This window comes from Pseudoalteromonas sp. MMG006, from assembly GCF_018101025.1.
In the GTDB taxonomy this organism is placed as follows: domain Bacteria; phylum Pseudomonadota; class Gammaproteobacteria; order Enterobacterales; family Alteromonadaceae; genus Pseudoalteromonas.
Map to the genome: position 1 here is coordinate 57,672 of NZ_JAGJEJ010000001.1, position 461,373 is coordinate 519,044.

Here is a 461,373-nt window from a genome sequence, read left to right on the forward strand (position 1 = left end):
CCCGCAAGTAGCGTTACGTTTTCGTTAAGTGTATAAGTAGCACCAAGTGACGGAACTAAAATCTCAGTATCGTTCGATACATCTTTAGTTAATCCTTCACTGCGTGTTGGATCTGTTTTAGACCACTCTTCACGCGTAATCGTAATGTCTTCATAACGAAGGCCAGCACTTACTACTAATGCATCTATTGTCCACTCGTCTTGAACAAATAAGGTTTTTGCTTTAGCGCTATCTACGCGGTTGCTGTCAGACCCTGGGATACCTTGCGACGTTAATGTCATGCTTAAATCTTGATTTAACGTGTACGTATCTTGCCACTGAAAACGGTCCATTTCGTCTTCGTGGTAACGTACGCCAACAGTCACGTAGTGATCGCCTGCAGGAATGTGTAATTCTGATTGAATGCCTTTAGCTTGGTAATCACGGTTATTCGCTTTTACGCCAATACCTTCAATGCCTTCACTCGTTGGGTTTGCTTCAAACTCACTGTACTGCTCAAGCGTGCTTGTACCTACACTGCTTGCTTTATACCAGTTACGATGAAAATCGTTTAAGTAAGCCGTTGCTAGTAGCTCATAACCTTCACCAAATTGGTAAGCATAGTTAAGCTGGTACGCATTATGGCGAGTGTTCATTTCATCGTTTTGCGATGCTGCATAACGGCGGTAAGGGTTTGAGTTGTAATCTTCTTCGGTTAAACCCATGTACGTTTCATCAGATGTTTCATCAGAGTATTTTACTTTTAGCTCTAAGCTATGCGCATCGTTTTTACCAAACGTGTGGCCAAACTTTAATAGTACATCTGTTTTTTCAAAGCCAGTATTGTCGCTACCTACTGGCAGCTTTTTAAATCCGTCGGCGCCATAAGTAAATACTTCAATTAAGCCCGCTGTGTTGTTTTTTTCTTTACCAAAGTAAGCGTGGCCTTTGTAATAACCGTCGCCGCCAAGGGCTGCATCTACCATTGCTTTTGAGCTATTTGCCTCAGTGGGTAAACTGCGAGAAAGTAAATTTAAAACACCACCCGTAGTACGCGGGCCGTACTTAACAGAGGCTGCACCTTTTAATACTTCAATAGACTCCATACGGCCCATAGTAGGGAAGTAGTAAGCTGAAGGTGCAGAGTAAGGAGCGGGTGCAACTAATACACCGTCTTCCATTACTGATATTTTATCGTTACGGCCAGTACCTGTACCGCGCATACCAATGTTAGGGCGAAGGCCGTAGCCGTCTTCTTCTTGCACGTATACACCCGGAACAGAGGCTAAAACACGTGAGATATCGGTGTATTCAAATTTTTGTAGTTCTTCGTCAGTAATAAACGTCGCAGAACCAGGAATATCGTTAATAGCCTGCTGTGAGCCAATAACGGTAATTTGTTCAAAACGCTGATCTTGGTTAGAACTGCCTTGTGCTATTGCAGTAGCACTAAAAGACAAAGCAACCGCAGTCGCAAGGGTAGATACTAAAAACTTAGAGGTCATTGTGTGTCCTGATCATGTCAATTATCTTAATTGGCGTAATTTGAACACGTTAACGAATACGAATCAATGTTATTAACTGTTTAATAGTTCAGTTTTTTAGAATTAAAATCACTCACTTATGCTACTTTGTTAACTAAATTGTTTCTTTTGTATGGCAGTGTCAGTTTAACGTTCATTCTTAAGTATCGGTTTTGTATATTGAGTTAACCAAGCCTTAGCGCTATAAATTCAGCCAGTTTATCTACAGCGTGCTCCGATTCGCCACCGCTTTTAATTAAGCTAATACCTATACTGCCTAAGCTTGGTAAGTGTTTTGTTTGAATTTGAAAGTTAAGATCGTTAGGCACAGTACTTTTAGCAAGTACTGTAATACCCAACCCTTCTTTTAAAGCGGCGATAAGACCGGTTAAATCGGCGTTGCTATAAACAATGCGGTATTTTATGCCTGCATTTTTTAATGCATCAATGGCTCTACGACGATAAATACAGCCTTCGGGCGCTGTAACTAAGGTCACTACTGCATTTTTTGCAAGTGAAAGGTCGCCTACCCATACAAGTTCGTCTTGCATAAAAATTGGAAATTTATCAGAGTTGAGTCGCTCATTAAGGGCAAGCACTAAATCAAACTGATCTTGCCTTGAAGCCGAAAGCAAATGCTTACTCAAGCGCGATTTAACCTCTAACGACACTTCAGGATAAAACGCTACAAAGTCGCCAATAATAGAAGGTAGTATGCGCGCCGCAAATTCGCTTGGTATACCTAAGCGCACTTTACCGGCAATGTTTTCAGAGGTGAACTGCTGCAAAATAGCATCGTTATGTTGCATCATTTGTTTAGCCATAGGCAGTAATAGCTCACCGTACTGATTAAGCACTTGGCGTTGCCCTTGTTTTTTAAATAGCTTATAGCCAATCATATCCTCGAGGCGCTTAATTTGTAGGCTCACAGCAGGTTGTGAAAGACCCAGTAAATCACCCGCTTTAGCAAAACCTCCTACCTCAACTACCATTACAAACGTGCGCAAACCATCGGTTGATATATTTTTCATATTTAAAATTACAATTTATACGGCTATATATATAAGTATTATTTATCAATTGATAAATAATTACAATTTGTTGTTAATAGATGTGCGCAATATACTTTTACCATTAAAAATACACAGGTGTTTGTTATGACTTTTAACCCAATAATGTTTGCCCGTCACAGCAATGCAAGTAGTGCGGTTACTAACGCTTTACAAACTAACAACGCTCACGTTGTATTGGATTTTAGCGGTACCGAAACCAGCGTATTTTTAAGCACTATTTTAGGCCTAGATTTAACTAAGCTAACCGCCAGCGGTTTAGGCCTAAAAGGCACGCTTGATGGCGACTATAATTCTGACTACAGCTTTGCTGTTTATTACTTTAGTGAAACTGCATACAGATTTGTATTACCTCACAGCGCAAGCCTGCAATTACAAGCGCTTATAAACGAGCAACAACTTCGTTTTGATATTGACTACGTAATACGTACCGACCTTTCTACATTTACCTTAAGCGGAAACAACGCATTTGACGCATTAATCGACGCGTTTAAATTAACGCCAGGGCTGCGCTTATCAAATCCGCAATTATGTTACGGTGCGCAAAGCGGCGATGTATTTATTACTGCAATAGACAAAAACGACGAACAACATTTTGTGTTAGTCGCCAAACAGCAAGAACTACAAAAATGGCAACAACACTTACAAGCACAAGGCTTTGCGCTAACGCAAAACGAAGCTGCTTAAACACAAACAACAAACAGGTAAACATTTTATGTTTACCTGTTTTTAGATCTATTTAAGCCACGCCCGCACAGGGTTAATTTAAAACGTGAAGGAATGTTATGACTGCTAAAACTGTACTACATGCTAAGCACCTTGAAGCAGGCGCAAAAATGGTTGATTTTCATGGCTGGGAAATGCCAATCAACTACGGCTCACAAATAGAAGAACACAATGCCGTGCGTACCGATGCAGGTATGTTTGACGTATCACACATGACTATTGTTGATATTGAAGGCCCTCAAGCAAAAGCATTTTTACGCAAGTTAGTAGCAAACGACGTAGCTAAATTAACAGTCCCTGGTAAAGCACTTTACACAGGCATGCTTAACGAGCAAGGCGGCGTAATTGATGACTTAATTATTTACTACTTTAGCGAAACGTTTTACCGCCTAGTTGTTAACTCAGCAACACGCGAAAAAGATTTAGCGCACTTAGCCAACGTATCGAGCGACTTTGATGTAACTGTTACTGAGCGCCCTGAGTTTGCAATGATTGCAGTGCAAGGCCCTAACGCTAAAGCAAAAACAGCCACATTGTTAAATGCTGAGCAACAAGCAGCCGTTGAAGGTATGAAGCCATTTTTTGGTGTTCAAGTAGGTGATTTATTTATTGCCACAACGGGTTATACTGGCGAAGACGGTTACGAGATTGTAGTACCGAACGAGCAAGCAGCCGATTTATGGCAACAACTGCTAGATGCAGGCGTTGCGCCTGCTGGTTTAGGTGCACGCGACACGCTACGTTTAGAAGCAGGTATGAACCTTTACGGCCTAGATATGGACGAGAGCGTATCGCCTCTTGCTGCTAACATGGCATGGACCATTGCATGGGAACCAGAAGATCGTGACTTTATTGGTCGTGACGTACTTGTTAAGCAACGCGCTGAAAAAAGCACTGACAAACTTGTTGGCCTAGTGCTTGAAGAAAAAGGCGTATTGCGTAGCGGCTCAAAAGTAATTGTTGATGGTGGTGAAGGGGTCATTACCTCAGGTACTTTCTCACCAACGCTTGGTTTTAGTGTAGCCCTTGCACGTGTACCGCGTTCAATAGGGGATACAGCCCAAGTAGAAATGCGCAAAAAATTAGTTAACGTTAAAGTAGTAAAGCCTAGCTTTGTACGTAACGGCAAATCAATAATTTAAAAATTTGGTTATACCAATCACAATAATTATTGTGATTGGTATCCTCCCAATATAAACCAAAGGAACAAAATAATGAGCAATATCCCTAGCGATTTAAAATACGCCTCTTCACACGAGTGGGTTCGCAACGAAGGCGACGGTACTTTTACTGTTGGTATTTCAGAGCATGCGCAAGAGCTACTTGGCGACATGGTATTTGTTGAATTACCAGAAGTTGGCGACGAAGTAGACGCGGGCGAAGACTGTGCAGTAGCTGAGTCGGTTAAAGCAGCATCAGACATTTACGCGCCAATTGCAGGCGAAATTGTTGCTATTAACGAAGAGCTAGAAGACGCACCAGAGACGGTAAACAACGACGCTTACGGCGACGGTTGGTTATTCCGTATTAAAGCATCTGACGAGTCAGAGCTTGAAAACCTACTTAGCGCAGAAGATTACGCTAACACTATCGACGAAGAGTAATCACTCTTAGCAGATAACAAAAGCCCCACTGAGTATTTATGGGGCTTTTATGATTTAACAGCTTACCCCCATACAAAGCAAGTTATTAAATCATCACATATTTTAATCATACTAATTACCCATTAGTATTTAGGATCATAGGAATCTAGACTCATGTCAAACGCCAAATCTCTTGAACAACTAGAGCAAAAGCAAGATTTTATTCGCCGCCATATTGGGCCTAGCCCAGCACAAGTAAGCGATATGCTAAGTGCTTTAGAAGTATCAAGTGTGCAAGAGCTGATCGACCAAACTGTACCGGCTAGCATTCGCTTAGAGCAGCCATTAACAGTTGGCGAAAGCCGTACGGAAGTTGAAACACTAAGCTACTTAAAATCGGTAGCAAGCAAAAATAAAGTTTTCAAATCGTACATTGGCCAAGGCTACCACCCAACGCACGTACCGCACGTAATTTTACGTAACGTACTAGAAAACCCAGGTTGGTATACTGCGTACACGCCGTACCAGCCAGAAATTGCGCAAGGGCGTTTAGAGTCGTTATTAAATTTTCAAACTATGACCCTAGATTTAACAGGCCTTGATTTAGCAAGTGCATCACTACTTGACGAATCAACCGCTGCTGCAGAGGCAATGGGCCTTGCAAAACGCGTATCTAAAGCTAAAAAAGCCAATGCCTTTTTTATCGCCGACGACGTACACACACAAACTATTGACGTAGTAAGCACCCGTGCTGAGCAGTTTGGTTTTGACATAATTGTAGGTAAAGCAGCAGATGCCGTTAACCACGACATTTTTGGTGCGCTTTTCCAATACCCATCTACATCGGGTGAAGTGGTTGATGTAACCGACCTAATTGCGGGCGTACAAAGCAAAAAGGCCATTGCCTGTGTTGCTGCCGACATAATGAGTTTATTACTATTAAAAGCACCGGGTAAACTAGGCGCAGACGTAGTACTTGGTTCGGCTCAGCGTTTTGGTGTACCTATGGGTTACGGCGGTCCACACGCTGCATTTTTTGCAACACGTGACGCATACAAACGTTCATTACCAGGGCGTATTATTGGTGTATCTAAAGACCGTTTAGGTAACGACGCACTACGTATGGCAATGCAAACGCGCGAACAACACATTCGCCGCGACAAAGCCAACTCAAACATTTGTACAGCGCAGGTATTACTTGCCAACATGGCCGCGTTTTACGCGGTGTACCACGGCCCACAAGGCTTAAAAACTATCGCGCAGCGTATACATCGCTTTGCTGATATTTTAGCAACAGGCCTAAAAGCTAAAGGTATCGCACTTAAGCACAGCACATGGTTTGATACGCTAACAGTAGTAAGCGACAGTAAAGACGACGTAATTGCACGTGCTATTGCACAAGGCGTTAACTTCGCTACAAACCACGATGGCGAATACTCAATTTCAGTATCAGAAACCACAACACGTGAAGACGTAGCGCAGTTATTTGATATTGTACTAGGCGAAGGCCACGGCCTAAGTGTAGATAGCATCGCAGCCGATATTGAAGCAAACGGTAGCGACTCTATTCCTGCTAGTTTAGTACGTGATGACGAAGTATTAACGCATCCAAACTTTAATAGCTACCACAGCGAAACAGACATGCTTCGCTACATTAAGCGCCTTGAAAACAAAGATTTAGCGCTTAACCACTCAATGATCTCATTAGGTTCATGTACTATGAAACTAAACGCGACCGCTGAGATGATCCCAATTACATGGCCTGAATTTGCAAACCTTCACCCATTCTGCCCGCTAGACCAAGCAGAAGGTTACCAAATAATGATTAACGAGCTGCACGACTGGCTAGTTAACATTACCGGTTACGATGCGGTTTCACTTCAGCCAAACTCGGGTGCACAAGGTGAATACGCAGGCTTAATCGCGATTCGTAAATACCACGAGTCACGCGACGATGCGCACCGTAATGTATGTTTAATCCCAAGCTCAGCGCACGGTACTAACCCTGCATCTGCGCAAATGGCCAGCATGAAAATTGTGGTAGTTAACTGCGACAAAAACGGTAACGTAGACATGGCCGATCTTAAAGCGAAAGCTGAAGAAGTGTCTGAAAACCTATCGTGTATTATGATCACATACCCATCTACACACGGTGTTTACGAAGAAACCATTCGCGAAATTTGTGACATTGTGCACGAGCACGGCGGCCAAGTTTACATGGATGGCGCAAACATGAACGCGCAAGTAGGCGTAACAAGCCCAGGCTTTATTGGCTCAGACGTATCGCACTTAAACTTGCATAAAACGTTTTGTATTCCACACGGTGGCGGCGGCCCAGGTGTAGGGCCGATTGGTGTTAAATCGCACCTTGCGCCATTTATGCCAAACCACAGCGTAATTAACGTGCCGGGTACAAACGTTAATAACGGTGCAGTATCGGCAGCGCCATACGGCTCAGCGGCTATTTTACCTATTTCATGGGCTTACATTACCATGATGGGGAGCGAGGGCTTAAAACAAGCCACCGAAATGGCCATTGTGAACGCTAACTACTTAACACACGAGTTAAGCCAGCACTTCCCAATTTTATACCGTGGCCGCAACAACCGCGTTGCTCACGAATGTATTGTTGATTTACGCCCATTAAAAGAAGCGTCAGGCATTACTGAAATGGATGTAGCTAAGCGCTTACAAGACTACGGCTTCCATTCACCAACTATGTCGTTCCCAGTAGCGGGCACATTGATGATAGAGCCAACTGAATCTGAGTCAAAAGGCGAAATAGACCGCTTTATCGAAGCGATGGTGTCAATCAAAGGCGAAATCGACAAAGTAATCTCTGGCGAATGGTCAATCGAAAACAACCCACTTGTGTTTGCACCGCATACACAAGCTGACGTGTTAGGTAACGAATGGGACCGCGCATACGATCGTTTTTACGCAGCCTTCCCAGTGCCTTCTGTAGCTAAAGTCAAGTTTTGGCCAACGGTTACACGTATAGATGACGTATACGGCGACCGTAATTTAGTATGTTCATGCCCAGCGGTTGAGACTTATCGCGACTAAGAGCAGAGATGTTCATGATAAATAAGTTTGCGAACGCGTATAAATAAGTTTGCGAATGGGCAAAAAAGGTGAGCTTTTATAGCTCACCTTTTTTATTGATTTTCATTAGGCAGCAGTTACTACAAGCTCATCCCCGCACCATTAAACTTCAGCCATTTCTTAGCTTCATCATAGTCAGGCATCACTTTTTCTATCGTGCGCCAAAATTTAGGAGAGTGGTTTTTGTCTTCTAGATGGGCAAGCTCATGAACAATAACGTAATCTAATACGCTTAAAGGCAACATGGCGCACTTCCAATGGAGGTTTATTGCTCCTTTCGAAGTACATGACCCCCAACGGTTTTGTAACTCCATTACACGAATGCTGACAGGTTTAAGTTTCATTTTGGGCTGGTAGAGCTTAAGCCTTTCATTTAAACGCTGCTGTAATTTCGTTTTGTAAAAATTCTTAAAGTGATCAGGGGCATTATCAACTTCTGAATCTAATAACTTAAACTGCCCATAGTGGAAAATGAGAGGCTCTAATTGGTCTTGCACTAGTTGCAGGCGGTAATTTCTGCCAAAATATAAAAAACTTTCACCGTTAACATATTCTCGATGGATTCGAGTTCTGTTAAGGTCCTCCCACTCGGCTAGGCTCTTATAAATCCAACTTCTTTTAGACTCTATGATCTGTTCTATTTTCTCAACATCAAACGGTGATGGCGCTATTACTAAAACAGTACCATCACGTTCAATATAAATACTTGTTGTCTTCCTATCACTCTTCTTGAGTTGGTAGCTGATATCCTTATATGTGCTGACATTTAAAGTATCTGCCACTAATTACCATCCTGTTGTTTTCTGTTGGACAAAATATCTAGCTCTCTTCTTTTGGCTAGATTCAATAACTCTGTTGTTGCTAGCTCAAATGATTCTTCTAGTGCCGGAATGTCACTCAAAATAAATACTTCTTGGATTTTACCTTCAAGTTCATCAACCATATTAGGGCGATCCCAGAAGTTTAAACCTTCAATTTTATTAGCCATTATTTCTAGTATTTGTTCAACAATACTCCTAACGGCTTCCATCTCACTTGGCTGGCAAGAACCATCAAATGCCAACTCAATGATTAAATCAGTAAACGGATCTCCAGCAGATGTATCATCACCTCTACCTTCATCAATTTCCTCTCTTAATGTTTCCAAGTGAAGCAGCATCTGATCCCACTGCTCATTGTACTTCTTAAGAATATCATCCAGCTTTTCACTGAAGCGTTTATACATAACAGGGTCATCAGCTTCATTCACTTTACAATGCTTACGAATCGCATGTTCCATTTCACTTGCCGCAGCACGCTCATCTTTATGCTCCTTTAATGTGGTAATGAATTTATCTGAGAACAACTCTACAGGTGGCACTTTAGGGTTAATACCTAGGCTAATTAGATGTTCACTAACTAGCTTGCGAACTTTTTCACCAGCACCAGCAATATTGATAGAGTCATCTTTATACCGCTCTCTCGCTTTAGCCTGTAGATGACTAAATTGGTACATAGGTATTTTGTATGGATGTGCCAGCTTGTTTGGCAAAATAATATCCATACTTTGCATGAATTTCTTAAGGTAGACATTAAAGCTATCGCGAGTTTTAACATCCTCTAACGCTTGAATGACTGACTCAGTAGCTTTGTATCTTTCAATATCTGAAGATAACTTTTGCTGAACAAGATTTTCAATTTGTGAGATATCTTTATCTTCAAATAGTTGAATCAACTGCCTATAACGGCTTTGAAGTACAGGCATTTCAGACTCGACCGATTTAAACGTATCTAATATGTCTTGTTGATCTCTGCCTGAATACAGCGATAGCGCTTCTTTTAGATTCTCAGTTAACCCTATGTAATCGACAACATACCCAACTGTTTTGCCGGGATATGTTCTGTTAACACGGGCTATTGTTTGCAGTAAATTATGTTCTTTTAGCTTCTTATCGATGTACATAACCTGTTCAATAGGCGCATCAAAACCAGTAAGAAGCATGTCACAAACTATTAAGAATCCGATGCCAGTATCTGGCTTGTCGTAATCAAATTTCTTCTTAAAGTTTTCCACAGCATTACGTTTACGAGACTCGTTTCGAGCAGCTACGAATGAAGCCTTTTCATTCGTTCCATCAGAAGAAATGACAACCATAGCATCTAGAAACTCCACTTGTCTGAGTAGCTCTTTATCCTGTTCTTCAGCAGGTTTATGCTTTTCCTCTTCTGCCCAGTCATTAAGCGCTTTTCTAATAAACGTTTGATAGTGCAATGCCGCTTGCTTTGAAGAACAAACAACCTGAGCTTTATAGCCACTAGGCAACACCTTTTGTATATAGTGCTTAACAAGGTCGTTAGATATTTCTTCAATACGATCTTCTGCTTCTAATATGTCGCCAGTTGCACCATATTTTTTGCGGATTGCAGCTATTTCTTCTTCGGTCCTGTTTTTAAATAAGTTTTCGAATTTTGTATCAAAACCATGTTTATCATAGATTGCTGATTCGGCTGTTTTACCCTCATACAATATTTGCAGAGTTGCACCATCATCCACGGCATCTTGAAGCTTGTATTCATCAATATATGGTTCATCAGGGTTATTGCCAAAGCGTTTCCAAGTTGGATCGTTATGATGGTCGGCAATTAAAGGAGTCCCAGTAAAAGCTAAGCGAGTTGCGTTAGGGAACGCATCGAACATATTGTCCGACAAACTGGCTTTATCTTGCCCTGTTTTCTGTGTTCGGTGCGCTTCATCAATCATGATAAGCACTTTGTCTGATGGATTAACTTCACCGAAGCTTTCAAATAGCTTCACAACATTGTCTTTGTCAGCTTGAGAAGAATACTCAGAAGAAGGTTCTGCAACAGATTTACCCAAAGCTTCATTTAAATAGTCTGGCGTATTGCTGTTATCTGCTTCTCTAAACTTATGCACCATAACCATATTGAGTGTTGAGCGATCATCACATAGCTCTTTTTTCACTTCATCGCTGCTTGAAATGCTATAAACCGTTTCACCAGTCAAAGAAGCTGTTTTACCAAGTTGTTCGTCTAAATCTTTACGGTCATTGACCATTAGAACTTTGTATTCATGCAAATCTTTAGTGCTTCGCATTTTGCGTACTAAAAAGACCATTGTTAAAGACTTGCCGCTACCTTGTGTATGCCAAACGACACCAGAGCGTTCATCACTTGTCTCGCCAGTTCTAATTCGTTGAATAATCTTATTAACAGCACGATATTGTTGATAACGAGCAACAACCTTTATGCGTTGCTTTCCTGCATCCATGAATAATGTAAAGTTATTCGTAATGTCTATCAGGTTTCTGGGGTGCAACATACCTTGAACAAGGGTTTCTTGTTTACGATGCTTCCCTGTCGTGGGGTCAACATAAGGAGTATCATCTGGGTAAATAGTCTTCCAATTAAAATAATACTCTTCTGTTGATGTAACTGTACCAAACTTGGCGTTGTCACCATATGTGCCAACCATTAATTGATTGGTATAAAAAAGCTTTTCTTCCCCTTCAATCAGTTGAGAACCTTCCGGCTCCCTTAAGTCAGCATATCGCCTTAATTGCTCTATTGCTTGATTCATTGGGTCTGATGTAAAGCTATTTACATCTTTACATTCAATAACAACCAGCGGAAGGCCGTTAACAAACAATACAACATCAGGAATGATGCACTCTTTAACGCCAGCAGGGGTATCAATACGAAACTGATTTATTGCAACAAATCGGTTAGCATTCCAGTTATCAAAATCAATAATCTTAACCGTAGGGTTCTGCTCACCAGTTACGGTGTTCTCATCGACCTGCCATTTTTTGATTCGCTCCATAAACTCTTGATTGTTTTCAAGCAGGCTCTTTACACCAAAATCAGTGAAGTCTTCATAAAGTCCATCTATTTGTGAATCAGTTAACCAACATTGGCCATCAATAGTGTTAAGTGTGCTTATCGCCTTGGCAAACTCTCGTTGGATAACACATTCTCTGAAATGTTCTCGATAACTAATGCTAGGATCTTTAGGTATCACACTAGAGGAATGCTCAATAACTTGCCATCCCATAGCTGCTAGTTGATTTAGTAGAGGCTTTTCTACAAATTGATATTCAGACATTAAACCTCTCCCACTGGTTCTGGTACTAGCTCATAAAACACGAATTCTAGGAAGCTAGAAATTGTGGTCCTTTGATTTTCTATATCGTCATCCACCCAAACATGATGTTCAGGGTTAAGCTCTTCGCGCCAATCATGCAATTGCTTTGCAATATCTTGCGAGACTATTTTTTCTTCACTCAACGCATCAATCCGCTTACTTAACGACTCATTAGTAATTTGTTTTTTACGTATCTGTTTCGAAAATCTCAAACTTAGAACTTCTTCAAGGTATACACGAGGCTTACAGCTTAATTTATCGGTATTTCGTTCAACAAAATCAATTAACTCTTCAGTATTCAAATGGTGTGCTGATTTTACAAATGCATCTTTATTTCCAATTTCAAGATATGAGCCTTGAGCATTTTTCTTAATTTCGATTAGAGCAATATCATTCTTTGAAAATCCGTGTACCTTTAAAAAGTTCGCTACCCCATCCTTGAAGTGGCTAAGCATTATTACTTGTTGGCACTTATCCGCTAATCTCACTAGCTTACTATGGGTTTGCCCAACTCTGTTCTCATCAAATGAGGTTACAGGGTCATCAAAAACAATAATTGTTTTGGCTAAGGTTTTGTTTTCAAGTGAATCTAGTGATGCAAGAAAAATTGATAAACCAAGAGATCGTCTATCAGATTCACTAAAAATTTTATCTAAATCATTCTCGGCAATATCAGCGCCTTTAAACTTTACTTTAAAGCTATAAATGGGTTTGTTACCAAGTGGTTCAGGCTTATATTCAAGTTTAAAGTCTCTACTACCTAAATCATTAAAATGTTTATTAATTTTAGTGAAATACTGCTCTAAGAAGGCGCTTTGTTCTTTCCGTAGTGATTCTTTTAGCTTTGGAATATCGTCCTCAAGATCGCAGATGCTTTTTGATAAAGCGATGTGTTCTATACAGGCTTCATTCTTTTCGTATCGTTCAACTTGTAGCGCAACGTCTTTACCTTGCTGCTCAAGGTGTTCAAGGTCTTTTTCAATTTGGTCTCCTTCAAATCTAGCTTTGAATTCGTTGGCTCTTTTATTAAAGGTTTGGTAATTAGAGTTAAGATCTGCAACATCACTAGATATATTTTTAATAAGAAGCTCAAACTGAGCTGTATCTACAACTTCAAATGATTTTTTAGGGTCGGCTAGCTTAGTTTCAATCCTGACATTAAACTCCCCAATAATTTGAACAGCTAATAGGTTTAGCTCATCAAGCTTCTTTTGAATTGAATCATGTGACTTTTCGATATTCGAAATTATTTCATGAATTTCATCAACACGACTAAGCTCTGGGTAACTATCAATGACTAAACCTGCCTTTTGGATTGAAGATATTAACTGTTCAATCCAGTATTTCGTCAGTAAAGGGTGATGTTGCGCCACAGTAGACTTTACATACCCTTCGTGCCTAGCAAATTGATCATCAAAACATTGTCGATACAGATCCAGTAACTCATTTGCTTGTGGTGTAATTGCCTGTCCACAAAAATGACAGTTATCACCATCAAGTAAACTTAAGCCTTGTTTAATCCATTGTTCAGCACCTTCAGGCTTAACAAAGTGTTTTTCAATATGACGATTTAACTCTGCTTTGGCTGCCTCATGTGGGTTGTCTAGCCCGGTTTTTAGTACAGTGTTAATTGCCGTTACCGCTTCACTAAAATCTGTAGCTACTTTAAGCGGAAATAGATTCTTTCTTTCCCTAATCGCCTTACTTGCTTTCTTTTGTGAGTTAAGCAAAGCATATTCTTCACGTTTTTTATCTAGTTCTTCTTTGGTAGCGTCTATATCCGCAATTACTGGTTCAGCTATAAATGATTTTAAGTCATCAACTTTTGAAAACTCGCTTTGAATTAACTTTTTGAGATCTGACTTCTTCTCTTTTAATTCTTTATTTTTCGCTGCTATGTTTTCTGCTTTAACAACACCCTGCGACCCTAAGATAAAGTCGCTAAAGCTCTCCTTGGTATCACGAGTTAGTGTACGCCCTAAAAAAACATTTTGGTGATAGAAAGCATCATCATAAACAGCAAGCCTTAAATGACCGGGCAACTTATTTTTCCAATCATCATTATTAAAAATAGCTTTAACTTCTTTTTTGCCATCAGCATCTAAAAAGTTCAGTTCTACCTTTTGTGCTAACCCATCATCAGGAATGCTCTTACGGGCGCTCAGCGTAGCTGATTCACCAGATTTGAGAGATGAAAAAATATCACCCAACGTGCTTTTCCCGTATGTATTTCTGCCGTACACGAGAGTAAGCTTTTCAAATTGGCTTTGGCGACCATTGCAGTCTTTATAGGTGCCAATATTTTTTATTGTGGAAATCCGTTTTAACAAAATATCTCCTTAACTCGCTAGTATGCAAAGCTTTGCACATCAACAAGTAAGTCTTTAACTTGTTTATTTATACGTTTATTAAATTCAAACTCAACTTCGACTTTTCTCAGCTTGCTGACATTTACCTTAAAATAGTCCGTCAGCACTTTTTTCTTTTGCGCTAATGTATAATCATCGAAATTAGGAATATAACTTGTTTCGTATTTTCTATGGCTAAGCTCTTTGAAAGCCCTGACGAACTTTTTAGGCTGAATAGTAACGTTAAAGCGCTTAATAAGCTTTCCTACATAATGATCAAGCGTATGTAACAGTTGTTCATCATTAATCTCTGAAAAGAAAAACAGCCAACCTTTGGCTTTATTGTCGAAAACACAACCCGTAATTCGAAGGTTAAGTCGCCAAAGTAAAAATGCTTCACTTTTCTGTTTTGAATGTTTGTAACTGGTAAAAATAGATACAAGTGAATGCTTCAACCTTTCAATAGAGCCAAGCCGAGCGCTAATTGTTGAGTCGTAAAAGTGATAACCTAAATAGTCAAAAGAACGCCCTAATTGTTCGATTGTGGACTTATCTGGGCGCTTGATAGGGTCATACATTTTTAGCCCGATACGACTAAAACGTTTCCTTATATCAGTTGCTATGGTCTGCGCGTCATTAAAATCGCAAAATACCATGACATCATCTACATATCGGTAATATTTAATGTTTGGCAACGATTCAAAGTAGTTATCAATATTTAACAGGTATATTGCGGCAAGAATATTCGATATCGCTAAACCTTGGGGAACACCTCTTGTCGAAAGCGGGTCTGTTGTTTTCGACACTGCCACAGTTGGTGAAGTAACGGCAGAAAAAAGTACACTCTTAATATCGTCAGAACGTATTTTCTTACCTAAACGACTTCTTAATTCTTTATGCTTTATCGAAGGGTAAAAATTGCTGACATCAAGCTTAATAACGCCAGTAAAGCCGCCTGATGCAACATCCTCCTTTACTCGTTTGATCACTTTTTGCGGTAAGTTAAATTCAACATCACCGTCATAAATTTCAGTTAAAAAATCACACATAGCACGCATTGCAATGCGATCTCTAACCGTTGGAATTGAAATCTCTCTCGGTGCTTTATCTTTGCCTTTGCTCACTAATTTCAGCTTGTACTTAGTGAATTTGTAAGTCCCTGCTAGCATTTTTCGTGACAGAATAGCTATTTGCTCATCAAGTTGAGCACGGAAGGCGTACTGATCTAAATTATCGATGCCTGTCGCACCTGAATAAACCACATGCTCAACAAAAATTCGCTTTAAGTTTTCTTCTGAAAAATGATTATTAAATTGCTGCTGAATTGTCATGCTAACTTCTCAATAGCAACCAAAAGAATAACGGGCAATAAATATAAAAGCGTCAGCAATACATAACGCTTAGCTAACCACCATGTGATGCTTAACCAGTGATACCATGTAGGGCAACGATCTAAGCCTATTTTACACCCTGTATTAGTATCGACACCTTTATTGTTGGTAACGTGCTCAAGGCAAAGAGCTAGGTAGTAATCATAATCTGTATGGTTTTCGCAAAGTCCCATGATTTGCTCATACTCTGCTGATATTTTTTCTATATCTGCATTCTCTTCTTTAGCTTTGTGGTAGAAAGTGTTGAGGGTTTCATAACTTTCTTTAATGAGGCTTGCCCGTTCTTTGAAAGACAGCCCTGCAATAAACCCTGACAGACTTAATACCAACACTGAATACACTATCCAGCTAATACCAGCTAAGTCCTCTTGACCTGCTGACGGAGTAAATTTTAAGTAATAGATTGAAACGGCAACGCCAAAAAATGAGTACCACAGCAATAGCAACTGTGATTGAAATGCATTAGACAGCAAACGTTTTTCGGCTTGTATTCTTGCTTTTCTTGTCCACCAAACATTGTCGGAGAATGCCATTTTACTACTTCCTTTTTATTAAGGCGTTCTAGGGTGTCAGTGGGTTACATAGAGTTAACACCCCTGACGGGGCAAGCTATAAGCCTCCGAAGAAGCTACAACTAAGAGACAAGCTCTTCAATATTAGTTGCACTCACAAGTGAGTGGCTAACCTATTCAAGCCGAAGCTCTCAAGGTCAACACACCCTAGAACAAAACTGGTTATACTTTTACTTTCCCTGTTAGCAAATCTTGCATCAGGCCCTTTTTAATATTTGTATACTTTTCAATGATTACTTCTTCGTTAACGATTTTTTCTGATAGTGAATCTATAACTTCAACGATCTTTAACTGTTCACAATTATGCTTTGGTAAGCATACTTTTACTTTTTTGAATTCGGACTGTTTAACACCTTCCACTGTTGAACCGCTACCTCTTGAAAAAATTGCTCTACGAAAATTATCTGACATTAATAAATATTTTAAAAAAGAGGAGTCGCACTTTAAGCTAGACTGCAAAATGATCATTCTCTGAGCAAAAGCTACCTTACTTTGTGTGTCTAATTGAGCTACGTTTGCAAGTGGTGCTTCTGTCGTAAATAGAACATCACCTTGATTGGGTATACCTCTAGTCATCCAAACATCGTAATCCTCAGCAGCTATATATTCTCTTGGTTCAGGATCAATATAACCAAACCTCACATTTTTAGCTGTTATTAAAGGAATACCGTCCCCAGTTTTATTTGGAGTTTTGCCCCTATAGTCAATAACTCTATCCAGAATGTCTTCAACTCGTTGTATCTCCCAATCTTTAGGAATCCAACCCAATTCTGTTTCTTGATATAGTTCTGGCGCTTCTTCATAGCTTGGGCGCAATTGACCATAGCTTTTGTTGGTTTCTGGCGTGCCAGATAAATCGATACCGCGAGAAAATAAATCAGCCATCATGCCTTGTTTGACGGCAGTATATTTGTCGATAAGGTTTTGAGTCAGGTCAATGAAATTATCAATCGTATTCATCACCTTAGCTATTTTCTGCTGCTTTTCTATTGAAGGGGCTAATACCGTTAGCGTTTTCATATCTGCTTGAAACAGATGTGGGACTCCGCTACCTGCCACTCTCTCAGCCACTAGCTTCTTAAACTTTTCACCTTGCAAAAAATAAAAGATAAACTCAGAACACAATACATCTTGGTTTTTAAGCCTGACTAACATCATCGTGCTGTTAATGGTAGTCGGACCGGGCAAGCTATCAATAAGTGCTATTCTTCCAATAGTGCCGTCCTTAGAGATGATAATATCGTTGACATTGAGCTTAATTTCAGGAGATTCATCATATCTAAATTGATTTATATGCTGGCATTCATCCCATTGGATTTTATCACCTTTAATATGTGTCCCAGCAATAAGATATGGCCCTTCCTCTGTATATTCATGAGACTTTAAACCTTTCCAGCCAATTCGTCCTCTGACATGAGAAAGCTTACCTAAGTTGTATGAAGCTAAATACTGAGTTTCGTTATTCATAACCCAACTCCACTAAGAAACCATTTAGTAAAGTTGACTGCTGTTCACGTTCAGCAAGAATATCCTTAGCTGTTATTGCGTATTTATTATGAAGGTTTTCAACCGCTTTAATTAGTTGTGTCACTAGTTGGCGCAGGTAGTGTGCATAGCTATCAACCATCTGCTGTTTAAAGCGTGCCTCAATAAGTGCCTTAGCTTCTTCTGGTGTAATTTTTTCACGCGCAGCTTCAACGAGATCTTCTTTTTTCTTTTCAGCTTCTTTAATGCCAGATTTTAGCTCTTTCAGTTTTTTTTCAAGAGTGGTATGTTGTTCCAACTTTGCGTCTATCTCAGCATTAGCTGAGGTTAACTTTTCAATGCTAGCTTCTAGCTGCAATGCACGCGCAGAGTCTTCTTTTTTGGCAAACTTTAGCTCTTTCTTTAAATCACGAAGCTGACCGTTGTTTTCTTTTTTGCCATCTTTAAGTGCTTTCACCTGAGTTTTTGGTAACACGCCTGATTCAGACTCGTCCTCTGCTTCTTCATCATCTTCAGTTGACTCATTTACCGCAGCAAACAATGCTTCCAACTCTGTAATTCTGGCAGCATCTTTTTTAAGGTTTGCTAGTACCTCTGGGAATTGAGATTCAAGAATTTCTTCGTCTGGAATTAGCTCAGCATTCCAACCTGAGTTGGCAATAGACTTAAGATCCGCTTCATGCTGTTTAAAGTTATTCGCCATTGCACCACGTACTTGATAAATGGATAGCAAGTTTTCAGGCAATAAGGCACTTACAATGCTGTTTAGGGCATCGCGTCTTAACGCAAAAACTCCTTTAGAACCTAAGGTTTTATCACCGAGTTTATGGAATTGAGGAACAAAGTGCTTACTCCACCAGTTATCTAACTGCCCATAAAAAGCATTATGCTTAGCAATAAGTTGAGGGTGGTTTTCTATAGTTGTTTTAATGTCGGCTTTGTTTTCAATAGCCTGAGCAAAAGACCAATATTTTGAAGAGAGCGAGTCGCCATCTTTTTGCTTAGGGTGGCCTGAAGTAAACAGTGCTTCTTTTAATTTGGCATAATTTTGCCAGTGAGATTCAAGGCTGTTAACTTCATCAGCAGGTACACCACCGTTTAAATGAGCTTTAACATTATGAGGCTCTGGTGCTGGGCTGTTATCAACATAACGTCTAATGTTTAAATTGAACTCTTCTTGCTCAAGTTCACTAACAGGCACTGCTCGTGCGTATTTTTCTACATTCTTATCAGTATCTGATGTGAGAGATTCATATACATGAGTGATTTTTTCAATGTCTTCTGGGCGAAGGCTGTTTTGGTTTTTACCTTCTTTGTATTCGCGATCCGCATTGATAAACACAACATGTTTGCGCTTAGCAGCATTAGCCTTGTTAAATACTAGGACGCAAGCAGGGATACCCGTTCCATAGAATAAACCTTGTGGTAAACCAATAACCGCTTCTAATATGCCTTCTTCAATAAACTTTTGGCGACACGTTTTTTCTTCACCACCACGAAACAAGACGCCATGTGGCATAACCACAGCCATCTTGCCGTCTTGTTTAAGTGAAGCCAGCATATGTTGAACAAACATGAAATCAGCCTTTTTACCGCCCTCAGGAAGCCATGTGTGGAAGCGGCTTTGATGTGTCATGCCATCGCGACTGTAGTTTTGTGAAAACGGTGGATTCGCGATAACTCTTGAATAAGTGCGGATTTCGCCATTAGCATCAATATGCTGGGGTTTGGCAAGGGTGTCTTCATTTTGAATATTTGCACCGCCAACACCGTGCAAAATCATATTCATTTTACAAATAGACCATGTGGTGCCGCTGTCTTCCTGACCGAATAAGTCTATTTTGTTAACGTCACCACCCGTTTCTTCAACGTACTTCTTACTTTGGATGAGCATACCGCCACTTCCCACCGTGGGGTCGTATATTTCCATTCCTTCACCCGGCTGTAGAAGCTCAACTAATAAACGAACCACTTCAGAAGGCGTGTAGAATTCACCACCTTTTTTACCAGCGCTGTCAGCAAAGAACTTAATTAAGTATTCGTAAGCCGCACCTAATAAATCAGGAAACTCAAAGCACTCATTGGTTAACGTAAAATCTTTTTGGTCAAAGTGCTGAATGAAATCGATCAGCACTTTATCTTCCATCGGCTTTTTACCAACTTTTTTGTTGAAGTTGATATGCTTTAGAACATCTTCAAGACCCTTTTTAATATTGGCATCTTCAAGTGCGGCAAGCGCTTTATTTAGCTCAGTCCCCACGTTTTTCTTAACGTGCTTAATCGTTGACCATGATGCTGCTTCAGGCACGAAGTAATCAAATTGAGAAGGCAGAGAAACAAGCTTTTCAATTGCAGCGTCTGACTTTCCTTCTTTTTCTAAACGGGCGCGGATAGCGGCTTTATCTGCTTCAAATTGATCAGACATGCGCTTTAAGAACAACATACCGAAGATGTATTCTTTATATTCCGAGGCATCCATTTTACCGCGCAATATGTCACACGCTTTAAATAGCAGGCTTTCTAATCTAGTTAATGTCAGTTTATGTTTCATGTTTTCAATAATTCTCTTTGATTGAGCTGTGCTGGAATACCACCACTCTTTTAAATTCTTTGTTGTTTATTTAAATTTCGAAAAAGTCTTCATCTAACTTTTTGATATGCAATACATCTTCATCTCGACTACCAATGTTGTAGCGCAGCATGAGTTTGGCCAGCTCTTTACCATTAATTAAGACGATACGAGTGCCTAGATTGTTTGCTGTTTCTTGAGCTGACAGTGTGAAATCTGAAGTTGTAATGAAGATACCCTTTTGCGCCCGTTTAAGGTTTAGCGCCCCAAAAAAGTCTCTGATGTCGCCAGCACTTACGTTATTGCCTTCTGCATATCGCTTTGCTTGAATATATATTTGATCGACACCTAATGGGTCTTGATCGATAACACCATCAACACCATTATCTCCAGTTTTACCTAATGCATGAGCTGCACCCTCACCAGTACCTCCATAGCCCATAGCAATTAGTAGCTTTATCAACAGCTCCTCAAAAAATGCAGGTGTAACTTTACGTGTTCTAGATAAAAGGTCCGATGTAAGGGCGTCATTAATCGCTTTGTAAGCGTTTCTTAATGCTTCATCTGGCGTTATGTCTTCTATATTATCATTACTTTGGGGATTTATTAGGGTAGTTATTACTGCTACCTCATTTTTTTGTTCAGAAAAGGCGACAAATTCATCAAATTGTTTTAAATAGTTTTTATCTATTACAGTTGATTCACCTTCGAGAGCTTTTATGCCTCGTGTAGTGATTACAAAATGCGCGCGTCTTGTAACTTCTAGAAGTCCTGCCTTTGTCAGGTATGTGCGTGCCCAGCCAACTCGGTTATCTAGAATAGGCTGCCTTCCACTAGGTAGTGTTTCAGATTTTTCTTCATCAGTAAGATTAAATTGTTCAGCTAGTTCGTTAATTACATCCCTTAGCTTAACTTCTCTTCCATGAGCTCTATGTGCAACCTCTAAAAATGGGCGCATAAATTGCTGGTAATTAGGTATCACTAGCAGTCCTTTGTGTTGTTAGTACAATGGCCGACAATACTGCGCACTGTAATTTTTATACTATCTAGGTACAGTATTGTAATTTAGCTAAAAGCTCAATCTTAATGTGTTATGTAGCGTATAAATAGAACTGAATTATAGCTACAAGCACTCATTTTCAATGTTTTTAGCTAATTGAATCAACAAGCAATGTTGCTTAGGCTCATCTATTGCTTCAATTGCTGAACTATTAAGTTCACCAAAGTATGACCCTAACCAAAGTACAATATCCCAGTCGAAATAGTATTTACTTACCTGTTCAATAATAGGTTCTAAAATAGGTTTAACGTGTCGTTTATAGATATCAAACTGAAAGGCGGGGTAGCCCTCATAGCCTGCGAAATTTGGTGCTGTTACAAAAAAGGCTTTATTTGTATCGACTAAGTTTTTTAAATCTTGTTCAGTAAATGGCTTGCTGGGGGTTGAAAGTAAATCAATGACTTGAGCCGCCGATAAAAGAGCGTGATGCGATAAGAATAAGTTGATTTGGTTGTAATAAATACGGTGTTGCTCAGTAGGCGCATTTGTAAGTTTATTAAGTTTGAGTACTTCAGTAAAAAACTGAATGTACTGTTGAGCTCGCGAGAAATCATTCATTTTAATGCTCCTAAAAAGCGCTTTATATGTTGTTTTTTATTAGTACGAATAAAAAAATCGAGTTCCTTTTCGAGCTTATCCTGCCCCTCTGGTGTTTCAAGTAGATCAATTAGCGTTGTCATTTTGTTAACTTTTTGCTTTTTTATAAAAAAATAAAAATATTTTTTTTGAGAAAAAAGTCTGCTTTTAATCAGTTTTTCGAATAGTTTGAGCTTCGATTCAGTTATTACCATTTGGTTTCTCCTTCCGATTTATTATTGATTAACTACTGCTTATATTATTGTTATTTGTCGTTTTTTTAAGCTTTTGTTGTATTGAAAAAACTATGCTTTGTAAGAATGAGCTTGATTGACAAACTTAAAATCTGTGTTATTAAGTTGTTGATTTATATGTGTTAATTTTTATTTTAGACTGTTTTTTGTACTTGACACTATTTTTTTGTGTATATAGATTTAAATACATATCAAGAGAAGGTTACGGGTATGAAAAGTTATGAAAACATTAAAGAAGGCAATGAAGGGTTGCTCAAATTACACGAGACGCAGCCGCCAATTAGCGTAAGTGTAATAAACAGTATTGATGCTTGGAATCATAAGTGTAAAGTTAAAGGTGGGCATGTTCCTTTTTTATCGATTAAAACTGTGCCAACCAGTGGATTTGCATCAGTTAATTTACTTAAGGGCTTTGATGTTCAGCTAGACACACTCTCCAAGCTAGAAACTAAGTTTGTTAAAGGACTAGCTTATTATAAAAATATAGTCGCTATTAGCACTCAATATCCTTTATTAAAAATTACTGAAACTTTATCCATAGCAGAAAATTTAGGTGTAAGGCATCCCTCAAACATAGTTTCTAATAAACGGTCTAGGTACGAGCAAGTTTCAGTTATGACAACTGACGTGCTCATTACATATATCGATTCTAAAGGGAATACTTGTAAAGAAGCTTTTTCGCTTAAGTATATTTCAGAGGATGGTTGCTACCGCAGCACTCAAAATAAAGAACTTAATACTAAAAATAAGTTACAAATAGAGGCAATCTACTGGGAAATAAAAGAGGTGAAATGGTCTGAGATCACACAAAAGCATCCGCTTATCAATAAAGACTTTCAAGATAACCTTTCGCAAATGAGTGTGTATGATGATGTTAATTACCCCAAAACTCTTCTAAAAAAAGTTAGAAGAAAAATCCTCTTAATTTACTCTAAACACGCTGCATTTATCGAATTTCACGCCTTAATAGAATTAGTTGCTGCATCTTTAAAAATCGCTGAGTGTAAGGTTAGAGGGTGCTTTTGGGTTTTAATGAGGGAACACCAGCTCCCATTTAATATGCACCGAAAGATCAAACCATTTGGTTTACTCTATAAGTCAGAGGGGCCGTGGTTATGGGAATAACAGAAGCTATTACTATTGGCCAAGAATTATATTCACCGAAGTACAAGAAAAATGGTAAATATGTTTGTGATACTTATACAGTACTCGATTTTTTATATGAGAGTGGTGTTAAGTGTCTAATTTTAATTGAGCAAAATTATGCAAAACCTAAAAAGCCATTTATATATTCGATTGGTGATGTACTCGGTGGTTTTTATTTTCAAGATTATGAGGTACGTAACTGCGATTTTGCTAATTCTGAACGTGTACGGTGGTTTAAAGAACATCAATTATCTCAGGGGCAATGCAACTCAATACAGCTTAAAAAAAAATTGAGCTATGAAAAGGTACTTTCTAAAACGAATCATAAGTACAAGTTCTCTAAACTACTTTTCCAAAGACCAAATGGAATTCGACTATACCTTAATGGCCTATTACACAGTGAAATTAAAGCTTTAAGTGCTGAGTTTGGGTTTCACTTATCTTCAGCTTACCGAATCCTGAATATTTACTTAGCATTTGGTGAATGCCGTGACTCATTTATACCTCTATACAAAAATATAGGAAAATTTCGCAGCATAGCTAAAAATGCCATTGAAGCTAAGAAAAAGTTTTCAAAAGGCCTCGGAAGGCCTCCTATGTCCTATAAAGAGAAACGTCGAGTTGTTAATCAGCAAGATGAAATCAATGTGTCTCATTTCATAAAAAGAATTAAACGACAAAGTTCACTGTCTATTTTGTGTGATGAGTTTAACCAGAGATTTGCGGTTAGCGAGCAGGCTAATAGAGAAATAGATTATTCAAAGTTACTCACGCTAGGTCAATTTAGGCGGCTTTATTATAAGCTTGTAACAAAAGCAGAGCATCGGAAGCGTATATTCGGCGCTAAGGAATTTAATAATAGCTATGCAACTAGAACCTCTACGTCTAGATCTGGTTTATCTTGTGTATCAGAGCGCTATGAGATTGATTCAACTACCATAGATGCTTATGTCGTGTCAGAGTTTAACTTTAAAGCAGTTCCTAGGCTTACACTCTATTTTGTTATAGACGTTTTTAGTAGTTGTATTGTGGGCTTTTATCTGACTCATCTAGGCCAATCAGAAGAGTCATTTAGGATGGCTTTATTTAATTCGTTTGTTGAGAAGTCAGCTTTATGCAAGAAGCATAACGTCGAATATAAAGATGGAGATTGGCCCTGTCATCATGTGTGTCGGGAGCTTGTTTTTGATCGTGGTACTGAGCTTAAAAAAAGAAATATAGAAAGTATGATTGATGGAGATATCGGCATCAAAACGGTCTCTCTTCCAACAGCATACTTTGGCAAAGGCAAAGGAACTGTTGAGGGCGCTTTTAGGTGTTTTAAAGATGACTTTGCTAAAAGGCTGGAAAGTTTTGTAGATAAAAATGGTCCTAAAGCGTTTCAGCATGCTTCAAGAAAAGCCTCCCTAACGCTTAAAGATCTAAATAGGTTAATTATAGAGTGGATTATCAAACGTAATAGCACTGCGGATGTTTCTAAAAAGTTGGACAAAGCAATGATGATTGCTGATGTTGACCCGACCCCCGTAGCAATCTGGAACTATAGTTTAAATTCAGTAGTAAATGAATTGCCACAGTGTACTCCGCAGAAAATAATGGAAGCCATTCTTCCTCTAATTACGGCAAAAGTAGGGAAAGGTGGCGTTGAAATAAAAAGAAAGTGTGGGGTGCGTAAAGTCGTATCATTAGTCTATCAAACAGACTGCATCGACTTTGAGAAGTTTAGAATGGAAACCGCTCAAAATAACCATGAAAAGGTCGTTGAGATTGAAGTGAAATACAATCCTAGTTGTGCTGATAAAATATGGTACAGAGGATCTCATAGTAAGGGTAAGTTAATTGAATTCGTTTTAGATGAGAAGTATTGCAAATTTGAAGGTGCTGATCAGTTCGATCTATCTTTATTCGCTCAGAAGGAGAGAGTAAAAAAAAGTAAGCAGAATTTCGATAAAAGTCTGGCAAATGCTAATTTCGCAAAGAGCATTAAAGTTGCTGAAGATGGCAACAAGAAAAGCTTCGTACCCAAGTCTATGGCTAAATCATGTGTCAAAGATACAAAGTCTAATGTCGAGGAAGATAAAAAGAACGAAGTTAACAGTAACGCTAAGAAAGTGTGTAGTTTGATTGACCAGATAGAAGGGGATGAGTAAATGAGTAATTATTTTGAGCAAATAGAAAAACTTGTGGCTCCAAACCCATTATTAAAAGCACTCAACCTTATTGCTAATAAAAAAGATTTTATGCTTCAGAGTAAAGTTTTACTTAAAAAAGCAGATGTTCTTGAAGCTATAAAAGGTAAAAATGCATATGAAGCTGTAGTTCTTAAAAAAAAATTAATGGATAAGTTTTTTTTCTTACCGGACGATGAAACTTGGGCAGTCTATTGTTCATTAAAAAATGCAATATCAACAGGCTATTTGGCAAAAAATATTAACGATGAAGCGTATTTTAAACAAATAAATGAGAAGTTATTTTCTTCCAATCAATTAAGCAAATCATCTTCATCTGGTGGTTATTTATGTGGCCCAGCAGGATATGGGAAAACGATGACGGTTGAGAGAGTTTTAAATACTATCCCACAAGTAATTGAGCATAATCATCAAGCGACAGCAACAAAGACGCCGTTAATACAAATTGTATGGGTAAAAGTAACATGTAGTACATCATCTAAAAAAGCGACTTTAAGAAGTATACTAAAAGAAGTTCATTGTTTATCAGGCTCGATCTATAGTGAATCAACAAAAAATAAATCAGTAGATCACTATTTAAAAGAGGTTACTTCTGTTTTTCTACAGTACTCAGTAGGAATACTGGTTATTGATGAGAGCCAATGGTTTAGTTCAGGAAGAAGAGCTGATAAAGATGGTATTAATGCCAGCTTTCTGCAAGAAATATACAATGAATTCAATGTTCCTGTTCTATTAATTGGAACGCCGATTTTGAGAGATGCTATTGTTGATAGTAACGCTACTCAACGTCGTTATGAGCAGTTTATGAGTAAAAATTACAGCTGCATGACAATAGATAAAGGTACTATCGTTGAAGTAATTAAAGTTCTTTTCAACAACTATATTTTCCCCGAGTCAGAAGAAAAAATAACGAAAGCACAGATAAATAAAGTATTGGCTTTTTGTCGTGGGAACATGTCGATATTACTCAAGCTTGCTGAAAAAGTATTAGTTTTGTCTTTTGAAAATAATGACAAAGACATAAGCAGTGAGTTATTAGATTATGCAATGGATACTATAAAAATGGATGTTGAAACATTTTTTAATGGAGAAAGAAATTATTATGCAGATGACAGCAAAAATGGAACAAGTAAACAGAGCTCTAAACCACTAGAAAAAAAAGCTGTCAATAAACAAAAGCTGCTGCTTGAAAAATTATCAAAAGTAGATGGGATGATTGACATTAATTCGTTTGATAGTGGGGTTTCAAAGTGAGCGACCTCGAACATTTCATTAACTTCTTTCCAATTCAAGCTAATGAATATTATCCCGCGTATATAATGAGATTACGCTATCTAGGAAAGCATTTAAGCTTACCTAACGAAATGCTTATATCCGATATAAGGGCTTCAACAATACCCGATAATATCTATCCTCGCTCCATTATTCCTTGCATAAATATATTGGAGCCAACAAGTATTGAAAATAATACTGGGCTTATAAACCGTGCGGTATTAATTGATCATTTTAGTGCTAATTATTGGCAAGGCTTTATTAAACCCGGTGAGCTTAACCTTTACAATGCAGCGATTATAAATGGTCATAAGGCAAGTCATAATCTATTTGAAGGTGAGCAGCTTTTAAAAGTATTTAAACCTCTTAAGTTTTGCAGAATGTGCGCTGAAAATGATAGAAAATCAATAGGCTTAGCGTACTGGTATAGTGAGCATCAAATACCAACAATTTACACTTGCTCAAAGCATTCGTCAGTTTTAGAACATGTCGTATGGGATCATAAAAAAACCTTAATCGATAACCCTATTATATCTTCTAATAATGCGTGTAAATTACCTAGGGTAGCTATAACCCCCTTACAAGTTTGGTTGGATAAGCAATCTAAATATTTATTAACTCAGCCCTTACCACACACTAGGGCATGGGTTGCCTCAGTTCGCGAAATTTTATATGAACTATTCGAGGCAAAATATACGTCAAGGGGCGTTGTGTTTTCATCTAAGCTAATTAACCAATGGGGTTTATTTCTAAGAGAATCATTTAACAAATTGGAGCCTACCAAGCGTTATGGTACTGAACTTGAGAAATCTACAAGCTTTAAAATTCAACGCATATTATCTCCTAAAGTTAGGCAGACACACCCTATGATATTTTTGCTTTTAATTAAATTTGCAGAAGAATATACGGGTGAAAATATAGCTAGCTACCGCGCAGATCATTTTAAAAAACATTCATTGAACTGTAATGGGCTACTGAGTTAAAGCTAATGAATGTACTGCCGTTGCTACCTGATGAGACAATATATTCATTTTTGGCACGGCTTAGAGTTTACTCGGGTAGCTATAATCATCGTTCAGCGAGCTTGCTCTGGTTTGAACAATATGGGTTAAGTTTAGACCAAAAGCTAGCCACCCACTTAGCGTATTTTTCCGCGCAAACGAACTTCCCAGTAGAACAATTACTTAATGAGCATACTTACTATCCCTTATTTTCTTTAGCGGGTCATGAGCCGAAAAAGCTTAAAAAAGTTATGCTCACGGGTCCATCTTATCGATTAGGCAATTACGCTAAAATCTCCCAATCGGGTCTGAAAGCATTAAGCAAGGATAAATACTGCTTATCGTGTATTGAAGCTGATAAAGAGAAGTATGGCGTTGCTTATTGGCACCTGTCACATCAGTTCACAGGCATACAAAGTTGCCATATACACAATACGTTACTTATCGGTACACCGCCTTCATCAAGAGTATACAGCTTGCCTCCACAAGCAATATCATCTTCTGATGCGCCAGCGAGTGATTTACAGCGGTTTTTCACTTCTTATGTGTTGGAAGTTAATGAGTCGGCTAAAAGCCAGAAGCGCAATGATTTGTTACTGGACAAAAATAATTTGAATGCTCTGGTTAGACAAAAAGGGTTTATGAGTAATGACAGCATCAGTATGCAATGCTTAATAGCGGCTATATCAAACATAACTGTGCGCCTGTTTAATAACGATGTTTTTACTGAACACGTAGTAAGAAATCTTATTCGCAAGCCTTATTATGCATGCCATCCGCTTAAACTTATATTATTTCGCTTTGCCTTGGAGCAACTGCCTGACATAGCGGCGCAAGAGCATTTACAGTTATTGAAACCAACAGATAAAGATAAAAAACGTGAGAAACAGTGTCTATTATTACTACAGGGAGGTGAGTTAAATTTTACTGAAATAGCTAGACGTATAAGCTGCTCTATAGGTTATGTGATTAAGCTAGCTAAACAAGAAAATATAGCTTATTTAAAACGGACGCAATTTATTTCAGCTGATACAGAAAAGCGAATTTTAATGCGTTTAGTAAAAGGTGATGCTAGAGATGTAATAGCACGCGAAGAGCAAGTATCAGTTAGCTCTGTTGAGAAAATATGTGGTGAGCATTATCAGCTTTCAGAGTGGCGACAATACTTAAGGGCACTGGGCAAAAGAGACAAGTATCGTATTGAGATGCGTTCAGTCCTTAAAAAACACTCCTTTTCTACACGTGCCGAAATTAAAACTATGTACCCAGCTTGTTATATGTGGCTTTATAAATACGACACCCAATGGCTGTATTTGCATCTACCGCCAGCATCCTATCGTTCAAAATAATTAATAGAGGAGTGAGACTGGTGAGCCATCAAATTATTTGTATTCAAGTTAGCGAGCTTAATAAAAGTAGCCTCTATATGCACCATCGACTAACAACGCCTAGTTTATGTTTAATTGAATATAGTGATGATTTAATGGCTCAAATCGAACGCGCGCGGCAGGTACTTTTGAGCAATGAGTTAGAAGAAGTGGTATTAAAAGTAACGGGTATTAATTGGTTTTTTGAACTTACAAAAAGGTATGGGCACAACACAGTATCGTACTTACATGTAACACCCTACAAGATTGCTTTTTCAGGGTTAGTGCCACCTAATAAAGAGCCTTACTTTACCACTCCTTATATAGCTACAACTGACATCTTAATAGACGGTTGTACTCTTAAAAAGGTCGAGCTAGATAAAAGGCGCTATACGTTGGCTTTATCTATGGTTAAAGAGCTTGAAGTAAAGGAAGTTGAACTCGAAGAATTATCTAATTTAATTTGGCGTTTAGACGAAGTAGGGAACTCAATACACGCACTGGATAATGATTGTATAAATAGTTTATCCGCCGGTTGTGATTCCACTTTGCTAAGTATTAACGAGGAGATTAATCATTTAGAAGCAAGGCTGGAAAAGCTAGAACTTTATATAGAGCAACTTCTAAGGCGGTTAATAAAGCGCTTGTTTGGTATCGATTACGGTGATTGGTTAACACATATTAGTGCTGGGACAGGGAATAAAGTCAGCTTACGTTTTGAGCATTGTAGTTATCATAATAAGGTAATTACATTTAGTGGTGTGGGTATTACTAAGGCAGGTAAAGTGGGTAAACGCTATCAATCAATTAGTGTTGATATTAGGAAAGAGGGATGAATATCCAATCCTTGATTTCAAAGCTAAAGCAAGCCAAAAAGCGCCGAGTTATATTCGATTACCATCGCTCACCGAAAAATGGGGTTGATATAAGTACCGAAGACTGGATATGGATAGCCCCTTTTTTGTATGGACTGTTTAAAGAGCTTAAATCAATGAAGTACACCATTACGATAACATGGTGGGGAGAGATTTTTGTTATTTACAAAGATGCTGATACTGCATTTGAATTGACTTTAAATTATCAATCCTCCGTTCTCTATACTTATGAGTTCACGCAGCGATTACGAGATAAGACTCATGTAATACATACGATTTCAAATAGACAGACTGCTTTAAATTTGGGGCTGAAAGCCTATCGTACGGGAACCAAATGGTTCTATATACCTTTAAGGGAATCCGCAGTTACTCCAGCTAGTGCAGCATGTAAGATTAACGAAGTGATGCAAGCTCGACTAAAAGAATACAGTTTTGCTGGCTGGTCAGTAAAACCCGACATAGCGACTTCAGATGACATTGCAGCTGTTATTCATTATGGAGCAGCCTTATTTGGCTTAGGCTCCAGATTTGATTACATCTCTAAGAAGCTTCTTGAATTAATAATTTACCAAGACATTGAGTTAACCAATAATGCTATATACATAAAACGTAGCCCATATCTAAGCGGCTATGAGTTTTATCTAGATATTAAACACTTCTCTTTTATAAAAAAGTATTTACCCCCTCAATAACTTCATCCCTAAAAAGCATACTAGATATTTTAAATTTAAGTTCTACACTTTTAAATAAGCTTATTTGAAGTGACTTTGTATATATTAAAATTAAGGATATTTAAGATGGATCTATATTATGTAAACAATAACTCGCAGACTACTGGTGAACATGAAGTACATAAAAATGGCTGTAACTTTATGCCTTCAAATAAAGCAGAGCTAGGTATGCACAGCACATGCTCTTCGGCAGTACAAAAAGCAAAGAATATTTATCCTAATGTGGATGGGTGCAAGTTTTGCATTCCTAATTGCCACACTAGATAACCGTTCCTTAAATAGGAAATAAAGGTGCATTTTCGCAAACTTATTTATTTTTTTGCTGCCCGCCAGCCCAATAAAAATGGAGGGGGTATTCGCAAACTTATTTATCGTAAACAAGAGACTGATTTTTGAACTTTAATGGGGACTAAGTTCCATTATAGTTTGAAAATTTATCAAAATTATAAAAGCCGTTGCAGCAATGCAACGGCTTTTTTGTGTGTTGTGATTCGCCATTAATCACATGAACGTAGGTTGGGAAGAGTGAAACAAAACCCAACAAATCACAAATATACTTACTCGCTCACAACCCAAGAGTATGTGTTATTTATTGTAGGCGCTTAGCTTGCTGACGCGCTGGCGGCAGCCTTAAAGCTATAAATAATATTGTGCGCCTGTAGCTTTTAGGCTACATTAATTTAGCAAGTTGAATAAATTAGAGTAATTATTATGGCGCTACAAACATCAGATTTTAACCCGTTTGACTATATGGAAACACAACAAGAAGTTAATACATTTTTAGAAGAGTGTTTAGCTGATGATGATCCAAATACCTTTATTGAAGCACTTGGCTTATTAGTTAAAAAACATGGCGTGAGTGATATTGCTAAAGCAACGGGGCTAAACCGTGAAAGCTTATATAAAGCAGTTAACGGTAAAACCAAGCCACGTTGGGAAACTATTTTTAAAGTGATAAAAGCACTTAACTTTCGCCTTACAACACAAGTTGCATAGGCTAGGTAGAGTGAAACCTAACCAATCAAAAATATACTTACTCCCTCAAAAGCCAAGAGTATGTGTTATTTAATGTAGGCGTTTAGCTTGCTGACGCGCGGGCGATAGCCCGAATAAGTATTTGAATAGGTGTTTGAGGTTATCGTCACCGATAATGTGAATGCCTTTCGCGTTTTCTAAGGATTAGAAACTTTATTCAAGGTTTTGTCGCGCTGGCGACAGCAGCCAAAGAGGGGCTATAGATTTTCAAATTTTACTCTGCTGCAAGTAATTCATCCTTGAAGCTGGGTTACTGTCGGCATCCATGCCTTCACTTCCTCATACTGCGAAGCTGCGCTTCGGTTATTCGTCACCTCTCAGCGCACCCGAGCATCACGCTTAATCCTTCAAAACCACAATTGATGTGAACGTAAACGCCATGAAAGCACATCCATGTGCAAGCATGGCTTTCATTTCATCCATGAAATGAATTACTCATCAAGTGCTTATTTTCAGGGCGTGATGACGGGGAAGGGTGTTAAACGTGAGATTGGTGCTCTAGTTTAGATAAGCCAATTTAATTTTAGTCCTAATATAATTTGAATAAATACATAAAATTAAAAGAGAAAAATTTCATGTAACTTCTTTTTTAAATAAAAGTTATGTATGCTTATTTCATAATCATACGATAATAACTCTAAATATGTGAAGGGAGTTCCAAACTATTTATAGGGTTTAATATGGACAGTTTAATGAGTGAAGAAAAGTTTTTCGCATCCGAAATATCGCATTCAGCAGAAGCAGCTGAGAATCAATTATTAGAAATACTTAAAACTAGTAATTTGCGCGATAAGTGCTATGCATATAAATCTAGGGTAAAGACTTGGAAAAGCCTAATTTCAAAAGTTGAAATTAAAAGGAAAAAGAAACCAGAGTATAATTTAGAGGATATAACTGATGTATTAGGTCTAAGAGTTGTTACTCTTTTTCGACAAGATATGATTGATGTTATAGATATAATTCTTTCACTCGTTACCCATCAAATGCCTTATAACCCAATTCCATTTGTCAAAAATAGTTTGAAGGAGGCTATAATCTATAGTCCTTCTATAACAAATGACAATATAATTAGTCAGGCCGATCAAAAAATAAACTCATTTGAGCTGCTTTCATATCAAAATATAAAAAAAGAGCCAAGCGCCGCAAGATACTCAAGCATACATTTAGTAGCTTGTATGGATGTTGGTGTACCCGATTTTAAGGTTGATTATAAAATTCCGATAGAAATTCAAATTAGAACAGTCTTCGAGGATGCCTGGGGCGAACTTGACCATAAATATGGTTACCAGAGTCGAGAAGGTAAGTCTGAAGAGATTATCGCAAACCCACTTCATGTTCAAAAAAATCTATTAACAATGAAAAAGTTTGTCGATGCATGCTCAGAGTATGCTGATAACATTAGAGATTTGGCTGTTGAAACACAATTAGAAGAACGGACTGTTAAACCTCTAGATACAGATGAATTAATAACGGATAACTTAACCGTAGAAGGTGTATCTAAAAATATAATTGATGATTATATGAAAGTGAGAGAAGAGCGAGCTGCAGCTGAAAGATCATCTAATCGCAGCCAACTATATTTAAACGCGGCAGAAAGTTTTAGTAAATTACTTGAGCAGACTTTATCTAATACTTCAATTCAAAAAGAAAGTTATTTTAAGACTTACTACTACTACATTAAAATGGACGAAGCTCTATGTAGATTATCTACATCAGATAGCTCTGAGACAGAAAAAGCACTAATTATTTATAAAGAACTAATTAAAACTTATTCTGCTTATCCCGTTATAAGATTTAGGATGGGGCAGTCATACATTCGTTTGAAAGAGTTTGAAGAGGGGCGAAAGCAACTTAAAACGTGTCGTAGAATAATTTCAAAACTTGAAAATGTTACTTTAGAAAAGAAAAGAGTATGCTTACCTGAGATTGAACTGAAAAAACTTGATGTCGGATTATGTATATTATTAGGATTTGCATACTGGAAAGAAGCAAATGATATTTACAATACAGCACCAGAATCAATTAGAGTTCGCGCTTTTTTAGATCAAGCTTTTCTTCAAACACAACCTGCGCTTAATATTCCAACTTTAACTTTTGAGCACAAATTGAAGCTAATAAATAATATTATATTTTATGCTCTAGAGATTGTTCACTTCAAAAACCTTAAGGGAAACAATGAGAAATACTTAAAATTTATAGAGGATAATTATACTTTCATTGCAGAAAATACACAGCTTGAAAATAGTCAGAATATACAACAGTTAGATACTTTGATGAACTGTTATCTATTCTTGGATGATACGCTAAAGGCTGTCAATGTTGCTAAAAGAATAGAAAAGCTCAGTTTAGAAAGTAATATTAAAGGTGGGTCTAGAATTGACAAAAAGGTACTTACTCGTGTTAAAGATCTATTAAGTTGAAACGGATAGATTGACATTAGTTAGGTTATCTTGCATCTTTACTAAAGAGGTATTTTATAGTTGACAGAAAAAAATATCTCTTTAGTATTAGCGTCAATAGACAGAATAATCTGTTCATAAGGAGTTACTATGTTAAATTCTCCAGAGTGGGATATCTAGATACCCATAAAATAACTAGTTATTAAATTGAATACCAACCCTAAGTGGTTTTTATAAATTATATAATTAGGGTCACTAAAAAGGTTAGCTAAATAAGCTAACCTTTTTTGTTTCAGGTCTACTTAAATAGTACTTTTAGATAAATACTCCCCACCTAAAACTTTAAACCAAAGAAAACCAATGGGGTCGCCCAATAGAGAGTTACGGTTAAGCAGGCAGCTGTGTTTTCTTGAACTCTTTATTCGAAAAGACCAAGTAGTCATCACGCTGATTGGTATCAATATGCACCTCTTGGCTTACGCCTCAGTCATCGTTTAGTACCAATATCAGCCAAGCTACAAATATCTTGAAGTTATACTTTTAAGCTCTATAATTACCCGTAACAACACCCCTCCCGCTACCCGTAAGCTCAGCGCCCTGCGAGGGGTTAATTATTTCTATAGCATGGTAAAAGGATAGCCTTCATGCAAGTTCCCTAAAGCCCCTATAACATTTGTGCAGCAAGTCGACTTTCTAGTGGAACCAAAGGCGCAAAATTTTGACTACATATCAATGGTCTAGATTTATAGTTTATTGCTCATTGAGTTTATTATTATGTCTAGACCGCTGCGAATAGAGTATGAAAATGCGTTTTATCATGTGGTGAATCGCGGAAGAGGGCGTGAAAATACCTTTTTGAGTGATGACGATTTTAAATGTTTTTCATACTGCATTGAACAAGTAAGCCTTTGCTTTAATATTGAAGTGCATTCGTATTGTTTAATGACGTGAACCGCTCTCATCTCCTTTGTACAAATTAATATAATTTTTATAGATTGTATTTCTAAGGATCCTAGGGTGTTTTATTGATTCATTTTTTAATATATGTAAGCATTGAGATATATGAAAAAAAACTACATGCTGTAGTATGCTTTCTAGAGTAATTAATAACGCAAGGAGCGAATATGATCGATCAATTCTTAGTACCAAACGACTACGCGATTCATATTGTAGAAAAGCGAATGAGTATCGATGCTTTAATAATCGCACTCTATAACACCCCTTCTGAAAAGACATTCAAACACTTTAAATTTGTAAACTCACATATTGTTGATGGCTATGCAAAGCCAGGTCAGATCGTGTTGATATCGCCAATCAATACAATGGAGTGCACTGAGCTAGAACAGCAATTTCAGGCTTCAGCTCTTGAAGTAGATAAAAAGCTAAGAGAGCTCGATGAGCATGAAAAAGAAATACTTTCTAAGCGTTATGAGCTGCTTAGTAATGTCGCTAAGTATAATGGGTTGTATTTTGGTGTTGCTAACAACTCTTGGAATTCACACGTTGGGCAAGTTAAAGCGATTTTAAAGGAGCTAGAAAAGACATATGTTAATCAATACAATGCGCATGGCAATTTAAATAACCAACAGTTTTTCCATAGGCGCAAACTTCTTTTTACTCGTTTAGATACAGCCCTAAGCCGTTTTGCTCAGCCAGCCTTAGGCGGAAGTTTAGTGGCGGGTGATATAAGACGAAATTTAGGATTAAGCTCTAAAAGCATGATACATCATTGGCAACAACAAGGTGGGATGGCTAAAAGTATTCCTGAATTTGCCCAAAACTATAAAACAGTAGCCAATATGGCCAAAAACCTGAAAAGAGTTGGGTATGTTGGGATTGCGCTGACAGGTGTCGAGGCAAGTGCAAATATTGTAAAAGCATGCACAGAAGGAAATGAGCAAGCTTGTACTAAGGCTAAGTATGTTGAGACAGGCAAAGCTGGAGGTGCAGTTTTAGGAGGTGCAGCGTTAGGCTATCTTGGGTCCTATACATTATGTAGTGTAGTTTTTGGTTTACCATCCGGAGGAACGAGCCTTTTGTGGTGTGGTATCGTAGCGGGTGGAACAGGTGGTGTACTTGGAGGTTTTGGTGGAGGCCATGCTGGAGGGGTTGCTGGCGAGTTAATATATGAGGTTGTTGAAAAGTAATGGAGCCTATTAAATTGTGGTTCTTAACTCTATTTCTTACATCTGCGGGTCTTTTCTTTTTTTTAATATTACCAATATTAATAGCTATAAAAGATAAAAAAACACGTCTGATAGAGGATGCTCTAGATGATGGAAACCGTTTTTATTCATTAAATATCATAACTGCTGGTAGCGGAGCATTACACTATGGTTCTATATTTCTATTCGACTGGTATGCAAGACGTTATAAAGTAATAGAAAAAAGAAAAGAGGTCCCGAAAAATTTACAGGTGTGGTTTAAGCTTTATTATATTTTATTTATAATATTTAGCTCTATGTTTTTATTAGCATGCCTTATTGCATATTTGGGTTTAGATTGACTGTTTTTCTTCTTTGTTGATTAAATAATGGATTTGATATTTTTCGGTGTTGGCCTAGGTGTCATTTTTATCATTATTTTACCTTTAACCTTTTATTTAAAAGAGAAAAAGCTCAGAACAGTTGAAGATATTTTAGAGTCAGGAAACCGCTATTATTCCCTAAATATTTTTATGATGCTCCATGGTTTACATCATTATGGCAGTGTATTTTTATTTGATTGGTATGCAAAACGTTATAATTTATTAAGTGATAGAAATAAGGTGTCAGCTCAAGCCTCGATACTATTTAAAGTGTATTTTGTAATTTTTATGCTTTGCGCACTTTTAATGTTTTCATCTACATTATTTTTTTGAGTAATGACTTTGGCCGAGATTGTTAAACGTGAGGTTGCTGTTTGGTCTTGGCAAGAAACAAGACCTGACCTTCTGTATTTCCAGTACCCAGTAAAGCTCACGATCGTCGTAATTATTGGTTTTTATTATGTGTTGTTTGGCATTTTCCCACAGTTCAAAGCTAAAGCTTTGTACTAGTTCATTTTACCAAAGAGTAGCTGAGAAATTAATTGCATATTATTTAATACCCTACAAAATATTTTAATATCGACAAGGACTGTGGGTAATCTTCATAATAAATTACACATTATTCCTCCTAAAACAATCATATTCCAAGAGGTTATTGTGTCAGTCATCGACAAAATTCAAAACTTCAGCGCGAAAATTCAACCTTTTTTTGATAAATTTGGTGCAGATAAAGTACACCTATCTCCTGAAGTATTCGGGTGTTTAAAAGATAATGGTGAGCCAATTGGCAATCAATTGATTTTACGTAGTCTTAGCTTCTCAGATGGTAAGCCACGTAAAGATTTTGTTTATACAGACTCCGATGGTAGTTTTAGATTTCCTGAAAAAACGATTCGTTCCGATGAACTCAGCATACCATTCAAAGAAATATTTACTAATCAATACATTACCACGACTATTAATAGAAAAAAATTTATTATTTGGCGAGCGACATTAATAGGGAAAAACCCTATTGATGAATTTAACAATAAATTAAGTTGCCTTAACGCTGATATTAATAATGAGGCCATTTTATTTAGCTTTTCTAGTAATCGAGAAGAGATGAGCTTAGAGGGAACTTCAATTTGTCGTTAGGATAAAGACTTTGAAGTTATTGATGTTGATGAACACCTAAATCTAACTAACGATTATGTTAAATAAAAATATAAGGAAATAATTATGATGCAAGTTTTAACTCCTTCATTAGCAGCTTGATTTGCTGCTATATCATATTCAACTGACACAACTGATGGTGTCGAGGGCTCTGCTTATTATGGAGCTTTATCGAGGCACTTTGATTTTGATAGTGATTCAGTAAAGGGCATAAGTGGATCTATCCTAGAAAGAGTTTTTCGTCATCGTACACCTTTTGGTTGTATTGCTAAGGGAAAAACTAACGCGTTTAAGGGTCATTATGTACTAGCGCTTAGAGGAACAGCAAAAATGCGCGATTGTATTACTGATCTACATTGTGGTGTTTCCACTGGTCCCAATAACCAAAGTGTACATGCAGGATTCAATCAAACATTTAACTCGCTCAAATCACAGTTAGAACAGTATTTTTCGAATAATCCTACAGCTCCTGTTCACGTTGTTGGTCACAGTTTAGGTGGCGCATTAGCTAATTTAGCTGCAAACTGGTTGAAACAACGCTTCAAAGTACCTGTTAAACTCTATACTTTTGGTGCTCCGCGAGTTGGGCTATCGAATTTTGCGAACCATACACAAAATGCTTTACAGGGGGTTTACCGCTGTGTACATGCTGGTGATCCTGTACCAATGGTGCCTGTGTGGCCTTTCGTACACACTACTTATGAATATATTTTAAATTCATCCCCTTCAATATCACCAGGGGCGCATAGTATGTCTAACCCAACACCAGGGTATTTGAATACGGCATCAAAATATAAAACTTATGAAGATATACAAAAGGGATTCGAATTACGCTACCAAGAAGCCACTCGTCTTGAATTTGAAAAACGTCATCAAGCTAGTTTCAATGCTCTTTGGGCCAGGAAAATAGGTGCAGCACTTCTTGATTTTTTAAATAAAATAGGTGCGATTAGTGCACTACAAGTTAGTGTTACAGGTTTATTAACTGTTTATGATGCCATTGCGTCTTATTTAGCGAATGAAGTAGAAACCTCACGAGCTTATGCTGCAGAAGTAAAAGGTATAGTAGGCCATATGTATGTTTTTTGTGGCTTACCAGCAAGTAAGCTTATAGATTTTAGTTACCGTGGGATTCGTGCTATTTTGAAAAAAATGCTAATTAAACTTTCTCAGCTGGCTAAATTCTCAATTGAATTAGCAAGCCATACAGCTCATTTAATGGTTTAAATAAAAACTGAGAAGACTGTAAATAGAAAAAAGGGCAATAACATTGCCCTTTTTTACGCCCTTAAAGTGGTAGTTATAAACTATAGCGCTACTAAGCTTTGCGCTAGCATTGCCTTTATTTGTTTTACTATTTTAGCTTCTGTTTCAGGTTCGAATTGTTGTATATGTGGGGTATGAATATGCCCTGTGGGTATACTTGAATTAAGCGCATCGCGCAGGCGAATACTCCTATACGATATTTCGTTAGATAGGTAACCACCGCCGCCGCCATTTACCGCAATACTATTTTTAAGCTCGTCGTACGAAGGCGCTTTATAGGTTTTTTCAAGCGTGGTGACTTCGTGATTGTCGATAACTTTATAAGGGCCTTTGGCTTGTTGCATGTAAGTTACAGGCAAGCTAAATTTTACAAACTCATTGCCCGGGAGTGGTCGGCCATTAAGTTTTGGGATTACTGGGCTTGTTTGCGTGCCGCCATACACAATATTGGCATTGTCTGGGGCGGTTACACTGCGACGTTTACCCGGGAAGTGCTCTAAATCAAATTCTGTTCTGCCCATACTTACGGTTACTACCATGTCTACATTATTAAGTGCGTAGTAGGGGGCAAGTAGCGACTCTATTATGCCTTGATCAAAGTCTTCGTAGCGTACAGGCACCATAACGGTGTTAATTTCGGCGCTCACGCCGTTGTAATTAATAACTTGGCCGTCGAGTAATAACGCTGCAACACCTGAGGGGTTACTTTGGTTTATGTTCTTATCAAGTAAAAAAGGGTCAAAGCCCGTTAGTAATATTTTTTTAGTGCTGCCTGATGAAAAAGCAAGGTCGGTACGTCCTCTGCTGCCGTTCTCAAGTATGTTTAGTAAAGTATTTAACTGAGCCTGCGTAATTGAAAATTTAGGTGGTGTTGTGCGTATTACTTTGCTTGAAAGCAGGCGCGCCCAGTAAAGCTCTCGGTCGTCGTAGTTATTGGTTTTTATTATGCGCTGCTTGGCGCTTTCCCACAGTTCAAAACTAAAGCTTTGTACTAATGTTTTTGCACTTTTAAAGTCGTTTAATTCTTTAAATTGTTGCTCAAAACTTGATACTTGTGGGGTAAATGCTTTTAAAACATTTGGCATTGCCGATTGGGCTTTGTTGATGCGCTGTTCTTCAACAGTTAAAGGATTACTTAAAGCAGCGAATGAAGAGGCAATTAAGCTGGTCGCTAATAATACTTTGATCATAATATTCCTAATATAAGGCTATTGTTTTATATGTAATTTACTATCCTATGATTACTAATCAAGAGCAACCTATTAACGTTGAATCGACTGAAATTTGCTTTTGTTGTTTGTTATGCAATTCAACACTGCAACATACAAGGAGCTCAGTGCGACCTTGTTCTTCTTATTTTTCAGCAGTATTGAGTACAAGCGCTTGCTGTTTTATTTGCACTGCAGAGTTTTTTTCTATTAATAAAATCGCAAGTTAGCGAGCGGCTAAAAAATGGAGTCGTAATGCGGGTATTATTCAAAAACCTGTGGACGGGCAACAACTGTAAGTTGGTTTGGGATAGGCGAAACTCAACGCATAGCCAATGTAATAAATTCAGCTACAGATAAATACCAATGCTATTGGTTGTAGGCGCTTAGCTTGCTGGCGCGTCGGGCGATAGCTCGAAAAGTTTTACAAAATTGTCTACAGACGCCTCTACTATTAATAAAGCCTAAGTTACTTTGATAATTAAGTAACTGTGGAACTCCCATAGTTTGCTAGAGGCTCTTTTTTAGCTAAATATTTAAAGCTGCTTTGGCGTTTGCTAAATAGGTTTGTGATACTGGTACTTCCAAACCATTTTCGATAATAAGCATAAGTTTTCTGCCTAGGTTAGCGTGTTGAACTAGTAACGGGGTTGGTAAAGCTATTAGATTTGATTGAGCCTGCACGTTAACCGCTCATATTTTAAATACAGGATATGCGCAATGTTTAAGCTACAAAGGGTTGGTTATGTGTAAGCATAAGCCACAGACTTGTTATAGCGCAGTGTGTAAACACAGACAGGAGCTGGACTAACATTGGTACTAAACGATGACTGAGGCGAAGCCAAGGGCCTTAAATAATCATCAATAATTTAGCCTAAATTCATATGGGTGACTGGTGCATATCCACACCAATCGACGTCATTACTAGGTGGGTAGTTATATTTAAATTGAGTTCAAATAATAAGAATACTTGGTTTTTGAATAAAGAGATCAAGAAAACATAGCTGCTAGTTTGACCAAAACCTTCTAATGAGTTACCTCTTTAACTCCTAAGGTACCGTGAAGATGAAGTAGTTTCTGGATGTTTCGTTTTTCTATAACAGAAGAGAATTTTAAAAGTTGGCAACAAATCTTTACCAAAAAGTTGATTTAAATTATCTTAATTAGTATCATTTTAGCTACAATCCCCCACAACAACAAGGAAGAGTTGATGAAATCACCTTATGTAACAGAACAATATAAATCAGATCCTATTGGTTTTCTAATTAATATTTTAGATGCTAAAAAAATTGAAAATAAGATTAGAAACGAAGATGATATCTTACCTATATTAACTGGCCTAATTGCCTATAGACAGTTAAGTCGCTATAAACAGACACAGTTAAATGCCGCAATTTTAGCAATAAAAAGTGGACCTGTTAAAGAGCATCTATATGGGCTTGTTGCACAGTTAGCATTTAATCCAAAGTGGTTTAGCTGGAGTTTGAGTGACAAAGAATTAAGAGCCTTTTTTGAAAATAATAAAGACTTAGCTAAAGCAACTGCCGTTTTAGGTGTGGCGTCCGTAGGAACAAGCGTCCCTGCAATTTTAGAATCGCTTTTAAATATAAAAAAAACCGGGGTTAAAGCTGCGGCTAAAGAAGCAATAGTGAAAGCCTCTAATAGTGAAGTAGTTAAATCCGCCGCTTCACAATTTACTAAAAACTCAAAAGTTCTTATTGGTAGTAGTTATGCAGCGGCATATGTCACTGTTATTTCTACTTTTTTGTGGTACTGCTCAAGCAAAAATGAAGCGGCTGCAAAAAAAGAGTTAATCTTAAGAGGTTTAATTAAACTGGAAGATATTTAAATGATATTAAAAGGCTGCATAGTAATATTTTGCTTAATATGCATCAATCTTTTTGCTCGACATCATATAACTCAAAAGAAAGCTAAAGGTCATTCTAATAAGGACTTGTTAATAATCTCATTTATCTTTTCAAGTCTACTGGCGATTCTAACATTGGCTATGCTAGCTATTGGTACTGAGTTCGTTTGCTCGATTCAATCTATAGGCTTGTTTATCATATATTGGAGTAATATATATGGTTTGCTAAAAGTATGGAGAAATGCTGAGTGAAACTAATTAAGCCTTTTTGTTTAATAAGTATTATACTTTTTAGTCAGCTTGCGGCAGGAAATGATTTATATTTTGATGTGGGCAAAGCTACACCTTACCTTAGTGTTTGCTCTCTTAAAAATGATTTATCTGAAAGTAATAGCGTTGTTGACTTTGCTAATGGTGTACTAAGTGAAATATATCATTCTTCTGAGGAATCGAAAAAGGAAGTTGCTGCTTTAGGAGCTAATGAATATTTTGACCAGCTAAGTTATCAATCTGCACTCGGTGTTACTCAAGAATATGAGCTTTACACTTTACCAAGGTGCGAACGCTTTGCAATTAATATTTTGAATAAGTTATGCTCAGATAAAGTGAGAGGCTTATCAATGCTAGAGTCTGCATGTGAAAAGGCTAAACAGTATCTTTAAATAACAAAACTTAATAAGATTATATTACAAATTAATTTAGGATGGTTTTTAAGGCTTAATTTTCGATTAGCTTTAATAAAAGGCTAAAGGGGTTAAATCTCGGCTTCATATATCAATGGTCTAGATTTATAGTTTATTGCTCATTGAGTTAATTATTATATCTAGACCGTTGCGAATAGAGTTGAGAATGCATTTATAATGTGTGAATCGTGGAGGAGGGCGTGAAAACACCTTTTTGAGTGATGACGACTTTAAGTGTTTTTTATACTGTATTGAACAAGCAAGCCTTCGTTTTAATATTGAAGTACATTCGTATTGCTCAATGATCAATTACTATTACCTGCTGATAAAAAAGACGAATTTGACCTCTATGGATTTTGCTTTCGGTCCTAATGAAAAGTAAAAAGCCGTTACGGCAATGCAATGGCTTTTCATTATGGTTTTATGTGCTCTGGCAATACGAGCATAAGGCTTTATACCCCTTTAAAAACCTCGCTTTATTCATCAGGCCCTTTGAGCGTAAATTTTAAATGTTTACGCATATCTTTTAAAATAACGCCTTTTTTAAGCATTGCGCCGCTTAAACGCTTTTGCCACTTTAATAAATCTGGCTCTGCGGCTGCTAAGGCTTGCTCGTTTTCAAACTGAAAGCACAGCAGTAGTGAACTTGGAAATAAGTGATATTCCACATCAAACCAGCATTGCAACATACCAGGGAGCTCAGCGCGGCCTTGCTCTTCTAATTTTTCGGCAGTATTAAGTACAAGTGCTTGCTGTTTTACTTGCACTGCAGAGTGTTTTTACTAGTAAAATCGCAAGTTAGCGAGCGGCTAAAAAATGGAGTCGTAATGCGGGTATTATTCAAAAACCTGTGGACGGGCAACAACTGTAAGTTGGTTTGGGATAGGCGAAACTCAACGCATAGCCAATGTAATAAATTCAGCTACAGATAAATACCAATGCTATTGGTTATAGGCGCTTTGCTTGCTGGCGCGTCGGGCGATAGCTCGAAAAGTTTTACAAAATTGTCTACAGACGCCTCTACTATTAATAAAGCTTAAGTTACTTTGATAATTAAGTAACTGTGGAGCTCCCATAGTTTGCTAGAGGCTCTTTTTTAGCTAAATATTTAAAGCTGCTTTGGTGTTTGCTAAATAGGTTTGTGATACTGGTACTTCCAAACCATTTTCCATTAAAACCAAAGGGGTCAAATCTTGACTTCATACATCAATGGTCTAGATTTATAGTTTATTGCTCATTGAGTTTATTATTATGTCTAGACCGCAGCGAATAGAGTATGAAAATGCGTTTTATCATGTGATGAATCGCGGAAGAGGGCGTGAAAATACCTTTCTGAGTGATGACGATTTTAAGCATTTTTTATATTGCATTGAGCAAGCAAGCCTTCGTTTTAATATTGAAGTGCATTCGTATTGCTTAATGACCAATCATTACCACCTACTTATAAAAACTCCTGATGCAAATTTAGGCAGGGCCATGAAACATATTAATGGTCTCTATACGCAATATTTTAATAGAACACACAATACAGACGGTGCACTGTTTAGAGGTCGCTATAAGGCTGTGCTGGTGGATGCTGATAATTACTTACTCCACGTTAGTCGTTATATACATCGTAACCCAATAGAGACGAGCACCCCTCTGGTAGATGACCTTGCTGACTATAAATGGTCTAGCTATTCGGCTTTCATCAAAAAAACAGCGATGCCAAAATGGTTGGTTCGAGACTTTATATTTTCGCTTCAAGGAAAAAATCGTAAATATGCTGCGTACAAACAGTTTGTTGAATATGAAAATAAGGAAGAAATGAGTGCTTTTTATGGCGCTAAAAAGTTATTTTCGATATTGGGCAGCGATGAATTTATTCAGAATATTAAAGAGTATATTGCAAAATCAGACAACGAAAAAAGCGTTGTTGTTCAGAGGCGTTCAACTGATGATGTTATTGCGTACTTAGCTAAATATTTTTGTATAGATACACATGATATTGTAACGGTTAAAAAAGGGCGTAAAGAGAAAAACTTACCACGTATGTTTGCTATTAAGTTATGCCAAGATTTAACAGGGCAAAATTTGAAAGCGTTAGCCGTTGTTTTTAATGTTCAACATTATTCAGCCATATCCCAAACGGTAAGTAGGCTAAATAAGTTAATAATTGAAGATGATAAGGTCAACTTACAGTTTGAAAAACTTCGAGATAGTTTGGTGTATGAAGTCAAGAATTGACCCCTTCGCTTGACCCCTTCGTTTCCCATGTTCAGCTTTGCTGAACATCGCAACTACACAGATAAATGAGGGCTAGTAAAAGTCATAGTATTTTTTTCATTTAACTTCCCCTAAAATGCAGAGGTTTAAATAATTATGTTAATAAAAATAGGTTTTAATAATGAAAAAAATACTGACTGTTTTAAGTTTATTCATATTTGCAGGGTGCTCTAGTTATCACAATATCAATGAAGACGGTGAAAGCTCATTAGGTGGGGGCTTTAAAGATCGTATTATTGCGGATGGTGTCTATAAAATCACTGCTCAGACAAATTTTGCACCATGGACTAACTTTGATGCAGCAAATGAAACGTTTAACCGTAGAGCTAAAGAGTTATGTGCTGGCAATTATGACATAATCAAATCAGCAGAAGATGAGTTTGAGCATGTTGAAACTGCTGGAGCCGAAAAGTATATAATTTCGAGGATAAAAGGTTATGTTCGTTGTGAGACTTCAAAATTGTCAGACGAAGAAGCTCTAAAAGAAGTTGAATCAAGCTTCTATTAATAAACACCTTATCCAAGGCTTTATTGAAACCAAAGGCACTAAACTTTAATACACATCAAGTGCGTAGGTTTTTAGTTTATTACTCATCGAGTTTATTACTCTGTCGAGACCACGGCGAATAGAGTTTAAGAATACGTTTCCCATGTGATTAACCGTGGGAGAGTGCGAGAGAAAATAAAGGGCAATGTTATTGCCCTTTATTACATGCTTAAACTAGTAGCTCTGAACTATAGCGCGACTAAGCTTTGCTCTAGCATTGCTTTTATTTGTTTTACTATTTTAGCTTCTGTTTCAGGTTCGAATTGTTGTATACGTGGGGTATGAATATGCCCTGTAGGTATACTTGAATTAAGCGCATCGCGCAGGCGAATACTTCTATACGATATTTCGTTAGACAGGTAACCACCGCCGCCGCCATTTACCGCAATACTATTTTTAAGTTCGCCATACGAATCGGCTTTATAGTTTTTTTCAAGCGTGGTGACTTCGTGATTGTCGATAACTTTATAAGGGCCTTTGGCTTGTTGCATGTAAGTTACAGGCAAGCTAAATTTTACAAACTCGTTGCCCGGGAGCGGTCGGCCATTAAGTTTTGGTATAACTGGGTTTGTTTGCGTGCCGCCATACACAATATTGGCATTGTCTGGGGCGGTTACACTGCGGCGTTTACCCGGAAAGTGCTCTAAGTCAAATTCTGTTCTGCCCATACTTACGGTGACTACCATGTCTACATTATTAAGTGCGTAGTAAGGGGCAAGTAGTGATTCTATTATACCTTGATCGAAGTCTTCGTAGCGCACAGGCACCATAACGGTGTTAATTTCGGCGCTCACGCCGTTGTAATTAATAACTTGGCCGTCGAGTAATAACGCTGCAACACCTGAGGGGTTACTTTGGTTTATGTTTTTATCGAGTAAAAATGGGTCAAAGCCCGTTAGTAATATTTTTTTAGTGCTGCCTGATGAAAAAGCAAGGTCGGTGCGGCCTCTGCTGCCGTCCTCAAGTAGGGTTAGTAACGTATTTAACTGAGCCTGCGTAATTGAAAACTTAGGCGATGTTGTGCGTATTACTTTGCTTGAAAGCAGGCGCGCCCAGTAAAGCTCTCGGTCGTCGTAATTATTGGTTTTTATTATGCGTTGCTTGGCACTTTCCCACAGTTCAAAGCTAAAGCTTTGTACTAATGTTTTTGCACTTTTAAAGTTGTTAAGCTCTTTAAATTGTTGCTCAAAACTAGATACTTGTGGGGTAAATGCTTTTAAAACATTTGGCATTGCCGATTGGGCTTTGTTGATACGCTGTTCTTCAACAGTTAAAGGATTACTTAAAGCAGCGAATGAAGAGGCTATTAAGCTGGTCGCTAATAATACTTTGATCATAATATTCCTAATATAAGGCTATTGTTTTATATGTAATTTACTATCCTATGATTACTAATCAAGAGCAACCTATTAACGTTGAATCGACTGAAATTTACTTTTGCCGAGCATTGGTATTATTTAACTGGCCAATTAGCATTATCGGCTAACAAAAATTTATGAGTTAAAAATTGGTCTTTATGGGTTCTACTTTAAGTACTCATAAAAGCAAAAAGCCGTTGCAGCGGCTTTCGGTTATGGTTTTATGCGTTTCGGTAATACGAGCGAAAGGTTTTATACCCCTTAAAAAACCTCTAATTAATCGTCAGGCCCTTTTGAAGTAAACACTAAATGTTTACGCATATCTTTTAAAATTACGCCTTTTTTAAGCATTGCCCCGCTTAAACGCTTTTGCCATTTTAATAAATCAGGCTCTGCAGCTGCTAATGCTTGCTCGTTTTCAAACTGAAAACACAAAAGTAGTGAACTTGGAAATAAATGATATTCCACATCAAACCAACACTGCAACATACCAGGAATTTCTTCTCGCCCTAGTGCTTCGAGTTTATCGGCCACATTAAGCACTAGTGCTTGTTGTTTTACTTGCACTGCAGAGAGTTTTTTCATTATTAAAGTCCAAATTAGCGGCTAACACATACAGCCAGAATGCGGGCATTATACGCAAGCTTGTAGGCAGGCAACAACCGTAGGTTAGTTTGAATACAGCGAAACCCAACGTATAGTCTGTAATAACCACAGCTAAAGATAAATACAAATGCTATTACTTGTAGGCGCTGAGCTTGCTGGCGCGTCGGGCGAAAGCCCGAAATATTGGGTTTAAGATGTAGAAATAGTTAGTATTAGTTTTTAACCAGAAAAAGCATATCTGAATTTTTGTGAATTATTATTTCACCACAAAACTAACGACTCCTGCACCGACACATAAACTGACACTATTCTCCTAAAAGCCAATCGCTCACATAGTAAACACTCTCGCCCTATGCTTTAATATTAAAAACAAGGGGGCGTTATGCGTAAAAATCGATTTTTATTTAATAAACACGTTGTGGCAATGGCTACGCTAGGGGCTTTAGCTGTGCCGTTGCCTGTACTAAGTAATGAGCCTGGGGTGTTAGTTGAGCAGGTTTGTGCCAGTTGCCATAGTTTAAACAACCTTGAGCGCAGTGCGGGTTATAGCCAAGAGGATTGGCAAACACTAATAAGCTATATGATTGATACCGGTGAAGGCACTGCCCTTAGTAAAGATATAAGCACGTATTTGGCAAAGCATTACCCTGTTAACACTAAGCGCGAGTCAACGGTGGTAAAAGGCGATTTAAAACTTACTTTTAAATACTGGCAAGTACCAACGCTTGGGCAGCGCGCTCGCGATCCCGTGCAAGGTAAAAACGGGATTATTTGATGGGTTGGCCAGTGGGGCAACATTTTAGGTAAGTTAAATCCTAAAACAGGTGAAATGAAAGAGTACACGTTGCCAAGTGGTACGTACGCACACAGTGTATCGCTTGATAAAAATCAAACCCCTTGGTTTTTAGGCAATAAAAATGGCACGGTTGGGTATTTAGATTTAACAACCGAAAAATTTAAAGTGTATAAAATGCCTGATAAAAACGCCCGAGACCCGCATACTGGCGTGTTTGATAGCGCAGGCATATTTTGGTTTACCCTGCAGCACAGCAACATGGTTGGCAAGCTAGACCCAAAAAGTGGCGATATTAAACTGGCTACTTTACCCACTAAAGGCTCGCGTCCTTATGGTATTAAGCTTGATTCAAAAGGCACGCCTTGGGTGTCTTGTAACGGCAGTAACTGTTTAATTAAAGTTGATAAAAACACCATGGCGCTTAGCGAAATAAAACTCCCAGGCGCTAAAGCACATACTAGGCGTCTCGCTATTACGCCTGATGATATGGTGTTTTATGTGAACTCTGGCATGGGTAAACTTGGCCGCTATAACCCCAAAAACGGTAAAATAACGCAGTGGGATAACCCAAGCGGTAAAAACAGCCACCCGTATGCTATTGAATATGCCGATAACGCTATTTGGTTTAACGAGTCAGCCAAGCGCCCCGAAACGTTAGTAAGGTTTGATTTAAAAGCTCAAACCATGCAAAGCTGGCAAGTTCCGAGTAAAGATGGGGTTTACTCTGGCTTAATTAGGCACATGCGTATGGGAAATAATGGTTTAATTATTCATCAAACAGCGACTAATCAAATTGCCGAAGTTACGTGGGCTAGTAAATAGTTAATTAAAGTTGTGGTTTTAACCTGCATTAAATAACTGCATGTTTTAAAACTGTTTTCGGCATAATAATTTTACTAATGGAAGTAGGAGTATTTTACAAACGTTAGCAATATTTACTTTAAAGAAGTTAAGGTAATTATAAAGTCTAATATTAACTTGTTGATTAATTTGGGTATTTTTAATGGCTTACGTTTTGCTTAGTAATAGGTGTATTTTTTAAATAAATAAAGGAGTTATTATGAGTACCGTTATTACTGGGTTATTTGATAATGCATCACAAGCAACACTGGCTATTTATAGATTAGAAGCGTTAGGCGTTAGCGAAGCTGACATAAGTGTTGTAGCTAACGACTCATACGCAAAGGAAGATTTTGCTGTTGACGAAGGAACAAAAGCTGCTGAAGGCGGCATTGTAGGTGCGGCTTCAGGTGGTATTATTGCAGCCATTGTTGGTGGTTTTACCGCCGTAGGTACAGTGGCAACAGGTGGTACTGGTTTATTAGTAGCAGGCCCATTAGTGGCCGCGTTTGCAGCGGGTGGTGCTGGTGCTGCTGTAGGTGGTACTTTAGGTGCTGCAATCGGTGCGTTTATTCCTGAGCACGAAATTAAATATTATGAAGATGCGATTGAAAAAGGCTCTATTTTAATAGGTGTTAAGTACGATAGCGATAACAAAAATGCTATTGAAGAGATACTTAACAACGCAGGCGCAAGTAACGTGTCTACTGCATAATCATTTATTGATTTAGAAAAAGGTGAAACTTAGTTTCACCTTTTTTTTGTGCTAATTTTTATGTACTAAGCAATTAAGCTTAAACATACATAGTGCAATCTCTTGTATAGCTAGCAGCAAATCCCCCTTATAAATATAAGTATTTATAAGGGGGATTTGCTGTATTAGAGTGACTTACTTCGGTTACTTAGATTTTCGCTTATCTAGTACATAACGCACAGCCATTCTTGCAGCGCCAGCGCCAATCCCCGAAACGACTGCCCATGTAACAGCTTCTTTAAGATCAGTTTTTTCGCTTGGCTTGTCTTTAGGTGCAGGCTCATTGGTAACCTTTTCCCACGACTTTTGTAAAGTTTTCCTTGTTAACATACCTGCAGAAGCAGCTGCGAGACCTATACCTATCGTCGTAATTAGTTGTTTATTACTCATATTGTCCTCGTTTTATTTAATAGCGGCAGAGTTATTAGTTGTTAACTCTTAAAGTAAGAACATTAATAACAGCAATTTACGTACCGATAGACGTTTGAGGATAAAAAGCACAGCTATTAACTAAAAGGTTATTTTACTGATGCTTAGCAATATTATTAAGTTTACGGGTCAGTACCTAGTAAGGTGTTTATGTAGGCGAGTTCTTCACTAAAAATTCCGTTAAAAAATGCGCATTGTTCAATGATTACAGCGTCGTTTGGTTGGCCTTTGTATTCTTGCTGGCACCTTATAAGTTCGGTGGTTAACCATTGGCAGGTATCGCTAGCTGAGTTTATTGCTTTTTTTAAAAATGATGGCCATTTTATTTTTTGTAAATTAAAGCGGTAAAGCACCACTGCAATATCCCCATAAGCTTGTTGCTCAAGAGAAGGGCTGTTTTCACTGTTTATTGAAAGACTGCCTAAAAACCTTGTACTGACTAGCGCTTGCTGAAGAGCAGTTTGTTGTGGTTGACTTAAAAAGGTATTTTCATGATCCATGGGAGGCCTATGTCAGCTGTTTGCAGGGCAATATAAAAAGTAAAATACTTTGCTATTTATGCGCACCAAAAATTCAGAAACAGTGATAACAAAATAAGACTGACCCTTTACTGAATTAATAAAACATAATTGTAATTGCTGAGGCGCTTTAAAGTGCGTGATTTTATTGCTTTGAGCGAGCTCATCTGAATTTTATGCAAATTTAGGTTACCATTAAAAAACATTAATAACTGAATCAGGAGACATGTGAATTATTTAGCTCACCTTTATTTAGCAAAGCCTACCGCTGATTCTCACTTTGGAAATTTGCTGGGTGACTTTGGTGGCAAAAGGCACCTAGAACAATTGCCAAACAGTGTTAAAAATGGGCTCGATAATCACTATTTGGTTGATAAATTTACCGACTCTCACCCATTAGTAAAAGAAGCCAAACAGTACTTTTCACCCGAGCGAAAGCGCTTTGCTGGCGTGGCTATTGATGTGGTGTTCGATCACTTTTTAATTATGCATTGGCAACGCTTTAACAAGCAGCCTTTAAACGATTTTAAGTACAACAGCTTTGCGCTTTTAAACAAACGTATACCGATTATGCCACCGCGTATGCAACAGGTTGTAGCCAGTATGACTAAAAACGATTGGTTTAAAGAGTACGAAACGATAAATGGAGTAGGGCTTGCGCTTGATAACATAGCCAAACGCATTCGGTTTACTAATAACTTTGCAGGTTCCGCTGAAGATATAACGCGTAACTACAATGAATTAGAAAGTGTGTTTTTAACGTTTTTTCCAGAGCTGATTAAGCATGTAAATGAGAACGGCCTTGAAAGAGGTTGTTAAAATAGTAGTAATAAGCGTTTCACATTAAATAAAAGCAGGAGCAGAAAAAGAACCCTAAAGGCCCAAATATACATAAACTAGCATTGCGTAAAGCAACTAATAGTAAAATATGGGCGGGCTGTAGTGTATTCCCTTAGTGAAGAAATATTGTTGAAATTTAAAAGGAAGTAGATTTTATGCCTGATGTAACGGCGCTTATTTATATAGCTATTATGGCTTTTTATTTATTACATAAAAACGAAGAAGCCAAAATATTAGTACCCGTAATTGGCTTTGCTGCAATCCCTCTTTTTAGCAACGATTACTGGCTATGGTTTAAGGTAAGTGTAGGGTTGGGAATTTATGTATTGATGTTGGAAAAAGCTAAAGCAGGGTATACCGGTGGTGGCGCTGTTTCAGCATTTGCTATGTTTTTTATGTTGGCTTTTTTAGTTAGTATTTTTATAAAAACTATTTTTTCTGTTGTTATTAATTTTAGTTTTTAAAATCTGCTCTAAATACTTAAAAGTAACTTAGCTAAGCTTTTTAGCTAAGTAAGCTGTTATTAATAAGGCCGAATCCCATTTTATGGTTCGGCCTTTTTAAGTTTTAGGTTAATAACAATAAGAGTTATTTTTTCTTTTCGCTTGGTGCTGGTTGGCCATAATTAGGTGAACGAGGTCCATATAATAAGCCGTTGTAAATATCTGAAGAAAGTAAGCGTGTTGAAGTCATTGCTGCGATTTCAAAGCCTTTATCGGTTACAGTTTCAGCAATTTGATTAATTGCTGCAATAACAAGCATACCTACAAGGCCGCCACCTCCGTTACTTTGTTGTTCCGCTGAAGAGGCTCTTGCTTTGCCTTGCCATAATTGCTCGCCAGTGCGTAAATCAACTAATGAGGCTGACACAGTTACAGCTGTTTCGCTAGAAATTACAACATAGCTAGTACCGTATTCTTCAATAGTGATGTAAAGCGCAGAGTCTGCACCAAAAATTTCATGTAACTTATTCACCGGTACTTGGTGCACGTCGCTTGCAACAGTGAGGCCATTACCTTTAAAGGTTTGCTCAACTAAAGCAACAGGAAAAACATAGAAACCCGACTCAGCTATAGGCGCGACCATTTGAGTCATCACACTGTATGGGGCAATTACTTCAGGTGTATTATTCAGTGGAGGTAAAATAATAACTGAGTGAGGGTCTGCTTGTTTAAATGCTGTGTAGTCATGTGCTGGTGGAGGTGAAACACAACCAGCGAGTAATGCGACTAATGCGATCGCTGTGTATGATTTTAAATTAAACATATTAAGCGCCTTTCGCAGATTTTAGAAGGAAGTCAATGTAATGAACTGATTCTGGGAAAAGTGATTTCTCAGTTTCGAAGTGGGTAGTGCCTAATGAAGGATTTCCCGTTTCAAAGTACAGCATACCTAGATGAGCATGTAGGCCAGGTGCAACATTCTTACTTTTGTTTGCGGCATCGGCGATAATTTGCTCAAGCATACTAATTTGCTCTTCGGCTGTTACGTCATCTGCTTTTAAATAGGCGTATACGGCAGTGCTATAGTCGCCGTAATAGTAAATAGGTTCTTTCGTTGAGTTACAACCCGTTAGGGCTATACAAACAAATGCTAAGGTAATTAGCTTTTTCATTATTTATTGCCCCATTGGCCAGCTTCAAGACCAGTCACTAACTTGTTAACGACTTCGCGAATTGCTAGGTCAAGTACTTTGCCATTTAATGTGGCATCGTATGAAGCTGTGCTACCAAAACCAATAACTTCACGTTCTGATAAGCTGTATTCACCTGCACCTTGCACTGAATAAATAACTTCTGATGTAGTAACATCAACAACATTAAGCGTTACTTTAGCGTAAGCAATTTGCGATTTACCTTTACCCAATAAACCAAAAAGTTGACGGTCGCCAATAGCTTTACGGCCAAACTCTGTTACATCACCAGTTACAACAAATTTAGCACCGCTAAGAACTTGCTTTGTACCTGTTAGCTTTGCTTCTTCTGCAAGGGCTGCCATATTGTCGCGATCAAGCACACTGAAGCGATTTGTTTGTTGTAAGTGGCTCATTAGTGTTGTTTTTGCTTGGCTGCCTAAACGGTCTTGGCCTGATGAGAATATACCATTTTGAAAGCTCGAACGGTTTACAAATTGACCTACGACTAGTTTACTTTTTGTACCTGAGTAGGTTGTGTTATAGCTAGCAACAGTTGGTGTTTCTATTACTTTTGATGATGTTGTAGCACACCCAGCTAAAGAGGAAATTGTAATTGCAGCGATTACAATTGTTTTAACGTGGCTTTGGTTAATTCGCATAAATTTTTGTCCATATAGATAATTGCAGAAGTTTTTATTGATAGGCGCTTGTTTTTTATACTTATAAGTCAATTACTTATTTCAAGAGTCCATTCAACTTACTTTATAAACAAAAGTTGATGTAAATACAATGTTATTTATGTTTTATGCAGGTACACACAATAAAAAAGAATAAATTTTTTGTAATAACAATGCTAATTCATTAGTTTTTAAATTATTGAAAGCCTTTTTCTATAGTTGATATAAAGGACATTTATTGCGCGCTGAGTTGTTAATTAGTAATTTTATTCCAATTAACCTTATTTTTTAAAACCAATCGGCTGCAACTTGTAGCGGGGTAGGGTCGCCTTTTTCAGATACCCAAAACACTAGGGCTTGCTTTGTTGGCGATATTTTTTTAGCGCGAGGCAGGGGTAAGTCAGTTAATGATAATTGCTGCTTGGTTTGCATGTCACTTTGCTCGTAACCAATAACTACAAAGTCGTGCTTTAATTTATGGCCTGCGTTTTCGCCGCTGTGTATTTGTGTTTCTATACCAAAGCCTAACAGAGCTGCATGAGCTATTAAGTTTTGGTTAGTACCACCTTCGGTATTAACCGTATCGTATTCGAGATCAATTTTACTGTTGTATATAGTCGCTTTTAAATTACCTAAATAAGGGGTTTTAGTTATAGGTATGGCTTGTTTATAAAACCAACCTTGCCACCCGCTGCCGTTAACCATAAACCCGGGTGTTGCTACAATCTTACTTTTACCGAGTGCCTTATACGTGCGTTGTCTTTTACTAAAAACAGCAGAGGCAAACGGGTCTTTCCATCCTAAATAATCCCAATAAGTAACATGAAAATTAATAGGAATTAAATCAGTCCATAGCTTTTCATCATCTGTAAACGTTGAAATCCAGCGCTCTGCTGGTGGGCAACTACTGCAACCTTGCGATGTGTAAAGCTCTAAAAAGGTAGTCGGATTAGCTGTACTGGAAATAGTTACTTGCTCAGCAGCTTGGCTTTGAAAGCAAAAAATTATTAACCCAACAAGTGAGATAAAAAATGGATGGGATAGTGCTTTAAAAGGCATGTTACTTCTCGCAAAGGCTGATATTGCATTCAGCTTAAACGATATTTACGAATGAAGTATCACGAAATCCTCACAATTAAATCACGTTTTAACTGTGTATTTTACTTAGTTAAAACTTAATTTGAACACCCGCTCAAGTTGTGCTTTAATCGTTGCTCAATTATTGAGGAACTTTACATGATTAAATTTTATTTTCACCATACTCCTAACCCAATGAAGGTTGCACTCTTTTTAGAAGAAACAGGCTTACCGTTTGAACTTGTTCCTCTTGATACTTTAAAAGGTGAGCAACATACACCTGAATTTAAAGCAATTAATCCAAACGCTAAAGCGCCAGCAATTGTTGATGGTGAAACGCGTGTGTTCGATTCGAATGCTATTTTAATGTACCTTTCTGAAAAGTATGGGAAGCTAGGAGGCAAGGGCGATGACCGCGCTGAAATGCTGTCGTGGTTAATGTTTATTGCATCGGGTTTAGGTCCGTATTCAGGGCAAAGTGTTCACTTTAGACACATGGCACCAGAAGGGCTTGATTACGCGGTTAATCGTTATTTACGTGAAGCGCAGCGCCATTACGAAGTACTTGATACGCACCTTGAAGGTCGTGACTTTATAGTGGGTGATACGTATACCATTGCTGATGTATCTGCATGGGGCTGGATTGATAAAGCACCGGTTGTATTAGGTGAAGAGGGTTTAGCACCGTACCCTAATTTAAAACGTTGGTTTGAAAGCATAGATAGCCGCCCAGCTGTTGCTCGTGCGCGTAAAATTGGTACCGATGTAGCTTTTAAGAAAGAGTTTGATGAAGAGGCTAAACGAGCATTCTTCCCGTCTAACTACCCTAAATCATAGAGTTCTAATATATTGATACGGTAAGCTAAAATAGCTTACTAAATAGAATCTTATATTTTAAAGTTATTAAAAAAGCCTGCTTTACGCAGGCTTTAGCTTTCAGGGAAATTAGAACTTAGCGCGGATACCAAAGCTGTATCTGCGATCTGCTTCGGTGTATTTCCAAGCGCCACCTAATTCAGATAGGTAGATAGAAGGCTCACCGGTTAAGTTAGTTGCATTACCTACTAAGGTCACGTTTTCGTTAATGTCCCAACTTGCTGAGAAGTCTAACTGACCACGGTCGTCGCGGTAGTTGTTACCGTAAACAGTATCTTCTGCTGAAATACTGCCGTCTGAGTTAATATTTTCAACGCGTTTTTCGTTTTCACTATCTAAGAAGCTATCGCGGTAGTTATAAGCTAAACGTGTAGAGAACCCTTCGTATTCCCAAAATACTTGTAAGTTGTAGGTGTTTTTAGAAATATCTAACAGTGGGTTGCCATTAGGTTGTTCGCTGTCTGCGTAGGTGTAGTTTGCGTTTATACCCAGGCCAGAAAAAGCACCAGGTAAGCTTGTAAAGAACTGTTGGTAGCCTACTTCAAAACCTTGAACTGAACCATTTTCGCCATTTACATTTTTAACGGTATCAATACCTGTTAAGCCTGCATCGCGAAGCTCTGATACATGGTTAAAGCCATCAGCATCAACAGGGAAGTCGGTTGTATCTGAGTAAACTAAGTTATCTTGAGATACTCCTGCGGTATCAAGCTGACATACTTGGTTCCACTGCGTTACGTTTTGACCCGCAGTGCTAGAAGATGCCTGACAGCTGCTTTCGTTACTTAAGAAAGATTCAACGTCCTTATAAAACACTGCAAACGATATTACGTTCCCTTCGTCAAAGTAATGCTCTACTGATAGGTCGTATTGAGTTGCACGGTATGGTTCTAAATCTATAGACCCTTGCGTTGCGCCTGTAATATCGTTATTAACATCAAACGCTGGGCTTAGCTCACTAAAATCAGCTCTGCGCATTACTTTTGCAGCAGCAAAGCGAAATAGTGTTTCATCAGAGTAGTTATAGGTAACGTTTAAGCTTGGTAAAAAGTCGCTGTAGTCATTCTCACCTGTTACTTTTTCACCGTTTAAATAAACGCTTGATTCTAAATCTGTTGTTACATAACGACCACCGACAATTGCAGTGATGTTGTCAAAGTCTAAGTAAGCTGAAACATAAATTGCGGCTGTATCTTCAACTACGTTTCGGTACGCACTCTCTTGAAACTCTTGGTTATCTGAAAGGCTACCTGTAGAAGCTAAGTTAGTACCTGCAAGTAACTGTTGTAACTGAGCGTAAGTATTTGCTGGGTTAGACAAACCGTTATAGCTTAAAAATGTGAGTAGGTCGTTTTGGCCAGAGCTGCCTAGTTGATCAAACGAGTTATCGTGACTCACTGTGGTAAAGCTATTTGAAAACGCAGCATTGTAATCATCTACCCATAATGTAGCTAATGAACCGTCTGAGTCATTAAATGCATTTTTATAAATGTCTTTAATTTCAACTTTGTATTGCTCGTACTCGTAATCTCGGTTGGTAACACGTACACCTGTTTTGATTTTAGATACCCAGCTTAAGCTGCTGATAGGTTCAAACATTTCTACATCAAAACGAATGGCAGTTTCATCGTTGTCTGTTCTTTTGTCTTCACTTTTAAAAGTGCGTAATGCAAGGTTTTGAGGGTCGGTAAACGCGTTGGGATCTGAGTGAATGATGCTGGGTAGTTTATTCCCATCTTGCGAAAAAGCACCATCGTATAAGTGGTTTACTAAATCAACACCGCCGCTTGCTTCAAATGTAGATTTTTCAATTGGGCGAAGAGTAAATTCAGAATCAGGTCTTACACTTTCAGATGATGCAACAGCAATTTCACCAGAAATTTTTATATTGTCAGTGATATTCCATTCTGCACCAAGTGCATTTGAAAACGAGTCAGTTTCTCTAAAGTCACTGTATGTTTTTGGAATGCCAAATTCGTTTGTTAGTGTGTAATTATTTACGCCATTGGCGTCCTGAGTAGTGTTTGCATCGGTTGATAAAGAACCTGCCACACCTAAAATTGAGTTACCGGCTTGATCACCAGAGCGCTTAGTGCCGCTTAAATCAAGATACACCATACCGTTACCAGACTGTGGAGCCCACTGCAGCGATAAATTTACAGCGGTGCGTTCACGTTTTTCTACGTATTGCTCAACACTGTGCTCGTCTCTTACTATGGCATTACCACTAGGCGTATTGCCTGGTTGACCATTAATTTCAATATCTTGCGGTTTTACACGGCTTGAGGTTTCATCTTGACGAATTTCACGGTCTTGATATGAAAACATCACAATAGCACCAAAACTACCCATTTCATCAAAGTCCCAATTGTCACCAATTGAGCCACTAAAAATAGGGGCTAAATTTTCAGTTTTATCTGCATATTCGCCATCGATAGAAATAGCGCCTGTAAGTTTATCAAGCTCTAAAGGGCGAACTGTTTTTAAGCTAACGGTTCCGCCTAACGCGCCTTCAATCATGTCAGCGGTTGGTGATTTAACAACTTCTACTGTTTTTAGGAAGCTAGAAGGGTAATCTTGTAAGCTAATACCATCACGCGAGTCACCGATGGTAGAACGGCCATTTAATTCAACGCGGTTTTGCGGCAAGCCACGAATAGATACACTGTCACCCACACCAAAGTCGGTATTAATAGATACGCCTGTAATACGCTGAAGTGCTTCAGCAATATTATTATCAGGCAGTTTACCAATATCTTCTGCCACAACAGCATCTACAATGCGTCCGTCTGTGCGTTTTAGCATTGCTGCGGCTTTCATACTGCCTAGCATACCTTTTACTTCAATAACTTCTATATCATCAGCGGGTATATCTGATGTGGTTGGCGCTTCCTGTGCTGAAATAGTAGAAGATGCCATTAATAATAGGGCTGCAGCACTAAGTGTAGTTGAGCTACTTTTTGGGTGCTTATTAATTAGCGTTGAAGTAATTTGATTGAGTTTCATGTATCTCTCCCGTTTGGGTACGACTTGCGTCATTGTGTGTGTGTATTTGGTTTTGGTTAACCAATGTTGTTGTGTGTTTTCTGTATTTTGTCATACAGATTGTGTGGTTGAAATTAGTACAATTTAAATTTTATTACAACCTTTGTTTACCAAAATTTCATATAATGTATTACAAATTGTTTTTTAATTAACTTATATTTAATTTGTTCAATAGGTTAAGTAATATGAGTGATTTTAAAAATATTTAACCTAATTAAAAAAATAACCTTTACCAAAGACATTTTATGTATGATTTTTATTATTTATTGAGGTATTTATAACTATTTAGAATATTTTTTATAGGTATTTAGTCGTTAATATTTTGCCCATATTAGTTTGGAGAGACATTGATTGAGTGGATGCTTACAAAACATCTACGATGAAATAGCTAGGCAAAAATTATTGTTTTAAATTTTTATAATTTATTTGGTAATACCAATATTCTATTGTTTTTAAATTAATTATGTATTAAGGGATTTGCTAAGAGGTATTAAGCGGGAGGGATTTTTATCTTAAATGCACATAAAAAAGCCCCGTATAAACACGGGGCTTTTAAATACAACTGTATTAATTTTGTAATTGGCCTGAAGCCGACTCAATATGAGCACGTACAAACCATTGAAATTGTTCTAGCTCAGCTAGTTGACTTGTGATCATGTCTTCAGATACTGGATCTAACTCAGAAAGCGTTTCGATTGCCTTGCGATGATCGCTGTTAATGCCATTGTATACTTTGTCGAGTGCACCTAAATGCTCGGTAACTAAACCTTTACCAACTGAATACTCGTTCCATGAACGACGGTCAACAATTGACTGTGGTGTGCCAACAGGTACGCCGCCAAGCGTAGCAATACGCTCTGCTATTGTATCAGTCATTTCGCGTACAACTTCAACCTGTGGATCTAGCATTTCATGTACACCTATAAAGTTAGGGCCAACAACATTCCAGTGAATATGTTTTAAAGTTAGCTGTAAATCAATAAGCGCAACCATACGGTTGTCGAGTGTGGCAATTGTGCTTTGCGCTGCGTCGTTATCCATACCGGGTGCTGTAAATTCGGCTACTTTATTTGTATTGCTCATAATGTCTCCTGTTATGTGATTTATTGCTTGTAGACTTTTACAAACATGACTTGGTAATGAAGAAGCAATGCGTATGCCGAATTTTTAACTTTTATAATCGATTGATTTTTAATGATATAATTTAAATTTAAATCTTTCTAAGCGTTAAAATAAAATGTGTTTATGAATTATCTGCAGCTCTTTTGTAAATTATGCACACCGATATTTAGTCCCTTCAGATATGTAGCTAAAGTACTTATAAGCTGGCATTAATATTTATTACTACTTACTTTAGTTGGTGATTACTCACTGATATACTCCTGCCGCATTTTAATTGGAGTTCTGTTAATAATATATGAATTTTTTAAAAACACTGTTTACAGCATTTATACTGCTTTTGTCTCACACAGCATGGGCAGAAAATTGGAGTGTTACACAGCTCCATACAAATTTTGGTGATGCTTTAAATCCTTTCACAGGGGAGTCGTCATTTACACGCACATACACCTTAGAGCATGCATCTGAGCATGGCCTAGGAGACAACTACTTTTTTATCGATTTTTTAAACGACAGCTATACAGATGGTTTTCAAGATACGGGGATCTATGGTGAGTGGTACACAACACTGAGCTTAACCAAAGCATTCAATACGCGGTGGAGCTACGGCCATTTAGAAGATACAGGTTTAGTATTTGGAATTAATGCAGGCGAAGAAGGTTTAATGAAATATACCCCAGGTATAAAGCTAAGTTGGGATGCCCCAGGCTTTGATTTTTTAACCACTACTTTTGCAGGATACATTGACGCTAACGGTGGTATCCAAAAGGAGCAGTTAGCTAAGCAAGATAACAGTATTTTTGTGGATCTTGCTTGGGGGGCACCTTTTTCGCTCGCCAAGCAAGCATTTTACTTTACCGGACATGTTGAATATATTTCAGGGCGTAATGACGAGCAAGGTAATAAGGTAAACGAGTGGTTACTCGCTCAGCCCGCCATATATTGGGACGTAGGCCAAAACTTTGAGCTTGATGCTAAGCAATTAATGGTAGGGATTGAATGGCGCTATTGGTATAACAAGCTTGGTACCGATGACATAGAAAATCAGCCATTTTTGCATGCAGTATGGGTGTTTTAATACGCACTTTAAACCAGAGGTTGCTTTGTAGCTGGTTTTATTACTTATAAAAAAATAGCGCCTAAGGCGCTATTTTTATTTAGTGTGGTTGGTGTACTTCGTGTGGTTGGTTGTAACAATTACTCGTAGCCACGAGGCTTTTTAGTTTTGATCACTGCTATATAAGCGTGCCAGCTGGCGTAGCTTAGTAAGGGCATGATTACTATAAAGCCGGTAGCGCCTGTGGCAAAACCAATGGCTACTAGCAAAAATATGCATATTGACCAAACGATCATAGCTGAAAAATTAGTTTTTACTGCATTCATAGAGCTTATAACTGCAGTCATAATGTCTACACGGCGTTCCATCATTATTTGAGGAGCAAATGCCGATAGAGAAAACACAGTGACTAACAGCACTGCGCCAATCAAGCTGCCAAGAGTTAAAAATGCAGATAACTCTTCAAATGTTGGATTAGCGTGGCTTGGATACAATGCGTGAACAAGTGCAGCTAAACGCATCCATGCAATCATTATTACCATAAGTAGTATGGCAAATCCCCATTCTCCTACTGGGTTTCTAAACATCGACTTAATAGAATGCTTAAAGGTTGGTTTATGGCCTTTTTCTAGCTCCCAAGCCACGTCGTAAAGTCCTGCAGCAAAGGCCGGTCCTATAAGAACAAAAGCAACGGTAGCCGGCAGGATGACCAAGTAGGTGCCTGTAAAAACGGCTGAATAGACAATGGCAACAGGTATAAGCGTAAATATAACCCCATAAATGAGGCTTAAAATGGGAGCGCGAGTTATATCTTTGAATGCGAGTGCAAGCCAGTGGAAAGCAGCAAAGGTATCTACTTTATTGCATTCAATGCAGCGAGCAAATTCAACATGTTTATTAATGGTGTTTGTTGTTGGCATAACAATGTTCCTTAACAAGGTGTCTCTTAAAGGTTTAGAACACATTGTCTTTATTTACAAATTGAACAATATATACGCAATGAAATAATAATTTGCTCACATTATGTTCACTTAAATAAGGGGAATAATAAATCTCTTCAGTAAGAGATGTATTTATTAGGTATAAATTCCTAATTTAGTTAATGAATAGTTAAATAAATAAACTTATAATGCGTCGGTTAATTTACAACTTCTTTTATAGGAACATGAATGAATGACTTAATAAATGATATTGATGTGAATCAATATTTACCGGCTGCTCTTGAGTGGGCTACTAATATATTGCTAGCAATCGCTATACTGCTAGTAGGCTTATGGCTTGCGGGTAAAGTAAGAAATTTAATTATAGGTTTGTGCCATAAATACACGCATTTAGACGATACGCTGTTTCGCTTTTTAGGTAGTATGGCTCGTTACATTATTTTAGCGTTTGTATTTATTGCGGTATTAAACCGTTTTGGTGTGCAGACAGCTTCTATTATTGCGTTATTAGGCGCTGCAGGGCTAGCAATTGGTTTAGCACTGCAAGGTGCTATGTCTAACTTAGCTGCAGGCGTTATGTTGCTTATATTTAGACCTTACAAAGTGAACGATTTTATTGAAGCTGCAGGGCGTTTTGGTAAAGTGACAGAAGTTGATATGTTTACCACTATTTTACAAACATTCGATAATCAGCAAGTTATCATTCCAAATAGTCAAATTTGGGGAGCGCAAATAATTAATCACTCACATCACCCAATTCGTGGTGTAGACATGCATTTTGGCGTAGCTTACGACGAGAACACTGATGCAGTTCGTAAAGTAATAGATAGCGTGTTAGAGGCTCATCCACATATTTTAAAAGATCCAGCACCTTTTGTTGAAGTAGAAACACTTAATAACAGCTCGGTTGATTTTTTAGTACGCCCATTTTGTAAAGGCGAACATTACTTTGAAATTTTATACACTGTGCCAGAGCTAATTAAAAAAGCACTAGATGAAAACAATATAGAGATCCCGTTCCCTCATCGTAAAGTTATCTTAGTTAACGAAAATAAAGACTAATATAAATCCTTTTAAATAGAGCACTTTTTAGTGCTCTTTTTTTATATGAAAAAGTTACACGCCTTTGTAATTTTTTCTTTTGTAAATTATCTCAAATACTACTTTTTTACCTGCATAGCCTCTTTTTACTCGGTTGAGTGAATGGTCTTCATTTTGCATTTGATTAATTTCTTTAGCGTTAAAGCGTGTAAACACCTCTAATCCACCAAATCAAATTGTATGAAGGAATAAACATGGCTGAATCATTTAAATATGCTGGTAATAAAGGGCACGGCGGCGAACTCCATCAACAGGCCTCAGATGAACACCCTGCAATGACCACAGCGCAAGGCTGCCCAGTGAGTGATGATCAAAACTCATTACGCTCAGGCAAACGCGGACCAGGGTTGCTAGAAGATCACGTAATGCGAGAAAAAATATTTCACTTTGATCACGAGCGTATTCCAGAGCGTGTAGTGCACGCTAGAGGTTATGGTGCTCATGGTTACTTTGAAACTTACGATACGCTTGAAGATTTAACATGCGCCGATATTTTTCAGCGTAAAGGTGAAAAAACACCTGTATTTGCACGATTTTCAACAGTTGCAGGCAATAAAGGTTCGCCGGATCTAGCACGTGATGTACGCGGCTTTGCGGTTAAGTTTTACACCCAGGAAGGTAACTGGGATTTAGTGGGTAACAACATACCTGTATTCTTTATTCAGGATGCAATGAAGTTTCCTGATTTAATTCATAGCGCTAAAGCAGAACCTGATCGCGGCTTCCCGCAAGCACAAACTGCTCATGACAATTTTTGGGATTTTGTGAGTTTATCACCAGAGGCAATGCACATGGTTATGTGGGCAATGTCTGACAGAGCTATTCCTCGCTCGCTGCGATTTATGGAAGGTTTTGGTGTTCATACATTCAAATTTATTAACGCTAAAGGCGATGAAAAATTTGTTAAGTTTCATTGGAAACCTAAAGGTGGCATGCAATCAGTTGTATGGAACGAAGCACTTAAACTCAATGGCGCTGATCCTGATTTTCACCGCAGAGACATGTGGGAGTCTATAGGTAATGGCGATTTCCCTGAATGGGAATTAGGCGTACAAGTATTTGACCAGCAATTCGCAGATGAGTTTGAATTTGATGTTTTTGATGCCACTAAACTTATACCAGAAGAGCAAGTGCCAGTACAAATTGTTGGCCGAATGGTACTTGACCGCGTAGTAGATAATTTTTTTGCAGAAACAGAACAAGTTGCTTTTTGTACACAGAATATTGTGCCAGGACTTGATTTTACACCTGATCCGTTATTGCAAGGACGTAACTTTTCATATTTAGATACGCAAACAAAACGCCTTGGCGGCCCTAACTTTACGCACATTCCGGTGAATGCTCCTAAATGCCCAATGCGCCACTTTCAGCAAGATGGGCACATGGCAATGCACAATCCAAAAGGGCGTGTTAATTACGAGCCAAACTCCTGGAGCGGCGACGAAAATAACCCGCGCGAATGCCCGGCGCATGGATTTAAAAGCTCAAGTAAAGAAGAGGGAGGCGACAAACTTAGATATCGCTCTGAAACATTTGCAGATCACTACAGTCAAGCAAGGCAGTTTTATCTTAGTCAAACAGACGTTGAGCAAGCGCATATTCAATATGCCCTAGTCTTTGAGCTTTCAAAAGTAGAGCATGTTGGAATACGAGAGCGCATGGTTTCGCATTTACTCAATATAGACAACACATTGGCCCACGAAGTAGCCAAAGGGCTTCGCCTAAAAGAAATGCCAGAGCCAGCTGAAGCGGCAATGCCAACTCGCGACGATTTGCCTACTTCAGATGCACTCAGTATTTTAAAAAATGCACCTAGCACCTTTAAAGGACGAAAGTTGGGTATTTTGGTTAGTGATGGCTTTGACGCAGATATTTTTAATTCTGTAACAAACAAGCTTGATGACGAAGGTGCTAATTTTGAGATTATTGCTGCGCAAGTAGGTGGAGCAAGCTGTAGTAATGGTAAACATGTCGCAGCAGATCAAGTTATTAATGGCGGCCCATCTGTACTATACGATGCAGTGCTAATTCTTAGCACAACTGAAGGTGCGCAAAAGCTTGCCGATATTCCTGAAGCTAAAGACTTCATAAACGATGCTTATGCGCATATGAAATACATTGGCTTTACGCCAAACGCGGAGCCGCTGTTTAAAGCTGCAGGGCTTGAGAGTAAAAAAGATGAAGGATGGATTGATTTAGATAAAGTATCTAGCGATGGCTTTGTTAAATCGTTGCGTAATCTTCGCTTTTGGAAGCGTTAAGTTTAAATTTTGCGCATTGTTTAATGTTAGTTAATCTGAGTTTAGGTTAACTAGCATGCCTAAATTTGCGCAAAACAAAGGATAACTGTTATGACCTTTACAGCCATGTCAAAAGAGCACAATACGATAATACCGTTTTTAATTATGGATGATGCACAGCAAGCCATTAGTTTTTATAAGAAGGTATTTAATGCCGAGCTAATTTCGCAAATGCCTTTGCCTGAAGGAGGTATAGCGCATGCTGAAATAGCTATTGGTAATACACCATTAGTTGTAGCCGACGCTTGTCCACAAGAAAGCCACCACAGCCCGCATAAAATTGGAGGCTCACCCGTAAACCTAATACTTTATGTTAAAGATGTTGATAATGTATTTAGTCGCGCGCTAACGCTGGGCGCTAAGCTCGTTAGACCCATGCACACGCAATTTTATGGTGATCGTGCTGGCACATTTGAAGACCCGTTTGGCCATATATGGACAGTGGCAAATCAAAAAAAAGATGTGAAGAAGGAAAGTATTGAACAACGAATGGCTAATTTAATGACAAAAGAGCAAGACGCCTAATACGGCTTGCTCTTTTTATTCGTAGGTTTATTAGCCTAAATTTATAGCTAAATATTTTATTTCGTCTTCACTTATTTGCGGTAAAAAATAAATATCGTCATATTTAAAATATTGTTGCTCATTAATTGTAACTGCCTCAGCTGTAATAGGCAGCGTATCGTAAGTTTGCCCAAGTTCGTAATTAATAGCAGTGCCTACCTTTACCGCCTTGTTAACTATTACGTTAGGAGCATCAACTACTCGATAACCATTATTGTCTGCTACGTAATATACATTTTGGTAGGTGTAGTACGTTGTATTATGACGTTTAAAATACGAGTAATGCTTTGGTAATGAGCGGATTCTTAGGCCTCTTGGTGGCTTAACCACATGATAGCCGCTTTTTGCTTTTCGGTAGTAAATACCGTCACTGAATGTAAACGAAATACCATTAAATCTAATTGATGCGCTGTTTCGCGGTATGTTGCTAAAGTAACGCCCAGGCCTGTACGTAACCACATTATGGCGCTTATTTTTTAAATAAGTGTACTTGCGCTTGTCATGTTTGTAATGAGCAATTTTACGTTTTGTCTCTTTACGTTGTTCGCGTTTATCTTTTTTACGCTGTGTTGGTTTATCTTTTTTATATGCTATACGTTGTTTTTTGTCTTCGCGACGTTCATCACGCTTATATTCAACGCGCTTTGCACGTTCTTTATTAACCTTTTCTCGCTCGTTTTGTGCTCCAAGCGCAGAGCCAGATATACAGCCAAAAGCCAGTAGTGCTGGTAGTAAATAAGTTAGTTTCATAATATTGCCTCATGTATGTATTTACATAATTGAGTTCAATACTAGCGTTTTAAACTGAATGTTAACTGACCTATTTTAATTATATGCCTTACCTTTACAGCTTTTTACTAACACTTACTGTTACTGACATTAGCCTACACTTACTCACACTTTTGCCGCTTTTCGAAACTAATAGTCTTATATTGGTGATATTAATTGTTGCGCCAAGCACTCTTTATGCATGGCGCAAATTAACATTAACGTGTTGGCTTTTGAGGGAGAGCTGATTTTAGCTCATCTTGTGTAACATTTAATTTTTTTGCCACTACGCTTAAGTCAGCGTTAGGGCCACCAGCATCTTGCATTGTTTTTAAAAGTAGTTGTTCGCTAATACCTAGCTTTTTAGCCGCTTGAGAAAAGTCTGGTCGTGGCATTTTACCACCTCCGCCGCCAAGTGGTTCATGGCGCGTAATTTTAGTGCCTTGAGGTGGTTTAGCACCAATACCGGCTTGAGCTGTAGTGGTAAAATTGTTTTTAGCTACAACACCTTTTAGGCATTTAGGTAAGTTTGGAAATGTATTACTTGCATGGTAGTGATACGTAATTATGCCTTTTTCACCAGTAGGGCCCGTGTGCCCATTACAGCTATCAAGACCAGTTGGTATGGAAGCGTCAACTTCAAGGCTTCCGTAAATTGGAAAACCGTCAAATCCATAACCAAACAAGGCGCTTGGGGCTTGTGGTAAGTTATTACAGTTGGCATTTACGTGTTCATGTTTATAAACGCTGTCGATATCGCTCGCGGTGCCGTGGTAGTGATACCAACCACCAGGGTCAATATGGCCGGCGCAAGTATCCAGTGCTGGCAAATGGCCAGTATGCTGTACACTTGGCGCGTCTGAAAAAATAGGCACGCCGGCAAGAGCAATACCTACTTTTGATACTACACCAAGCTTTTTTGAGTTTTTAGCCATAACAGGATGAAGGGGTAAAAGGGCGGTAATTTCTACGCTCTTATCTACCGATACGTTTATACAGGCGTGATCAACAGAGGGGCGAATGGTGGCGTTATCTACAATATGTACGTTGCCGTCTTCGTCATAAAAGGTAAAGCCTTGCTCGTTAAGCATGGTTAAAAACGCTTCATCTAATCGGTATAGTCCAGCATCCGTGCCATCCCAATCCCAAATGCCGCCAACGTCATCGAGCGTTTCTGGGCAAAAAGGGCCGACTTCAATGTTGTCGGGCTGGTACTTCAAAACTATTTGCGCGCATTGTGACTCTAAGCCATTCTCTAGTGTGCAGTTTACGGTTTGGGGAAGCTTCACCATGGCTTTTACGTTAAAGGCATCTGTGTTAATTGATGAGCTATTCGCATTTTTTGTAAAAGAAAGAGCCGCAATGCTTTCATTTTTAGTGTGTTTCTCACAGGCTGACAAAAGTAGCGCGCAGCTCAGTAAAAATACTACCGTTGCTGCTTTTCTACTATTTATGTCACAGGCTAATAAATAATTTAATTTAAAGAGCGCCATATTTATCCCAAATACTGTTTAGTAATATGCTTCAAGTATGGCAATAAATTGTGCAAACAAAATGAAAATACAGATACGCAAAGATTATTTAATAATACATGTTTAATAATGAAAGATTAATTGCCAATTAAACATTCCTAGAACTGAGTAAGTTTAACGTTTAAAGGGCAGTATTGCCTACTTATAAAAACATACTAAAAGTACAATATTGTCTAAATAAATTTTCTTCACAGCATTGTAAACTTAATCTCGAAGAGCAAGTTAGGTAAGCCTATTAAAGGATATAAAACTTAAATAATTATAGTTTTTCCCAGTAGGGAGTATCGCCAAAATAGTTGCTAAAGTAGTCTATAAAAGCCCTTACTTTAGGCGCTAACAATCGGGTGCTTGGGTATACACTCCAAATGGCCGTATCGGAGGCAAGTGGGTAGTTTTCTAAAATTTGAACCAGTTCGCCACGTTGTAATTTTTTATACGCACACCAGCTCGACATTAAGGTAATACCTAAGCCTTGAGCGCAAGCATCGCGCACAGCTTCACCGTTATCAGCGAGTAATACATTGTTAGTTTTTATATTTTGTAAACCTCGCTCTGTATTAAACGACCATGTTGTTAAGCTATGTAAATTAACACAGGTATGGTTTTTTAAATCTTGTGGTGTTTTAGGCGTGCCATGCTTGGCAAGGTACTTAGGGGAGGCACAAATTAAGCGTTTATCGCGTGTTATTTTTTTGGCTATAAGTGTAGAATCTTCTAATGCGGCATCGCGTATTGCTATATCAAACCCTCCAGCCACCATATCAATAATGCTATCGCTTAGGCGCAAATCTATAGTTAGATCGGGGTATTGAGAAATAAACCCTTCTAACGCAGGAATAATATGCATTCGTCCAAATGAGGCTGGGGCGGTGATGCGCAATTTTCCTTGTGGTGTAATACTGCCAATACCGACCGATGCACGGGCTAATTCTACATTAGCTAACACTTCTTCAGCATGAGGTAAAAAAGCTTGCCCTTCTTCGGTTAATGACACTTTTCGGGTGGTGCGGTGCATTAACTTAACGCCTAAGGTTTCTTCGAGTTTGTTCATTTGTGCGCTAGATACCGCAGCAGAAAGCCCAAGCTCTTTTCCTGCAAGGCTAATATTATGCGTGTTAGCAATTCTGACAAATAGATTTAAATGGGCAATATTCATTATCAATTTTTTTTATAAAAAATAGTGTAAATTAATATATTATCAAAGAGGAGTGCAGTAAACGTTATCTTACTATTTTTTGATTAATCTCTGTTAACCCACTCTTAACCCTCGCCTTAATATACTGCGTGCAATGATGTAAATTAGGCATAGTTAAATGGTTTATTTTAAAAAGCACTCAACAGTTTTATTGCTTGCACTTAGCTGTATGCTTGCTGCATGCAGTAGCCAACCAAGCTATACAGGTAATAGCACCGAGCAATCGCTAAAGCAGCATGCAAATTGGCAATACACACAAGATGATGCAACCGAGGTAAGTTATATTACTGACTTGGTAAATATAGCGGGGCTTGATGCGCTTATAGAGCAGGCGATTACGAATAACCCATCATTTAACCAGGTATATGTTGCTTTAAAACTTGCTTATGCGCAGCGCGATGTCACTGCTGCAAGCCAGTGGTTTAGCGTTAGTGCTGATTTTGATGCACAGCGCAATGAAACTACCGGCACGCAGTACAGTTCATCGGTAGGTGTGAGCTGGGAGGCCGACGTGTGGCAAAAAATTGCAGATAATGTGGCCGCGCAAGACATGAACATAGCCAGTAATCAAGCAACATATCAAAGCGCTAAAGATACGTTAGTAGCAAGTGTCATTCGTACTTATTTAAATATTATTTTGCAGCAAGATTTACTCAACATAGAGCAGCAGCGCTTAACTGTTTTAGAAAATAACGAGCAAAGTATCGTAGAGCGTTACCAATATGGATTAGGCGACTTAGAGGCTTTAGATACCGCACGTACCAATACCGCCTCTACCCGAGCCACTATTGCCGATTACCAAGAGCAAATAGCCCAAGCTAAACGAGCACTCGTTTTATTAGTAGGCGTTGATAAACTTGAAAACCTACCTACAACATCAACGTTTCCTGATGTTATTGAGCCACTTAGCGCCTTACCAGAGCAAGATTTAGCACGCCGACCTGATTTACAAAGTGCTTATTATAATATTCAAGCAAAACGTTATTTAGTTGATGTGGCCTACAAAGACTTACTGCCAAGTATTTCGCTTTCAGCGTCTTTGAGTGATTTGGCCACAACACCAAGCCAAGCATTGTTAACAAGCCCTGTGTGGAATTTATTAGGCAGCTTAAGTGCACCATTATTTGAAGGCGGAGCACTGCGTGCGCAAGTTGATGTAGCCAAACTCAATGCTGAGCAAGCTTATTGGCAATACCAAGACACGCTACTTAGTGCGGTAAACGAAGTAGAAAACGCGTTGGGTCAAGAGCAATCATTAACGCAGCAGCAACTTCAAATAAGCAAAGCACTTACCAGCGCAAAGCGCAGCTTTAGTAATTACCAAAGTAAGTATCAACAAGGTTTAGTTGATATTTTAGACTTACTTACCGTGCAACAACAAGTGTACGACCTGCAAGCTCAGCTTAGCCAAATAAATTACACCCTTTTAACTAACCGTATCGATTTAGGTCTTGCTTTAGGCCTTGGAGTATCATCATGAAAATTTCCCCAATACCTGTTGTTGTAACCCTTATTGCAGTGGTATCTATAGGGATTGCTGTGGCATATAACAGTCATAAAATGGCGCAGCAGGCACATGGCTCTAAACCTGCTAAAGTTGATGCTATAGCACCGAATGTGTCGGTAATTAACGCGATACCCGGTACTTATCAGGCATATGTTAGTGGCCACGGTGAAGCAAAAGCACACTGGACATTAACGTTAAAAGCGCAAGTTAAAGGCGAAGTCATCAATATGAGTGAGCAATTTGCCACTGGTAATTTAATTGCTAAAGACCAAGTGTTTGCACAAATTGATAACACCGAATACCTACAAGCCCTCGCAAGTACTAAAGCCGCACTTGCTGATGCAAAATTAGCGTTACAAGAAGAGCAAGATTTAGGAAACCAAGCAAAGCGAGAGTGGGAACGCTCAGGGGTAACACAAGCACCTAGCTCGCCACTGGTATTTAGAACGCTTCAGCTAGAGGCCGCACAAGCCACACTTGATAACGCCCAATATGCACTGCAAACCGCCCAGCGTGATGAGAAAAACACCCATATAAGTGCGCCGTTTGATGCTGTGGTATTGTCTCGCGATATTGACCTTGGCACATACGTAAATATTGGCGATACACTCGCTACGTTAAACAGTACCGACAAAGTAGAGATTAGCGTGCCGCTATCGTTGAATCAGTGGCAAAACCTAGCAAGTGATAAAAGCAAAGAGGTTATTTTAAGTGATGTAACAACCCAAAATCAGTGGCAAGGTTACATTGCACGATTTGAGCAACACCTTGATGATAGTTCACGCCAGCGCAGCGTAGTGGTTGCCCTCGATAAACCTTTTGAACAAGCAACTCCCTTGTTACCCGGTACTTTTTTAGCTGTACAAATTGCCGGTAAAACGCTTGATAATGTTATTAAACTTCCTGCATCGGCGATTTCGCAAGAAGGCTTAATTTGGTATGTCAGTGAACAAAATACATTAGTAAGTACCACCGCAAATAAGGTTTTTGAGCGCAATGATTATGTTTATATATCGCCAATTGCTGGGCAAAGTAATTTACGTGTAGTGGCGCGCCCATTAGTGAGCTACCTAAACGAAATGCGGGTAAACCCCATTGTTGAGGAGATGCCATAATGAGTCCACATCAAGCACCACAATCGCCTAGCTCACATAACCCGCTGCATGGCATTATTAATTGGTTTGCAAATAACTCAGTGGCGGCTAATTTATTACTAATTAGCGTAATAGTAATGGGTATAATGTCGCTTTCTACATTGCGTAAAGAGGCGTTTCCGAGCCTTGAACCTGATACCATTTCGGTATCGGTGGTTTACGACAGTGGCGATGCCCTGCAAGCTGAGGAAGGCATAGCCCTTAAAATAGAAGAAGCACTCGAAACCGTACCCGGTATTAAGCGTATTACTTCAACATCAGATGCCAGCGGCAGCCATGTAAGTATTGAGAAAAAAACGGATTACTCACTTGATGAGCTACTTACTGATGTAAAAAACCAAGTTGATGCTATAAACAACTTTCCGGCAGATGCCGAGCAACCTGTTATAGATAAAGCTCGTAGGCAAGATCATGCACTCACGTTGCAATTATTTGGTGATGCCGACCGTCATACGTTACAAACCTTAGGTGAACAGCTTAAAGCCGATTTACTTGCTGAGTCAGGAATAAGTGACGTTACTCAGTCAGGTGTATTAGATCCTATGATGTCGATAGAAATCGACGAAGGTAAATTACAAGCCTACGGCTTAACTATCAGTGATGTAAGCGAAGTGATTAATAACGAATCATCAAGCCCGCTTTCAACAAGTCTACGTGATAGTAATAAAATTATTCGTTTAAAAGCAGCCGAGCAAGCTTATTGGCAGCGTGACTTTGCTGATATCGTTTTACTTACAACGCCTGCTGGCTCGCAAATTAAACTCGGTGATGTAGCAACTGTTACCGACAGTTTTGCTGAGGATACCAACTCACTAAGTCGTTATAATCAACAAAATGCCATAGGTATTGAAATACTTATGGATGAAAATAGCGATATAACCAGCATTGTTGAGCAAGCACAAAGTGTCATTGATAAATGGCACGAACGCGGGTTGTTGCCGCAAAATGTAGAGCTTGAAAGCTGGCAAGATAAAAGCACTATGATCACTGAGCGCTTATCGTTGCTCACCAAAAATGCCGTAACCGGTATTATTATGGTGTTTGTTATTTTAGCCATATTTTTAAACGTACGCGTTGCCTTGTGGGTTGCTGGTGGTTTGCCATTTGTGTTTTTTGGTACGCTGTATTTTATGACCGACAGCTATACCGCACTTACTATTAACGAAATGACCACCTTTGGTTTTATTATGGCGCTGGGTATTGTAGTGGATGACGCCGTGGTCGTCGGGGAGAGTATTTACACGACTCGTAAAAAGCATGGTGATACGCTCAATAATACTGTTTTAGGCACTATGAAAGTAGCCGTCCCTACTATTTTTGGTGTACTAACGACGGTTGCTGCATTTATGGCGCTTTCTAATGTGTCGGGGAATTTAGGTAAAATATATGCGCAATTTGCAACCGTGGTCACCATTTGTTTACTGCTTTCAGTTGTTGAGTCAAAGCTTATTTTACCCTCTCATTTGGCGCATATTAGTACCAAACGCCAGCTTAAATCAGGCATTAGTGGTTTATGGTCTAAAGTACAACACGGTGCAGACAGTGGCTTAAACTGGTTTAGTGCGCACATTTATCGCCGTGTTATTGAATACTCACTACGCTTTAGGTACGCCATAGTGGCTGCGTTTATTGCCTTTTTTATATTGGTTATAGGCATGCCAATGACCGGCGCGGTTAAAGTGGGGTTCTTCCCAAGTATTCCTGGCGATACTGTTAGTGCAGAGCTGGTTATGCAAAATGATGTGGCTTACGGGCAAACTAATAAAAACTTGTTAGCGCTTGAGCAAAGTGCCTTAAAAGCACAGCAAAATTTAATGGATAAGTATGACTCAAAAGAAAGCGAAATTACGAGTTTACAAGTATTAAGTAGCAGCGATACCAGCGGCTCTGTAAGTGTTGAGTTATTAAATGAAGGTGAGTTTACCGCGACCGAATTTGCACAAGAATGGCAACGTGTAGCAGGTACTCCCGAGGGCAGTAAAAAACTACAAGTATTAGCCACGCGCAAAATGGTCGATAACTTTAAAGTAGAGCTAAAAGCGTGGGATGATGAAACCGTTATGGCAGCAGGCGCTATTTTTAAAGAGCGCTTAGAAAGTATTGCAGGCGTTAATGGTATAGACGACAATTTCAACCCAGGGCAACCGCAACTTAAATTTACCCTTAATGCACAAGGGCGCGCACTAGGTATGGATACCGCCAGTTTATCACAGCAAGTGTTGCAAGCCTTTGGTGGGGCTATTGTACAGCGATACCAGCGCAATAAAGACGAAATTAAAGTACGTGTACGTTACCCTGAAAACGCCCGTAAAACACCTGCCGATATTATGCAATCTCGTATACGTTTGCCCGATGGTACAATTGTACCGCTGGTTAACGTAGCAAGTATTAGTAGCGAATACCAACAAGATGAAATAACCCGTATCGACGGCCTACGTGCTATTTATTTAAGTGCCCAAGTAGATAAAAATGTTATAGCACCTAATGAATTAGTAGACAGCTTAACCCGCGACTTAGTACCGGAGTTAACTGCGCAGTTTCCGAACTTAAGTATACACTTTGCAGGTGAAGCCGAAGAGCAAGATGAAACCACAGGCTCTATGAGCACGATGTTTTTAGCCGCATTACTGGTTATTTACGTTTTGCTGGCGATTCCACTTAAATCATATATTCAACCGGTGCTAATTATGGTGGCAATTCCATTTGGTATTGTGGGGGCTATTTTAGGCCATTGGTGGAACGACTTAACCATTAGTATATTATCGCTCAACGGTATTTTGGCGCTAAGTGGAGTTGTAGTAAACGACAGCTTGTTACTTGTTTCGCGCTTTAACGAGTTAACAAAAGAAGAGGGTATGAACACACACGATGCAATTGTTGAGTCGTGTACAAGCCGCTTGCGTGCAGTCATGCTCACCTCAGTAACAACGTACGCAGGCTTGATCCCGCTGTTAAGCGAGACCTCTTTGCAAGCGCAGTTTTTAATCCCTGCAGCGGCATCATTAGGCTACGGTATTTTGTTTGCCACTGTGATTACTCTCATCCTTATACCTGCATTATTAATGATTCAAACAGACATTAAGCGCCTACTTACCAATGTGTTACACTTTTTAAGTGGTAAGCGCACCCAAGGAGCCGCCTCTTAATGATAAACGTACTACTGGTTGAAGATGATATAGACCTAGCCACTACTATTGTTGATTATCTCGATATAGAAGACATATCGTGTGACCATGCAAGTAACGGTATAATGGGGCTAAATTTAATAGAAAATAATCAGTACCAAATGATTATTCTCGATATTAATATGCCCAAAATGGACGGCTTAACACTGTGCAAAAAATTGCGCGAACAAGGCAAAAATACACCCGTGTTAATGCTTACAGCACGCGATAGTCTTGATAATAAGCTAGAGGGCTTTGCCGCCGGCAGTGACGATTATTTAGTAAAGCCCTTTGCCATGAAAGAGCTGGTAGCACGGGTGCAAGTACTCGCAAAGCGTAAAAGTGGTGAGGTAAAACGCCTTACTTTAGCCAATTTACAGTTAGACTTGACCAAGCACTGTGCCATAGTAGGGGAGAGTACTTTAAAGCTCTCGCCTATTGCTTTTAAGCTACTTAAAACGCTTGTGCGCGAAGCGCCACAGCCAGTTACACGTAGTATCATTATGCAAGCCATTTGGGGAGAAGAGCAGCCCGACAGTAATAGTTTAAAAGTGCATATTTACCACTTACGCAAGCAGCTAGAAGCTGCGACCCAGCAAGTAAAGCTAGAAACCATCCCTAATATTGGCTTTGCGATAAAAACAGTGCAAGGAGATGCACAATGAAAATAAGACCCAGCTTGAGGCTTTATTTTTTTGCCAGCATGCTGCTATTAAGCTCGATTATGGCTATCGGTTTTTCCTTTTTGAGTGTTAACTATTTTGTTGATGGTTTAGATAAAGGCTTAAATGGCGTTATGTTTGCGCTTTCGCAAACGGCAAAGGTTGAAGATGGGCAACCTATTGAAATGGTCGGTTTTAGTGTTGCTAGTCGCTGGGAAGATATGCCAAAGGAGATAAAGCAACGATTTACAAAACCAACTCACAATGGCGTACTTCAAAAAAGGGCAGATAAGTCATCTTTTTTTTCGATGCCCGAAAACCTATTTTTTGCCGTGTATTATCAAAACGAAGCTGGAGAGTCGCGTTATGTATCGCGCATCATGCTTGAAAAAGACCGCCCTAAAACACAAGTCACCGATGAAAAACCAATGCAAAGGGTGTTTTGGATAGCCTTAACGGCACTTGCGGCTATTACATTGTTTGCATTTTTTTTATTTATGATTATGAAAAAAATTGCTAAGCCAATTGAGTCATTAAAAAAATGGGCTAAATCGCTTAGCCAAGCTAATTTACAACAAACGCCGCCGGATTTTAATTACAACGAACTAAATACACTGGCCACGCTAATACGCAGTAGTTTGCTTTCAGCGCACGAAAGTGTAGAGCGCGAACAGCGTTTTTTAAGTTATGCAAGTCACGAGTTGCGCACGCCTATTTCGGTTATTCGCAGCAATGTTGAGCTACTCAATCGTTTAAGCGAAAAAGCCCCGTTGAGTGATAAGCAACAGCTTACCCTTGAGCGAATAGAGCGCGCCGGTTTAACCATGAGCGATTTAACGAATACGTTACTTTGGCTTAGCAGAAGTGATGAACAGCAAGGTGAAATTGAGCCAGTCGATCTCAGTGAAAAAATAACTACATTAAGTAACGAACTTGGTTATTTGTTAAATGCTAAGGAGGTTACTGTACTTATAAGCTCAGACCAACAACATAGTGTAGTTAGTACGGAGCCTACAGCTTGTCATATTGTGCTAACTAACTTAATTCGTAACGCATATCAGCATACGCAACACGGGCAGGTGCATATTACGCAACAAGGCAGCAAGGTTACGGTAGTAAATTGCAGCACTCAAAACGAGGAAGTTTTTATAAGTGACGAAACCACAAAAAACGCCAGTATAGGTTACGGGCTTGGTTTGCAGTTAAGTGAAAAAGTAATAAAGCGCCATGGCTGGTTTTATGAGATAAATGACCTACCAGGGCGCTATGAGGTTGTGGTTGACTTTAACTAGGGCCTGTTGACCTTTCAGGATTAAAATTTGTTCAATCTAGGGGCTATTTAATCGCGGCGCGAGGTTTGTAACCTAGTGGGCTCGGTAGCTGCTCCTGCGTTACCCTAATGACTTACATCCATGTAAGAATAAGTAAAAACCGAGTAACAAAGAGTAAATTGCCCCTAGGCAGAACCCTTTGGGCAGCGCCTGTTTGGCATTTATGCTACGTTATCGCCTATTTATGGGGAATAACCACACTACATAGGCTCTGTCTTGCCTAAATACCAAACAGTCTGCTGCAAATTTAACCTCGAAAGATAAACAGGCCCTAGGGCGTATTCAGCTTTGTAGATTGAACCCAAAAGGTAGCGCATATTTGGTTTTATGCTGCGTTATAGCTTATTTATGGGGAACAACCACACTACTTAGGCTGCTTTGCCTAATAAACAAAAATGCTACTGCAAGTTCAACCAACAAAGGCCACTCGCCCCAGTGTGGGGTTATTTTAATATTATAAATAACCTTACTACCGCACAGTGGTTAGTTAGCGTTTACAATGCCAATGATCTTTGTGCTTAGTGCAGGCTTTTTTTGCCGGTTTTGTTTTAACTATTATGATGTTAGGCGAATTGTGCTCAGCAACTGGTAAAGGAGCGGCCACTTTAACCGTTTTTTTATAAGGTTTATGCACCGCTGGCGCTTTTTGATAGACAGTACACCCACTCATGGTTATTGCCATTGTTGCTATACCAATAATTTTTAAAGATAAGTTCATAGGTATTTATCCTCTTTCGGCTTTATATCAGCTTTAAGATAAACCTTTTTTTGTATAGTGCTGTCAATAAACGTAAGGGAAGTGTAAAAGGGGGTATTTACAAAGGCAGTAGCGCCCTAATGCCTTTGTATTTAAATATTTGATTTGAAAAAAGACCGGTTTCAAACCTATAAATCGCTGCGCCAACCCATGCCAGACTCTTCCATTAAGCGCTCGTATACCCCTTCAATATTAAGTGGTAGCCATGCTTTGTATTGCTTTAAATCTGAAAACTCATCGAGTTTAACGTTTTGTTTTATTTGCTCTAGGCTTTGCCCTGCAAGTGCACCTGCGGTAACTTGGCTATAAAGCTGCTCTATATAGCTTAAATAACGTGTTACATCCGCTTTACTTCCAACATCAGCGTGCCCGCCCACAAAAGTATCAAAGTCATATTGGAGTACCGCTTGGGTTGAGTTAATCATACCTTGAATATCGTAGCTCCACAGTTTTTGCCAAGGCATTCTGCCAATGACTATCCAATCGACAACAAATAAGGTTTTTTGCTTTTCGAACAGCATGCTTACAGAGCCTCTTCCATCGTTTGGCCCGTGGTAATTAAGCTTTACAGTTGAACCGCCCAAATTAAGAGTCAGCTCGTCATCAAAAGTGAGGGAGGGCATAACCGTGGTCATGTATGTATTTTTTATATCTTGTGCGGTCAGTTTATGTGCAACAAATGTTGTGTGTGGGCTTTTAAATACTTCAGCACCATAAATGTGGTCACTGTGGTTGTGGCTATAAACAACATATTTAACTGGCACATTAAAACGCGTTTTAATTTGCTCATTTAGCCATGTGGCTGCTTTTTTATTAAGTGGGTCGGTAACGATTGCGCCTTGTGGGGTAATTAAAAATACCGAACGGTGTCTGTCGTCAATAAAGCGGTGGAGGCCATCGCCTAAATCTTCTATTTCGTAACTTTGCGCCATAAACCCGATAAATAGTAGGTTGGTGGCAAGTAGTGTTTTTAATAAGCGAAGCATGCACATTCCAGTTAAACGTTATGAGTAGTAAGTAAGAAAGTGCGAGTAAGAAAAAAATTTCATTTAAGGGTAAAGTTGCGGGTTAAAATTAATTTAACCCGCTAATTTTTAACGAACTAGCTGATCGAGTAAATGCATTACTTGCTCACTGGCTGATTCCATTAAGTGTATATGTTTAACTGCTTCAGCTTTTTTGCCTTGCTTAATTAATTGCAGTGCTTGAACGCCGTTTTTGTGTACTTCGCTGTGAGGCTTATCTATTTGTTTAAATGCGCTTAGCGATTTGTATTCATTTGATTCGTCTGACTTGTACCATTTACCTAGGCGGCACATTGTGTGATCGGTAAAATCATCTATCGATTTATTAATTTTGCCATTAGCTACGGCGTACACTTCACCTTTGTATACAATATGATCTAACTTAACTGTTTGAATAAATGAGCGAATAGATGCCTGTGAAATGGTGTTTTTCATGTTGGTGCAAAAATCAATGATTGATGCGTAATCGCTATTTAACGATGCAAAATTGCTAGTAAGTTGTGTATTATTTTGCTGTATGTCGTCAGCCGAGGTAACGGTTACTTCCGTTTTATCGATAATTTCTTTTACTAGGTCGGCCACCTCTTGAGCCGATTTATTAGTATTAGTGGCAAGTACGCGTACCTCGTCGGCAACCACGCTAAAACCTCGGCCAGCTTCGCCTGCTCGGGCAGCCTCAATCGCTGCATTAAGTGCTAATAAATTTGTTTGATCAGATATTTTAGATATGGTCGATACAAAGGTATTTATACTACCAGCAAGGCTTGAGAGGCCTGATATGTTTTCACTCATACTCCCCATTTTATGGGTCATAAGCTCCATCTCACTGGCTATATGCGTTAAAGATTCATTTGAGTTATTTAAAAGGTCATTTATTTGATGGCTAACTTGGCTTTCTTGCTCAATGGTTGAGTAAGATTCAAGTACCGTTTGGCGAACACCTTCAATTTGGCTTATGCAACCTATAGAACTTGAAAGTAAGCTTTCGGTAAATTGTTCGTCATTTGTGGTTTGTGTAAAGCTTAGTTGTTGTTCTAAGTGCTTGTTCTCTTGTGCTAGTAGTTCGTTATGCGCAGTCAACTCTTCAATTTTTTTAACTAGTTCATCTTTATCATTTTTAATTTCTAGATACTTTTTACTTAAAACAAACATCAACAAATCCTACATTATCATGAGTACATCTTATTATAGTTACATTTTGTACTTTACTAGAGTTTTTAATCGGTTGCCTATTTTTATAAAAATAGTAAGCATAAGTAATTTTAGAGTGGCGTGAACTAACATAGCTATTGATACATACTAGCTATGTTAGTTTGAGCTTAGCGCTGTGCTATTAGTTGGTTTATTTCTTCAAAAATACCAGCATCGTCTATGGTTGATGGTATTTGTAGTTCGTCGCCATCGATTAGTTGGCGCAAATTTTTACGTAGTATTTTACCTGAACGAGTTTTAGGTAATCGCTCTACACTTACTATTGTTTTAAGGCACGCTATAGCGCCTATTTGGTTGCGCACTGTTTGCACGAGTTCTTGCTCTACATCGATAGGTGAGCCTGTAAAATCATTTTTAAGCACAATCATAGCCATAGGCAGTTGGCCTTTTAGGTTATCGCTTACCCCAAACACGGCACATTCGGCAACGGCTGGGTGCGCTGCTACTATTTCTTCCATTTCGCCAGTTGAAAGCCGGTGGCCTGCCACATTTATTACGTCATCTGTGCGGCCCATTATAAATAAGTAGCCATCATCATCTATGTAGCCACCATCGCCTGAAAGGTAATAACCAGGGTATTGTGTTAAATAACCAGCTTTAAAGCGCGATGTATTTTGCCAAATAGTTGGCAGGCATCCAGGTGGCAGTAGCAGCTTTATTACTACGGCACCTTGTTCGTTTGGTGCGCATTGCTCGCCATGCATATTCAATATTTGCACATCAAATCCTGGGGTTGGCACTGTTGAGCTACCTGGTTTTGTTACTAACTCTTCTATGCCTACGGGGTTGCAGGCAATTGCCCAGCCGGTTTCGGTTTGCCACCAGTGATCGAGTATTGGCAGATTCGTTTTTTCTTTAAGCCAATTGTAGGTTGGCGGGTCTAGCCGCTCGCCTGCTAAAAATAGTCGTTTTAAACTACGGGTGTTGTATTGCTTAAACCCTTTTGCATTTGGGTCTTCTTTTTTGATGGCTCTAAATGCAGTTGGCGCGCTAAATAGTGCATTTACTTTATACTCTTCAACCACTCGCCAAAATGCACTGGCATCGGGTGTGCGAACAGGTTTGCCTTCAAATAAAATGGTGGTACAGCGGTACATAAGCGGTGCGTACACTATATATGAGTGCCCAACTACCCAGCCAATATCTGATGCGGCCCAAAACACATCGCCGGGCTGCATACCGTAAACGGTTTCCATGCTGTAGTGCATAGCAACTGCATGGCCGCCGTTTTCGCGTACTACACCTTTAGGTGTGCCTGTGGTGCCAGAGGTATATAAAATATAAAGCGGATCGCTTGCATCAACGGCAACAGGCGCTACTTCTTTGGCGCTTTGCATTGCGTTGTCCCAATTAATATCGCGCGTAGGCGTTAATGGCGCAATTGCTTGCTCGCGCTGATAAATAACACAATGATCTACCTTGTGTGTGGCAAGGTCTAAGGCGTTATCTAACAGGGGTTTGTATTCAATAATGCTATCTACCTCTACGCCACATGAGGCGCTCAGTACTAGTTTTGGTTTAGCATCGTCAATGCGTGCAGCAAGTTCGTGGGCTGCAAACCCACCAAATACAACAGAGTGAATTGCCCCTAAGCGAGCGCACGCTAACATACCTATTACAGCTTGTGGGATCATAGGCATATAAATAACAACACGGTCGCCTTTACTAACGCCTAACGATTGCATTACTCCTGCAAATTTAGCCACGTGTCGTTGTAGTTGTAAGTAACTATAGGTTTGCTTGGTATTAGTTACAGGAGAGTCGTAAATAAGAGCCGCTTGATCCCCAAAGCCTGCAATTACATGCTGATCAAGCGCTAAAAAACAGCTATTTAATTCACCGCCATCAAACCAATGGTAAAGGCCATCGATGTCTTGTGTGTAGGCGTGTTTGGGTGTTTTGTACCAAGGCAGGCGCTTTGCTTGTTTGAGCCAAAACTGCTCTGGGTTTTGCTTAAAGTTACTATAGTGCTGTTTATATGGGCCTAACATAATGGCTCCTAATACTTAGTGTGTGAGAGACCTTACAAAAGGTAGGTCTTTTTTTGAGTATTAGGTATTCGACTATGGTCGGCCAAAATTTAATCAATACTGTTTTTTATACTGCAAAATTGACAAAATAAAACGAGTCGCTCAGCATAGCTTGCATTAAAAATAAGTGAAAACACGATATGAGTAACATAGTAAGAGTAGGGGTTGCGGTTATTATAATGCGCGAGAACACTATTTTGTTAGGGGAGCGAATAGGTGCGCATGGTGCTAATACATGGGCTACACCTGGTGGACATTTGGAGTTTGGTGAAAGTATTGAACAGTGCGCGATGCGCGAAGTATTTGAGGAAACAGGGCTAAATGTAAGTAAAATTACTAAACTTGATTACACTAATGATATTTTTACTGCTGAAAACAAACATTACATTACTTTATACGTAAAAGCTGATTATGAAAGCGGTGAACCTGTGTTAAAGGAGCCTAATAAATGTATTCAGTGGCGCTGGTATGATATTAATAACTTACCTACACCACTGTTTACATCACTTAAAAATTACTTAACCACTGCAGCGCTTACGGCTTAGTTGATGGGCTTAATACTAATTTTTTAAAGCTCACTTGCGCGTAATCGCCATTTTGTTTGTCGGTAGTCCAATCGCCAGTGCCTAAGCAGCCTGGGTACCAAATACCTTTGGCATTTTTGGTACTACATTGATTGTAAGCACCTGCTTTAAAGTAATGCCAATCGGCTGCATAGCCGTTAGGATGATCTTTCTCATCGACTTTGCCATAGGCATCTACGTTATTACCTAAATTAATAGAATAATTAACATCTTCTTTGCCCTTAGCACTAAACGTAAGGTGCATTAAATTACCATGGACGTTAACTGTGTAACTAAAGTCTTCACCTAGTGCGATACCTGAGTCGCCTGGATCATTTGGGTTTTCCCACGTGTTACCCCAAACAGGGTAGGCTATATCGGTTCGGTTAGAATCTTTTTTTGGTAAGTTGCGTTCATAGTTCCAAAAAATTGAACCCGTTTTATGATCTGGCCATTTTTTGTAGTAAATCTTAAGCGGTTCATTGCCCCAGCCAAAGCCTAGTTTTGTATCTATTAATGCTTGATCTTTACCAGCGTGAATTTGCCCAACAACCACGGAATAAGCCGCTTTTTTATTTGGGTTTGTAGCACGTAAAGCAACATGATCCACTTTTAAAGTGGCTTCCATTTTCCCACCTACCGAGCCAAAACGCTCTGATAGAGGGTGCACGGCAAGTGCAAAGTTGTTTTTTGGACTTTTAGTTTTAATTTTTGTATTTGATCCGCGGATCATTTGTCTAAGTTCACTACGGGTGTTGGTAGAATTAGCACTGGTGAGCGCTTTATTTGGTGAGGTAAATACCATATAACCTTGATCATCAAGATAGAAAAAATCAGGATGCGCATAGTTTTGGATTTCTTCAACGTCGATTGTGTCAATTTTACCGTCGTTGTCTAAATCAACGGGTACGTTTATTTTCCAGTGTGATAAATCAAATTTTGACGCTGGTACTGCAGCATTGTTTTCAACCTTAGTGCTTGTACTAGCGCAGCCCATAAACAATAAAGAGGTAACAGCAGCGAGTGCTGTGAGTTTAAAAGTGGATGTTGGATTTTTCATTGTTGTCTCTGTGTGATGATAGTTAAAGTGAACGATATTAACTTCGTTTGGCTTTAATTTAACATACCAATTATAAATATCAACATTACCAATTTGTTATTTTCAACGCGGTTATTGGTATAACCAATGGTGTATTTTTACTGCTTTTGCTTATTTTGTTTTTTATTTAAGTGCTTACGCTGCGCTTTTTTTATGTGCTTAGTGAGCCATTTTGTCATTTTTGGCATTAGCTCAGGGGCAAAGTTATGGCCCATACCAGGGACTACTTTTAATTTCGATTTTTTTATAAGTGCTGCCGTTTTTTTAGAGGCATTGAGCGGGAACACCACATCATCACTACCATGAATGATCAAGGTTGGCGCTTTAATTTTACGAATTAAATGCAGCCTATCTTTACTTGCGGCCATAGCTGTTAATTGGCGTTTATAGCCGTTGGGGTTATGGGCACGATCTACAATTTGAGTTGCATGATGGCGTAATACGTCTTCAGTTTGAGGATAAGCTGGGCTTCCAATTATTTGATTTAATCTAATATTGTAGTTTATAGCTTCTTCTCGGCCGCAGGTTTTAGGCTGCAATTTAGCAAGCTTTATAAATACACCAATACTTTTAGCACTTAATCTAGGTAGGCTTGAACATGACATAATAGTGGATAAGCTTATTACCTGCTTTTTATGTTGAGCTGCAATCAACTGAGCTATCATTCCACCCATTGAAGCGCCTACCATATGCGCTTTTTTTATTTTAAGTGCAGCCATGAGTGCGAGCACATCATCTGCCATATCGTCCAGTAAGTAAGGGGGTTTAGTACGTATTGGAAAGCGCTTACTAAGCCATGATTTAAATAAATTGGGGCTGGTGTAATAATCTAAGTGAGTTGAAAAGCCGGTATCACGATTATCAAAACGGATGACCCTAAAGCCTTTTTTTACTAAGCCATAGTAAAGCGTGTCGGGCCATACGGTCATTTGCGCGCCCAGCCCCATAATTAAAATGACTACAGGTGACTTTTTATCGCCTTCATCTTGGTAATGAAGCTTTATACCTTGTGGTGTTTTAATTCTTCGCATAGCCAAGTTGTGCTGTTAGCGTTGCATAAATTATAGGCGCTATATATTACAATTAGTTGGCAGTACTTGGTAATGATAGCTGCCACTTTTGCAAAATAGCTTGGTATTCGCCATTTTCTTTTATTTGTTTTAAACCTCTAGTAATCGCGTGTGCAGATTGAGTATCTAACAGCTTATTAGCGGCAAAGTTAAGCGAAGAAGGAAGTTCATCTAAATGAATACGTTTAGTTATTAAATTTGGATCGAGCCCTAAACTTTTTAATTCGTTATCGAGTGTAAGTGTATTAGTAACAACAAAATCAATACGGCTTTTATATAGCATTTGCCAAAGTTGTTGGTAGTAGCTAACAAGTACTAAGTTTTTATTTTCTGTAAAGCCTTTGCGCCTTAAGTAAGCTTCGCTTGAATACCCTCTGATAGTCGCCACTTTATATTCTTTTGCGTAATTTAGGTGCACGACCTCGTCTATGTGGCTTTTTAAACTAATCAGGTAAGCATCTGCAAAATATACTTCGCCTAACCAAATAAACTTATTTATACGATTAGGCGTTTTTAATAGCGATAGCATAATCGCATTGGGGTTTGCTTGTTGCTGCTTGAAAATACGGGCCATAGGCATTATTTCAAATTCTGCGGATAAATTACTCTGCTTTATAACCGCTTTTGCTATATCAATTAATGCACCGTCAGGTTCGCTATTTTTATTTATAAAATGATAAGGAGGGAGATCTTCTGCAATAAAAGTAACCGAATGTGCGCTGCATATTGTGCTATACAACATTATTACTAAGGTACTTAATACAACCCGCACAAACATAAAAAAATCTTTTTTAATAGTATTACCGCTAGTCTAGTGAGTGTTGCCTAAAAGGTATACATTTAATGTTTATTTTATGTAAATAAAGTAGGCACCAAGGTCTTACCAAGATGCCCGTTGCTAACTATATTGCGTTAATAGACTTATTAATTAAGGCTCAACAAAGTAACTAAAAATAAAACTGCATGGCTACACTTGCTGAAGTGTTGTGGCTGTGCCACTTTTCATATTTTATTTGGCTTCGTAGTGCAACATTACGTGATACAGCATAATTCCAAACTAAGGCAGCCTCGCTGTGGCTACTTACTGCGTTGTCACTTAACCAAAACACATTGCCTGTAAGTGCTAATTTATGGTTATTGTTAGCCTGCCAAATTACGCCCGCCTCGCTACCTATTCCAACACTTAGTTGATTAGTTATATCGCCAGAATTTAGCTCCAATTGCCCTAAAACATAGCCATGCACACTGTTTGGGTTGCCGTAAGACTTACCATATCCACCTTTAGTAAAAAATCGACCTGAGCGTTTATTTTGGCTTGGTTGTCTATCAAAGCCCATTTTGATATTCCACGAGTAGCTGTCAAATACACGGTTATCGGGGGCAAGCGACATAGCATCTAATAGATAAAAGTGCTCAATGTGGGTATTACTGTTATCGGTTAGATTGGTTTCTAAATCAAAAAAACTAATTTGTGCACCAGGTATAAAGCCAGCAGGCCTATCTAATAAGTCATGATACGCGAGTCGGTAAGCTAAATTAGTAGTATGTTGCAGGTTACTGTTATGCACTCTTTTAACTAATAATCTTGAAGAACCGTGGCCTTGCTCTGGTGATGCGTTAGGTTTTGCTGGCTTTGATAATGGTGATGGAACAGCATATTTACTGCGCATTATGAGAAATTTGGTAAGTCTTGGTGCTATTTCTTCGCGGTTAAGGGCTTTATCGTAAAACTCAAAATTTAACCATTCGTAAGCCATCTCTAATATGGCAACCAGCTCTTGCTCTGAGTAATTACGTGTATTTAATGGCTTACCTTGCATTAAGGCTCTGGCATCACTGAGTTGTTGATCGCTTAACTGAGTTGAATAGTGATACAACTTAGTGCCAAACGCCGGGCGATAATTTGGCGCTTGCAGTAAATTGTTATCTCTCAGTGCCGCTACTGTGTCTGAAGGTATTGCCTGCATATTGAATTGTGAGGTTAAATTAAGTTCTTCTTTTGCCAATTGCAGCAACGCAAGCAGCTGATATGAGCAATTTTCATCTATAAAAAAGTAATCAAAAGTGGCATTTTGCAGCTCCCACAAATGCAGCAGTACAAGTTCTACTTGTTGTTCGGTTAAATTCAGCTTGTACTCCCAAATATCGCGTGATTCTAAATCATTATATTCACGCACTTTTTTATAATAGGGCATAAGCGAAAACTTACCAGGGTAGCTACCAACCAATCCCTTTAATGCATACATTACGGCATTATCTGAGGCATCGGGCTCTGCTGCAAAATTTACAGCAAAGGCAATAAGTTCTTTATTACGAGTTTGATCTTTAGCATCAATACGTAGCAAAGTGTGCCCAAACATTGATGAAGGACTATTCATAAATGCAGTAGGAAATACAAGCGTAACCCCTTGAGGGTTAATAATTTGCTGCCAAGCTTGTAGTTCAGGGCAGTTAAGAGTTGGCCAATTATTTTTAATTTTTGATTTTAGCCATGTATAACGAGCAGGAAATTGGCAGCTATATTTTTGTAGACTAGCTTGATTGCGATTAAATGCATTAATTGTGGCATTTAGCTCATCTATTGGGTTTACTTTACCTGTAGGGGATAAAAAAAACTCAGCACTGTCTACTTCACTTTTCCAGTTACTCAACGTTGTGCTGCGATAGTGGCCCAGTTTTAGCCAGTAAGGGTGTGTAGCTAAGGCGCTGTTATCAAAAATTTTAGCGCTTAAATGTGTGCTAAATAGCGCGACTAACAAGGTAAAAAATATTTTTTTCATAATCACTAAATCATAAAAAAGCCGCTAGAGGATACTCTAGCGGCTTTATTTATACATATAAAACCGGCTAAATTAGCTGATTAAGAAAGAGTATAAGAAGCTAGTTGTGCGTCACTTGCTACAACAGTGTTTAGGTTTTCTAAAACTGTTTGTGAAGTTACGTTTTCAGAAGTAAATACTGAAGAAAACTGTGCTTGAGCAAGCTTGTTGAATGCTGCTTTATCTTGATCTGCAACGCCCCAAACCTCAGCAAGAGTTGCTAACGTTTCGCCTTCACCTTGAGACATATCACGAGCAAGTTGCTCCATGTTGCCGTCGATGAATAAAGCAATTTTTTCAGAAGAAGTAACAGTACCAGTACCGTCACAACCTAAAGTACCAAAAGTGATACCGAAAGTTTGGTTACCAGAAGTACCGTTAGTTGTAGCGCCTAAAATTTTAACGCCTTTACCTTGTTGGCCTGCAAATAACATAGAGCCAAGACCACAACCAATATCTTGGTCAGCCATTGCGTTAGAGAAAGGAAGTAAAGATAGAGCTGCTACTGCGATTAGTTTTTTCATATTCATAAATCCATATATGATTAGTCTTTATTCACGGTAAATAAAGTTCGCGGAGGATTTTAACAGAGCTGTAGAAAAAAGGAACATACGCAGATATGAATTTTTTGATGTTGTATTTCACTCTCGTTTTAAAAAAGGAGGACTTTAAATACCCAACTGCTTAATTAGGGGGTTGGTTTTTTACTTCTTGGTGCGCCAAGCAGTATACACATGTGGCAAATACACACCGACAAAAACGCACTTATACCCAATGCGCCGCCGTACCCATCGAGTTTTGGTACTAAGTACTCAAACAATAAAGAAAATAAAATAGATGAGCTGGCAACCGTGTAAACACCAAAACGATGGGGGGCACTCATGCCTATAAATGTACCGCCAAAAAATACGACTGAGTATAAGTTAGGATTGAGGTTTAAGGCACTCAAAATTAAATAAGCAATAATAGTGAGCGAGGCCGATGCACGTATACCATCAAAGCGATTATGTTTGGCTAAATAGAATGTTAAAAATGCGCCGAGTAAAGCAATAAGTGGATATTCTAAGTTCATAAAGCGACACCTTTGGCCAACATAAATAAAGCGACGCTTGCAAAGGCTACGCTGCCAAGCTTACCGCCAAAACCAGTAAACATATTTATGGTAAGTACATATAGGCCTGCCCCAATAACTGAAATTATTGCTATTTCCCAATAACTTGTAATTAAGTGCGTAGAGCACATACCGGCAAAACTGCCTGCATAAATTGCCGCATATGGATGATTTTTATAACGCGCAGGAAAAGGAATAAACGAGCCAACAAGGCCCGTAAGAGCAGCTGAAATCACTAAAGGCAATGCAAAAGTAGTGTGCATTGCAAAGCAGGCTAAAAAGCCAAAAAAGAAAGTGATGAATTTTAAAAATAAGAATTTAATCATAGGAGGACATTTTAAACTAATCTTTTTATGCTTTCTAACAATCTCTAATAAATTAAAGACTACTTTTAGCGCTAAATGTTATTAAGCTCAATTTTTAAACTGGTAAGGTATTAACTATGCCAATTTATTACTGTTAATGTTTCATAAATTATATTTTATGTATAATAAAGGCTATTAATATACAAAAACCAAAAATTAAAGGTAATTTATGTCTAACTGTCTACATTTGGCTATTCCGGCTGGTGATTTAAAAGTAGCTAAAACGTTTTACTGTGACGTACTTGGTTGTAAAACAGGTAATAGTGAAGAGGGGCGCTGGGTAGATATAGATTTTTGGGGAAATGAGTTAACACTTCATCAAAGTGTTGAACGTTTACCGACTGTTCGCCACGATGTAGATATGGGCGCAGTTGCAGTGCCGCATTTTGGTATTCATTTGTCTGAAGATGAATTTAATGGTTTAAAAAAGCGTATTGAAGCTGCTGGAATCGAATACCTTGATAAACCATATCGTCGATTTATAGGTGATGAGTTTGAGCAAGAAACGTTTTTTATTGAAGATCCAAACGGCAATGTGCTTGAAATGAAAACCATGGTAAACCCTGAGGTTTTATTTAAAAAAGTATAGTTACTTGTGTAGGGCGTGTTGATCTTTGGTGGTTGAAATTCCTACAGTGTGTTCGGCTTTTAGGCAAGACAGAGCCTATGTGGTGTGGTTATTCCCCATAGGTAGGCGATAACGCAACATAAATACCAAACATGCGCTGCCCGTCGGGTTCTTTCTAGGAACGATTAACTCTTTGTTGCTTACATGGATGTAGGCAAGGGGAGTGAACAGGACGCGGAAGCTTTGCTCGGTTTGTACTTATTCTTACACGGATGTAAGCCAGCAGAGTGACATAGTCGCCGCGAGCGAACCAGCTTGGTTGTATATCTTGCGCCGCGATCAAATCTTCAATGGATTAAACGAATTTTAACCCTAAAAAGTCAACAAACTCTATTTTTTAACTTTTCTGTAACGTTTGTTGTTTACGCTGCTTGAGTAATCAAAACTTTTACTCAAGGAAAAATATGAACAATAAAAAATTGCTTTTAGCATCTCTTCTGCTTACTAGTGCTTCTTCAGTTTTTGCTCTACCTCAATGCCCCCAACCTGAATTTATGGAGCAGCGCTTTAGTGCTCCTAACTTCGAAACTGGACAGTACAAAAATGGTTTGAACCGTTCTATCACTTGGTTGCCTAATTATCACATGATCCACGATGAAGTCGCGGCTGTTGGTAATCCGATAACTATGACGGCAAAGTTTGATTATGGTCGCGTGGTACACAAGGATTTAGAGTTCGAAACAGTTAAATTTTATATTCGTGGTCAAAGCGATACGCAGTGGCAGTACTTAACTTCTGCGACCACAAATAGTGATGGTAAGGCGACTTTATCATTGGGTGGAATGTCGGCTGGTCAATATCGAATTTATGCCGGTGTGGTTGCTGATGGAACTGGTACTGAAGGCTACTTAACGGTTGTTGAACCCAATACAGAAGCAGTGCTATTTGATATCGATGGCACATTAACTGAGTCTGATGCCGAACAAGTTGGTGACTACACTGAGATTGATTATGCTGATGCAAAAGACGGGGCTTATACTTTAGTACGCAGCTATTTAGATTTGGGCTATCAACCAATTTTTTTAACCGCACGTGTTTATTGGTATGGAAAAGGTACACGAAGATGGTTGTCTTGGATGGGTTTACCACCAGGTTATTTACGTACTTCTTTGAGCAACGAAACCAGTTTGTTTAAAACTGCACAGTACAAAACAGAACAGATCAATAAACTTGAGGCGAATGGTATCAAGATCGTTCGTGCTTATGGCAATGCAAAAACAGATGCCGAAGCATTTATAAAGTCAGGCCTGAGTGCATCACAAAGCTTTACGATTGGCGAAGAGGCGGGCTATTACGGCACAACTGCAATTTCCAATAACAGCTACAATGAGCATATTGCAACACAGGTTAATAACTTCCCCAACGCTAATTGTCAGTAGTGCGTTAAAACCCTAATACGCTTAAGCAAAATATAAGCTTATTGCTCAAAGTGGACTTTGGAAAAATAAAAAAACTTTCGGGCAAAATTATCTTTGGTATAACCAAAACAAGCAAGATCCTTTGATGGGGATCCAAATCAATTGCAGCCTAAATGGATATTAGAGTGAAATACAAAGCCAGACTTTATGAAGTCTGGCTTTTTCAGTGCTAACAACATTAAGAAGTTAAGTCTGACTTTATGTATCTAAGATTTTAATTTATTGTAGTTTGAGTAATCACAGTGCAGCCTAAAATCCAACATCTGCAACAAATTTAACTCCAAAGATCAACACGACCTAGCGATAATGTATTTAGCGCAAAAATAAGTTAACTTTCATCGTAGATGTACTTCACTTGGGGTTTTATTAAAGTGGCGTTTAAATTCTCGGCTAAATTGCGAAGGGCTCGTATAACCTACCTTTAATGCAGCTTCATTTGCCTTACTTCCACTACTAGTTATAAGTTCTTTAGCCTTGGCTAAGCGTACTTTTTTTAAATACTGCAAAGGGGATTCAAATGTTACTTGCCTAAAAGCACGATGAAATGACGATATACTCATGTTTACCTCTTCAGCTAACCCTTCAACCGTAATTTGATTAGCATAACTACTATGCATCGTTGAGAGCGTTCGGGCAATACGTGCATAATGCCCATCATGCATAGCAAGCCCTATCAAAGTATGTCCTTGTGGACCACAAAGCACGCGATATACCAATTCTTTTACTATATCCTCGCCAAATATCTCTGCCTCAATGGGGTTATTTAAAACAGTTAATAACCTATGAGTAACGAGCTCCATTGCTTTATCTAGAGTTGCCGACTGCACTGCGCCAATTTGTGCTGAAGAGCAGGACGTTGAAAGAGGCTTATGCTGCATTATTTGATTCACGAGTTTGTGAAGCATTGTAGGGTTTATATTTACGGCAATGCCCATAACAGGTAAGTCGTTATCGGTGAATGCTTCACACTCTAATGGCACCGGTACGCCAAGGACTAAGTAGTCGCCTGCACCGTATTTTATTTGATGTTCAGGGAAATGAATTATTTTATGACCTTGCCCAACAATAATAATACCTGAGTTATATATAAGCGGCTGGCGCGGCGAGCTTTTAGTTGCTCGATGAAAATACACGCCTGGAATAATAGTTTCCATGGTGCCTTCAAAGCTGAGTAATTGATTATGCTCGGCGTATTGTTGCAACATATTGGCTATGGTGGGCATAAAAGGCGCCTTTAAATGAGTGTATTTTGCGTAAAATAACAACGCTGATAGTTTTAGGCAAGCTTTTGCGAGTTATTGGGCTTTTTTTATGTTTATTTTGCTACTAATATGCATGCATCGATACTTTATTAGATACTTTGAATGGAGAACTAAGTAAAGTACATCGCAATTAACCGTCACTTAGGAGCAAAATAATGAAATTTAGCTACGTAAATCCAACACTTATCCAATTCGGCCAGCAACAAATTGCGGCACTATCTGATTTGATCGCAAAAGATCAAAAAGTACTTGTAGTGTACGGCGGCGGTTCAATTAAAAAGAACGGCGTGTACGACCAAGTTGCAGCAGCACTTGAAGGTTTTGACTGGGTTGAGTTTTCGGGCGTTGGCGCTAACCCAACAATTGAAGTGCTAGATAAAGCAGTAAAAATTTGTAAAGAACAAGACATCGACTTTGTATTAGGTGTAGGCGGCGGTTCAGTAATTGACGGCGTTAAATACATTGCAGCATCGGCTGTTTATGATGGCGAAGGTTGGGATATTCCTACTGGTAAGCATACTATTATTAGCGCTTTACCAATCGGTGCAATATTAACGTTGCCAGCAACAGGTTCTGAATCTAACCAAAACTCAGTTGTGAGCAAAGAAGCAACGAAGCAAAAACTACCGTTTGCATCACCAGAAGTACTGCCTAAATTTGCGATTATGGACCCTGATGTAATGAAAACATTACCGCAGCGCCAACTTGTAAATGGTTTAGTAGATGCATGGGTTCATACCTGTGAGCAGTATTTAACATTCCCTGAGGCAGCATTAGTTCAAGAAGGTTACGCAGAGGCACTTTTAAGAACGCTTAAAACTTTAGGTGATAACTTTGAAAACCAAGATGACGCATGGCGTGCAAACCTTATGTGGGCTGCTAACCAAGCACTTAATGGTTTAATTGGTTCTGGTGTATCGCAAGATTGGGCTACACATATGATTGGCCACGAGCTTACAGCCGCTTACGGTGTTGATCATGCACGTTCACTTGCTATTGTTCAGCCTTCTTTACTACGCAACCAATTTGCAGTTAAAAAAGCAAAGCTTGAGCAAATGGGCAAAAACGTATTTGGTCTTGCGCAATCTGACGACTTAGCTGAGCAAACAATTGCAGCAATTGAAGCGTTTTACCACAGCCTCGACGTAGCGACCCAGCTTACTGAACATGGCGATGATAAAGCCGCTGCTATTGACAATATTATTGGCAAACTTGAAGCTCACGGCATGGTTGCTCTAGGCGAAAATCAAGCTATTACGCTAAAAGAAAGCCGCGAAATTTTAGAGCAAGCAGTTGCTTAATTTTGCTTAACTAAACGTTTATTTTAGTAAAACAAAAGCCGCTAACTTTTAAGTTAGCGGCTTTTTGTGGACTAAAAATAATATTTAATACCAATCTGCTTATATATGGGATTTATTTAACGTTAAGAAAATTACGCTAGAACTAGGCAAAATTTTTGTATCTAGTTGTTCTAAATAAAAAATTTTTAACGACGTTATAGTGCAATTTAATTTGCTAAATTGATCAAAGATTTATCCAGGTTGGTATAACTTTTAGCCAAAAAAGTTAAATATTATTTGTACCAGAGCGGTTTATTGATTTAACGACGCTGTCACAAATGCCAAACCTTGGAATAGAGCTGGCAGGTTGCTCTAATTTATTGGTTGATTATTGGTTGATTATTGTGTTGCACGTACCAACACGCTTGAACATACTCTTTTTTATACTTTGGCTGGTCAGGGCACGCTAAAAACCATTAATAACCAATACTCATTAACTGAAAATAGCTTAGCTATATTGCCTGCGCGGCAAAGTTTTGAGGTTAAAATAGCAAGCGAGAAATGGGATGTGATTTGGCTAAACCTTGCAAATACCAAGCGCACGCTAAGGTATTAACTAATCAGCAGTTAGGGCCATTGCATTTAGCTATGGAGCTTTTATATAGCGAAAGTAACGCTACTTTGCGTGAAGGCGTTATGCCTATTTTAAGCCACTATTTAAATACTACGCTTCAAAGTGAGCCACAAATAGGTGGGCAAAACAGATTAACCAGTTTGTTTTTAGAGGTAGAAGAGCGCCTGCAGTTTGATTGGACAATAGACGCTATGTGCGAACACGTGCATTACTCAGCACCGCATTTACATAGGTTATGCCAAGCGCAATATGGCAAAAGCCCAATGCAGCAGCTTATTTATTTACGTATTAAACGAGCTAAAAGCTTACTACTAAATACCCGCTGGCCTGTTGCTCATATTGCCGCTTATGTGGGGTACCCTAATATATATAATTTTTCTAAACGGTTTAAAAAATCAGTGGGTGTTTCACCAAGTGAATTTAGAAAATAACGTGAGTGGCTCTCTACATTTGAATAAATTTAAGGTATTGTGCGATTTCTTAAATTTCATTTTATAGTTTTAGGTAGGTAATGCGCTCAAACTACTTTTTAGTCGTGATACTTTTAGTGCTTGTGCACAGCTTTATTAGCTGTGATGCTGCCGCGTATCATTTACAAGAAGAAGTAGATCATGCCAAGCATATTCACGCTCATAGCGATACCAATGACGACGATACGCAATCACCTACTGAAATTCATGCCCATCAGCATTGCCACTGTGGCTACTACAGTACGATAAACCATTCTATAAGCCCTGAACAAAGCCAAGCCACAAACAATGCTTGTTACAATGGTTTGAATTACCCACCAGATGTTCCGCCACCTAATTTTTATAGCTAGTTTCTAATTTTAAATACTTTGTAAATAACTGCCTGCGAATAAGCGTTGTTAGGCTAGTTGTGTGCATATTTAGGTTGCTTGATCGCGCATGTTTTTAATACAAGTGCAGTGATTAAGCCAACTCTGTTTGTTAAAAAACGGACATGCTATATGAATAAAAAACCACTAATGCTGGTGGCGCTACTGTGCGCATTATCCACACAGAGCGCTTTGGCAAAAAAAGAGCCTCAAAACGTATTAACGCTTAAGCAAGCGCTAATAAATACCGAGCAGCAAAATGCAGTGCTTAAGCGCTATCCTTATCATCAAAAAATCTTAAGCGCTTTAAAAGACCAAGCTGCACTTAAGCCTAATCCCGTTGTAAGCTTTGAAGCTGAAAACATTATGGGCACTGAGGCCTATAGTGGCATTAAAGGGGCGCAATACACATTGGCGCTAAGCCAATTAATAGAGCTGGGTGATAAACGCCAACAGCGCGTAAATTACGCAACAGCTAATATAAAAGCGCAAACAATTGAGTATAAAAATACCCGTTTGGCGCTTTTAGCAACAACGGCTGAGCGTTACTATCAAGCACTAAAATACCAAGCTCTAATTGCACTAAATACAGAGCGAAGAAATACAGTACAGCAGGCGCTTAAAGCAATAGAGCAGCGTGCAAATGCAGGCGCTGCATCCCTTGCTGATGTAACTCGTATGCGCTATGCATTAAGCCAAGTTGAATTAAATAGTGCTTTACTAAATAGCGAATTATCGCGAGCTCGTTTAGCGCTTAATGAGCTTTGGCAAAAACAGGTATATAGCGATTATTATGCCGGTGATTTAAGTGCCATTACCCCTCTTAAAAGCGAGCAAGCATTGCTTGATGCGGTTAATAGTGCACCTGAGTTTGCATTGCTACAGCAACAATATTTGCAACAAACTGCCAACTTAGCACTGCAAAAATCAACGGGTCAAAGTGATTTAACGCTTGGCGGCGGTGTGCGTTATAACCAGCAAGCTGACGCCAGCTCGTTTGTGTTTTCGTTTTCAATGCCGCTGCAATTAAGCAATTCTAATAGCGGTAATATTGAGGCGGCGCAGCATCAACTTACCTTACTTAACGAGCAACAAGGGCAATTGCGTATTCAGTTGCGCCAACAAATACGCACGCTGTATGCGTACTACCAAGGTAAAACTGAGCAAGCACAACTTTTAGCGCAGCACGTTATTCCTCAAGCCAAAACGCTGATAGAACAAAGCTTAAAAAGCTACCAACAAGGGCAAATATCGGTATTGCAATTGCTAGACGCACAGCAAGCTTTATTTGATTCTAAACGGGCACTTATCAACACCCATAGCGAACTATATCAAGTACTACTTACTCTTGAGCGCTTAACTGGCCAATCTTTAATTGAGACTCATCAATCATGAATAAAACACTTATCGCATTATTAATTACACAATTTTTTGCACTCCCATTATTAAGTAGCACGGCTATGGCGTCGGCTAATCATCACGCAGAAGGTCATGAAGAAGGCCATGAAGATGAACACCAAGAAAAGGGCCCACACGGCGGGTTTTTACTAACCAATAACGCGCTTGATTTAGAGCTTAAATTAACCCAGTTTGCAGGTAATACCGAGCTGCGAATATATGGGTTTAATAACGATAAAGCTGTGGATATAAATCAGTTGGACGTAACCATAAACGTGCAGCGTTTAAGTGAGAAGCCACAGCTTATTCGCTTTAAAGCCGAAGATGATTATTTAGTTAGTACCGTGAGCGTTAATGAACCGCACTCATTTAAGCTTGATGTAATGGCAAGTTATAAAGGGCAAAAAATAAACTACCACTATGAGCAAGAAGAGGGGCGTACAACGCTAAGCGAGGCAGCAATTGAACGTGCTGGTATTAAAACCGGGATTGCAAAAGCGGGTAGCGTTGAACTAACCGATACTCTATTTGGTGTTATAGCCCCCACCGCACACGGCACCGTAGAAGTAATGGCGCCTTATACCGGTTTAGTTAACGATATTTTTGTAAGCATTGGTCAAAACGTTAAAAAAGGCGATAGGCTTGCAAGTATCACTAACCGTGAAACACTCCAAAATTACACCATAAAAAGCCCAATGACAGGCGTTATTACCGAGCAATATTTAAAGCGCGGTGAGCTTGCTAGTAGCGCGTTAATGCAAATAGTCAATCTTGAAACTGTATGGGTTGAGCTCTCGGCGTTTCCTGAAAATATTGAAAAACTCGCTATAGGGCAAACCGCCAAAGTATACGACTTACATCATCATTTAAATGCCCAAGGTGAGGTGTTTTTTATTGCACCTATGATGACGGGCGGACATATTGCGCGTGCGCGAATCGAGCTTAAAAATCAAGATGGCCATTGGCGCCCAGGCATGCACGTAAATAGCGACGTTAGTATCGCAAATGTAAATGCTGCTGTGCGAGTAAAAGCTAGCGCTGTGCAAGAGTTTAACGGCAAACCCAGTGTGTTTATTAAAAGCGGCAATGTGTTTGAAGTACGCCCTGTAAAACTCGGTGCTAAAAACAGCGAGTGGGTAGAGGTACTCGAGGGGCTTTCGCCAAACAGTGAGTATGTAACGCAAAACAGTTATGTAATTAAAGCCGATATATTAAAAAGTGGCGCAAGCCACTCACACTAGGAGGCAGCATGATTAACTGGATAGTTTCGTTTGCGGTTAAACGCCGCATGATGGTGCTTGCACTCACGCTTTTATTTGCAGGCTTTGGAGTATACAACACCCAAAATTTAGCAGTCGATGCCGTACCCGATATAACTAATGTACAAGTGCAAATTAACACCAAAGCACTCGGGTTTACCCCGCTTGAAGCAGAGCAGCGAATAACCTATTTAATTGAAACTGCGATGGCAGGTATACCTAAGCTTGATTACACTCGTTCGATTTCGCGTTATGGGCTTTCGCAAGTAACTGTTATTTTTAACGAAGGCACCGATATTTACTGGGCTCGCCAGCAAATTAGTGAGCGCATTCAGAGTATTCGATCAGATTTACCTGCCAATATTGAGCCAAACTTAGGACCAATTGCCAGCGGGCTAGGCGAGATTTTTACTTACTCTGTGCATGCAAATAAAGGCGCGATAAAAGACGATGGCACGCCATTTAATGCAGAAGACTTACGTACTTTGCAAGATTGGGTAATTCGCCCGCAGCTTTTAAAAGTAAAAGGGGTTACCGAAATAAACAGCCAAGGGGGATTTGAGCGCCAATACCAGGTAGCGCCGATGCCTGAAAAGCTATTAGCTTATAAGCTTACGCTCAGCGATGTAATAACTGCACTTACATTAAATAACAGCAACCAAGGCGCAGGGTTTATAGAGCGTTTTGACGGGCAATATTTAGTGCGCTCGCCAGGGCAATTAAAAACCATTGATGACATAGCTAACACGGTTGTTGCTAAGCGCGATGATGCGCCTGTACGCATTAAAGATGTCGCAAATGTGCGTTTTGGCAAAGAGCTAAGAACTGGCGCAGCCACTTATAACGGCAAAGAGACCGTACTTGGCACCGCTATGATGCTCATTGGCGAAAACAGCCGCGTAGTGGCAAAAGCGATGGCCGATAAACTTAAAGATGTACAACTTAGCTTACCTGAAGGGGTTGTAGTTGAGGCAGTTTATGACCGTACAACCCTCGTAGATAAAACCATAGAAACCGTAAAAACTAACCTGTTCGAAGGTGCGGTATTAGTGATTGTTATTTTGCTGCTGTTATTAGGTAATGTAACTGGTGCGCTTATTACGGCAATGGTTATCCCGCTTAGCATGTTATTTGCCATTACCGGTATGGTTGGCAATCGTGTTTCGGGGAATTTAATGAGCTTAGGCGCAATCGATTTTGGTTTAATTGTTGATGGTGCAGTCATTGTGGTTGAAAACTGTTTAAGGCAACTTGGCCTTGCGCAGCACAAGCATGGCAGGCTACTTACATTAAATGAGCGTTTAAGAGTTGTAACCGCCGCCAGTAAAGAAGTGTTCAGCCCAGCAGTATTTGGCATTTTAATTATTATGCTGGTGTATTTACCGCTGTTTGCACTGAGTGGTGTAGAGGGCAAAATGTTTCAGCCAATGGCATTTACTGTTGTTGCTGCATTAGTTGGCGCACTTATTTTTGCAGTGACGTTTGTACCTGCTGCTATTGCGGTATTTGTACGCGGTAAGGTGAGTGAGAGCGAAAATGCGGTTATGCGCGGTATTAAAAAAGGTTATAAACCGCTACTTGGCTTATCGCTTAAGTTACCGTGGGTAATGCTAAGCATTGCTGCTGTGCTCGTAATCGCACTTGGCTTCAAAGTTAAAAATATGGGTGCTGAATTTTTACCACAGCTTGATGAAGGCGATATAGCTATGCATGCACTGCGCATTACCGGCACCGGCATTGAGCAATCGGTAAAAATGCAAAAAGAGTTAGAGCAAGCCATTTTAGATATACCTGAAGTTGAAAAGGTCTTTTCAAAAATTGGTACGCCTGATGTCGCAAACGATCCTATGCCACCTAACGTTGCCGATACATTCTTAATGTTAAAGCCGCGCGAACAATGGCCTAATCCAGCTTTAAGTAAAGAAGAACTGGTTAAGAAAATTCGCCATTTAGTAAATGAAGTGCCAGGTAATAACTATGAGTTTACGCAGCCTATAGAAATGCGCTTTAACGAGTTAATAGCTGGCGTGCGGGCCGATGTGGCAGTGCGTATTTACGGCGATGACTTATCAACATTAAAACAGTACGGTGAAAAAGCCACAGCGCTGGTGCAAAACATTACTGGCGCAACCGATGTACGCCTTGAACAAATGGAAGGGTTGCCTACGCTTTCAGTTACGCCGCTTCGCGACCATATGGCGCTGTTAGGTTTAACCGTAACCGATATACAGCAAAGTGTAAGTGCTGCTATAGGCGGTGTGCAAACGGGGCTTATTTATGAGGGTGATAAACGCTTTTCATTATTAGTGCGTTTAGATGAACGATGGTCGAGCGATATATCGCAGCTTGCGCGTTTGCCAGTGGCTGTACCCAAAAGTGCCAACCCCGACCTTGCGTTTGTACCGCTTGGCGAAGTAGCTACCATTAGGATTGATAAAGGCCCTAATCAAATAAACCGTGAAAGCGGTAAGCGTAATGTTGCCGTAACTGCAAATGTAGAAGGGCGCGATTTAGCAAGCTTTGTAAGTGATGCACAAACTGCTTTAAATTCAGATCTTAATTTACCAAGTGGTTATTGGATTGAATACGGCGGCACGTTTGAGCAACTAGAATCGGCAAGTAAGCGGTTATCGCTGGTGGTGCCGGTTACTTTATTGCTTATATTTGGGCTGCTTTACAGCGCGTTTAATTCACTGCGTGATTCGTTAATTATATTTAGCGGCGTACCACTTGCACTGACAGGTGGTGTGCTTGCGTTATTGTTACGCGATATGCCGCTTTCAATATCAGCAGGCGTTGGTTTTATTGCACTAAGCGGTGTAGCGGTATTAAATGGTGTGGTTATGCTGTCGTTTATTAAACAATTAAGAGCCGATGGGCTTAGTTTAATTGATGCGATACAAACCGGTGCGCTTTCGCGCCTGCGCCCAGTACTTATGACCGCTTTAGTGGCAAGTTTAGGGTTTATTCCTATGGCGCTAAATACAGGCACCGGCGCTGAGCTACAAAGGCCATTGGCAACGGTTGTTGTAGGAGGGATTATTTCATCAACCCTACTTACGCTATTAATATTGCCCGCGCTTTATAAGCTAGTACATGCAAAATTTAACAAGCAACAAACGGCTTAGCTAATTGCACCTGTTAGATAACGTAAAAAGCAGCTGAAGTTTCAGCTGCTTTTTTGTTGTTAAGTAAACTTTGCAGGTTAATTATATTGAAACAGATTATCCCAACGCTCATCTAATATCGTTTTTGCGTGTTCTAAATTGATTGCGCTATACACATCACTAGTGCACGTTACCAAACGCATATGTACCAGCTTTTCAAGTGCATCGCTAATTTCAAAATCAAGATCGCACTGGTATTTGCTTTTAAACCAATGCTCTATTTGCTCATCAAGCGTTTGTGCGGTTAAGCCGCTTTCTGATTTGAGTAAAAAGGTATACGCAAGCAGGGCTTCTTTTATGTCTTCTTCTTCGGCGGCGTCTATAAGCGTGTGAAAAACACCGGCGTTATTATCGAGGTTTTTAAAGTAGAGGTTATCGCTAAGCGCTTTCATAAATTTAATTTTACGGTTTTTAAACTTACTCCACTCTTTAAAAATAAAGCTGCCAAATACTCCCATGCCAATGGCAAAGGTAATAAAGTGTTGTTGTGTCATTTCTACAGCTTCACTTCTAAAACCACCCCAAAAGGCAAACAAAGCAAATAACAATAAAATTGATGCGCCAAGCTTAGTAATTAATACCACCGCACCGCCAACTAAAGCCGATGAGCCAATAATCACTTTATCTATAGGGCGCATGCGTACCTCACTATTAGGAAATAGCATTTCGAGATCGGCTTTTGGCACATTTTGAAACAGTTTAACTATGGTAGAGCTGGGCTCAAACCCTAAAGGTGTTTTATTTATAGCTTCAAAGTGGGCTTTATCTTTAAAACGAATAAACACCGCAACACGGTCGTAATTAGTAAAGTGCAGCGGCTTTTTACGAAGGCCCCAAAAGCTAGTTATGGTTTCGGTCAGTTGCGACTCGCCACGGCGATAAAAAACCACTTCTTCAAAGTCATCAAATTCAACTTCAAGGCGCACTTTAAATAGTGACTCTTCATTTAATGCATCTTGTAAGTCTTCATTGGTGATCACTTCAAAGTTGGCTGCGTTGAGTACTTTGGCAAAGTCGCGCGCAAATTCACGTTGGCACTGCGCTTTTTGATCCTCCGATACTGGCGCTAACGATCGCGTGTCACTATTAGGATCAAAGGGGGCGTAGTTATTTTTAAGCGACTCAAGTGTTGCGTGGTAATCGTAATGAATAAGGCTTGCTAGTAAATCGCAAAATTGTTTAAACGATCTTTGCTCTGAAATGCTTTTAAGTTCAGCACTACACATATCAACAATATCTTGCTTTCGAAAGGGAATAAAACGTGCGTTCTGCATAAATTAATAACTACTGTGATAGGGAATCTAACTACGTGGACACATAATAAAATATTCCTATAGATATTACTAATTTGTTAATGATAAATAGCTGACTAACAACGTTAGGTATTTTCAGGCTGTATTAACCTGATTATGTAATGATTAAAGCCACTCATACTCACTTTCGTAGCAATAGGGAATACACATGGCTATTCAAAAAAAACTAAAAGAAAAAACACGGAATTTTATTGACTCAAAGCACATGTTAAGTGGTATTACGGTGGCTTCGTTTTTAGAATCCACCATTGTACCTATTCCTCTTGAGGCTGTGCTGGTGCCTCTGATGCAGGCTCGCCGTGAAAAACTATGGTTAATAGCGCTTATGGCTACATTAGGGTGCATTGTAGGTGCTTTGTTTGGTTATGCATTGGGTTATTACTTATTTGATGCCATTGGCGATTGGGTTATTAATACGTTTTCGAATCCAGAGCAATTTGAAAATGTTAAGCAAAAAATGCAAGACCAAGGCTTTTGGTTTGTAATGACGCTAGGCATTGTGCCCATTCCGTTTCAAATAGCAATGCTTGCCGCAGGCGCTACTAAATATTCTATCTGGTTGTTTTTACTCGCTTCGGGGATTGCGCGTTCCATTCGTTATTTTGGCTTAGCAATTGTTGTTTATTATGCAGGTAACCAAGCTGAACGAATTATAAGTAAACATAAAACAAAAGCGATGATTGGTATCACTATTTTAGTGTTAGGCCTATGGGGGCTTAGTACCGTAATTTAGGCTCATTTACATGTTTTAAATGAGTTTTATCTCAGTGGTCCTTTTTATTAATGTGCTATAGTTTTTTAACAAAGCCGTTAAAAACGTATAATTAAAATGATTGAAACAGTAAAGCTTACCGTAAGGCTTTCTAATTTTTATGAAATGCCTATGCCTAATAAGGTCGCAAGCGTGGCTTTATTGGCTTATATAATGTTTTTTTCGACTTACGTTTTAGCGACGTTCCCGTTTTTACAAGTACAAAACAATGTATATGGTTTTACGACCGATTTTATAAATTTAGTTGTGTTGACGTTTCTATTTTGGATGGTCCAATGCTCAGAATTGTCTAAAAAAGCCTACATATTTTCCACACTCGGTTTATTTTTGTGGACGATGGGCGCGACTGCCGATGTACTCGATGAGCTAGTGGTTCAGCCTTACTGGGTGAGTGTTTATTTTGAAGACTTATGCAGAACCTTAGGTATGCTTTTTACCTCTTATGGTTTATTTAAAACCATGCGTTTTGTCCAGAGTATTCATAATAGGTTAGCCGCAGAGTTAATAATAGATGACTTAACTAAAGTGCATAATAGACGCTACTTTTATCGATATGTTAAAAGTGCAAACACTATACCTTATGTTATTTTAATTATTGATATAGACCATTTTAAGTCTATTAATGATGAATTTGGGCACGATGTGGGCGATATGATTCTTCAGCAGTTAGCAACTACATACAATAATGCATTTGAAGAAAACGCGCAGTTTGCTCGCTTAGGCGGTGAGGAGTTTGGAGGTTATTTACCGACAAGTAATATAAAGCAAGTTAGTGAGTTTTGTCAGCAATTAATAGACCTTGCGCACACCATTAATGTTAAAAATACGCGCCACTTAACAGTAAGTATTGGCGTAGCAAAACAAGCCCCTAACGAGCCCCTCGATAAAGTGATGAAGCGTGCCGACCAAGCCCTATACGTAGCTAAAAACACGGGTCGCGATCGTTTTGAAATTTCATCTACCTAATTTTTTAATAGTTAAACACGTCCTTATTATTTGCACATTTGCTACACTTTTTAACGATTACGTAAGGAAGTGTCAGCGAGGGTAATACTTTGTAAACCATGAAATTTTAATGCTGCAATAGAGTCATAATAGTGATTTTAATAATAAGGAATAACTTAATGACTCACACTCTACTTAAAGCTGCTTTACCGATAAGTTTAATATCTATTTTGGCTGGTTGTGGCGGCAGCGACAGCTCAAGCTCAACGGGCTATATCCAACTTTATAATGGATCATACAACAGCCCTTATACGCGTTTGTTTGTTGAGGAAACAGAGCGTTCAGGTACCGACTTTGCTGATGTAACTACGCGTCATAACTACAGCACAGGTACTTACGATGTAAGTTTTGAATACCTAGACGCTAACGACAGCTACATAACGATTAGCGAACAAGAAGTATCAATTAAAGGCGATAAAACGCAGTTAGTAGTCATGAGTGGCAATTTTGACGAGCCTACATTTACAGAATTAAGCATACCTACATCAAGCGATACCGGTGAATTTAATTTAGACTTTTACAATATCGCTGGTGAAGAAGATAGCTACGATGTTTACCTTGCAACCGATGATGGTGTATTTGAAAGCGCAAATCTTTTTTCATCAGAGCAGTATTTAAGTGAGTTAGATTTACAAAGCTTAGATGAAGGTTACTACACGATTTATATTACTAAAGCGGGCAGTACTGATGTTATTTACGAGTCATCGTCTGTGTATTTTTATGATGAAGCGAGTTACGTAGCAATGATCCGCCCAAGCTATGCAACCGAGGATGATGGTATTACTCTTGATATAGTAACAGATAATAACTACGTCACTGAGCTAAAGCATCAATCTGCTTTAGGGCAGTTACGCTTTATAAATACAGTTGACGATTACTCGCCAGTGAGTTTTACAACCACCCGTGGTACTACTGAAAATACAACAGATACAGTAGCAAGCGATACCTACACTAATTACATTGAGCTTTCACCTAATAGTTACAGCATTGCTATGTACGACGAAGAGGGCACTAAACTTGCTGATAACTTTTTAATGACGCTTGAGCGTGAGCAAAGTGCTGTTGGTATTTTTTACAACGATGCAGATAACGGCCTTCGTATGATGAGCGTTGAAGAAAACCTAACGCCAAGTAGCTACAGCCATACCGTATCGGTAGTTAACTTAATTGAAAGTTACGCCGGACAAACAGTATCAGACATTGACGTTTACTTTACCCTTGATGGTGAAACAGTTGACGATACAAGTAATGTTGTAGATGGCCTTGATAAATACGATCAAGAAGAGCAAGTTGTTGATAACGAGGTTTACACTGTTTACGCCGTATATGAAGACAATGGCCAGCAAATTGTGCTTATTCAACAAAGCGATATGGATTTTACTCAAGAGGGTAACTACATACTAATTATAGAGCATGATGAAACAAGTGCGTCAGGCTACAAAATGACACTTAACCTTACCGTGACTGATAGCGTTGAGTAATTAATTTAAGTTTTAAGTAGTGTTAAAGCCTAAACATATAATGTGTTTAGGCTTTTTTATTGAACAAAATTTACTTGTTAATTAGTAATTAGGTACACTCGTAGCATAATAAATAACAAGAGCGTGCCATGGATGAGTTAGTTGGGTTAGCAGTTATAGCAATGCTAGTTATTGCTACAGGGGCTTTGTGTGGCTTAATTGCATTAATACAATTAAACGGATTAAAGCAAGAAATTGCAGTATTGCGGGCTAAAGTAACGAAATTACAAGCCACTAAAATCGCGTCATTTAATAATGCACAGGGTGAGGTAAAAAGCCCTGAACCTAAGACTCAGGCTATGCCTATTAATACTGAGCCACCTTTAGCCATACAAAGCGCCCCCATTGGCGCGATAAAACACAAGCCGGTAGCGACTAAAAACGCTAAACCAGCCACACCTTCATTTATTACCACATTGTTTGAAAAATTACGTGCTGGGTTTGAGCAAAACTGGATGACCTGGATAGGCGCAATAGCGCTTGCTTTCGGCGGTATATTTTTAGCTAAGTACAGTTTAGAAGCTGGGCTTTTATCACCCCTAACGAGGCTTAGTTTAGGTGGCGTATTTGGGCTGAGCCTAATTGCAGTGGCAAGTTACTTACATTACAAACGTATTATTTTTGAAGGATTTAATAACTATATACCGGCAGCGCTTGCCAGTGGCGGTTTTATTACATGCTTTGCATTAGCACTTTTAGCTTATAGCTCCTACAGCATGATAAGCCCAACAGCTGCATTTATTGTACTGGCGATCATTGCTATAAGTGCCAGTGCTATGGCGCTTAAATTAGGGCCCTTGCTAGCTGTGCTGGGTATAATTGGCTCATACAGTGTGCCTATTTGGGTTAATACCGGCAGTAATAATTTATTAGCGTTATTTATGTATGTGGGCTTTGTTAGTTTGTCGGCATCGTTGGTTGCACAAAAAGTACAGCGCGCTTGGCTTTGGTACTTATTATGGGCAGGGCACATAGGCTGGTATTTAGTTGGGTTTTTAATTACAGAGTTAAAAAGCAATACACCATGGTTATTTGCAATCTTTGCATTACTGAGTATTGTTGGCTTGATTGCTTTGCCGCGTTTAGGCTTAAAATTAAAAAGCATTGAACATCGCCCGCACTCTTTAAAGCGTCTTGTAAAAGTATTACCCGATCACCTCTTATTACTCGCCTTTATAGTTCCGCTAATTTTTACCATGTCGATTAGTTATTACACTTTACCGTGGCAAACTATCGGTGTGTTGAGCATTGGATTGTTATTATTTTTAGTACTTAAAAATAGCCGCTGGGATTTATGGCAAGGGCTATCGCTTATTATCGCTACGTTAATGATTATAAGTGCAGAGCAAACAAGTTCTTTATCTACTTTTTTTGATGATGGATTATTTATATTTAAAGGCGAATACGGCTTAGGTTTATTGCTTGGTTTTGGCTTTATGGCGTACGGGCTTTATTTTGGTAAAAAACATATTAAACGTTTAGCGTTTCATATTAGTGCAGCGTTTAGCTTTTTTGTGATGATAGGTACGTTATATTCGCTTATTCCAAATAGCGCATTAAGTACTGCTTACCCTCTTTGGGCTTTTGTATTATTTGTTGTAGCGGCTATTTTAATTAAGTGTGCGCAGCATAATACAACACTATTTCAGCGTTTTACCTATTGGGTAGGGGCAAATGCTAATATTACGTTAGCAATCACCATGCTATTAAGCGACAGCGGTTTAACCATTGCCTTAGCTATTCAAGTGCTGTTAATTAGTGTGCTTATAAAACGTTTTAATGTGCCTATGCCGCATTGGCCAATTAAAGCGTTAGTGGCTGCTTTATTACTGCGCTTAACGCTTGCGCCATGGACACCAAGTTACGACGCTCTCACATTATTTGGCTTGCACTGGAGTATTATTGTTTATCCGCTGTGTACCGCATTATTTTTTGCTGCGGCTAAATGCTATAAATCATCGCAATTAAAAGTATGGTTAGAAGGGGCCGCTCTTCATTGTTTAGCGCTATTTATTACTACAGAAACAAGTTATCAGCTCGTTGGGCATTATCCACAATTTGACTCGCTTAGTTTTTATGAGCAAATATTGCTTACATGTAACTGGCTTGCGCTGGGCTGCGTTTATTTACATCGCGCTCGTATAGCAGGGAGCTTAACTAAGCTTTATCAAATTGCAGGGTGTGTATTAGCAGGCGGAGCTGGCTTTATTTCAGTTAAAACACTACTCGATGACAACCCGTTATTAAGCTCTATTTATATTGGCGAGCTCCCTGTATTTAACTGGCTATTTTTGCTTTGGTTAGTACCTGCAGGCTTAACGATTTGGTTATATTCACTTATTAAACCTATAAACGCTAAGGTAGCGCCGTTTGTACTGGGTGTTGCAGGTTTACTTGGCTTAATTGCTATTAACAGTTTTATTCGCCAATACTGGCAAGGGCCTTATATTTACCTATCAAAAGGGGCAAGTAACGCAGAGCTGTATAGCTATTCTATTATTTGGCTAATACTAGGCGCCGCTACGGTTATATTAGGGCACCTTAAAAATCAGTTACTCATTCAAAAAATAGGTTTAGGGTTACTCGCTGCGGTTATTGTAAAAGTGTTTTTAATTGATATGGCTAATTTAGCAGGGCTGTTAAAAGCGCTTTCGTTTATTGGCTTAGGGCTCTCATTAGTGGGGTTAAGTTGGTTATTTCAAAAGCTTAGAAGCCGCTCAAAAGTCATATAATCCCAATACTTTATAAAGCAAAGCCCAGTAAATATACTGGGCTTTTTGCTTATTTAGCTTAGCAAAAGCTAAGTAACTAATAAAATTAAGTACTGTGATTAAGCAGTGCTTTTAGCTTACCAGGCTTAATGGGTTTGCTTAAATAATGAATATTAGCGGCTTTGGTTTCTTGTTTTAGCTCGGTGTCGCGCACTGCGGTAATTAAAATAGCCGGAATATCGCCTTGCCATATTTCTCTGAGCGTTTTAATTAAAGTGATGCCATCGCACTCATTGCCTAATTGATAATCCATTAGAATTACATCTGGCGCTTTACTTTGTTTTGCATGCTCAAGCACCTTGTCTACATCGTCGAATAAGGTGTAATTGGCTTGCCACTTTTTAAGTAAGCTGGCCATAGCCGCTAGATTTTCTGGGTCGTCGTCAACGGCCACTATATTTATAGCCGCGCGGTTTTCTATTAAGCCGCTAGCGGCAGGTTTTTGTTGTACAAATTGCGCATCGCCGTAGGGTACTTCAATACTAAAGCGGCTGCCTTTGCCTGGCTCTGAGTGCACATCAAGTTCTAAGCTTAATAAATCGGCCATACGTTTTACAACACCAAGCCCGAGGCCTACACCTTTGTTGTCACCGGCTTCTATGCGGTAAAAGTCGTTAAATATTTTAGCTTGTTCTACTTCGCTAATACCTGGGCCTGTATCCCATACTTCTATTCGTAAATTGTGCTTACGGTTTCTACAGGCAATAAGTACCCGGCCTTTGTCTGTATATTTAACAGCGTTCGATACTAAGTTTTGAATAATACGACGTAGATAGGTTATATCGCTGTGCACTATTTGCTGATTTGATCGCACACTAAGCTTAAGGCCTTTATCGCTTGATAAAATAGCGTACTCACTTTGCAGTGGCGCTAAAATATCATCAATAGAAAAATGGCGCGGGGTAGGGGTCATGGCGCCTTGTTCTAGTTTGGCAATTTCTAATAATGCTGACATTAAATGCACCGTAGAATCTAGGCTATCGCCAAGCTTATCAAAGCTATTTTGATTCGTTTTATCGAGTTGTTTTTCGTCAATAGCGGCAAGGTATAAACGTGCTGCATTAAGTGGCTGCAAAATATCGTGACTCGCGAGCGCTAAAAACCGCGTTTTACTGTCGTTGGCTTGCTCTGCTTCGCGTTTGGCTAAAGTAAGTGCTTGCTCTGTTTGTACGCGGCTATCTATTTGTGCTTGTAAGTCTTTATTAATGGTTTGCACTTCTTGTGTTCGCGCTTCTATGCGGTTTTCAAGATCCATGTTTATTTCTTCAAGGGCATTTTGCGTACTAATGTGATTAGTAATATCTGAAAAGCTCGTTACAAAGCCGCCATCAGGTAGAGGGTTACCAATCATTTCGTATACTTGGCCGTTGCGGCGATGGCGTATAAAGTGATGAGAGCTGCCATTTTTCAAGTGCTGAACGCGTTTTTCTACTTGGCGGTCTATTTCGCCGGGGCCACATTCACCGCGCTCTGCGTTATATCTAATAATGTCTTGTATTGGTTGGCCTACTTCTAAAAAGCCCTCTGGGTAGCCAAACATTTCGCCGTAGCGTTTATTCCATGCAACTAGGTTTAGATCTTTATCGACAACCGAAATACCGTGGCTTAAATTTTCAAGCGAGGTATACAATAAATTTTGGTTAAATTGCAGGGCTTGTGTGGTTTCGTCAAAAAAGTTGACTACTTCTTCAAAAGCCATGCGTTTACCCGATGACACCGTATGAATAAGTGCTTGAGCAGAAGATGCACCTAATACACCGGTTAGTGCGCGCTCGCAGTAAGCTATAAATTCAGGCTCCGGGTGTCCGCTGTTGTCATTTAAATGATGAGCTAGCGCATAATGAGCTAACACTTGCTGGCTGCGCTGAATACCTAAAAAGGTTTGCAAAAGTATTTTAAAATCGTAAACCGTGGCTTTAACGTTTTTGTTTAAGCGGCGAGATAAAATAGCCTGATCTTTAGGATTAACAAATGCAGCTGCTTGAATTTTATCAATTAAGCGCTCTTCTGCTCCTAACGAAAAGCTAATGTAACAACCAATATTGGCAAACAACGCAATTAAAGTACCTCGAGTAATAAGCGTTTGTTGCAGCTCGCTATCAATCACTGCGCCAGCATCAAGTATTGGCATCATTAAAAATAATATCCAACAAATAAAACCCGCCACTAAGCCAGCATATACGCCATAAGCGTGGCCTTTTCGCCAATATAAACCACCGACAATTGAAGGTAATAACTGTGTAACCAACGAAAATGCAACTAATCCCATACTGGCCAATGCACTACTGTGACCAAACCATTGCTGATAAAAATAGGCCAAAATTAATATGCCAGCAATAGTAAAACGCCTAACAAGTAATATGCGCGATTTATAGCTACTGGTAATTAAATTACGTTTAAATTTACGACGTAGCATAAGAGGTAATACTACATCGTTTGAGATCATGGTACTTAGCGTAAGTGTTGCAACGACTATCATAGCAGTTGCAGCGCTAAGCCCGCCTATAAATACAAAGGTGGTTAAAAATGCTTGGTCGTGAATTAACGGAAGTGCTAATACAAAGCTGTCGGGGGAGAAACCTGAGCCAATATCGGGATGAATAGCAGCGGTGGCAATGGGTAAAATCATCGCGGCGGTAAGCAGTAAATAAAGCGGAAACGCCCAGCGGGCAGTAAATAAATGGCGCTTGTCTTGGTTGTCGACCACGGTTACATGAAATTGACGCGGTAAACATATAATTGCCGCAGCGGCCATGAGCGATTGGCCAATAAAGTTAAAACTAAAAAAGTTAAAATCGGCCCAGTGCTGCCAAATAGACTCGCTTATTTTGTTTGAGGTTGCCACAGGCATATTAAAAAGGGTGTAAACAGCTAGCCCTGCTACTGCAACAAGTGCAATAAGTTTTATCATCGATTCAAATGCCACAGCGAGCATTAAACCTGAACGGTACTCTGTCACATCCACTTTGCGAGTACCAAAAAATATTGCAAACATTGCCATAATTAATGTGGCCGAAAGCGCGAGCATATCGCCCGATATTTTATTACTACTTTGCAGCAGTAAAAAGCTGGTACTAAGGGCTTTTAATTGCAGCGCAATATAAGGAATAGTCGCTAATAATGCGATTAAAGTAACCATAATTGCAGTGGTTTGCCGCTTGCCATAACGCGCAGAAATAAAGTCGGCAATGGTGGTTATGTTTTGCTTTTTACTGACTAACACCAGTTTGCGTAAAAACCCTTGGCCGAAAAAAAACAACAGTGCAGGGCCTAATAATATGGGTAAATAACTCCAGCTGCTGGTGGCCGCTGTACCTACAGAACCATAGTAGGTCCACGATGTACAATAAATACCTAAAGATAATGAATATACAAAAGGGTGATGGCTTATACGCTTTGCCAATGGTGTTGTTTTATCGCCCCAGTTGGCAAGCCAAAACAGCACACCTATATAACCTAAAGCAACAATAATGAGTACGGCAGTCATGTTGTTATTAACCTTATTAGTAAAACATTTCCCTCAACCTTGAGAGCATTAACACAATACCAGAACTGGCAATAAGTGTGCGTGCAGATTTTTATTTTAAAATGCGCTTATTTTTATAATCTATTGAATATATTAAGTAAATTTATATTTGGTATTTTTATTAGACTAATGTCGCATTATTAACCAATTTGGAGCTACTGTGCTTTATAACTTCTTACCTAATACCATAACGTCATGAAAATTCTATCTTTTGTGGTTGCTTGTTGAATGCTGTTTCACAGTTTACGTAAACGTTAATAAGCTGTTACGACTATGGTCTCAATTCAATATTTAAGCTGCGTTGCTAAATTGATTAGCGAAGATAAAAAACCACCCATCGCGATACTGCGATGCTTAAAGGGGAAAATAAAAATGGCTTTTAAAGATGAAGAACAAGCAAAAGCTTATTGGGCAGAAAACATTTCACTACTGTTTAAATTACTAGCAGTGTGGTTTGTGGTCTCGTTTGGCTTTGGCATATTACTGGTAGATGTACTTAATGAAGTACGTTTTTTTGGGTTTAAACTTGGCTTCTGGTTCTCCCAGCAAGGCGCGATTTACACCTTTGTTGCTTTGATTTTTGTGTACGTTTTCAAAATGAATACGTTAGATAAAAAATACGGCGTAGACGAATAGGAGCTAAGCAATGGATGTTCAAACACTCACATTTATAATTGTTGGTTTAAGCTTTGCGCTTTATATCGGCATTGCAATTTGGGCTCGAGCGGGCTCAACTAAAGAATTTTACGTAGCGGGCGGCGGCGTACCACCACTTGCTAATGGTATGGCAACAGCTGCCGATTGGATGAGCGCCGCGTCATTTATTTCAATGGCGGGTATTATTTCGTTCGCAGGGTATGATGGCGGCGTTTACTTAATGGGGTGGACCGGCGGTTATGTATTACTCGCTATGTGTTTAGCGCCTTACTTACGTAAATTCGGCAAATTCACGGTACCTGATTTTATTGGCGACCGTTACTATTCACAAACAGCGCGTGTTGTTGCTATTTTGTGTGCCATCTTTATTTGTTTTACTTACATTGCAGGGCAAATGCGCGGCGTAGGCGTGGTATTTTCTCGCTTTTTAGAAGTAGAAATTGAAACCGGTGTATACATTGGTATGGTGATTGTATTCTTTTATGCAGTACTTGGCGGCATGAAAGGCATTACCTACACGCAAGTAGCGCAGTACTGTGTGCTTGTATTTGCTTACCTTGTTCCTGCTATTTTTATCTCGATGATGATGACAGGCCACTTCTTCCCTCAAACAGGTTTTGGCGCCACACTTATTGGCACTGACGGCGTTTATGTACTCGATAAGTTAGACGGTTTAAGTGCAGAGCTTGGCTTTGCCCAATACACCGAAGGCTCTAAGAGCATGATTGACGTATTTGCAATTACAGGTGCGTTAATGGTGGGTACTGCTGGTTTACCACATGTAATTGTTCGCTTTTTCACTGTACCTCGTGTTAAAGACACACGTATTTCAGCAGCGTGGACACTGGTATTTATTGCTATTGTTTATACCACAGCACCCGCGGTTGCCTCGTTTGCTCGTGTAAACATGATTGATACCATTAACGGTAAAGACGGCAGTGGTACAGAATACGCAGAAGCACCAGCGTGGATTAAAAACTGGGAACGCACAGGCCTTATTACCTTTGATGATAAAAACGGTGATGGCAAAATGTTCTACACAGCAGGTAAAATTGAAGATCCAAATAGCGCAAACGAAGTAAAAGTAGACCGCGATATTATGGTGCTTGCTAACCCTGAAATTGCCAACTTACCAGCATGGGTAATTGCCTTAGTAGCCGCAGGGGGTATTGCTGCAGCACTATCTACTACCGCCGGTTTACTGCTGGTTATTTCAACCTCGGTGTCGCACGATTTACTCAAGCGCACCCTTAAACCCGATATCAGCGATAAACAAGAGCTACTGGCCGCTCGATTAGCTGCGATGGTTGCCATTGTTATATCCGCGTACTTTGGTATTAATCCGCCAGGGTTTGTAGCATCGGTGGTCGCATTTGCCTTTGGTTTAGCGGCGGCGAGTTTCTTCCCAGCAATTATTATGGGTATATTCTCTAAAACAATGAACAGAGAAGGCGCAATTGCCGGCATGGTAACGGGTATTGGCTTTACCGCTGCGTATATTATCTTCTTTAAGTTTGTAAGCCCTGAGCTAAATAGTCCTGAAAATTGGTTCTTAGGTATTTCTCCAGAAGGTATAGGCCTAGTTGGTATGATTATTAACTTTGTAGTTGCAGCGACTGTACTTAAGTTTACTCAGCCAACACCTGTTGAAATTCAAGAAATGGTAGAAGGTATTCGTAATCCTAAAGGGTCGGCTGGAGCACATGCTCACTAAGCCTACGTATTTATAAAGCACCAAAAGCCCGACTTTAGTCGGGCTTTTTATTTGTATAAATAATGAGTACATTGGAGCAGTGTATACTTTTTAATGAGTGCAACAATGAGTGTAGAACAACAAGAAGTAGCCCAGTATGTGTGTATGCAAGCGCCTTTTAGTATGCTGCAAACAAGTGCATGCGAATACTTTGTAAGCCATTTAGATTGTGTTTACTTAACACGCGAAAACCAAGCACAATGGTTGCAAAGCGAAAGTCCAAAGCTCTTTTTAATTCGCTCAGGTTTGTACGACTTGGTTGATGCCAAAGGCGACGTAGTAACGCGTTTAGCGCAAGGTGACTATTTTGGTTACCCCTCGCTTTTAACCGGAGAAGCAATACAAAATAGGTTAGCGGTTCAAAAAGAGGGCATAGTGTATATGCTCAGCCAAGAGCACTTTGATTTTTTACGCCGTGAATACAAACCGTTTGAGCAATATTTTGTAAGAGCGCACGCAAACCGTTTACTCTCATCACATTATAAAAGTAAAAACGATAGCTGGTCTGAGCGTAAAATATCTGAGCTTATGACCCGTAAAGCGATAACTTTAGCGCCCGATGCGAGCATTAGGCAAAGTGCTAAAAAAATGAAAGAGCATGGCGTGTCTTCAATTATGATCACCGAACATGCCCATTTAGTCGGTGTAGTTACTGACCGCGATTTACGTAACAGGGTACTTGCCGACGAAGTAGGCCCACAAGAAGCTGTTAGCAGCATAATGACCGTTAAACCCAAGTTTATTTTTGAAAATAACCGCGTGTTTTCTGCGCTGCATTTAATGCTTAAATACAATATTCACCACTTACCTGTACTTGATGAAAACCATAAACCGTTGGGTATGCTTACTAGCACCGATTTACTACGCCAGCAAAAAAGCGACCCAGTACAGCTCATTGGCCGCATTTATAAAGCGCATACCATTACTGACTTAAAACGCTACGCAAAAGAAATTCCTGAGCTCCTACGTAGTTTTTCATACAACATTGATGATATATCACTAATAGGTAAATTATTAAGTGGTTTAACCGATGCACTAACATCGCGCCTTATTCATTTATTTCAAGAAGATAATGGTGCAGCGCCCACCAGTTTTAGCTTTATTTGTTTTGGCTCGCAAGCGCGAGAAGAGCAAACCCTGCACTCAGACCAAGACAACGGTTTACTACTGCCTGATGATTTAAGTGATGAACAACACGCTTACTTTAAACATATGGGGGAGTTTGTTTGTGAACAGTTAGTAGAGTGCGGAATTAGACGTTGCCCTGGCAATATTATGGCAAGCAGCGATTTATGCCGAATGAGTATAAGTGACTGGTGTGAGCGCTTTTTTAAATGGATAAAAAGCCCAACGCCAAACGCCATGCTTAACTGCAAAATATTTTTTGATTTGCGCTTTATTGAAGGCTCAAATGCCTTGTACAGCAGCTTTTGTGAGCAGCTTACTCGCATATCTCGCAATGAATTATTTTATGCCGCTATGGCAACTGATATAAGCAGTAACAGCGTACCGATTGGTCTATTTAACAAGTTTAAAACCGAAAAAACCGATCAAAATAATAAATACATAGATTTAAAAACACGTGGTGTGGTTATTATTAACGACATAGCAAGGTTATACGCACTTAAAGCTGGAATTAGGCGCGCTAATACACAAGAGCGATTAGATGCGCTTTTAAAGCACAGCTTACTCAGTAAAAAGGATATATATAATTTAAAAGATTGCTGGCGATTCTTAACTCAACTGCGCTTAAGTACTCAAATAAATGAAGAGGGATTGCCAAGTAACTGTATTAATCCTGATAAGTTAAACTCGCTTGAGCGCCATCAGTTAAAAGAAGCTTTTTACTTAGTTAAGCAAGCGCAGCAAGCCGCCGCGTTTAAATTTGCTCGTGGCAGTTTATAAGGCGTATTTTAGGAAAGACCATGGTAAAAAAATTGCTTAGCGAATACTTTAAAAAGCGAAATTTATTAAGTCAAAATGCGTTAACGCAGCGCTATTTAGTTATTGATTTAGAGCTAACAGGGCTTGATGCAAAACAACACGAAATTGTATCGGTAGCGTGGGTTGTAATAGATAACCAATGTATAAAAATGAGTGAGTCAAAACACTTAGTTAATAAAGATGTTAAAAGCCTAGAGCAAAGCCCTGTATATCATGGAATTAACGACGATACTTTAGCTAAAGGGCAAAGCCTTACCAGTATATTAGCGCAATTAAGCAGCCACTTTAGTGACTGTATTTTGGTGTTTCATAATGCCATACTTGATTGGGGCTTTTTAAAAGTGGCGCTAAAAAACGCAAATATTAATATTCAACCCAAACTCATCCTCGACACGCTCCATATAGAACAAAAACGCTTAATTAATCATTCATGTGATATAAAACAAGATGATTTAACCCTAAGTGCCTGCCGCACACGTTATGAGTTACCAAGCTATCATTGTCATCATGCGCTTACCGATGCACAAGCGACCGCCGAATTACTACTAGCTCAGTGCCATCAAATAAGCCGTGGTAAAGAGCTAAAAGTGAAAGAGTTAACATAGGCTTACAAATTTTAAATGCAGAGTTATCTTAATTAAGTTTGATTGATAATTAGTGATAACAGAACACACAAAAATTATTTATCTAAAAATAAATTCCTCCCTGGTTTTTATTAAGTCAATTCAGCCCCGAAAGCTCACTAAATATGATCAATCTAAACATGTAGCATTAAATCTTGCTTGATCGTATAAAGAAACTAATATGTAAATATAGATTGTCTATAATGTTAATTATTGATGGGCTAAAGTGTTTGCTCTAGATCTGTTGTAGCTCCAGAAACATCTAAATTCATTATTGTTTATTTAAAAGAGAAAAATATGAGAAATAAAATTTTAAAGTGCATCGCGTGTTCTCTAATATTTTTAATTCCAGCTGTTCAGGCAAATGACGAAGTTAAACACGTCCCTGGAATTTTTATTGGCACCACTCATTTTGATAGTGAAAGTGAATTTACCTTTGGGATTGAATATGAGTATAAATTTACTAATGAATGGGGCGCTGGAGTGGTATATGAAAGAACAAATGATGCACATCATGGCGATGGTACAGCTGTAGTTCTAGCTTCTCTTTTCTATCACCCGACTAAAAATATTCGTTTTGGGGTTGGTTTTGGTGAAGAGCGCATAGGCGGGGGGCACCCTCACAATGAAGATTTATATCGTATCAGTAGTGCTTATGATTTTCATGTTGGAGATTTTGGTATCGCACCTACTGTAGCGGTAGATTTTATTGATGACGAAGAGGCTATTGTTATTGGTTTTGCTATCACTCGACCTTTTTGATTTTTACTTTCAGCAATAATGTAAGGTTTAGCCCTAAAATTGAAGAGGTTTAAAATGTTAAGTAAGTTGTCCATTACCAGTAAAATATACTTTCTAGGTATTTCGCAAATAACATTAATGTTGATAATTGGGGTTATATCTTTAATACAGATGAATAAAATAGGTTTAGAGCTAGTTGACATAGCTGAGAGAGATATTCCTCTTAGCAATATGCTTACTACAATGTCGGAGCATAAATTAGAGCAAACAATATATTTTCAGCGGGCTTTGTTACACGAAAGTTTAGCATCAGGTGAAAGCAATGAGGAAATTGAAAATAAGCTCTCGTCGTTAACACAAAAAATTCAAAGTGAATTTAACAAATCAGAAAAATTTGTTCGTGACTCTATTGTTCAATTACATAACGAAAAGGCTAAAACAAGTTTTAAAGCCTTGGCAAATGATTTGAAGCTCCTAAATACAGAATATCAAAGTATTACAGCGAACATTAATGATGTAATTGAAGCGGTTAAAACTCAATCTGTTTCTGATTTGGGCGATAAAATAAGTATAATTGAAGTCGCAGAAGACAAATTTGAAAAAAAACTAATAGCATTACTTTCCCAAATACAACAATTTACTTTAGATTCAGCCTTAAAAGCTGAAAGTGATGAAAAGCAAGGTATTGATATAATCTTATATATATTCCTCTTCTCCGTTATTGTTGGTATGGCGTTATCATATTTTATAAGCAGAGCAATTTCTCAACCAGTAAATAGACTAAAAACTAGATTAGTTGAAATAGCAGATGGTGATGGCGATTTAACCTTAACGCTTGATGAAAGTGCCAGCGATGAAATAGGAGATACAGCAAGAGCATTCAACAAGTTTTTATTAATGCTAAGAGAAACAATCAGTGAAGCGAATATACATTTATCGCAATTAGATGATTCATCTAAATTTGCAATAAATATTATGCAACAAACAGTGACCAACGTTGACAAGCAAAGGGTTGAAACTGAAATGGTTTCAACTGCCGTTGAAGAAATGACCTGTACAACTTTAGAGGTGGCAAGTAATACTCAAAATGCATCAACAGTGACCGAGGCTGTTAAAGAGCGAGTATTAAAGGGAAAATTAGAAGCGTCTCAAGCAAAATTAGTCATTCAACGTTTAGCGACAGAAATAGATGAAGCAAGTACTGTGATAGAGAGTCTTGTAACAGAAACAAATAATATTGGCAGTGTTTTGGACACTATACAAAGCATTGCTGAGCAAACTAATTTGCTTGCTTTAAATGCTGCAATTGAGGCTGCGCGAGCTGGTGATACAGGTAGAGGCTTTGCTGTTGTTGCTGATGAAGTAAGGGCTTTAGCGCAACGAACACAAGTTTCTACTGTTGATATTCAAAGTTTGGTTACCCGTTTACAAAGTGAAGCTCAAAATGCAGTGATGAGTATGAATAAGGGAATTAGTAGTGCCGATGAGTGCCTTAAAAAGAGTACTGAAACATCAGAAATATTTGCTGATTCTGCCATTGCAGTGAACGAAATTACGGATTTGAACTTACAGATTGCTACCGCTGCAGAAGAGCAGTCGGCTGTTGTAAGTGAAATAAATCAAAACTTAATTAACATTACAGATATTGCTACAGAAACATCGACAGGAGCACAAGATACATCTGAAGCAAATGAAAGTATCGCCAGATATATTAATAACTTAAGAATTAACCTTAATAAATTTAAAGTGTAACTATCCACTTTAAATTTATTAAGGTGCTTGAAGCAATACTAACGAGGTTGTATTTTCAGGTTAGTAGAAAAGACTATATTTACCAATTAAGCCTGTATTTAGTGTTTAATGATGCAATGCTTAATTGGAACTTTGTAAAAGTCGCGCTAAAAAGTAAATATACATATTCAACTCAAACTCACTCTCTATACACTCCATATAGAACAAAAGCGCTTAATTAATTATTTATGTGATATAAAATAAGATGATTTAACCCTAAGTGCGTGTCGTGCGCGTTATGCGTTACTAAGCTATCACTGTCATCATGCGCTTATCGATGAACAAGCGCCGCCGAATTACTACTAGCGCAGTGCCATCAAATAAGCCGTGGTAAAGAGATAAAAGTGGGGGGATGTAGGTTAGCTGTAGGCGCGGTTATATGCCGCGAGAGATAAGCTATTGGCTACAATAGGAACAGTTTACTTTTATTATAATCTGTATAATTATAGGTACGCATGCTTTGTTACTATTTCGAGTAAACTTTATTTCAACTAATCATTACCTCAAGGAAAGATTATGAACCTCATTACCTTTATTTTTCTAATCTTATTCCCTGCTATCGCTTTTGCTAATTCAAGCTTACCTGCTAATCGTCATATTGCAGTGCAAGGTTATGCTGAGATATTGGTTGAACCTGATTTAGCTCAAGTTACTTTTGAAGTAATGAGCACTCAAGATACGTTACTTGAGGCTAAACGTGATCTTGATACTCAGGTTAACTTGTTACTTGAAGGCGTTGATAAATACGGTGTTGAGCTAGACGATGTTTTTGTATCTGGTTTAAAAAGCAATGTATACAATATTATTGGTACAGAAGCGGGGACTGTTTCAGACGATAAGTACTTAGCGCTAAAAACGGTTAAAGTAACCATCAACGATATTAAAAAAATAGATGGTTTTATTGAATTTGCACAAAGTATAAAAATAAATAATGGTATAGCAATCGAGAGTTTATCTTCAAAAGTAAAGTTGTTAGAGTCGCAGGCAACACAAGCTGCAGTAGATGACGCAATAGCTAAAGGAAACCTGCTCGCTAAAGCATTTGGCGCTAAACTTGGGAAAATTTACAGCATTAGTTCGAAGTCAAACCAAGTGAATTACTGCGGTAACGAAGATGATGAAAAGCACCCTGTTTCATCGAGTTATACTAGTAATTCAAATCCCTTTGAACATGAACACTATATTGATAAAACAATCAGTGCTGATTCAATAATTAGTATCTCCTCATCTATAAATGTGGTGTTTGATTTAGAAGTAGAAGATTAAGTTAAAATTTTAATTTCAAATACAGTTTCGTACTGTAAGCTGGCTTCATGTTTTTGAATAATTTGAAGGTAGCCATACTATGAGTGATGAAAGCAACACATTAAAAGCACAAACTGAGGCAAAAGTAGCTGCGGGGCGAAAGGGCAATCCTGCTTTTATGAAAGGTGTTGATGAGAGCATTGCTCAAGCAAAATCTTTTCAAGAGGGTGCTAATGCACTTGCTCTAAACCAAAACGCGCCAAACTTTGAGTTACCAAATCAACATGGGCAATCGGTGCAGTTAACCGAGTTACTTGCTAAAGGCCCCGTGGTTATTACTTTTTATCGTGGTAGTTGGTGCCCATACTGTAATTTACAGCTTAAAGCGCTTCAAGCTCGCTTACCTGAAATTCATGCATTAGGCGCACAGCTGGTGGCTATTAGCCCACAAGTGCCTGATGGATCAATGAGTGAAAGCGATATAAGTAACATGGATTTTGTAGTGCTAAGTGATCAAAATGCGGATGTTGCAGCAAGTTATGGCGTAGCATGGAAAGTCCCTACATTTTTACTCGAGCATATGCGCGTAGACCGCGGCCTTGATTTAGAGTCGCTCAATGACGGCAATGGCAGTATTTTACCTATCCCTGCCACCTTTGTTTTAAATAGCGAAGGTAGGGTAACGTGGCGTTATGTTGACGTTGATTACCGCACACGCTCAGAGCCAGAAGATATTATTAATGCATTGAAAGTACTGCAGTAAAGAATAAGTTTTAACCATGGTAAACGCCCAAAAGTAGCTGAGCTATTAAGCTACTTTTAGGTTAATTTAAAGTTTCTAATCGCTCCCTCTTATAATAATGTTTAAGGTCGATTACAATACAGCCACCTAAAAGGCATATTGCCTTTATCTGCACGTAACTAGAGTGGATTTTATATTTCATGGCAATCAAACTTGCAATTAATGGTTTTGGTCGTATTGGTCGAAATATTGTCCGCGCGTTATACGAGTCAGGTTTAAGCGACGAGATTAAAATTGTTGCGATTAACGAACTTGCTGACCCTGAAGCTATTGCTCATTTATTAAAATACGACACATCCCATGGTCGTTTTTCTTTTCCTGTAAAACTTGGTGAAGACACCATTAATGTTGCAGGCGATACCATTGCACTTTTTTGTGAAGAAAACCCAGTAGAATTACCTTGGCAAACCCTTGATGTAGATGTAGTGCTTGAATGTACTGGTGTTTATCATTCGCGTGAACACGCACAGCTACACATTACAGCGGGCGCTAAAAAGGTGTTGTTTTCGCATCCGGCTGATAACGACGTAGATGCCACCATTGTTTATGGCATAAACGACGATAAGCTTAAAAGCGAGCATACTATTGTATCTAACGGCTCGTGTACCACAAACTGTGTGGTACCCGTAATTAAAGTATTAGACGATGCGTTTAGTATTGAGTCGGGCGCTATTACTACTATTCATGCTTCTATGAACGATCAGCAAGTAATAGATGCGTATCATCATGATTTACGCCGTACTCGCGCTGCGAGTCAGTCTATTATTCCGGTAGATACAAAGCTTGCCCGTGGTATAGACCGTATTTTGCCTAAATTTAAAGGTCGCTTTGAAGCGATTGCGGTGCGTGTACCAACGATTAATGTTACAGCGATGGATTTAAGCGTAACGGTTAACGCTGATGTTGATTTAAATGCAGTTAATAATGCACTTAAAGCACAAGCGAAAGACCGCTTAGAAGGTATTTTAAGTTATACCGAAGAGCCACTTGTATCGGTTGATTTTAATCACGACCCGCATTCTTGTATTATCGATGGCACGCAAACACGTGTTAGTCATAAAAGGCTGATAAAGTTACTAGTGTGGTGTGATAATGAATGGGGTTTTGCCAATCGCATGCTCGATACTGCTCGTGCGATGATGGCTAAGTAAACGCATTTTATAATAATTTTAAATATATTTTTCAGGTTCAAGAATCGTTAACTAAGGAGATGTTCATGTCGGTCATAAAAATGGCAGATTTAGATTTAAACGGCAAACGCGTATTAATTCGTGAAGATTTAAATGTACCAGTGAAAGCAGGTAAAGTGACGTCAGATGCGCGTATTCGTGCAGCGCTACCGACTATTAAATTAGCGCTTGAGAAAGGCGCTAAAGTAATGGTTATGTCACACCTTGGCCGTCCTACTGAAGGGGAATACGATGAAGCGTTTTCGCTTGCACCTGTAGCTGATTACCTAAACGATGCCCTAGAGCAAACAGTACGTCTTGAAAAAGATTACCTAAACGGCGTTGATGTTGCCGATAACGAAGTCGTTGTATTTGAAAACGTGCGCTTTAACAAAGGCGAGAAGAAAAACGATGAAGCGTTATCAAAACAACTTGCAGCACTGTGTGATGTGTATGTAATGGATGCATTTGGTACGGCTCACCGTGCACAAGCCTCTACGCATGGCGTTGGCTTGTTTGCAGATGTAGCCTGTGCAGGACCGCTATTATCGGCTGAACTTGAAGCATTAGGTAAAGCACTTGATAACCCAGCTCGCCCATTAGTTGCTATTGTTGGTGGCTCAAAAGTATCAACTAAATTAACCGTTTTAGACTCGCTTTCTAAAATCGTTGACCAGCTAGTAACTGGCGGTGGTATTGCTAATACCTTTATTGCAGCAGCAGGTCATCCGGTTGGTAAATCACTTTACGAGGCTGATTTAATGGACGAAGCAAATCGTTTATGTGCAGCAGCTAAAGCAAACGATGGCGAAATTCCGGTTCCTACCGATGTTGTAGTAGGTAATGAGTTTTCTGACTCAGCTGTTGCTACGCTTAAAGATGTAAGCGAAGTGACAAGCGACGATATGATTTTTGATATTGGCCCAGATACAGCCAGTCAACTTGCTAAAATTATAGCAAATGCAGGTACTGTAGTGTGGAATGGCCCTGTTGGCGTATTTGAGTTTGATCAGTTTGGTAATGGCACGCGCGCTATTGCACAAGCAATTGCAAATTCAAAAGCATTTTCAATTGCTGGTGGCGGTGATACCTTAGCTGCAATTGATAAATACGGCATTGCCGATAAGGTTTCTTACATTTCTACCGGTGGTGGTGCGTTCTTAGAGTTTTTAGAAGGCAAAAAACTTCCAGCAGTAGAAATGCTAGAGTCGCGCGCTAAATAAATTTATTTAGCCGTGTAAGGTGAGGGGAAACCCTCGCCAACAATTAATTATTAAATACCTCTCACCCTAATTTAATAATTAATTTTGACGGAACTTTGCTGCGAAGCAGTGATTTTTCGTGGTGTTATTTAAACGCCAAACTAACAAATCCGTTCAAACTAGATGGTAGGAGACTGCTGTCGATAAATTGGAGAATACCCAATGGCTTTAATCAGTATGCGACAACTTTTAGATCATGCAGCTGAACACGGTTACGGCGTTCCAGCCTTTAACGTGAATAACCAAGAGCAAATGCGCGCAATAATGGAAGCGGCTGATAAAACAAACAGCCCAGTAATTGTTCAAGGATCAGCAGGCGCACGTGCTTATGCTGGTGCTCCATTTATCCGCCACATGATTTTAGCAGCCGTTGAAGAATGGCCACATATCCCCGTTGTAATGCACCAAGATCACGGCACCTCACCCGGTGTTTGCCAACGCTCAATTCAACTAGGTTTTTCATCTGTAATGATGGATGGCTCATTAATGAGCGATGGTAAAACCCCTTCAAGCTACGAATACAATGTAGAAGTAACACGCGAAACTGTTGCGATGGCGCACGCGTGTGGCGTATCGGTTGAAGGCGAGTTAGGTGTACTTGGCTCACTTGAAACAGGTGAAGCCGGCGAAGAAGATGGTGTAGGCGCAGAAGGTAAACTAACGACTGACCAAATGCTTACCGACCCTGAAGAAGCTGCAGACTTTGTAAATAAAACCCATGTTGATGCCCTTGCTATTGCTTGTGGTACTTCACACGGGGCTTACAAATTTACGCGCCCGCCAACGGATGATATTTTAGCAATTGATCGTATTAAAGAGATCCACGCACGTATTCCTGATACGCATTTAGTAATGCATGGATCGTCGTCTGTACCACAAGAGTGGTTAGAGATCATAAATCAATACGGTGGCGAAATTCCTGAAACTTACGGTGTACCAGTAGAGCAAATTGTAGAAGGTATTAAGTTTGGCGTTCGCAAGGTAAATATAGATACAGACTTACGTTTAGCCTCTACCGGTGCTATTCGCCGCCATATGGCGCTTAACCCATCTAACTTTGACCCGCGTAAATACTTAGCAGACGCTACAAAAGCAATGACAGAGATTTGTGTAGCGCGTTACAACTCGTTTGGCACAGCAGGGCAGGCAAGTAAAATTAAGCCAATTTCACTCGATGAAATGCACCTTAAATACTTAAGCGGCGAACTAGACCCAAAAATTAGATAATACGCTCTTATAAGCGATTTTTTCAAAAGCCAGTAACTTAGTTGCTGGCTTTTTTAATGCCTATTAATTTTATTATGCTGAGATCACTGTATTACTAACACGGTTATTTGGGATCACGCATTTACTAACACATCTAATTTTGGATCATCAATTTACTAAGCACAGCCTATATTAAGGCGGTTTTGGCATTATAAATAATCAGATCGTTTTTTATTTATACAAATAATCAGTTGCTTAGCGTTTTTACTAAGTAAAACTCTGATCTCAACACCGATCAGCTTGGTAAAATTCTGATCTTTCACTTAGCTCTTAGTAAAAAGCCGATCTATTTTTTGAGCGAATGGTTACATGCATCCATTAATGTTGGGCAAAAGCAAAAGTTTATAAGCTAAGTTAGTAAAGTGATGATCCCATTAAAAAGATCTGTTTATCCTAAACGAAATAAAACTGTCATCGCTTTAAAATATGTTTTTAACGGCATTAATAATTAAAATGTTTTTAAAAATATGACGTTAATGAGGGTTTTTGTCACTAATTTGTATTTTTTTTACCACGATTTTAATTTACACGTTACACTTTCATAAAAATGTCATACTTAGTCATAATAATGAAAACTAATTCGATAGCGTAAGAGATAATTTGGAATGTCACGTAAAGTACTAGTCGTAGATGACGAAGCTCCTATCAGGGAGATGTTGGTTTTTGTTTTAGAGCAAAATGGATTTCAGGCAATTGAAGCAGAAGATTACGACTCTGCCATTGCTGCAATGGTAGAACCTTACCCAGACATGGTTTTACTTGATTGGATGTTGCCAGGCGGCAGCGGTATTCAAATTGCTAAAAAGTTTAAGCAAAGTGAATATACTCGTCAAATTCCTATAATTATGCTTACTGCTCGCGGCGAAGAAGAAGATAAAGTACGCGGCCTTGAAGTTGGCGCAGATGATTACGTGACTAAACCGTTTTCACCTAAAGAGCTTATGGCGCGTATTAAAGCGGTTATTCGCCGTGTTTCGCCAACGTCATTAGAAGAAGCGATAGAAGTTCATGGTCTTCGTTTAGATCCTATCTCGCATCGTGTAACCTCTGAGGGAAGCGAGCTTGATATGGGCCCAACCGAATTTAGATTATTACACTTTTTTATGACCCACCCAGAGCGTGTGTATAGCCGTGAACAACTGCTAGATCATGTTTGGGGTACTAACGTATACGTTGAAGACCGTACTGTTGATGTGCATATTCGTCGCTTGCGTAAAGCGATTGCACCACTTGGACATGACCGTTTAGTACAAACTGTACGTGGCGCAGGTTATCGTTTTTCAAGCAAATTATAACGTACTTACAGCTTTGCTTGCTTGTAAAGTACTACTCTAAGGTAAAGTGAGTGTATGTATCGAGTTGTTAACAAGCAGGCGTTAGCAAAGCGCCTGTTTATTTATTTTTTACCCTTACTATTAATTGGTGTGCTAGTTGGCGCACCATTTTTGCTTTTATTTTTAGGCACAACTTCCCTTCTTGTATGGCACTACCATCAACTTTATCGTTTGAGTGATTGGCTCTTAAATCAACGCAGCTTTAATCCGCCTGAGGGTGAGGGCGCGTGGGAGCAAGTGTTTGAAGGTATATATCATTTACAACATCGCAATCGTAAAAAGCGTAACGAACTTGCTGATTTAATTAGGCGATTTCGTGATGGCGCTGAAGCGGTACCCGACGCAGTTGTAGTACTACAAAACGATTTAAGTATTGTGTGGTGTAATCAGTTGGCGCTTAAGGTATTAGGCCTGCAATGGCCTACAGATCATGGTCAGCGCTTAGATAACTTAATACGCGAACCTAAATTTGCAAAATACATGCACCGTGGTCAGTTTGAGGAGCCATTAGAACTTGATAATGGTCATGCAATAGAGCAAGTGCTTGAGTTTAGGGTAATGCCGTACGCAAGTACTCAGCTTATGGTTGTTGTACGTGATGTAACACGTTTAAAGCAGCTTGAACAAATGCGCAAAGACTTTGTTGCCAATGTATCGCACGAGCTGCGCACGCCGCTTACGGTAGTGACAGGTTACCTAGAAATGATGGATGGCGATATGATGCCACCACCAGCTATGTGGAATAAAGCGCAAAATACCATGCTTGAGCAATGTAAGCGCATGGATAGCTTAGTTAATCAGCTTCTATCGCTATCGCGAATTGAAGGCGCTCGTCGTCAAGACAGCGATAAAGCAGTAAATGTACCTCAGCTACTTGGTTATATTCAAACCGAAGCGCAATCGATTAACCAAGATAAAGGCCACGAACTAATTTTTAATATAGATACCACTTTAGATATTAAAGGGGCAGAGGATGAGCTACGCAGCGCATTTTCTAACTTAGTATTTAACGCAATTCATTACACTAAACCCGGTGGAAAAATTGAAGTAACTTGGCAGCGTAAAAATAATCATGCCTGTTTTAGCGTAAATGATAATGGCGATGGTATTGCGCCTGAGCATATAAACCGTTTAACCGAGCGCTTTTACCGCGTAGATAAAGCTCGCAGTAGAACAACAGGTGGCTCAGGTTTAGGGCTTGCGATCACAAAACATGTGCTTACAAGGCATGATAGCCAATTAAATATTAGTAGCGTAGTTGGTAAAGGGTCTTGTTTTTCTTTTGAATTTTCAATAGATAAGATAGTTCCACAAGCGTAAAAAATCAAAGTCATAAAAGTGTCATTTAAGAGTAATGTAACTGTCATCTACTCACTTTAGAGTAGACGGCAGTTAGGAAATGGGACGAACAAATCGGAGAACCCCACATGAAATTTAAAAATTTAGTTGCCGCAATGGGTGTGGCTGTTACAACTTTAGTATCTGCGCAGGCTGTTGCACTTGATAACGCAATTCCTGAATATCAAAAAATTAACGGTGTTTCAGGTAACTTTTCATCTGTAGGTTCTGACACTTTAGCCAACATGATGACTTTTTGGGCTGAAGAGTACAAGCGTATTTACCCAAATGTAAACATTCAAATTCAGGCTGCAGGTTCTTCAACTGCTCCACCGGCTCTAACCGAAGGTACCTCAAACATGGGACCTATGAGCCGTAAAATGAAATCAAAAGAAATCGAAGCGTTCGAAAAGCGTTACGGTTACAAACCAACTGAAGTACGTGTAGCAATTGATGCACTCGCGGTATTTGTACACAAAGATAACCCAATTGAAGGCTTACGCATTGACCAAGTTGATGCTGTTTTTTCTTCTACTCGTAAATGTGGTGCATCTGAGCAAGTTAACCGTTGGAGTGATGTTGGCTTAACTGGCGACTGGGCTGCAAAAGATATCCAATTATACGGACGTAACTCTGTATCTGGTACTTACGGTTACTTTAAAAAGAAAGCACTGTGTAAAGGTGATTTCCGTAACAACGTAAACGAGCAACCTGGTTCTGCATCTGTAGTGCAGTCAATCTCTTCGTCATTAAACGCTATTGGTTACTCAGGTATTGGTTACAAAACGTCAGGTGTACGTACTGTGCCACTAGCTAAAAAAGGCACTAACTTTGTAGATGCAACACTTGAAAACGTTGCGCAAGGTAAATACCCTCTGTCGCGCTTTTTATACCTTTATGTAAACAAGCACCCTAATAAGCCACTTTCGCCAATTGAAGCTGAGTTCTTAAAAATGGTACTTTCTAAAGACGGTCAACAAATCGTTGAAAAAGATGGTTACGTACCACTATCAGCTAAGTTAGTAGAAGTTGAACTTAAAAAGCTTGGTTTATAATATAAATTATTAGCTAATAAAAAAACCGCTCAATGAGCGGTTTTTTTGTATCTATAATCTAAAGCTAAATTATATATTACCTAATTTTTCGGCTTGTATTTTACACTGGTTATAGCTTTCTACACATTTAGCTGAGCATACTTGCTTTTTTAAGCTTTGGGCTGTTGTTTGTTGCTCACAGCTGGTTTCGCACTGATAGTTTTGTTGAGCACACTGCTTCATCTCAGGGTTTTCAATTTGGTTTTGACAACCAGCTAATAATACGAAGGTTAGGGCAACTACGCTTGATTTTATTAAAGTTTGCATGCTTATCTTATCCTTAAAGTCGCTCGCTAAAGTGTTAAACCATCCCGCAATCATACTTAATCATTTTGTGGGGCTAAACGTGTCGCTACCTGCGTAAAAAATTCTTATTTACGATTGCGTGGATGCAGAAGGTAGAGCAATGCAGAAGCAATTGCCCAAAACAACCAAATAGCAAATTTATTGCCTAACTATCAACACGTTTTTCCACCCTCACAATAGATCACTTAATTAAGCGAACGGGTATTAAATAACAACTTGTAAGTTGTCTATTAATCTAACACTGCCTAAAAAGGCTGCGGCTAAAATAACAAATTGTGTATCATCGAGTGTAGCAGCTTTTAATGTATCTCGTTGAGCTATCTCAAAATAGTCAGGTTTTAAACCTGCCACTTCTAAGTTTTGCTTAGCGCTATTACTTAGCGCAATAAAATCTTTATTACCGTTTTTTATTTGCTCTGCGCACTCGTTTAAGGTTTTAAAAAGTACTGTAGCCGTCGCTTTTTGAGCAGCCGATAGGTAACCGTTACGCGAGCTCATGGCAAGGCCTGATACTTCTCGCATCGTAGGAACACCAATAACTTCAACCGGTATTGATAAGTCGCGAGTCATGGTTTTAATAACTTGCAGTTGCTGGAAGTCTTTTTCACCAAAGCAGGCATAATCTGGTTGTACTAAATTAAATAGCTTAGTAACCACCGTTGCGACACCTCTAAAGTGCCCTGGGCGTGAGCCTCCGCAATAGCCCATAGACACATCAGGTACGTCAACAAAGCTCTGTGCGCCTAAACCGTTAGGGTAAATGGTCTCTACGTTTGGGGTAAATACAATATCTGTTTCAAGGTCGGCAAGACCTTGTTTATCTTCATTGAGTGTACGCGGGTAGTTATCTAAATCTTCATTTGCGCCAAATTGCATTGGGTTTACAAAAATGCTTACGACTACCTTATCGGCCAATGTTTTTGCTTTTTCTACAAGCGAAAAATGGCCGCGGTGTAAGTTACCCATGGTGGGCACTAATGCCACGCTAAGACCTGCTTGGCGCCATGCTTTGATTTGACTACGTAATGATTTGATTTCTGTAATTGACTGCATTATTTAAACTCGTGTTCGGCGCTAGGGAACGCGCCACTTTTAACGTCTGTACAATATTTTTGAACGGCTTGTGGCATGTTGCCAGTTTCGAGCAAAAAGTTTTTAGAAAATTTAGGGATGTAACCTGCTGAAATACCCACAAGGTCGTGCATTACTAATATTTGACCATCGGTTAAACTTCCTGCGCCAATACCAATAGTAGGTATGTTAATCGCATCAGTAATACGTTTAGCAAGGGCACTTGGAATACATTCTAGTACTAATAATTGCGCGCCAGCAGCTTCAAGCGCTTTTGCATCATCAATCATTTTTTGTGCTTTGTCGTCTTCACGGCCTTGAATTTTAAAACCACCAAATACATGCACTGATTGAGGTGTTAGTCCTAAATGACCACATACCGGAATACCTTGCTGAGTGAGCGTTTTAATGCTGTCGTATAGCCATTCGCCACCTTCAAGTTTTACCATGTTAGCGCCAGCACGCATTAGCTCTGCGGCATTCTTACAGGTGTCACTTACACTTGAATAGGTCATAAACGGTAAATCGGCAATAACAAATAGCTCACGGCTACCTGCGCGTACACAACGTGTGTGATAGGCGATATCTTGATTAGTTACACCAAGCGTGTCGTCGCCACCTTGAAGTACCATACCTAAAGAATCACCCACTAAAATAACTTCTACGCCGTTATCATGAAATAACTTAGCAAAGCTGGCATCGTAGGCCGTTAGCGCAGTGATTTTGTTATTTTCTGCTTTCATTTTATTTAAAGTAGACACGGTTATTTTAGACATAATATTCCTCGCAGGCTAAAGCCTTGGTTAATTACAGAGGTAATTGTTGTAGGTCGTTGAGCGGTAAACCATCTGCAATGGTTTTTAATGCAATACCGCTTGGTAAAATAAGTTCGGGTGTAAGTTCTAGTAACGGATAAACTACAAACTCACGTTCGCATAAACCATAATGTGGCACCGTTAAACGGGTCGTATTAATAATCTGCTGGCCAAAAAGTAGCGTGTCTATGTCTAGCGTGCGCGGCCCCCAACGTTCGGCCTTTCTAACACGGCCGTGCTCAAGTTCAATTGCTTGAGTTAAATCAAGTAATTGCTCTGGCTCAAGGGATGTTTTTATACAGGCTACTGCGTTAACGTAATCGGGCTGATCTTGCGGGCCCATAGGTTTACTTGCATAGTAATGCGATACGCTTATAAATTCGCAATTAGGCAGCTTTTTAAGCGCTGTTACTGCGTTATCAAGCTGCTCTTTTGGTGAGTTTAGGTTGGCTCCTAAACCCAAATAAACACACTGCATGTTTCTACTCAGTTGGCTTTTTTGTATTACGGCGACGAGGGCGTTTACGTGGCTTAGGTCCACCTTGATGGCCTAAGTTTTTCACCATTTCTTTTTGACCGTTAATATCTTGGCTTAAGTATTGAGTCCACCACTGCGCTAATTCGCTGTGTTGTGTTTCGCCTGCATCTACGCGCAATAATAAAAAGTCGTAAGCTGCTTTAAAGCGAGGCTGTTGCGTTAGCCTGTAAGCTCGTTGGCCTGCTCGTTTATCTAAACGATGCTGAATATGCCAAATATCGCGGGCCCCTAAGGTAAAGCGTTTTGGTACAGCAATATGCTGTGAGTTTTCGCTGAGTACTTTATTCATTGCTTGTGCAAAAGCGTCATATTCAGAAAGTTGCTCTTGGTTTTGAATCTTTTTAGTACGTTCAAGTAGCGGAAACCATAGTAACGCTGCAAATACAAAAGCGGGTGTTACTTTTTTATCAGCATTTATGCGTTTATCGGTATTTTGAAACATTTGCTGAACAAATGCAGTTTCAAGACCGTCAGGGTTTTTATCTAAAATTTTATCAAGTTCAGGAAATAGCGACTTAAACAAACCGTATTGGCGTAACATTAAAAAGTTAGCTTCAGCTTTACCGTTTAAAAACAGTTTAAGTACTTCTTCAAACAAACGCGCAGGCGGAATGTTATCAAGTAAGCTGGCAAGTGCAGTAATTGGCTTTTCGCTATTAGGTGCAATGCTCATATCAAGTTTGGTAGCAAAGCGTACCGCTCGTAGCATACGAACAGGGTCTTCACGGTAACGTGTTTCAGGATCGCCAATTAGCTCAATTTGCTTTGCTTTAATTGCAGCTAAGCCGTTAGCGTAATCGTGAATGCTAAAATCGTTAATTGAGTAATACAAAGCGTTGATTGAAAAGTCACGGCGCTCTGCGTCTTCTTCAATGCTACCAAAAACGTTGTCGCGCAATAATTGCCCTTCGTTACTTGATTGGCTTATTTGGTTTTTGTCTTCTTGCGCTTCATGGTGCCCGCGCATTGTGGCTACTTCAATAATTTCGCGACCAAAAACAATGTGCGCTAAACGAAAGCGGCGGCCAATAAGGCGACAGTTTCTAAAAAGCTTTTTTACCTGATCAGGCGTTGCATTTGTTACTACGTCAAAATCTTTTGGCTGTTGACCTAACAATATATCGCGAATACAACCACCAACGAGGTAGGCATCGTAACCGCCATCTTTTAAGCGGTATAATACTTTGATTGCATTTGGGCTAAATTGTTTGCGAGAAATACCGTGCTCACCACGCGGGATCACTAGCGGTTCGCTACTTACAGTGGCACTTTCAGTATTGGTACTTGGGCCAATAATCTGCCTGCAAAATTGAAAAAGCTTGGAAATAATAATCTGTCTCCTACAGAAGGTGTTGATTGGCTCTGTATTGCAATCAAAACTGCAGCAAGTATAGGCGTTAAAACGTATTACTGGCTGCTTAACATAATTAGCATATATTTAGGCGGCTATCATATACCAGCAGGGTTTAAAAATTAAGTTGATGTGTTGAAATTAAGCCGTTTTTAGCTATTTTATTTGCTTAAATGCGTAAATTGGACTGCTTGATGAGTAGGATGTTGAGAAATTTGTATTTCAGGCACTTTAGGTACTTGCCTTAAGCTAAAGTTTTTAATTCCCCACGCAATTAATTGTTCAATATTTAAATCCATTAAATCAGCGTTGATGGGCAAACCTAAAAATTCAAACGCGCTAATCAAAGCCGGTTTTGGGTTTTGTGTACTGATTGCGGGTGCGTAATTTTGTTTAGAGAGTTTAAAGCCTGGCTCTGCCACCGCTAAAGGTAAATGGGCAAACTCAGGGATAGGGCTGTTAAGTTGTTTAAATAAACTTATTTGCCTTGCTGTTGGCTCTATTAAATCAGCACCTCTAACAATACGATTTATACCTTGGTCAATATCATCGACAACCACAACAAGCTGGTATGCAAATAATCCATCACTTCGCTTTATAAGGTAATCTTCAAAGGCGAGGGCTTTATTTACGTTTATATCACCTTGGATTAAATCGCTAAAATGAGTAGTGGGGTACTGCTGAGTAAGGCGAAGTGCACCTGTAGTTGTATCATGATTAAGTGACTTGCAATACCCTTGATAAATACCACCAATGGCTTTTATTTGTTTACGCGTACAACGACATGCATAAATAAGGTTTTGTTTTAAAAGTGTCTGAGTAACATCTTGGTATAAGTCTAAGCGCTGCGTTTGATATACAACGGGTTCATCCCAGTTTAGGGCATAAGCTTGTAGGGTGTGTAAAATATCGGAGTCGGCGTTTTTGACCACGCGCGTAGTATCTATGTCTTCTATACGTACTAACCACTTTCCTTGGTTAGCTTTAGCATCAAGAAAGCTACCCACAGCCGCCACAAGTGAGCCAAAATGTAATGGCCCAGAAGGAGACGGTGCGAAACGACCGCGATAGTCACGCAAAGGCGTGGTAACGGCTGTAGGAGACATAGTTAATTAATATTGGTTAATTAACCGCGTCCAGCTTGTTTTTCTTTGATTTCTGCAAGTGTTTTACAATCTACACATAAATCAGCAGTTGGGCGCGCTTCTAAGCGGCGAATGCCAATTTCGATGCCACATGATTCACAAAAGCCAAAATCATCTTCTTTAATTAAATTGATTGTTTTTTCAATTTTTTTGATCAGTTTACGTTCGCGGTCACGAGTTCTTAGTTCTAAAGAGAACTCTTCTTCTTGCGCAGCGCGGTCAACTGGATCAGGAAAGTTAGCAGCTTCGTCTTGCATATGCGATTTTGTGCGGTCAACTTCGTTACGTAAGTCGTTGCGCCATGCTTCTAAAATCGCTTTAAAATGAGCACGTTGTGCTTCATTCATATACTCTTCGCCCGGCTTTTCTTGGTATGGTTCTAAACCGGCCTGAGCCAATAAACCATGTCTTTTTTGGTCTGGCATAACTCTCTCCTAAATCCTTAATTTAATGCCTCAGCATTAGCCGGCGGTATAAATAGCAGAATCTTATACCCTAGGCAAATTTATTTTTGATTAATCGAATTAGCTTTAACCATATTTTGCGACTAAAAAGCACTTTTATTGCTAATTGTCCTTTTAATAGCCGTGTTTTCGCTTTCTAAAACTTGCCTATTAGTATGGGCAAAAAGTTTAAAAACAAGTTAAATTTTTAATTTTAAGCATTATAGACTCATATTTTTACGAGTTAGCTATAAATGCAATTTTCTCATTGAGTATTACTTCATTGGCACTAATGCTTGCTTTATAAACTAAAACCTCAACACCTTTACTAATAGCGTAGTTTAGCAAGGCATTATATTTTTCATCTATATGCGCAGCACCGCTCACTTTATTTATCCCTTCGTGCAATACAGCGAACAGTAATACTGCTCGGTGGCCTTGTTCGATCATTTCTATGAGTTCGCGAATATGTTTTTGCCCACGCAGCGTTTGCGCATCCGGAAAATAGCCTTGACCACTTTGGGGGTCGCTTTGACTTAGTAATGTGACCGATTTTACTTCAACGTAGCAATCACTTTTACTGCTATCGGTAAGTAAAAAGTCTATGCGGCTATTTTCACTGCCGTACTTTACTTCGCTTTGTAGTTGCTCATAGCCGTTAAGCTCAGTAATAACATTGTTGTTTATAGCCTCTTCAACCACTTTATTAGCAATGGCTGTATTTACACAAATAAGTTGCGATAAATTATTTTTGGTCAGCTCTAATGATTGTGGGTATTTTCGCTTGATGTTATCGCTGGTTGAATAAAAAGCGCTAAATCCAGGTTCTGCACAGCCAGTCATTTTGCCTGTGTTGGCACAATGAGCGGTAAACTCGCTGCCATCTTTAAGTTGTAGGTCGGCTAAAAAACGTTTGTAGCGCTTTAATAAGGTCGCGCTCTGTAGGGCCGGGCTGTATTTCATTAAATATTCCAATACTAAACGCAGCTGGTACGTTGGTTTATGTTATTTATCTCAAGCTGTTGGGAACTTGTGCGCACTATAGTAAACTCGTTGGCACATTTAAGTGCAAGGGTATTCTAACATGAGTGAAAAATTTGTTGTTCAACTAAGCGAACAAGCAGCACCGAGTCATTGGGGCGAAAGCGCCACGTTGTCTTTTAACGAGCAAGGCGCAACGGTTCATTTATCTGAGCAAGAAACATTAAAAAATGTTCAAAAAGCAGCGCGTACTATTGCTAACCAAGGCGTTAAAAGCGTTGTATTAGCAGGCGATGCATGGTGCACCGAAAGCCAGTGGGCTTTTTACCAAGGCTTTGTAACACCAAAGTTATTAGATGGTGTTGAATTTACAGATAACGCACAGTCAGATATTAAAGAGCTTGCACATTTAAAAGCCTCGGCTACCTGGGCACGTGAAATGGTAAACGGCACAGCTGATGACATTTACCCTGAGAGCCTTGCTGAAAAAGCCGCTGAGTTTATTCAATCATTAGCGCCTGAGCACGTAAGCTACCAAATTATTAAAGGTGATGCATTATTAGAGCAGCAGTGGATTGGTATTCACGCTGTTGGCCGTGGTAGTGTTCGCCCACCAGTATTACTTGAGCTTGATTACAACCCTACAGGTGATGAAAATGCACCAGTAAGTGCAGCCCTTGTAGGTAAAGGTATTACATTTGACTCAGGCGGTTATTCAATCAAGTCAAGCGAAGGTATGCTTGGTATGAAGTGCGACATGGGCGGTGCAGCAACGGTAACCGCAGGTTTAGCATTGGCTATTAACCGTGGTGTAGAAAAACGCATTAAGCTATTTTTATGTTGTGCAGAGAACTTAATCTCTGGTCATGCATACAAGTTAGGCGATATTTTAACTTACAAAAACGGCACGACGGTTGAAATTGTAAATACCGATGCAGAGGGGCGCTTAGTACTTGCCGATGGCCTAATGGCTGCAGGCGAAACGGGTGCACCATTAATTATTGATGCAGCTACGTTAACAGGCGCTGCACTTGTTGCTGTTGGCCAAGAGTACAACGCATTATTTGCACTAGATAAAGAACTTGCTCGTGAAGTAGAAGATTTTGCGTCTCAAGAAATGGAAGCGGCATGGCCATTACCACTTGAAAAATGGCATCAACAAAATTGCCCGTCACCTTACGCTGATACCGCTAATAGCCGAGCTCAAAAGGGTGGCGGCTACGGCGGCGCATCAAATGCAGCTGGCTTTTTATCACGCTTTGTACCAAATGACGGTAAAGGATGGGTACACATAGATTTAGCTGCTGCATTTAATATGGGCAGCACCAGTCAATGGGCTGCGGGTGCAACGACACAGGGTATGAGAACAGTTGCGCGTACCTTGTTAGAAAAAGCTTAATATTACGTAAAATGAGCTTTTAATACTTTATATAGGCACCTTTTGGTGCCTATTTTATTATTTACTTACAAGCAATTTTTTTTTATTTGCGGTAAAATCCTGCGCCAATACCTGTTTGAGTGTTTATTTATTGGCTAAAGCGCCTTCACTCAAATGTTATACTCACCACTGGGGTTCAAACTATGTCAGATAAGTGCTACATCACAGCTCAACAGCTACTTGAAGATTCATTCCGCGTAGCGGCACAAGTTTATAAAGACGGCTTTCGTCCAGACTTTATTATTGGTATTTGGCGAGGTGGTGCACCAATTGGTATTGCTGTGCAAGAGTATTACGATTACAAAGGCATTGAAACAGATCATATTGCTGTACGTACTTCGTCTTATTACGGCATTGGCAAGCAATCAAAAGAGATTAAAGTTCACGGTCTACACTACATTGTAGAAAATGCTAACGCAGGTGATTCGCTATTGATTGTTGATGACGTATTTGACTCAGGCCGCAGTATTGTAGCCCTTAAAGAAAAACTTTCTGAGTTAATGCGCTTAAATCTCCCTAGCGATATTCGTATTGCATGCCCGTACTACAAACCAAAAAACTCTAAAGTAGATACAATCCCTGATTACTACATTCATGAGTCGGAAGAGTGGTTAGTGTTCCCGCATGAGCTATCGGGTTTAACGCCAGATGAAATCATTGAAGGTAAATCAGACCTTGCGAAGATTCACGATATTTTACTAGAAAAGTAGTATGTAATTTATCCATAAAAAAAGGCCGTTAAGGCCTTTTTTTATGGATAAATTTTAAAGAATTTAAAGTTGAGCAAAGCTATCAACATATTCGCTAAGTTTGGGAATATCGACCGCCTGTAAACCGTGCGTACTTCTTTGCACTAGATTTTTTTCAACGAGCTCTGTCACAACACGCCTGTACGCGCGCTCAGTGGTAGCAAAACGTTCGGCTTCGGCATTTACTGTGGGATAGGCTCTTAGCAGCGTAGGGTTGTTATTCTCGGCTCTTAATAAGCAATCTTTAGCTATGTTGTAGCTCAGGGGGAGTAATAGCTTATCTAAATTGATTTTTTGGTTTTCCTGAAACTTAGCCGCGATAGTTTGTGCCGTGTATAAGCTAAGTTCTGGCTTTTCGAGTAATAATGCTCGCCAGTGTCGTAATTCAATTAAGTTATAGGTTACATCACTAAAACACGTAACAGTATAAATACATGGGTTATTGTTAAGCGCTTCTATTTCGCCTATTAACGTATTATTGCAATCCAATTGACCTAACAGCAGGCGGCGTCCATTGCCTACATCGTAACTAAACGACACAGTGCCACTGCGCACAAGTACAAGCTTGCTTAAGGGCTGATCTTGGTGGATCAGCACTTCTTTTTTTGATTGCTGATAACTACTACCCGCAAAGGTAAGAAGTTGCTCAACAAGATAACTAGAAAAATGGTATTGAAACATCAATATGCTCTTCGGACAATTGTCCTATTTATTACACCTTAATGACGTTAACATTAAAGCTCTAAGAATTTACGCTAACTTGCAATTACATTTAGCTTTGCTAATTGTATTATTTTACCTTCATTTCCCGTGTAATGGTTTAGAAAGTTGTTGGCAACCACCAGCAAACTTTTTTGGGTTTTTATGCAAGTTAGCTTTTTTATTTAATACTTTGCAATACTTATAAGTGCAATAAGTTAGCAGTAATGTAATGCTAACCTAAAGCCTAGGAGAGAACAATTGAGTTGGGAATATTTAGGTTATATTGCATCAGCTTTGTTGGTTGCATCGTTAACAATGACCGATGTAGTTAAACTACGTTGGTATAATATGTTTGGCTGTATTGTTTTTACAGCTTATGGTGTGGCAATTGGTGCCGTACCTGTCATTTTTACTAATGGCCTACTTGCGCTAGTAAACATGTATCACATTTTTAAATTATATCGCCAGCCAAAAGTGGTTTCAGCTAAAAGCTAAACCACTCGATAGCGCTAAAAAGGGTTAACTTCAAACGTTAACCCTTTTTTGGTTTTATTTACCGCTTACCGCTTACCTCTTTTTCGTATTTAAGCTTTCCGGCAATCCATGTTTGTAATACATGGGTATTGTAAATTTCTTCAACGGGTACTTTAAAGTAATCTTTGTCTATTAAAATAAAGTCAGCCCATTTACCTTGCTCTAAGCTACCAACTTTAAACTCTTGGTGCGCTGCATAGGCACCCCCTAATGTGAATGCACGTAAGGCATCTTCTCTGCTTAACACTTCACTTGCACGCCAGCCATTTTCAGGCAGTTTATTATGATCCATTCGTGTGATAGCTGAATACAAACCATCGAACGGGTTGGCAAGTTCTACGGGGTAATCTGACCCTGCAGCCACTACCGAACCTTGTTTTAGAAATGTTTGCCAAGCATAAGCGCCACTTAGCTGTTTGTCAGTTAAACGCTGCTCTGCCATGTGCATATCTGATGTTGCATGCACAGGCTGCATAGATGGAATTATTTTTAATGTTTTGAAGCGAGGAATATCGTCAGGCGTTACAATTTGTGCATGCTCTATACGGTTTCGAAGAAGTATTCCGCCGGTTTTTTTAAATACATTTTGATAGGCATCTAGTACTACCTTATTTGCTTTATCGCCAATAGCGTGCGTATTTGCACTAAAGCCACTTTTAAAGCTTTGAGTAAAAATAGATTCTAGCTTTTGCTGTGTTTCAAGCATTAAGCCATGATGACCAGCTCTGTCCGCATACTCTTCAATAAGAGCAGCGCCACGAGAGCCTAATGCGCCATCGGCATATACTTTTACACTACGAATTTCCATAAAGTCATTTTTATCGTGGTAGCGGCCTGCTTTTAGCATTTCTTCTAAATCTGGGCTTGCACCGCTTAACATAGCCACAATTCTAAGTGGTAAGTTACCCAAGTCACCACGTTCTTTGTAAACTTGCCATGTTGTTTTATCAATGCCTGCATCGTGTGTTGAGGTAATGCCTAGACTTAATAAGTGCTTGCCAGCTGCATCAAGTGAATTGCTAATATCGTCTTTTGAAGGCGCTGGCATATGTTTTGTAATTAGCGCTTCGGCTTTATCAACAAATACGCCAGTAGGATTGCCAAACTCATCTTTTATTATTTCACCGCCTTCAGGGGCTTTTGTTGTAGCGGTTATACCTGCAAGTTCAAGTGCTTTACTATTTACCCAAATAGCGTGACTGTCAACGCGAGAGAGAACCACTGGGCGGTCGTTAACTATTTTGTCTAAGTCTTTAGCTGTTGGAAAGCGGGTATCGCTCCAAAGTTCTTGGTTCCAACCTCGGCCTATGATCCAGCCCTGTTTATCTTTTGCAAACTCTTCTAATTTTGAGGTAACGTCCTTAACCGATTTTGCACCTCGTACATCTAATTGCGATAAGTTGTCGCCAAGGCCAATTACATGGCCGTGCGCGTCAATCAAACCTGGTAGCAAAGTGTTACCATGCGCATCAATCAGTTTCGCATCAGGAAAACTATTTTTAAGCGCTTCGCCACCTAGTTTTACTACTTTACCGTTTTTAATAACTAGCGTAGAAAATTGCTGTACTTCACCTTTGTATAAAGGCGTGTAGCCGTTTGCGTTGAATATAACTTTGGTTTGAGCAACCGCGTGGTAAGAACTAGCTAAAATGCTTGCTAGTAGCAGTGGTTTTATCAATGTTTTTAGTTGCATAAGGTATTATTTTTTATTGTTTGTGCGTTAACACTAGCAAACCAAAATTTATAATACCAATGCGAGGTCGTTTTTCTGGGTTAATAAAAAGCTGAATACGAGGTTCCAGCTTTTTATTAAAGTTATTTACTGGCGTATATACCAAATTCGCTCAGTGAAAGTCGGCTGTCTTTATCTCTATCATAGCTTGCAAAACGTGACCATAAGGCGGGGTCTATTGCAGTTTCTGCCCGAGATAAAAAGCCATTTTTGTTTCTATCTAGTTTTTTAAATTGCTCTGCAATATCGTTGGTGGCTGCAAAGGAAGTGGTGCTAAAAATACTAAACGCTAGGAGCGTTATATAGCTTATGTTTTTCATACAAATCACTTAGTAGAGGTTGTTGGTTAGGTAATTTTTGAATTCGACTAACGAAATTTGATTATCTTGGTTCTTATCCCACATTATAAATGTACTTAATAATTGTGGTTGAGGTTCAAGCTCATCTTGGGTTAGGTAGCCACTTTTATTGCTATCGAGGTGATCAAAGCGTTGCTTTACGTCAAGTGCTGCGGCATTAAAGCTAAAAAGTAAAAATAGGCACGATATAGCTGTTAGTATCTTCATGGTTTTCCTTCCAAAAGACATATTTTAGTTTGGCTACAGAAAAGAGAAAAAGCACTTGCCGTAATTTAATTCCCAACATTAAATCCGTTTACACACTCCCTCAGGGATTATGGCAAATGCTTTTAATTCTACTTTAACAGTAACAATCTTAAGTGAAACTTAATTAGCGAGTGTTGATTATGGTTTAAAACTCTCAAACTCTTTTTTTGAAACTTTTTCATCGTCGTTTTCATCTAAATCAGTAAATTGTCTCATTACTTCCTTATCTTGCTTTGCTTCAGCAAGTGAAATTTGCCCGTCCATGTCTGCGTCTAAATGGGCAAAGCGAACATTTACCGGCGATGCTAAAACTGTTGCGCTAATGGCTAAAAACATTAATGAAAAAGCGGCTATAAGTTGTTTCATAATCACGTTCCTTATTTAATGAGTTATTGAATAAACTTTTTGAATTCGTTTAGCGACAATTGACCATCTTGGTTAGTGTCAATTTGCGAAAAGTTTTCGTGAAGTACGGCGTCTTCACCAGCTTCGGACTCACTTAAAGTACCGTTACTGTCTTTATCTAGTTCATTAAAAGTAGCTTGAACGTCCATTGCAAAGGCACTTGTGCTAAAAATACCTAAAGCAGCTAATGATAAAATCACTAAAAAGCGGTTGTTCATAATTATTTCCTTATTAAATAAATTTAAATTAGCAATTACAAAAACAGTGCCAATATTTATTTTTATTTTTAATCAATAGTTTAGGTTTTTTGTTGTGTTTAAATAGGAAGTTTTTACAGAACTTTGTGTGATTTTTGCAACATATTTAAAGGCATTGCTTCGTATAGCTGAGATATCAACAGGTTAGGTTGTTGCTATTTGGCAACAATTAATAAGTCAAAGGGCTTGAACGCATTAAATATAATTACTGATTCAGCCAGTGTATAAAGTAAAAGCCTGATAATAGATGCTAAAAAGCAAAGGATTAAACACAATGCCAACCATTATGGCTAAAAAGTACCATGCATTACTTAATTGGCGTCCTAATTTAATAGGGCAGTTTGTCATAAGTATGCTGTTATCTTTATTACCACTTTCGTTAGTGGTTATTGTGTTTTTGAATGCGCTTAATAAACAACTCGCCGTTACTCAGCAAATAGTCAGTAATAATTACCTCGTTACCAAATCATTTAACACCTTAAAGCAAGATCTCAATAGTTTAGAGCGTGCGACTCGGCAAAACTGGGTTTTAAAAAGTGAATCTCTTGATGAGTTAATAGTAAATAAATGGCAAGCATCGCTGCAAACAATTGAGGAGCTAACTCAACTTAGTGCATCAGCCGATTACAATGCTAAATGGCGGCGTTTAGCGCAAACCTTACAAGCAGCTCATACTCAATTAGTCGAAGAAAAACAGCAGCAAGCTGAGCTATTCTTACCTATTAGCGACTTAGTAGCAGAGCAAACTATATGGCTTCGTGACGTAAACGCAGCACAAATACAGAGTAATCAAAACGAGCTTTCTTCACTGCAGTCTTCATTTATTAATTGGTTAGTAGCACTTATTCCGCTTACTTTAGTTGTTGGTGGCGGTTTTTTATGGCGTATTAGTAAGCGCCTAAAGGGTTTAACGTCAGTAATCGACAAGTTAGGGCAAGGGCATTGGCAGCAAAAAATAGCCGTACATGGCTCTGCAGAGCTCGTAGAACTTGGTAATAAACTACAGTGGGTGCAAGAGCAGCTACATGTACTTGAACAGCAAAAAGATACCTTTTTACGCCATGTAACACACGAGCTAAAAACACCGCTTGCTTCAATGGTCGAAGGAACTGATCTTTTAAGTGATGAAATTGTAGGCCCTATAACCGATGAACAAAAAGCAGTCCTTGAGCTGATCAGCCAGTCAATGGTGCGCCTGCGAACCATGATTGATAGTTTACTTAGCTACAATGCAATTCGTACCAGCAAAGATAGTTTAAGCGAGGTAGAGTTTAGCTATTTAATTAAGAAAATTAATAGTCATTTTGAACATCGTCTAACGGCAAAAAATCAAACTCTTCAGTGGCAAAATAACTTATCAAATAAACCACTGGCCTTGCCTAGTGAATTAATAGAAATGATTTTAATACAGCTCATTTCAAATGGTTTAAAGTTTTCAGAGCAAGGGCAGCACGTAGCTATAGATATATCGCTTGAACAAAGCCAGCTTAATATAAAAGTAATAGATAATGGCTGTGGTATAAAAGAGCAAGAAAAAACACAGATTTTCGGCGCATTTTATCAAGGTAAACATAATAAAGATGTTACGCTGCAAGGCAGTGGATTAGGCTTAACCATAGTTAAAGAGTCGGTTGAACAACTAAGAGGTAAGTTGAGCGTTGAGCATAACGAGCCTAGTGGTTGCCAATTTTTAATAAAAATTCCCATTATAAAAAATCAAGGAGTTAACTAGCATGCGCTCGCGTTCAATGGCTATTTTATGTGTGCTGAGCAGTACTATTGTTTTATCAGGCTGTGAAATAAACAATGCACATCAACGTGCTGTATCTTCACCTGCGGCTGTAACTGATACAACAACAAAAAATAAAAGCACATTACCTAGCCCAAAAGTACGCCCTAAAAGCGATCCGATCTATCCACCCACAGAGCAAGTTATTGCCTGGCATGCTAATCAATGTGGTGGGTTTAAAGTAATCCCTGTAAAGCAAACTTACTTAGGTGAAACTGAGCTTAAACACTTTTTTAAATACATGTGCTTAAACGTAAATACCAACCCTAATGCGGTTATGAGTAAATTACTAAAGCTTGATTTGGCTTACTTTTGGCCTGACGATATAAAGCAATACTTATGGCTTCAAAAGCAGCAAGTAACAATGCAAATAAATGCCAAAAAAGAACAACAAGCGCTAAATGATAAAATGCAAGAAACCCTTACGTCATTAGCAACCATAGAGCAGCAGCTTTTATTGCGTGAAGATACCAAGGATCAGTAATTATGGCCGAACAAAAGCCGCAAGGTGCAAAAGTATTATTAGTTGACGACGACGCCAGCTTATTAAAGTTATTGGCCATTCGTATTGAGTCAAAAGGCTATGAGGTAACTACTTGCGAAAGTGGTATTACGGCACTGCAAATACTCAAAAACCAAGTGTTTGATGCGGTAATAACCGATTTACGAATGGACGAAATGGATGGCATGACGTTACATCGCCAGTTGCAGAGTCGCTACCCGGCACTGCCTGTTATTATGATGACAGCTCATGGTTCTATTCCTGATGCTGTAGAGGCCACTAAACAGGGCATTTTTGCTTTTATAACAAAACCAGTAGATAAAGATGAGTTATTCGACAGCCTTGCAAAAGCCATAGAAATTCATGGCGTAAACGCCGATGAAGTTGTACCAAAAAGTAATATTGTGACCCGCAGTGGCGCTATGTTGCATTTGCTTGAGCAAGTAAAACTACTTGGTCCAACACAAGTTAATGTGCTTATCTCTGGTGCCAGCGGTACAGGTAAAGAGCTACTTGCTCAGGCTATTCATCAACACAGCCATGTAAGCGAAGGACCATTTGTTGCTATTAACTGTGGTGCTGTACCTGGAGAGCTTTTAGAGTCTGAATTATTTGGCCATAAAAAAGGTGCTTTTACAGGGGCTGTGAAAGATCACCAAGGTTTGTTTCAACAAGCGCAGGGCGGCACGTTATTTTTAGATGAAATTGGCGATATGCCGCTTAACCTTCAAGTTAAGTTACTGCGAGTACTTCAAGAAAAAACCATTCGCCCGGTGGGTTTTCAAGAAGAAATTCCTATAGATGTGCGAATAGTGTCTGCAACTCATAAAAACTTACCGGATGCGATTTTGAATCAGCAATTTAGGGAGGATTTATACTATCGCCTAAATGTTGTTAACTTAAAATTACCGCCACTTCATGAGCGCCGTGAAGACATAAGTCTGCTTGCTCAGCATTTTAGCGCAAGTATTGCAAAACGTATGAACCAAAGCGAAAAACGTTTTGCAAGCGATGCCATGCGTGCGCTTGTACGCTACGATTGGCCAGGTAATATTCGTCAACTACAAAACGTAGTAGAGCAAGTTGTTGCATTAACGCCAAGCGAAGTAATATCAGAACACTTAGTGTTAGCAGCTCTCAATAGTAACGAAAAAAATGTAGAGCCATTATCACTTAACGATGCTAAAAAAGAGTTTGAACGCGATTATGTAATCAATACATTAAAAATGGCGGGCGGTAATGTAGCCGAAGGCGCAAAGCTTGCTAAACGTAACCGTTCAGACTTTTATAAACTGATTAAAAAACATAATATCGATGTAGATAATTTATAAAGGTAAGCAAATGCAGTTATTTATGGTGTATTTAGGTGGGCGAATTCAAGGCTGCCATATAGAAATGCACGATATTCGCTTTGTAGTAGGGGAGAATATAGAACAAACCTACTCAAAGTTAAAAAGCCAATGGGTGGGCGATAAAAGTAGCGTGCATATGGATAGTTTTATGGCTATAAACCATATAGATGGCTTTAAAGTTGAAGTGGTTGATACTTATGTTGAGCAAAATAAGCAGCTTTATTTTGTTAATTTAGGCGCTTATAGAAGCGACTCTATGGCTGAGCAACACGACTTTGCATTGTATGTTGCAAGTAGTAGTAATGAGGCTAAACAACGCGCCAAAAACGATTTACTCGCAGGCCTTAGTCATATTCATAAAGATGATTTACACGATGTGGATGAGTGCTTTGCCATTGACTTACTCGACAGCCAATTAAATATTAAACTGACCCCGAGCGGGCAAGCTCAAATAATAAAACCTGACTGGTTTGGCTATCATATTTTATAAATTAGCTTACTTAGGGATAGCGCGTGAAAAAATTTGGATTGTGGTGCTTAATTATATTGTTAAGTGGATGTGAGTCGGTCTCTCACTTGGCTCCAGTAAGAGATCTTAACGAGCTAGTCAAGCAAGTAAAAACTAACCCTACAGACGTCAAAAGTATAAAAAAACAGGTAGAAAAAACACATTATTCAATTAAGCAGCAAGTAGGAAGTGTTAGTAAATTATTAGCTGTGCTGGAAAGTGTCGTTAGTCGTAAGTGGGGAAAAGGAAATACTCAGCAACCAACGCGCAAAAAATATGTAAAATACAGCAATAACTATCAAGCTAGAGCAATTATTGATTTTGAAAGCAGCACTGTTAGAGTCGAGACAATAGCAACTAAAAATACAGATGTGCTACTGACTAAAGCGATAGTTACAACATTATTAACCTCAAGCGATCCACATAAAACAGATATTTTTACCAGCAAATCACCTATTTTAGAGGGAGAGCCTTTTTTATATCAGCAAGTTTTAGATGAAGATGGATTACCAATAAAGTATCAATGGCGAGCAAACCGTTTTGCTCGGTATTTAGTTGAAACTAAGACGCAAAAAAAACGTAGTAACGGTCACTCAATCACATCTGTGTCCTTTCCTTTAGTGGAACAAAATGCACACTTACGAAAGCAAAAGTATAGTGATTATGTTTTAGCTGCATCAAAAAAATATAAAATATCTGCATCGCTTATCTACGGTATTATTGAGACAGAGAGTCATTTTAACCCTTATGCAGTAAGCTCCTCTAATGCGTATGGGTTAATGCAAATAATACCTGCAACGGCAGGCAGAGACGTCTATCAGAGAATCAAGAAAGTTTCAGGCCAACCGACTAAAGCAGTCCTTTTTGATCCTAAAAATAATATTGATATAGGAAGTGCTTATTTAAGTATTCTACAAAATAATTATTTGAATAAAATTAACGCAGATCAAAACCGACATTATGCGATGATTTCATCTTATAACGGCGGTGCAGGAAATGTATTAAGAATATTTAACCAAAGTAGAGATGTCGCTTTTTCGCAAATAAACAGACTTACGGCTAGCCAATTATACGAAATATTGACCACTAAACACTCTAGAGAGGAGTCTCGCAGATATTTAGAAAAAGTAACTATTGCAGAAAAGTCTTACCAATAGATAATACATAGTGGTTAATCACTACTTTTCATCACTACCTTCTTCGCTTTTAGCTGCCATTTTAAATGCCACAATAACTAATCCAAACATAGCAAATGGCAGTGCTGCCAACATGTATTCAACCATGTTGCTGTCTTGAAAGTTTGCTTGCATTAAAAAATGTCCCGCCACGCACATTAAAATAACCACTAATAAAATGGGGAGTAACATAAGTTCTTTTTTTGATGAATGGTTTTTCATTGAATGTGAGGCTACGGCTTAAAAACAATGCGCCATTGTAATGAGCTTCCTTTAGCTTGGCAAACGCCGCAGAGTTTTTTAAATAATGATATGATTAGCGTCAAACAATTGGGCAAGTGTTATTGGGAATAAAGTGAGAAGTAGCTTAAAAAAAGTATACCTAGTAGGTGGTGCAGTGCGCGATCAACTACTAAATATAGAATCAAAAGACAACGACTATGTAGTAATAGGTGAAACGCCACAAACTATGGAGTCACTTGGTTTTGTACCAATAGGTAGCGACTTTCCAGTTTATTTACACCCAAAAACAAAAGAAGAATATGCACTTGGCCGTACTGAGCGAAAAAGCGGTAAAGGCTATACCGGCTTTGTGGTTGATGCCAGTCCAAATGTAACCCTTGAAGAAGACTTAGCAAGGCGCGATCTAACTATTAACTCAATGGCGCTTGACGAAAATGGTAACATTATTGACCCATTTAATGGCCAAGCTGATTTACAAAATAAAATACTGCGCCACACCACAGGGGCTTTTGTAGAAGACCCCGTCCGTGTATTACGTATTGCGCGGTTTTTAGCGCGCTATGGCAGCCAGTGGAGTATTCACCCAAGTACTTATGCACTAATGCGCGAGCTTAAAAATAAGGGAGAGCTTAATCACTTAGTACCCGAACGGGTTTGGCTTGAAACCGAAAAAGCTCTTGGCGAAAAACACCCAGAGCTTTATTTTAAAGCGTTACATGGCTTAGGGGTTTTTCCTGAAATAGAGCGAATGGAGGGTGTACCCCAGCCAGCGAATCATCACCCAGAAGGCGATGTATTTGTACATACGATGCTGGTGTTAAGGCGCGCTGCTGATTTGAATTTTAACCTTGAGACACGTTTTGCTGCACTTACTCATGATTTTGGTAAAGCCCTGAGCTTTAAAAAACGCGGTAATTTACGCGGCCATGAGCGCGAAGGTGTTGCTGTAGTTGAAAAATTTTGTGAGCGTTTAAAAGTACCCAACCGGTTTCGTGATATTGGTGTGCTCACCAGCGACAACCATACTTTGTGTCACACGGTTGATCAGTTAAGGCCGCAAACTATCCATAAGTTAATCGTGACTAATTTAAATGCACTTGAGCATCCTGAGCGGTTTATTGCGTTTACTCAAGCATGCCAGTGCGACGCGCAAGGTCGTGGAGAAACATTGATTGATAAGCCATATCCACAAGCAGTTAAGCTGCGTGAAATTTTTAGTGAATTACAAAAAATGGACAAAAAGCAGGTAGTGCAAAGTGCACTTCAAAGCGGTAAAAAAGGGCCTGAAATAGGTGAGGCTGTAAAGCTTGCTGAAATAGAGTGTATTAAAGCATTTTTGCAAAATAGCATGGCTTAAATCATTAAGTGATGCTAAATAAGATACTCTGAAACACCTTTGTTTTTATCAATGTCAGGTTTTCTAGCGTCTTTATAATGTGTGCTTTGTGGGTTGATATTTTCAGATTCAGATTGTTTATCTGGCCTGTATAAGTCAAAAATAAAATCTATTTCTTCACGTTCTAGCAAGGATGTATTCATCGGTATTCCTTTAATTTAATACTTTACTATGATGTAGGGTATGGTCATTTGACTGAATTAAAAATGAATAGTTTTATTTAGAGTGGTATTAAATTGTAACTGGCGGGATTTAGGTGATAAACGGTATTAAGTTGTTATTTTTAATGATTGTTTGTTAAGTTTAAGGCTTTGATATTTTACATTGGCAACTTTAATTTATAACTCTTAATTTAACCTAATTGTATATTTCATACTTGTGTTATTAATTTAAAAAACAATGCACCTTATTTAAAGCGCATCGTTTTAAAACTATTGGTTTACATTAGATCTAATTTTAGCTGTTAGTCTACTTTTGCTAATGGAAAATTAATCTTGAATATTACTCCGTTACCTTGCTGGTTATTTTGCGCGGCTACACTGCCTTTATGGTAATCGCATACCAGCCTTACAATATAAAGGCCAAGTCCTAAATGCGGTTGTTGCTGCATTTGCTGACTTCTTATCGATACCATAGAATCAAAAATATGTTCCGTTAACCCTTTTGGTAGTATAGGGCCAATATTGCATATTGATAGTTCAGCTACATTATTGACTTGAGCAAGCTCTACAGTGATGGCTGTACCTTCTTCGCAAAATTCCAACGCGTTATTAATTAGCTTATCAAGTAGCTGGGCTATAAATTCGGGAGCACCTTGCATAGGTAAAGGGTTTTGGCTTATATCAAGTTTAAATAATTGATCAGGATAAGTAAGTTGATAGCCTTGCATGCACCCATTTATGACCTTTTGTAAATCAAAAGGCTCGGGTTCATTACTTTGAATACTTTGCTCTAGGCGTGTGGCCTCGCTCATGGTGGTAATTATTTTTCCTAAACGCTCAACCCCTTCACTTGCGCGATCTAGGTATTTTTGACTTAGCTCGTTTTGTGGCAAGCTCTGTAAGTTTTCAAGTGATGAACGTACCACAGCAACCGGTGTGCGTAGCTCGTGAGATAGCCTCGACGACATATTTTCTAAATAGTCGGTATACCCACCAAGTCGACTAACAATGTTTGAGAAACTACGAGAAAGATCACCAATTTCATCGTTAGCATCGCTGTAATTAATGCTGCCGGTTATACGGCCTTGGGCATCAATTGCTTGCTCTGCGGTATCGCGCAATCGCCTAATGCGGCTCGATATTCGAGAGGCAAAAAAGAACAAGGTTACGGTGCCAATAAGCATCACCGCTAAAATAACGTTAAAGAGTTTTTCGAGCGATTTATTACGTAGCGTGCGTACGCCATTTGTGGTTTCCTCAGCAATGACTGCGCCTATGACATTATCGTCAATCCAAATAGGGTACGCTGCCGATAAAATAACGGCTTTGCTATCAGGCGTTAATCGCCACGATGATGCCGGCTGGCCTTTTAAGGCCTTTGCCAAATGGGTGCCTTGCATTGATGCCACATCGTGTAGGGTATCTAAAAATTCGTTTTCTGGGCGGGTTAAAATTTTATAATACAGTGGGTGCAAATACGTTTGCTCAAAGCGTTGCCATGCATTTTTAGGCGGCTGATTTTTAAGGCCATCGGCCCATACACCATCGGCATTTTGAATTGTGCCCGATTGCGCTAATACGCGATGGTGGTTATCTACTACCCAAATACGGCTACCACTGTGGCCCATACCTTTTAAAATGCGGTTAATTTCAGGAGACGGAACAAGCACTGAGCCTAGATCGCTAGGGTTATTTAAATTAGAAGTCGACATGGTTTTAGGCGCTGCCAATGCATTTTTACTATCTACATCAACGACGGCAAAACCAAGTTTATTACCAAGCATGTCTATAGGAAAGCGCAGCTCTACGTTATAACCTGATTTAGTACTTTCAAAATACCCTTGAATTTTTGTAAACGGTATTTTGGTATTGGCATCAAACGCATTGACCCAGCCATCTTGGCGCGGCGCAATAATATACGTTTGAAATTGGCCATCTGGGGTTTTTAAACCAATTTTTAAGTAATCGTTATTGGTAATACTTAAGCTGTTTTTAGCGCGATAAATTAATGTGTTATCAGTTACTTTAAATAGCGCATACAAATAATTATCAAGCTTACCCACCATGTGCTCAAACGATAAATCTCCGGCTTTGTGCTCTTTGTCTGCTTTTTGTAAATAGCGTTTGTCGTATTGCCAAAAGAGTGGTTGATAGCTTTGCCAGTCGCTAAGTTTGCCATCAAGCTGGATTGGGTTTTTAAGGTTATACGCGTATAGATCGCGCCCTTTTACTACTTGGTCTAAAAAGTTAGTTTGCTCGTCAAAGAGTGCGGGGCGCTCATGCAGCGCAGTAGCAAGTGCACGAGTAGTGCCTACGAGGGTTTTTTCTTGGCCTTGGCGTAAAAACTTTTCCATTTCCCATACGTATTCGTAGCCAAGCCATGGCAGTAAAAACAAAAAGCACGAAAGTAATATAAATTTACTGCGCAGGCCAAATCGTAGCATTAGTGTTGTTCCCACCTGTAGCCCATACCGTACACGGTATCTATGCAGTCAAAGTTGCTATCAAGTGCCATAAACTTTTTGCGAATACGTTTTACGTGCGAGGTTATGGTGCTGTCATCTACATAAATTTTTGCATCGCTCATTAAGTCATTACGGCTTTTAACATGCCCAGGACGCTGTGCGAGTGAGTGCAACATCCAAAACTCGGTGACCGTTAAATCAACTAATTGCTGTTGCCAAAATACCTGCATACGTTGCGTGTCGAGCACCAGCTGCCCACGCGTTATAAGTGCGTTGGCATCGGCGGGTTGATCAAGCGCTTCCATTCTTCTAAATAGTGCGCCAATACGCGCGGCTAAGTGTGCCAAGCTAATATCTTTTGTTAGGTAGTCGTCGGCGCCCATACGCAGGCCACATACTGTGTCTATTTCGCTATCGCGGGCGGTTAGAAAAATAATAGGCAGTGTTTTAGAAAGCGTACGCAAGGTTTGGCAAAGCAAAAAACCGCCATCTATTTCGTGGCCTAAACCTATATCAACAATGGCTAAATCGGGTAGGGCATCTTTAAATGCAATCTCAGCGCTCGGGCGATCTGCAAAGCCACTTACTTGGTAACCTTGTGCGCTAAGCATTTCAATATAGTTTTCGCGGATTGCTTTTTCATCTTCAATGATGGCTATTTTTTTCATTCTAATCATTATCCTATCTAACTTATTTTGCACTATATCGAAGTTTTTAAGCTGTGTACGGTTAAAAAGGCAATTGCCATTTTTTTGCCACAATTGCTCAGCGGTTTGCCATTTTTGCTCCCCTTTGTTGCCATTTGAAGCTGTTTTAATACACCCATCAAAACAAAACATCACAAATTAAAACAAGTTTAAGAGGACTACCATGAAGAAGACATTAATCGCATTAACGCTAGTCGCCAGTGTTTGTTCACCTGCATTTGCATCAACCGCTAATACGCCTTCTAAAGAAGCACATAAAGAAACCGCTATTGGTTTGGGTGCGGGCGCTATTATTGGCGGTGTGGTTGGCGGACCTATTGGGGCATTTATTGGCGCATTTGCAGGGGGCTTAATTGGAGACTCTAAAGTAGCCGATGATAAAATAGCCCAGCAACAACGAGCAATAACAGTAATGCAGGAAAAAACCAGCGATTACATGCACGTACTTAATCATAACAACATATTAGAGCAGCAGTTAGATGTGCTGGCTAATCAAAATGAGCAATTAACTCAAGCGCAAATAAATAACCTACTCGCCATGACCGTACAATTTAAAACTGGCTCAAGTGCTATAGCACCACACTTTGCACAGCAGCTTGACCAATTAGTCGCACTTTTAAATAGCCAGCCACAATTAGCGCTTGATTTAAGTGGGTTTGCTGATCAACGCGGAGACGAGCAAGCCAACTTTATATTGTCTAAAAAGCGTGTAAATGCAGTGCAAAGCTACCTAATAAAGCACGGCATTAGCCATAAGCGCTTAAGCACGCAAGCATTTGGCGAGCAGCAAACATTAGCTCGTAGCAACACCGTTGAGGATAACTTTTTTGATAGACGCGTAACGCTTACCACTCGTTCAATAAACCCGGTAAATGGCCAAACGGCGAGCAACTAAACCAAACCGAATTTAAGTAAAGCTAAGCGTTCGATGGAGTGATTTTATGTTGAGTAGCCCAACCAAAATGCTTACTAAAGTAAGCATTTTTATTTTCTTAGTGAGTGTGCTGTTGGTCAGTTTTAATAGCCATGCACAATCACCCAAGCTTGAACTTTTTGACAGTGGCGGCGCATCTTTAGCGCCAGCCATTATTTTAAAAAGTGACGCTAACATGACCCTAACAGGCTTAATTAATCATGTGGTAGTTAAGCAAACGTATCAAAACGAAAACCCGTTTGCGGTTAATGCGCGCTACGTTTTTCCGCTGCCTGATGAAAGTGCCGTGCACGCCATGACGATGCGTATAGGCGAAAGAGTCATTAAAGGTCAAATTGATAAAAAAGTGGAGGCCGAAAAAAAATACCACGCAGCTAAAAAAGCAGGTAAGCAAGCGGCTCTAGTACGCCAGCAACGCGCTAATATATTTATTACCAACGTAGCAAATATTGGCCCTGGCGAAAAGGTTGTTGTTGAGCTTGAGTATCAAGAGATTATTGATTACAGCAGCGGTACATTTGCTATCAGGTTTCCGACTACTATTACGCCACGCTATCACGCAATTAGCGGTGAAGCAGAGCTTAATGAGCAAAACCAAACTCGTGTAAACACCGCACCAAGCGGCAGGTTAGGCCCTGTTTACAGCGTGCAAAGCGCGACGCAAAGTCATGGCGATGCACTTAATAGCAAATTCAGCCTAAATATTGATATAGACGTAGGTTTAGAGCTGGTGGATATAAACTCTAAATTTCATAACGTAGATATTCATAACCCTGCATTTGGCCAATATACCGTTGCATTAAATGAGCAAAATGCCATAAACCGCGACTTTGTACTTGAGTTTAAACCGCTTCAAAAAGAAAGCGCTCAGGCGGCATTTTTTACCCAGCAGTTTGAAAATGGCGACCGATACGGACTTGCTATGCTAATGCCACCAGCAGATCACTTTGTGAAAACGCAGCGCCTACCACGTGAGATGGTGTTTGTTGTAGATACGTCAGGCTCTATGCACGGGCAATCTATGGAGCAAGCTAAAAAGGCGCTGTTTTATGCGCTTTCTTTACTCGATAGCGACGACAGCTTTAACATTATTGGCTTTGATAACCACGTTACCCCCATGAGCGATAACCCCCTCATTGCCAGCGATTTTAATTTGCGCCGCGCTGAGCGCTTTATTTATGGCCTAGAGGCCGATGGCGGCACCGAAATACAAGGTGCACTTAATGCAGTGTTAGATGGTAGTCGTTATGAAGGCTTTGTACGCCAAGTCGTATTTTTAACCGATGGCAGTGCAAGTAACGAGGATGCTTTATTTAAAAATATTCAGCGTAAATTAGGCGATAGCCGTTTATTTACTGTGGGCATTGGCAGTGCACCTAACAGCTTTTTTATGCGCCGCGCCGCTGATATAGGTAAAGGATCGTTTACTTTTATTGGCAATACAAATGAGGTGCAACCTAAAATGCAGCAGTTATTTGATAAGCTCGCCCACCCAGCTATTACTAATTTAGCGCTAAGTGATGAAAAGACTAACAGCTTAGATTTTTGGCCATCGCCCTTACCCGATTTATACTTTGGTGAACCTATTATGGTGGCTATAAAGCTTGATAATACAAGCAATGTGGTACTTACTGGGCAAACCGAACAAGGCCCATTAAGTATTAAATTAAGCGCACAAGATAGTGCAAATGCTAAAGGGATTGATAAGTTATGGGCTCGTCAAAAAATTAAGTCATTACTTTTATATAATGAGCAACACAAAGTAAAAGACGAAGTACAAAGTTTAGCACTTGCCCATCAATTACTGAGCCCGTTTACTGCTTTTATAGCCATTGAACACACTCAAATTAAAGAGTCTGCAAAGCAAACTGCACTGGCTAAAAACGCACCGCCACAAGGCCTTGTTATGCGCTTACCACAAACCGATGGGCAAAGTAGGTTACACATAGTATTTGGCTATATTTTATTATTAGGATTTGGCGCGCTTAAAATAAACCGAGGGTTTAAATTTACTAAGGAACATAAATGAAAAAGTGGCTAAGCGCGGGCTTACTAATCGCTGGGCTTGGGTTATTTGGTCACGGCGCTTATATGCAGGCAAAAGCGTGGCTTGCTCAAGTACTAATTGAGCAAGCATGGCAAGAGGCACTTCAATTTCCAAGCGCTAAAGTAAAGCCCTGGTTTTACGCCGACAGCTTTGTAACTGCACAACTTAATTGGCCTAATCATAACAAAGTACTGACTGTTTTAGCGGGGGCAAGTGGTCGTAATTTGGCATTTGCTCCAAGCCAATTTTTACCCGCAGGGGAGCTTGGTGGCAAAGCGTACGGTAATCAAAAGGGCGCGTTAATAGCTGGGCATAACGACACCCACTTTGCATTTTTACAAAACGCTAAAGTGGGTGAAACGTTCACTTTGCAATTGCAAAGCGCAGAGACACAAACTTACAAATTAACGGATATAGAAGTGATTCATCAATCCCAACATGAGTTTTTGCAAAAGCCGGGGCTTTATTTACTCACTTGTTACCCTTTTGACTCGCTTACTGCTGGTACTGATTTAAGGCTATTGGTTTCAGCTGAGTTAATGTCAGATAAAGTAGTATCTGCATTAATATCTTCGCCAGATTCACTAAGTGGAATATCAACCACTAGTTCTTGATGACGCTGGCTTATCATTACACCAATAAACACGACAAAGATACTCAGCCATTGCCAAACGTTAAGTACTTCTCCCAAAATAATGGCTGACAAAATAAGCGTAAATATAGGGATTAAATTAGAATACGCTGCCGCAGTTAATACCGACACTTTACTAATGGCATAGTTATACATGCCGTAGCCGCCAAGGGTGACGCACGAGCCTAAATATAAAATACTCATAAGTGCGGTTAAGTCGTGTTGGTTTTCGCTTGGCAAGTCGATAAAAAATAAAAAGGGCGCAAAAAATAAACTACCGCTAATGCCTTGAAGTGCAATAAGAGTAATGGGGGAGTAACGATTTGCTAAATGTTTAATGCTAACGGTATAAAAAGCAGCGCACACCATGGCCATTAATTCTAAAAAATTACCTAGTAGCGGGTTGGGTGCTTGCTCAGAGTTTGGAGAGAGTAAAGTAAGTAAAATACTGCCGCCAATACATAAGGTAAAACCGATAACAATGGCTTTACTTATGTACTCTTTAAGCATAAAAAACGCTAGTAACGCCACAATAATAGGCAAGCACGATACAATAACACCTGCCTGCGAGGCTGAGGTGTACTCCATTGCATGACCTTCAAATAAAAAGTACAAGCAAGGTTCAGCAAGCGACATTCCCAGTAAATATTTCCAGTCACCTTTTAAATATTCAAATCGAATAACGTAACGCCATAAACAGAGCGATAAAACTAACGTGGTCAGCATGCGCAAAAATATTACTAATGCGGGGTCGTAAATGGCAATAGCATACTTAAGTGCAATAAAAGAGCTGCCCCATAAAAAGGTGGCAATAATTAAACATAAACTGGCGGGCATAGCGGGTAATTTAAACAATAAAATATAATGCGATCCTAGCATGAATAATTTTAACTTGTTCAAAAATACCGAGCTGGTATAAGTTAAATTATCTAAAAATTTTAATAGTAAAAAATAATGCAAAGGGAACAGGTAATAGTTGTAAAGCTAGGTACAAGTGTACTTACTGGTGGCACCGATAAATTAGACAAAGCACACATGGTTGAACTTGTACGCCAATGTAGCGAGCTAAAAAAACAAGGTCACCAAGTCATTTTAGTATCAAGCGGTGCTGTCGCTGCTGGGCGCGAGCAACTAATTAAACCCTGTGGCCGAAGCCTCATTGATAAGCAAATGCTAGCAGCGATAGGGCAAGGCCAACTTATTCATATTTGGCAAAGCTTATTTGCTTTATATGGCATTAATGTAGGGCAGATGTTACTGACCCGAGCGGATGTAGATGATCGCGCTCGCTACTTAAATGCTCGCGATACACTCAACGCATTATTAAATTACGATGTAGTGCCCATTATTAACGAAAACGATGCCGTCGCTACAAGCGAAATTAAAGTGGGCGATAACGATAACTTATCGGCCCTTGTAGCCATTTTGGCGAATGCCAACAAGCTATTGCTACTTACCGACCAAGAAGGCTTATTTACCAGCGACCCGCGCACCAATGCCGATGCAAAACTAATTGACGAAGTAACCCACATAAACGATGAACTTCGCCAACTTGCTGGTGGCAGTGGGACAAATTTAGGCACTGGCGGTATGGCCACAAAACTCCAAGCCGCCGACATAGCAAGGCGTGCAGGGGTTGAGGTTATTATTGCCAAAGGCGCTGGCAACAACGTTATTTTAAAATGCATGAGTGAGCAATTACCGGGGACGCGTTTTTTAAAGCTGACCGCGCCAAAAGATGGCCGAAAAAAATGGCTAATGGCAGGGCCTAAAAGTACAGGCCAAATAATGATTGATGCAGGGGCCATTGCAGCACTGCAAAACAAAGGCGCAAGTTTGCTCTCTAAGGGGGTTACAAATGCGTTTGGCCGCTTTGAACGCGGCGACTTAATAGATTTAATTGATACTAACAACCAAGTTATTGCACGTGGCTTAACACGCTTCAGCAGCGTTGAGGTAAATAAAATTAAAGGGGCGCATTCAAATAAAATAGGCGAGTTACTCGATTACGACACAGGAGCAGAAGTATTGCACCGAGATGATTTAGTCTTATTTTAAACCTATTATTGTATGGGGATAAGGTGTTGCTAATAATTTAGCAAAACTGATAATTTTGTCTAAGCAGTTGAGGTAATAAACAGTTTAGGCATTTTTGATGAAGGCGAATAGTGGTGTTATTAGAAGTTATTTAGCGGTTTATCATTTTGGCGAAGTAATGGGGGTTTTATTAATAGAAACTCAGCATGGACTAAGTGAACGGACAGGCGCGTTGGCTATTCATATTTTAAATATTTATGCTAACCAACTTGGGCTTTTGTATAAATCGCGCTTAGACCCATTAACAGAACTATTAAATAAGCAAACTATCGACAAAAAAGTTATTGAAATAGTCTCAGTAATAGCTTTTTAAAACCGCGAAGTGAGGTTTCAAATAAGCGCCGATGGTATTTAGCCATTACCGATATTGATCATTTTAAAAACGTGAATGATAACTTCGGGCATGCAATCGGCTGTGGGGTTATTTTATTAGTGGCAAGGCTTTTAAAAAATAATTATAGATTAGTAGATTGCGTATTTAGATGCGGCGGTGAAGGGGTTGCCCTATTATTTCACACCAACACTGAGACTGAAGCGCGAGTAGCGCTTAATCGATTACGCTTAAATACTGCAGAGTATTTTTTTCCTCAAATAGTGCAGCTCACCATTAGTTGTGGCTTTTTAGGGCTGGCAAGTATTGATACGGTGTCAAGCATTGTTAATCAAGCCGATTTAGCGCTATACCACTTTAAAAATAATGGCCGCAACAGAGTAATGCCTTACAATGAATTAGGCGTAAATGGTCAACAACAAGTAGATAACAGTATTGAGCTTTTTTGATTGTAAATTTGTGCTAAAATCTGGCTCCTTAAATTGTTGTAGGCAGAGCATAAAACATGAAATTCGTTCGTTGGTTTTTAGGTTGTATAATTTTATTCTTTAATTTTGTATTTACTCCTCGCAGTAAAAAGCGTGCAAGCGACGAGCAAGCAAAGCTTGATCTACAAACTTCACAATTTAAACTCTATCAATTTAAATCATGCCCGTTTTGCGTAAAAGTGCGCCGTGCTATTAAGCGCGAGGGCTTAAAAGTAGAAACGCGTGATGCAAAGAATAATCAGCAATATCGTCAAGAGCTGTTAGAGCAAGGCGGCAAAATTAAAGTGCCATGCCTACGTATCGAAAAAAATGGCCAAGTAGAATGGCTTTACGAATCAAACGATATAATTGCTTACTTAAATAAAGTAGCAGCTTAAACGTAATCACATAATTTTTATCTCACTTATTTAAAGAGACATTACCATGACAATCCGTACTCGTGTTGCCCCGTCACCAACAGGTGACCCGCATCTTGGCACAGCTTACATTGCTTTATTTAACTACTGTTTTGCTAAACAGCAAGGCGGCGAGTTTGTTCTTCGTATAGAAGATACCGACCAAGTGCGCAGCACACCAGAATCAGAGCAAGCTATTATGGATAGCCTGCGTTGGTTAGGCCTTGAGTGGGATCATGGTCCTGATGTAGGTGGCGAATTTGGCCCATACCGTCAGTCTGAGCGTAGCGATTTATACAAAAAATACGCGCATCAGCTAGTTGATGATGGTAAAGCGTTTTACTGTTTTGCAACAAGCGAAGAGCTTGACCAAATGCGTGAAGAGCAAATGGCAGAAGGCTTGCGCCCTAAGTACGATGGCCGTGGTTTAAACCACACAGAAGACGAAATTAAAGCAAACTTAGCCGCTGGTAAGCCTTACGTTATACGTATGAAAATCCCAAGCGAAGGCACCTTTGTGTTTAACGATTACCTACGAGATGAAATTGAGATCCCGTGGGAAAACGTAGACATGCAAGTGCTATTAAAAGCCGATGGTTTCCCAACGTACTTTTTAGCGAACGTTGTTGATGACCACCACATGCAAATTAGTCATATTTTCCGTGGCGAAGAGTGGATTAACTCAGCCCCTAAATTATTAAAGCTTTACGAAGATTTTGGTTGGGAAGCACCCGTGCTAGGCCACTTACCATTACTGCGTAACCCAGATAAATCAAAGCTTTCTAAGCGTAAAAACCCAACATCTATAAATTACTACAAAGAAATGGGTTATCTACCAGAAGCTGTGCTTAACTACTTAGGCCGCATGGGTTGGTCAATGCCTGACGAGCGTGAAAAATTCACCCTTAACGAGATGATCGAACACTTCGATATGAAGCGTGTATCACTCGGTGGCCCAGTGTTTGACGTAGATAAGTTAAGCTGGTTAAACGGAACTTGGATCCGCGAAAATCTAACAGATGAAGAGCTTGTGAAGCGCTTTGTTGATTGGAAGTTTAATGGTGAAATGCTAGCTAAAGTATTACCTGAAGCTAAAACACGTATTAATACGCTGTCGGATATGGTTGATTTAGCAGGTCATTTTGTAGGTGGCATTCCAACTTACGATCCAGCACTTTTAACTGCGGGTAAAGCAGACGAAAATGTAATACGCCAAGCGCTACAATTTTTCGTATGGCAGTTAGAAGGCTTACGCAGCTTTGAAAAGCCTGCAATTTTTTCCATTGCAAAAGAAGTAGCTACATTCCACGAGCTTAAAATTAAAGACTTTTTAGAGCCAATATTTGTAGCAATTACCGGTAAAACATCGTCTACGTCGGTACTTGATGCAATGGAGATTTTAGGCTCTGACTTATCACGTGCGCGTTTACGTGTTGCACTTGCTCATTTAGGTATTTCTAAAAAGCAGGCTAAAAATATCGAGCGTGCGTACCGCACATACCCAAGTGCATAATGATTAAATAATGCACTTTTAAAAGCCGAGCTTATTAGGTAGTAAATAAGCTCGGCTTTTTTGTTTCAGGCTGTTTGGCTATATGCCATCGCGTTTTGATATTGTTTAGTTCAAGCATTGGCGCTTTAGCAAATGCTAAGATGCGCCATTTAAACAAAAGGAGTCAGTATGATCGCAACAGTTAAAAACAAAGCTATTTTTAGCAGCAATAAATTTTCAATAAACCTAGTCACTTACCCAACTAATCACAGCGTGATGAATCATATTGACCCGGTGCAACAAGGGCGCTACTACAAGCTTAATTTTGTACTAGTAAAACCCAAAACTGGCGGGGTGTTTAGATGCTCAAAATGCATTATTAATTGGTTTAACCGCGTTTATTTATTTAGACCCGATAAGTACGAACACAGCGTATCTAAAATCGAATCGGGTAAGCGCGTGCTACTTAGCTTTGCGCTTAATGTATAGAGTGTTTAATTAATAATCGTAGGCTTGTCCGGTACATAAAATAGATAAATCGCAATATGATACAGACGTTTCACTACAAGAATTAATAGTAAAAGCATTGCCGCCTCTGCGCATGACATCCGCTTTTAGTAAATCTATAGCGTCAGATTTAGAGCGGTTGTAGCTAGTATTGTTATTACCCATACCGTCGCCATTACAGCTTTCACCTTCAATTCGGCCTAAAAGTGTAGCGCCACTTTCGTGTGCTTCTTGGTCGCTATAAAACTGCTGTAAATCTCGTTTATTAACGTATGTACCTATTTCTTGAGATAAAATATCGTTATCTATATCAGTATGAAAAGTCACGCCAGAGCATCCAGCCAAAGTTGTTAGTACGCTTATTGTTGCTATAACACGTAGCATAATTATTAGTCCCTTATGTAGTTTGCTAAGTAAATTACTAACAAAAACAGAAGTGTGCAACATTTACTCTTAAATTAATTGTAAGGTTTAGTAAGTGATTCGACCTCTCTTTATTTTATTTCTGGTAGTATGGATAGGTTATAAGCAGTTTAAGCAGTGAACAAACTATGTTAAGTACTTATTTTCAGCAACATGCTGATTACGTTTCTATCTCTCGTGAGCAAGGTTGTCGTTTCGCAAAATGTGTTGCCGATGACTACAACCCACTTCATGACAAAGATGCTAAAAAGTTTTGCGCGCCAGGAGACTTACTTTTTTCTCTAGTGTTAGACCGCTATGGTATAAGTGAGCGAATGGAATTTACCTTTGCCGGTATGGTTGACGAAAACACTAAACTTAATTTTCCACAAGGGGATGACGAGTTTGATGTAACCAACGGTGATAAAGTAATTTTAAAGGTAAAACGCGAAGGTAAAACCAGCAAATGCCCAACACTTACTAATAGCTTAATAAAAAACTATGTTGAGTTTTCTGGTGCTGCGTTCCCTCATGTTATTATTCCGCTGATGGGTAAGCAAGATGTAATGATAAATCCAGCTCGCCCTATGGTTATTTATGAGTCGATGATTATTAACCTTGATAACATTGATATTCAAGCACCTACACTTGAATTTGCTGAACCCAGTTTTGAATACACAGGTAAACGCGGCAAAATTACATTGCGTTTTAACTTAATCGAAAATGGTGAAAAAGTCGGTTTTGGTGAAAAGCACATGGTGGTGTCGGGTATTCGTGAATATTGCCAAGCAACCGTTGACGATTTAATCGCATTTTATAATGAGCGAAAAGCCACATTAAAACCGGCTTAAAGTTTATTTTAAATAAAGGCGCTATTTATAGCGCCTTTTTTATTACTAAAGCTCAGGTATAATGGCGCTCTTTGTTATTTTTAAGCTAAGCCTATGTCTGCCTCATCATTTTCATCACTTAATCTCGATCCGTTATTATTATCAGCAATCGAGCAAAACAACTACACAACGCCTACCGCTATTCAGATTAAAACGATTCCGCACATATTAGCGGGTAGTGATGTAATGGGCAGTGCACAAACAGGCACGGGTAAAACAGCAGCCTTTGTATTACCGCTACTACATAAGCTTTTAAATACGCCTAAAAAAGATGAACCAGGTATTGCTAGAGTGGTTATTTTAACGCCAACGCGTGAGCTTGCTCAGCAAGTTTATGCCAGCTTTGAAAAGTACGCACAAGGCAGCAATATTAATGGCGCTTTAGCGTATGGCGGCGCAAGTATTGGCCCGCAAATTAAAGCACTTAAAACAGCGCAAGTAATAGTCGCTACCCCTGGACGATTACTCGATCATATAGTTAAAGGCAGTGTGATACTCTCAAGTGTTGATTCATTAGTGTTTGATGAAGCAGACCGCATGCTCGACATGGGCTTTATTGATGAAATAAAACGTATTTTGCGCCACATTCCAGGTGACCGCCAAACTTTATTGTTCTCAGCAACATTTGACGACAGCGTGTTTGAGCTAAGTAAAAAGCTACTTAAAAACCCTGAGCTTATAGAGGTTGATAAACGTAATTCAGCCGCCGTTGAAGTCGAGCAAGTTATTTACTCGGTAGATGAAGACCGTAAGCGCGAGCTGGTATCGCACATGATTGGCATGAAAAACTGGCGCCAAGTACTTATATTTACCCGCACCAAGCAAATGGCCGATAAGCTGGCCAAAGAAATGTGTAAAGACGGTTTAAAAACAGAATCCATTCATGGCGATAAATCGCAAGGCGCGCGCGACCGCGCACTACAAAACTTTAAAGAAGGCACTACACGCGTATTAGTTGCTACCGATGTAGCTGCGCGCGGGCTCGATATTCCTGCGCTTAAATATGTAATAAATTTTGAACTACCATACATAGCAGAAGACTACGTACACCGTATTGGCCGTACAGGCCGCGCCGGTGAGCAAGGCCTTGCAATGTCGCTAGTAAGTATTGATGAGCAATGGCTACTTGAAGAAATAGAAGTCTTACTTGATACGCGTTTAGCACCTCAATGGTTAGAAGGTTACGAGCCAGATTTAAACAAAAAGCCTAAAGATAATCGTAAAAACACCAATAAAGCGCGAAAAGATCGTGATAAAAAACGCATTACAGGTCAAAGAGCACCAAATAGACGCCGTAAGTAATAGCTTTTGTTTCGCTTTTTTGCCTATACTTGAGCTAATAAGTAGCTAAGGTAAAGTTATGTTTGAAACAGATCAATGGGCATTTTCGGGAGTCGATGGGCAAATATCACTGCACAAATGGCAAAAGACCATTGATCTTATTACGGGGCTGTTTTCGGCTCCGTCTGGTTATATAGTACAGGCAACTAGCAAAGGCTACCGGGTTGTTATTAGAAGTAACGAAGGCGGCTCCAACTTTGAAACTAACTCAATACTCCCTCCACAAACTCCTCTTTTTTGCAGATACGTAGCGGAAAATAACAATACTTTATATGTTAACGATGCCTGCAATAATGAGCAATGGAATACCATGCCTGAGGTTATTGAAGATGGCGTTCAATCATACCTAGGATTACCCATTCATTGGCCCGAAGGTGATGTGTTTGGCACGCTATGCTTAAAAGACACAAAACAAACTAGTTATACCGATGAGTATTTTGAGCTAATAGAGCAGCTTCGCGACTTGATTGAAGACGATTTAGCGCTTATTTATAGCTTTGAGCAAATGCGCGAAATAGCCATGCTTGATCCACTTACAAACATTTATAACCGCCGCGCACTTACCTTGCTAGCTCAGCAAAAGCTTAACTTAGCACTGCGTTTAGGCTTTGACGTATGCTGCTTGTTTATTGATATAAACGATTTTAAAAAATTAAACGATACCTGCGGCCATGAAGTAGGCGACAAAGCGTTAATTATTTTGGCTAATACCCTAAAAACACATTTAAGAGGTGCCGATATAGTAGGGCGTTTAGGCGGCGACGAATTTGTTGCAGTAATGCAGGTAAGCGATAAGAGTAAAATTAGCTACATCATAGATAAAATATCCTCTGAGTATTCAAAAGCTTTACTCAAAGAAGACGTTTGCGATTTATCGCTCAGCATAGGTTATAGCTTTACGAACAAACAAAAGCAGCCTTTTGAAGCGTTATTAAATGATGCAGACCAAGCCATGTATAAAAATAAACAAGCGTATAAGCAGCTTAAAAAAACTTAACAATAAAAGCAGTACACTTAATCATAGCGATAAAAAAGCAAGCCATTAGGCTTGCCAAAAAGGGTGTGGATTTAGTTTAGCGTTTAGGCGATTTGTTTTTCGGCTAGGTTTAATTCCATAATGGCTTTTAATAAACGGTATAGGTTTATTGATGCGTCAATTTCTTCTTTACGGTTTGTTAAGCTTTCAATATTTAAGCCTAGTGGCACGTCTAGGTGCGCACAGCTTTTAAGTATTAAGTCGAGGTTTTCGCGGCAAATACGTACAGATTCACTTAATGTGTTTTCTGCATCAAGCATGCGCCATTTAGTAGCCTCAGGCACTGAGATACCCAACCACTGCATAAACTCTAAGGTTTTTTCGCCGCCGCACGGGGTAAACGTTAAAATAAGTCGTTTTGGTGCAATGCCTTGTGCTTTACAGGTACGCGCGTAGCTGGTGATTAAATCAATTGTGGCTTGGGCATCGTAAACAGCTTGCGATATAAAAAATTGGCAACCCTGTGCTGTTTTTTCTATTAAGCGTTCATGCTCATTTCGTTTACTTGAATGGCGCTCTGCTATGGTAACGCCCCCTAAAAAGAAGTCATCACTTTGCTCAGCCAGTGCTTTATAGGCATCGGGTAAGCTTAGCTTTATATCGCCTACCGATGATGGACTACCCACTAACACGACATTTTTTAAATCGTAGTCGTTTTTAGTTTCGCTTAGCCAATCTTTAAATTCGCCAACGCCACGCTGCGCTACACTTTTATAGGTAATTACATCTTGAGCAGATAAATTACGTAGTAAATGGCTGTACTCTCGCGGGTCTACAGTTTGCTTAAACGGAAATGGGCGAGCTTGATTAGTTCGGCTGCTTTCATCTTGAATGTCGTAAATTATTACGCCATCGTATTCAATTTCGTGCAAGCGGCCTAATAGCTTCTCTGCAATGGTTTTTAATTGCGCTTTATCGGTGCCAATTTTAGGCGGGGTAGTACCAATAAGATAAACACCTTGTTTGGTATCTTCTATTTTTTCTTGAAGTGATAAAGCCATAATCCTCATTCCAGCTTAGTCCAATGTATGTAATTTAATATAGCAGCCATTTAGACGTCTAGATAGATTTATTTAATGAAAGTTTTTCAACTTGGTTGAATTATATTCATACTAATAATTTATTAAACAGGCTGATTGACACAGTTGTTTACATAAAAAATGGGCTAAAACTCTTACATTTACTCGCTTTAAGGCATAATCGAGGGTGAGTTAGGGTCTGTTGATCTTTGCGGATTAAATTTGTTCAAACTAGGGGTTATTTAATCGCGACGCGAGATTTGTAACCTAGTGGGCTAAGTCAAAACCGAGCAACAAAGAGTAAATAGCCCCTAGGAAGAACCCTTTGGGCAGTGCCTATTTGGCATTAATGCTACGTTATCGCCTATTTATGGGGAATAACCACACTACATAGGCTCTGCCTTGCCTAAATACCAAACAGACTACTGCAAATTTAACCTTGAAAGATCAACAGGCCCTGGTAATAACCTAACAATAAATTTGCTCAATTTAAAAAGGGATAACAATGAAATTTAAATTATTAGCAACAAGCTTAGCGGTAACGCTTGCCTTAACTGGCTGCGTGACACAGCAAAGCGAAAACATGCAAACAGCACAACAACAGCAAACAACAAAAGCTGATGAGCGTGTATTTTCGCAAGAATACTTGATTGAAGAGCTAGATAACGGCTTACGTGTAATGGTAGTTAAAACCGATTACCCAGATGTAGTTTCGCTGCAAATTCCGGTATCGGTTGGTTCGCGTAATGAAGTCAAAGAAGGTAAAACCGGTTTTGCTCACTTTTTTGAGCACATGATGTTCAAAGGTTCTAAAAAGTTCCCGCAAGACGAATACACTGCCGTATTTAAAAATGCAGGCGTAGATAACCGTGCTTACACCACCAATGATTACACAAACTACCATTTAAACTTTTCAAAGCAGCATCTTGATAAAGTACTTGAAATTGAAGCCGATATTTTTCAAAACCTTACTTACACTGAAGAGCAATTTAGAACCGAAGCGCTTACAGTTAAAGGTGAGTATTTAAAAAATAACGCCAGTCCTATACGTAAATTGTTAAGTGCTGTACGCGAAGAAGCTTTTGACAAACATACCTATAAACATACCACTATGGGCTTTTTTGAAGATATAGAAGCCATGCCAGATCAAATGGCATACGGTAAAGAGTTTTTTGATAAGTTTTACAAGCCTGAATATGTATCGCTAGTAATAGTGGGTGATGTTGACCCTAAGGCCACAATGGCAATGGTTAAAAAGCATTGGGGAGACTGGAAAAAAGGCGATTACGTTGCCGATATAAAAGCTGAGCCAAAGCAGCAAGCACCTAAATATATACATGAGCAAAACGAAGCATTACCAGGGCATTGGTTACTTGTATCATATAAAGGTGCGCCATGGGAGCCTGCCAAAAAAGACAGGGCGGCACTTGATTTAATCTCGCAGCTTTATTTTTCAAACAACTCAGATTTATACCAAGAGCTTGTTGTTGATAAACAAATAGCGAGTCAAATGTTTACCTACAATCCAGAAACAAAAGATCCTGGTTTATTACATGTGTTTGTAAAAGTAGAAAACGCGGATGATTTAGCAAAAGCACGTGATGCAATTAACCGCACTTATGCTAAAGCGCGCACTGAGCTTGTAGATAGCCAAACGCTAAGCGATTTAAAGTCTAACCTTAAATACAGTTTTATTAATGGCTTAGATTCGTCTCAAGCGATTGCATCAACCCTTGCAAGATACATGCATTTTGAGCGCGATCCAGAGGTTATTAATCAGCTTTATAAATCGTCCGACAACATAACCACTGAGGACATAAAAGCTGTTGCGAATAAATACTTTGTAGATAACTCGCGTACCACCGTGACTATGTCGGCACTTGATAAAGCCCCAGGGTTTGCAAAAGAGGCTGACTTAAGTGCTGTAGTTGCAAAGCTTGAACAAGCACCAGAGGCACCGGTATTTAAAGTACTTGATAAAACCAATAGCTCACCACTTATTGATGTAAACTTTTTATTTAATACAGGTGCAGCCGCAGACCCTCAAGGTAAAAAAGGTGTAGCCGCGCTCACCGCCGCTATGCTTGCTCAAGGTGGTTCGCAAAGTACGAGTTACAAAGAAATTCAAAAAGCGCTTTATCCGCTTGCGGGCAGCTTTGGTTATCAGATAGATAAAGAAATGCTGTCATTCCAAGGGCGTATTCATAAAGATAATGCAGCAACGTGGTACGCACTTATAAGCGAGCAACTGCTTAACCCAGGTTTTAGAGACGATGACTTTAAACGCCTTAAAAAAGAAATGATCGACGGTATAAAGTCGGGCTTAAAAGCATCTAACGATGAAGAGCTAGGTAAAGAAGTACTTTACAGTACGCTTTACAAAGGCCACCCATACGAAAGCTACAACTACGGTGATATTTCTGATTTAGAAGCCCTTACGCTTGATGATGTAAAAGCATTTTACAAAAGCGAGCTTACTCAATCTAAACTAACACTTGGCTTAATTGGCGCAGTGCCTAAAGCACTTAAAGCGAATATTATAAGCGACTTGGCAACCTTACCTAAAGGTGAGCAAAGCCGTTTAAGTATTCCTGATGCACCAGAACTTAAAGGTCATCACGCAACGATTGTTGAAAAGTCGGCGCAATCTACCGCGGTATCGTTTGGTTTCCCAATTGATACTATTCGTAGCAGCGAAGATTGGACCGCCCTTTGGCTTGTGCGTTCGTACTTTGGTGAGCATCGTAGTTCTAACTCATACCTGTATGAGCGAATTCGTCAAACACGTGGTATGAACTACGGCGATTACTCGTACATTGAATACTTCCCGCGTGGGATGTTTCAAACTAAGCCCGATGCGAATTTAGGACGCTCTGAGCAAATATTTCAAATTTGGTTGCGCCCGCTGCGCTCGAATAACGATGCACACTTTGCAACGCGTACTGCGCTGTTTGAGCTTGATAAACTTATTAAAAACGGCTTAACCGAAAAAGACTTTGAAGCAACACGTAACTTTTTAATTAACTACGTGCCGCAGCTTGTAGCAAGTCAAAACCGTCAGTTAGGGTATGCACTTGATAGCGACTTTTACAACACAGAGTCGTTTGTAAAATATGTGACAAGTAAGCTTGAAAAACTAACGCTTGCTGATGTTAATCGCGTGATAAAAGATAACCTGCAAACCGATAATGTCCAGTACGTGTTTATTACCGGTGATGGCGAAGACATGAAAAAGCGTTTAGCGTCAGAGCAAACCTCGCCAATGGTTTACAACACAGAAAAACCAGCAGAACTTGTGGCTGAGGATAAAGTAATCGCTGATTATAAATTAGCAATTCCGGCTAACAATATTGAAGTAATGAAAGTCGATAAAGTATTTCAATAATTTAAGTGGTTTAAACTATCTTTAAGCGTATAAAAAATGCCTCAGAGCCTAAAGCTCTGGGGCATTTTTATATTAACACTTTAAGCGAAAGCATAGGCTTGTTATTACAATCATAAGCTCGTTATGAATAACATACAGCCAACACCGAGTGTAAAGCTAATTAAAGAGCTTATAGCAATAGCGACAATAAACTTTTTCGTTGATTGGGCTTTAACCGCTTCATTCACTTCTAAGTCGTCCAGTTTTATAAGCTCGCCTTGGCGCACTTCAAATACTGCGCATAAAGCCATTGTGGTTTCTTTTGATGCCGCACCTTCTTTTTCTACACGCTGAACGGTACGTAAGCTTACATCGCAGGCATCAGCAAGTTGCTGTTGCGTCCAATTAAATTGCTGCCTAAGTGTTTTTATTGTTTTAGGGTTAAGTTGCATGTGTTTATTTACCTACCACTAAGTCAATTAGCGTAAAGGTTAAATGCGCACCTAAGTACCCAGCAAGTACACTGGCGGTAAAAAAGAGAACGGCTCTTTTCGGATCTTTAATAAAAGGAAGTACAGTTTGTTCTTGCTGCTTTATTTGCTCATTATTTTTAAAAAAAGTACATTCAAGCTTACCAGTGATAATATTTAGCATGTGATATTTAACTTGGTAGTTATGTTCTTTAAACTCAAAACTATGCGTGCTTTTTCTACCAACGCTACGCTTACTACTAACTAACTCATCGTTTATAAATACTTCTTCTTTTCCAGTAAAGTAACTCCCAAAACAGGCTATTTGATTGTCGCCATCTTGAAAGTAAAATTTATATCCTAATTTTTTTGTATTTAATATATCGTTTTTCATCATCGTTATCCTTGTTGAGTTGATGATGCTAATTTAGCGTTTGCTTTTGTTTTTTTCGCCGTCAGTGGTACGCCAGTGGGCATTTTGGCATATGACAGGTATGCTGTCATGTGTTGTTAGTTTATGATTTTAAATAACTTATTTTATTTTTATAATGTATTGGTAATTTTAACTACTGTCGTATAAATTAATTTAAAAAAATAGATAAGTACATTTAATTGTACTTCTGATTGTTAGTTATACCTAATAACCAGAACAAATAACTAAGGCGTTAACACCTTCGGCTTTAAATCCGTTAAACTTAGTAAAGGCTCTTTTTATATCAATTTAAGGCAGTGTAGTATTATGCGTCATGAAATTTGGCAACAGCTTCGTAGTGAAGCAAATGAAGTCGTAACTCGCGAACCACTTTTAGCAAGCCATGTGTATTCATGCATTTTGAATCATGAGTGTTTAGGTTCGGCGCTAAGCTTTATTGTTGCTAATAAATTGGCAGATGCAGTGGTCTCTGCATTTACTATTCGTGAGCTATTCGATCAAGCGTTTGTAAAATGTGACCGGATGCTTTCTTTTGTTGCCGAAGATATCAAAGCAGTGAAAGACCGCGACCCCGCTGCGGAAACGCATCTTACCGTGATGTTAAACCTAAAAGGTTTTCATGCTATTCAGGCGCACCGTTTGGCCAATTGTTTATGGCAACAAAATCGCAGAGAGTTAGCGCGTTTTATTCAAAGCCGTACTTCTGAGGTGTTTGGCGTAGATATACACCCTGCTTGTAAAGTTGGTAAAGGGATAATGTTTGACCACGCAACAGGTATTGTTATAGGTGAAACGGCAGTCATTGAAGATAATGTATCAATACTTCAATCGGTAACACTTGGCGGTACAGGTAATGAGCAAGGTGATCGTCATCCTAAAATTAGAGCCGGTGTGCTTATTGGTGCAGGTGCAAAAGTACTTGGCAATATTGAAGTGGGCGAGGGCGCTCGCATTGGTGCCGGTTCAGTGGTTTTAACAGCTGTACCGCCACATACTACTGCTGTTGGCGTACCAGCTAAAATTGTAGGCAAGCCGGAATGTCCCTGTCCGGCGCAAAGTATGAACCAAAACTTTTTATCTAACCCAGAGCCTGAGAATGAATCCCATACCAGTGCAATGCTATGATATGTAATAGATAAATAAAACTTAAAAGGAATTAAGATGAGCAAAAATAGTTTGTTAACTTTAGGTATTGGGTTTATTACTGGTGTAGGTTTAACTTGGGGGTATTTTAGCTTAGCTCCAAATGATTTAGAGCCTGCGAAGTTACAGCAAAGTGATACTCTTTTGCAAAAACCTTATGCTCAGCAGATAAAAAGTAACGAAGTAACAGCAAACAATGCAGTACAAGATGTTACTGAACAAGTCGTTAGTTTAGAGCAAAATAAAAATAGCTCATTCACTAATCCTGAAACGCAAGAGCTTGATGAACTACCTTTAGAAGAGCAAGTTGTGCAACTTAAGCAACAACTTGCCGAGCAAAAATCAGCACTTAAAAGTGTTTTGAAGCAAATGAGAGGCCCTTCAGATTTTGAGAAAATCTTACGTGATAAATTCGAGAGCCAAACACGTGATGAAGAGTGGGCTTACAATACGGAAATGGCACTACAAGATTTTTTATTAACAGCAGATTTAGCAATTATTCCTGATGTTGTTAGCGCAAAATGTAAAACGACGGTATGTGAATTTGAACTTGCCGCACCCGCTGATAACGATGCATTTGGGAGTACTCAATGGCGTGAGCTAAACGACAAGTTGATGAAACAAGAGTTTTGGAAACAATTTGTAAGTTCTACATCTACATCAAGCGATACTAAGCTTAGCTTGTTACTAAGCACAGAGCTTTAAACTGTATCAGTATTAAGTAATAGGTATGACCTGTGATTCTACAGAGCCATCGGCAAGCTCTGTAATTATCACATCGCCTGTTTTAATTTGTCCCACCGATTTAACCACTTTGCCTTGTTGTGTTTTAGTGATGCTATAGCCGCGCGCTAAAACATTAAGCGGGCTTACCGATTCCAGCTTACTTGCTTGTAATGCTAGGCTATTATTGGCTTGTTGTAACTGTTGTTGTATAGCTTGGTTTAACCTTGCTTGTAATTGCGACAATTGATGAGAAGCTTGTGCTAGCTTTTTATCGGGCGATTGACGCATTAAGCGCGGCGTTAAATTATTGAGTGTGCGTTCTTGCTCATATAAACGGTTTCGCATAGCTTGTTGCAAGGCAATACTTAATTCATCTAATCGTTGTGCCTTTTGATTTAGCTGATTGCGTGGATGGCACAAGTTAAGACGGTGCTGAAGTTGCGTAGCAAGTGCGCGTTTATCAGCAATATCGTGTTTAAAAGCATTATTTAAACGGTTAATGAGCTGTGTTACTTTGTTGTGTAGCTCTTGCGTGTTAGGGCTTACAAGTTCAGCTGCCGCTGATGGAGTAGCAGCCCGTAAATCGGCTACATAGTCGCTTATGGTTGTGTCTATTTCATGGCCTACAGCGCTTATAACGGGCAGCTCGCTTTGATAAATTGCGCGCGCAAGTTGCTCGTGATTAAAGCACCATAAATCTTCAAGTGATCCGCCGCCGCGCCCTAAAATAAGCACGTCTACCTCATTGCGCGCATTTGCCAGCTCTATTTGATTAATTAAATGCACATGCGCTTCTTTGCCTTGCACCATTGCAGGATAAATTATGACTTCTAATTGCGGTGCACGGCGTTTAAGTACAGTTAAAATATCTTTTATTGCAGCGCCGGTGGCTGAGGTTATTACACCAATACGGTTTATATTTTGCGGTAGTGGTTTTTTGTACGCTGAGCTAAATAACCCCTCGGCGGCTAAGCGCATTTTTAGTGCATCAAACTCTTGCTTAAGCTGACCTTCTCCTGCAGGCTCCATATGTTCAACAATAAGTTGGTAATCACCTCTAGGTTCATAAAGTGAAACGCGTGCTTTAACGGTGACTTGTGCGCCATTGGCAGGGCGGTAGCTTTGGTTGCGATTATTCCCTCGCCACATAGCAGCCTTAATTTGCGCTTTATCGTCTTTTAACGAAAAATACCAATGCCCAGATGCAGGGGTAATAAAGTTAGAAATTTCACCCGTGAGCACTAAAGATGCAAAGCCTTGCTCAAGCACTGTACGAATTTCTCTGTTAAGGCGTGAAACGGTGTAAACCGTCTGCGAAGGCTTCGAAAACATAAAAAACAACCTAAAATTATTTATGAGGCAAGTTTATCATAAATAATTGCGAAATATTATTTACGAATGCTCAGAACGCTGTTAAAATTTGGCCGCAATTCCTTATCTTAGATCCACATGTGAGAAGTTGCCAAAATGCTTAGAATTGCTAAAGAAGCTCTTACCTTTGATGACGTACTTTTAGTACCTGGTCATTCTACTGTTTTGCCACACACGGCAAATATTTCAACTCGCTTAACGCGTGGTATCAAACTTAACTTGCCGCTTATTTCAGCATCTATGGATACTGTTACAGAAGCACGTTTAGCTATTGCCCTTGCGCAGGAAGGCGGTCTTGGTTTTATCCACAAAAACATGACCATCGCAGAACAAGCGAAAAATGTTCGTAAAGTTAAAACCTACGAAGCGGGTATTGTATCTTACCCTGTAACAGTAACTGCAGACTTAACTATTGCAGACGCTGTTGAGCTTTCTCAGGAAAAGGGTTTTTCAGGCTTTCCTGTTACCGATAGCAACAATGTACTTGTTGGTATTGTAACAAGCCGTGACATGCGTTTTGAAACTAAGCTAGAGCAGCCAGTTTCTACTGTTATGACTAAAAAAGAAAAGCTTGTAACTGTTAAAGAGGGTGCCTCTCGCGAAGAGATTTTAGGTTTAATGCATGAACACCGCATTGAAAAAATCTTAGTGGTAGACGATGCGTTTAAACTTAAAGGCATGATCACAGTAAAAGATTACCAAAAAGCACAAGATAAACCAGATGCATGTAAAGATGACCAAGGTCGTTTACGTGTAGGTGCTGCGGTTGGTGTTGGCGCAGGCACTGATGAGCGTATTGCTGCATTAGTTGAAGCGGGTGTTGATGTTTTACTTATCGATACTTCTCATGGTCACTCTCAGGGGGTTATTGACCGTGTATCGCAAACTCGTCAAGCATACCCAGATTTACAAATTATTGCGGGTAACGTAGCGACAGCAGAAGGTGCTATTGCCCTTGCAGATGCAGGCGTTGATGCAGTAAAAGTAGGTATCGGCCCTGGTTCAATTTGTACTACACGTATTGTAACGGGTTGTGGCGTTCCACAAATTACGGCTATTTCTGACGCAGTTGAAGGCCTAAAGGGCCGCGACATTCCAGTAATTGCTGATGGCGGTATTCGTTTTTCTGGCGATATAGTTAAAGCCCTTGTTGCGGGTGCATCGTGTGTAATGGTGGGCTCAATGCTTGCTGGTACTGAAGAGGCGCCTGGCGAAGTTGAGTTATATCAAGGTCGTTACTACAAATCATACCGTGGTATGGGTAGTTTAGGTGCGATGGATCAAAAAGAAGGTTCATCAGATCGTTACTTCCAAAAATCAAACCAAGCTGACAAGTTAGTACCAGAAGGTATTGAAGGTCGCGTAGCTTACAAAGGGCCTATTGCAACGATTATTCATCAGCAAGTAGGCGGTCTTCGTAGTGCAATGGGTTTAACCGGTTGTGCAACGATTGAAGAGCTTAATACAAAACCTCAGTTTGTACGTGTTACATCTGCTGGTATGGGTGAGTCGCACGTACATGATGTGCAAATTACCAAAGAAGCACCAAATTACCGCTTAGGCTAAGCGCGTAATTAACAATTTATTGGGCTTGCTTTGCAAGCCCTCTTTTTAGTCGTTTACATTAACAAACGGCATTTAGCATCTACTTTACGAGATACTCCATGAGCAAAGATATTCACGATTCACGAATTCTCATTTTAGACTTTGGTTCACAATACACTCAGCTAATTGCGCGTCGTATACGCGAAATTGGTGTTTATTGTGAGCTGTGGGCATGGGATGTGACTGAAGAGCAAATTCGCGAGTTTAACCCACAAGGTATCATTCTTTCTGGTGGCCCAGAATCAACAACACTTGAAAACAGCCCGCGCGCTCCTGAGTATGTGTTTAATGCAGGCGTTCCTGTATTAGGCATTTGTTACGGCATGCAAACAATGGCCGCTCAACTTGGCGGTAGCGTTCACAGCTCTGATAAAAAAGAGTTTGGTTACGCGCAAGTTGAAAAGGTAGGCAATTGTGCATTGTTTGATGCAATTGAAGATCATATTACCGATGGCGGCAACGGCGTTTTAGACGTATGGATGAGTCACGGCGATAAAGTTATGGAAGTACCAGCAAGCTTTAGCACAACAGCTAAAACACCAACGTGTCCGCATGCTGCTATGTCTAACGAAGAAAAGCGTTTTTACGGCGTACAATTTCACCCAGAAGTAACTCACACTCACCAAGGGCAACGTTTACTTGAACGTTTTGCAATTGATATTTGTGGTTGTGAAAAGCTATGGACGCCTGCAAAAATTATTGATGATGCCATTGAGCGTATCAAAGACACTGTTGGCGATGATGAAGTTATTTTAGGCCTATCAGGTGGTGTTGATTCATCGGTTGTGGCGATGCTTATTCACCGCGCAATTGGCGATAGGCTAACATGTGTATTTGTTGATAATGGCTTACTTCGTTTAAACGAAGGTCAGCAAGTTATGGACATGTTTGGTAATAAATTTGGGCTAAACATTGTAAAAGTTGACGCTGAAGATCAATTTTTAGCTGACTTAGCGGGAAAATCAGACCCAGAAGATAAACGTAAAGCTATCGGCCACACGTTTATTAATGTATTTGATGAGCAATCTAAAAAGCTTAAAAATGCTAAATGGTTAGGCCAAGGTACTATTTACCCAGACGTAATCGAGTCTGCAGCATCTGCTACAGGTAAAGCGCACGTTATTAAATCTCACCACAATGTGGGCGGATTACCAGATGACATGAAAATGGGTCTCGTTGAGCCACTTCGTGAGTTATTTAAAGATGAAGTACGTAAAATTGGTTTAGAGTTAGGTTTACCGTACGACATGCTTTACCGCCACCCATTCCCTGGTCCTGGTTTAGGTGTACGTGTACTTGGTGAAATTAAAAAAGAGTACTGTGATTTACTTCGCCGTGCTGATGCTATTTTCATTGAAGAGCTACACAAAGCTGATCTTTACCATAAAGTAAGCCAAGCGTTTACTGTGTTCTTACCTGTTAAATCGGTAGGGGTTATGGGTGATGCACGTAAATACGATTGGGTTGTGTCACTTCGTTGTGTTGAGACTATTGATTTTATGACGGCGCGTTGGTCACATTTACCTTATGAGTTTTTAGGTGTGGTTTCTAACCGTATCATTAACGAAATTGACGGTATTTCACGCGTTGTTTACGATATTTCTGGTAAACCACCTGCAACTATTGAGTGGGAATAATACCAAATAAGTAAGCTTACTTTGCTGAGCTTATTATTGCACATTAAAAAGCCCGTTTATTAAACGGGCTTTTTTACGCGCTAATGTTAGCTCTTAGCTTTTAATTTTAACGCTTAGTTTTTGGCTCTAATTCAGTCAGCAGCCCTTTTACAAGGCTTACGCTGCCAAACAGCAAAATAAACGTAAAAGGCAGCGCAGCAATAATGGTTATATACTGTAGTGCCTGAATAGACTCAGTACCACCAATCCAAAGCATAAGCATTGCAATAACTCCGGCAATATTTGCCCATACTAGCTTTTGCTTTATTGGTACTTCGAGCTTCCCGCCTGATGTAAGGCTGTCAATTACTATAGAGCCAGAATCAAGTGTGGTTACAAAGAATATAATTATTAATGCTACAGCTAAAAGTGAAAGCGCGGTACCAAAAGAGTACGCATCAAGCATATAAAATAAGCTAAGTGACACATCGGTAATCCCTTTATCGGCGCCGAGTACGCCAATTTCATTTATAACTTGATCAATAGCCACACCGCCAAACACCGACATCCACGCAGTGGTAACTAAAGTGGGGATAAAAAGTACATAGACTAAAAATTCGCGTATGGTACGCCCTTTAGAAATGCGCGCTACAAACATACCAAAACATGGTGCATAAGCCACCCACCAAGCCCAATAGAACACAGTCCAACCGTGAAGCCACTGCGTATCTTCTCGACCGGTGCTAGAACTCAGCGGAATAATATTTTTTACGTAGCCTATTACTGCTGTGTAGGCTGAATCAAGTACAGTAGTAAAGTTTAAAACAAAAACAAGTGCTAAAAACACAATAGCAATGCCCATATTTATATTACTGAGCAATTTAACGCCGCCATCCATACCACGCACAATAGATAAAATAGCTAAGCCCATTATTAGTAAAATAATACCTTGTTGTAATAATAATGAATTTTCGAACCCTAAAACATGGCTTATGCCACTAGCCGCTTGCGATCCTCCTAGGCCTAGCGATGTAGCAAGGCCAAAAAGAGTAACCAACACAGCCATAACATCTATAACATCACCGAGTTTACCCCATACTCTATCGCCAAAAAGCGGGTAAAACACTGAGCGCATAGAAAGCGGTAAACCTTTGTTATAAACAAAGTACGCTAAGCACAGTGCGGTCATGCCATAAATAGCCCATGCATGAAGCCCCCAGTGAAATACCGTTGCCCCTAAGGCCATTTCTCGGCCTTGTTCAGTAAAGGGCTCAGCATTTAGCGGTGTACCAAACCAGTTAGTGTAAAACGCGGTAGGCTCAGCCACACCCCAAAAAATAAGGCCAATACCCATACCTGCTGCAAACAGCATAGAGATCCAAGAAAGGGTAGAGTATTCCGTCTTTGCTTTATCGCCTCCTAATCTAATTTTACCAAGCGGTGAAGCTGCTATGCCTATTGCAAATAGTAGGAGTATGTTTGCGCCCCACATAAATACGTAGTCAAAGTTTGTTAGAGCTGCATTTTTTATTGTGTTAATAGCGTCTTTAGCTTCGCTAGGTGAGAGGGCAAGTAGAGTAATAATAAATAGTAGAGATAATCCAATAGAAACGGAAAACACATTACTATGAATATCCATGCCCCATTTACTAACATTATCTTGACCTACTTGATAATCGGTTGAGTCGATACTGTATTTTTTTGATTTAAACTTCATATAACGTGGCGTGAACTATTAGCTAAGCTAATAGTAAAGCTCCTCCATATTTGCAGTGTAAATGATCCGCGAAAGTAAGATACATGATGAAATATGTAATTAGGTGATAAGGCGCGGATCCCCTAGGATTAAAATCGTACCACAAATGCTAATAATGTTATTGAATTGTTTATGCTCTTTGGTCTAATAAATTTACAAATTATTTTTGCGCTATTGCGACTATTAGTTATGCATAGCTAAAGAATAGCCCATATACCCCGACTAAAATAAGCTGTGCTTTAAGGTATTTAATTTATGAAACAAGTTAAATACACTGTATTTGTGTGCTAATTCATCGTTTTGCCTATTTTAAAAGCAGTTAAACTAAAAAAGTGATTTTTTGCTTTACCTTTTCTCAAAGGTCTCTATAATTCGTCGACATTGCAGGGGCGTAGTTCCAATTGGTAGAACAGCGGTCTCCAAAACCGACGGTTGGGAGTTCGAATCTCTCCGCCCCTGCCATTTCTTCTTTACATCGTTTTTATTACTTCATATATTGTTCAAGTGTTTAATTTACTGAGTTGTTATGCATCCACGTTACGCAGCTATTTTTGGTATAGAAAACCTCGAACTAAATCAGCATTATCGTCCAAACAATACTAATGCTACTTCAGCGCCTATACAAAGTACTGAGCCTTTAACGCTTAATAAGCAGTTATTTACTGATATAAAGCTAAGTGCCCAACCTATGGTTATTAATAGTGTGCTTAAAGGCAGTGAGATGCAGTTAACTGATGATAAGCTTACATTGCCAACCGAACAGCTCAGTGCTAATGATAAACGCGCTTTATGGGCTTTAATGAGTAAACACCTTGATAAACTTTAATGCCGTAGATGAAAGTGCTATTGAACAATTAATGGCAATTGAAACTGCTTGCCATAGCCACCCTTGGACGCTTAAAACAATGAGTTCATGTATGGGAGGACGCTACTTTAACTTAGCGGCGTTTGATAAAAACACATTAGTGGGTTTTTATATTGGTGAAAAAGCGGGGCCTGATTTTACACTTATGGATATTTGTGTAACACCAAGTCAGCAAGGTAAGGGTATTGCTAGGCAGTTGCTTAGCCTGTTTATTGAATATGGCGAGCAGCAAAACGCAGAAAACTTATTTTTAGAAGTTAGAGAGTCAAATAATCGCGCAATTGCTTTGTACGAGCGTGCTGGCTTTATAGAAATGTCTGTGCGTAAAAACTATTACCCAAGTGACAATCCCGCTAAAAATGGCTTTGAAGATGCTATTTTAATGGGGATGGCGTTAAGTTTAGGCTTTTCGTAACCTATAAACAAATAACGCTTCCCGTATGTATTTCAGAAGCTATACCTGTACTAACTTATCTTACCTTATCTTTTGTAGCTTGCTCTATAGCGTTTATTAAATCGCTTACTAACTCATTTCTAGGTACTTTGTTGTTACTTTTTAGGTTTTCTTCAAGCGCTGCTGCACTGTGGTAAATGTCGTCAAAGTTAAAACAACCTGAGCTACCTTTTATGCTATGCGCTATTGTTCTTAACGCTTCCCAATCATCAGTGTGTTGTAAAGCTTTAACTTCTTCAAGATGAGCAGGTAAATTAGCTAAGTAATTATCAGCAATTTGCTGAAATTTCTCACTTTTTAATAAGCTATCCCATTTATTTTGATTATCTTTTTCAAGGTTTAGGTAACTTACTAGTACGTTTTCTAGGGCATCTTTGTCTATAGGTTTAGCTAGTGCTTTGTCGCAACCAGCCTCTAGGTAAGTGCCTATATCATGGTTCATTACATTAGCTGTAAGGGCAATTATAGGGCCGTCGTACGCTGCATGGCGTAGCATTTTTGTGGCTTCTAAGCCGCCCATTACCGGCATTTGCATGTCCATAATAATAAGCTGATAGTCGTTAACTAATGCCATTTCTACTGCTTGCGCACCATTATTAGCTATATCGGGTTCAAGACCCCAAGTTTGCAGTAGCAGTTTGATTAGTAACTGGTTATCTGGGTTATCTTCCGCCACTAATATATTGGCATCAAAACTGTTTGTAGCAAACGATAAAAACGGGTCTTTTTCTGGCACAAGTTGGCTTTGCTGTGTTAAAAACTCAAGCATTGGTTGATCGTCTGAGAGCTTACATGCCACGGTGATTGTAAAGCGGCTACCAACGCCCACCTCGCTTTCAAGCGTTACATCGCCGCCAAGTAGCTGTGCTAAATTTTTAGAAATACATAAGCCTAACCCAGTGCCACCAAATCGACGAGTAGTTGTCGCATCAGCTTGTTCAAACGGTTTAAATACTCGCTCTATTTGATGCTCAGACATACCAATGCCGGTGTCGTTAATTACAAACTCAAGCTTTTGGCTAGCTTCTAAATAATGAACACAAATAGACACGCTGCCTTGCTCAGTAAATTTAACTGCGTTATTAGCAATGTTTATAAGTATTTGCTTTAAGCGGGTCACATCGCTGTAGATAGTTCGTGGAAGTGGCAGATCGTACCTTACGTTTAGCGTTAGCTGTTTTTCTTGCGCTAAGGGCTCAATTATCGATTCGATGTCGTGCACTAGCTGCACCACATTTAGTGCCGATTGATCAACAGCGAGTTTTTCAGCTTCAATTTTTGATAAATCGAGTATGTTATTTATAAGCTCTAATAGATGTTTTGAGTTTCGTAAAATAGTGCTTAAATGTTGTTTGTCATTAGCTACTTTATCGTTATGTAAAAGTTGCTCTGTAAAGCCCATAATAGCGGTAAGCGGAGTGCGTATTTCATGGCTCATATTTGCTAAAAAGCGACTTTTAAGCTGGTTTGCTTGCTCGGCTTGCCCAATAGCAAGCTCTAATTGACTATTCATTGCCTCAAGCGCTTTTGTACGGCTTTCTACCTTGTCTTCAAGATGATGTTTATATTCTTCAAGCTGCTGCTGGTAATGCCTAATTTGATTAACCATGTGGTTAAAGTCGTTAAACAATACGCCTACTTCATCGTTGGTATGGGCAGGTAAATGCACTGATAAATCACCGTCACCTACGCGATGGCTGGCAGCACCTAATAGCTCAATAGGGTTAAGTAATAAATTACGTACTACTACAAAAATTAAAATAGGTAGGGTAATCACCGATATAATAACAATTAAGCCGGTAATAAGGCTTATGGCTTTACCCGATTGGTAAAGTACGCCTTTAGGAATAGTAGAAACATAATAATAACCACCGGGCATTTGCACGGCAAAAATCATTCGCTCAATTTTATCAATGCTTGAAAGCTCAATAGTCGAAAGCATACCTATATCGGCCAAGCTATGTACCTGTTCAAGCTCGTACTCACTAATATATTGGCCGCGCATGTTGTAGTCAGAGCTAAATAAAATCTTACCGTCTTTGGTAAGCATTAAATTAAGGGTGTTGTTATATGGGGCTTCTAAAATACTGGTATTAAGTATTGAAGGCTCTACATGTATAACAATAAAGCCAAGTTGTTGTGGGCGTTTTAAATAGTAATCAACACTATAAATTCGCTGTATAAAGTACAAACTTGTGCTGCCATCGTCCTTTTGAATCATAAACTGCTGTTTACTTAAATTACTTTGCAGCACTTTATTAAAAAAAGGGTAACTTTTAGGCGCAGTGGTTAGGTTATTAGAGTAATACGCATCACTTCTGCCACTGGCAGAGACCAAATTAATACTAATAATGTCAGGATAGGCTTCGCTGTAGCTGGCAAATACATCCATTAAAGCGCCAAGTCTGCGGGTATGATCCCCGTTAGCTCTAATATCATTTGTTAAAAAATCACTAAGTACTGGCGAGGTAGAAAGTAGCTTTGCTGTCGAGTGAAAAGAGTCAATGTAGTTAAATATTTTTTGCTGTTGCTGTTCAACAAAACGGCTCATTATTAAATCAGCTTGTTTTTGTGTTGAATTAGTTACATTGGTGAGCGTAAAGCCACCTAAAAAGAGCAAAGGTAAAATAACCAAGGGGGTTATATACCATAATAATCTAATACTTAACTTACTGGTTTTCATGACCAAACTACTTATCCTCCGTGCAATCTATCAATAATATGCGTTACGACTTTATTACACAAGCTTATAGCGGTCTCGATGGCTGAAATATAACCAGCTATAAAAGTTAATCACTTAGTACAAGGGATGTTTTATTTTTTGTAACATACTGAAAGTAAGTTGTTAATTTAAAAATAAAAGTAAATTTTTGCCTGACTATTAATTCATAGATGTTTAAATTATTAGCTTTCAATCATTTTTAATCGTTCTTAAGTTAAGTGAGTCATTTCGATTTATTACAAAGCCAAGATATTTTTATGTTAGATAGCACACTTTTATACCGACTCCTGTTACAATTGCCACTATTAAAAAATTAGCTATATGGCGTTAATTGTTGTCAATTTATTCATACTAAATTGCTCAAAGCCCAGTTAATAACGATCAACTTAACGGGTTGCCCTGCATACACTTAGCGTTATGCATGTAACTTGGTATCAAACTAAAAGAACTTATTAATGGCAGACCAGAATATTATCAACGAAATTAGCAAGCGAAGGACTTTTGCAATCATATCGCATCCGGATGCTGGTAAAACTACCATCACCGAAAAAGTACTTTTGTTCGGACAAGCGATTCAAAAAGCCGGAACTGTAAAAGGCCGTGGCTCTAATCAGCATGCAAAGTCTGACTGGATGGAAATGGAAAAAGAGCGTGGTATATCGGTTACTACCTCAGTAATGCAGTTTCCATATAATAATGCGCTGGTTAATTTACTTGATACCCCTGGACACGAAGATTTCTCAGAAGATACTTATCGTACTCTTACCGCAGTAGATTCGTGCTTAATGGTTATTGATGCCGCAAAAGGTGTAGAAGAACGTACTCGTAAACTTATGGAAGTTACGCGCTTACGTACTACCCCTATTGTTACCTTTATGAATAAGTGTGACCGTGATATTCGTGACCCAATGGAACTACTCGATGAAGTAGAAACAGAGCTAAACATTGCCTGTGCACCTATTACGTGGCCAATTGGTTGTGGTAAAGAGTTTAAAGGTGTTTACCATATTCATAACGACGAAGCAGTTTTGTACAAAACAGGCCAAGGTCATACTATTCAAGAAGTACGTACAGTAAAAGGCCTTGATAACCCAGAGCTTGATACTGCCATAGGTGAAGAACTTGCTGAGCAACTGCGTGAAGAACTTGAGCTTGTAATTGGTGCTTCAAACGAATTTGACCTTGAATTATTTTTAGCAGGTGAACTTTCGCCAGTGTACTTTGGTACAGCTCTTGGTAACTTTGGTGTTGATCATGTACTTGATGGTTTAACACAGTGGGCCCCAACGCCATTGCCACGTGAAACAGAAGACCGCCAAGTAGTCGCAACAGAAGAGAACTTTACTGGTTTTGTATTTAAAATACAGGCCAACATGGACCCTAAACACCGTGACCGTATTGCCTTTATGCGCATTGTGTCGGGTAAATACAGCCAAGGCATGAAAATGAACCATGTACGCCTTGGTAAACAAGTCAGTATTTCTGATGCGGTAACGTTTATGGCGGGCGATCGTGAGCGTGCAGCAGATGCATTCGCAGGCGATATTATAGGCCTACATAACCACGGTACAATCCAAATTGGTGATACCTTTACACAAGGCGAAAAGCTTAAGTTTAGCGGTATTCCTAACTTTGCGCCTGAGCTGTTTCGTCGTATTCGTTTGCGCGATCCACTTAAACAAAAGCAGCTATTAAAAGGCCTAGTACAACTTTCTGAAGAAGGTGCAGTACAGGTATTTAGACCGCTTATTAATAACGATCTAATTGTAGGCGCGGTAGGTGTACTTCAGTTTGACGTAGTTGTAGCGCGCTTAAAAGCTGAGTACAACGTAGATGCAATTTACGAAGGTGTAAACGTAAATACAGCGCGCTGGGTAAGCTCAACTGACGTTAAAAAGTTTGAAGAGTTTAAGCGTAAGTGCGAAAGCAACTTAGCACTCGATGGTGGCGATAACTTAACTTACATAGCACCGAGCCGTGTAAACCTTAATTTATCGACAGAGCGTTACCCAGAAGTAACTTTTAACCATACTCGCGAAAACTAGAATCGACTGACTACAGTTAACTGAAAGCCTGCTAAGGCGGGCTTACAAAGGTAAATAATATAATGAACATTCGTACTATTTTAGTAGAAAAAGCCATTGCCGCCATGACCGCAGCAGGCCTACCTGAAGATACAAACCCAGCGGTTACACAAAGTACACGCCCACAGTTTGGTGATTACCAAATTAATGGTGCAATGGGCGCCGCTAAAAAAATGAAAAGCAACCCACGTGAGCTTGCGCAAAAAATTATTGATCAGTTAGATGTAAGCGACATTGCTGAAAAAACTGAAATTGCTGGCCCTGGTTTTATTAATATTCATTTAAAGCCTGAGTTTTTAGCCAAAAGCGTAGAAGCGGCTAACAGCGATGTAAAGCTTGCCGTAAACGAGCACATTAAGCCACAAACTGTCGTGGTAGATTACTCATCGCCTAACCTTGCAAAAGAAATGCACGTAGGTCATTTACGCTCAACCATTATTGGTGATGCCATTGTACGCGCCCTTGAATTTAGAGGCGATAAAGTCATTCGTCAAAACCACATGGGCGATTGGGGCACACAATTTGGTATGCTGATTGCGCATTTAGAAGATCAAATTAGCCAAGGCGTAGATTTAGAGTCGGTAGCGCTTGCTGATTTAGAAACGTTTTACCGCGACGCTAAAAAACGTTTTGACGATGAAGAAGGTTTTGCAGATAAAGCCCGTGATTACGTTGTTAAACTACAAGGTGGCGATGCGCACTGTGAAAAACTATGGAAGCTATTTATAGCGACCTCAGTTAAGCACTCTGAAGAAGTTTACAAACGCCTAAATGTAACGCTTACTCAAGCTGATATTATGGCTGAAAGTGCTTACAACAGTGAGCTTAACGATATTATTAGCCTATTAAAAGATAAAAACATTGCTGTAGAGTCGCAAGGCGCACAAGTGGTGTTTTTAGATGAGCTTGCAAATAAAGATGGCGAGCCATCGGCGTTTATCGTGCAAAAATCAGGCGGTGGCTTTTTATATGCAACCACTGATTTAGCCGCGTGTGATTACCGCTCAAATAAATTGGGTGCTGAACGTATTTTAATATTTGTTGATGCACGTCAAAGTCTTCACTTTAATCAAGTAGAGCTTACAGCACGAAAAGCTGGCCTTTTACGCGATGAAACAAGCTATGAGTTTTGCCCGTTTGGCACCATGATGGGCGCTGATGGTAAACCATTTAAAACCCGTACCGGTGGCACTGTTAAACTGGCTGATTTACTTGAAGAATCAATTAGCCGTGCAGCTGCAAAATTAGCTGAGCGTGAGTCTGATTTATCGGATCATGATCGTAGTGAAATAGCCCGCAAAGTAGGTATTGGCGCCGTTAAATACGCTGATCTTTCTAAGCACCGTACCAGTGATTACATATTCAACTGGGACAGCATGCTAAGTTTTGAAGGCGCAACAGCACCTTACTTACAATATGCTTATACGCGTGTTCGTAGTATTTTTCGTAAATCAGGTGTCGATGCCGCTACACTAAATGCTAATGTAGTCATAGCTGAGCCGCAAGAAAAAGCGCTAGCACTTAAATTGCTGCAGCTTGAAGAAGTACTTGATTTAATGATCAACGAGGCCACTCCGCACGTATTATGTGGGTACTTGTACGAACTAGCTAGCTTATACATGACATTCTATGAAGCCTGCCCAGTACTTAAAGAGGGCGTAGAGCCAAGCGTACGTGACAGCCGTTTAGTGTTGTGTAATTTAGTGGCAGATACGCTAAAAACAGGATTGGATCTGTTAGGCATTGAAGTCATGGAGCAAATGTAGTCACCTTCTGCTTCGTGTAGTTCGCTTTAGCTGCGTTGGTAAAACTATTTAGCCTAAGTCACATACAAACCGTATGCTCCTTGGCATAAATAGCTTTACCGCCTTGCTAGCACTCCTACACTTGCAGATGATTTTAGGCTTTACTTGACGAACTTTTGTAAGTTAATCAATTTTGTAGCTGATAGCTGATAGCTGATAGCTGATAGCTGATAGCTGATAGCTGATAGCTGATAGCACCGTAGGTTGGGTTGAGTGAAACGAAACCCAACATTAACCAAGCACTAACCCAAAATATAAAATTGTTCTTATTACTGATTATTACTGATTACTATTGATTGCCTGACCTTACTTACCTACATACGCTTTAATAAACAGAGAAGGATTTGTTTATGAAACTCGAAGATATCCGCCGTGAATACTTGCAAGATGCGTTAAGCGAAGACACTTTGCAAGATGACCCATTTAAACAATTTGAAACATGGCTTGAGCATGCTGTGGGCAGTAACGTGCCTGATCCAACGGCTATGGTTGTGGCAACGGTTGATGAAACAGGGCAGCCTTCGCAGCGTATTGTATTGTTAAAACACCTTGATGATAACGGGTTTGTATTTTTTACCAATACAGGCTCTCGTAAAGCGCAAGAGCTAAAAGGTAATAATAAAATATCGCTGCATTTTCCATGGCACCATATGGAGCGCCAAGTAATTGTGTACGGCGAGGCTAAACCATTACCTACATCAGCCGTGGCAAAATACTTTTTATCACGCCCTAAAGAAAGCCAATTAGCGGCTTGGGCTTCAGCGCAAAGTAGGCCAGTGTCGTCTCGAAAAGTCCTTATGGAAACCTTTGCTAATATGAAGAGTAAGTTTGCCAAAGGTGAAATCCCATTGCCTGATTTTTGGGGCGGTTACTGCGTAGTCCCGACTAAAATAGAGTTTTGGCAAGGAGGCGCACATCGTTTACACGACCGCTTTATGTATCAACGCCAGGATGATAATAGCTGGCAAGTTACACGTTTAAACCCTTAAGCGGTTTACGCTGTGAAGTTTACAGATTCCCACTGCCATCTCGACTTTAGTGAATTTGACGCAGAGCGCGAATCACTTATAAAAGCGTGTGTTGCGAAGAGAGTTGAGCGCTTTGTTGTGCCAGGCATTAGCTTGGCCCAATCTAAACAGTTAATTAAGTTTAAAAGCAAATACCCACCAGTACATATTGCCGCAGGGCTTCATCCTTATTTTTTAGATGAGCATAAAGAACCACACTTAGCGCAGCTGTTTGATTTTGCAAAAGCAAATATTAACCAGCTGGTGGCAATAGGTGAGTGTGGGCTTGATAGAAGTATTGAAGACCTTGAAAAACAAACGCGGTTATTTGAGCAACAAATAACGATTGCCAATGAGTTAAATTTACCGTTAATTGTGCACCACAGACAAAGCCATGATTTAATTGCGCAATCGTTTAAACGCTGTAAGCCAAAATATGGTGGGGTGATACATGCGTTTTCGGGGTCACAGCAGCAAGCACATTATTATATTAAGCAGGGTTTTAAGTTAGGCGTTGGTGGGGTTATTACCTATGAGCGCGCAGCAAAAACCCGTAATGTAATTGCTCAAATAGCGCCACAACATTTAGTACTCGAAACAGACTCGCCCTCAATGCCATTAAGTGGCCACCAAGGCGAGATTAATACACCGCTTCACATTCCAAATGTGTTCAATGTACTATGCAATTTAAAGCATAGCAGCAATAAAGAGGTACTTGCTAAAGCGCTTTATGACTCTTGCTCTGAGGTTTTTTGTATATAGCGGCTAACCTGCCAACGTTTTAAACCTCGACCCAGTTGCCATGTGAAAATACACGCAATTACTAGCATTAATAAAACTTGCCTGCCTAAATCATGAAAATGATTGTGGCTGTCTGATATAGCTGCGCGCGTTAAATATGTAACTGATACAAAGCCAATGGGGCGGTCATCGTTATTTATTACAGGTTCTATAAAAGGTGTTTTAAGCTTACTAATACCAGGGGTAGAGTCGGGCAGTTGCCCAAAAACATGATGTGATTGCCAATTATCGCTACTGGCAATTAAAATACCTTGTTGATCGTAAATGGTGGCCGAAAGCACAAATTTATCTTTACTTATATCATTACAAATTGCATTGAGCTGAGGTTTGTTTTTTTCAATAAGCGGTGTTTTAACGTTTAAAGCCATAAATTTAGCTAAGCTTTGTGCTGTGTTATCGGCGCTGTCATACAATAACTGATGACTTTGAAAACTACTATTAACACCTACCGAGCTTAGTAATACAAAACAGCCAGCCGCGAGTATTAAGCGTACTAAGCGCTTTCTTTGAGATGCGGTAATAGGGTTTTTAATATGGTTATTTTTCATAGTCACCGTATATGCTGCTGACAGCATTTTGATTTGATGTTACAACTACACTAACTATAACCTTAAACCCTACCTGATGGCGAATTTAGCGTAAATATTAGTTAACCTTTGATATGCCAAAATCAGGAAAATAAAAATAAACACGGAGAACCCATGTCGCAAACGAGCATGGCACAGCCAGTTGCTGAGCAATCATTACAACACTTAACTTTAAATAAGTGGTTTACCTACAGTGGTGGCAATTTTATACCGGTTAATGATATTCCAGATAAAAAATTAGGGTTATTTAGCATTGCATTTGCGGGAGATTTTGAGCGAAAGCATGTTATACAGATTATTGAATTTTTGGATAAATATAATCAAACAGTCACAGCTATCTGTCAGTTTCAACCTGATTTAGGTTTAGCGCCTGCATTGTGTTTTTATGCACAAAATGCAGAGCAAGCAATAAACCCGTTAGCGCTGCAAGAATTTTCAAGCTCCCTTGATTGTCAACTAGTGCAAGTAGCCACACCTCCTAACTTGTACGAGCCAGGCTTACTTGTTATGGATATGGACTCAACGGCTATTACTATTGAATGTATTGATGAAATAGCACGTTTAGCCAATGTATACGATGAGGTCGCCTCAGTGACAGCGCTTGCGATGGCTGGCAAACTTGATTTTAGCGAAAGTTTAAATCAGCGTGTAGCTAAGCTCACAGGCATAGAAAAAAGCTTAATAGATGATCTGAAAAGTGTGCTTCCTTTAATGCCAGGTATTAAAGCGTTGTGCCAAATTTTAAAGCAGCACCAGTGGTATTTAGCCATAGCGTCGGGCGGTTTTGTGCCTTTTGCAGAGCGCGTTCAAGAGCTAATTAATTTAGATGAAGTGCATGCTAATGTGCTGGAATTTGAAGACGATAAGTTAACAGGTAAAGTACTTGGAACTATTGTGGATGCGCAGCAAAAAGCAGTGGTACTCGAGTCTCTTCAGCAAAAGCTAGGCCTTAAAAAAGCACAAACGGTAGCAATTGGTGATGGTGCAAACGATTTAGTTATGATGGCTCAAGCTGGGCTTGGTGTTGCCGTACATGGCAAGCCTAAAGTGGTTGAGCAGGCTCAAGCTGCTATATGCCAAGGTTCGTTATTGCAGTTATTGTATATGCTCGCTATTCCGCTAAATGAAAAGCCAAGCGCATAAGTAAAAGGTTAAACCGCTTAGCGTAAGCGGTTTAACCAAATTAATTTACGACGATTCATTTGTTCTACTTGCTCTTTTTTAAGCTCAAGGTGACTTAAAGCTTCTTCGGTTATATCAACCATGTCGCCTACACCCGCAACAGCCCATAAAGCTTCTTCTAAATCTTTTGCTTTGTGCATGGCATATTGGGTTACGTATTTTAGCTCGTTGGATAAGTAGTCGGTATCAGGGCGTCCTGTACGCGAAATATAAAGTCGCATTACAAATATAAGCTCCGACTTAATGCCTTTGCTTATTTGCTTGTTAAAGCTAGTGTAATCTTCACCTAATACACATTGGCTTACAATAGCATCTTCAATAGTGCTTTTACGTGGGTCAAAGTTAATAGCAAGTGTAAAAGCAAGAGGTGGGTCTTGCCGGCTACGATCTTTAATATTGGGGGTAATCACATCAACTATCTGTTCTTGCGTTAAAACACTCGATAAATCGGTTTTATTATTCAATAAACCAAAATTTTGCAAAATCACATGCATTGGACTTGCATATAAGCCAAAGCCAATAGCACCTGTTTTAAAATGTGCAGCCTCTTTGTGTAAGTATAGTGGGAATTGGCATACACTTTTAGTGACCATATTTCTAAGGGCTGTAGAGAGACCTTCTACTTTTGGTGCTTCCTCAGATACTTTTAGTTTATCTTTGTTCCCTTCTATTAACTGAGTAAAAAAAGTAACGCCAGCATGAGGCAAATCAGCTACTCGGTTAGCTTTTAAATTAATAGTGGTTAATGACTTGCTAATTGCCATTACCTCATATTTTAATTCACTGAGTTTATGCTTTTTCGTTATTTTTTGCAGCTCAGGGAAGTCTAAAAGTACAATGTCACCTTTTTTAAATGTAACGGGGTGCTCACACTCAAGCTGTAAGCCCATTATCGAAAAATCCCTTGTATATCCATTATATACAGTTCCATTTACAGTAATGCTGACTGGTGTTTTATATAAGTAGCGTTTATGCGAGCGTAAGTTAACGTACTCAAGTGGCACAATATCTAAATAAGGTGGGGATTCGTGTTTGGCATGGCCAAAGAGCTTAAGCTGATTAACGAGTGTTTTGTCATAAGATAGTTGCTTGTAATCTTCTTGCTCAGCTTTGTTACCTATATTTGTAAGTACAACCACATATTTTACGTCTTTAATAAGCCCTTTTACGCGTGGAGAAGGCGGCTTATTCAGTTTTTCAATATTAGAGCCTACACTATTTGGTAGTGAAAGCGGAATAAAAGAGTCATCAGGGTGACTCGGCATTATTTGTATTTTAAAACTTTGCCAGCTCTCTTTTTGACTACCAAAGCCTAAAAATAAATCTTTTAATTTAGGGTTATTATTTAACTCAGTTCTTGTTGCTGAGTAATAGTAAATCTTACCCGATGATACATGTGTAAACGTGTACAGGTAATCTTCTTTAACCGCCGTTATTTGTGCTAAAAGCTGCGTAACTCGTTGATGGTTAAGTACGTTGTACAAACATGGCACTTTTCTTTCGTCGGTGAAGTAACGCTGAATAAAAATATTGTTTTCTGTGGTTAAGCTTAAACTCGGATAAAGTGCCTCGTCTTTTTTGCTCAAGAACACGTATAAAGACGTAACACGAGGAATATAATATTGCTCGTAGCCTTTGGAAACAACGGCATCAAGGGTGTTATCTAAATTTACTTTGTAGCGACGTTTATTGCCGTTTATAAAGCTGTTTAAAAAATTATCAAAGGCTTCGTTTTTTTCTATGTAGGTACGTTTTAAACGGATATGATTATATTCACGAGAGATGTTTTCAATGGCAACAACTTCATATTGAATTCCGTTTTTTAAGCCTAGCTCAAAATCTTGCTCAAGCCCGACTAAGCGCATGGCTATTAGCTCGCCTTTTTTTATTGAGTAACGAGTGGCTAACTTTATTTTACAGCCACTTAAAGATATATCGGAGGTGGTAGCTGCAATATTTTTATTATCTTTATACTCAATAGTTACCTTGATTGAGTAGTTCATTCGCTCTTCGCGACGGCTTTCGTAAGAAGCAAACTTAATTACCTCCGTACTTAATTTATTTTCAAACTCTTGAAGTTCTGATTGCTCAGCGGCTTGCTTTTGTAATACGCGGTGGTTATTTTCGGTATTCATAACCGCTTCGTAAACAGCTAATGTGTACCCGCCATGTTGTTCTAGCGCTTTTTCAAAGACCTCAACGGCAGTGGTATCCATAAAGTGCTGCTTGCCATTGTGCTCATAAGGTTTTACTTGTCCGGTCACTAAACCGCGTAGATCAATAAAGCGAGCCACAGGCTGAGATAAGCGCGACATTTCCATTTTCATCAAAAACTGCTCTGGTTTAGTTAAGCTTGCCGTTTTTGATTTGAAAATTAGGTCGAATTTTGCATTACCTAAATATGTTTTTAGCTCGTTTACGAGGTCTTCGTACTTGAGCAGTATGTCTTCAGCCATTTATAAATCATCACCGTCTAATTGAAAAGTAGATATACTGTAAAGTCCATTTATTTGCTAATTCAATAAACGCAACATCGCTCAGTGCTATTAATATAGGAACGGCTATTCGTATAAGTACAGTCTAACTCTTGTTATTATGTGTTAAATGCCAATTTGTTGGCAAGTTACTTTAAGTTATCAAAAGCAAAAAGTATGCCCTAATCTAAAGTAAGTATAAAAACAACGCAAGCTTGTAACCACTGTAGGGTCAAGCTATTGTATTTTGGCTTTTTTATATTTGTAAATGCACTAAAATAGTAAAATGCTATAGCGAATAGCAAATATTTTAAAATTAAAAATAGTAGGTAAGGTTATAAATGGCTAAAGCGGCAAAAGTAGAATTTGTTTGTACCGAATGTGGCATGAACTATCAACGTTGGCAAGGGCAGTGTCGCTGCGGCGCATGGAACACATTAGCTGAGTTTAAACCCTCAGCAGGGCAAAGCAAAAAGGCTGCTGCACGAGCAACAGTAGGAGGTTATGCAGGTGGTATTGGCGGCGGATCTAAAAAAATTGATGATGTTGCCACCACTGAGGCCGAAAAACAGCTTACAGAAATTGGCGAGCTGGACCGTGTATTAAGCGGCGGTGTAACCACAGGCTCGGTAAATATTATTTCCGGCGATCCGGGGGCGGGTAAAACAACGCTTTTATCTGACTTAGTTGCCAGAATGTCACAGCGTATGCCGTCACTTTATTGTACGGCTGAGGAGTCACTGTCGCAGTTTAAAAACCGTGTAAACAGACTAAAGCTTAATTACAACCCGGATGAACTTTACTTACTCTCCGAAACCAGCGTAGAAACCATTATTGAAGAACTTGATAAAAATAAAATTAAGTTTGCAGTAATCGACTCTATACAAGCCGTAGTTACCGACACTGCCAATGGCAGCCCAGGTTCGCCTTCTCAAGTAAAAAGTGCTGCGCAAGCGCTTACTCAGTACTGTAAGCAAAATGATGTAACCATGTTTATTATTGCCCATGTAAACAAAAACAACGAAATAGCAGGGCCGCAAACATTAGTACACATAGTGGATGCCTTGCTGCATATTGATACTAATGATGGACAGGTACGTACTCTTAGAGCTAACAAAAACCGTTTTGGTGACATTGATACTGTAGGTATTTTTAAAATGTGCGAACGCGGAATGTTAAGCGTAGATAACCCAAGCGAAATTTTCTTATCCGGTTCAAGCACAGAATCACCAGGCTCTACGATTACCTGTATTCGTAAAGGTAATCGTAATCTATTGCTCGAAATACAATGTTTAACCACCGAAACCGAAGCAGAGTTTCCGCAGCGTGTGTGCGTGGGTTTGAACATGAACCGAATAAAAATGCTCACTGGTATTTTACGTAAGCATACTAAAACTAAAATATTCCACGATACGTTTTTTAATATTGTGGGCGGTTTACGAATCGATGAAACCGAAACCTGTATTGATTTAGCGTTAGTTACTGCGCTTTTAAGCAGCTTAAACGAGTTTGTAGTACCGCGTACAACCTGCATTATGGGCGAGCTCAGCCTAAACGGAGACGTACGGCCAATCGACAGCGGCGTGCCTCGCGTTAAAGAAGCGGCGCAGCATGGTTTTACAGAAATATTTATTCCGTTTCGTAATTACCATAAGTCTATGGAAGGACTAGGCGCCAAAATTACACCAGTAAAAACAGTACATGAGTTACTTAGTTTGATTAATTAACAGTTACAGGTACTGCATTGCAATGTTACTCTTGGGCTAAGACAGTCTATATAAAGAATTAAATAAGGAAATAACATGAAAAAACTAGTTATAGCTATAGCCATTGTTGCAGCCGGCGTAGGCGGTGTTAGCTACGCAAATTATGTAGCAACTCAAGAAGTACGCACTGAAGTAGATAAGCAACTTGCGCTAGTGAGCGAGCAAACCGGCGCAACATTTAAATATGCGGGTTTATCAGCAAGTGTTATTTCTAAAAGTGTTGAAATTACTAACATGGAAGTAATGAGTCCTGAAGGTGATAAAGTCGCCAATATTCAGAGTATTGAAGTAAGTGGCTACGAAACCGATAAAATATCGCCGCATACATCGTTTGAAGTTAAAAGCTTTCAGTTTGATAAAGATTTTGTAGCGATGCTACCGGCTAATACAAATGAGATGCTCGCCTCTGCAAGTTACGACTTAAGCTCATCGCTTGATTACGATGAGCAGTCTGGCGACAGTGATGTAGCCTTAAAGCTTAATGCGAAAGATATTGCTAGTTTCAACATGGATGTAGGCCTTGCCAACTCTAAAGCGCTAATGGATGCGTCTCTTGCTATAAGCAAAGCGCAACAAGAAGCTGGCAATACGCCGCTTACGTACGAGCAAGAGTTACAACAGCAAACCTTAATTATGCAAGCCATGAGTAAGCTTGAGCCGCGTAATATTAACTTAGTACTTAATAATCAAGGTCAATTAAAAGAGCTGTTTGCCAGTGAGCTTGAAAAACAAGGTATGACACTTGAGCAAATGCAAATGATGCTACAGCAGCAGTTAGAGCAAGCTCCCGTGACTGAAGAAATAGCACAATCACTAACTGATTTTGCTAAAGGTTTAAACTCATTGAGTGTATCGGCAAAATTGCCTGAAGGTAAAACCATGATGGAAATTAACCAACAAATAATGATGTTAGCTGGTCAACCTGAAGAATTAGTCAAGCTTGTTAATTTAGAAGTTAAAGGCGAATAATTGCAATAATCTATATATCATCAGCTGAATGTAAAAAGCCGTATTTGATTAATCAAATACGGCTTTTATTATTTTGACTAATAGCTATTTTAGTGAAGAATACGCGCTCTAATTGTACCTTCTACTGCGCTTAGCTCTTTAAGTGCAACTTCTGACTGATCGGTATCTACGTCAATAACTACATAACCAATTGATTCATCAGTTTGTAAGTACTGAGCAGCAATGTTAATACCGTGCTGGGCAAACGCTTGGTTAATTTGCGTTAACACACCTGGGCGGTTGTGGTGCACGTGTAATAAACGGCTACGATTAGCAAGCTCTGGCAGCGAAACCTCAGGGAAGTTAACAGCCGTAATAGTTGAGCCATTATCTGAGTATTTAGCTAATTTACCGGCTACCTCAATACCAATGTTTTCTTGCGCTTCTTGGGTTGAACCACCAATGTGCGGCGTTAAAATAACGTTGTCGAATTCACGCAGTGGCGATACAAATTCTTCTTCGTTAGATTTTGGCTCAACCGGGAATACATCAATAGCTGCGCCGCTGAGTTTTTTCTCGCTAAGTGCTTCTGCTAGTGCATCAATATCTACCACAGTACCGCGTGAAGCATTGATCAAAATAGAGCCTTGCTTCATTACAGCCAGTTCTGCTGTGCCAATTAGGTTTTTAGTTTGCGGTGTTTCTGGAACGTGTAAGCTAATAATATCAGCACGTTGTAAAAGCTGCGTTAGGTTATGTACTTGCGTAGCGTTACCTAAAGACAGTTTGTCTTCGATATCGTAATACTCGACGTTCATACCTATGTTTTCAGCCATAATACCTAGTTGCGTACCAATATGGCCGTAACCGATAATACCTAAAGTTTTACCACGGGCTTCAAATGAGCCTGTTGCTGTTTTTAACCAGCCGCCACGGTGCGCTGCTGCATTACGCTGTGGAATACCGCGTAATAATAATAGTATTTCGCCAAGTACAAGCTCTGCTACAGAGCGAGTGTTTGAAAACGGTGCATTAAATACCGCAATACCACGTTCACGTGCTGCGCTTAAATCTACTTGGTTTGTACCAATACAAAAACACCCAATGGCTACTAGCTTTTCAGCTGAGTCTAAAACAGCTTGGTTAATATGAGTACGAGAACGAAGTCCTACAAAGTGCACATCTTTAATACGCTCTTTAAGCTCGTCCTCAGGTAAGGATGTTTTTACGTAGTCGATGTTACTGTAACCATTACGTTTAAGCGTTTCTACTGCGCTTTGGTGAACACCTTCAAGCAAGAGAATTTTAATTTTGTCTTTTGCTAACGATACCTTACTCATAACCTCATCCTATTTAATTTGTGGCCCATTTTTAGTGCCGATAATTACTTTATCAGCACCGCGCATTGCAAAAAGGCCGTTGGTAACTACGCCAACAATTGAATTAATTTGTGTTTCAAGTTGTCTGGCATTACTAATACTTAAATTGTGTACATCTAAAATAACGTTACCGTTATCTGTTACTACGCCTTGGCGGTAAACAGGGTCACCACCAAGCTTTAATAATTCACGTGCAACGTAGCTGCGTGCCATTGGGATAACCTCTACCGGAAGCGGGAAGTCGCCCAATGTATCTACCAGTTTTGTGTCATCAACAATACACACAAACTGTTTTGCTACCGCTGCTACTATTTTTTCGCGGGTAAGTGCTGCGCCTCCGCCCTTGATCATTTCATTTTGGGCGTTGATTTCATCTGCGCCATCTACGTATACATCAAGTACATCAATGTTGTTTAGCTCAAACACTTCAATACCTAGCGCTTGTAGGCGCGCTGTTGAAGCTTCAGAGCTTGATACCGCACCTGTTATGGTGTCTTTTACTGTGCCAAGGGCATCAATAAAATGATTTACGGTAGAGCCTGTACCAACACCAACAATAGTGTTTTCTTTAACAAACTCGAGTGCAGCCCATGCTGCTGCTTTTTTTAATTCGTCTTGCGTCATTGTCATGCTCATATATCAAATGTGTAGTGAGTGCTTATTACCATTGATAAATTTTATCAGGAGTAATAATAGTTTTAAGTGGAACATCCCACGATTCAATAGGCAGTGCATCTACTTTTTGACAGCTATGCGCTAAGCCAATAAGTTGCGGTTTTTGCCAATTGCCTTGGTGAAGTTGTGCCAGTGTTTTATCGTAAAACCCACCTCCCATTCCTAATCGGTTACCTTGGTTATCAAATGCAACTAATGGCATAAGTAAGTAATCTAGATCAGTTAATGGGCATATTTGAGAGCAGTTCAGCTTAGGCTCCAAGATACCATAGCGATTTGCTTTCATGGGTGAGTTTTTTTCATAGCGTTGAAATAGTAATGTAGTGCCATTAAATGGGTGGATTATAGGGAGGTAAAGCGTGTGGTTTTGTTTCCATAATTCATTTATTAACAATGAGGTATCTAATTCTCCGTCATTGCTAAAGTAAATGGCAATATGCTTGTTTTTAGGTGTTTTTTTGCTTTTTAGGTGTTGAGTAAAATTCACTTTTAGTGATTGAGCGGCTATTAATTGTTTGTTTTTTGACAAGTTATTACGTATTTTACGTATTTTAGTTCTTATTTGTGCTCGTTTACTGCTCATTTAATTATTTAACCGCACCTAAAAAGAGAATAAATTTGGAAAACCTAAATAAACAGCAAGCACAACGAGCAAAACAACGACGGTCGCTATTAATACATATAAAAGCCAATTACTACGCTTCGCAGGTGTTGTTATAAGCTCTTCATCAAGCACTAGGTCGTCATCTTGCCATTCATCTGTAATTTCATCAGGTGCTTTTAATTGGGCTTCAGGAAGACGTTGCTCTAGCTCTTCAAGTTTTTCTTCTAAGCGGATTAAACTGCTCGTAATATAATCTAGTGCATCAAAAATTCTTTCATCGCGCTGACTGCTTGGCATTTGTTGAGAGGACGTTGGTGATGTACTTGCTTGTAATTTACTTTTAATACCGAGGCTTGCTAAAAGCTTGGCTTGTTTTAGCGCTTTGTCTTTATTACTTGGCGCAAACAATGGCTTACCCTTTAAAAAAAGAGTCACCTTTTCTTCTGACGTTTTTAATTTAGTTGCTAAATTTACGCACACTGTTTTGCTATCAACACCTTGTGCAAGTTCTACAAATATAACGCGAAAGTTTTCGGCCATTAAACTATCCCTAAAGCTTTTATAATAAGGTGAGTATATACCTAAAGTGCAAAAGAGTTCGAGATTGATTTTATTGTTAATTAATAAACTTTCATAAGTTCATTAATTATTAAACGTTAGATATAAAAACGGCCCTAAAAAGGGCCGTTTATATTTATGTTCTATTTTGGCTTAAAGGCCAGCAGCTGCGCGAAGTGCGTCTGCTTTATCTGTACGTTCCCAAGGGAATTCGTCACGACCAAAGTGGCCGTAAGCCGCTGTAGGAAGGTAGATAGGGCGCTCTAAATCAAGCATTTGAATTAAGCCGTAAGGGCGTAGGTCAAAGTGTTCACGAATAAGCTCGATTAAACGGCTTTCTTCTAACTTACTTGTACCAAACGTTTCAACGCTGATAGAGGTAGGCTCTGCAACACCGATTGCGTAAGATACTTGTAATTCACACTTATCAGCAAGGCCAGCAGCCACTACGTTTTTAGCCACGTAACGTGCAGCGTATGCAGCTGAACGGTCAACTTTAGATGGATCTTTACCAGAGAAAGCACCACCACCATGACGCGCCATACCACCGTATGTATCAACAATGATTTTACGACCTGTTAAACCACAATCACCCATAGGTCCGCCAATTACAAAACGACCCGTTGGGTTAATGAAAAATTTAGTCGCGCTTGTAACAAGCTCTGCAGGAAGCACTGGCTTGATGATAGTTTCCATCACGGCTTCTACTAAATCTTTTTGTGAAATGTCTTCGCTGTGCTGAGTAGAAAGTACTACAGCATCAATACCTACTGGCTTGCCGTTTTCGTATGCAAAAGTAACTTGAGATTTTGCATCTGGACGTAACCAGTTAAGCTCGCCACTTTTACGAACCTCAGCTTGGCGCTGTACTAAACGGTGTGAGTAAGTAATTGGAGCTGGCATAAGTACTTCTGTTTCGTTACATGCGTAACCAAACATTAAGCCTTGATCGCCTGCGCCTTGTTCTTCTGGGCTAGTACGGTCAACACCTTGGTTAATGTCAGGAGACTGTTTACCAATAGTGTTTAAAATAGCACATGAGTCTGCATCGAAACCCATGTCTGAATGTGTGTAGCCAATTTCACGTACTGTTTTACGTGTAATTTCTTCAATATCAACCCATGCGCTAGTCGTGATTTCACCACCAACCATAACCATACCGGTTTTTACGTAAGTTTCGCACGCAACACGGGCATGAGAGTCTTGCTCTAGGATAGCATCAAGTACCGCATCAGAGATTTGATCGGCGATTTTATCCGGATGACCTTCAGAAACAGATTCAGAAGTAAATAAATGTTTTGCCATTGTATTTCTGCTCACAAATATTGCGCTTCACAAACGTCGGTATTAGCGCTAAAAAATTAAGGGGCGTATTTTATCTAAAACGAAACTGCTTGCATAGTGTTTTTACGCCTAGACGTCTAAATAAAATGAGTAATAACTTTTCGGTCTTAAAAAATATTCATAATGCCCCATATTTATGGGGTTTTTAATTGCACAGTGCACCCACAATAAGTAAGAATGGATGCCATAAAAGCTCTTTAGTAATATAAGAGCATTAACGAACACATAAATACCCGCGCAAATACACATATAAGGTAGGAGAATTCATGCCATCTCGCAAAGAACTTGCAAATGCTATTCGCGTCTTGTCAATGGACGCAGTACAAAAGGCCAAATCTGGTCACCCTGGAGCCCCTATGGGCATGGCCGATATCGCTGAAGTATTATGGCGCGATTATCTAAAGCATAATCCAACTAATCCAGAGTGGGCTGACCGTGACAGATTTATTCTTTCAAACGGCCACGGTTCAATGCTTATCTATTCTCTATTGCACCTAACTGGTTACGATTTACCATTGGACGAAATTAAAAACTTCCGTCAAATGCATTCTAAAACGCCAGGTCACCCTGAATACGGTTATGCACCAGGAATCGAAACTACTACGGGTCCACTAGGTCAAGGGATCACAAATGCCGTAGGTATGGCGATTGCTGAAAAAGCACTTGCTGCACAGTTTAACCGCGAAGGTCACGACATTGTAGATCACAACACCTATGCCTTTTTAGGCGATGGTTGTTTGATGGAAGGTATTTCTCATGAAGCATGTTCACTTGCTGGTACATTAGGCTTAGGCAAGCTTGTTGCATTTTGGGATGACAACGGCATTTCAATCGATGGTGAAGTTGAAGGTTGGTTTAGCGACGATACCCCAGCGCGTTTTAAAGCGTATGGTTGGCATGTGATCAGCGACGTTGATGGCCACAATAGCGATGCTGTTAGTGCTGCAATAGCAGAGGCTAAAAGCGTTACCGACAAACCATCACTAATTTGTTGTAAAACAGTAATTGGTTACGGCTCGCCTAATAAATCAGGTAGCCACGACTGTCACGGTGCGCCACTAGGTGATGACGAAATTAAAGCGTCTCGCGAATTTTTAGGTTGGACTGGCGAAGCATTCGAAATTCCTGCTGATATTTACGCACAGTGGGATAGCAAAGAAAAAGGCCAACAGCAAGAATCTAGCTGGGATGAAAAATTTGCAGCTTACGCAAACGCATACCCAGAGCTTGCAGCTGAATACAAGCGTCGTATTAACAACGAGCTACCAGATGATTGGGCTGCAAAATCTCAAGAATACATTGAACAACTACAAGCAAACCCTGCAAACCCTGCGTCTCGTAAAGCTTCACAAAATGCATTAAACGCATTTGGACCTATTTTACCAGAGTTCATGGGTGGCTCAGCCGATTTAGCTGGCTCAAACCTAACAATTTGGGATGGTTCTAAAGGGTTAACTGCAGACGATGCAAGCGGTAACTACATTTATTACGGTGTACGTGAATTTGGTATGTCGGCTATTATGAATGGTATTGCGCTTCATAAAGGTTTTATTCCTTACGGTGCAACGTTCTTAATGTTTGTTGAATATGCAAAAAATGCGGTACGTATGGCTGCACTAATGAAGCAACCAAGCATTTTTGTATACACACACGATTCAATCGGCCTAGGTGAAGATGGTCCAACTCACCAACCGGTAGAGCAAATTGCAAGCATGCGTTTAACGCCTAACTTATACAACTGGCGCCCATGTGACCAAGTTGAGTCGGCAATTGCATGGCAACAAGCTATTGAGCGTAAAGACGGTCCTACATCGTTAATCTTTACTCGCCAAGGTCTTGAGCAACAAGCGCGTGACGCTCAGCAATTAGCAGATGTTAAAAAAGGTGGTTACATCCTTAGCTGTGACGGCGAGCCAGAGCTAATTATTATTGCAACAGGTTCTGAGGTGCAACTAGCACAAGACTCAGCAGCAGAGCTACGCAGCCAAGGTAAAAAGGTACGTGTTGTATCTATGCCATGTACTGATGTATTTGAAGAGCAAAGCGCACAGTACAAAGAAAGCGTATTACCGGCCGCTGTTACACGCCGCGTAGCAGTAGAAGCGGGTATTGCTGATTATTGGTACAAGTACGTAGGCCTAAACGGTGCAGTAGTGGGTATGACGACCTTTGGTGAGTCTGCGCCTGCTGGCGAACTGTTTGAGTTCTTTGGCTTTACAGTAGAAAACATTGTAAATAAAGCAAACGCCTTGTTTTAAGCGTTAGCTTTAATATTTAAAAGCCCGCCTTGTTTTAAACAGGGCGGGCTTTTTTGTTGGAGCAAATATAAAAGCGTTACTTTTAATACAGTAAGCTTAATGCTTACTCAGGAAGCTCACATTCAAACTTTTGCTAAATAAAAAGCCTGCCACGTAAATAGCGCAGCAATTAATATCTAAAAACACCGCTTTAAAACCGTAAGTGAGTAACTTTCAATGCACTTTCCTTGCAAGGCATTTTTCTATCAGGCAAGGTGGTGGCTGATTTTTAAAAATAATATAAACAGGAGTGAGGATGTCTCAGTTTGAAAATGTAAGTGTAATTAAAAAAGCTAACGTATATTTCGATGGAAAAGTATCGAGCCGTACGGTTGTGTTTAGCGATGGCACTACAAAAACATTAGGCTTTATGCAGCCAGGTGAGTTTGTATTCGATACAAGCAAAAAGGAGCTCATGGAGCTTTTAGGTGGCCAGTGGGATATTTTATTGCCAGGTGAGAGTGAATGGAAAACGTTTAACGCGGGTGAATCGTTTAACGTAGATGCTAACGTAAGCTTTAAAGTAAAAGTTGTTGATTTTGCCGACTACTGTTGTTCGTACACAGATTAACCAATATAGCTAGACGTCTGAAAGCCCATGCTTAATGGGCTTTGCATAAACTTTGCACAACCCATGATTTAAATCAGCAAAACGAGTAAATAAACCTCAAATATCTTACCTTTTTCCTTGTGTTAATCTAAATAGCCCCCAATACTATTTATGAGGTAACAAATAAAAGGATACCCTATGAAAATTAATCTTTCTGGTCACCATGTCGACGTTACTGACTCTATTAGAGAGCACATAAACGAAAAGTTTTCAAAAATCGAGAGCCACTTTCCATCACTTATCGCACTCGATATTATTTTGTCTAAAGAACATCATAAAATCCAAGCAGAAATTAGCACTAATTACGAAGGTGCGCGAATATCAGTAAAAGGGGAAAACGAAGTTATGTACCCAGCTATTGCAAGCGCAGCTAAAAAACTCGATGCGGCACTAAAACATCGAAAAGGGCAAATAAAAGCAAACCTACATGAAAAGCCTGTAAGTACAACACCTGAAATTGCACACGAGATCATTCAAGAGATGGAACTAAAATAAGCATTAGTCCCAAAGTACTATAAAAAAGAGCCTTACGGCTCTTTTTTATTGCCTGTAATTTAGGTAAGTTATGCGTTCTTGCAGTTTATTAATTGTAAAAGTTAATAAAAAGAACACACAACACACATATTTTGAGAAATTAATGCACACAACAAAAGCAGTTTGGAAGTCTCGTTTAGGTGCCCTAGGCCCTGGCATTTTAATGGCTACAGCCGCCATTGGCGGATCTCACTTAGTCGCGTCAACTCAAGCTGGCGCATTATTTGGTTGGCAACTGTTTTGGCTAATACTGGTTGTTAATGTATTAAAGTATCCGTTTTTTCGGTTTGGGATGGAATATACCTTAGCCACTAAAAACAGTTTAGTAGAAGGCTATAAAAATAAAGGCCCAGTTTATTTTTATAGTTTTATAGGCCTAAACATACTCGCTGCTGTTGTTAATACCGCAGGCGTATTATTACTTACCGCCAGCTTACTGCATTACGCACTGCCTGTAGTGATAGAGGTAACCCTGCTATGTTGGATATTGCTCGGTGTGTGCTTAGCCATATTATTGTTAGGGCACTTCAAAGCGCTCGACAGCGTGGCCAAAGGCATAATGGGGTTATTAACGCTGGCTACTGTTATTGCGCTAGTTATCGCATTTAGTAACGGCCCAATGGCTCCTGCTGACTATGTTGGTCCATCACCATATGAGCTTGCTATGCTGAGCTTCATGGTTGCATTAATGGGTTGGATGCCTGCACCAATAGAAATATCAGCACTGAGTTCGCTTTGGCTAAAAGAAAAACAAGCGCAGCAAACAGTAACTAAAAGCCAGGGCTTGTTCGATTTTAATGTAGGCTATTGGTTAACAGCGTGCTTAGCCTTAGTATTTTTTAGCTTAGGTGTATTGGTACAATACGGGCAAAACAGCAGCATAGAACTCGGTGGAGTCGCCTTTGCTAAGCAGCTTATTGATATGTATGCATTAACAATAGGCGAGTGGGCAAGGCCGCTTGTATCAGCAATCGCCTTTTTATGTATGTTTGGCACCACACTTACTGTACTTGATGGCTACGCCCGTACGCTTAACGAATCTCATAAGTTACTTGGCTTTAAGCAATCAAAACACAGCCTAAATATTTGGTTAATACTACAAGCACTTGCCGGTATGGCCGTTATTTTATTTTTTAAATCCGCTCTTGGCCCTATGCTTACTTTTGCCATGACGCTTGCTTTTGTAACTACTCCTGTTTTTGCATGGCTTAACTTTAGCCTAGTACGCTCAAACCCCGATATTAAACACAGTGTATTACTGCGTATTTTAAGCTGGTTAGGTTTAATATATTTAATCGGGTTTGCCGTAGCGTTTATAGTATGGAAGCTAGCTGCATAAACCAGTTATATAAATATGATATTTTTAAGTTAGTTAAGCATAGGTGTAGGCATTAATTTGTGTTTATGAGGAAAGTGACATGAAATTTGAAATGTCTATTACAGATAATTTTGCATCCTTTTTTGATGAACAAAAAGAAAGATATATTTTTATTGATAGCTTTGATAATAAAACGTTTGAGGTGCAAGTAGGGGATTTAGATAACCCAAAATCAGTCGGTAGCGTTTTAGCTTCTAATAATGATGAATTGAATGTTAAGTTATTAGCGCTTTACAATAAATATTAATACACTAAAAAATGAGCTATAAATGAAAATTAAAACAGGTGAGCTTTCAAACCCTGAGGTTATAAAACTATTACAAGCACATCATAACGACATGCTAAAACACTCACCTGTTGAGAGCGTACATGCACTGGATGTAACTAAACTCACTCAGGCCGATATAACCTTTTATAGCTTATGGATTGATAATAACTTAGCGGGTGTTGGCGCTTTAAAAGCACTAAATACAACGCATGGCGAAATTAAATCAATGCGCACATCAAGCAACTATTTACGCCAAGGCATAGCCGCTAAGTTACTCACCCATATTATTGAGCAAGCAACTTTGCGAGGTTATAAAACACTAAGTTTAGAGACCGGCACGGCAAAGGCATTTTTGCCCGCACAAAAGCTTTATACTCAATTTGGTTTTAAAGAATGCGAACCCTTTGGTGATTATGGGTTAGACCCGTACAGCTTGTTTATGAGTAAAGCACTTTAGCTAATAAAGCAAGAGATACCTGCCGCCAATCGTTTAAAATCTTTAATTGAATTTGTACGCTATCTGCGTATACTTTAATGTATGAAAAGCCTATTTGTTGAATCAAACATATTCGAAAAGTACCGAGAGCTGTACTTGAGTGATGACGAGTATCGTTTATTTCAAGCAGATCTAATGGTTAACCCAAAACAAGGCGATGTTATTCAAGGAACAGGCGGCTTACGTAAGATACGAGTTGCGAGTAAAGGAAAGGGTAAGCGTGGCGGTTCAAGAGTTATATATTATTACTTGGACGAAAAAAGACGTTTTTATCTACTCACTATTTACAGTAAAAACGAAGTAACCGATTTAACAGCAGATCAGAAAAAGCAATTAAAAGAATTCTTAGAGGTGTGGCGCAATGAGCAAACGTGATTTATTTTCAGAATTAACTACAGCACTTGTAGACGCTAAGGCGCATTCACAAGGAAAGCTTACGTTACGTACTCATGAAGTAAATGATATCAACGATCTTGCTATCTCACCCAATGAAATAGTAAGTATTCGAGAAACATTTAATATGTCGCGTGGGGTATTTGCAAACATTCTACATACATCAGCAAGAACGCTCGAAAACTGGGAACAAGGACGCAGCGCACCGAATGGGCAAGCGATTACCTTGTTAAAGCTTGTGCAACGACATCCTGAGACATTGAATCATATAGCTGAGCTGTAGGGTTTTAAGCCTTATCAAAATGAATGAAGCATTTAGACAATTTTCGATTATTTTTTTGGATCAGAAGAGAGATGTAACTTAATAACTTGTTCTGGCGTGCGTCTTAAAAATAGTAAGACTATTCTTCAGATGAAAGAGCCTCTTCCCATGCAGGAAGGGCTAACCTTTTTTCACCGGGGAAAAGTAACTCCTGTAGTTGCTCATAGTAATTATTAATTTCATAATAAAAACTTGAAAAATCTGAGTGGGCATAACTTGCTTTCAGGTATATTATCTTTGAGACAATTGAATTTGATTGGTATTTGTCTGAAGGTAGTTTAGCTAAACTAATGAAAATTCCTTTTTTAGAACCTTCAATGTTTATTACTATTTGCTCCATATCACTATGTATTTTATCCAAAAAGCTTTGTTGCACCTCAATATCTCTCTTTAATGCATCGTCATTTGATCCACTGTTTAGCCTGAGTCTAGAGATTAGTTCTTTTAAGTTTTCGTGCTGCTTTCCAAATTCATTACTCTGACTAACATACTCACTTATATTAACGAAGTAATTAACTATATTACCTAGGAGTTCTAATTTCATTTCAATAGACTTTTGTGTAAGCCAAGAGTTTCTGGCATTCCAGGCTAGATAAGCTAGAGCAACTGTACCAATCATGATTAAGAAAGTGCTGGTGGAAGTTATCCAGTTAGCAAGGCTATCCTGTTTAAATTTGTTCAGTAATATATTCATAATTGAATTCGTAGAAATACCTACGATGAATCCAATAAATATAAGAAGGCTACAAACAAACCATTCATTTAAATAAATACTTTTTTTCATGTTATTCCTTTAACTCAGCTCTTTTATCGCTCTACTTATTCCATCTAAACTCAGCGGGTACATTCTGTTATCCATCAGCTGCTTTATAAAATCAATTGATTGATAGTACGGCCAGTGTTCAATGGGTTGTGGGTTGAGCCACGCGACTTTATCAAAGTGATTTGTTATACGTGCCAACCATGCACTGCCGGGCTCTTCGTTGTAATGCTCTACCGAGCCGCCAGGGTAGGCTATTTCGTATGGGCCCATAGTAGCATCGCCAACAAATATTACTTTATAGTCGCTAGTAAATTTATTAATCAGCGTCATGGTGTCGATGATGTTTGAATGGCGGCGCGCGTTGCCTTGCCAAACGTGCTCGTATAAACAGTTATGAAAGTAGTAAAACTCTAGGTGTTTAAATTCGCTGTGGGCGGCGCTAAATAATTCTTCGCAGGTATGAATGTAGTCATCCATTGAGCCGCCAATATCAAATAGCATCAATACTTTTACGGCGTTGTGGCGTTCGGGGGCCATTTTTACATCAAGCATGCCGCCTTGTTTGGCGGTCGCGCGAATGGTCTCGTTTAAATCAAGTGTATCGCTTGCGCCAGTGCGGGCAAATTTACGTAGTTTTTTAAGAGCGAGTTTAATTGTGCGCGAGCCAATCTCTCTGTCGGTATCTAGGTTTTTATATTCGCGTTTATCCCACACTTTTACCGCTTGGCGATTACGGTTGCCGTCTTGCCCTATACGCACGCCCTCAGGGTTATACCCATAAGCGCCAAAAGGTGAGGTGCCACCGGTGCCCACCCATTTATTGCCGCCAGCGTGGCGTTTTTGTTGCTCTTCTAAACGCTCTTTTAGGGTTTTCATAAGCTCGTCGAGCCCACCCATGGCTTTTAGCTGAGCTTTTTCTTCATCGCTTAGGCTTTTTTCAAACTCTTTGCGTAGCCAATCTTCAGGTAGGTTGTGCTGTTGCTTTAAGCTCTCGAGTAAATCAAGGTCGGCAATACCGCTAAAGTAATCGCTAAAGGCTTTATCAAACCGATCAAAATGGGTTTCGTCTTTTACCATTATGGTGCGTGCTAAATGGTAAAAGGCGTCTACGTCGGCAAATATAACGCCTTTTTTTAAGGCGTTAATTAAATCGAGTAGTTCGCGCAAGCTCACCGGTAAACGGTATTCACGCAGTTTGAAGAAAAACGCAATCAACATATTAACGACGACTCATAAAAGCAAGTTTTTCGATTAGGCTTATGTCTTGCTCGTTTTTAAGTAAGGCGCCAAACATTGGCATTAATCCGCCTTTTTGCGCTTTGTCGTGCAGTGTTTTTGCATCTATGTCTTCTGCCATTAAAAGTTTTAACCAATCGAGTAATTCGCTGGTGGAGGGCTTCTTTTTAAGGCCATTTGCTTCACGTAAGTTAAAAAATACCTCTAGCGCTTGGCGTACTAAATCTTGCTTAACATTGGGGTAGTGTACGTCAATAATTTGCTGCATTTCGTCACTGCTCGGAAAATCAATATAGTGAAAAAAGCAGCGGCGTAAAAATGCATCTGGCAATTCTTTTTCATTATTGGATGTGATGATCACAATAGGGCGCTCTTTTGCGACAATGCGCTCGTTGGTTTCGTAAACGTGAAACTCCATTTTATCAAGCTCAAGCAGTAAATCGTTTGGAAACTCAATGTCGGCTTTGTCTATTTCATCAATTAAAAGTACAGGGCGTTTACCATTAAGCTCGGCATAGTTAAACGCTTGCCACAATTTACCTTTTACAATGTAGTTGCCAATGTTATGTACGCGTTCGTCACCTAATTGGCTGTCGCGCAGGCGCGATACGGCATCGTATTCGTACAAACCTTGCTGCGCTTTGGTGGTCGATTTAATGTGCCATTGAATAAGCTCGGTATCTAAACTTTTTGCAAGCTCCTCAGCCAGCATGGTTTTACCTGTGCCGGGTTCACCTTTAATTAAAAGTGGCTTTTCGAGCATAATGGCGGCATTTACGGCCTGTTTTAGCGAGCTGCTTGCGATGTAATTGTCGGTAGAGTTAAATTGCACGGTGCACCCTTGTCTGGTCTGAGCAGTAAGTTATTTAGTTATAATGCCATAGTTAATCTATAGGTCCAAGGTAAGCAAAACGAGGTATGGTTTCGCCGCCTTTTTCGACGGTTTCTAAAAACATACTTAGTGGGCGCGCCCAAATACCAAACTCACCGTACAAGGCTTGATAAATAACAAGTTGCTCCTCGGTTTCACTATGGGTGGCAACGTGAATAACTTTGTATTGTGGACCTTTGTAGTGTTGGTATAAACCCGGTTTTAGTGCTGTAGTCATTTGCTGTTCTCTTGTATAATGTGGCTTGCTTTTATTATGCCAAACAATATACCAAATACTATGAATTATATTCTGCTAGATGATTACAAAAAGGCGTGGGTTTTTCGCCATAAAGATATTCCCGTTTCAGACGAGGACGCAGCGCGTATAAAACCAATGAGCGAAGAGCGTGCTGCAGTGCTGTGGTCAACAATGGTTAGCCGCGAACATGACCACCCAGATTTTTTTGACAAAACAGATTGGTGCGGCAAAGAAGAGAGCTTTAGCGAAGAAGTAAACTGGGAAGACGCGTGGGAAAACTCAGACGAGCATTTACCACAGGCCATTTTAGAACACCTAGATTGGCAAGCTAATACCACCGTTTATTTTTGTATGGCGCGAAATAATATTATTGAAACAACCTTTGATGTATTTAAACGCAATTGGCAAAACTTTATGTTTTTAGCTGATGGCAGTTTGTTATTAGGTAAAAAGCGTAATACGGTTGTGCAGTTTTTAGAGTCGGGTAATGCAAAATTAGGTGAAAAGCCAAGCGCTTAAATTATTAGGTCGCTTAAAAAGTATTCGGTACTGTGCTATAAAACAACTACCTATTTGTTTTTGAGTACAGCTATTGGTCGCGAAAAATCAGTCACTTGGTGCTCAGCAGCAAGTTGAAATTTGGCAAACTGATGCACAAAAAGTGCTATATGCTCAGTTGTGTAATGCGTTTTATCAGCGAGAGGTTCAGCGTTTGGTCGCCGAGCCCGACGCAGATAAACTTCGTAGGCAATTAAAAAGTTTACCTTATTATATTGAACGAGCGGCTACTTTGGTTGCCAATAGCAAAACGCCTTTTGAACTTGATTCGCAAAATGGCTCATGGCTTGAAAAACAAAAGCTAACACCGCCTGAAGTAAACACTGAAGCTAATGAACTTTTTTATAAATCGTATGCCAAAGTGGGGCTTGTAGTGCCTGTTTTATTGCATGGCTACGACCAAGTACGTTTTAGAATAGACAGTATTGATGAGCTTCAAGACAATAAATTGCACTGTAACGAGCTTGGCTGGTTTAGCTTTTTAGGCGAGGGCCTTGAAGGGCAAAACGCGCAATTAATTAAGCCGAGTAAAATGAGCTTAACAGCAGCGTGTTGTGGCCACCAATGGCAGTTTTCACAGCGCAGTATTCCACGTGTTTTATCGCTTAGAGAAATGCTACTGGCAGGGAATATTAATTGGCGTAATATTAAACGCCCACTTGCTTAAACTGCGAGTAATTAAACAAAATAAGGAGTGTTAATGCGTTTTTTTCAAATTGGCTTATTGTGCTTAGCACTGTTTGTGCAATATAGATTATGGTTTGGCCATAACGGCGTACAAGACTACACACGATTAAAGTCGGCGGTAGCATCGCATCAGCAAACAAACGAAAAATTAATTAAACGTAATAAAGTACTTACCGCCGATATAGAAGATTTAAAACTTGGCCAAGAAGGTATTGAAGAGCGTGCGCGTAACGAATTAGGAATGATCAAGCCGGACGAAACATTTATTCGTGTTTTACCGGGTAAACAACATGACAACTAAAACTACAATTGCTGCTATTGTACCTGCAGCAGGCGTTGGCAGCAGAATGCAGCATAATGCGCCTAAGCAATATATAAAGTTAGCTGGTAAAACTATTTTAGAGCACACCTTAGCTAAACTATCTCAACTCCCTCAATTAAGTCGTATTGTTGTGGCGCTCAGCGACACTGACCCTTACTTTGATGAGCTACCGCAAATAGATTCACGCGTAATACGTGCAAGTGGCGGTAAAGAGCGTGCCGACTCTGTGCTTAATAGCTTACTTTTTTTAGAAGCCAACCCACCACAGTGGGTGCTAGTGCATGATGCTGCACGGCCACTTGTAAATATTGACGATATAAATACGCTTGTTAATGAATGTATAAATGCAAATGAAGGCGGCATATTAGCCAGTAAAGTAAAGGACACCATAAAGCGCGGGCATACTTATAGTGAGCAAACTGTACCCCGAGACGATTTATGGCAAGCACTTACCCCGCAGTTTTTTAAATACGATGAGCTTAAAAGCGCGTTACAAAATGCTCTGCTAAATGGCGTAACAATTACCGACGAAGCAAGCGCCATAGAGTGGGCAAATAAGCCTGTTAAATTGATTACTGGGCGCAGCGACAATATTAAAATAACCACGCCAGAAGATTTAGATTTGGCGGGGTTTTTATTAAACAAACAACAAAACGAGAGTGCAGTATGATACGAATTGGCCATGGTTTTGACGTACATAAATTTGGCGGCGAAGGCCCGCTAACTATTTGTGGTGAAAAAATTGATTACCCACAAGGCTTTTTAGCACACTCTGATGGCGATGTAGCTATTCATGCTTTATGCGATGCTATTTTAGGCGCGCTTGCAATGGGCGATATTGGCAAGCACTTTCCTGACACCGCAAGCGAGTATGAAAATATCGACAGCCGTATTTTACTGCGCCATGTAGTTGGCTTAGCTAAAGAACAAGGCTATATACTTGGCAATGGTGATGTGACTATTGTTGCACAGGCACCAAAAATGCTGCCACACATTCGAGCCATGCGCGTAAATTTAGCCAGCGATTTAAACTGCGATCTTAGTCAAATAAATGTTAAAGCTACTACAACTGAAAAGCTGGGCTTTGAAGGGCGTAAAGAAGGTATTTCTAGTCATGCGGTGGTTATTATGAGTAAAGCACTTACGAGTACAACAAACGCATGAGCGACTTAAATTATTTATACGGTGCGCCACTGTCTAAGGCCGACTTTAAAACCACTGCTGAAGATTTTATGGTAGATGAAGATTTAGGTATTGAGTTTACTGGCAGCGGTGAGCATGTGTGCTTACAAGTGGTTAAAAAAGGCGAAAACACACAATATGTTGCTAAAATTATCGCTCAAAAAGCAGGTGTATCTCCACGTGATGTAAGTTACGCGGGCATGAAAGATCGCCACGGTGTATGTAGCCAGTGGTTTAGCGTAAAAGTGCCTATTAAAAAGCACATTGATTTTAGTGAGCTTAACAGCGAGAGCATTTTTGTAGTATCGCAGCAGCGCCATGAGCGAAAACTACGAACGGGTTGTCATAAGGGTAATAAATTTACTATTACGCTTCGTAATGTCACACAGCCGCTTGATATATTGTGCCGTATAAATGCGGTGCGCTCAGGTGTGCCAAACTATTTTGGTGAGCAGCGCTTTGGGCATGGCGGGCATAACTTAGTAATGGCCGAAAAGATGTTTGCTGGAGAGCGTATTCGCGATAAAAAATTACGCGGTATTATTATTTCTGCAGCGCGCTCGCACGTATTTAACCAAATAGTAAGCTTGCGCGTAAAAGAACATGGCTTAGCTAAAACCATGCACCGCGAAGTATTTATGTTAAGTGGTAGTAATGCATTTTTTGAAGATGCAATAAGTGATGAAAACATAGCTCGTTTAGCTTCAGGCGATATTATGATGTCGGCGCCTATGGTCGGTAAAAGTGAAAAAGGCTTAACTGAACAAGAAAGAATATGGCTTAAACCATACCAAACATGGTGCGATGGTTTAGGTGAGCTTGGTCTTAAAAATGAACGCAGAATGCTGCGTCTGATACCACAAGACTTATCTGTCGAAACACTTGATGAAACCACGTTAAAACTAAGCTTTGGTTTACCCAAAGGGTGTTTTGCAACCGCATTATTACGAGAGCTGGTGGATTATACAGATGCCAGTCCACGAGAGCGAAAAGAAAAGGACAGCAATAATGAAGATACTTCTAAGTAATGACGATGGTGTAAACGCCAAAGGCATTGCGGTTTTATATCAAGCGCTAACACAAATAGCTGATGTAACACTGGTTGCCCCGGATAGAAATTGCAGTGGTGCTAGTAACTCTCTAACGTTAATTAATCCATTACGAGCGACTACGCTTGAAAACGGTTTTATTTCAGTAAACGGTACTCCTACTGATTGTGTTCATTTAGGCGTTAATCAGTTGGTTGACGAAACACCTGATTTGGTTGTTGCTGGTATCAATCATGGGGCTAATTTAGGCGATGACACGCTTTACTCTGGTACTGTTGCAGCGGCAACTGAAGGACGCCATTTAGGTTTACCAGCAATTGCTGTATCACTTTGCTCGCATCATGGTGAGCATTTTGAGACCGCAGCTGCTGTAACCGTAAACATAATAAAAGGCTTGGCGTCGCACCCGCTTCCTAAAGATCAAATCATTAATGTTAATGTTCCAGACATTCCGCTAAGTGAGCTTAAAGGTGTGCAAGTAACCCGTTTAGGCGCGCGCCATAAAGCCGAAACAATGACAAAGCAAACAGACCCATGGGGGCGTGATATTTTTTGGTATGGTTCTTTAGGTACAGAAAGCGATGCTGGCGAAGGCACTGACTTTAACGCTATCAATAACGGTTTTGCATCGGTAACACCATTAAGTGTTGATATGACTGCAAAAGATAGCTTAACAGCGGTGGGAGACTGGTTAGCTGATTTGGAGATAAATAGTGCTAGCTAATTACTCACGAAGCGCAAAAGTGCTTGCTGAACTTTTAAAGCGTGAAGGAGTAGAGGATACGCAAGTTCTAAGTGCTATTGCAGATATACCACGTCATGTATTTATAGATGATGTACTAAAACACAAAGCCTACGAAAATACGGCATTGCCTATTGGGCAGGGGCAAACAATTTCGCAGCCTTATATTGTTGCCCGTATGACTGAGTTAATGCGTCTTGCCGGTGTTCGGGACAAAGTACTTGAGATTGGCACAGGTTCAGGTTATCAAACCGCTGTGCTGGCTAAATCGTTTACTAAGGTATATTCGGTTGAACGCATCAAAGCGCTTCAATGGCAAGCTAAACGTCGTTTGCATCAACTTGATTTGTATAATGTAGCAATGAAACATGGCGATGGCTGGCAAGGCTGGCAGTCACAAGCCCCTTTTGATGGCATAATTGTTACCGCTGCGGCGTCTAAAGTTCCACAAGATTTACTTGCTCAGCTATCTGATGGTGGTGTGCTACTCGCCCCTGTAGGAGAGCAAGAGCAAAAGTTAACCATGGTTATTCGCAATGGCGATAACTATACCGAGCATGTTATTGCCCCCGTAAGGTTTGTACCGCTGATACCTGGCGATATTGAATAGGAATTCATTTTGAAGTTGTTTACCAAGTTATACGATATGGCCCTAGTATGGGCTAAACACCGCCATGCTGAGCGTTACTTAGCAGCCATGAGCTTTGCTGAGTCTGTTTTCTTTCCTGTCCCACCTGATGTAATGCTTGCACCTATGTCGCTTGCACAGCCAAGTAAAGCGTGGCGTTTTGCAAGCTTTGCAACTGTAGCATCGGTTTTTGGTGGTGTTATAGGATATTTGCTAGGTTTTTGGTTATTCGAACCTGTAGTAGAACCACTTATTGCTCAAATGCATTGGCAAGATAAATTTGACACTGCACTTACCTGGTTTAAAGAATACGGTGTGTGGGTTGTTTTTTTAGCTGGCTTTTCTCCAATCCCTTATAAAGTATTTACGATTGGTGCTGGTGTAATGCAAATGGCTTTTTTACCGTTTTTACTCGCATCAGCTATTGGGCGTGGTGCACGTTTCTTTTTAGTTTCGGCTTTAATGAAATGGGGTGGAGTGAAAATGGAACAAAAATTACGTCAATATATTGAAGTACTTGGCTGGGCTTTAGTTATATTGATAGTACTTGCATACTTTTTACTTCGATAAGTATTAAAACAATAACTTTCAACTTTAGGAGAAAAATACGATGAATAGTCAGTTTTTACTGTATGTGTTTATATTCATTAGTGTTTTTCTCACAGGGTGTTCTTCAAGAAATGCTCCAGCGCCTGTAAGTAGCTTAAATAATAATGTTAATGATTTAGGTCATACAATTAACATCAATGGTGATTATTATAAGGTTCAAAAAGGAGACACACTTTATTCTATCGCATTTAGCGCAGGTCAAGATGTTCGAAATCTCGCAAAAAACAATTCAATACCATCACCTTATATTATCTTCCCAGGCCAGAGAATATCATTGGTTGCTTCAACCGAAAAAATAAAAAAGCATGAAAAATATACGAGTTTGAGTAAAAAGTCTATAAAAAATACACAAAAAAATAACATAAAATTAAAAAAAGAGCTTGATCCACCTAAACAACGAGAGTATGTTCAGAAACAAGCCAGTAACACAATTAGTAACACTAAACGTTTGTCGAGCAGTAAAGTTAAGTGGTTTTGGCCTGCAAAGGGCAAAGTTACCAAACGCTTTTCTAATAAGGAAAACGGTTATAAAGGTTTACAGATTACTAATCATAAAGGGGCTTCAGTCTTAGCCGCGGCACAAGGAACGGTGGTGTACGCGGGTAATGCTCTTCGAGGTTACGGTAATTTAATCATATTGAAACATAATGATGATTACCTTAGTGCTTACGCACATAACTCGAAATTACTTGTTAAAGAAAAGCAGAAAGTTAAGGCAGGACAAAAAATAGCAGAAATTGGTAATTCAGAATCTTCGGTTACTGCGCTTCGTTTTGAAATTCGCTACCGTGGGCAAGCTGTCAATCCTGCTAAATACCTCCCCTAATTTTTAGGTATTGATAATTGCTCGGGAGAAGGCTTATGGCTAGCGCAGCAAAAAAAACCACGACTGATGAAAAGTTCGATGACACCGCCGTAGAAGACAGTAACACGCTACTTGAAAAAGTAGAAGAAGATGAGATATTTGCAAAAGAAGAGGTGACTAAAAATCTTGATGCAACTCAGCTTTATTTAGGTGAGATTGGCTTCTCTCCTTTACTTAGTGCAGAAGAAGAGGTTTTCTTTGCACGTAAATCACTTCGAGGTTGTGAGGCCTCACGCAAACGTATGATTGAAAGCAATTTACGTTTAGTTGTTAAAATTGCTCGCCGCTATAATAACCGTGGTTTAGCATTACTCGATTTAATTGAAGAAGGTAATTTAGGTTTAATCCGTGCTGTAGAAAAGTTTGACCCAGAGCGCGGTTTTAGGTTTTCTACTTACGCAACATGGTGGATACGTCAAACTATTGAACGTGCCATAATGAATCAAACCCGTACTATTCGCTTACCTATCCATGTAGTTAAAGAACTCAATGTATACTTACGTACAGCTCGTGAGTTAACGCAAAAGCTTGATCATGAACCAACTGCGGAAGAGATAGCAGCAAGTCTTGATAGACCTGTTGAAGACGTAACTAAAATGCTACGTTTAAATGAAAAAATAGCCTCCGTCGACATGCCTATCGGCGGTGAAAATGACAGTGCTTTACTAGATATTATTGCAGATGAAAAAAGCGCAGGCCCTGAAGGTGAAGTACAAACTAACGACATTAATAAGCATATCGTAGATTGGTTAGGTGAATTAAACCCTAAGCAACGTGAGGTACTTGCACGCAGATTTGGCCTACTTGGTTACGAGCCATCAACACTTGAAGATGTAGGTCGTGAAATTGGATTGACACGTGAACGCGTAAGGCAAATTCAGGTTGAAGCCTTGCGTCGCTTAAAAGATATTTTGCAACAGGAAGGTTTAAGTACGGAAAGCCTGTTTAATCAGTTTTCGTAGCCTTACAATCCAGATAAAATTATGTGTGTAAAAAAGCCAAAGGATTAATCCTTTGGCTTTTTTTAGCCTAAAAAGACTATCTTACCTTAAGCCTGATCTGCGCTGATGTGAAGACGAGCTCCTCTAATGTAAAAGTTCAACTCCTCAGGTTGTCACGTTTAGCACGTGCTTTGCGCGCTTAAAAGCCTTGCGACGGCTAAGATAACGCTCAATATTAAACGGGTTTTTAAACGGTTTTAGGCACACTGTGTTGCTTAATTACTTTAGCTAAAAGTGTGTGTTTATAAACTTAAGAAAAATTGAAACTTATAAGAATTGTATAGTGAATTTAGAGAAAATAACGTTGAAGGCAATAGCGCGTTTAGCTGCCAAATTAGCTTAGGCTTTTAAGTTACGTACTAGTTTACTGTCTGTGTTAACTACACTGCCGCCTTGGTCGTAAGTCATACTAGTTGGGGCGCCAATTAAAATTTCTTTAAGCTGTTTAACACTCAAGTGAGCTTGACGTGCTGCGTGTGCATTAACTTTATTGAGCTTCTGACATTGGGCTAGTTGTGATTTAACTGAAGAGACAAGCTCATTCACTTCTGCTGAGTTTTTATCATTAGCTATAAAAAGTTTATTTAACTCTTTGTCGAGTTTCGTAAGCTTAGCTAGAAAAGGCATTTTTTGTTGGGCAAGTTCTTTTAAGCCATCGCCTCGTCGAGAGGAAATAACTATAAGCTCTTCATTTAGTAGCGTGTCTAATGATTCTAAGCAATTTATTTGCTCATTTAGCTTTACGAAAATTAAACCATTATGATCAGCCATAGACATTAAACTCAAAGTCAGCTAGATTTTTTGTCAGCTTTTCAGCATCGATTTGGTATTTTCCTTCAGTAATTGCTTTTTTAAGCTCAGCCACTTTATCACTGTCAAAACCTGGCGATTGTTGCGCTTTGTCTTGCAATGTTTTTAATTGTTGCGCTTGTGGCGTTAAGCTTACTGAATCACTCGCAGCCTTTGGTGATTGCGATTGTGCAGCTTGAGTGTTTGCATTATCTTTTTTTAAATCAACCTGTTGCTGCTTTGCGTTTGAAAGTGCATTTGCTTGTTGATTACTACCATTAACTTGACTGACCATAATAATAAACCCGTATATTACCCAACTAATGCCTAGCTATCGGCATATTCGTAGGATACTTTAGTATAAATCTAAATTAAATGTTTACTTGAACAGACTCTACACCATCTACTCGCGCATTTAAAATTTTACCTGATTTTTTGTTCTTAATCTGGACTTGCTCACCTAAGGTTCCATCTTCAAGGGCTATCCCCGATGTTTTTATTCGAAGCCCCCTAAGGTTTGCGTAAATATTAACAGAATCTCCCTTACATACCATGCAAATTTGATTAAGTAGCACTGGCATACCGCTTCTAATGTTGCGCTTACTTCTACTACCAACCAAAATAGTTGGGTCATCTAAGTATTGAACTCTTACAAAGTGAGATGGTTTCATTTGTATACTCAAATGTGACTTAGTAATTACTTCGCCACGCGCTAGATTTGCGTTTGCAACTACAACTGGAGCCATTTCAACAACTCTTACATGAACATATTGCGCCCAAGGTTGTTCATCTTCACATTTAGCTTGGATAGTTACCTGTCTATTAAATGGCGGCTCGCTAGTAGACGTTAACTGAAGATGGGATTTGCATACACGATCAGGTATGCGGCTATCAAGAGGAAGGGCGCTTAGCTGAGTTTTGCTGGTATCAGTTCTATCGACCTGCTTTGCTATATAATTAACGGCCATCTCTTGCAGTAAATCTTTGCTAAACACTTTTGCATGCAGAGGTATTGCCAAGCAGAGGCTGGCAACAAAATAAAAAACACTGTATCTTCTGACTTTTTTTAACAAACTCATAATGTTTCGACTATGCTTATGGTTTAAAACAGGGTATAAATATTTTGCGTCAAAACTTAGACGCTCCCGCGATGTTATGTAGCTTTATTATCAGAAAGCAATTATCGTTCCGGATTTTTTGTTTTCTTTAGGAGATTTGAATGGCAGGCATTTTAGACTCAGTAAACCAACGCACACAGTTGGTTGGGCAGAACCGCCTAGAATTACTTTTATTTAAGCTCAGAGGGCGTCAGCGTTTTGGTATTAACGTGTTTAAAGTAAGAGAGGTACTACAATGCCCGCCTCTTACTAGTATGCCTAAATCAAATGCGTACATTCGTGGTGTTGCGCATATACGTGGCCAAACTATCTCAGTTATAGATTTATCGATGGCTGTAGGTGGGCGTCCAATAGAAAACATTAAAGACAGTTTTATTATCATTGCTGAATATAATCGCTCTGTTCAAGGGTTTTTAGTAGGTGGTGTAGAGCGAATAGTAAATATGAACTGGGAAAAAATAATGCCGCCTCCATCAGGTGCTGGCAGATATTCATATTTAACCGCTGTGACCGAAATCGAAAATGAATTAGTAGAAATTCTCGACGTAGAAAAAATTCTTAACGAAATTTGCCCAGTGAATACAGAAGTAAGTGCTGAGGTTGCTGCCGGTGGCGATATTCAAAAAGATTTAGGTGAGCGTATCGTATTTATTGCCGATGATTCGGCTGTAGCGCGTAACCAAGTAAAAAGAGCACTTGAGCCATTGGGTGTGCAGACCGAGCTTGCTAAAAATGGTAAAGAAGCATTAATACGACTAAAAGAAATAGCTGAGCTTGATTGTACAAATGATATTACAGAGCGCGTAGGTTTATTGATATCAGATGTTGAAATGCCTGAAATGGACGGCTATACATTAACTGCTGAAATAAAAGCAGATCCAAAACTAGCACCGTTGCATGTTATTTTACATACATCTTTAAGTGGTGTTTTTAACCAAGCGATGATTGAAAAAGTAGGCGCAGATGATTTTATTGCTAAGTTTAACCCTGATGAGTTAGCAACAGCGGTTAAAAAATGGGTTCACAGTGACGAATAATTATAGGTGTTATTAATTTGAATAATAAAGATTTGCAGCAAAGTGAATACGATCAGTTCCGTTCGTTTTTAGAGCAGCAATGCGGTATTGTTTTAGGTGAAAATAAGCAATATTTAGTTAAAAGCCGACTTGCCCCATTAATGGCTCGATTTAATGTGGAATCTTTATCGCAACTAGTCAGTAAAACACTTGGGCCGCATGAGCGGCAATTAAGAGCCGCAGTTGTTGATGCGATGACCACAAATGAAACGCTATGGTTTAGAGATCAATATCCCTTTGAGCTTTTACAAAATAGGTTGTTTCCTGAATTTAAAGAACTTAAAAGGCCATTAAAAATTTGGTCGGCTGCAAGCTCGTCAGGACAAGAGCCATACTCTATTGCTATGTCTGTTGCAGAGTTTCAGGCAAAGCATCCAAGCGTGCTTCGTATGGGGGCACAAATTACCGGGACTGATATATCCAATACCATGCTCGATATGTGTAAAAATGCAGAGTATGATTCTCTTGCGCTTGCAAGAGGTTTGTCTGCTGATCGGCGCAAAAAATTCTTTAAAGATAGCGGCAATGGTATGGCACAGGTTAACGATGCTGTGAAAAAGCAGGTTAACTTTAGGCATTTAAACTTACTTGACTCTTATGCGCTTATGGGGAAATTTGATATAATTTTTTGTCGAAATGTACTCATTTACTTTTCACCCGAAGTTAAAGCAAAAATTATTAGTCAATTTGCTCAAGCTTTAAATCCCAAAGGGTATCTATTTTTAGGTGCATCGGAGTCGATGACTGGCTTAAGTGATGAGTTTGATATGGTACGTTGCAACCCTGGCATCATCTACCAAAAGAAATAATTATGTAACCCTTCTCCTTAATAACGGCGCTAAATGCGTCGTTTTTTCCTTCTAAACATGCTCTTATAAAAATTGACTAACCTCTAATATTAATGGCTTACTTTTTGCTTTAAGCATAGATAAGTCAATTTTTTGGAGAAGGTTATGGCGATCAGTTTTGATAAAGCATTAGGTGTGCACCCGCAAGCCATGTTGATCCGTTCACAGCGAGCAGAGTTAATAGCTACTAATATAGCGAATGCTGATACGCCTGGCTATAAAGCAAAAGATATCGACTTTGCCTCAGCATTAAAAGCGGCAAGGTCAACCCAGCAAAGCGGCAATTCAATGGTTACTACAGATGCAAATCATATTGCCGGTGGGACTCGAAGTGTAGGTGGTTCTGAATTATTTCGTATGCCAAATCAAACAGATACAGGTGATGGTAACTCAGTGGATATACAGGTGGAACGAAACTTGTATACACAGAATGCGATGGAGTATCAGGCCAGCTTGCAATTTTTAAGCGGCAGATTTAAAGGTCTGAACAAAGCCCTCGGTAGTCAAGGATAAAAATTATGAGTTTATATAATGTATTTGATATTTCAGCTAGTGGTATGAGCGCACAAAATGTTCGCTTAAATACAACCGCAAGTAATATCTCTAATGCTAATACGATTAGTTCATCTCAAGACCAAACTTACCGAGCGCGCCAGCCTGTATTTGCAGCAGAACTGACTAAAGCGTCAGCATCAGCGAGTAATCCTCAGGGCTCCGCTGTTGGTGTTAAAGTTTTGGGAATTGTTGAAAGTGACAAGCCATTACAGATTGAATATAACCCAAATCACCCGAGCGCGGATGAAAACGGCTATATCTATAAACCCAACGTTAATGTTGTTGAGGAGATGGCAAATATGATCTCAGCCTCTCGCTCTTATCAAACAAACGTGCAAGTTGCAGATGCAGCTAAGCAAATGTTAAGCAAAACGCTGTTACTTGGGCAGCGATAACCGAGGGTAGGTTATGAGTAACGATATTAGTACCAGTTCATCCTATTTGGACTCTATTACTTGGCAAGACACCCAAGTAGCAACAGCTGATGAGGAAAGTGACGCGTTAACGCAAGAAGACTTTTTCTCTTTGTTAACTCAGCAATTATCGTATCAAGATCCCAGTAACCCTGCGGATAATGATCAAATGATTGCACAAATGACTAATTTTACGATGGCGCAAGGTATCACAGATTTAAACACAAACTTTGAATCTTTAGCTTCATCAATGACCTCAAACTCTGCTTTGCAAGCCTCAACACTTGTAGGTAAGCAAGCGCTGTTAGAATCTAATTCTTTAGATTTAAATGAAACAGGTGATGCTAAAGGGTCAGCAGTTGCGGAAGAAGCTGTAGATAATTTAAAAATTAAAGTTACTGATGCTTCAGGTCAATTAGTTAAAACAATTGATATGGGCTCTCAGCCTGCTGGAGCGGTTCGCTTCACTTGGGATGGTACAAACGAAAACGGTGAACGATTACCTGAAGGTGAATACACGGTATCAGCTGAAGGAAGTACTGACGGTGAGTTTTCAAGCCTACCAATAGCGACATTTAAGAACATTGAAAGCGTTAATATAAATGGTTCAAGCGGCATTATTATTAACACTAAAGAAGGCGCGGTTAGACTGACAGACGTAGCAGAAATCGCATAGTAAATTTTAGTATTTTTTGCCTGCCAGCAGGCCACATATTTAAAGGTTAGAGGTGAATTATGAGCTTCAATATTGCATTAACCGGCCTTGCTGCCGCGCAAAAAGATTTAGACGTAACGGCAAACAACATTGCAAACGTTAATACTACAGGCTTTAAAGAGTCACGTGCTGAGTTTGCTGATGTATATGCATCATCGGTATTTAGCGCTGGTAAAACTAAAAATGGTGACGGTGTACAAACCACCATGGTTGCACAGCAGTTTCATCAAGGGTCGCTACAGTTTACCAATAACTCGCTAGATTTAGCGATTACTGGTGAAGGTTATTTTGCAATGACTGATGATATTTCATCACAAGATTTAACCTACACGCGTGCCGGGGCCTTTAAACTTAATCAAGATAATTTTATGGTTGACGCTAGCGGTAACTTTTTACAAGCGTTCCCTGTCGATTCATCTACCGGTGATACAACATCAGTTAGTTTGAGCACCACAGATCCAGTTCAAATACCAGACTCGTCGGGTTCACCTCGTGCAACTGAAAATGTATTTCTATCGTTTAATTTAGATGCAACCGCAGATGCAACAGGTCTAGATTTTGACCCAACTTCAAATGGTACTTACAATTCATCTACCTCAACCACGGTATATGACTCGTTAGGTGAACCGCACATCCTACAGTATTTTTTTGCTAAAGAAGAAGATGCTGCTTCTGGTGGCTCAGACAACAGTTGGGAAGTATATGCTACTCTTGATGGTAAAGTAATTGATCCTACAACGGGAGCTGAGCAAACTACAACGCCTTACTCACCAATAACAACGTTAGGGTTTAATTCAAGCGGTTTGCCAGCAACAACGGATGGTATTGCAAACACGAACTTAACAACATTTGATGAAGTTACTTTAGAAAATGCTGCCGGTGGATTATCTTCAATGCTTGATAATGGTGCTACATTTCCTGATACTGGCATAGAAATTAACTGGCGAGATGAAAATAATACTTCAGGTCGTATTCCTACTCAGTATTCAAGTGGTTTCGAAGTTAAAGCACTTGATCAAGACGGTTCGACCGTAGGGCGTTTAGCTGGGGTAGATATTGGTACTGATGGTAAACTGGTTGCTTCATACAGTAATGGTGATTCAACTTACCTTGGACAAGTAGCTATGGTTCGCTTTCCTAATTCACAAGGCTTATCGCAAGTAGGTGATACCAGCTGGAAACAAAGTATTAACTCGGGTGAGCCTGTTGCAGGTGAGGCGGGATCAGGTACTTTTGGTAGTATCAACTCCTCAGCACTTGAGCAATCAAATACAAATTTGACAAACGAGCTTGTAGATTTAATTACAGCCCAACGAAATTACCAGGCAAACTCGCGTGCACTTGAAGTTAACTCAACAATCCAGCAAAGCATCTTGCAGATTCGATAAGTTAAATTTAATTCTAAAAAAGGCTGCATTTTGCAGCCTTTTTACTATGTCCTATATAAAATCCTTCCATAACACTGTGTCAATTTTAATCTGGCATCTATTTTGCATTTATCAATTCAGAGATTTTTATGTGAGTCGATACTATGGACAAAATGGTCTACATTGCTGCCTCTGGCGCTAAGCAAAGCCTTCAAGGGCTTGCGCTTAAAGCCAATAATTTGGCAAATGCAAACACAACCGGTTTTAAAGCTGACTTTGCTCAAGCACGTTCCATGCAAGCGTTTGGCGAAGGTTTACCGACACGTGTATTTTCAATGCAAGAGCGCCCAGGCTCAAACATGGTATCGGGTGGCATAATACAAACTGGACGTGATTTAGATATTGCAATGAGCGATAACGCTTGGCTTGCGGTACAAGATGAATCAGGCAATGAGGCTTACACGAAAGTTGGTACGCTTAATATCACAGCTCAGGGTATGTTGGTGACCAGTGGTGGCCGTCAAGTTATTGGCGAAGGCGGGCCTGTTATTTTGCCTGTGCCGGTTGAAAAAATTGGTTTTAGTGAAGATGGTGCCATTCAGGTTCGTCCACAGGGTGCTCCTGCTAACTTTTTAGAAGAAGTAGACACATTGAGGGTTGTAGAAGCTAACAGCTCACAACTTGAAAAAGGTAACGATGGTTTATTTAGGCCGGTGCCTGGAGAGGCTGTAGATACATCAGCAAATGTAAAAGTATTAAGTGGCTCGCTTGAGATGTCTAATGTGAACCCAGTTCACGAAATGGTCGACATGATAAGCCACCAGCGTCAATTTGAATTACAGGTAAAACTAATGAAAACAGCTGAGGAAATTGACGAACGTCAAGACCAGCTGATGCGCATAGTTTAACTTTAAAGTGAGGGCATAATTATGAATCCAGCATTGTGGATCAGTAAAACAGGGCTAGACGCTCAACAAACCGATATATCGGTTATTTCAAATAACTTAGCGAATGCTAGCACTGTAGGTTACAAAAAAAGCCGCGCTATATTTGAGGATTTACTCTATCAAAATATTAACCAGCCAGGTGGTCGTTCGTCGCAAGATACCGAAATGCCATCAGGTTTAATGTTAGGTGCGGGTGCTAAGGTGGTTGCCAACCAAAAAGAGTTTACTCAAGGTAACATGTTAACCACCGAGAACTCTTTAGATTGGATGATTTCAGGTGAGGGCTTTTTCGAAGTACTTCAGCCAGATGGCAATATTGCTTATTCACGTAATGGGCAGTTTACAACTGATGGCGATGGTCGAATTGTAACCTCTGGAGCAGGCTATGTAGTTCAGCCCGAAATGAATGTACCGGATGATGCGCAATCAATAACCGTTTCACAAGATGGTGAAGTGTCGGTACGTGTTGCAGGTCAAGCCGATAACGTGGTTATTGGGCAGTTAACTATTAGTGACTTTATTAATCCATCAGGCCTTGAACCAATTGGGCAAAACCTTTACACCGAGACTGCTGTTAGCGGTGCACCGGTGCAAGGTAACCCGGGAGTTGAAGGGCTTGGAAGTATTATTCAAGGTTCACTCGAAACATCAAACGTGAATGTAACCGAAGAGCTGGTAAACCTAATCGAAACACAGCGTATTTACGAGATGAACTCAAAGGTTATCTCGGCCGTTGACGAAATGATGAGTTACATTAATCAACAGCTTTAAAGAGTAAGGGGACTTTTATGCGTAAAATTTTATTTATTTCAGCAGGTGCTTTATTTTTAAGTGGTTGTATGTCTACGCAAAATAGTGAAGTAGTACAAGACGATCCGTACTATGCACCTATGTACCCTGAGCCCGTTGTAGAGCCCCTGGTAGCAACTGGGTCTTTGTTTAATACTCATACTTCTAATGATTTATATTCAGACAAAAAAGCACTGCGCACTGGCGATATAATTACCGTTAAGCTTGAAGAGTCTACCCAAGCAACTAAAGCTGCTAAAACAGAAACAGATAAAGAAACAGAGTCAAGCCTCGACCCTGTTATTGGCTTAGGTGGTTTGCCTGTAAATATTGGTGGTGACAGTATTCAGTTTGGTATTGGCAGCGATTCATCGTTTACAGGTGATTCTAAATCAAACCAATCTAACAGTTTAGTCGGCGATATTTCGGTAAATGTTATGCGTGTTTTACCAAATGGTAATTTAGTTATTCGCGGTGAAAAATGGCTAACGTTAAATACCGGTGAAGAATTTATTAGGCTCGAAGGCTTAGTTCGCCCGCAGGATGTAAGTGCCGATAACACAGTAGAATCAAACCGTATAGCAAATGCTCGTATTCAGTATTCGGGTAAAGGTCAAACACAAGAATCGCAAAGTCCAGGTTGGCTTACACGTTTCTTTAGCAGTTCGCTGTTTCCATTTTAGAGGGTAGCAACATGAAAAGCCTAAAAGCTTTATGTTTAGTTGTGTTACTAAGTGTGCAATTTACAGCCAGTGCCGAACGCATTAAAGACGTGTCTATGGTTGAAGGCGTAAGGTCTAACCAATTAGTTGGTTATGGCTTAGTGGTCGGCCTACCTGGTACTGGAGAGCAAAACTCTTATACGCAACAAAGTTTTAGAGGCATGCTAAATAGCTTTGGTATTACGCTTCCTTCTACGCAAAGCCCTAAAATTAAAAATGTAGCCGCAGTCGCTGTTCATGCCGAGTTACCTGCTTTTAGAAAGCCAGGCCAAACAATAGACATCACTGTATCGTCTATTGGTAGTGCTGGCAGTTTACGTGGTGGTACGTTGCTGCAAACCTTTTTAAAAGGGGTAGATGGCAATGTATACGCAATTGCACAAGGTAGTCTAATTGTAGGCGGTTTAGGTGCTCAAGGGCTTGATGGCAGTAGAGTTGTTATTAATACACCCACCGTTGGCAGAGTGCCAAATGGGGCAACAGTTGAGCGAGCAGTAGAAAGCCCATTTATGCAAGGTGATTACATTACTTTTAATTTAAATCGCCCAGACTTTACAACCGCTAAACGTTTAGAAAAAACAATTAACGATTTAGTTGGCCCTAATAGCGCACAAGCAATTGATGCTGCTTCTATCAGGGTTTTAGCGCCACGGGATGCTTCGCAGCGTGTATCTTACTTATCTACGCTTGAAAACCTTGAGTTTAAACCTGCTGATACTGCTGCAAAAATCATTGTTAATTCGCGAACAGGTACCATTGTTATTGGTAAAAACGTAAAGCTTCAGCCCGCGGCAATTACGCATGGTGGCCTTACGGTTACAATCGCTGAGCAGCAAAATGTTTCGCAGCCCAACCCATTGGCACAAGGTGATACAGTCGTCACACAGCAAAGTATTATTGATGTTAATCAAGATGATTCTCGTGCATTTGTCTTTAACCCTGGCGTTAGTCTTGACGATTTAGTACGTGCAATAAACGAAGTAGGTGCAGCGCCTGGTGATTTAATGGCTATTTTGGAAGCCCTCAAAGAAGCGGGAGCCATTAACGGTCAGCTTGTTGTTATTTGATCAGTTATAAATTATTAATCCTTCCAAATAAAGCTTAAGTATACAAAAGTGTCTTAAGCTTTTTTATTACCTATCTTTTTTGGCTCAATTTTTGCATTTCTTAAAGCATTATTCATTTTTGTGTCAAAAAGCTGATGGAAACAAATCACCTCGATAAGCAAAACTTTTTTGATTTAAGTAATTTAAATACATTACGTCAAGACGCTTTAAACAGCGGTGATGCATCAACTGATGCTTCTAAAGCTGCGCTTAAAAAAGCGGCTGCACAATTTGAAGCTATTTTTACGCAAATGCTACTAAAAGGTATGCGTAAAGCAAATGAAGCGTTTGAAGATAAAGACAGCCCTTTTAATTCAAGCGGTGTAAAGTTTTTTGAAGAGATGCACGATCAACAACTTTCCTCGGAGCTGTCATCAAATGGCTCGCTTGGGTTGGCAGATTTAATAGTTCAGCAACTTTCGCCTGAAGCAGATAACTATATGCCTGGTTCCGTACTTAGAACTACAAATGATTTCTTTAGTGATAAGCGTGCGGGGTCAACACTTGTACATGAAAAAAACGAGCAACAAACAACCACTATTGATAGCACTCAAACCAACATTAATGAGCCTAAATCAAGTAGCACTAATTTTGAAACAGCAGAGCAATTTGTAAGTTCTGTGTGGGAACACGCTAAAACTGCGGCGCAAAAAATTGGTTTAAACCCGGCTGTAATGGTAGCTCAGGCCGCTCTTGAAACGGGTTGGGGTAAGCACATAATCAGTAAAAGTGATGGTGGCAGTTCAAATAACTTATTTAATATTAAGTCAGATAAAAGCTGGGAAGGCGACAAAGCAAGTAAAGTAACACTTGAGTTTGAGCAAGGTACCGCTGTTAAAAAACAAGCGAGCTTTAGAGCCTACGATTCTATTAAAGATAGCGTAAACGACTTTGTTGATTTTTTAACGCAAAACCCACGTTACGAAGAAGCACTAAAAAATACCGCAAAGCCAAATGAATTTTTAGATTCACTGCAAAAAGCAGGCTACGCAACCGATCCTAACTACGCAAGTAAAATAAAAAAAGTGCTAAATAGCAGCGAGCTTAAAAATATTGCAACAAGCGCGTTTGCCCAAGGAGTGAAGTAATATGTCGTTTAGTTTATTAAATATTGCCAGTGCAGGGGTGCGTTCAAGCTCTGAACTATTGCAAACGACCAGTAAAAATATCACCAATGTAAATACTGAAGGCTACGTACGTGAGCGTACTGAATTTACAACTATGGTTGATAACCAAGTAGGGCGGGGCGAAACATATAGGCTTTTAAACGAGTTTGCCCAATCGCAGTTAAACCGCGACACCTCCAATAAATCATTTTTCGATCAGTTTGTTACAGAAGCAAATCGAGTCGATACTATTTTTTCTGAAGAGTCGAATAACTTATCAACGGGCATCAACTCGCTATTTAACAACGTGCAAGAGGCGCTAAACCAGCCCTCTTCGTCGGTTGCTCGCTCATTGGTAATGACCGATGCGCAAAGCCTAGTTGATCAAATGGATAGACTTTCTGGCATTGTGCTTGAGCAGCAAAGCATAGTGAACGAACAGCTTGAGATCTTTTCTGAAGAGGCTAATTCATTAATCCAAAATATTAATACCTTGAACCAAGAAATAGCGGTAGTAAACGGAACAAATAACGTATCCGATGCAAGTTCTATTTACAATCAGCGAGATTTAGCCATTCGTGAACTATCAGAGCTCGTTGATATAGAAACACTCGATGGCCCTAATGGCGAAAAACTTGTATTTATGGGTACAGGCGAATCTTTAGTTATGGAAAACGGTACTTTTAACTTGTTTTCACTGTCGGGCGACCCGGATCCTAATTTTAAAGAACTCACACTTGATGTAAATGGCGGCAAAGCTGTGCCGCTTGAAATAGATGCAAGCAAACTTAAGGGAAAAATTGGTGGCTTATTGGCGTTTAGAGACGACATACTTGTACCGGCACAAAACCAAATAGGCCAAATGGGGTTGGCAATTGCTGATGCGTTTAACGAACAAAATAAACTCGGTATGGATGCAAACGGTGATCTAGGCGGTGATATATTTAATATACCTACCGTTGGCGCTTATGCATATAAAGCTAATAGCGGTGGTGTTACTAATATGACAGCCACAGTAGAGTCCGGTAAAGGGAGTGAATTACCGGCAAGTGATTTTATTATTACCTACACCGCTAATGCTGATGAAGTAAGTATTCAACCTATAGATAATAAAGGTGAGCCTGTAGGTAGCGCGTCTTTAGCGACTATACCGGCATCAGGTATCATAGACTCAGACGACATTACTAGCGGTGAATCATTTGGGCTGCAAATTAACGTTTCAGGAAGTGGCGTTGAAGGCGATCAATTTCAAATTAAATTAAATTCAGAAGCCGCGACCCTCATTACACTTGCTACAAGCAGAGGTGAAGACCTAGCGCTTGCTTCACCAATTCGTACAGCAAACAGTATAGACAATACAAGTACAGCAACTATTTCAGCAGGAGAGGTAACAAGTGTTACCTCAGGTGGTTTTACTTCGGCGCCGGGATTAACAAACGGTGATATAACCTTAGTTAAAACTGGTACTGCAAACGAATACCAAATTACAGATGCAAGTGGTACTTCAACATTTACCATAACACCTCCTGCGGAAGGCATGCTGGCACAAGCTGGAGCACCTTTTGATAGCTACGGCTTTGACTTTGACATTGAAGGTACCCCAGCCACTGGAGATACGTTTACTCTTGAATTTAATGAAGGCGGTTTTGATGATAACCGTAATGGTTTGAAACTAGCTGATTTACAAAATGGTGAATTAGTGCGTAAAAATGTAGTAACTACGGCCACTGCCGACAATCACGACACATTTAATCAAGCTTACTCAGGCTTGGTGAGCGATATTGGCGTAGTAACCGGCCAAGCTATTACCAGTGCAAGCGCATTTGACGCGTTAGCTCAGCAATCAGAAGCGTGGTATGAATCGCTTTCCGGTGTAAACCTAGATGAAGAGGCTGCTAATTTACTGCGTTTTCAGCAATCATACTCAGCATCAGCGCAAGTATTGGCTGCAGCTCAAGAAATTTTTGACACCTTATTAAGTGCGGCGAGGTAATCATGCGTTTATCAAATAACTTAATGTACCAAAACAACATAAATAAAATACTCGACAGCCAACAAAGCGTTGCCAATGCACAAGAGCAAGTAAATACTGGTGAGAAGTATTTAACTACTTCAGAAGCTCCTGCCGCTATTTCACAAGGGATGCTCTATTCAAATAAAATACAAACAAACGAGCAATATACAAAGAATATTGCTCAGCTAAGTGGACGCCTCGAAACAGAGGAAACCATATTGCAAAGTATAAATACCAATATTCAGCAAGCGCAAGAACTCACTATTCAAGCCGGTAATGGTGCTTATACTCAAGATGATTTAGAGTCCATTGCTGCAGAACTCAGTGAAATACAAAAAACGCTTGTTAACTTAATGAACACGCGCTCAGAAGACGGCAAGTTTATTTTTTCAGGCTATCAAGATAGCACTCAACCATACCAGTTTGATTCAACAGCGGGTGAATATACTTATAATGGGGATCAAGGTCAGCATGCAATTACAATTGCTGAAGGTGTAAGCATTAAATCGAGCGATAATGGCTTTGATACATTTGAGAAAACTGATGCGCGTTTAAATGTGGAATCTAATACGGCAAGTGTTTCTGGTTCTATTACAGCTGCTAGCGTTTACGTTGACGGGCAAACTGAGTTTGATAACTTCCATCAAGCAAATTACAACGCAGATCCAACGGCTTCTGCAACTGCAAATACGTATAGTGTACTTGTAAGCCCTGGGGCTACGGCTGACGATCCCCAAACTTACGAAATATATAGAGATGGTGCTCCACTAACACCAACAGTAACGGGTGAGGTTACAGATGAGCCAATCGATTTTGCAGGTATGAAGATTGAATTTGAAGGTACAGCACCTGGCCAGCTTGATTTTAGCCTTGAAAAACCAGGTAAAGAAAATGTTCTCAATACATTACAATCACTTATTACAGGTTTAAATGACGGCACACTTGAAGGTGATGATTTTCAAGAAGTGTTAGCCGATGGCTTGGTTCAATTACAAAATGCCAGTGAACAAGTAGTATATACGCAAGCAAGTTTAGGTGGTCGTATGAACGCAGTTGAAAGCGTTAGCGACTCTAACCTTGCACAAGATATTCAAAATAAAAGTAACCTTTCTGATTTAGTAGAAGTAGACATGGCTGAAGCTATTAGCGAACTTACTAAGCAAGAGACCGCACTGCAAGCATCTCAAGCCACATTTGGTCGTTTGACTAACCTTTCATTGTTTGATTACTTATAAGCAGGTTATAAGCAGAAATACCTTGCCGCTTTAGCTAATACAAAGCGGCAAAAACCTCCCTCAAAATAGCGGCAATAATTTGTCACTCTTACGGAAAAACATAAAACTTACACTTTAACTTATAAAAACATAATAAAAACAGTAGTTTGAGTTTGTTTTAAAGTTGGCACAGTAAATGCTTTGTTATGGTTAAATAATTATCGAACAGTGGTTCCTGTTAAAACGTGTTGAACCACACTCTGTTTAAACCTAGGAGATGGTAAAATGGCATTAACAGTAAATACTAATGTGTCGTCACTAAACGCACAACGTAACTTATCAAAATCTGGCGAAGGCTTAGCAACCTCAATGGAACGCTTGTCATCGGGTATGCGTATTAATAGCGCTAAAGATGATGCCGCTGGCCTACAAATTTCTAACCGTTTGACCTCACAAATTAATGGCCTAGCCGTTGCTCAGCGTAATGCCAATGACGGTATTTCAATGGCGCAAACTGCAGAGGGCGCCATGCAAGAGTCAACCAATATTTTGCAGCGTATGCGTGAGCTTGCTCTGCAATCGGCAAATGGTTCGAATTCTCCTGAAGACCGCGAAGCACTCCAAAAAGAGGTTTCAGCACTTCAAGTTGAACTTACACGTATTGCTGATACGACATCATTTGGTGGTCAACAACTATTAGATGGCAGCTATGGTAGTAAAGCATTCCAAGTAGGCGCGAATGCTAATGAAACTATTAACGTATCTCTTTCAAGTGTTGCAGCCGAAAAAATAGGTTCTAATCAAACGAACTTACAGTCAGCAACAACTATAGACGGTTTTGGTCAAGTAAATGAAGTTGCTGGTACTGGAGCCGCTCTCGCTGATAGTGCTATTGCATATGGCGATTTGGTTATTTCCGGCAGAGAGGACTCTACGGTTGCTATTCCAAATGGTGCGAGTGCTGAAGAGGCTGCTGAGCTAATCAATCAAGTAACGAGTGCGACAGGGGTAGAGGCTCAAGCAAGAACAGAAGCACAACTAGATATTTCAGGCGCGGCAACTACTTCGGGTGAGTCTGTAAGCTTTGAATTAAATGGTGAAAAAGTATCGTTTGTTGCTACTGGTACAGCTACAGGCGATGAAAAAGCGATGGCTGAAGCTATTAACAGTAAAACAGACGTTCATGGTGTTACCGCAACTCTTGATAATGGTGTTTTATCTGTGTCAAACAACTCTGGTGCTGATATTGAAATTGTCGAATTTGCAGGGGGCGCAGGTTCACAATTAGATATAACTCCTCAGGGTTATAATGAAAACTCGCCTGGTGATCTTGTTACTCTCGAGACAGGCAGTGCAACTTCCGCTTCTGCAAGAATAGCAGGTGCGATTCAGCTTAATTCATCAGAAACATTTGCAACAACAGCTACAACTTTTGTGGATGAAGTGGCGACAAAAGTAACAAGTTCTCTAGAGAATGCGGCTGAAATTGATATAACGAGTCAAAAAGGATCGCAAGATGCTTTATCGGTAATTGATAACGCTATCGCTAGTATAGACTCTCAGCGTGCAGGGTTGGGTGCTGTTCAAAATCGCTTTAGCCATACAATTAGTAACCTTGCAAACATCGAACAAAATGTATCTGCATCACGAAGCCGTATTCAAGATACCGATTTTGCAACAGAAACTGCTGAAATGACTAAAAACCAAATATTGCAGCAGGCGGGCACATCAATCCTTTCGCAAGCGAACCAGGTGCCACAGGCAGCAATTAGCTTGTTAGGTGGCTAGAAACGCCATTAGTACAAGTGATAATAAAAAGCACATCATGTACGATGTGCTTTTTTAGTTATTAGGGGGTAAGTAGTTCATTTTAAGTAAATGAAGCGCTTTAATAAAAAATAAAATTAATTATTTCATTTAAAATTAGTTACTTAATTCTATTTTCGAATAATTATTAAAAATAAATCAAAATAACGTTAAAGATAATATTTTTCCTGCCGTTAACTTAACCAGTACAGAGCTTGAGCATACAATTGTGACAGCTCTTGGTTAAATTTAAACAGTCACATTACGAAAGTAATCAGGAGTTTTATTATGATTTCAGTAAATACAAATGTATCTTCATTAAACGCTCAGCGTAACCTATCTCAATCAGGTTCTGACCTTGCAACGTCAATGGAGCGTTTATCATCGGGTATGCGTATCAATAGCGCAAAAGATGATGCGGCAGGCCTACAAATTTCAAACCGTTTAACATCACAAGTAAATGGTTTAGCAGTAGCACAGCGTAACGCTAACGATGGTATATCAATGGCGCAAACTGCTGAGGGTGCAATGAATGAGTCAACAAGTATTTTACAACGTATGCGTGAGCTTGCACTACAGTCAGCTAATGGTTCAAATTCTACTGAAGACCGTGAATCTCTTCAAAAAGAAGTCTCTGCACTTCAAGTTGAATTAACACGTATTGCTGAGACAACCTCATTTGGTGGTCAACAGCTTTTAGACGGCAGCTTTGGCTCTAAGTCATTCCAAATTGGTGCTAACGCCAATGAAACAATTAATGTTTCATTGTCGAGTGTAGCAGCAGAAAAAATTGGTTCTAATCAAGTAAACTTACAATCTGCAGCGGCTGATGGCTTTGGTCAGGCTGCAGCTGCAACAACTGCTTTAGCAGCTAGTGGTGTTGCTGGTGGTACATATGACATTTCTGGACGTAATGACGCTCAGGTAACTATTGCTGCTGGTGCGAGCGCTAAAGATGCTGCGGATGCTATTAATAGTGTTACAAGTTCTACGGGTGTTACGGCTCAAGCACGAACTGAAGCTGATTTGTCTCTTTCAGCTCTTGCGGGTAAAGATGAGTCAGTTAGCTTTGAGCTTAATGGTGAAAAACTATCATTTGTTGGTACCGGCACTAAAGCTGGTGATGAGCAAGCACTAGCCGAGGCTATTAACAGTGCTACTGATGATACCGGTGTTACTGCAACAATTGAAAATGGTGCTCTTTCTGTATCAAATAACAACGGCGAAGATATTACATTTGAAGGTTTAACCGACAGCAATGGTACACCATCAGTTGCACTTGACGTTACACCTGAAGGTTATGATGGCGCTGCTGGTACAGCGGTAACAATAAATGACGCAGCTGGTGCAACAAGAATATCGGGTGCTGTTCAGTTGAACTCTTCAGAGACATTTAGTGTAGACGCAAGTGATGCTTCTTTAGCGGCAGGAACAGACCCTGTAACCAGTAAATTAAATGATGTTGCAGATCTTAATATTACAAGCCAAGAAGGTTCGCAAGATGCGTTAGCAATTATTGATAATGCTATTGCAAATATTGATTCACAACGTGCGAGCTTAGGTGCGGTTCAAAACCGTTTTGACCATACTATTAGTAATTTGTCTAACATTTCTGAAAACGTATCTGCTTCACGTAGTCGTATTCAAGACACTGACTTTGCAACTGAAACTGCAGAGATGACGAAAAACCAAATCTTGCAACAAGCAGGTACGTCAATACTATCACAGGCGAATCAGTTACCACAGACAGCACTTAGCCTATTAGGTTAATAAGTTAAACTTTTAGCTTAATGGTAGCTAGCTAGTACATAAAGTCAGTATTAGTTTTAAAACAAGGAGGTGGCTTTAGCTACCTCCTTTTGTGGTTTAAGGGCATAAATTAAGCTATTGTTAATCAAATAACTATATACGTTAGGTAAGTTTAGGAGGCGTTATGAACACCATTACTTCAAACGCAGAAGTTACGATAGCATCAACATCTTTGACGGGTGAAAGTAAGCAGCTAAGCCAGTCTGCATCAACTTTAACTCAGCGTGCTGTTGATGACGTAAATAAATCAGACGGTTTAGGTGCACAAAAACTGTTAAATAATCAGTTCACACAACAAAACTCTGATACAAATAGTTCACAAAACCAACAGCTTGAACGTGAGCAGCTTGAAAAGGTGGCGCAACAATTGCAGGAATTTATGGGTGACATGAACCGCAGTCTGCAATTTCAAGTTGATGAAGACTCAGGCCGAGACGTTATTAAAATACTAGACAAAACCAGTGGTGATGTAATTAAGCAGTATCCTTCAGAAGAGGTTTTAAGCTTAGTATCAAAGCTTTCGGAATCTGCTGGTATTTTGATAGACCAGACTGTTTAGTGGTTATTGCTACACGTATATAGTTAGTTTATTTTTAGGTATTTAAAGAGGTGAAGTATGTCTATTTCGTTTAATGGTTTAGGCTCTGGTTTAGCGGTATCCGATATAGTGGATGCACTCGTTAATTCAGAGCAAGCACCTGCTGAGGCTCGTTTAAATACTACTGAAAGTAACTTAACTACAGATATATCAGCTGTAGGCGCTCTAAAATCTGCTTTGGAACAAGTGCAAACTGCGATGGAAGCTCTAGGTGATGCAGATAATTACCAACAACGCAGTACATCAGGTAATGATGATTTTGTTTCTATCAGTGCTGATGAAGACGCACAGCCAGGTGGTTATTCTGTAGAGGTCAATAACCTTGCTACGGAGCATAAAATACTTTCAGAAGCTTTTGATGCTAACACTGCTGTGGGTGAAGGTATTATGACTCTTAGCTCAGGTGACAATAGCTTTGATGTTGAAGTGTCTGATACTGCGACCTTAAGTGAAATCAGAGATGCGATTAACGACAGCAATGATAACGATAGTATCAACGCAACAATAATAACTGATGATACCGGCCAGCATTTAGTACTTTCAGCCAAAAATAGCGGCCTTGAAAGCGAGATAAAAGTAGAAGTAACAGATATTGACGGTGACAATACAGATACGAACGGTTTATCCCTGTTAGCTTTTGATTCTGCAGGCGTTCAAAATGCATCTGAAATTATCGCTGCTACTGATGCATCAATTACAATTGATGGCTCACTTACTGTAAGCAGTTCTTCAAATACATTTACTGATGTGATAGATGGCATCACTATAACTGCAAAAAAAGCACATGATACTGATGATGACTTAAGTGATATCTCCATAACAGAAAATAACAACAATATTCAGTCAGGCTTAAATAACTTTATTTCCAGCTATAACGAATTACTTGAGCTTAGTAATACTCTCGGCGCTTCAAGTGAAGATGGTGCCGGCGTGATGGCTGGTGATTCGTTATTGCGTGGCGTTATGTCTAAATTACGAGAGCAGATAACTGACTCTGTAGATTTAGGTAATGGTAACTCATTGTCACTTTCTCAGCTGGGGGTTGAAACAGAACGTTACGGAGTGTTGACGCTTAATACTGAAACATTAAATGACAAAATTGATGAAGATGTAGATTTAGTGCAACAGTTTTTTATTGGCAGTGATGAAGATGAAGGTGGCTTTGCCCAGTCGTTTGATGAGCTTATGAGCTTTTATACAGACACCGATGGTATTATCCAAAATCGTATTGACAGTAAAACTAATCAATTGGAAGATGTAGATGATCAGCGCCTCAGTCTTGCAAGTAAAATGGAGTCGTTGTCTGATAGATTATACGCTCAATACAATGCCATGGATTTACTCGTTGCGAATCTTAACTCCACTAGTAGCTATGTGCAAGCTCAGCTTGAAAATATGCCAGGTGTAGTGAGTAACAACTCTTAACTATAAATACTATATATCAGGCATAAAAAAACCGTTTTAAAACGGTTTTTTTATGCCTGATATTTACGTTTAATACTGTGTTAGTAATTAAACCGACTTGTATGCTGAAATGGCTTTCCCCGATTTTTTTTGTCTAATTATAGCTTTCGATGATTCATTTTTTTTAGCCATTGCCTGCTTGTTTATCTTATTTATAGCAGCGTGTATAGCCTCTAATTCTTGAGTATTTGGCGGGGGGGCACTTTCGCACCAGCTCTTAAGCTCACTATTTAAAGTATCCATAATTGGCATAGCTTCATCTGCATTATTACTTTGAACTAATGCTTCAATATTATTAAGCAGTACATTAATACGTTTTGCTTTAGCTGAAAGGCTTTGTCCCATAGCCCTATTCCGCTGGAATGCGTTGATCTGTTGGAATACTATCCCAACCTTCTTTTATTTCTTTAATGATGCTTGAAACTTCAACGACTGCTTCAATATCATTATTTATATTAGCTTGCGTTAATTTACGCTGGCAGTAGGCATAAAGCGCCAATAAATTATCAGAAATACTAGGGTCTTGCTCAACCTCTAAGTTAAGCGCATCTTGCAGCGCACCTAAGAGTAAAATGCATGCTGAAAGGTTTTCACCTTTTTTTTCTATTTCTTTGCGTTCAATAAAACCTTTAGTGGCAGCCAAGCGACCAATAATATTACTAAAAATAAGGTTTATTTGTTCATACGGCGCCATTTCTGCAATATTACTTGCACGAACTTGACTGTATTTCTTCAGTGAGACATGAGCCATGGGTGATCCTAAATTTAACTACTAAAATTATGTAAAACTTATATCAAAATAAAAGCAATATTAATGCCAAGCGTCTTACATCTTAATAGTTATCGGCATTATTACTTGCAACTTAAGTAAATAATAGCCTATATATTTTACATATAAGCTAATTTGTACTTTAAAATTTTAAGTGGGCTTTTTGTATAAGGTCTTTATAAACTGATACTTAATGATTAATTCTTAAGTATGGTTAATTTACTAATCCGTCTGTTTTTTGGCGTTTATGTCAAAAAACTGCCGCTATTGCTTGCATCCGTGCTGAACTGGCTTACAATTTAACTAATTAAATAAATTAGTGAAAGTACGGCTCGCTAACTATGATCTTGATTTTAGATAATAATAACAATCGCTCAATAGGATTAAACGCATCACTTACCTTTATAGGTGAGGCTGTACAATTGCTAGATGAGTCTAGCTTTGAGCAAATATGCAGTAAGTATCAGCAGCAAGAGTGCATCGTAATTTTAGGTGCATTGCAAAGCTTAAATCACGAAAGCTTAATTAAACGCTACCCAACACTCCCTTTTTTATTAATTGGTGAAACACTAAAGCCACTACTAAGCATTGCAAATGTTGTAGGCTTGATTTGTGAGCCTTTTAACCACGAAGTAACCACGCAGCTGCTGCACGATTGCCAGCAATATCAACGTATGCTGCCAACCGACCATAAAGGCCATAAACCTCATAAAGCATTTGATGGCTTAGTAGGTGAAACAGAAGCCGTTAAAGATGTGCGCTTTTTAATTGAACAAGTGGCTAAAACCGATGCAAACGTGCTTATTTTAGGGGAGTCGGGTACAGGTAAAGAGGTTGTAGCGCGCAATGTGCATTTATTGTCTAAGCGAAATACTGGGCCGTTTGTGCCTGTTAACTGTGGTGCAATACCAGGGGAACTACTCGAAAGTGAGCTGTTTGGGCACGAAAAAGGGGCGTTTACAGGGGCTATATCAGCGCGTAAAGGCCGTTTTGAACTTGCTCAAGGTGGCACACTATTTTTAGATGAAATAGGTGATATGCCGCTGCAAATGCAAGTTAAGTTACTTAGAGTACTACAAGAGCGAAGCTATGAAAGAGTAGGTGGCACAAAAGCCATTCAGGCTGATGTGAGGGTTATTGCCGCTACTCACCGTAATCTTGAAAATATGATAGAAGAGGGAAGTTTTAGGGAGGATTTATATTATCGCTTGAATGTATTCCCTATCGAAAACCCTTCTTTGAGTGAGCGTGCTGATGACATTCCGTTACTATTAAAGGAGTTAATGCGCCGTGTTAATGAGCAAAGCGGTACGACCGCTAAATTTACAGAGCGCGCGGTTGAGAGTTTAAAAGCACATGCTTGGCCTGGAAATATTCGTGAGCTTGCTAATTTGGTTGAGCGTATGGTTATTATGTTTCCTGAAAAGGTGGTTGATGTACCTGATTTACCCAATAAATATCGTTACATAGAGGTAGATGCCTATGAACCAGAGTACCCTGAAGAGCTTTTAGAAAAAGATGCCTTTAACGATATTTTTAGCACTGGCTTTAGTGATTATGACTCTGAACCCGAAGCTGAATTTACTAACCAAGGTAGCGGACTATTACCTGAGGACGGTATTGAGCTTAAAGACTATTTAGCGGAGCTTGAAATTAGCTTAATTACTCAAGCACTTGAACGCTTTGATTATGTTGTGGCACGCGCCGCAGAAATACTAGGTGTGAGGCGTACAACACTCGTCGAAAAAATGAAAAAGTATAACTTGTCGCGAGACTAATAGTGCACAAAAGACAAAATACTTTTTCTTCATATTCATTGTCGCTATCACTTTACGAACTTTACCCATTGCGCATGCAGCTTTGGGTTTGAAAGATAAATACACACTTGAACCTTGGCGGTAGACGCCAAGCTTGCTCGCGTGAGAAGAGCAGCTTCTAATTACTTAGCTGTACTTACTCATCGACTTGCTAAAAGCCTCAATAATTTCTTTTTTTCTAAAACAATCATTACTATGGTCGTTAACCATACCGCATGCCTGCATATGTGCGTATACCGTTGTAGGGCCTAAAAATTTAAAACCACGTTTTTTTAAATCTTTTGCAAATGCGGCAGAAGCTTCTGTAATTGCAGGGTAGTCATCAATACTATTTAAATCACTAATAGTTGGCTTATTACCTACAAACTGCCATTGGTAATGACTAAAACTACCAAATTCTTTTTGAATTTCTATAAATCGTTTAGCATTATTAACGGTTGCAGAAATTTTTAAGCGGTTACGCACTATCCCTTCATCAAGCATGAGTCGCTCAACGTCCTGTACTGTATATTTAGCTACTTTGTGTACATCAAAGTTAGCAAATGCTTTTTTGTAGTTTTCACGCTTTTTTAAAATGGTATACCAACTTAAACCTGCTTGCGCCGACTCTAGCGTAATAAATTCAAATAGTTTTGTATCGTCATAAAGTGGCACGCCCCATTCTTCATCATGGTAAATAACGTAGTCTGGTTTAGTGGTGTCGAGCCATGGGCAACGGCACTTTTTTTGCTTACTCATTGTTATTCCTTTTAGTGTGCGTCATTTTTATGTCACTTAAAATTAGCGTGTAACGTAATGAAAAATATACAAATAAATCTTGGTATAAATCGTGCATTTAGCCCTGTATCTACATCTATTTGAGATTTGATTATGGCTCTTGCAAGCGTGTTAAAACCACAGTTTATTTCTGCAAATCAGTATAACCCATGTTTACTTCAAGAGGAGTACATTGGTGAGTTAAGCGATCTGCGAAAGCAAGCTAGCTGGCTTTCGCATTTAGTAGACACTATGCCCGCAGGTGTGGTGGTGCTAGATGGCAAAGGCATGATAGCGAAAGCAAATCAAATAGCGATAGATATGCTTGGTGAGCCATTAGAAGGTGAGAAGTGGTTTAATGTGATTCAGCGCTCTTTTCGTCCACATCAAGATGATGGGCACGAAGTGTCACTTAAAGATGGGCGTTTAATAAAGTTGGATATAACCGCACTCGCTCCTGAGCCTGGCCAACTTATTTTAATGACTGATTTAACAGAAACTCGTCGATTACAAAAAAGAGTTGCCCATATGCAGCGGTTAAGTGCGCTGGGTAAAATGGTTGCGTCATTGGCGCATCAAGTTCGTACGCCTCTTTCTGCTGCTATGTTATATGCAGCTAATTTAGGCTCAAAACGTTTGCCGGAAGCTTCTCGTGACAACTTTCAGACTAAATTAATGTCGCGATTAAAAGATTTAGAGACCCAAGTTAACGACATGCTGCTATTTGCAAAAAGTGGTGATCAGCAAGTTGTTGAGCAAGTTTCCATGCAGCAGTTATTAACAGAGGTTAAAACTGGCGCAGACGCTATGGTAGCCCTTAATAATAGTGAGCTTGATGTCAGCCTACCTGAGCCAGACATACAAATTGTGGGTAATAAAACTGCGCTTGCGAGCGCGATTCAAAATTTAGTGCATAACAGTATTCAAGTTATTGGCAATGGCGCAGTGGTAAAAATAACGGCTCAAACAGATTCACATGACTCAAATATGGTACGAATTAGCGTATGTGATAATGGCCCAGGCGTTGATTTAAGCCAAGGCGATAAAATATTTGAGCCATTCTTTACTACAAAAAGCCAAGGCACAGGCTTAGGACTTGCGGTTGTAAGTTCTGTGGCTAGTGCGCATCAAGGCCGTGTTGACGTGGTTAATAATGAACACGGGGGAGCCTGCTTTAGTATGTTACTTCCCATTAATACCACATCTAAATTAGAGGAATCATTATGAGTAACACTATTTTAGTTGTTGAGGATGACGCAGGCTTACGCGAAGCCTTAATTGATACACTTGAAATGTCGGGTATTGAATGTGTAGCTGCAAATAGTGCAGAGCAAGCAATGCTACTACTTAAAAAAGAGTCATTTTCACTAGTGGTAAGCGATGTACAAATGGGCGCAATGAGTGGTCTTGATTTACTACGTAGTATTAAATTAAATTATCCAGACTTACCTGTATTAATGATGACCGCGTATGCAACAATTGATGATGCAGTAGAGGCAATGCGCTTAGGGGCTATTGATTATATGGCAAAACCATTTGCACCTGAGGTGTTACTAAATATGGTGAGCCGCTACCTACCTGAAAAACCTAAAGATACAGATGGCCCCATTGTGGCCGACCCTACTAGCATTCAGCTACTTGAGCTTGCAAGCAAGGTTGCCCGCTCTGATGCAAGTGTTATGGTGCTTGGCCCTAGTGGTTCAGGTAAAGAGGTACTCGCACGTTATATTCATGATAAATCAAGCCGTAGTAGTGAACCTTTTGTAGCAATTAACTGCGCAGCAATACCAGAGAACATGCTTGAAGCAACCTTGTTTGGCTATGAAAAAGGTGCTTTTACAGGGGCTATTCAAGCTTGCCCAGGTAAATTTGAGCAAGCACAAGGTGGCACTATTTTACTCGATGAAATAACCGAAATGGATTTAGGTCTACAGGCTAAACTATTACGTGTGTTGCAAGAGCGCGAAGTAGAGCGTTTGGGTGGTCGTAAAACAATTCAATTAAATGTACGTGTGCTTGCAACAAGTAACCGCGATTTAAAAGAAGCCGTGGCAGATAATCAGTTTCGAGAAGACTTATATTACAGATTAAATGTGTTCCCGCTTATGTGGCGGCCTTTATGTGAACGCCCTGGTGATATAATTGTGCTAGCTAAACACTTAATAGAACGTCACTTAAGTAAAAGCAAAGAGCCGATGGCGTATTTAGATAGCGCGGCCGAGCAAAAGTTACTTGCTCATGCGTGGCCTGGTAATGTACGTGAGCTCGATAACGTAATTCAACGTGCGCTTATACTGCGCAGTGGCGACACAATAAATGAGCATGCTATTTTTATTGAAAATTTAGCGCCGAGCAATTTTGTTATTCCACAGACTGAAAAAAGTGAAGTGGTAGAGAAAAAGTCGTTGAGTAGCGCTTATTACGATCAGCAAAGTGCTGATGTAATGCCCCAGCAAGATTTACCGACACCAGACACCGGCAGCTATAAAGACGAGCTAAAAGATAAAGAGCATCGAATAATTTTAGAAACGTTAGCGCGTTGTCAAGGTAAACGCAAAGACGTAGCCGAAACGCTCGGTATTAGCCCGCGAACCTTACGTTATAAATTAGCGCAAATGCGCGACTTAGGTATTTCACTTCCAGCATAGCTCCCTTTGAGCCCTAAATTCGAACTACGAATTTAGGGTTGTCAAAACTCTGACTCACAAAATAACATGTTAACATATTGTATTTAAAGGCTTATTTATTTGGCATGCTTTGTGCTTTATTACCTTTAAGAGTTAACTGCACCGTCAGAGAAAAATTATGAAAATTCAAAACAGCGCTGTATTTCAAGAAATGCAATCAATGGCCTTAGAAGCTGGCCGTAGTAATCAAACAAATAAGCTGCCTACTCAGGTTCAATCACCTTCAAGCGCACAGTTTGGCGATATGTTAAGTAATGCACTAAATACAGTACATGAGCTACAACAAGACACAGGCCAAAAAGTAAAAGCCGTTGAAATGGGCGACCGCAGTGTATCGCTTGCCGATGCAATGATTGCTTCGCAAAAATCATCAGTGGCATTTGAAGCAACAGTACAGGTTCGTAATAAACTTGTAGAAGCTTACAAAGAAATCATGAACATGCCTGTTTAACTAGGTAGTGGAGAATTATTGTGGCGCAATCTAATCAATCAACAGACCTTGCACTTGCTGGTGGTACAATCGAGCAAAGCGATGGCGATAGTCAACAAGAGCAAAAATCGGGCTATTTAAGTGCGTTAAATGGTGTTGATGTATTACGCCAAGTCACGCTTGTTATTGCATTAGCTATTTGTTTAGCTATCGCTATTTTTGTTATTATTTGGGCTCGTCAGCCAGACATGCGTCCATTAGGTAAAATGCCTACAGAAGAGCTTATTCAAACGCTTGATTTTTTAGATGCACAAAAAATTGAATACCAACTTGACGGAAATGTCGTATCGGTTGATGAAAGCGAATACCAAAATATTAAATTATTAATGGCACGCGAAGGGCTAGAGCAAGGGCCTACATCTGGTAGCGATATTATTATGCAAGATATGGGCTTTGGTGTAAGCCAACGCTTAGAACGTGAACGTTTAAAGCATGGCCGAGAGCAACAACTTGCCCGCACCATTGAAGAGCTTAACAATGTAACTCGCGCCAAAGTATTGCTAGCTATTCCAAAAGAAAACGTTTTTGCACGTAGAGAAAAAAAGCCATCAGCCACAGTGGTACTTACTCTCAAACGCGGCAGAATGCTTGACGGTGAAGAAATTGACTCAGTTGTTGATATGATAGCGTCAGCCGTTCAAGGGTTAGAGCCTGCTCGTGTAACGGTAACCGATCAAAATGGCCGCTTATTAAATTCAGGCTCACAAAGTTCATTAGCAGCGCGCTCTCGTAAAGAGTACGACCTTGAGCGTAAACGCGAGCAAGAATATTTAGAAAAAATAGATAGCATACTTATTCCGGTTGTAGGGTTAGGTAATTACACCGCTCAGGTTGATTTAAGTATGGACTTTAGCGCTGTAGAAGAAACTCAAAAACGTTATAACCCCGACTTACCCGCTGTACGTAGCGAAACCACATTTGAAGAAAGTAACATAGGTGGTCTAGCTGTGGGTATTCCTGGTGCGCTGACTAATCAGCCCCCGGTTAATTCAAATATTCCTGAGGTCGCAGGGCAAGGCGGAGCAGGCACTGCCACTTCTCCAACACGCAGCCATAAAGAGGCAACGCGTAACTACGAGCTAGATACAACTATTTCCCACAAACGCCAACAAACCGGTGTAATACGTAGAATTAGTGTGTCGGTTGCTGTTGATTATCTACCTAAAGTAGGTGAAAACGGCGAGACAACAATGGCTCCTCGTTCGGTTGAGGCATTATCAAATATTCGTCGTTTACTCCAAGGCGGTGTTGGCTTTGATATGCAACGAGGTGATGCGCTTGAAGTAGTTACCGTACCATTTGTAAGAGAAGCGACTGATTTAGATTTTGAAGTCCCGCTTTGGGAGCAAGACTGGTTTATGAAAATAGTCCGCCTTGTACTTGGTGCCTTAGTTATTATTGTATTAATAATGGCAGTAGTAAAACCAATGCTTAAACGCTTAATTTACCCTGATGATACTCTAGAAGAGTACGACGAAGATGCATTAAGCTCAGGCTTAGATATTGGCGACAGTACGCTCGATATGCTAAATAAAGACTTTGATTCTGCTTCGGTTGGTTTCTCAAGTGATGGTACACTGCAGTTACCGGATTTACATGGCGATGAAGACTTACTTAAAGCAATTCGTGCCCTTGTCGCTAACGAACCAGAACTATCATCACAAGTAGTGAAAGCGTGGTTAACAGAAGATGACTGATCAAGAACAAAAACAACTCCCGCCATCGTTTGATGTTGATAAACTAGACGGTGTAGATAAAGCCGCTATATTACTTTTGAGTTTATCAGAAGAAGATGCCGCGCAAATACTTAAACACTTGGAGCCAAAGCAAGTACAGAAGGTGGGTATGGCGATGGCTGCGCTAGATGATTTATCGCAGGCTAAAATAAGTGCTGTACATAATTTGTTTATAGAGCAAATTCAAAGCTTTAGTACTATTGGTTTTCAGTCAGAAGACTTTATTAAAAAAGCGCTTACAGCCGCTCTTGGTGAAGATAAAGCCGCGAGTCTTATTGACCAAATTGTTATGGGCTCAGGGGCTAAAGGTTTAGATTCATTAAAATGGATGGACTCTAAACAGGTCGCCAACATTATTCGCAATGAGCATCCGCAAATTCAAACAATTGTACTGTCGTACTTAGAGCCGGAGCAGTCAGCTGAAATTATTGCGCAATTTCCTGAAAAAGTGCGTCTTGATTTAACTATGCGTATTGCCAATCTTGAAGAAGTACAACCAGCTGCTTTACAAGAGCTTAATGAAATTATGGAAAAACAATTTGCCGGCCAAGCAGGTGCGCAAGCAGCTAAAATGGGTGGCTTAAAAGCTGCGGCAGATATTATGAACTACCTAGATACAAACGTAGAAGGGCAGTTAATGGACTCTATTCGTGAGCATGACGAAGAAATGTCGCAACAAATTCAAGATCTGATGTTTGTGTTTGAAAACTTACTGGACGTTGAAGATCGTGGTATTCAAGCAATATTGCGTGAAGTTCAGCAAGATGTATTAATGAAGGCCATTAAGGGCACAGATGATGCGCTTAAAGATAAAATACTTGGCAATATGTCTAAGCGTGCAGCCGAAATGCTTGCTGATGATTTAGAGACAATGGCACCTGTGCGTATAAGTGAAGTAGAGGCTGCACAAAAAGAGATTTTATCAACTGCGCGCAGATTATCTGACTCAGGTGAAATTCAACTTGGTGGCGGTGGTGGTGAGGAGTTCTTGTAAACCATGAGCAAACTCAAAGGTCATACCCTTCGCGCTGACGAAGCTGATGAATTATTAAAAAACTGGGCTATTCCTGATGTAGCTCCAGACGAAAGTAGTTTTGGCGATCGCTCTACTGCTTATGGCACCCCTCTGAGTGAGCTTTACAAAAAAGAGCTTGAGGAGGAGATGCCCGCTGATGAACCCGAAGAGCCAGAACTCCCTTCATTAACTATGGTTGAGCTTGAGCGTATTAGACAAGACGCGTACGAGGAAGGGCTCAAACAGGGTCATGAGCAAGGTTACATAGATGGCTTTGAAAAAGGCGTCGGTGAAGGCAAAGACGCTGGCTACAAAGAGGGCGTTGAGCTTGGCAAATCACAAGGTCATGAAGACGTTAAACCGCTGATTGAAGAGCAGTTAACGAGTTTAAAAAGCATTTTAGAGAGCTTAACCATCCCCCTCAATAAAGTAGATGAACAAGCAGAAAAGCAATTAGTACAATTAGCAAGTATGTTAGCCGAAGCTGTTATTTATCAAGAAGTAAAAACATCGCCCGATGTTATTTTACATACCTTAAAGCAAAGCATTGATTCACTTAATGCTGAACAAGAAAAAGTACGCATACATTTACACCCAGACGACCTTGCCCTTATAAAAGAGAGTTACGGCGAGCAAACAATTGCTGATAATAATTGGCAGCTAGTTGCAGAGCCAACGCTTGAGCGCGGCGGCTGTGAGGTGAAAACAGCACAATCGTCGCTCGATATGACCCTAAAAACACGTGTCAAAGAAACGTTGGATAGTTTTTTGCATAATAGTGGTATCTAATTTCATTTTTGGCGTGTTATGTCACAGCAACGTGCACCTTTAAGCGAACGCTTATCTCAATACCAACAACATATAAAAACTCCAGCGCCGGCTGTGGCCGGTATTTTAACGCGAGTGGTAGGCCTTACTTTAGAAGCTAAAGGTTTGCGTGCACCTGTTGGTAGCCAATGCAAAATTGAAACAATGCACGGCTTTGTTGATGCTGAAATCGTCGGGTTTAATGATCAAACACTCTATTTAATGCCAAATGATCATATTTCTGGCGTGTTACCTGGTGCCAGAGTTATTCCTCAAGTAAACGATACCGGTTTACCGGTGGGAATGAGCTTACTAGGTCGCGTAGTTGATGGTTTAGGCCGTCCTCTTGATGGGCTGGGTAAAATAAATGCCGAACATCATTTAAAGTTTGCTCAAAACACAATAAACCCCCTCTCAAGAAGGCCAATTAGTAAACCTATGGATGTAGGTGTGCGTGCTATCAACTCCGTAATTACAGTAGGGCAAGGTCAGCGTATGGGCTTGTTTGCAGGCTCTGGTGTTGGTAAGTCGGTGCTATTAGGAATGATGACCCGAGGCAGCGAAGCCGATGTAATTATTGTTGGTTTAGTCGGTGAACGTGGGCGAGAAGTAAAAGAATTTATTGAAGAAATACTAGGTGTTGAGGGACGTAAACGCTCAGTTGTTGTTGCAGCCCCTGCTGATGCTTCACCCCTTATGCGCTTAAAAGGCTGTGAAAGTGCAGTTACCATTGCCGAATACTTTAGGGATCAAGGATTAAATGTATTGTTGTTACTTGATTCGGTAACGCGTTATGCCATGGCGCAACGTGAAATAGCGCTTGCTGTAGGCGAGCCACCGGCTACTAAAGGCTATCCGCCTTCAGTATTTGCAAAGCTTCCTGCATTGGTTGAGCGCGCTGGTAATGGTGGGGAAGGTCAAGGCTCTATTACCGCCTTTTTTACTGTACTGAGTGAAGGTGATGATATGCAAGACCCAATAGCCGATGCTGCCCGCGCTATTTTAGATGGACATATTGTGCTTTCTCGAGATTTAGCCGACAGCGGACATTACCCCGCTATAGATATTGAAAAGTCGATTTCGCGTGTTATGCCGCAAGTTGTGTCTGAACCGCATATGCAGCAAGCTCGCGTGTTAAAACAAGTGTATTCGATGTATCAGCAAAACAAAGATATGATCACTCTTGGCGCCTACCAAAAAGGGACCGACCAAATGCTTGATCAAGCGATAAACATGATGCCAAGAGTAAATGCGTTTTTACAACAAGGTATGCGAGATGTGATTAGTTACGACGACGGCTTACTTGGTCTTGCTCAGTTATTAGGACAAGCATAATGGCTAAAAATAAACTCGATTTATTGCTAAAGCTCGAAAACGACAAAGAAGAAAGTTTGCGAATGAATTACTTACAAGCAAATCAAAACCTGCAAGCAAACCAACAGAAGCTTCAAGGGCTAAACGACTTTAGATTGGAGTATTCACAACAATTACACTTAAAAGGTAAATCGGGTTTATCGAGTGCCGGGTTTGGTCAGTATCATGCGTTTATAGCTAAAATTGAAGAGGCTATTCGCCAGCAAGCAAGTACAGTAAATACAGCAAAGCAAGTTGTTACCCAGCGAAAAGCACTATGGTTAAAGCAGCAAATTAAGGCAAAAGCGGTGGCTAAATTAATCGAAAAACAAAGGCTTAAAGCCAGTGCTTTAATAGCAAAAAATGAGCAAAAAATGTTAGATGAGTTTTCGGCCAACCAATTTTTTCAACGTCGTAAATCTTTATAAATTAGGCACGTTAATTGCTTCGCTACTCGGTGGTATTTAATTTTTGGCAATATGCGGTGGTACATTGCCGTAATAGTATTAGGTGATTTATGGTGATGAACGATATTTCTTTTTTGGCTACTACCGAGCAAGACCCTTTATTAGCCGTTAGAGACAGTAACTTGGCTAAAAGTGAAAATGATTCAGGTGCTGAATTTTTAAGCCAACTCCACAATGCACATGACTCTATTGAGCTTGAAAAAAAAGGCAATGAAAAACCTCAGGCTGAAGCTGAAAACTCTATTGCCGCTCCTAAACATAAACAGCCACAAGAAAGTGAAGCTCAAAATGAAGAGCAAAACACAAAGTTGGCTGATGAAGATGCGGTTATAGTATTTATGTCTGGTGATAACATGCTTGCGCAAATTAACTCTGCACAAACCATGAACACATCTGTTAATAAACCTGCCGACACATTAAACAACACAGAGCTAAAAAATTCTTTACACTCTTTAGTTACTAAAAGCGGTGATGAATCACCTTTAATGCAAAATACAAGTTCTGCGATTGTCGGTTCAGAGACTACCCCATCAGATGACTCGCAAAGTGGTGGCGAAAATACTTTTTTACTCAATGAAAATAAGCACTACAAAAGTACTTTAGCGCAAGCCATAGAAGGGCAATTTTCAGATAATAAAAAGCCTATACAAGATAAAATTGAAGTAAACCAATCACCTAAAGTAGCTTCTGAAAATGGACAAAGTACAGCATTAACTAACTTATTAGCTAAAGAGATGGGATCAACTGCTGCTGATAAAGTGATTGCGAGTTTAACCTCTGAGCAGCGCTTGCAACTTAATACACAAGCTCAAGCAATAACAAATTCTAGTTCGAGTAATGTAAGTAATACTTCAAGTTTAAAAGAAATGCTTGCGCAATTTATTACAGATAATGAACAAACTCAAAGTACAGCCGTAAAGCAAAGAGTAAGTTCAGAAATTAATACGCTCAATACAAGTGAAAAACAAGCATTATTAACACAATTAAACGCATACATTAAAACAGAGCAGCCCCAGGGTGAGCAGTTGAAAGCCCTTAAGCAAACGGTTAGTGAACTTGAAGCGTCCATTGAAATAAAGTTAGTTGATAGTGCTAAAATCAAGCCAAACACATTTGTTGCCGGTGAAACACCGAATACGGTAAATACAGTTGCTCAAGCCAGCTCAAAATCGGTAAATAAAGCGGATGCCGAAGTAAACAAAATTACAGTGTCAAACGATGATGATTTAGCAAAGCAATTGGAGCAACTTTCCAAAGAAGGGCTTAAAAGTACAACAGCGGAGCAAAGCTCACCTCGTGTAGCACAAATATTTACTCAACTTACGGCTGCGTTTAATACAGTGCAAGCTAATAGTACCGGCTTATATGAAGGGCTTAACTATGATCAAGGGCTTGCAGATACACAGCTTTTGCAAAGCCAGCAATTACAAAGCGCGGCACAAGTAAAGCAAGTAAGTATTGACCCTGATGTTATGCAAGCAATAAACATTGTAAAAAGTGATGCAGCTAAACTTTTGCAAGAGCGAGTAAGCTCTATGCTCAGCATTAATAATAAAGAGGCTGAAATACGCCTAGATCCACCTGAAATGGGCAGTATGCAAATACGGATTAGAAGTGATGCAGAACAAGCTCAAATTAATTTTGTAGTGCAAAGCCAACAGGCTAAAGAAGCGCTTGAACAGTCAATGCCACGCCTACGCGAGATGTTAGCTCAGCAGGGATTAGAGCTTGGCGAGAGTACTATTTCTTATGGGCAATCGGGCGGTGAAAATCCGGATCAAAGTGATGGCGGTACTCAAGCGGGGTTAGCTAATAACGAATCGGTAAATGGTGAAAATGACGAGCAAGCAAACAGTGTTTCACAAAGTTCTCGACAACAAAGTTCATCATCAATAGATTACTATGCCTAAGTACTGCTATTATAACAATTAAAACAAGCAAGTACCTTTGCAAATAAAGGAATCATTATGGCTGAAGAAGCAAGTTTAGAAATAGAAGAAACCGGTAAAAGTAAAAAGAAGCTAATTATTATAATAGCAGCTGTTGTACTGATTGCTGGTGGCGTTGGTGGTTACTTGTTTATGTCGGGTTCAGATGCGCCTGTTGAAACACTCGATGAAGAAACGGCTATGTCTGAGGAGGCTCCTGCAGTTTCTAGTTCTTCAGCTCAAATGGGGAGTGCTTTGTATGTTGCTATGCCTAGGCCTTTTGTATTTAATGTTCCAGGCTCAAGCCGCGATAGAATTGTTCAAGTAAAAGTGCAATTATTAGTACGTGGTGATGTAAACGAAGAGACCGCTAAAAAGCATATTCCACTTATTGAAGGTACCTTGTTAAGCGTGTTCTCTACTACAACTGCCGATGAACTAAGCACCAGTGCAGGCAAGGAAACACTACGTTTTTCAGCGCTAGAAAAAGTACAAACAGCTTTAAACGATGTTGAAGGCAGCAAAGTAATTGAGCGGGTATTGTTTACCGGCTTTGTGATGCAATAAGGGGTTAGTGTGAGCGATTTATTATCCCAAGATGAAATTGATGCGCTATTACACGGTGTTGATGACGTTGAAGAGGAAGATATACACGAAGGTGAAGATGGCGGAGGAAGTACGCTTCAGTACGATTTTTCTTCGCAAGATCGGATCGTGCGTGGTCGCATGCCGACACTGGAAATTGTTAATGAGCGCTTTGCTCGTCACATGCGAATCAGCTTATTTAATATGATGCGCCGCACCGCTGAGGTGTCGATTAACGGCGTCCAAATGATTAAGTTTGGCGAATATATCCATACTCTATTTGTTCCAACTAGCTTAAATATGGTGCGTTTTAGACCTCTAAAAGGCACAGGCCTTATTACCATGGAAGCACGACTTGTGTTTATTTTGGTAGATAACTTTTTTGGTGGTGATGGGCGTTATCATGCAAAAATTGAAGGCCGCGAATTTACCCCAACCGAGCGCCGAATAGTGCAAATGCTGCTTAAAATAATTTTTGAAGATTATAAAGAAGCGTGGGCACCGGTTATGGACGTGTCTTTTGAATACCTCGACTCAGAGGTAAACCCTGCAATGGCCAATATTGTAAGCCCAACAGAAGTTGTGGTTATTAGCTCTTTTCATATTGAACTTGATGGCGGTGGCGGCGACTTTCATATTGCACTTCCTTATTCAATGCTTGAGCCTATTAGAGAATTACTTGACGCGGGTGTGCAATCAGATACTGAAGACACCGACTTACGTTGGAGTAAAGCGCTTCGTGATGAGATTATGGATGTTGAAGTTGATATGTCCACTCAGCTTCTTGAAGTCGACCTTTCTCTTAAGCAAATTATGGAGCTTAAAGCAGGTGACATTATACCGGTAGAAATGCCGGAGCATATTACGGTATTTGTTGAAGAACTTCCTACCTTTAGGGCTAAAATGGGCCGCTCTCGTGATAATGTTGCGCTACAAATTAGTGAAAAAATTAAACGACCTGATTCAGTTAAATCTGAGCTGCATGTATTTACCAAAGGCGGCAAGAAAATTGACTCAGATGCAGAATTAGCAGAACTAGAAGATGATTTACACCTGTCTGACGGTGTAGACTTAGACTGGTAATTGATTTAAAAGGTTAAAAGTATGAGCGATGATCAAGATACAATGGACGAATGGGCAGCAGCATTAGCTGAGGCTGAGGGCACTGATGAAGGCGCAGAAGCGCAAGTAGCCGAACTTGATGAATTAAGTGATTCTAAACACGAAATGAGTGGCGAAGAAAAGCGCAAACTCGATACTATATTAGATATACCTGTCACTATTTCTATGGAAGTCGGGCGTTCTAAAATTAATATTCGTAACTTACTTCAGCTAAACCAAGGCTCTGTTGTAGAGCTTGACCGTGTTGCTGGTGAGCCGTTAGATGTATTAGTAAATGGTACGCTCATTGCGCACGGTGAAGTCGTTGTAGTAAACGATAAGTTTGGTATTCGCTTAACTGATGTTATTAGCCAAGTAGAGCGGATCAAAAAGCTACGATGAACACGTTAGTAGCTTTAACGAATTCGGTTTTTACAAAAGCAGATGCGGTAACACCTACCGGAGATATTCTCTCTATGGTGTTGTCGTTAATAATGGTGCTAGTGCTGATTATAGTACTGGCATTTTTTGTTAAAAAGCTTAATCCCAATTTAGCAAATAGTGATGAGTTTAAAGTAGTGCGAAGCTTACCATTGGGCTCTCGTGAGCGCTTAATGGTTGTTGAAATAGATAACGCACAGCATTTATTAGGTGTAACTCCGCACAGTATTAATTATTTGCATAAGCTAGAAACCCCATTAAGTGAAAAAGAATTACCTGAGCTTGCAAAGCGATTTGGTAAGCTTTTAAACACACAATCAAACCAAAATAAAAAGAATTAAACCTATGACAAAGTGGCTGCTTATTATTTTTGCCATGGTATTTGTACCAAATGTAAGTGCAGAGGGAATTGATGCGCTGACCATTACCACAAATGCCGACGGTACTCAGGATTACTCAGTAACATTACAAGTTTTAGCCATTATGACGGCGCTGAGTTTTATACCAGCAGCTATCATTATGATGACTTCTTTTACCCGTATTATTGTTGTACTTGCTATTTTGCGACAAGCAATTGGTTTGCAGCAAACGCCATCAAACCAAGTGCTACTTGGTATGTCGTTATTTTTAAGTATTTTTATAATGTCGCCTATTTATCAGCAAGTGAATGAGCGAGCCATTGAGCCTTACTTAAACGAGCAGGTTACCTCGGTACAAGCGCTAGAACTTGCAAAAGAGCCAATGAAAGCGTTTATGCTCTCGCAAGTTCGCCTAAAAGACTTAGAAACATTTGCCAAAATAGCGGGGTACGATCAGTTAGATTCACCTGAAGATACACCGCTAATAGTACTTATACCTGCTTTTGTAACCAGCGAGCTGCAAACTGCTTTTATAATTGGGTTTATGTTTTTCATCCCATTTTTAATAGTAGATTTAGTTGTGGCTTCGGTTCTTATGGCGATGGGTATGATGATGCTATCGCCAATGATTGTATCTTTACCATTTAAAATAATGTTATTTGTATTAGTTGATGGTTGGAGCTTAGTAATGGGCACTTTAGCTAAAAGTTTTGGCTTAGGGACTTAAAATGCAAAGTTTAGCTGTAATACAAAAATAGGAGTACAACATGGAACCGGAAATTTTTGTTGATATTCTAAGTGACGCGTTATTTTTAGTGATTAAATTGGTGTCTGCAATCGTTGTCCCAGGTTTAATTGTGGGTTTAGTGGTTGCTGTATTTCAAGCTGCAACTTCAATAAACGAACAAACACTAAGCTTTTTACCTCGCCTATTAATTACAATTAGTGCACTTATAGTGGGAGGCCATTGGCTAACGCAAGAGCTAATGGACTTTTTCACCCGCTTAGTTTTGCTTATTCCTGAAATTGCAGGTTAACTGTGGAATATCCATTTGCCGTTATTATTCAGTGGTTAAGCGACTTTTTATTGCCGTTAGTGCGCATAAGCTCGATGATCATGATAATGGCGGGCTTAGGTGCTAAAAATGTACCTACTCGAATTAAAATGGGCTTAGCGGTTGTTGTTACGTTTTTAGTGGTACCCGTATTACCGCCCGCTACATTTACTAACTTATTCTCATTTGAAATGATTTTAGTGGTTATTCAGCAAATGTTGATAGGCGTTGCTATTGGCTTTGCATCAACCCTTTTATTAAATACGTTTGTTTTAGCGGGCCAAATACTCGCAATGCAAACCGGTTTAGGTTTTGCCTCTGTTATCGACCCCTCAAATGGTGCAAGCGTACCGGCAGTTGGTCAGTTCTTTCTGATTTTAGCCACTCTCTTATTTTTTGTTTTTAATGGCCATTTAATGATGATTCAAATGGTGGTGCATAGTTTTCAGGTGTTGCCAATTGATGGTAATTGGTGGTCTGTTGATCATTATTGGGACATAGTAACGTGGGGCGGGTGGATGTTTACAACTGCTTTAGTGCTGTCTCTTGCGCCATTAACCGCAATGCTCGTTATTAATATGTCCTTTGGTATTATGACGCGTGCAGCCCCTCAATTAAATATTTTCTCTATTGGTTTTCCGTTCACCTTGGTGGCTGGGCTTATTATTATTTGGGCTACGCTAGGCAATTTTGTGACTCAATTTGAGTTTCAATGGCTTAAAATGGTTGAGCTAATGTGTACTTTAGTTGGCTGTTCGCCCTAGGAGAAAATAATGGCAGAAGATTCCGGGCAAGAAAAAACAGAAGAACCCACATCCAAAAAATTGGATGAGTCTAAAAAGAAAGGTCAAATAGCCCGCTCAAAAGAGTTAGGGACAATGTTTGTGCTTATATTTTCAGCTATTTCTTTATTAATGTATGGGCCTGAAATTGGTAAAGGTTTATACAACGTAATGGGACGAACCCTAAGCTTAAACCGAAATGAAGCGTTTGATACGACAAAAATGTTTGCGGTGTGGGGTGAAGTAGCCGATGCCTTAATGTTCCCAATGGCAATGTTTGTATTAATTATCGTGCTTGCTGCATTTATTGGTAATACCTTACTAGGTGGCTTTAACTTTAGCTGGGAAGCTGCTACACCTAAGGCTAGTAAAATGTCGCCAATGAAAGGCTTTAAACGTATGTTTGGCCCTCAAGCCGGTGTAGAACTTGTTAAGTCGTTATTAAAGTTTGGCTTAGTGGCTACTATTGCTGTTTTTTTAATTAATACTTATTTTGATGAAATACTTCATTTAAGTTTAGAAAGTGCGCCCAGTAATATAATCCACGCGCTAGAAATTTTAGGGTGGATGTTTTTAGGCCTTTCATGCACTTTAATTGTGATTGCCGCGATAGATGCGCCATTTCAAAGTTATAACCATAACAAACAACTTAAAATGACCATGCAAGAGGTTAAAGACGAGTATAAAAACTCTGAAGGTGATCCACAAATTAAAGCGCGTATTAGGCAAACGCAAAGGCAAATGTCGCAAAATAGAATGATGCAAGATGTCCCAGATGCCGATGTTATTGTTACTAACCCTACGCATTATTCTGTAGCGTTAAAATACGATACCGAGCGTGCAGGCGCGCCTATTGTGCTTGCCAAAGGCGCAGATGAAATGGCAATGCAAATTCGTAAAGTTGCAATAGGTAACGAAGTTCCCATCGTGGAGTCGCCAATGCTAACCCGTGCGCTTTATCATACCGCTGAGGTTGGCGATCAAATACCCGATCAATTATTTACCGCTGTTGCGCAAGTTTTGGCGTATGTATTTCAGCTTAAACGTTTTAATAAAGGGCGTGGAAAACGTCCTGTTCCACTTAATAAAAAACTCCCAATTCCAGATGCTTACAAGTATTAGTCGTTAAGATTATAACTTGGAATAGTTATTGCAATTTCAGCGTAGTGTCAATTTTTTGAAATTGTAGATTTATGGATTTTAAAGCTGTATTACAACAACTTAATAAAGATAAAAAAGAGTACGCCAAAGGCGTAGGAACACCATTGTTGGTGTTAGCTGCGCTTGGTATGGTTATTTTACCGCTCCCACCTTTTCTTCTCGATATACTCTTTTCGTTCAATATAGCACTTGCTTTAGTTGTGCTGCTTGTGACCGTTTATACAATGAAGCCCGTTGAGTTTGGTATGTTTCCGGCCGTTCTCCTTATTGCAACCATAATGCGACTCGCCCTAAACGTTGCCAGTACCCGTGTAGTATTACTTGAAGGACATAACGGTGGCGACTCTGCAGGTAAAGTAATTGAGGCTTTTGGCTCGGTGGTTATTGGCGGTAATTACGCCGTTGGTTTAGTGGTTTTTTTAATTCTGATTATTATTAACTTTGTAGTAATAACTAAAGGCGCAGGTCGAATATCTGAAGTGTCAGCACGTTTTACTCTTGATGCCATGCCAGGTAAGCAAATGGCTATAGATGCAGACTTAAATGCTGGTTTTATTAGTGCAGAGCAAGCGCGAGATCGTCGTGAAGAAGTTACTCGCGAAGCTGATTTTTACGGTTCTATGGATGGTGCTAGTAAATTTGTTAAAGGCGATGCAATTGCAGGTATTGTTATATTAGTTATCAATATAGTGGGTGGCTTATTTGTAGGTATGATCCAACACAATATGAGTTTTGGCAATGCAATGGAAGTGTATACATTACTGACTATTGGTGATGGCCTAGTTGCCCAACTTCCTTCTTTACTTCTTTCAATTGGTACCGCAATTGTTGTAACGCGTCAAAATGAATCGCTTAATATGGGCGATCAATTTAAGAAGCAACTTGGTAACGAAAAGTCATTATTTATTGCATCAGGTATTTTAATTGTAATGGGGCTTGTACCTGGTATGCCTCACTTAGCCTTTTTGAGCCTAGGTGGTTTATTAGGTTATGTAGCGTATTACACCCAACAAAGTAAATTAAAAGCAGCCGCTTTAGAGGCTGAAGCCGCTGCTAATGGAAATAATCCAGCAACAGGCGTTGCTAATAAGCAAGAGCAAAAAGAGCTTGGTTGGGATGACGTTCAACAAATTGACGTCATAGGCCTAGAAGTAGGTTACAGATTAATACCATTAGTTGATCAATCACAAGGTGGCGAGCTACTAAATCGTATTAAAGGCGTGCGTAAAAAGCTTTCTCAAGAGCTTGGGTTTTTAGTGCCACCTGTACATATTCGCGATAATTTAGAGCTAGATCCAAATGCTTACAGAATCACGTTGATGGGTGTATCTACTGGAGAGAGTGAACTTAAGCATGGTGACGAACTTGCTATAAATCCTGGTCAAGTATTTGGGCCAATTAAAGGTGTTGACACAAAAGATCCTGCATTTGGACTTGATGCTGTTTGGATTAAGCCCGATCAAAAAGATGAAGCTCAATCTCTTGGTTACACTGTTGTTGATTCTGCCACCGTTGTTGCGACGCATATAAGCCAGTTACTTACAAATAGCGCTGCATTATTACTAGGACACGAAGAGGTTCAAAACCTACTTGATATGCTTGCTAAAAGTCACCCTCGCTTAGTTGAAGGGCTAGTGCCAGATGTATTGCCATTAACTGTAATTGTAAAAGTACTGCAAAATTTATTAAACGAAGGTGTTGCTATTCGCGATATGCGCTCAATTGTACAAACCCTTGTTGAATATGGCCCGCGAAGCCAAGACCCTGATGTTTTAACTGCTGCGGTGCGCATTTCTCTGCGTAGATTAATTGTTCAAGACGCAGTGGGTATGTCATCAGAAATCCCTGTCATAACCTTGGCGCCTGAGTTGGAACAGATGTTGCATCAGTCATTACAAAATGCAGGCGACGAAGGTGCCGGTATAGAACCAGGACTTGCAGAGCGACTTCAAGTGTCATTAACCGAAGCGCATCAAAATCAAGAAATGGCTGGTGAACCTTCGATATTGCTAACGTCAGGAATGTTACGCACTGTGTTATCTCGTTTTGTTAAGTACACAATACCTGGTTTAAAGGTAATGTCTTATCAAGAGGTACCAGATGAAAGACAGATCAAGATTGTAAGCTCGGTAGGCCAACAATAAGATTTTAACAGGGGTTAAACCATGAAGATTAAACGTTTTTTTGCTAAAGATATGCGCACAGCACTTAAAGAAGTTAAAGAAGAGTTAGGTGTTGATGCGGTTATTATGTCAAACAAGAAGCTTGCTAACGGTGTAGAAATTGTAGCAGCGGTTGATTATGACAAAGCAGCCCCTAAAGTAGCTTCGCAGCCTCAAACAGAGCAAAATACGCGTGCTCAAGCTCCACATCAAAGTATGCATAATTTTGTAAAGCCAGAGCCACAGCGTGCTAAACCAGAACCGCAAGCAAAAGTTGCAGATAGTTTACAAGCGTTACTAGAGCGTCAGTCTCCACGACCTCGCTCTCCAGAGCTTGCTTCAATGTTTTCACAATCGGGTATTGATACTACCGACAACTACCAAGAGCCTGTAGCCAAAGCGCGTCCTACTGAAAATATGTTTGCACGTGATGATGTAGCTTCGTCGCGTCCGCATACCCAAGCCGATAGCTTAGGGTTTGACGATTTAGACCGTGATTTTGATGATTTAGAAGCGCCTGTAAATTCTCGCCCACAAACTAAAAAAAATGAAAGCGAAGAAATGACAAATATGCGCGAAGAAATGAATGCAATTCGTCAATTACTTGAGCACCAAGTATCGGGTCTAATGCAACAAGATATGGCGCGTCGCGATCCTACACGCGCATGTATGGTTGACCGTTTAGTCGGTATGGGGATAGATAAAGAAGTTGCTCAGCAAATGGCGTGTTTTGTGCCTGACGATGTATCTCGTCAACAAGGTTGGAAAGCATTATTAACTATGGTCGAAGACCAAATGCAAACAACGAACAACGAAATACTTCGCCAAGGTGGTGTTTATGCATTAGTTGGCCCAACAGGTGTTGGCAAAACAACAACTGTAGCTAAACTTGCAGCTTTAGGTGCTCAAAAATATGGTGCTGATAAAGTAGCACTAATTACAACTGATACTTACAGAATTGGTGCTTATGAGCAGCTTGCCACATACGGACGAATCATTGGTTGTGGAGTTAAACAAGTAAAAGATGCGAATGAATTGGCTGAAGTTTTATATCATTTACGTAATAAACGTCTAGTATTAATTGATACAGCAGGTATGAGCCAGCGAGACTTGCGTTTAACTGAGCAGTTAAATACATTAATGCGTAATCAACGCGTTGATATTCGTAGTTACTTAGTATTAAGTGCAACAGCACAAATTAATGTACTTCAAGAAACTGTACGTCACTTTAAAAAAGTACAGTTAAGTGGTTGTATTTTCACTAAGTTAGACGAGTCTTTAAGTTTGGGGGAAATTATTAGTATTGCGATTCAAAATCGCCTCCCAATAGGGTATCTTACTAACGGACAACGAGTACCAGAAGATATTCGAGTTGCAAATGCTGAGAAACTAGTTAAAAAGGCTGAGCAATTGTATTTAAAAAGAATAAAAGCACAACATTCAAGGCACCAAGCAGTGGCGTCGAGCACAGTAGGGATGTATGATTAACACAGTATTAGATCAAGCAAGCGGCCTGCGCAAAATGAGTCAAAACAATAACAACGGCGTAAAAGTTATCGCTGTAACTGGTGGCAAAGGTGGAGTAGGGAAGACAAATGTTTCTCTGAATACTGCTATTGCATTAGGGCAGCAAGGTAATCGAGTCTTAGTACTTGATGCAGATTTAGGCTTAGCAAATTGTGATGTGATGCTTGGTTTGCGCGTTGAGCGTAATTTGTCACATGTTTTATCTGGTGAATGTGAGCTGGATGAGATTTTAGTTGAAGGGCCAGCTGGCATAAAAATTGTACCCGCTACGTCGGGCTCGCAAAGCATGGTTGAACTATCACCATCAGAACATGCTGGCTTAATACGTGCTTTCAGTGAACTTAACACTGAGTTTGATATTTTAATTGTAGATACTGCCGCCGGTATCTCTGACATGGTACTAAGCTTTTCTCGTGCGGCCCAAGATGTCATGGTTGTAGTTTGTGATGAACCAACATCAATAACGGACGCATACGCATTAATTAAAGTTTTAAGCCGTGAGCATGGTGTTTATAAATTTAAAATTGTTGCAAATATGGTCCGCAGTATGCGAGAAGGCCAGGAGTTATTTGCAAAATTATCTAAAGTTACAGATCGTTTTTTAGATATATCAATGGAATTGGTTGCAACTGTTCCATATGATGAAAATATGCGTAAATCGACGCGTCGTCAAAAAGTAATTGTAGAGCTTTTCCCGAATTCGCCAGCAGCCCTTGCATTTAAAACGTTGGCAACAAAAGCAGTAAAATGGCCAATACCAAACCAACCATCTGGGCACTTAGAGTTTTTCATTGAAAAACTAGTAAACGGCTAATTATGACAACATTGGTGAATAGAGCTATGGGATATCAAACAACACAAAACTTAAATGTGATTGTTGAAAAGCATGCATCGCTTGTAAAAAAAGTGGCATGTCATCTAATTGCTCGATTACCACCAAGTGTTCAACTTGATGACTTAATTCAATCAGGAATGATAGGTTTAATTGAAGCTTCAAAAAACTTTGATGCAGCCAAAGGAGCTAGTTTTGAAACCTTCGCAGGAATACGAATACGCGGAGCTATGCTCGATGAAATGCGCAGAGGGGATTGGGCTCCTCGCTCAGTACACCGTAAAAGCAGGCAAGTAGCTGAGGCTATCACAGAACTTGAAAACAGCTTAAACCGTGAACCAACAGATATAGAAGTTGCTGAAAAACTTGAAATTTCGTTAAATGAGTACCATCATATTTTAAACGATGTTAACGCAAGTAAAGTTTTAGGTATTGAAGACCTTGGTGTTGACGAAGATGTAATTGCTCCTACAGGGCAAGATTTATCGCTAGACAAACCTTTTAATAATGTTAAAAATGAACGGTTTAATGCATCTTTATTAAGTGCTATAAAGTCTTTACCAGAGCGTGATGCAATGGTGCTTTCTTTGTACTATAACGATGAAATGAATTTAAAAGAAATAGGGCATATACTCGATGTAAGTGAATCGCGTGTAAGTCAAATACATGGTCAGGCCATGATTAAGCTTAAAGCTAAAATCAATGACTGGATAAATTAGTAGTAAGTAAACTAAGGTTAAAACCTCACTGGAGGATGTTTTGGATAAAAACATGAAAATTCTTGTTGTTGATGATTTCTCAACGATGAGACGTATTATAAAAAATCTGTTACGTGATTTAGGCTTCACTAACGTTCAAGAGGCTGATGACGGCTCTACGGCTTTGCCTATGCTACAAAATCAAGTCTTTGATTTCGTAGTTACAGATTGGAATATGCCTGGTATGCAAGGTATTGACCTATTAAGAGCGATTCGTGCGGATGATAAGTTAAAACATATCCCTGTACTAATGGTGACAGCTGAAGCGAAAAAAGAACAAATAATTGCTGCAGCTCAAGCAGGCGTTAATGGTTATATAGTGAAGCCTTTTACGGCTGGAACACTAAAAACAAAATTAGAAAAAGTATTTGAACGTTTAGGTTAACGATAGGGGAGAGGTTTATGCCAGCACCTGCTGCGCCTCAAATAACTTTAGAACAAGCTCGGCAACTCGTTGTTTTTTTAGAAAACGGTGAGCAAGAGAAAGCCAATCAGCTGATCTTAGAAACTGCTTCACAAGAGCAATCTGAATTATTTGCTGAAGTTGGAAAGTTAACCCGTCAATTGCACGAAGCGCTTAAAAGCTTTGAGCTTGATACTCGTTTAACTGACTTAACTACTGATGCTATCCCTGATGCTAAAAAGCGGCTAAATTATGTTATGGAAATGACAGAAAATGCCGCGAATAAAACGATGGATGCTGTTGAGGCAAGCTTGCCTATTGCTCAGCAATTAGCAGACGAAATATCTCATATCAAACCGACTTGGGATCGCTTAATGAGTCGCGAAATAGAGTTGGGCGAATTTAAGACGCTATGCCATAGCATCGATAAGTTTATGAATAACTCTCATCATAAAACCGATGAGTTACAGAGCTTAATGACCAACGTATTAATGGCTCAAGACTATCAAGATCTAACTGGGCAAGTAATTCGTCGAGTTATTGAATTAGTTAGAGAAGTAGAAGAGAGCTTACTGCATCTTTTAACTGCTTTTGCAGCGCAAGATGACAGCCCGGCTGAAACAATAGAACAAAAAACAGAAGAACCAGTTACCGCACAAACTTTAGCAGGTCCGGAAGGCCCAATTATTGATAAAGATTCGCGTAATGATGTTGTATCTGATCAAGATGAAGTCGATGATCTTTTATCAAGTTTGGGCTTCTAAGAGGAGAGTAACTGCATGAGCTTTGAAGTCGATGAAGATATTTTACAAGACTTTTTGGTAGAGGCTGGAGAAATCCTAGAGCTTTTATCTGAACAGTTAGTTGAGCTGGAAAATAACCCAGAAGACACCGAGCTACTAAATGCTATATTTAGAGGTTTTCATACCGTAAAAGGTGGTGCAGGCTTTTTAGCAATGACAGAGCTCGTTGATGCGTGTCATGGTGCAGAAAATGTATTTGATTTACTGCGTCAGGGAGTGCGAACTGTTAACTCCGAGTTGATGGATGTTATATTACAAGCACTTGATACCATTAATGAAATGTTTGCAACGATTCAAAATAGAGACAAACCTGAACCAGCAGACCCTCAATTACTCGAAACACTTCACATACTTGGTTTACCACCAACAGAGGCTGAATTAGCTGGTGAAGCATCTCAGCCTGAACCTGAGCCTCCTCAAGGTGAATCTCCAGAATCTAATGCTGTAGATGAAGAAGACCCATTTGCTTTTGACGAAATGTTTAGTGGTGCCCCTAGTGCAGCTGATTCACAGATAGATGAAATTACCGAAGACGAATTTGAAAACCTACTTGATGAATTACATGGTAAAGGACAAGTTCCTGTAGCGGAGGAGTCAACACCAAGCGATGCTGATATTAGCGGTGATATAACAGATGATGAATTTGATAGTTTATTAGATGAATTACACGGTGTTGGCAGCTTTGGTGCGGGAGCAAGTTCAGAGCCTGAAAAAAGTAAATCTGAACAACCGCCTAAAGTAGAAGCTAAAGCGCCTCAAAGCGATGCTAATTCATCCTCAGATGATGAAATTAGTGATGATGAGTTCGAAGCGCTTCTTGATGAGCTTCACGGTAAAGGGACTGCTCCTAAATCAGCAGAAAGCGTACCAGCTGCAAAACAGCCTGAGCCTGTTTCACCGCCAGCTGCAAAAAAATCAGAGCCTGTTAAAAAAGCTGAACCAGCTAAAGCCTCTACACCAAAACCAGTTGAAAAAGTGCCAGAAAAACCTGTCGCCAAAGCTGCACCTGCGGCTCCTAAAAAGGCAGCACCACCGCCAGCTGAGACAACTGTTCGTGTAGACACAAAACGCCTTGATCAAATTATGAACATGGTGGGTGAGTTAGTGCTTGTTCGAAACCGCTTAGTGAGTCTTGCAACTAATTCTGATAGCGAAGCCATGGGTAAAGCAATTTCTAATCTTGATGTGGTAACTGCTGATATTCAAGGTGCAGTTATGCAAACAAGAATGCAGCCCATCAAAAAGGTATTTGGTCGCTTCCCTCGTGTTGTTCGTGATTTGGCACGAAGTTTAAATAAAGATATAAACCTACAACTTGTTGGCGAAGAAACTGATTTAGATAAAAACTTAGTTGAAGCGCTTGCCGACCCTCTTGTGCATTTGGTGCGTAATTCAGTTGATCATGGTATTGAAATGCCTGCTGATCGTGAAGCTGCGGGTAAACCGCGTACAGGTAATGTTACTTTATCAGCATCGCAAGAAGGCGATCATATTTTGTTAACCATTAAAGATGATGGTGCTGGTATGGATGCTGAAAAACTCAAGAAAATTGCGATTAGTAAAGGTGTTCTCGATCATGACCAAGCGAGTCGACTTTCTGACACCGAAGCTTACAACCTAATTTTTGCTCCAGGCTTTTCTACTAAAGAAGAAATTTCAGATATTTCTGGCCGTGGTGTAGGGATGGATGTAGTAAAAACTAAAATCACTCAATTGAATGGTTCGGTTAGCATACAGTCTGAGTTAGGTGTAGGTACTATTTTAGAAATAAAAGTTCCTCTAACCTTAGCTATTTTACCTACCTTAATGGTTATTGTTGGGGCACAAACATTTGCCTTACCACTGGCTGGGGTGAGTGAGATATTCCATTTAGATTTAACTAAAACAAATGTTGTCGATGGTCAATTAACAATAATTGTACGTAAAAAAGCGATTCCGTTATTTTATCTAGAGCATTGGCTTGTTAAAGGTGCTGATCGTTCTCTGCGAAAAGCGCAAGGACATGTTGTTATTGTTCAAATTGGCACGCAGCAAGTTGGTTTCGTTGTAGATTCATTAATAGGCCAAGAGGAAGTGGTAATTAAGCCGCTTGATGCCTTACTTCAAGGTACGCCAGGCATGGCTGGCGCTACAATTACATCAGATGGTGGTATTGCACTTATACTTGATGTACCAAGCATGTTAAAACATTACGCAGGCTAACAATAATGCAGGTATGTAGTACATACCTGCATATAAACCTAATAAGAGAGCTAAATGGCCGTTAAAGTTTTAGTTGTTGATGATTCAAGCTTTTTTCGCCGCAGAGTAAGCGAAATACTTGAGCAAGATAGCGACATACACGTTATAGGTTTTGCTGTAAATGGCAGAGAAGCTGTAGATAAAACAGCGCAGCTACGCCCTGATATGATTACTATGGATGTAGAAATGCCAGTGCTTGATGGCATTAGTGCAGTGAAAGAGATAATGGCGAGTAATCCAACGCCAATATTAATGTTTTCTTCGTTAACGCGAGATGGCGCAACGGCGACTCTAGATGCACTAGATGCTGGCGCTATGGATTTCTTACCAAAAAAATTCGAAGATATTGCGCGTAATAACGAAGATGCTATTAAATTACTACAAACAAAAGTAAAAGAAATAGGCAGAAGGCGCGCACCAAGAGCGTTTAAGCCAGCACCTTCAAGTAAGCCAGTAGAAAGGTCAGCGCCTGTAAGCTCTAGCCTTTCTGGGGCAAGTACTGTCAAGCAGCCTGATAGAAGCTTTCAGCGTACAGCTCCTATAAAAAATTCTTCAAGTAGTGCATCAATACGAGCAAGTGGTAAGCAATATCAACTTGTCGCGATAGGTACATCTACAGGTGGCCCTGTAGCTCTACAAACCATTTTAACTCAGTTACCTGCTAATTTCCCTCACCCAATTTTACTTATTCAACATATGCCTGCAGCTTTCACGCCAGCATTTGCTGCACGCCTTAATGGATTGTGCCAAATTAAAGTAAAAGAAGCTCAACAAGGTGACCGATTACAACCTGGGACGGCATATTTAGCGCCTGGTGGGCAACAAATGATGGTTGAAGGGCGCGGCTCAAATAGAACATTGCGTGTATTTGAAGATAACAGCGAACGCATAAGTTACAAACCTAGTGTTGATGTTACTTTTGCTAGTGCAGCAAAGGCTTATCAAGGTGATGTGCTGGCTATTGTTTTAACCGGCATGGGCGCAGATGGGCGTGATGGTGCAAGAATGTTGAAGCAAACCGGCGCCACAATTTGGGCTCAAGATGAAAAAAGTTGCGTAGTTTATGGTATGCCACAAGCGATCGCAAACGCAGGGCTTGCAAGTGAAAACTTAGCGCTTGATGACGTTGCTATGAGAATCAAAAGAGAGATTGGGTGTGGATAAGCTCTCAATACTCGGGTTAGTTGTCGCGCTTGGTGCAATAGCTTTTGGGTATTCTTTAGAGGGCGGTGTTGTATCTGCTCTTTTTAATGGGCCTGCATTAATTATTGTATTAGGCGGTACTATTGGTGCGGTTATGTTACAAACCTCAGGCAGTACATTAAAAAAAATGCTGAATATGACTAGCTGGGTTTTTGTTGCTCCTCACTATGATATCGATGAAGCGATAGAGCAAGTTAAGCGCTGGTCTTATAAAGCTCGACAAGAAGGTTATTTAGTGCTTGAAAACGAAGCACTAACACACTCAGACGCTTATGCTGCAAAAGGTTTAAGCTTACTAATTGATGGCTGTTCAGAGAAAAAGCTGCGCGACACTCTCGAAATTGATTTACTGCTTGAACGTGATCGCTTATTAGAAGCAGCTCGTGTTTATGATGCCATGGGGGGTTACAGTCCTACCATTGGCATTTTAGGCGCTGTGCTTGGCTTAATACAGGCAATGTCTTTTATTACTGATCCACAAATGTTGGGCGCAGGTGTCGCTACTGCTTTTATAGCGACAATTTATGGAGTTGGACTCGCTAATTTACTGTTTTTACCAATGGCAAATAAGCTTAAGCAGCGAGTTGAGCAAAAGATGCTATATCATGAAATGCTTGCTGAAGGTGTGATTGCTATAAGCGTTGGCGAAAGTCCTATGAATATAGAATTAAGGCTTGAAGCTTATCGTGTTGAGCGTCCTAATTTAGTGGATGCGTAATTATGCTACGTAGGCGTCTTCGCTATTCAGCTGCTAAAGACCAACACACAGAGCGTTGGCTCGTGTCATATGCTGATTACATGACCATAATGTTTGCTTTTTTTGTAGTGCTATACGCTATTGCCATTAATAAAGAAGAAAGTTTTCAGGTTTTATCTGACTCACTTGGACATGTTTTTGATAAATCGGCACGCCAATTTTCGCAGCACGGTGAAGGTGTTAACGGCAATGGAATCTTGACCGATAGAGTGACACCTGAGCTGGAAGTTCTCTATGGTGAAAGTATTCAAAAGCAAGAACAAGGCCCTGAACTTCTTGATGGGCAAAGCGATACAAGTAATATCCAGCAAAAGTACTTGGGGAAACCCCTTGATAATCTTTTAACTAAATTGCAGTCAGCACTAATTGATGAAATCCGTAATGGCGAGGCTAGCCTAGAGCTAAATCAGGATTGGTTAATTATAGAGCTTAGCTCTGGAATGCTTTTTTCAAGTGGAAGCTCAGTTGCGCACTCAAGAGCAAAACAAGTAGTTAAAATAGTTAAAGATATTATTGCTCCTGTAGATAATTATGTACGAGTGCGCGGTTATACTGACGATGAAACTATTCGTAATGAAATTTTCCGCTCAAACTGGGAGCTGTCAGTTGCCAGGGCCACTTCTATTTTAATGGAACTTGAGGCGCTTGGAATTAACTCTGCGAGAATGGCTATAGAGGGATATGGTCAATACTCTCCGTTTGCAGATAACAGTACCGCCGAAGGGCGGGCTGAAAACCGTAAAGTTGTAATTGCACTTTCTAAGTATGGCCTACCGCCTGAAAAAGAAGTTAAAAAAGGTGGGAAAGAAAGTGAGCCTGTAGCGATAGAGTCAGAAGTCGAGTTATCTTCTGACGACGATACTATAAAAATAATTCGACTGCCTCATGGTGGTATTCGCATAACTACACGCAATGAATGATAATTAGGACACAATGTGAAGATTTGGACTGTCGCAAATCAAAAGGGTGGGGTTGGAAAAACAACCACTGCTGTTAGTCTTGCTGGTATTTTAGCTTTACAGGGTAAACGTGTGCTGCTTATAGATACGGATCCTCATGCATCGCTCACATATTATTTTGGTATAGATTCTGAAGACTTAGAAGTCAGCGTGTACGATATTTTTGCACGTGGTACGAGCATGCAAAGCGAAGAAATACTTCAAGCATTATGCCCATCAACTCTCGAAAATCTAGATATTTTACCTGCAACAATGGCGATAGCTACGCTTGATAGAAGTATGGGTAACAAAACGGGAATGGGGTTAATATTAAAAAAAGCGCTTGCAAAAATCAGTGAACATTACGATTATGCCATTTTAGATTGCCCTCCTGTTTTAGGAGTGTTGATGGTTAACGCATTAGCTGCAAGTGAGCGTATTTTAGTCCCGGTACAAACTGAGTTTCTAGCGCTTAAAGGGCTTGATAGAATGATGCGTACAATGGAATTAATGCAAACCTCTCAGGCGAAAGATTATCAATATACTATAATCCCTACTATGTATGATAAGCGTACTAAAGCATCACTAGAGGCCTATAAAACATTACAAAATACATACACTAATAAAGTATGGCCGGGTGTTATTCCGGTGGATACTAAATTTAGAGATGCAAGCTTAGCGCAAAAAGTGCCAATAGAATTTTGCCCTCGCTCGCGTGGTGTGTTTGCATATAAGGCTCTATTGGAGTATTTAATTGAACAAGGTTAATGAATGAGTAAGCAATTATTTGCTAATGAAAAAGTGATGAAACAATACCTAGGGGCTTTGCTTTGTGAAGATGAGCCTGTAGATAATCTTGAGCCAGTAGCAAAGTTACTCGAGCAGCTCCCAGATGGCACAGAGCCTGAGCAAATTCATTTAAAACCTAAAGAGCAATTAAAAGCAGCAGAAAAAGTATTCGATCAAGATTTACTCGCATCAGATGTGAAGCCAATATCTGATACCGAAAATGTTAGTGAGGTTGTTAGTAACAAAAATGTAGAAGCAACCACTACCGTACTTGAAAGTACTGAGCCGCAGCTTTCAATTGATGGTAAGGCTGATTATTTTGAAGGTGAGTTTCAGGCGTTATTTTTTGAAGTGGCAGGGCTCACACTTGCTGTGCCATTAAAGGCATTAGGCGGTATTCATCAATTAGGTGAAGTAAATCATTTGTTTGGCAAACCAAAGTGGTTTAAAGGTGTCATGCTTAACCGAGAGGAGAAACTCAACGTTGTTGATACTGCTCGATGGGTAATGCCAGAGAAGTACGATGAAAAATTAGAAGCGTCATTAGATTATCAATATTTAATTACACTAGGTGATAGTCAGTGGGGTTTATTAGCTGAAAAATTGATAAATAACATTACATTGAGTAAAGAAGATGTAAAATGGCGTACAGACCAAAGTAAGCGTCCATGGCTTGCGGGTGTTATAAAAGAGAAAATGTGTGCTTTAATTGATGTAGACAACTTAAATATATTATTAGAGAAAGGCTTAGACAGCCGTCAGTAGTAATGACCATTACGGGGTAATAGCATGAATCAAGATAAATTACTGTCAGCAAACAAAAATGCAGATAATAATGATGAAATTTTACAGTGGGTTACGTTTAAGCTCGAGGAAGAAACCTATGGCGTAAATGTAATGCAAGTACAAGAGATACTTCGTTACACAGAAATAGCTCCGGTACCGGGTGCACCTTCATATGTTATTGGTATTATTAACCTGCGTGGGAACGTGGTAACAGTTATTGATACTCGCTCTCGTTTTGGCTTACCAGCAGCCGATACTACTGATAATTCTCGAATTCTGATTATTGAAGCAGAAGAGCAAGTCATTGGAATTTTAGCCGATAGCGTATCTGAAGTTGTTTATTTGCGAAGTTCTGAAATAGACAGTGCACCTAATGTAGGTACTGAAGAAAGTGCTAAGTTTATTCAAGGTGTTTGTAATCGCGATAATGAATTACTTATATTAGTTGATCTAAATAAACTACTTAGTGATGATGAATGGGATGAGTTAAGCGATATATAAGCTTTACCAAATATATTATGCTGTTACTAAGTATAGCTATATCGGCGCTAGCGGTAGGTCTTATATCGCTGGCGTTAATTATTGCATTAAAAAATAAACACACTGCAGAAATCGATTCTATTTCGCAGCAACTTAAAGAATCCTCTGAGCAAACTCATATTTTAAGAAGTGAAGTGTCCGAGTTAAGAACCGGATTGCTGAGTATTGGTAAGCGAGTACTTCAAGTTGAACAACAAAACCAAGATTTAATGCAGCAACAAGCGGCTCAAAAGTACGATGATCCCGATGCTAAAATCTACTCCCGTGCTGTGAAAATGGTTGAGCTCGGTGCTGATTTAGATGAAGTGATACGCGAATGCGAATTACCAAGAGCTGAAGCTGAATTACTTTTTTCACTCCACAAACAAAAAGGCGCATAGCGCCTTTTTAACACACATATATACTACTTTTTAAAAACTATATCTCACACCAAACATTGCCACTACAGGGTCTAGCTCTACCGTTGAGGTAAGTGCTTTTGCACCATTAGCGTATACCCTTGCATCAGTATCAATATCCATAAGCGATACCATGGCGTGCAAGCCCCAGTTTTTATCAATTTTATAGTTAGCGCCTACTTGAGCTACAAAACCAAAAGAATCATCTAATTTTACTTCTACATCATCTGTGCCCAGGGTTGTTTTAAGAGCTTGAGATGGCTGTTCGTCAAAAAATACAGTGTAGTTTATACCCACACCTACAAAAGGTCTTAGCGCATAACTCGTATCTAAAAAGTGGTATTGAGCGACAAGTGAAGGTGGTAATTGTTTTATATCCGCAATTTTATTACCAGCCAAGCCACCAGCGCCATTTACATCGTGAGAAAATGGTGTAGCTGCTATAAGTTCTAGCACCCATTTGTCGTTAAATGCGTAATCGATAGTAATACCTAGTTGTGTATCTGAATCGCCTTTAAGGCCCAACGTTGGCGCTTCGTTAATTGCTGAGCTGCTGTTGTCAGGGTTAACGTTAATAGCGCCAACATTTACGCTAAAGTTAGCGTGTGCAGCTGGAGAGAGTGCGAGTAAAGAAGTAAGTAATGCAATGCTAATTTGAGTTTTCATGCTGTTCTCCGAGAACGACTTTTTAATTGCCGCTATTATTGACGAATAAAAAATTTAAAAACCTGTTCTAGATCAAAGTTTCAAAAATGTTTGAACCTTGTGAAGCACTTTATTGATTTAGATTAATTTTAGCGTTATTCGTTAATCGCAAATATTGACATTTTATTTTGCTCATCGTCACAAGAATGTATTAGGGCTGACATAGGGGAGTCATAAAACCACGTTGTAATAAAAGCTTCTTAGGCTACATAGTATATTTAATATGTTTTTAGCGGCGCTCGAATCACAAATAAAACACACAGATAGTAAAGTCGATGTTGTAGAGTACCTACAGACGCTCATTCGCTTTAAATCAGTAACACCTGAGCAAGCGGGTGCAATAGATTGGCTAATTAAGCAATTAACAGAGCTGGGCTTTAATTATGAAAAATTTACTATAAATGGCGTAACAAACTTAATAGCGAGTATTAAATTTAAAGAAGGTCCGAACATTGCTTTCTCTGGCCATATTGATGTTGTACCAGCAACAGGTGGCGCGTGGTTAAGCCCTCCTTTTGAAGGTAAAATAGTAAATGGTGCTATTTTTGGCAGAGGTGCTGCTGACATGAAGGGCGGTGTAGCGGCGATGCTAAGCGCTACAAAAAATTTAATTGCTAATACATCTACAAAAGTAGGCACACTTTATTGGCTTATTACGTCTGATGAAGAAGGTGAAGCTGAGTTTGGCTCTTTAGAAATAGCAAATAGGTTAACTAAGCAAGGCATTGTATTAGATGGTTGTATTGTAGGAGAGCCTACAAGCTCAATACAAGTTGGCGATACAATTAAAAACGGACGCCGTGGCGCGCTCTCTGCGCGTATAACCGTAAGAGGTAAGGCTGGGCATGTCGCGTATCCTCAAAATACACTTAATGCCGCGCATTTGGGCGCAAAAATAGTAAATTTGTTAAGTGAGCAAGTTTGGTTTCTAGATGAAGCAAGTTCTAAAACAACACTGCAAGTAACAGGTATAAATATAAATAACGTGGTTGATAATTTAGTACCTAGTGAGTGCGAAATTACATTTAATGTACGCTATAGTCACTGTTATAACAGTATGGCTGTTAAAGCATTATTACTAAATACATTAAATGAGTTTTTAGAAAAAATATCTATCATATGGGAGCGTCCATGCGAGCCGTACTACACCAGCGCTAATAATAACGGGTGCTTAATAGCGCAAGTAGAGGAGGCCATTTATGAGCAAACAGGTAGTTACCCTCTTTTAAGTACCAGCGGTGGCACATCAGATGGGCGTTTTTTTGCAAATAACCACACCCAAGTAATAGAGTGTGGTGTACTAAATAAAACGATTCACCAAGTTAACGAGCATGTTTCAATTAATGATTTAATTAAGATTGAGGGTATTTACACTAATCTATTATCGCGCATTTTTATAAACGAAAACTAACAGCGAGTACATGCTGGTAGTTATGCTAATGCTTATTAACCTAGGTAACGCTTTGCTTTGTTATCTTTCACGTTTTGCATATCCACGAGTACTAGTCCATCGATACAATTATTAAAATCGGGATCGATGCTAAAGCTTAAAAACTTTACCCCGCCAGGCTTACAAAGCTCAGTATATTGTTTGAATAAAGTAGGTACTTGCACGCTCATATTTGCAAGAACGTGTTTAAGCTCTACAAAGTCTTCTTTTACGTCGTTACCACTAAAAACAGTATTACATTGTGTGAGCTCTTGCTCGCTAGGTTTAAATTCATTATTAGGGCTTGCAAGCGCTTCATCAGTTTTATAATAGTGCTGGTAATAATGAACTAACATGGCTTTTGCTTGATCTGGTAACGTATTTGGAACGCTTACAGCGCCAAATAAGTAACGGTATTGCGGATAGTTTTTAACAAAAGCACCAATCCCATACCACAGATAATCTAAGCTTTTTCGCCCCCAATATTTAGGTTGTACAAAGCTTCTCCCTAACTCTATGCCTTGTTCTAAATAAGGTTTCATAGCATCGGTATAGCTAAATAAGCTGTCGGTGTATAAACCTTCTCTGCCATGCTTATCTATAATATCTTTTGCACATGCAAGCCTATAAGCACCTACAAGCTCTAATTGAGTGGGATCCCAAAGTACCAAATGTTGATAGTCCATATCGTATTTATCTATGTCGCGGCGTTTACCACTTCCTTCGCCCACGGCTCTAAAGGCAATTTCTCTAAGGCGGCCAAGCTCTCTAAATATGGGTGAACTACCTGTATATTGGTATAGGTAGATATGCATACCATCTAGGGTTTTACCCAGTAACTCACATTGTTCTATGGCTTTTTTAAGCTCTTTTCTGCACTCAGGCACTGCAATGGGAGTTTGTGTTTTAAGTGGTAATGTTTTTTTAGTGGTAAGACGATATAACTGTTTGCGAATTAGGTTTACAACCTCTTTGTCTTTTAAGTTCTCTATTAAATATGACTCTGGAGGGATTGAGGCACCTATTTCAAACTCCAATGATTTTTGACGTTGTTTAAACATTTCTTTTACTAATAGTAAGCTTGCCAAAGGCTTATAAATCATCGAAGTGCCATAAAACAGAGGACTGTTCTTAGCTTTAATATAAATAGGTAGAATAGGGCAGTTAGCTTTTTTTGCCATGCGTAAAAAGCCACTATTCCATTTGCAGTCCTTTATACCAGTTGGCCCTAAACGAGATACTTCACCAGCAGGAAAGATGAGCAGGGCTCCTTCGCTTTTTAAATGATTTTGTATATTGTTTAGCTCTTGTTTTTTACTCATTCCAGATAAGTTATCTACAGGCAGTAAAAGCGAGTGCATCGGCGTTACCGACATAAGCATACGGTTAGCTACTACTTTTAAATCTTGCCTAACACCTGAGAGCACTTTAATGAGCGCTAATGCGTCTAATGAGCCAATAGGGTGGTTAGCAACAATGACTAACTTACCTTCTGTTGGTATATGCTCTATTTGCTTTGGTTTATAACGAGTATCAAAATTGAGCTCATCAAGCACTTGCTCAACAAATTCTAATCCTTGTAGGTGAGGATATGCATCGCCAAAAGCAACAAACTCTTGTTCATGTAGCAAATAACCAAGGCCTTTTTTTACTAACCCTTTTACCTTTGGAGAGTTATCTAGTTGTGGTAAATTTGCAGCAATTACTTTATCAACACTTATCATATTAACCTCATCTTCAATTTGGCCTATTCGCCATACCTATAAGATTAAAAAAAGGGTGTGACAATTACTTTGCAGTTGTGTGACTTTTTAAAGTGTTAGTTTATAAACTTTGTATTGCTAGGAGAACTTATGTCGGTATTAGTGGCTATAACTGGACGAGATAACACAAAACTAATAACCAAGTTACAACAGCGTTTGCCCAATACCCTGATAGAGCAATGGCCCGCGTGTAAAAATGTAGAAGGTGTTGAATTTGTACTTGCTTGGAATGCACCTGAGGCTATGTGGCAACAGCTACCTAATTTAAAAGCTGTGTCGTCATTTGGTGCCGGTGTAGACAGTATAGACTTAACTCTTTTAAATGATAAGGTTGACGTTGTTCGTATTGTTGATGAGCAACTTGCAAAGGATATGGCTGAATATGTGCTAACACATGTGTTAGCTCAAAAGCTTCGTTTAAAAGAGTATTACTTAAAACAAGCGCAGCAAACGTGGAAACCAAAACGCGCATTCAAAAATAAGCATGTTGGTATTCTTGGCTATGGAGAGCTAGGCAAAGCATGTGCACAAAAACTTATTAATAATGGCTTTAAGGTAAGTGCGTGGGCACAAAGTAGTAAAAATGTAATAGGTGTAGATATTTTTTATGCTGAGCAAGGGCTTAGCAGTATGCTTCCTAACGTTGATTACTTAGTATGTTTACTTCCTCTAACACAGGCAACGCAAGGTATTATTAATAGCTCCTTGCTATCTAAATTACCTGAACATGCTGTAGTTATTAATGTGGCTCGAGGAGGACATGTAGTAGAACAAGATTTATTAAACGCTTTAAATAATAATACGTTGCGCGGCGCAACGCTTGACGTATTTGAGCAAGAGCCGCTGCCACAAGAACACCCATACTGGTGTCATCCTAAAGTTACTCTAACTCCGCACTGTGCAGCATTATCTGATATTAATAGCGTAATAGATCAAATAGCAAAAAATATTGAATGCTTAAATCAGGGCGTTTCACTTAATAATACAATAGATAGAACTAAAGGTTATTAAGAGATAGCTAATTAGTTTAAAAAACAGCTTGTTAACATTTGTAATTTTTATTAGTGTAAAGCTGTTCTCACTAATAAAAATTACAAAGAGGGTGTTATGAAATCGAGTCAAAGTGGCGTTAAATTAAGCCTAGTTATCATTTCTATTGTAGTACTTGGCGTTTCTGCTTGGTTTAATCAGGCTAATGCCGAAGATATCCCTTCAAAAGCTCAAACCAAGGAAGAGTTAACAGTAGCGGATTAACCCCGCTTACTGTGTATTTCTCGGTTTTCGTGTTTCTTTTCTTCACTTTTTTTAAGTAATACATAAGTAGCACCGCTTCCACCGTGGTGCCTAAGTGCGGTATGAAAAGCCAATACTTGAGGCAACTCTTGTAGCCACTTGTTTACATAACTTTTTAAAATGCCTGGGTTAGCCTTATTTTTTATGCCGATCCCGTGGCGTATTAATACAACACGTATATTTCGCTGGTGGCAATCAACGATAAAACTAAATAAAGTATTACGTGCGTTTTTAAGTAATTGCCCATGTAGGTCAAGCGTGGCATCGACTTGGTATTTAGCCAAACGTAAGTTTTTAAAAACCGCACTTTGTACGCCATCTTTTTTAAAGCTTAATATAGCGAGTGGCTCTAATATTTCAACATGCTCAGATTGTAAGTAATTTTCATCATTTGCTAGATTAATTTGTGCTGCTTTACGTTTTTCTTGTTGGGCTAGGGTTGCACTGTAGCTATTTGAAATGGGGGTAACCGTATCGTGGTTTATTGGTTTTACATCTTCCATAGAAGATAAAAATAAATCAAAGTCAGATAAAGGCATAGTAAGACCTAAATTTAGAATAATACGTACTAAATTTTATCTCAGTTCATTGTGAACCCCAAACTTTAAATTTTAATATAAAAAAGCCCAGCAATGCTGGGCTATCAAATATTCTAAGGAGAAGTTGTTAATTTTGGGTTACGTTAAACTGCCCAAATGTATAAACTTTAAACAAGTAAAAAGTGTTGATCAACACTAAACTCATATTTGAAATAACACTCGACGACATAATATCTAAGCTAAATGATAAGAATAACAAACCACAAGCACTAATGGCGGCAACGCGCAGCAGTGTTATCTGGTTAATAAAGAATGCACCTAAACCTAGTGCAAGTAGTGTCGTGTTTAAAAGCCAATCTAGCTCGTTTAGCATGGTCGTTTCAATAGTTCAGTTGTTGAAAAAAGGAGCGTCATTATGTTGATCTTTTGCACACCTTTCAACCAAGTAATTTTAAATTTTCAGATTAGTTTTTTTAATGTTAAAAGTAACTGCCTATTGCCGCGAATACTCCATTATCAGCTATCACCTGATACTTTTGGCAGCTTTGTGGCTTTTGTAAATCACTGCATAAATAAAGGGATTTACGCTTAGAATCAAACTGTGGGTGTAAGTTTGAATCAATAAGCATCGCACCTTTACCAAAAACACCTGGCCAATAAATGCTTTCACTTACCATCCCTAATTTTTTATAGGTGAGCAAGGTCGGTTTTGGAAACGCTAAAATAATCACTGCTATAACTGCAAGTGTTATAAATAACCCTTTTTTAGGTTTGGTGTGTTTGCGTTCGTCATTGAGAGTTTGTACATTTTCGTTACTTGTTTGTGAGCGTTGGGTTGAAGGCTGAGGTTTTCTTTTTTGGGCTGTTTTTTTTCTTGCGGGCGTTTTGCCTAGTAGTGATTGTTTGTTTGGTGTTTTAGACATAAAGCAAATCTGGCCTTTTTGGCGTAGGTCTCTATAATTAAATGAATAAATTTATATATCAGTATGATAACTTAAAGTTAGCTTATAGCCTACGAGGAATAAAGATGAATACGCAGCTGTCAATTTTAATTGTAGATGACGTTAGCACGGTGCGTAGCTTTTTGAGCCAAACGCTCATGCACTTAGGGATAGACAATGTAAAGGAGGCATCTACGGCATCGCAATGTATTAGTGAGTGTCAGGCTGCCAATTACGATATGATTTTTTTAGATATTGAATTACCAGATGGAGATGGTAAAAATTTGATTTCGCAAATCAATGAATTAAGCCCAGAGACAAATGTGGTGATGGTATCTGCACATTCAGGTGTTGATAACGTAAAGGATGCAATAGATAAGGGCGCTAAAGGGTTTGTTGTAAAACCATTTACCCCTAAAAAAATAGCGGCAATGCTGAAGAAGTTTTACCCAGATTTAGAAAATGCATAAGCAAGTTAAGTGCAGTTAAAATTAAAGCAAAAAAAAACCGGCAAATGCCGGTTTTTATATTCTACAAAAACAAATTATAGCGCTTTAATTTTAGCGGCAATACGGCTCTTATGACGAGCTGCTTTGTTTTTGTGAATTAGACCCTTAGTTGCGTAACGGTCTAGGATAGGTGTAGCAACAGAAAAAGCTTGCTGTGCAGCTTCTTTATCACCAGCTTCAATAGCAACAATTACTTTTTTGAAGTAAGTGCGCATCATTGAACGACGGCTTGCGTTGTGCTGACGGTTTTTTTCGCTAGTGATAGCGCGTTTTTTTGCAGACTTGATGTTAGCCAAGGTTTGCTCCTAACAATCTTAAATAAAGCTTAAATTAAAGGCCGTGGAATATGCCTGTTTTTATCATGAATGTCAATGTAAATTTAACAATCCAAGAAAAACTGCTCCTTATAACGAACATCAATTTGCCGCTTTAGCAGTTAATATCGATATTGTAACAAAGCACAGACTCCCAGCCTAGTGCTTTAAAGCGATTTATAAAAAAGACTGTGGCATAATTGCCCATATTAGGGATTTTTAAGTGGGTTTAAGGTGTCAAAAGGTTTATTTCGCTCAGGTATGATTGTGAGTTGTATGACTATGATTTCACGCATATTAGGGCTAGTACGAGATGCAGTAGTTGCAAATTTATTAGGGGCAAGCGCCGCTGCTGATGTTTTTTTATTTGCTAACCGTATTCCTAATTTTTTACGACGTTTGTTTGCCGAAGGAGCCTTTGCACAGGCGTTTGTACCTGTTCTTAGTGAAATTAAAGAGCAACAAGGTGATGACAAAGTTAAACTTTTTGTGGCGCAAGCTGCCGGTACGCTCGGTACTATTTTACTTATAGTAACCATATTTGGTGTCGTTGCTTCACCGGTAATTGCGGCCTTATTTGGTACAGGTTGGTTTATAGATTGGTGGCAGAGTGGCCCAAACGCTGAAAAATTTGAACTTGCTAGTTCGTTATTAAAGTTAACTTTTCCGTATTTATTTTTTGTGAGCTTAGTTGCGCTTAGTGGTGCAGTAATGAACGTTTATAACCGCTTTGCAGTTGCTGCTTTTACGCCCGTTTTACTTAATATATCAATAATTACTTGCGCTATCTTTTTACATGATAAGTTTAGTGTTGGTGCATACGCCCTCGCTATAGGCGTATTTGTGGGGGGTATTGTGCAATTGTTGTTTCAATTGCCATTTTTATATCGCGCTAAAATGTTGGCGCGCCCGCGTTGGGCTTGGCAAGACGAGAATGTTAAAAAAGTGCGTAAGCTTATGCTTCCTGCATTGTTTGGCGTATCGATAAGCCAAATTAATTTATTACTAGATACAATGATAGCCTCATTATTAATGACAGGCTCTATAGCATGGCTTTATTACTCAGATAGGCTAATAGAGTTTCCGCTTGGTCTGTTTGGAATTGGTATTGCGACGGTTATTTTACCCGCACTGTCTAAATTGCACAGTAGTAAAAAATTGAGCGATTTTCAGCATACACTCGATTGGGGGGTGCGATTTGTAATATTTTTAGGTATACCAGCAATGGTTGGCTTAATGATAATTAGCCCACTTATAATTACGGTGCTATTCGATCATGGTGCTTTTAAAGAGGACAGTGTTGATCATGTAAAAGCGGTAAGTTTAGGTGTTGTTGCTTACTCTGTAGGGTTAGTTAGCTTTATGTTGATTAAAGTGCTCGCGCCTGGTTTTTATTCCCGTCAAGATACTAAAACGCCCGTACGCATTGGTATTATAACTCTTGTGCTAAATATGGTATTTAACATTATATTGGCGCCTTTTATAGGTTACTTAGGGTTAGCCCTTGCTACATCAATGTCGGCCAGTTGTAATGCATTTTTACTTTACAGGCAGCTTAAAAAAGAAAAAGTTTATCAGTTTTCCTCTATGAGTTTGCGCTTCACCATAAAGTGTATTGTTGCAAGTATAGTTATGGGTTGTTTTACATGGTATGTAAGTAGTTACTATTATTGGGCTTCTTGGGAATTTACGCAGCAAGTTATATTGTTAATTTCCCTTGTGGCATTAGCTGGAGTTAGCTACTTTGCGATGCTTTTTTTAATGGGTGTAAGACTAAATACGATAAAAAGTGTAGCAATTACTGAATCAAACTAAAAAAAAGATTATAATCGGCAGCCTTGTGGCTTTTCCTTGGTATAAGTCGTGATAATACTCGCTGAAAAAAGGCTTTAGGTGGCATGGAGTTAATTAGAGGTATACACAATATTCGAGCGCATCACTTTGGGTGTGTGCTGACTATTGGTAATTTTGACGGTGTTCACTTAGGTCATTCACAAGTATTAAAAGGTTTGTTAGCAGATGCTAAAGCGCACAACTTACCAAGTACAGTAATGCTTTTTGAACCTCAGCCTCAAGAGTTTTTTGCTAAAAACAATGCCCCAGCAAGACTTACGCGATTACGTGATAAACTGCGTTTATTGAGCGATTTAGGTATTGAGCGTGTTATTTGTATTAGCTTTAATCAGCAATTTGCAAATATGCAAGCAGAACAGTTTGTAAGCGACATACTTATAAAAAAACTTGGTGTTAAAGCATTAACAGTAGGTGATGATTTTAGATTTGGGCAGCAGCGCAAAGGCAATTTTGATTTACTCGTTAGTATGGGTAATCAGGCGGGAATGGATGTGCAAAGCACAGCGAGTTTTCGCCAGTTAAATGCTAGAGTGAGCAGCACATTGATTCGTGAAGCATTAGCTGCTGGTGATTTAGCCAGTGCAAAAGTGATGCTTGGCCACGACTACGCTATCTCTGGGCGCGTAATACATGGCTGGAAAAGAGGCCGTGAGCTTGGATTTAGAACAGCAAACATAGCGCTTAAACGCCAAGTTTGCCCTGTTAATGGTGTGTTTGCTGTGCAAGCTACAATTGCAGGTAAACAAATTTTTGGGGTTGCAAATATAGGCAACAAACCCACATTTAATGGAACACGTGCACTTTTAGAGGTTCATCTTTTTGATTTTGCACAAGACATTTATGGACAATTTATGCACGTGGAGTTAATACAAAAACTCCGCGATGAGAAAAAATTCGAGACATTAACACAACTCACGGCGCAAATAGCAACAGATGTTGCCGCCGCTAAGCAGTGTTTTGGTTTAAATTAGGCAGCCGATAGATACGGAATGTAGGATAAATGAGCGACTATAAACATACTTTGAATTTACCGGAAACACCGTTTCCAATGCGTGGCAATTTGGCACAACGTGAACCAAAAATGCTTAAAGCATGGTATGAAGACGACCTTTACGGTCAAATTCGCAGCGCTAAAAAGGGTAAAAAGACCTTTATTTTGCATGACGGCCCTCCGTATGCAAATGGCGACATCCACTTAGGCCACTCAGTAAATAAGATTTTAAAAGATATTATTGTTAAGTCTAAAACTTTATCAGACTTTGATTCGCCTTATGTACCTGGTTGGGACTGTCACGGTTTACCAATTGAGTTAATGGTTGAGAAAAAAGTAGGTAAGCCGGGTGTAAAAGTTACGGCGAGTGAGTTTCGTGAAAAATGCCGTGCGTACGCCAAAAAGCAAGTTGAAGGTCAAAAAGTAGACTTTAAACGTTTAGGCGTATTTGCTGATTGGGATAAGCCTTACTTAACAATGAACTTTGACTTTGAGGCGAATGCAATTCGTGTGCTTGGTCGTATTATAAAAAACGGTCACTTACACAAAGGCGCTAAGCCTGTACATTGGTGTACAGATTGTGGCTCTGCATTAGCAGAAGCAGAAGTTGAATATCAAGATAAACAGTCGCCAGCAATTGATGTACGCTTTATTTTTGCTGACCAAGACGCAGTAGTAAATGCGTTTGACCTAGCTCAAGGCCATGAAGGCCAAGGTAGTGTTGGCACTGTTATTTGGACAACAACGCCATGGACGCTTCCTGCAAACCGTGCTGTTGCTGTTCATGCCGATTTAGAATATGCGCTTGTGCAAGTTGAAGATGAAGGCGCACAGCAGCGTTTAATTTTAGGCTCAGAACTTGTTAAAGATGCAATGGACCGTTTTGGCTTTGATCATTACCACGTTTTAGGTTACGTAAAAGGGGCTGTACTTGAAAACTTGCAAGTAGCGCATCCTTTTTATGACTTTAATGTACCTGTGATTGTTGCTGAACACGTTACTACTGACTCAGGTACAGGTGTGGTGCACACTGCGCCAGGTCATGGTCAAGAAGATTTCGTGGCAGGCTTAAATTACAACCTAGAAGTCGCTAACCCTGTTGGTGCAAATGGTGTGTACTTACCAGATACTGAACTTTTTGCAGGTCAACATGTATTTAAAGCAAACGCGAGCGTAATTGAAGTATTAAAAGAGCGCGGTGCATTAGTACATCATCATGCACTTACACACAGTTACCCGCATTGTTGGCGCCACAAAACGCCAATAATTTTCCGTGCTACACCGCAGTGGTTTGTAAGCATGGAACAGGCTAATTTACGTCAAGATTCTCTTAAAGAAATCAAAAATACACAGTGGTTGCCTGAATGGGGCGAAAGCCGTATTTCTAACATGGTTGAAGGCCGCCCTGATTGGTGTATATCTCGTCAGCGTACATGGGGCGTGCCAATTGCTTTATTTGTTGATAAAGACACCGGTGCTTTACACCCAAATACCCAAGAGCTTATCGAGCAAGCTGCAGAGCTTGTTGAAAAGTCAGGTATTCAAGCGTGGTATGACCTAGAGCCGGCTACTTTACTTGGCGAAGAAGATGCTAAGCAATACATGAAAGTGCAAGATACGCTAGATGTATGGTTTGATTCAGGTGTGTCGCACGCATGTGTAGTAGATGCACGTGAAGACTTAGTTGGCCCAGCTGATTTATACCTTGAAGGTTCTGATCAACACCGTGGTTGGTTTATGTCGTCAATGATGACATCGGTTGCGATTAATGGACATGCACCATATAAACAAGTGCTTACGCATGGTTTTACCGTTGATGAAAACGGTCGTAAAATGTCTAAGTCACTGGGTAATGTTATCTCTCCGCAAAATGTAATGAATAAGCTAGGTGCTGACATTTTACGTTTGTGGGTTGCTTCTACCGATTACACGGCAGAAATGACTGTGTCTGATGAAATATTCAAACGCTCTGCAGATCGTTATCGTCGTATTCGTAACACTAGCCGTTACTTATTAGCTAACTTAAATGGTTTTGATCCTAAAACTGATCAAGTTGCTGTAGATGACATGGTTGAGCTTGATAAGTGGATTGTTGGTCGTGCAGCACAGTTACAAGACGAGATTTTAGCCGCTTACGATAGCTACCAAATGTTATTAGTAACGCAAAAGCTAATGAACTTCTGTACCGGTGAACTTGGCTCGTTTTACTTAGATGTAATTAAAGACCGTCAGTACACAGCTAAAAGTGAAAGCCATGCGCGTCGCTCTTGTCAAACTGCGCTTTACCATATCGCAGAAGCTATGACGCGCTGGATGGCACCAATTATGAGCTTTACAGCACAAGAAATCTGGGAAGCCTTACCAGGCGAGCGCAGTGATTACGTATTTACATCAGTATGGTACGACGGCTTACAAGCACCAACGAGCAGTCAGTTTAGTAACGATGACTGGCAAGCAATTTTAAATGTACGCGATGAAGTAAACCGCTTGTTAGAAGCTGCACGTAAAGAAGAAGTAATTGGTGCAACACTACAAGCAACAGTTAATTTATTTGCGGATAAAGACCTTGCAAGCACACTTGCTTCACTAGGTGATGAGCTTCGTTTTGTATTGTTAACATCAGCAGTAAACGTTAAGCAGGTTGATAGCCAACCAGCAGATACGCAAGCAACAGAAATTGAAGGTCTATACATTAGCGTTGCAGCAACAGATGCAGCTAAGTGTGAGCGTTGTTGGCACTACAGCGACGATGTAGGGATTGACCCTGCTCACCCTGAAATTTGTGGCCGTTGCGTAAGTAATGTTGATGGCGAAGGTGAAAAGCGTCAATTCGCTTAGGAGCTTTACTCAGTGAGCAAACTAGCCCAAAAAAGTGGTTTAGTGTGGCTTTGGTTGAGTCTATTACTGTTAGTAATAGACTTTGCCAGTAAAACACTAGTTGTGAATACCATGGCTTATCAAGAGTCTATAAATTTACTGCCTGTTTTTAGTATTACTTACGTACATAACTATGGTGCAGCCTACAGCTTTTTAAGTGAAGCAGGTGGTTGGCAACGTTGGTTTTTAAGCTTTATAGCTATTGCGATTAGTGGGTTACTTGTTTGGTGGCTTAAGCGCTTACCAGCTACAAACAAAATATTGTGTAGTGCTTATGCGTTAGTACTTGCAGGCGCCATAGGCAACTTATATGACCGTATAGCTTATGGTTATGTAATTGATTTTATCCATGTATTTTACGATAAGTCACACTTTCCAGTATTTAATATTGCTGATTGCGCTATTTGTATTGGTGCCGCGTTATTATTATTTGATGCCTTTACAGGCGAAAGTCCGAAGGAGCATAAAGCATGAGCCAAGCTGTAATTGGTGAAAACTCGCAAGTTATTTTTCATTTTTCTATTAAGTTAGAAGATGGCTCTGCCGCAGACTCTACAAAGGTTCATAACAAACCTGCAAAATTAACAATGGGTGATGGTAGCTTAACGGCAAATTTCGAAAAGTGTTTATTAGGGTTAACTGCTGGTGAAAGTAAAACATTTGAATTAGAACCAGAAGATGCTTTTGGTCAGCCAAATCCAGATAATATTTACTATGTTGACCGTAGTAAGTTTGGCCCAGAAACACCTGCTCAAGTAGGTGCTATCATTGCGTTTACACAACCTGATGGTACTGAACTTCCTGGGCTTGTTCGAGAAGTGCAAGGGGAGTCGGTTACTATCGATTTTAACCATCCGCTATCGGGTCAGCGCCTAACATTTGAAGTAGATATTATTGAGGTAGAAGGCTAATGGATATTTTATTAGCTAACCCTCGTGGTTTTTGTGCGGGTGTTGACCGTGCAATCAGCATTGTAGAGCGTGCTTTAGATATTTTCGAAAAGCCAATTTATGTTCGTCACGAAGTGGTACATAACCGTTACGTAGTCGACGGTTTAAAAAACCGTGGTGCAGTGTTCGTTGAAGAACTTGATCAAGTACCTGACGATAGCATTGTTATTTTTAGTGCTCATGGTGTATCGCAAGCGGTACGCTCTGAGGCGAAACGCCGCGACTTAAAAGTATTTGATGCAACATGTCCGCTGGTGACTAAAGTTCATATGGAAGTTACTCGCGCTAGCCGCAAAGGTACTGAATGTATTTTGATTGGACACCATGGCCACCCTGAAGTTGAGGGTACAATGGGGCAGTACGATAACGATGAAGGCGGAATTTACCTGGTAGAAACCGCGGAAGATGTTATTGCGCTAAATGTTAAAAATGCTGAAAACTTATTTTATTGTAGCCAAACTACGCTTTCAGTAGATGATACTGCAGATGTCATTGACGCACTACGCGAGAAGTTTCCTGCTATAGATGGACCTCGAAAAGACGATATTTGTTATGCAACGCAAAACCGCCAAGATGCGGTACGTGATTTAGCTGATAAAGTTGATGTACTTCTAGTTGTAGGGGCTAAAAACAGCTCTAACTCTAATCGCTTACGTGAACTTGCAGATAAAATGGGCACAACGGCTTATTTAATTGACGATGCAGCTGATGTGCAAGAGCAATGGGTTTCAGAGTCTAAGTCTGTGGGTGTTACGGCTGGAGCATCTGCACCAGAAGTACTGGTACAGCAAGTAATAACGCGTTTAAAAGAGCTTGGTGGCAAGCAGGTAGTAGAAAACCCAGGTGAAGAAGAAAACATCGTATTTGCCGTTCCTGTTGAGCTACGTTAATCTATATAAATTAATTATTTAGATTACAAGGAGAGCTGTTATGAGCAAGTCGGTTCATTCTGATGTATTGCTTTTTTCAGCTCTTTTTAATGAGCGAGGGGTACTTGCCTCGCTTGTTGTTACTCAAGTTATAGCTGTTGTATTGGCGTTTGCGCCAAATATCCAAGGTGACATTTGGTTACGCCTTGGGGTTATTAGCTTATTTTTACACTTAACTGTTTTATCAAGCACCTCCGCTCTGTATCTTTTTAAACGCTTTTTACAAAAGCGAACAGACGTTTTTCAGCTAACACTATTTTTTACCTCGTTTTTATTATTTACCTGCATATATAGTGTTTTATTTTCTCAATTTGCGTTTGATATAGATAAGGCTGATAACCTTATTTATTTTGTATTGCGAAACTGCGTTACAGTTTTGTTATTAGCCGCTTTGTTTGTACAGTTTTTATTTATCTATACTGAAAAAGAGCAGCAAACCAAGGCACTTTCTCGCGCAGAGTTGGACGCCTTACAAGCTAGGATCCGTCCGCACTTTTTATATAACAGCTTAAATACAGCTGCAGAGCTAACTCATCACGATGCTGGTGCTGCTGAGCAAGCTATTTTAGCTCTAGCAGCCTTATCTCAAGCAGCAATGCGCTCAGGGAAAAGTGTATTACTCAGTGATGAAATAGCATTGAGCAAGCAATATATCGCTTTGGAAACGTGGCGCTTTGGGGAGCGTTTAAAGGTTAATTGGCACATACCAAGTGAACTTCCTGCATTGCATATTCCATGTTTAACCCTTCAGCCGCTAATTGAAAATGCAGTATGTCATGGTGTTGAAATAAGCGAAAGTGGCGCAATTATTAATGTTGAGCTGCATATTACTCCCGGTTATATAACTATGATTGTTTCTAACCCCATCACTATTACTAATAATCAAACTCGGCCCAAAAATGGCATGGCACTTGATAATATTCGTCAACGTTTAAATATTTATTATAAAAATAAAGCTCAGCTTACCATCACCAATAAAAACGATGTATTTAGAGTGAAAGTAGTTATCCCCAAAAAGAATATTGAGGGTGGTTTATGAATATATTAATAGTTGATGACGAGCCATTAGCAAGAATGCGTTTAACCCGTTTGCTAGCACATAATAAAAATATAGTTATTAAAGGTGAAGCTAGTAATGGTAATGAAGCCTTATTATTTATTAAAAAATACGCCCCCGATTTAATATTTTTAGACGTTGATATGCCTGGTTTAAATGGGTTGCAGGTTGCGAATGAGTTGAATAATTTAGCTTTACCTCCAGCTGTTGTGTTTATTACCGCGCACCCTGAACATGCTCTTGATGCTCTGCAACTGAGTGCTGCAGGTTATTTAGTTAAACCAGTTACAAAACAATCCATAGTAAAAGTGTTAGATCAGGTTGGACGCTTGAACAAAGCGCATGTGCAAAAACAGCACTCAACTAAAATTAGTTATCAGTTGGGGGGAACGACTAAAAGTGTTGAGCTTGACAATGTTTATTATTTTAATGCCCAAGAAAAGTACACTAATATGGTATTTGAAGGCGGGGAAGCGTTTATTGAATCCAGTCTAAAGCAACTGGAATCACAGTATCCTACTCAATTGGTACGAATCCATCGAAATACTTTAGTAAATAAAAGCAAACTTTTATCTTTAAATACTCATGGCTCAGGTGTGCATAGCGTAGAGCTTATGGGTTGCAACGATCATTTAACCGTTAGCAGGCGAGAGCTAAAAACAGTAAAAAATATTTTAAATTAGAGCCTATTATCTTCCAGGGTTGAGGTTTGCTAAATCTAGGGGATAACTGCACAAGGTTTCTAGCTCCGTGGTTTTGGAGGCTATTCTTATGATATCGTCTAGTCATAAGAACAACCATATTAAATAGGCTCTGACTTATTTAAACTCCAATCATATGACTTTAAATTTAACCGCTAAAGATAAACGGACTTTAGTGCTTTTTAACCGTTTATCAACAAATTTAACCGCCTATCCTAGTAATTATTGAAACTAAATTAGAATGACATAAACTTACTATTAGATAATTTTTATTTGGTTCACTATGCGATCCCCTCAGACTAACACACAAAAAGGCTTCACTTTAATTGAAGTGCTAATTGCGTTTATCATTTTAAGCTTTGGTTTATTAGGTGCCGTAGCGCTTCAAGCAAAAGCAAAACAGGCAAGCTTTGATTCCATGCAACGCGCTGCTGCTGTAGCCCTTGGTAATGATATTGTGCAGCGCATTCGTGCAAATGATACTGCTCAGTTAGTCGCCCTGTATACGCAAACATTTAATAGTGAAACTTCAACGTCTACCTCTATGGCTTGTTTTAGTGGTTCATGCACTGCAGCGCAAGTTGCTGCGCTTGATTTACAGCAATGGAAACGCGCCATTCGAGCGCGGGAAAACACAGGGTCGCTAGACGACGCGACAGTATGTATAGCGCCAACAGCAGTTGCAGGTTCAGGCGGTAAGGCATTTAACTTAGAAGTAATAGTTTCATGGCAGGGACGACAGGAGTTTAACGCTAATGATGCTACCGCCGCTATAAAATGTGGCACAGCGGATAAAAAACGCCGCTTAGTAGTTTTAACTAGTTACATTTACCTCAGGAGCTAACATGAAGCAAACAGGTTTTACACTTATAGAGGTTATGATTTCGTTATTTATAGGTGGCCTAATTTTGGGTGGCGTCATGTTCACTTATATAGGGATGAAGGTAATCACTAAGGATACGATGACTATTGGTGAGCTTCAGGAGTCAGGTCGGTTAGCTATAAATATAATGCAACGTGATATTGAACAGATTGGCTTTTGGGGTACTTATTATGATGATTCGTTTACATCCGCTAATACGACATCCTTATCTAACCCCAGTGCTGATTGTACCGAGGGTTTAAATAACGGCAGTTTTCCTGATTTATCAACAGCGAGTAACTTTAGAGCTATTTATGCCAAAGTGGCTGTTTCTTCAAAAGAGCTAAACTGTGCAAGTAACCCTATTAAAAATACAGATATTATTCAGTTAAAATTTTTACAAGGCAATCAGCTTGATACAGGTGAAACGCAGGCTGATGAAAACTACTTTATAGCAGAGCAAGAAAAGGCTCAATTTAAACGTGGTGTAATAGGTGCAGGTTCTATCAATGTAAATGCATCAATATGGCCGTACAGCCATCATGTTTATTACTTATCAGAGCAAACTTATACAGTAAATAATAAAAGCCTCAAGGTGCCAGCATTAATGAGAAAACGCTTAGTTGGTGGCAAAATTACGACCGAAACTATAATGGAGGGCGTTGAAAATATGCGCTTTATTTTTGGTCTTGATACCGATAGTGATAGCCGAGTTGATACATACAGAAGTATCAATAATATGGAGCATACAGATTGGGAAAACAGAAAGGGCATATTAACTGTACAAGTATTTTTACTCATAAGATCGCTACAAGAAGATCCTGGGGTAAAAATTAAAAATCAAACATACACCTTGGGCGAAGATGAAGATAAACGAGAGCTTTCATTCGCTGACAGCTACAGACGCACAGTGTTCACAACCACAATTAGGTTGAATAATGTAGGAGCTAATCTATGGCGCATTTAATAAAGTTACGAGCTAAGCAGCAAGGTGTTGTATTGATCACGGCGCTTATTATGGTTATCGCTGTAACAGGTATAGCCGTTACTTTAATGAGTAGCAGCAGTATTGATATTAAAATTACTAATGCTGCACAAGAACGTGAAGTTGCAGAAAATAAGCTACTTGGTGAGGTTCAAAGAATGATTTCTGATGAGGCTAACAAGGGGGCTGCAAATCAGTTTTTTTTATCACCTGATGAAGTTACTACTATGACCGATGCTGATACAGAAGGTATGGTTATAGCTGAGCACAATGATATGAAAAGTAAAATGATCAATCTCAATCAAGGCGCACTTGATTTAGAGTGCCCACGTAGATTTAATTTTACGGCAGGAATTTCATGCAATATGTTACAAGTCTCTACTACAATTAAATACGGCTCTAAAGCTAAGCATGAACTGACCATTGTTACAGGTGTAGCCCAAGAAATGGCTAGCACAAGTAAGGGGATTTAATATGAAATTTAATAAAGTATTTGCTTCATTAATTGGCCTTACACTCACTGCATCTGTTACTGCTGAAGATATAGAGCTTTATGTAAACCATGATGTAGAGACAGATGAAAACCCAAGAGTACTAATGATATTTGATACTTCAGGCAGCATGGCTTGGGATGTGACGGATGGAGGACAATGTTACCAATGGGATGGTGTAGGTAGAACTACTCCACGCTTCTATCAAGTAACCTGTTTTGAAAGTAATAATGTAAATGATACCAATCAATGTTTTAAAAGAGCAACTAGTAATCAGGGAATACGTTATAGCCGTTTTTATAATGGCACAAATACATCAGGTAACAGTTATAGTGGTGGATATCCAACTGCTTCATGTAATGACAGCCGATTAAACGTTGCTCAAAATGCTATTAAACAGTTAGTAAATGATAACGATGATATTGATTTTGGATTAATGCGTTTTAACGGTGGTTCAGGGGGGTATGTACTTGCAAGATCTGGCGCTAGCAAATCAAATATTTTAGACGAAATTGATGATCTTCCAGCAAGTGGTTCTACGCCAATAACAGAGACTCTTTGGGAGGCCTATCGTTACATTACAGGTGCAAGTCTCGATTTTGCAAATGGTATAAACAATCGAGATAAAAGCGCAGATGCAAGTGGGAGCTATAAGTCGCCTTTTGCAAAAGGCGCTGGCGACCCTTTGAGGTGTGATAACTCAATAAATTTAATATTAATGACAGATGGCGACCCAACAAGTGATAGTGATCGTAACAATCAAATAAAAAGTGTTCACAATGACATATTTGATGAGTCGATTCCTTTTGTTGATGGTGATTATTCAAATAGTTATTTAGTGGCTTTATCTAAAATCATTCATGGAACTAATAATACTAAGGTAGATTTATATTCAAATACTAGCGATGTTTTAGATACTGGTAGAGTGTATACGATTGGTTTTGGTACAGGTATGAGTGCCGATGGCATTAAGTTATTAGAGGGAGCTGCTTCGATAGGTGGTGGACAGTACCTAGAAGCTCGAACATCAGAGGCTTTATCTGAAGCACTAAAAAATACCATTTCTAGAATTAGGGAAGTAAATGACAGCTTCTCTTCACCGTCAGTTGCTAGTAATAATGTCGATCAAACCCGTAGCCGTGATGCTATTTACTTTGCCATGTTTTATCCAGAAACAGGCGCTAGATGGCGCGGGAATTTAAAAAAATTAAAAGTGTCAGGGAGTCAAATTGTTGATTCTAAAGGGCTATCTGCGCTTGATGATAGTGGCTTAATTGACGAAAATGCAGAAACGTTTTGGTTACCAGATGGCGAAGCTCCTGATGGTAATTTAGTTGCCCAAGGTGGCGTTAACCGGCATTTGACTACGTTAGACTCCGATAGTCGTAATCTATATACAGATAACCAGGGAGCTATTGTTGATTTTAATACCTCTGTGGTGAGTGATATTCTCGATGCCGTTGATAATAATCCGCTAAGTCTATCAAGCAACGATATAAAATGGGCTATGGGTATTGATGTCGATGATGAAGACGGAGATGGCTCGAGTGTCGATCAGCGCCAAGATATTTTTGGTGACCCCCTTCACTCAAAACCGGTCGCAATAGATTATGGCAACGATGACATTAGAATCTTAATAGGTACTAATGCTGGATTTTTGCATATGTTTAAGGACTCAGATGAGACGGTTAGCGAAAGTTGGGCCTTTATACCATCAGCCTTATACGACATTATTGAACCTTTACGTGAAAATCAGGCTGATACTAAAGTGTATGGCATGGATGGTCCAATTAGTGTTTACTTTAGTGATAAAAGCTTAAATGACGACGGCGCTAATGATGGAATCATAGATGCTAGCGATGGCGATGATGTATGGACTTTTACTGGGATGCGTCGTGGTGGACAGAACTATTATGCACTTGATATAACAGACCCTAATAAACCAAAGAAATTATGGAATAGCCCGATTGAAGGTGGCAAGGGGGATTTTACAGAGTTGGGGCAAACGTGGTCAAAACCACAAATTGCCTATATTAAAGCCTTTGGAAACAAGCCCCTATTAGTGTTTGGTGCAGGGTATGATACAAATAAAGATGCAGCAGTTAGAAGTGAAGATTCAATAGGTCGTGGTATTTATATTGTTGAGGCTGAAACAGGTAAAAAGGTGTGGGCTTTAACGCCGAGCGAAAATGGCTTTAAAGGTAAGCATTCAATTGCCGCTAATTTATCTACATTGGACTCCGATTACGATGGGTATATTGATAGAATTTACGCTGCAGATACTGGTGGGGATATTTGGCGAATTGACATGCCAGGAAGCAGTACGAGTGATTTTACTCACTTTAAACTTGCTGAGTTAGGTAGTTCATTAGCGAGTCAGGATAGACGCTTTTTCTATCAACCACTTGTAGCGCGTACACTTTATAGTAAAGTAAGTGAAACAACGGTTAATGGTGAAACAGTTATCACACGTTTGGATACGCCCTATGATGCAATTGTAATAGGCAGTGGCAATCGTTCTAAACCAACAGGCACTAATGAAGACGATCAACTGTTTATGATAAGAGATGAAAACACAGTTACTCAATCATTCACGAGCGCTCCTACAATAATAAAACCAACAGATTTAATGCAAATGAACAGCGATCCGTTTGGTAATGCATTAGACGATGTAGACGAGTTTATTGACCTAGAAGTTGATTTAGCTAAGTTTAAAGGCTGGCGTTATGAGCTTGGAACAGGTGAAAAATCACTAGCTGCGGCGACCGTTGTAGGAGGTGTTGCATACTTTACAAGTTTTACTCCATCATCGGATACGTCAACTGAAAATCAATGCTCGTTAAGTGGTGGCGCGGGTTCTTTATATGCTTTTCATCTACATTACGGAACGAAAGTATATGACGACTTAAAATTTACCACTAGCTATGATGTGCCCGATACGCCACAATTATATTTTGGGGAGGGACCATCGTGCGCAGACGGAAATAGTGATGGTAAATGCGATAACAATCCTACTATTGAAGTAACGCAAGAGAGCCAGTTTTATTTAATTGGACCTGGGATTAAAGATGAAAATGCTCAAAACCCAATGAAGCCTGTAGAGCTAGTAGGGCCCGACTTAACTGTTGTTGACGGTACGGTACAATTGGTAAATGATTCTGATACTGTAGGCTTTGGTTTTAAAACACAACAAACCTATATTTATAAACGCGAAGAAAATGATGAAGTGAGTAATTAAGGTATATATATGATTAAATTAACTCGCGGTTTTACACTAATCGAACTAATGATTACTGTTGCAATTGTTGGTATCTTAGCAGCAGTAGCGTTGCCCAATTATACGGAGTATGTAAAACGTGCATCACGTGCTGAGGCAGCTGCTGCATTACTCGATGCAGCAAATAAAGAAGAGCAATATTTTGTAGATAATAGTGAGTACACGGAAGTATTTTCTGATTTAGGGCTGCAAGACAAAACTGAGAATGGTCATTTTGAGTTATCTATAGATGTAGATGATGACGATAATACTTTTACCATTACCGCAAAGCCTATTGCTGGTGCTGTTAAAGGTGATACTGACTGTAAAGAAATTACAATTACAGACACCGGTTACAAAGGCGCTAAAGGTACTAAAGGTAATTCAGATGTTGAGTATTGTTGGGGACGTTAATTTAATTTTTTTGGCATTTATTTGTTGATTTTATTCTGATACGTCCCGTTTGACTTACTGATAAAGCCAGCCCATCAAGCCTGGCTTTATCAGTATTGGGACAATAAATAAATGTCCCATTTTGAAAACCATTCAATGAGCCATCAGGTCTAAAAGTAATTGCGCTACGAGGATATTCAAGGCTGTCATCGTGATGAGCCTCTTCAAATATACTTAATAGGAGCTCGTCATCATCTAATGTAGTTGATTTATCAATATCTATAAATAATGACATTTTACCCGCCCACTCCTCTTTACTGCATCGGTTATCTTTAAGAGCACAAAGCGTAACGTAAGTACCATTTTCAATAGCGTAGAGTCGCCCGTAATTAATGTTTCTATGCAGAAGGTTTACGTGGCTATCTAAGCGATTATTGGCTAGAAAATCTGGATAAAACCACATAGAGAGTTGACTAATAACACTCACAACGGCTAACGAAATCATTAGTTCGAGTAGTGTCATACCTTTATTTTTATATATTGATATCTTCATCCCTGAAGTCCTGAGTTATAAAGTGTATTAGCTCAGTGTAGTAAATGATGAAAATATGGCAATATGAATTGTGTGTTTTTTAACCGCACTTTTTATTCGTATCACCAACGTAGAAAGCAGTACCTGATTGAGATACGGTTAACGCTTTATTATTTTCATTGGTGCTATTGGGGCAAAAAATGAAGTCTCCAGGGGCTGTTGTAATTCTACCACTGGTATTAAAACGTAAGCGACGATCGTTACCCTCAAACGACAGCTTATCGTTGTCTGATATTTCTTCCATTGCTCTTAGTAATGTATCAGAGGCGTTATTGTAGTTTCCGTCATTATCAACATCGATAAATACAACAATAATCTTATTTTCATCCCACTTTGCGTTGCAGTTGAACGTATCTTGTTTGTTTTTAACTTTTCCTTGCCCTGTAGGGCATACAACAACTATTTCATCGGTGCTTGCTGCTTGTGAGCGTGCATATGCAATATTTCTTTTTAATTCTAATAAAAAATTCTCAGCTCTGTTTTCCTCAAGCATGTCACTACTATTCCAAAGCGCGATTGATGCAATAATACCGACTATGGCTACGGTCACCATAAGCTCTAAGAGGGTGAATCCATTATGCTTGTTCTTCATATTAATCTCATATATGGCTTGATAGTTTATTATAGCTATCTTTGTGAAAATAATAATACCATGGCTGATTGTTTTATCATCAAATTCAATCACTTTGTTTGCTATGGGCTTCTCGATTGTCTAAAATCGAGGCAACTGAAGCTTTAAAAAGTAATTAATATGAAAAAGATAGAAGCAATTATAAAACCATTTAAGCTTGATGATGTCCGCGAAGCGTTATCTGACGTGGGTATTACAGGTATGACTGTGAGTGAAGTTAAAGGCTTTGGGCGCCAAAAAGGGCATACTGAGCTTTATCGCGGTGCAGAATACATGGTTGATTTTTTACCTAAAGTTAAACTTGATATTGTACTAAGCGATGAAGACGTTGATCGTGCAATTGAAGTGATTGTTAAAACAGCGCAAACGGGGAAAATCGGCGATGGTAAAATCTTTGTGACTGATGTTGAGCGTGTTGTTCGTATTCGTACTGCTGAAGAAGATGAAGAAGCTATTTAATACCAACATGCGTAAATCTTTGATCAATTTAACGAATTAAATTGCACTATTACGTAGTTAAAATTTTTTATTTAGAACAACTAGATAAAAAACTTTTGCCTAGTTCTAGCGTAATTTTCTTGACGTTAAATAGATCCCACATATAAGCAGATTGGTATAATGACAATATGGTATAGAAAAAGGCGCTTTAGTAAGCGCCTTTTTTGTTTATTTATTTCTACTATTTACCATTCTGGTTTGTTTAGCATGTTCGCTTAGCTCTGTTAAGCCAAGTTTATCGTAGCTCTTTTCCATCATTTCTAAAGCAGGCTCTAAGTAACTGCTTTGCGAATAATGTTCTACAACATACTTGCCTCGGTTAGCGGCTGCTAAGTAAGCTTCACGTTCGTAATAGTAAGTTGCTACTTTTAGCTCATAACGCGCCATACGGTTCAAAAGCCACACTAAACGGCGTTTAGCCTCTGGTGCGTAATCACTTTTTGGAAAACGCTTAACAAGAGTAGATAAATCGGTAAACGCTACTCGTGTACGATTTGCGTCACGGTCAGCTCTGTCTACGCCAAAGTATTCTTGGAATGCGTTTTTATCGGCTTTAATATTTACTAAACCACGCATGTAGTACATATAATCAAGATCTTTATGATTTGGGTTTAATCGAATAAAGCGATCGATTGTTGCAAGTGCTTGTTCAGTATTGCCTGATTGGTAATGTGCATATACCAAATCCATTTGTACTTGTTTAGAGAATGGGCCAAACGGGTAGCGTGAATCTATAGCGCTTAAAAGTTCAATTGCACGCGCATATAAACCAGAATCTAGTGTTTCTTTTGCATCTTCGTATAGAGCGTGTGCAGATTTATTAGGTACACGTTGAATATCTTCTTGGTCTGGTGCAGACGAACATGCGCCTAAACTAAGTACAGAAGCTGAAAAAACAATGGCGAATGCACGTTTCCCTATTTTATTTATCATTTTATTTGTTACCTTCGATGTCTTCGGCTAGGCCAAGTCGGTAAAACCGAGTAAACTATGCGTATTATATTATGCTTTTATTAAAAGCGATTCTAACCCAGTCGAGCAAAGCTTGCACTGGTAAATTGGGTAAAGTTACTAATGTCAGAGCAAATTTCTCTTCAAGCCGATGTTCCTACCGACTTAGGTGGTAAACGTCTAGACCAAGTATTAGCACAATTGTTCCCTGATTATTCACGTTCTCGTATAAAAACGTGGATTTTGGATGATAAAATCACCGTAGACGGTGAAATTTTCAACACACCACGCGAAAAGCTACTAGGTGGTGAAGTTGTAAATGTTGAAACAACAATTGAAGCACCGCGTGAATACGAAGCACAAGATATCAAATTAAACATTGTTTATGAAGACGATGATATTTTGGTTATTAATAAACCTATGGGGTTAGTGGTCCACCCAGGTGCAGGTAATCCAAATGGCACAGTGCTTAATGCACTATTACATTACTATCCTGAAATCATAAATGTGCCGCGTGCGGGTATTGTCCATCGTTTGGATAAAGACACTACAGGCCTAATGGTTGTAGCTAAAACGATTCAGGCCCAAACGCATTTAGTGAAAGCACTACAAAAGCGCGAAAACTTCACTCGTGAATATGAAGCGCTATGTAATGGCACCATGACTGCTGGTGGTATGGTTGAAAAAGCGATTGGCCGCCATCCTACGCAGCGTACTCATATGGCAGTACATGAAATGGGTAAACCCGCGATTACTCACTACCGTGTTGCTGAGAAGTTTCGTGCGCACACACGTCTACGTTTACGCTTAGAAACTGGCCGTACGCACCAAATTCGTGTACACATGGCTCACTTGAACCATCCGTTAATTGGCGATCAATCATACGGCGGGCGTCCGCGTCCACCTAAAGGTGCCACTCCTGAGTTGTTTGAATTGCTTCGCAGCTTTAGACGCCAAGCACTGCATGCAGTAAAACTCAGCATTGCTCATCCAATTACAGGTGAAATGATGACATGGCAGGCACCTATTCCTGATGATATGGTCGCTATGACGGTTGCGCTTCGTGAAGATACTAAAGCAAACCCTGATATCGATAGATAATGTATTTGTTATCAGCTCCATGGCAACGCCTTGATAGTGTAGATACTCTCAGTACTACACGTGAAGGCGGTGTATCAAAAGCACCATTTTTAAATATGAACTTGGGGTTTCATGTAGGTGATAACAAAAACCATGTATTACAAAATCGCGCTTTACTCACCAAAAAACTGCCAGCTCCGGCTATATGGGTTAATCAAACACATAGTGCTAATGTTATTGTTGTTGATGAGCAGTTTGACTTTACTCAATTGCATGATGGCGATGCGCTATTCACAACACTTAAAAGTCAGCCTTTAGCGATAATGACTGCAGATTGCTTACCCATTTTGCTTTCGAGTGACAATGGCGAAGAAATAGCAGCTATTCATGGTGGCTGGCGTGGTTTAGAGCAGGGGATTATTAAAAATACTCTCAGTTACTTCAAAACGAACCCTGTTAAAATTTATGCTTGGTTAGGTCCTGCTATTGGGCCCACACAGTTTGAAGTAGGTGAAGAGGTTTTTAATTTATTTAAAGCACATTCGGCTTTATTTATTGATGCGTTTAAGCTGCAAAAAAATAAAAAATACCTTGCTGATATTTATCACATAGCCCGTATTCAGTTACAACAGTTGGGGGTTACAAATATTAGTGGCGGTGAGCATTGTACTGTTTTACAAAAAGAGCAATTTTTTTCGTATCGCCGCGATGGTCAAACAGGGCGTATGGCAAGTTTGATCTGGCGCAAGTAAAGCGTACATTAGTGATTATATTTATCCTCACACCTTGAACATTTCTATTAACATACCCATTTATTAAACAATTAGTTTATTAAATAGGTAAACCCTCATGCGTTTAGATAGATTTACGAGCAAATTTCAATCTGCGCTTTCTGATGCGCAATCCTTAGCGCTTGGTCGCGACCATCAATTTATTGAGCCAGTGCACTTAATGTATTCATTGCTACAACAAAGTGGCTCAAGTGTGCGAGCGCTATTTGCGCAAACAGGAGTTAGTGCTGACGAGCTCAATACCAAACTTTCTCAAGAAATTGAAAAACTCTTTAAAGTCGAAGGTGTTGGAGGCGATGTACAGTTGTCAAACAACATGGCATCACTTATTAACTTATGTGACAAATATGCGCAAAAACGCAAAGATAAATACATTTCGAGTGAGCTATTTGTACTTGCAGCATGTGAAGATAAAGGGCCACTTGGCGATATATTCCGCTCACTAAATATTACCTCTACAAAAATTGAAAATGCCATTAAAGCAATTAGAGGTGGACAGAAGGTAGATGATCCTAATGCTGAGGAAACGCGTCAAGCACTCGAAAAATTTACGATTGATTTAACTGAGCGTGCCGAGCAAGGTAAGCTTGATCCCGTAATAGGTCGAGACGATGAAATTCGCCGCACTATTCAAGTACTCCAGCGCCGTACTAAAAATAACCCTGTTTTAATAGGTGAGCCAGGTGTTGGTAAAACAGCCATTGCTGAGGGGTTAGCGCAGCGTATTATTAATGGCGAAGTACCTGAAGGATTAAAAAATAAACGTGTTTTATCGTTAGATTTAGGGGCATTAGTTGCAGGCGCTAAATTCCGTGGCGAATTTGAAGAGCGTTTAAAATCAGTTCTCAACGAGTTGGCTAAAGAAGAAGGCCAAGTCATCCTATTTATTGATGAAATACACACTATTGTAGGTGCCGGTAAAAGCGACGGTGCGATGGATGCGGGCAATATGCTAAAGCCTGCACTAGCTCGTGGCGAGCTACATTGTGTGGGGGCAACTACGCTTGATGAGTACCGCAAATACATAGAAAAAGATGCAGCACTTGAACGTCGTTTTCAAAAAGTATTAATTGAAGAACCATCAGTTGAAGACACCATCGCAATTTTGCGTGGCTTAAAAGAGCGCTATGAATTGCATCACTCTGTAGAAATTACTGATCCTGCAATAGTTGCTGCTGCGCAATTGTCGCATCGTTATATTAGTGACCGCCAATTGCCAGATAAAGCGATTGATTTAATAGACGAAGCCGGCTCTTCTATACGTTTGCAAATTGACTCTAAACCAGAGTCGCTTGATAAGCTTGAGCGAAAAATTATTCAGTTAAAACTTGAAGATAACGCACTTGCTAAAGAAAAAGATGAAGCGAGTCAAAAGCGCCGCAGTGAAATGCAAGAGCTGATCACAGATCTTGACTCCCAGTACAGAGAGCTTGATGAAATTTGGAATGCAGAAAAAGCATCACTGCAAGGCACTCAAGTTATTAAAGCAGAGCTCGAACAAGCACGCTTAGACTTAGATGTGGCACGCAGAGCTAGCGATTTACAACGTATGTCAGAATTGCAATACGGGCGTATTCCAGAGCTTGAGCGTAAGCTCGATTTAGCGTCTCAAGCTGAAATGCAAGAAATGACCTTACTTAAAAACCAAGTAGGGGAAGACGAAATAGCTGAAATACTTTCACGCTGGACAGGTATCCCTGTATCAAGAATGCTTCAAGGTGAGCGTGAAAAGCTACTGCAAATGGAAGATAAGCTTCATAGTAAAGTAATAGGACAAGACGAAGCCGTTGTAGCGGTTGCAAATGCTATACGTCGTTCACGTGCGGGGCTTGCTGATCCTAACCGCCCGATTGGCTCATTTTTATTTTTAGGCCCAACAGGTGTTGGTAAAACAGAGTTAACAAAAGCGCTTGCAGGCTTTATGTTTGATACCGAAGATGCCATGGTACGCATTGATATGTCTGAGTTTATGGAAAAACACTCAGTAGCACGTCTCGTAGGGGCACCTCCTGGTTATGTTGGCTATGAGGAGGGGGGTTATTTAACCGAGGCCGTTCGTCGTAAACCATACTCGGTAATATTGCTTGATGAGATTGAAAAAGCACACCCTGATGTATTTAATATTTTACTGCAAGTGCTTGATGATGGACGCTTAACTGATGGGCAAGGCCGCACGGTTGATTTTAAAAATACTGTGATCATTATGACTTCAAATTTAGGCTCAGATATCATTCAAGAACAAGCTGGCAACAACGACTATGCAACACTTAAAAATAAAGTAATGGATGTACTTATTAGCGAGTTTAGGCCTGAATTTATTAACCGAATAGACGAAACAGTTGTATTTCACCCATTAGCTAACGAGCACATAAAAGAAATTGCTGATATTCAGTTGATGAAACTTCGTGAGCGTTTAACTGAAATGGGTTACTTACTTGAAATAAGTGATGCAGCGCTTGAGCGAATTGCAGCCAGTGGATTTGACCCTGTTTATGGGGCGCGTCCACTAAAACGTGCAATTCAACAAACTATAGAAAATCCATTAGCGCAAAAGCTACTTAGTGGAGATTACTTATCTGGTAGTGTCATCACAATAGATGCAAATGACGAAGGATTAGTTTTTGCTAATCGTTAACCTCTAAGCTACAGAAAAAAGCCGCTATTTATATAGCGGTTTTTTTATACTTTAAATGTGAGCAGCAAATCATTTACTTTACGAGAGCCCTCTACAAGTTCAGCTGCACCTGTTGCTACGTTAAAGCTTAAACTTAGATTGTTATCGCTAAAGCTTTTAATTTGTGTAACGTTATGACTAATATCGTTGCTCACCATTTGTTGCTCTTCTGCAGCTGAAGATATTTGCATCGCTAATTGCGATATTTCACTTATCTGATTAAAAATACCCTCTAACTCATCCTGAGTTTGCGCCGTTGTATTAACACAGTTATCGGCCTGGGTTTTAGTGCTTTGCATTACTTTTGACCAGTTAAATAAGGTATCTTGTATTTCTTTAATCGAGCTGTGAATTTGAGTGGTGGCATTTTGAGTTCGAGAGGAGAGGGTTCTTACTTCATCAGCCACAACTGCAAAACCACGGCCATGTTCACCTGCTCTAGCAGCTTCAATGGCAGCATTAAGTGCAAGTAGGTTAGTTTGATCCGCGATACCTTCAATTTCACTCATTACTTGCCCTATTTTATCAGCCTCATCAGCTAAACTGCTTGCGGTAGTGGCTGCCTGCTCAACTTGAGAAGCTAAATCAGTAACCATAAAACTATTATCAGCAATGTGCTCTTTTATTTCTGAACAACTTTGATGTGTTGAATTTACCTTGTCAGCAGTTTCAGCGGTATTAGTTGATATTTCGCCGATTGTAGAGCTCATTTGCGTCATTGCTGATGCAATTTGTTCAAGGCGCTCACCTTGTGATGCAATTCCTTTTTCAGTGAGGGTTGACTGCTCATCTAAATTAATTGCAATACCGTTAAAGCTTTCTGTGGAGTCTTTAACGCGACCTAAAACGGTGCGTAATTTAGCAGTAAGTAGTTGTTCTCTGTAGTCACTTACGCTGTGAGGGGTATTTCCGCTATATACATAGCGCGATACAGAGTCAGCTTTTGCTCTTTGTTCTCGTAAAACAGTAGGGGTTTTAATTAATTCGTCAAAATTAAGGGCAACAACACCTATTATCACTAATAAACTGATGAAAGCCATGTTTACCGAGGCAAGTATAGCAACGCTCACAAGCCATACTAACACGCAACTAAGGCTAATAATCTGTCTAAGCTGACTGTGCTCACGAATACTTGATATTGATTTTCCGGCGTTAATTTTATTATAAAGTTCTTGTGCTCGTTTTTTTAATTCTTCGCTAGGTTTTGTTCTAACTGATTGGTAACCAATAAGCTGACCGTGTTCAAATATAGGTGTTACAAATGCGTCTACCCAGTAATAACGCCCATCCTTGCAACGGTTTTTTACCATCCCTCGCCATGAATGGCCCTGCTTTAATGTTTCCCACATTTCTTTAAAAGCCGCTTTAGGCATATCAGGGTGACGTACAATACTGTGGTTTTTACCTAACAGCTCTTGCTCACTATATCCTGCTACGGAACAAAATCCTTGATTCGCATACGTAACTACCCCTCTTAGGTCAGTGGTAGAGACAAGCTCTTGCGAGTGTTCAAAATGTACTTCTTCATTTTTTAAGCTTTTATTATTGCGCATAAAATTTTTTATCATCCTTTACTGTTGGCGCAATTATATTGTTTAGTCGGTACAAAGCAAAAAAAGAAGCTGTCAGATACAGAGGAACCCTTTAAATAATCACTTTTATTGATCTAGATCAACTTTTAATGAGAAGAAAAGTCAGAAACTTTTGTGCTTCTTTTGGAACAATTTAGGTCTATTGTTAGGTACATAACTTTTATGTATTTAATTTTTGCATAAATACACACTTAAGCATTTGTATAATACCAATAGCAGTGGCAAGATTATGACTAAATTTAATCATATTGGTTACATAGAGCGTATGTAGGAAGCTGATAAATATTCGTAATTAGTGAGAATTTACATTCTTCTTATTAATTTATCTTGAGTCTAAGTAATTAGCCCCCATAACCATATGATTAAGCCACGTGGCCCGAGGAAAGATTTTTTGACAACACATGATTTGACTAACGCACTTGAAGCGTTATCTGTAAATGAGCACCAATACGCAGTTAAAGGCATTAAACGTGGTATAGAGCGAGAGTCGCTAAGAATTAAAAACGATGGCGTAATCTCAGACAAGGGACACCCAAAAGGCGTGGGTAGTGCATTAACTAACGGGCATATTACAACTGATTTTTCTGAGTCTTTACTTGAATTTATTACTCCTGTTAGCGAATCGTCTACGCAAACACTTAAGCAATTAAAAGATCTGCAAAAGTTTACGCTTGAAAAAATGGGCGATGAATTGCTATGGCCTATAAGTATGCCGTGTTTTATCGAACACCAAGACGATATTGTGCTTGCCCAGTTTGGCGATTCGAATACAGGTAAAATGAAAACACTGTACCGTGAAGGGTTAAAAAACCGTTACGGCAGTATGATGCAAGCAATAGCAGGTGTGCATTTTAACATTTCATTCCCTGATTCTCTTTGGCAGTCGCTGCATTCACTAAAACAAAGCGATGCAAGCCTTCAAGATTTTATTTCGGATGGTTACCTCTCGCTAATACGTAATTTTAAACGTGAGTTGTGGCTAATAAGCTATATGTTTGGTGCCTCGCCTGCTTTATGTAGCTCATTTTTGCAAGGGCGAGAAACCGATTTACCGTTTAAAAAGTTAGGTAAAGGGACGCTTTATTTAGAAGTAGGCACTGCATTACGACTTGGTAATTTAGGGTATACTAACAGCGCTCAATCATCACTGCGTGTTATGTATAATTCACTCGATGAGTATGTGGCAGGCCTTAAAAAAGCAATCAATACACCCTCAGATATTTACGGCGACCTTGACGATTACACGAGCAATACGCCTAAGCAGCTAAATAAAAATATACTCCAGATTGAAAACGAGTTTTACTCTCCTATTCGTCCTAAACGTAATGCAAAAAGCGGTGAAACACCAACAGATGCTTTACTCAGAGCGGGTATTGAGTATGTAGAAATTCGTGCTTTAGATGTTAACCCGTTTAGTGAAGTAGGTATTGATATTGAACAAATCCACTTCTTAGACGTATTTTTAACGTACTGCTTATTAAAAGATTCACCAGAAATGGACTGGAAAGAGCAAGCACGTAGCACTGAAAACCTTGATACTGTTGTAAATCAAGGTAGAGAAGCCGGTTTGATGCTTAACTTTAATAATAATGCTCGCAGCCTGCAGTCTTGGGGAGATGAGATATTCACACAACTTGCTGATGTTGCTAAGTGGATGGACAACGCATATGGCGTTGATTATTACTCGAGCACCATAGAGCAAATGTCGACGTGGATACACAAGCCTGAGCTTACTTATTCTGGGCATTATGTAGCACAACTTAAAGAGTCTGGCTTAGATAATGGACACTTCGCTTTAGCGCTTGCCAATAAATACAAACAAAGTCATGAATCTACCGATTATAGTGAGTTTTTAAAGCCGTGGCTTGAGCAGCAAGTAATAGATTCTAATGAAGCTAGAGCTGCAATTGAAAGCGCCGACACTTTATCCTTTACTGCATTCTTAAACGCGTATTTTAAAAAGTAAATACTTTTTAAAGCTTAAAAAAACGCAGCCCAAGGTGGCTGCGTAAGTACTTTTCAGGGATGAAACAATGCTTTACTACTGCATTCACAAGCTCGGACCCACGCTTTTTAAAAAAGTTCAGTGAGATATTAAAAAATGAAAAAAAATGCAATTATTTTATCTCTTGCCCTCACTTTAGCTGGGTGTGCTACTGCGCCGCCTAAACAGCCAAATAACTTATGTAAGATTTTTGAAGAAAAGCCAGATTGGTATTTTGATGCAAAAGACGCCCAAGAAAAGTGGGGGTCGCCAAAGCATGTTCTCATGAGCATGATGTATCAAGAAAGTTCATTTAAGCATGATGCAGCGCCGCCAATGGAATACTTTTTATGGATAATACCTACAGGCCGTGCAAGTGATGCGTATGGTTATTCTCAAGCTAAAACACCGACATGGTCTGACTACATTCGTGAAACCGGTAATAATGGTGCTGACAGAGATGACTTTGATGATGCTATCGACTTTATGGCGTGGTTTGTTTATAAAACCCACAAAGTAAACAAAATATCAAAGTGGGATGCTTACGCACAATACCTTAATTATCATGAAGGTTGGGGTGGTTACAAACGCGGCACGTACAAAAAGAAAAAATGGTTAATGAGTGTTGCTAACAAAGTTAAGCATCGCGCTAGTCGTTATGGTGTGCAGTTAAAACGCTGTGAGGACGAGCTAGATAAAGGCTGGTTTGAGCGTTTATTATTTGGTTAAGTCTTTGTAGGTATTAAAAAAGGAGTCAATTGACTCCTTTTTTAATTTATTTGGTTCGCATATTAGGCTGTATTTTTACTTGTTTTATCATGTTCTCTTTTACTTCAAGCACTTCAACAGGGTAGCCTGCAATACGTAGACTGAGTTTAGCATCCGGAATATCTTCTAGGTATTCAACAATTAAACCGCTCAGTGTTTTAGGTCCATCAAGCGGGAATTCCCAGCCCATTTCTTTATTTAAATCGCGAACGTTTGCCCCACCATCAACAATGCAAGAGCCATCGCTTTGTGTTGTTACTTCTTCGCTCGGTGTACGCGTTTGCGTAGTAGTGAAGTCGCCAACCACTTCCTCTAAAATATCTTCAAGAGTTACTAAGCCTTGAATATCACCATATTCGTCTACGACTAAACCAATGCGTTCTTTTGATTGCTGAAATTTAAGTAGCTGTGTATTTAATGAGGTGCCTTCAGGAATAAAGTAAATTTCGCGCACGGCACGCAGTAATGAAGGTTTATCAAATTGCTCTTTAGTAAGAAGGCGCAGCGCATCACGTGAGTGAATAAAACCAACTGCATCATCTATGTTGTCTCTGTAGAGTAATACACGTGTATGTTGTGCGTGAGTTAACTGACGACTAATTAATTTCCAATCGTCATTAATATCAATAGCCACAATTTCATTTCGCGGGATCATGATATCTTCAACAGTAACTTGCTCTAAGTCTAAAATAGAGGTCAACATACTTTGATGACGAGCAGGCAATAAAGCACCAGATTCATTTACTACAGTTTTAAGCTCTTCTTTGCTCATGCTGTGCTCATCAATTTGTTCTGCACTAATACCAAATAACCTTAATATACCGTTGGTCATCCAGTTGACAATAACAACAAACGGGAAAAGAATTTTAAGCAACCCTTTAAGTATCACAGAGCTCGGAAAGGCAACTTTTTCAGGATACAGGGCAGCAAGTGTTTTAGGCGTTACTTCTGCAAATATAAGTACAACTAAGGTTAATACACCTGTTGCAATAGCAATACCTAAGTCGCCATAAAGACGAATACCTATAATAGTCGCAACTTGGGCTGCAGCTATATTTACGAGGTTGTTGCCAATTAAAATTAGGCCTATGAGTCTATCTGGACGGCTAAGTAGTTTACTGACTCGTTTAGCTGCACGGTGGTCCTCTTTTGCAAGGTGGCGCAAGCGTATACGATTGATTGACATAATCCCGGTTTCTGAACCAGAAAAATAAGCAGAAAAAAGTACCAATAATCCTAAAATGATAAACAGGGTACTTGTCGATATGTCGTCCAACGATGGATCCTTTTTTTATAAATCAATGCGTATTAAGCTAGAGTGAGCAAGCAGAGTCAAGTTAAAACTTATTTAGTATTACTTCTTGAATGAAACGGCTGCCAAAATAAGCAAGTGTGAGGACAAATGCAGCGACCATGATCGTAACAACCACAGGTTTACCACGCCAGCCTTTTTTCATATGGCCAAGTGCTACAATAGCAAAAATAGCCCATGCAACTAACGATAAGATTGTTTTATGAATAAACTCTTTAGCAAACATGCCATCAAGAAATACAAACCCTGATAGTAATGCAAATGTAAGCAAGATGGTGCCTAAATTAAGAAGTTGATAAAGCTGGCGCTCTACAACCATTAAAGGCGGAAGGTGGCTGTGTACAATCGCTAAATCTTTACGTTTAAGACGTTTATCAATAAAGTAAAATTGTACGCCATATAAAGTAGCAATAATTAAAATGCAGTAAGCGAGTAACGATAATGAAATATGTGTCACTAAACCAATTTCAATATTAATACTTTGCAGCATAATATGATGCGGAATAAACAAGCTGGCAATCGTTAGGATTGCACCAAAGCCATAAACAACCGGTAGTAACAACGTAGCTGGGAACTTTAACGACACCGCGGTTACCGAAACAACAATCACCCAGCACGTTAATAAAGCAACATTAACAATACTTAAATCTTGCCCATCGGATCTAAACACAGAGTTAACCAACAGCAGCATATGTGCCACTATAGCTACGGTACTTAAAATCACCGTTACTTTTTGGCTAGGGCCTTGTTGATGAAACAGGCGTGATAGCACGTGAGACGTTGCTAACACATAAAATAAACTGGCAATAATAGTTAAACTAATAATCAGCATTGTGCTTGGGCCACTTAATTTGAGACAAAATAATTCTTGTTGTTATATGGGCATTGTATTTTATAGCAAAGCAAATGCATAGACCTTAAAAAAAGAAACTCAACAAGCTGCACTTGAACACTATATTGTAAGGCGCCATATACGGTATACTACTTTTAATTGAAATTTAATAAGTCAGTCCTAGTTAATTGAAAACTCAAATTAACAGTGAATTTAAAGGATTGATATAAACGTCTTATCGGAACCGTTACATGTTTGAGAACCTCCAAGAACGATTAGGTAAAACCTTAAAGAATATCAGTGGCCGCGGCCGTCTGACTGAAGACAACATTAAAGACACACTTCGCGAAGTGCGTATGGCATTTTTAGAAGCCGATGTAGCACTGCCTGTTGTTCGCGAGTTTGTAAAACAAGTTAAAGAACGCGCAGTAGGTGTTGAGGTAACTAAAAGTCTAAGCCCTGGCCAAGTATTTATAAAAATAGTGCGTGAAGAGCTAGAAAAAGCAATGGGTGAGGCTAACGAAGAGCTAAGCCTAAATGCACAACCGCCAGCAGTTGTCATGATGGCTGGCTTACAAGGTGCGGGTAAAACCACCAGTGTAGCTAAACTTGCTAAATTTTTAAAAGAGAGAAAAAAGAAATCAGTACTAGTAGTAAGTGCTGATGTTTACCGCCCAGCGGCGATTAAACAGCTAGAAACACTCGCAACCGAAGTTGATGTAGATTTTTTTCCAAGTGACATCTCTCAAAAGCCTGTTGATATTGCAACTGCTGCAATTTCGCATGCTAAAAAGAAATTTATTGATGTAGTACTAGTTGATACCGCAGGTCGCTTGCATGTTGATAGCGACATGATGGATGAAATTAAAGACCTTCATAAAGCGATTAACCCGATTGAAACCTTATTTGTAGTTGATGCAATGACAGGTCAAGATGCGGCCAATACAGCAAAAGCTTTTGATGAAGCCCTGCCACTTACCGGTGTGATTTTAACAAAAACCGATGGTGATGCTCGAGGTGGTGCTGCCTTATCTATTCGTCACATTACAGGCAAACCTATTAAGTTTATGGGTGTAGGTGAGCGCACTGACGCACTTGAGCCTTTTCATCCGGATCGTATCGCGTCACGTATTTTAGGAATGGGTGACGTACTTTCATTGATCGAAGAAGTCGAAATGAAAGTAGATAAAGAGCAAGCTGCTAAAGTTGCTGAAAAAGTATTTAAAGGCGCAGGCTTTACCCTTGATGATTTTGCTGAGCAACTTAAGCAAATGAAAAACATGGGCGGTATGATGTCGATGCTTGATAAGCTACCAGGTATGGCTAACTTACCAGATGCTGTTAAAGGCCAAATGGGTGATAAGACATTTGTTCAAATGGAAGCGATTATCAGCTCTATGACTAAACAAGAGCGTGCCCGCCCTGAAATTATTAAAGGCTCACGTAAAAAGCGTATTGCAGCTGGCTCTGGTACTCAAGTGCAAGAGATTAATAAGTTGCTGAAACAATTTACGCAGATGCAAAAAATGATGAAAAAAATGAAGGGCAAAGGCGGCATGCAAAAAATGATGCGCGGTATGAAAGGCATGTTACCACCTGGAATGATGGGCGGCGGTGGCCCTAAATTTTAATGTAGCGACCTAAACAGTGCTATATAATGTATAACAAAGGGGTCATATGGCCCTTTTTTGTTGAATAAATTATGCGCACAATAGGGCGTTCTCTTTGATTTTCTCCTCAGATCACGGTTTAACCTACTAAACTGCCATTTTGCATCACTTCTTACTTGCATTGTTGCTAAAAACTCGTACAATTCCCCAGCTCCCCATACTGGGGAGTAAATCTTATTAATGAAAACAGTCAATCTATTTAGAGGACGGTATGGTAACTATTCGTTTGCAACGTGGTGGCGCTAAAAAACGCCCTTTCTATCAAATTGTGGTTGCGGATAGCCGTTTCTCGCGTGACGGTCGCTTCATCGAGAAAGTAGGCTTTTTTAACCCTATTGCTTCAGGTCAAGAAGAAAAAATTCGTTTAGATTTACCACGTGTTGATCACTGGGTAGGTCAGGGCGCATCTCTTTCAGATCGCGTAGCTAAGTTAGTAAAAGACGCTCGTAAAGCGGCTTAATAGGCGTAAGTGTAACCATGAGTCAAGAGAACACCTCATCAATAATTGTCGTAGGAAAGCTCGGTGCCCCATATGGTATAAAGGGCTGGCTTAAGGTACATTCATTTACTGATGATCCCCAAGGGATCTTCGATTTCAGCCCGTGGTTGATAGGGCAGCAAGGTAAATGGCAGACCTTAGAAGTGGTCGACTGGCGTCGCCACAACAAAGGCTTTATCGCCAAGTTTGCGCAAATCAATGATCGTGACGAAGCAATGGCTTATACCCATGCAGAAATTTCGATGGATTCAGCGCAATTACCAGAACTCCCGCAAGGTGAGTTTTATTGGCGAGATCTCATTGGCATGTCGGTTGTAACTGATAAAGGTTATAGCTTAGGCACTGTTGATGACCTGATGGAGACAGGGTCAAATGACGTACTGGTTGTTAAAGCAAACAGTAAAGACGCATTTGGTCAGGCAGAGCGTTTAATTCCTTTTTTAACTGATTCAGTTATCAAAGAAGTTAAGCATGATGTAAGAGAAATTACCGTAGACTGGGATCCTGGGTTTTAATGACTCAAACTAGTTCATTGTGGGTAGGGGTGATAAGCCTTTTCCCTGACATGTTTGATGCTATTACACACCAAGGTGTAACTGGTCGCGCAGTAAAAAATGGTTTAATTGATTTCAACTGCTTTAATCCACGAGACTACGCTTTAGATAAGCATAGAACCGTAGATGACCGTCCTTATGGGGGCGGGCCGGGTATGTTAATGATGGTTGAGCCATTAAAAAAAGCGATTACCGAAGCCAAACAGGCAGCTGGTGATGGCGCTAAAGTAATTTACATGTCCCCGCAAGGGCGCAAATTAGATCAGCAAGGGGCGAGCGAACTCGCAAACTCTAAAAAACTGATTTTAATTGCCGGTCGCTATGAAGGTATAGACGAGAGAATAATAGAATCGTACGTTGACGAAGAATGGTCAATTGGTGATTTTATTTTGAGTGGTGGTGAACTACCAGCCATGACATTAATTGACGCAGTAGCGCGATTAGTGCCAGGTGTATTAGGTCATAACCAATCAGCAGAGCAAGATTCATTTTCGGATGGCTTGCTAGATTGTCCTCACTATACACGGCCAGAAACATTGGACGACAAACAGGTGCCTGCTGTATTACTCAGCGGAAACCACCAAGAGATAGCAAAATGGCGGCTTAAGCAGTCATTAGGCAGAACTTGGTTACGACGTCCTGACTTGTTGCATAACCTAGCTCTGACTGAGGAGCAAGCGGTATTACTCGCACAATTTCAGCAAGAGTACCGAAAAGCTTGTGGCTAGAAGACAGTTACACCTAGGAAAGTGAGAAACATAATGGCAAAAGTAAACCAAAATATTATTAAAGCGCTTGAAAATGAGCAGCTTAAAACAGACGTACCTACATTCGGCCCTGGTGATACAGTGGTTGTACAGGTAAAAGTAAAAGAAGGTGCTAAAGAGCGTCTACAGGCCTTTGAAGGTGTTGTAATCGCTAAGCGTAACCGTGGTCTTCACTCAGCATTCACAGTTCGTAAAATTTCGAGCGGTGAAGGTGTTGAGCGTGTATTCCAAACGCACAGCCCTCTTATTGATAGCGTAACAGTTAAGCGTCGCGGTGCAGTTCGTCGTGCTAAGCTTTACTATCTACGTGAGCGTTCTGGTAAATCTGCACGTATTAGAGAAAAACTTAACTAATACGCGCTGTTTATCAACGCAAAAAAACGGGTTGCATCCTTCGGGTTGCAGCCCGTTTTGGTTTCTGGAATAATTTTCACCGTTCACCGTTCACCGTTCACCGTTCACCGTTCACCGTTCACCGTTCACCGTTCACCGTTCACCGTTCACCGTTCACCGTTCACCGTTCACCTTTATTATTGACTCCCAGTCGCAGTAAAATTTTAGTATTAGCCTTTTCTCAGTTAAGCGATCCTGTTAGTATTTATCGTATTGATTAGTTTACTTTTTTGTAAAATTAAATTTACGATATTGGCTTTAAGGTGAAATGAACGTGGCAGACATTAGCGATTTAGCACAGTTAAGAGATGGTATAGACGAGTGCGACGCACAGCTGGTTGCTTTACTAGCTAAACGTAACAGCATTACGCAAAAAATTGGCGAAGTAAAACAGCAAACTGGTGCGCCCTTACATGCCCCCGAACGTGAAGCCGCACTGCTAGCAGCAAGACGACAAGAAGCTATTAAGCAAAATGTAAGTCCTGATCTCGTTGAAGATATACTAAGACGCATGATGCGCGAGGCTTATCAAAATCAGCAAGCAAAACTTGCTTGTGCTGCGCCACAGCTTTCACCTATTGTTATTGTAGGGGGCCAAGGCGCAATGGGGCAGTTATTTGCCCAACAGTTTATTCGCTCTGGCTACGACGTTAAAATCTTAGATAAAGAGCAGCAAGACGAGGCACAAAGTATTTTAAAAGGTGCCAAACTCGTAATGGTGAGCGTGCCTATTAATGCACTAGATTCCGTCGTCGCTAAATTGCCTAAACTTGATGATGACTGCTTGCTTGTAGATATAACGTCAGTGAAGCAATCACCTATTAAAGCATTAAAAGCGGCGCATAGTGGACCGGTAGTTGGTTTACACCCAATGTTTGGACCTGATATTTCTCACTGGGTAAAACAAACAGTTGTTGTATGTGAGGGGCGAGACCACTTAGCTGCTCAAGGATTATTAAAGCAACTACAAGTATGGGGATGCCAGCTGGTTGAACTTGATGCTAAAAAGCACGATGAAGCAATGCAAATTATTCAAGTTATGCGCCATTTAACAACATTTGTTTATGGACAGTTTTTAGCTAAGCAAAGCCATACACTCGAAGAGCTACGTAGTTGCTCATCGCCTATATACCAATTGGAGCTGATGATGGTGGGGCGTTTGTTTGCGCAATCGCCGGAGCTTTACTCAGATATTATGTTAGCGCAGTTTGATGATGTAGAAAGCTTGTTAGCACAGTACCAAGATACTTTCGCTGAAACGCTTGAAAAGTTAAAGGCGGGTGATAAAACTGCACTTATAGATGCTTTTGCTGATGCAAAATCTTATTTTTCAGACTCTACAGCACATTTTTTAACGCAAAGCCGAAGCTTATTAAATAAAGCGAATGACGCTAAAGTACTCGACTAACGTTTATAATTTGATTTTATAACTAAAAAGGGCCTAATTTGGCCCTTTTTAGTTATAAAACGAGAGGTTAAGTGTTAACGCTAACTGCTTGCAATGTCTCGCTTTGATAGCAGCCTAAAACACGTACATATTGCGTGTATTCTTTAAGCTCTTCTAGTGCTTCTTTTACTTGGCTATCAGCTAAGTTTGCCTCTAAATCAACATAAAACACTTCTTCCCACGGATTGCCTGGAGTAGGGCGTGATTCAAGTTTTACTAAGTTAATTTGATGCTGTTTAAAAACCATTAAAGCATCAGCAAGCGAGCCCGCTTGTTGCTTAGTTGACATTATTAGACTGGTTTTAGTTGGGATTTGATTAGATACTTGCAAAGGTTTTCGCGCTACAACAATAAAGCGGCTGTGATTTTCGCTTTGGTTTGCAAGGTTTGATTTTATTACCTCCAGACCAACATTTTTACCGGCTTGTGCTGAGCCAATAGCTGCACTGTTTGGTGTATTTAACGCCGATTGTAGTGCGCTTGATGTTGAATCACATGTTTCATGCTGTAAATCACCTAAGCCTTGCAAAAAGCGACTGCACTGAGCAAACGGTTGAGGGTGAGCAAATATTTTTGTTAATTGGCTTAATTCCGTCTCAGGATTGGCTAGTAAGCAGTGCTCTACACTGTGAGTTACTTCACCGACGATAGATACTTGAGCATGCTGTAGTAAGTCAAATACTTCATTAATGCTACCAGAGCTTGTATTTTCAATTGGCAGTAAACCAAAGTCAGCTTGGCCGTTTTCTACTTTACCAGTGATTTCATCAAATGATGTACAGCCAATTTCAATTAACTTGCCTGGGCGGCGACTAAAGTATTTATGGCAAGCAAGTTGGCTGTATGAGCCCTGGCCACCAAGATAAGTAACACGATGAGTTTCGCTGAGTGCATCTGGGTTTAAGTTTTTTTGTAGCATTGCTTGCTGATGTAATACAGAGTCTTCCAAAATGGTCTGAAAAACATTATTTACGTAATAAGCATCCAAACCGAGTGACTTACCATAACCAATTAGCTTTTCTAATAGAGCGAGCTCGCGGGCTTCATCGCGTATAGGCTTATTGTTAGCAATTTTGTATTCAACTACGCCATGGCTAATGCGGCGACGTTTTGCTAATAACACGAGTAAGTCAGAATCTATTTCATTAATGTCGTGTCTGAGTGTGTTTAACACATCGTTTGTCATTTTGGTTTCCTCATTCCAAAAGTACGCTGTTATTTAACAGCAAAAACAAAAAAGCCTCCCAGTTGGGAGGCTTTACTATTCGATTGATTTTTATCTCACAAACAGGGAAGCCTCTTCTATATAAAGAAGCTAAAAAAAGAAAAAAAAGTGCCAGAGATAAATATGTTCATATTAGTAATGTATGGAGAGTTGCCTGTAATGTCAATAAAGATAAGCCTCTAAATGACACCAGAGTGCGTTTTATTTACCCATTTTTAGTTTTTATTAAAAGTTCACAAATAATTTATATATATGAATGTGGATCTGGTATATTTCGTTAACTGGCTCAAATAATAACTATCATTAATAATTAAGGTTGACCTGTGGTTTACAGACGCCCGCCATCGCGTTTTGGATTAAATTCTTTAAGTGTAAAACTGTCACTGCTTATATCGGCTATTTGTTTAATAGCAGGGGTGTGCGCTGCTGCCTTAATGCTTAAGTCAGAAGAGAAACAGCTCGTTTTTGAAGAACATGAAGTTTTAAAAAGCTCAACAGACTTATTAGTTAACCAGTTTAACGAACGCATTCAAACAAAATTAAATATTGCTAAACAAGCTAATAATATTGTGACTGAACAGCTTTTTCAGGAAAACTCATTTGTCAACTTAAAAAGTAAATCACAGCTGCAATTTAATAGTGATGGTACTATCAGAAGTGCCTCTGTAGATGGCCTATCTGCTGCATTTTTACCTCAGCAAAATTACTCGCCTTTTTATAAACGCTTATTTAATGACTCCGAAACGTTGTGGAGTATTATTTCTCCAACGCTTGTACACGACTTTTTCAATTTTTATCTTATAACCAATGAGGACTTCATTCGTGTATCTCCGCCTAACTGGGCATTGAATGCGCCTGCAGACTTTAGTGTTACAAATGGGTCTACTTATAAATACATAAAAAGTAAATTAGGTAATGAGCGAAGCCCTGCATGGTCAAAAGTATACTACGACAAGGTATGGCATAAATGGGTGATAAGTCTGTTAGTACCTGTTTACGTAGATAATAAATTTTTAGGCGTAACGGGTAGTGATATTGCTCTAAATAAATTGATTTCTTTTTTACCTGTAGGCGATAAAGAAAAGCACTTGCTTGTATTTAATAGTAAAGGGCAGCTACTTGCGCACCCTAATTTAAACCCTGCATTATTAGCAGACTACGCAGGTGAAAATAAAGGATTAAGTGCAAATGAACTGGTAAACCCAGAGCTACAATCGATTATTGATGATGTAATACGGGTTAAGTTACCAGAATATGCCAACTCGTTTAAAAAAAATGATGAAGCACATATTATTAATATTCAAAAAATTGATGATCTAGATTGGTATATTGGTGTGTACAAAAAGCGTTCGTCAACGCTTTCTGCATTACAAGATTTAAAACTCAAATTTTTTGGTTTATTTATTCTTTATGCTGTTTTAGTGGCGCTGCTATTACATCAAGCGTTATATCAGTTAGTTTTACGTAGAATTCACACGCTTGTACATGCTGTAACCGGTTTTGGTAAAGGCCAGTTATTAACTGAGTTCCCACCAGAAAATAAAGACGAAATTGGTACACTTAATGGCTCATTTAGAGACATGACTGTTGAAATTCGTAAACTTATTGATGGTTTAAATCAGCGAATTACAGAAAAAGAAATAGCCGAAAAAGCGGCAAATCGCTTATCCAAAGCTGTAGCTTTTTCTGGTACGGGTGTCGTTATAACCGATGCTAATTTTGTTATTGAATATGTAAACCCTAAAATGCTGGAAATGACAGGCTATCCAGAAAGCCACTTTAATCGGGTACCTTTACTGAGCATTATTGCATCTGAAATGGCTATTTTAGTTGAAGATATTAATATTGATTTACGCAGTCGTAATTACTGGCGTGGGGATACTTTAATTGAAGGTCTAAATAAAGAGCCTATTTGGGTGTCTTTAAGCGTCTCACCAATTCGTGAAGATGGTGGGGAAATAACAAGCTATGTAGCATCAGCACAAGATATTTCGTTTGTTAAAGAAAGTCAGCGAAAAATGGAGCAGCTTGCTTATTTTGATACCTTAACAGGCCTTGCAAACAGAACCTTTTTTAGAATGCAATTACGTAAATCATTGGCGCTAGCTGAGCGCGGACACTATGCTTTTGCACTATTTTATTTTGATTTAGATGAATTTAAACGAATTAACGATACGCTTGGTCATGATGCAGGCGATCAACTGTTAATTGAAGTTGCAAATAGACTTAAAAAACGCCTAAGAGCAGAAGACACTATTGCGCGTTTGGGTGGCGATGAGTTTGCTGTGTTACTCAGCGGGATAGAAAGTCAAGATCATGCCAGTGACGTAGCAAATACGATTCAAAAAACACTTAACATACCTATTAAGCTTGGTAACAATGAGGTAATAGTTAGTGCCAGTATTGGTATTACTATGGCTCCATATGATAGTTTAGAAGAGGATCAGTTATTAAAGCACGCTGATTTAGCTATGTACGAAGCTAAAGCGAAGGGGCGTAATACATACCACTTCTATAGCCAAGAATTAAATGCTGCAGCAAATGAGCGCTTATTTATAGAGAACGAAATACGTATCGCGTTAAAAGAAAAACAATTTGTAGTTTACTACCAGCCACAAGTAGACAGCCGTGATCAGCAGGTGGTTGGCTATGAGGCACTTTTACGATGGTTCCACCCAACTGAGGGATTAATCTCGCCAGATAAATTTATACCCATTGCAGAGGCTACAGGTTTAATAGTTGAGTTGGGTGAATGGGTGCTTCAAGAGTCATGCAATTTTGCGGTAAGGCTAAGTGAGCAGGGGCTTGAAAATAATATTTCAATTAACTTATCGGCTCGCCAGTTTAAAGATTCAAACTTGGTGCCTACTTTAAGCAAAATGATAGCTCGCTCTGGTGTTTCAGCTAAGCGCTTACATTTAGAGCTAACTGAGAGCATGCTAATGGGCAATGTTGAAGCCGCTATTACGCAACTACATGAGCTTAAAGCGTTAGGTATATCTATTTCAATCGATGACTTTGGTACAGGTTATTCATCACTTAGTTATTTAAAACGTTTTCCTGTAGATATACTCAAGGTTGACCGCTCCTTCGTGAAAGATATACCAGATGACACAAATGATATGGAAATCACTGCGGCCATAATTGCTATGGCGCAAAAGTTAAAGCTAGATGTGGTTGCTGAGGGTGTTGAAACGATAGAGCAAATGCAATTTTTACAAAACAATAACTGTTTTATTGTGCAAGGTTATTATTATAGTACGCCAATACCGGAATCTGACTTACCTAACTTATATGAAAAATTAAATGAACTCTCTATAAGCGAAGTTACTGATTAAAATAAGCTCAGGCTAATTAATATATTGCGGGTTAACCACCCGCAATTTTAACTTTAAATTTTAACGCTTCTAAAATAGCTTTGAGCTTATCTCGGTCATCACCTTGTACTTCAATAATGCCTTCTTTAACTGCGCCGCCTTGGCCCATTTTGCTTTTAATGGTTTTAGCTAACTTTTTTAAATCGTGTTCTTTTGGGTCAACACCTACCACTAACATAACACCTTTGCCTTTACGCCCTTTTGTTTGACGTTCTATGCGTACAGCGCCATCTTTAAAAAGTTTAGTATCTAATTCTTTTTCAGGTTTAGGTTGGTCAATTCGACCTGTGCTTGTTGAATATACTAAGTGACTATCACTCATAACTTACCTTTAATAGATAAATGAAATAAATATTGGCATAAATGATAGCAAATTTGCTGTTGTGTGTTTTTATTTTTGCTAAATACTTTTAACAGGTTATATTTAGTTCAAAGGAAATATTATTGGAGTTTATTATGAGTTTAACAAAGAACGAATCGGTTGATGGCACTACTTTAACAATACAGATCAAAGGCAAGTTCGATTTTAATTTAGTGCAATCTTTTCGCCAAGCCTATGCACAAATGAGTGAAAAAACGGTAAAAGTGATTATCGATTTACGAGAAACCGATTACATGGATAGTTCTGCGCTTGGCATGTTATTAAATATGAAAAAAACAATAGAAGGGCAAGTAAAAACAATCGAAATAAGCAACTGCCAACCACAACTAAGAAAAATACTACAAATCTCTCGTTTTGATAAAAAGTTTGATATCAGCTAATGATGCATGTGCTAATAGTAGATGACCAAGCGCTTAACCGTATTTTGTTAAGTAAAATGCTAGAGCAAGAAGGTTACAAAATATCGTTTGCTTATAATGGCCTTGATGCCCTTAATGTGCTTAAACGAGAAGAAATAGACATTGTTTTACTTGATGTTTTAATGCCCGTAATGGATGGCTTTGAAGCTGCGGAAAAAATAAAGCAGTTAAACAGCGAAGTTTATTTACCTATCATTTTTATTACCTCCTTAGAAGATCAGGCAAGCTTTGAGCGCTGCTTAGCGGTAGGCGGCGATGACTTTATTCATAAGCCATTTGATAAAGTTATACTACATGCAAAAATTAAAGCACACAGCCGTACCAGAGAGCTTAGTAAAAAAGCAAATCAGCAAAAAAAATTACTTGAATATCATCATAATCAAATTGAAAGCGAGCATGAGATTATAGAAAATATTTTTAGTAACTCATTAGAGAATCAAGGAAAATTTAAAAAATATCTCGATTTTAATTTATCGCCAGCGTCTATGTTTAATGGTGACGTATTTTTGGTTGCACAAAGTCCAATAGGCAATCTTTATTGTATGCTCGGTGATTTTACTGGCCATGGCTTAGCCGCTGCTATTGGTGCGTTACCTTTATCACGTGTCTTTTACACTATGGTACAAAAAGGCATGGCGGTTAACGACATCGTTTGTGAATTAAATTTATTGTTATACAACTTATTACCTGGCCATATGTTTTGCGCGGCTAACATTATAGAGCTAAGTGCATCGGGTAAAAGTGTATCAGCGTGGCTTGGCGGTTTACCTGATGCATATCTGATAGATAATGAGGGTAATGTTAAGCAAACTCTTGAGTCTCAACATATGGCACTAGGCATATTAGATGAGCATGAATTTGAGTATGAAGTAATACATTTTGAAGTAGACCCTTCAACCCGCTTAGTACTAGCAACAGACGGTATTATTGAGACCGAAAATAACAGCAATACTTTTTTTGGGGAAGAGCGTTTTTTAGAAACTCTAAAATCCAACCCAATGATAAGCAGTGAAGACATAATACAAAGCGTTAGTAAGTTTGCCAACGGAAGTGCTCAACAAGATGACTTGAGTGTCGTGTTACTTAACTGCCTGCCTATAATACCTGAAGAGCAAGAACGTGAAGCATTTTCTACTTTAGCATTCAACTTATCATTGAGCCTAAATTCTGAGCAAATAAAAAAAACGGATCCCGTATACGATGTTGTTAATATTTTAAGTAGTGTAGAGGGATTGAAAGCACATCGTTCAAATATATTTTTGCTGCTTTCAGAAGCCTATAACAATGCACTTGATCATGGTGTATTAGGGCTAGATTCAGAGATTAAAAAACAAGAAGATGGTTTTTTTCAGTATTACGAATTAAGAGAAGCTGCCTTAGCTAACCTTACAGGTGCAATGATTATTATTGATATGCGTTATTGCCCCGATACGCTGTGTTTATATTTTATTATTTGTGACTCAGGGCGAGGGTTTAGTAATAAATCAGCAGCTAGAGAACCTACTTTAGTGAATAACGAGTTTGGCCGGGGCCTTTCATTATTAGAAGAAGTTGCCGAAAAAGTAACTTACAACGCCAGCGGAAATCAAGTTGAAATGTGCTACAAGTTGAGCTAGCTCTGTAAAAATATCCATGCTATTATTCGTGAAACTTTAGATGTATGGATGGCCAAATGATTTCTTCTTACCTAACACAAGCACAGCTAAGTGTTGATAAAAACTTAATTTCAACTGAGCTTGAAAAGCTTGAGCTTTACCTTGCTAGTAGCTCTAAAACCGAGGTTTGTTGGGAGTATCAAATTCCTGAATTAGGTGAGGGCGGTGCATGTAGCTTATTTGGTTATTTACAAGACGAGCCATTTAAACTTACTGACTATATTGAAAACAATTCACAGACCGAGCAAAAGCTTGCTCAATTACAAGGTATTGTTAATTATATAGAGCAACAAACTAAAGTAGATTGGTACGGTATTTACCAGGCAACAAATACTAATGAAGGTAAGCAATTACTTAAACTTGCTTATCATGGTGCGCCAAGTCGTCCTTTATTTCCGCTTACAGAAGCTTTTGCGGCAGGTAGCAACAATGTACAAGTTGCGCTTTCTCAAAAAGGTCGCATTATTAACAATGTTGAAAACTACTTATCTCAAGGTGGCGAATATTATACATGTGACCCTAAAGTTAAATCTGAAACTTGCCTACCACTTTTTAACTTTCAAAATGAATGTGTAGGTATTGTAGATGCAGAAGCCTTTAGCAATGATTTTTTTGATGAGAAGACACTTGCCATTTTAATTGCATGTTGTATTAAAATTCCTCACTTTCTAGTGTAAATAACACTGGTCAACGTGATGTGCTTTTATGTTAAGCTAAGCCTAACAGCTAACCCCTAAATAACGATAAGAGATAGCCAATGTTCTCAGTATTAAAACCATTACCAACAGATCCTATTCTTGGCCTTATGGCGGCCTATAAACAAGATACAAACCCTAATAAAATTGATTTAGGCGTAGGTGTCTACAAAGATGAGCAAGGCAACACACCGGTACTTAAAGCGGTGAAAAAAGCTGAAGCATTTCGTTTAGACAACGAAACAAGCAAATCTTATATCGGTTTAGCGGGTAACCTAGATTACTGTCAAAAAATGGAGCAGTTATTATTAGGCGAGCACCAAGCATTACTTGCTAATCGAGTGCGTACAGCACAAGCTCCAGGTGGTACAGGCGCACTTCGTGTTGCTGCTGAATTTATTAAGCGTTGTAACGCTGATGCAACTGTTTGGGTAACTAATCCTACTTGGGCAAACCACATAAGCTTGTTTGAAGCGGCAGGTCTAACAGTTAAAGAATACCCATACTACGATTACGAAAATAAAGATTTATTATTTGATGAGATGATCGACACGCTTAAGAAAGTGCCTAAAGGTGATGTAGTTTTAGTGCATGCATGTTGTCACAATCCAAGTGGTATGGATTTAAACGAAACTCAGTGGAATACAGTCGCTGAGCTTGCTAAAGAGGTTGGCTTTACACCACTTGTAGATATTGCGTATCAAGGTTTTGGATCTTCTCTTGAAGAAGATGCTCGTGGACTACGTATTTTAGCTGATGCAGTAGATGAGCTCATTATTTGTTCTTCTTGCTCTAAAAACTTTGGTCTTTACCGTGAGCGTATTGGTGCGTGTTCACTAATTGCTAAAGACAGCCCAACAGCAGATATATCTAACTCTGTAATGTTAAGTGTAGTACGTAGTATATATTCAATGCCGCCAGCGCATGGTGCAGATATTGTAAATACTATTTTAAGCAGTACTGAGCTTACGCAAATGTGGCACTCAGAGCTTGATGAAATGCGTACGCGCATTAATGGTTTACGTAGCCTGATTAAAGAAAGCTTAGCAGCAAAAGATATTGCTCAAGATTTCTCATTTATTGAGCGCCAGCATGGTATGTTCTCTTTCTTGGGTATTAATAAAGAGCAAATCGCTCGCCTGCAAAAAGAGTACGGTATCTACATTGTTGGTTCTAGCCGTGTAAATGTAGCGGGTATTAGCGATTCGAATATTGAATACTTTGCAAATGCAGTAGCTGACGTTTGTAAATAAACGTAGTTAACATAAAAAACCGCACTCCATTAGTAATGGTGTGCGGTTTTTTATTAATTAAATTTAGATTTACAGCGCTACGAATTAACCAATAGTAGGTATAACCCCAGCCATTTGCATAAATTGCGCAGTAATTATTAGCACGCCGCATAATCCCGCAACTAATAGCCCTGTATTACCAGTACTTACTTTATAACCCTGTTTATTTGAGGTTTTCCGCTGCTTGTAAACCATAGCAACAGGTAAAAATATAGCTAACACGACCAATGCAATGGCTGCGTAGCCTAATGCCATAATAAAGCCTTGCGGATAAAATAGCGCAAATCCTAAAGGAGGTATAAATGTTATTATGGCTGTTTTGATGCGGTCTGTTTTGTTATCACCTTTTTTAAACGTGTCTGCAAAAAAGTCGAATAAACCTAAGCTAACGCCTAAAAACGATGTGGCAAGTGCAAGATCCGCAAATAGCTTAACTGCAGTCGAAACACTTGGATTATGCGCAATATTAGCTACGCTACTTACAAAACCACTTAAACCTTCACTATTAAGTAAGTTAGCTTGGCTCATAATACCTTGGCTCAATAACTGCCAAAAAATATAAATAACCAGAGGCAAAGCTGCACCTGCAATCATTACTTTTTTAAGGGATTTTATTTCAAGCCCTACATATTTAACAATAGAGGGAATAGATCCATGAAAGCCAAAAGATGTAAAAATAACCGGAATAGCAGAAAGTATTAGACCTTGTTCTATAGGCATTTCTAATAAATGTGTACTTTGAACATAAGGAGTAAGCATATAAAACAAGCTAGCCAATACAATAATTTTAATTGTAAATAACACTTGGTTTAATTTATCGACTTTACTTGTACCAAGGGTAACAACGCTTGCAATAATTACGGCAAGGATCACAGAGCCTAGCTGTGGCGCAATATCTACATCAAAGCCTACATTTATTCGAGCTTGAAGCTGCGCACCGCCACCTGCTATATACGCAGCACATAAAGCATAAAATAGAAATACCATTGAAAAGTTAGCGACGTATTGTCCTCGTTTACCTAACCACAATTTAGCAAGTGTATTTAATGTGGCGTCACGGGGGGCATACTGGTGTAGCTCTAGCATAAGTAACGCTGTGTAAGTCATTAATAACCAACTAACTACAATTAATGCAAGCGAAGTAATAAAGCCAAGCCCTGCTGATGCAATTGGTAGGGCAAGCATTCCTGCGCCAATAGTGGTGCCTGCAACAATTAACATGCTGCCTATTGTTTTATTTTTAAGCACTTAATTACCTGAGTTTTTATTAATATTTATGCACCATATAACTAGTTACTTAAATCTCAAATAGTTTTATAGCAAAAGGGCTGTATTTAAATGTAACTCTCAACTTACAACTGTATTTATTAAGCACTTGTATGCATTTAAAAGTATTAAAATAGGGTGGTGAGAGTATAATTTTATGTATGTTGTATTGCGTTATTAAGCGCTAAGGATTGGCATGTGCCGGTAAAAGTATCGTATTTTTTTATGGTTCTCGTTTGGTCTACTACACCACTTGGTATTGTTTGGAGTAGCGAAAGTGTGTCGCCAACGCTTGCTGTTTTAATGCGTATGTTGGTGGGGCTACTTATAGGTGGCTTAATTGTCGCGATTACTAATATAAGAGTACCTTGGAGTAAAAAGGCCTGCTTACTCTACTTTTACTCAAGTATTGGTATTTTTGGCGGCATGTTACTGAGTTATTTAGCTGCTAAAACCGTGCCTTCGGGCATTATTTCGCTCATGTTTGGCTTAGCGCCTATATTGTCTGGATTACTTGCGCAGCAATTACTTAACGAACCAAAGTTTAGCCCTATAAAGCTCGTTGCTTTAGCGTGTGCATTAATAGGTTTGTATTTTGTGAGTTATAATCAAGCACAAAACTCGCAAACCCAAGGCTTAGGGCTACTATATGTATTTTTGGCTGTATGCTTTTTTAGCTTAAGCGGCGTGATGATCAAGCGTGTGCAAATAGCGATTCACCCTATGGCAACCACATTTGGTGCGTTGGTTTTTGTAACGCCACTCTTTTTTATTGCGTGGTGGTTATTAGATGGTCAGTTGCATATACAAAACTGGAGTGCAAAATCATTGTGGGCTATTGGTTATTTAGGTGTGTTTGGATCTTTAGTAGGGGCTTTGGCGTATTTTCATGTACTGCAAAACCTAAATGCAAGCACGGTATCACTTACTACGCTCATAACTCCTAGCTTTGCGTTAAGCTTAGGAGCTTGGCTAAACAATGAGCCATTAAGCCAAGAGCTAATAATTGGTGCGGTTATTATTTTAATTAGTCTAGGTTTTTTTCAATTTGGTGATAAATTTTTAAACCGAAAGAAAATAAGCACAAACTAACTTTGCTACATTTTTCCTATTTGAATTATTAAGCGCCGGTTTTTGTCGCGACCTAAAATATTGTCATTGGTATCAACAAAGCGTTTTTCACCTAAACCCGTTGTGTGTACTTTTGCTTCGTCAACGCCAAGGCTTACCATGTAATCTTTTATTGCTTTAGCGCGTTTGCGAGAAAGGTCTAAGTTATTCCAGCGACCACCGTAGCTATCTGTATACGAGTCGATACTTATAGATTCAATACTCATATCATTTTTTAGGTATTCAGCTATTTTATTTAAACGTTGTTGAGATGATTTAGTTAATTTACTGCTGTTAGATTGATAGTTCATCACCGTAAACGAAATGTCTTCAAAACTGTAAGGGAGTAACTCATCGCGGCATTGCAAAAACGCCCAATAAGCTTGTTTAAAATTTACGCTCGACATGCCAACGGCAATTTTATCGGCAGAATTTTGCCAGTCTTGATAATAAAAGGTGGGGTAGTAGCCTTTTTCAAGTTCGGTTAACATCTCCCAAGCCGTTTTATTGCCTAGTTCACCGTCAAACTTTTTAAGTAATTTCATGCTCGCTATATCACGAGCGGGCAACCCAGCTCGCCATGATGGCGGCACTGCTTTTAGCCCTGCAATTGAATAGTTTTCAGGGCGTACAACCATGTCTAAGTTAAAGGTTAGGTTTTTGTTTTTGCTTGCAGAGGCTTTAAATATAGCTTCACCGTAATAAGGAACCTCATGATTTAGCTGACATTGTAAGCGTGTTGTTTTTACAACTTCCCAATTAGAGCTATCTTGGGTTGCAGTATATTGGCGCATAGCTGCGTGCGAATGAGCAGCGCTCACTAAAGCACTTACGCTAAGGCTAATAAATAACAACTTACACTTCATGGACGTTCTCCAACTCTGGTATGCCAAAAGTTTGGCAAATTAACTGCTTAAAAGATGAGTTCTAGCAAACAAACTTAACAGATTAGGTTAAGCAAGTTATGTGCCTACAATTATAAAGCAATAAATCCTTGAACCCCCTAGCCTAGAGGGCATCAATTTTGACATAATAGTCAGCTTACACCCATAAACCAAGAAGACTATGGCAAATACTGAGCAAACACTTTTCGCAAAACGCTTTCGTGGATTTTTTCCTGTTGTAATTGATGTTGAAACCGCAGGTTTTAACAAGCAAACAGATGCCCTATTAGAAATAGCCGTGTCTGTATTAAAAATGGATGACGAAGGGTTGCTCAGCATAGATCATACCGTGCATTTTCATGTGCAGCCTTTTGAAGGTGCAAATATAGAGCAAGCCGCTATCGACTTTAACGGAATTGACCCTTTTAGCCCGCTGCGAGGCGCAGTACCAGAAGAAGAAGCAATTAAAGAAATTTGTAAAGTGGTTCGCAAGGCTCAAAAAGTTGCCGGGTGCCAGCGCTCCGTTGTTGTTGCACATAATGCAGCATTCGATCATGGCTTTTTAAATGCAGCCATTGAGCGTAATAATATTAAACGTACGCCGTTTCACCCATTTGTAAGCTTTGATACAACCTCACTAGCAGGCTTAGCGCTTGGGCAAACAGTTCTTGCTAAAGCTTGTAGGGCCGCAGGAATTGAATTTGATAATAGCCAAGCGCATTCAGCACTTTACGATACAGAGCGCACCGCAGAGCTTTATTGTTTAATCGTTAATAGGTGGCAGCAGTTAGGTGGCTGGCCGCTTGCGCCACTTCCAGAAAGTGACGCACAAGATAGCACTTCAGATGGTGAAGAAGCTAAAACGACTGAGTAATTTTACCCTCAGTGAGTTTCACCAAGTGGGGCGGGTAAATACGCGAAAACTGTTTTGAGTCTTTTGCTATTTTAAGCTCCACACCGGGGTGCATTATTTCATTTACCTTTAAACGGCTTGCTGCCAACAGTTGCGTAATTTTTCTTTTAACTAATAATTTTTGGCGCTGAACATGAGCAGAACGCGTTTTTATTTGCTGCTCATTAACGATTATTTTGTCTAAAAAAAGCTGGCGCTGATCTGCCGTTGGCATTTTACTCACTTTCTCTCGCGCTTTTTGCAGAGCGGCTGTTTTGGTTGCAAGTAACTTTTCAAAGTCGGTAATTTGCGATTGTTTATCACGTAACTCAAACCAATGTTGCGCTAAAAAAACACGTGTCTTAATACCTGCAGGGGCTCCGAGCTCTCCCGTTTCAATGCGCAAGGCATCTAAAATACTGCCTCCAATTATTTTCCCTCGAGGGTTGTCAGCCTTACCCACGCGGATTAATCGCTTTGCACTTAAATTACAGTGAAGTGCTTGGCGCTCAATGAATAAATCTTGTTCTGTTTTTATATTACAGTACTGGGCATAGCCAATCGAAATAGTGCGTGAAGCCGTTATGCTACATGAAAAGTCGTCATCGCTTTCACGTTTGCGGCCAATAGCACCTAGCATGATTGTAACGGCACTATTGCTTTGTACTGTGCCTGATTCAACAAAGCCAAGTACCGTAATATCCCCATTGGCTTTTACACGCATGCCATCTTTAATATCACCACTTATAATTACGCTGCCGTCAAAATCAACATGGCCGGTGCTTACATCAACGTTGTCAAAACATAAAACATCATCAACACGCATACCACGAGGCAAAGCAACAGGCACACCTTTACAATCGGCAATGAGCATATTTGGGTTTTTAGGGTCAATTTTAGTGCCTTCAAAAGGCTGTAGTTGATGCTCTTTGCCTGGTTTTGCAGCAATGACGTCACCAAAAACTGTATAGCCATCTTCACCAAGAGTAGCGGCAACGCGCTGCATTAAAGGCGTGCCAGGTTTTACTGTAATAATTGCACCAAGGTTTTTCATATCAACCTTACCGCCTTCTTTCGCTTGTGGGCTTAGCACTCGATCTTGAGCGGTAGAGCATAAGCGTACAAACCTAGCATCACTCCCTTCTTTGGGATTACGACCATGGGCAATAATAGCGCTATACGAAGTGCCAGAAGGTTGTTTGAATTGTTGGCCTAAAAAGGCATCAAGCGCACGAGGGCTAATGCCTTTTTTTACACCCGCATTAGCAAGTGCTTTTTGTGCACCCTCCATAGAAAATAATGCACCTCCTTTTGCCGTTGTAATGGTTGCCTCTGCAACCATATTTTTTTCATCAACATTAATAACGATTGAAGCATCAACTGCTTTAGCAACAATAAGAGATACTTCTTGATAGTTTTTACTAGGTGCAAAAAGTTTACCGATATTAGCTGAAATGGTTTCATATTCGCTAAATTCAGATTGCTCTAATATCTCAATGAGTTGAGTGCTTGTAACAGGAAAGCCGCTATCAATAGGGTGTTTTAATAAAGACACACACCCAGTATTTTTATCTAATGAAAAAACCGACATTTATTAATTCCCTACACATTATGCCTGTTATTATTTTTTATTTATTGCAACTAAAGTTTTAGCTTGCGAAAAAACCCTAACTCCCTATTTTGGCACAAGTTCAAAGATTTGTTAAGAAAATGTTCATGGAATTTATTGATGGTAATAGGGTTGCACATTTAATATGCAGTTGGTTCGCATGAACAAAATAAAGTAATGCTAGGCCTTGAGTATCAGTACTTTACTCAGTTATACTGCATCCACGCTCTGAATGAGTTTACTAATTCAGGGGCTGATTAGGATTCGACGGAATTCAAGAAGCCCAAGGTGCATGTCGAGGTGCGGTTTGCCTCGTAAAAAAGCCGCAATCTAAAGTAATCGCAAACGACGATAACTACTCTCTAGCAGCTTAGGCTGGCTAGCGCTCCTTCTACGTATTCTTGTGGACTAGATTTTGGAGTGTCACCCTAACACCTGATCGCGACGGAAACCCTGGCCGGGGTTGAAGCGTTAAAACTAAGCGGCCTCGCCTTTACTTACCGTGTTTGTCCGGGACTTAAAGGTTAATTAAATGACAATACTAAACATGTAGTACCGACGGTCGAGGCTTTTCGGACGGGGGTTCAAATCCCCCCAGCTCCACCAATAATGGTTTTTAGATACGTTGATTTAAAAACCCTAAAAAACCCACAACTTGAGCAATCAGGTTGTGGGTTTTTTTATAAGTATAATTTCTCTGAAACCGATTGCTTACTGTACAAATTTAGTTTTAAGTTGCTATTTTAATGGGTTAGATTTAACACCAAAGCAATGGATTATAATACTTAACTGTTTTTTATAGCGTGTAGTTTCATTTTTATCGCTATAACAAAAATGCTCAATAAAGAAAGTAAGCTTTTTAACAGCATTAATACTTGGTAAGTCTTTTTTTAAAGCATAAGACTCACCATCAAATAATTGAATGACAATATCGTGTGGGATTTTTAAAAGTTGGCTAAGTTGTTCTTGAGCAAAAGTAATATCAGTATCTTGATGTAACAGGCCATTAAAAACAATTTTAAATGTAGGGCTCACGTTAATTTCCTAGCGTAACTCCTTTTTGAAGTGTTTTTTTATTTTTATACACCGACTTAACTTACCAAATGAACATAGCCCTTATTATGTTCATCTCCGTGATTTTACTTAAAAAACCTTTACTGTCAGTGTTAAAGTTTTTAATTTAGATTATTTAGATTATTTAGATTATTTAATGAGGTTACTAATTGCTTTACAGTATCGGCAGGCTTGATTTGTATCTGTTGTATGGATTTATCTAATAATGTTTCTAGTGGCTTGTTTCTTACACACGAGAGTGTCGTTCATTGCTTGGCATGTGCCGATGCTTTTTTGTTAGTGCCGTATAACTACATTTTTGATTAACTGTCAGGCAGATAATTAACAGGAAGTTAGTTAGGGAAGTGAAATGACAATTGCTTCGCTAAAAAAGCGAAGCAATAAAACAGTTTAAACGTTTATTTAACCGCTGCTTTAATGGGTTTATCACCATCAAACAACTCAAAAATACGGTTGCTATTAAATGAGTTTGTAGCAATGTGTAGTAATGCATTAGCTACATTTTCGCGGCTAATTTTGGCTTTTGATTGATCGTTAGGACGCTCTGTTGTAACTTCCATTGAGGCACTTTCGTCGGTTAATGTCCCAGGGCGAACAATCGTATAATTTAACCCACTGTGAATTAAATGTTCATCAGCCATATGTTTTGCAACTAAGTAAGGTTTTAAGTCGCTTTCTATTGCATCAGGATCGTCTGCTCCAATAGAGCTGACCATAATAAAATGCTTTACACCGTGCTCTTTAGAATAATTAGCCGCTTTAGTTGCTGCCCACAAATCAATAAGTACGGTTTTATCTGTACCTGTGCTTCCACCAGAGCCTGCTGCAAAAATAACTTGGTCGCAGCCATTAACTGCATTTGAAAAATCACCTTCTAAGTCTTGTTCAACAATGCTTAAAAATGGGCTATCTAAGTCACTTAATTTGCTTTTATCTCGTACAAGTGCAACAACATTTTGCTCGTTTTTTAAAAGTAGCTCGGTAGTCATTTTACCAATTTGACCACTTGCGCCAATAATTAAAGTCTTACTCATAATTAACTCCTTCTCAATATAGTGTAAAAGTTGTTTGTATAAATAGACCTTGGGGTAGGGGATTATTTTTAAAGGGTAAAATAGGCTTTAAATGAGTTAATTTTATAAAATATTATAATTAAAAGTTATTACTTAACTGAGCATTAAAATCAGCTGTTTTTAAGGCGTTTTTTAGAACTTTTTATTTGATCATTATACTAACTTCGGTCACATAATTATGGTGGTATAAGCTAATCCGTACACTGCGTTCTAGTAGTTTTAATAAAGGGTTTTATAGGTATTATTACCTTTACTCTTTATTGGCCCACCTAATGCTTGCAAATAAAACTGTGATATAGCCTCTACTGATGACGCTAAATAGCCAGTGCGCACCACAGGTTATTCGTTTGTAACATCCAAAGTTGTAACGAACTCATCTAGCAGGGGGATATGTGTAACGTTTTGGCTCATTGCACTTAACGGTAAAATACACATTAGCGATATTACAAAGGTGAATATTTTCATGGGAGCCCTTTTAAGTGAGTAAATTCCTTTTACACGCACTATTTTACGTAAAATTACGTTGATGCCATTTAAATTTTATTACGTATTAAATCACGAACAATAAATCGTGCAGGATGAACCGCTTGGCTTACGCGTTCACTTAAAGGGCGGGGTTCGTTGTTTAAACAGCTAATAAGGTGCTCACTCAACAAGGGTGCGCTACATAATGCACGCGCACCAAACCCTGTAAAAATATGCAGGCCTTGCTGTGGCTTATTTAGTGCATGATATTGATAGCGCTTACCTAAACGCAAGTTTGCAAAGGCGGTTATGTAATCGTTTTGCTCGCACCACTGACCAGTCATAGGTAGGTGGTCGATAAATGTACAGCGCACGGCCGCTTTAGCTGATGTTATTTGTCCTAGCGTGGTTGCAAAGTCGCTTTGCTGATAAAAGCTAAGCAGTTGCTTATGATTTAGTTGGTTGTCTTGCTCCGTAACAGCTCTGCTTTTGGTATTTTTTTCAAATGTGGCTCCCATACAATGGCTATCTAAATATGCAGGGGTAAAGTAGCCTTTATGGCAAAGCACTGTTTTAAGCTTACGTGATTGCTCACTTGCCTCAATATGTGAAACTTGACCGCGCACGCCTACTATAGGGAGCGCTTTTGTTTGCTCAAATGCATCACTGTGCTCGCCTGCGCAAATAATTACATCGCTAAATGGGCCAAATTTTTGGTTGTTACTAAATAAGTACCAACCTTTATCTGATTTGTTTAATTGCTCAATATTACAGTTAAACATGCTATTAAATGGCGCTAGATTATTTGCGGCCTTTAACATTGCATCAACGAGTTGCACAGGGTTAACCCAGCCACCATTTTCAAAAAACACGCCAGAGTAGCCTGTTGCTACACCTGCTATTTTATCGCCTTGTTCGGCAGTGACATTACGCATTAGCTGCTCAGGCCAAAGTTGTTTTTGCTCTAAATTTTCGTGTTTTTCTGCTAAGGGCTTTTTTACTGCATGCTGTAATACGCCGCACCAATCGTGATCAAAACTAAACCCATCTGTACATAATTGATTATAAAAACGTTTAGCATACAAAAAGCTATGAGCAAATAACTCACTGTGTGGTGAGTTTTTAGCTTGTAAATGAGGATACACAGCGCCTTGTACATTATGTGATGCGCCCATTGCAGGTTTTTCATCTTGGCAAAACAGTGTGCTTGTAATACCGCGCTTAGCTAAGCTATATAAAATGCAGCTACTGGCTATACCTCCGCCTATTACAGCCACATTTTTAAGTTCGCTGGTGTCTTGATTAAAATATTCAGAGGATGATTGCTGACTGTTTGGCGCTGCTAGGAAGCCTGTTAGCATTTCGCGTTTACGAGCAAAGCCTTTAGCTTTTTGCATTGTAAAGCCTGCTTCAATAAGCCCTCGGCGCACAAACCCTGCAGCGGTAAATGTTGCAAGCGTTGCAGATTCGCGCGAAATATCAACCATGGCATTAAACACACTTTGTTGCCACATATCAGGGTTTTTACTTGGTGCAAAGCCATCTAAATACCAGGCATCTACTACCCCTGCTTGCGGGTAGCTCATCGCGTTTATTGAATCAAGTACATCGCCAAAGTATAAATCGAGTATAACTTGCCCGTTATTAAATTCTATACGGTGGCAGCCTTGCAAATTAATAGGGTAATTTAGCGTTAGCTGATCGCTCAAATGGCTTAAAGTAGGCCACGCGGTGAGCGCTTGTTTTAAGTCATTTACTGTAAGTGGAAATTTTTCAAATGAAATAAAATGCAGACGTTTTACACTTTTATTACCTTTATTTTGAACTTGCATACGTTCTAAGTGGTCATTAAAGCATTGCCATGTATTTAAAAAATTTAAGCCTGTGCCAAAACCGGTTTCGGCAATAACAAAATGTGATTGGTCATGATTTTGTAACCGTGATTCTATATTGTTTTGTTGATAAAACACATAATGCGACTCAGCAAGGCCATCGTCATTAGAAAAATAAACATCATCAAAGTTGTCGGCAACGGGCGTGCCCAAATTATTAAAGTGTATTTTGGCGTTTTTTATCATGACTTATCACATTTTTAGAGTGTATTTTTTTGATTATTTTACGGGTTTTCTTTGAAATAGTCTGGCGTTATTTATAAGCTATAACTTCAGAGTACAAGTGTACGCTAGAAAGCTGACCACTTAGCGATTAAAATCAGCGTAAAATAGAACACAATTTAGTATTAAGCTAAGGGAATTACCCATGAGAAGAGCCGTAATTACGGGTATCGGTGTTGTATCAAGCATCGGTAACAACAAAGAAGAAGTATTAGAGTCGTTAAAAGCTGGCAAAAGCGGTATCGCTTTTAACCAAGAATTTGCCGATTATAAGTTACGCAGTAACGTATCTGGTAAAATTGATATTGACGTTAAAGAGCACGTTGACCGCAAAGCTATGCGCTTTATGGGCGACGCTGCTGCTTATTCTTACATTTCAATGCAGCAAGCAATTGAAGATGCAGGTTTATCGGATGATCAAGTATCTAACGAACGTACTGGTTTATTAGTTGGCTCGGGTGGTGGTTCATCTAAGTGGCAAGTAGAAGCTGCTGACATTTTACGTGAAAAAGGCGTAAAACGTGTTGGTCCTTACATGGTTCCACGTACTATGGCGAGCACTACATCAGCCTGTTTAGCGACTCCTTTTAAAATTAAAGGTGTTAACTACTCAATTAGCTCTGCTTGTGCAACATCTGCGCACTGTATTGGCCACGCTGTAGAGCAAATTCAATTGGGTAAGCAAGATGTAATTTTTGCTGGTGGCGGTGAAGAACTTCACTGGACATTGGCGATGGAATTTGACGCAATGGGCGCTCTTTCTACAAAGTACAACGAAAGCCCAGAAAAAGCTTCACGTACATATGATGCTAACCGCGATGGTTTTGTTATCTCTGGTGGTGGCGGTATTGTTGTAGTTGAAGAGCTTGAGCATGCACTTGCTCGTGGCGCGCACATTTATGCAGAAATAGTTGGTTATGGCGCAACATCTGATGGCTACGACATGGTTGCTCCATCGGGCGAGGGCGCCGTACGTTGTATGCGCCAAGCAATGCAAGATGTAGAAAGCATTGATTACTTAAATACGCACGGCACATCTACTCCAGTAGGTGACGTAAAAGAGTTAGGTGCAATTCAAGAAGTGTTTGGTGGTAATTCACCAATGATCAGCGCAACAAAAGCTATGACCGGTCATGCTTTAGGTGCTGCAGGTGTTCATGAAGCTATTTTCTCATTATTAATGTTAGAGCACAGCTTTGTAGCGCCTTCTATTAATATTGATGAGCTGGACGAGCAGGCAGAAGGTTTAAACATTGTAACCGAACGTCGCGATGTTGAGCTAAATACAGTTATGTCTAATAGCTTTGGCTTTGGTGGCACTAACGCTACTTTAGTTATGAGTAAATACAAAGGCTAATTTTAAGTAAGCCCTAAATGCAGTTTCTGTAGGGGTTAGTAGCTAAAAACAAAAAAGGAAAGCCTAGGCTTTCCTTTTTTATTGAGCGCTGAGTTATATTAACCTTCTTCGTGCTCTTGGCGTGCCTGCTCAATCTCTTGTGCAAGTTCACGTGCTTTTTGTTTGGTTTTTTCAGTAAGCTCGCCTGCGGCTTCTTTGCTTTTTACCCATGCATCAACAGCAATTTCTTTACCGTCGTCGTACATGTCTAAGCCCATTGCTTTACTTTGTTGCATAAGCTCGTTTAACGACTCGTCGTTTTTAAGCTCATTTGTTTTATCTTTAACATCTTCCCATGCATCACCAAGCTTTTTTTGCATTTGTGCGCTTTTATCTTGAGTACCTTCTTTTACTTCTTGAGCGTCTTCACAACCCGTTAAAGTAATTAAAGTGCCTAATAAAGCTAAACCTGCTAATTTATTCATGTGCGATCTCTCCTTGGAGACAAGTAATTAATTCATGCAAACTATAGAACAATGAAAATGAACACACCTGTAACAAAGCGATTAAATTTTAAATTAATGGATGAGCACGATTGGCCGCAGTTATTTGAGCTCGATCAAAACCCGGCTGTAATGCAGTTTTTAACTCGAGGGATACCCACACCTTTAGATAAAATTAAAAACGAAGGTATACCTCGTATGCTTGAATATAAAAATGAGCAAAAAGGGTGGGGGCTTTGGGCTATAAGCATTAAGCCTAGCAATACTTTTATAGGGTGGGTTTTAATTAGACCCATGCACTTTTTTAGTGATAAGCCTAATTTTAATGATATTGAAATAGGCTGGCGTTTTAAACAGCAAAGCTGGGGAAAGGGTTATGCAACTGAAGCTGCAAAGGCATTGTGCGACGAATTAGCAAAGCAAGCAGACGTTAAAAAAATCAGTGCAACTGCAATCAAAGATAACCTAGGGTCTATTAATATTATGAAAAAATTAGGGCTTACCTTTATAAAAAGTTACACACATACAGATGAACACGGTGACTTGCCCGCAGTGTTATACGCTAAAACACTCTAGGCTAAGATTATAATTTACCTGTACAAACATTGACCTGAGCATAATTGATATGCATAAATGTGGGTGGGTAACTTAAAAAATAATAAATTAAGGATGTTGTATGGGATTGTGTTCACTAAATAAATTAATAGTAAAAAGTGTGTTTATTTTACAGCTGTGTGTATTTGGCGCAGCAGCTGAGCAAGTTCCTCAAAGTGCGGTTGCCATGCCTGACTCATTTAGTGCCGACGCCGCTAAAAGCATATTAGAACAAGGAGGTAATGCTGTAGATGCTGCCATTACAGCGCAGTTTGTACTGGCAGTGACATTACCCGAAGCTGGAAATATTGGCGGCGGTGGCTTTATGCTTATTCAAAAAGACGGCCAGGGCGACTTTATAGATTACCGTGAAACAGCGCCAACGGCAGCTCATCGGGATATGTATTTAGATGAGCAAGGCAATGTTGTTCCTAACAAATCAATCTATGGCATTCACGCAAGTGGTGTTCCTGGCAGCGTGGCAGGTATGTGGCTAGCTCATCAAAAACACGGCACGTTAAAGTGGGAAACATTAGTACAGCCTGCGGTTACGTTAGCTGAGCAAGGTTTTGTAGTGCCCCCTAAATTAGCTCAGGGAGTAAGTCGTTATATTGCGCATTTAAAAGCAAAACAAATAAATGTGAATTTTGAGGAATATTTTGCAGGTGTAAAAGCGAACAAAGTATTTAAGCAACCTGAGCTTGCAGCTACATTAAAACGCATTCGCGATAATGGTCAAGATGGGTTTTATAAAGGCGAAACTGCAAATATTATTGCCAAATTTATGCACCAGCATGGCGGTATTATTAATCAAGATGATTTAAAAAATTACACGGCTAAATCGCGAACACCTATAAAAGCAAATTGGAATGGCTATGAAGTATTAACATCACCACCACCAAGCTCTGGCGGTATCGCTATTTTACAATGGCTCAAAATGTTTGAGCTAAAAAAACCAGATATGGGTTTAGTACATAACTCCACGCAGTATGTGCATTTACTTTCTGAAATAGGTAAACGCGTATTTGCCGATAGAGCAGAGTATTTAGGGGATCCGGATTTTTTTGATGTACCAGTTAATGCACTTACAGACATTACTTACCTTAAAAAGCGTAGCGACGATATTTCGTTAACGGCTATTTCTACAACTGAAAATATTAAACCAGGTTTAAAAGAAAGTGAGCAAACTACACATTTTTCAATTGTTGATAACATGGGCAATGCAGTCGCAAATACGACAACCATAAATCTAGGTTTTGGAAGTGGGGTTGTCGTTGAAGGCGCAGGGTTTATTTTAAATGATGAAATGGACGACTTTAGCGCCAAGCCAGGCGTTATGAATGTATTTGGCGCCATTGGTGGTAAAGCAAACGAGATACAACCTAATAAGCGTATGCTTAGCTCTATGACACCAACCATACTATTAAAAGATAACAAAGTGAAAATGGTAACAGGCTCACCAGGTGGCACGACGATTATAAGCTCTGTTTATGAGTCTATTTTAAATGCGGTAGAGTTTGATATGAGTGCAAAAGAGGTTGTAAACAGCACGCGTTTTCATCATCAACTTTGGCCTAAAAACGTAATTAGAACACATAGCGGTTTAACTGATAACGTTAAAGCAGAGCTTATAAAAATGGGTTACACCCTTGATGAGCGACACTTTGGTGATTTACATGTCATCATTAGTAAAAAGGGTAAATTAGACGCCGCTTCTGAAAGCTCAGGACGTGGTAAATCAATTGTTTTTTAATAACCTAAACAATGGTTTAGATATTTACTAATACAATAAAGCACCGCGCTAGTAATAATAATTAAAGCGCGGTGAATTATCTTACTAAGCGTCGATTAAATCTTCGACACCAACAATAAGCCAAGGAGCCTCGTCTGAAATAGCGCGCTCTAAGTGCCAAATTTCTAAAATTGGCTGTTCTTTTTTATCACCTAAGTCGCGGTACTTACCTTTAAAGCGAACACTTACTTGCCATACAGAGGCTGTAATATCAGCGCGCACAAGCTCAGCATCAATAAACATTACTTCTGTTTCTACACTTTGTATTGCCTCGCGCTCCGCTTTAAACTCTGCAATAAGTTCTGGGCTTAAATATTCTGTCATAGTAGCGTAATCAGCATTATTCCAAGCACTTTGCAGTGTATGGTAATGATTGCGGGCACCTTGTAAAAAACCATTAACGTCAAAATTAGGCGGCAAATTAAAAGGTACGTTTTCACAGTGTGGGGCACTATTTGCAAAGCCTGTATTTGTAGGTTGCTCTATAGGCGCTTGCTTAAACGCATTTTGCGACATGCTTGCATTAGCAAGCTGAGGCGATTGTCTCGCGCGCATAAAACCGGTGATCAGTTTAAATAAAATAAAAAGTCCCCCAGCTAGTAAAATTATCTCTAAAAGTTGGAAGCCTTCAAAGTCATCGCCTAACATAGCAGCAATTAAGCCACCGGCTAAAAGCCCGCCAAATACACCGGCCATAATTCCTTTTTTATTCGATTTAGCTTTTGGAGCTGTAGAGGCTGGAACGTCAGATTGTTTGTTTTGTGTTGTTTGCTGTGTGGTTGGTGTTTTACCACGTTTACTACTGCCAAATTTTTTGCGTGCGTGTGCATCAAAACTTGCCGTACAAAGCAATGCAAGTAATGAAAATATAACAATGATGTTCTTCATGTAATTCCCTAAATAAGACTGAGCGGCGAGTATAATTAACTTTTCAGTAAAATCTAATAAATTACGTTGGAGATCAATGTGATTGAATGCAAAGTAAGCATTTTTAGTTGTTGTGTACAAAAAAGCCGCACAATAAACATTGTGCGGCTTTAGTAATAACGTTTAACGTTTACAACCAACGAATAGCATCGGTTACTCGCTCGTTGTATACATTAATTGGTGCACCAGCGTTGGCAACCAAAATAGTATCAGCTTTTGATCCTCGATTTATAAAGCCTTCGAAGCGTTCATCATGAAAATCATCAGCACCAAAACCAAACGATTGGTTTTCAGAGGGCACAATAAATACCGTCATCGGCCCAAAGTCTGATTCAAATACTAAGTGTAATCCTTCCTGACCTTTAAAATCACAAAACATAGCGTAGGTAATTTTGCCCGGAAGTTCTTCTATGTGTCCGCCAAGCATAGCGAGCTTATCGTTTACGCTTTGTAAGCTAATTGCATCTGTTTTGTCTAGTGCACTAATTTCGTGGTAAACGTGGGCTAGCGCATGTTCACCCGCTTCATGTGCGATGTGCTGTTCAGAGCTAAAAAAGAAAGCGCCCATCGCTACAAAAAAAGAGGCTGCAAGTGCTAAATGTACACGTTCAAACTTAAAACGAGAGCGAGCATCTACCACATTTTTTCCAGAAGCTTGCTCATCGTGTAATGCTTTTTCTTTTAAAGAAGTATTTAAAAGAATACGCTCAGCAAGGTTATCAGGCACTGGTATATCTAGCGCATCTTGAATTTGTTTATCAAAACCTTTCATATCGTTTATAAAATTTTGTCGCTCGGAGTTTTCTTTAGCAAACTCTAAAAGCTCCTTTTCTAAATCGTTTGGCTGCGCAATAGTGCGGCGACGAAACTCAAGTTCATCCATTATTTTGATGCCCCTTTAAGTTGTTCATCATCACGGCTTAAAGCCTCTTTAAGTTGGTTTCTGGCACGGTATAAACGAGTCATTACCGTGTTTTTGTTTAAATCGAGTATTTCTGCAATCTCTTCACCAGAGCAACCCATGACTACCTGAAGTAGTAATGGCTCTCTGTATTCATCAGACAGCAGTGCAATTTGGCGTTGTATAACCGTTTGCTCCATTTCATCATCGAGTGAATGACTTGTTTCATCAACAAGGGTGTCGTTCTCTACGTCACTGTAATCAAACTGTTTGCGTTCAAAACGACGTGCGTTTTCTCTGCGCAAAATAGTAAGTAGCCAAGGCTTTGCCGCTTTTTGATCCAGTAATGAATCAAGCGAGCGCCAAGCACGTAAAAACGTTTCTTGTACTAAGTCATCTGCTATATGTGGGTCACGGCATAACCAATAAGCAAAGCGATAAAGCTCCTTATTGTATACATGCACTAAGGCTTCATAACGCTTTTGTTTCTCTGCCATATCAACTAAGACCTGATTATTTGATTTTTTCTTTCCAAGCATAAGTACTTTTTTAGTTAAAAATTATTATTTAATGCATGAAAAGACCTGAATTTATCAAACTAGTTAATAAAGGTCTTTTAATACAGCTTGTTGCGACGTCTTGCTTTGAGCATGGTATTGCTCAATTATTTTAATAATAGCATCAAGATCTACCTTTGTACTGTTATTAGCGTACAGCGTAGCTTGTAGTTGGTTTATTAGGTCCGTTAATTCGCTACTATGTATAAGATTTGTTAATGCATCAATGGCGGCAACATTTTTACCTGTAAGCTCTTTGGCTACATTATTTAGCTCGCTATAAAATGCGCTTGAGTTATTCGCTTTGGCAGTATTTTTTAATCTATTTAGTGAAAGCGGCGCTTTGGTGTTACTTTTTAAGCTATCAATTTTTAGTTCATTATTAGTAGAACGGTTTAACCAAAATAAAATTGCAGTAATAATCCATAAAATATAACCAAGTACTGCAACCACAATTAACCAAAGAGGTGTAACGCTTTGAATAACCGGGGTGAGTGTAGACTTACCAGCTAAGTTATTTGATGAATTTATTTCACTGCTTTGCTCATTTGAAGTAATTGCATTGGTTACATCAGGCGCGGGTGTATTGGCGTTACCTGTAACTGTTATGGTGCGCTTAGGCAACGTTGCATAACTAATACGGTTAATTTTAGTGTTATACCAAGGTAATTTTATTTCAGGTAGTGTGTAAGTTCCTGGTTTTTGAGGCAGTAACGCATACGATGCAGTTTGCTGCGATACGACTCGCCCATCACGTACAGCATTATTGTTTTCTTTTTCATCTGGGTAGCTGCGAATGCCATCTATTGTTGGCATTGTTATTTCGGGTAATTGCTCTTTTGTTACTCCAAGCGCAGTTAAGGTAATTGTACGTGTAATGGGGGTGCCTACTTCTACGGTGTTTTCTTCTGGTTGCCATTGCTCATCTAGATTAACAAGTTCGCTTGGTAACCATGCACCTTTATAATTACTTGGTATAGGCTTTATTTCTATCTGCTGATCGTCGCCAAGCGCAGATACTTCAAGTTGTCGGTAGTTTTGCTGCACGCGCCCCTGAAAAGCCGGCCCAGCAATAGTGTAAAGGCCACTTTTTTGAGGTTGAATTAGATATTCTCGGGTTATAACGAGGTAACGTTTACCATCTACGAGCTCGTAACTCTCCGTTTGTTTACCTAATTGCGTTAACTGCGCGTCCTCCATATTTGGCGTGCTTAAGCTGCCATCAAGTAGCTCTTTTGCGAGGTAAAGTTTTATAGTGTAAACACCGGCCTCTTGCACAAAAATAGAGTTACTAGAGAGCTCTGTTTTTAAAAATATGTCGTTATTTTTATCTGCATCCGCCGAGCGCTTAGCTACTTTTAATTTAATAGGCTTCGATGTAAGCCCAGCAACACTAAAGGGTGGAATCGTGTATTCACCCTCGGCGCGGGTCATTAACTTTACTGACCACGTAGTTTGTTTATTAATGCTGCCATTAATAATATTTGTTCGCGAACTTAAGCTTGTAGGCCCAACAACAAAATCTTTCAGTAGTGCTGATGTGTCAGGTTGCTGGCCTTTAACTGTATCGTCTACGGTTATGTTGAGCATAAAAAATTCACCTGCAAGTACAGGGTTTTTATCTACGCTTGCTTCTAACTTGGTGGCGGCCCATGTTGGCATCGCACTTAATAGCAATAAACAGCAAAATAATCGCATTACCATGATTTTTCTACTCCTGTAGGGCGACGTTGTTGATATTGTCTTTTTTGGGCTTCTAATTGCATTTTATTCCGTAATAAAATTGCCGGGTCGTCCGGTACTTTTCGTAATAATTGATTAAGCTGCTGCGCTTTCTCTTTCTCTTCGTTGGTAAGTTCACGCGCTTGTGCTTGAGCAGCTTGTTGCTGTGCATTTTGCTTTTGCTCATCCGTTAACGCTTGCTCATTTGCACCTTGGGGCTGTGCGTTTTGCGGTTCTTGTTTAGCTTGTTCAGACTCTTTTTGTGCTTGCTCAGACTGTTGCTCTGCTTGCATATCAGGTTCATTTTGCTTATCTGATTGCGAGCCAGGCTGTGCGTTTTGCTCTGAGTTTGATTGCTCATTTTTATCTTTATCAGACTCGTCGGGCTTACCTTGCTGATCTTGTGATTGTTCGCCCTGGTTTTCACCTTCTTGAGATTCGCTTTTTTCACCATCGCTTTGCTGCTGATCTTGCTTTGATTGATCATTTTGCTGTTGGTTTTGCTCATCTTTGCTTTGCTCGTTTTGAGAGTCACCGTTTTGATCTTGCTGGTCTTGTTGCTTTTGCTGATTTAAAAGCTGTTCAACCAATGCCTGGTTGTCGGCGGCTTCACTAAAATCGCTTTGTAGGTTTTGTGCTTGTTTATAAGCGTCAATAGCCTGCTCAAGCTGGCCCGCTTTTGCAAGTGCATTACCATAGTTGTATAAACCAGAAGCCGACTTATCTTTGCTAAACGCATCAAGCGCTCCTTCAAAGTTGCCTTGCTGGTATAAAGCCGCACCTTTTAATTTACTTGAATCGGCATTGGCTGCGCTTTCAAAGTCTTTATTTTGATATGCATCTAGCGCTTGTTGATCGGTATTTTTTAAAAACGCAGGTAGCTCTAGAGCATAAGCTTGTTGCTGTGGTAAAAAACTCAATACTAAAAATGCACCTACAAATGCCGCATTTCTAAATAAATATAAACCTAAAGGCAATAAAATAAGTAAGCCATAAATACCTGCATCTATTCGCCAAAGTGCATGGCTTTGCTTTTCATCTTTTAATAGCTCGCTATTTGCGTTTGGTGCAAACGTTGCAATGTCGCTACTGCTAGGCTGGTAGCTAGCATATTTACCACCGCTGTTGCTGGCAAGGCCTTTTAATTGCGATGAGTTAAGAGTGGGCACTACAATTTGCCCATAGCGGTCTTTTAAAAAGCCGCCTTCAGGTAATTTTATTGGCGCACCTTGGGCAGTACCTACACCGTAAATATTTAAGCGGTATTGGCTGTTGCTAGTAAAGTTACTGACATCACTTTGCTCAGTTTGATCTATGCCATCGGTAACTAAAATTATGTCGCCATCAATATAACCTGCTTGTGTTAAAAGTTCTTTTGCCATATCAAGCCCGGCTAAAACGTTAGAGCCTTTGTCAGGCATTATGTCGGGGCTCAAACTTGGGATTAAATTGGCAAGCGTAGTGGCGTCGTTAGTTAAAGGAGAAATAGTAAATGCGCTACCCGCGTAAGCAACTAAGGCTGTATCGCCTTCTTTAAATAGCTCAATCATGTCGAGTGCTTTAAAGCGAGATTGCGTTAAACGGTTTGGTAAAATGTCGGTACTGTACATTGAATACGACATATCCATAACGATTACGCGAGCGCTTTTACTTTGAAATACGGGCACTTGTTTTTCTTCAAAGCTAGGGCCTGCACTAAATAAAATACCTAAACAGCAAAATACAGCAATAAGCCAAAGTGGTTGGCTGGTTTTAGTGTTCGATTCGCTCATAATAAACGACGCCAAATGAGGGGCGATTAAGTTATCTGCTGTCGTTTTTTTATGTTTAATGAACGCGACAAAAAATAGCGCTATTGCGGGTATTAAAAGCCACAAAACAGCTGGGCGAATAAATTCGAAATCCATTAGTTAGGCTCCTTTAGTGCACGCAAAGTGCTTATCATTACTTTTAAACTGATGAGTAAAAGTGCAAGCAGTAGTGGGTAGTAAAATAGTGAGCTTTGTGGGCGAAAAGTTTGTTCATCTGCACTTATTGGCTCTAACTTATCAAGTTCAGCATATATTTGCTGAAGGCCGGCTACATCTTTAGCTCTAAAGTATAAGCCGCCTGTTTGCTCTGCTACTTGTTTTAGTAAGCTTTCATCTAAGCTGCCACCACTTGAACCACCCATATTAAATAGGCTAAAGCCGCGTGGGTTATCTGAGCCTACACCTATGGTATATACTTTAATACCTTCTTCGCGGGCAAGGAGTAGGGCATCTTCTGGTTTTAAATTACCGGCTGTGTTTTGCCCATCGGTTAATAGCACCACAATACGATTACTCTTATCTTTATTGGCAAAACGTTTTACCGATAAACCTAGTGCATCGCCAATAGCCGTGGCGCGCCCTACCAAGCCAATTTGAGATTCGCTGAGCATTTTACTTACTGTTTTCACGTCGCGCGTAAGTGGTGTTTGTAAAAATGCGGTGTCGCCAAATAATATCAAGCCAAGCCTGTCACCTTGGCGCTGCTCTATAAAGTCGCTCAATACGGCTTTTACCATAGTAAGGCGGTCAACATACTGGCCGTTGTAGGCCATGTCTTGTTCGGTCATAGAGCCTGATAAATCAACCGCGAGCATTATATCGCGCCCTTCATTAGGTAATGAAATAGGCTCGTCTAACCACGTTGGGTTTGCAGCTGCTGTTACAAGTAAAAACCATAAAATCCATTCGAAAACATTTAACTTACGTGCACCTTGCTCAAGGCTATGCGTGGTTAAGTTGTGTTTTGCAAAGCTAGGAATGCGAAGGCGCGTTTGAGCGCTAGTTGCAGCCGGTTTTAATAATAAAAGTAATAAAGGCAGTGGCAGTAATAAAAATAACCAGGGCCAGCTAAACTCAAACATGGACTGACTCCTTTAGTTTAAATTGTTTAATACCTTGGCGAAACTTGTCGGTTAGTGCTTCGTTTGCTTGCTCGGTATTATAAAGACTGAGTATTTCTTGTTCGTTAAAGCTTAAGCCGGTTAACGCATTAAGCGTATTGCACCAATTAGTTGTTGATTGTGTAGCTAGGCGTTTGTCGTAATACTCAATAACAAGGCGTTTTAAAATAATATGAAGGGTGAGCGGGTTTTGCTCTGTTTTACTTAAGTCTATTGCGTAACGTTTTGGTTTTTTAAATTTGTGATTTTTGTAAAACCAAAAAGCAGCTGCACAGATTGCTATAAATAGCGCCGTAATAATAACCCACCAAGCTGGGGCGAGTGGCCACCAACTTACTTGGCTTGGTGCTATTATGTCGTGCAGGCCGTCGAGTGGATTGGGTTGCATGGTTACTTTCTCACTAATTGCAGTTCAAGCGGGCTGGCTGCATTGAATGATATTAAATTAAGGCCTGATTTAGTTAAGCGATTAAGGCGAGTGCTAAATGCGTGTTCGGCATTTTTTGCAAAGCGTTCTCTAAAACTGTTATCCATTAGCGGAAGGGCAAAGTCTTGGTTATTTGCACTTACCGTAACCGTTTGTTTAAACGCAGGGAGCTGATGCTCAAACGGGTCACTTATATGACAGCCTATTAGTTCGCAGTGGCGGCTTAAAATTTCTAATTGTTTAAAGCTTGCATCATCTAGGGCATTAAAATCAGAGACTAAATACACTAAGCTGCCAGGTTTTGCTAAATGATTAAGGCGCTTTAAGTTATCACTAAAGTTGTTATTGGCTGCTTTATCTATGTTGCTTAGCGCTTGCTGGTGGTTGTCGCATAGGTTATGACAAAGCTTAAGAACTGCTTTTTCGCGTGCACTGGGTTTTAGCTCCAAATGCGAGTGCTGATTAAACACAATGCCGCCAATTCTATCACCGCGAAGGCATGCCGACCAAGCAACTAGCGCGCTAATGTGCGCAGCCTGTACCGACTTAAGCAGCAGTTTTGAGCCAAATAGCATAGAATTTGAAAAATCAGTAAATACAAAAACTGGGCGCTCTTTTTCTTCTTGAAAAAGCTTTGTATGGGTTTCGCCGGTGCGCGCTGTTACTCGCCAGTCAATAGAGCGAATATCATCGCCTTGCTGGTAATGGCGCACTTCGGCAAACTCCATTCCTCGGCCTTTATGTGGCGCAAGGTATTGCCCAGTTAAACTATTTTTAATTTTAACTTTTGGTGCAAGCTCGAGTAACCGCGCTTTTGCTTTGTAATACATCAGCTCTTTTAGCGCTAAATTTACACCGTGGCTGTGGCTTTCTTTAAGCCATGCCTGAGGGTCTAATTGTTTTTGCATAACTTAAGGTACGGCTACAAGTTCAACAATTCGGCTTATTACCTGATCTTTAGTAATGCCATCGGCCTGTGCTTCGTAGCTTAAAATAATACGGTGGCGCAGTACATTATGCACAACGGCTTGAATGTCATCGGGTGCTACAAAATCGCGGCCGTTTAACCAAGCGTGAGCACGGGCACATTTATCCAGTGCAATAGTTGCACGCGGGCTTGCGCCAAATTCTATCCAACGACCCAGTTGCTCATCTAGTTGCGCGCCTTCTCGTGTTGCAATAATAAGCTGTACTAAGTACTGCTCAAGCGGCTCGGCTAAATACAAACCTAAAATTGCTTGGCGGGCAGCAAATAAATCGCTTTGGCTAATTTTTTGTAAAACAGCTTGCTGCTCTTTTAATGCTTCACCTCGAGTTAGGCGTAAAATGTCTAGCTCGTGCTCGGCGCCCGGGTAACCAATACTTAAATGTAATAAAAAGCGGTCAAGCTGAGCTTCTGGTAGCGGGTAAGTACCTTCTTGCTCTAGCGGGTTTTGGGTTGCCATAACCATAAACAAATCGCTAAGCGGGTAGGTGTTTTTACCTACCGTTACTTGGCGCTCTGCCATGGCTTCTAGTAGTGCTGATTGTACTTTTGCTGGGGCACGGTTAATTTCATCTGCTAAAATAAGGTTATGAAACAAAGGGCCTTTTTCAAATACAAACTCGCTGGTTTGTTGGCGGTATATATCGGTGCCTGTTACGTCTGCAGGTAATAAGTCAGGCGTAAATTGTACACGCTGAAACGAGCCTTCAATCCCTTTAGCGAGCGCATTTACAGCACGCGTTTTTGCAAGCCCTGGAGGGCCTTCTACTAATAAATGGCCATCGGCTAAAATTGCAATAAGTAGTGCTTGAGTGAGCTCTGGCTGGCCAATAATCTGTGTATCTAAGTACGTTTTTAATTGTGAAAATGCGTTAGCTGCCATAATAAGTAGACTGTCCTCGTCAGCTTGGGTTGTACCTAAATTGTTTTAGGTAATAAATTCTGACCTAGTTATAAGGTTTATAATTGAGTAACTCAAGAGTTAGACTTAATTTTTCAAAATAGTTCGTTATTTTTTAACGGTTTTTAGCGTACCACAAAACTTTGTAAAAACGCGTAAAAAAGCCTATTGTGGTAGTCAATATTAAGCACCATGTATATGTGTACTTATAGTGCTTTTGTATAAATTTGTGTTTATCTATTGGCTTTAGCACACGGGTTGTTTAGAATCGAGGAAAACAAACAGGTCAGACCTGTCAGCGGGAGAGCATAAATGTCTGAGCAAAACATACTAAAAACACCAAAGGGCGACCGTATTGCCATAGTTAGCGGCTTACGTACACCTTTTGCAAAACAAGCAACAGCGTTTCACCATGTACCAGCCCTAGATATGGGTAAGCTGGTGGTTAACGAAATGCTTGAACGATTAAATTTCGACAAGTCAGAAATCGATCAACTTGTATTTGGTCAAGTAGTACAAATGCCAGAAGCGCCAAATATTGCACGTGAAATTGTTTTAGGTACGGGTATGCCAGTAGGCGTAGACGCGTATTCTGTATCGCGTGCATGTGCTACCAGCTTTCAGGCTATTGCTAATGTAGCTGAGTCTATTATGGCAGGCTCTGTAAGTGTAGGTATTGCAGGTGGCGCCGACTCATCTTCAGTATTGCCTATTGGTGTAAGTAAAAAACTGGCAGGTAGCTTAGTTGATCTAAACAAAGCCCGCACCCTAGGCCAGCGCTTAAAAATATTTTCAAAACTGCGTTTAAAAGATTTATTACCAGTACCGCCTGCGGTTGCTGAGTACTCAACAGGCCTTTCTATGGGGCAAACGGCTGAGCAAATGGCTAAAACACATAATATAAGCCGTGAAGATCAAGATGCACTTGCACATCGTTCGCATTCACTTGCAACCCAAGCGTGGGCAGATGGCAAGTTAAAAGATGAAGTAATGACAGCGCACTTACCGCCATACAAAAGCTTTATTGAAGAAGATAATAATATTCGTAAAAATTCAACGGTTGAAGGCTACGCTAAGCTTAAACCGGTATTTGACCGCCAACATGGCTCGGTTACCGCAGCAAACGCAACACCGTTAACCGATGGTGCAGCAGCGGTACTTATGATGAGCGAAAGTAAAGCAAAAGCACTTGGCTACGAAATTTTAGGTTATGTACGCAGTTTTGCGTTTTCAGCTATTGGTGTAGAAAAAGACATGTTAATGGGTCCTGCGCATTCGACGCCTATCGCGCTTGATAGAGCAGGTATTACACTTGCTGATTTAGATTTAATTGAAATGCACGAAGCGTTTGCATCGCAAACACTTGCCAATATGAAAATGTTTGCCTCAGATAAGTTTGCGCAAGAGCAACTTGGTCGTAGTAAAGCAATTGGCGAAATTAACATGGATAAGTTTAACGTTAACGGCGGCTCTTTAGCATATGGTCACCCATTTGCTGCAACAGGTGCTCGCTTAATTACGCAAAGCTTACACGAGCTTAAACGTCGTGGTGGCGGTTTAGCATTAACAACAGCGTGTGCTGCTGGTGGTTTAGGTGCAGCCTTTGTATTGGAGAGTGCGTAATGTCAGATTCAGTATTTAATTTAACGGTAGATGAAAACAAAATTGCCGTAGTAACCATTGATGTGCCGGGTGAAAAAATGAATACCCTGCGTGACTCATTCGCTGATGACTTAAAAGCTTTACTTGAAGAAGCGAAACAAGAGTCAGTAAAGGGTATGGTATTCATTAGTGGTAAAAGCGATAACTTTATCGCGGGCGCTGATGTAAAAATGCTTGATAGCGTGCAAAAGCGTGAAGATGCATTAGCAATTAGTGAGCTTTGCCACCAAGCATTTTTTGATATGACAAAACTACCTTATACGACTGTAAGTGCAATACATGGTGCGGCGCTTGGTGGTGGTTTAGAGTTTGCTTTAGCGTGTGACTACCGCGTAGGCACAGATAGTGATATCACTAAAGTAGGCCTTCCTGAAGTACAGCTTGGTTTATTACCAGGTGGCGGTGGGACGCAGCGTTTAACTAAAATTGTAGGTATTCAAAAAGCACTAGAGTGGATGCTAACTGGTAAGCAAATTCGTCCTAAGCAAGCCAAAAAGGCGGGCGTATTAGACGACGTTGTGCCACAAAGTGTATTGCTTAAAGTCGCTAAAGAATTTGCAGCTAAGAAAAAGCCACAAAATAAAGAGCCTAAGCTTGATAAAGTCAGCAAATTATTAGAGTCAAACCCGTTTGGCCGTAACTTTATCTTTAAAAAAGCGAAAGAAAACGTACTTAAAAAAACAGGCGGACATTACCCCGCTCCTATTGCAATTATCAAGGCTGTGCGTGCAAGTGTAGAGCTTGATAAATTAAAAGCATACAAAACAGAAGCTGAAAGTTTTGCAACACTCGTAATGAGTGATGAATCTAAGGCGCTTCGTAGTATTTTCTTTGCAACCACTGAAATGAAAAAAGAGTGGCGTAACGATGATGCGCCGGCTATCAGTAAAACAGCCGTTTTAGGTGGTGGCTTAATGGGGGCTGGCATTGCGCATGTAAGCGCAGTAAAAGCCAAAGTACCTGTGCGTATTAAAGATGTAGCAGAGCAGGGCATTAGTAATGCCATGAACTACACCTACAAAATTTTAGATAAACGCCTTAAGCGCCGTATTATGTCTAAAGCTGATATGCAGTTAACCATGAACCGTATTACCGGTACTACTGACTACAGCGGCTTCAAACATATTGATTTAGTAGTGGAAGCTGTATTTGAAGACCTAGCCTTAAAGCAAGGTATGGTTGCTGATATAGAGCAGCAATGTCAAAACAATACTATTTTTGCTAGTAACACGTCATCACTGCCTATTTCACAAATTGCAGCACAGGCGCAGCGCCCGGAAAACGTGATTGGCCTGCATTACTTTTCGCCAGTTGAAAAAATGCCACTAGTGGAAATTATTCCACATGAAGGGACTTCACAAGAGACCATTTCGCGTGTAGTTAACTTTGCTCGTAAGCAAGGTAAAACGCCCATTGTGGTAAAAGACATGGCAGGTTTTTACGTAAATCGTATTTTAGCGCCTTATGTAAATGAAGCGGCTAATTTAATGCTTGCCGGTGAGCCAATTGAAAAAATAGATGCAGCGCTTGTAGAATTTGGTTTCCCAGTGGGACCGCTTGCTTTACTTGACGAGGTAGGGATTGATATAGGCTCTAAAATTGCCCCAATTCTTGAAAAAGAACTAGGCGAGCGATTTAAAGCACCAGATGCATTTTCTCGTATGATTGATTCAAAACGCCTAGGTCGTAAAACGGGTCGTGGTTTTTATGAGTACGATAAAAAGAGCAAAAAAGTTGACGAATCTGTCTATGAGCTATTAGGTGTAACTCCTTCATCGCGTTTAAATAAAAGCGAAATTGCTAAGCGTTGTGTATCACAAATGCTTAACGAAGCTGTACGTTGTTTAGATGATGGCATTATTGCAAGCCCTCGTGATGGTGACATTGGCGCTATATTTGGCATTGGCTTCCCACCGTTTTTAGGTGGACCGTTTAGCTACATGGATAAACTTGGCGCAACTAAAGTAAGTTCTGACATGTCTACTTTAGCAAACAGCAATGCGAACTTTGCTCCGTGCGATACATTAGTAGCAATGGCAAACTCAGGCGCTACATTTTACAATGTGCAAACAGCCACAGATGAGCCAAGCTCAGCCACAATTGAAGAGCAAGTAATACACGCTGAATCTTCTGATAAGCAAAATGAAGAAAGCGTAGCTGAGTCGCCAAAACAAGACTCTTAACAGCTGCTTTAATAAAAACCGCATTTATATGCGGTTTTTTTATGCCTGCTATTAATAGATACATAATACCAATCCGCAATAATACTTAATTATTTTGCTTTACTATGAATACGTTTTCCCATTCCCAAAATAGATTAATTAAGTGAATTAGTATGTAATGTGTTAGCGTAATTACTTAGGGCGTAGGTAAATAAGGGGGATTAATGCAGTTATTTACACCCAGATTAGCGATGCGGCAGTTAAATAATAAAGATTGGCCGCTATTTTTACAGCTGCACAGAGAGCCACAAGTGCTGCGTTACTGTTATGACATGCCTAGCGAGGCCTTTGTACGTAATCGATTTGAGCTGCGCGTAGGTAAGTGGGATACACGCTCGAGGGACCCATTGTGTTTAGTTGTCACCGATAAAGTTTCAGGTGTTTTACTTGGCGTGACCGGTTTTACTTATGATGGAGATACAGCAGAGCTTGGATACTTATTTATGCCAGAATATTTTGGTCATGGTTACGCCACCGAATCATTAAGGGCAGTGATCGATTGGGCTTGGAATGAGTGCAAAATTCATCAATATAAAGCCGTGGTAACACGTGGCAATGTTAATTCTGAAAAGGTACTGAGTAAGTGTGGTTTAACGCATACAGATACGCTTCAAAGTGCACATACAATTAGTGGTAAGCTGTATGATGATTTGGTTTACACATTAAAGCTTTAGGATATTTTAATGGGCTAGCAACCTAGCCCCAAAATGCCTACAAATGAAGTAAAATAGCTTGTCTGTCTTTCTCAGGCATATTTTCTACAACTAGATTGAATGAGTTATCAATCATTCTCTCTATTTCGCCTTGTGGAATAGTGCCGTCTAAAATAACAGTGTTCCATAAACGTTTGTTCATGTGATAGCCAGGGATCACCGCCGGGAAAATTTCACGTAAAGAAAGTGCCTCATCAGGATCGCACTTTAAATTAAGCCACCAAATAACTTCTCCGTCATCGTTTGTTTCACCATCATTGCCAACAGCAAGAGTGGCAAACATTTTATGATTCACTTTATAAACGTCAACCTCCTGTGCAAATGGTTTTGTAACCTGCACAAGTGGTTTTTTAATTAAATACTCATGTACTTTAGTCTGGTCCATGATCCATTCCTTGAAGTCATACTCGGTAAAGCTACCATAGCAGTTTTTTGTTCATTTGATTATATGTATTTTAGTATAAATTAGAATTTTGCAAGCTAATACAACCTAATACAGTAAATGCATATTATAAGATCAACTTAATTGTTGAACAAAATCTAGTTCGTGGTATGTTTCTGCCAATCACAAAAATAATAGGAATACACACATGCCAAAGGCGAGTGAAGTTAAAAAAGGTACGGCTATTGATTTTAATAATCGTGTTTTAGTTGTAAAAGATATTGTGCGCTCTGTGCCACAGGGGCGTGCGGGTGGTAGCTTATACCGTATGCGTTTATACGATGTAGTAACCGGCGCTAAAGTAGACGAGACATTTAAAGACAGCGATATGTTAACGCTTGCCGATTTAACTCGTCGTGAAGTGATGCTTTCTTATGTAGATGGCGACGAATATGTATTTATGGATAACGAAGATTACACGCCGTATAACTTAAATAAAGACGCAATAGCAGAAGAAATGCAATTTGTTAACGAAGAAACACAAGGCGTGCACGTTATTGTTATTGATGGCGCCCCAGTAGGCCTTGATTTACCTTCAAGCGTTGAGCTTGTCGTTGAAGAAACAGACCCATCAATTAAAGGGGCTTCAGCAAGTGCTCGCTCTAAACCAGCAAAGCTTTCTACTGGCTTAACTATTTCTGTACCAGAGCATATTTCTACAGGCGATCGTATTCGCATCAATACAGTGGAACATAAATTTATGGGCCGTGCTGAAAAGTAATCCCAAACCTTTAGCTTGATTAAAGAGCTAAAAACAAAAAGGGAGTAACGTTAGTTACTCCCTTTTTTATATTTTTTGATACGATTAGCTTGCTTGTTGCTCATCGTCTTTAATTGGCGCTACGTTATCAGCTTTTTTACTTTTTGTAGGTGATTTAGCTGCTGCAGGCTCTTTGCTACCTTTGAGCACAGCCATAAAGTCATCTTTACTTTTTGCAATTTCAAGCGCTAATGATTCGACTTGTTGCTCGCTTAACGGCACGTCTACCTTTTCTAACATCAGTTCAAGTGACTCTGCTATATCAAGCATTTTGTCATAGGCATCAGCTTCTTTTTTGGTAGTAAACGTCATGCGCTCAACTCCGTTTCGTTCTACAACATATTTAACAACAACAGCCATGATTTCTCCTGCAAGCTTGCGTGGTACTGTGGTTTATAAAAACCATTATATTACTGTTTTTATGTACAGTAATGGTTTGCGAAGGATTTTGCAAGCTAAGAGTATTGATTTCCACTGCCTTAGATTTGACAAAAAACGGTAACTTTACTTTAGTTAAGCTGTCACTTTGTTGTACCAGCTGCATTTTCAGGATTTCGGATCATGGTGATAATGCGTTTAGGTACTCTTTAAGTGACGAGCTTTTTTGTTCTTTATTTATTGATTTTCCTGAGCAATATAAAACTTAGAAGAAAATAAGAAGGACAAAGAAATGAAAATCTTAAAAAGCTTACTGGTTGTAGCTTTATTATCTTTAATGCCCATAACAGCTGCAATCGCACAGTTACCAGAAATAACTAAGCAAACACCGCAGCTTGAAACCGTGAGTATAAATAATGCAGATGCTGCAATGCTTGCTCAGTTGCCGGGTATAGGTAAGAAAAAAGCCCAAGCCATAGTTGATTATCGTCAAGAAAATGGTGATTTTGAAAATCTAGATGATTTATCAAATGTTAAGGGTATTGGTGAAAAACTATTAGAAAAACTAGAGGGTAAAATATCGCTTTAATTAGCTATAACCAGAGCGTTAACTGCTCTGGTTATATTCTTCTAAGGCTTTTGCTAAATGTTTTTTTGCAAAGTTAATTTCAATAGGTGTAGTGAGCAATGGGTAGCAAAGCCCGCCAAGGATTAAAAACGGAATTAAAATCCAACCTTTAAACACGGTAAATATTAAAAATAATGGGCTAAGTAATACGAGCTTTATAATTCGAAGTAATACTTTATCGGTAGGTGAAAGCATACTCAAAGATAAGGCAATTACCTGCTGACGTTGACGTATTTTTAACTGCTTTAACTCATTTATTTGGCTTGAAAAAAAGGTAAACATATTAAATCGACTTTTTAATTATTAGGCGGCAAGTTACTAAAACAAACAGCGTAACTGTAAATAGTGCAAATATTATTTCCATCCAAGCTGGCATGCTTAAGCTCATAAACTGCCAATCTATGTTGCCACAATCACCCGTTGCCTGAAAAAAACTTGGGATCCATTCATGAAGTGGCATAAAAGGAGGAAAGTTAGGCTCAAATTCGCAGCTAAATGCAAAAGGATCTGTAGTGGTTTGCATGTCAATATGCTCACGAGCTATTAGGTAGCCCCACACACTCGATACACCCCACACTAAATATGCAAAGGCTCTTACAAGTTTGCTTTGAGGTTTAGTTGAGCCAATAATACCCGCGCCTAATAAACCTAATACAGCAGTACGTTGATAAATACACATAATGCATGGTGCTAAGCCCATCTGGTATTGAAAAAACAGTGCAGTGACTTCTAGTAAAAATATAATACCAGTAAATAAAAGCCATGGTGAACGTTGGGTAGAAAGATGTGCGAGCCAGTTCATAAAAATTCCGCATTTAAATAAGACGTTAGATTATGTACTAGGATAAAGTAAGCGGCAACAAAAAGGGGAAAAAAGCTACCAAATCACTTTTTTTAGGATGAGCTAAATGGTTGCTTGTAACAACTTTTGCCTTAGCTAATTGTTGCTCAATACATTGTGCTAGTAAACATTTGATTATATCGCTCTACTTTTACGTTTGCTTTTGAGGTGTTTTAATGTTGTCTAAATATTCAAGTAAAACGTGTTGTTACTAAGGTGTATCTTTTAATTTTTAATATATTTTAATTACTGGCAACTAATTAATATAAGGTATTAAGCGTAACAAATGCATTGATAGTGACTATGTACCTACAATGAACGGAGTAAGCTAAAAATACAAAAGATGACTATTTTATGCAAAGTTAAATTTGAATATTTGCTAATTTGAAATTTCTACTCATTTGCTTGGCTAATATAACTTACTTTACTTGTTAGTTGTGTTTCGTCTGGTACAATCTGTCAGTTATTCGTGAAAAACGATAAGTGTTGATTAATTCGAGTGGGAATTGAATGAGAATTTTTAAAGCGAAAAGCCCAGCAGGTTTTGCTGAAGAATATATAGTTGAGTCTATTTGGAATGGCGATTTCCCTCCAGGTTCAATTCTACCAGCAGAGCGAGAACTTTCAGAGTTAATTGGCGTTACAAGAACAACTTTACGTGAAGTATTACAGCGTTTAGCCCGTGATGGCTGGTTAACCATTCAGCATGGTAAGCCTACCAAAGTGAATAATTTTTGGGAAACGTCTGGCTTAAATATACTTGAAACATTAGCGCGCCTAGATGAAGATAAAATGCCAGAGCTTACCGATCAGCTTTTATCCGCCCGTACTAATATAAGTGCTATTTATACGCGTGCCGCTATTAAGTTAAACCCAGAGCGTGTAATTGAAATTTTATCAGAATGCGACGAATTAGAAGATACAGCTCAAGCATTCGCAGATTATGATTATAAAGTACATCATGAGCTTGCAGTGGCCGGTAACAACCGTATTTATGTACTTATATTAAATGGCTTTAGAGGTTTTTACTTTAAGATTGGTTGCCATTACTTTTCAGATGCGGGCACTCGTGAGTTAGCGCGTCAATTCTACAAAGATTTAACTGTTCTTGCTCAAAATAGAGAGCATGACGGAGCTATTTCAATGATGCGTAAGTTTGGTCATCAAACTGGCGAAATTTGGCAAAAAATTCGCGATGATATGCCTTCCGATATAATGGATTAAATTAATATTAAAAACCTGCTTTTGCAGGTTTTTTTGTATCCGAAAAATGGTATTTAACTGTGTTCGGTATTTTCGATTGTTCGCATCGTTAAATACGATTGTTCTTTTATGTCGAATAACTCTAGAATGCGAAATAATTATATGTTTGCGCTATTGGTTTTTAATTTTTAGCGCCCATATAACTATCAGTATTGCGTTAGCAATCTAAAACAAACTCAAAATATTTGGAGAATAAAATGGGTGTATTAGTAGGCCGCCAGGCACCAGACTTTACCGCTGCAGCTGTTCTAGGTAACGGTGAAATTGTAGATAGCTACAACCTTCACGAAACAATTAAAGGTAAAAAAGCAGTAATCTTCTTTTACCCACTAGATTTCACGTTTGTATGTCCTTCTGAACTTATCGCATTTGATAAGCGTTTTGAAGAATTTAAAAAGCGTGGCGTAGAAGTAATTGGTGTTTCTATCGATTCACAATTCTCACATAACGCATGGCGTAACACGCCTGTAGCTGACGGCGGTATTGGTAAAGTTCAATACGCACTAGTTGCAGACGTTAAACACGAAATCTGTAAAGCATACGACGTTGAGCACCCAGAAGCGGGTGTTGCATTTCGTGGTTCTTTCTTAATCGATGAAGAAGGTAACGTACGTCACCAAGTAGTGAACGATTTACCACTTGGCCGTAACATCGACGAAATGATCCGTATGGTTGATGCTTTAGCATTTCACAGCGAAAACGGCGAAGTTTGCCCAGCTGGTTGGACTGAAGGTAAAAAAGGTATGGACGCAAGCCCTGAAGGTGTTGCTAAATTCCTATCTGAAAACGAAGGCGAGCTATAATTTAGCCCTTTGCTTTTAATAAAAAACCGCCAAATGGCGGTTTTTTTGTTTTAAGCATAGCCCATTCTAAATGGGTTTTAGCTAATTAAAACGAGAAGCTAACTTTAGTATAGAAGTAGCGGCCTCTAGGGTTGTGTACACCTGAAGCATAACCGTATAAATCAGCGTCACCATCACCAATTGCAAATGGTGGCTCTTCATCAAATAAGTTATTTACACCTAACGATACTTTAGTTGAGTCAGACACTCGGTACGATGTTTGTAAATCTACCAGTGCTTGTGAGTCAACCATACGAGATGTATTACTATCAAAGTCTAAATTACCGTCAAAATCAATATCAGGGGTATCTTCAAACTCACCTACATAACTGATGTTTAGGTTTGTATTAAACTCGCCAATTTCCCAGTTTGTAGAAAAAATCCAGCGATGTTCAGGGTAGCCGTATTCACCGGTGTAATCGCGACCATCTTTTTCAAATTTGTCTTGGTATGCCCATTCTAAGTTAAATTTAAGTAGACCTAAGTCGTCAAGTGAGTGATTGTAGTTAGCTGAAACATCAACACCAGAAACCTCTTGCGAAGAAACGTTTTCAAATGTGCTGTAAATTTTTTGAATTGTACCAAGGCTATCGCCACCTGTAGGTGCTAAACGCACACATACAGTACTATCTTGGTTATTACACTCAGAGTTATAAATTGGACCAAACTCTTGCTCATCAATTTTGTTATCTTGAGTGATACTCCACACATCGATACTTAAACCGAATTCAGCTGTAGGCGCCCAAATGAAGCCTACATTCCATGATTCTGATTCTTCAGCTTCAAGGTCAGGGTTACCAGCAAATTCAATATTGTAATCAAGTGCATCACAATCAAGGCCGGTTGCTTCACAGCGGTATGTATCTACAAAGAATTGGCTTTCTTGAGATGGACCCAAACCAACTTGTGCCAAAGAAGGCGCTCTAAAACCTTGTGCCCAAGAGCCACGTACTGTGATTTCATCAGTAGGCGCCCAGCGAAGAGCTACTTTAGGGTTCGTTGTTGTGCCAAAGTCACTGTAGTCATCGTAACGACCAGCAAGTTGCAGCTCTAAATTATCAGCAAGAGGGATAGAAAACTCAACATAGGCTGCGTATTGTTCACGATTTGCAGACGCCGATACAGACTCAGTACCGAATATTAAACCACGTTGAAATTGATCATCAGGAATGTCATTCACATCTTCTTCACGGTATTCAATACCTGCAGCCATCATTACTACGTCATCGCCAAAACTAAAAGCTTCGCCTGTAATGTTTGCATCAAAAGAGGTCATGTGAGACTCACCACGACGCACTAAGCTTGTTGTAATACGATCAATTACAGCAGGGTCGTTGTATGTGCCACCAAATGGGTTGTAGTTTCCTGCATCAATTTCTTGTTGTAAGAAATCAGTACGAACCCAGCCTTGTGTTCTATCACCTGTTTGAAGTGATTTACTACGGCCTTTTTGTACCGCGGTTTCCCAGCTCCAGTCGTTAAATTCACCTCTAAGCCCTGCAACAAAGCGAAGCGTATCTGATTCAATATCCCATTGGCGTGCGCCAGCATCAACTGTACGGTAACGACCAATTTGAATGTCTTCACCAAATGGATTGTTAGGGTGATTCGCTGGGACAGTTAAACCTGCATCTTCATCAAGTGGAGTAGGGGCTCCGGCTGCAACAGACGTATTGTGCTGTACTGCCATTTCTAAAAAGCCTGTAATGCCATTGTCAAAGTTATATTCAAATTGAGAAATAGCACCTACGCGCTCAGACTCTGGTGCAATATAACCGTATGGGCCGTAATCAAATAAACAACTACCGCTTGAAGTTGCGTTTTCTGCAGGACAAGCCGGATCAATTGTTTTAACACCATCTACATAAAAATATCCCGGGAAACCACGAGATGAGCGAAAATCCTCACCCCCATAAGGTGACTGATTTGCTGTACCTAAGCTGCCCATTTCATCAGATGATAGTGAGGTGTTTTTAAAGTAATCAATGATCACAGAAGCACTACTTTTCTCGCTAGTAGTACCCCATACTAAGCTTGCTGTTGTTTCTTCATAATTTGGACCATCAGTACCACCGTAGCCCAAATTGACTTCAACACCGTCAATGTCTTTTTTCAAAATAACGTTTACAACACCCGCTACTGCATCTGAGCCATAAATGGCAGAAGCGCCATCTTTTAAAATATCTATACGCTCAATGGCAGAAACTGGGATACTGTTAATATCTACAAATGAGTTTGTGATACCTTCGGCAAATGCACTAATAGATACACGACGGCCATTGATTAGTACAAGCGTTGCATCAGCACCTAAGCCACGTAAACTAACAGCAGCAGACCCATTTGCAGTTGAATCTTGGTTGTTACCACGTGTTGAGAAAGTACCGCTACCCGCTACAGGCATTCTTTCGAGGAGTTGTTGTAGGTTATCATAACCCATGTTCTCAATATCAGCTCTTCCGATTGATTGTACCGGAGAAGGTCCTTCGATATCTGAACGTTTGATTCGCGAGCCAGTAACTTCAATACGCTCTACTTTTTTAGCCTCTTCAGCAGCGTAAGTTGTTGTTGTAAAACCTGCTGAAAGTGCAATTGTAGCACCTGCAATTAAGCTAGGTGTAAATGCAGTTGATTGCTTCATCCTTAAGTCCTTGTTGATATGTTATAAATTTAGTTGCTCAATACCAATCCTTTTAAACTGTTAAATAAATCCAATATTTAAGCGGATTGATATAACAAGCGAAAACATTAATATCATGTAACTTAAGTGTTAGCAATCAGACTCAAATGTGATTTTAGTATGGTTTTTAGTGTGTTTTTGAATGATTTTAAAGCAGATATTGTGTGCTGAAGAAGGTTGAAATAGGCGTGTAAGCTTTATTTTAGAAATAAAAAATACAGCCTAAATGAGAGTAATAATTAAATTAATTAATTCAAAATAAAATTGTAATAAATTATTTACATCTATACTTTGGATGAATAGTAGTCTTGTTGTATATTAATAAAACAAATAATAGTTAATTTTTTAATAAAAAAAACGCCTAACTTAGTTAGGCGCTCTGCTTATACTTTGTGCTTCATTAAACGTTCTTTTTCGCGAGACCAGTCTTTATTTTTACCATCTTCACGTTTGTCATGCATTTTTTTACCTTTAGCTAAATGAAACTCTAGTTTCACCCAACATTTTTTCCAATACATGGCTGTGGCTACCAACGAGTAGCCGTCACGTTCGGTTGCGCCGACTAATCTATCAAGCTCTCTTCGACTTAATAGAAGTTTGCGGTATCGCATAGGATCGCAAATAACATGGGTTGATGCGCTGTTTAAAGGCTGAATTTGACTGCCTAATAAAAACGCTTCGCCATTTTTAAGGTGAATGTAAGTTTCTGAGATGTTTACCTTACCTGCTCGGATACTTTTTACTTCCCAGCCTTGTAGTTCAACACCTGCTTCAAACTTGTCGTGTAAAAAATACTCATGACGCGCTTTTTTGTTTAGCGCGATGGTATTACTATTCGATTTTGATGATTTGTTCTTAGCCATAGTGCCCTATAATATACGTATTAAGAGATGTTTTACATCGATTTTTTAATTCTGCATTTAAAATAATCAGGTTAATTTAAGCGCCATGAAAATTTGGGGAAACGCGCAAAGCTTGCTAAAATTCGCCCACACAGTTGGGAGTGAGTATGCCACAAATAGAAAAAAGTGCGCTGGTTATGTACAGCACCAAAGAGATGTTTGATCTAGTTAATGATGTAGAAGCTTATCCAGAGTTTTTACCTAATTGTTCAGACTCAAAAATTGTTTCACAGCATGATAATAACATGACCGCGAGCTTAGAAATATCTAAGGCGGGTATAAAAAAGTGGTTTACTACCGAAAATACATTTATTGATGAGCAAACGGTTGCTCTTCGTTTAGTTGATGGCCCATTTAAAATGCTTCAAGGGCGTTGGTATTTTCAAGCATTAGATAAAACAGCATGTAAAGTTAACTTAGAGCTTGAGTTTGAATTTTCAAGTAAATTAGTTGAACTTGCATTTGGCAAAATATTTAATGATGTTGCTAAAAATATGGTGAGTGCCTTTACCCAACGAGCTAAGCAGGTTTACGGATCGCGATTATGATTAATATAGAAGTTGTATTTGCATTGCCTACTACGGCGACAAGTTTATCTATAAAAGTGCCAGAAGGTACTACTGCTGAGCAGGGGGTTATTCAGTCAGGTATTATTGAAAAGTGCCCTGAAATAGACCCAACAGCATTAACGTTAGGTGTGTGGAATCGAACAGTCAAAGCTAACTACGAGCTAAAAGAGGGGGACAGAATTGAAATCTATCGTCCCTTAATTGCTGACCCTAAAGATGCACGTAGAAAGCGTGCAGAAAAAGCAAAAGAAGAAGGCCGAGCAAACAAAATCACTGGTGGACGCCCGTTATAAACGAATAATAATACCAGTTACAAAAAAGGTGAGCTTTGCTCACCTTTTTTAATTACTAATATTATTACTGCTCAAGTGGCGTATTAAAGTTTTCTGGTTGGTCATAGTCACCTGAAACAGCAACGAGTTGTTCATTTTCAAATTTGATCACTAACTCTTTCTGTTGTTCGTTTTTACGGCCTTTATTGAAGCTGTAAAGGTAGCGCCATGTACTCTTATCAAAAGCATCTTCAGCAATTGGGCGCCCTAATACATAAATAACTTGCTCTCGAGTCATGTTTACACGAAGCTTATCTACATCTGATTGTTCTAAAAAGTTACCCTGAGGGATATTTATTCTGTATACCCAGCTAGAACAGCCCGCTAATGAGCTAAATGTTAAAGCGACGATAAGCCAAAGAGAAAAAGTTTTTAACGACTGCATTGTTAGTTGTGATCCTTATTTTTTATAATCTGCATGATACCGATTAGTCACTGAAGGTAAAACCCTTTTAAGCAATTGTTTTTTGTTAAGGGTGTTAAGGTAATGTTTTGACCATAAATAACGAAAAAAGTTTACAGCGTATTGATACAAACGCATTAAAAAATGAGCCTATGTGGTTTTTATACATAGTTGAAACACGATTTGGACATTGGTACACAGGGATCACAACGAACGTTGAAAAACGTTTTGCAACTCACCAAGCAGGTAAGGGGGCTAAAAACTTAAAAGGTAAGGGCCCGCTTTTACTTATACACAAACAAGAAGTAGGTAATAAAAGCGAAGCGAGCAAGCTGGAATATAAGCTAAAAAAACTGACTAGAGCAAAAAAAGAAGCGTATGTATTAGCTTACGCCTGCAAAGATTAAGCTAGGATTAGTTAACTAACACACTAACTAATAGCGCATCGAGTTTAAAGTGACATATCAGCATTTTAAATGTGCACCTTGCGCCCCAATAGACTTTAAAGTGCATTTAAAAGTAATTCTTAAGCAGCTATATTGACTAGGTGTACACATAATCTAAAACGAGTATGTGGTGGGTATTATAAATAGTGAGTTGATGGGGGTTATAAAACACCTTTAAACAACACTAAATGTTTATAGTGATGCTCAAAGGTGTTATTCAATCGCTTTTATTTTCTTAACGGTGTTTTTCAAAAGTAGCAACTAATGCATCAAGTGTTTGTGCACTGTTTGCTAAGTCGCGAATAGCTTGTTCAGTATTAATTTGCTCGCTCATTGCTTTATCGCTAATTTCACTGATTTGTTCAATGTTACGCCCTACATCAGCAACTACATTGCTTTGTTGCTCAGTAGCCGTTGCTATGAGCGTCGCCATATCATTTATTTGATTAGCCGTTTCGCTAATTGCGTCAAGAAGCTCCACCGAACTTTGCATTGCCCCCACACTTTGCTGGGCTTTATTTTTTGATTGGCTAATATCATTAACCACATCATCAGAGATTTTAGTCAGCTCTTCAATCATAGATTGAATTTCAGTCGTTGATTGCGATGTGCGATTAGCCAAGGCACGAACTTCATCTGCAACTACAGCAAAACCTCGGCCGTGTTCGCCTGCACGAGCAGACTCAATGGCAGCATTTAAAGCAAGTAGATTAGTTTGCTCTGAAATACCTCTGATTGAATCGACAATACTTGCTATATCCACTGTTTTTTTAGAAAGCAGTGTAACCTGCTCTGTTATGCCATCAATATCACTTGCAAGGGCTGAAATAGTCGCCTGGCTTTGTAATACTTGTTTATGACTCTGAACGGTATTTTCGCGACTGTTATCAGTTAATTTTGCTGTGTTTGCTGCGCTTTGCGCTATTTCTTGAACAGTCGCACCCATTTCGTTAATTGCAGCTGCAACAGAAATTGTTTGCTCTTTTTGACTATCTATTGCTTGTGAGTTTCGCTTTGCTTGCTCAAACACATGGTCAGAGCTTTGACGAATATCGTGGCTTTCGTTTGCAACTTGAGTAATCGCAGTTTCTATTTTATTGATAAACTGATTAAAGCCATTACTTAAATTATTAAGCTCAGGTTGGCTCGATTCAGGTAGGCGGTACGCTAAATTAGCATCGCCCGATCCCAACCTTGAAAATAGCTCCGCCATTTCAGAAAGTGGAGATGAAAGTGAGCGCGCAAGTAAGTAACTAACTAAGCTTGCAATGATTGCAATTATTAATGTGAAGGTAAATATTTGCCACTGTAGTTTACTAACACTTGCAAATACTTCACTTTTTGGTACTTGAGCAACAACGTATAAATCGGTGTTTTTAATAGGTGTAGCGGCGATTAGCGTTGGCTCACCATTTAAGTTTATTTCTTCTAATGCAAAGCCGTTTTTGTTAAGTAATTGGTTGTGAATATTTGCACCATATAAATCATTAATATTCGCTTTAGCCACTTTACTGGCGTCTTTATGTAGTTGAATTAGGCCGCTTTTATCTGCAATAAATACAAAGCCTGTTTTTTCAATTTTAAACTGTTGTAAAAGCTTTTGCATATCTGTGATGCTTTTAGCAAGGCCCGCTAACCCTGTGCCATTTACCTGTTGGTGATTAATGAACATTTTTACGTCATTAGCAGACTCCTGGTAAATACTAATAGAGTAGGATTGTTTAGATTGTGTAAATCCAAAAAACCAACCATCAGTACTATCGTTTTGTAGCACACGTAAAAAACCATCTTGGTTCCAATATTGCGCTGTATTTCTATTTGCCCAAGATGCCGTAGCTAGGTCAAACTGCGAGGCCACTCGGTTTAATTCTTTTAACAGTAATGTATCGTCTTGGTTATTAGACTCCGCCCACTGTAATATAAACTCATTTGATGATAGCTGCTGTGCAGCGCCTACTAGTTCGTTTATCTCACCACCAATGTGGTTACTAATTGTTTGCAGCTTGCTTGGCAATTCTGATGTGATCATACGTTGCTCAATAATATCTTCAGAGCTGTATAACGAAGTTAAGCCAATAAGTGCAGCTACGCATATAGCAATACCGCTCCCAAGGGCCGTTATTTTTTGAGTAATTGAAAGGTTGTTTGTCATCATGATGTTAATTATTTTACAGCTGAGTAGGGGGCTATGTTAGCACATTATTTATTTTGAGCTAACTATTGGCTTTAGCATAATGGGTACTTAGGTTGAATTGATTACGTTTTTATTAATAGGTATCAAAAAAGCCCATACGCAAAACATATGGGCTTGGTTTCTAACAAGCGAAACTTTAGTGTTTAGGGTTATACAATTTTTTTCATTGCTGACATGTAACCACGCAGCTTAGCACCTACTTTTTCTACAGGGTGCTCACGTAGGGCTGCATTAATCTGAATTAATGTTTGGTTATCAACTTGGTTGCTTTGCTCGCCAAGGCCTTTACCTATAACATCAGTATCAATGTTTTTCATAAAATCAGCTAATAGTGGCAAACATGCATGGTTATATAAGTAACAACCATATTCAGCAGTGTCTGAAATAGTACGGTTCATTTCGAAAAGCTTTTTACGGGCAATTGTATTAGCAATTAATGGTGTTTCGTGTAATGACTCGTAGTAAGCTGATTCTTCAATGATGCCCGCTGCGGTCATTGTTTCAAAAGCGAGTTCAACACCGGCTTTAACCATAGCCACCATTAAAATACCGTTATCAAAAAACTCTTGCTCTGAGATTTCTACATCACCAGCAGGTGTTTTTTCAAAGTTAGTTTCAGCTGTCTCTGCACGCCATTTTAGTAGGTTTGCGTCGTCGTTGTTCCAGTCTTCCATCATTACACGTGAGAATGTACCGTCGATGATGTCATCTTGGTGCTTGTTGTAAAGCGGACGCATAATAACTTTAAGCTCTTCACTTAACTCAAACGCTTTTACTTTTGCTGGGTTTGATAAACGGTCAAGCATGTTAGTAACACCACCGTATTTAAGGGCTTCGGTGATTACTTCCCAGCCGTATTGAATTAGTTTAGATGCGTAACCTGCATCAATTCCCTTTTCAATCATTTTATCAAAACATAAAATAGAGCCTGTTTGTAGCATGCCACAAAGGATAGTTTGCTCACCCATTAAGTCTGATTTTACTTCAGCAATAAATGAAGATTTTAAAACGCCTGCACGGTGACCACCAGTACCTGCTGCGTATGCTTTAGCTTGCGCTAAACCATGACCTTGCGGGTCGTTTTCTGGGTGAACAGCTATAAGTGTTGGAACACCAAAGCCGCGTTTGTATTCTTCACGTACTTCAGAACCAGGACATTTTGGCGCAACCATGATTACCGTAATGTCTTCGCGTACTTGCATACCTTCTTCAACAATATTAAAGCCGTGAGAATATGCAAGAGTAGAGTCTTTTTTCATAAGCGGCATAATTGCACTTACTACTGCCGTGTGTTGCTTATCTGGCGTTAGGTTTAATACTACATCAGCTGTTGGGATTAATTCTTCGTATGTGCCTACTGTAAAGCCATTTTCAGATGCATTTAAAAACGATTGACGACGCTCAGAAATAGCAGATGCACGTAATGTATAAGAAACGTCTAAACCAGAGTCACGTAAGTTAAGGCCTTGGTTTAAACCTTGTGCCCCACAACCTACAATAACTAACTTTTTACCTTTTAGTGCGTCAACGCCATCGGTAAATTCGCCAGCGTCCATAAATTCACATTGTGCCAATTGCGCTAATTGCTCGCGTAAAGGTAAGGTATTGAAATAATTCGCCATTGTTAGTGTCCTATAAATTTGTTTGTTAGATGCGCGGCATTTGCTGCGCTTACAAACACCTTATGCAAAAACGTTACTTGCGTAAAATGATATATTTGAATTAAAGTATTTCATAATATGAAACATAGAGCATGATATGGACCATAAACACTTAAACTATTTTTTAGCCCTGGCTAAAACATTACACTTTGCCCGCGCAAGCGAGCTTTGTCATATAAGTGCACCTACATTAAGTCGTAATATAAAGCAGTTAGAGGAAGAAGTGGGGGTTGCATTATTTTTACGAGATAACAGAAGTGTAAAGTTAACGCGCGAAGGGGAGTCGTTTATTGATTACGCAACAGCAACGCTTGCAAGTTGGCAACGTTTTAAGGCTAACGCACAGGACCCAACTCAACACATTTATGGCAAAGTAAGTATATTTTGCTCAGTGACTGCTTCGTATAGTTTTTTACACCAAATATTGGAACAACTGCGAGCGCAACACCAATATATAGAAATAACCTTAAACACGGGCGACCCAGCGTTAGCTATTAATAGGGTGCTTGATGGACATGAATTAATGGCAATTGCTGCTAAACCAAGTAAGTTACCCGCGCAAATTGCATTTGTAGATATTGGTTACTCTCCACTTGTATTAATAGGCCCAAAAATTCAATGCCCGCTTAGTGAAAAATTGATACAAAATAATGAAATAACAGATTGGTCAGATCTTGAATTTATAGTGCCAGAGCAAGGCTTTGCAAGACAAAGGTTAGAGCAATGGTGGCGTAAAAATAATATTCACGGAAAAATATATGCACAAGTTGCAGGACACGAAGCTATGGTTTCTATGGTAAGCCTAGGTTTTGGCGTGGCAATGGTTCCTAAAATAGTGCTTGATAACAGCCCGCTACAAGACAAAGTGCAAATTTTGACACCTAAAATGCAAGTGCCTGAGGGGTTTGATATAGGTTTAGCGGTATTAAAAAAAGAACTAAACGACCCAGCTATCAGTGCGTTATGGAATATAGCGCAAACTTTAGACGCAAAAGCTATTTAATATACCCTGAAAAAAACTAGTTAAGTAAATAGTATGAATAGTGGTTGCTTAACGGTTTACTATTACTTAACATTGAGCACTAATAAAAAAAACAATGCCGCATGAGAGTTTATCTATGAACCAAGCAGTGTCACTTGCTCATTCTGCCCAATGCCTTAAAAAGGCTATTCCATTAATGGTAAAGTACCGTATGCCGGTTACTCCCATTAATTACGCAATTTGGTACTGCTATATTCAAGGGAATAACCCTTCTCTTAATGCTGAGTTAGATCAGGTTATTGAGCAGCAACAAACCTGTTCTCAAGATAAAGCTAAAGAGATTTTTGATAAGCATCTAACGCAAGACGATTTGGCTTTTTTTCAAGAAATGACAGAAAAGTTCCATACAACTATGGAGCAAGTTCAGCAAGATATAAGTATAACGCTCGATCATTCTAAAAGTTTTACTACCAGCCTCGTCGACTCTCAAAATGAATTAAACATGCTTACAGATGTAAGCTCATATAATGAAATATTAGGGTGTGTAGAGCGGCTAACTGATGAGTCTATTGCTATGCAAGATTATGCGCGTGAGTTTCAAACGAAACTAGCCGTTGCATATAATGAAATTAAGGATTTAAAAGAAGCGTTAAATATTTCAAAAGAAGCTGCTGATAAAGATACACTTACCGGTTTTTATAATAGAGGTAAGTTTGATACCGACATTATACATTTTTGTCGTCAATATTCAGAGCAAGAACAAGAAAGCTCGCTTGCTGTACTTATTATGTTTGATATTGATCACTTTAAGCGCTTTAACGATGACTTTGGTCATCAAAAGGGTGACGAAGTACTCAAGTTGGTAGCTAAAAAGGTAAGAGAAAACTCAATTGATACAGCCAAAGTGTATAGGTATGGCGGGGAAGAGTTTTGTATTACAGCGTACTTTGACACGATTAACGATATTATAGCGTTTGCAGATCGTATTCGTTTAGAGATTGCAAAACTAACGATTCGTAAAAAGCATGATGTTACAACTAAACGTGCCATTTCGGCCAGTTTTGGATTAGCTATATTACGTCCGTTTACAAATAGCGCTGTATTAGTAGAGCGCGCAGATAGAGCGCTATATATAGCTAAAACTCATGGACGCAACCGTATTGAAATAGCCCCCGATATTTAATCTTATCTTTTTAAACCTGAAAATTAACATTTGTGTATATAAATTGTGAATGATTGTAACCAACTAGAGCTAGTTTTAAAAGACCTTGCTAGTATGAGGAACTTACTTACTTTTATATTTTGATTTACGCTAATGCGGTACTTCTTTTTATTAATTACAGCTTTGTGCTTTAGCTTGCTGTTTAGCTGCTTTTCAGTGTGTGCTACACAAGATAGTAATCACGCTGATGAATTTACAGAGCAAAGCATATTAACCAACCAGTGGCATTTAAGTTTAAGTGCGGGGGTAGGTGTAATAACGAACCCGTTACACGGTGGGGATAACATTCCGTTGGTGGTAATTCCTCAAGTTGCTTTTTATGCAAAACAATGGTTTTTTGATAACGGTCGCCTTGGTTACTCATTTATACAAACCCCAAAACATCATCTTAATTTAGTAACTGAATTAAATACTGAGTCTCGCTTTTTTATTGACTGGCATCCCAAAAATATTTTGACACTACAAAATAGTGCGTTTAAAACTCAACAGGTGATAGAACAGGAAAATGAAGCGCGCTCTGTAAATATAAATACCCTACATAAACGCAAGCTAGCTCTTGATGCTGGACTGGCATATCATTATGTAAATGAAGAACATGTATTTTCTGTCCAAGCGCTACATGATGTAACCGATGTGTACTCCGGTGTCCGTGGTGCGCTGCAATGGCAGTACCATACTCTGTTTGGGCAGCTTAAAATTAAACCCTCCCTTGGAATAAATTACAAATCTTCTGAACTAAATAACTACTTTTATGGACTTAAAGACGGTGAAACTCAATTTGGTAAAATAGACGTTGGTAGTAGTTGGCAACCTTATGCTAAAATCGACGCCCGTTGGCCACTGAGTAAGGCTGACTCTCTTCGTTTTCATGTAGCATATTATGACTATTCGGCTATGGATAGCAGTCCGCTTTTTGAACGCACTTATTCAATGACTGCTTTTATAGGATTTGACCGTACTTTTTAATATGAAGTATTCAATATTAGTTGTGTTTATTATCACTTTGTTTAGTGGTTTTAGTATGGCACAAACCGCTGATCTTAGCGTTTCCCCCAAAGTTTGTGTTGTTTCTGAGCAACAAGAATTTTGCGATCTTGATTTACAGTTTAACTGGCAGTTACATGCCTCTAGTGATGTGTGTTTGTATCAACAAGATGAGCAGCTGCAGTGCTGGCAGCAGCAACGTTCTGGGCAATTTAATTATAAAGCGCGTGTTCAGGTAGAGACCATATACTCCTTAATCAATCCTCATACGGGTGTGTTAATAGCAACAACACAAATTGAAGTACAAAGCGCCCATGCTAAAAAAAATAGGCGTAGGCTTCGCTCTCCGTGGAGCTTTTTTTAATTTAGGAGCAACAAATGCCAAAAATTTTACTTGTTGAAGATGATCTCGGTTTACAGCAACTAACAAAAGATTACCTTGAACATAATGGCCTAGAAGTCGATGTATTAGATCGTGGTGACGAAGTGTTTGACTACTTAGAAAATAACACTCCTGATTTAATGATATTAGACGTAATGCTGCCAGGTAAAGATGGTTTTAGCGTTTGTCGCCAAGTAAGAGACAAGTTTACTTTACCCATTTTAATGCTGACTGCTAAAGGTGAAGATTTTGACCAAGTACTAGGCTTAGAGCTCGGCGCAGATGATTATGTAATAAAACCAGCAGAGCCTCGTGTACTTCTGGCTCGCGTTAATGCATTGCTTCGTCGTGGACAAACGGTTGTAAAGGCAAGTGAAGAGCTTCAATTTGGCGATTTAGTGATTGATAAAACAAGTCGTATTGTAAAGTTAAGTGATTCTGAAATAGTATTAACCTCACATGAGTTTGAGCTATTATGGCTACTTGCCTCAAATGCAGGCGAAGTACTGAGCCGAGAACATGTTCATCAACATATGATAGGGCGTCAATACGATGGTCTTGATAGAACAGTTGATGTGCGCGTATCACGAATTAGAAAAAAATTAGGCGATAATAGCGATAAGCCTTATCGTATAAAAACTGTATGGGGACAAGGTTATTTATTTGTTTCTGATGCGTGGGATCTCTAGCACTATTTAAGGTTAATCGGCTTTAATGGGAAAACTGTTTACCAGCTTATACTTATATATCATTGTTTCATTATTTGTTGTAAGTGGTGTTATTGAGCAGCTGTGGCCCTATGAAGAGTCGCAGCAGCAAGTTCTATTAGATGACGAGTTTGGGCAATCGCTTTGGTTGCTCTCACAAACCCCCAACGGTCTTCAACGGCTTAAGCATAACTTTGAAAGTAAAGTTATTGCCAGACGCGATTTAATACTTCCTCAAAAGCAACAAACACAGCTTAGACAAGATCATTACCTATATTTGTACGATAAACAGCAGCGTATTGTCTGGTATGTAGAGCTTGGCAATAATACATTACTGCAAGTTGGGCCTGTAGGTGTTCTAACGCCAGAAGCATCATCTGTTTGGCCCTATTTATTATTGCTCGTGATTGTTGGAATACCGGTAGGACTTTGGAGTTTTTTACTGTGGCGCGACTTTACAAAACTAAGTAAAGCCTGTGAAGCGGTTGAAGGCTTACAAGACTTTGATTTGAATGACACATCAAAATCATTTTTTTTGCCAATTACCGATACACTAAAAGTAATGCAGCAGCGTATTGAGTTTTTACTTAGCGCGCAACAAGAGCTTACTTCTTCTGTATCGCATGAATTTAGAACGCCATTGGCGCGTTTAAAGTTTGCCGTTGTTATGCTGCAAGAGCAGCTACTTGATGAAAAGGGTGTGAAGTACCTGGCAAATATGCAAACCGATATTAGCGAGCTTGAAGCTTTAGTTTCTGAGATGCTTGAGTACGCACGTTTAGACTCACAGCAACCAAGCATTAAGTCAGTAAATTGCGATATAGTGGGTTTGATAAAAACAGTTGTTGAAAAGCTAAACTTTGGAACGCAGATAAATCTTTCTACAGACTTTCCTGATAAATTTTATTACGACTGTGATAGCCACTTTATGTTGCGAGCTTTACAAAACTTAATAGGAAATGCGTTAAAGTATACGTATTCACAGGTTAAGATTTCTCTTTTAACTGAAAAAAATCATATTTTACTTATCGTTGAAGACGATGGAGAGGGGGTCACTCCCAGTGAGCGAGAAAACGTATTCAAACCCTTTACCCGATTAGATAAGAGTAGAGCAAAGGACACTGGCGGTTTTGGCTTAGGGCTTGCTATAGTCGCTAAAATTATTCATTGGCACCAAGGTGAATGTAAAGTAGAAAGTTCAGCCTTAGGGGGTGCTAAATTTATTGTATGTTTACCGCTTAAATCCAAGGCATAAAAAAGCGCCGAGAGGCGCATTTTTTGTGGTTAAAAACCAAAATCAACAAGTAGCAATTAAATAGACCGACTACCTTCAAAAAAGTTCTCGATTAATTTATTTTTTTTCAAGCAACGGCATCAGCATTTGCTCAAGCCCATTTAATTTTACTTCGTACATCATCGCTAATTGGCCACCGAGTCTTGTATCGGGGAATCCTTGCTGCTTAAACCAAACCAAATAGGGCTCGGGTAGCAACAATAAAGGACGGCCTGCATATTTTCCAAAAGGCATTATTGTGTTGATTGCTATTTTGAGTTGTTTTGGATCCATATAGATAACTTAAATATTTATGTGTAGCTAAGTGTAAGGGATTTTAGAGAGATAAAATAGGCTGTGACGGGCAAGAAACAGCCTATTGAGCGAGGGAGTAGGCCCTCTGATATAAGAATTTATATTGGTCAATATAACCCCTGTATGACGCTAATTAGTTGAAGTCTAATTACGTTATTATTTTTAACATGGGTTCTTATTTAACCAACACGGCTAGTCTACCTGTTTTTTATTGCCGTGGTGAGTAGGCTTGTAAAGGAATGTAAATAGAATGAGTTTTTATTTTAAAACTAATAACAAAGAACTACATTCTTTGTTATTAGTTATCGTTATCAAAGACGATTTAGTCGTTAAATAGCTCTTGCTTAACGTGTTCAGCGAAACCACTACCAGCTTCTAAGTAAAAGTTATAGGTAGAGTGTACACCCATTTCTTCAAGTTCTTTTTGCTGATCAGGGTAGTTTGCAATGGCGGTAACTTGGCCTTTATAGCCAGAAGCCAGAAGTTGCTCTAATGCAAAAATATTTTGCATATGCTTTGGCATTGCAAGCATAACCATTTGAACATTCGAGTGGTTTACTCGTTGCCAAAAATCTGGGTCTGTTGCATCCGCAATGAGTACATTTCGTCCTCTTTTAACGTGTTTGTCTACCACCTCTGGTTTTATATCAATACCCGCTACAACATTTGGGTGCGTGGCATTTATTGTTTCATACGCACCGGTACCTATACGGCCCATCCCAAAAATAACTATTTTAGTGTTATTTAGATTAACCGGCAGCTCTTCTGCTAAGCGTGTTTTACTTTCAATCTTTAATAGCCAGTGCTCTATTTTCACGTACAACTCGTTTGAGCGTTTATTTAAAGGCGAGGCGATGACGAACGTAATAGACACTGCAATTGCCATTACTGCCAGCCACTCAGAGGTGATCATACCGGTAGTTGCTGCCACAGCACATACAATTAAGCCAAATTCGCTATAGTTAGATAAGCTAAATGTAGTAAGTAAAGAGGTGCGTGCACGCAGCTTAAATAAATTAGTAAACACATAATAAAGGGCAGCTTTAATTGGCAATACCAAAATAAGTAGTATCGCAACGATTAAAGAGTTACTCGTAAGCTCTGCATTTAAGCCAATACTTAAGAAAAATCCAACCAGTAATATATCTTTTAAGTTGAGTAACGACTTTGATAGCTCGCCCGCTTTTTTATGTGGGGCAAACATCATTCCGATTATTAGTGCACCTAAATCGCCTTTTAGACCTGCAAATTCAAAAGCATGATAGCCAGCAACCAGAGCAAAAAAGAACCCAAATAAAGGAAGTAGTTCACCATGCTTTGAGCGATTTAATACGCCGTACATTAAGGGTCTAAGTAAAGGCAGCGCAATTATTAAAGCAATAGCCCATAAGTTTGGTACTTTCCCTGTGCTTATTGCTAAAAATATAACCGCGAAGATATCTTGCATTACCAAAATACCAATGGCTATTTTACCGTGTAAGCTTGCCATTTCTCCGCGCTCTTCAAGTACTTTTACTGCAAAAACTGTGCTTGAAAAGCTAAGCGCAAAGCCAACTAGTAAAGCACTTTGCCAGCTTAGCTCAACAAACATAGGTACTGCAAACACACCAAGTAATAGCATAAAGCCACTAAATAATGCGCTACTAAAAATTATATGTAAGGTCGCAGGCGCCCATACCTGGGGTTTTACTAAGCTGTGTACTTTAAGTTTTAAGCCAATACTAAAAAGAAGAAGTGTTACGCCAAGTGCCGCAATCGTGTCGAGGAGTTCTGTACTTTTGTAGCCTGATAAATTTAAAGCAAAACCAGCTAATAAAAAGCCAATTAGTGGAGGAAGTTTCAGCTGATAAACGCCAAAGCCACATACAAATGCGGCGGCAAAATAGATTAGTTCCATAATTCTTAATATCACTTCATTTGGGATTGCAGTGTAACGAAAAATTTATACCATTGAAAATAAAAACAGTGCTAAAAATGAGCGCATTTAATCAATTACTTGCTCAGTGACGTATAAAAAATACACATTAAACACGTGTTTAATCGTAAATAGCATGTAAATAACACTTTTTCACTGACATTGGCTTTCAAATATGGTTAAGATGCTTTAACGAAGAAGTTTAAGCATGGGCAGAAATACAGCCGCTCAGCTTAAGGAGAAATATATGTTTAAAAAGATTTTAGCATCAGTGGGTATTGGTGCTGCTAAAGTAGACACTATTTTAGAAACTGAGCACTTACAACCAGGTCAGCTTTTTAACGCGCAAATAGTTATTACAGCGGGTGATGTAAGTCAAGAGATTGCAGGTTTAGACTTACTATTAATGACCCGCGTAAAAGTGGCCGGTGATGATGGGGATTATTTTACCAATCATGTAATCGATCAGTGGCGCATTACTGACATAGGTACTATTGAACCTGGTGAAGTAAAAAGCATTCCTTTTGAAGCTCGCCTTCACCCTGAAACACCAATTACTGAAATTAACGCAGGTTACAATCAATCTCATGTATGGATTGAAACAGGTTTAGATATTGATTTAGCACTTGATCCTACTGATAAAGACCATTTACACATTTATCCTAATGAAGCTGTTAAAACATGTATGCAGGCAATGGATAAATTAGGATTCAGCTTGATGAAAGCGGATGTTGAAAAGGGTCATTTACGTGCATCTACTTTTCAGTCTCTGTCGGGCTGTTATCAAGAACTTGAATACAAACCAAATAGTCGCAGTTTATTTGGGCTGCAAGAAATTGAGCTATCGTTTGTTCCTGAGGCACACAAAACACATGTGCTGATAGAGCTTGATAGAGCCTTTAGAAGCGATGGTTATATAGATTTAACTATAGAGCATGACCATGTTAATTTGTCGCAGTTGTGCGACCAACTAGAGCGCTTATTTACTTGATAGTATAGCGTAGTTTAGTAAAACCCAGCTAAGGCTGGGTTTTTTGTTACAGGATTTTATATGACGTTTAAATGTGAACCGTTTGACTCTCTTGACTCTCGTACTCTTTTTACAATAATTCGTGGGCGTATTGATGTATTTGTAGTAGAGCAACAATGCGCTTATCCCGAGTTAGATGATGTAGATGTTGCTGCGAATACTAAACACTTATATACACTTTATAATGATCAGTTACAGAGCTATGCGCGTTGCTACGAAAAAAATAAGCACTACAGTGCAATAGGGCGTGTACTTGTCAGTGAAAGTGCGCGAGGAAAAGGGCTGGCTACGTTGCTTGTTAACGAGGCTATAAATTGTTGTAAGACACACTGGCCAAAGCGTGATATTTATATTGGTGCTCAAACTTACTTACTTGAGTTTTATCGCTCTTTTGGCTTTGAAGATTACGGTAATGAATACTTAGAAGATGGAATTGCCCATCAAGATATGATTTTAAAAGTGTTATAAATCAGTACAAATATAAAAGCTCACAAATGTGAGCTTTTATATTTTAAGTTTAGCTTAGCAAAGAGTGTAAAAACACCATGCCTATGGCCAGCGGACATATAAACTTAGTGTACCAAGGCCATACTTTCCAAAATAAAGTGTTATGAACCTCCGGGTTCCCTTCTTGAATTGCTTTAAGTAATGAGCCTCTATACCAAATCCAGCCAACAAAAATACAGCACATTAGGCCAAGCAATGGTTGTGCTACTTTCGTTGTTAAGGTGATCACTAAACCAAACAAGCTACCAAGGTTACAAACTATGGTAATACTAACGATTGCAATGAGTGCACCGATTAACCACGTTGCTTGAACGCGTTTCATCGCAAAACGCTCAACAGTGTATGACACAGGCGCTTCTAACATTGAAATAGATGAGGTTAACGCAGCAATACTCATTAGCGCAAAAAATGCAAAGCCTACAAATAAGCCTACGCCGCCCATACCGTTAAATAAAGCGGGAAGTACTTGAAACACCAATGTATCTTCAGAGAGTAATTTACCTGTTGATGCTGAGAATATTTCAACACCTTGTGCTTGTGCTACGTACATTGCTGGGATGATCAGTAAGCCTGCAACAAAAGCGATAAATACATCAATAAGCGTTACATAAGCACCTAAAGAAACCAGGTTCTCTTTTTTGCTAATATATGAGCCATAAATAATCATTACACTAGTGCCTAGCGATAAAGAGAAGAAGGCTTGGCCAAGTGCACTTACTAATAACTGTGCGTCAAAAATAGATGAAAAGTCTGGAACTAAATACGCTTTTAAACCTTCCATAGCGCCATCTTGTGTCATTACATAGGCAATAAGTGCAAATAAAATACCTAACAGGGCGGGCATTAATCGTTTAGACCATTTTTCGATGCCGTTTTCTACGCCTCGACTGATAATAGCGACGGTTAAAGCAATAAATACCAGTGTAAATATAATGTTTCGAGTAAGTGACTGCTCGCTTAGCCATGTTGATGCTGTGTCGGCGCCAACTAAGGTAGCTATAGGTTCAGCGGTAGCACTGAGCATCCAGCCTGCAACAATAGCGTAAAAGCTTAAAATGAAGCCTGCACATAAAATACCACCAAAACCAACAGTAAAAGCAAAACGCTTTTGCCAAGCTTTACTTGATATTTTTTTAAGTGATGACACTGCATTGGCTTGACCGTGACGACCAATCATCAGCTCAGCCATCAAAGCAGGGTAGGCTAAAAAGAAAGCAAGCACTAAATAAGCGACTAAAAATGCAGCGCCGCCGTTACTTGCTGTTTGTGTAGGGAATCCCCATATATTACCCAAACCAACGGCAGAACCGGCGGCGGCCATAATAAAACCAAAGCGAGAGCTAAACTCGCCTCTAACTGCGCTCATATTATTGTACTTCTCTGTTGTGTGACGGCGCTGACAATCTACTGGAAATGTAAATAAATAAAAAGTGCTTATTTGCTGATTTAGCACAATTTAATAAGTCGAGTGTATGTATTAACCATCAGTTTTATTTATTGTTATCGAGTCGTTTAAAATAACGAGTTGATTTTGTTTAATAATTGTTAACTTTACTCTATAACTATTGCTTTACGGGTTGTGATGCTGAGCAATAGTGAGGGTAAAACAAGCCCCACCTAGTTGATTACTTTTAGTGACTTTAACACTACCGTGATGCCAATCAGCTACTTTGGCAACTATGGCTAAACCAAGACCATAACTTTTATCGGCTCTATTGCGGTGATCTTCTTCTCTAAAAAATGGGCTAAATACATTATTAAAGTTTTCACGGGCGATTCCCGGCCCATCATCTTCTACGGTAATTATAAGTTGTTGCTCGTGTAATTTTGCGCTTAAGTAAATATATTGACTCGCAAAATCACAGGCATTCGTTAATAAGTTTGTAATGGCACGTGCAAGCCAATGAAGATCGGCACTTATTAAATCGTCGCTACTGTTAAGCTGCACACTTAACATTTGCGATTCAAGCTTAGGTGCTAGCTGCACTAAAATATCTTCAAGGTATGGTTTAATATTTGTTGAAGAGTAGGTTAGTTTATTAGCATTTTGCTCAAGTGTTGCAAATGCTAAATAACTGCTCAGCATAGACTCCATATGATCCAGATCGTTTTCCATACGTGCTAAATATTGCTTTATTTTATGCTCATCATGGCTATCAAGCGCGGCATCTAATCCAAATCGAAGGCAGGCTATAGGAGTGCGTATATCGTGAGATAAGCTGGAGGCCATTAATTTATTTTCGGCGACGAGCTTTTCTATCTGACTCGCCATGCGATTAAAGGTGAGCTCAACATCTTTTATATAAGTAAAGTGCGACACTTTTATACGGGCTTGAACGTTACCGGATGCAAATTTTTTGGCAGCTTCGTTTAATACAGTTAAACGTTTTGCTAAAGGGGCAATAATAAAGCCCATAAATACACATAAGCCTGCATAAAATAGCAATGTTAGCATTATGTCATTACGTTGCTCGCTATCAGAGTGTTTATCTAAGCGCATAGATAAATGAAAAGGGTTTAGTATTTCACTGCTGTAAAGCATATAAAAGCCTTGCTGGTCTTCTAAAATAAGACCATCAGGGGTGTGCATTTGCAATAATAGTGATGGCGGTAAGGCTAGCGAGTCGTTAGGTTTGTAATCAATTAAAATATCAAACTCTTGGGCGAGTTGTTTTACATAGCTGCTGCGCTCTGGTGTGGGAATGTTGGCGAGCTGCTTACTAAAGCCAGTAATCATTTTACTTTGTTGGCTAAACTCATCCTGTGGTGTATGTGCGCGCTGACTAAATGCATCAATAAGCCAGCCTAAAACCACAATAGATAACAGTGCACTGCCTAGGAGTGATATATAAAACTTTTTCATTTATTTATCACTTTATTGCCATGCAGTAGAAACAAGTAAATAACCACGGCCCCAAATAGTTTTTATTTTTTCTGGGTTTTGAGGGTCATCATTAAATTTTTTGCGAAGTGCAGAAATAAGTACATCAACACTTCTATCAAGTCCGTCGTACTCTCTACCTTTCGTCGCTTTAAATACAGCATCGCGTGATACAACTTGCCCCGCATTACTTGCTAGGTAATGCAGTAAGAGATACTCGGCGCTTGATATGTTTATATCTTGCTCGTTAAGGGTTACATTTCTTGATTCGGTATTAATGCTAAGCGCACCGACTTGAATAAGGCTTTCGTTAACCTGTGGCGTACTAGTTTCATTGTTTTGACGCAGCGCTGCTTTAATCCGTGCTAACAAGGCTCGTGGGCGAACAGGTTTCATAATGTAATCGCTTGCACCAACTTCGAGGCCTATGACTTCATCCATTTCTTCATCGCGGGCGGTGAGCATTATAATCGGTGCGCTATAAAAACTGCGAAGCTCTCTGCAAACACTAATGCCATCTTGTCCTGGAAGCATAATATCTAGCAGCACTATAGTAGGGTTTAATGTTTTTACTTGGCTGACAACTTCGTCTCCCCGATGACAAACATGGGTTGTATAGCCTTGCTCTGTTAAATACTCAGCTACCCACTGGGCAAGCGATACATCGTCTTCAACAAGCAAAATGGTGCCGTAGTTATCCATAAAATATCCTTAAAACAAGTGGTATTAAAATAGTCGCCAGCGACGTTTTTTTTGTCTGTTTTGATAAACCCATTGTAGCTTTACTTCTGCTGTGCTGATAACTTTAGCTGTATTGCTATCAAATAGTTCAAATGAAATGCTTTGCTGTGAGTCAAAAGCATAATTAAAGCTACCATTTTGCTGTTTGAGCCAACATTGCATTATGTACTTTGATGTTGCATCACGCAGGCAGTAATTACCAATTACAGGTTGCTCCCATGTTAGTGTAATATCAGCATAGCAATTACGGCCTTCGCGCAACGCAACGCAAGTATCGGGCAATGCGATAAGTGCTTCGGGTGGCTCTTGTGCTTGTAAAAGCCAAGGGCTTGGGAAGATCAGTAATACACAGATCCATCTAAAATACATAACGTAGGCCTACCTTGGCTTTATGTTGATATCCTTGGGAAATAATTGGGCTGTCGTCAATTTCTTTTGAAAACCATGTAGTGAGCCAACCTGCTAAAAATACCCAGTCACGACTCAAGGGGTATTCTGCATGAAACTCAAATATAATACTGGTGCTGGTATGAGTGCTATATACAGGACGAATGCTGGTGGCTTCATCGCTATCTATACCAAAATAATAATTAGTGAAGTCAGCGGAGTAGGCGCTAATACCTACTCCTGATCTAAACTCCCAATTTCGCCATGGTAATATTTGGCTAAAAAAACTGTTTATTACCCAGCCATTGTGGGCACCTGATACATCATGAAGGTATTCAAAGGAGAACTGTGAGTTTTCAAATCTGCGGGTTAATCTAAGACCTACGTCAAAATCGTAATTACGCTTTTTTATTCCTTGGAGCTCTTCAATAACGCCATTGTTATAAAATCCAAGGCCTTTTTCGCTAAAACCGGCTTGAGTATTAGTACCCAAAATATCTAGGCCCCAATCAAATTTATCGATAAGGCTGTAACCGACAACAAGGCCGCCGCTTAGCTGGTTATGATCAAAATCAAGGTAAAATCTGTCGTAAGAAATCGCAAGGCTGAGGTCAAGTTCGACACCTTTATCGTAAGAATCAATCCCAACAAGGTAAGAGTCTTCAATATAAAATCCAGCGCCGGCACTCCAGTCCCACGCAAAACCTTGAGTTGGCTCAAGCGTGTTATCGGCATAATAGCGATTACTTGCCATACTCGAAGTGCTAAACATGCAGCAAAAAAGCAATGTGATGCTCAAAAAAGTATGGTTAAGCAAAGTGTTTCTCATCCCTAGGGGCCTAATTATTATTTGTTATTAAGCGTAGTATATTGTTAAGGCGTTCCTTTAATCTGTAAAAAAATGTAGTAAGCGTGATCTTAAGGCGGCTTAAATTTACTGCACTTTAATTTTATCGATTAATATACTGCTTAGGTAAAACTGCATCATAGGTGTTAATGCACTTACTTCTGTTCTATTACACGGGCCGCTTAATTTTGTAAGGTTTGATAACTTAGAAAGCGTTTTGTACTGAGGAATTTGTATGTCTTTTCCAAACCTTGCTATACGTGCTTCATCTGTATTTTGCTGGTGAATAAACGAAGCAATTTCAAGCTCATTAGTAATCTTTTGCTCTTCACTAAAATTATAAACTAATGGTTCACGATGAAAACTTGCACTGTCTATTGATGATTTTGCAAACCATACAACATCACCAGACGATTTGTGTGTTAGGCGCATGCTAACTTGTGCAAATATTGTAGCGCATTGTTGAGCTGGGTATTGCTGAGCAACATTTGCATAGATAGGGTAAGGGTTTTCAGGTTGCTTTATAGCGTACTTAGTGTCGTCAGTAAATGTTAAGTCTAACTGCTGGATAGTGAGCGTGTAGTCGCTATTATTTTTAGTCGTTACTTTTAATTGTTTGTCGTTAAGTGCTTGGCCAATTTGCGAAAGTAACTTATCAGTTACACTTGCTTTATCGGTAATGATTTTAACTGTTTGGTTTCTTAGTACTTTATGTGCCGGTAGCTGTACAGACTTCACTTTTGGCGATGCATGCTCGGTGGTGTACTCAAGCTGATACGACTGACTTTTTAATGTTGGCTTTAATGGCATAGGCAAAGGTTCGGCTGATTGCTTCGTAAGGGCACAACCTGTTGATAATAAAGTAAAAAGTGATACAACTAAAAAACGCATAAGTACAAAACACTCACTAAAAGCCAAATATTCGTCGTATTGTACGTTAGTCCAAACAAAACTTCATGATATTATCTACGCAGATGTAGTTAAAAAGATAAAAATTGTAAAAAATGAAGTATCTCAACCCTTTATTGTATTGCCTATCTGCTCTGTGTTTACTGTTTAGTGCTGTGAGTTTTTCAGCAAAAGCAGACCCTAACTGGGATGCATTTGTAAAAAAGTATGGTCGTTACGCACAAAAAAAACTAAAGAACAAAGGCATACCTGGTGCCGCTCTTTCTATCGTTAATATAAATAATGCGGATTATATTCATACTATGGGTGTTACAAAAATACGTAATGGCCAAAAGGTTAATAAACACACTCGATTTAGACTTGCGTCAGTGTCTAAAACATTTGCAGGTTCCTTATCGGCTAAGCTTGCAAATGAGGGGCTACTTGAATTAGATAAACCAGTAAGTGACTATTTAAGCGATTTAAAAAATACCGTTTATAAAGACGATTTAAAGGTGTTTCATTTACTTAGTCATTCTAGTGGTTTAGTACCAAATGCTTACGATAACTTGATTGAATCTCGAATGGATTACCCCGATATTGTACAAAAACTGCTTACAGTAAAACCTATCTGTAAACCAGGAGAGTGCTATGGCTATCAAAATGTCATGTTTAGTCTCATTGATGATGTGATATTACAAAGCACTCATAAAAATTATGCACAGTGGCTAAGAGAAGCTATTTTCGACCCTTTAAAAATGAGTGACGCAAGTTTAGGTTTTGACGCTATGGTTGAAGATAAAAACTTTGCATTACCGCACGTCAGAGGGACGAAGCGTTGGTATAGCGCCAAGCTTAAAAAAAACTATTATAAAGTTGGCCCCGCCGCAGGTGTAAACGCGAGCGCTAGCGACATGGCTATTTGGTTAAAAGCACAGTTAGGCTCATACCCAGATGTATTATCTTTAGACGCTCTTGCAAAACAAACTCGCCCTTATACTTATACAAAAAAAGAAAGATATCGCCGAGTATGGAAAAAACACGTAAATAATGCGTATTACGGGCTAGGCTGGCGGATTTACGATTACGCAAAAGAAACGCTTTATTATCATAGTGGTTGGGTGCAAGGGTACAGAAGTGATGTAGTTGTATTCCCTCATTTAAATATTGGCTTTAGCTTGATAGTTAATGCTGAAACCGGAGTGATTAACGAGTTAACTACGGAGTTTATTGACCGAGTACTTGAATATAAACGAGGTGAAAAAATATGAAATACAAACGTATTTTACTTACGGGTGTAATTTCTTTAGTTACCTTATTAAATAGCTTTTTAGTGTTAGTAGTACCTGATGAAATATATTTATTTCGTCACAGTGAAAAGTTAGCAGGTAAAAACCCAGATCTTTCTGATGCCGGAAAATTACGTGCTAGTCATTTGGTTACTTTATTAAAAAAATATAAAAAGGTTCACATTTACAGTAGTAATTACAAACGAACTCTTCAAAGTGCAAAACCATTGAGTGAGCATTTTAATGAGCAAATTAGTACTTACGACGCAAGAGAGTTACCTGCTTTTAAAGATGAACTACTTAAGCTTAACGGAGTAGTGATAGTTATAGGGCACAGCAATACAACACCGCGATTAGCGGCGCTACTTTCAAATGAAACAATAACACCAATGAGTGAGAGTGAATTTTCACGTTATTTTTTATTAAGTAAAAGTGTAAATCAAAATACCAATGAATACTCTGTTGCCGAGCACAAAATGAACTTCTAATTTGTATTAATTAAATAACAAAAAACCAGCATTAAGCTGGTTTTTTTAATTAAACGTACTAAATCCTTTAAATAGGATTAATTAGTTACGTGGTAATTGGATTTTTTTCTCAACACTTTGGCGGTAAAGCACAATAGTGTGACCAATTGTTTGTAGCTTAGTCGCGCCGGTTTCACGAATAATAGCATCAAAAATTAATGCTTTAGTTTCACGATCGTCAGTGGGTACTTTCACTTTAATTAATTCGTGAATTTCTAATGCACTTTGAATTTCGACTACTACGCCTTCTGTTAAACCGTTAGAACCTAGTAAAACTACAGGCTTAAGGCTATGCGCCTGACCTTTTAAAAACTGCTTTTGTTTGTTTGATAATGTCATGTTTATACAAATTTTGCTGAATATGGCTTGAATTAAGGGTATTCTAACGCCATCTAAAGAATATTACTAATTAGTTGCGTGTTAATTTATGACAAATAAAAAACAGTCAGCCAGTTCACAGCGTTGGCTGAAAGAACATTTTGATGATAAATATGTTCAAGAAGCGCAAAAAAAAGGCTGGCGTTCAAGAGCGGTTTTTAAATTAGATGAAGTACAAAATAGAGATAAGCTACTTCGCCCGGGTATGACCGTGGTCGACTTAGGGGCCGCTCCTGGTAGTTGGTCTCAATATTTGGCTGAAAAAGTGGGTGACAAAGGCCAAGTTGTTGCGTGTGATATATTACCTATGGACTCACTGGCGGGCGTTGACTTTTTACAAGGTGACTTTCGTGAAGAGGCAGTACTCAATGCATTGTTAAAACGCATTGATGGTAAAAATGTTGATGTGGTACTCTCTGACATGGCACCAAATATGAGTGGCAATAACTCGGTAGATCAAGCTGGTAGCATGTATTTAGTGGAACTCGCGCTAGATATGTGTAATCAAGTTTTAAAGAAAAATGGCGCATTTATTGTTAAGGTTTTCCAAGGTGAAGGCTTTGATCAATACTTGCAGGATGTACGTAATAGTTTTAAAGCAGTGAAAATACGCAAACCTGATGCCTCACGTGCCCGTTCTCGGGAAGTTTATATAGTAGCGACTGGATACAAACTGTAGTACAGTTGCTTGGCGTTTAGTTGAATTTAAATTAATTGGATACAAGAGGTTAACCCCTTGAGCGATATGGCGAAAAATTTAATACTATGGCTGGTGATTGCAGTTGTGCTGATGTCAGTCTTTCAGAGCTTTAATGGCGGCGATCAAGTTGATCGTCAAACAAGTTACACTCAATTTGTAAAGGATGTACGTAGTGGTTCTTTACAAGAAGTAGTCATTGACCGTGGTACAGGCAGTATTACGGGCACTAAAAACAGTGGCGAACGTTTTCAAACAACAATGCCAATGTATGATGAAGACTTAATAAATGATTTGCTTAAAAATGATGTAAATGTGAAAGGTGTTCAACCTGAAGAGCAATCATTTTTAGCAAGTATATTTATTTCTTGGTTCCCGATGATACTGCTTATTGGTGTATGGATATTCTTCATGCGTCAAATGCAAGGCGGGGGCGGCAAAGGTGCGATGTCGTTCGGTAAGAGCAAAGCGCGCTTAATGAGCGAAGATCAGATTAAAACAACCTTTGCTGATGTAGCTGGGTGTGATGAAGCAAAAGAAGATGTTACCGAATTGGTAGATTTTTTACGCGACCCATCGAAATTTCAAAAGCTAGGCGGCAGTATACCTAAGGGTGTACTCATGGTTGGTCCTCCAGGTACAGGTAAAACGTTGCTAGCGAAAGCGGTGGCAGGTGAAGCAAAAGTACCATTTTTCACAATTTCAGGTTCTGACTTTGTTGAGATGTTTGTTGGTGTGGGTGCATCACGTGTTCGTGATATGTTCGAACAAGCTAAAAAAGCAGCGCCTTGTATTATCTTTATAGATGAAATTGATGCCGTTGGTCGTAAACGTGGCGCAGGTATGGGCGGCGGTAACGATGAGCGCGAACAAACGTTAAACCAAATGCTAGTAGAGATGGATGGTTTTGGTGGTAACGAAGGTATAATTGTTATTGCTGCGACTAACCGTCCAGACGTACTTGACCCTGCGTTACTTCGCCCAGGTCGTTTTGACCGCCAAGTAGAAGTAGGTTTACCAGATATTCGCGGCCGTGAACAAATACTTAAAGTTCACATGCGTAAAGTACCATTAGGCGACAATGTAGAAGCGGCTGTTATTGCACGCGGTACACCTGGTTTTTCAGGTGCAGATTTAGCAAACTTAGTAAACGAAGCCGCTCTTTACGCAGCACGTGGTAATAAACGTGTTGTCAATATGGCTGAGTTTGATGCTGCTAAAGATAAAATCATGATGGGCGCAGAGCGCAAAACCATGGTGATGAGCGAGCAAGAAAAAGAAATGACGGCTTACCACGAAGCTGGCCACGCAATTGTTGGCCGTTTGGTGCCAGAGCACGACCCTGTTTATAAGGTATCTATTATTCCACGTGGTCGCGCGTTAGGTGTAACAATGTACTTGCCAGAGCAAGACCGTGTTAGCCACTCTAAAGAGCTTTTAGAGTCTATGATTTCAAGCCTTTATGGTGGCCGTATTGCTGAAGCACTTATTTATGGTGCAGACAAAGTAACAACCGGTGCAAGTAACGATATTGAGCGCGCAACTGATATTGCACGTAAAATGGTGACGCATTGGGGTTTAAGTGAAAAGCTGGGCCCATTACTCTACGCTGAAGATCAAAACGAAATGTATATGGGTGGCGGCGGTAGTCGTGCATCGAACATGTCGGATGATACGGCTAAAGTAATTGATGCTGAAGTTCGTTTGTTCTCAGATCGCAACTATCAACGAGCAGAAGATATATTAAAAGAAAATATTGATATTCTTCACTCGATGAAAGACGCACTGATGAAATATGAAACTATCGATGCTAAACAAATTGATGATTTAATGGCGCGTCAGCCAGTTCGCGAACCTCGCGATGCACATGACCGTCACGAAGCTAAGCCTGAAAAAGCCCAAGCACCACAAGAGCCGGTTATTGAAGAAACTCAAAAACCAGATGATTCATCAAAAAAAGATGAAACAAACCTTGATGACAAAGCTGAATAATCGTTAAAATAGTTATGAAAGCCCCGTACTTCGGGGCTTTTTTGTATCAACTATTTAGAAATAAGAATAAAAGGTTGGCGATGACTACCGTATTAAAGCTTCCAAGAGGCCGTAAGCTCAGCCTAGAAACCCCAGTGATTATGGGAATACTAAATGTCACACCAGATTCTTTTTCTGATGGAGGGCAGTTTATAGACCCCGTAATAGCACTCAATCAAGCTATGCAATTGTTAAATGATGGCGCACAAATAATTGATATAGGTGGTGAATCCACCCGCCCTGGTGCCCCTGAGGTATCTCTTGAAGATGAACTTGCTCGCGTCATTCCCGCCATTAAAGCCATTCGGGAGCATAGTGACTGTATTATTTCTATAGATACAAGTAAAGCAAAGGTAATGGAGCAAGCTTTATTAGCTGGCGCCGATATTATAAATGATGTAAGAGCACTTCAAGAAGAGGGCGCATTAGAGGTTGCAGCAAAACACAGCGATGTGGCTATTTGTTTGATGCACATGCAAGGGCAACCTCGAAGTATGCAATCAGCTCCACATTACGATGATTTATTTTTAGACATAAATACTTTTTTTACTCAGCGTATTAGCGAATGTGAAACAGCCGGGATTAAGCGAGAGCAGCTTATTCTTGACCCTGGGTTCGGATTTGGAAAAACATTGAGCCATAATTATCAAATATTGGCCCAGTTTAATGACTTTAATAAATTTGGCTTACCCTTACTAGCTGGTTTATCGCGTAAGTCGATGATAGGTAATTTATTAAATAGAGACACTAGTGAGCGCCTTGCAGGTAGCTTAGCTGGTGCATTAATAGCTGCGCAAAATGGCGCAAAAATTATTCGTGTACACGATGTAAAAGAAACCGCAGATGTACTAGGTGTATATCAAGCGTGCGATAAAGGAATTACACAATGAAAGAAAGAAAATATTTTGGCACTGACGGCGTACGTGGTTTAGTCGGTACAGCTCCAATAAACCCTGAATTTGCAATGAAATTAGGTTGGGCTGCAGGACGAGTATTATCACAAAGTGGCACCAAAAAAGTAATTATAGGTAAGGATACGCGTATTTCTGGTTATATGCTTGAAACCGCATTAGAAGCAGGCCTTATTGCTGCAGGTATTGATGTGGTATTGCTTGGCCCAATGCCAACTCCCGCAGTTGCATATTTAGCACAAACATTTAGAGCTGAAGCGGGCATTGTTATTAGTGCTTCGCATAACCCTTATTACGATAATGGTATTAAGTTTTTTAATGGTCAAGGCTTAAAACTTGATGATGCTGTTGAGCTTGAGATAGAAGCGATGCTCGATGAACAGATGACGTGTGTTGCATCTGACAAGCTTGGTAAAGCATCACGCTTAGTTAGCGCTGATGGGCGTTATATTGAGTTTTGTAAAAGCCAGTTTCCTCAAGGCCTTTCACTAGAGGGACTTAAAATTGTTTTAGATTGCGCAAATGGCGCAACCTATCATATTGCACCTTCAGTAATGCGAGAGCTTGGTGCTGAGGTTATTACTCATGCTTGTGAACCTAATGGGGTTAATATTAATCACGAATGTGGTGCAACGCATGTAGATACATTAAAACGTAAAGTACTAGAGCACAAAGCCGATGTGGGCATTGCCTATGATGGTGATGGCGATCGTGTAATGATGGTCGATCATAATGGCCGTGTATTTGACGGTGATGATTTGGTTTATATTATAGCGTGCCAAGCTGCAGATGATCATATACTGGGCGGTGGAGTAGTTGGTACCGTTATGTCTAATATGGGCCTTGAAAATGCCTTAAAAGCTAAAGGTATAGACTTTGCCCGCAGTAAAGTGGGCGACCGTTATGTTATGGAAGTGCTCCAACAAAAAGGCTGGAAAATTGGCGGAGAGAGCTCAGGACATGTTTTAAATTTAGACTTAATTAGTACCGGCGATGGTATTATCTCAAGCCTTCAAGTACTTGCCGCTATGGTTGCGCAAAATCGAACATTACAAGATTTAGGTGCCGGTTTTACCAAGTACCCAATGAAGATGATCAATGTGCGTTATACACCCGGTACCGATCCTACAAAAGCAAGCGAAGTACTCGATGCAGTGGCAGACGTTGAAAAAACTCTAGGTGATAAAGGACGTGTTTTACTTCGTAAATCAGGTACCGAGCCAGTAGTTCGTGTTATGGTTGAAGCTGAACAAGAAAAAATAGTATTAGACAGCGCTAAAAAAATTGCAGCAGTTGTCGAATCTATGAGCAAACAAACTGATTGATAACAATAACCTCTTGTAACTTTGGGCGAGAAAAGTTAATATCTCGCCCGCTTTCTAATATGGAGTGGAAGAATGGCAACACGCAATGCGATGGTCGCGGGCAATTGGAAAATGAATGGCTCTTTAGAGCTAGTTAAGCAAATGTCTGATGCTATTAACAATGTAGAATCTCAAAAGATGGACATTGTTTTATTTCCTCCTTTCCCTCTAATATCAGCAATGATTGCAAGTGGAGTCGCGACCGGAACACAAACTGTTTCAGAAAATACGCCAGGTGCTTTTACTGGTGAAGTAGATGCGCAGCTTGTTAAAGACTTAGGTGCACAATATGTACTTGTAGGTCACTCTGAGCGCCGTAGTATTTATAACGAGAGCAATGCAACCGTAGCTAATAAATTTGCTAGAGCACAAGAGGTAGGTTTAACACCCATCTTGTGTATTGGTGAAAGTGAAAGTGAGCAAGAAAACGGTCAAACCGAACACGTAGTTGCTGCTCAAATTGATGCAGTAATTAAAAAATTAGGTGTAGCAGCACTGAAAGATTCTGTGATAGCATACGAGCCCGTTTGGGCCATAGGCACAGGTAAGACTGCAACGCCGGAACAGGCACAAGCTGTTCATAAATTTATACGCGATAAAATTGCGTCACTAGACAGCGATTTAGCACAAGGGCTTACCATCTTGTATGGTGGTAGCGTTAACGAAAAAAATAGCGAATTATTATTTGCACAAACAGATATAGACGGCGGTCTAATTGGCGGCGCTAGTCTTAAAGCAGATTCATTTACTGCAATCTGTAACAGTGCAAAAGGAACTGTGTAAAATGTACGAAATTTTATTAGTAATTTATTTAGTTGTTGCTTTAGCTTTAGTTGGTATGGTTTTAATCCAGCAAGGTAAAGGTGCAGATATGGGTTCTTCATTTGGCGCTGGTGCTTCTGGCACTGTTTTTGGCTCGTCAGGTGCAGGTAACTTCATGACTAAAACAACAACCAGCTTGGCAACAGTATTTTTTGTATTGAGTATTGTTTTAGGTAATCTTACTGCGGGTCAAATTAAAAAGACCGACGAGTGGGAAAATCTTGAAGCAGCACCTGCAGCAGAAACAGTATTACCTGCTGAAGAAGATGTTCCAGTTTCAGTTACTAAAGAGCAAAGCTCTGACGTACCAAACTAAATTAGTGTAAAGCTAACGTTAAACGATTTATAAACCTCAAATAAGTCATTAAGTTTAACACTCAAGCGAAAGCTTAAAATGCGGATGTGGTGGAATTGGTAGACACGCTACCTTGAGGGGGTAGTGCTTTAGGGCGTGGGGGTTCAAGTCCCCCCATCCGCACCAAATTATAGAAACCAGTAGCAATAATGTTACTGGTTTTTTTATACCTGAAATCCATATTGGTTGTTATTTGTGCTGCTGTTGTTGTTGTGAAACGGCTAGTGGCTTAAAATTTTGAATTATTTATAAAAAAAACTAGAAATATTACAAATTTAGTTAACACTTATAAGTAATAAGCCGATAATAGATTTAGACAATAAAATAAGGTATTTACAATGGCTTCAGGCTTCTCTTTTCAAAATCTTAGCATAAGTAAAAAAATACATGCAATTACGAGTATTGCCGTCGTTGCATTTTTAGTGATTGTGCTGATTAACTATTTTGCAATGAATGATAATCGAATTGCATTAAATGAAATGGAAAAATCATCCTATCAAGTTGTTAAGTTAACATCAGCTAACGTTAGCATTTTAGAGAAGCTAGATGAACTTTACACTCAAGCGGTAACGTTTGGTGAGCAGGATTTAGTGGAGAAAGCATCCGACACATATAATCAACTCAAATTAAATATTATTGCGATAGAAAAAATTAATGCGTCTTACATTCATAGTGACACTAAAGAGCAACTCGCAAATTATGAAAAAATATCAGCGACCATAGCTAATGGAATGGTCAATGGGACAGCAGACTTTAGTAAAATTCAGCAACAAGCACAGAGAAAAACAGCGCTTTACAATGATGTTCTCGAAAAGTTTAAGTCAGCACAAGTAAAAGCAGATGATCGTTTTTTTGAGCTTGTTGCAAGTACTAAAGACCGCTCTGATTACGCGCTTACATTAATGTTAGTTGTTTCTATTGTATCGCTTATTTTATTGCTCTTTATGGCTATTTGGATAGCTAAGCGAATTGCTTCTTCAGCAAGCGATGCGGCGAATAATTTAAGTTTATTGGCAACTGGTAAAGGCTCATTAAGTACTAAATTAACAGTCAACTCTGAAGATGAAATAGGTCAAGTATCTATAAACTTTAATTCTTTTATCGGTATATTGAAAAAAACAGTATTAGAAATAATAGCGGTTTGCGAGCCGTTAATGGAAAATTCTACACGCTTAGTTCAAGGGATGGAACAAGCTGAACGTGCAACGACCAAGCAAACCACTGATGCTGAAATTGTGAAGCAATCGATGGAAGAGATGAAGCAAAGTGTTGGGGATATATCTCAATCAGCTGCCAGTGCTTCTCATGCTGCGCAAACGGCAGAGAAAGAAGTTGAGCAAAGTCGAACCCAAGTACAAACATCAGTAACGGCTTCTCGTACGTTAAGTGATGAGATTAACCACGCAGCTACAACGATTAATAAATTAGCAGACGACACAAAAAACGTATCGCAAATACTAAATGTTATTACATCAATAGCCGAGCAAACAAATTTACTGGCACTTAATGCTGCGATTGAGGCAGCTCGTGCTGGTGAGCATGGCCGAGGCTTTGCTGTTGTTGCTGATGAAGTGAGAGAGCTTGCATCGCGTACCGCTCACTCCACAAATGAGATCCGAGAACTGTTGACTACTTTAACTGAAGCGGCTAACGAATCAGTGACTGCAATGACATCTGCTAGAGATATGGCTACAGATAATGCCACAGCAGCTGAAAAAACAGGTATTTCTATAGAGAAAATTGCAGAGCAAATGTTAGAAATAAACGGAATGAACTCACAAATTGCTGCAGCCACAGAAGAGCAAACATCAGTTGCTGCAATGGTGGTAGAAAACGTAACAAATATGCATGTATCGTTTGAAGATACAATGGATTCTCTGACTGCTGTTAGGGATGTGGCTAAAAACCTTCATTACCTTTCTGATAACCTGCTAGATGCCACTGCGAAATTTAAAATTGAGTAAAGTCGCTGAAGTTTAGTTATAAAAAAACCACCTTTCGGTGGTTTTTTTATTGATTGTATTAGTTAAAAAGTAGCAACTACTTTAACTTTATCAGTAACTTTACTGCTATCAATATAGCCAATAGAGTCGCCATTAGCAGCTACAAAATCAACGACAGCTTGGTCAGTATCTAGTTTCTCAGGCGGTGTGCCTTTGCCAGTAAATACTAACTTAGACCAGTAAGCATTTAATTGGCTACTCGACTTACCCACTACTTTAGTGTTGAACTCATCGGCTACCGCAGTACCGTTTTGAGTTACAGGGGTCACCTTGTTACCATTCGCAAATGATTTAGCTTTACCCAAGTAAACTTTCTTTATAGTGTCTGCATCAATTGCATTTGAATTGCCAGGATTTACAATCACGGCAACTTCAGCAAAAGCACTGAACGAACAGATAGAAAGTGCACTAGCTAGAATTAATTTTTTCATTTTTCGCTCCAGTTAAAATACTAAATCAATACCAACGGCTACAACATCCGTCTCAGTATCTGCTACGTCATCTTTGAAGCGACTAAAGTCAATCTTAAATGCAGCAGACGGATGAAAGTCATAACGAGCACCGATTGTATATACATTGCTTTGTGCACGTATGCCCTCTAATGCAAAGTTTACAGCACCATTTAAAGATGGAACGCTTTCGATAGTATCAAAGCGCGATGATTTATGTTCATCATCATTTTCTTCAAAGGTAAAGTGTACAATTACATCGTCAAGGCGGTAGCCTAGAGAAGCATAGAATTGTTTTTGTTCAGCTAAAAGACTTTCTTCAACTTCAAACTGCGTATATTCGGCATCAAATAGGATGTTTTCATAGTCAATTGAGAAACCAACACCGATAAATGTTGTACTATCTTCTTCTGTAATTAAGTCATTGGCTGTGTCGCTTAAGCCACTGTTATTAAGTGCATCAATTAGTCCTAATAGATTACTATCATCAGAGTAGATGCTTGTATCTGCAACAATGTAGGCTGCGCGCGCACTAAACCAGTCATATGACAAGTTCCAGTTTAAACCGCCTAAATTATTTAATTCTGCAGGTAGATCATTTCCAAATACATCTATATCACCGTCAAAACCGCCATAGAAGCCTTGTAAAGTCGAGTCCCAGTCTCCAATTTGAGTATTATAAACTACACTAAGGCCTTCATAAGTTGAAAATGGGATCCCGTATACTGATCTAGGCGGGCGTACCCAGCGATAAGCATAACCTACATCTAAAAAGTCTGAATATTTATAAAACGGAACGCGCATTTTACCAGCGCTGAATTGTAGTTCATCACTGTATTCATAAGTTACGTATGCCCATTCGAATGTAGCGTCAAAATCGTCTTCGCCACGTGCAATTATTTGTGCCGTTGCGGTTAACTTTTCTTGAAGATCGGCTGATAATTGTAAAGCAAACTTACTTTCATTTTTAAACGAGATGTCATCATCGTACCCGTATAGAGTTTGATCACTGTCTAGACTCTTACCGCCTACAATTGATGCAAAGCCGTTAATACGCACTTCAGCGCTTGCATAACTTGAAGCAAGTGCTGCACATACAGCTACTGCAATTGATAACTTATTCATATGTATTTCCTATTTGTTATCTGGATGTTGATTTCAATAGGATTATAGAAGTGAATTTAGTTTTTATCTAATAAAGTTAGCAAGTTAGTGAAAATATATTTATTGACAGACTTATAGGTTTTGTGTCGGGGTGGGTGTTTGCTAAGGTACTTTAAATTAAACTATATGATTCGTATTGTAGTAACTTTTATATTTAATTAATAAGACTCATTAAATGTTTTTTAGCTATTTACTTTACTCAAGTCTTCTTTACACCGAAGCAATGCCTGCTACTTATTTTAACTACAATTTTTTATGAATCTTATACAAGTGGATGCGGACTGTCGCTTCATCTATAAACAATGCTCTGCTTTGGCATTGGAACGCAAACCAGAGTAGAATAAGCTTAACACCTTAGTTTCTTTGCATGTTAATGACGGTAGTGTAGATTGCTGTTAGTTGGCTAACATTTGCTTCATCACTGTCAGTTTGATTTGCTTGCTATGCTCATATTATTCTATCGTTAGACTGCGCCTTGGTACTACATTCCTATTACTGTTAATTTCAATGACGAAGCTTTATTTTTTTGTGTGCTTATTGAGCACAATAAAATGTTGTTTTGTTATACTTTGAAAGTTTTGTATTTTAACTTTAATTACAAGGTGTGATCGTTTTCTATATATCAAATCAAACCACTTTATTTTGAGAAACCTAATAATCCTACTAAGGTTTGAATGTTTTTCAATTTATTAAAAAAAGTGTGCGTTTATTCACAATATTGTCATATAATGTCCTTCCAGAGGAAAGGTGCCATCACGCATCTTTTTTTATGCCTAAAATTTATATCTTTTTAATATAAATATAGATGCATAACAAATCACACGATATCCTTTGGAGAATATTTTGAAACTACGCACACTCTCACAGTTAAGCCTAGCAATTGTCGCTGCACTATCTGCCTCAGTAAATGCTGAAGAAGCTAAAACAACAGCAAAACAAGACGCGTTTGAAAAAATCGAAGTTACTGCTCGTAAACGCACAGAGAGCTTATTTGAATCTCCAACCGCAATTACATCAATTGGGGCAAACCTTATTGATAAAGCTAATATGAGTAACCTTGAAGATATTGGTAAATATGTTCCAAACTTAAATATCACCCGCTATGGTGTTGGTAATGCAGCACATGCGTCTGTATTTATTCGTGGTATTGGCCTGCAGGATCATATTATCACTACTGATCCTGGTGTAGGCGTTTATTTAGATGGCGTTTATTTAGGTCGTCAAATGGGCTCAAACCTATCACTACCTAATGTTGAGCGTGTTGAGGTTTTACGTGGCCCACAAGGTACGCTATATGGTCGTAACACATTAGGTGGCGCGGTAAATGTAATTACTAAGCAACCGGGCGATGAAGGCATTGTGACTACTTCGGCAAAAATTGGTAGCCGCGGACGTATTGCCGGCGATGTTTATTTTAATAACTCACTAAATGATGAGCTAAGCATGTCGGCTAGTGCATCATACAAAACACGTGATGGTGTTGGTGAAGCTGTTAATTTAGCAAATCCTGAGAAAGAAATTGGTGAGGAAGAAGAATTTAGTGGTCGTGTTGCCCTTAAGTGGCAAGCGAGTAGCGATTTAGCATTTACTTTCTCTTTAGATGGAGTTGATAACGAATCAGGTCAATCGCCTTACACTATTGAATTAACTGAGCCGCTAGATGCAAACGATGTATTCAATGGTGACTTTCCACTACTTACACAAGACATGATCCCGTCAGACCCTGATGATTTGGGTACTACTGTTGCTGGTATTGAGTCTACATCTTATTCAGGTTGGGGGTCGTCATTTACTGCTGATTGGGCAATTGATGACACATATACAGCTAAGTTTATTTCAAGCTACCGTACTTCTGAATATGAAGGCGGTCTAGATGATGATGCCTCACCACTTAATTTATCTGAGTTCCCAGAAGAGGGCGGAGCTGACCAATACTCGTTTGAAATTCAACTCAATGCTACCTACGATAATATGGATTTTGTATCAGGCCTTTATTTTTTTAATGAAGATGGATTTACGCGTTCAGGCCCATTTGTATTTAGCCCGTTTAATACGCCTAATGGGTTATTAAACGATGGTGTAACTCCTTCGTTTGGTAGTTATGGCGACTTTGAAATTAACCAAGAAACTAATTCATACGCAGTTTATTTTAATACAAGTTACGACTTAACCGATGATTTAAGTATTGGTGGCGGCCTGCGCTACTCAAAAGATGAAAAAGATGCAGACGCTATCTTCCCTACATTTGCAGAGCGCAAATATGTAAGCGCTGAATTTGACGCTGTAACATGGGATGTAAATGCATCTTACCAAATCAGTAATAACATGAATGTGTATGGTCAAATACAAAAAGGTTATCAAACAGGTGGTTTTCCTCCGCGCCCATTTGGTGGACCGGATCAGTTTGTATCATTTGATGAAACTAAAGCGGTTAACTACGAAATGGGCTTAAAAGGGCAAGTACATGAAAATGTATCTATGATGCTAGCGGTATTCGTAACTGACTACACCGACTTAGCATTGCCATTTTCAGATCCTACCGCAGGTGGTGGCTTCGTAACAATTGTAGAAAATGCAGGCCAGTCTAAAGCGCAAGGTATTGAGCTTGAAACAACGGTTGCAATAACAGACGACTTTACCATTCGTAGTGCCGTTGGTTACTTAGACTCTGAAATTACAGACGTCGATGCAGGCGTTCAAGGGATTGGCAAAGGTGATTCACCAGCACTTACACCTCGTTGGACTGTTATGATTGCACCTTCATACTTTATGGATTTAGACAGCGGCGCAACAGTTGCCTTTAACGCTAACTATTCATATCGTAGTGATATGCAAGGACAATCGGTTTACAACGAAAGTGAAACTATAGACTCACGTGAGTTAGTTGGTTTTAATGTATCTTATACGAACCCTTACGGCGACATGGAAGTTACGATATACGGTGAAAACGTATTGAACGAAGTTTACGATGTCGGTCGTTTACAACAATCTGGTTTTGTTGGTGTTATGCGCAGTAATGACCGTAGTGAGTTTGGCTTAAAATTCAAAAAAGATTTTGAGTTATAAGCTAAAATATTTTTAAAAAGTATGTAACTTACGAATACGACTATTTTATTTTGTAATATAGGCCGAATCAGCTTTTGATTCGGCCTTTTTAGTTTGTGTATAGGCTAAATTGTTCGTTACAATAGCGCCTCTTAATTGCAAACGAGTCCTCTGATGAAAATTCTTGCCGATCAAAATATGCCTTTAGTTGAGCAGTACTTTGCAGACTTTGGTGAGGTTAAACGCTTTGATGGCCGCAAATTAACACCAGAACAATTAATTGATGTAGATGTACTACTCACTCGTTCTGTTACAAAAGTAGATACTGCGCTTTTAGCGTGTGCTAATAAGCTGAGCTTTGTTGGTACAGCAACCATTGGTGTAGATCATATAGACACTCATTTACTAAGCGATAAAAATATTGCATTTAGTAGTGCCCCAGGTTGCAATGCTATCGCTGTTGCTGAATATGTAATCAGTAGTTTATATGCTTTAAGTCAAGAAAATGCACAGCCACTTAGCGGTAAAACAATAGGTATTGTAGGCGTTGGTAATATAGGCAGCTGTCTAGCTGATAAACTAAAAGCGCTAAACGTTAATGTTTTACTATGTGATCCAATAAAACATGAGCAAGGCTTACTAAAAGAGCACATAGAACTTGATGAGTTATTGGCTAAAAGCGATGTTGTTACTTTACATGTTCCGCTAATCAAAACTGGTAAACATAAAACGCTTCATTTGATAGATCAAACACGTTTAAAAGCACTTAAACCTGGGTTAATTTTAATTAATGCTTGTAGAGGTGAAGTTATTGATAATCAAGCATTACTAAAAGTAATGGAGCAAGGTGCAGACCTAGATTTAGTGTTAGATGTATGGGAAAACGAACCAGCCATATTAACACCATTGCTTGATCATGTTCGCTATGCCAGTGTGCATATTGCCGGGCACACCCTTGAAGGGAAAGCCCGAGGTACGCAAATGTTATATCAAGCATTATGCGAACTAAAAAATGTTAAGGGCGTTAAATCACTCGATGATTTTCTACCTGAGCCTGTAATTACTCAAGCAACTTTACAACCGAGCTTTGAAGACGAAGACATAGCGCGCTTAGTACACTTAATTTACGATGTTCGCCGCGATGACGGCATTTTACTTCGTCACTTAGCTAAAGATGGGTTTGATAGCCTACGTAAAAACTATCCAGTAAGGCGTGAATTCAGTACGTTAGAAGTGCAAGCAGCACCAGATCTAATGTCAAAGTTGAATCAGCTAGGCTTTACAGCAGCAAACTAATTTAATCTGCGGTGTTGTTTTAACACCGCTAATAGAGGAAAAAATATGTCGCAAAAATATAACGTTGCCGTACTTGGTGCTACTGGTTTAGTAGGCCGTCAGATCATAGAAACACTTGAAGATCGTAAGTTTCCAGTGGATCAACTTTTTTTACTTGCTAGTAGTCGAAGTGCTGGTGAAGACATAAAGTTTCGTGGTGAAACCATAGAAGTACTAGACGTTGAAGGCTTTGACTTTAGCCAAGCACATATTGGTTTATTTTCAGCTGGCGGCAGTGTGTCAGAAAAATATGCACCTATTGCAGCAGAGGCTGGATGTGTCGTTATCGACAACACATCACACTTTAGAAATGACTTTGAAGTACCGCTTATAGTACCTGAGGTAAATGCTTCAAGCTTAGCTGACTTTAGAAACAAAAATATTATAGCCAATCCTAACTGCTCAACCATCCAAATGATGCTGGCACTTAAACCGATATATGATGCTTATGGAATTGACCGAGTAAATGTATCGACATACCAAGCTGTGTCGGGTGCAGGTAAAGAAGCGGTAGATGAACTTGCCAAACAAACAGCCAATTTAATGAATGCTCGCCCTATGGAAAACGAAATATTCCCAAAACAAATAGCATTTAACGTCATTCCACAAATAGATAGTTTTGAAGATAACGGCTATACCCGCGAAGAAATGAAAATGGTTAACGAAACACATAAAATTTTAGGTGATACGACTATTGCAGTTAATCCTACATGTGTGCGAGTACCTGTATTTTTCGGTCATTCTGAGTCTATTAACATAGAAACACGCATGCCTTACGATTTTGAGCACGTAAAGCAATTATTAAACGATGCACCTGGTGTTGAGCTAATCGATGATGAAGGTGATTACCCAACTGCAGTATCTGATGCAAGCGGCAACGATACAGTTTATATTGGGCGATTACGCGCCGATATTTCACATCCCCATGGTTTAAATATGTGGGTTGTAAGTGATAACACTCGCAAAGGCGCAGCAACTAATAGCGTTCAGATTGCAGAAGAGTTAATTGCAAATTATCTATAAAAATGAGTAATTAATAAAGAGGTTAATATAAGCGGCAGACTTTTATAGTTTGCCGCTTTTGTTTTTAGGATGCCAAAATATTGCCGCTTTAGTTTGTTAATAAACTAAACACCTTGATCTTTCTGATTAAAATAGAATTACGAAAAAAGTTTTAAGGTATTTATTTTCAAAGCGTTGCAATGGATATTAGGCCGCAACTGGTTTATAGTTTGTAACTGGAATAGAGCTTGCAACAAAAATAGATTGTAATAATAAATTAGAATCAACCATTTGGTTGGTAACGGCAAGAATAATCAGTGTTTACGTAGTTACAAAGATAGATAGTTACGTAGCATTATATATTAAAGGATCAGCATGCGCGGTTTAGCTTCACTTATTATATTAGCGTCTGCATTGGTAGTAACTCCGCTTTACTCTCAAGACAGTACCCAATTAAAGGGGCCAAAAGGCGCTGACTATGGTGCGCAAGGGCGATCAATTGGGCCAATAAAACCAACCGATACTCTTTGGCGTATTGCCGCAAAAGTACGCCCCGATAACTCAGTTAGTATTTATCAAGTTATGCAAGCCTTGTATAACAAAAATCCAAACTCCTTTTTAGAACAAAACCTTAACCACATGCAAAGTGGTGCTTTTTTAAAAATACCTACTTTAGCTGAGATCAGAAGTGTCGACCCACAACTTGCCAAACAACGTTCTGAGCAAGATGATGGTTTATGGGAAAAGAAAAAAAATGGCACGCTTACGCAAAGCGAAATCACGTCAGCACAAACAAAAGTGACACAAGCTCGTAAAATAGACGTAGATGATGCTAAAAAAGAGATTCAAAAAGAATTAAACGAAATAAAAACAGAGCAAAGCACTAAATTAGTGGCTTTACAAGAGCAATTTAAAAACTCTGTAAGCAACGTTGAAGAGATTTTAGTTGAAAATAACCAGCTCAAAAAGCAATTGTCAGGAATTTCAAAAGAGCTTGAAAATGTCCGATTACAGTTAGGGCAAGACAGCGAAATCCAAAAGCAATTAAAAGAACTTATTGTTAAACAAAATGAGATCATCGCACAGCAAAAGGAAAAAGTAGTTCAACCAGAAGAGTCATTTGATTTTAATTCGTTATTTTCAAACCCAATAGTGCTTGGCTTATTAATGTTTATTCCTGGGTTACTGATCATTTTTGCTGTGGTGATGCTTTTACGAAAACGTGCTAGCGCTAAAGAAGAAACTCAAAACGATGATGACTTTTTACCGCAAACACCGGCTTATACTGACGACGAAGATATCACCGCAAGCTTAGATGATGATCCAATAGTACCAGACCCACTAGATGATTTAAGTGTGCAGCTTGATGATCTCGACAATGGCATGTTGCCTGACGACGATCTAGATGATGGTAGTTTAGATGATTTTTCTGAAGGGGAAAATTTACTCGATCAAGACGAATTAGAAAGCTTGTTAAGTGATGATATTGTTTTTGATGATGAAAATACAAGTGACGATGACCTAGATATTTTTATGCAGCAAGATTTTGACCAAACCTCAGAAAATAGCTCAGAAGGTATTGATTTAGATGTAGCTGATGAACCTGTAAATAATGATGAGATTTTAACAAGCGATGATTTAGATAGTTTATTTGACGACGATGGCTTATCGGAATTTGATGTAGAGCAAAAAGGTGAAGCTTTAGAAGATAATAGCTTAGATTCTCATGATGAAATGGCTGCATTGAGTGAAGAGTTAGCTGGTGAGGATGATTTTGATATTGATGATTTACTTGATCAAACATCAAATAGCCTAGATGGCGAGAATAAGGCTTTTGATGAACCTCAAGCAAATGACGACTTTGATTTAGACGATATAGATAGCCTAATTGATGAAGCAAACGAGCCTGAAAGTACTGATGAGGATTCATTAGGAGAGGATTTACTTGAAGAAGACGAGTTACTAGAAGCAAATGATGATTTTAATTTAGACGATATAGACAGCCTAATCGATGAAGCAAACGAGTCTACAAATACCGATGAAGATTCATTAGACGCGGATTTACCTGAAGAAAATAAGCTACTTGAAGAAAGTGAGTCATTAGAGACAAACAATGATTTTGATTTAGACGATATAGATGACCTAATTGATGAAGCAAACGAGCCTACAAGTATCGATGGAGTTTCAGTAGACGAGGATTTACCTGAAGAAAATGAGCTACTTGAAGAAGGTGAGTCATTAGACACAAGCGATAATTTTGATTTAGACGATATAGATAGCCTAATCGATGAAGCAAACGGGCCTACAAGTACTGATAATGATTTACTAGACGGCGATTTACTTGAAGAGAATGAGCTACTTGAAGAAGGTGACTCACTAGACACAAGTGATGATTTTGATTTAGACGATATAGACAGTCTCATAGATAATCAATTAGACGAGCAAGGTTCAAGAGATTCTAAAATTGATAGTGCGTTAGCAGATTCAGCAGAGGATTTAGCTGATGCCCAAGAAGAGTTAGATATTGATGATATTGAATCTTTAGCTTCTACACTAAACGAAGAGCCAGAACTTGAAGAAGAGCCTGAGCTTTTAGAAGAACCGGAGCTTGAAGAAGAACCAGAACTTGAAGAAGAGCCTGAGCTTTTAGAAGAACCGGAGCTTTTAGAAGAACCGGAGCTTGAAGAAGAGCCTGAACTTGAAGAAGAGCCTGAGCTTGTAGAAGAACCGGAACTTGAAGAAGATCCGGAACTTTTAGAAGAACTGGAACTTGAAGAAGAACCTGAGCTTAAAGAAACAGAACATGTAGAAGAACCGGAGCTTGAAGAAGAGCTAGAGCTTTTAGAAGAGCCTGAACTTTTAGAAGAACCAGAACTTGAAGAAGAACCGGAGCTTATAGAAGAGCCTGAACTTGAAGAAGAGCTAGAGCTTTTAGAAGAGCCTGAGCTTTTAGAAGAACCAGAACTTTTAGAAGAACCAGAACTTGAAGAAGAGCCTGAGCTTATAGAAGAACCGGAACTTGAAGAAGAGCCTGAGCTTTTAGAAGAACCAGAACTTTTAGAAGAACCAGAACTTGAAGAAGAGCCTGAGCTTTTAGAAGAACCGGAGCTTTTAGAAGAACCAGAACTTGAGGAAGAGCCTGAGCTTATAGAAGAACCAGAACTTGAAGAAGAGGCTGAGCTTTTAGAAGAACCAGAGCTTGAAGAAGAGCCTGAGCTTATAGAAGAACCGGAGCTTATAGAAGAGCCTGAACTTGAAGAAGAACCGGAGCTTATAGAAGAGCTAGAGCTTTTAGAAGAACCAGAACTTTTAGAAGAACCAGAACTTAAAGAAGAACCGGAGCTTATAGAAGAGCCGGAGCTTTTAGAAGAGCCTGAACTTTTAGAAGAACCAGAACTTGAAGAAGAACCAGAACTTGAAGAAGAGCCTGAGCTTCTAGAAGAGCCGGAACTTGAAGAAGAGTCTGAATCTGCGAGTGATTTTACTGATACATCACAATCACTTTTAGATCCAGAGGATGCGCTTGAAGAATACACAGACGATACACTAAAAAGCGTAGATGAACTTTTAAATGAGTTACAACAAGCAACAGATGATGATTACGTAGAAACGCCGGATTGGTCTTTAGACGAGCTTGATGATGACATGGAGGAGATTGAAGTCGACCTAGGTGACGATCCACTTGCGGCTGATGAAGCTGATCTGACGCAAGATGATGAAAGCCAGGAAGATGAATTAGTAACTCCTAGTGAAGAGCTTGATGAATACCCTGAACTAGAATTGGATGATTCACAACCTATCGCAGACGAACCTTCGTTTGTTCCTGAGGAGCTACAAGGAGATTCTTTGGACGGCGATGCTAAAGGCATGTCGCCAAGTCAGGCTGAACAAGACTTAGCTAGTTCATTAATTGGTGACGTTGACCTAGATAGCCTAGAAGATGATTTTGATGATGAGCTTTTAATAGATAATGATTTTACTGAGTTAGCCTCTGATAATGAGCAAGCATTTGATGTTGATACAAAAGAGCAGGAAGATTTATTAAACGATGAATTACATCAAAGCGAATTAGAAAATGAAAGTATTGATAGCTCACTTGAAGATATAGGATTACCTGAACAACCAGATTCAGAGAGCGCTCACTCATCTTTAGAAAATGAGGAATTAAATAACTCTGAACTGCTAGAAGACGCTGACACAACTGAACATACACCATTGTCGGCTAGCCAAACAGAGCAAGATTTAGCAAATGCGCTTTCTAAAGATGTTGATTTAGATTCTTTAGATGACGACTTTGATGATGAACTATTAATTGAAAACGACTTCTCTGATTTTGACGACGATTTAGAGTCTTTAAATGAGTTAGAGCTTGATAGTGAAGTTTTAGCTGAATCTGATAACCCAGAAATTACAGATGAGCTGCATGCTGAACCAGAAAATTCAGATGATGTTCTAACACAAGAAACAGACGATAGTTTACTCGAACAAGCCTTTACTGATGAGTTAACACAGCAAACCAATGCAGAGCGAGAAGCTCAATTAACGCAAACGGATACCACTGCTGGAAACAGTGTTATTTCAGATGATGAACTCGATGAAGAGTTTATGGCTGATTTAACGCAAACTGACTTTGATTCATTACTAAATGAATTAGCACAGCCAGAAGAACTAAATGTTGATGATAGCAGTGATTTTGATGTTGATTTTAATAGCTTATTAAGTGAAGACTTAGGCGAAACTTCAAGCGAGGATAAACCTCAAAACGCGCATATTAATGAAGTAGATACCTCCGTTGAGGATGCTTTCGTTGATATAGACTCGTTGCTTGAACAAAGTGATGATGCTGAACTTGAGCACGAACCCTATAACGATGTAAATATGGATGTAGGCTTAAGTGAGTTTGACGCACTGTTAGCCGGTGATAATCCAACGGATGTGGATGCAGAAAGCGGTGGGTACTCTGCCAAGCTAGACCTTGCTCGTGCATACATTGAAATTGACGACTTTGACTCTGCATTAAACGTGATTGAAGAGGTTATCGACAAAGGTCCTGAGGATGTCCAAGAAGAAGCACTTAGTTTAAAAGCAAAACTAAAGTAGTTTTTTAGACGCTATAAAAGCCGCAATAAGGAATTTATTGCGGTTTTTTTGTAGGTATTTATTGGATCACAACACACTGGCTTTTATTGCATCGCGAGATAGCATAAAATGCCCCGCTCATTAGTACAGTAGGTAAAGCAGTAATTATGCGAGTAGCACTTGGAGTTGAATACAATGGCGCACGTTACAGTGGCTGGCAGCGTCAATCACATGTAAATAGTGTACAACAAGAAGTTGAAAAGGCGTTGTCGCGTATTTGTAATCATCCTGTAGAAGTTACCTGTGCAGGGCGCACAGATGCTGGCGTTCATGGAACAGGTCAAGTAATACATTTTGATACTGATGCTCAGCGCGATATGGTTGCATTTACTTTAGGCATGAATACGTTAATGCCTAAAGATATCGCTATTCGCTTTGCTCAGCCAGTTTCTGATGACTTTCATGCTCGCTTTAGTGCAACCGCTCGTCGTTATCGTTATGTTATTTATAATTATCCGTTTCGTGGAGCTGTATTAAACGAAGGTGTTACACACTTTCATCATCATTTAGATGAAACTAAAATGCAGCAAGCTTGCCAGTATTTAATAGGTGAGCACGACTTTACCTCTTTTAGAGCCTTGCATTGCCAAGCAAATACGGCAACACGTACAATTCATCACTTATCGGTACAGCGTCAAGGTGATTACGTTATTATAGATATAAAAGCGAATGCTTTTTTACATCATATGGTGCGTAATATTACTGGTTGCCTTATGGATATTGGTTTGCACAAGCATGAGCCTGTATGGCTAAAAGAGCTTTTAGATGTTAAAGAGCGAGCAAAAGCCAGCGCCACTGCAAAAGCCGCAGGTTTATATTTAGTTGATGTTGACTACCCTGGACAATTTAATGTACCTAAAACGCCATTAGGGCCTTTATTTTTGCCTGATGTTGATATTTAATCAGCATCGGCTTTTAGCTATTTACTAAGTAGCAGCAACTACTAAGACCAGTTTTTTATACCGTGTTAGTGTAATTCATGTTTTAATTGAAAAAATTTGTCTGTGAGTTACTACTTGCAGGCTCGCGACACAGAACAGCATTAAGAGAGTTGCAAATGAGTTGGCTAGAAAAAATCTTACCAAAAACGACAAAATCATCAGGTCGTAAAGAAATCCCAGAAGGTGTTTGGGCTAAATGTACATCATGTGACTCAATTTTATATAAAGCTGAGTTAGAAAAGTCATTAAATGTATGTCCTAAATGTGCCCACCACATGCGTGTAAGTGGCCGTAAGCGCCTTGAAAGCTTTTTAGATGAAGCTGATCGTGTAGAGCTTGGTACGCAACATGAGCCTAAAGATATACTTAAGTTTAAAGATTCTAAAAAGTACTCAGACCGTATTAGCGCAGCTCAAAAAGCAAGTGGTGAAAAAGACGCACTAGTTGCTATGAAAGGGCGCTTAAAAGGCGTACCTATAGCAGCTGTAGCCTTTGAATTTTCGTTCATGGGTGGCTCTATGGCATCTGTGGTAGGTGCACGCTTTGTAGACGCTGTAGATGAATGTTTAGAGCATAACATGCCGCTTATTTGTTTTTCGGCCTCAGGTGGAGCACGTATGCAAGAAGCGCTAATGTCGCTTATGCAAATGGCTAAAACAAGTGCCGCGCTTGCTAAAATGAGCGAAAAAGGTTTACCGTTTATTTCTGTAATGACTGATCCAACTATGGGCGGCGTATCAGCATCGTTAGCAATGCTAGGCGACATTAACGTTGCAGAGCCAAAGGCTTTAATCGGTTTTGCGGGCCCTCGTGTTATTGAGCAAACTGTTCGTGAAACGCTACCAGAGGGTTTCCAGCGTAGTGAATTTTTACTAGAACACGGTGCAATTGATATGATTATCGACCGCCGTGAAATGCGCGATACCTTAGCGCGTATTTTAGCTAAATTTATGAACTTGCCTTCTACTGAACAAGAGCATAGAGTAGCGTAAATTTCAGCTTTACTGATTACACGCTATGACAAAAACAATCCCTAGCCAATCATCAAGCCTTGATGATTGGCTTTGTTATTTAGAAAGTGTTCATCCGGCCAATATAGAAATGGGCCTTGAACGCGTCGCAAGAGTTGCCAATAACATTGGTCTTTTAAATTCCCCTAGCAAAATTATTTTAATTGCAGGCACAAATGGCAAGGGCACAACAGCGCGTTGTTTAGAGTCTTTATTACTTGCTCAAGGCTTTTCTGTTGGCACATACGCCTCACCTCACTTAATACGCTATAACGAACGAGTCCGCATAAATGCTCAAGAACTTGATGATCAATATCATGTAGATGCATTTCATTTGTTAGAACAAGGGCGTAAAGACACACAGCTTACTTATTTTGAATATGGCACCTTAGGTGCTCTTGCTATATTTAAACGCTGCAAAGTTGATTATGTGTTGCTAGAAGTCGGTTTAGGTGGGCGTTATGACGCAACAAATATAGTGACACCATTTGCCAGCGTCATCACTACAATAGATTTAGACCATAAAGAATACCTAGGCGATACCCGAGAGCTAGTCGCTTACGATAAAGCAGGTATTTTTCGTGAAAACACGCCAGCAATTATAGGTGATTTAAATATACCTCACACCATGACCGGTTACGGCGATGAAATTAATGCCAATATGGTTTTATCGGGCAGTGACTTTATTTTTAAAGAAAATGCGCACAGTTTTACCTGGCAGTATAAAGAGCTTGATTTAGAACTAGTTAAACCCGCAATTCCAAGTCAGAATGCTGCAACAGCTTTAACAACGTTAAGTGTTTTAAACCTACTACCTACAGAGCAAGTAATTAAGCAGTGCTTAGCTAACTTAGCCGTTGAAGGTCGTTTTCAACAACTAAGTGAAGTACCTTTGGTTTTTACTGATGTGGCTCATAACCCGGAATCTGCTCGTTATTTAGCTAATAAGTTATCAAGCTACGTAGATAAAGGCTTTAAAATTCATGCATTAGCCGCTATGCTTGCTGATAAAGATAAAGCAGGTGTACTTAAAGAAGTAAGCCATTTAGTTACTCAGTGGTCGGTAGCGAGTTTGGGAGGTCCGCGCGGAGATAGCGCAGAAAACTTAAATAACGCACTTCAAAGTATCTCTGTGGCTAATAACATACACAGTTACGGTAGCGTTGCAGAAGCCCTAAATGAAATTTTACCAAAACAAAAAAACGACACTGTTTTGATTGTATTTGGTTCTTTTTTTACAGTCGCTGGCGCTATTAATTACTTTAAAAAATAGAGAGGGTATCGGTGAACTCAGGTTTTATTAATCGCTTAGTCGGAACGAGTATAGTGGTGATCGCAGCAATTGTGTTTATCCCTAATATTCTAGATGGCGAAAAAGTACACTATAAAGAAGGCTTCAAAGCTATTCCAGATAGCCCTGAGTTCAAAACAATCGATCTTCAACAATCAATCGACGATAAAGTAGCTGATGCAGAGCCCCTGAAGCCAGATGAAATAGAAGATATATCCGCCGATGATGATATTTTAAAGCAGCAACCAGAGGTTACAGAGAGCGATTATGCGCAGCAACCCAAGCTTGTTGAAGCGACTATAGAGCTTAAAGAGCAGCCAAAAGTTAAAAAAGTTGCGCCTGTTAAAGCGAAGCCGATTGCGCCTCGTAAAAGTGATGAAAACTTGACGAGTATGGCCTATGTTATCCAACTAGGTAGCTTTTCTCATGTTGCTAATGTTAAAGCGCTTCAGGCTAAATTAAAGGCTCAAGGTTTTAAAACATTTACTAAACCTATAAAAACCCCGAATGGCACACTCACAAAAGTATTTGTTGGGCCATCGCTTAATAAAGCAGAGCTACAAAAACAGCTCCCTGAGCTGAAAAAGCTTACCAAACTAAATGGTAAAGTGACCCAATACGAAGTGACAAAATAATATTTTAAAAGGCTCATTTAATGAGCTTTTTTTATTTTTAGACAATTATTTTTTTTAATGCTTCAGTGCACATTATGTGTATTTTTATATGTTAATTATTTGTATTAACACCAACATGGTAATCTCCCGTTTAAACTTGCATACAAACGATGTTTGGGTATAGAATGCGCCCCAAATTAGCGACTAATTGGTTCTTATGATCTGGGTTGATTACGCCATTCTTGGCATCATTGCACTGTCTACCATCATCGGTTTAATACGCGGCTTTGTAAAAGAAGCAATGTCATTAGCGGTATGGGCTGGCGCCTTTATCATCTCTAGTTTATTTTACCAATATTTAGCTTCCTTCCTAACAACCATTTCTGAACCCCTTTTAAGAAATGCGGCGGCCATAGCCATATTATTCTTTGCGACGCTACTGTTAGGCGGTTTACTAAACTATATTTTAGGTGAGCTTGTACATCGTACTGGTTTATCGGGTACCGACCGTGTTTTTGGCATAGTGTTTGGTGCTCTACGAGGCGTGTTGGTCGTGAGCGCGTTACTCTTCTTTCTTGATGCTTTTACTGGTGCACCTAGCACGCACTGGTGGGGCAATTCTATTTTGATTCCAGAATTTGGCTTTGTTGTTGAATGGTTCTTTTCGTACCTCGAAAACAACTCTAGCTTTCTAAATTCAGTAAACCGTTAATCGGCGAGGATAAATTACATGTGTGGTATCGTTGGAATAGTCGGAACGTCTCCTGTAAATCAGGCGTTATATGATGGCTTAACCGTTTTGCAGCACCGAGGCCAAGATGCCGCGGGCATTATTACCATAGAAAACAATACGTTTAGCTTACGCAAAGCAAATGGACTTGTGAAAGATGCATTTCACACCCGTCATATGAAGCGACTACAAGGTACAATTGGTATTGGCCATGTGCGTTATCCAACTGCAGGTTCTTCTAGTTCGTCTGAAGCACAGCCTTTTTATGTTAACTCACCATTTGGTATTGCTCTTGCTCATAACGGCAACCTAACTAATGCTGAAGCGCTAAAAGAGCAGCTATTCTCAGAAGCGCGTCGTCATGTAAATACAACGTCTGATTCAGAGATTTTGCTTAACATCATGGCACATGAGCTAAGTAAGTCTGATAAATTACATTTAGATCCTGAAGATATTTTTACAGCAGTGACCGAAGTAAACAACAAAGTAAGTGGTGGTTACGCAGCAATTGCAATGATTATCGGCCACGGCATTGTTGCTTTTCGTGATCCGAACGGCATTCGCCCGTTAGTATTTGGTAAACGTGAGACTGAAAAAGGCACTGAGTACATGTTCGCCTCAGAAAGCGTTGCGTTAAAACCAGATGGCTTTGAATTTATTCGTGACGTAGCACCTGGTGAAGCTATTTATGTTACAGAGTCGGGTGAGTTTCATTCGTTAGGCTGTGCAGAAAGTGTTTCATATTCTCCGTGTATATTTGAATTTGTTTATTTTGCTCGTCCTGATTCTACTATTGATCGCATGTCTGTTTATGCAACACGTGTAAATATGGGGACTAAGCTAGGTGAAAAAATTGCGCGAGAATGGGCTGATAAAGACATTGATGTAGTTATTCCAATCCCTGAAACATCGTGTGATGTAGCACTAGAAATCGCTCGTGTGCTTGATTTACCTTATCGTCAAGGTTTTGTAAAAAACCGTTATATTGGTCGTACGTTTATCATGCCAGGCCAAGAAATGCGTAAAAAGTCAGTGCGCCAAAAACTAAACGCTATTGACCGTGAATTTAAAGGTAAAAATGTACTTTTAGTTGATGACTCAATAGTACGTGGTACTACATCGGCACAAATTGTTGAAATGGCACGTGAATCGGGCGCTAAAAACGTATACTTTGCGTCGGCAGCACCTGAAATTCGCTTCCCAAATGTGTATGGTATTGATATGCCATCGGCAGCTGAGCTTATTGCTCATGGCCGTGAAGTAGAAGATATTAATACGAGCATTAGCGCAGATGGTTTGATTTTCCAATCATTAAACGATTTAATCGCCGCAGTAAGTCAAGAAAATCCTGAAATTACAAAGTTCGAAACATCTGTTTTCGATGGCCAATACATCACTGGCGATATAGATCAGGATTACTTAAACAGAATAGATAAATTAAGAAATGACTCAGCAAAAAGCACACGCGAAAACGCTATGTCTGCTAATTTAGAAATTCATAACCAAGATGAAAATGAATCTGATTAATGTATGATTTGAATCATCAGGTATAAAAAAAGGAGCTAAATAGCTCCTTTTTTGCGAAGGAAAGAAGGGAACACTTCTATCAAACAACACATATTGATTGGGTTATGTGAACATTGGGCTTACAATCCCATTAGTCCAAAGCATTGCTGTTATTGCTAAAATTATTACCAGCAGAATCAATCCACAGGTCACCACTGAGCTTGCGTAAATAAATCCCCGTTCTTGAGGTATGTGCATCAAAATAGGCACTCCTGTATATAGTAAATAAACAGAGTAAGCCAAAGCTAGTATTCCTACACATACCACAAACCAAAGCTCAGGCCAAAATGCACCAAGCGCTGACATAAATACAGGCGTTGCCGTGTAAGCTGCAAGCTCTAATGTTTGAGTAAATGTTGGTTTAGCGCCAAACGTTATAGCCATCCAATGGGCTAAATAGGCAAGTGCAAAAACACCTGCAATTAATGCAACGTACATCGCAGCAGCAATGAGTAAGGCACTATCATGAGTTAAAAAAACTGGGGTACCAGTACCTATACTCCATCCTAAATATACAGACGAGTAATACCCCATAATGGAGGGAAATAAAGCAATAAGCAGTATATGCGATAAACTGTAAGTTAAACTTTCGTGACGGTTATCTATTGTTTGCCATTCTTCGAGTGGGTGGGCATAAATGCCCCAAAGGTGATTCAGTATCATAGCGGTACTCCATAAAAGGGACGTATTACTGTTGGTTTTAATTGTTTATAGTTAGTTTGTTTTTTATACAGTATCTATATTTATGGTTTAGTCCACAAACAAAGTCAAGTTAACTCGTTATTAACATTTTGATTGGCTTGTTTTATCACGTTTTATTCTTAGTTATTTTTCGTGTTAAAATGCATTTTTATTTTTTGAAGTAACGAGAAGCAACGTGTCACACAGCGAACTTTTAGCACCTATTAATAATTTTTTATTGTGCGAAACTCCCAATGAATGGGTTATTGAGGCAGTAAAAAAAGAAAACTTATCGGTGATATTAATCGATCACTTAATTTGTGAGTTAAAAGCGGCGCAAAGTGCGATGTTTTTAATTCGTAAATATGCTGTAGATAAAGAAAGTAGCGATGCTTTGCTTGAGTGGCTTAAGCCTTTTGAAACGCTTATTTATAAGCGTGAAGGTAATTGGCGAGATCTGGCTGCAAAAAATAAACTCACCAAGTCTATTATTCCTAAATCGAACTCTCCTTACGGACAAGATTTGATAGATAAAATGGTGATGCTTATAAAAGAAGAGCTGCATCATTTTTATCAAGTGCTCGAAATAATGGATGAGTATGGGGTTGAGTATCAAAGTATTACGCCATGTCGATACGCTAAAGGTATGCTACGCAACGTAAAAACATTTGAGCCAAATGCTTTAGTCGATAAATTAATTGTAGGTGCCTACATAGAAGCACGCTCTTGTGAGCGTTTTGCAAAGCTTGCTCCGCATGTGGATAAACGCTTAGGTGATTTTTATATTTCATTGCTTCGCTCTGAAGCGCGTCATTACCAAGATTATTTAACACTAGCGCAAGAGATTGCCGATTTTGACATTACAGAGCGCGTAGATTTTTTTGCAAAGATAGAAGCTGATCTAATCCAATCTCCAGATGATGATTTTAAGTTTCATAGTGGTGCGCCAACAGCCAATAGCTAATTACTTATTAATGCTTTAATTAGTGGTCAAAATTATCAGCAAGCGCTTTTAAATAGTGTTTAATGTCTTCATCACTGAAATGGTGTTTTTTTAATACTTTAGCAATAGCTCCATTTTTTATAATAGTTTTAAGGCCTGCCTCAAACTGAGCAATTTGTTCGTCAGCATCTGGGTTGTTTTTAGATACAATTAAGTGCAACTTATGAATTGCTAAATGTGGGGGTAGGTATTCAATTTCTTGCTCTTCATTTTTTAGTAATTTTGGGCTGTGATCAAGCCAATACTCTCCCACTTCTTTTGTGCCTGCAACCAGATCTACCCGTTCGTTTTGTAATAAATATAAGCTATTAACTAAGTTACTAGTAGAGGTTAGAGACAGTCTAGGATCTAGCGAAAATTCAGTACTAACAGGGTCACCAGCTTCTTTACAAATATTATAAGGTAGTAAAGACTCAAGCGAGCCATCGTAGTTAATTGTACTTTTTTTAAGTTTAAAAAGCCCTGAATGCGCAACGGCTAGTGGGCGTGAATAATCAAAAATTTCGCCTCTTTGCTTTGAATAAAAAGCACCAAGAATAGCTGTTTTTTTTTGTTTTTCTAAAAGATTAAGAGAGCGATTCCAAGAGGTAAATTCTATTTCGGTATTTATATTTTGACTTTTTAAAGCAAGTTTAGTTATTTCAAACAACCAGCCATTACTGGGTAACTCGCTGGAAAAGTAGGGGGGAAAGTTTTCCGTCACAATGTGCCAAGTTTGCTCACTTTTAGCTTTAAACGCATTTAAAGCCAGTACTACAAAAATTAGCAACCGCAACATGTATTGTCCTTAACTATTTAAATACTTTAATTAAATAATAGTCAGAAAATAAAATTATGCGAAAGGTGTACTAATTAATTCTTGTGATTGTGGTGTAGCCACTAAGTATGAGCCCTGCGTGTACCAGTCTCCTAATACTGTGCGCGTAAGCGTTTTATTGTTTAGCGTGTATGTATGAACGTTAGGGCGGTGAGTGTGGCCATGTATCATATTGCTCACATCATACTTTTTAAACGTGTCAATAACAGCCTCTTCTACAACATCTAAAATTTCTATTGGCTTGTCGGCTTGGCTTAATTTACTTTTTTCACGTGCGTTGCGGGCTATTTTTTTTCTATACCAAAGCGGCATAGCTAGCATAAGCTTTGGCCACCACCAACCACGACTTTTCTTACGGAATTTTTGATATTCAGTATCTTGAGTACACATTTCATCGCCATGTAAAATAACGGTCGGTGTCCCGTATAAATCGATCACGGCTTGTTCGCTTAAAAGTGTCATGCCAGCTAAGTTTGCATATTGCTCTCGCATAATAAAGTCGCGGTTGCCATGTATAAAATAAACTGGTGTACCTGCATTACTTACAGCTCTTAAATGCTTAGCTACGTCGCTTGCAAGTTCAGTGACGTAGTCATCACCTACCCATACTTCAAAAAAGTCACCTAAAATATAAAGCGCATCAACGTCTTGATTTAGAATATTAGATTCTAAAAATTTAAAAAAAGCAGCGCTAATATCAGGTCTGTTTTCACTTAAATGTAAATCAGCAATAAAGTATGTCTTACGAGTCATAAGGATGTCTTTTCGATATAAATAAAGCGGGCGTATGCCTATTGCATAAACACCCGCTGATACTCCACATTACGTGGGTAAACGTACTATTAGCTAACAGTAACGTTTTCGATGATCACGTCTTCAAGAGGTACGTCTTGGTGAAAACCGTTGCTACCTGTCGCTACACCTTTAATTTTTTCTACAATGTCCATGCCTTCAACTACTTCAGCAAACACACAGTAACCCCAGCCTTGTGATGTTTCGCTGCTGTGGTTTAAAAAATCGTTGTTGTTAACGTTAATAAAAAACTGTGCAGTAGCTGAATGAGGATCAGGCGTACGTGCCATTGCTAAAGTACCTACTTTATTAGATAGGCCGTTGTTAGCTTCGTTTTGAATCGGATCGTTAACGTCTTTTTGTTCCATACCTGGCACAAAACCACCGCCTTGAACCATAAAGCCATCAATTACACGGTGAAAAATTGTACCGTTGTAAAAACCAGCATTTGCATACTCTAAAAAGTTTTTAACTGTGTTTGGTGCTTCCGCTTCGTGCATTTTAATGGTGATGTCACCAAAGTTTGTGTGTAGAACAACCATGAGGTTTCCTATATCTGGTTTAAATAGTCGCGCTATTTTATCTTAGTTAGCTAAGATTAACAAAGCGCTAGAGCCCATGCTTTGCAAGTGGTAACATACATTTTCTTGATAACAGTGAAGGAGACCAACTAAATGGTACAAATATACAACACACTCACGCGACAAAAAGAACAATTTAAACCTATGGTCGAAGGAAAAATCGACATGTATGTGTGTGGTATCACCATTTATGATTACTGTCACATAGGTCATGCGCGTACATTTGTTGGGTTTGACGTAATAGTCCGTTACCTTCGCCATATTGGCTACGATTTAAAATACGTACGTAATATTACCGATGTTGACGATAAAATAATTAAACGTGCAAATGAAAACGGCGAGTCAATAAACGATTTAACACTTCGTATGACCAAAGCAATGCATGAAGATTTTGATAGTTTGAACATGTTACGTCCAGATGTTGAGCCAACAGTAACAGGGCACATGGATGAAATTATTGAAATGGTTGAGCGTTTAGTTGCTAAAGGTCATGCGTATGTAGCGGCTGATGGCGATGTATTATTTGATGTTTCAACATTTGAGCAATATGGCGCGCTATCTCAGCAAGATTTAACAATGCTTCAATCAGGCTCACGTGTTGAAGTGGCACAAGATAAAGACGACCCACTTGACTTTGTATTATGGAAAAAAGCCAAAGCAGGGGAGCCATCTTGGTCATCTCCATGGGGAGAAGGGCGCCCAGGTTGGCACATTGAGTGTTCAGCAATGAGCTCAAAGCATCTAGGTGAGCATTTTGATATTCACGGTGGGGGTTCTGATTTACAGTTTCCACATCATGAAAATGAAATTGCGCAATCGTGCTGTGCAAATAATGGTAAATACGTAAATACTTGGATCCATACGGGTATGGTGCAAGTAAACAAAGAAAAAATGTCTAAATCTTTAGATAACTTTTTTACTGTACGTGAAGTATTAAAAGCTTACGATGCTGAATCTGTTCGTTACTTTTTAATATCGGGTCATTACCGCAGCCAATTAAATTACTCGCAAGAGAATTTAGATCAAGCACGTTCGTCACTTGAGCGTATTTACACAGCGCTTCGTGGTGTAGAGCCGGTAGAATGCGATTTAGAAGGCAATGAGTTTGTTGCCAAGTTTAGAAAAGCAATGAATGATGACTTTAATACACCAGAAGCACTACCTGTGTTGTTCGAACTTGCTAAAGAGTTAAACCGCGTTAAAGATACTGATACAGGTCAAGCTGGTAAGTTAGCGTTTATACTACGCAGCCTTGGTGAAGTGCTAGGGGTTGCTCAACAAGCACCTGAGGCTTTTTTACAAGGCGGGCAAGATGATGATGAAGTTGCAACAATTGAAGCCTTAATAGTAAAGCGTAATGAAGCACGTGCGAGTAAAGACTGGGCTGCTGCTGATGAGGCACGTGATGCGCTTAATGCATTAGGTGTAATACTTGAAGATTCAGCCGGTAAAACAACCTGGCGTAAAGCGTAAATGTTTTAAAAAATAGCCTTAAAATAAAGAGGGTTGCCAATTGGCAACCCTTTTTATTTAATCTGCATCTTAGTTAATATATTAATTATATTAAGTAATTTTAGCTGTGGTATTTTTCACATGCTTCTAATGTGTTCTCAATTAAGCTTGCTACTGTCATTGGGCCAACGCCGCCTGGTACAGGTGTTATAAAGTCAGCTTTTTGCTCAGCAACACTGTATTGAACATCACCCACTAATTTACCGGTATCTAAGCGGTTTATACCTACATCAATAACTATTGCTCCTTCTTTAACCCAATCACCAGGGATAAACTCAGGCTTGCCAACAGCAACGACTAATAAGTCAGCACGGCGAACGTGTGTTTCTAAATCTTGTGTAAATTTATGACATACCGTTGTAGTACAACCTGCCAGTAATAACTCAAGCGACATTGGGCGGCCAACTATATTAGATGCACCAACCACAACCGCATGCATTCCTTTATAACGCACACCTGTTGAATCAAGTAAGGTAATAATGCCCTTTGGAGTACAAGGACGAAGCGCTGGCATACGCTGCGCTAAACGACCTATATTATAAGGGTGGAAACCATCAACGTCTTTGTGTGGCGTGATGCGCTCTAAAATCTTTTCAGCGTCTAGGCCTTGTGGCAACGGTAATTGAACTAAGATACCGTCTACTTCAGCATCATTATTTAACTCATCAATTAAATCTAAAAGCGCTTGTTCAGTAGCGTCTGCTGGTAAATCAAAAGATTTTGAAATAAAACCAACTTCTTCACAGGCTTTGCGTTTTGAACCAACATAAACTTGGCTTGCAGGATCTTGTCCTACAAGTACTACTGCGAGTCCTGGTGCACGTAAACCATTTTTAACACGTTCAGATACACGTTCTGCTACTGCACTACGTACTTGTTTTGCGATTGCTTTACCATCAATGATGTTTGCCGTCATGGGTGACCTTTAATTAGGGTTAATTAACTTGATTCCGATACTTTAAAAAGTGAATGCATAAAATAGGGGTAGTAATGCCTATAAAGAATCTATTCTTTAAATTATCACTTTTTAATATAGAGGCTATTTTCGCAGAAAAGCACTAAAGCGCCAAGGTGCTTTTAAGCTATAAAATGCAAGAAGCGTAAAAAGAGTTTAAATTTTAAACCCTACATTGCAATATTTAACCATTGTGAGCTAAAAATAAGCAGTTGATTGGTTTTCTTAAAAAAACGTTTGACCTAACCCCGTCAAATCACTATTATGCACCCCGTTGTCAACGAGGTCATTCGTTAACAATAGTAAGCATCGGCGATTAGCGCAGTTTGGTAGCGCACTTGGTTTGGGTCCAAGGGGTCGCAGGTTCAAATCCTGCATCGCCGACCACTTTTAAAAAGTAAGCTTATTTGTACGCTATGAAGTTTTCGATGCGCCCATAGCTCAGCTGGATAGAGCAACGCCCTTCTAAGGCGTGGGTCGAAGGTTCGAATCCTTCTGGGCGCACCATGTTGAAAACGTGTAAATATAGCGGTGATTGTAGCTCAGTTGGTAGAGCCCCGGATTGTGATTCCGGTTGTCGTGGGTTCGAGCCCCATCAGTCACCCCAATTTACATTGAGTATCGGCGATTAGCGCAGTTTGGTAGCGCACTTGGTTTGGGTCCAAGGGGTCGCAGGTTCAAATCCTGCATCGCCGACCACTTTCTTATAAGTGGTCTTAAATTCAAAGTTTAAGTATTCACAATATATATCGGCGATTAGCGCAGTTTGGTAGCGCACTTGGTTTGGGTCCAAGGGGTCGCAGGTTCAAATCCTGCATCGCCGACCACTTTCATTATATCAAATAATGAAACGTGAAAATTAACACTCTATAGTCCACATCTTATCTATATATCCAAATTCAATAATAAAATTTAATTACTTACAATCTAATTAGTTTGTTTTTTATTCGGTTGTGCGCGATCAGTGCCGATCTAGCCTAAATAATTGCCCCCTACACTCGACTCTCATGATTATTAGGTTATAATGCCGCGTCTATTGTTTAACATAGTGCCCGAAGGGCAGAGCAGCAATGATATCTCATGGTAGTGACGGATGTATTTAAGCATTAAATTTAGCTTAAATTTTATCAAGACTCATGAAGGTACTTTGTTTGTAAGGAAGGCGAACAGTCGCCAAAATTGAATATTGAGGTAAATCATGCAAGTTTCTGTTGAGACGACTCAAGGCCTTGAGCGCCGTCTGACCATCACCGTTCCTGCAGAGAACGTTGAGACCGAAGTAAAAAAACGCTTACAACAACTGTCAAAAACACAGCGTATTGATGGTTTCCGTGCTGGTAAAGTTCCAGTTTCAGTAATTAACAAGCGTTTTGGTCCTGCAGTTCGTCAAGAAGTTGCTGGCGAAGTAATGCAACGTAATTACATTGAAGCAATCGTTGCTGAAAAAATTAACCCTGCTGGCGCACCATCATTCGCTCCAAAATCTCTTGAAGCAGGTAAAGATTTAGAATTCTCAGCTACGTTTGAAGTTTACCCTGAAGTTGAAGTTCAAGGTTTAGATAAAATTGCTGTAGAAAAACCAGCAGTTACAGTAACTGACGAAGATTTAGCAAACATGCTAGAAACACTTCGTAAACAACACGCTTCTTGGGCAGATGTTGATACAGCTGCTGGCGAAAACGACCGTGTAACTGTTGATTTCGTAGGTACTATCGACGGTGAAGTATTTGAAGGCGGTAAAGCTGAAGACTTCCCATTAGAACTTGGCCAAGGTCGTATGATCCCAGGTTTTGAAGATAACATCGTAGGTAAAAAAGCAGGCGAAGAAGTAGTTGCTGATGTAACTTTCCCTGATGACTACCACGCTGAAAATCTTAAAGGTAAAGCGGCTCAATTCACTATCACAGTGAAAAAAGTTGAAGCGCAAGAGTTACCTGAATTAAGCGAAGAGTTTGCAACTAAATTCGGTGTTACCGAAGGCGGCGTAGACGCGCTTAAAGAAGAAGTTAAAAAGAACATGACACGTGAGCTTGACCAAGCGGTTAAAGCTAACGTGAAAGACCAAGCAATTAAAGGTCTTTTAGAAAACAACGAAATTGAAGTGCCAAAAGCACTTGTTGATCAAGAAGTTGACGCACTACGTCAGCAAGCAGCTCAACGTTTTGGCGGCGACGCTAAAAACATGCCTGAGCTTCCAGCTGAATTGTTCCATGAGCAAGCTGTAACTCGCGTTAAAACTGGCCTTTTATTAGGTGAAGTGATCAAAGCTAACGACATCAAAGTTGATGATGCTAAAGTTGAAGCACTAATCGCAACAGTAGCATCTGCATACGAAGATCCAACTGAAGTAGTAGAATACTACAAAGGTAATGATCAACTAATGCAGCAAATGCGTAATGTAGCAATGGAAGAGCAAGCAGTTGAAGCTATTTTAGCTAAAGCAAATGTTTCTGACGTTGAAAAAGCATTTGACGACATCATGAATCCGCAGCAAGGTGCTTAATAAGTCATTGACTTAAGCTCTCGCTAACGATTAAATGGCTCGTGTTACTCTGTTTATGCAGTGTGCCCGGGCCATTTTAGTTTGTGGCTCTTAATTTGCGAAAAATGATAACTATGCTTTTCTTATAGTGAAGGATAAGTATAAGCGCATAAGGAATTAAATAAGTATGAACACTGGTATTACAGATCCCCTAAACGCATTAGTCCCTATGGTTGTTGAACAAACGGCTAAAGGCGAGCGCTCGTATGATATTTATTCGAGATTATTAAAAGAGCGTATTATCTTTTTAACAGGCCAAGTTGAAGACAACATGGCAAATCTAATTTTAGCGCAAATGCTATTTTTAGAATCAGAAAACCCTGACAAAGATATCTTTTTATATATCAACTCACCAGGTGGTTCAGTTACTGCAGGCATGGCCATTTACGATACAATGAACTTCATCAAACCAGATGTAAGCACAATTTGTGTTGGTCAAGCAGCAAGCATGGGCGCATTTTTACTTACAGCGGGTGCTAAAGGTAAGCGTTTTTGTCTACCAAACTCACGTGTAATGATTCACCAACCATTAGGTGGTTTCCAAGGTCAAGCGTCTGACTTTGAAATACACGCTAAAGAAATTCTGTCTATTAAAGACAAACTTAACCGCTTAATGGCTGAGCATACAGGCCAACCATTAGATGTTATTTCACGCGATACAGATCGTGATAACTTTATGAGTGCATCACAAGCTGTAGACTACGGACTTGTAGACTCAGTATTTACTAATCGCGATAGCAAGTAAGCGTGTAGGCAAGCAAACTATTGCTTGCCACTATGAGTTACTATGCGAAAACCAGTAAATTTTGGTATAGTTAAAAGCGAATTTGAATAGTTGCCAACTGGTTTGGCAGCCAACGTATAAAATGAGGTAGCTGAATGTCTGACACTCCTACAGACGGCGACAAAAGTAATAAATTGTTATACTGTTCTTTTTGTGGCAAAAGCCAGCATGAAGTTCGTAAATTAATTGCAGGTCCTTCAGTATACATTTGTGATGAATGTGTAGAGCTGTGTAACGATATCATCAGGGAAGAAATCAAAGACATTGCTCCTAAGCATAATGCGTCTGATAAACTACCTGTGCCAAAAGAAATTCGTAATCACCTAGACGACTACGTAATTGGTCAAGACCATGCTAAAAAAGTATTGTCAGTAGCGGTATACAACCACTACAAACGCTTGCGTAACCAATCTACAAAGCAGGAAGTTGAACTAGGTAAAAGTAATATTCTACTTATTGGCCCAACAGGTAGTGGTAAAACATTGCTTGCAGAAACGCTAGCACGCCTATTAGATGTGCCGTTTACTATGGCTGATGCCACGACATTAACCGAAGCCGGTTATGTAGGTGAAGATGTAGAAAACATCATTCAAAAACTATTACAAAAATGCGATTACGATGTAGAAAAAGCCCAGCGCGGTATTGTTTACATTGATGAAATTGACAAAATTTCTCGCAAATCAGATAACCCGTCAATCACACGTGATGTATCAGGTGAAGGTGTGCAACAAGCACTACTTAAACTGATTGAGGGTACTGTTGCTTCGGTTCCACCACAAGGTGGTCGTAAGCACCCACAGCAAGAGTTTTTACAAGTAGACACATCTAAGATCTTATTTATTTGTGGTGGTGCATTTGCAGGCCTAGATAAAGTAATTGAGCAGCGTAGCCATAAAAACACTGGTATTGGTTTTGGCGTAAACGTAAAAGAGTCTGCGGCGAGTCGTTCTTTAAGTGATACATTTAAAGACGTAGAGCCAGAAGATTTAGTTAAATACGGCTTAATCCCTGAGTTTATCGGTCGTCTACCGGTTGTTGCTACGTTAACTGAACTTGACGAAGCAGCGCTTGTGCAAATTTTAAGTGAACCTAAAAACGCGATTACTAAGCAGTTCTCTGTATTGTTTGGTATGGAAGATGTTGAACTTGAATTTCGTGATGACGCCTTAGCTGCAATTGCTCACAAAGCAATGGAGCGCAAAACAGGTGCTCGTGGTCTTCGTTCGATTGTTGAAGGTGTATTACTTGATACCATGTACGAACTACCGTCTATGGACGATGTAAGCAAAGTGGTTATTGATGAAACTGTTATTAAAGGTGAGTCAGACCCAATCTTGATTTATGAAAACAATAAACAAGACAAAGCCGCATCTGAGTAGTTTTTAAGCTATTTGCATAAAAAAGGAGCCTTAGGCTCCTTTTTTTATAATTAATTTAGTCGAGTAGGGGAAAATTGTTGAACTTTAATTAGTTTATCCCCATATACTTGAGTAATCTTATTAAATAAATAAAGTGCGAAGAGAAAATATAATGACGCTTGAGAGAACCGACCGAGTCGAAATCCCAGTCCTAGCACTGCGCGATGTTGTGGTATATCCACACATGGTGATCCCGCTTTTTGTTGGCCGTGAAAAATCAATAAAATGCCTAGAAGCGGCAATGGACAAAGACAAACAAATTTTCTTGGTTGCACAAAAAGATGCAACTGTAGATGAACCAGAACAAGACGATATTTACCGCATTGGTACTATTGCCACTGTACTTCAGTTATTAAAATTACCAGACGGTACAGTGAAAGTTTTAGTTGAAGGTACACAACGCGCACAAATTGAAGAATTTGTAGATAACGATGACTTTTTTGTTGCTAACGCCCAATTTATTGAATCTGATTCGGTAGACGAGCAAGAGCAAGATATATTTATTCGCAGCGCTATTAGCCAGTTTGAAGGCTACGTAAAACTAAACAAAAAGATTCCACCAGAAGTATTAACTTCTGTGTCGGGTATTGATGAGCCAGCACGTCTTGCCGACACAATGGCAGCGCATATGCCGCTTAAAGTGCCTGAAAAACAAAAAGTGCTAGAAATCTCAAGTGTGACTGAACGCTTAGAGTATTTAATGGCGTTGATGGAAGGTGAAATAGACTTACTGCAAGTTGAGAAGAAAATTCGTACCCGCGTGAAAAAGCAGATGGAAAAATCTCAGCGCGAGTATTACCTCAACGAGCAAATGAAAGCCATTCAAAAAGAGCTTGGTGAACTTGATGATGTGCCTGACGAATTTGAAGCGCTTAAAAAGCGTATTGAAGACTCTGGCATGCCTGATGAAGCTAAAGAAAAGGCCACTACTGAGCTTAATAAGCTTAAAATGATGTCGCCAATGTCTGCTGAAGCCACGGTTGTGCGTTCTTACATTGATACGTTAATTAACGTGCCATGGAAAAAGCGCTCTAAAGTGAAAAAAGATTTAGCGGGCGCGCAAAAAATTCTTGATAACGATCACCACGGCTTAGATAAAGTTAAAGAACGTATTATTGAGTACCTCGCAGTACAACAGCGTACAAATAAGCTCAAAGGGCCTATTTTATGTTTAGTGGGTCCTCCAGGTGTTGGTAAAACATCTTTAGGGCAATCAATAGCGCGCTCTACTGGCCGTAAATATGTGCGTATGGCTTTAGGTGGCGTACGTGACGAGGCTGAAATTCGTGGCCATCGTCGTACTTACATTGGTTCTATGCCAGGCAAGCTAATTCAAAACATGTCTAAAGTGGGCGTTAAAAACCCATTATTCTTGTTAGATGAAATTGACAAAATGTCATCAGATATGCGCGGCGACCCAGCATCAGCACTTTTAGAAGTACTTGATCCTGAGCAAAATAGCCATTTTGCCGATCATTACCTTGAAGTAGATTACGATTTATCTGACGTTATGTTTGTAGCCACATCAAACAGCTTTAATATCCCGGGCCCATTATTGGACCGTATGGAAGTTATTCGCTTATCGGGTTACACCGAAGATGAAAAGCTAAACATTGCAAAAGAGCACCTTATTACTAAGCAAGTTAAACGTAATGGTTTAAAAGATAACGAGGTAGTAATAGAAGATAGCGCTATTATTGGCATTATTCGTTATTACACGCGTGAAGCGGGTGTACGTAACCTAGAACGTGAAATATCTAAACTGTGCCGTAAAGCTGTTAAAAACATCTTGCTAGAAAAAGACACTAAAACTGTGACTATCAATCAAGATAACCTAGAAGACTTTTTAGGTGTGCAGCGCTTTGATTATGGTAAAGCTGAAGATGGTAACCGTATTGGCCAAGTAACTGGTTTAGCGTGGACAGAAGTAGGTGGCGACTTACTTACTATTGAATGTGCGGCTGTTCCAGGTAAAGGCAAGTTAAGTTACACAGGTTCACTGGGTGATGTAATGCAAGAGTCGATTCAGGCTGCGATGACTGTTGTTCGTAATCGTGCTGATACATTCCGCATCAATAGCGATTTTTACGAAAAACGCGACATACACGTTCACGTACCTGAAGGTGCAACACCTAAAGATGGCCCAAGTGCCGGTGCTGCGATGGTAACGGGTTTAGTGTCTAGCTTAACGGGTAACCCTGTAAAAGCTGATGTTGCAATGACAGGCGAAATAACACTACGTGGTGAAGTATTGCCAATTGGTGGCCTTAAAGAAAAGTTACTGGCTGCACATCGCGGTGGAATTAAAACAGTCATCATTCCAAAAATTAACGAACGTGACCTAAAAGAGATCCCAGACAACGTGCTGGCAGGTCTTGATGTTCACCCTGTTACGTGGATTGACGAGGTGTTGAAGCTTGCTTTAGTGCATCCTGTTGAGAGTTTTTCGCCCGAAACACCGAAAAACCAATAAAAAACCCAAAAAAAGTGCTTTTTAGGGCTTTTCAAATCTAAACGGTATGATAAGTTAAGCACTGGTTTTCAAGCCTAGCCCTTATGGGGCCTAGGCTTAAGAAAAATATAATCATGTGAGCATTAAAAGTTTGCTCTAAAATTTTCAAAAAAGTGATGTTAGTTTAAAAAACCATCGCTCTTGATAATAACAATGAAAGAGGATGATATTGTGAATAAATCTCAATTAATCGATCAAATCGCAGCTGACGCTGACATTTCTAAAGCGGCTGCAGGTCGCGCACTAGATTCATTCATCGGATCTGTATCTGGCGCGCTTAAAGATGGCGATTCAGTTGCACTTGTAGGTTTTGGTACTTTCTCAGTACGTGAACGTGCTGCACGTTCAGGCCGTAACCCACAAACTGGTGAAACTATTCAAATTGCTGCAGCTAATATCCCAGCTTTCAAAGCCGGTAAAGCGCTTAAAGACGCAGTAAACTAATCACTGTTTTACACACATTAGTTATGGCGAGTGTAAAGATACTGATTCACCACAACAGATGAATTAAGTAACTTTACCGCCAGTTACTTCAAGTGAAAAAGCGTATCTGGTAAGATACGCTTTTTTTACATGTGACAAGGTAAAATACCTTGATCAAAAAGAGATAAACAAATGCTTGAGAAAATCAGAGAGGGCTCACAAGGCCCTGTAGCCAAAATAATTTTAGGCGCGGTGATTTTATCTTTTGCCTTAGCAGGGATCGGTAGTTACTTAGGTCAAACCACAGAACAACCCGTTGCTGAAGTAAATGGAATTAAAATTAGCCAAACCGAATTTAATCGTGCTTATCAAAACGAACGTAGCCGTTTAGAGCAACAATTTGGTGAATACTTTACACAAATTGCAGCCGATCCAAATTATATGGCACAAATACGTCAAGGTGTAATTGACCGCTTAGTACAACAAGAATTGCAATCACAATTAGCGGCAGATTTAGGCCTTCGCGTAAGCGACGACAGCGTACGTAAAACCATTTTAGAACTACCTTACTTTCAAATTGGCGAAAAGTTTAATAACGACCGTTACTTACAAGTAATTCGTCAAATGAACTTTCAACCAGATGCATTTCGTGAATATCTTCGTAAAGATATGACGCGCAGCCAATTAGTATCAGCTGTAGCAGGTACTGACTTTGCATTAGAAAGCGAGCTTAAAAGTGCGATTGCATTACAACAACAAACGCGTAGCATCGACTACTTAGTCGTTAACAAAGAAGCACTAGCAAAAGACATTGAAGTATCAGAGCAAGAAATTTCTGATTACTACGACCTAAACTCTTCACAGTTTTTATCGCCAGAGCTAATTTCAGTAAATTATATTGAATTAAATGCGTCAGATATTAACGTTGAGTCGGTAACTGAGGATGATGTAAAAGCGTATTACGAGCAAAATAAAGCGCAGTACATCGAGCCTGAAAAACGCCGTGTATCGCATATCTTAATTGATAACAGTGAGGACGACGATGCAGCTAAAGAAAAAGCTAACGCGCTACACGCTCAACTTGAGCAAGGTGCAGATTTTGCAGAGCTTGCTGAGTCATCGTCCGATGATATTGTAAGCGGTGAAATGGGTGGCGACCTTGAGTGGATTGAGCGTGATGTAATGGACCCTGCATTTGAGGATGCAGCTTTTGCACTTGAAAATAAAGGTGACTTTTCAGAGGTTGTTGCATCTGAGTTTGGTTATCACATTATTAAACTTACAGATCTACAGCCACAACAAGTAAAAGCGTATGATGATGTTAAAGCAGATTTACGTGCTGAGCTTGAGCAAACTGAAAAAGTAGATGCATTTTACGAGAAGCAAACTGAAATGGGCGCATTAGCGTTCGAAATTTCAGACCGTTTAGATGACGCCGCAGAAGCTGCAGACGTTGAAGTTAAATCTACAGAGCTTTTAGCGCTTAACGCACTTCCTGAGCCATTAAATAACCCTGCGGTTATTTCAGCGCTAACATCAGTTGATTTACTAGAAGATAAAGTAAACTCTGAGGTTATTGAACTTGGTGATGAGCACGCAGTTGTTGTTCGTATTAACGAACACAAACCTGCAGCAACTAAACCTCTCGCAGAGGTAAGTGAGCAAATTAAAACTCGCTTAGTTAACGAAAAATCATCAGAGCTTGCTAAAAGCAAAGCGCGTGAATTATTCGCTCAAGTACAAGCAGGTAAGAGCTTAAATGATGTTGCACAAGAGCAAAGCTTAACAGTTCGCCAAGAAGCGCAATTAACGCGTCAAAGCTACACTGTATCGCCAGCTATTGTAACGCAAGCGTTTAAAATGGCTCACCCAGCAGATACTGCAGTGGTTGATATTGTTGATTTAAACAATGGTGACTCAGCAATTGTTGCGCTTAAATCGGTGAGTGATGCACAAGTTGCAGAAAACATTGATGCACAAACTAAGCAAACAATTACTATGGCGCAAGCTAATAAAAACTACATGGTATTTATTGAAGCACTAAAAGCACAGGCTGAGCTTAACTTACCACTGGTTGAGCAAGCGGCTGAATAAGTTGTTTTAGCTAATACACTAAAGGCGCCTTGAGCGCCTTTTTTATTGTCTTGAATTCAGCAATCCGTAATAATACTAATTATTTAACGGGGCTAGATAGGCCTTGCAATAAACTCAATTCGATTTCCGCTAGGCTCTCTTATCATCATGTGCTGCGCAGGGCCTTTACCTAACTTCTCTGGTGCAAACTCAATTTTAATATTATCTTTGCCTTTTAGGTGCATGTATAACTCGGCGAGTTTTTCAGTGTTTTCTACGCTTAGCGCTAAATGATGTAACCCCACATTATTGGCTCGATTAAACTCAACATGCTTTTCATCATTTTTAACTCGCCACAATGTAATGGTTATTTTTTTATTAGATAAAAAGTAAGCAGGATAAGTCGGATCATTTCCCAGCACTTTAAAACCAAGTACATCAGTAAAAAACGCTTTAGATGAATCTAAATCTGAAACAGTTAAACCTAAATGATCGACTCCGCCAACCCAGTTTTTAACTTTGTTAGGGATATCGGCAATAGCAGAAGCAGATAATAGCAGTAGGGGAGTAATACTAAGTAGTGTGTGTTTGAGCATGGAGCGGCCTTGTTAAAAGTAAAAGTTAATAACAAGACCTTCTAAAATGTACTTACATTACAAAAAACGGCATTAGCAGCTTAATAAACGCTCAGTAACTTTTGATTGTGGGTTTTGAAATACCTCTTCAGTGCGCCCGTATTCCACTACTTCACCTTTATCAAGCACGACGACTAAATCGCTAATATGGCGAACTAAACTAAGGTGATGAGTGATCATGACATAAGTGAGGCCAGTATCACGCTGCAGTTTAAGTAATAGATTTACGATTTGAGCGCGTATCGAAGGGTCTAAAGAAGAAACCGCTTCATCAAGTACAATCACCTTCGGATCTAATATTAGAGCTCTAGCAAACGCTACACGCTGCAATTGCCCCACACTAAACATATGTGGGTAATAATGTTTATGATCGATTAATAAACCTACTTTAGAAAGCGTTGCATCTATTTTTTCATCACGCTGAGCTGTATCAAACTCGGTATTGTACTGCAGGCAATCGTCAAGCATTTCACCTATGGTTAAACCAGGGTTGAGCGAGCCACCTGAGTCTTGAAAAATCATGCGAATATGCCGACATTGATTATCGCGTACGCCGTTATCTTCAATAATATTATTTTCGAGTAAAATTTGCCCGCTATCTGCGTTATCAGCGCCCGAAAGCAGCTTAGCTAATGTACTTTTACCTGCACCAGTTTCGCCAATTATGGCGATACTTTCACCTTTGCCTACGCAAAATGAAATATTTTTAAGTACCTCAAACTTTTTGCGAGAAAAAAGCCCGGCGCGTACATTAAAGGTTTTACAAAGGGCTTGTACTTTTAATACTGGCTGCATTACTTCATGTCCTTAATTAACGGAAAGTGACACGCATAACTATGGCCATGATGCTTAGTTAAAGCGGGTGTAACGACACATGCCTTTTGCGCTTGTGGGCAACGCGGTCCTAATCGGCAGCCAATAGGCAAATGTTGCAGCGTAGGGATGGTACCTTTAAGCGCATAAAACGGCTCTTTATGGGCTAAGCCTTGCTCGTAGTCGGGCAAGCTTTTTAAGAGCGCTTGTGTATACGGATGCCTAGGTTGTTTAAATATTTGATGAGTAGGGCCTGCTTCTACCATTTGCCCGCAATACAAAACATGGATACCGTGCGACCAATGAGCAATTTCTTCAAGTTCATGAGAAATCATCAAAATAGACATGTTTTTAAGCTGGTTTAAGCTTTTTAGTAACCTAAAAACTTGCGCGCGGGTGGTGCTTTCAAGCGCTGTAGTCGGCTCATCAGCAATTAAAAGCTTAGGCGTACGGGCGATGGCCATGGCAATCATTACTTTTTGGCACACGCCCTCTGAGAGCTCGTGCGGGTAACTACTAAGTACAGCTTCGTGATTTTTAATACCGACCTTATGAATAAGCGCTTTTACACGGTCTTTTCTATCGCGGTTGCGTTTTAAAAAGAAACCTTTGCGGGCAACTTCAGGGAGTGTTTCGGCTATTTGGTCAAATATTTTTGCGGTAGGGTCAAGGCATCTACTTGGATCTTGGTAAATCATGGCGATGTCTTGGCTGACTATTTTACGGCGCTGCTCTGGGCTTAGGCGCATTAAATCAACACCGCGCCAGTGTATACGATCGGCTGTTATATGCCAGCGTTCGTTTAATACGCCAATAATCGCTTTTGCTATTAAGCTTTTACCTGAACCAGACTCACCCACAAGTGCATGTACTTCGCCTTCTTTTAGGCTAAAGCTCACTCTGTCTACGGCTCTAATTACCGTCTCAGAGGTGCGAAGTTCAATCGTTAAATTACGAACATCAAGTAATTGCATTTAATCTGCCTTACGTGCTTTAAGCACTTGTCGCAGGCCATCACCTACTAAATTGGTAGATAATACGGCTAAAAATAACAGTACACCGGGCAAAGCTACCGTCCACGGTGCTAAATAAATCAGGCCTAAGTTTTCAGCTAGAATTGCGCCCCATTCGGTTGTGGGAGGCTGTGCACCTAGCTTTAAAAAGCCAAGGGCAGAAATATCTAATATAGCGGTAGAAAGCGCCATAGTGAAAATAACCACAATGTGCTCGTAAATATTTGGAAAAATTCCCCGCGAAATAATATGCCAGTTAGATGCGCCATCTAGCTTAAACGCGGTGATGTAATCTTTACCTAGTTCATCAACAATTAAGTTACGAACCGAGTGAATAAACTGTGGCAGTAGCGCCAATATAATTGCCCATACGGTATTCATTAAACCAGGGCCAAGTATGGCTATTATAATTATTGCCAATAATAAAGAAGGTATTGAGAGCGTTATATCAAGTAAATGGTTTAAAAAGCTTGAACGAAGGCCTCGGCTAATACCTGCAAAAGTACCCACTAAAACACCAATAATTGTTGTTAATAAAGCGGCGACCACAGACAATCCAAACGTATAGGTTGCGCCATTCATTAAACGAGAGAGAACATCTCGGCCTAAATCATCGGTGCCCAAAATAAATCGCACATCGCCCATTTCACGCCACGAAGGTGGAATGAGTAAGGCATCGCTATGTTGTTGATTTACACCATAAGGCGCTAAAAATGGCGCGCTGGCTGCTAATAAAGCAAACGCCATAAAAATCCATAAACCTACAAGGGCAGGATGATTATTTTTAAATTTTCGCCAAAATCGCGCAAGTGGCGATTTATTCGACTCTTCAGAAAATAAATTAAACTTTGCCATGGGCCTGATTCCGCGAGAGTGGGTCGAATAATGTGTAAGTAAGCTCAGCTATAATAGTGGCTAATATAACAAATAAAGACACTGCCATTAAACCACCTTGAATAGCTGGGAAGTCGCGCTGATAAATACTGTCAATTAGCCAGCGGCCTATGCCTGGCCACGAAAAAATAACCTCGGTTATCATGGCAAGGGTAATTAGCGTACTAAATTGCAAACCTATTTGTTTTATAACCGGTAATAATGCATTACGAAGCGCATGGTGCATGATAAGTTGGCGTCGGTTAAGGCCTTTTGCCCTGGCTGTTTTAATAAAGTTTTGATCCATTATTTTAAGCATAGACTCACGTGTAAAGCGCACCAATACCGTTGTAGGATACATTGCCAGTACAATAGTGGGGAGTGTTAAATGGCGCAGGGCATCTACAAAAGCCATACCTTTATAGGGAAAGCCCGCTAAAGCAATATCAACTAAAATAAACCCAGTACTTGCTGGTATTTCATAAAGTAAGCCCATTCTTCCCGACATAGGAAACCAGCCAAGCTTTAATGAAAAAATCATTATTAATAACAGGGCAAGCCAAAATACCGGAATAGAATAACCCACCATAGTGGTTGAGTTTATGAGTTTATCGGGCCAGCGTTTATGATAGCCAGAGCCTAAAATACCTGCAGGTACACCAACCACAATTGATACAATAAGTGCATATAAGCTAAGTTCAAGCGTTGCTGGTAATAAATCAAAAATATGGCTAAACACACTGCCACCAGAGGCAAACGACAGCCCCCAATCACCTTGAAATATTCTCCCTAAAAAAGCAATGTATTGCATAAAGTAATTGCTGTTGTATAAATATTTGTCTTCAAGCTCGCTATGCTGAGCGAAGTTGCTGCTAGGTACACCACTTAAATTACTTAATGGATCGCCAGGGAACAAATAAGCGAGAGAAAAAGTAAAAACGCTGAGCATTAAAATCATAAAAAACAATAAGCCAAGGCGGCGTAAAATATAATCTACGATCATTATTTTTTCCTCGCATTGGCAAGAGAAATAGCACCAAATGGGCCAAGTGTTATACCCTCTACATCGGCACTACTGGCTTGAAAACGCAGACCATGAGCTAAAGGCAGCAATGGCAGCTCTTTAATTATTAAGCTTTGTGCATCTTCGTAGTATTTTTTACGCTTGTTTAAATCTGTGGTGTCGAGTGCTTGTGTAAGCATTAAATCAAATTGCGGATTACACCAATTTGCAGGGTTTTTACCGCTAAATGTAGCGGTGCAGCTTAATAGTGGGCTAAAAAAGTTATCTGGGTCGGGTGTATCCGCGGCCCAACCAAGTAATACACTGTCGTGGCGGTGTTCACCAATGCGCTGAATAAAGGTGTTCCATTCGTACTCTACAATACTTACGTTAACACCTACTTTTCGTAAATCACTTTGCATTAGCTCAGCCATTTTACGTGCATTAGGGTTATAAATTCGGCTCACTGGCATTGCCCAAATGGTCATATCAAAGCCATTAGGTAGGCCAGCTTCTATGAGTAGTTTTTTAGCTAGTTCGGGGTCAAACCTAGGCATATCTTCTTGTGGCTCAAATGCCCATGATGTTGGCGGTAAAATAGATTGTGCACGTGTGCCATTTCCGTAATAAACAGCCTGCATTATTTTATCGGTGTCTATAGCATGCGCCAGTGCTTGGCGTACGCGAATATCGTCAAACGGCGCTCGTTCAGTATTAAAAGCCCAATAACCTACATTTAAATTGGTTTCTTTTTCTACGTTTATGTCATCGCGCTGAGCCAAAATACTGAGTTGTGCGCTACTTGGGTGAGCGGTTATATCACATTCTTTAGTTAGCATTTTTGCAATGCGGGTGGTGCCATTAGGTGTTATATCGTAAACCAATTGCTCAAGGGCTACATCGTGCTTCCAATACAGCGGATTACGGTAAAAACGCACTAAATGGTCGCGGCGGTACTCTTTATAAATATAAGGACCAGTACCTATAGGGTATTGATCGAATAAGTTTTCTTGGTTATTTTTTTTAAGCTGCATGGCGTATTCTTCTGAAAGCACCACGGCAAAATCGGTAGCCATATTCGCTAAAAAGCTGCTCTCAGGGTTAAACAGTTCAAAACGCACTTGATAATCCGACACGCGAACAATTTTACGAATTAGCTGATCAATCCCCACACTTTGAAAATACGGATAATTAGCATCGCCCACAAAGTGATAGGGGTTATATACGTCAAATAATCGACTGAAGGTAAATATAATATCGTCGGCATTAAAATCACGCGACGGGGTAAAATACGACGTAGTATGAAACTTTACGTCTTTACGAAGGGTAAAGGTTACCGACTTTCCATCTTTACTAATTTTCCAATCGGTAGCGAGCTCGCTTTTAAATTCGGCCGTGACGGGGTCAATGCTAATTAAGCGGTCGTATAATTGATTGGCAATAATATCAATAGTTGAACCTGTAGTCGTTACTTGAGGGTTAAACGACACAGGGTTAGCTTCAGCGCAATAAACTAGGCCTTGGTTTTTTTCTTCTATGATTTCTTCTTTGCTATCAAGGCAACCAACTAAAGTGGTGGCAAGCAAAACAAGTAATAATTTATGCACCCGCATAACCTCTAACTATTGTTGATCCAACAAGTTGTATTTTTTAAGATAACCACGTAATTGATGATACGTTAAACCAAGTACTTCTGCAGTTTTCTTTTGATTAAATTGGCTATGTTCGAGTGCTTTATTAATCATATTTATTTCAAACTCGTTAGAATGCTCTTTTAAGCTACACGGAAACTGTATTTCTGCATTGGGCTCTGCTTTAGGTAAAGCACTTGGCGCAGGAGCCAAAGCGGGCTCTTGTGCAACAACTTGCGCGGGGATAGGGGCTTTAATACGCGCTTTTGGTCTAAAGCGGCTTTCAAATGGGTCTAAAATAATCTGGTGAACGGGAATATGTTCGCTGCCATGGCGATATAAGCTGCGCTCAACTACATTTTTAAGCTCACGTATATTACCTGGCCAATCGTAACTTAACAGGGTTTCGGTCGCGCTTCGGGTAAAGCCACTAAATAACTCCCACTCTAGGTCGCGGGCCATGTTCATCGCAAATTGCTCGGCAAGTAACATAATATCGTCTTGACGTTCGCGCAGTGGCGGCAGAGTAATTACATCAAAGGCTAAACGGTCAAGTAAGTCACTTCTAAATTCACCTTGCTGTGCAAGGTGCGGTAAATCTTCGTTGGTGGCACATACTAAACGGGTATCAACTTTTACGGTTTGCTTACCGCCCACACGTTCAAATTCGCCATACTCTATTACACGTAGGAGCTTTTCTTGTACCATGGCTGAGGTGTTTGCCAGCTCATCTAAAAATAAAGTGCCGCTGTTGGCGCGCTCAAAGCGGCCTTCGTGACGTTTGCTTGCACCGGTAAAAGCACCACTTTCATGACCAAACAATTCGCTTTCGAGGAGGTTTTCGTTAAGGGCTGCACAATTTAGTTTTACGTAGTTTTGATCCCAACGTTTAGATAAAAAGTGTAAACGCGCAGCGATGAGCTCTTTACCGGTTCCTCGTTCGCCAATTATAAGCACTGGCTTATCTAAATTAGCTAACTGCGATACCTGATCAAGTACAGCTAAAAAGCTATCAGATTGGCCGAGTAAATTATCCTGTTGGCGATATTGGCTCATATTTCCTAACTCTTGGTCATTTTTACTAACAGTTAGTGTATTTCATAATCAAGGATAACTAAAGGAATTTGTATATTTAGTTTAACTTAATGAAAATAAAGTGTATTTTAGTTTTTAAAAAGTTGGCAAGCATATTGATACTAGTTACAGCAGACTAACTAAGTTTAAATTACAGAGGTAAATGTTATGGGAATTTTTTCACGTTTTGCAGACATTGTTAATTCTAATATCAATGCCATTTTAGATAAAGCAGAAGACCCAGAAAAAATGGTTCGTCTTATTATCCAAGAGATGGAAGACACATTAGTAGAGGTTCGCTCTACGTCAGCTAAAACACTCGCTGAGAAAAAAGAAATTGTACGCCGTGCAGAAGCATTAAAGGCGCAAGTAAGTGATTGGCAAGATAAAGCCGAGCTAGCTCTTAGCAAGGATCGCGACGATTTAGCACGCTCAGCATTGCTTGAAAAGCAAAAGTCGGCTGAAGCCGCAGCTGCTGTAGAAGGTGAGCTTGAGCACGTAGAGTCTCATATTGAGAAACTACAGCAAGAAGTCACCACGCTGCAAGAAAAGCTAGCTGATGCTAAGTCACGTCAAAAGGCGATTATTTTACGCCAACGCTCGGCTGAGTCGCGCCTTGAAGTGAAAAAAGCGCTTGATAGCTCTAAGGTAGAAGATGCACTTAATCGTTTTGAACGTTACGAAACTAAAATCGATGGACTAGAATCTCAAATAGAGTCGTACGACTTAGGTAAGAAAACATTAGCAGACGAAATTGCAGACTTACAAAAAAATGAAAAGATAGATGATGAGTTAGCCGAACTTAAAAAGAAGCTAGCTGATAAATAACTTATAAAGGGGCACTTAAAGTGCCCCACTGCTTAAAACATCGAATACGGATTGTCAGGAGAGGATTATGTTTGATCCAGAGATACTAATTGCACCCTTTATCTTGTTCATGATTTTTGTTGCGCCACTGTGGTTAATTTTACACTACCGTAGCAAAAAACAAGTAAGCCAAGGTTTAAGTGAGCATGAACATCGCCAGTTATTGGAACTTGCCCACAAGGCCGAAAAAATGGCTGATAGAGTAGAAACCCTTGAAGCATTACTCGATCAAGAGTCACCACAATGGAGACGCAAAGTATGAGTGCCAAACGCGAATTATTAAGAGACCCACAACGCGGTAAAATAGCCGGTGTATGTGCGGGATTAAGTGACTACTTTAATATGGAGTTATGGTTAGTTCGCATTATATTTGTTAGTGCGGTACTGCTAACAGGTGGCCCATTATTTGTGGTAGCGTATATTGCAGCGTGGTTTATTTTAGATAAAAAAGACCCCATAACTACACATACAAGCAGCGCAACTAAAACTGACGATCCGCTAGAAGTTAAATTTAAAGTATGGCAAAAAGGCGAGCCTCCGCGCCGCGCATTGCAAGACTTAAAAGAGCGTTTAGGGCGAGTAGATTCGCGCCTTCAAGATATGGAACGCCATGTTACTTCAAGCGAGTTTACGGTTAGCCGTGAAATCAACAAACTTTAAAGGATTTAATAGCACTTTGTTCGGTGATTAAGCATCAATGAAGTGCTAGCCCATTATGAGTAGCACTTCATTTGCCAAAAAAACCTTTAAAAGCATTAAAGGTTCAGCCCAAAAAGCCCTTCATCGTAGTTTAGATCAACACGTAAAATTAGCCGTAACGGGTTTAAGTGGTAGTGGTAAAACGGCGTTTATTACCGCGCTTGTTAAACACTTAACCACACAAAGTGATGATAAAAACTTACCCTTTTTTGATGTAATGCGAGAGCACCGCCACATTGCCACTAAAGTTGTGCCGCAAGAAGCGTTAAAGGTGCCTACGTTTGACTACCTACGAGCACTTAACGCATTACTCCCAAGTGATGGGGAGCCTACATGGCCTGCATCAACCGAGCGTATTAACACCCTGCGTTTGGCTATTAAATACCAAAGTGCCTCAGGGTTACGTGGACATTTTTCGCCGCAATCTACGCTGTATTTAGATATTATTGACTACCCAGGTGAATGGCTACTTGATTTACCTATGCTTGAGCAAAGCTATAGCCAGTGGTGCGAGCAACAATATCCGCTATTGTTACAGCACCCGCGTGTGAACACCTCGACTGAATTTTTAAACACGCTTGAACAGCTTGATTTAAATGCCCCCGTAGATGAAGGGTTGCTTGCGCACATTGCAGCGCTTTATCAAAGTATGCTGGTGGGCCTTAAAAAAGACACCAAGCTTGCCATGTTACAACCTGGGCGAATGCTTATGCCTGGCGACTTACAAGGTGCGCCGTTGTTATTGTTTTTTCCGGTAAATGCACAGCATATAAAAAGCGATGAAGTGGTGCCTGGCTCTAACTTAGCGCATTTAATTAAGCGTTTTAACGCCTATGTAAAAGAAGTAGTTAAGCCATTTTATAATGAGCACTTTAAACACTTTGACCGTCAAATTGTGCTAGTAGATGTACTCAGCGCTTTAAACGAAGGCCACGAAACACTCCAAGAGCAAAGTAGTGTAATTAATCAATTGCTCGCACACTTTAATTACGGCGAGTCGGGCTTTTTTAAACGTTTATTTAAACCCAACATAGATAAAATACTCTTTGCTGCCAATAAGTCAGATCATATAAGTGCCAAGCATCACAAAGATTTAGCACTACTGCTTGATTCGCTAGTGCATGAGCGAAGCAATCACTTAAAGTTTGATGGCGTACAAATAGAAACCATGGCTATGTCGTCAATTACTGCAACGCAGCCGCGCCAAGTTGCCGATAAAGGCCAAACGCTTGATTGCATTTATGGCAAACCACTTAACGAGCAAGACTGGCTAACTTACTTACCACCACAGCCACCTAACCGCATGCTTAATAAAAATGAGTGGCCAGCGCAGGGGTTTGAGTTTTTGTCGTTTGCGCCTATGCCAAACCCCGATAAGCAACTTAAACATATTCGCCTTGATCATGTGATGCAGTACCTATTAGGAGACAAATTATCATGAACGATACACACCAAACATTTCAAGCGGGTAGGCGTATTAATACCCAAGCAGATGAGCAGGTTGAGCCTAAACTTGCCCCTGCAAAAATAGTTGCTCAAGGTCAAAGTGAATACATTGAAGAGCCTGATGATGAGCTTCTTGAAGATGAAATAGACTTAGAGCCTGTGTATAAAAAGTCAAAATGGCAAACGCTTAAAGGTGTGTTTGTTGTCAGCTTTTTAGTACTGGTGCTACTTGAGTTTGCTTATTCGCTAGTATTTGCATTTCAGCAATCGGTAATTTTAGGCGGCGTATATTTAACAGCCGTGGTAAGTGGTGTGCTATTAATTGGGCGCATGCTCTGGCGCGAATATAGAATGCTGCGCAGTTTAAAGCGCAATCAGTTACACCGTCATGAAGCGGACAGGCTTTTAAATAGCGAGCAAGTAGGCGGCGCATTGCCGTGGCTTGAAAAACTAAATAAGCACCAACAACTCGACAACTTCGACGCGTTTAAAAACCAAGTAGCTACCCATCATAGCGATAAAGAAATAATGACCCTTTACGCGAATAGCTTACTTATAACGCAAGACACTCACGCTAAAAAGTTAATAAATCGCTTTGCCACAGAGTCAGCCTTGCTTGTTGCCCTAAGCCCGCTTGCGCTGGTGGACATGATGGCGGTGCTTTGGCGCGGTACTAAGTTAATTGAGCAAATAGGTAAGATTTATGGCATTGGTTTTGGTTACGCAAGCCGCATTAAGCTCTACCGTATGCTGATAAAACAAGTGATGTTTGTAGGCAGTGCTGAGCTTGTATCTGATTTAGCAGCCACAGCACTCAGTGCTGAGCTTTTAGGCAAGCTTTCGGGGCGTGCAGCACAAGGTGTAAGTGCCGGTATTTTTACAGCACGTATTGGTTACAAAGCAATGGAGCTTAGCCGCCCACTACCAAGGCTTGAAAACAAACGCAGCTTGTTAAAAGGCACAGTGCAAAGTATTGCTAGTAAAATTATGAGCCGTAAAAAGGCCGAGCCAACACAATAAAAAAGTGGCAATATTTGTGTACAAAGCCGCGCTGGACGGTTTTTGCACAAATAGCCATCTGAGCATCCGGCATGCTTGTGATTTAAAGTGCGGTGCGTTTTATTTATGTAATTGACACATATAATAAAAACGAGATCACACAATGAGCAAGCATCATATTAATACCCAATGTATTCATGGCCCACAAAAAGCAAACGATCCGCACGGCGCACTCACGTCGCCTTTGTATCAAACCTCTACCTTTCATTTTGAAAATGCAGAACAAGGCGCCGCACGTTTTGCAGGCGAAGAGCCAGGTTATATTTACACCCGCCTAGGTAACCCAACTACCACCGAACTTGAGCAAAAAGTAGCACAGTTAGAAGGCTGCGAAGCTGCAGCTGCCACCGCCACAGGTATGGGCGCTGTATCGGCATCGGTATTGAGCTTTTTATCGCAGGGCGATCACCTAGTTGCATCAAGTGCGTTATACGGTTGTACGTTCGCGTTTTTTGCACATATGTTGCCGCGCTGGGGAATCGAAGTCACATTTGTTGATATGACCTGCGAGGACGAACTCCGCGCTGCCATTAAACCTAATTCCAAAATGATTTTTGTAGAAACGCCAATTAATCCCACTATGGCGGTTATTGATTTGGCACTGATTGGTGCAGTTGCAAAAGAGCACAATTTAATAAGTGTGGTCGACAACACCTTTTTAACACCATTACTGCAATCACCTAAGCAGTACGGTATAGATATTATTATGCATAGCGCCACCAAATATTTAAACGGCCATGGTGATGTAGTAGCCGGGCTTGTGTGTGGAACGCAAGAGCACATTACCTTAATAAAAATGACGGTACTTAAAGATATTGGTGCAACTATAAGTCCGCACGACGCTTGGCTAATAAACCGCGGCTTAAAAACCTTAGCCATACGCATGGAGCGTCACTGTCAAAGCGCGCAAACAATAGCTGAATACTTAGAGGGGCATCCGCAAGTTAATATTGTTTATTACCCAGGGCTTAAATCGCACCCAGGTAATAAATACATAGGCAATCAAATGAAAGCCGCGGGCGGCGTTATTGCATTTGAAATTAAAGGCACCCTTGCTCAAGGAGCGCAATTTATAGATAGTATGAAGCTTTGCACACTCGCTGTAAGTTTAGGCGATGCAGAAACGCTCATTCAGCACCCCGCATCAATGACACATTCACCTTACACACCACAGGAGCGAGCAGCCGCAGGCATAAGCGATGGCCTAATAAGGCTCTCAGTAGGGCTTGAAGGTGTTAACGATATTATTGACGACTTAAACCAAGCTTTTACTAAAATTGTTTAGGTGTATTTAATTATATACACATAAAAACAAGCTGCAGGCCTTTAGCTATAGGTCTGTACTTTTAATGTGTCACAGGTGTAATTTAAACTTTACAATCTAAATGATCGCGCTAAATGCTGATGTTAGCCTATCTATTAAACTTTTCTTCACTTTTGCATAGTATGGGGTCATTCGATATTCAACAGATTTGAATATCACACTGACACCGATTTAGGGCTCACACCCAAGAAGGTACTTATGGCTAAAGCAAGTAAATACACATCCAAAACACCAGACGAAAATGGTGTTATACACTGGAGTGATGAAGAAAATAAAATTTGGTCTGAGCTTGTTACGCGCCAACTTGCGTGCATAGAAGGCAAGGCCTGCGATGAGTACATGGAGGGGCTTAAAAAAATAAACCTACCACACGATCGTATCCCACAGTTAAGCGAGCTTAACGAAGTGCTTCTTGCCTCCACTGGTTGGCAAGTAGCGCCTGTGCCTGCGCTTATCGATTTTGATGAGTTTTTTAGGTTATTGGCAAACAAACAATTTCCGGTAGCCACGTTTATTCGTAGCCGTGAAGAGTTTGACTACCTTCAAGAACCTGATATTTTCCATGAAATATTTGGTCACTGCGCCATGTTAACTAATCCTGACTTTGCCGAGTTTACGCATAAGTACGGGCAATTAGGTTACGCAGCGCAGAAAAAGGACCGCGTATACCTTGCGCGTATGTATTGGTTCACGGTTGAGTTTGGTTTAATGCAAACCGAAAACGGCCTGCGTATTTACGGCGGCGGTATTTTATCAAGCCCGGGTGAAACGCAATACGTGTATTCAGACACACCAGAAATAACGCCTATGAGCGTTATTGATGTGCTGCGTACGCCGTACCGTATTGATATTATGCAACCACAGTACTACACCATTAACTCGATTCATGATCTGTTTGATATATCGCAAATGGATATTATGACTTTGGTTGAGCGAGCTAAAGCGCTGGGCTTGCACGACCCAAAATTTCCACCAAAAGAAAAATTAGCCAGTTAAACATTAATGCTAAAAAAGCTAAAAGTAAGGATTTAGAATGTCTTCATTAAGTGCACAAAAATGCGAAGCCTGTCATGTAGATGCGCCAAAAGTATCTGACGAAGAGTTAGCACAATTAATTACTAAAATCCCAGACTGGGTACCAGAAGTACGCGACGGCATTATGCAGCTTGAGCGTGTTTATAAATTTAAAAACTTTAAGCAAGCTATCGCGTTTACCAATAAAGTAGGCGACATGGCAGAAGACGAAGGCCATCACCCAGGTTTATTAACCGAGTGGGGCAAAGTAACGGTTACATGGTGGAGCCATTCAATTAAAGGCCTACATAAAAACGACTTTATTTGCGCGGCTAAAACAGACGACGTATTTAACGCGCTGTAATTAAAAGTTAATTGAGCAAACCAACAAAAGTACTTATTTTTATAAGTGCTTTTTTGGTTTTGGGAGGGGGTTCTTAGCTAACAATAGATAGCAACGTTACATTATTTTAATTAAGTAAAACTGAGAATTACTTGATTTCTAGTATATTAAACTTTTAGAACTCTATTTTATATTTTTCAATTTCATCACTAAATTCAACCTCATAAACATCCGTAGCGAGGTCTGGGCTACCACGCCAAGTAGTAACAAGTTCGATAAACTTGTTACTATTTAAGTCAGCTTCTTCAGTTGTGTATGGTACAAGGGTACCTTCATCTGGAATCGGATGAATTATATTTGAATCTGGAAATCTAAAACCATAGAGTAGGTCAGTATCTTCGCAAGAGCTAATAATCTTAATAAACACATTTTTACTTTTATAGCTATCTGGTATGTAGATCAATTTGCCTGCTTGATATAAGCAATCATTAATAACGATACCAATAAATGGAGTGTTCATTATTTGACTGTAATTCTCAATGAAATAGGTAGGTGTTGAGCTTGTTTTATCTAGTTTACTAACTATTTCAGCTTTTTTGTTGGGAGCTAGCTTTAAGTTTGGATTCTTTTGATGAGAACTTATATAAAATTTATGTATTTGTTCAGAGTATTTTTTCTCCAACGTTTTATTTTTAGAAAGTAGCTGATTATACTTTTTCTCTATATCTATTTTTTGATCTTTATATTTTTCTAGTGTATTACTGAGTTCTAAATGAGCTTGTGATAAATGATTGAACTTATTTGACATACCTTCGAACTGTTCATTGCTTTGTAGCAAGTTTTCCTTAGTGTTTTTGTCTTGTATTCTGAGCTTGCGAAGCTGATCATTTAGTTCGTTTTCTTCAAGTTTCAATGACTCTATACGATCCTGTTTTTGTGTAAGTTCATCTGTTACATGCCTAGCTTGATTTATAGCGTCCGTAGCACTTTTACTCTCATTCTCTAATTTTTTAGCTAACTTTTCATATTCTTTTTTTTCAATGAATTTAGTTGGCTCTCGATTAGCTTTGAAAGTGTCATACTCATTTTGCCACACACCTCTAAAAAAATCGGGTATATGTACAGCCAACGGGTAAAAAATTGTAGCAAAGACTGTCCAGAGAACAGGCACCCAAAGGCAAAAGTCAAAACCTAACTGTTCATATGTATCTAGCTTTATACTGAACTTTAAAGGCTCAGTTAAAAACCACCAAATACTCTTCCAATTTGATAAGCAGAACACCCATGCAAAAGTAAAAATAAGTGGTCTATCCTTAAGAAGTTCAAAAAAACTACCTTGTTCTTGGTTATGCATATTATTTATCTATTTAAGTTTTTAATAATTTAACGTAATAATCTGGTTATGTAAAAGTTTAGCGAATTAGAAACTGTGAATTATACTGTTGCTTATCACCCTATTATTAATAACAAAAAAGCTCCAAACCAAAGGGCTTAGAGCTTTCTATATACAATTAAAGTTCAGCTAAAATACTTCACTTCAACGTATCGTTGGGTTTCGTTTCACTCGACCCAACCTACTATTACTCATCAATTGAGCGTAGTAGGGCGTTGATGCCTACTTTTTCACGTGTTTGCTTATCTACTTTCTTCACGATGATTGCAGCGTAAAGGCTGTGGGTGCCATCTTTTGATGGTAGTGCGCCTGGTACAACTACTGCGCCTGCTGGTACGCGGCCGTAATGAATTTCGCCGGTTTCACGGTCATAAATACGGGTGCTTTGGCTGATGTAAACGCCCATTGAAATTACAGCGCCTTCTTCTACTACTACGCCTTCAACAATTTCAGAACGTGCGCCAATAAAACAATTGTCTTCAATGATGGTTGGGTTAGCTTGTAGTGGCTCTAAAACGCCGCCTATGCCAACGCCGCCAGATAAGTGTACGTTCTTACCAATTTGTGCACATGAGCCTACAGTGGCCCATGTATCAACCATGGTGCCTTCGTCTACATATGCGCCAATGTTTACGTACGATGGCATAAGTACGACGTTTTTACCTACAAAGCTGCCTTTGCGGGCTACCGCATTGGGTACTACGCGCATACCGCCTTGCTGAAATTGCTCCGGCGTATAGTCGCTAAATTTAAGTGGTACTTTGTCGTAAAACTGGTTTACGCCGTCGTTCATTGGTTGGTTGTCGCGAATACGAAACGACAGTAAAACGGCTTTTTTAAGCCACTGGTGTACAACCCATTCACCTGATATTTTTTCAGCAACGCGGGCAGCGCCGCTATCAAGTAGTTCTAGTGCGTCGATAATAGCTTGTTTAACATCGCTAGATACGGTGCTTGGGCTAATGCTGTCGCGGTTGTCCCACGCGTTTTCTATCATGGTTTTTAAATCTGACATGGTGTGTCCTTATTCTGTTTCGGCGTTGAATTTTTTACGTAATGCCTGATGAATTTTAACTTGCTCTTCATCAGTCAGCGCTTGATATTCGTTATTTGATACAACAAAGAAATCCTCAGCACGTTCACCTACCGTTGTAATGCGGGCAGCATGAATGTGTAATAAATGCGCTTGGAAAACTTCGGCAATTTTGGTTAATAAGCCAGGTATATCTACGGCCTGTATTTCTATTAAACTGCGGTCTTTGCGTGCATGAGGGCGCAGCACAATTTTCGGTTTAATATTAAAGTCTTTAAATCGTTGTGAGCGATTCTTTTTAAATCGAATCTTTTTACGTGGTTCGCTAAGTGCCTGCTCAAGGCCGCGTTTAATAGATTGCGCGCGGCTGCTTGCGATAGGTTCACCATTTACTTCAAGTATTACAAAGTTAAATAGTACGTAACCGTCTTTGGTGGTAAGTACTTGAGCATGTTGTATTTGTGCTTTTTTAGTACCAATTACACTCACTAAGCGAGCAAACAACGGCCCAGAGTAGGGGCTGTATACAAAGACTTGTGTTCCACCGTGCATGGCTTTATCTGATACAACGACACTTGGCTGGCTCAAATCGGTGCATTTAAGCAGATGTTCACTGTGCCACGATATTTGTTGCTCACTAAAAGCGGTAAAGTAATTAGCTTTAAAACGGCTCCAAATTAAGTCTATTTGTTCTTCAAAATGACCTAAATTAAGTAAGCGCTGTTTAGCTTGGTGCTTTTTATCGCGAATTTGGTCGCGTTGATCCATAGGGTTTTCAAGCCCTAGGCGAAGCGCACGTTGAGTATGTAGGTAGAGCTCGCGCAGTAACGTGTTTTTCCAGTCGTTCCATAAGTTGTCGTTGGTTGCGCGAATATCGGCAACGGTTAAACAATATAGGTAGTCGAGCTGGCGTTCTGTTTTTACGCGTGATGCAAAGTCTTTAATTACACCTGGGTCGTTTATATCTTTACGCTGTGCGGTTACCGACATAAGTAAGTGGTTACCAACAAGCCAAGATATCAGCTTGCCGTCTGACGATGGGAAGCCATGTAATTTAGAAAAAGCAATGGCATCTACTGAGCCAAGCTCTGAATGATCTCCACCACGGCCTTTAGCAATATCATGAAATATTCCGGCTAAATAAAGTAGCTCGGGCTTATCCATACGGGTCACTATTTCACTACAAATAGGAAACTCACTGATACCGGTTTTATCAAAAAATTGGTAAATATTTTTAATGAGCTTATGGGTGTGCTCATCTACTGTGTAGGCATGAAATAAATCAAACTGCATTTGCCCAAATATATTTCGCCACTGTGGTAAATATGCGGCTAGCATGCCGTGTTTGTGCATAAGCGTAAACGCGCGGCCCATGCCATTAGGGTGTTTTACCAAGCGTAAGAATGCTTCGCGACACGCAGCGTAATCTTGTAAATCGCCCAATAGACGCCTGCGAACTTGGCGAATTGTGCGTATGGTGCTTGGGTAAATATGAGTGATCTCAGGGTTGTCGGCTATGTGTTCAAATAAAACAAACAGCTGGTCGCGCCTAAAAAATACAGATGGATTTTTTACTCTTATTTGATGGCCAACGCGTTCAAAATTTCTATCAAGTTCTACAACTGGCGCTTCTATGGTTTCTGGAATAATGCTTTGTTCAAAGTACGAAAGTAGCATTTGATTAAGCTCACGCACGCGGCTCATGATTCTAAACAAACGCTTCATCATGCGCTCAACCGATGATTTACCATCACTACCAAAACCTAAAATTTCTGCAGCATTGGGTTGGTGATCAAACAATAATCGGTTTTCTGAGCGACCTGCAGCTAAATGCAGCGCAAAGCGAATATTCCATAAGTTCTCTAAGCACTCTGAAAGCTCCTGAAACTCTTCATGAGTTAAATAGCCGTGGCTTATTAGCTCTTGCAGTGTTTCGGCTCTAAAGTGTTTTTTAGCAACCCAAATTATAGTTTGTAAGTCGCGCAGGCCACCTGGGTTTTCTTTTATATTTGGCTCTAGGTTATACGCTGTGCCGTGGCATTTTTTATGGCGAAGATTTTGCTCTTGTACTTTAGCAACAAAAAACTCACCTGAGCGCCAAACTGGGGTTTCGATAATATGCGTTTTGAGTTTTTCAAACTCAATGTGGTTACCAAAAATTAGGCGGCTTTCAAGCAAGCTGGTGGCAAAGGTAACGTCTTCACGTTTTTGCTCAATGGCTTGCTCAATGGTGCGCACACTGTGGCCTATCTCTAAATTGAGATCCCAAAGCATGGTAACAAATTGGCCAATTTTTTCGCATATTTTTTCGCTAGGTTGTTGAGTTACTAGCAATAAAAAGTCGATGTCGGAGTAGGGGTGTAATTCACCACGGCCGTACCCGCCTACAGCAATAAGCGCTAAATCAGGTTCGCGCGCTAAATCGTAAACATGAAATAACTTTATTAGTAGGCGGTCAATAAACTCAGCCCGGGCATTAATTAAATTACCAACCGGTTGTTTAGAAAATTCGTTATGTAACCATTTATAAAAATAGCTAGAACAATCGCGATAATCACTAAGTTGCTCAGCATCGCTAAGCAACTTTTTTACTTTGTTGGGTAATGCCACGTGGGCTGGCTCCTTGTTGAACCTTTCACACGGATAAGGTTTTTCTTATCAAGTGTTTCGGTTTTATTAGTGTTCTATGATCCGCTCGATAGTATCATCTGATCGAAGCGTTAAAATTTCAACTCCATTTTCAGTCACTAATAATGTGTGTTCCCACTGTGCAGACAAGCTACGGTCACGTGTAACAACAGTCCAGTCATCTTTAAGCAGTTTACATTGGCGCTTACCCGCATTAACCATTGGCTCAATCGTTAAACACATACCTGCTTTTAGCGTTTCACCCGTACCTGCTTTACCGTAATGCATTACTTGTGGCTCTTCGTGAAATTCGCTACCGATACCATGGCCGCAGTATTCGCGAACAATTGAGTAGTTAAAGCTTTCTGCATATTTTTGAATAGCTTCGCCAATATCACCTAAACGTACACCTGGTTTTACCATTTTAATAGCAAGGTATAAGCTTTCTTGTGTTACTTCTGCAAGGCGCTTTCCTTGAATATTTGGTGTACCTACGTGAAACATTTTTGAGGTGTCGCCGTGGTAACCATCTTTGATAACGGTAACGTCAATATTTACGCTGTCGCCATCTTTCAAAGCTTTGTCATTTGGAATTCCGTGGCAAATTACGTGGTTTACAGAGGTACAAACGGACTTAGGAAAACCATGGTAATTTAGCGGAGCAGGAATCGCTTTTTGCACATTTACAATATAATCATGACAAATTGTATTTAACTCATCAGTAGTTACACCTGGCACTACATGTGGTCCAATCATTTCTAGTACGTCTGCCGCTAAACGCCCGGCTATACGCATTTTTTCAATTTCTTCAGGGGTCTTGATCACAGCGCTCATTGAGGCTCCAAAGTTGCGTTTTTTAACATTTATCGTCGCACAAATTTTGCACGCGACGTTGAGTATTTAATTTTAATATGGTATAAAGCGCGCCGTCTTTTTACAAATAAATTCTTAAATGATTTTTTGTATTTAAGGCAAACACAATTTTATTTTAACACACACACGTATCGTCACATACACTTGGGTGCATTTGAAGTTTAAATACTTCGGTGTTGGTGCTATGGGATATGTGGAGGCCTAACCCTAAACAACTATAGAGGATCTATAAAATGGCAAACGTTTCAATGCGCGATATGCTTCAAGCTGGTGTTCACTTTGGTCACCAAGCACGTTACTGGAACCCTAAGATGAAGCCTTTCATCTTCGGCGCACGTAACCGTGTACATATCATCAACCTTGAGCAAACAGTACCAATGTTCAACGACGCACTTAAGTTTTTATCAAGTGCTGCTGCAAACAAAGGTAAAGTTCTTTTCGTTGGTACTAAGCGCGCAGCAAGCGACGCAGTTAAAGAAGCCGCTTTACAAAGCGACCAGTTCTTCGTAAATCACCGTTGGTTAGGTGGTATGTTGACTAACTGGAAAACTGTACGTCAATCAATCAAGCGTCTTAAAGACCTTGAAGTACAAAGCCAAGACGGTACTTTCGAGAAATTAACTAAGAAAGAAACGTTAATGCTTAACCGCGAAATGGAAAAGCTTGAAAAGAGCCTTGGTGGTATCAAAAACATGGGCGGTCTTCCAGACGCGCTTTTCGTTATCGATGCTGACCACGAGCACATTGCTATCCGTGAAGCAAACAACCTAGGTATTCCAGTTGTTGCAATCGTTGATACTAACTCTAACCCAGACGGTGTTGATTACATCGTACCTGGTAACGATGATGCTATCCGTGCAATCAACCTTTACACAAGTGCTGTAGCTACTGCTATCACTGAAGGTCGTGAGAACAACATTGTTGCTCAAGCTGAGAAAGACGACTTCGTAGAAGCTGAGTAATTAGCTGTCATCAAGTCTTCATCTTTTTAAGGTGAAGACTTGCTATTCTTGTCGAGCGGGTAACCCGCTTATCTAACCTGATTTCAGATTTGAGGATTTACTAATGGCTGTAACTACTGCCCTAGTTAAAGAATTACGCGAGCGTACTGGCGCTGGCATGATGGATTGTAAAAAAGCGTTAACTGAAACTGATGGCGACATCGAGTTAGCGATTGAAAACATGCGTAAAAGTGGCGCTGCTAAAGCGGCTAAAAAAGCAGGTAACATTGCTGCTGAAGGTACTATCATCATCAAGCAAAATGCTGGTGTTGCTGTACTTGTTGAAGTTAACTGTCAAACAGACTTCGTTGCAAAAGACGTAAGCTTCTTAGCATTTGCTAACAAAGTTGCTGACGCTGCAATCGCAGAAACAATCTCTATCGAAGACTTACAAGCTAAGTTTGAAGAAGACCGTGTTGAGCTAGTGACTAAGATTGGCGAAAACATCAACGTACGTCGCCTGCAGTACATCGCTGGTGAAAACCTAGTTGAGTACCGTCACGGTGAGCGTATCGGTGTTGTTGTTGCGGGTGTTGCTGACGAAGAAACACTTAAGCACGTTGCAATGCACGTTGCTGCTTCAAGCCCTGAGTACTTAACGCCTGCAGATGTTCCTGCAGACGTTGTAGAAAAAGAAAAGCAAGTTCAAATCGACATCGCGATGAATGAAGGCAAGCCTGCTGAAATCGCTGAGAAGATGGTTGTTGGACGCATGAAAAAATTCACTGGTGAGGTTTCTCTTACTGGTCAAGCTTTCATCATGGAACCTAAAAAATCTGTTGGCGAAGTTCTTAACGAGAAAAACGCAACAGTTACTGGCTTTGTACGTGTAGAAGTTGGTGAAGGTATCGAGAAGAAAGAAGAAGATTTTGCTGCTGAAGTTGCTGCTCAAATTGCAGCCGCTAAAGGCGAGTAAGATTAACTATTTGTGATGCATAAGGAAATTAGATGCAATTAAAGTACTATTTGGTTTTGCGTCACGCATAGAAATTCTTTAAAATAACCGCGCTTTTATGTTTATCATAAGCGCGGTTATTTTTTATCCATATTTTAATAAAAGTTGGCCCCAATACTATGACTATCAATCGTAAACCTATTTTTAGACGTGTTCTTCTCAAATTAAGTGGTGAAGCTTTAATGGGAGACGAAGGCTTCGGCATCGACCCAAAAGTATTAGATCGTATGGCTCAAGAGATTAAAGAGCTGGTAGAACTCGACGTAGAAGTGGGTTTGGTTATCGGCGGCGGTAACTTTTTACGAGGCGGATCGCTTGCAGAAGCAGGTATGAACCGTGTAGTAGGCGATCACATGGGCATGCTTGCAACCGTTATGAACGGCCTTGCAATGCGTGATGCGCTGCACCGTGCATTTGTAAACTGTCGTTTAATGTCGGCAATCCCACTAAACGGTGTATGTGACGCTTATAACTGGGCTGAAGCAATTAGTTTATTAAAATCTGGTCGTGTTGTTATTTTTGCAGCCGGTACAGGTAACCCTTTCTTTACTACTGATTCTGCAGCGTGTTTACGCGGTATCGAAATTGAAGCTGACACAGTAATTAAAGCAACAAAAGTTGATGGTGTTTTCAGTGATGACCCTGTTAAAAACCCAGACGCGACGCTTTACCGTCACCTAAGCTACAATGAAATCATTGATAAAGAATTAAAAGTTATGGATTTAGCGGCATTTACTTTAGCCCGCGATCACAATATGCCATTGAGCGTATTTAATATGAATAAATCAGGCGCGCTAAAGCGCGTAATTATGGGTGAAGAAGAAGGAACACTTATCTCTTCACAAGCCTCAGATGAAGTAATCAAATAATTAGGATTGAACCGTGATTAACGATATTCAAAAAGATGCGCAAGAGCGCATGCAAAAGAGTGTAGCAGCATTAGGTAGCCAATTATCTAAAATCCGTACTGGACGTGCTCACCCTGCAATTTTAGACGGCATTATGGTGTCGTACTACGGTGCAGATACACCACTTAACCAAGTAGCTAACGTGACGATTGAAGATTCACGTACACTTGCTATTGGTGTATTCGATAAATCTTTAGCGCAAGCTGTTGAAAAAGCAATTATGGCATCTGATTTAGGTTTAAACCCTATGTCGGCAGGTACGGTTATTCGTGTACCTCTTCCTCCACTTACGGAAGAACGTCGTAAAGATTTAATTAAAATTGTGCGTGGCGAAGTAGAAGGCGGCCGTGTAGCTGTTCGTAATATTCGTCGTGATGCAAATGGTGATGTTAAATCTCTGCTTAAAGAGAAAGATATTTCTGAAGATGAAGCGCGTCAAGCTGAAGATGCAATTCAAAAGCTTACAGATAAGTTTATCAAAGAAATGGATGCTCAATTAGCAGCTAAAGAAACAGAATTAATGGAAATCTAATCCATTAAATAACCTACACTTTAGGTTGTTAAATATATTAGTTTTGAAACGCCGTCTGGGGTATACTAGGCGGCGTTTTTTTATGGAATAGTCAATATTTATGGTTCTAGACGCTGACACAATTTCACAGCAAAGTTTACCTAAGCATGTTGCCATCATCATGGATGGGAACGGACGTTGGGCTCAAGCTAGAAATAGACCTCGTGTGTACGGGCATAAAAAAGGCGTGGACGCTGTTCGTCAATCAGTTCAGTTTTGTACTAGGTTGGGGATACAATCGTTAACCCTATTTGCTTTTAGTAGTGAAAACTGGCGCCGCCCAGAAGATGAAGTAAATACTTTAATGGAGCTTTTTTTGTTTGTTTTAACAAAAGAAGTTAAAAAGCTTCATAAAAATAATGTAAAACTGACCATTATTGGAGATTTATCACGGTTTTCAGAAGGCCTGCGCAGTAAAGTAGACGCTGCTCATAAGTTAACTGAAAATAACACCGGACTGTGTTTAAATGTTGCAGCAAACTACGGTGGACGTTGGGATATGGCTAATGCAGCTAAACAGCTTGCTTTGCAAGTGGCGCAGGGCACACTCAACGCAGAAGATATTACAGAAGAGCGCTTAGCGCAGCATATGAGCATGGCAGATCAGGCTGAACCTGATTTACTCATTCGCACAGGTGGCGATGTTCGTATTAGTAACTTTTTACTATGGCAAGCTGCTTATGCAGAGCTTTACTTTACCGAGACACTTTGGCCTGATTTTAATGAAGCAGCATTTGCTGAGGCCATTGCGTGTTACGTTGCCAGAGAGCGACGTTTTGGTTGTACGGGCGAACAAATAAAACAATTACTCGCTCAAACCTAAAAATAGAATAAGGGTCACAATTTTGTTAAAACAACGCATTTTAACCTCGCTCGTGCTAGCACCGTCTGCACTGGGGCTGGTTTTTTACACACCACTTACGTTATTTAGCTACTTTGCAGGTGCAATTGTAATGCTAGGCGCGTGGGAGTGGTCAGCATTTATGGGCTTATGTGGAAAGCTTAAACGTGGCGCTTTTGTTGTGCTAATAGCGGCTTTGCTTGGGTTACTTAACTTACATTGGCCGATTGAGTCGTTATGGGTTAATGGAAAGCTAGCTGGGGATGCAAATTATATATTTACACTGTCCTTTGCGTGGTGGATTGTAGCCAGTTACTTAATTTGGCGTTATCCAGCTATGGCTAAAGCGTGGAATGAAGGTTTAGTTATGCGCGGTATTGCCGGACTACTAACGCTTGTGCCGTTATGGCTTGCGCTTAATACTCTTCGTAGTGCGCAGTATGCTGAATCGACTCACTTTGGGTCAGTACTTATTTTAGTGGTATTAGGCATAGTATGGAGTGCTGATATAGGCGCTTATTTTTCTGGTAAAAGCTTTGGTAAGCACAAGCTAATGCCGAAAGTGAGCCCTAATAAAACGATTGAAGGTTTAGCTGGTGGTGTTGTTGCTTCAATCATTTTTGTTTTAGCTTTCTGTCACTTTACTGATGTCGATTTAGTTGTGTGGCCTATATACGCTGTGATGACTGCATTTATTGCGTTATTTTCTGCTGTTGGCGATTTGCTAGAAAGTATGTTTAAGCGCGAAGCCGGCTTAAAAGATAGCGGCAGCTGCTTACCAGGTCATGGTGGTATTTTAGATAGAATTGATAGTTTAACGGCAGCAGCGCCAATATTTGTGATGTGTTATGCATGGACCTTGAGTTTATGAGTCAAAAGCAACAACTGGTTATTTTAGGTGCTACAGGTTCAATCGGTTTAAGCACATTAGATGTAGTAGCCAGAAATAAAGAATTATTTGACGTATTTGCACTAACTGCCGGCCAAAATGCTAAAAAAATGGCCGAGCTGTGTATTGAGCATGAACCGCTATATGCTGTTATGGCTACGCAAGCGGCTGCAGAGGAGCTTAGCTCTCATTTAAACAATACGCCTTGCCAAACTCTAGTTATGCACTCAGTGCAAGCTATGAGTGATTTGTGTGCTCATCCTGATGTAGACACTGTCATGTCGGCTATTGTGGGTGCTGTTGGTTTATTACCTACGCTTAGCGCTGTAGAAGCCGGTAAAAAAGTATTGCTTGCCAATAAAGAATCGTTAGTAATGTCAGGGCAGTTGTTTATTGATAAAGTAAAACAGCACAACGCGACCTTATTGCCGATTGATAGTGAACACAACGCTATTTTTCAGTGCCTACCTCATTCATTACAAAATGCACAAAGCGATAAAAATCTGCAAGATAACGGTGTAAGTAAAATTTTGCTTACCGGTTCTGGTGGGCCATTTTTAACACGTGATATAAATACTCTAAAAGATGTAACAGTTAGTGAAGCCGTTGCACATCCTAATTGGTCTATGGGTCAAAAAATATCTGTAGATTCAGCGACTATGATGAACAAAGGCCTTGAGTTTATTGAGGCTAAATGGCTGTTTAACTGCAATACCAGCGACATAGATGTTGTCATCCACCCGCAAAGTATTATTCATTCTATGGTGCAATATCACGATGGGTCTATTTTAGCGCAAATGGGCAACCCTGATATGCGCACGCCTATCGCACATGCACTTGCATATCCTGAGCGAATAAATGCAGGCGTTAAACCGTTAAATTTCTCTGATATATCTGATTTTTCATTCACTAAGCCTGACTTTTCTCGCTATCCAAATTTACAATTAGCGATTGATGCGTGTAGTGCAGGTCAGGGCGCTACCACAACGGTTAATGCTGCAAATGAAATTGCTGTTGCGGCATTTTTAAAAGGCCAAATTGGTTTTACTGAAATATACAAAATAAATGCACAAACGCTTGAAGCTGCAACGTATACCAATGTACAAAGCTTGGATGAAATTTTAGAGTGCGATAAATTAGCGCGTATTAGCGCTTCAGAATTTATAACAAAAGTGGCGCATTAATATGTTTGATTTTTTTTGGAATCTTGGCTCATTTATTTTAGCGCTTGGTATTTTAGTGGCCATACACGAATATGGTCACTTTTGGGTTGCCCGAAAGATGGGTGTTAAAGTGCTGCGCTTTTCCATTGGTTTCGGTAAGCCGCTTCTAAAATGGCACGATAAATACAAAACCGAATACGTAATAGCAGCTATACCGCTAGGTGGTTACGTAAAAATGCTCGATGAGCGAGTGGACGAAGTACCTGCAAACGAGCGTCACTTATCGTTTAATGCTAAATCGGTTCAAGCACGAATAGCTATTGTAGCTGCAGGACCAATGGCAAACTTTTTGTTTGCTATTGTAGCGCTCGCAGCAATGTACATGGTGGGCGTGCAGTCGGTTAAGCCTGTAGTCGGTAGTATTACTGAGGGTAGTAGAGCCGAGCAAGCAGGCATTATGCCTTCGCAACATATTATAAAAATTGGCGATGACGACATCACTACATGGCAAGATGCTACATTTTCACTTATGTCTAGTTTAGGTGAGCAAAGTGTTGACGTGACTGTACGTGATGAAAACCTTCAAACACGTGTTAAAACGCTTAATTTAGATGGCTGGAAGCTTGATCAGCAAGATGTGCCACCACTAAGCTCTCTTGGCATAGTGCCATTTAGACCTCAAGCTACGCTCACAATCGCAGCTGTGACTAAAAATTCAGCAGCAGAACAGGCAAATTTACAAGCTAAAGACATTATATTGGCTGTAAACGGTGAAACTATAAGCAATTGGCAGCAATTAGTTAATCTTATTACGCAATCGGCTAACAAATCTTTACAATTTAGTGTAAAAAGACAGGATAGTATAAAAACCATTACCGTGACTCCGCAAGGACGAATTGATGATAATGGTGTTGAGCAAGGCTTTTTAGGCGTTGCCCCTGTTGTTCAACCATGGCCAGATGGCTACGTTGAGACTAGACATTACGGCCCACTCGATAGTATCGTGCGAGGCACTAAAGAAACTTGGCGCTTAATTACCCTTAGTTTTGACATGATTGGTAATTTAATTACAGGCCAGGTTTCGGTTAAAAATTTAAGTGGCCCTGTGGGCATTGCCGTCGGTGCTGGAACCAGCGTGAGCTATGGCTTAGTTGCCTTTTTGAGCTTCTTAGCTCTGATAAGCGTTAACTTGGGTGTATTTAACTTATTACCCTTACCAGTGCTTGATGGCGGACACTTAATGTATTACATAATTGAACTTTTTCGTAAAAAGCCGGTCTCTGAAAAGACACAAGAGTTTGGTTTTAAAGTGGGTGCCTTGCTGCTCACTTTTCTAACATGTTTCGCTTTGTTCAATGATGTATCGCGTTTGTAGTTATAGCGTGACAATTACTAATTAGAACACGATTGTAAAGCATCATTAAATTGATGTTATGCGGTAATACAGTTGTAAAGGATAAAGATAATAAAATGGCTATAAAAAAACATTTGGCAGTAACAAGTTTATTGGGTGCAAGCTTTGCAGCCCTAGGCCAAAACTCCTTTATTGTTGAAGACCTAAAAGTTGAAGGTTTGCAGCGTGTAGCACTTGGTGCAGCGCTTACGCATATTCCTATTAACGTAGGCGATAACGTAGATGACTATACGATCTCAAAAACAATAAAGTCACTTTATCGTTCTGGGCACTTTGACAACATAAAAGCGCTTCGCGATGGCAACAACGTTATTTTTAAAGTAACTGAGCGTCCTACAATTAGCTTTATTGAGTTTGAAGGCAATAAAGATATTAAAGACGAGCAGCTTAATGAATCTCTAGATCAGCAAGATATTCGCCAAGGTGAGCCACTTGATAAAACCGTCATCGATAATATCGAAAAGGGTCTAGTTGAGTTTTTCCACAGTATTGGTAAATACAACGCTAAAGTTGATATCAGCGTTACTAAACTGCCACGTAATCGTGTAAAGCTAAAACTTGAATTTGATGAAGGTGATGCCGCATCAATTCGTCAAATTAACTTAGTGGGTAACGAGCTGTTTTCTAATGAAGAGCTTTTAAAACTTGCTGAATCGCAACAAGATTTACCGTGGTGGCAGTTTATGGGCAGCGATCGCTACCAAAAACAAACCATTGAAGGTGATTTAGAAAAAATTCGTAGTTACTACCTAGACCGTGGTTACCTACGTTTTAATATCGATTCAACGCAAGTATCAGTGAGCCCTGAACGTGAATCAGTTTACGTTACAGCTAACTTAACTGAAGGCGTAAAATATACCGTTAAAGGCTTTGACTTTATTGGTGATTTACTGGGACGTGAAGATTTAATCAAAAGCGTTATTCCACTTCGTGCAGGTGAGTTATATAACGGCTCAGTAGTGACTTCATCGGAAGAATTTATTAAAAGTTACTTAGCACGATTTGGTTATGCCAATGCTGAAGTACGTACAATTCCTGAAATTGATGACGAAAAGCAAGAAGTTCAGCTAACACTTTCGGTAAACCCGGGTAAACGTGTATACGTTCGTCGTATCATTGTAGGTGGTAACCAAAACACGGCCGATGAAGTTCTTCGCCGTGAAATGACGCAGCTAGAAGGTGCATGGTTATCTAATCAAAACCTTGAGCGTTCTAAATTACAAATTCAGCGTCTACCGTATATGGAAAATGTTGATTTTAACGTAGTACCTGTACCTGGTGTTGATGATCAAGTAGATGTAGATTTTACAGTTAAAGAGCAATCAGCGGGTAGCTTTAATGCGGGTCTTGCATATGGTTCATACCTTGGTCTGCAGTTTAATATTGGTGTGACTGAATCTAACTTTTTAGGTACGGGTAACCAAATCGGTTTAAATCTAAATACTTCAACAGGCTCTGAAAGCATAAGCTTATCTTACACTGACCCTTACTTCACGCCAGACGGCGTATCGCAAGGTAGTAGTATTTTTTACACTAACTACGATGCAAGTAAATTTAGCTTAGTAGACTACAAATCGAAAAGTTACGGGATAGGTACCAATATTGGTTTCCCAGTTGATGCTGTAAATCGTGTTAACTTCGGTGTTCGTTGGATAAAAGAAGAGCTTTCAGATATTGCCGAGTACGAACAAACTCGTGTTCTTCGTGAAACGTTCCTAGATCCAGAAAATCCTGATGCTGGCTTTGACTTTACCAAATATGAGCTAAGTGTAGGTTGGTCGCGTATTACCGTTAACCGTGGTTTATTCCCGACAGCGGGTTCGCGCCAAACCTTAAATTTAACAGCCACTACGCCTAACTCAGATCTTCAATACTTTAAGCTGAACTACGACTCGCGTTTTTACTGGCCAATATCAAACGATCATCGTTGGGTGTTTTCAACGCGTGCAGCGCTTGGTTACGGTAATGGTTATGGGACCACAAATGGTTATGAGCAAACATTACCATTCCAAGAGTTCTTCCAAATTACAGAGATGGAACTACGTGGCTTTGACCGTAATACAATATTGCCACGTGCCGTATCACGTATACCGCAATCTATTCCGGGTACTCCTGGTGCTGATGGCACAACAACAGGTAGTATAGGTGGAGCAGATCAGTTCGATATATTGATTCCACAAGGCCGTATTGGTGGTAACGCTAAAGCGGTAGCGGGTATGGAGCTAATTGTTCCTACGCCGTTCTTAGATGAAGAAAATACCAGTTCTGTACGTACAAGCTTCTTTGTAGATGCTGCGAACGTATGGGATACTGAATTTAGCGTAGACCGCTATCAAAACTTAGCGCCAGATGAGCGTGCTAAATTAGATGACTACTCAGACCCAATGCGTTTTAGGGTTTCAACCGGTCTTTCATTACAATGGATCTCTCCGATGGGTCCAATGTTGATCAGTTTTGCGTATCCATTGCAAAAACAAGAAGATGACGATACGAAAACGATCAGCTTTAACATTAGTAATACTTTCTAAAGGAGTTTTTTGTGAAAACATTATTTAAATCAACAGCAGTAGCAGTTTTAGCAACATTAATGATGGGTACTTCAGCAAGTGCATTTGCACATAAAGTAGGTATCGTTGATATGCAAGAAATCTACAAGCAAATTCCTCAAATGGCTAAAATTGAACAATCGCTACAAACTGAGTTTGCAGAGCGCCGCCAAGAACTTGAAAAGTTACAAGGCGATATTCGCTTTGAAGCAGAAAAATTTAAGCGCGAAAGCACAACGATGAGCCAAGCTCAAAAAGATGCATTACGTGACAAGATTCAGGGCATGCAAAAAAATCTTGCTGAACAAGGTCGTCCTTTAGAGCAAGAAATTAAAGCACGTCAAAACCAAGAGCTTGCTAAAGTTCAAGGTGTGATCATCAAAACAATTGAAGAAATTGCTAAAGATGGCGACTTCGATGAAGTTAAAGTTAAAGACACAACGATCTACTTTAACCCTAAAGAAGTAACTGATCTTTCATCTAAAGTTGTAGCAGCTGTTAGCAAGAAATAATCACTCTATGCAAAATTATACGCTTTCGCAAATTGCGGAACTTCTAGGCGCCGAGCTCCAAGGTGATGGCGCTTTAGAAATAAAAAAAATAGCGACACTTGCAAATGCCCGTACTGGGCATATTGCATTTTTAGCGAACTCAAAATATCGTACGCAGCTTGAAACTACACAAGCTAGTGCTGTAATAGTTAGCCAAGCTGATGCTGAATTTTTTGAAGGCAGTAAAGTGATAGTTGCTAACCCCTATGTGAGTTACGCTAAACTAGCACAATTTATGGATACTACGCCTCGCTCGGCCTCTACAGGTATACACCCAAGTGCAACTATTCACCCTTCAGCTATTGTAAGCGACAGTGCCGCGGTAGGCGCTAATGCTGTAATTGAAGCTGAAGCTGTTATTAGTGATAACGCGCAAATTGGTCCGAACAGTTTTATCGGAGAACGTGTTAAAATAGGCTCTGGCACTAAGCTTTGGCCTAGTGTGACTATTTATCACGATGTTGAGATTGGCGCAGATTGTTTGTTTCAAGCAAATAGTGTTGTTGGTAGTGATGGATTTGGCTATGCCAATGAGCGCGGGCAGTGGGTAAAGATACCCCAACTTGGCTCAGTGATTATAGGCGACAAGGTTGAAGTAGGCGCAAGTACTACTATTGACCGTGGCGCACTAGATAACACCATTATCCATAGCAATGTTATTATTGATAATCAGTGTCAAATAGCACACAACGTTGAAGTTAACTCGGGCACAGCGATTGCTGGCTGCACCGTACTTGCAGGAAGCGTTACCATTGGCAAAAACTGTCAAATTGGCGGCATGACTGCAATTAACGGTCACATGTCTGTATGTGATGGTGTTATAATTACCGGTATGAGTATGGTGACTAAATCAATCACCGAACCAGGTGTTTACTCATCAGGTATGCCCCATACAACTAATAAAGAATGGCGTAAATCAATTGCTCACTTGCGTAACCTTTCAGACATGAAGTCACGTCTTAAAGCGCTTGAAGCATTGGCTAAGTCATAACGTTGAACACTAATAAGGATGCTATTTTGGCAAACGAATTAAATAGCCTTGATATTCAAGAAATTTTAAGTTTATTACCACACCGTTATCCGATGCTTTTAATTGATCGTGTTATTGACTTTACGCCTGGCGAGTCACTACATGCAATTAAAAATGTGTCTATTAACGAGCCTATTTTTACTGGCCATTTTCCAAATCAGCCAATTTTTCCTGGTGTGCTAATATTAGAAGCAATGGCGCAAGCCACTGGTTTATTAGGGTTTAAAACTGTAGAAAACCGTAGCGATAACGAGCTTTACTTATTTGCTGCTGTAGATAATGCGCGTTTTAAACAACCAGTAGTTCCTGGCGATACAATGCATCTGCATGTAGAGTTTTTAAAAGAGCGTCGCAATATATGGAAATTTGCCGCTGAAGCAAAAGTCGATGGCAAAGTAGTATGTAGTGCCGAAATTATGTGTGCGAGAAGAGAGTTTTAATAGTGATACATTCTACAGCAATAATCGAACCTGGCGCTAAACTAGGCAACAATGTCTCAGTTGGTCCGTATAGCTATATTGGCAATGATGTTGTGATCGGTGATGACTGTATTATTGAGTCTCACGTTGTTGTTAAAGGGCCGTCTATCATTGGCTCTGGAAATCATATTTTCCAATTTGCGTCAGTAGGCGAAGCCTGCCAAGACAAAAAATACAACAACGAGCCTACTACGCTAATTATGGGCGATAACAACGTTATTCGTGAGTGTGCAACCATTCACCGCGGTACTATTCAGGACCAAGGTGTTACTAAAATTGGTAGCAATAACTTATTTATGGCTTATACCCATGTAGCGCACGATGCAGTAATTGGTGATAACGTTATTTTTGCTAATAACGCAAGTGTTGCAGGCCATGTACACGTAGGCGATTGGGTTATCTTAGGTGGTAACTCGGGTGTTCATCAGTTTTGTAAAATTGGTGACCACGCATTTATTGGCATGTACTCAGGTGTTAATAAAGACGTACCTCCATTTGTTACTACTATTGGTATGCCAGCAGGTCCTGCAGCAATCAACAAAGAAGGCATGAAACGCCGTGGCTTTGAAAGCGATGAAATAATGGCAGTACGCCGTGCTTATAAAGCATTTTATCGTAAGAGCTTAGGTGTTGACGAAGCCATAGCTTCACTAAGTGAAGACGCTGCAAAGTTTCCAGCAGTGCAAACCATGATAGATTTTGTTAAAGCCTCAGAGCGCGGTATTGTAAGATAATTACAAGCTTTGTTTTGAGCATTAAAAACCACCCTAGATGTTAAATCGAAGGTGGTTTTTTATTGCCCTGAGTTTAAAGCCAATTCAGTTAATACTCAGGGTACTCACGTTAGTATGCGCTTAATTTTTATAATAAAAGTCATTCTATGCGTTTACCTAAGTTAGTTGTTACTCTTTTTATTACTTCAGTTTTAGCCGCTTGTAGTAGCCAGCCACTCATTAAGTCATCTACAGGAGAAATAACTCAAGTAGGAAAAGCATCTTTTTATGCTGATAAATATCACGGAAGAATAACTGCTAATGGAGAGCGCTTTAGCCAGCAAGCTGCAACAGCTGCTCATTTAGAATTCGATTTTGGTACTAAGGTGGTTGTTACTAACCTCGCTAATAATAAATCAGTCATAGTAAGGATAAATGACAGAGGCCCTTATGTACGTGGCCGTATTATCGATTTATCAAAAAGCATGTTTAAAAAGATAGCCGACCCTAAAGTCGGCGTTATTGACGTGTCTGTTAAGGTATTAAAACCGGGTAGTTAGTGCCACATAATCTGGATAAGCGCTACTGAGCTCTTTATGAGAGCCTTGTGCAACTACTTTACCGTCTTCTAACCATATAACATTATTCATTTGAGTCAGAAGAGCAGGGTCGTGGGTAATTGTAAGTACGCTTGCGTTACTCATTACCTGCATAATGGCGTTCATCACGGTTTGCTTAGATTGGTTATCTAGCCCTTCGGTAGGCTCATCAAGTACTAAAATAGCGGGGTTTTGTAATAAAGCCTGAGCAATCGCTATACGCCTTGATTGCCCTTGGGATACGTTTCTGCCACCGGTACCTAAACGTGTTTTTAAACCCGCTTGTAAATCATTAAACCAAGGCTCTAGCTGCGCAAGTTTAATGGCTTCAAGCATTTCTTCTTTTGTCGCACTTGGTGCAGCATAGCGTAAATTTTCACTCAGGGTGCCATCAAAAATATGATGCTGCTGCGCTAATATATTTATAACGCTTGCGCGGGTGTCATTGCTTAGTGAGTGTAGTTCTTGCGAGTTAGTTTGATCATCCAACGTAATGCTGCCTTGCTGAAGAGGCCATAGCCCAGTTAGCAAATTTACAAGCGTGGTTTTACCGCTGCCGCTTCTACCTACAATGGCTACTTTTTGTTGCGCTTTTAGCATAAAGCTCACATCAGTTAATGCATTATGCTCATCGTATTTATAGCTAATGTTATTAAGTGTTAGTGCGGTATTATTTTTATCAAACTGAGTATCAATTAAAGCGCTGTGATTGTTGCTCTGATCAGACACTTTATCTTGAAGTGTAAATAGTCGCTCTGCGGCTTTTAGTACATTAGGTAGCTCTATAAAAGCATTTGGGAGGAGCAATACACTTTCAAAGCTTGCCAATACAAATAGGCTTAGCATAGCAAGCTCTACATTTACCATGGCTCCGCTGTAAACCAACGGCACAATAGTAACAATGGCGCCCAGCACGGCTAATTGCACTACCAGCAAGCTTAAGCCATCACTGTTTGCCAGTGCTTTGTGACGACTATAAAGTTGCTGGTTGTACTGTTCATTCAAATCATCACATTTTGAAATTTGATTGCCACTTGCTTGATAAATACTAAGCTCTCTAAGGCCTGTTAGCGTATCTGAAAGTTCAGCTCTAAGCTGAGCACTGAGCTGTGTTTCTTTATGGCTATTTTTATTTAATTTAGCACTTAATAAAGCTGGTAAAACAACACCAATTAATAAAATGCCAGTAAAACAAATAAGCGCAACGTTTACATTATAGGCCGCCATAAACACCATAATAATAGGTATGCTTAATAGCGCTACTAGCATAGGCAGTAATATGTTTAAGTAAAATTTATCTAGGGCATCAACATCGTTCTGTAGGCGGTTTACTAAATCTGCGCTGCGGCTCATTGCTAAATCTACATTGTTTAGCTTACTTAGCGTTGCAAACATATTTACGCGAATTTCGCTAAGCAATAAAAACGTCGCGTTATGCGTTACTAAGCGCTCACCATAGCGTGATGCGGTACGAACAATCGCTAAAAATCGAATAGTCCCTGCGGGTGTAAAGTAGTTCATTTGCACGCCAGCAATACCTGCAGCCGCCATTGCGGCTAAAAACCAACCCGATATAGCGAGTAAGCCCACGTTTGCAAGTACAGTTAAAGTGGCTAAAAAAGTACCCAGCAACATAGCTTTATAGTGCGGGCGGCAAAGCTTTAATAGCCTAATAAAATTAGTCATTATCAGATCCTTGCACTTGAGTGCTTAGCAGTGTTTTAAACGCACCATTTTGCTGAGCAAGGTGTGAGTATGTGCCTTGCTGCGCTACCTCACCATTTTGCATAACAATAATATTGTTGGCATTTTTTACTGTATTAAGCCTATGAGCTATAACCAGTACCAAATGTGTTTTTGCATAATCATTTATTGCACGCTGAATAAGCAGCTCTGTTTGGCTATCAAGATGTGCCGTTGGTTCATCGAGTACTAAAATAGGCGCTTGTTTTAAAAATGCACGAGCAAGGGCGATGCGTTGCTTTTGTCCGCCAGAAAGCCCTTCACCTTGCTCACCTATCAATGTATTAAAGCCATTAGGTAATGTGTTTATAAAATCTAAAGCGCCAGCTTGGTGTGCTGCTTGCTCAAGCTCTAATTGTGTAGCATCTGATTTAGCTATTTTGATGTTATCGCTAATGCTTTGATAAAATAGCGTTGGCGTTTGCGGGATCCAGGCAATTTTATTTTGTAGCATATTAATATTAGTTGCATCTAGTGGCTTGTCATTAATACTGATTTGCCCAATCACCCGAGGGTGAAACCCTAATATGCAATCAAATAAAGTGCTTTTACCTGAGCCACTCGCCCCAACTACAGCTACTAAGCCTTTATTGGGTAGGGCTAAGTTTATATTTTTTATACCTTCATTACTGTTTGGGTAGGTAAAATTTAAGTTGTTAATGTTTATTGTATTTATAGGCTCGCTAACGTGCGCGTTGTTTTGCTGTGACTGTTCAGGAAGCGGCGCATTTAAAATAGTTACCATGTCGGCTGCAGCGCTAATACCTTGCAAGCGAGCGTGGTAGTGACTGCCTAATTGGCGAAGTGGTAAATAAAATTCAGGGGCAAGTAGCAGCACTACAAAGCCGGTTGCAAAATCTAGCGTGCCAAAAAATAGCCTAAAGCCAATTATTACCGCAACGAGTGCCACGCTAATAGTGGCTAAAAATTCCAGCGCAAATGATGACAAAAAAGCAATTTTTAATACATCGAGTGTAGCGTGTCTAAAATCATCAGAAATTTTAGCAATATGTTTAAGCTCAGTGCGGGTGGCATTAAATAGCTTAAGTTGCGTTAAACCTTGTATGCGGTCAAAAAAGTAGTTACCTAAAACGGCAAGTTGTTTCCAACGTTTTTGATTTAAATCTTCAGCTTTAGATCCAACTAAAATCATAAAAAAGGGAATAAGCGGAGCGGTTAGTAAAAATATTAAACCCGCTTTAT

Annotated in this window: 426 protein-coding genes, 7 tRNA genes, 1 other RNA gene, 3 pseudogenes and 1 other annotated feature (2 of these 438 running past the window's edge); of the genes and pseudogenes, 283 read left to right on the top strand and 154 right to left on the bottom strand. The window is 39.5% G+C overall.

The genetic code is table 11. The features are described 5' to 3' along the window. Both J8L73_RS00265 and J8L73_RS00270 read right to left on the bottom strand, forming a co-directional pair. Window positions 1-1,484, bottom strand: partial view of a TonB-dependent receptor gene (locus tag J8L73_RS00265; RefSeq protein WP_211014089.1) — the 5' portion only. The gene continues 673 nt to the left of window position 1, outside the view; only the first 1,484 of its 2,157 coding nucleotides appear in the window; its start codon is at window positions 1,482-1,484; the stop codon falls past the left edge of the window. 203 nt (window positions 1,485-1,687) lie between these two features. Continuing rightward, complete coding sequence (locus J8L73_RS00270) at window positions 1,688-2,533, bottom strand: LysR family transcriptional regulator (protein ID WP_211014091.1); 846 nt, start codon at window positions 2,531-2,533, stop codon at window positions 1,688-1,690. A gap of 126 nt (window positions 2,534-2,659) precedes the next feature. Here J8L73_RS00270 and J8L73_RS00275 point away from each other — a divergent pair, with 126 nt between their 5' ends. The 4 genes from J8L73_RS00275 to gcvP all read left to right on the top strand — a co-directional run bounded on the left by J8L73_RS00275 (window position 2,660) and on the right by gcvP (window position 7,947). After that, window positions 2,660-3,259 carry a hypothetical protein gene (locus tag J8L73_RS00275; protein WP_211014093.1) on the top strand — a complete coding sequence of 200 codons (600 nt, stop codon included), beginning with the start codon at window positions 2,660-2,662 and terminating at the stop codon, window positions 3,257-3,259. Window positions 3,260-3,357: 98 nt separating this feature from the next. After that, window positions 3,358-4,440, top strand: a complete 1,083-nt coding sequence (gene gcvT, locus J8L73_RS00280) for a glycine cleavage system aminomethyltransferase GcvT (protein ID WP_211014095.1) — start codon at window positions 3,358-3,360, stop codon at window positions 4,438-4,440. 72 nt (window positions 4,441-4,512) lie between these two features. After that, window positions 4,513-4,902, top strand: a complete 390-nt coding sequence (gene gcvH / locus J8L73_RS00285) for a glycine cleavage system protein GcvH (RefSeq protein WP_138684047.1) — start codon at window positions 4,513-4,515, stop codon at window positions 4,900-4,902. A 153-nt stretch (window positions 4,903-5,055) separates the two neighbouring features. Then, window positions 5,056-7,947: an aminomethyl-transferring glycine dehydrogenase gene (gcvP, locus tag J8L73_RS00290; RefSeq protein ID WP_211014097.1), complete on the top strand. Its 2,892-nt coding sequence runs from the start codon at window positions 5,056-5,058 to the stop codon at window positions 7,945-7,947. 119 nt (window positions 7,948-8,066) lie between these two features. On the opposite strand, the gene J8L73_RS00295 is transcribed toward gcvP, so the two are convergent. From J8L73_RS00295 to J8L73_RS00340, 10 genes are all read right to left on the bottom strand, one after another. Then, window positions 8,067-8,768: a SprT family zinc-dependent metalloprotease gene (locus tag J8L73_RS00295; RefSeq protein ID WP_211014098.1), complete on the bottom strand. Its 702-nt coding sequence runs from the start codon at window positions 8,766-8,768 to the stop codon at window positions 8,067-8,069. Continuing rightward, complete coding sequence (locus tag J8L73_RS00300) at window positions 8,768-12,088, bottom strand: type I restriction endonuclease (protein ID WP_211014100.1); 3,321 nt, start codon at window positions 12,086-12,088, stop codon at window positions 8,768-8,770. Before J8L73_RS00300 ends, J8L73_RS00295 begins: the two co-directional genes overlap by 1 nt. Further along, a complete protein-coding gene (locus J8L73_RS00305; RefSeq protein WP_211014102.1) occupies window positions 12,088-14,457 on the bottom strand; it encodes an AAA family ATPase in 2,370 nt (789 codons plus the stop codon). Before J8L73_RS00305 ends, J8L73_RS00300 begins: the two co-directional genes overlap by 1 nt. 17 nt (window positions 14,458-14,474) lie before the next feature. Then, window positions 14,475-15,806 carry a reverse transcriptase domain-containing protein gene (locus J8L73_RS00310; RefSeq protein ID WP_211014104.1) on the bottom strand — a complete coding sequence of 444 codons (1,332 nt, stop codon included), beginning with the start codon at window positions 15,804-15,806 and terminating at the stop codon, window positions 14,475-14,477. Beyond that, window positions 15,803-16,399 (bottom strand): SLATT domain-containing protein, encoded by a 597-nt coding sequence (locus J8L73_RS00315; RefSeq protein ID WP_211014106.1) that lies wholly within the window; start codon window positions 16,397-16,399, stop codon window positions 15,803-15,805. Before J8L73_RS00315 ends, J8L73_RS00310 begins: the two co-directional genes overlap by 4 nt. A gap of 201 nt (window positions 16,400-16,600) precedes the next feature. Then, a complete protein-coding gene (locus tag J8L73_RS00320; RefSeq protein ID WP_211014108.1) occupies window positions 16,601-17,905 on the bottom strand; it encodes a restriction endonuclease subunit S in 1,305 nt (434 codons plus the stop codon). Further along, window positions 17,898-20,474, bottom strand: a complete 2,577-nt coding sequence (locus J8L73_RS00325; protein WP_211014110.1) for a class I SAM-dependent DNA methyltransferase — start codon at window positions 20,472-20,474, stop codon at window positions 17,898-17,900. The genes J8L73_RS00320 and J8L73_RS00325 overlap by 8 nt, the downstream gene beginning before the upstream one ends. A 70-nt stretch (window positions 20,475-20,544) precedes the next feature. Next, window positions 20,545-21,474: a restriction endonuclease gene (locus J8L73_RS00330; RefSeq protein WP_211014112.1), complete on the bottom strand. Its 930-nt coding sequence runs from the start codon at window positions 21,472-21,474 to the stop codon at window positions 20,545-20,547. Between the two features lie 141 nt (window positions 21,475-21,615). Next, window positions 21,616-22,110, bottom strand: coding sequence for a hypothetical protein (locus J8L73_RS00335; RefSeq protein WP_211014114.1), 495 nt, complete (start codon window positions 22,108-22,110; stop codon window positions 21,616-21,618). Beyond that, a complete protein-coding gene (locus J8L73_RS00340; protein ID WP_006794110.1) occupies window positions 22,107-22,343 on the bottom strand; it encodes a hypothetical protein in 237 nt (78 codons plus the stop codon). The genes J8L73_RS00335 and J8L73_RS00340 overlap by 4 nt, the downstream gene beginning before the upstream one ends. A gap of 249 nt (window positions 22,344-22,592) precedes the next feature. Here J8L73_RS00340 and J8L73_RS00345 point away from each other — a divergent pair, with 249 nt between their 5' ends. From J8L73_RS00345 to J8L73_RS00415, 15 genes are all read left to right on the top strand, one after another. Continuing rightward, window positions 22,593-23,507: a TnsA endonuclease N-terminal domain-containing protein gene (locus J8L73_RS00345; RefSeq protein ID WP_211014116.1), complete on the top strand. Its 915-nt coding sequence runs from the start codon at window positions 22,593-22,595 to the stop codon at window positions 23,505-23,507. After that, window positions 23,498-25,678 (top strand): hypothetical protein, encoded by a 2,181-nt coding sequence (locus tag J8L73_RS00350; protein WP_211014118.1) that lies wholly within the window; start codon window positions 23,498-23,500, stop codon window positions 25,676-25,678. Before J8L73_RS00345 ends, J8L73_RS00350 begins: the two co-directional genes overlap by 10 nt. Beyond that, the gene (locus J8L73_RS00355; protein ID WP_211014119.1) at window positions 25,679-26,971 is read left to right on the top strand and encodes an ATP-binding protein; all 1,293 of its coding nucleotides are present in this window, start codon (window positions 25,679-25,681) and stop codon (window positions 26,969-26,971) included. It abuts the gene before it with no gap. A gap of 65 nt (window positions 26,972-27,036) precedes the next feature. Next, on the top strand, window positions 27,037-27,972 hold the full coding sequence (locus J8L73_RS00360; protein WP_211014121.1) for a hypothetical protein: 936 nt from the start codon (window positions 27,037-27,039) through the stop codon (window positions 27,970-27,972). A gap of 5 nt (window positions 27,973-27,977) precedes the next feature. Next, window positions 27,978-29,339 carry a TnsD family Tn7-like transposition protein gene (locus J8L73_RS00365; RefSeq protein WP_211014123.1) on the top strand — a complete coding sequence of 454 codons (1,362 nt, stop codon included), beginning with the start codon at window positions 27,978-27,980 and terminating at the stop codon, window positions 29,337-29,339. 20 nt (window positions 29,340-29,359) lie between these two features. Continuing rightward, window positions 29,360-30,193, top strand: a complete 834-nt coding sequence (locus tag J8L73_RS00370; protein WP_211014125.1) for a hypothetical protein — start codon at window positions 29,360-29,362, stop codon at window positions 30,191-30,193. Continuing rightward, a complete protein-coding gene (locus tag J8L73_RS00375; RefSeq protein ID WP_211014127.1) occupies window positions 30,190-30,924 on the top strand; it encodes a hypothetical protein in 735 nt (244 codons plus the stop codon). Before J8L73_RS00370 ends, J8L73_RS00375 begins: the two co-directional genes overlap by 4 nt. 105 nt (window positions 30,925-31,029) lie before the next feature. After that, complete coding sequence (locus tag J8L73_RS00380; RefSeq protein ID WP_006794791.1) at window positions 31,030-31,230, top strand: hypothetical protein; 201 nt, start codon at window positions 31,030-31,032, stop codon at window positions 31,228-31,230. 444 nt (window positions 31,231-31,674) lie between these two features. Then, window positions 31,675-31,959, top strand: a complete 285-nt coding sequence (locus J8L73_RS00385; RefSeq protein ID WP_211014129.1) for an addiction module antidote protein — start codon at window positions 31,675-31,677, stop codon at window positions 31,957-31,959. 731 nt (window positions 31,960-32,690) lie between these two features. Beyond that, window positions 32,691-34,418 carry a hypothetical protein gene (locus J8L73_RS00390; protein WP_211014130.1) on the top strand — a complete coding sequence of 576 codons (1,728 nt, stop codon included), beginning with the start codon at window positions 32,691-32,693 and terminating at the stop codon, window positions 34,416-34,418. Window positions 34,419-35,521: 1,103 nt separating this feature from the next. Beyond that, window positions 35,522-36,544 (top strand): hypothetical protein, encoded by a 1,023-nt coding sequence (locus tag J8L73_RS00395; RefSeq protein ID WP_211014132.1) that lies wholly within the window; start codon window positions 35,522-35,524, stop codon window positions 36,542-36,544. 14 nt (window positions 36,545-36,558) lie between these two features. Further along, window positions 36,559-36,903, top strand: a complete 345-nt coding sequence (locus tag J8L73_RS00400; protein WP_247659526.1) for a hypothetical protein — start codon at window positions 36,559-36,561, stop codon at window positions 36,901-36,903. A gap of 27 nt (window positions 36,904-36,930) precedes the next feature. Further along, the gene (locus J8L73_RS00405; protein ID WP_211014136.1) at window positions 36,931-37,257 is read left to right on the top strand and encodes a hypothetical protein; all 327 of its coding nucleotides are present in this window, start codon (window positions 36,931-36,933) and stop codon (window positions 37,255-37,257) included. A gap of 324 nt (window positions 37,258-37,581) precedes the next feature. After that, on the top strand, window positions 37,582-38,058 hold the full coding sequence (locus J8L73_RS00410) for a DUF6795 domain-containing protein (RefSeq protein WP_211014138.1): 477 nt from the start codon (window positions 37,582-37,584) through the stop codon (window positions 38,056-38,058). Window positions 38,059-38,340: 282 nt separating this feature from the next. Further along, window positions 38,341-39,303: a lipase family protein gene (locus tag J8L73_RS00415; RefSeq protein WP_348771953.1), complete on the top strand. Its 963-nt coding sequence runs from the start codon at window positions 38,341-38,343 to the stop codon at window positions 39,301-39,303. Window positions 39,304-39,383: 80 nt separating this feature from the next. On the opposite strand, the gene J8L73_RS00420 is transcribed toward J8L73_RS00415, so the two are convergent. After that, complete coding sequence (locus tag J8L73_RS00420) at window positions 39,384-40,532, bottom strand: hypothetical protein (protein ID WP_211014141.1); 1,149 nt, start codon at window positions 40,530-40,532, stop codon at window positions 39,384-39,386. Window positions 40,533-41,760: 1,228 nt separating this feature from the next. On the opposite strand from J8L73_RS00420, the gene J8L73_RS00425 reads away from it, so the two are divergent. Continuing rightward, entirely contained in the window at window positions 41,761-42,399 is a 639-nt protein-coding gene (locus J8L73_RS00425; protein ID WP_138542302.1) for a hypothetical protein, read from the top strand. 266 nt (window positions 42,400-42,665) lie between these two features. After that, window positions 42,666-43,079, top strand: coding sequence for a hypothetical protein (locus tag J8L73_RS00430; RefSeq protein WP_058154182.1), 414 nt, complete (start codon window positions 42,666-42,668; stop codon window positions 43,077-43,079). A 497-nt stretch (window positions 43,080-43,576) separates the two neighbouring features. Here the strand turns inward: J8L73_RS00430 and J8L73_RS00435 are convergent, their stop codons facing one another. After that, window positions 43,577-43,867 carry a hypothetical protein gene (locus tag J8L73_RS00435; RefSeq protein ID WP_211014143.1) on the bottom strand — a complete coding sequence of 97 codons (291 nt, stop codon included), beginning with the start codon at window positions 43,865-43,867 and terminating at the stop codon, window positions 43,577-43,579. A gap of 484 nt (window positions 43,868-44,351) precedes the next feature. Here J8L73_RS00435 and J8L73_RS00440 point away from each other — a divergent pair, with 484 nt between their 5' ends. Both J8L73_RS00440 and J8L73_RS00445 read left to right on the top strand, forming a co-directional pair. After that, on the top strand, window positions 44,352-45,326 hold the full coding sequence (locus tag J8L73_RS00440) for a transposase (RefSeq protein WP_211014145.1): 975 nt from the start codon (window positions 44,352-44,354) through the stop codon (window positions 45,324-45,326). 160 nt (window positions 45,327-45,486) lie between these two features. Continuing rightward, on the top strand, window positions 45,487-45,873 hold the full coding sequence (locus tag J8L73_RS00445) for a hypothetical protein (RefSeq protein WP_211014147.1): 387 nt from the start codon (window positions 45,487-45,489) through the stop codon (window positions 45,871-45,873). 227 nt (window positions 45,874-46,100) lie between these two features. Here J8L73_RS00445 and J8L73_RS00450 read toward each other — a convergent pair whose 3' ends face one another. Together J8L73_RS00450 and J8L73_RS00455 are read right to left on the bottom strand one after the other, a co-directional pair. Next, the gene (locus J8L73_RS00450) at window positions 46,101-47,249 is read right to left on the bottom strand and encodes a hypothetical protein (protein WP_211014149.1); all 1,149 of its coding nucleotides are present in this window, start codon (window positions 47,247-47,249) and stop codon (window positions 46,101-46,103) included. 297 nt (window positions 47,250-47,546) lie between these two features. After that, window positions 47,547-47,855: a hypothetical protein gene (locus tag J8L73_RS00455; protein WP_211014151.1), complete on the bottom strand. Its 309-nt coding sequence runs from the start codon at window positions 47,853-47,855 to the stop codon at window positions 47,547-47,549. A 403-nt stretch (window positions 47,856-48,258) separates the two neighbouring features. On the opposite strand from J8L73_RS00455, the gene J8L73_RS19205 reads away from it, so the two are divergent. From J8L73_RS19205 to J8L73_RS00465, 3 genes are all read left to right on the top strand, one after another. Beyond that, entirely contained in the window at window positions 48,259-48,651 is a 393-nt protein-coding gene (locus tag J8L73_RS19205) for a hypothetical protein (RefSeq protein WP_247659528.1), read from the top strand. A 54-nt stretch (window positions 48,652-48,705) separates the two neighbouring features. After that, a complete protein-coding gene (locus J8L73_RS19210) occupies window positions 48,706-49,494 on the top strand; it encodes a hypothetical protein (protein WP_247659529.1) in 789 nt (262 codons plus the stop codon). A gap of 238 nt (window positions 49,495-49,732) precedes the next feature. Then, a complete protein-coding gene (locus J8L73_RS00465) occupies window positions 49,733-50,227 on the top strand; it encodes a hypothetical protein (protein ID WP_210999023.1) in 495 nt (164 codons plus the stop codon). Window positions 50,228-50,410: 183 nt separating this feature from the next. Here the strand turns inward: J8L73_RS00465 and J8L73_RS00470 are convergent, their stop codons facing one another. Further along, window positions 50,411-50,656 (bottom strand): DUF4235 domain-containing protein, encoded by a 246-nt coding sequence (locus J8L73_RS00470; RefSeq protein WP_058547062.1) that lies wholly within the window; start codon window positions 50,654-50,656, stop codon window positions 50,411-50,413. A gap of 161 nt (window positions 50,657-50,817) precedes the next feature. Further along, window positions 50,818-51,195, bottom strand: coding sequence for a hypothetical protein (locus J8L73_RS00475; protein ID WP_211014153.1), 378 nt, complete (start codon window positions 51,193-51,195; stop codon window positions 50,818-50,820). A 246-nt stretch (window positions 51,196-51,441) separates the two neighbouring features. Here J8L73_RS00475 and J8L73_RS00480 point away from each other — a divergent pair, with 246 nt between their 5' ends. Next, the gene (locus tag J8L73_RS00480) at window positions 51,442-52,032 is read left to right on the top strand and encodes an ACP phosphodiesterase (RefSeq protein WP_211014155.1); all 591 of its coding nucleotides are present in this window, start codon (window positions 51,442-51,444) and stop codon (window positions 52,030-52,032) included. A gap of 176 nt (window positions 52,033-52,208) precedes the next feature. Beyond that, window positions 52,209-52,517 (top strand): hypothetical protein, encoded by a 309-nt coding sequence (locus tag J8L73_RS00485; protein ID WP_211014157.1) that lies wholly within the window; start codon window positions 52,209-52,211, stop codon window positions 52,515-52,517. Window positions 52,518-52,641: 124 nt separating this feature from the next. Here J8L73_RS00485 and J8L73_RS00490 read toward each other — a convergent pair whose 3' ends face one another. The 4 genes from J8L73_RS00490 to J8L73_RS00505 all read right to left on the bottom strand — a co-directional run bounded on the left by J8L73_RS00490 (window position 52,642) and on the right by J8L73_RS00505 (window position 55,425). Next, complete coding sequence (locus tag J8L73_RS00490) at window positions 52,642-53,319, bottom strand: DUF799 domain-containing protein (RefSeq protein ID WP_211014159.1); 678 nt, start codon at window positions 53,317-53,319, stop codon at window positions 52,642-52,644. 1 nt (window position 53,320) lies between these two features. Then, window positions 53,321-53,668 (bottom strand): DUF4810 domain-containing protein, encoded by a 348-nt coding sequence (locus J8L73_RS00495; RefSeq protein WP_008165258.1) that lies wholly within the window; start codon window positions 53,666-53,668, stop codon window positions 53,321-53,323. Continuing rightward, window positions 53,668-54,348, bottom strand: a complete 681-nt coding sequence (locus J8L73_RS00500) for a CsgG/HfaB family protein (RefSeq protein WP_211014161.1) — start codon at window positions 54,346-54,348, stop codon at window positions 53,668-53,670. The genes J8L73_RS00495 and J8L73_RS00500 overlap by 1 nt, the downstream gene beginning before the upstream one ends. Window positions 54,349-54,654: 306 nt before the next feature. Beyond that, complete coding sequence (locus J8L73_RS00505; RefSeq protein ID WP_211014163.1) at window positions 54,655-55,425, bottom strand: DUF1223 domain-containing protein; 771 nt, start codon at window positions 55,423-55,425, stop codon at window positions 54,655-54,657. Window positions 55,426-55,602: 177 nt separating this feature from the next. Between J8L73_RS00505 and J8L73_RS00510 the strand changes: the two genes are divergently transcribed. Then, window positions 55,603-56,280 carry a glutathione S-transferase family protein gene (locus tag J8L73_RS00510; protein WP_211014165.1) on the top strand — a complete coding sequence of 226 codons (678 nt, stop codon included), beginning with the start codon at window positions 55,603-55,605 and terminating at the stop codon, window positions 56,278-56,280. Window positions 56,281-56,388: 108 nt separating this feature from the next. On the opposite strand, the gene J8L73_RS00515 is transcribed toward J8L73_RS00510, so the two are convergent. Continuing rightward, window positions 56,389-59,325, bottom strand: a complete 2,937-nt coding sequence (locus J8L73_RS00515; RefSeq protein WP_211014167.1) for a TonB-dependent receptor — start codon at window positions 59,323-59,325, stop codon at window positions 56,389-56,391. Between the two features lie 606 nt (window positions 59,326-59,931). Further along, window positions 59,932-60,447: a DNA starvation/stationary phase protection protein Dps gene (gene dps, locus J8L73_RS00520; RefSeq protein WP_210999032.1), complete on the bottom strand. Its 516-nt coding sequence runs from the start codon at window positions 60,445-60,447 to the stop codon at window positions 59,932-59,934. Window positions 60,448-60,781: 334 nt separating this feature from the next. Here dps and J8L73_RS00525 point away from each other — a divergent pair, with 334 nt between their 5' ends. Continuing rightward, window positions 60,782-61,561 (top strand): nucleoside-binding protein, encoded by a 780-nt coding sequence (locus J8L73_RS00525; protein WP_211014169.1) that lies wholly within the window; start codon window positions 60,782-60,784, stop codon window positions 61,559-61,561. A 119-nt stretch (window positions 61,562-61,680) separates the two neighbouring features. Here the strand turns inward: J8L73_RS00525 and J8L73_RS00530 are convergent, their stop codons facing one another. Then, on the bottom strand, window positions 61,681-62,460 hold the full coding sequence (locus J8L73_RS00530; RefSeq protein ID WP_210999034.1) for a DUF2189 domain-containing protein: 780 nt from the start codon (window positions 62,458-62,460) through the stop codon (window positions 61,681-61,683). Window positions 62,461-62,709: 249 nt separating this feature from the next. On the opposite strand from J8L73_RS00530, the gene J8L73_RS00535 reads away from it, so the two are divergent. The 3 genes from J8L73_RS00535 (at window position 62,710) to J8L73_RS00545 (ending at window position 66,407) form a co-directional block, all read left to right on the top strand. After that, entirely contained in the window at window positions 62,710-63,543 is an 834-nt protein-coding gene (locus J8L73_RS00535; RefSeq protein WP_210999035.1) for a mechanosensitive ion channel domain-containing protein, read from the top strand. Between the two features lie 233 nt (window positions 63,544-63,776). Beyond that, window positions 63,777-65,843: a catalase gene (locus tag J8L73_RS00540; protein WP_211014170.1), complete on the top strand. Its 2,067-nt coding sequence runs from the start codon at window positions 63,777-63,779 to the stop codon at window positions 65,841-65,843. Window positions 65,844-65,933: 90 nt separating this feature from the next. After that, window positions 65,934-66,407 carry a VOC family protein gene (locus tag J8L73_RS00545; RefSeq protein WP_211014172.1) on the top strand — a complete coding sequence of 158 codons (474 nt, stop codon included), beginning with the start codon at window positions 65,934-65,936 and terminating at the stop codon, window positions 66,405-66,407. 30 nt (window positions 66,408-66,437) lie between these two features. Here J8L73_RS00545 and J8L73_RS00550 read toward each other — a convergent pair whose 3' ends face one another. The 3 genes from J8L73_RS00550 to J8L73_RS00560 all read right to left on the bottom strand — a co-directional run bounded on the left by J8L73_RS00550 (window position 66,438) and on the right by J8L73_RS00560 (window position 69,902). Next, a complete protein-coding gene (locus J8L73_RS00550) occupies window positions 66,438-67,196 on the bottom strand; it encodes a DUF6515 family protein (RefSeq protein WP_211014174.1) in 759 nt (252 codons plus the stop codon). Window positions 67,197-67,432: 236 nt separating this feature from the next. Then, entirely contained in the window at window positions 67,433-68,707 is a 1,275-nt protein-coding gene (locus J8L73_RS00555; RefSeq protein WP_211014176.1) for a YHYH protein, read from the bottom strand. A 298-nt stretch (window positions 68,708-69,005) separates the two neighbouring features. Next, entirely contained in the window at window positions 69,006-69,902 is an 897-nt protein-coding gene (locus tag J8L73_RS00560) for a LysR family transcriptional regulator (RefSeq protein ID WP_211014177.1), read from the bottom strand. 157 nt (window positions 69,903-70,059) lie between these two features. Between J8L73_RS00560 and J8L73_RS00565 the strand changes: the two genes are divergently transcribed. The 5 genes from J8L73_RS00565 to J8L73_RS00585 are packed head-to-tail and all read left to right on the top strand — an operon-like array spanning window position 70,060 to window position 77,720. Beyond that, window positions 70,060-71,421, top strand: a complete 1,362-nt coding sequence (locus J8L73_RS00565) for a TolC family protein (RefSeq protein ID WP_211014179.1) — start codon at window positions 70,060-70,062, stop codon at window positions 71,419-71,421. Then, on the top strand, window positions 71,418-72,563 hold the full coding sequence (locus tag J8L73_RS00570; protein ID WP_211014181.1) for an efflux RND transporter periplasmic adaptor subunit: 1,146 nt from the start codon (window positions 71,418-71,420) through the stop codon (window positions 72,561-72,563). Before J8L73_RS00565 ends, J8L73_RS00570 begins: the two co-directional genes overlap by 4 nt. Continuing rightward, window positions 72,563-75,748, top strand: a complete 3,186-nt coding sequence (locus J8L73_RS00575) for an efflux RND transporter permease subunit (protein WP_211014183.1) — start codon at window positions 72,563-72,565, stop codon at window positions 75,746-75,748. The genes J8L73_RS00570 and J8L73_RS00575 overlap by 1 nt, the downstream gene beginning before the upstream one ends. Continuing rightward, window positions 75,748-76,431 carry a response regulator transcription factor gene (locus J8L73_RS00580; protein WP_211014185.1) on the top strand — a complete coding sequence of 228 codons (684 nt, stop codon included), beginning with the start codon at window positions 75,748-75,750 and terminating at the stop codon, window positions 76,429-76,431. Before J8L73_RS00575 ends, J8L73_RS00580 begins: the two co-directional genes overlap by 1 nt. Further along, entirely contained in the window at window positions 76,428-77,720 is a 1,293-nt protein-coding gene (locus tag J8L73_RS00585; RefSeq protein ID WP_211014187.1) for a HAMP domain-containing sensor histidine kinase, read from the top strand. The genes J8L73_RS00580 and J8L73_RS00585 overlap by 4 nt, the downstream gene beginning before the upstream one ends. A gap of 526 nt (window positions 77,721-78,246) precedes the next feature. Here the strand turns inward: J8L73_RS00585 and J8L73_RS00590 are convergent. The 4 genes from J8L73_RS00590 to J8L73_RS00605 form a co-directional block, all read right to left on the bottom strand. Continuing rightward, window positions 78,247-78,477 carry a hypothetical protein gene (locus J8L73_RS00590; protein ID WP_210999046.1) on the bottom strand — a complete coding sequence of 77 codons (231 nt, stop codon included), beginning with the start codon at window positions 78,475-78,477 and terminating at the stop codon, window positions 78,247-78,249. Between the two features lie 167 nt (window positions 78,478-78,644). Then, window positions 78,645-79,502 carry an MBL fold metallo-hydrolase gene (locus J8L73_RS00595; RefSeq protein WP_211014189.1) on the bottom strand — a complete coding sequence of 286 codons (858 nt, stop codon included), beginning with the start codon at window positions 79,500-79,502 and terminating at the stop codon, window positions 78,645-78,647. 108 nt (window positions 79,503-79,610) lie between these two features. Continuing rightward, entirely contained in the window at window positions 79,611-80,693 is a 1,083-nt protein-coding gene (locus J8L73_RS00600) for a methyl-accepting chemotaxis protein (RefSeq protein WP_211014191.1), read from the bottom strand. Between the two features lie 167 nt (window positions 80,694-80,860). Next, window positions 80,861-82,744, bottom strand: a complete 1,884-nt coding sequence (locus J8L73_RS00605; RefSeq protein WP_211014192.1) for an AMP-binding protein — start codon at window positions 82,742-82,744, stop codon at window positions 80,861-80,863. A 179-nt stretch (window positions 82,745-82,923) separates the two neighbouring features. Here J8L73_RS00605 and J8L73_RS00610 point away from each other — a divergent pair, with 179 nt between their 5' ends. Further along, window positions 82,924-83,328 carry an NUDIX hydrolase gene (locus J8L73_RS00610; protein WP_210999050.1) on the top strand — a complete coding sequence of 135 codons (405 nt, stop codon included), beginning with the start codon at window positions 82,924-82,926 and terminating at the stop codon, window positions 83,326-83,328. Here the strand turns inward: J8L73_RS00610 and J8L73_RS00615 are convergent. The 7 genes from J8L73_RS00615 to J8L73_RS00645 form a co-directional block, all read right to left on the bottom strand. Next, window positions 83,318-84,406, bottom strand: coding sequence for a polysaccharide lyase family 7 protein (locus J8L73_RS00615; RefSeq protein WP_211014194.1), 1,089 nt, complete (start codon window positions 84,404-84,406; stop codon window positions 83,318-83,320). The genes J8L73_RS00610 and J8L73_RS00615 overlap by 11 nt on opposite strands. A gap of 137 nt (window positions 84,407-84,543) precedes the next feature. Continuing rightward, on the bottom strand, window positions 84,544-85,476 hold the full coding sequence (locus J8L73_RS00620) for an alpha/beta hydrolase (RefSeq protein WP_211014196.1): 933 nt from the start codon (window positions 85,474-85,476) through the stop codon (window positions 84,544-84,546). Between the two features lie 52 nt (window positions 85,477-85,528). Then, a complete protein-coding gene (locus J8L73_RS00625) occupies window positions 85,529-86,293 on the bottom strand; it encodes a transporter substrate-binding domain-containing protein (RefSeq protein WP_211014198.1) in 765 nt (254 codons plus the stop codon). A gap of 169 nt (window positions 86,294-86,462) precedes the next feature. Next, window positions 86,463-88,295 carry a DUF4105 domain-containing protein gene (locus tag J8L73_RS00630; RefSeq protein ID WP_211014200.1) on the bottom strand — a complete coding sequence of 611 codons (1,833 nt, stop codon included), beginning with the start codon at window positions 88,293-88,295 and terminating at the stop codon, window positions 86,463-86,465. Between the two features lie 80 nt (window positions 88,296-88,375). Continuing rightward, the gene (locus J8L73_RS00635; protein ID WP_211014202.1) at window positions 88,376-88,858 is read right to left on the bottom strand and encodes a DUF3015 domain-containing protein; all 483 of its coding nucleotides are present in this window, start codon (window positions 88,856-88,858) and stop codon (window positions 88,376-88,378) included. Window positions 88,859-89,022: 164 nt separating this feature from the next. Further along, window positions 89,023-89,406: a hypothetical protein gene (locus J8L73_RS00640; RefSeq protein ID WP_211014204.1), complete on the bottom strand. Its 384-nt coding sequence runs from the start codon at window positions 89,404-89,406 to the stop codon at window positions 89,023-89,025. Next, a complete protein-coding gene (locus tag J8L73_RS00645) occupies window positions 89,403-89,771 on the bottom strand; it encodes a hypothetical protein (protein ID WP_247659530.1) in 369 nt (122 codons plus the stop codon). Before J8L73_RS00645 ends, J8L73_RS00640 begins: the two co-directional genes overlap by 4 nt. A gap of 208 nt (window positions 89,772-89,979) precedes the next feature. On the opposite strand from J8L73_RS00645, the gene J8L73_RS00650 reads away from it, so the two are divergent. Together J8L73_RS00650 and J8L73_RS00655 are read left to right on the top strand one after the other, a co-directional pair. Continuing rightward, a complete protein-coding gene (locus tag J8L73_RS00650) occupies window positions 89,980-90,399 on the top strand; it encodes a VOC family protein (RefSeq protein ID WP_210999055.1) in 420 nt (139 codons plus the stop codon). A 443-nt stretch (window positions 90,400-90,842) separates the two neighbouring features. Further along, window positions 90,843-91,817: a phosphatidylinositol transfer protein gene (locus J8L73_RS00655; RefSeq protein WP_211014206.1), complete on the top strand. Its 975-nt coding sequence runs from the start codon at window positions 90,843-90,845 to the stop codon at window positions 91,815-91,817. A 374-nt stretch (window positions 91,818-92,191) separates the two neighbouring features. Here J8L73_RS00655 and J8L73_RS00660 read toward each other — a convergent pair whose 3' ends face one another. Next, a complete protein-coding gene (locus J8L73_RS00660; protein ID WP_211014208.1) occupies window positions 92,192-93,079 on the bottom strand; it encodes an AraC family transcriptional regulator in 888 nt (295 codons plus the stop codon). 194 nt (window positions 93,080-93,273) lie between these two features. On the opposite strand from J8L73_RS00660, the gene J8L73_RS00665 reads away from it, so the two are divergent. The 6 genes and pseudogenes from J8L73_RS00665 (at window position 93,274) to J8L73_RS00690 (ending at window position 101,655) form a co-directional block, all read left to right on the top strand. Then, window positions 93,274-94,419, top strand: a complete 1,146-nt coding sequence (locus J8L73_RS00665) for an iron-containing alcohol dehydrogenase (RefSeq protein ID WP_211014210.1) — start codon at window positions 93,274-93,276, stop codon at window positions 94,417-94,419. Between the two features lie 317 nt (window positions 94,420-94,736). After that, window positions 94,737-95,463, top strand: a pseudogene (locus tag J8L73_RS00670) (helix-turn-helix transcriptional regulator). Window positions 95,464-95,543: 80 nt separating this feature from the next. Beyond that, complete coding sequence (locus tag J8L73_RS00675) at window positions 95,544-95,852, top strand: hypothetical protein (RefSeq protein ID WP_211014212.1); 309 nt, start codon at window positions 95,544-95,546, stop codon at window positions 95,850-95,852. Between the two features lie 150 nt (window positions 95,853-96,002). After that, window positions 96,003-97,265 carry a TolC family protein gene (locus J8L73_RS00680; protein ID WP_211014214.1) on the top strand — a complete coding sequence of 421 codons (1,263 nt, stop codon included), beginning with the start codon at window positions 96,003-96,005 and terminating at the stop codon, window positions 97,263-97,265. Then, the gene (locus J8L73_RS00685) at window positions 97,262-98,509 is read left to right on the top strand and encodes an efflux RND transporter periplasmic adaptor subunit (RefSeq protein WP_211014216.1); all 1,248 of its coding nucleotides are present in this window, start codon (window positions 97,262-97,264) and stop codon (window positions 98,507-98,509) included. The genes J8L73_RS00680 and J8L73_RS00685 overlap by 4 nt, the downstream gene beginning before the upstream one ends. 8 nt (window positions 98,510-98,517) lie before the next feature. Next, window positions 98,518-101,655 (top strand): CusA/CzcA family heavy metal efflux RND transporter, encoded by a 3,138-nt coding sequence (locus tag J8L73_RS00690; protein WP_211014218.1) that lies wholly within the window; start codon window positions 98,518-98,520, stop codon window positions 101,653-101,655. 77 nt (window positions 101,656-101,732) lie between these two features. On the opposite strand, the gene J8L73_RS00695 is transcribed toward J8L73_RS00690, so the two are convergent. Further along, on the bottom strand, window positions 101,733-102,968 hold the full coding sequence (locus tag J8L73_RS00695) for a TMEM143 family protein (protein ID WP_211014219.1): 1,236 nt from the start codon (window positions 102,966-102,968) through the stop codon (window positions 101,733-101,735). A 187-nt stretch (window positions 102,969-103,155) separates the two neighbouring features. On the opposite strand from J8L73_RS00695, the gene J8L73_RS00700 reads away from it, so the two are divergent. The 4 genes from J8L73_RS00700 to J8L73_RS00715 all read left to right on the top strand — a co-directional run bounded on the left by J8L73_RS00700 (window position 103,156) and on the right by J8L73_RS00715 (window position 109,036). After that, window positions 103,156-103,740: a VTT domain-containing protein gene (locus tag J8L73_RS00700; RefSeq protein WP_210999064.1), complete on the top strand. Its 585-nt coding sequence runs from the start codon at window positions 103,156-103,158 to the stop codon at window positions 103,738-103,740. Between the two features lie 96 nt (window positions 103,741-103,836). Further along, a complete protein-coding gene (locus J8L73_RS00705; protein ID WP_211014221.1) occupies window positions 103,837-104,745 on the top strand; it encodes a GGDEF domain-containing protein in 909 nt (302 codons plus the stop codon). A 158-nt stretch (window positions 104,746-104,903) separates the two neighbouring features. Then, entirely contained in the window at window positions 104,904-106,265 is a 1,362-nt protein-coding gene (locus J8L73_RS00710) for a hypothetical protein (protein WP_211014224.1), read from the top strand. Between the two features lie 128 nt (window positions 106,266-106,393). After that, on the top strand, window positions 106,394-109,036 hold the full coding sequence (locus tag J8L73_RS00715) for a DUF2339 domain-containing protein (protein ID WP_211014225.1): 2,643 nt from the start codon (window positions 106,394-106,396) through the stop codon (window positions 109,034-109,036). An 85-nt stretch (window positions 109,037-109,121) separates the two neighbouring features. On the opposite strand, the gene J8L73_RS00720 is transcribed toward J8L73_RS00715, so the two are convergent. Next, window positions 109,122-112,562 (bottom strand): PAS-domain containing protein, encoded by a 3,441-nt coding sequence (locus J8L73_RS00720; protein ID WP_211014227.1) that lies wholly within the window; start codon window positions 112,560-112,562, stop codon window positions 109,122-109,124. 411 nt (window positions 112,563-112,973) lie between these two features. Between J8L73_RS00720 and J8L73_RS00725 the strand changes: the two genes are divergently transcribed. From J8L73_RS00725 to J8L73_RS00790, 15 genes and pseudogenes are all read left to right on the top strand, one after another. Then, window positions 112,974-113,237 (top strand): DUF4212 domain-containing protein, encoded by a 264-nt coding sequence (locus tag J8L73_RS00725; RefSeq protein ID WP_004586074.1) that lies wholly within the window; start codon window positions 112,974-112,976, stop codon window positions 113,235-113,237. Between the two features lie 10 nt (window positions 113,238-113,247). Continuing rightward, window positions 113,248-114,972, top strand: coding sequence for a sodium:solute symporter family protein (locus J8L73_RS00730; protein WP_058547129.1), 1,725 nt, complete (start codon window positions 113,248-113,250; stop codon window positions 114,970-114,972). A gap of 105 nt (window positions 114,973-115,077) precedes the next feature. Continuing rightward, window positions 115,078-116,916: a DUF294 nucleotidyltransferase-like domain-containing protein gene (locus J8L73_RS00735; protein ID WP_211014229.1), complete on the top strand. Its 1,839-nt coding sequence runs from the start codon at window positions 115,078-115,080 to the stop codon at window positions 116,914-116,916. 20 nt (window positions 116,917-116,936) lie between these two features. Then, on the top strand, window positions 116,937-117,560 hold the full coding sequence (locus tag J8L73_RS00740) for a 3'-5' exonuclease (RefSeq protein WP_211014231.1): 624 nt from the start codon (window positions 116,937-116,939) through the stop codon (window positions 117,558-117,560). Between the two features lie 315 nt (window positions 117,561-117,875). Next, window positions 117,876-118,340 (top strand): hypothetical protein, encoded by a 465-nt coding sequence (locus J8L73_RS00745; protein ID WP_211014233.1) that lies wholly within the window; start codon window positions 117,876-117,878, stop codon window positions 118,338-118,340. 54 nt (window positions 118,341-118,394) lie between these two features. Continuing rightward, window positions 118,395-120,071, top strand: coding sequence for a methyl-accepting chemotaxis protein (locus J8L73_RS00750; RefSeq protein ID WP_247659531.1), 1,677 nt, complete (start codon window positions 118,395-118,397; stop codon window positions 120,069-120,071). A gap of 98 nt (window positions 120,072-120,169) precedes the next feature. After that, a pseudogene (locus J8L73_RS19215) lies at window positions 120,170-120,505 on the top strand (hypothetical protein); the annotation flags it as partial. 121 nt (window positions 120,506-120,626) lie between these two features. Continuing rightward, complete coding sequence (locus J8L73_RS00755; RefSeq protein WP_210999073.1) at window positions 120,627-121,376, top strand: SIMPL domain-containing protein; 750 nt, start codon at window positions 120,627-120,629, stop codon at window positions 121,374-121,376. A gap of 79 nt (window positions 121,377-121,455) precedes the next feature. Then, on the top strand, window positions 121,456-122,118 hold the full coding sequence (locus J8L73_RS00760) for a peroxiredoxin-like family protein (RefSeq protein WP_210999074.1): 663 nt from the start codon (window positions 121,456-121,458) through the stop codon (window positions 122,116-122,118). A gap of 179 nt (window positions 122,119-122,297) precedes the next feature. Then, entirely contained in the window at window positions 122,298-123,308 is a 1,011-nt protein-coding gene (gene epd / locus J8L73_RS00765) for an erythrose-4-phosphate dehydrogenase (RefSeq protein WP_210999075.1), read from the top strand. A gap of 65 nt (window positions 123,309-123,373) precedes the next feature. Further along, a complete protein-coding gene (locus tag J8L73_RS00770) occupies window positions 123,374-124,549 on the top strand; it encodes a phosphoglycerate kinase (RefSeq protein ID WP_210999076.1) in 1,176 nt (391 codons plus the stop codon). Between the two features lie 201 nt (window positions 124,550-124,750). Next, the gene (fba, locus tag J8L73_RS00775; protein ID WP_211014235.1) at window positions 124,751-125,815 is read left to right on the top strand and encodes a class II fructose-bisphosphate aldolase; all 1,065 of its coding nucleotides are present in this window, start codon (window positions 124,751-124,753) and stop codon (window positions 125,813-125,815) included. A 644-nt stretch (window positions 125,816-126,459) separates the two neighbouring features. Beyond that, window positions 126,460-127,149, top strand: coding sequence for a phosphate regulon transcriptional regulator PhoB (gene phoB / locus J8L73_RS00780; protein WP_058547137.1), 690 nt, complete (start codon window positions 126,460-126,462; stop codon window positions 127,147-127,149). A 54-nt stretch (window positions 127,150-127,203) separates the two neighbouring features. Continuing rightward, window positions 127,204-128,508, top strand: coding sequence for a phosphate regulon sensor histidine kinase PhoR (gene phoR / locus J8L73_RS00785; RefSeq protein ID WP_210999078.1), 1,305 nt, complete (start codon window positions 127,204-127,206; stop codon window positions 128,506-128,508). 107 nt (window positions 128,509-128,615) lie between these two features. After that, window positions 128,616-129,581: a phosphate ABC transporter substrate-binding protein PstS family protein gene (locus J8L73_RS00790; RefSeq protein ID WP_210999079.1), complete on the top strand. Its 966-nt coding sequence runs from the start codon at window positions 128,616-128,618 to the stop codon at window positions 129,579-129,581. A gap of 69 nt (window positions 129,582-129,650) precedes the next feature. Here the strand turns inward: J8L73_RS00790 and J8L73_RS00795 are convergent, their stop codons facing one another. The 8 genes from J8L73_RS00795 to sfsA all read right to left on the bottom strand — a co-directional run bounded on the left by J8L73_RS00795 (window position 129,651) and on the right by sfsA (window position 136,252). Next, window positions 129,651-129,887, bottom strand: a complete 237-nt coding sequence (locus tag J8L73_RS00795) for a hypothetical protein (RefSeq protein WP_210999080.1) — start codon at window positions 129,885-129,887, stop codon at window positions 129,651-129,653. 243 nt (window positions 129,888-130,130) lie between these two features. Further along, window positions 130,131-130,979: a pantoate--beta-alanine ligase gene (panC, locus tag J8L73_RS00800; protein WP_211014237.1), complete on the bottom strand. Its 849-nt coding sequence runs from the start codon at window positions 130,977-130,979 to the stop codon at window positions 130,131-130,133. Further along, window positions 130,979-131,773: a 3-methyl-2-oxobutanoate hydroxymethyltransferase gene (gene panB / locus J8L73_RS00805; RefSeq protein WP_138683340.1), complete on the bottom strand. Its 795-nt coding sequence runs from the start codon at window positions 131,771-131,773 to the stop codon at window positions 130,979-130,981. The genes panC and panB overlap by 1 nt, the downstream gene beginning before the upstream one ends. A 31-nt stretch (window positions 131,774-131,804) precedes the next feature. Then, on the bottom strand, window positions 131,805-132,290 hold the full coding sequence (gene folK, locus J8L73_RS00810) for a 2-amino-4-hydroxy-6-hydroxymethyldihydropteridine diphosphokinase (RefSeq protein ID WP_211014239.1): 486 nt from the start codon (window positions 132,288-132,290) through the stop codon (window positions 131,805-131,807). A gap of 4 nt (window positions 132,291-132,294) precedes the next feature. Continuing rightward, complete coding sequence (gene pcnB, locus J8L73_RS00815; protein ID WP_211014241.1) at window positions 132,295-133,593, bottom strand: polynucleotide adenylyltransferase PcnB; 1,299 nt, start codon at window positions 133,591-133,593, stop codon at window positions 132,295-132,297. A gap of 269 nt (window positions 133,594-133,862) precedes the next feature. Next, complete coding sequence (gene gluQRS, locus J8L73_RS00820; protein WP_210999084.1) at window positions 133,863-134,807, bottom strand: tRNA glutamyl-Q(34) synthetase GluQRS; 945 nt, start codon at window positions 134,805-134,807, stop codon at window positions 133,863-133,865. A 20-nt stretch (window positions 134,808-134,827) separates the two neighbouring features. Then, window positions 134,828-135,271 carry an RNA polymerase-binding protein DksA gene (gene dksA, locus J8L73_RS00825; protein WP_058547146.1) on the bottom strand — a complete coding sequence of 148 codons (444 nt, stop codon included), beginning with the start codon at window positions 135,269-135,271 and terminating at the stop codon, window positions 134,828-134,830. Between the two features lie 255 nt (window positions 135,272-135,526). Then, window positions 135,527-136,252, bottom strand: a complete 726-nt coding sequence (sfsA, locus tag J8L73_RS00830) for a DNA/RNA nuclease SfsA (protein ID WP_211014243.1) — start codon at window positions 136,250-136,252, stop codon at window positions 135,527-135,529. A gap of 121 nt (window positions 136,253-136,373) precedes the next feature. Here sfsA and pepB point away from each other — a divergent pair, with 121 nt between their 5' ends. Further along, window positions 136,374-137,669: an aminopeptidase PepB gene (pepB, locus tag J8L73_RS00835; protein WP_210999086.1), complete on the top strand. Its 1,296-nt coding sequence runs from the start codon at window positions 136,374-136,376 to the stop codon at window positions 137,667-137,669. Window positions 137,670-137,851: 182 nt separating this feature from the next. Then, window positions 137,852-138,418, top strand: coding sequence for a phosphoribosyltransferase family protein (locus J8L73_RS00840; protein WP_058547149.1), 567 nt, complete (start codon window positions 137,852-137,854; stop codon window positions 138,416-138,418). A 63-nt stretch (window positions 138,419-138,481) separates the two neighbouring features. Here J8L73_RS00840 and J8L73_RS00845 read toward each other — a convergent pair whose 3' ends face one another. Then, window positions 138,482-139,138, bottom strand: a complete 657-nt coding sequence (locus tag J8L73_RS00845; protein ID WP_210999087.1) for a cyclic nucleotide-binding domain-containing protein — start codon at window positions 139,136-139,138, stop codon at window positions 138,482-138,484. A 279-nt stretch (window positions 139,139-139,417) separates the two neighbouring features. On the opposite strand from J8L73_RS00845, the gene J8L73_RS00850 reads away from it, so the two are divergent. Next, window positions 139,418-139,654, top strand: coding sequence for a YgjV family protein (locus J8L73_RS00850; RefSeq protein WP_210999088.1), 237 nt, complete (start codon window positions 139,418-139,420; stop codon window positions 139,652-139,654). Window positions 139,655-139,712: 58 nt separating this feature from the next. Here J8L73_RS00850 and J8L73_RS00855 read toward each other — a convergent pair whose 3' ends face one another. The 5 genes from J8L73_RS00855 to J8L73_RS00875 form a co-directional block, all read right to left on the bottom strand. Continuing rightward, a complete protein-coding gene (locus J8L73_RS00855) occupies window positions 139,713-141,386 on the bottom strand; it encodes an amidohydrolase (RefSeq protein ID WP_211014245.1) in 1,674 nt (557 codons plus the stop codon). A gap of 122 nt (window positions 141,387-141,508) precedes the next feature. Continuing rightward, window positions 141,509-141,745 (bottom strand): EF-hand domain-containing protein, encoded by a 237-nt coding sequence (locus J8L73_RS00860; protein ID WP_211014247.1) that lies wholly within the window; start codon window positions 141,743-141,745, stop codon window positions 141,509-141,511. A 9-nt stretch (window positions 141,746-141,754) separates the two neighbouring features. Next, a complete protein-coding gene (locus J8L73_RS00865; RefSeq protein ID WP_211014249.1) occupies window positions 141,755-141,991 on the bottom strand; it encodes an EF-hand domain-containing protein in 237 nt (78 codons plus the stop codon). A 177-nt stretch (window positions 141,992-142,168) separates the two neighbouring features. Then, window positions 142,169-142,396, bottom strand: a complete 228-nt coding sequence (locus J8L73_RS00870; RefSeq protein ID WP_211014251.1) for a hypothetical protein — start codon at window positions 142,394-142,396, stop codon at window positions 142,169-142,171. Window positions 142,397-142,419: 23 nt separating this feature from the next. Beyond that, the gene (locus J8L73_RS00875; RefSeq protein WP_211014254.1) at window positions 142,420-142,653 is read right to left on the bottom strand and encodes an EF-hand domain-containing protein; all 234 of its coding nucleotides are present in this window, start codon (window positions 142,651-142,653) and stop codon (window positions 142,420-142,422) included. A 313-nt stretch (window positions 142,654-142,966) separates the two neighbouring features. Between J8L73_RS00875 and J8L73_RS00880 the strand changes: the two genes are divergently transcribed. From J8L73_RS00880 to J8L73_RS00900, 5 genes are read left to right on the top strand one after another with little or no spacing between them, the layout of a single operon-like run. Further along, window positions 142,967-144,424, top strand: coding sequence for a HAMP domain-containing sensor histidine kinase (locus J8L73_RS00880; RefSeq protein WP_211014255.1), 1,458 nt, complete (start codon window positions 142,967-142,969; stop codon window positions 144,422-144,424). 1 nt (window position 144,425) lies between these two features. After that, window positions 144,426-144,965: a hypothetical protein gene (locus J8L73_RS00885; RefSeq protein ID WP_211014257.1), complete on the top strand. Its 540-nt coding sequence runs from the start codon at window positions 144,426-144,428 to the stop codon at window positions 144,963-144,965. A 2-nt stretch (window positions 144,966-144,967) separates the two neighbouring features. Next, a complete protein-coding gene (locus J8L73_RS00890; protein WP_211014258.1) occupies window positions 144,968-146,314 on the top strand; it encodes a sigma 54-interacting transcriptional regulator in 1,347 nt (448 codons plus the stop codon). A gap of 10 nt (window positions 146,315-146,324) precedes the next feature. Then, complete coding sequence (locus J8L73_RS00895; protein ID WP_211014260.1) at window positions 146,325-146,825, top strand: DUF1543 domain-containing protein; 501 nt, start codon at window positions 146,325-146,327, stop codon at window positions 146,823-146,825. A 23-nt stretch (window positions 146,826-146,848) separates the two neighbouring features. Continuing rightward, window positions 146,849-148,000: a murein transglycosylase domain-containing protein gene (locus tag J8L73_RS00900; protein ID WP_211014262.1), complete on the top strand. Its 1,152-nt coding sequence runs from the start codon at window positions 146,849-146,851 to the stop codon at window positions 147,998-148,000. 21 nt (window positions 148,001-148,021) lie between these two features. Here the strand turns inward: J8L73_RS00900 and J8L73_RS00905 are convergent, their stop codons facing one another. Continuing rightward, complete coding sequence (locus J8L73_RS00905) at window positions 148,022-148,240, bottom strand: hypothetical protein (protein ID WP_210999098.1); 219 nt, start codon at window positions 148,238-148,240, stop codon at window positions 148,022-148,024. A gap of 133 nt (window positions 148,241-148,373) precedes the next feature. On the opposite strand from J8L73_RS00905, the gene J8L73_RS00910 reads away from it, so the two are divergent. Continuing rightward, entirely contained in the window at window positions 148,374-149,618 is a 1,245-nt protein-coding gene (locus tag J8L73_RS00910) for a multifunctional CCA addition/repair protein (RefSeq protein WP_211014264.1), read from the top strand. 14 nt (window positions 149,619-149,632) lie between these two features. Here J8L73_RS00910 and J8L73_RS00915 read toward each other — a convergent pair whose 3' ends face one another. The 3 genes from J8L73_RS00915 to pdsR all read right to left on the bottom strand — a co-directional run bounded on the left by J8L73_RS00915 (window position 149,633) and on the right by pdsR (window position 152,951). Next, window positions 149,633-149,800 (bottom strand): hypothetical protein, encoded by a 168-nt coding sequence (locus J8L73_RS00915; protein ID WP_211014266.1) that lies wholly within the window; start codon window positions 149,798-149,800, stop codon window positions 149,633-149,635. Between the two features lie 320 nt (window positions 149,801-150,120). After that, window positions 150,121-152,262, bottom strand: coding sequence for a proteobacterial dedicated sortase system histidine kinase (gene pdsS / locus J8L73_RS00920; RefSeq protein ID WP_211014268.1), 2,142 nt, complete (start codon window positions 152,260-152,262; stop codon window positions 150,121-150,123). Continuing rightward, complete coding sequence (pdsR, locus tag J8L73_RS00925; protein ID WP_211014270.1) at window positions 152,262-152,951, bottom strand: proteobacterial dedicated sortase system response regulator; 690 nt, start codon at window positions 152,949-152,951, stop codon at window positions 152,262-152,264. The genes pdsS and pdsR overlap by 1 nt, the downstream gene beginning before the upstream one ends. Before the next feature lie 202 nt (window positions 152,952-153,153). Between pdsR and pdsO the strand changes: the two genes are divergently transcribed. The 3 genes and pseudogenes from pdsO to J8L73_RS19220 form a co-directional block, all read left to right on the top strand. Beyond that, window positions 153,154-153,885 (top strand): sortase-associated OmpA-like protein PdsO, encoded by a 732-nt coding sequence (gene pdsO, locus J8L73_RS00930; protein WP_211014272.1) that lies wholly within the window; start codon window positions 153,154-153,156, stop codon window positions 153,883-153,885. 46 nt (window positions 153,886-153,931) lie between these two features. Further along, the gene (locus J8L73_RS00935; protein WP_211014274.1) at window positions 153,932-155,953 is read left to right on the top strand and encodes a marine proteobacterial sortase target protein; all 2,022 of its coding nucleotides are present in this window, start codon (window positions 153,932-153,934) and stop codon (window positions 155,951-155,953) included. Window positions 155,954-156,015: 62 nt separating this feature from the next. Beyond that, window positions 156,016-156,450 (top strand): annotated as a pseudogene (locus tag J8L73_RS19220) (sortase); the annotation flags it as partial. Here the strand turns inward: J8L73_RS19220 and J8L73_RS00940 are convergent. Further along, a complete protein-coding gene (locus J8L73_RS00940; protein WP_210999346.1) occupies window positions 156,450-157,439 on the bottom strand; it encodes a DMT family transporter in 990 nt (329 codons plus the stop codon). The pseudogene J8L73_RS19220 and the gene J8L73_RS00940 overlap by 1 nt on opposite strands. A 117-nt stretch (window positions 157,440-157,556) precedes the next feature. Between J8L73_RS00940 and proB the strand changes: the two genes are divergently transcribed. From proB to J8L73_RS00965, 6 genes are all read left to right on the top strand, one after another. Then, a complete protein-coding gene (gene proB, locus J8L73_RS00945; protein ID WP_211014276.1) occupies window positions 157,557-158,660 on the top strand; it encodes a glutamate 5-kinase in 1,104 nt (367 codons plus the stop codon). Window positions 158,661-158,757: 97 nt separating this feature from the next. Then, window positions 158,758-159,012 carry a hypothetical protein gene (locus J8L73_RS19225; protein ID WP_247659532.1) on the top strand — a complete coding sequence of 85 codons (255 nt, stop codon included), beginning with the start codon at window positions 158,758-158,760 and terminating at the stop codon, window positions 159,010-159,012. 71 nt (window positions 159,013-159,083) lie between these two features. Then, entirely contained in the window at window positions 159,084-159,479 is a 396-nt protein-coding gene (locus tag J8L73_RS19230) for a GGDEF domain-containing protein (RefSeq protein WP_348771942.1), read from the top strand. 56 nt (window positions 159,480-159,535) lie between these two features. Then, complete coding sequence (locus tag J8L73_RS00955) at window positions 159,536-159,895, top strand: glutathione S-transferase N-terminal domain-containing protein (RefSeq protein WP_210999106.1); 360 nt, start codon at window positions 159,536-159,538, stop codon at window positions 159,893-159,895. Window positions 159,896-159,941: 46 nt separating this feature from the next. Beyond that, window positions 159,942-161,426 (top strand): glutamate--tRNA ligase, encoded by a 1,485-nt coding sequence (gene gltX, locus J8L73_RS00960; protein ID WP_211014278.1) that lies wholly within the window; start codon window positions 159,942-159,944, stop codon window positions 161,424-161,426. A gap of 168 nt (window positions 161,427-161,594) precedes the next feature. After that, entirely contained in the window at window positions 161,595-161,894 is a 300-nt protein-coding gene (locus J8L73_RS00965) for a 2OG-Fe(II) oxygenase (protein ID WP_211014280.1), read from the top strand. Window positions 161,895-161,903: 9 nt separating this feature from the next. Here J8L73_RS00965 and J8L73_RS00970 read toward each other — a convergent pair whose 3' ends face one another. Next, window positions 161,904-162,296 (bottom strand): hypothetical protein, encoded by a 393-nt coding sequence (locus tag J8L73_RS00970; RefSeq protein WP_210999109.1) that lies wholly within the window; start codon window positions 162,294-162,296, stop codon window positions 161,904-161,906. Window positions 162,297-162,463: 167 nt separating this feature from the next. Between J8L73_RS00970 and J8L73_RS00975 the strand changes: the two genes are divergently transcribed. The 3 genes from J8L73_RS00975 to J8L73_RS00985 all read left to right on the top strand — a co-directional run bounded on the left by J8L73_RS00975 (window position 162,464) and on the right by J8L73_RS00985 (window position 165,542). After that, window positions 162,464-163,165: a DUF3581 domain-containing protein gene (locus J8L73_RS00975; RefSeq protein WP_211014282.1), complete on the top strand. Its 702-nt coding sequence runs from the start codon at window positions 162,464-162,466 to the stop codon at window positions 163,163-163,165. Between the two features lie 93 nt (window positions 163,166-163,258). Further along, a complete protein-coding gene (locus J8L73_RS00980; protein WP_211014284.1) occupies window positions 163,259-164,506 on the top strand; it encodes a DEAD/DEAH box helicase in 1,248 nt (415 codons plus the stop codon). A 58-nt stretch (window positions 164,507-164,564) separates the two neighbouring features. After that, entirely contained in the window at window positions 164,565-165,542 is a 978-nt protein-coding gene (locus J8L73_RS00985) for a sensor domain-containing diguanylate cyclase (protein ID WP_211014285.1), read from the top strand. A gap of 83 nt (window positions 165,543-165,625) precedes the next feature. Here J8L73_RS00985 and J8L73_RS00990 read toward each other — a convergent pair whose 3' ends face one another. After that, entirely contained in the window at window positions 165,626-166,582 is a 957-nt protein-coding gene (locus J8L73_RS00990; protein WP_211014287.1) for a hypothetical protein, read from the bottom strand. A gap of 523 nt (window positions 166,583-167,105) precedes the next feature. On the opposite strand from J8L73_RS00990, the gene J8L73_RS00995 reads away from it, so the two are divergent. Next, a complete protein-coding gene (locus J8L73_RS00995) occupies window positions 167,106-169,985 on the top strand; it encodes a pitrilysin family protein (protein WP_211014289.1) in 2,880 nt (959 codons plus the stop codon). Between the two features lie 110 nt (window positions 169,986-170,095). On the opposite strand, the gene J8L73_RS01000 is transcribed toward J8L73_RS00995, so the two are convergent. Both J8L73_RS01000 and J8L73_RS01005 read right to left on the bottom strand, forming a co-directional pair. Beyond that, window positions 170,096-170,416: a helix-turn-helix transcriptional regulator gene (locus J8L73_RS01000; protein ID WP_210999115.1), complete on the bottom strand. Its 321-nt coding sequence runs from the start codon at window positions 170,414-170,416 to the stop codon at window positions 170,096-170,098. Window positions 170,417-170,420: 4 nt separating this feature from the next. Beyond that, window positions 170,421-170,828 (bottom strand): hypothetical protein, encoded by a 408-nt coding sequence (locus tag J8L73_RS01005; RefSeq protein ID WP_211014598.1) that lies wholly within the window; start codon window positions 170,826-170,828, stop codon window positions 170,421-170,423. A gap of 345 nt (window positions 170,829-171,173) precedes the next feature. On the opposite strand from J8L73_RS01005, the gene cysE reads away from it, so the two are divergent. Both cysE and J8L73_RS01015 read left to right on the top strand, forming a co-directional pair. After that, window positions 171,174-171,992 (top strand): serine O-acetyltransferase, encoded by an 819-nt coding sequence (gene cysE, locus J8L73_RS01010; protein ID WP_210999116.1) that lies wholly within the window; start codon window positions 171,174-171,176, stop codon window positions 171,990-171,992. Between the two features lie 36 nt (window positions 171,993-172,028). Next, on the top strand, window positions 172,029-172,715 hold the full coding sequence (locus J8L73_RS01015) for a hypothetical protein (protein WP_211014291.1): 687 nt from the start codon (window positions 172,029-172,031) through the stop codon (window positions 172,713-172,715). Between the two features lie 12 nt (window positions 172,716-172,727). Here the strand turns inward: J8L73_RS01015 and xseA are convergent, their stop codons facing one another. Then, on the bottom strand, window positions 172,728-174,068 hold the full coding sequence (gene xseA / locus J8L73_RS01020; protein WP_211014293.1) for an exodeoxyribonuclease VII large subunit: 1,341 nt from the start codon (window positions 174,066-174,068) through the stop codon (window positions 172,728-172,730). Between the two features lie 135 nt (window positions 174,069-174,203). On the opposite strand from xseA, the gene guaB reads away from it, so the two are divergent. Together guaB and guaA are read left to right on the top strand one after the other, a co-directional pair. Next, on the top strand, window positions 174,204-175,673 hold the full coding sequence (gene guaB / locus J8L73_RS01025; RefSeq protein ID WP_058547183.1) for an IMP dehydrogenase: 1,470 nt from the start codon (window positions 174,204-174,206) through the stop codon (window positions 175,671-175,673). A gap of 98 nt (window positions 175,674-175,771) precedes the next feature. After that, on the top strand, window positions 175,772-177,349 hold the full coding sequence (gene guaA, locus J8L73_RS01030) for a glutamine-hydrolyzing GMP synthase (protein ID WP_149593635.1): 1,578 nt from the start codon (window positions 175,772-175,774) through the stop codon (window positions 177,347-177,349). A gap of 106 nt (window positions 177,350-177,455) precedes the next feature. On the opposite strand, the gene J8L73_RS01035 is transcribed toward guaA, so the two are convergent. After that, window positions 177,456-179,045 (bottom strand): BCCT family transporter, encoded by a 1,590-nt coding sequence (locus tag J8L73_RS01035; RefSeq protein WP_211014294.1) that lies wholly within the window; start codon window positions 179,043-179,045, stop codon window positions 177,456-177,458. A 424-nt stretch (window positions 179,046-179,469) separates the two neighbouring features. Between J8L73_RS01035 and J8L73_RS01040 the strand changes: the two genes are divergently transcribed. The 3 genes from J8L73_RS01040 (at window position 179,470) to rimI (ending at window position 180,364) form a co-directional block, all read left to right on the top strand. After that, window positions 179,470-179,546: transfer RNA gene (locus J8L73_RS01040), tRNA-Trp, on the top strand. Window positions 179,547-179,610: 64 nt separating this feature from the next. Further along, on the top strand, window positions 179,611-179,910 hold the full coding sequence (locus J8L73_RS01045) for a hypothetical protein (protein WP_211014296.1): 300 nt from the start codon (window positions 179,611-179,613) through the stop codon (window positions 179,908-179,910). Further along, window positions 179,897-180,364 carry a ribosomal protein S18-alanine N-acetyltransferase gene (rimI, locus tag J8L73_RS01050; RefSeq protein WP_211014298.1) on the top strand — a complete coding sequence of 156 codons (468 nt, stop codon included), beginning with the start codon at window positions 179,897-179,899 and terminating at the stop codon, window positions 180,362-180,364. Before J8L73_RS01045 ends, rimI begins: the two co-directional genes overlap by 14 nt. 55 nt (window positions 180,365-180,419) lie before the next feature. On the opposite strand, the gene J8L73_RS01055 is transcribed toward rimI, so the two are convergent. Further along, window positions 180,420-183,086 (bottom strand): hybrid sensor histidine kinase/response regulator, encoded by a 2,667-nt coding sequence (locus J8L73_RS01055; RefSeq protein WP_211014300.1) that lies wholly within the window; start codon window positions 183,084-183,086, stop codon window positions 180,420-180,422. A 494-nt stretch (window positions 183,087-183,580) separates the two neighbouring features. Between J8L73_RS01055 and prfC the strand changes: the two genes are divergently transcribed. From prfC to J8L73_RS01075, 4 genes are all read left to right on the top strand, one after another. Further along, window positions 183,581-185,170: a peptide chain release factor 3 gene (prfC, locus tag J8L73_RS01060; protein WP_211014302.1), complete on the top strand. Its 1,590-nt coding sequence runs from the start codon at window positions 183,581-183,583 to the stop codon at window positions 185,168-185,170. Window positions 185,171-185,232: 62 nt separating this feature from the next. Beyond that, window positions 185,233-186,975, top strand: coding sequence for an arginine--tRNA ligase (argS, locus tag J8L73_RS01065; RefSeq protein ID WP_211014304.1), 1,743 nt, complete (start codon window positions 185,233-185,235; stop codon window positions 186,973-186,975). 389 nt (window positions 186,976-187,364) lie between these two features. After that, window positions 187,365-188,003, top strand: a complete 639-nt coding sequence (gene pdxH / locus J8L73_RS01070) for a pyridoxamine 5'-phosphate oxidase (protein ID WP_210999125.1) — start codon at window positions 187,365-187,367, stop codon at window positions 188,001-188,003. Window positions 188,004-188,015: 12 nt separating this feature from the next. Further along, window positions 188,016-188,783, top strand: coding sequence for a TatD family hydrolase (locus J8L73_RS01075; protein WP_211014306.1), 768 nt, complete (start codon window positions 188,016-188,018; stop codon window positions 188,781-188,783). On the opposite strand, the gene J8L73_RS01080 is transcribed toward J8L73_RS01075, so the two are convergent. Further along, window positions 188,750-189,370 (bottom strand): AhpA/YtjB family protein, encoded by a 621-nt coding sequence (locus J8L73_RS01080; protein ID WP_211014308.1) that lies wholly within the window; start codon window positions 189,368-189,370, stop codon window positions 188,750-188,752. The genes J8L73_RS01075 and J8L73_RS01080 overlap by 34 nt on opposite strands. A gap of 153 nt (window positions 189,371-189,523) precedes the next feature. Between J8L73_RS01080 and serB the strand changes: the two genes are divergently transcribed. After that, the gene (gene serB, locus J8L73_RS01085) at window positions 189,524-190,552 is read left to right on the top strand and encodes a phosphoserine phosphatase SerB (protein ID WP_211014310.1); all 1,029 of its coding nucleotides are present in this window, start codon (window positions 189,524-189,526) and stop codon (window positions 190,550-190,552) included. Between the two features lie 17 nt (window positions 190,553-190,569). Here serB and J8L73_RS01090 read toward each other — a convergent pair whose 3' ends face one another. Continuing rightward, window positions 190,570-193,047, bottom strand: a complete 2,478-nt coding sequence (locus J8L73_RS01090) for a PilZ domain-containing protein (RefSeq protein ID WP_211014312.1) — start codon at window positions 193,045-193,047, stop codon at window positions 190,570-190,572. A 359-nt stretch (window positions 193,048-193,406) separates the two neighbouring features. Here J8L73_RS01090 and radA point away from each other — a divergent pair, with 359 nt between their 5' ends. Next, a complete protein-coding gene (radA, locus tag J8L73_RS01095) occupies window positions 193,407-194,792 on the top strand; it encodes a DNA repair protein RadA (protein WP_210999130.1) in 1,386 nt (461 codons plus the stop codon). 75 nt (window positions 194,793-194,867) lie between these two features. Beyond that, window positions 194,868-195,800 (top strand): hypothetical protein, encoded by a 933-nt coding sequence (locus J8L73_RS01100; protein WP_211014313.1) that lies wholly within the window; start codon window positions 194,868-194,870, stop codon window positions 195,798-195,800. Window positions 195,801-195,889: 89 nt separating this feature from the next. Here J8L73_RS01100 and serA read toward each other — a convergent pair whose 3' ends face one another. The 5 genes from serA to metK form a co-directional block, all read right to left on the bottom strand. Continuing rightward, window positions 195,890-197,119, bottom strand: a complete 1,230-nt coding sequence (gene serA, locus J8L73_RS01105) for a phosphoglycerate dehydrogenase (protein WP_210999132.1) — start codon at window positions 197,117-197,119, stop codon at window positions 195,890-195,892. Between the two features lie 9 nt (window positions 197,120-197,128). Next, window positions 197,129-197,782, bottom strand: coding sequence for a ribose-5-phosphate isomerase RpiA (gene rpiA / locus J8L73_RS01110; RefSeq protein ID WP_210999133.1), 654 nt, complete (start codon window positions 197,780-197,782; stop codon window positions 197,129-197,131). Between the two features lie 37 nt (window positions 197,783-197,819). Then, complete coding sequence (locus J8L73_RS01115; protein ID WP_211014315.1) at window positions 197,820-198,416, bottom strand: 5-formyltetrahydrofolate cyclo-ligase; 597 nt, start codon at window positions 198,414-198,416, stop codon at window positions 197,820-197,822. An 18-nt stretch (window positions 198,417-198,434) separates the two neighbouring features. Then, a complete protein-coding gene (locus tag J8L73_RS01120) occupies window positions 198,435-198,977 on the bottom strand; it encodes a hypothetical protein (RefSeq protein ID WP_211014317.1) in 543 nt (180 codons plus the stop codon). Between the two features lie 171 nt (window positions 198,978-199,148). Then, window positions 199,149-200,300, bottom strand: coding sequence for a methionine adenosyltransferase (metK, locus tag J8L73_RS01125; protein WP_182755259.1), 1,152 nt, complete (start codon window positions 200,298-200,300; stop codon window positions 199,149-199,151). Window positions 200,301-200,605: 305 nt separating this feature from the next. Here metK and tkt point away from each other — a divergent pair, with 305 nt between their 5' ends. From tkt to J8L73_RS01165, 8 genes are all read left to right on the top strand, one after another. After that, window positions 200,606-202,597: a transketolase gene (gene tkt, locus J8L73_RS01130; RefSeq protein WP_211014319.1), complete on the top strand. Its 1,992-nt coding sequence runs from the start codon at window positions 200,606-200,608 to the stop codon at window positions 202,595-202,597. Window positions 202,598-202,892: 295 nt separating this feature from the next. Next, window positions 202,893-203,207, top strand: a complete 315-nt coding sequence (locus J8L73_RS01135; protein ID WP_210999138.1) for a pyrimidine/purine nucleoside phosphorylase — start codon at window positions 202,893-202,895, stop codon at window positions 203,205-203,207. 177 nt (window positions 203,208-203,384) lie between these two features. Further along, window positions 203,385-203,741: a ribosome-associated translation inhibitor RaiA gene (raiA, locus tag J8L73_RS01140; RefSeq protein ID WP_058547202.1), complete on the top strand. Its 357-nt coding sequence runs from the start codon at window positions 203,385-203,387 to the stop codon at window positions 203,739-203,741. Window positions 203,742-203,943: 202 nt separating this feature from the next. Continuing rightward, window positions 203,944-205,119: a divalent metal cation transporter gene (locus J8L73_RS01145; RefSeq protein ID WP_210999348.1), complete on the top strand. Its 1,176-nt coding sequence runs from the start codon at window positions 203,944-203,946 to the stop codon at window positions 205,117-205,119. 79 nt (window positions 205,120-205,198) lie between these two features. Beyond that, complete coding sequence (locus tag J8L73_RS01150; protein WP_126007979.1) at window positions 205,199-205,405, top strand: hypothetical protein; 207 nt, start codon at window positions 205,199-205,201, stop codon at window positions 205,403-205,405. Window positions 205,406-205,427: 22 nt separating this feature from the next. Further along, a complete protein-coding gene (locus tag J8L73_RS01155) occupies window positions 205,428-205,883 on the top strand; it encodes a GNAT family N-acetyltransferase (RefSeq protein WP_211014321.1) in 456 nt (151 codons plus the stop codon). A gap of 81 nt (window positions 205,884-205,964) precedes the next feature. Further along, on the top strand, window positions 205,965-206,297 hold the full coding sequence (locus J8L73_RS01160; RefSeq protein ID WP_211014323.1) for a type II toxin-antitoxin system RelE/ParE family toxin: 333 nt from the start codon (window positions 205,965-205,967) through the stop codon (window positions 206,295-206,297). Next, entirely contained in the window at window positions 206,284-206,598 is a 315-nt protein-coding gene (locus J8L73_RS01165) for a type II toxin-antitoxin system MqsA family antitoxin (RefSeq protein ID WP_211014325.1), read from the top strand. The genes J8L73_RS01160 and J8L73_RS01165 overlap by 14 nt, the downstream gene beginning before the upstream one ends. Window positions 206,599-206,716: 118 nt before the next feature. Here J8L73_RS01165 and J8L73_RS01170 read toward each other — a convergent pair whose 3' ends face one another. The 4 genes from J8L73_RS01170 to J8L73_RS01185 are packed head-to-tail and all read right to left on the bottom strand — an operon-like array spanning window position 206,717 to window position 209,745. Next, the gene (locus J8L73_RS01170; RefSeq protein ID WP_211014327.1) at window positions 206,717-207,421 is read right to left on the bottom strand and encodes a hypothetical protein; all 705 of its coding nucleotides are present in this window, start codon (window positions 207,419-207,421) and stop codon (window positions 206,717-206,719) included. Between the two features lie 9 nt (window positions 207,422-207,430). After that, a complete protein-coding gene (locus J8L73_RS01175; RefSeq protein WP_211014328.1) occupies window positions 207,431-208,618 on the bottom strand; it encodes a VWA domain-containing protein in 1,188 nt (395 codons plus the stop codon). Between the two features lies 1 nt (window position 208,619). Further along, a complete protein-coding gene (locus tag J8L73_RS01180) occupies window positions 208,620-209,468 on the bottom strand; it encodes a MoxR family ATPase (protein ID WP_058550874.1) in 849 nt (282 codons plus the stop codon). Window positions 209,469-209,520: 52 nt separating this feature from the next. Beyond that, a complete protein-coding gene (locus tag J8L73_RS01185; protein ID WP_104642148.1) occupies window positions 209,521-209,745 on the bottom strand; it encodes a DUF1653 domain-containing protein in 225 nt (74 codons plus the stop codon). 60 nt (window positions 209,746-209,805) lie between these two features. On the opposite strand from J8L73_RS01185, the gene J8L73_RS01190 reads away from it, so the two are divergent. From J8L73_RS01190 to rpoS, 11 genes are all read left to right on the top strand, one after another. Next, window positions 209,806-210,285, top strand: coding sequence for a DUF2947 domain-containing protein (locus J8L73_RS01190; RefSeq protein WP_211014330.1), 480 nt, complete (start codon window positions 209,806-209,808; stop codon window positions 210,283-210,285). 73 nt (window positions 210,286-210,358) lie between these two features. Next, window positions 210,359-210,991 (top strand): hypothetical protein, encoded by a 633-nt coding sequence (locus J8L73_RS01195; RefSeq protein WP_211014332.1) that lies wholly within the window; start codon window positions 210,359-210,361, stop codon window positions 210,989-210,991. A 33-nt stretch (window positions 210,992-211,024) separates the two neighbouring features. After that, window positions 211,025-211,312, top strand: a complete 288-nt coding sequence (ftsB, locus tag J8L73_RS01200) for a cell division protein FtsB (protein WP_058547210.1) — start codon at window positions 211,025-211,027, stop codon at window positions 211,310-211,312. Further along, complete coding sequence (ispD, locus tag J8L73_RS01205) at window positions 211,302-212,003, top strand: 2-C-methyl-D-erythritol 4-phosphate cytidylyltransferase (protein ID WP_211014334.1); 702 nt, start codon at window positions 211,302-211,304, stop codon at window positions 212,001-212,003. The genes ftsB and ispD overlap by 11 nt, the downstream gene beginning before the upstream one ends. Next, the gene (gene ispF / locus J8L73_RS01210) at window positions 212,000-212,497 is read left to right on the top strand and encodes a 2-C-methyl-D-erythritol 2,4-cyclodiphosphate synthase (RefSeq protein WP_211014336.1); all 498 of its coding nucleotides are present in this window, start codon (window positions 212,000-212,002) and stop codon (window positions 212,495-212,497) included. The genes ispD and ispF overlap by 4 nt, the downstream gene beginning before the upstream one ends. After that, window positions 212,494-213,543: a tRNA pseudouridine(13) synthase TruD gene (locus tag J8L73_RS01215; RefSeq protein WP_211014338.1), complete on the top strand. Its 1,050-nt coding sequence runs from the start codon at window positions 212,494-212,496 to the stop codon at window positions 213,541-213,543. The genes ispF and J8L73_RS01215 overlap by 4 nt, the downstream gene beginning before the upstream one ends. After that, a complete protein-coding gene (surE, locus tag J8L73_RS01220; RefSeq protein ID WP_210999151.1) occupies window positions 213,524-214,288 on the top strand; it encodes a 5'/3'-nucleotidase SurE in 765 nt (254 codons plus the stop codon). The genes J8L73_RS01215 and surE overlap by 20 nt, the downstream gene beginning before the upstream one ends. Next, window positions 214,278-214,916, top strand: coding sequence for a protein-L-isoaspartate(D-aspartate) O-methyltransferase (locus J8L73_RS01225; RefSeq protein WP_211014340.1), 639 nt, complete (start codon window positions 214,278-214,280; stop codon window positions 214,914-214,916). Before surE ends, J8L73_RS01225 begins: the two co-directional genes overlap by 11 nt. 9 nt (window positions 214,917-214,925) lie before the next feature. Continuing rightward, a complete protein-coding gene (locus J8L73_RS01230) occupies window positions 214,926-215,504 on the top strand; it encodes a YqaA family protein (RefSeq protein WP_210999153.1) in 579 nt (192 codons plus the stop codon). Between the two features lie 40 nt (window positions 215,505-215,544). Then, entirely contained in the window at window positions 215,545-216,369 is an 825-nt protein-coding gene (locus J8L73_RS01235; protein ID WP_211014342.1) for a peptidoglycan DD-metalloendopeptidase family protein, read from the top strand. 35 nt (window positions 216,370-216,404) lie between these two features. Next, window positions 216,405-217,370, top strand: coding sequence for an RNA polymerase sigma factor RpoS (gene rpoS / locus J8L73_RS01240; RefSeq protein ID WP_211014344.1), 966 nt, complete (start codon window positions 216,405-216,407; stop codon window positions 217,368-217,370). Between the two features lie 378 nt (window positions 217,371-217,748). On the opposite strand, the gene J8L73_RS01245 is transcribed toward rpoS, so the two are convergent. From J8L73_RS01245 to flgA, 3 genes are all read right to left on the bottom strand, one after another. Further along, window positions 217,749-218,180, bottom strand: a complete 432-nt coding sequence (locus J8L73_RS01245; RefSeq protein WP_210999156.1) for a flagellar protein FlgN — start codon at window positions 218,178-218,180, stop codon at window positions 217,749-217,751. Beyond that, window positions 218,173-218,493 carry a flagellar biosynthesis anti-sigma factor FlgM gene (flgM, locus tag J8L73_RS01250; protein ID WP_210999157.1) on the bottom strand — a complete coding sequence of 107 codons (321 nt, stop codon included), beginning with the start codon at window positions 218,491-218,493 and terminating at the stop codon, window positions 218,173-218,175. The genes J8L73_RS01245 and flgM overlap by 8 nt, the downstream gene beginning before the upstream one ends. Window positions 218,494-218,569: 76 nt before the next feature. Then, window positions 218,570-219,277 carry a flagellar basal body P-ring formation chaperone FlgA gene (gene flgA, locus J8L73_RS01255; RefSeq protein ID WP_211014346.1) on the bottom strand — a complete coding sequence of 236 codons (708 nt, stop codon included), beginning with the start codon at window positions 219,275-219,277 and terminating at the stop codon, window positions 218,570-218,572. A gap of 140 nt (window positions 219,278-219,417) precedes the next feature. Between flgA and J8L73_RS01260 the strand changes: the two genes are divergently transcribed. The 17 genes from J8L73_RS01260 to fliD all read left to right on the top strand — a co-directional run bounded on the left by J8L73_RS01260 (window position 219,418) and on the right by fliD (window position 237,826). After that, entirely contained in the window at window positions 219,418-220,353 is a 936-nt protein-coding gene (locus J8L73_RS01260) for a chemotaxis protein CheV (protein WP_210999159.1), read from the top strand. A gap of 17 nt (window positions 220,354-220,370) precedes the next feature. After that, the gene (locus J8L73_RS01265) at window positions 220,371-221,201 is read left to right on the top strand and encodes a protein-glutamate O-methyltransferase CheR (protein ID WP_211014348.1); all 831 of its coding nucleotides are present in this window, start codon (window positions 220,371-220,373) and stop codon (window positions 221,199-221,201) included. 144 nt (window positions 221,202-221,345) lie between these two features. Continuing rightward, complete coding sequence (flgB, locus tag J8L73_RS01270) at window positions 221,346-221,753, top strand: flagellar basal body rod protein FlgB (protein WP_210999161.1); 408 nt, start codon at window positions 221,346-221,348, stop codon at window positions 221,751-221,753. Between the two features lie 5 nt (window positions 221,754-221,758). Beyond that, on the top strand, window positions 221,759-222,190 hold the full coding sequence (gene flgC / locus J8L73_RS01275) for a flagellar basal body rod protein FlgC (RefSeq protein ID WP_058548577.1): 432 nt from the start codon (window positions 221,759-221,761) through the stop codon (window positions 222,188-222,190). Between the two features lie 13 nt (window positions 222,191-222,203). Next, window positions 222,204-222,884, top strand: coding sequence for a flagellar hook assembly protein FlgD (locus J8L73_RS01280; protein ID WP_210999162.1), 681 nt, complete (start codon window positions 222,204-222,206; stop codon window positions 222,882-222,884). A gap of 59 nt (window positions 222,885-222,943) precedes the next feature. Next, window positions 222,944-224,311: a flagellar hook protein FlgE gene (gene flgE, locus J8L73_RS01285; protein WP_210999163.1), complete on the top strand. Its 1,368-nt coding sequence runs from the start codon at window positions 222,944-222,946 to the stop codon at window positions 224,309-224,311. A gap of 143 nt (window positions 224,312-224,454) precedes the next feature. After that, on the top strand, window positions 224,455-225,198 hold the full coding sequence (gene flgF / locus J8L73_RS01290) for a flagellar basal-body rod protein FlgF (RefSeq protein WP_210999164.1): 744 nt from the start codon (window positions 224,455-224,457) through the stop codon (window positions 225,196-225,198). A gap of 21 nt (window positions 225,199-225,219) precedes the next feature. Beyond that, window positions 225,220-226,008, top strand: a complete 789-nt coding sequence (flgG, locus tag J8L73_RS01295; RefSeq protein ID WP_210999165.1) for a flagellar basal-body rod protein FlgG — start codon at window positions 225,220-225,222, stop codon at window positions 226,006-226,008. 17 nt (window positions 226,009-226,025) lie between these two features. Next, the gene (flgH, locus tag J8L73_RS01300) at window positions 226,026-226,709 is read left to right on the top strand and encodes a flagellar basal body L-ring protein FlgH (RefSeq protein ID WP_210999166.1); all 684 of its coding nucleotides are present in this window, start codon (window positions 226,026-226,028) and stop codon (window positions 226,707-226,709) included. An 11-nt stretch (window positions 226,710-226,720) separates the two neighbouring features. Then, the gene (locus J8L73_RS01305; protein ID WP_210999167.1) at window positions 226,721-227,815 is read left to right on the top strand and encodes a flagellar basal body P-ring protein FlgI; all 1,095 of its coding nucleotides are present in this window, start codon (window positions 226,721-226,723) and stop codon (window positions 227,813-227,815) included. Between the two features lie 134 nt (window positions 227,816-227,949). Continuing rightward, entirely contained in the window at window positions 227,950-228,942 is a 993-nt protein-coding gene (gene flgJ, locus J8L73_RS01310; protein WP_211014350.1) for a flagellar assembly peptidoglycan hydrolase FlgJ, read from the top strand. Between the two features lies 1 nt (window position 228,943). Beyond that, window positions 228,944-230,953 (top strand): flagellar hook-associated protein FlgK, encoded by a 2,010-nt coding sequence (gene flgK, locus J8L73_RS01315; protein ID WP_210999169.1) that lies wholly within the window; start codon window positions 228,944-228,946, stop codon window positions 230,951-230,953. A 2-nt stretch (window positions 230,954-230,955) separates the two neighbouring features. After that, the gene (gene flgL / locus J8L73_RS01320) at window positions 230,956-232,209 is read left to right on the top strand and encodes a flagellar hook-associated protein FlgL (RefSeq protein WP_210999170.1); all 1,254 of its coding nucleotides are present in this window, start codon (window positions 230,956-230,958) and stop codon (window positions 232,207-232,209) included. A gap of 264 nt (window positions 232,210-232,473) precedes the next feature. Then, window positions 232,474-233,976 (top strand): flagellin, encoded by a 1,503-nt coding sequence (locus J8L73_RS01325; protein ID WP_210999171.1) that lies wholly within the window; start codon window positions 232,474-232,476, stop codon window positions 233,974-233,976. A 306-nt stretch (window positions 233,977-234,282) separates the two neighbouring features. Next, complete coding sequence (locus J8L73_RS19435; RefSeq protein ID WP_282098365.1) at window positions 234,283-235,764, top strand: flagellin; 1,482 nt, start codon at window positions 234,283-234,285, stop codon at window positions 235,762-235,764. A 163-nt stretch (window positions 235,765-235,927) separates the two neighbouring features. Beyond that, on the top strand, window positions 235,928-236,362 hold the full coding sequence (locus J8L73_RS01335; protein WP_210999172.1) for a flagellar protein FlaG: 435 nt from the start codon (window positions 235,928-235,930) through the stop codon (window positions 236,360-236,362). Window positions 236,363-236,419: 57 nt separating this feature from the next. After that, the gene (gene fliD / locus J8L73_RS01340) at window positions 236,420-237,826 is read left to right on the top strand and encodes a flagellar filament capping protein FliD (protein WP_211014352.1); all 1,407 of its coding nucleotides are present in this window, start codon (window positions 236,420-236,422) and stop codon (window positions 237,824-237,826) included. An 87-nt stretch (window positions 237,827-237,913) separates the two neighbouring features. Here the strand turns inward: fliD and J8L73_RS01345 are convergent, their stop codons facing one another. After that, window positions 237,914-238,210, bottom strand: a complete 297-nt coding sequence (locus tag J8L73_RS01345) for a hypothetical protein (RefSeq protein ID WP_210999174.1) — start codon at window positions 238,208-238,210, stop codon at window positions 237,914-237,916. A 4-nt stretch (window positions 238,211-238,214) separates the two neighbouring features. Beyond that, window positions 238,215-238,616: a flagellar export chaperone FliS gene (fliS, locus tag J8L73_RS01350; RefSeq protein ID WP_210999175.1), complete on the bottom strand. Its 402-nt coding sequence runs from the start codon at window positions 238,614-238,616 to the stop codon at window positions 238,215-238,217. A 359-nt stretch (window positions 238,617-238,975) separates the two neighbouring features. Between fliS and J8L73_RS01355 the strand changes: the two genes are divergently transcribed. Beyond that, complete coding sequence (locus J8L73_RS01355) at window positions 238,976-240,412, top strand: sigma-54 dependent transcriptional regulator (protein WP_210999176.1); 1,437 nt, start codon at window positions 238,976-238,978, stop codon at window positions 240,410-240,412. Between the two features lie 165 nt (window positions 240,413-240,577). Here J8L73_RS01355 and J8L73_RS01360 read toward each other — a convergent pair whose 3' ends face one another. Beyond that, window positions 240,578-241,189 (bottom strand): DNA-3-methyladenine glycosylase I, encoded by a 612-nt coding sequence (locus J8L73_RS01360; RefSeq protein ID WP_210999177.1) that lies wholly within the window; start codon window positions 241,187-241,189, stop codon window positions 240,578-240,580. Between the two features lie 132 nt (window positions 241,190-241,321). On the opposite strand from J8L73_RS01360, the gene J8L73_RS01365 reads away from it, so the two are divergent. The 31 genes from J8L73_RS01365 to J8L73_RS01515 all read left to right on the top strand — a co-directional run bounded on the left by J8L73_RS01365 (window position 241,322) and on the right by J8L73_RS01515 (window position 271,293). Then, on the top strand, window positions 241,322-242,434 hold the full coding sequence (locus J8L73_RS01365; RefSeq protein WP_210999178.1) for an ATP-binding protein: 1,113 nt from the start codon (window positions 241,322-241,324) through the stop codon (window positions 242,432-242,434). Then, window positions 242,431-243,855 (top strand): sigma-54 dependent transcriptional regulator, encoded by a 1,425-nt coding sequence (locus J8L73_RS01370; RefSeq protein ID WP_210999179.1) that lies wholly within the window; start codon window positions 242,431-242,433, stop codon window positions 243,853-243,855. The genes J8L73_RS01365 and J8L73_RS01370 overlap by 4 nt, the downstream gene beginning before the upstream one ends. 157 nt (window positions 243,856-244,012) lie before the next feature. Continuing rightward, entirely contained in the window at window positions 244,013-244,345 is a 333-nt protein-coding gene (gene fliE, locus J8L73_RS01375) for a flagellar hook-basal body complex protein FliE (protein ID WP_210999180.1), read from the top strand. 20 nt (window positions 244,346-244,365) lie between these two features. Beyond that, entirely contained in the window at window positions 244,366-246,081 is a 1,716-nt protein-coding gene (gene fliF / locus J8L73_RS01380; RefSeq protein ID WP_210999181.1) for a flagellar basal-body MS-ring/collar protein FliF, read from the top strand. Then, entirely contained in the window at window positions 246,074-247,114 is a 1,041-nt protein-coding gene (gene fliG, locus J8L73_RS01385; RefSeq protein ID WP_210999182.1) for a flagellar motor switch protein FliG, read from the top strand. The genes fliF and fliG overlap by 8 nt, the downstream gene beginning before the upstream one ends. A 3-nt stretch (window positions 247,115-247,117) precedes the next feature. Continuing rightward, entirely contained in the window at window positions 247,118-247,924 is an 807-nt protein-coding gene (fliH, locus tag J8L73_RS01390) for a flagellar assembly protein FliH (protein WP_210999183.1), read from the top strand. An 18-nt stretch (window positions 247,925-247,942) separates the two neighbouring features. Next, entirely contained in the window at window positions 247,943-249,277 is a 1,335-nt protein-coding gene (gene fliI / locus J8L73_RS01395; protein WP_211014354.1) for a flagellar protein export ATPase FliI, read from the top strand. After that, on the top strand, window positions 249,277-249,723 hold the full coding sequence (fliJ, locus tag J8L73_RS01400; protein WP_211014356.1) for a flagellar export protein FliJ: 447 nt from the start codon (window positions 249,277-249,279) through the stop codon (window positions 249,721-249,723). The genes fliI and fliJ overlap by 1 nt, the downstream gene beginning before the upstream one ends. 95 nt (window positions 249,724-249,818) lie before the next feature. Next, window positions 249,819-251,672 (top strand): flagellar hook-length control protein FliK, encoded by a 1,854-nt coding sequence (locus J8L73_RS01405; protein ID WP_211014359.1) that lies wholly within the window; start codon window positions 249,819-249,821, stop codon window positions 251,670-251,672. Between the two features lie 57 nt (window positions 251,673-251,729). After that, window positions 251,730-252,257 (top strand): flagellar basal body-associated protein FliL, encoded by a 528-nt coding sequence (gene fliL, locus J8L73_RS01410; protein ID WP_210999187.1) that lies wholly within the window; start codon window positions 251,730-251,732, stop codon window positions 252,255-252,257. 9 nt (window positions 252,258-252,266) lie between these two features. Further along, window positions 252,267-253,358 carry a flagellar motor switch protein FliM gene (gene fliM, locus J8L73_RS01415; RefSeq protein ID WP_058548550.1) on the top strand — a complete coding sequence of 364 codons (1,092 nt, stop codon included), beginning with the start codon at window positions 252,267-252,269 and terminating at the stop codon, window positions 253,356-253,358. Window positions 253,359-253,379: 21 nt separating this feature from the next. Beyond that, window positions 253,380-253,778 carry a flagellar motor switch protein FliN gene (fliN, locus tag J8L73_RS01420; protein WP_210999188.1) on the top strand — a complete coding sequence of 133 codons (399 nt, stop codon included), beginning with the start codon at window positions 253,380-253,382 and terminating at the stop codon, window positions 253,776-253,778. Further along, entirely contained in the window at window positions 253,775-254,158 is a 384-nt protein-coding gene (gene fliO, locus J8L73_RS01425; protein WP_058548548.1) for a flagellar biosynthetic protein FliO, read from the top strand. Before fliN ends, fliO begins: the two co-directional genes overlap by 4 nt. Before the next feature lie 4 nt (window positions 254,159-254,162). Beyond that, window positions 254,163-254,903, top strand: coding sequence for a flagellar type III secretion system pore protein FliP (gene fliP / locus J8L73_RS01430; RefSeq protein ID WP_058548547.1), 741 nt, complete (start codon window positions 254,163-254,165; stop codon window positions 254,901-254,903). A 40-nt stretch (window positions 254,904-254,943) separates the two neighbouring features. Next, the gene (gene fliQ, locus J8L73_RS01435) at window positions 254,944-255,213 is read left to right on the top strand and encodes a flagellar biosynthesis protein FliQ (protein ID WP_058548546.1); all 270 of its coding nucleotides are present in this window, start codon (window positions 254,944-254,946) and stop codon (window positions 255,211-255,213) included. A gap of 2 nt (window positions 255,214-255,215) precedes the next feature. Then, window positions 255,216-255,995: a flagellar biosynthetic protein FliR gene (gene fliR / locus J8L73_RS01440; protein ID WP_058548545.1), complete on the top strand. Its 780-nt coding sequence runs from the start codon at window positions 255,216-255,218 to the stop codon at window positions 255,993-255,995. Window positions 255,996-256,004: 9 nt separating this feature from the next. Further along, window positions 256,005-257,135, top strand: a complete 1,131-nt coding sequence (flhB, locus tag J8L73_RS01445) for a flagellar biosynthesis protein FlhB (protein WP_210999190.1) — start codon at window positions 256,005-256,007, stop codon at window positions 257,133-257,135. Between the two features lie 71 nt (window positions 257,136-257,206). After that, complete coding sequence (gene flhA, locus J8L73_RS01450; protein WP_210999191.1) at window positions 257,207-259,318, top strand: flagellar biosynthesis protein FlhA; 2,112 nt, start codon at window positions 257,207-257,209, stop codon at window positions 259,316-259,318. Between the two features lie 21 nt (window positions 259,319-259,339). Then, window positions 259,340-260,824: a flagellar biosynthesis protein FlhF gene (flhF, locus tag J8L73_RS01455; protein ID WP_211014361.1), complete on the top strand. Its 1,485-nt coding sequence runs from the start codon at window positions 259,340-259,342 to the stop codon at window positions 260,822-260,824. Next, on the top strand, window positions 260,817-261,677 hold the full coding sequence (locus tag J8L73_RS01460; protein ID WP_104643107.1) for a MinD/ParA family protein: 861 nt from the start codon (window positions 260,817-260,819) through the stop codon (window positions 261,675-261,677). The genes flhF and J8L73_RS01460 overlap by 8 nt, the downstream gene beginning before the upstream one ends. Before the next feature lie 26 nt (window positions 261,678-261,703). Continuing rightward, complete coding sequence (locus J8L73_RS01465; protein ID WP_211014600.1) at window positions 261,704-262,414, top strand: RNA polymerase sigma factor FliA; 711 nt, start codon at window positions 261,704-261,706, stop codon at window positions 262,412-262,414. Between the two features lie 40 nt (window positions 262,415-262,454). Further along, window positions 262,455-262,838, top strand: coding sequence for a chemotaxis response regulator CheY (gene cheY, locus J8L73_RS01470; protein WP_008132609.1), 384 nt, complete (start codon window positions 262,455-262,457; stop codon window positions 262,836-262,838). A 17-nt stretch (window positions 262,839-262,855) separates the two neighbouring features. Continuing rightward, window positions 262,856-263,620: a protein phosphatase CheZ gene (locus J8L73_RS01475; RefSeq protein ID WP_210999193.1), complete on the top strand. Its 765-nt coding sequence runs from the start codon at window positions 262,856-262,858 to the stop codon at window positions 263,618-263,620. Window positions 263,621-263,635: 15 nt separating this feature from the next. Further along, a complete protein-coding gene (locus J8L73_RS01480) occupies window positions 263,636-265,861 on the top strand; it encodes a chemotaxis protein CheA (protein ID WP_211014363.1) in 2,226 nt (741 codons plus the stop codon). A 54-nt stretch (window positions 265,862-265,915) separates the two neighbouring features. Next, entirely contained in the window at window positions 265,916-267,064 is a 1,149-nt protein-coding gene (locus J8L73_RS01485) for a chemotaxis response regulator protein-glutamate methylesterase (protein ID WP_210999195.1), read from the top strand. Continuing rightward, entirely contained in the window at window positions 267,057-267,821 is a 765-nt protein-coding gene (locus J8L73_RS01490; protein WP_211014365.1) for a flagellar motor protein, read from the top strand. The genes J8L73_RS01485 and J8L73_RS01490 overlap by 8 nt, the downstream gene beginning before the upstream one ends. Before the next feature lie 2 nt (window positions 267,822-267,823). Then, window positions 267,824-268,780, top strand: coding sequence for a flagellar motor protein MotB (locus J8L73_RS01495; RefSeq protein WP_211014366.1), 957 nt, complete (start codon window positions 267,824-267,826; stop codon window positions 268,778-268,780). 15 nt (window positions 268,781-268,795) lie between these two features. Beyond that, window positions 268,796-269,566, top strand: a complete 771-nt coding sequence (locus J8L73_RS01500; protein WP_211014368.1) for a ParA family protein — start codon at window positions 268,796-268,798, stop codon at window positions 269,564-269,566. A 3-nt stretch (window positions 269,567-269,569) separates the two neighbouring features. Further along, the gene (locus J8L73_RS01505; RefSeq protein WP_211014370.1) at window positions 269,570-270,352 is read left to right on the top strand and encodes a chemotaxis protein CheW; all 783 of its coding nucleotides are present in this window, start codon (window positions 269,570-269,572) and stop codon (window positions 270,350-270,352) included. Between the two features lie 24 nt (window positions 270,353-270,376). Next, window positions 270,377-270,874 carry a chemotaxis protein CheW gene (locus J8L73_RS01510; RefSeq protein WP_058548535.1) on the top strand — a complete coding sequence of 166 codons (498 nt, stop codon included), beginning with the start codon at window positions 270,377-270,379 and terminating at the stop codon, window positions 270,872-270,874. A 17-nt stretch (window positions 270,875-270,891) separates the two neighbouring features. Beyond that, window positions 270,892-271,293, top strand: a complete 402-nt coding sequence (locus J8L73_RS01515) for a DUF2802 domain-containing protein (protein ID WP_211014372.1) — start codon at window positions 270,892-270,894, stop codon at window positions 271,291-271,293. A gap of 30 nt (window positions 271,294-271,323) precedes the next feature. Here the strand turns inward: J8L73_RS01515 and J8L73_RS01520 are convergent, their stop codons facing one another. Next, window positions 271,324-271,977, bottom strand: coding sequence for an OmpW family outer membrane protein (locus J8L73_RS01520; RefSeq protein WP_211014374.1), 654 nt, complete (start codon window positions 271,975-271,977; stop codon window positions 271,324-271,326). A 262-nt stretch (window positions 271,978-272,239) separates the two neighbouring features. Here J8L73_RS01520 and dapE point away from each other — a divergent pair, with 262 nt between their 5' ends. Continuing rightward, the gene (gene dapE, locus J8L73_RS01525; protein ID WP_211014376.1) at window positions 272,240-273,427 is read left to right on the top strand and encodes a succinyl-diaminopimelate desuccinylase; all 1,188 of its coding nucleotides are present in this window, start codon (window positions 272,240-272,242) and stop codon (window positions 273,425-273,427) included. 35 nt (window positions 273,428-273,462) lie between these two features. Here dapE and J8L73_RS01530 read toward each other — a convergent pair whose 3' ends face one another. Beyond that, window positions 273,463-275,169 (bottom strand): lysophospholipid acyltransferase family protein, encoded by a 1,707-nt coding sequence (locus tag J8L73_RS01530; protein WP_211014378.1) that lies wholly within the window; start codon window positions 275,167-275,169, stop codon window positions 273,463-273,465. A gap of 129 nt (window positions 275,170-275,298) precedes the next feature. Between J8L73_RS01530 and J8L73_RS01535 the strand changes: the two genes are divergently transcribed. Beyond that, window positions 275,299-276,219 (top strand): glyoxylate/hydroxypyruvate reductase A, encoded by a 921-nt coding sequence (locus J8L73_RS01535; RefSeq protein WP_211014380.1) that lies wholly within the window; start codon window positions 275,299-275,301, stop codon window positions 276,217-276,219. Window positions 276,220-276,315: 96 nt separating this feature from the next. After that, on the top strand, window positions 276,316-276,462 hold the full coding sequence (locus J8L73_RS01540) for a hypothetical protein (protein WP_211014382.1): 147 nt from the start codon (window positions 276,316-276,318) through the stop codon (window positions 276,460-276,462). Here J8L73_RS01540 and smrA read toward each other — a convergent pair. The 3 genes from smrA to J8L73_RS01555 all read right to left on the bottom strand — a co-directional run bounded on the left by smrA (window position 276,459) and on the right by J8L73_RS01555 (window position 277,963). Beyond that, window positions 276,459-277,040 (bottom strand): DNA endonuclease SmrA, encoded by a 582-nt coding sequence (gene smrA / locus J8L73_RS01545; protein WP_211014384.1) that lies wholly within the window; start codon window positions 277,038-277,040, stop codon window positions 276,459-276,461. The two genes, J8L73_RS01540 and smrA, sit on opposite strands and share 4 nt — an antisense overlap. Window positions 277,041-277,167: 127 nt before the next feature. Then, the gene (locus J8L73_RS01550) at window positions 277,168-277,413 is read right to left on the bottom strand and encodes a hypothetical protein (RefSeq protein WP_210999207.1); all 246 of its coding nucleotides are present in this window, start codon (window positions 277,411-277,413) and stop codon (window positions 277,168-277,170) included. Between the two features lie 106 nt (window positions 277,414-277,519). Next, the gene (locus tag J8L73_RS01555; RefSeq protein ID WP_211014386.1) at window positions 277,520-277,963 is read right to left on the bottom strand and encodes a hypothetical protein; all 444 of its coding nucleotides are present in this window, start codon (window positions 277,961-277,963) and stop codon (window positions 277,520-277,522) included. Window positions 277,964-278,067: 104 nt separating this feature from the next. Between J8L73_RS01555 and J8L73_RS01560 the strand changes: the two genes are divergently transcribed. Beyond that, window positions 278,068-278,451, top strand: coding sequence for a response regulator (locus J8L73_RS01560; RefSeq protein WP_211014388.1), 384 nt, complete (start codon window positions 278,068-278,070; stop codon window positions 278,449-278,451). A 74-nt stretch (window positions 278,452-278,525) separates the two neighbouring features. On the opposite strand, the gene rpsT is transcribed toward J8L73_RS01560, so the two are convergent. Further along, on the bottom strand, window positions 278,526-278,786 hold the full coding sequence (gene rpsT, locus J8L73_RS01565; RefSeq protein WP_002958225.1) for a 30S ribosomal protein S20: 261 nt from the start codon (window positions 278,784-278,786) through the stop codon (window positions 278,526-278,528). 252 nt (window positions 278,787-279,038) lie between these two features. Here rpsT and murJ point away from each other — a divergent pair, with 252 nt between their 5' ends. The 13 genes from murJ to J8L73_RS01630 all read left to right on the top strand — a co-directional run bounded on the left by murJ (window position 279,039) and on the right by J8L73_RS01630 (window position 294,171). Next, window positions 279,039-280,619 carry a murein biosynthesis integral membrane protein MurJ gene (gene murJ, locus J8L73_RS01570; protein WP_348771945.1) on the top strand — a complete coding sequence of 527 codons (1,581 nt, stop codon included), beginning with the start codon at window positions 279,039-279,041 and terminating at the stop codon, window positions 280,617-280,619. A gap of 83 nt (window positions 280,620-280,702) precedes the next feature. Next, window positions 280,703-281,629 carry a bifunctional riboflavin kinase/FAD synthetase gene (gene ribF / locus J8L73_RS01575; protein ID WP_211014390.1) on the top strand — a complete coding sequence of 309 codons (927 nt, stop codon included), beginning with the start codon at window positions 280,703-280,705 and terminating at the stop codon, window positions 281,627-281,629. A 29-nt stretch (window positions 281,630-281,658) separates the two neighbouring features. Beyond that, entirely contained in the window at window positions 281,659-284,487 is a 2,829-nt protein-coding gene (gene ileS / locus J8L73_RS01580) for an isoleucine--tRNA ligase (RefSeq protein ID WP_210999210.1), read from the top strand. A gap of 12 nt (window positions 284,488-284,499) precedes the next feature. Beyond that, the gene (lspA, locus tag J8L73_RS01585) at window positions 284,500-285,000 is read left to right on the top strand and encodes a signal peptidase II (RefSeq protein ID WP_058548524.1); all 501 of its coding nucleotides are present in this window, start codon (window positions 284,500-284,502) and stop codon (window positions 284,998-285,000) included. After that, window positions 284,997-285,437: an FKBP-type peptidyl-prolyl cis-trans isomerase gene (gene fkpB / locus J8L73_RS01590; RefSeq protein ID WP_104643094.1), complete on the top strand. Its 441-nt coding sequence runs from the start codon at window positions 284,997-284,999 to the stop codon at window positions 285,435-285,437. Before lspA ends, fkpB begins: the two co-directional genes overlap by 4 nt. After that, the gene (gene ispH, locus J8L73_RS01595) at window positions 285,437-286,366 is read left to right on the top strand and encodes a 4-hydroxy-3-methylbut-2-enyl diphosphate reductase (RefSeq protein WP_210999211.1); all 930 of its coding nucleotides are present in this window, start codon (window positions 285,437-285,439) and stop codon (window positions 286,364-286,366) included. Before fkpB ends, ispH begins: the two co-directional genes overlap by 1 nt. Before the next feature lie 40 nt (window positions 286,367-286,406). Continuing rightward, window positions 286,407-287,444: a histidine kinase gene (locus J8L73_RS01600; RefSeq protein WP_211014392.1), complete on the top strand. Its 1,038-nt coding sequence runs from the start codon at window positions 286,407-286,409 to the stop codon at window positions 287,442-287,444. Further along, window positions 287,441-288,145, top strand: coding sequence for a LytTR family DNA-binding domain-containing protein (locus J8L73_RS01605; RefSeq protein ID WP_211014394.1), 705 nt, complete (start codon window positions 287,441-287,443; stop codon window positions 288,143-288,145). The genes J8L73_RS01600 and J8L73_RS01605 overlap by 4 nt, the downstream gene beginning before the upstream one ends. Before the next feature lie 301 nt (window positions 288,146-288,446). Beyond that, a complete protein-coding gene (pilV, locus tag J8L73_RS01610) occupies window positions 288,447-289,007 on the top strand; it encodes a type IV pilus modification protein PilV (protein ID WP_210999214.1) in 561 nt (186 codons plus the stop codon). A gap of 1 nt (window position 289,008) precedes the next feature. Next, window positions 289,009-289,992: a PilW family protein gene (locus J8L73_RS01615; RefSeq protein ID WP_211014396.1), complete on the top strand. Its 984-nt coding sequence runs from the start codon at window positions 289,009-289,011 to the stop codon at window positions 289,990-289,992. After that, complete coding sequence (locus J8L73_RS01620; RefSeq protein ID WP_211014398.1) at window positions 289,980-290,483, top strand: pilus assembly protein PilX; 504 nt, start codon at window positions 289,980-289,982, stop codon at window positions 290,481-290,483. Before J8L73_RS01615 ends, J8L73_RS01620 begins: the two co-directional genes overlap by 13 nt. Window position 290,484: 1 nt before the next feature. Continuing rightward, window positions 290,485-293,739, top strand: coding sequence for a PilC/PilY family type IV pilus protein (locus J8L73_RS01625; RefSeq protein ID WP_211014400.1), 3,255 nt, complete (start codon window positions 290,485-290,487; stop codon window positions 293,737-293,739). Between the two features lie 9 nt (window positions 293,740-293,748). Then, window positions 293,749-294,171 carry a type IV pilin protein gene (locus J8L73_RS01630; protein WP_247659534.1) on the top strand — a complete coding sequence of 141 codons (423 nt, stop codon included), beginning with the start codon at window positions 293,749-293,751 and terminating at the stop codon, window positions 294,169-294,171. Between the two features lies 1 nt (window position 294,172). On the opposite strand, the gene J8L73_RS01635 is transcribed toward J8L73_RS01630, so the two are convergent. Both J8L73_RS01635 and J8L73_RS01640 read right to left on the bottom strand, forming a co-directional pair. Next, window positions 294,173-294,703 (bottom strand): GspH/FimT family pseudopilin, encoded by a 531-nt coding sequence (locus tag J8L73_RS01635; RefSeq protein WP_210999218.1) that lies wholly within the window; start codon window positions 294,701-294,703, stop codon window positions 294,173-294,175. A gap of 79 nt (window positions 294,704-294,782) precedes the next feature. Next, window positions 294,783-295,334: a GspH/FimT family pseudopilin gene (locus J8L73_RS01640; RefSeq protein WP_211014402.1), complete on the bottom strand. Its 552-nt coding sequence runs from the start codon at window positions 295,332-295,334 to the stop codon at window positions 294,783-294,785. A 159-nt stretch (window positions 295,335-295,493) separates the two neighbouring features. On the opposite strand from J8L73_RS01640, the gene glnB reads away from it, so the two are divergent. Next, the gene (glnB, locus tag J8L73_RS01645; protein ID WP_058548512.1) at window positions 295,494-295,832 is read left to right on the top strand and encodes a nitrogen regulatory protein P-II; all 339 of its coding nucleotides are present in this window, start codon (window positions 295,494-295,496) and stop codon (window positions 295,830-295,832) included. Between the two features lie 207 nt (window positions 295,833-296,039). Here the strand turns inward: glnB and J8L73_RS01650 are convergent, their stop codons facing one another. Next, window positions 296,040-296,804 carry an outer membrane protein assembly factor BamD gene (locus tag J8L73_RS01650; RefSeq protein WP_058548511.1) on the bottom strand — a complete coding sequence of 255 codons (765 nt, stop codon included), beginning with the start codon at window positions 296,802-296,804 and terminating at the stop codon, window positions 296,040-296,042. Window positions 296,805-296,945: 141 nt separating this feature from the next. Between J8L73_RS01650 and rluD the strand changes: the two genes are divergently transcribed. The 3 genes from rluD (at window position 296,946) to clpB (ending at window position 301,328) form a co-directional block, all read left to right on the top strand. Beyond that, complete coding sequence (gene rluD / locus J8L73_RS01655) at window positions 296,946-297,923, top strand: 23S rRNA pseudouridine(1911/1915/1917) synthase RluD (RefSeq protein ID WP_058548510.1); 978 nt, start codon at window positions 296,946-296,948, stop codon at window positions 297,921-297,923. Beyond that, window positions 297,923-298,654, top strand: coding sequence for a peptidoglycan editing factor PgeF (pgeF, locus tag J8L73_RS01660; protein ID WP_211014404.1), 732 nt, complete (start codon window positions 297,923-297,925; stop codon window positions 298,652-298,654). The genes rluD and pgeF overlap by 1 nt, the downstream gene beginning before the upstream one ends. A gap of 97 nt (window positions 298,655-298,751) precedes the next feature. Continuing rightward, window positions 298,752-301,328 carry an ATP-dependent chaperone ClpB gene (clpB, locus tag J8L73_RS01665; RefSeq protein WP_211014406.1) on the top strand — a complete coding sequence of 859 codons (2,577 nt, stop codon included), beginning with the start codon at window positions 298,752-298,754 and terminating at the stop codon, window positions 301,326-301,328. Between the two features lie 44 nt (window positions 301,329-301,372). Here clpB and J8L73_RS01670 read toward each other — a convergent pair whose 3' ends face one another. Beyond that, window positions 301,373-302,920 (bottom strand): PAS domain-containing methyl-accepting chemotaxis protein, encoded by a 1,548-nt coding sequence (locus tag J8L73_RS01670; protein WP_211014408.1) that lies wholly within the window; start codon window positions 302,918-302,920, stop codon window positions 301,373-301,375. Between the two features lie 430 nt (window positions 302,921-303,350). Here J8L73_RS01670 and gshA point away from each other — a divergent pair, with 430 nt between their 5' ends. Together gshA and J8L73_RS01680 are read left to right on the top strand one after the other, a co-directional pair. Continuing rightward, complete coding sequence (gshA, locus tag J8L73_RS01675; RefSeq protein WP_210999223.1) at window positions 303,351-304,925, top strand: glutamate--cysteine ligase; 1,575 nt, start codon at window positions 303,351-303,353, stop codon at window positions 304,923-304,925. Between the two features lie 135 nt (window positions 304,926-305,060). Further along, window positions 305,061-305,672: a transglycosylase SLT domain-containing protein gene (locus tag J8L73_RS01680; protein WP_211014410.1), complete on the top strand. Its 612-nt coding sequence runs from the start codon at window positions 305,061-305,063 to the stop codon at window positions 305,670-305,672. Window positions 305,673-305,718: 46 nt separating this feature from the next. On the opposite strand, the gene J8L73_RS01685 is transcribed toward J8L73_RS01680, so the two are convergent. Further along, window positions 305,719-306,987: a CNNM domain-containing protein gene (locus tag J8L73_RS01685; RefSeq protein WP_210999225.1), complete on the bottom strand. Its 1,269-nt coding sequence runs from the start codon at window positions 306,985-306,987 to the stop codon at window positions 305,719-305,721. A gap of 61 nt (window positions 306,988-307,048) precedes the next feature. After that, complete coding sequence (gene ccsA, locus J8L73_RS01690; RefSeq protein ID WP_211014412.1) at window positions 307,049-307,855, bottom strand: cytochrome c biogenesis protein CcsA; 807 nt, start codon at window positions 307,853-307,855, stop codon at window positions 307,049-307,051. Between the two features lie 251 nt (window positions 307,856-308,106). On the opposite strand from ccsA, the gene ffh reads away from it, so the two are divergent. From ffh to tyrA, 6 genes are all read left to right on the top strand, one after another. After that, complete coding sequence (gene ffh, locus J8L73_RS01695; protein ID WP_210999227.1) at window positions 308,107-309,486, top strand: signal recognition particle protein; 1,380 nt, start codon at window positions 308,107-308,109, stop codon at window positions 309,484-309,486. Window positions 309,487-309,736: 250 nt separating this feature from the next. Continuing rightward, window positions 309,737-309,985, top strand: a complete 249-nt coding sequence (gene rpsP, locus J8L73_RS01700) for a 30S ribosomal protein S16 (protein ID WP_058548504.1) — start codon at window positions 309,737-309,739, stop codon at window positions 309,983-309,985. A 17-nt stretch (window positions 309,986-310,002) separates the two neighbouring features. Then, window positions 310,003-310,539: a ribosome maturation factor RimM gene (rimM, locus tag J8L73_RS01705; protein ID WP_211014414.1), complete on the top strand. Its 537-nt coding sequence runs from the start codon at window positions 310,003-310,005 to the stop codon at window positions 310,537-310,539. Next, window positions 310,539-311,306, top strand: a complete 768-nt coding sequence (gene trmD / locus J8L73_RS01710; protein WP_211014416.1) for a tRNA (guanosine(37)-N1)-methyltransferase TrmD — start codon at window positions 310,539-310,541, stop codon at window positions 311,304-311,306. Before rimM ends, trmD begins: the two co-directional genes overlap by 1 nt. A gap of 33 nt (window positions 311,307-311,339) precedes the next feature. Next, on the top strand, window positions 311,340-311,699 hold the full coding sequence (gene rplS / locus J8L73_RS01715) for a 50S ribosomal protein L19 (RefSeq protein WP_058548501.1): 360 nt from the start codon (window positions 311,340-311,342) through the stop codon (window positions 311,697-311,699). A gap of 313 nt (window positions 311,700-312,012) precedes the next feature. Then, window positions 312,013-313,146: a bifunctional chorismate mutase/prephenate dehydrogenase gene (tyrA, locus tag J8L73_RS01720; RefSeq protein WP_211014418.1), complete on the top strand. Its 1,134-nt coding sequence runs from the start codon at window positions 312,013-312,015 to the stop codon at window positions 313,144-313,146. A gap of 67 nt (window positions 313,147-313,213) precedes the next feature. Here the strand turns inward: tyrA and J8L73_RS01725 are convergent, their stop codons facing one another. Continuing rightward, on the bottom strand, window positions 313,214-314,371 hold the full coding sequence (locus J8L73_RS01725) for a chorismate mutase (protein ID WP_138683429.1): 1,158 nt from the start codon (window positions 314,369-314,371) through the stop codon (window positions 313,214-313,216). 44 nt (window positions 314,372-314,415) lie between these two features. Beyond that, window positions 314,416-314,534: a sequence feature (Phe leader region), on the bottom strand. A gap of 199 nt (window positions 314,535-314,733) precedes the next feature. On the opposite strand from J8L73_RS01725, the gene J8L73_RS01730 reads away from it, so the two are divergent. After that, complete coding sequence (locus J8L73_RS01730) at window positions 314,734-317,748, top strand: EAL domain-containing protein (RefSeq protein WP_211014420.1); 3,015 nt, start codon at window positions 314,734-314,736, stop codon at window positions 317,746-317,748. Between the two features lie 31 nt (window positions 317,749-317,779). Here J8L73_RS01730 and J8L73_RS01735 read toward each other — a convergent pair whose 3' ends face one another. Continuing rightward, window positions 317,780-318,109 (bottom strand): stress response translation initiation inhibitor YciH, encoded by a 330-nt coding sequence (locus J8L73_RS01735; protein ID WP_211014423.1) that lies wholly within the window; start codon window positions 318,107-318,109, stop codon window positions 317,780-317,782. 134 nt (window positions 318,110-318,243) lie between these two features. On the opposite strand from J8L73_RS01735, the gene J8L73_RS01740 reads away from it, so the two are divergent. The 4 genes from J8L73_RS01740 to J8L73_RS01755 all read left to right on the top strand — a co-directional run bounded on the left by J8L73_RS01740 (window position 318,244) and on the right by J8L73_RS01755 (window position 322,191). Then, window positions 318,244-318,549 carry an STAS domain-containing protein gene (locus J8L73_RS01740; protein ID WP_210999233.1) on the top strand — a complete coding sequence of 102 codons (306 nt, stop codon included), beginning with the start codon at window positions 318,244-318,246 and terminating at the stop codon, window positions 318,547-318,549. Then, window positions 318,549-320,204, top strand: a complete 1,656-nt coding sequence (locus tag J8L73_RS01745; RefSeq protein WP_211014425.1) for a fused response regulator/phosphatase — start codon at window positions 318,549-318,551, stop codon at window positions 320,202-320,204. The genes J8L73_RS01740 and J8L73_RS01745 overlap by 1 nt, the downstream gene beginning before the upstream one ends. A 56-nt stretch (window positions 320,205-320,260) precedes the next feature. Continuing rightward, window positions 320,261-320,920 (top strand): GAF domain-containing protein, encoded by a 660-nt coding sequence (locus tag J8L73_RS01750; RefSeq protein WP_210999235.1) that lies wholly within the window; start codon window positions 320,261-320,263, stop codon window positions 320,918-320,920. A gap of 80 nt (window positions 320,921-321,000) precedes the next feature. Then, window positions 321,001-322,191 (top strand): amino acid aminotransferase, encoded by a 1,191-nt coding sequence (locus J8L73_RS01755; RefSeq protein WP_210999236.1) that lies wholly within the window; start codon window positions 321,001-321,003, stop codon window positions 322,189-322,191. 84 nt (window positions 322,192-322,275) lie between these two features. On the opposite strand, the gene J8L73_RS01760 is transcribed toward J8L73_RS01755, so the two are convergent. Further along, window positions 322,276-323,478 (bottom strand): aromatic amino acid transport family protein, encoded by a 1,203-nt coding sequence (locus tag J8L73_RS01760; RefSeq protein ID WP_211014427.1) that lies wholly within the window; start codon window positions 323,476-323,478, stop codon window positions 322,276-322,278. A 216-nt stretch (window positions 323,479-323,694) separates the two neighbouring features. Here J8L73_RS01760 and J8L73_RS01765 point away from each other — a divergent pair, with 216 nt between their 5' ends. Beyond that, window positions 323,695-324,588: a DMT family transporter gene (locus J8L73_RS01765; RefSeq protein WP_211014429.1), complete on the top strand. Its 894-nt coding sequence runs from the start codon at window positions 323,695-323,697 to the stop codon at window positions 324,586-324,588. Window positions 324,589-324,593: 5 nt separating this feature from the next. Here the strand turns inward: J8L73_RS01765 and J8L73_RS01770 are convergent, their stop codons facing one another. Then, entirely contained in the window at window positions 324,594-325,472 is an 879-nt protein-coding gene (locus J8L73_RS01770) for an OmpA family protein (RefSeq protein ID WP_211014431.1), read from the bottom strand. Between the two features lie 199 nt (window positions 325,473-325,671). On the opposite strand from J8L73_RS01770, the gene rnt reads away from it, so the two are divergent. Beyond that, the gene (gene rnt / locus J8L73_RS01775) at window positions 325,672-326,364 is read left to right on the top strand and encodes a ribonuclease T (RefSeq protein WP_211014433.1); all 693 of its coding nucleotides are present in this window, start codon (window positions 325,672-325,674) and stop codon (window positions 326,362-326,364) included. Here the strand turns inward: rnt and J8L73_RS01780 are convergent. Continuing rightward, window positions 326,348-327,973, bottom strand: a complete 1,626-nt coding sequence (locus tag J8L73_RS01780; protein WP_211014435.1) for a FapA family protein — start codon at window positions 327,971-327,973, stop codon at window positions 326,348-326,350. The genes rnt and J8L73_RS01780 overlap by 17 nt on opposite strands. Window positions 327,974-328,240: 267 nt before the next feature. Between J8L73_RS01780 and ssrA the strand changes: the two genes are divergently transcribed. Continuing rightward, window positions 328,241-328,597, top strand: a transfer-messenger RNA (tmRNA) gene (ssrA, locus tag J8L73_RS01785). Between the two features lie 132 nt (window positions 328,598-328,729). On the opposite strand, the gene J8L73_RS01790 is transcribed toward ssrA, so the two are convergent. From J8L73_RS01790 to mnmC, 4 genes are all read right to left on the bottom strand, one after another. Then, window positions 328,730-329,026, bottom strand: coding sequence for a hypothetical protein (locus J8L73_RS01790; RefSeq protein WP_211014608.1), 297 nt, complete (start codon window positions 329,024-329,026; stop codon window positions 328,730-328,732). A 437-nt stretch (window positions 329,027-329,463) separates the two neighbouring features. Further along, the gene (locus J8L73_RS01795) at window positions 329,464-330,099 is read right to left on the bottom strand and encodes an NAD(P)-binding oxidoreductase (protein ID WP_210999242.1); all 636 of its coding nucleotides are present in this window, start codon (window positions 330,097-330,099) and stop codon (window positions 329,464-329,466) included. Between the two features lie 378 nt (window positions 330,100-330,477). After that, on the bottom strand, window positions 330,478-330,603 hold the full coding sequence (locus J8L73_RS19440; RefSeq protein WP_282098613.1) for a hypothetical protein: 126 nt from the start codon (window positions 330,601-330,603) through the stop codon (window positions 330,478-330,480). A gap of 68 nt (window positions 330,604-330,671) precedes the next feature. After that, window positions 330,672-332,681, bottom strand: coding sequence for a bifunctional tRNA (5-methylaminomethyl-2-thiouridine)(34)-methyltransferase MnmD/FAD-dependent 5-carboxymethylaminomethyl-2-thiouridine(34) oxidoreductase MnmC (mnmC, locus tag J8L73_RS01805; RefSeq protein WP_211014436.1), 2,010 nt, complete (start codon window positions 332,679-332,681; stop codon window positions 330,672-330,674). Between the two features lie 181 nt (window positions 332,682-332,862). Here mnmC and fabB point away from each other — a divergent pair, with 181 nt between their 5' ends. After that, entirely contained in the window at window positions 332,863-334,074 is a 1,212-nt protein-coding gene (fabB, locus tag J8L73_RS01810) for a beta-ketoacyl-ACP synthase I (RefSeq protein WP_210999244.1), read from the top strand. Window positions 334,075-334,172: 98 nt separating this feature from the next. On the opposite strand, the gene J8L73_RS01815 is transcribed toward fabB, so the two are convergent. After that, on the bottom strand, window positions 334,173-334,538 hold the full coding sequence (locus tag J8L73_RS01815; protein WP_210999245.1) for a hypothetical protein: 366 nt from the start codon (window positions 334,536-334,538) through the stop codon (window positions 334,173-334,175). Between the two features lie 51 nt (window positions 334,539-334,589). On the opposite strand from J8L73_RS01815, the gene J8L73_RS01820 reads away from it, so the two are divergent. Further along, entirely contained in the window at window positions 334,590-335,132 is a 543-nt protein-coding gene (locus tag J8L73_RS01820) for a GNAT family N-acetyltransferase (RefSeq protein WP_211014438.1), read from the top strand. 100 nt (window positions 335,133-335,232) lie between these two features. Continuing rightward, on the top strand, window positions 335,233-336,903 hold the full coding sequence (ggt, locus tag J8L73_RS01825; protein ID WP_211014440.1) for a gamma-glutamyltransferase: 1,671 nt from the start codon (window positions 335,233-335,235) through the stop codon (window positions 336,901-336,903). 84 nt (window positions 336,904-336,987) lie between these two features. Here the strand turns inward: ggt and J8L73_RS01830 are convergent, their stop codons facing one another. The 9 genes from J8L73_RS01830 to J8L73_RS01870 all read right to left on the bottom strand — a co-directional run bounded on the left by J8L73_RS01830 (window position 336,988) and on the right by J8L73_RS01870 (window position 346,276). Next, window positions 336,988-337,830, bottom strand: a complete 843-nt coding sequence (locus tag J8L73_RS01830; protein ID WP_211014441.1) for a TIM44-like domain-containing protein — start codon at window positions 337,828-337,830, stop codon at window positions 336,988-336,990. A gap of 169 nt (window positions 337,831-337,999) precedes the next feature. Then, a complete protein-coding gene (locus J8L73_RS01835; protein WP_211014443.1) occupies window positions 338,000-338,752 on the bottom strand; it encodes a DUF3379 family protein in 753 nt (250 codons plus the stop codon). Continuing rightward, window positions 338,752-339,309 carry a sigma-70 family RNA polymerase sigma factor gene (locus J8L73_RS01840; protein ID WP_039972214.1) on the bottom strand — a complete coding sequence of 186 codons (558 nt, stop codon included), beginning with the start codon at window positions 339,307-339,309 and terminating at the stop codon, window positions 338,752-338,754. Before J8L73_RS01840 ends, J8L73_RS01835 begins: the two co-directional genes overlap by 1 nt. A gap of 63 nt (window positions 339,310-339,372) precedes the next feature. Next, window positions 339,373-341,031, bottom strand: a complete 1,659-nt coding sequence (locus J8L73_RS01845; protein ID WP_211014445.1) for a BatD family protein — start codon at window positions 341,029-341,031, stop codon at window positions 339,373-339,375. Further along, window positions 341,025-342,956, bottom strand: a complete 1,932-nt coding sequence (locus J8L73_RS01850; protein ID WP_211014447.1) for a VWA domain-containing protein — start codon at window positions 342,954-342,956, stop codon at window positions 341,025-341,027. Before J8L73_RS01850 ends, J8L73_RS01845 begins: the two co-directional genes overlap by 7 nt. Next, window positions 342,956-343,942: a VWA domain-containing protein gene (locus tag J8L73_RS01855; protein ID WP_211014449.1), complete on the bottom strand. Its 987-nt coding sequence runs from the start codon at window positions 343,940-343,942 to the stop codon at window positions 342,956-342,958. Before J8L73_RS01855 ends, J8L73_RS01850 begins: the two co-directional genes overlap by 1 nt. Next, window positions 343,935-344,369 carry a DUF4381 domain-containing protein gene (locus J8L73_RS01860; protein WP_211014451.1) on the bottom strand — a complete coding sequence of 145 codons (435 nt, stop codon included), beginning with the start codon at window positions 344,367-344,369 and terminating at the stop codon, window positions 343,935-343,937. The genes J8L73_RS01855 and J8L73_RS01860 overlap by 8 nt, the downstream gene beginning before the upstream one ends. A gap of 2 nt (window positions 344,370-344,371) precedes the next feature. Further along, complete coding sequence (locus tag J8L73_RS01865) at window positions 344,372-345,316, bottom strand: DUF58 domain-containing protein (protein ID WP_210999253.1); 945 nt, start codon at window positions 345,314-345,316, stop codon at window positions 344,372-344,374. Between the two features lie 3 nt (window positions 345,317-345,319). Then, complete coding sequence (locus tag J8L73_RS01870) at window positions 345,320-346,276, bottom strand: MoxR family ATPase (protein ID WP_104643066.1); 957 nt, start codon at window positions 346,274-346,276, stop codon at window positions 345,320-345,322. 330 nt (window positions 346,277-346,606) lie between these two features. Between J8L73_RS01870 and fadI the strand changes: the two genes are divergently transcribed. The 3 genes from fadI (at window position 346,607) to J8L73_RS01885 (ending at window position 350,852) form a co-directional block, all read left to right on the top strand. Continuing rightward, a complete protein-coding gene (gene fadI, locus J8L73_RS01875) occupies window positions 346,607-347,917 on the top strand; it encodes an acetyl-CoA C-acyltransferase FadI (protein ID WP_210999254.1) in 1,311 nt (436 codons plus the stop codon). After that, window positions 347,917-350,139, top strand: coding sequence for a fatty acid oxidation complex subunit alpha FadJ (fadJ, locus tag J8L73_RS01880; protein ID WP_210999255.1), 2,223 nt, complete (start codon window positions 347,917-347,919; stop codon window positions 350,137-350,139). Before fadI ends, fadJ begins: the two co-directional genes overlap by 1 nt. Window positions 350,140-350,342: 203 nt before the next feature. Continuing rightward, window positions 350,343-350,852 (top strand): GNAT family N-acetyltransferase, encoded by a 510-nt coding sequence (locus tag J8L73_RS01885; RefSeq protein ID WP_210999256.1) that lies wholly within the window; start codon window positions 350,343-350,345, stop codon window positions 350,850-350,852. A 37-nt stretch (window positions 350,853-350,889) separates the two neighbouring features. On the opposite strand, the gene J8L73_RS01890 is transcribed toward J8L73_RS01885, so the two are convergent. Continuing rightward, a complete protein-coding gene (locus J8L73_RS01890) occupies window positions 350,890-351,276 on the bottom strand; it encodes an MmcQ/YjbR family DNA-binding protein (RefSeq protein ID WP_211014452.1) in 387 nt (128 codons plus the stop codon). 205 nt (window positions 351,277-351,481) lie between these two features. Between J8L73_RS01890 and yeiP the strand changes: the two genes are divergently transcribed. Continuing rightward, complete coding sequence (gene yeiP, locus J8L73_RS01895; protein ID WP_210999258.1) at window positions 351,482-352,054, top strand: elongation factor P-like protein YeiP; 573 nt, start codon at window positions 351,482-351,484, stop codon at window positions 352,052-352,054. A gap of 84 nt (window positions 352,055-352,138) precedes the next feature. Here the strand turns inward: yeiP and J8L73_RS01900 are convergent, their stop codons facing one another. Beyond that, window positions 352,139-352,453, bottom strand: a complete 315-nt coding sequence (locus J8L73_RS01900; protein ID WP_211014454.1) for a YebG family protein — start codon at window positions 352,451-352,453, stop codon at window positions 352,139-352,141. 310 nt (window positions 352,454-352,763) lie between these two features. Between J8L73_RS01900 and J8L73_RS01905 the strand changes: the two genes are divergently transcribed. Next, window positions 352,764-353,060 carry a helix-hairpin-helix domain-containing protein gene (locus J8L73_RS01905; protein ID WP_210999260.1) on the top strand — a complete coding sequence of 99 codons (297 nt, stop codon included), beginning with the start codon at window positions 352,764-352,766 and terminating at the stop codon, window positions 353,058-353,060. Window positions 353,061-353,078: 18 nt separating this feature from the next. On the opposite strand, the gene J8L73_RS01910 is transcribed toward J8L73_RS01905, so the two are convergent. Together J8L73_RS01910 and dsbB are read right to left on the bottom strand one after the other, a co-directional pair. After that, window positions 353,079-353,381 carry a DUF6170 family protein gene (locus J8L73_RS01910; RefSeq protein ID WP_210999261.1) on the bottom strand — a complete coding sequence of 101 codons (303 nt, stop codon included), beginning with the start codon at window positions 353,379-353,381 and terminating at the stop codon, window positions 353,079-353,081. Window position 353,382: 1 nt separating this feature from the next. Beyond that, window positions 353,383-353,901: a disulfide bond formation protein DsbB gene (gene dsbB, locus J8L73_RS01915; protein ID WP_211014456.1), complete on the bottom strand. Its 519-nt coding sequence runs from the start codon at window positions 353,899-353,901 to the stop codon at window positions 353,383-353,385. Window positions 353,902-354,450: 549 nt separating this feature from the next. Here dsbB and fadR point away from each other — a divergent pair. Continuing rightward, on the top strand, window positions 354,451-355,164 hold the full coding sequence (gene fadR / locus J8L73_RS01920) for a fatty acid metabolism transcriptional regulator FadR (protein ID WP_210999263.1): 714 nt from the start codon (window positions 354,451-354,453) through the stop codon (window positions 355,162-355,164). Window positions 355,165-355,400: 236 nt separating this feature from the next. Further along, a complete protein-coding gene (locus J8L73_RS01925) occupies window positions 355,401-356,006 on the top strand; it encodes a peroxiredoxin C (protein ID WP_006793938.1) in 606 nt (201 codons plus the stop codon). 85 nt (window positions 356,007-356,091) lie between these two features. On the opposite strand, the gene J8L73_RS01930 is transcribed toward J8L73_RS01925, so the two are convergent. Together J8L73_RS01930 and smpB are read right to left on the bottom strand one after the other, a co-directional pair. Then, on the bottom strand, window positions 356,092-358,683 hold the full coding sequence (locus tag J8L73_RS01930) for a TonB-dependent receptor (protein WP_211014458.1): 2,592 nt from the start codon (window positions 358,681-358,683) through the stop codon (window positions 356,092-356,094). Between the two features lie 422 nt (window positions 358,684-359,105). Further along, a complete protein-coding gene (gene smpB / locus J8L73_RS01935) occupies window positions 359,106-359,585 on the bottom strand; it encodes an SsrA-binding protein SmpB (protein ID WP_058548460.1) in 480 nt (159 codons plus the stop codon). A gap of 146 nt (window positions 359,586-359,731) precedes the next feature. Between smpB and J8L73_RS01940 the strand changes: the two genes are divergently transcribed. Beyond that, window positions 359,732-360,172, top strand: a complete 441-nt coding sequence (locus J8L73_RS01940) for a type II toxin-antitoxin system RatA family toxin (RefSeq protein WP_210999264.1) — start codon at window positions 359,732-359,734, stop codon at window positions 360,170-360,172. Next, the gene (locus J8L73_RS01945) at window positions 360,169-360,486 is read left to right on the top strand and encodes an RnfH family protein (protein ID WP_211014460.1); all 318 of its coding nucleotides are present in this window, start codon (window positions 360,169-360,171) and stop codon (window positions 360,484-360,486) included. The genes J8L73_RS01940 and J8L73_RS01945 overlap by 4 nt, the downstream gene beginning before the upstream one ends. A 64-nt stretch (window positions 360,487-360,550) precedes the next feature. On the opposite strand, the gene bamE is transcribed toward J8L73_RS01945, so the two are convergent. Beyond that, entirely contained in the window at window positions 360,551-360,910 is a 360-nt protein-coding gene (gene bamE, locus J8L73_RS01950) for an outer membrane protein assembly factor BamE (RefSeq protein ID WP_210999265.1), read from the bottom strand. A 107-nt stretch (window positions 360,911-361,017) separates the two neighbouring features. Here bamE and J8L73_RS01955 point away from each other — a divergent pair, with 107 nt between their 5' ends. Then, on the top strand, window positions 361,018-361,335 hold the full coding sequence (locus tag J8L73_RS01955; protein ID WP_211014462.1) for a GIY-YIG nuclease family protein: 318 nt from the start codon (window positions 361,018-361,020) through the stop codon (window positions 361,333-361,335). Between the two features lie 274 nt (window positions 361,336-361,609). Here J8L73_RS01955 and J8L73_RS01960 read toward each other — a convergent pair whose 3' ends face one another. Both J8L73_RS01960 and ilvC read right to left on the bottom strand, forming a co-directional pair. Then, the gene (locus tag J8L73_RS01960; RefSeq protein WP_211014463.1) at window positions 361,610-363,529 is read right to left on the bottom strand and encodes a methyl-accepting chemotaxis protein; all 1,920 of its coding nucleotides are present in this window, start codon (window positions 363,527-363,529) and stop codon (window positions 361,610-361,612) included. Window positions 363,530-363,717: 188 nt separating this feature from the next. Next, a complete protein-coding gene (gene ilvC / locus J8L73_RS01965; RefSeq protein WP_211014466.1) occupies window positions 363,718-365,190 on the bottom strand; it encodes a ketol-acid reductoisomerase in 1,473 nt (490 codons plus the stop codon). Window positions 365,191-365,326: 136 nt separating this feature from the next. Here ilvC and ilvY point away from each other — a divergent pair, with 136 nt between their 5' ends. The 6 genes from ilvY (at window position 365,327) to J8L73_RS01995 (ending at window position 370,761) form a co-directional block, all read left to right on the top strand. Next, entirely contained in the window at window positions 365,327-366,232 is a 906-nt protein-coding gene (gene ilvY, locus J8L73_RS01970) for an HTH-type transcriptional activator IlvY (RefSeq protein ID WP_138682668.1), read from the top strand. 115 nt (window positions 366,233-366,347) lie between these two features. Next, window positions 366,348-367,394, top strand: a complete 1,047-nt coding sequence (locus J8L73_RS01975; protein WP_211014468.1) for a GGDEF domain-containing protein — start codon at window positions 366,348-366,350, stop codon at window positions 367,392-367,394. 195 nt (window positions 367,395-367,589) lie between these two features. Further along, entirely contained in the window at window positions 367,590-368,399 is an 810-nt protein-coding gene (locus J8L73_RS01980) for a MipA/OmpV family protein (protein ID WP_348771947.1), read from the top strand. A gap of 1 nt (window position 368,400) precedes the next feature. Next, a complete protein-coding gene (locus tag J8L73_RS01985) occupies window positions 368,401-368,781 on the top strand; it encodes a DUF3019 domain-containing protein (protein WP_210999272.1) in 381 nt (126 codons plus the stop codon). A gap of 14 nt (window positions 368,782-368,795) precedes the next feature. After that, complete coding sequence (locus J8L73_RS01990) at window positions 368,796-369,488, top strand: response regulator (RefSeq protein ID WP_211014471.1); 693 nt, start codon at window positions 368,796-368,798, stop codon at window positions 369,486-369,488. 25 nt (window positions 369,489-369,513) lie between these two features. Then, entirely contained in the window at window positions 369,514-370,761 is a 1,248-nt protein-coding gene (locus J8L73_RS01995; protein WP_211014473.1) for an ATP-binding protein, read from the top strand. A gap of 96 nt (window positions 370,762-370,857) precedes the next feature. Here the strand turns inward: J8L73_RS01995 and J8L73_RS02000 are convergent, their stop codons facing one another. Together J8L73_RS02000 and J8L73_RS02005 are read right to left on the bottom strand one after the other, a co-directional pair. Then, window positions 370,858-371,073, bottom strand: coding sequence for a DUF3820 family protein (locus J8L73_RS02000; RefSeq protein WP_211014475.1), 216 nt, complete (start codon window positions 371,071-371,073; stop codon window positions 370,858-370,860). A gap of 343 nt (window positions 371,074-371,416) precedes the next feature. After that, window positions 371,417-372,991, bottom strand: coding sequence for a cation:proton antiporter family protein (locus tag J8L73_RS02005; protein WP_211014476.1), 1,575 nt, complete (start codon window positions 372,989-372,991; stop codon window positions 371,417-371,419). 265 nt (window positions 372,992-373,256) lie between these two features. On the opposite strand from J8L73_RS02005, the gene J8L73_RS02010 reads away from it, so the two are divergent. Beyond that, complete coding sequence (locus tag J8L73_RS02010) at window positions 373,257-374,000, top strand: sporulation protein (protein WP_211014478.1); 744 nt, start codon at window positions 373,257-373,259, stop codon at window positions 373,998-374,000. 60 nt (window positions 374,001-374,060) lie between these two features. Further along, complete coding sequence (locus J8L73_RS02015; RefSeq protein ID WP_211014480.1) at window positions 374,061-374,507, top strand: GNAT family N-acetyltransferase; 447 nt, start codon at window positions 374,061-374,063, stop codon at window positions 374,505-374,507. Between the two features lie 49 nt (window positions 374,508-374,556). On the opposite strand, the gene J8L73_RS02020 is transcribed toward J8L73_RS02015, so the two are convergent. The 6 genes from J8L73_RS02020 to J8L73_RS02045 form a co-directional block, all read right to left on the bottom strand. Next, window positions 374,557-375,912, bottom strand: coding sequence for a sodium-dependent transporter (locus tag J8L73_RS02020; RefSeq protein WP_211014482.1), 1,356 nt, complete (start codon window positions 375,910-375,912; stop codon window positions 374,557-374,559). Window positions 375,913-376,116: 204 nt separating this feature from the next. Then, window positions 376,117-377,409, bottom strand: a complete 1,293-nt coding sequence (locus J8L73_RS02025; protein ID WP_211014484.1) for an ATP-binding protein — start codon at window positions 377,407-377,409, stop codon at window positions 376,117-376,119. A 12-nt stretch (window positions 377,410-377,421) separates the two neighbouring features. Continuing rightward, window positions 377,422-378,129, bottom strand: coding sequence for a response regulator transcription factor (locus J8L73_RS02030; protein WP_210999281.1), 708 nt, complete (start codon window positions 378,127-378,129; stop codon window positions 377,422-377,424). A gap of 24 nt (window positions 378,130-378,153) precedes the next feature. After that, the gene (locus J8L73_RS02035; RefSeq protein WP_211014486.1) at window positions 378,154-378,537 is read right to left on the bottom strand and encodes a DUF3019 domain-containing protein; all 384 of its coding nucleotides are present in this window, start codon (window positions 378,535-378,537) and stop codon (window positions 378,154-378,156) included. Continuing rightward, the gene (locus J8L73_RS02040; protein WP_247659536.1) at window positions 378,527-379,309 is read right to left on the bottom strand and encodes a MipA/OmpV family protein; all 783 of its coding nucleotides are present in this window, start codon (window positions 379,307-379,309) and stop codon (window positions 378,527-378,529) included. The genes J8L73_RS02035 and J8L73_RS02040 overlap by 11 nt, the downstream gene beginning before the upstream one ends. Window positions 379,310-379,489: 180 nt before the next feature. Continuing rightward, a complete protein-coding gene (locus J8L73_RS02045) occupies window positions 379,490-380,293 on the bottom strand; it encodes a hypothetical protein (RefSeq protein WP_211014489.1) in 804 nt (267 codons plus the stop codon). A 113-nt stretch (window positions 380,294-380,406) separates the two neighbouring features. Here J8L73_RS02045 and J8L73_RS02050 point away from each other — a divergent pair, with 113 nt between their 5' ends. After that, window positions 380,407-381,561, top strand: coding sequence for a serine hydrolase domain-containing protein (locus J8L73_RS02050; RefSeq protein ID WP_211014491.1), 1,155 nt, complete (start codon window positions 380,407-380,409; stop codon window positions 381,559-381,561). Further along, complete coding sequence (locus J8L73_RS02055) at window positions 381,558-382,067, top strand: histidine phosphatase family protein (RefSeq protein WP_211014494.1); 510 nt, start codon at window positions 381,558-381,560, stop codon at window positions 382,065-382,067. Before J8L73_RS02050 ends, J8L73_RS02055 begins: the two co-directional genes overlap by 4 nt. 81 nt (window positions 382,068-382,148) lie before the next feature. Here the strand turns inward: J8L73_RS02055 and yhbY are convergent, their stop codons facing one another. Next, the gene (gene yhbY, locus J8L73_RS02060; protein ID WP_058548438.1) at window positions 382,149-382,445 is read right to left on the bottom strand and encodes a ribosome assembly RNA-binding protein YhbY; all 297 of its coding nucleotides are present in this window, start codon (window positions 382,443-382,445) and stop codon (window positions 382,149-382,151) included. Window positions 382,446-382,533: 88 nt separating this feature from the next. Between yhbY and rlmE the strand changes: the two genes are divergently transcribed. From rlmE to J8L73_RS02100, 8 genes are all read left to right on the top strand, one after another. Beyond that, complete coding sequence (gene rlmE, locus J8L73_RS02065; protein ID WP_058548437.1) at window positions 382,534-383,163, top strand: 23S rRNA (uridine(2552)-2'-O)-methyltransferase RlmE; 630 nt, start codon at window positions 382,534-382,536, stop codon at window positions 383,161-383,163. A 66-nt stretch (window positions 383,164-383,229) separates the two neighbouring features. Further along, the gene (ftsH, locus tag J8L73_RS02070) at window positions 383,230-385,173 is read left to right on the top strand and encodes an ATP-dependent zinc metalloprotease FtsH (protein WP_247659537.1); all 1,944 of its coding nucleotides are present in this window, start codon (window positions 383,230-383,232) and stop codon (window positions 385,171-385,173) included. Between the two features lie 80 nt (window positions 385,174-385,253). Continuing rightward, window positions 385,254-386,102: a dihydropteroate synthase gene (gene folP, locus J8L73_RS02075; RefSeq protein ID WP_211014497.1), complete on the top strand. Its 849-nt coding sequence runs from the start codon at window positions 385,254-385,256 to the stop codon at window positions 386,100-386,102. Then, window positions 386,099-387,448, top strand: coding sequence for a phosphoglucosamine mutase (gene glmM, locus J8L73_RS02080; RefSeq protein ID WP_210999289.1), 1,350 nt, complete (start codon window positions 386,099-386,101; stop codon window positions 387,446-387,448). Before folP ends, glmM begins: the two co-directional genes overlap by 4 nt. A gap of 72 nt (window positions 387,449-387,520) precedes the next feature. After that, window positions 387,521-388,270: a triose-phosphate isomerase gene (gene tpiA, locus J8L73_RS02085; protein ID WP_211014499.1), complete on the top strand. Its 750-nt coding sequence runs from the start codon at window positions 387,521-387,523 to the stop codon at window positions 388,268-388,270. A 1-nt stretch (window position 388,271) separates the two neighbouring features. Further along, window positions 388,272-388,625: a preprotein translocase subunit SecG gene (gene secG, locus J8L73_RS02090; protein ID WP_210999291.1), complete on the top strand. Its 354-nt coding sequence runs from the start codon at window positions 388,272-388,274 to the stop codon at window positions 388,623-388,625. A gap of 80 nt (window positions 388,626-388,705) precedes the next feature. Further along, window positions 388,706-388,790 (top strand) — tRNA-Leu (locus J8L73_RS02095). A 212-nt stretch (window positions 388,791-389,002) separates the two neighbouring features. After that, entirely contained in the window at window positions 389,003-390,628 is a 1,626-nt protein-coding gene (locus J8L73_RS02100; protein WP_210999292.1) for a methyl-accepting chemotaxis protein, read from the top strand. Between the two features lie 62 nt (window positions 390,629-390,690). Here J8L73_RS02100 and J8L73_RS02105 read toward each other — a convergent pair whose 3' ends face one another. Beyond that, window positions 390,691-391,098, bottom strand: coding sequence for a phosphate ABC transporter substrate-binding protein (locus J8L73_RS02105; RefSeq protein WP_210999293.1), 408 nt, complete (start codon window positions 391,096-391,098; stop codon window positions 390,691-390,693). Window positions 391,099-391,110: 12 nt separating this feature from the next. Beyond that, window positions 391,111-392,241 (bottom strand): porin, encoded by a 1,131-nt coding sequence (locus tag J8L73_RS02110; RefSeq protein ID WP_211014501.1) that lies wholly within the window; start codon window positions 392,239-392,241, stop codon window positions 391,111-391,113. Between the two features lie 882 nt (window positions 392,242-393,123). Here J8L73_RS02110 and J8L73_RS02115 point away from each other — a divergent pair. From J8L73_RS02115 to purF, 10 genes are all read left to right on the top strand, one after another. Further along, a complete protein-coding gene (locus J8L73_RS02115) occupies window positions 393,124-395,346 on the top strand; it encodes a TonB-dependent receptor (protein WP_210999295.1) in 2,223 nt (740 codons plus the stop codon). A gap of 153 nt (window positions 395,347-395,499) precedes the next feature. Next, window positions 395,500-396,621 (top strand): 4-phosphoerythronate dehydrogenase, encoded by a 1,122-nt coding sequence (locus J8L73_RS02120; RefSeq protein ID WP_210999296.1) that lies wholly within the window; start codon window positions 395,500-395,502, stop codon window positions 396,619-396,621. Window positions 396,622-396,666: 45 nt separating this feature from the next. Then, window positions 396,667-397,683, top strand: coding sequence for an aspartate-semialdehyde dehydrogenase (locus J8L73_RS02125; RefSeq protein WP_104643041.1), 1,017 nt, complete (start codon window positions 396,667-396,669; stop codon window positions 397,681-397,683). A gap of 354 nt (window positions 397,684-398,037) precedes the next feature. Further along, window positions 398,038-402,762: a FimV/HubP family polar landmark protein gene (locus J8L73_RS02130; RefSeq protein WP_211014503.1), complete on the top strand. Its 4,725-nt coding sequence runs from the start codon at window positions 398,038-398,040 to the stop codon at window positions 402,760-402,762. A 146-nt stretch (window positions 402,763-402,908) separates the two neighbouring features. Beyond that, window positions 402,909-403,703 carry a tRNA pseudouridine(38-40) synthase TruA gene (gene truA, locus J8L73_RS02135; RefSeq protein ID WP_211014505.1) on the top strand — a complete coding sequence of 265 codons (795 nt, stop codon included), beginning with the start codon at window positions 402,909-402,911 and terminating at the stop codon, window positions 403,701-403,703. 155 nt (window positions 403,704-403,858) lie between these two features. Then, window positions 403,859-404,734 carry an acetyl-CoA carboxylase, carboxyltransferase subunit beta gene (gene accD, locus J8L73_RS02140; protein WP_058548423.1) on the top strand — a complete coding sequence of 292 codons (876 nt, stop codon included), beginning with the start codon at window positions 403,859-403,861 and terminating at the stop codon, window positions 404,732-404,734. A gap of 25 nt (window positions 404,735-404,759) precedes the next feature. Then, entirely contained in the window at window positions 404,760-406,025 is a 1,266-nt protein-coding gene (gene folC / locus J8L73_RS02145) for a bifunctional tetrahydrofolate synthase/dihydrofolate synthase (RefSeq protein WP_211014507.1), read from the top strand. Window positions 406,026-406,036: 11 nt separating this feature from the next. Next, window positions 406,037-406,678, top strand: coding sequence for an SPOR domain-containing protein (locus tag J8L73_RS02150; RefSeq protein ID WP_211014509.1), 642 nt, complete (start codon window positions 406,037-406,039; stop codon window positions 406,676-406,678). A gap of 196 nt (window positions 406,679-406,874) precedes the next feature. Beyond that, entirely contained in the window at window positions 406,875-407,369 is a 495-nt protein-coding gene (locus J8L73_RS02155) for a CvpA family protein (RefSeq protein ID WP_058548420.1), read from the top strand. An 18-nt stretch (window positions 407,370-407,387) separates the two neighbouring features. Then, window positions 407,388-408,914 carry an amidophosphoribosyltransferase gene (gene purF / locus J8L73_RS02160; protein WP_210999301.1) on the top strand — a complete coding sequence of 509 codons (1,527 nt, stop codon included), beginning with the start codon at window positions 407,388-407,390 and terminating at the stop codon, window positions 408,912-408,914. Between the two features lie 102 nt (window positions 408,915-409,016). Here the strand turns inward: purF and J8L73_RS02165 are convergent, their stop codons facing one another. After that, a complete protein-coding gene (locus J8L73_RS02165) occupies window positions 409,017-409,616 on the bottom strand; it encodes a Yip1 family protein (RefSeq protein ID WP_210999302.1) in 600 nt (199 codons plus the stop codon). Window positions 409,617-409,830: 214 nt separating this feature from the next. Between J8L73_RS02165 and miaE the strand changes: the two genes are divergently transcribed. Beyond that, window positions 409,831-410,598 carry a tRNA isopentenyl-2-thiomethyl-A-37 hydroxylase MiaE gene (gene miaE / locus J8L73_RS02170; protein WP_211014511.1) on the top strand — a complete coding sequence of 256 codons (768 nt, stop codon included), beginning with the start codon at window positions 409,831-409,833 and terminating at the stop codon, window positions 410,596-410,598. A gap of 19 nt (window positions 410,599-410,617) precedes the next feature. On the opposite strand, the gene J8L73_RS02175 is transcribed toward miaE, so the two are convergent. From J8L73_RS02175 to J8L73_RS02185, 3 genes are all read right to left on the bottom strand, one after another. Then, window positions 410,618-411,415 (bottom strand): transporter substrate-binding domain-containing protein, encoded by a 798-nt coding sequence (locus tag J8L73_RS02175; protein ID WP_211014513.1) that lies wholly within the window; start codon window positions 411,413-411,415, stop codon window positions 410,618-410,620. A gap of 54 nt (window positions 411,416-411,469) precedes the next feature. Beyond that, the gene (locus J8L73_RS02180; protein WP_211014515.1) at window positions 411,470-412,207 is read right to left on the bottom strand and encodes a UDP-2,3-diacylglucosamine diphosphatase; all 738 of its coding nucleotides are present in this window, start codon (window positions 412,205-412,207) and stop codon (window positions 411,470-411,472) included. Between the two features lie 89 nt (window positions 412,208-412,296). Further along, window positions 412,297-412,788 carry a peptidylprolyl isomerase gene (locus J8L73_RS02185; RefSeq protein WP_210999316.1) on the bottom strand — a complete coding sequence of 164 codons (492 nt, stop codon included), beginning with the start codon at window positions 412,786-412,788 and terminating at the stop codon, window positions 412,297-412,299. Window positions 412,789-412,920: 132 nt separating this feature from the next. Between J8L73_RS02185 and cysS the strand changes: the two genes are divergently transcribed. Beyond that, window positions 412,921-414,300, top strand: a complete 1,380-nt coding sequence (gene cysS / locus J8L73_RS02190) for a cysteine--tRNA ligase (RefSeq protein ID WP_211014517.1) — start codon at window positions 412,921-412,923, stop codon at window positions 414,298-414,300. 100 nt (window positions 414,301-414,400) lie between these two features. On the opposite strand, the gene folD is transcribed toward cysS, so the two are convergent. Beyond that, window positions 414,401-415,255: a bifunctional methylenetetrahydrofolate dehydrogenase/methenyltetrahydrofolate cyclohydrolase FolD gene (folD, locus tag J8L73_RS02195; RefSeq protein ID WP_138682929.1), complete on the bottom strand. Its 855-nt coding sequence runs from the start codon at window positions 415,253-415,255 to the stop codon at window positions 414,401-414,403. 349 nt (window positions 415,256-415,604) lie between these two features. Between folD and J8L73_RS02200 the strand changes: the two genes are divergently transcribed. From J8L73_RS02200 to J8L73_RS02250, 11 genes are all read left to right on the top strand, one after another. Continuing rightward, a tRNA-Pro gene (locus J8L73_RS02200) sits at window positions 415,605-415,681 on the top strand. 43 nt (window positions 415,682-415,724) lie between these two features. Next, a tRNA-Arg gene (locus J8L73_RS02205) sits at window positions 415,725-415,801 on the top strand. A 24-nt stretch (window positions 415,802-415,825) separates the two neighbouring features. Continuing rightward, window positions 415,826-415,901, top strand: a tRNA-His gene (locus J8L73_RS02210). Between the two features lie 15 nt (window positions 415,902-415,916). Beyond that, a tRNA-Pro gene (locus J8L73_RS02215) sits at window positions 415,917-415,993 on the top strand. 51 nt (window positions 415,994-416,044) lie between these two features. Continuing rightward, window positions 416,045-416,121 (top strand) — tRNA-Pro (locus J8L73_RS02220). A gap of 371 nt (window positions 416,122-416,492) precedes the next feature. Then, complete coding sequence (gene tig / locus J8L73_RS02225; RefSeq protein ID WP_058548411.1) at window positions 416,493-417,797, top strand: trigger factor; 1,305 nt, start codon at window positions 416,493-416,495, stop codon at window positions 417,795-417,797. Between the two features lie 166 nt (window positions 417,798-417,963). Next, complete coding sequence (gene clpP, locus J8L73_RS02230; protein ID WP_058548410.1) at window positions 417,964-418,581, top strand: ATP-dependent Clp endopeptidase proteolytic subunit ClpP; 618 nt, start codon at window positions 417,964-417,966, stop codon at window positions 418,579-418,581. A gap of 134 nt (window positions 418,582-418,715) precedes the next feature. Continuing rightward, the gene (gene clpX, locus J8L73_RS02235) at window positions 418,716-419,999 is read left to right on the top strand and encodes an ATP-dependent protease ATP-binding subunit ClpX (protein ID WP_058548409.1); all 1,284 of its coding nucleotides are present in this window, start codon (window positions 418,716-418,718) and stop codon (window positions 419,997-419,999) included. Window positions 420,000-420,150: 151 nt separating this feature from the next. Next, window positions 420,151-422,511: an endopeptidase La gene (gene lon / locus J8L73_RS02240; protein ID WP_211014519.1), complete on the top strand. Its 2,361-nt coding sequence runs from the start codon at window positions 420,151-420,153 to the stop codon at window positions 422,509-422,511. A 192-nt stretch (window positions 422,512-422,703) separates the two neighbouring features. Beyond that, on the top strand, window positions 422,704-422,994 hold the full coding sequence (locus tag J8L73_RS02245) for an HU family DNA-binding protein (protein WP_158657444.1): 291 nt from the start codon (window positions 422,704-422,706) through the stop codon (window positions 422,992-422,994). 171 nt (window positions 422,995-423,165) lie between these two features. Then, the gene (locus J8L73_RS02250) at window positions 423,166-425,067 is read left to right on the top strand and encodes a SurA N-terminal domain-containing protein (RefSeq protein ID WP_211014521.1); all 1,902 of its coding nucleotides are present in this window, start codon (window positions 423,166-423,168) and stop codon (window positions 425,065-425,067) included. A 92-nt stretch (window positions 425,068-425,159) separates the two neighbouring features. On the opposite strand, the gene J8L73_RS02255 is transcribed toward J8L73_RS02250, so the two are convergent. The 7 genes from J8L73_RS02255 to pspF form a co-directional block, all read right to left on the bottom strand. Then, window positions 425,160-425,642, bottom strand: a complete 483-nt coding sequence (locus J8L73_RS02255; RefSeq protein ID WP_211014523.1) for a VOC family protein — start codon at window positions 425,640-425,642, stop codon at window positions 425,160-425,162. Between the two features lie 72 nt (window positions 425,643-425,714). Further along, on the bottom strand, window positions 425,715-426,476 hold the full coding sequence (locus J8L73_RS02260; RefSeq protein ID WP_211014525.1) for an ATP-binding cassette domain-containing protein: 762 nt from the start codon (window positions 426,474-426,476) through the stop codon (window positions 425,715-425,717). Continuing rightward, the gene (locus J8L73_RS02265) at window positions 426,476-427,468 is read right to left on the bottom strand and encodes an oligopeptide/dipeptide ABC transporter ATP-binding protein (protein WP_211014527.1); all 993 of its coding nucleotides are present in this window, start codon (window positions 427,466-427,468) and stop codon (window positions 426,476-426,478) included. The genes J8L73_RS02260 and J8L73_RS02265 overlap by 1 nt, the downstream gene beginning before the upstream one ends. Continuing rightward, complete coding sequence (locus tag J8L73_RS02270) at window positions 427,469-428,362, bottom strand: ABC transporter permease subunit (RefSeq protein ID WP_138682923.1); 894 nt, start codon at window positions 428,360-428,362, stop codon at window positions 427,469-427,471. It abuts the gene before it with no gap. Next, a complete protein-coding gene (locus J8L73_RS02275) occupies window positions 428,349-429,383 on the bottom strand; it encodes an ABC transporter permease (protein ID WP_211014529.1) in 1,035 nt (344 codons plus the stop codon). The genes J8L73_RS02270 and J8L73_RS02275 overlap by 14 nt, the downstream gene beginning before the upstream one ends. Continuing rightward, the gene (locus tag J8L73_RS02280; RefSeq protein ID WP_058548400.1) at window positions 429,383-430,990 is read right to left on the bottom strand and encodes an ABC transporter substrate-binding protein; all 1,608 of its coding nucleotides are present in this window, start codon (window positions 430,988-430,990) and stop codon (window positions 429,383-429,385) included. The genes J8L73_RS02275 and J8L73_RS02280 overlap by 1 nt, the downstream gene beginning before the upstream one ends. 15 nt (window positions 430,991-431,005) lie before the next feature. Then, window positions 431,006-432,070 (bottom strand): phage shock protein operon transcriptional activator, encoded by a 1,065-nt coding sequence (gene pspF, locus J8L73_RS02285; protein WP_211014531.1) that lies wholly within the window; start codon window positions 432,068-432,070, stop codon window positions 431,006-431,008. A gap of 186 nt (window positions 432,071-432,256) precedes the next feature. Between pspF and pspA the strand changes: the two genes are divergently transcribed. The 8 genes from pspA (at window position 432,257) to J8L73_RS02325 (ending at window position 438,861) form a co-directional block, all read left to right on the top strand. Continuing rightward, on the top strand, window positions 432,257-432,916 hold the full coding sequence (gene pspA, locus J8L73_RS02290; protein WP_104643028.1) for a phage shock protein PspA: 660 nt from the start codon (window positions 432,257-432,259) through the stop codon (window positions 432,914-432,916). 67 nt (window positions 432,917-432,983) lie between these two features. After that, window positions 432,984-433,217, top strand: coding sequence for an envelope stress response membrane protein PspB (gene pspB, locus J8L73_RS02295; protein WP_004586907.1), 234 nt, complete (start codon window positions 432,984-432,986; stop codon window positions 433,215-433,217). Further along, window positions 433,214-433,615 (top strand): envelope stress response membrane protein PspC, encoded by a 402-nt coding sequence (pspC, locus tag J8L73_RS02300; protein WP_211014533.1) that lies wholly within the window; start codon window positions 433,214-433,216, stop codon window positions 433,613-433,615. Before pspB ends, pspC begins: the two co-directional genes overlap by 4 nt. Window positions 433,616-433,670: 55 nt before the next feature. Further along, window positions 433,671-435,095 (top strand): YcjX family protein, encoded by a 1,425-nt coding sequence (locus J8L73_RS02305; protein ID WP_211014535.1) that lies wholly within the window; start codon window positions 433,671-433,673, stop codon window positions 435,093-435,095. Next, entirely contained in the window at window positions 435,092-436,120 is a 1,029-nt protein-coding gene (locus J8L73_RS02310; protein WP_138682916.1) for a YcjF family protein, read from the top strand. The genes J8L73_RS02305 and J8L73_RS02310 overlap by 4 nt, the downstream gene beginning before the upstream one ends. A 142-nt stretch (window positions 436,121-436,262) precedes the next feature. Continuing rightward, window positions 436,263-437,444: a methionine gamma-lyase gene (gene megL, locus J8L73_RS02315; protein WP_211014537.1), complete on the top strand. Its 1,182-nt coding sequence runs from the start codon at window positions 436,263-436,265 to the stop codon at window positions 437,442-437,444. A gap of 237 nt (window positions 437,445-437,681) precedes the next feature. After that, a complete protein-coding gene (gene phhA, locus J8L73_RS02320) occupies window positions 437,682-438,479 on the top strand; it encodes a phenylalanine 4-monooxygenase (RefSeq protein WP_211014538.1) in 798 nt (265 codons plus the stop codon). Window positions 438,480-438,516: 37 nt separating this feature from the next. Next, on the top strand, window positions 438,517-438,861 hold the full coding sequence (locus J8L73_RS02325) for a 4a-hydroxytetrahydrobiopterin dehydratase (RefSeq protein WP_002958326.1): 345 nt from the start codon (window positions 438,517-438,519) through the stop codon (window positions 438,859-438,861). 154 nt (window positions 438,862-439,015) lie between these two features. Here J8L73_RS02325 and J8L73_RS02330 read toward each other — a convergent pair whose 3' ends face one another. The 4 genes from J8L73_RS02330 to map all read right to left on the bottom strand — a co-directional run bounded on the left by J8L73_RS02330 (window position 439,016) and on the right by map (window position 444,761). After that, window positions 439,016-440,194, bottom strand: coding sequence for a hypothetical protein (locus tag J8L73_RS02330; protein WP_211014540.1), 1,179 nt, complete (start codon window positions 440,192-440,194; stop codon window positions 439,016-439,018). Window positions 440,195-440,420: 226 nt separating this feature from the next. After that, on the bottom strand, window positions 440,421-441,248 hold the full coding sequence (gene dapD / locus J8L73_RS02335; RefSeq protein WP_211014542.1) for a 2,3,4,5-tetrahydropyridine-2,6-dicarboxylate N-succinyltransferase: 828 nt from the start codon (window positions 441,246-441,248) through the stop codon (window positions 440,421-440,423). Window positions 441,249-441,257: 9 nt separating this feature from the next. Further along, window positions 441,258-443,876 carry a [protein-PII] uridylyltransferase gene (glnD, locus tag J8L73_RS02340; protein WP_211014544.1) on the bottom strand — a complete coding sequence of 873 codons (2,619 nt, stop codon included), beginning with the start codon at window positions 443,874-443,876 and terminating at the stop codon, window positions 441,258-441,260. 66 nt (window positions 443,877-443,942) lie between these two features. Beyond that, window positions 443,943-444,761, bottom strand: coding sequence for a type I methionyl aminopeptidase (gene map / locus J8L73_RS02345; RefSeq protein ID WP_283241009.1), 819 nt, complete (start codon window positions 444,759-444,761; stop codon window positions 443,943-443,945). Window positions 444,762-445,000: 239 nt separating this feature from the next. Between map and rpsB the strand changes: the two genes are divergently transcribed. The 14 genes from rpsB (at window position 445,001) to J8L73_RS02415 (ending at window position 458,388) form a co-directional block, all read left to right on the top strand. Continuing rightward, window positions 445,001-445,729, top strand: a complete 729-nt coding sequence (gene rpsB, locus J8L73_RS02350) for a 30S ribosomal protein S2 (protein ID WP_058548383.1) — start codon at window positions 445,001-445,003, stop codon at window positions 445,727-445,729. Window positions 445,730-445,832: 103 nt separating this feature from the next. Then, the gene (tsf, locus tag J8L73_RS02355) at window positions 445,833-446,684 is read left to right on the top strand and encodes a translation elongation factor Ts (protein WP_211000668.1); all 852 of its coding nucleotides are present in this window, start codon (window positions 445,833-445,835) and stop codon (window positions 446,682-446,684) included. 158 nt (window positions 446,685-446,842) lie between these two features. Further along, window positions 446,843-447,592, top strand: coding sequence for a UMP kinase (gene pyrH, locus J8L73_RS02360; RefSeq protein ID WP_211000667.1), 750 nt, complete (start codon window positions 446,843-446,845; stop codon window positions 447,590-447,592). Window positions 447,593-447,605: 13 nt separating this feature from the next. Further along, a complete protein-coding gene (frr, locus tag J8L73_RS02365) occupies window positions 447,606-448,163 on the top strand; it encodes a ribosome recycling factor (protein ID WP_058548380.1) in 558 nt (185 codons plus the stop codon). A gap of 100 nt (window positions 448,164-448,263) precedes the next feature. After that, complete coding sequence (locus J8L73_RS02370; RefSeq protein WP_211000666.1) at window positions 448,264-449,025, top strand: isoprenyl transferase; 762 nt, start codon at window positions 448,264-448,266, stop codon at window positions 449,023-449,025. Between the two features lie 22 nt (window positions 449,026-449,047). After that, window positions 449,048-449,914: a phosphatidate cytidylyltransferase gene (locus J8L73_RS02375; protein WP_211000665.1), complete on the top strand. Its 867-nt coding sequence runs from the start codon at window positions 449,048-449,050 to the stop codon at window positions 449,912-449,914. Further along, window positions 449,911-451,116 (top strand): 1-deoxy-D-xylulose-5-phosphate reductoisomerase, encoded by a 1,206-nt coding sequence (gene ispC / locus J8L73_RS02380; protein ID WP_211014546.1) that lies wholly within the window; start codon window positions 449,911-449,913, stop codon window positions 451,114-451,116. The genes J8L73_RS02375 and ispC overlap by 4 nt, the downstream gene beginning before the upstream one ends. A gap of 1 nt (window position 451,117) precedes the next feature. After that, window positions 451,118-452,470, top strand: a complete 1,353-nt coding sequence (gene rseP / locus J8L73_RS02385; protein WP_211014547.1) for a sigma E protease regulator RseP — start codon at window positions 451,118-451,120, stop codon at window positions 452,468-452,470. 95 nt (window positions 452,471-452,565) lie between these two features. Continuing rightward, the gene (bamA, locus tag J8L73_RS02390; RefSeq protein ID WP_211014549.1) at window positions 452,566-455,037 is read left to right on the top strand and encodes an outer membrane protein assembly factor BamA; all 2,472 of its coding nucleotides are present in this window, start codon (window positions 452,566-452,568) and stop codon (window positions 455,035-455,037) included. Window positions 455,038-455,048: 11 nt separating this feature from the next. Continuing rightward, on the top strand, window positions 455,049-455,567 hold the full coding sequence (locus J8L73_RS02395; protein WP_058548375.1) for an OmpH family outer membrane protein: 519 nt from the start codon (window positions 455,049-455,051) through the stop codon (window positions 455,565-455,567). Between the two features lie 7 nt (window positions 455,568-455,574). After that, on the top strand, window positions 455,575-456,597 hold the full coding sequence (gene lpxD, locus J8L73_RS02400; protein ID WP_211014551.1) for a UDP-3-O-(3-hydroxymyristoyl)glucosamine N-acyltransferase: 1,023 nt from the start codon (window positions 455,575-455,577) through the stop codon (window positions 456,595-456,597). A 26-nt stretch (window positions 456,598-456,623) separates the two neighbouring features. Then, window positions 456,624-457,076 carry a 3-hydroxyacyl-ACP dehydratase FabZ gene (gene fabZ, locus J8L73_RS02405; protein ID WP_211000659.1) on the top strand — a complete coding sequence of 151 codons (453 nt, stop codon included), beginning with the start codon at window positions 456,624-456,626 and terminating at the stop codon, window positions 457,074-457,076. A gap of 2 nt (window positions 457,077-457,078) precedes the next feature. Beyond that, window positions 457,079-457,849: an acyl-ACP--UDP-N-acetylglucosamine O-acyltransferase gene (gene lpxA / locus J8L73_RS02410; RefSeq protein ID WP_211014553.1), complete on the top strand. Its 771-nt coding sequence runs from the start codon at window positions 457,079-457,081 to the stop codon at window positions 457,847-457,849. A gap of 146 nt (window positions 457,850-457,995) precedes the next feature. Continuing rightward, complete coding sequence (locus J8L73_RS02415; protein WP_211014555.1) at window positions 457,996-458,388, top strand: septal ring lytic transglycosylase RlpA family protein; 393 nt, start codon at window positions 457,996-457,998, stop codon at window positions 458,386-458,388. On the opposite strand, the gene cydC is transcribed toward J8L73_RS02415, so the two are convergent. Together cydC and cydD are read right to left on the bottom strand one after the other, a co-directional pair. Then, the gene (gene cydC, locus J8L73_RS02420; protein WP_211014557.1) at window positions 458,371-460,113 is read right to left on the bottom strand and encodes a thiol reductant ABC exporter subunit CydC; all 1,743 of its coding nucleotides are present in this window, start codon (window positions 460,111-460,113) and stop codon (window positions 458,371-458,373) included. The two genes, J8L73_RS02415 and cydC, sit on opposite strands and share 18 nt — an antisense overlap. Further along, on the bottom strand, window positions 460,106-461,373 hold the 3' portion of the coding sequence (cydD, locus tag J8L73_RS02425; protein ID WP_211014559.1) for a thiol reductant ABC exporter subunit CydD. Its footprint extends 505 nt past the window's final position; 1,268 of the gene's 1,773 nt are visible here — the last part of the coding sequence; its start codon lies off the right edge, out of view — the gene reads right to left on this strand; it ends in the stop codon at window positions 460,106-460,108. The genes cydC and cydD overlap by 8 nt, the downstream gene beginning before the upstream one ends.

Coding starts and splice junctions, on each gene's coding strand:
- J8L73_RS00270 (WP_211014091.1), bottom strand. CDS start 2,533: ATGAAAAATATATCAACCGATGGTTTGCGCACGTTTGTAATGGTAGTT.
- J8L73_RS00275 (WP_211014093.1), top strand. CDS start 2,660: ATGACTTTTAACCCAATAATGTTTGCCCGTCACAGCAATGCAAGTAGT.
- gcvT (WP_211014095.1), top strand. CDS start 3,358: ATGACTGCTAAAACTGTACTACATGCTAAGCACCTTGAAGCAGGCGCA.
- gcvH (WP_138684047.1), top strand. CDS start 4,513: ATGAGCAATATCCCTAGCGATTTAAAATACGCCTCTTCACACGAGTGG.
- gcvP (WP_211014097.1), top strand. CDS start 5,056: ATGTCAAACGCCAAATCTCTTGAACAACTAGAGCAAAAGCAAGATTTT.
- J8L73_RS00300 (WP_211014100.1), bottom strand. CDS start 12,088: ATGTCTGAATATCAATTTGTAGAAAAGCCTCTACTAAATCAACTAGCA.
- J8L73_RS00310 (WP_211014104.1), bottom strand. CDS start 15,806: ATGACAATTCAGCAGCAATTTAATAATCATTTTTCAGAAGAAAACTTA.
- J8L73_RS00315 (WP_211014106.1), bottom strand. CDS start 16,399: ATGGCATTCTCCGACAATGTTTGGTGGACAAGAAAAGCAAGAATACAA.
- J8L73_RS00320 (WP_211014108.1), bottom strand. CDS start 17,905: ATGAATAACGAAACTCAGTATTTAGCTTCATACAACTTAGGTAAGCTT.
- J8L73_RS00325 (WP_211014110.1), bottom strand. CDS start 20,474: ATGAAACATAAACTGACATTAACTAGATTAGAAAGCCTGCTATTTAAA.
- J8L73_RS00335 (WP_211014114.1), bottom strand. CDS start 22,110: ATGAATGATTTCTCGCGAGCTCAACAGTACATTCAGTTTTTTACTGAA.
- J8L73_RS00340 (WP_006794110.1), bottom strand. CDS start 22,343: ATGGTAATAACTGAATCGAAGCTCAAACTATTCGAAAAACTGATTAAA.
- J8L73_RS00345 (WP_211014116.1), top strand. CDS start 22,593: ATGAAAAGTTATGAAAACATTAAAGAAGGCAATGAAGGGTTGCTCAAA.
- J8L73_RS00350 (WP_211014118.1), top strand. CDS start 23,498: ATGGGAATAACAGAAGCTATTACTATTGGCCAAGAATTATATTCACCG.
- J8L73_RS00355 (WP_211014119.1), top strand. CDS start 25,679: ATGAGTAATTATTTTGAGCAAATAGAAAAACTTGTGGCTCCAAACCCA.
- J8L73_RS00360 (WP_211014121.1), top strand. CDS start 27,037: ATGAGATTACGCTATCTAGGAAAGCATTTAAGCTTACCTAACGAAATG.
- J8L73_RS00365 (WP_211014123.1), top strand. CDS start 27,978: ATGAATGTACTGCCGTTGCTACCTGATGAGACAATATATTCATTTTTG.
- J8L73_RS00375 (WP_211014127.1), top strand. CDS start 30,190: ATGAATATCCAATCCTTGATTTCAAAGCTAAAGCAAGCCAAAAAGCGC.
- J8L73_RS00380 (WP_006794791.1), top strand. CDS start 31,030: ATGGATCTATATTATGTAAACAATAACTCGCAGACTACTGGTGAACAT.
- J8L73_RS00385 (WP_211014129.1), top strand. CDS start 31,675: ATGGCGCTACAAACATCAGATTTTAACCCGTTTGACTATATGGAAACA.
- J8L73_RS00390 (WP_211014130.1), top strand. CDS start 32,691: ATGAGTGAAGAAAAGTTTTTCGCATCCGAAATATCGCATTCAGCAGAA.
- J8L73_RS00395 (WP_211014132.1), top strand. CDS start 35,522: ATGATCGATCAATTCTTAGTACCAAACGACTACGCGATTCATATTGTA.
- J8L73_RS00405 (WP_211014136.1), top strand. CDS start 36,931: ATGGATTTGATATTTTTCGGTGTTGGCCTAGGTGTCATTTTTATCATT.
- J8L73_RS00420 (WP_211014141.1), bottom strand. CDS start 40,532: ATGATCAAAGTATTATTAGCGACCAGCTTAATTGCCTCTTCATTCGCT.
- J8L73_RS00425 (WP_138542302.1), top strand. CDS start 41,761: ATGAAATCACCTTATGTAACAGAACAATATAAATCAGATCCTATTGGT.
- J8L73_RS00440 (WP_211014145.1), top strand. CDS start 44,352: ATGTCTAGACCGCAGCGAATAGAGTATGAAAATGCGTTTTATCATGTG.
- J8L73_RS00445 (WP_211014147.1), top strand. CDS start 45,487: ATGAAAAAAATACTGACTGTTTTAAGTTTATTCATATTTGCAGGGTGC.
- J8L73_RS00450 (WP_211014149.1), bottom strand. CDS start 47,249: ATGATCAAAGTATTATTAGCGACCAGCTTAATAGCCTCTTCATTCGCT.
- J8L73_RS00455 (WP_211014151.1), bottom strand. CDS start 47,855: ATGAAAAAACTCTCTGCAGTGCAAGTAAAACAACAAGCACTAGTGCTT.
- J8L73_RS19205 (WP_247659528.1), top strand. CDS start 48,259: ATGCGTAAAAATCGATTTTTATTTAATAAACACGTTGTGGCAATGGCT.
- J8L73_RS19210 (WP_247659529.1), top strand. CDS start 48,706: ATGAAAGAGTACACGTTGCCAAGTGGTACGTACGCACACAGTGTATCG.
- J8L73_RS00465 (WP_210999023.1), top strand. CDS start 49,733: ATGAGTACCGTTATTACTGGGTTATTTGATAATGCATCACAAGCAACA.
- J8L73_RS00470 (WP_058547062.1), bottom strand. CDS start 50,656: ATGAGTAATAAACAACTAATTACGACGATAGGTATAGGTCTCGCAGCT.
- J8L73_RS00475 (WP_211014153.1), bottom strand. CDS start 51,195: ATGGATCATGAAAATACCTTTTTAAGTCAACCACAACAAACTGCTCTT.
- J8L73_RS00485 (WP_211014157.1), top strand. CDS start 52,209: ATGCCTGATGTAACGGCGCTTATTTATATAGCTATTATGGCTTTTTAT.
- J8L73_RS00490 (WP_211014159.1), bottom strand. CDS start 53,319: ATGTTTAATTTAAAATCATACACAGCGATCGCATTAGTCGCATTACTC.
- J8L73_RS00495 (WP_008165258.1), bottom strand. CDS start 53,668: ATGAAAAAGCTAATTACCTTAGCATTTGTTTGTATAGCCCTAACGGGT.
- J8L73_RS00500 (WP_211014161.1), bottom strand. CDS start 54,348: ATGCGAATTAACCAAAGCCACGTTAAAACAATTGTAATCGCTGCAATT.
- J8L73_RS00505 (WP_211014163.1), bottom strand. CDS start 55,425: ATGCCTTTTAAAGCACTATCCCATCCATTTTTTATCTCACTTGTTGGG.
- J8L73_RS00510 (WP_211014165.1), top strand. CDS start 55,603: ATGATTAAATTTTATTTTCACCATACTCCTAACCCAATGAAGGTTGCA.
- J8L73_RS00515 (WP_211014167.1), bottom strand. CDS start 59,325: ATGAAACTCAATCAAATTACTTCAACGCTAATTAATAAGCACCCAAAA.
- dps (WP_210999032.1), bottom strand. CDS start 60,447: ATGAGCAATACAAATAAAGTAGCCGAATTTACAGCACCCGGTATGGAT.
- J8L73_RS00525 (WP_211014169.1), top strand. CDS start 60,782: ATGAATTTTTTAAAAACACTGTTTACAGCATTTATACTGCTTTTGTCT.
- J8L73_RS00530 (WP_210999034.1), bottom strand. CDS start 62,460: ATGCCAACAACAAACACCATTAATAAACATGTTGAATTTGCTCGCTGC.
- J8L73_RS00535 (WP_210999035.1), top strand. CDS start 62,710: ATGAATGACTTAATAAATGATATTGATGTGAATCAATATTTACCGGCT.
- J8L73_RS00540 (WP_211014170.1), top strand. CDS start 63,777: ATGGCTGAATCATTTAAATATGCTGGTAATAAAGGGCACGGCGGCGAA.
- J8L73_RS00545 (WP_211014172.1), top strand. CDS start 65,934: ATGACCTTTACAGCCATGTCAAAAGAGCACAATACGATAATACCGTTT.
- J8L73_RS00550 (WP_211014174.1), bottom strand. CDS start 67,196: ATGAAACTAACTTATTTACTACCAGCACTACTGGCTTTTGGCTGTATA.
- J8L73_RS00555 (WP_211014176.1), bottom strand. CDS start 68,707: ATGGCGCTCTTTAAATTAAATTATTTATTAGCCTGTGACATAAATAGT.
- J8L73_RS00560 (WP_211014177.1), bottom strand. CDS start 69,902: ATGAATATTGCCCATTTAAATCTATTTGTCAGAATTGCTAACACGCAT.
- J8L73_RS00565 (WP_211014179.1), top strand. CDS start 70,060: ATGGTTTATTTTAAAAAGCACTCAACAGTTTTATTGCTTGCACTTAGC.
- J8L73_RS00570 (WP_211014181.1), top strand. CDS start 71,418: ATGAAAATTTCCCCAATACCTGTTGTTGTAACCCTTATTGCAGTGGTA.
- J8L73_RS00575 (WP_211014183.1), top strand. CDS start 72,563: ATGAGTCCACATCAAGCACCACAATCGCCTAGCTCACATAACCCGCTG.
- J8L73_RS00580 (WP_211014185.1), top strand. CDS start 75,748: ATGATAAACGTACTACTGGTTGAAGATGATATAGACCTAGCCACTACT.
- J8L73_RS00585 (WP_211014187.1), top strand. CDS start 76,428: ATGAAAATAAGACCCAGCTTGAGGCTTTATTTTTTTGCCAGCATGCTG.
- J8L73_RS00590 (WP_210999046.1), bottom strand. CDS start 78,477: ATGAACTTATCTTTAAAAATTATTGGTATAGCAACAATGGCAATAACC.
- J8L73_RS00595 (WP_211014189.1), bottom strand. CDS start 79,502: ATGCTTCGCTTATTAAAAACACTACTTGCCACCAACCTACTATTTATC.
- J8L73_RS00600 (WP_211014191.1), bottom strand. CDS start 80,693: ATGTTTGTTTTAAGTAAAAAGTATCTAGAAATTAAAAATGATAAAGAT.
- J8L73_RS00605 (WP_211014192.1), bottom strand. CDS start 82,744: ATGTTAGGCCCATATAAACAGCACTATAGTAACTTTAAGCAAAACCCA.
- J8L73_RS00610 (WP_210999050.1), top strand. CDS start 82,924: ATGAGTAACATAGTAAGAGTAGGGGTTGCGGTTATTATAATGCGCGAG.
- J8L73_RS00615 (WP_211014194.1), bottom strand. CDS start 84,406: ATGAAAAATCCAACATCCACTTTTAAACTCACAGCACTCGCTGCTGTT.
- J8L73_RS00620 (WP_211014196.1), bottom strand. CDS start 85,476: ATGCGAAGAATTAAAACACCACAAGGTATAAAGCTTCATTACCAAGAT.
- J8L73_RS00625 (WP_211014198.1), bottom strand. CDS start 86,293: ATGTTTGTGCGGGTTGTATTAAGTACCTTAGTAATAATGTTGTATAGC.
- J8L73_RS00630 (WP_211014200.1), bottom strand. CDS start 88,295: ATGAAAAAAATATTTTTTACCTTGTTAGTCGCGCTATTTAGCACACAT.
- J8L73_RS00635 (WP_211014202.1), bottom strand. CDS start 88,858: ATGAAAAAACTAATCGCAGTAGCAGCTCTATCTTTACTTCCTTTCTCT.
- J8L73_RS00640 (WP_211014204.1), bottom strand. CDS start 89,406: ATGAACTTAGAATATCCACTTATTGCTTTACTCGGCGCATTTTTAACA.
- J8L73_RS00645 (WP_247659530.1), bottom strand. CDS start 89,771: ATGATTAAATTCTTATTTTTAAAATTCATCACTTTCTTTTTTGGCTTT.
- J8L73_RS00650 (WP_210999055.1), top strand. CDS start 89,980: ATGTCTAACTGTCTACATTTGGCTATTCCGGCTGGTGATTTAAAAGTA.
- J8L73_RS00655 (WP_211014206.1), top strand. CDS start 90,843: ATGAACAATAAAAAATTGCTTTTAGCATCTCTTCTGCTTACTAGTGCT.
- J8L73_RS00660 (WP_211014208.1), bottom strand. CDS start 93,079: ATGCCCACCATAGCCAATATGTTGCAACAATACGCCGAGCATAATCAA.
- J8L73_RS00665 (WP_211014210.1), top strand. CDS start 93,274: ATGAAATTTAGCTACGTAAATCCAACACTTATCCAATTCGGCCAGCAA.
- J8L73_RS00675 (WP_211014212.1), top strand. CDS start 95,544: ATGCGCTCAAACTACTTTTTAGTCGTGATACTTTTAGTGCTTGTGCAC.
- J8L73_RS00680 (WP_211014214.1), top strand. CDS start 96,003: ATGAATAAAAAACCACTAATGCTGGTGGCGCTACTGTGCGCATTATCC.
- J8L73_RS00685 (WP_211014216.1), top strand. CDS start 97,262: ATGAATAAAACACTTATCGCATTATTAATTACACAATTTTTTGCACTC.
- J8L73_RS00690 (WP_211014218.1), top strand. CDS start 98,518: ATGATTAACTGGATAGTTTCGTTTGCGGTTAAACGCCGCATGATGGTG.
- J8L73_RS00695 (WP_211014219.1), bottom strand. CDS start 102,968: ATGCAGAACGCACGTTTTATTCCCTTTCGAAAGCAAGATATTGTTGAT.
- J8L73_RS00700 (WP_210999064.1), top strand. CDS start 103,156: ATGGCTATTCAAAAAAAACTAAAAGAAAAAACACGGAATTTTATTGAC.
- J8L73_RS00705 (WP_211014221.1), top strand. CDS start 103,837: ATGATTGAAACAGTAAAGCTTACCGTAAGGCTTTCTAATTTTTATGAA.
- J8L73_RS00710 (WP_211014224.1), top strand. CDS start 104,904: ATGACTCACACTCTACTTAAAGCTGCTTTACCGATAAGTTTAATATCT.
- J8L73_RS00715 (WP_211014225.1), top strand. CDS start 106,394: ATGGATGAGTTAGTTGGGTTAGCAGTTATAGCAATGCTAGTTATTGCT.
- J8L73_RS00720 (WP_211014227.1), bottom strand. CDS start 112,562: ATGACTGCCGTACTCATTATTGTTGCTTTAGGTTATATAGGTGTGCTG.
- J8L73_RS00725 (WP_004586074.1), top strand. CDS start 112,974: ATGGCTTTTAAAGATGAAGAACAAGCAAAAGCTTATTGGGCAGAAAAC.
- J8L73_RS00730 (WP_058547129.1), top strand. CDS start 113,248: ATGGATGTTCAAACACTCACATTTATAATTGTTGGTTTAAGCTTTGCG.
- J8L73_RS00735 (WP_211014229.1), top strand. CDS start 115,078: ATGAGTGTAGAACAACAAGAAGTAGCCCAGTATGTGTGTATGCAAGCG.
- J8L73_RS00740 (WP_211014231.1), top strand. CDS start 116,937: ATGGTAAAAAAATTGCTTAGCGAATACTTTAAAAAGCGAAATTTATTA.
- J8L73_RS00745 (WP_211014233.1), top strand. CDS start 117,876: ATGAGAAATAAAATTTTAAAGTGCATCGCGTGTTCTCTAATATTTTTA.
- J8L73_RS00750 (WP_247659531.1), top strand. CDS start 118,395: ATGTTAAGTAAGTTGTCCATTACCAGTAAAATATACTTTCTAGGTATT.
- J8L73_RS00755 (WP_210999073.1), top strand. CDS start 120,627: ATGAACCTCATTACCTTTATTTTTCTAATCTTATTCCCTGCTATCGCT.
- J8L73_RS00760 (WP_210999074.1), top strand. CDS start 121,456: ATGAGTGATGAAAGCAACACATTAAAAGCACAAACTGAGGCAAAAGTA.
- epd (WP_210999075.1), top strand. CDS start 122,298: ATGGCAATCAAACTTGCAATTAATGGTTTTGGTCGTATTGGTCGAAAT.
- J8L73_RS00770 (WP_210999076.1), top strand. CDS start 123,374: ATGTCGGTCATAAAAATGGCAGATTTAGATTTAAACGGCAAACGCGTA.
- fba (WP_211014235.1), top strand. CDS start 124,751: ATGGCTTTAATCAGTATGCGACAACTTTTAGATCATGCAGCTGAACAC.
- phoB (WP_058547137.1), top strand. CDS start 126,460: ATGTCACGTAAAGTACTAGTCGTAGATGACGAAGCTCCTATCAGGGAG.
- phoR (WP_210999078.1), top strand. CDS start 127,204: ATGTATCGAGTTGTTAACAAGCAGGCGTTAGCAAAGCGCCTGTTTATT.
- J8L73_RS00790 (WP_210999079.1), top strand. CDS start 128,616: ATGAAATTTAAAAATTTAGTTGCCGCAATGGGTGTGGCTGTTACAACT.
- J8L73_RS00795 (WP_210999080.1), bottom strand. CDS start 129,887: ATGCAAACTTTAATAAAATCAAGCGTAGTTGCCCTAACCTTCGTATTA.
- panC (WP_211014237.1), bottom strand. CDS start 130,979: ATGCAGTCAATTACAGAAATCAAATCATTACGTAGTCAAATCAAAGCA.
- panB (WP_138683340.1), bottom strand. CDS start 131,773: ATGTCTAAAATAACCGTGTCTACTTTAAATAAAATGAAAGCAGAAAAT.
- folK (WP_211014239.1), bottom strand. CDS start 132,290: ATGCAGTGTGTTTATTTGGGTTTAGGAGCCAACCTAAACTCACCAAAA.
- gluQRS (WP_210999084.1), bottom strand. CDS start 134,807: ATGTCTCCTACAGCCGTTACCACGCCTTTGCGTGACTATCGCGGTCGT.
- dksA (WP_058547146.1), bottom strand. CDS start 135,271: ATGCCAGACCAAAAAAGACATGGTTTATTGGCTCAGGCCGGTTTAGAA.
- sfsA (WP_211014243.1), bottom strand. CDS start 136,252: ATGAAATACAGCCCGGCCCTACAGAGCGCGACCTTATTAAAGCGCTAC.
- pepB (WP_210999086.1), top strand. CDS start 136,374: ATGAGTGAAAAATTTGTTGTTCAACTAAGCGAACAAGCAGCACCGAGT.
- J8L73_RS00840 (WP_058547149.1), top strand. CDS start 137,852: ATGTCAGATAAGTGCTACATCACAGCTCAACAGCTACTTGAAGATTCA.
- J8L73_RS00845 (WP_210999087.1), bottom strand. CDS start 139,138: ATGTTTCAATACCATTTTTCTAGTTATCTTGTTGAGCAACTTCTTACC.
- J8L73_RS00855 (WP_211014245.1), bottom strand. CDS start 141,386: ATGCAACTAAAAACATTGATAAAACCACTGCTACTAGCAAGCATTTTA.
- J8L73_RS00860 (WP_211014247.1), bottom strand. CDS start 141,745: ATGAAAAACATAAGCTATATAACGCTCCTAGCGTTTAGTATTTTTAGC.
- J8L73_RS00865 (WP_211014249.1), bottom strand. CDS start 141,991: ATGAAGATACTAACAGCTATATCGTGCCTATTTTTACTTTTTAGCTTT.
- J8L73_RS00870 (WP_211014251.1), bottom strand. CDS start 142,396: ATGAAACAACTTATAGCCGCTTTTTCATTAATGTTTTTAGCCATTAGC.
- J8L73_RS00875 (WP_211014254.1), bottom strand. CDS start 142,653: ATGAACAACCGCTTTTTAGTGATTTTATCATTAGCTGCTTTAGGTATT.
- J8L73_RS00880 (WP_211014255.1), top strand. CDS start 142,967: ATGCCAACCATTATGGCTAAAAAGTACCATGCATTACTTAATTGGCGT.
- J8L73_RS00885 (WP_211014257.1), top strand. CDS start 144,426: ATGCGCTCGCGTTCAATGGCTATTTTATGTGTGCTGAGCAGTACTATT.
- J8L73_RS00890 (WP_211014258.1), top strand. CDS start 144,968: ATGGCCGAACAAAAGCCGCAAGGTGCAAAAGTATTATTAGTTGACGAC.
- J8L73_RS00895 (WP_211014260.1), top strand. CDS start 146,325: ATGCAGTTATTTATGGTGTATTTAGGTGGGCGAATTCAAGGCTGCCAT.
- J8L73_RS00905 (WP_210999098.1), bottom strand. CDS start 148,240: ATGAAAAACCATTCATCAAAAAAAGAACTTATGTTACTCCCCATTTTA.
- J8L73_RS00915 (WP_211014266.1), bottom strand. CDS start 149,800: ATGAATACATCCTTGCTAGAACGTGAAGAAATAGATTTTATTTTTGAC.
- pdsS (WP_211014268.1), bottom strand. CDS start 152,262: ATGCTACGATTTGGCCTGCGCAGTAAATTTATATTACTTTCGTGCTTT.
- pdsR (WP_211014270.1), bottom strand. CDS start 152,951: ATGAAAAAAATAGCCATCATTGAAGATGAAAAAGCAATCCGCGAAAAC.
- pdsO (WP_211014272.1), top strand. CDS start 153,154: ATGAAGAAGACATTAATCGCATTAACGCTAGTCGCCAGTGTTTGTTCA.
- J8L73_RS00935 (WP_211014274.1), top strand. CDS start 153,932: ATGTTGAGTAGCCCAACCAAAATGCTTACTAAAGTAAGCATTTTTATT.
- J8L73_RS00940 (WP_210999346.1), bottom strand. CDS start 157,439: ATGCCCGCCAGTTTATGTTTAATTATTGCCACCTTTTTATGGGGCAGC.
- proB (WP_211014276.1), top strand. CDS start 157,557: ATGCAAAGGGAACAGGTAATAGTTGTAAAGCTAGGTACAAGTGTACTT.
- J8L73_RS19225 (WP_247659532.1), top strand. CDS start 158,758: ATGAAGGCGAATAGTGGTGTTATTAGAAGTTATTTAGCGGTTTATCAT.
- J8L73_RS00955 (WP_210999106.1), top strand. CDS start 159,536: ATGAAATTCGTTCGTTGGTTTTTAGGTTGTATAATTTTATTCTTTAAT.
- gltX (WP_211014278.1), top strand. CDS start 159,942: ATGACAATCCGTACTCGTGTTGCCCCGTCACCAACAGGTGACCCGCAT.
- J8L73_RS00965 (WP_211014280.1), top strand. CDS start 161,595: ATGATCGCAACAGTTAAAAACAAAGCTATTTTTAGCAGCAATAAATTT.
- J8L73_RS00970 (WP_210999109.1), bottom strand. CDS start 162,296: ATGCTACGTGTTATAGCAACAATAAGCGTACTAACAACTTTGGCTGGA.
- J8L73_RS00975 (WP_211014282.1), top strand. CDS start 162,464: ATGTTAAGTACTTATTTTCAGCAACATGCTGATTACGTTTCTATCTCT.
- J8L73_RS00980 (WP_211014284.1), top strand. CDS start 163,259: ATGTCTGCCTCATCATTTTCATCACTTAATCTCGATCCGTTATTATTA.
- J8L73_RS00985 (WP_211014285.1), top strand. CDS start 164,565: ATGTTTGAAACAGATCAATGGGCATTTTCGGGAGTCGATGGGCAAATA.
- J8L73_RS00990 (WP_211014287.1), bottom strand. CDS start 166,582: ATGGCTTTATCACTTCAAGAAAAAATAGAAGATACCAAACAAGGTGTT.
- J8L73_RS00995 (WP_211014289.1), top strand. CDS start 167,106: ATGAAATTTAAATTATTAGCAACAAGCTTAGCGGTAACGCTTGCCTTA.
- J8L73_RS01000 (WP_210999115.1), bottom strand. CDS start 170,416: ATGCAACTTAACCCTAAAACAATAAAAACACTTAGGCAGCAATTTAAT.
- J8L73_RS01005 (WP_211014598.1), bottom strand. CDS start 170,828: ATGAAAAACGATATATTAAATACAAAAAAATTAGGATATAAATTTTAC.
- cysE (WP_210999116.1), top strand. CDS start 171,174: ATGCGTCATGAAATTTGGCAACAGCTTCGTAGTGAAGCAAATGAAGTC.
- J8L73_RS01015 (WP_211014291.1), top strand. CDS start 172,029: ATGAGCAAAAATAGTTTGTTAACTTTAGGTATTGGGTTTATTACTGGT.
- xseA (WP_211014293.1), bottom strand. CDS start 174,068: ATGTTTTCGAAGCCTTCGCAGACGGTTTACACCGTTTCACGCCTTAAC.
- guaB (WP_058547183.1), top strand. CDS start 174,204: ATGCTTAGAATTGCTAAAGAAGCTCTTACCTTTGATGACGTACTTTTA.
- guaA (WP_149593635.1), top strand. CDS start 175,772: ATGAGCAAAGATATTCACGATTCACGAATTCTCATTTTAGACTTTGGT.
- J8L73_RS01035 (WP_211014294.1), bottom strand. CDS start 179,045: ATGAAGTTTAAATCAAAAAAATACAGTATCGACTCAACCGATTATCAA.
- J8L73_RS01045 (WP_211014296.1), top strand. CDS start 179,611: ATGCATCCACGTTACGCAGCTATTTTTGGTATAGAAAACCTCGAACTA.
- J8L73_RS01055 (WP_211014300.1), bottom strand. CDS start 183,086: ATGAAAACCAGTAAGTTAAGTATTAGATTATTATGGTATATAACCCCC.
- prfC (WP_211014302.1), top strand. CDS start 183,581: ATGGCAGACCAGAATATTATCAACGAAATTAGCAAGCGAAGGACTTTT.
- argS (WP_211014304.1), top strand. CDS start 185,233: ATGAACATTCGTACTATTTTAGTAGAAAAAGCCATTGCCGCCATGACC.
- pdxH (WP_210999125.1), top strand. CDS start 187,365: ATGAAACTCGAAGATATCCGCCGTGAATACTTGCAAGATGCGTTAAGC.
- J8L73_RS01080 (WP_211014308.1), bottom strand. CDS start 189,370: ATGAAAAATAACCATATTAAAAACCCTATTACCGCATCTCAAAGAAAG.
- serB (WP_211014310.1), top strand. CDS start 189,524: ATGTCGCAAACGAGCATGGCACAGCCAGTTGCTGAGCAATCATTACAA.
- J8L73_RS01090 (WP_211014312.1), bottom strand. CDS start 193,047: ATGGCTGAAGACATACTGCTCAAGTACGAAGACCTCGTAAACGAGCTA.
- radA (WP_210999130.1), top strand. CDS start 193,407: ATGGCTAAAGCGGCAAAAGTAGAATTTGTTTGTACCGAATGTGGCATG.
- J8L73_RS01100 (WP_211014313.1), top strand. CDS start 194,868: ATGAAAAAACTAGTTATAGCTATAGCCATTGTTGCAGCCGGCGTAGGC.
- serA (WP_210999132.1), bottom strand. CDS start 197,119: ATGAGTAAGGTATCGTTAGCAAAAGACAAAATTAAAATTCTCTTGCTT.
- rpiA (WP_210999133.1), bottom strand. CDS start 197,782: ATGACGCAAGACGAATTAAAAAAAGCAGCAGCATGGGCTGCACTCGAG.
- J8L73_RS01115 (WP_211014315.1), bottom strand. CDS start 198,416: ATGAGCAGTAAACGAGCACAAATAAGAACTAAAATACGTAAAATACGT.
- J8L73_RS01120 (WP_211014317.1), bottom strand. CDS start 198,977: ATGGCCGAAAACTTTCGCGTTATATTTGTAGAACTTGCACAAGGTGTT.
- metK (WP_182755259.1), bottom strand. CDS start 200,300: ATGGCAAAACATTTATTTACTTCTGAATCTGTTTCTGAAGGTCATCCG.
- tkt (WP_211014319.1), top strand. CDS start 200,606: ATGCCATCTCGCAAAGAACTTGCAAATGCTATTCGCGTCTTGTCAATG.
- J8L73_RS01135 (WP_210999138.1), top strand. CDS start 202,893: ATGTCTCAGTTTGAAAATGTAAGTGTAATTAAAAAAGCTAACGTATAT.
- raiA (WP_058547202.1), top strand. CDS start 203,385: ATGAAAATTAATCTTTCTGGTCACCATGTCGACGTTACTGACTCTATT.
- J8L73_RS01145 (WP_210999348.1), top strand. CDS start 203,944: ATGGCTACAGCCGCCATTGGCGGATCTCACTTAGTCGCGTCAACTCAA.
- J8L73_RS01150 (WP_126007979.1), top strand. CDS start 205,199: ATGAAATTTGAAATGTCTATTACAGATAATTTTGCATCCTTTTTTGAT.
- J8L73_RS01155 (WP_211014321.1), top strand. CDS start 205,428: ATGAAAATTAAAACAGGTGAGCTTTCAAACCCTGAGGTTATAAAACTA.
- J8L73_RS01160 (WP_211014323.1), top strand. CDS start 205,965: ATGAAAAGCCTATTTGTTGAATCAAACATATTCGAAAAGTACCGAGAG.
- J8L73_RS01165 (WP_211014325.1), top strand. CDS start 206,284: ATGAGCAAACGTGATTTATTTTCAGAATTAACTACAGCACTTGTAGAC.
- J8L73_RS01170 (WP_211014327.1), bottom strand. CDS start 207,421: ATGAAAAAAAGTATTTATTTAAATGAATGGTTTGTTTGTAGCCTTCTT.
- J8L73_RS01175 (WP_211014328.1), bottom strand. CDS start 208,618: ATGTTGATTGCGTTTTTCTTCAAACTGCGTGAATACCGTTTACCGGTG.
- J8L73_RS01185 (WP_104642148.1), bottom strand. CDS start 209,745: ATGACTACAGCACTAAAACCGGGTTTATACCAACACTACAAAGGTCCA.
- J8L73_RS01190 (WP_211014330.1), top strand. CDS start 209,806: ATGAATTATATTCTGCTAGATGATTACAAAAAGGCGTGGGTTTTTCGC.
- ftsB (WP_058547210.1), top strand. CDS start 211,025: ATGCGTTTTTTTCAAATTGGCTTATTGTGCTTAGCACTGTTTGTGCAA.
- ispD (WP_211014334.1), top strand. CDS start 211,302: ATGACAACTAAAACTACAATTGCTGCTATTGTACCTGCAGCAGGCGTT.
- ispF (WP_211014336.1), top strand. CDS start 212,000: ATGATACGAATTGGCCATGGTTTTGACGTACATAAATTTGGCGGCGAA.
- J8L73_RS01215 (WP_211014338.1), top strand. CDS start 212,494: ATGAGCGACTTAAATTATTTATACGGTGCGCCACTGTCTAAGGCCGAC.
- surE (WP_210999151.1), top strand. CDS start 213,524: ATGAAGATACTTCTAAGTAATGACGATGGTGTAAACGCCAAAGGCATT.
- J8L73_RS01235 (WP_211014342.1), top strand. CDS start 215,545: ATGAATAGTCAGTTTTTACTGTATGTGTTTATATTCATTAGTGTTTTT.
- rpoS (WP_211014344.1), top strand. CDS start 216,405: ATGGCTAGCGCAGCAAAAAAAACCACGACTGATGAAAAGTTCGATGAC.
- J8L73_RS01245 (WP_210999156.1), bottom strand. CDS start 218,180: ATGGCTGATCATAATGGTTTAATTTTCGTAAAGCTAAATGAGCAAATA.
- flgM (WP_210999157.1), bottom strand. CDS start 218,493: ATGGTCAGTCAAGTTAATGGTAGTAATCAACAAGCAAATGCACTTTCA.
- flgA (WP_211014346.1), bottom strand. CDS start 219,277: ATGAGTTTGTTAAAAAAAGTCAGAAGATACAGTGTTTTTTATTTTGTT.
- J8L73_RS01260 (WP_210999159.1), top strand. CDS start 219,418: ATGGCAGGCATTTTAGACTCAGTAAACCAACGCACACAGTTGGTTGGG.
- flgB (WP_210999161.1), top strand. CDS start 221,346: ATGGCGATCAGTTTTGATAAAGCATTAGGTGTGCACCCGCAAGCCATG.
- flgC (WP_058548577.1), top strand. CDS start 221,759: ATGAGTTTATATAATGTATTTGATATTTCAGCTAGTGGTATGAGCGCA.
- J8L73_RS01280 (WP_210999162.1), top strand. CDS start 222,204: ATGAGTAACGATATTAGTACCAGTTCATCCTATTTGGACTCTATTACT.
- flgE (WP_210999163.1), top strand. CDS start 222,944: ATGAGCTTCAATATTGCATTAACCGGCCTTGCTGCCGCGCAAAAAGAT.
- flgF (WP_210999164.1), top strand. CDS start 224,455: ATGGACAAAATGGTCTACATTGCTGCCTCTGGCGCTAAGCAAAGCCTT.
- flgG (WP_210999165.1), top strand. CDS start 225,220: ATGAATCCAGCATTGTGGATCAGTAAAACAGGGCTAGACGCTCAACAA.
- flgH (WP_210999166.1), top strand. CDS start 226,026: ATGCGTAAAATTTTATTTATTTCAGCAGGTGCTTTATTTTTAAGTGGT.
- J8L73_RS01305 (WP_210999167.1), top strand. CDS start 226,721: ATGAAAAGCCTAAAAGCTTTATGTTTAGTTGTGTTACTAAGTGTGCAA.
- flgJ (WP_211014350.1), top strand. CDS start 227,950: ATGGAAACAAATCACCTCGATAAGCAAAACTTTTTTGATTTAAGTAAT.
- flgK (WP_210999169.1), top strand. CDS start 228,944: ATGTCGTTTAGTTTATTAAATATTGCCAGTGCAGGGGTGCGTTCAAGC.
- flgL (WP_210999170.1), top strand. CDS start 230,956: ATGCGTTTATCAAATAACTTAATGTACCAAAACAACATAAATAAAATA.
- J8L73_RS01325 (WP_210999171.1), top strand. CDS start 232,474: ATGGCATTAACAGTAAATACTAATGTGTCGTCACTAAACGCACAACGT.
- J8L73_RS19435 (WP_282098365.1), top strand. CDS start 234,283: ATGATTTCAGTAAATACAAATGTATCTTCATTAAACGCTCAGCGTAAC.
- J8L73_RS01335 (WP_210999172.1), top strand. CDS start 235,928: ATGAACACCATTACTTCAAACGCAGAAGTTACGATAGCATCAACATCT.
- fliD (WP_211014352.1), top strand. CDS start 236,420: ATGTCTATTTCGTTTAATGGTTTAGGCTCTGGTTTAGCGGTATCCGAT.
- J8L73_RS01345 (WP_210999174.1), bottom strand. CDS start 238,210: ATGGGACAAAGCCTTTCAGCTAAAGCAAAACGTATTAATGTACTGCTT.
- fliS (WP_210999175.1), bottom strand. CDS start 238,616: ATGGCTCATGTCTCACTGAAGAAATACAGTCAAGTTCGTGCAAGTAAT.
- J8L73_RS01355 (WP_210999176.1), top strand. CDS start 238,976: ATGATCTTGATTTTAGATAATAATAACAATCGCTCAATAGGATTAAAC.
- J8L73_RS01360 (WP_210999177.1), bottom strand. CDS start 241,189: ATGAGTAAGCAAAAAAAGTGCCGTTGCCCATGGCTCGACACCACTAAA.
- J8L73_RS01365 (WP_210999178.1), top strand. CDS start 241,322: ATGGCTCTTGCAAGCGTGTTAAAACCACAGTTTATTTCTGCAAATCAG.
- J8L73_RS01370 (WP_210999179.1), top strand. CDS start 242,431: ATGAGTAACACTATTTTAGTTGTTGAGGATGACGCAGGCTTACGCGAA.
- fliE (WP_210999180.1), top strand. CDS start 244,013: ATGAAAATTCAAAACAGCGCTGTATTTCAAGAAATGCAATCAATGGCC.
- fliG (WP_210999182.1), top strand. CDS start 246,074: ATGACTGATCAAGAACAAAAACAACTCCCGCCATCGTTTGATGTTGAT.
- fliH (WP_210999183.1), top strand. CDS start 247,118: ATGAGCAAACTCAAAGGTCATACCCTTCGCGCTGACGAAGCTGATGAA.
- fliI (WP_211014354.1), top strand. CDS start 247,943: ATGTCACAGCAACGTGCACCTTTAAGCGAACGCTTATCTCAATACCAA.
- fliJ (WP_211014356.1), top strand. CDS start 249,277: ATGGCTAAAAATAAACTCGATTTATTGCTAAAGCTCGAAAACGACAAA.
- J8L73_RS01405 (WP_211014359.1), top strand. CDS start 249,819: ATGAACGATATTTCTTTTTTGGCTACTACCGAGCAAGACCCTTTATTA.
- fliL (WP_210999187.1), top strand. CDS start 251,730: ATGGCTGAAGAAGCAAGTTTAGAAATAGAAGAAACCGGTAAAAGTAAA.
- fliN (WP_210999188.1), top strand. CDS start 253,380: ATGAGCGATGATCAAGATACAATGGACGAATGGGCAGCAGCATTAGCT.
- fliO (WP_058548548.1), top strand. CDS start 253,775: ATGAACACGTTAGTAGCTTTAACGAATTCGGTTTTTACAAAAGCAGAT.
- fliP (WP_058548547.1), top strand. CDS start 254,163: ATGACAAAGTGGCTGCTTATTATTTTTGCCATGGTATTTGTACCAAAT.
- fliQ (WP_058548546.1), top strand. CDS start 254,944: ATGGAACCGGAAATTTTTGTTGATATTCTAAGTGACGCGTTATTTTTA.
- flhB (WP_210999190.1), top strand. CDS start 256,005: ATGGCAGAAGATTCCGGGCAAGAAAAAACAGAAGAACCCACATCCAAA.
- flhA (WP_210999191.1), top strand. CDS start 257,207: ATGGATTTTAAAGCTGTATTACAACAACTTAATAAAGATAAAAAAGAG.
- flhF (WP_211014361.1), top strand. CDS start 259,340: ATGAAGATTAAACGTTTTTTTGCTAAAGATATGCGCACAGCACTTAAA.
- J8L73_RS01460 (WP_104643107.1), top strand. CDS start 260,817: ATGATTAACACAGTATTAGATCAAGCAAGCGGCCTGCGCAAAATGAGT.
- J8L73_RS01465 (WP_211014600.1), top strand. CDS start 261,704: ATGGGATATCAAACAACACAAAACTTAAATGTGATTGTTGAAAAGCAT.
- J8L73_RS01475 (WP_210999193.1), top strand. CDS start 262,856: ATGCCAGCACCTGCTGCGCCTCAAATAACTTTAGAACAAGCTCGGCAA.
- J8L73_RS01480 (WP_211014363.1), top strand. CDS start 263,636: ATGAGCTTTGAAGTCGATGAAGATATTTTACAAGACTTTTTGGTAGAG.
- J8L73_RS01485 (WP_210999195.1), top strand. CDS start 265,916: ATGGCCGTTAAAGTTTTAGTTGTTGATGATTCAAGCTTTTTTCGCCGC.
- J8L73_RS01495 (WP_211014366.1), top strand. CDS start 267,824: ATGCTACGTAGGCGTCTTCGCTATTCAGCTGCTAAAGACCAACACACA.
- J8L73_RS01505 (WP_211014370.1), top strand. CDS start 269,570: ATGAGTAAGCAATTATTTGCTAATGAAAAAGTGATGAAACAATACCTA.
- J8L73_RS01510 (WP_058548535.1), top strand. CDS start 270,377: ATGAATCAAGATAAATTACTGTCAGCAAACAAAAATGCAGATAATAAT.
- J8L73_RS01515 (WP_211014372.1), top strand. CDS start 270,892: ATGCTGTTACTAAGTATAGCTATATCGGCGCTAGCGGTAGGTCTTATA.
- J8L73_RS01520 (WP_211014374.1), bottom strand. CDS start 271,977: ATGAAAACTCAAATTAGCATTGCATTACTTACTTCTTTACTCGCACTC.
- dapE (WP_211014376.1), top strand. CDS start 272,240: ATGTTTTTAGCGGCGCTCGAATCACAAATAAAACACACAGATAGTAAA.
- J8L73_RS01530 (WP_211014378.1), bottom strand. CDS start 275,169: ATGATAAGTGTTGATAAAGTAATTGCTGCAAATTTACCACAACTAGAT.
- J8L73_RS01535 (WP_211014380.1), top strand. CDS start 275,299: ATGTCGGTATTAGTGGCTATAACTGGACGAGATAACACAAAACTAATA.
- J8L73_RS01540 (WP_211014382.1), top strand. CDS start 276,316: ATGAAATCGAGTCAAAGTGGCGTTAAATTAAGCCTAGTTATCATTTCT.
- smrA (WP_211014384.1), bottom strand. CDS start 277,040: ATGCCTTTATCTGACTTTGATTTATTTTTATCTTCTATGGAAGATGTA.
- J8L73_RS01550 (WP_210999207.1), bottom strand. CDS start 277,413: ATGCTAAACGAGCTAGATTGGCTTTTAAACACGACACTACTTGCACTA.
- J8L73_RS01555 (WP_211014386.1), bottom strand. CDS start 277,963: ATGTCTAAAACACCAAACAAACAATCACTACTAGGCAAAACGCCCGCA.
- J8L73_RS01560 (WP_211014388.1), top strand. CDS start 278,068: ATGAATACGCAGCTGTCAATTTTAATTGTAGATGACGTTAGCACGGTG.
- ribF (WP_211014390.1), top strand. CDS start 280,703: ATGGAGTTAATTAGAGGTATACACAATATTCGAGCGCATCACTTTGGG.
- ileS (WP_210999210.1), top strand. CDS start 281,659: ATGAGCGACTATAAACATACTTTGAATTTACCGGAAACACCGTTTCCA.
- fkpB (WP_104643094.1), top strand. CDS start 284,997: ATGAGCCAAGCTGTAATTGGTGAAAACTCGCAAGTTATTTTTCATTTT.
- ispH (WP_210999211.1), top strand. CDS start 285,437: ATGGATATTTTATTAGCTAACCCTCGTGGTTTTTGTGCGGGTGTTGAC.
- J8L73_RS01600 (WP_211014392.1), top strand. CDS start 286,407: ATGAGCAAGTCGGTTCATTCTGATGTATTGCTTTTTTCAGCTCTTTTT.
- J8L73_RS01605 (WP_211014394.1), top strand. CDS start 287,441: ATGAATATATTAATAGTTGATGACGAGCCATTAGCAAGAATGCGTTTA.
- pilV (WP_210999214.1), top strand. CDS start 288,447: ATGCGATCCCCTCAGACTAACACACAAAAAGGCTTCACTTTAATTGAA.
- J8L73_RS01615 (WP_211014396.1), top strand. CDS start 289,009: ATGAAGCAAACAGGTTTTACACTTATAGAGGTTATGATTTCGTTATTT.
- J8L73_RS01620 (WP_211014398.1), top strand. CDS start 289,980: ATGGCGCATTTAATAAAGTTACGAGCTAAGCAGCAAGGTGTTGTATTG.
- J8L73_RS01625 (WP_211014400.1), top strand. CDS start 290,485: ATGAAATTTAATAAAGTATTTGCTTCATTAATTGGCCTTACACTCACT.
- J8L73_RS01630 (WP_247659534.1), top strand. CDS start 293,749: ATGATTAAATTAACTCGCGGTTTTACACTAATCGAACTAATGATTACT.
- J8L73_RS01635 (WP_210999218.1), bottom strand. CDS start 294,703: ATGAAGATATCAATATATAAAAATAAAGGTATGACACTACTCGAACTA.
- J8L73_RS01640 (WP_211014402.1), bottom strand. CDS start 295,334: ATGAAGAACAAGCATAATGGATTCACCCTCTTAGAGCTTATGGTGACC.
- glnB (WP_058548512.1), top strand. CDS start 295,494: ATGAAAAAGATAGAAGCAATTATAAAACCATTTAAGCTTGATGATGTC.
- J8L73_RS01650 (WP_058548511.1), bottom strand. CDS start 296,804: ATGATAAATAAAATAGGGAAACGTGCATTCGCCATTGTTTTTTCAGCT.
- rluD (WP_058548510.1), top strand. CDS start 296,946: ATGTCAGAGCAAATTTCTCTTCAAGCCGATGTTCCTACCGACTTAGGT.
- pgeF (WP_211014404.1), top strand. CDS start 297,923: ATGTATTTGTTATCAGCTCCATGGCAACGCCTTGATAGTGTAGATACT.
- clpB (WP_211014406.1), top strand. CDS start 298,752: ATGCGTTTAGATAGATTTACGAGCAAATTTCAATCTGCGCTTTCTGAT.
- J8L73_RS01670 (WP_211014408.1), bottom strand. CDS start 302,920: ATGCGCAATAATAAAAGCTTAAAAAATGAAGAAGTACATTTTGAACAC.
- J8L73_RS01680 (WP_211014410.1), top strand. CDS start 305,061: ATGAAAAAAAATGCAATTATTTTATCTCTTGCCCTCACTTTAGCTGGG.
- ccsA (WP_211014412.1), bottom strand. CDS start 307,855: ATGCTGATTATTAGTTTAACTATTATTGCCAGTTTATTTTATGTGTTA.
- ffh (WP_210999227.1), top strand. CDS start 308,107: ATGTTTGAGAACCTCCAAGAACGATTAGGTAAAACCTTAAAGAATATC.
- rpsP (WP_058548504.1), top strand. CDS start 309,737: ATGGTAACTATTCGTTTGCAACGTGGTGGCGCTAAAAAACGCCCTTTC.
- rimM (WP_211014414.1), top strand. CDS start 310,003: ATGAGTCAAGAGAACACCTCATCAATAATTGTCGTAGGAAAGCTCGGT.
- trmD (WP_211014416.1), top strand. CDS start 310,539: ATGACTCAAACTAGTTCATTGTGGGTAGGGGTGATAAGCCTTTTCCCT.
- rplS (WP_058548501.1), top strand. CDS start 311,340: ATGGCAAAAGTAAACCAAAATATTATTAAAGCGCTTGAAAATGAGCAG.
- J8L73_RS01725 (WP_138683429.1), bottom strand. CDS start 314,371: ATGACAAACGATGTGTTAAACACACTCAGACACGACATTAATGAAATA.
- J8L73_RS01735 (WP_211014423.1), bottom strand. CDS start 318,109: ATGAGTGATAGTCACTTAGTATATTCAACAAGCACAGGTCGAATTGAC.
- J8L73_RS01740 (WP_210999233.1), top strand. CDS start 318,244: ATGAGTTTAACAAAGAACGAATCGGTTGATGGCACTACTTTAACAATA.
- J8L73_RS01745 (WP_211014425.1), top strand. CDS start 318,549: ATGATGCATGTGCTAATAGTAGATGACCAAGCGCTTAACCGTATTTTG.
- J8L73_RS01750 (WP_210999235.1), top strand. CDS start 320,261: ATGATTTCTTCTTACCTAACACAAGCACAGCTAAGTGTTGATAAAAAC.
- J8L73_RS01755 (WP_210999236.1), top strand. CDS start 321,001: ATGTTCTCAGTATTAAAACCATTACCAACAGATCCTATTCTTGGCCTT.
- J8L73_RS01770 (WP_211014431.1), bottom strand. CDS start 325,472: ATGAAGTGTAAGTTGTTATTTATTAGCCTTAGCGTAAGTGCTTTAGTG.
- rnt (WP_211014433.1), top strand. CDS start 325,672: ATGGCAAATACTGAGCAAACACTTTTCGCAAAACGCTTTCGTGGATTT.
- J8L73_RS01780 (WP_211014435.1), bottom strand. CDS start 327,973: ATGTCGGTTTTTTCATTAGATAAAAATACTGGGTGTGTGTCTTTATTA.
- J8L73_RS01795 (WP_210999242.1), bottom strand. CDS start 330,099: ATGAGTAAGACTTTAATTATTGGCGCAAGTGGTCAAATTGGTAAAATG.
- J8L73_RS19440 (WP_282098613.1), bottom strand. CDS start 330,603: ATGAAAATATTCACCTTTGTAATATCGCTAATGTGTATTTTACCGTTA.
- mnmC (WP_211014436.1), bottom strand. CDS start 332,681: ATGATAAAAAACGCCAAAATACACTTTAATAATTTGGGCACGCCCGTT.
- fabB (WP_210999244.1), top strand. CDS start 332,863: ATGAGAAGAGCCGTAATTACGGGTATCGGTGTTGTATCAAGCATCGGT.
- J8L73_RS01815 (WP_210999245.1), bottom strand. CDS start 334,538: ATGAATAAATTAGCAGGTTTAGCTTTATTAGGCACTTTAATTACTTTA.
- J8L73_RS01820 (WP_211014438.1), top strand. CDS start 334,590: ATGAAAATGAACACACCTGTAACAAAGCGATTAAATTTTAAATTAATG.
- ggt (WP_211014440.1), top strand. CDS start 335,233: ATGGGATTGTGTTCACTAAATAAATTAATAGTAAAAAGTGTGTTTATT.
- J8L73_RS01830 (WP_211014441.1), bottom strand. CDS start 337,830: ATGAAGAACATCATTGTTATATTTTCATTACTTGCATTGCTTTGTACG.
- J8L73_RS01835 (WP_211014443.1), bottom strand. CDS start 338,752: ATGGATGAACTTGAGTTTCGTCGCCGCACTATTGCGCAGCCAAACGAT.
- J8L73_RS01840 (WP_039972214.1), bottom strand. CDS start 339,309: ATGCTTGGAAAGAAAAAATCAAATAATCAGGTCTTAGTTGATATGGCA.
- J8L73_RS01845 (WP_211014445.1), bottom strand. CDS start 341,031: ATGGTAATGCGATTATTTTGCTGTTTATTGCTATTAAGTGCGATGCCA.
- J8L73_RS01850 (WP_211014447.1), bottom strand. CDS start 342,956: ATGGATTTCGAATTTATTCGCCCAGCTGTTTTGTGGCTTTTAATACCC.
- J8L73_RS01855 (WP_211014449.1), bottom strand. CDS start 343,942: ATGTTTGAGTTTAGCTGGCCCTGGTTATTTTTATTACTGCCACTGCCT.
- J8L73_RS01860 (WP_211014451.1), bottom strand. CDS start 344,369: ATGCAACCCAATCCACTCGACGGCCTGCACGACATAATAGCACCAAGC.
- J8L73_RS01865 (WP_210999253.1), bottom strand. CDS start 345,316: ATGCAAAAACAATTAGACCCTCAGGCATGGCTTAAAGAAAGCCACAGC.
- J8L73_RS01870 (WP_104643066.1), bottom strand. CDS start 346,276: ATGGCAGCTAACGCATTTTCACAATTAAAAACGTACTTAGATACACAG.
- fadI (WP_210999254.1), top strand. CDS start 346,607: ATGTCTGAGCAAAACATACTAAAAACACCAAAGGGCGACCGTATTGCC.
- fadJ (WP_210999255.1), top strand. CDS start 347,917: ATGTCAGATTCAGTATTTAATTTAACGGTAGATGAAAACAAAATTGCC.
- J8L73_RS01885 (WP_210999256.1), top strand. CDS start 350,343: ATGCAGTTATTTACACCCAGATTAGCGATGCGGCAGTTAAATAATAAA.
- J8L73_RS01890 (WP_211014452.1), bottom strand. CDS start 351,276: ATGGACCAGACTAAAGTACATGAGTATTTAATTAAAAAACCACTTGTG.
- yeiP (WP_210999258.1), top strand. CDS start 351,482: ATGCCAAAGGCGAGTGAAGTTAAAAAAGGTACGGCTATTGATTTTAAT.
- J8L73_RS01900 (WP_211014454.1), bottom strand. CDS start 352,453: ATGGCTGTTGTTGTTAAATATGTTGTAGAACGAAACGGAGTTGAGCGC.
- J8L73_RS01905 (WP_210999260.1), top strand. CDS start 352,764: ATGAAAATCTTAAAAAGCTTACTGGTTGTAGCTTTATTATCTTTAATG.
- J8L73_RS01910 (WP_210999261.1), bottom strand. CDS start 353,381: ATGTTTACCTTTTTTTCAAGCCAAATAAATGAGTTAAAGCAGTTAAAA.
- dsbB (WP_211014456.1), bottom strand. CDS start 353,901: ATGAACTGGCTCGCACATCTTTCTACCCAACGTTCACCATGGCTTTTA.
- fadR (WP_210999263.1), top strand. CDS start 354,451: ATGAGAATTTTTAAAGCGAAAAGCCCAGCAGGTTTTGCTGAAGAATAT.
- J8L73_RS01925 (WP_006793938.1), top strand. CDS start 355,401: ATGGGTGTATTAGTAGGCCGCCAGGCACCAGACTTTACCGCTGCAGCT.
- J8L73_RS01930 (WP_211014458.1), bottom strand. CDS start 358,683: ATGAAGCAATCAACTGCATTTACACCTAGCTTAATTGCAGGTGCTACA.
- smpB (WP_058548460.1), bottom strand. CDS start 359,585: ATGGCTAAGAACAAATCATCAAAATCGAATAGTAATACCATCGCGCTA.
- J8L73_RS01940 (WP_210999264.1), top strand. CDS start 359,732: ATGCCACAAATAGAAAAAAGTGCGCTGGTTATGTACAGCACCAAAGAG.
- J8L73_RS01945 (WP_211014460.1), top strand. CDS start 360,169: ATGATTAATATAGAAGTTGTATTTGCATTGCCTACTACGGCGACAAGT.
- bamE (WP_210999265.1), bottom strand. CDS start 360,910: ATGCAGTCGTTAAAAACTTTTTCTCTTTGGCTTATCGTCGCTTTAACA.
- J8L73_RS01960 (WP_211014463.1), bottom strand. CDS start 363,529: ATGATGACAAACAACCTTTCAATTACTCAAAAAATAACGGCCCTTGGG.
- ilvC (WP_211014466.1), bottom strand. CDS start 365,190: ATGGCGAATTATTTCAATACCTTACCTTTACGCGAGCAATTAGCGCAA.
- ilvY (WP_138682668.1), top strand. CDS start 365,327: ATGGACCATAAACACTTAAACTATTTTTTAGCCCTGGCTAAAACATTA.
- J8L73_RS01975 (WP_211014468.1), top strand. CDS start 366,348: ATGAACCAAGCAGTGTCACTTGCTCATTCTGCCCAATGCCTTAAAAAG.
- J8L73_RS01985 (WP_210999272.1), top strand. CDS start 368,401: ATGAAGTATTCAATATTAGTTGTGTTTATTATCACTTTGTTTAGTGGT.
- J8L73_RS01990 (WP_211014471.1), top strand. CDS start 368,796: ATGCCAAAAATTTTACTTGTTGAAGATGATCTCGGTTTACAGCAACTA.
- J8L73_RS01995 (WP_211014473.1), top strand. CDS start 369,514: ATGGGAAAACTGTTTACCAGCTTATACTTATATATCATTGTTTCATTA.
- J8L73_RS02000 (WP_211014475.1), bottom strand. CDS start 371,073: ATGGATCCAAAACAACTCAAAATAGCAATCAACACAATAATGCCTTTT.
- J8L73_RS02005 (WP_211014476.1), bottom strand. CDS start 372,991: ATGGAACTAATCTATTTTGCCGCCGCATTTGTATGTGGCTTTGGCGTT.
- J8L73_RS02010 (WP_211014478.1), top strand. CDS start 373,257: ATGTTTAAAAAGATTTTAGCATCAGTGGGTATTGGTGCTGCTAAAGTA.
- J8L73_RS02015 (WP_211014480.1), top strand. CDS start 374,061: ATGACGTTTAAATGTGAACCGTTTGACTCTCTTGACTCTCGTACTCTT.
- J8L73_RS02020 (WP_211014482.1), bottom strand. CDS start 375,912: ATGAGCGCAGTTAGAGGCGAGTTTAGCTCTCGCTTTGGTTTTATTATG.
- J8L73_RS02025 (WP_211014484.1), bottom strand. CDS start 377,409: ATGAAAAAGTTTTATATATCACTCCTAGGCAGTGCACTGTTATCTATT.
- J8L73_RS02030 (WP_210999281.1), bottom strand. CDS start 378,129: ATGGATAACTACGGCACCATTTTGCTTGTTGAAGACGATGTATCGCTT.
- J8L73_RS02035 (WP_211014486.1), bottom strand. CDS start 378,537: ATGTATTTTAGATGGATCTGTGTATTACTGATCTTCCCAAGCCCTTGG.
- J8L73_RS02040 (WP_247659536.1), bottom strand. CDS start 379,309: ATGGCAAGTAATCGCTATTATGCCGATAACACGCTTGAGCCAACTCAA.
- J8L73_RS02045 (WP_211014489.1), bottom strand. CDS start 380,293: ATGCGTTTTTTAGTTGTATCACTTTTTACTTTATTATCAACAGGTTGT.
- J8L73_RS02050 (WP_211014491.1), top strand. CDS start 380,407: ATGAAGTATCTCAACCCTTTATTGTATTGCCTATCTGCTCTGTGTTTA.
- J8L73_RS02055 (WP_211014494.1), top strand. CDS start 381,558: ATGAAATACAAACGTATTTTACTTACGGGTGTAATTTCTTTAGTTACC.
- yhbY (WP_058548438.1), bottom strand. CDS start 382,445: ATGACATTATCAAACAAACAAAAGCAGTTTTTAAAAGGTCAGGCGCAT.
- rlmE (WP_058548437.1), top strand. CDS start 382,534: ATGACAAATAAAAAACAGTCAGCCAGTTCACAGCGTTGGCTGAAAGAA.
- ftsH (WP_247659537.1), top strand. CDS start 383,230: ATGGCGAAAAATTTAATACTATGGCTGGTGATTGCAGTTGTGCTGATG.
- folP (WP_211014497.1), top strand. CDS start 385,254: ATGACTACCGTATTAAAGCTTCCAAGAGGCCGTAAGCTCAGCCTAGAA.
- glmM (WP_210999289.1), top strand. CDS start 386,099: ATGAAAGAAAGAAAATATTTTGGCACTGACGGCGTACGTGGTTTAGTC.
- tpiA (WP_211014499.1), top strand. CDS start 387,521: ATGGCAACACGCAATGCGATGGTCGCGGGCAATTGGAAAATGAATGGC.
- secG (WP_210999291.1), top strand. CDS start 388,272: ATGTACGAAATTTTATTAGTAATTTATTTAGTTGTTGCTTTAGCTTTA.
- J8L73_RS02100 (WP_210999292.1), top strand. CDS start 389,003: ATGGCTTCAGGCTTCTCTTTTCAAAATCTTAGCATAAGTAAAAAAATA.
- J8L73_RS02105 (WP_210999293.1), bottom strand. CDS start 391,098: ATGAAAAAATTAATTCTAGCTAGTGCACTTTCTATCTGTTCGTTCAGT.
- J8L73_RS02110 (WP_211014501.1), bottom strand. CDS start 392,241: ATGAATAAGTTATCAATTGCAGTAGCTGTATGTGCAGCACTTGCTTCA.
- J8L73_RS02120 (WP_210999296.1), top strand. CDS start 395,500: ATGAAAATTCTTGCCGATCAAAATATGCCTTTAGTTGAGCAGTACTTT.
- J8L73_RS02125 (WP_104643041.1), top strand. CDS start 396,667: ATGTCGCAAAAATATAACGTTGCCGTACTTGGTGCTACTGGTTTAGTA.
- J8L73_RS02130 (WP_211014503.1), top strand. CDS start 398,038: ATGCGCGGTTTAGCTTCACTTATTATATTAGCGTCTGCATTGGTAGTA.
- truA (WP_211014505.1), top strand. CDS start 402,909: ATGCGAGTAGCACTTGGAGTTGAATACAATGGCGCACGTTACAGTGGC.
- accD (WP_058548423.1), top strand. CDS start 403,859: ATGAGTTGGCTAGAAAAAATCTTACCAAAAACGACAAAATCATCAGGT.
- folC (WP_211014507.1), top strand. CDS start 404,760: ATGACAAAAACAATCCCTAGCCAATCATCAAGCCTTGATGATTGGCTT.
- J8L73_RS02155 (WP_058548420.1), top strand. CDS start 406,875: ATGATCTGGGTTGATTACGCCATTCTTGGCATCATTGCACTGTCTACC.
- purF (WP_210999301.1), top strand. CDS start 407,388: ATGTGTGGTATCGTTGGAATAGTCGGAACGTCTCCTGTAAATCAGGCG.
- J8L73_RS02165 (WP_210999302.1), bottom strand. CDS start 409,616: ATGATACTGAATCACCTTTGGGGCATTTATGCCCACCCACTCGAAGAA.
- J8L73_RS02175 (WP_211014513.1), bottom strand. CDS start 411,415: ATGTTGCGGTTGCTAATTTTTGTAGTACTGGCTTTAAATGCGTTTAAA.
- J8L73_RS02180 (WP_211014515.1), bottom strand. CDS start 412,207: ATGACTCGTAAGACATACTTTATTGCTGATTTACATTTAAGTGAAAAC.
- J8L73_RS02185 (WP_210999316.1), bottom strand. CDS start 412,788: ATGGTTGTTCTACACACAAACTTTGGTGACATCACCATTAAAATGCAC.
- cysS (WP_211014517.1), top strand. CDS start 412,921: ATGGTACAAATATACAACACACTCACGCGACAAAAAGAACAATTTAAA.
- folD (WP_138682929.1), bottom strand. CDS start 415,255: ATGACGGCAAACATCATTGATGGTAAAGCAATCGCAAAACAAGTACGT.
- tig (WP_058548411.1), top strand. CDS start 416,493: ATGCAAGTTTCTGTTGAGACGACTCAAGGCCTTGAGCGCCGTCTGACC.
- clpP (WP_058548410.1), top strand. CDS start 417,964: ATGAACACTGGTATTACAGATCCCCTAAACGCATTAGTCCCTATGGTT.
- clpX (WP_058548409.1), top strand. CDS start 418,716: ATGTCTGACACTCCTACAGACGGCGACAAAAGTAATAAATTGTTATAC.
- lon (WP_211014519.1), top strand. CDS start 420,151: ATGACGCTTGAGAGAACCGACCGAGTCGAAATCCCAGTCCTAGCACTG.
- J8L73_RS02245 (WP_158657444.1), top strand. CDS start 422,704: ATGAAAGAGGATGATATTGTGAATAAATCTCAATTAATCGATCAAATC.
- J8L73_RS02250 (WP_211014521.1), top strand. CDS start 423,166: ATGCTTGAGAAAATCAGAGAGGGCTCACAAGGCCCTGTAGCCAAAATA.
- J8L73_RS02255 (WP_211014523.1), bottom strand. CDS start 425,642: ATGCTCAAACACACACTACTTAGTATTACTCCCCTACTGCTATTATCT.
- J8L73_RS02260 (WP_211014525.1), bottom strand. CDS start 426,476: ATGCAGCCAGTATTAAAAGTACAAGCCCTTTGTAAAACCTTTAATGTA.
- J8L73_RS02265 (WP_211014527.1), bottom strand. CDS start 427,468: ATGCAATTACTTGATGTTCGTAATTTAACGATTGAACTTCGCACCTCT.
- J8L73_RS02270 (WP_138682923.1), bottom strand. CDS start 428,362: ATGGCAAAGTTTAATTTATTTTCTGAAGAGTCGAATAAATCGCCACTT.
- J8L73_RS02275 (WP_211014529.1), bottom strand. CDS start 429,383: ATGATCGTAGATTATATTTTACGCCGCCTTGGCTTATTGTTTTTTATG.
- pspF (WP_211014531.1), bottom strand. CDS start 432,070: ATGAGCCAATATCGCCAACAGGATAATTTACTCGGCCAATCTGATAGC.
- pspA (WP_104643028.1), top strand. CDS start 432,257: ATGGGAATTTTTTCACGTTTTGCAGACATTGTTAATTCTAATATCAAT.
- pspB (WP_004586907.1), top strand. CDS start 432,984: ATGTTTGATCCAGAGATACTAATTGCACCCTTTATCTTGTTCATGATT.
- pspC (WP_211014533.1), top strand. CDS start 433,214: ATGAGTGCCAAACGCGAATTATTAAGAGACCCACAACGCGGTAAAATA.
- J8L73_RS02305 (WP_211014535.1), top strand. CDS start 433,671: ATGAGTAGCACTTCATTTGCCAAAAAAACCTTTAAAAGCATTAAAGGT.
- J8L73_RS02310 (WP_138682916.1), top strand. CDS start 435,092: ATGAACGATACACACCAAACATTTCAAGCGGGTAGGCGTATTAATACC.
- megL (WP_211014537.1), top strand. CDS start 436,263: ATGAGCAAGCATCATATTAATACCCAATGTATTCATGGCCCACAAAAA.
- phhA (WP_211014538.1), top strand. CDS start 437,682: ATGGCTAAAGCAAGTAAATACACATCCAAAACACCAGACGAAAATGGT.
- J8L73_RS02325 (WP_002958326.1), top strand. CDS start 438,517: ATGTCTTCATTAAGTGCACAAAAATGCGAAGCCTGTCATGTAGATGCG.
- J8L73_RS02330 (WP_211014540.1), bottom strand. CDS start 440,194: ATGCATAACCAAGAACAAGGTAGTTTTTTTGAACTTCTTAAGGATAGA.
- dapD (WP_211014542.1), bottom strand. CDS start 441,248: ATGTCAGATTTAAAAACCATGATAGAAAACGCGTGGGACAACCGCGAC.
- rpsB (WP_058548383.1), top strand. CDS start 445,001: ATGGCAAACGTTTCAATGCGCGATATGCTTCAAGCTGGTGTTCACTTT.
- tsf (WP_211000668.1), top strand. CDS start 445,833: ATGGCTGTAACTACTGCCCTAGTTAAAGAATTACGCGAGCGTACTGGC.
- pyrH (WP_211000667.1), top strand. CDS start 446,843: ATGACTATCAATCGTAAACCTATTTTTAGACGTGTTCTTCTCAAATTA.
- J8L73_RS02370 (WP_211000666.1), top strand. CDS start 448,264: ATGGTTCTAGACGCTGACACAATTTCACAGCAAAGTTTACCTAAGCAT.
- ispC (WP_211014546.1), top strand. CDS start 449,911: ATGAGTCAAAAGCAACAACTGGTTATTTTAGGTGCTACAGGTTCAATC.
- rseP (WP_211014547.1), top strand. CDS start 451,118: ATGTTTGATTTTTTTTGGAATCTTGGCTCATTTATTTTAGCGCTTGGT.
- bamA (WP_211014549.1), top strand. CDS start 452,566: ATGGCTATAAAAAAACATTTGGCAGTAACAAGTTTATTGGGTGCAAGC.
- lpxD (WP_211014551.1), top strand. CDS start 455,575: ATGCAAAATTATACGCTTTCGCAAATTGCGGAACTTCTAGGCGCCGAG.
- J8L73_RS02415 (WP_211014555.1), top strand. CDS start 457,996: ATGCGTTTACCTAAGTTAGTTGTTACTCTTTTTATTACTTCAGTTTTA.
- cydC (WP_211014557.1), bottom strand. CDS start 460,113: ATGACTAATTTTATTAGGCTATTAAAGCTTTGCCGCCCGCACTATAAA.